A 461373-nucleotide genomic window follows, 5' to 3' on the forward strand; every position below is an offset into this window, starting at 1 on the left:
CTGTGGCGCTGGAACGCACGCGAGCGGATCGGCCTGACCGGCTCCTGACGCGCGACCAAAAAATTCGGCCCCTCGCCATTGACGGTGCGCGGCGTCCCCCACATATGCCGGCTGCTGGCACTCGCATTCGCTGAGTGCCAAGAAATTGTCACATTGCCTTTAGAGAGGGTATAGCAATGAACTTTCGTCCGTTGCACGACCGTGTTCTCGTTCGCCGCGTTGAAGCGGAAGAGAAGACGGCCGGCGGGATCATCATTCCCGACACCGCCAAGGAAAAGCCGCAGGAAGGCGAAGTGGTCGCCGCCGGTGCGGGCGCCAAGGGCGAGGACGGCAAGGTTACGCCGCTCGACGTGAAGGCCGGCGATCGCATCCTGTTCGGAAAGTGGTCCGGCACCGAAGTCAAGGTGAACGGCGAAGACCTGCTCATCATGAAGGAAAGCGATATCCTCGGCATCGTCGAGGCCTGAGCTTTTCGGCCGTAATTTTCTCAACAATCGTCATTTGAAAGGGTAGCCACCATGGCAGCCAAGGACGTAAAATTCAGCCGCGACGCGCGTGAGCGCATCCTGCGCGGCGTGGACATTCTCGCCGATGCGGTGAAGGTCACGCTCGGGCCGAAGGGCCGCAACGTCGTGATCGACAAGTCGTTCGGCGCACCGCGCATCACCAAGGACGGCGTTTCCGTCGCCAAGGAAATCGAGCTTAAGGACAAGTTCGAGAATATGGGCGCGCAGATGGTCCGCGAGGTCGCCTCGAAGACCAACGACGTCGCCGGCGATGGCACCACCACCGCCACCGTACTGGCCCAGGCGATCGTTCGCGAGGGCATGAAGTCGGTCGCGGCCGGCATGAACCCGATGGACCTGAAGCGCGGCGTGGATCTCGCCGTCGGCAAGGTAGTCGAGGATATCAAGGCGCGCTCCAAGGCCGTTTCGGGCTCGAACGAGATCGCGCAGGTCGGCATCATCTCGGCTAACGGCGACAAGGAAGTGGGCCAGAAGATCGCCGAGGCGATGGAGAAGGTCGGCAAGGAAGGCGTCATCACGGTCGAAGAGGCCAAGGGTCTCGAATTCGAGCTGGACGTCGTCGAAGGTATGCAGTTCGACCGCGGCTATCTCTCGCCGTATTTCATCACGAATCCGGAAAAGATGTCGGTCGAACTCGCCGATCCTTACATCCTGATCCACGAGAAGAAGCTGTCGAACCTGCAGTCGATGCTTCCGGTGCTCGAGGCGGTCGTGCAGACGGGTCGCCCGCTGCTCATCATCGCCGAGGACATCGAGGGTGAGGCGCTCGCCACGCTGGTGGTCAACAAGCTGCGTGGCGGCCTGAAGGTGGCCGCCGTCAAGGCACCGGGCTTCGGCGATCGTCGCAAGGCGATGCTCGAGGATATCGCGATCCTCACCAAGGGCGAGGTCATCAGCGAGGATCTGGGCATCAAGCTCGAGACCGTCACGCTGGGCATGCTCGGCACCGCCAAGCGCGTGACGATCGACAAGGACAACACCACCATCGTCGATGGCGCCGGTGAAGAGTCCGCGATCAAGGGCCGCGTTGAGGCGATCCGCCAGCAGATCGACGTCACCACCAGCGACTATGATCGCGAGAAGCTCCAGGAGCGTCTGGCGAAGCTCGCTGGCGGCGTCGCCGTCATCAAGGTCGGCGGTGCGACCGAGGTTGAGGTCAAGGAGCGGAAGGATCGTGTCGACGACGCGCTTCACGCGACCCGCGCGGCGGTTGAAGAGGGCATCGTCCCGGGCGGCGGCACTGCGCTGCTGTACGCGACGAAGGCGCTCGACGGCCTGAAGGGCGAGAACGACGACCAGACCCGCGGCATCGATATCGTCCGCAAGTCGCTGACGTCGCTGGTTCGCCAGATCGCGGCCAACGCCGGCCAGGACGGCGCAGTCGTCTCGGGCAAGCTGCTCGATCAGTCGGACACGTCGTTCGGTTTCAACGCTGCAACCGACACCTATGAGAACCTGGTGCAGGCCGGCGTGATCGACCCGACCAAGGTGGTGCGTACCGCGCTGCAGAATGCGGCATCGGTTGCGGGCCTCCTCATCACCACCGAGGCGGCTGTTTCCGAATTGCCGGAAGACAAGCCCGCGATGCCGGCAATGCCGGGCGGCGGCATGGGCGGCATGGACTTCTGATTTTCAGCCGGGGCAGTGAATGCTGCCCCGGACGGAAAATCGGAACGGGCGGGCCGGGCGGCATAGCCGACCCGGTCTGGCCTGAGGCTGGCGGCCCTGCCGTCTCCAGTTCCGCATCAGGATTGGGCCGGGAGCTTGGCGTTCCCGGCCTTTTCTTTATCCGGCCACCCTCCTATCTGCCGCCGTCATGGCTGCCCCAATTCTCGCATACGAAGACCTTGGCCTTGTTCAGGGCGCCGGCTGGCTGTTTCGCCACCTCGATCTCTATATCCAGCCTCGCGACCGCCTTGCGCTGATCGGTCGCAATGGCGCGGGCAAGACCACGTTGCTGAAGCTGATCGCGGGGCGCATCGACGCGGATGAGGGCCGTCGCACGATTGTGCCCGGCACAAAGGCGATCTTGCTGGAACAGGAGCCTGATCTCACCGGCTTTGCGACGCTGGCGGATTATGTGCTGTCCGCCCCCGACGCCCCCGAGCATTACGAAGCGGAGGCGATCGCGGACCAGCTTGGCATCGACCTTACCCGTCAGTGCGGCACCGCCAGCGGCGGTGAGCGTCGTCGTGCCGCGATCGTCCGCGCGCTCGCACAGTCACCGGACGTGCTGCTGCTCGACGAGCCGACCAATCACCTCGATATCGCGGCGATCGAGTGGCTGGAGGATTGGCTCCAGCGTTTCAACGGCGCGTTCGTCGTCATCAGCCATGATCGCACGTTCCTGACGCGCCTGACGAAGCAGACGTTGTGGCTTGATCGCGGTACGCTGCGCCGCGCCGAAATTGGCTTCGGCGGGTTCGAGGCGTGGACCGATCAGGTCGCGGCGGAGGAGCAGCGCGCCGCCGAAAAGCTCGATGCCAAGCTGAAACTGGAGGAACACTGGCTCCAGCGCGGCGTCACCGGGCGCCGCCGCCGCAATCAGGGCCGCCTCACCAAGCTTAAGGATATGCGCGCCGAGCGTGCCGCTATGATGGGGACGCAGGGCACCGCAGCGCTCGCCATGGCCAATGATGACGCGCGATCGAAGGTGGTGATCGACGCGAAGCAGGTTTCCAAATCGTTCGGTGACCGCGCGATTATCCGAGACTTGACCTTCCGCGTCACGCGCGGCGACCGGATTGGCCTCGTCGGCCGCAACGGCGCGGGAAAATCTACCCTCCTCAAACTGCTTACCGGCGAGTTGGAGCCGGACAGCGGCAGCGTGAAGCTGGCCAAGACGCTGCAGGCGATCATCATCGATCAGCAGCGCAGCATGATGGCGCCGGAAAAGCGGGTGCGCGACGTGCTGGCAGACGGGGGGGACTGGATCGAGGTGCTGGGCGTGAAAAAGCACGTCCACGGCTACCTCAAGGAGTTCCTGTTCGATCCCTCGATCGCGGACGCTCGTATCGCGTCGCTCTCGGGCGGCGAGCGGTCGCGCGTCTTGCTGGCGCGGGAATTCGCACGGCCGTCAAACCTGCTGGTGCTCGACGAGCCCACCAACGATCTGGATCTCGAAACGCTCGATCTGCTTCAGGAAGTGATCGCGGACTATGATGGCACGGTGCTGATCGTCAGCCACGATCGCGACTTCCTGGATCGTACCGTGACCGTAACGCTTGGACTGGATGGCAGCGGCGCGGTGGATATCGTCGCCGGCGGATACGAGGATTGGGAGCGCCAGCGCAAACGTCGGCCAGAGACGAAAAAGCCTGCGCCCAAGGCCGATGTTGCGCCGCCACCGCCACGGCCGACGCGCGCCAAGCTCAGCTATAAGGATCAGCGCGATTTCGATCAGTTGCCCGCGCGGATCGATGCGCTCGATGCGCAGATCGCGCGCGACGAGGCCGCTATGGCGGACCCGGGGCTATATGCGCGCGATCCGGGCGGCTTCGATCGGCTGACCCGCGCGATCGCGGTCGCCCGCGAGGAAAAGGAAGCCGCCGAACTGCGCTGGCTCGAGCTGGCCGAACAGGTCGAAGCGCTGGGCTAGATCGCTTTACCGGCGCGACCCGCCAGATCAGTGACATATTGCCACGCCACCCGGCCAGACCGACTGCCACGCCGGGTGGCCCATTGTATCGCGTCGCTCGCGTCGAACGGAAGCCCGTAGCTTTCGGCGTAGCCGCGCACGATCGCCAGATAATGATCCTGATCCACGACGTGAAAGCCGATGCTCAGCCCGAAGCGATCCGCCAGCGCGAGATGGTCATCGACCGAATCGCGCGGATTGATCGCATTCTCCTGCTCGCGGATGTCGCGCGGCACGAGATGCCGGCGGTTCGAGGTGACGACCAGTCGCGCATTGGCTGGTCGCTCCTCCGCGCCACCCTGTAACAGCGAGCGCAGCGCGCGCGCATCGGCCGCGGCCTCGATTCCGAGATCGTCGAGGAACAGTACGAACGCGCGCGGCACATCCGCGATCGCGGCGAACAGCTCCGGCAAGGTCTCGAGGCGATCGGCCGCAACCTCCACCAGCGCGATTGCGCCGCCCTCGGCCTGAATCGCGGCCACGCTGGATTTGACCAACGCCGACTTGCCGGTGCCGCGCGCGCCCCACATCAGCACGTCCTGCGCGGCATGGCCCGCTGCAAGCCGCGCGAGATTGTCGTGCAGCATCTTCTTCTGCGCATCCACGCCCTGCAACAGTTCGATCGCGAGCGGCGCGAAGGTGCGGGTCGCGGTCAGCGTCCTTTCCCGCCAGACATAGGCAGGATGCGCGAGCGGGTCGGCCGACGTGGGCGGGGGCGGAGCCAGCCGCTCCAGCGCGGCGGCGATGCGGGCGAGCGTGTCTTCCATGACGAGCGGCTAGCGCAGCCGGACGTGCGGCGCAAAGGGTCAGTGCACTGACTGCACCGTTGCAAGATGGCCCTGTATATCGGCGCGTGCAGGCGCGAGCGTCACGGCCTTTCGCAACAGGATACGCGCTGTGGTCACATCGCCGTCCGCATAGGCCGCCCAGCCATAGGCGTCGACCGTCGTCGGGTTGGTCGGCGCGCGTTCATAGGCGCGGCGCCCGTAGCGCCGCGCGATCGCGCCATCGCCCGCGCCGGCATGGGCGTAGGCGAGTTGCGACAGAAGCAGCGTATCGCGCGGGCCTACCGTGCGGGCGAGCGTTTCGAGCGTGGCGATCGCCTCGTTCCATTGGCCCGCGCCAAGCTGGAGGTTTGCGAGGATGCGGCGCGCGGCGATGTCTTCGGGATTCTGGGCGCGATACAGCGCGACAGCGCGTGCGCCCTGCAGGGCGTTGCCGGATTGGGCCGCCGCCTCGGTCAGCCGCAGAAATCCGGGCTGGTCGAAGCGCAGGTCCGCCGCGCGCGCATAGGCCGCCAATGCCGGTGCATGACGACCGGCAATCGCCAGCGTGTCGCCAAGCAGCAACTGAGCGGCCGGCGCGCCTGGCGAGGCAGTTGCCAGCGCTTGCGCGCGGGAAAGGGCGCCGGTCCGGTCGCCTCCCTCAAGCATGGCTCGAACGAGCGGAACGATCGCGGTCGGATCACCCGGTGCGTCGGCAGCCTGGCCAGCGAGTACCTCGACGCTCGCGTCGCTGGCGAAAGGGGCGGGGGTGCCGAGGCTGGGGGTGGCGGCGCGATCCAGGAACCGGGCCGCCCAGTCGCGCTCGCCGCTCGCCTCGAACGCGCGGCCGACAAGCGCGAGCGTGTAGCTGTCCGCATCCTCGCGCAGCGCGGCGGGGCGAAGCACATCCAGCGCTCCGGGCAGGTCGCCCGACCGGATCAGCGCCGCGCCGAGCAGCCGTCGCGCGGCAAGGTTCATCGGCTGCCTTCCGATCAGCTCTCGCCATCGCGCGACGGCCTGTTCATAGTCGCCCGAGGCGTAAGCGATCGCGCCGCTCAGCAGCACCACGCCCGGCACGCCGTCGATCGCACCTTCCGTTTTTGCCAGCAACGCGCGCGCAAGCGCGATCCGACCCGCGCGCGCCGCCAATGCCGCCTGAAGATACAGCGCCTGTGGGCTTCCCGGCCGGGCGATCAGCGCACGGCGGGTGATGGCAAGCGTCTCGCGGTAACGGCCCAATTCACCCAGCGTCGCCGCATATTCGATCAGCGCCGGATGGTAATAAGCGTCACGCGCGAGCGCCGCCTCGAACCACGGCAGTGCAGCATTCAGGCCGTAACGGCTGCGCACGATCTCGCCGCGCAGGGTAAGCGCGATCGGGTCGGTCCGGGAAATTGAAAGCGCGCGTTGCGCGGCGATATCCGCATTTCCGATATCGCCGGCGTCCAGCCGGATACGTGCCAGCGTGATCCAGGCCGACGCATCATCGGGATGGGCGGCGAGCAACGCGGTAAGCGCGGCGGTCGCGCCGGTCACATCGCCGCTGGCGGCCAGCGCGCGGGCATGGATGCGGATCACGGCAGGACCGGCATCCTCGCCCGCGGTGGCGCGCAACGCGCGGTCTGTATCGCCCTGCCGCAGCCACGCCTCGGCGAGGAGCGGCCGGATGATTTCCTTCGCAACTCCAGCACGGTACGCACGGTTGAGCGCGCCCTCCGCCCGATCCGCGTCGCCTAGCGAGAGGTTTGCCCGGGCAAGCAGCATGAGCGCGTCCGGTCGTCGCGGCGAAACAGCAACGATCGCCTCCGCATGATGGCGCGCCGCGCTGTAATTGCCTGCCGCGAACGCGGCTCTGGCCGCCTTCGTTTCGGCGACCGGATCCGGCGCTGCGGCGTGCCGCGCGATCGCGATGATGCTGAGGACGATGACGACGCTGCCGGTGCAGATCGCCGCCAGCCGGATCCACAGTGCCCGCCGCCGTGCTCGCGGCGTCCGCCGTCGGCGTCGGCGCAACAACGGATAGGTCGCCGGCCCCTCAATCATGCAGATCGTAGCTCTTGAGCAGATCGTAAAGCGTCGGGCGGCTGATGCCGAGCAGGCGCGCGGTGCCCGAGATGTTGCCATCAGCGCGCGCCAGCGCACGACGGATCGCCATCCGGTCGGCTGTTTCGCGCGCGCTGCGCAGATTGATCGGGGCGTCATCCGGCCCGGCGAGATCGAGGTCGGCTGCGGTGACGAGCTTGCCATCGGCCATGATGACGGCGCGCTTCACGCGATTTTCCAGCTCGCGGACGTTGCCCGGCCAGCCCCAGCCGTCGATCGCGCCGCGCGCATCCGGGGCCAGCCCCGTCACTGCGGGGTTCATCGTCTTGGCATATTTGGTGACATAATGGCGAGCGAGCAGCGCGGCATCTCCAGGCCGTTCCGCCAAAGAGGGGATGCGGATCACGATTTCCGCCAACCGGTAATACAGGTCGTCCCGGAAGCTGGCGTCAGCCACCATCGCGTCGATGTCGCGATGGGTCGCGCAGACGATCCGCGTGTCGACCGCGATCGGGCGGCGGCCGCCGATCCGCTCGATCGTCCGCTCCTGAAGAAAGCGCAGCAGCTTCACCTGAAGCGGCAGCGGCACATCCCCGATTTCGTCGAGGAACAGCGTGCCGCCGTGCGCCTGCTCGATCTTGCCCTCGGTCGTCTTGACCGCGCCGGTGAACGCGCCTTTCTCGTGCCCGAACAGTTCGCTTTCGAGCAACGTTTCGGGGATCGCGGCGCAGTTGATCGCGACGAAGGCGCCTCCGCGACGCGGTGATGCGTCATGCAGCCCGCGGGCCAGCAACTCCTTCCCGGTGCCGCTTGCGCCAAGTAGCATCACCGAAACGTCGGCAGGGGCGACGCGCTCGATCGTGCGGATCACCTTGAGCATCTCTGGCGCGGCTGTGATCAGGCCGGCCATCGTCGCCCCGCGCGCGCTGGCCGCCAGCTGCCGGTTCTCGGCTTCCAGATCGTGAACGTGGAAAGCACGCGCGACGATCAGGCCCAATGTGTCGATGTCGATCGGCTTCTGGTAGAAATCCCACGCGCCATCGCCGATCGCGCGCAACGCGCTATCGCGCGCGCCGTGCCCGGAGGCGACGATCACCTTCGTGTCCGGTTTCAGCGCAAGTATGTCCGCCAGCGTTGCAAACCCCTCGCTCGTGCCGTCGGGATCGGGCGGCAGGCCCAGATCGAGCGTCACGACCGCCGGTTCGTGCAGGCGCAGCGCGTCGATCGCCTCGGCGCGATCGGTCGCAACGACTATCTCATATCCGTCATAGGCCCAGCGCAATTGTCGCTGGAGACCGATATCGTCCTCTATAATCAACAGTTTCGGACGATCGCTCATGCGGCCTGCTCCAATTCTCCCACCGCGCGCAACGTGACGCGGAAGCATGTGCCTTCACCGGGGCGGCTCTCCACCGAAACATTGCCGCCCATCGCCTCCGCAAGTTGCCGCGCTTCAAACGCGCCCAGCCCGAAGCCGCCTTCCTTGCTCGACACGAACGGCTTGAACAGGCGATCGCGAATGAACGCCGGCGACATGCCGCAGCCCCGATCGATCACCTCCACACTGACCCCGCTACCATCCGTGGCGGCCAGAATGTTGAGCGCCACCGGCGTGGTCGCGGCGCTCGCCTCGATCGCATTCTGGACGAGGTGACCCAGCAACGTTTCCAGCCCGGCCGGATCGGCGATCGCCGTCGCGCTGGCCAAGCCCGTCACCGCGATCGGGTGCTGGGCTCGGCGGGCGGCGGCGATCCGTTCCGCAAGTGCGCGAAGCGCGACCGGTCGCAGCGCTTCGCCGCGTCCGCCGTGATGTTGCGAAAGGCGGGCGAGCAACGTGTTCATCCGCTGTGACGAGTCGCGCAGCGTTTCCACCATGTCGGCGCGGAACGCGGGATTGTCCGCGTGGCGCTCCGCGTTGCGCGCCAGCAGCGTCAACTGGCTGACGAGATTTTTCAGATCGTGCATGATGAAGGCGAAGCGGCGATTGAATTCGTCGAAGCGCTGGGCGTCGGCCAAAGCGTCGTGCGCGCGATCCTCGGCGAGATAGCTCGCGACCTGTCGTCCGGCTACGCCGAGCAGATCGAAATCCTCCCAGTCCAGCGCGCGATCGAGCGGGGGACGCGCGAGCACCAGCGCGCCGGTCAAATGCTCGAAGTGAAGCAGCGGCACGATCGCCCATGCCTCAGGCCGCTCGATCAGCCACGTGGGGGTCGCCGCGCGGTCGCCTGCGATCGCGGTGTCACCGCGCACCGCGTCGAGCTCGATGATACGGCGTGTCTTGGCCAGATAGGCGTGCAGCGCCGCGTTGCTGTCGGTCGGATCATTGTCTTCGGCGGGCCAGTTCCAGTCTGCGCCGCGTTCAAGCGCCCCGTCACGAGCGACCAGCAGCAGTCCGCCCGGCGAATCGGTGACATCGGCCACCGCCTTCACGACGCGCACCGCCAGCGGCGCGGCGCTCTCGCCGGGAGTGCCAAGTGTATCGTTGAAGCGCAGCCACTCCGCGCGATAGTCGTAGCGATGCGAGAAGAGGTGCTTGGCGACCAGCACCTTGGCGGTCGCCCTTAACCAGGGCGTCGAAACGATCGTGAGCACGGCGGCCGCGGTGCCGAAGACGAAAACCGTCTGCACCATCCGCGCGCGGTCTCCACCCAATTCGGCGAGCAGGCCTGCGGTCAGCCCGGTGATTGCCAGATACGCGCCGAGCAGCAGCGCCGAGAGGGTCGCGAAAGCAAGTCTGCGGGAAACCTGCAGCGTCCATTCGCCGTCCCGATGGATCGCCATCCCGAAGAGCGGCGCAATCCCGACCAGACCAACCCCGCGAATCGCGCCGAGATCCCGCGCCCAGCCGGGATTCGTCATGCTGGTGATGTGGGTCAGCAGGTCGAGCGAGAACATGATCGCAAGCGCGAGTGCGACGATGCGCACGCCGCCCCGCGTGGCCGCGGCCTGGATGCGATAGACCAGCAGCAGCGTCGCCAGCGTGCCCAGCATGCGCATCGCCAGGCGGGTAGGGGCGATCACCGCTGCCGCCTGTGACAGTTCGCTCGCGGCCTCCGCCACCCCAAGCCCGGTCGCGAGCACCGTCAGCAGGGCGCATGCGACGTACAGGACAGCGCGCCAGCGTTGATTATCAGCCACGGTATGCCGCCGCGCGAGGATATACATGAAGGCGAGCCACGTCAGATTTCGCGCGCCATCCGCGATCCGCGTAGCCACGTCGCCAGATCCGATACCAGCCACCGAAAGCGCCCACAGCGCCGTTGCGCCCAGCGCCAGCACGAATGTCGCGCGCGGCAACGTGGCGCTGCCACGCCTGATTTGTGTCAGCGCGAGCGCGCCAAACAGCAGTGCCGCCAGCGCATGTGTCCAAAGCGTTACCGAAGGCGGCATGTCAGCGCGCGCCAGCGGGCCAGAGCACCACCCGCAATGTCTGCAGCAGGATCAACAGATCGAGGAAGGGCGAATAGTTCTTCGCGTAATAGAGGTCATATTCCAGCTTCTGGCGCGCATCGTCGACGGAGGCGCCATAAGGGTAGTTGATCTGTGCCCAGCCGGTGATCCCGGGTTTCACCATGTGGCGTTCGGCGTAATACGGCAGCTCGATTTCCAGATCGGCGACGAATTGGGGGCGTTCCGGGCGCGGGCCGACGAAACTCATCTCGCCTTTCAGCACGCTCCAGCATTGCGGCAATTCGTCGATCCGCACCTTGCGGATGATGCGACCGACGCGGGTGACGCGCGGATCGTGTTCCGCGGCCCATATCGCGGTGCCGGCGATTTCGGCGTCCTGCCGCATCGAGCGCAGCTTGGGGATGTAGAAGGGCTCGTTGTACAGCCCCACGCGTTGCTGGCGGTAGAAAGCCGGGCCCTTGCTCTCCAGCTTGATCGCCACCGCCGTGACGAGGATCAGCGGCAGCGCGAGCACGAGCAGGAGCAGGCTTGCAATGATATCGAATGCGCGCTTGAAGATTGTGGTCAGTATCAGGCCCGAGGAAAAGCCGTCGGAAAAGATCAGGGCGGACGGGTTCACGGTCTGCAGGTCGATCCGTCCGGTCTCGCGCTCGATGAACGCGGAGAAATCGTTGACCTGCACGCCGGTCGTCTTGATACGCAGCAGATCCTTGAGCGGCAGCGAATTTCGACGCTCCTCGATCGCGAGCACCACCTCGGCCGCCTTCAGCTTCACCACGTGATCGGCGAGGTTGTGGATCGCGGCGCGCGGGATCGCCTGCGGCACCAGCGTCTCCGGCTCTCCCATCGCGACATAGCCGACGATGACGAATGTCGATCCTGCCATTCTCTCAAGCCGCTCGAGGCGCGCCGCGCGCCCGCCCGATCCAAGCACGACGATACGGCGCTTGAACCGCTCGCTGCCCAGCGCCCCGCCGAACAACAGTCGCACGAGAACCAGACCAGGGGTCGCGAAGAGCATCGCGTAAAAAAGATTCGAGCGCCACAGGCTGACGGACGGCAGGGTGAAGAACAGGACCGACAGGAACAGGACGCCAAGCGACACCGCGACCATCAGCCGCATAGCCGCCTGCCGAATCGAAACAAGAACGTCGGATTGATAGGCGCCGACCGCCACCATCGCGATCATCAACGGCCCGGCAAAGCTTATCAACTGCGGCAGGCGGGGCCAGACCGGGCCGGTGTCGATGCCGATCTGCCACGCCCGCAGTTTCCAGCCGGATTCCGCGGCGGCCAGCAGCAGCAGAATGTCGAGCACCCCAAGCAGCAGCACCGCGTTCGGCACGTAATGCTTGAAAACCCTTATCATTCCGTCGCCATCCGATCGCGCGCGTGTAAGCTTCTCCGACACCTGATCGCAGGAAATGGCAAAGAAAGGCTGAAGGCAGCGAATAATCGCGGCGACGGATCGAACCATTGCCGTGCGCATTTGTCCTTGCGATGAAGAACCACAGACTTTGGAGTGCTGCATGACCCTTGCCTCGCCGATCGTTCCCGTCATCCTGTCCGGTGGATCGGGGACCCGGCTGTGGCCGATGTCGCGACCCGAAATGCCAAAGCAGATGCTCGCGCTGACCGCGGAGGAGACGATGCTTCAGCTCACCGTGTCGCGGATTCGGGCCGAGCGGTTCGCTGCGCCGGTCGTGGTGGCGAGCGCTGCCCATGCGGATCTGGTGGAAGCGCAGCTTGATGCCATGGGGCTGCCCGCCCAGGCGCTGATCCTGGAGCCCGCGGGACGCAATACCGCCCCCGCGATCGCGCTGGCGGCGCTGGCGGTGGAGGACAGGACGGCGCCGTTGCTCGTCATGCCGTCCGATCATGTCATCGCCGATGTGGCGGCATTCCACGAAGCGATCGCGCGCGCGATGCCGTTGGTGGATAAGGGGTGGCTGATAACGTTCGGCATCACGCCGGACGGGCCGGAAACCGGTTACGGCTATATCCAGGAGGGCGAGGCGATCGTGCCGGGTGTCCACCGGGTCGATCGCTTCGTTGAAAAGCCGCCGCTGGAAGCTGCGCAGAAGATGATCGCGAGCGGCGACCACGTATGGAACGGCGGCATCTTCCTGTTTCGCGCCGATGCCTATCTCGATGCGCTGGGCAATTTCGAGCCCGCGATGGTGGAAGCGACCACGCGCGCCATGGGCCTGGCGACGCGAGATGGCACGCGGATAACCCCGGACGCGGCGGCGTTTGCCAGCGCTCGCAGCCAATCGATCGATTATGCGGTGATGGAGCGTGCCGAGCGCGTTGCGGTGGTGCCCGTCGCGATGGGGTGGAGCGACGTGGGAAGCTGGGATGCGCTTCACGCGATCAGCGACCGGGATGGTGAGGGCAATGTCCTTAATGGCGAAGTGATCGCGCTCGATACGACGAACTGCCTGGTGCGCAGTGATCGCGCACGCGTCGCGATGGTCGGCGTGAGCGATCTCATCGTCGTGGCGAGCGGGGATGACATCCTCATTCTGCCGCGTGGCCGCGGGCAGGACGTCAAGCGGTTGCTGGAGGCGATGAAAGAGTGATCGCGTCGGGCCGGGCGGCCGCTGGTCATGTTCACGGGCTGTTCAATCCTTGCCGGCTATCCCGCTTGCCGAGATGAGGATCGGGACAGGTTCCATATTGCTGCTGCTCGTCGCCGGACCCGCGCTCGCGGGGCAGCCGGATCAGGGGCGCGAGGCGAGCGCGGCCTGGCAGGCGACGCGGCAGGGCAGGATTCTGCCGCTCAAGGAGATCGAGCGTCGCATCGTGCCGACGATGAAGGGGGCGCAATATATCGGCTTCGATCTCGAACTGCCGAGCGGCGTTTACACGCTGAAATTCCTGCGCGACGGCACCGTGATCTGGATCGATGTCGATGGCCGGACCGGGCAGGTGATCGGGCGTACCGGCCGCTGATTCAGCAAAGCGACAGGTGAATTCCCTCACGGCCGGTTCGGTGTTAACGCCATAGGCGTAACCCAGGGAGACAATATGCGCGTCCTGATCGTCGAAGACGAGCCGAACCTCGGCCAGCAACTCAAGAATACGCTGGAAGGCGCCGGCTATGCGATCGACCTCGCCACCGACGGGGAGGAGGGGCACTTCCTTGGCTCGACCGAAAATTATGACGCGATCGTTCTCGATCTCGGCCTGCCCGAGATCGACGGGCTGACCGTGCTCGATCGATGGCGCAAGGAGGGCAAGACGATGCCCGTGCTCGTGCTCACCGCGCGGGATAGCTGGTCGGACAAGGTCGCCGGGCTTGATGCGGGCGCCGATGATTATGTGGCCAAACCGTTCCAGACCGAGGAATTGATCGCGCGGCTCCGCGCGCTGATCCGCCGCGCCTCGGGCAATGCGTCGTCCGAGCTCACCGCCGGCGACGTCCGCCTCGACACCCGCTCCGGGAAGGTCACCCGCGCCGGCGAGCCGGTCAAGCTGACGGCGCAGGAATACAAGCTGTTGAGCTACCTGCTGCATCACAAGGGCAAGGTTGTCAGCCGCACCGAGCTGATCGAGCATATTTACGATCAGGATTTCGATCGCGATTCGAATACGATCGAGGTGTTCGTCACCCGCATCCGCAAGAAGCTCGGCCAAGATGTCATCACCACGATCCGTGGGCTGGGTTATAGTCTGGAAGAACCGGCGGCCTGACCGGCGCCGGCCGATGACCGGTCAGATGCCGGATTCCCTACGCCCGATTCGCAGTTCAGGATCGCTGACCCGGCGAATGATCCTGATCGCGGCGGCGTGGATATTGCTGCTGCTCGCCGGTGGCGGCTTTGCGCTCGATCGCGTGCTGGTGAACGCTGTCACGCGCAATTTCGACGATCAGCTCGAATATGTGCTGCAATCCTTGCTCGTTTCGGCCGAAATCGGGCCGGACGGCGAGGTGATGTTCAATCGCGAGCCGGCGGACCAGCGGTTTCTGGAGCCATATTCCGGCCTCTACTGGCAGGTTTCGGCGCGCGGGCGGGAGCCGTTTCCGTCGCGATCGCTGTGGGATCGTCAGCTTAGATATGGCGCGGATCACAACGATCGCAGCGTGCACACCTACGACAGTGCCCAGTTTCGCGATGAGAAGCTGCGCGTCGTCGAACGCGATGTCACGCTGCCGCGCTCGCCGGTACGCTGGCGCTTTCAGGTGGCGCAGAGTCGCGCGGGGCTGGACGCGCAGATCGATGTTCTGCGCCGCACGCTCGTGCGCAGCTTCCTGCTGCTCGGGCTGGGGCTGATCGTGCTGGCGGCGATACAGACCTTCTACGGGCTCCTTCCGTTGCGCAAATTGCGGCTGGAGATCGCGCGGATGCGCGGCGGCCGGATCAATCGCATTTCCGGCAAGCTGCCCGTGGAGATTGCGCCGCTGGTGCATGAACTCAACGCGCTCGTCGCGCATAACGAGGTGCAGGCGGAGGAGGCGCGGCGCCATGCCGGCAATCTTGCCCATGCGCTGAAAACGCCGCTCACCGTCATCATGAACGCGGCCACCGCCGATGCGGATGACCTTGCCGAAACCGTCGTGCGCGAGGCGCGGACGATGCGGCGCCAGGTCGACCATCATCTCGCGCGCGCGCGCGCTGTCGGCCGTCGCGGCTCGGCGCATAGTCGGGCGCAAGTCTGGCCGTCGATCGAATCCGTCGAGCGCGCGGTGCAGCGCCTTTATCCCCACGTCCGCATCGACATGGATGGCGACAAGACGCTCATTGCGCATATCGAGCGGCAGGATCTCGACGAAATCACGGGCAATCTGGTGGAGAATGCCGCAAAATACGGTGGCGGCAGCGTGTTCGTGACCGTCTCCGCGCAATCCGGGTTCGTCGAGATGATGGTCGAAGACGACGGTGCGGGCATTCCCGAGGAGGAGCGTATCCGCACCTTCGATCGCGGCGTGCGGCTGGACACGGGCAAGCCCGGCACCGGGCTGGGCCTCGCGATCGTCCGCGATGTCGTCGAGATATATGAAGGCACCGTCACGCTTGAAGAGAGCGAGGATCTCGGTGGTCTGCTCGTCCGTGTGCGCTTGCCGATGGCGCAGGGCGCGGGATAGCTATTAAGCTTTATGCCCGGCCGTTAAGTATTCGGTAGCCATCATCGGTTACCGATAAGCTTATGGGACGCGAGAGACTATCGGCCGCATTGAGCGCCGCCGTTCTATACTTCGTTCTGGCCAGCGGCACCGTTTGGCTATCCAGCGATCTTCACGAAGTTCCACCGATCTGGCCGGCCAACGCGGTCCTGCTCGCGATGCTGCTTCAGCCGAAACGCGTCGCGTGGAGCGACATGCTGCTCATTTCGGTTGTCGGCAATTTTCTGGCGAACCTTGTCGTGAGCGGCGCGCATGTCGTCCCGATCATCTGGGGCCTGATCGACGCGACCGAGGTAATGATCGCTGCCTATGCATTACGCCGGGCGATCGGGGCGGACGAGGTGCTGGGCGCTCCCGAGAACGTCGGTCGCTTTCTCCTCTGGGCCGGAATCATCGCGCCGATCGTCGGCGGGCTTGGCGGCGCGACGGTCACCTGGCTTTGGTACGATCGGGAATTCGTCTCGGCGTTTCGGCTGTCGTTCTTCAGCGATGCGCTGGGCATGCTCGTTTTCACGCCCTTCTTCACCTCGCTGTTGGGGGGCGAATATTGGCGCGCGCTTCGCAATCGCTCGAAGCGCGAATATTTCGAATGCATCGCGATCGTGCTGCTCGTGTCGGCAACGGCGGTGCTGGTGTTCATCGTCGCGCGCCGGCCGATAGCCTTCATCCTGTTCGCGCCGCTGATGCTCGCCGCCTTCCGGCTCGGGCGGCTCGGCACGCAGTTTGCCCTGCTGATCGTCGCGGTTGCCGGTTCGATCGGGGTTTATCGTCCGCAGACCACCTTCGCGATCTACGGCGAGCAGCCCGAATTGCGGCTGCATCTCGTGCAATTCTTCCTGGCCATGGTTCTGCTGACCTGCCTGCCGGTGGCGGCGAGCCTTTCGGCGCGAGCGCGCCTGTTGCGCCAATTGGCGGACAGCGAACGCAGGCTGCGCGCTCGCGAGGCCGATCTGATCCGGCTCGCCGGAACCGATCCGCTTACCGGCCTGATGCATCGCGGAGCGCTGAACGAGCGCATCGAGGCGGTGCATTACGAGGAGCGGATCGCCGTCGCCGTGCTGGATCTCGATCGCTTCAAGGATATCAACGACCGCTTCGGGCACGATGTGGGCGATCGCGCCCTGGTTCACTTTGCGCGCGTTATCGCGAACGGCGTTCGGCAGGGGGATGTCGTGGCGCGCATCGGTGGCGACGAGTTCATGATCTTCTTCCCCGCAACCGATCAGGGCATAGCTGCGTCGGTATGTGATCGGCTTGCGATGGTCCTGCGCGATCAGCCGTTGCCGATCGACAACGATGCATCGCTATTTCTCGCGATGAGCTGCGGCGTTGCCGAACGGCGCGATGATGAGACGGTGGAGGCGCTTATCAATCGGGCGGATCAGGCGCTCTATGCGGCGAAGGAAGCGGGCCGCTCGCGCGTGTTGCGCGCCGCCTGAACGCGGGTGCCGTCAGGCCGGCTCCAGCGCCTGCATCGCCTCCGCCGCGATCGCCAGCGAACGTTTGCGCGCATCGTGGTCGTAGATCATGCTGGTGAGCATCACCTCATTCACATCGGTGCGCCTGACGAATGCGTCTATCCCGCGCGCGACTTCATCGCGTGTGCCGATCGCGGTGCATTGCAGCACATGATCGAGAATCGCGGCATGTTGCGGCGGCAGGCTGCTGCGGTATCCGGCGACAGGCGGGGGCAATTGGCGCGGGTTGCCAGTGCGCAGCGCTACGAACGCCTGTTGCTGCGAACTGGCGAGAAATTCCGCTTCCTCATGGGTATCCGCGGCGAAAACGTTGAATCCTGCCATCGCATGCGGCTTGGCCAGCTGAGCGGAAGGCCTGAACTGGCTGCGATAGGCATCCAGCGCCTGATCGAGCGCATCCGGCGCGAAATGCGAGGCAAAGGCATAGGGCAAGCCGAGGATCGCGGCCAGCTGCGCGCCGAACAGGCTTGAGCCGAGAATCCACAGCTCCGGTTTAGCGCCCGCGCCGGGCGTCGCCGAGATGCCGGTGCGTCCGTCGTCGGCAAGATAGCTCTGCAATTCGACGACATCATTCGGGAAGGCGTTCGGATCGGTATCCAGCGTCCGCCGCAGCGCGCGCGCGACACGCTGGTCAGATCCCGGCGCCCGGCCGAGGCCCAGATCGATGCGGCCGGGAAACAGCGCGTCCAGCGTCCCGAATTGCTCCGCGATCTGCAGCGGCGCGTGATTGGGCAGCATGATGCCGCCTGCGCCGACGCGTATCGTCGATGTCGCCTGCGCGACATGCGCGATCACCACGGCGGTGGCGGCGGAGGCGATGCCGGCCATCCCGTGATGCTCGGCCACCCAGTAACGGTTGTAGCCATGGCGCTCGGCGTGGCGCGCGAGATCGGCGGCATTGGCAAGCGACTGGGCGACAGTGCCGCCCTGTACCACGGGAACGAGATCGAGCAGGGAATATCCAGTCATGCTGTCAGATGTGGCGTGATGGGTTGCGATCCGCAACCTCCCATGATGATCGCGCGCGGCGTTGTCCTTGCGATCTTACCGGCCTAAGGCCGCCGCGATGCCGCCCACGCTTGCTTCGATCCGAAACTGGATCTTCGATCTGGACAACACGCTCTATCCTGCGAGCGCCGATCTGTTCGCGCTGATCGACGTGAAGATGGCGGCCTATGTGTCCGATCTTCTCGGCGTCGATCTCCCCGAAGCGCGACGGATTCAGAAGGCTTATTTTCTCGGGCACGGCACCACGCTCGCTGGCCTGATGGCGGAGCATGAGATCGATCCTCACCATTATCTCGATTTCGTCCACGATATCGAGATGGACGTGCTGGAGAAGAATCTGCCGCTGGCGGCCGCGATCGCCAAGCTGCCGGGCCGCAAGATCGTGTTCACCAACGGCGACGGCCCCTATGCGCGGCGCGTCCTCGACCGGCTCGGGCTGGGCGCCTCCTTCGAGGCGGTGCACGATATCCACGCGATGGACCTGATGCCCAAGCCGGCGCCATCGGCCTATGCCGGGCTGTGCGCGGCGTTCGGGATAGACCCGCGCGAGTCGCTGTTCGTCGATGACATGGCGCGCAATCTGGCGCCGGCGAAGGCCATCGGCATGACGACCGTGTGGGTGGACAACGGCTCCGAGCAGGCGGCGGACAGCGACCGCAGCTTCATCGATCACGTCACCCACGATCTCACCCATTGGTTGCACGATATATTGGAGCGGGCATGAGCATTACCGAGCTTGAACAGACGATCGACGCCGCATGGGAAAATCGCGCGGAGATCGGCCTGGCCACCGTCGGCGAGGTGCGGGCAGCGGTCGATCGCGCGCTGGTGCTGCTTGATTCCGGTGCGGCGCGCGTCGCCGAGCCGGACGGCGAGGGAGGCTGGCGCGTCAACCAGTGGCTGAAGAAGGCGGTGCTGCTGTCGTTCCGGCTCAACGACAATGCGCTGATCGACAACGGGCCCGGGGCCGGCCACTGGTTTGACAAGGTGCCGTCGAAATTCTCCGGCTGGAGCGAAAGCGAGTTCCGCGAGGCCGGCTTCCGCGCCGTGCCCGGCAGCATCGTCCGGCGCGGCGCGTTCGTCGCCAGGGGCGCGATCCTGATGCCCAGCTTCGTCAACATCGGCGCGCATGTGGGCGAGGGGACGATGATCGATGCCTGGGCGACGGTCGGCAGCTGTGCGCAGATTGGCAGCAACGTCCATCTCTCCGGCGGCGCGGGCATCGGTGGTGTGCTCGAACCGCTGCAGGCGGACCCGGTCATCATCGGCGATGGCGCCTTCATCGGCGCGCGCGCCGAGGTGGCGGAAGGCGTGCGCGTGGGCGAGGGCGCGGTGCTCTCGATGGGCGTCTATCTCGGCGCCTCGACCAAGATCATCGATCGTGCCACCGGTGAGGTCTTCCGCGGGCACGTGCCGCCCTATTCGGTCGTGGTGCCAGGTTCGACCGGCGGCAACCTAGGCCTCTATTGTGCGGTTATCGTCAAGCGGGTCGATGCGCAGACGCGGTCCAAGACGAGCATCAACGAGCTTCTGCGCGATTGAAGAGCGGGGCGGGTGGTTGCGCGGATCGGCGCGCCGCCCCATTATAATCCCCGGAAAAGAATGGAGTAAGCACCGTGTACCACCGGATGAACAACGCCGACCGCTTCGTCTCATCCGCTTGCACGGTGCTTCATGACTTCGTTTCTGACGCTCGATTCAATTGCCGCCGCCACCCCTGATCGCCACCGGCTTTTCGACAATCTGACGCTTTCCCTCGGCGCCGAGCGCGTCGGGCTGGTAGGTCGCAACGGCGCGGGCAAGTCGACGTTGCTTGCGATCATCGCCGGCGCGACCGACCCCGCGGCCGGCACGATCGTGCGCGCGGGCACGATCGGCACGCTCGCGCAGGCATGTTCACCCGACGAAACCGTTGCAGATGCGCTGGGCGTCGCCGCGCCGCTTGCGCTGCTGGCGCGCGTACTGGCCGGTGAGGGGAGGGCGGACGATTTCGCGGCCGCCGACTGGGAACTTCACGCGCGTGTCGCGCAAGCCACTGCTGCGGTCGGGCTGCCGGATATCGCGCTCGATCGCCCGGTTGCGTCTCTGAGCGGCGGTGAGCGCGCCTGCGTCGGGATCGCGCGACTCAGGATTGCGGCCCCCGACGTTCTGCTGCTCGACGAGCCGACCAATAATATGGATATGGCGGGCCGCGCCGCGGTGAACGATCTTGTCACCGGCTGGCGCGGCGGGATGATCGTGGCGAGCCATGATCGCGCGCTGCTGGAAAAGATGGATCGCATCGTCGAGCTTACGCCGATCGGCATCCGCATCGTCGGCGGTGGCTGGAGCGAGTTCGCGGCCGCGCGCGATGCCGACCGCCAGCGCGCGGCGAGCGAGCTCGAACGTGGCGAGGCGCGGCTGCGTGCGGCCCGGCGCGAGGCGCAAGCGCGGCATGAGGCGCAGGAACGGCGCGACAAGGCCGGGCGCGCCTTCGCCGCGCGAAAATCGGAACCACGGATCCTGCTGGGCGCGATGGAGCGGCGGGCGGAAAACAGTGCCGCGCGCGGTCGGCGCATTGGCGAACGGCTGGTATCGGATGCGGGTGCCCGGGCGGATGAGGCACGAGCGCAGGTTGAGGTGTTGACGCCGCTGACGATTGCGCTCCCGCCCACCGGCCTGGCTGCCAACGCCGCGGTGCTCTCGATCGAGCGGGCGAGCGTGGCTTTTGGCGGCCGTGTCTTCGGCCCGTGGTCCCTGTCGATGCGGGGGCCGGAACGCGTTGCGATCATGGGGGCGAACGGCGCTGGCAAGACGACATTTCTGAAGCTTGCGAGCGGGGCGATCGCGCCTGATGGCGGCATTGTGCGGTGCACCGAGCGCGCGGTGATGCTCGATCAGCACGTGAGGTTGCTCGGCGACGGGGATACCGTCCTGGGCAATCTCCAGCGGCTCAATCCGGCGCTCGAAGAACGAGAGGCGCGGGCGGTGTGCGCGCGCTTCGCTTTTCGCAATCGCGGCGCGCTCAAGCCTGCGGGGGCGCTATCGGGGGGAGAGCGGCTGCGTGCGGGGTTGGCCTGCGCATTGGCGGGTGAGCGGCCGCCCTGGCTCCTGTTGCTCGACGAGCCGACCAATCATCTCGATCTGGATTCGATCGAGGTTCTTGAGCGTGCGCTGCTCGATTTCGACGGCGCGCTGCTGGTCGTCAGCCACGATCGGGCGTTTCTCGAGGCGATCGGGATCGAGCGCCGGATCTGGATCGACCAAACATCATCTCGACATTGATCCACGCGCCTCCTATCGGCGCGGGAAAGTCTCAAGGGGAATTCGATGCCCAAAGCCAGTCAGGTTCTCGATCGCGTTCTCGTGCTCGAAATGGTGCGTGTTACAGAAGCCGCCGCGATCGGCGCGTCCACGCTCGTTGGGCGCGGTGACGAGAAGGCGGCCGACGCCGCCGCCGTGGAGGCGATGCGGGAAGCGCTCAACAGCCTCGACATGGACGGCACCGTCGTGATCGGCGAAGGTGAGCGGGACGAGGCGCCGATGCTGTTCATCGGCGAAAAGGTGGGCAGCGGCACCGGGCCGAAGATCGATATCGCGCTCGATCCGCTCGAAGGCACCACGATCTGCGCCAAATCCGGGCCGAACAGCCTGGCGGTTCTGGCGATCGCGGAAGCCGGCGGCCTTCTCAACGCGCCGGATGTCTATATGGACAAGCTGGCTGTCGGACCGGGCTTCCCGGAGAATATCCTCGATCTCGACAAGTCGCCGACCGAAAACATCAAGGCGATCGCCGCCGCCAAGGGCGTGGAGCCGAACGAGATCATGGCCTGCGTGCTCGATCGCCCGCGTCACGAAAAGCTGATAGCGGAGCTGCGCGCGATCGGCTGCGGGATCGTGCTGATCGGCGACGGCGACGTGGCCGGTGTGATCGCCACCACCAATCCCGATACCACCATCGACGTCTACATGGGGTCTGGCGGCGCGCCGGAGGGCGTGCTGGCCTGTGCCGCGCTGCGCTGTGTCGGCGGGCAGTTCAAGGGGCGGCTGCTGTTCCGCAACGAGGATGAGCGCGCGCGCGCCCGCAAATGGGGCATCACCGATCTCGATCGCCAATATGATCTGAAGGATCTTGCCAAGGGCGATTGCATCTTCGCGGCGACCGGCGTGACCGATGGTTCGCTGCTGGAGGGCGTCAAGCGTCGTGGTGACAAGATGACGACCGAGAGCGTCGTGATGCGCGCCTCGTCCGGCACGGTGCGCTGGGTGAAGGGTGAGCATCGCATCGAGCGGTGACGTGATTGCAGCGCTGCTGCTCGTCGCGATGCTCGCGATGAGCTGGTATCTGCGGCGTCGTCTGAGGCTGGATTTCGGGCATGGGCGGTCAGGCGCCTATCTCGCCGTAACCGTCCGCCAGATTGCGGGTTTTGCATTGCCAGCGCTCCTTGCGCTGGCGCTCGCGGGCGAATGGCGCGCTTTGTGGGTGCTGCCGGCTTCCTTTCAGCGGCTTGCCAGGGAGGTCGGGGTCGCGGGCTGGATCGTTGCGAGCGATGGTTGGATGCTGCTGGTCGGCGCTGCGGGCGGCAGCACGATCGGCGGCGCGATCGCCTTCATTCGGTGGCGGCGGAAGGGGCTGCGCGGGCCGATGTTCGGCGAACTCGGCTGGCTTCTGCCGCGCGACCGTGCCGATCTTGGCTGGGGCGTGGTTCTGTCGATCGTGGCCGGGGTGGCGGAGAGCTGTATTTTCGCCTGACGCTGCCATTGCTGGTCGCGCTCGCAAGCGGAAGCGCGCTTGCCGGGTTCGTCGTTTCCTCGCTGATGTTCGCCGCCGCGCATCGTTATCAGGGGATCGCGGGAGTGGTCGCGACCGGGTTGACCGGTCTCGTCTTCGTCGCGTTCTACTTCGCAAGCGGGGCATTGTGGCTCGCGATCGCCGCACATATCATCGTCGATCTAAACAGCCTGGTCATCCGCCCCGCGGTTACGGGTGCATGGCGGCCGCGGCGGATATGATCGATCGACCGAAAGACAGGTCAGTCGCGCATCACGGCGCGCGCGCTGCCTCAGGCCCGCAGCCGCTCGTGGTGGCGGATCACCTCGTCGATGATGAAGCGCAGGAACTTCTCGCTGAATTCCGGGTCCAGCTCGGCATCCTCGGCGAGCTGGCGCAGCCGCGTGATCTGCGCCTCCTCACGGCCGGGATCGGCGGGGGGCATGCCCGAGGTCGCCTTGTGCCGGCCGACCGCCTGCGTGATCTTGAACCGCTCGGCAAGCAGGCAGACGAGCGCGGCATCGATATTGTCGATGCTCTTGCGATAACCCTTAAGCACGTCGTCCGGCATCTCGCCCCCCGAATCCGTCAGTCCCGCGCCTTTTGCGTGGGGAGCGGCGCGCGCGCAAGGCTCGGCCCGCAATAGCGCTTATTGCGTTTTCTTGGCCGTGGCCTAGAGCCTGCCAGCAGATGAGCGCCACCATTCACCGTCTGGCCGATCGGGCCCCCTCTCTCGAACCGATGATCGCGCTGGTCGCCGGTGACATGAACATGGTCAATGCGGCGATCCTCGATCGCATGCAGTCCCAGATCCCGCTGATCCCGGAGCTTGCCGGGCATCTGATCGCGGGCGGCGGCAAGCGGATGCGCCCCATGCTGACGCTCGCGAGCGCGCGGCTGCTGGGTTACATGGGCGCGCGGCATCATCGGCTGGCGGCGGCGGTGGAGTTCATCCACACGGCGACGCTGCTGCATGACGACGTGGTGGACGGCTCGGACCTGCGACGCGGCAAGCGCACGGCGAACCTGATCTGGGGTAATCCCGCGAGCGTGCTGGTGGGGGATTTTTTGTTCAGCCGTAGCTTCGAGCTGATGGTGGAGGACGGCAGCCTGAAGGTGCTGAAGATCCTGTCTAATGCCAGCGCCGTGATCGCGGAGGGCGAGGTTAATCAGCTCACCGCCGCGCGTCGGATCGATCTGGGCGAGGATCGCTATCTCGATATCATCAACGCGAAGACTGCTGCGCTGTTCGCGGCCGCCTGCCGTATTGCCGCTGTGGTGGCCGAGCGGCCCGAGAGCGAGGAAGCGGCGCTCGATGCCTATGGCCGCAATCTCGGCATCGCCTTCCAGCTTGTCGACGACGCGATCGATTATGTTTCCGATGCCGGCACGATGGGCAAGGACGCGGGCGACGATTTCCGCGAGGGCAAGATGACGCTTCCCGTGATCCTCGCTTATGCGCGCGGATCGGATGTGGACCGCCGGTTCTGGAAAGACGCGGTGGAGGGGCGGCGCGACAGCGATGCGGATTTCGCCCAGGCGGTCGAACTGGTGCGCGCCACCCGTGCGGTGGACGATACGCTGGCGCGCGCCCGCCACTATGGCCAGCGCGCGATCGATGCGCTCGGCCCGTTCGCCGCGGGCGAGGCGAAGGATGCGATGGTCGAGGCGGTGAAGTTCGCCGTGGCGCGAGCTTACTGATACGAACGGCTCGCACCGGCCTGTCTTCGATCGATCGTGAAGCCTTAACGCCCTTCCGCTAGATCACTGCGCGATGCTGCGCGTATTGACCCTTTCCTCGCTGTTCCCCGATGCGACGCGGCCGAATTTCGGCGTCTTCGTCGAGCGGCAGACATTGGGGCTCGCGGCGCATCCCTCGGTCGCGCTGACGATCGTCGCGCCGGTCGGGATTCCGCCGTGGCCGCTTTCTCGGCATCCGCGGTATCGCGCATTGGCGGCGTTGCCCGCGCGCGAGATGTGGAAAGGCGTTGAGCTGTTGAGGCCGCGCTTCATCGTCTTGCCGGGGACTGGCGGCCGGTTTCATGCGCCCGCGATGCTCCGCGCCGTGCGGCGCGCGATTGGCGGGCGCGCGTTCGATGTGATCGATGCCTCATTCTTCTTCCCGGACGGGCCGGCGGCGGTCGCACTGGGGCGGGAGCTCGGCATTCCGGTGTCGATCAAGGCGCGGGGGGCGGATATTCATCATTGGGGCCATGCCCGCGCCACCGCGCGACAGGTGGTGAGCGCAGGGCTGGCGGCGGACGGGCTGCTCGCCGTGTCACGGGCGATGGCTGCGGACATGGCGGCGATCGGCATTCCGGCGGAGAAAGTGCGGGTTCACCATACCGGCGTCGATCTGGCGCGGTTCGCGCCGGGCGACCGCGCGGCGGCGAAGGCGCGGCTGGGGGTGGCCGGGCCGCTTGTCGTGTCGGTCGGCGCATTGATACCGCGCAAGGGGCACGATGTGGTGATCGATGCGATTTCGCGGCTCGACGGGGTGACGCTGCTTGTCGCCGGCGCGGGGGAGGCTCACGGCGCGCTGGCGGCGCGGATCGAGCGGTCAGGTCTGGCGAACCGGGTCCGCCTGCTTGGCTCGGTGCCTCATGAGGAGCTTCCCGGCCTGATCGCGGCGGCGGACGTCATGGCGCTGGCGTCATCGTCGGAGGGGCTGGCGAACGCATGGGTCGAGGCGCTGGCGTGCGGAACTCCGATCGTCATCCCGCCCGCGGGTGGGGCGCATGAGGTGGTGACCGTTCCCGCCGCAGGGCGCGTGGTCGCGCGCGACGCGGATTCCTTCGCCGCCGCGATCGCCACGCTGCTCGCCGATCCGCCGTCATCGGAGGCGGTGCGCGCTCAGGCGCTCCCGTTCACATGGGAGGCGAATACCGCGGCGCTGCATGCGCACCTCGCGGGCCTGGTGGCGGCGCGTCAGGCGAGCGGATAGAGCGCGGCGGCGATCTGTCGCCCTTCACCGCGCAGCACGCCCCACGCACGCGCGGCGGCGCGGCTGTCCATCGCCTCGACGCCGATACCGCGATCTTCCAGCGAAGCAACCAGTGCGGATGGCGGTCGCGAAAGATCCCCGCCGGTGCCGATGAGGACGAATTCCGGGTTGCCCGCGAGCAATGGCGCCAGATGATCCGGCGACAGCTCGGCCAGCGGGGGCGGGCGCCATGCGGCGACCGCATCCACCGTCATCAGCAATGCGGCGAACGTGCCGTCATCGGTGCGGAAGCCCGCCGGGCCGATGCCCTTGACGATCGGCCCGGCAGGGTCGCGGGTACGTTCCAGTTCCACGTCAGCCTTCGCGCGGCCCCACGCGCTCCGCCCGCTCGACATCGCCGCGCGCCCCGGTCGGCTCGGCGCGCAGGCCGAGCGTGATGAGCAGCGAGGAGGAAACGTAGATCGACGAATAGGTGCCGACCACGATGCCCAGGATCATCGCCGCCGTGAAGCCGCGCAGCACATGGCCGCCGAGGAACAGCAACGCGAGCAGTGCGAGCAGGATCGTCACGGAGGTCATCACGGTACGCGGCAGCGTTTCGTTGACCGACAGGTTGATGATCTCGCGCATGTCCATCTTGCGATAGCGGCGCATGTTCTCGCGGATGCGGTCGTCGATGACGATCTTGTCGTTGATCGAATAGCCGATGATCGTCAGCACGGCGGCGACGATATTCAGATCGAATTCGAACTGCGTCAGCGCGAAGAAGCCCAGCGTCATCAACAGATCGTGCACGATCGCCACGATGGTCGAGACGCCGAACTGCCATTCGAAGCGAACGATCGCGAACAGGCCGATGCCCAGCACCGCCAGCACCACCGCCAGCACGCCGTTACGGATCAACTCGCCGGATACCTTGCCGGACACGGTGGAATAGCGGCTGAACGTCGCGCCCGGGAAGTTCTGGCCGAGCGCGACTTCCACCTTTTTGACGACGGCGTTGGTCGCGCCTTCGTCCGCGCCCTGCTGCACCGGCAGGCGGACGGTGATCGTCTTGGGGTCGCCGAACTGCTGGAGCGATGCATCGCCCACGCCGAGGGAATCGACCACCTTGCGGACGTGATCGAGATCGGGCGCGCTCGCGAACTTCTCCTCGATCATCAGGCCGCCCTCGAAATCGACGCCGAAGTTCAGCCCGCGTGCGAAGGTGAGGCCCACCGCAAGCAGGCTGAGCACCAGCGTTAGGGCGAACGCCCATTTGCGCAGGCGGACGAAGTCGATGTTCGTATCGTCGGGGACGAGCTTCAAAAGTTTCATGGTTCTCGCTCGCCTCAGATGTTGATCGTCTTGGGCTTGGCGCGGCGCAACCATTGCGCGACCAGCATCCGCGTGAAGGTGACGGCGGTGAACACCGAGGTGACGATGCCGATCAGCAATACCACCGCGAAGCCCTTTACCGGCCCCGAACCCAGCACGAACATGATGACGCCGGAGATGGCGTGCGTCATGTTCGCCTCGAAGATCGTGCGGCTCGCCTCCTTATAGCCCAGTTCCACCGCCTGTACGATCGATCGCCCGCGATGCCGCTCTTCGCGGATGCGCTCGTTGATGAGCACGTTGGCGTCCACCGCGGTGCCGATCGTCAGCACGAATCCGGCGATGCCCGGCAGGGTGAGCGTGCCGCCGATCAGTGCCAGGACGCCCACGATGACGAAGACGTTGATGACCACCGCGAGGTTCGCATAGAGGCCGAAGCGGCCGTAGGTGATGAACATGAACGCGACGACCAGCGCGACCGCGACGGCGGACGCAAGGATGCCGGCGCGGATCGAATCGGCGCCCAGATCGGGGCCGACGGTCGATTCCTCCACCACCTTCAGCGCGACGGGCAGTTTGCCCGAGCGCAGCGCGATGGCGAGCTGGTTGGCGCTTTCCACCGTGAAGCTGCCGGAGATCGATGCCCGGCCGCCCATGATCGGCTCGTTGATGTTCGGCGCGGAAATCACGCTGTTGTCGAGGATGATCGCGAACGGCTTGTTGACATTCTCCTGCGTCACCTTGGCGAAGCGACGCCCGCCCTGGCTGTCGAACGTGATCGCCACCTGTGGCTCGTTCGTCTGCGGCGAGAATTCCTGCCGCGCGTCGGTGAGCATGTCGCCGGTGATGATCACGGAGCGCTTCACGGCGATGAACGGCACGCCGCTGGGGTTGTTCGGATAGGGCAGGATCTGGCTGCCGATCGGCGCCTGCTTGTTGCGGAGCTGATCCGGGGTGGCGGTCGGGTCGACCAGCTTGAACTCAAGCTTGGCGGTCTTGCCGAGCAGATCCTTGAGCGCCTGCGGATTCTGGAGCCCCGGCACCTGAACGACGATGCGGCTGGAGCCCTGCCGGATGATCGTCGGCTCGCGCGTGCCGAGTTCGTCGATCCGCCGCCGAACCACCTCGGTAGCATCGCCCATCGCGCGATCGACGGCCTGAGCGAGGCCGGCGGCCGTCGGCGTGAGAACGAAGCGGCTCGTGTCGATTACGGCGATGTCCCATTCACGCTGGCCGGTCATCCCCGCGCCGCCGCCCGTGATCGACAGCAGGCGCTCGCGCGCCGCATCGACCTGCGTCGGATCACGCAGCAGGAAGGTCAGCTTGCCGTCGCGCGTCGAGATCTCGCCGATCTCGATCCGCGGGTTCTGGCGACGCATCTCCGTCTGCACCTGTTCGCGCATCTGCTCCAGCCGGCTCGACTGGAGGTCGCTCACATCCGCTTCGAGCAGCAGATAGCTGCCGCCGGCCAGATCGAGACCGAGGTTGATGCGCGGATGCGGAAAACGGCCCCATTGATCGGTGACGCGCTGCGGCAGCAGGCTTGGGATGGCGAGCGCCACCAGCACCGCGAGCAGCGCCCAGATCGAAAAGACCTTCCAGCGCGGGAAGTCCAGCATCTCAGTCGTTCGCCGGCTTGCCGCCGAGCGGCGTCACTTCGGCGAGCGTCGCCTTGACCACGCGAACGCGCGTGCTCGGCGCGATCTCCACCTCGACCACGGTTTCCTCGACCTTCGTCACCTTGCCGAGCAGGCCGCCGGCGGTGACGACCGAATCACCCTTCTTCACCGCGGAAACCGCGCTCTGCAGCGTCTTCATCCGCCGTTGTTGCGGGCGGATCATCAGGAAATAAAAGACGATGAAGACCAGGAACAGCGGCGCGAGACCAAGAAAGCCGGCGATCCCGCTCTGCTGCGCGGCGCCCCCGGCAACCTGGGCGTAAGCTGGAGAAATGAGCATTTTACCCGTTCATGATTATACGGCGGGCGAAAGGCCCGCGCGGAAGCCCCGGGCGCTATCATCGTAACGATATCGGTGCAACATGAGGCGGCGTGAAAGCAACGAGTCCGCAGGAGAGAGCGATGACGATATTGGTGATGGGGACTATCAAGCTGGCCGCCGGGGAAGGCGCCAAGGCGGCCGGGCTGCTGGCCGATCATGCCAGGAAGGTGCTGACGGAGGAGGGGTGCGACGAGTATAGTTTCGCGTTCGACGCCGCTGACCCGGATCTGATCCGCGTCGCTGAGCGCTGGGCCAGTGTCGAAGCGCTGGCGGCGCACGGAGCGGCGGATCACCAGAAGGCGTTCGGCCGGGCGCTGCGCGATCATTCGCCCCAGGCGATGGCCGTCGATGCGTGGGACGGGGCGCACTGGCGCAAACTGGTCTGAACCCGGCTTGCGTTGTCCGCGGGGGGCGCGTAGAGGCCGCCCTCCGGTCGGGGCGTAGCGCAGCCTGGTAGCGCATCACACTGGGGGTGTGGGGGTCGCAGGTTCGAATCCTGTCGCCCCGACCAATTTTACCGCAAACCAGCCGTCCCTTGGCGGCGACTTGCGGTTCATCCATTGGAAGATCGCGGAATTCCGGGGCTTCAATCCCGTTTGCCGATCGCCGCCGCCAATGAGGCGGTGGCGCTTCCTCGCCGCGCGGGTGTCGGCTGATCCGGGGATGGCGCCCAGCCGGTCAGATAGATGATCGCGAACCGCTCGGTGGTTCGCCCGTCGGCTTCCGCGCGCTGCGCGAATGCGGCGGCGGCGCGCGCCAGCACGTCCCTGCGCATCGCGCGGCGCCCGGCCAGGATGTTGCTGGCGCCCATGCCGCGCAGATCGTCGAGCAGGCGCCCGAAACTGGCATAGCGGACATCGAGCGTCTCGATATCGGCGACCGGCAACGCAAATCCCGCGCGCATCAGCAGATCGCCCGCGGCACGCACGTCGATTTGCGGGTGGAGGCGCGGCGCGGGGTTCTCCCCCTCCGCCTGGCGCAGCGCTGCACGCAATGTGGCGAGCGAGCCCGCACCGGTGAATGCGGCGAGGAACAGCCCGTCCGGCCTAAGCGCGCGCCGCACCAGCGCGAGCGCGCCGGGCAGATCGTTCACCGTGTCGAGCGAGCCCGCCGATACGACCAGGTCGAACGACGCGTCGCGGAACGGCAGCCGGTCCTCATCGGCCTGCACGCCGCCGGTGGCGGCGGCGAAACGCCGCCCCGGATCGAGCCGCGCGATCCGGGCACCCGGCAGGGCAAAGCTCCCGTCGAACGCGCCGAGATCCAAAACCTCGCGAAACTCGCGCTTCACGCTCGCCAGGCGATCGAGGAGGCCGTCGATCATCGCGTTGCGGAGGAAATCGTGATCGGCATAAGCGCCCGCGATCCGGTCGCGACGCAGTCGGCGGGCGGCACGGTCGAAAATTTCAGGCGGATGCATGGGATCGGTCCTGTGAACGTGCATGCCGGGGGGCGCGGCGATCGCGGCTTGTGCCCCCGGCCGATCGGCGGGACAAGGGGGATCCGGGGGGAGCCAGTATGCGTGAGGCGATGCGCCAGTTGCTGAAGGTTGCGCTGCCGCCTCGCTGCCCCGGGTGCGGGACGGTGACGGTGGCGGATCATCATTTCTGCGCGCCTTGCTGGGGGAGCCTGCGGTTCGTCGGTCCTCCGTGGTGCGCGGGGTGCAATGTGCCGTTCGATTATGCGCGCGGCGAGGAGGCGCGCTGCGCGGCATGTATTGTCGATGCGCCGCGCCATCGCGGGGTGCGCGCCGCCGTCGCTTATGGCGATGTCGCACGAACGCTGGCGCTGAAGCTCAAATACGCCGGCCGCACGGCCTATGCCGATACGGCGGCGCGGCAGATGATCCGGTTGATGCCGGCCGATGCCGATCTGCTGTTGCCGGTGCCGCTGCACCGATGGCGGCTGTGGCGACGTGGCTACAACCAGGCCGGGCTGCTCGCCGCCGCGCTTTCGCGCATGAGCACCGTGCCGGCGGACCACCGGATCCTTGAACGGTTCAGGGCTACACCGATGCTCCGCGGGCTGAGTGCGCGCGAGCGGCGGGCGGCTCTGCGGGGAGTATTTCGCGTGGCGCCGCGCGGGGCCGATCGCATGCGTGGCCGCAATGTGGTGCTCGTTGACGATGTGCATACCAGCGGCGCCACCGCAAATGCCGCGACCCAGGCGTTGCTGGCGGCGGGCGCCGCTTCGGTCACGATATTATGCTGGGCGCGGGTGCTCGATGAGGGCGACGCGGATTGACAAGCGGGCCATCGCCCCACACTTCCTACGGCATGGCAAAAGTTGAAATCTACACCAAAGCCTTCTGCCCCTATTGCGCGCGTGCGATGCGCCTGCTGGCGGAAAAGGGCGTCGAGCCGATCGAATATGATCTCACGATGGGCGGCCCGAAGCGGGCCGAGATGCTGGAGCGCGCCGGCGGCCGCACCAGCGTGCCGCAGGTGTTCATCGATGGTCGTCACATCGGCGGCTCCGATGATCTTGCCGCGCTCGATTCCGAGGGAAAGCTGGATGCGCTGCTTGGATCATGAAGGTAGCGCTCGCCCAGCTTAATACCGGGATCGATCCGTCGCGCAACGCGGCCGCGCTGGTGGAGGCGGTCCGGGCTGCCGGGCAGGGCGGGGCGGCGATGTTGTTCACGCCGGAAATGTCCGGGCTGCTCGATCGTGACCGGGAGCGTGCGGCAGCATCGATCGCGGCCGAGGAGGAGGACGCCGTCCTTGCTGCCGTTCGCGCGGCGGCGAGGGAGGCTGGAATCTGGGTCCAGCTGGGTTCGCTGGCGTTGCGCCGGCCGGACGGCCTGCTCGCCAATCGCAGCTTCGTGATCGATGCGGCCGGGAACGTGCGCGCGCGGTATGACAAGCTGCACCTGTTCGATGTCGATCTGCCGACTGGCGAGCGCTGGCGCGAGTCGGCCAGCTATACCGCCGGCGCCTCTGCGGTTGCTGTCGAAACGCCGATCGGACGCCTTGGTCTCAGCATCTGTTACGATCTGCGTTTCGCGGGGCTTTATGCCGCGCTCAGTGATGCGGGGGCGACCGTGCTGAGCATCCCGGCGGCCTTTACACGACCGACGGGCGCGGCGCACTGGCACGTGCTGATGCGCGCGCGTGCGATCGAGTCCGCCGCGTTTGTGATCGCGGCCGCGCAGACTGGCGAGCACGAGGATGGCCGCGAAACCTATGGGCACTCGCTGGTCGTCGATCCCTGGGGCGAGGTGCTGCTCGACATGGGGGAGGCGCCCGGCATCGGATTTATCGCGCTCGATCCGGCCGCGCTCGACGCCGTGCGCGCACGTATTCCGGTGTTGAAGCACCGTCGCGGGATTCCGCCGGTAGAGGTTTCGCGGTGATCGTATTCGATCTGCGGTGCCCGGATGACCACGTTTTCGAGACATGGTTCGCTTCTTCGGAGGCGTTCGAAGGGCAGCGTGCCGGCGGGCTGATCGCCTGCCCGTTGTGCGGCTCGACCGATATCACCAAGGCTGTGATGGCGCCGCGCGTCGCGCCAAAGGGAGAGCGCGCTGCCGCGGCTGCCGCGCCCGACCAGATGAAGCGCGCGCTTGAAGCGCTCGCGGCGGCGCAGGCGCGGGCGCTGGAGGGATCGCAGTGGGTCGGCAGCCGGTTCGCCGAGGAAGCCCGGTCGATGCATCTTGGCGAGCGCGAGCATGGCTCGATCCACGGACAGGCGACCCCCGCCGAGGCGAAGGCGCTGATCGACGAAGGGGTGCCGGTCGCGCCATTGCCACTGCCGGTTCGGCCGCCCGAATCTCTCAACTGACATGTCTATTTCGCGGCGCTGGAGAAGAACGCGCCGGCCCGTGCAATGGTACGGCCGCTGCGCGAGCAACTCGATTGACCGCTCCCGGTCCAGCCTCTAGGGCGATCGTGGCCGGTCCCCGTAGCTCAGCAGGATAGAGCAACGGTTTCCTAAACCGCAGGTCGGAGGTTCGAATCCTCTCGGGGACGCCAGATCTTGCGCCGCCGTTTACGGCTTCGCCCGAACTATCGCGATTGGAAAGTGCCGCGCCAACTGGCAGCGGTAAGCGATAAAGCGGCGCCGATCTTGCGCGACCGGCGCCGAAGCAGGCTTCAGGCCTTCACGTGCTGCGAGATATATTTGTTCATCTCGAACATCGTCACCTTGTCCCTGCCGAAAACCTTCTTGAGCTTTTCATCGGCAAGAATTTCGCGCTTGTTCTCGGGATTTTGCAGCTTGTGCGACTTTATGTAATCCCACACCTTGCTGATCACCTGGCTGCGCGGCAGCTTGTCGTTGCCGACGATCGCGCCCAGCTCCGGGGAGGGCTGGACGGGCGCGTGGATGCCGCCGCTCTTGGTAGTCGTAGCCATTGTATTCCTTCCTGTTGCGCCGGTTGACCGGCCTCTATCGGAATCACGCCTTCGTGAGCGCGCCACGCTTGTGCGCCGCCTTTTCGTCAATGTCACGCCTTAGCATGGCGATAGCGCCCGGTTTCGTCGCAGGGGCGAGCCTGGATGTCCGGCTGATTTGGGAAGGCCCCGGTTCCCCGAAGGAAACCGGGGCCACCCAGCATCAGAACTTGAACCCGGCAGCTACGCCATAGCGGCGGGGTTCGAGCGTGAAGATATTGGTGAACAGGCCGGATGACTGATCGGTCAGATACTCACCCGTGATGGCGTTGTTGTTGAAGATGTTCTGGATGAAGCCGCGCACGAACCAGCGGTTATCCGGGCCATTGAGCTGAATCTGCGCGTTGGCGACCTCATAGCCGGGGATGCGATTGACACGGCCGTTGAAGATATTGCCGTAGCTCTCGCCAGTGTAGGTGAGATCGGCGCGTGGCACGATGCTCATCCCATTGTCGAAGTTGAAGGTCTTTTCGATTCCGGCGGAAAATTTCACCACTGGCGCCTGCGGCAGTTCATTCCCCTTGATGCTTTGTGCAACGCCGTCCCCAAGCACCTCCACGCCATAAGCGGCACGCAAGGGCGCGAAAGCGGCGCCGGCGAGCGCGGAACAGACGCTGAATGCGCCGGTTGACTTGATCCCGCCGTCGGCAGGAAACGCTGTCGGCCCCTGCAGGGATGGGCTGATCAGGCCGTTGGCCACGGTAACGAAAGTATTAGTGGCAGTAGCGTTGCCTGCCACGGTCGGGATCACGGCGCAGTTGGATGCGTTGGTGATATCCTTGATGATTACGGCATCCGAACGTCCGCCGCCCGGGTCGCGCTGGTTTATATACAGCTTGGTGCTCGTCACCTTGGTGTGGAGGTAGCTCGCGCCCATGTTGATCGACCAGTCGGGCGCCGGACGGAAGAATGCTTCCGCTTCCACGCCATAGATATCAGCATCGATGTTGTCGTTAACCGAAGTACGCGCAACAATTCGGCTCAGCTGCAAACCCTTGTACTTATAATAGAAGCCAGTGAGGTTTAACGTGAAGCGACCGCCATCGAACGTATTCTTCGATCCGATTTCGAACGCGTCCACCTGCTCCGGCGCGAATGTCGACGAAACGACCAGATTTGGCACCTGAACCGGAGGATTGAATCCGCCCGACTTGTACCCGCGCGAATAGGAGGCGTAGAGCATATGATCTTTGCTGAATTTGTAATCGAGAACGGCTCGACCAGTTACGCGATCGAAGCCGGCGTTTTGAATATTGATGGGGGTGACACCCAACGGTGAATCGAAAGCGCTGCCGGTCTGGCTGTACGGAACCAGGAAGCTCGCCAGCGTCGATCGGGAAGCGACCGACTTCTTGTCGTTGTTATAGCGTACCCCTACGGTCAGCTTTAGCTTGTCGCTGAAATCATAGTATGTCTCGCCGAAAATGCCGTACGATTTCAGACCAAAGGAAATCGTGTTGTTATAAAAATACGGTGTTCCGAGATATGAAGGCGGAATAGGGGATGTCGGGGTAGATTTTCCAAGAGAAGAAAAGCTGCCAAGCAACCCTGAAATATAATCCAGCCCGAAGCCATTCACATAATAGTCACCGTTGCGGACCGTGGCATTCACGTAAATGCCGCCGAGCAGAAAATTGAACTTGCCGTCGAAGTTCGAAGAGATGATGCCTTCCACCGACCAGTCGTGCGTTTTCTGGTCGGACCTGTCGAACGCCAGCGGCACGTTGCTGCAATTCGCCTGTCCGCCGAAAACGCCCAGACCGTTCTCTACCGGCTGTGACGTGCACAGGGCTCCGGTTGGGCCGTTCGGGATCAGGGCATTTGCGAGCGGTGTCAGATAGGCGCCGACCGCGGGACCATAGGCGCCGGCGGCGGCAGCGGCGAGATTGTTCAGCGCTGGCTGGATCAGCGAGCGATTTTGCACGCCGAGGTTATAGTCCTGCGAGGAATCAACCATGGTTTCGTGATAGAAACCCGTCAATTGCGCCTTGATCGAGCCAAAGTTGTGCTCGATCCGCGCCTGCAGTTGCAACTCGTCGGTAACGTACGTCGGCGAATAAGCCGTATAGACCTGCCGTGGGTCGGTGAGGATCGGATTGCCCGTATAGCTGTCCGGGCCGTACACCGAGCCGAGCGCGAAGTTCTGCGGCGCAGGGATGCCGTTCACGCCCAGCAACTGCGAGCTGCCCAGCACGCCCGCCAAGGTGGCGTTGCTGTTGACCCGGCCCGAATCGAGCCGGTTGTTCAGACAGCCGAGGACGCCGGTCGGATCGGTCTGGCAGAGCTGCTTCTGGATGCGGAGCCGGTTGTCCTTCTCCTTGAAATAGCTGCCGACGAGATCGACCGTGGTGTCGATTGTCGGCTCCCACCGGATCGAGCCGCGGACGGACCACATATCGCGGCCGTCGAGCTTCTGCCCGTTATACACGTTGGTCGTATAACCATCGCGATTCAGATAGAAGCCGGCGAGGCGCACGGCGAGCGTGTCGGTGAGCGGCACGTTCACCATCGCTTTCACGCGCACCGAATTGTAATTGCCATATTCGGCCTCGCCGGAGGCTGCGAACTTGTCCGTGCGGGGTTTGGCCGTGATGAAATTTAACACGCCCGACGTGGCGTTACGGCCGAAGAGCGTGCCCTGCGGCCCGCGCAGCACTTCGACGCGCTCGAGATCGAAATATTCGGTTTCGAAGATGCGGGTGGCGAGCAGCGGGGTGCCGTTCAGATGGATCGCGGTCGCCGCGTCGCACGAGATGCCGACGCAAAGGTCGCCGATGCCGCGGATCGTGAAGCTCGATCCGGTGAAATTGCCCTTCGAGAAGGTGATGTTCGGCAAGGTCAGCTGGAGGTCGGAGGCGTTATCGATCTGCTGCTTTTCCAGCGATTCCGCCGTAAAGGCGGAAACGGCGATCGGCACGGCCTGCAGGGTTTGCGACTGGCGCTGCGCGGTAACGACGATATCCTGCGGCATCGTGCCGGTTGACGATCCCTGCTGCGCCCATGCGGGGCTGGCAACAGCGATCGTCAAAGCCGATGCGGCCAACAAAGTGGATTTGTTCATCTGCATCCCCCTCCTAAGGTCCGCGCCGTTCTGTTGCCGGTTTCGCGGGTTTGATGGTGCGGTATGGAGATTAGCGTTCGGGAATTTGCGAAGTCAAACCAAATCATATCCACGGTTGCACGGAGGGGTATCGGCTGTGTCCGAAAGGAAACAGTTGCATTGAGGGACTTAATGTCGTGGAGCGTTGGGAGAGGGTTTTCGCAAATGCGGTATGATCGATCAGGGAGAATTATGTGACCGAGCAAAATCCCGGCGAGCGCCGGGCGCCGGATGGCAAGGTGGAAGTGCCCGGCGACGTAGCGGAAGCCGTGCGAACGCTCATCCGCTGGGCTGGCGATGATCCCACGCGCGAAGGTCTGCTCGATACGCCGCAACGCGTCGCGCGTGCCTGGCGCGAATATTGCGCGGGTTACGGCGATGACCCTGCGAAGCATCTGTCGCGCGTGTTCGAGGAGGTCGGGGGATATGATGAGATCGTGCTGCTGAAGGATATTCCCTTCCAGTCGCATTGCGAGCACCATATGGCGCCGATCATCGGGAAGGCGCATATCGCCTATCTGCCCCGCAATCACGTGGTCGGCATTTCAAAGCTGGCGCGCGTTCTGCACGCCTTTGCCCGCCGTCTCCAGGTGCAGGAACGGCTGACTGCGGAAGTGGCGGATTGCATCTGGACCGGCCTGAAGCCGCAGGGGGTCGCCGTGGTGATCGAGGCCAGCCACGCCTGCATGACGGCGCGCGGGGTGCGCACGCCCGGCGTGGCGATGGTCACGAGCCGGATGATGGGCGTGTTCCGCGATGACGAGCGCAGCCGCAAGGAGGTGCTCGCGCTGATGGGCCAGAAGGGGTGACGCGCCGCCGCAACGTGCTGGTGACCGGCGGCGCAAAGCGGCTCGGCGCCGCGATCGCCCGCGCGATCGCCGCGGCGGGGCATCGGCCGGTGATCCATTATGGGACATCGCGTGCGGAGGCGGAGGCGCTGGCGCGCGCGACGGGCGGCGTGACGGTCGCCGGCGATCTGGCCGATTCGCGCGAGCTTCCGGCCATGTTCGCGCGCGCGGCGGCGGCGGCGGAAGGTATCGTCGACGGGCTCGTCAACAGCGCCTCGCTGTTCGAGTTCGATCGGCCGGAACGGATCGATGCCGCGCTCGCGTCGCGGCTGTACGCCGTCAACAGCCTCGCGCCGGCGATTCTCGCCCAGGCGCTGGCGAAGCAACCGGGGCTGGAGGACGGCGCGATCGTCAATCTGCTCGATCAGAAGCTCGCCAATCCGAACCCGGATTTCTTCTCCTACACGCTTTCCAAGCACGCCCTCGCCGGCGCGACGGAGATGATGGCGCTGGCGCTCGCGCCGCGTGTGCGCGTCAACGCGGTTTCACCCGGGCTGACGCTGCCCAGTGGCGATCAGACCGCCGGGGAATTCGATCGCGTTGCGCGCGCGAACCTGCTGGAGCGGCCGGTGGGGGCCGATCAGATCGCGCAGGCGGTCGTCTATCTGCTCGACGCGCGCAGCGTGACCGGCCAGAATTTATTCGTCGATTGCGGTCAGCGCTTCCTGAAACGTGATCGCGATGTGATGTTCGAAGGGCGTGATGGCTGAATATACGACGATTCTGGAGGGGCTCGAGGTTCGGATGCTGCTTGGCATCCATCCGCACGAGCAGGCGCCGCAACGTGTCCGTCTCACGGTGGAGATGACGGTCGACTATCCGTCCCCGCCGCGTTGCGATGCGATCAGCGAGGTGCTCGATTACGATTTCGTGCGCGAACGTATCCGCGCGCTGAGCGAAGCGCGCGGTTTCGCCCTGCAGGAAACGCTGTTGGATACGATCGCGGCGCTGTGCTTCGAGGATCCGCGCGTCCGGCGGGTGCGGGTGCGCTCCGTTAAGCCGGATATTTATCCCGATGCGGCGGTCGGCTGCGAGATCGTCCGCACGCGCTGAGCGGCGCGTAATTGCCAACCGGCCGGTGCGCGCCTACATGGCGCGAAAATCCAGCAGCCAAGATCTGATCGACGGAGCCACCGAACCGCCATGGCCGTGCAATATACCTATGTCATGAAAGGTCTGACCAAGACCTTCCCCGGCGCCAACAAGCCGGTGCTCAACAACATCCATCTCCAGTTCCTGCCGAGCGCGAAGATCGCGATCATCGGCCCGAACGGCTCCGGCAAATCCACCCTGATGAAGATCATGGGCGGCATCGACACCGAATTCCAGGGCGAGGCCTGGGCGGCGGAGGGCGTTCGCGTCGGCTATCTCCCGCAGGAGCCGACGCTCGATCCCACCAAGACGGTGATCGAGAACGTCCGCCTCGGCGCCGGCCCGGTCGTCGGCATGATCGAGCGATTCAACGCGATTTCCGCGGAAATGGGCGATCCGAAGGACGATACCGATTTCGACGCGCTGATGGAGGAAATGGGCGATCTTCAGGCGAAGATCGATGCGGCGGACGGCTGGAGCCTCGACAGCCAGCTCGAACAGGCGATGGAGGCGCTGCGCTGCCCGCCGTCCGACGCGCCCGTCACCAATCTTTCGGGGGGTGAGCGTCGTCGTGTGGCTTTGTGCCGGCTGCTGCTCGAAAAGCCGGATATCCTGCTGCTCGACGAGCCGACCAACCATCTCGACGCCGAAAGCGTCGGCTGGCTGGAGAATTTCCTCGCGGAATATACCGGCAACGTCATCCTCGTCACGCACGATCGCTACTTCCTCGACAACGTCGTCAACTGGGTGCTCGAGCTGGATCGCGGGCGTTATTACACCTACGAATCGAACTATTCCGGCTATCTGGAAAAGAAGGCCAAGCGGCTCGAGCAGGAAGAGCGCGACGAGGCGGGCAAGCAGAAGGCGATCGCCGACGAGCTGGCCTGGATGCGGCAAACCCCCAAGGCGCGTCAAACCAAGTCGAAGGCGCGTATCCGTGCGTTCGACGAGCTCATGGCCGCGCAGGAGAACCGCGCCGTCGGCAAGGCGCAGATCCTTATCCAGATCCCCGAACGGCTCGGCGGCAAGGTGATCGAGGCGAAGGGGCTGACCAAGGCCTATGGCGACAAATTGCTGTTTGAGAACCTCGATTTCACGCTGCCGCCCGGTGGCATCGTCGGGGTGATCGGGCCGAACGGCGCGGGCAAATCGACCCTGTTCAAGCTTATCACCGGCCAGGAACAGCCCGATGGCGGAACGATCGAGGTCGGCTCGACCGTGAAGCTCGGCTATGTCGATCAGAGCCGCGACGATCTCGATCCCAACAAGAACGTGTGGGAGGAGATTTCGGACGGCGTCGACATCTTCCGTTTCGGCAAGCAGGAACTGGGCACCCGCGCCTATGTCGGCGCGTTCAACTTTCGCGGGCCGGATCAGCAGAAGAAGGTCGGCCAGCTCTCCGGCGGCGAGCGCAACCGCGTCCACATGGCGAAGATGCTGAAGGAGGGCGGCAACGTCCTCCTGCTCGACGAGCCGACCAACGATCTCGACGTGGAAACGCTGCGCGCGCTGGAAGAGGCGCTGGAAAGCTTCGCGGGCTGCGCCGTGGTCATCAGCCACGATCGCTTCTTCCTCGATCGCCTCTGCACCCATATCCTCGCATTCGAGGGCGACAGCCATGTCGAATGGTTCGAGGGGAATTTCGAAAGCTATGAGGAAGACAAGCGCCGCCGCATGGGCGATGCCGCCGATCGCCCGACGCGGCTGGCGTACAAGAAGCTGACGCGGTGATGATGCGTACGGGCGCGGACGAAGCTGCCGCGCCCAAATACAGCCATGTCGAGCGGGAGCGGCGTTTTCTTGTTGAGCGGGCGTTGCTGCCCGCGCTGCCGCCCGCGCATGTGCTGATCGAGGATCGCTACATCACCGCCACGCGCGTGCGCCTGCGCCGCATGACCGACAGCGCGTCCGGCGAGATCGCGTACAAGCTCGCGAAAAAATACGAGGCGGATGATCCGCTCGCCCGCGCGATGGTCAACGCCTATCTCACCGCTGCCGAATATGAGGTCTTCGCCGCCTTGCCGGCGGCGCTGATCGTCAAGCGGCGACACGCGCTGCCGATGGGCGGCGCCGAATTCGCCGTGGACGTGTTCTCGCAGCGGCTTGAGGGGCTCGTGCTCGCCGAGATCGAGGCCGGCGACGCGGATGCGCTGGCCGCGATCCCGATCCCGCCCTGGGCAGCGCGCGAGGTGAACCATGATGCGCGCTATCAGGGCGGCGCGCTGGCGGCGCTGGATCGTGCGGCGGCGGCGCTGCTGATCGCGGCACGATAACGTCCGCCGCGCCGCACGGCGGAGGCTGACGCGGCTTATCTGCGCTCGGTCGCGCTCTGGTTGCGCACCGCCAGGAACTCGCTGCCCGCGCTCCAGCGCGGCCACACGCCGGCCTTCGACAATTGCCTGCCCATCGCGAAGAACAGGTCGACGTCCTGCGCCGCGCCCGTGAAGTTCCAGTCGGACGACCAGGCGTCGCAGGTCTTGTGATAGCAGGCCATATAGCCGTCCAGCCACTTCTGCCCCGCCTCGCGGCCGCCTGCCTTCAGGTCCGGCGCGCCGCCCAATGCCATCAGCAGCAGCGATGGCACGCCGCGCCGCACGACCGAGAAATGGTCCGCGCGGTAGAACAGCCCGCGCTCGCTCGCCGATTCGGGCGTGATGACGCGCCCCTGCGCCTTCGCGGCGTCGCCAAGCAGCGTATCGAGTGAGGAATTGCCCGCACCGACCAGCACCACATCCTTCGCCGGGCCGCCGGTCTGGAGGATGTCGAGCGTCAGGTTCGCGGCGGTCCTGGCCAGCGGATACAGCGGATGCGCGGCATAATATTCGGAGCCGAGCAGCCCGCGCTCCTCGCCTGTCCACAAGGCGAAGACGAGGGTGCGGTCGGGCCTGGGGGCGGCCTTGAACTGGCGTGCCAGCTCCAGCACGCCGGCGGTGCCGAGCGCATCGTCGTTCGCGCCGGGGCGCAGCGTCTTGCCGCTCGCGTCCGGCGGACCCTCGCCATAGGCGTCCCAATGCGCGCCGAACATCACCGTCTCGTCCGCCCGCTTCGCGCCGGGGATCCGCGCGATCACGTTCGCGCTCTCGATGCGCTCCGCCTTCACCGGCAGATCGGCGGAGAAGCGCGGCTTCAGCTCGATCGGGCGGAACGCCGCCGAGCGCGCCGCGACGCGCAACCGGGCAAGATCGAGCCCGGCGGAGGCGAACAGCCTGTCCGCCGCCTCGTGCGAGAGCCAGCCCTGAAGCGGCACCCGCGCATCGTCCGCCGCACGCACGATATCGTAATTCTCGCCGTTCGAGGCATTGGCGGTGGACCAGGGATAGCCCGCCGCATCGGTATCGTGGACGATCAGCGCGGCCGCCGCGCCGCGCCGCGCGGCCTCCTCGTATTTGTAGGTCCAGCGGCCGTAATAGGTCATGCGGTTGCCGCCGAACCGGCCCACGGCATCCTCGCCCGGCTGCGCCACGAAATCGGGATCGTTGACAAGGAAGACGACAACCTTCCCGCGCACGTCCACGCCCTTGAAATCGTCCCATTTCGCTTCGGGTGCGGAAACGCCGTAGCCCACGAACACGATCGGCGCGTCCTTGATCGCGATATGCGCATCCCCGCGCACCGTCGTCATCGACACGTCGGTGCCCTGTACCAGCGGCACGCCGCCGGCGCTGATCGTGCCCGCGCCGATCCGGGTGTGGATGAGCGGCACGCGCTGCACCCAGCTTCCGTCCGCCGCGCCCGGCTCCAGCCCGAGCTTTCTGAACGCACCCGACAGCCATTCGATCGTCGTTTTCTCGCCCGCGGTGCCTGGCGAGCGGCCCCCGAATTCGGGCGAGGCGAGGGTGCGAACCGTATCCGACAGGCGCTGCGGATCGGTCTGCGCGGCGGCGGGGGTGGCGAGCGCGGCGACGAGCGCGACGAGGGGAGGGAGGCGCATGAGAACTCCTAGCGAACGCGGCGCACGAAGACGCGGCCGTCGTCGCGACGCTCGGCTGCGAAATTGGGGACAGACTGGATCAGGTCCGACAGCCGCTTGAAACCGTAATTGCGCACGTCGAAGCTGGAGCGGTTTGCGGTGAGCTGCCCCATCTCCGACAGGCTGACGAAGCCGCGCTCGTCCCGCTTCACATTGTCATAGGCGTCGATCAGCAGCTTCACGAGTTCCGGGTCCACGTTAGATTTGCGCGCGGCGGTGGTGGTGGGCGTGGCGCTGCTGGCGGGGGTGGCGGGCGACGGGGCGGGCGTCTCTATCAGCTTGTCGACGTCGATGAAGCGGGTGCAGGCGTTCTGGAATGCCTGCGGCGTGCGGCTCGCGCCGAAGCCATAGACGTCATGACCGTCCTGCCGGATGCGCATCGCCAGCGGCATGAAATCGCTGTCGGATGACATGATGCCGAAGGCGCGCACGCGCCCGCGATAGAGCAGGTCCATCGCGTCGATCGTCATCTTCATGTCGGTGGCGTTCTTGCCTTTGGTCAGGTCGAACTGCTGTTGTGGCTCGATGCCGTATTTCACGGTCATGTCGTGCCATCCCTTCAGCTCCGGCTTGGTCCAGTTGCCATAGACCCGGCGGACGTTGACGCTGCCCAGCTCGGCGAGCACGGTGAGCACGGGGTCGATCGCATGCCACGATGCATTGTCCGCATCGATCAGCAGCGCGACGTTGAGATTGCGATTGTCGTCGGTCATGCCGCCTGATCGCCCCCGGCGCGTCGGCCGTCAACCGTGCGGATAAGTTATCGTCATCACTTCATATTCGCGTTCGCCGGCGGGAAGCGATACGCGGCGCAGATCGCCGACGGTCGCGCCGCGCAGCGCGCGCGCGATCGGGGCGTTCCAGCCGATCCGCCCGTTCCCGGCGTCCGCCTCGTCGTCGCCGACCAGCGTGAGCGTGCGATGATTGTCGTCCTCGTCCGCCACCGTCACGGTCGCCCCGAAGAACACGCGGCTGCGATCGGGGGACTGCGCGGGATCGACCACCTTGGCCGCCTTCATCCGTTTCGACAGCCAGCCGAGCCGCCGGTCGATCTCGCGCAGGCGCTTGCGGCCGTAGATATAGTCGCCGTTTTCGGAACGATCGCCGTTTCCCGCGGCCCACGCGATCGTATCGAGCAGCGCGGGGCGCTCCTTGCCGAACAGCGTTTCATATTCGGCGCGCAACGCCGCACAGCCGGCGGGCGTGATGTAATTGGGGCGGTCCACCGATCAGCCCCGTTTCGAGCGTCCGAGATACCAGCTCAGGTTCGCCGGGCCGCGGCTGCGCGCGCGTTGCGGGTTCATCAGGTCATAGACCACCGCATTCTCCAGCACGCGCTGCACATAGCTGCGCGTTTCGCTGAACGGGATCGCCTCGACCCAATCGACCCAGTCCACCGTGCCGGTGCGCGGATCGCCATTCGCGGCGAGCCATTTGTTCACGTTGCCCGGCCCGGCGTTATAGGCCGCGATCGCCAGCGGATAGCTGCCGAACTGCTTGAAGATCCGCTGGAAATAGGTCGATCCGAGCTGGACGTTATAGCCCGTGTCGCTGGTGAGCGCGCCGACGTTGTAGGCAAGGCCCATTTTGGCGGCCTGTTCGCGCGCGGTTCCCGGCATCAGCTGCATCAGCCCGCGCGCGCCCGCGCCGGAAACGGCCATCCGGTCGAAATTGCTCTCCTGCCGCGAGATCGCATGGATCATTGTCCATTCGTCCTCATAGCCGCCGGGGACCGGGACGGTGGGAAAGCCGGTCGCGACATATTCGGTCAGGCCGTTGATCATCGCCTTGCGCCCGACGAGCACCCCCAGATCGGGGCGGCCGAGCGCGCGCGACAGCTCATCGGCGAGCAGGTGATCGGTATCGCTGGTGGCATCGGCGGCGATCTGTTTCACGAACGCCGTCTGATCCTGCCAGTCGTTGATCGAGCCGAGGAACTGCGCGACGCGAACCACCTCGCGGCCGTAGAATGCGGCGCGCGCGGCCGGGCTGGCCGGGCTTGCGCTCACCGCCGGCGGCGGCACGAGCGTGCGCGCCAGATGCTCGTTGGCGAGCAGGCCGTAATATTGATCGCGGAAGCCCGCGGCGCGCTCGAAAAAGCCGCTCGCCTCGGTGGTGCGGCCGGCGGCCTCGGCGGCGCGCGCTGCCCAGTAGAAGCCTTTCGCGCGCGTTTGCGGCGCGATCGTGCCGCGACCGTAGCGATCGAACAGCGGCATCGCGTCGGCCGGGCGATTGAGCCTGTTGAGCGCGGCCTGCCCGGCCAGCCAGACGAGATTGGTATATTGATCGCGCTCGCCATAGGATTTGGTCGAGACATCGGTCCCGGCGGGATAGGCGTCGTCGACCTGCCGCGCGATGTCATAGGCGGTCTGCCACTGCCCGTCCGCCGCGGCGCCTTTCGCGGTGGCATAGAGCACGAGATAGAATTTCTCGGGATTGCCGGGGCGGTTGATCCCCGGCGCCCGCGTGCGCGCAAGCCAGGCGCGGGCGGCGAGCGGGTTGGTGCGGCCGAGCCAGGTGGCCTTGTCGGCGATATATCCCGCGTCGCGCTCGCCGATCGCGTCATATTGCGCGGCGAGGTCCGCGGCGTTCGCCGCCCCGCTGCGGAACGCCAGCCGCGCCTCGAGCAGCGGGCGTTGCGATGCGGAGACCAGCGTGATCTGGCGCGCCGCGACGCTGGTGGCGCCCTGCCACAGCAGCGTATCCATGCGGGCGTCGTGATCCTCGGTGCGCAGCGCGCCGCCGAATTGCTGGAGCAACGCCGCCTCGTCGCTGGCCGAAAGCGTGCCGCGCCGCCACGCCGCGCGCGCCTCGTCATTGGCCTGCGCGATCGCCCCGGTCGCCGCCAGCGCGCGTGCATAAGCCAGGCCGCCGGCCGCCGATTGCGGCGGGAAGCGGCGGAAATAGGCGATCAGCGCGGATGGCGAGGCGGTGCCCGTCGCGGCCTGCCTCTCCGCCGCCCGGCGATTGGCGCTTTCCCCGGGCCAGCCGGGATGCGCGAGCAGGAACGTGGCGTAGCTGTCGAACGGCAACGCATCGGTCTGCTGCAGCGTCTTCCACTGCGCGAACGATTGCGCCAACCCGTTCACATTCGCGGCGGGCACGACGCGAACCGGAGCGGCCGCCTGCGTCTCCGTCTGTTCGGCACGCGCATTCGCCATGCGCGTCACGTATGAATCGTCCCTGTCCTGCGCGAGCGCCAAAGCCGCGCCGGCCCCTGCGAGCAATCCGATCAACACACCTGCCTTCAATCCAGTCACCATGTGGACAGAGTAGCGGCTCTACCCGTATCTGTCCTGAACGAACCTACCATCTTCGCGCATTCAGGAACGCAAAATCATGTTTTCCGGCTCTATTCCGGCGCTTGTGACGCCATTCGACGCGCATGGCGCCTTTATCGAATCGGCGTATCGCGATCTCGTCGAGTGGCAGATCGCCGAAGGCTCCGCCGCACTGGTGCCATGCGGGACTACCGGGGAGGCGGCCACGCTGACCAAGGAGGAGCAGTTCGCGATCGTGCGCACCTGCGTCGATCAGGCGAAAGGCCGCGTGCCGGTGATCGCGGGCGCGGGATCGAACGATACCCGCGTCGCCGCCGCGAACCTGATCGCTGCGAAGGAGGCGGGGGCGGATGCGGCGCTGATGGTGCCGCCTTATTACAATCGCCCGTCGCAGGACGGCATCTACCAGCATTTCGCGGCGCTGGCGGCGAATGCCGCGCTGCCGATCGTGCTCTATAACGTGCCGGCACGCACCGTTACCGATATCCAGCCGGAAACGCTTATCCGCATCGTTTCCGATTTCCCGTCGGTGTTCGTGGCGGTGAAGGATGCGTCCGGGGTGCTCCAGCGGGTGTCGCAGCATCGCGCCGCGCTGGGCGATGGTTTCTGCCAGCTGTCGGGCAATGACGATCTCGCGCTTGCCTTCAACGCGATGGGCGGTGTGGGGTGCATCTCGGTCACCGCCAATGTCGCGCCGCGCCTGTGCGCGGATATGCAGAAGGCGTGCGCAGCGGGCGATTACGCCGCCGCGCTTGCGCTGCACGACCGGCTTTTCGCGCTGCATCTCGCGCTGTTCACCGATGCGTCGCCCGGCCCGGTGAAATATGCCATGACGAAGGTGCGCCCCGAGTTCCCCGCTGGCCTGCGCCTGCCGATGACCTGGCCGGGGGAGGCCTCGCGGGCGGCGGTGGACGCGGGGCTGGCGCGCGCGGCACTGTAACCTTACATCGCACCCAATATGTCGCGTCCCAAGCCCGCCACCTTCGACAAGAAGAAGATCGTCGCCGAAAACCGGCGCGCCCGGTTCGAATATTCGATCGAGGACAAGTTCGAGGCGGGGATCGTCCTCACCGGCACCGAGGTGAAGTCGCTGCGTTTCGGCGAAGGCTCGATCGCGGAAAGCTATGCCGAGGTGAACGAAGGCGGCGTCTGGCTGATTAATTCGAACGTGCCCGAATTCAGCCACGGCAACCGCTTCAATCATTCGCCGCGCCGCCCGCGCAAGCTGTTGCTGCACGAGCGCGAGATCAACAAGCTTCACGGCGCCGTCGCGCGTCAGGGCATGACGCTCGTGCCGCTGTCGGTCTATTTCAACGGGCAGGGCCGGGCGAAGGTCGAACTGGCGCTCGCCAAGGGGCGAAAGGATCACGACAAGCGCGCCGCCATCAAGGAGCGCGAGTGGAAGCGCGAGGCGGGGCGCGTGCTGCGCGAGCGCGGCTGATGGCATCAGAAAGGCGTGGGTTGTGGCAGCGGTTCGCCGCGTGGTGCGGTCGTAACCTGCCCACGCGCGAATCGATGGAGCAAAGCCGCCTGCTGCGCCCGGTGGCGCATCGCGTGCTGGCGCCGCATCTGTGGCGGTTCACGCGCCGGTCGGTGCCGCGCGGCGTGGCGCTGGGGATGGTGACGGGCATCCTCTTCCCGGTCGCGCAAATCCCGTTTTCCGCGCTGCTGGCGCTGCCGTTGCGCGCGAACATCCCGGCGGCAGCGCTCACCACCTTCATCACCAATCCGCTGACCACCCCGCCGCTGTGGGTCGGCGCTTACTGGATCGGGAAGTGGGCGCTGCACATCGATACGGCGCTGCCCGGTGATCCGGTGCGCGATGCGGTGGAATCGGGCTGGATGCAGTGGCTGATGTCGGATGCAGCCCCCGCCACCGCGATCGGGCTGCTGATCGTGAGCGCGTCGTTCGCGATCGGGGGCTATTTCCTGTCGATGGTCGGCTGGCGGGTGTGGATCGCGCGCAAGTGGCGAAATCGTCGCATTCGCAACTAAGATTGACGAGGCGTGTCATCGGCGTACATCACGGTCATCCCGCTTTGGTGTCATAGGATTACCCGTCGATGCGTTCGTTAATCATTGCCTCCCTGCTCCTTTCGGCTGGCGCTGCCGCGCTGGCGCAGACTGCCCCGCGATCGGCGCCGGTGGATCAGGATCGCCCCGCGATCGGCGATTTCGGGGTCGACATGGCGGGGCGCGACACCGCCGTGCCGCCCGGCCGGGATTTCTATGATTATGCCAATGGCGATTGGCAGAAGGTAACGCAGATCCCGGCGGACCGCGCCTCCTTCGGCATGTTCCACAAGCTGCAGGATCTCTCGCAGCGGCGCATGCACGATCTGCTTGAGGAGGTGTCGAAGCAGCCGGGCAACAAGTCTGGCGATTTCTATGCCAGCTTCATGGACGAGGCGGCGGTGAACGCGAAGGGCGCGGCGCCGGTGAAGCCGTGGCTCGCCGCGATCAGGGCGACGACGGACAAGCGCGCGCTGGCGGTCGAGGCTGGGCGGATGCAGCGGTATGGCGTGGCGGATCTGTTCAACGTCGGCGTTGGTCAGGATGACAAGGCCCCTGACACCTATATCGTCAATCTGTCGCAGGGCGGGCTGGGGCTGCCGGACCGCGATTATTATCTGAAGGACGATCCCAAGCTGGCCGAGACGCGCGCCGCGTATCAGGCGTATCTCGCGCGGATGCTGACGCTGGCTGGCGAACCGGACGCGGAACAGCGGGCGGCGGCGGTGTTCGCGTTCGAGAAGGAGCTGGCGGCCGCGCACTGGACCCGGATCGAGAGCCGCGATGCGGACAAGACCTACAACAAAATCGCCTTCACCGATCTGGCGGCGCGCGCACCTGGGTTCGATTGGGCGGCGTTCGCCAGGGCGGCCGGCATGCCCCTCGGCGGCTATTATCTCATAGCCCAACCAACCGCCCTCACCAAGGAAGCTAAAGTTTGGGCGGCGACGCCGATCGCGGTGCTGAAGGACCATTTGATGCTCCGCACTCTGAGTAGCTATGCCCGTTTCCTGTCGATCGATTTCGATAAGACGCGTTTTGAGTTCTACGGTACCACCTTATCGGGCACGCCGGAGCAGCCCGCACGGTGGAAGCGCGCTAGCGATCTCATCAAGGATGAGTTGGGCGAGGATATCGGTCGCGCCTATGTCGCAAAGTACTTTCCGCCCGAGGCGAAGGCGGCGGCCGACGAACTGGTGAAGAATTTGATCGGCGCAATGGGTGAGCGGCTCCGTAAGCTCGAATGGATGGCGCCGGAAACAAAGCAGAAAGCGCTCGCCAAGCTCGCCACCTTCCGTCCCAAGATCGGTTATCCTGAAAAGTGGCGTGATTATTCAAAACTGGTCGTCAAGCGTGGCGATTTGTTTGGGAACGTGGCGCGGGCGAATGAATTCGATTTCCAGCGAGACCTTAACAAGATCGGCAATCGGGTTGACCGCGACGAATGGTTTATGACGCCGATGGAGATCAACGCCTATTACAATCCGCCGATGAACGAGATTGTCTTCCCGGCGGCAATTCTCCAGCCGCCATTCTTCGATCCGAAGGCAGATCCTGCAGTGAACTACGGCGCGATCGGCGCAGTGATCGGTCATGAGATCAGCCATGGTTTTGACGATCAAGGTCGCAAATACGATGCCAGCGGAAAGCTGACCGACTGGTGGACCGCCCAGGACGCCACGCGCTTCAATAGCTTCACGGACAAGCTTGTCGCGCAATATGACGCCTACGAACCGCTACCGGGTCAGCATATTCAGGGCGGTTTGACGCTAGGCGAGAATATCGCTGACCTTGCCGGGCTGACGATTGCGATAGACGCTTATCACGCAACGCTTGGTGGTAAAGCAGCATCGGTGATCGACGGCACGAGCGGCGATCAGCGATTCTATCTGGGCTGGGCTCAGGTGTGGCGGATCAAACAACGCGAGCCGGCGTTGCGGCAGGCGCTTCTTTCGGATCCGCACTCGCCAGGGCATTATCGGGTGCTCACGGTCCGCAACCTCGATCCTTGGTATGCCGCCTACGGTGCGAAGGCGGGCGACCGACTTTACCTTGCTCCCGAAGCGCGCGTTCGTATCTGGTGATCGTACTCGCTGTCCCCCCGTGCTTGACGTCTGGCGGGTGGCAAAGGATCACCCGCAGTCATGGCTCCTAAACCGCTTACCTTTTCTGCCGGATTTACCCCGGGCGCTTCATTTTTGATAGCGGTGGGGGCGGGCTTGTCCGCCGCATTGCTGGTGCTCTGGCTGGTGGGAAACAAGGTTTTTGCGGCCGGTTTCGGCGGCACAGCGATCGTGTTCGGCGGCGCTGCGATCGCGTGGCGTTCGCTGAGTCGGCCGCGTGAGGATCGCGTGAGCGAACTGGATTTGAGCCTCGTTCGAGCCGTTGTTCAGACGGCACAGGACGCGATCGCAATTACTGATCGCACCGGGCGGCTGGTATGCGCCAACGATCGCTACGAGGCGATGTTCGGCGGTTTTCCGACGCCGCCCGAATTGTCGCTAGGTGATTCCGGAACGTCAACGTTGATCGCTGCAGGCCGCATTGCTTGGCGCGACGGGCAGGCGCAGGTGGGTCAGCTGAGGCTAGACGAGCAACCGGTAAGCGCAGAAATCGCCCGCGCGGGCGATCAGCAGGATATGCTGATCTGGCGCTTCGTCCGCGCCGCGCACTCGGATCGAATAGATCGGCTGACGGGCGCACTCGCCGGCGATCTCGGTAATCGCCTCGGCGCTGCCGGGATAATGGCCGCGATGATCGCCGCAGACGGGCGGATCCTTTCGGCTAACCCCGTATTCCGGCATCGCGCACTGGGCAATGGCGAAGGCGGCGTTGACGGCCTGGATTTCGCGAGCTTCCTGATTACCGACAGCCGCGGGCTGGTGCGGTTTGAGCGCGAGGGCCTGGACGGAAACCCTCTTCGGCTTGTTCAGGTGCCGTTTGCAGAGAATGACGGCGGACCAATCCTGATCGCGATGCTCGATGACGAGGAACTGCCGGTGGCCGATGGCCCAACCGCGTCGAGTTATATTAGCACGCTGGTTTCTTTGATGCCGGTGGGAATAGCGCTGGTCGATCGAGAAGGGCGGTTCCTTCAGATGAACGCCGCCTTTACCCGGGCCGCAGGGATCGATCCGGCTGCGCCGCCGCTCTATCCTGGTGACCTAGTCGTGCGCGAGGACAAAGCGGCAGTGGCCGATGCGGTCCGCCGTTTCGCCAACGGCGCCGCCCAATCGAGTGACATGGCAGTACGGCTGCGGGATCATCCGGACGAGCCGATCGCGTTGACGATCGCCGGCGCGCGTGGCCTTGGCCCGGCGGCGGTGGTGCTCAGCCTAAAGGACAATAGCGAGGAATCACGACTGAAGCGCGAGGTCGCGCAGGCAACGAAGATGCAGGCGGTGGGCCAGCTGGCCGGCGGTGTCGCGCACGATTTCAACAACATCCTGACCGCGATCCTGGGTCATTGCGACCTGATGTTGATGCGCCATTCGCCCGGCGACAGCGATTATGACGATATCCAGCAGGTACGCAGTAATTCAAACCGCGCAGCTGGCTTGACGCGGCAGTTGCTTGCCTTTTCGCGCCAGCAGACGTTGCGCCCACAGATATTGCAGTTGCCGGACGTTGTTTCGGAAGTGTCAAATCTTTTGAAACGACTGCTCGGCGAGACTGTCACGCTAAACGTAAGCCATGGTCGTGATCTGGGGCCGGTGCGCGCCGACCCGGGGCAGCTTGAGCAGGTGGTGGTAAATCTCGCAGTAAACGCTCGCGATGCAATGCTCTCCCGCAATCCGCATGGTGGGGGGACGCTGACGATTCGAACCCGCGCCGCGACAATCGCCGAGGTGCGCGACCGCGGCGACATCATGCCTGCGGCCGATTATACTACGCTTGAGATCTCGGACACCGGCACCGGCATCCCGCCGGAGGTTCTGCCCAAGATATTCGAGCCATTTTTCACTACCAAGGAAATCGGCAAGGGCACCGGGCTGGGGCTCTCTACCGTTTACGGGATCGTCAAACAGTCTGGCGGCTATATCTTCGCGGACTCACGGCCGGGGCAGGGAGCGACGTTCACTATTTACCTGCCGGTCCATAACGCCGCGACGGTTGCACCGACACGCATTCCGACCCGGCCAAAGCAGACCGACCTGTGGGGCACGGGTACCGTGCTGCTTGTTGAGGACGAGGCGATGGTGCGCGCTGTTGCTGAACGGGCCCTTTCGCGTCAGGGCTACACTGTCATGAGCGCCGAGAATGGCGAGGCCGCACTCGAACTGCTCGAAACCTGCCAGGCGCCGGACCTGTTGATTTCAGACGTGGTGATGCCGACGATGGACGGGCCGACGATGGCGCGCAAAGTGCGGGATCGTTTCCCCACCCTTCCGATTCTCTTCATGTCGGGCTATGCTGAGGAACAGTTGCGCAAGTCGATCGACATCGGAAATGTCTCCTTCCTGCCCAAACCTTTTTCGGTGCAGCAACTCGCTGAAGCCGCTCGGGAGGCGTTGACGCAAGGGTGACGGGGTTGCGTCGCTGTCCTGGCTTGATATGGCGGTAGGATGGCCGACCGAGTCCTGATCGTAGAAGATGAACCGCTGATCGCGATGATGCTGGAGGATTTCGTCGATGCGCTTGGCCGGGTCTGTGCCGGAACGGCGGATTGTGGGTCAGACGCGCTATCTCTGCTTGCGGCCGGCGCTGTCGACTGCGCTATCCTCGACGTGAACTTGCGGGGCGGAGAGAAGAGCTGGGCGATCGCCGATGCTTTGGAAGCCGCCGACATTCCATTCGTGTTCGCAACCGGGGGCGGTAATGATTCGATCATCGATCGGCATCGCAATCGCCCGCAATTGATGAAGCCGTTCACGATGGACGGTGTGGAGCGGGCGCTCGACAAGCTTTGTGGCTGACGGGAAGGGTTGCGCAGGTGGTCGGCGCGGCCTAGCGCAACGCACATGACGCAACAGTTCGACAAGTCTCGCTTGCCAAGCCGGCATGTTTCGGTTGGTCCCGAGCGTGCTCCACATCGCAGTTATTATTATGCGATGGGTCTGAGCGAAGAGGAAATCGCGCGCCCGTTCGTCGCGCTCGCATCTGCCGGCAACGATAGCGCGCCGTGCAACACCACGCTCGATGCTCAGGCGGATGCTGCGCGTCGAGGGGTTGAGCAGGGGGGCGGGATGCCGCGCCGCTTCAACACCATCACCGTTACCGATGGGATCGCGATGGGGCACCAGGGCATGAAGTCCAGCCTCGTCAGCCGTGAGGTAATTGCTGATTCAGTCGAGCTCTCAGTGCGCGGCCATTGCTATGACGCGCTGGTCGGCTTCGCGGGATGCGACAAGTCCCTGCCGGGCATGATGATGGCGATGCTACGGCTCAATGTGCCGTCGATCTTCGTTTATGGCGGGTCAATACTGCCCGGCCGCTATCAAGGGCGGGACGTCACGGTAGTAGACGTGTTCGAGGTGGTCGGAAAATACGCCGCGCACGCCTGCCCGATAGAGGAAGTTCACGCGCTCGAGAAAGTTGCCTGCCCCGGTCATGGCGCCTGCGGCGGCCAGTATACTGCCAACACTATGGCCTGCGTGGGCGAAGCGATCGGTCTCTCGTTGCCCAACAGCAATATGGTTCCGGCGCCCTACACCTCGCGAGAGCAGATCGCGGTGGCCGCTGGCGCGCAAGTGATGGAACTGTTGGCGCGAAACATCCGGCCGCGAGACATTTGCACACGTCAGGCTTTCGAAAATGCGGCGCGCATCGTCGCGGCGACAGGTGGCTCGACTAATGGCGCGCTTCACTTGCCTGCGATGGCGCATGAGGCGGGGATCAAGTTCGACCTGTTCGATGTGGCCGAGATATTCAAGACAACACCTTACTGCGCAGATCTGAAGCCCGGTGGTAGGTATGTCGCCAAGGACATGTATGAGGCCGGAGGCGTTTACATGCTTATGAAGACGCTGTTGGCAGAAGGGCTGCTTCATGGCGACTGCCTCACCGTCACGGGGAGCACGCTTGGTGAGAACATTGACAAGGTAACGTGGAACCCAGCGCAGAAAGTGATCTACGAGGCCAGATCGCCAATCACGCCGACCGGCGGCGTAGTGGGGCTGAAGGGCAGCCTTGCCCCCGAGGGCGCGATCGTGAAAGTCGCAGGGATGCACCGACTGCAATTTGAAGGGCCGGCGCGCTGCTTCGATTGCGAGGAGGATGCGTTCCGCGCGGTCGAAAATCGTGCGATCCACGAGGGTGAAGTTGTGGTGATCCGTTACGAGGGGCCGAAGGGCGGCCCGGGAATGCGGGAGATGCTTTCCACCACCGCAGCGCTCTATGGCCTTGGCATGGGGGAGAAGGTGGCCCTCATCACAGACGGCCGCTTCTCTGGCGCGACGCGTGGCTTCTGCATTGGTCATGTCGGGCCGGAAGCGGCTGAATGCGGGCCGATCGCGCTGGTCGAGGACGGCGATACGATCCGCATCGATGCCGAGGCGGGCACGATCGATCTGCTGGTGGACGAGGCAGTGCTTGAGGCGCGTCGCGCTAAATGGACGCCGCCTGTCAACGATTACGGATCCGGCGCCTTGTGGCGCTATGCGCAAAATGTAGGCCCCGCCCGTAACGGTGCGGTGACACATCCTGGTGCGGCCGCCGAGCGGCATGTTTACGCGGATATCTGAACCCGTCTTAGCCGTTGTCGTGTGCGCAATGGTAGCGGCCGGGGCGCTTGCCGGATGTGAGGCGCGTGAGCGCGATCCGGGTGCTGCCGCGAAGGTGGGACAACGTAAGTTTGGCGGGCGCGGGGGCAACGTTGAATGCGCAACCGGCGATGCGGCAACCTTTTCGCGATCCTGCTCGCTTGATCAAACCGAAACGGCTCGCGGGCTGGTGCTAACGGTACACCACGGAGATGGCGGTTTTCGCCGTTTGCTGGTGACGAAGGACGGCCGAGGGGTAGTGCCGGCCGACGGCGCGGCAGGTGCGCATGTATCGATTATCGGCACGAACGAGATCGAAGTGGCGATAGATGGTGATCGATATCGGTTGCCCGCAGTTGTCGGTACTCGCTAATGATTATGCTCGACAACGAACCAATTCTCACTGCGTCCGCGATGAGTGCGGCCGAGCAAAGCGTGATCGCGAGCGGAACGAGTGTGGAGGTCCTGATGGACCGGGCCGGCAAGGCAGTGGCAGAGCAAATCCGCCGGCTTGCGGGCGATCAGGAAGTGCTGGTTCTGTGCGGGCCCGGCAATAACGGCGGGGATGGCTATGTGGCCGCGCGCGCGTTGGCGGAGGTCGGTCATCCGGTGCGCGTCGCGGCAACACATGAACCGCGCGGTAAGGCGGCCATGGCTGCTCGGCGTGGTTGGGCCGGCGCGATCGAGACGGCAGACGAGGCGCATGCCGCTCCGGTGCTCCTGGACGCTCTGTTCGGCACAGGTCTGACGCGGGGCCTGGATCAAAGCGCAACTGCGGCGCTATCGCGGCTTGCCGGGGCGGCACGACTGGTGATCGCCGTCGATTTACCTAGCGGCGCCTCCGCCGACGACGGGCGGTTGCTGTCGCATGTGCCCGATTATGATCTGACGTTGGCACTTGGTGCGCTAAAACCCGCCCATCTGTTGATCCCGGCGAGTGCCACATCGCGCAATGTGACAGTGCTCGATATCGGCGTGCCGGTAGCAAGCGACGTGGCCGTGCTAGCTCGCCCGAAATTATCCGTGCCATCGGCGGAGGCGCACAAATATAGCCGAGGTATGGTCGCAATTGTCGCGGGCACGATGCCCGGTGCGGCGGCACTTGCAGCGACGGCAGCGGCGAGTGGGGGCGCCGGTTATGTGATGCTGCTGGGTGGTGGGACCGATCGTATGCCGCATGCCGTCGTAAGGCGCCGGTTCGATACTCATCTGATCAACGACGGGCGGATCGGTGCGCTGCTGATTGGCCCAGGTCTCGGGCGGGACGACCGCGCGAGGGAAAAACTTGCCAGCGCACTCGCCTCCGATCGGCCGCTCGTTATCGATGGCGATGCATTGCACCTGGTATCGGCCGCAGAGCTTTTCGCGCGTGTTGCACCGACGATCTTGACGCCGCATCAGGGCGAGTTCGACGCGCTGTTCGGTAGAAGCGATGCCGGCAAGATTGAACGCGCTCGTGATGCTGCGAGGGCGACCGGCGCAGTGGTCGTCTTCAAGGGCGCGGACACAGTGATCGCTAGGCCAGATGGTACAGTGCGCGTGGCTGCCGCCGCCCCTTCGTGGCTTTCGACCGCAGGAACAGGTGATGTGCTTGCGGGGCTTGTCACTGCGCGAATAGCAGTTAGTGGCGACGCCTTCCTCGGAGCTGGAGAAGCGGTGTGGCTCCAGGCAGAGGCGGCGCGGCGCGCGGGCGCGGCTTTTGTTGCTGATGATCTGGCGCGGTATTTGTCGGAAGCCGTATCAACATGTCTTTAAACGAAATCGTCCGTATCGCTGCCCGTGGCGACGGTGTGACAGCGGACGGCAGACATGCGGCTTTCGCAGCGCCGGGCGATACGCTCAACCCTGACGGGACGATCACACCAGGAAGCCATCGCGCTACGCCGCCATGCCGCCATTTTCCGGCTTGCGGGGGATGCCAACTCCAGCATCTCGATGATGTCAGCTGGGCAGCGTATATTACGGATAGAGTGGAATCTGCACTTGCCGCGCAAGGACTCGCAACAGAAATCCGTCCGCCAGCGCTTTCCCCGCCACGTACCCGCCGGCGGGCGACGCTGCATTGGGAGCCAGCGGGGCGAATCGGTTTCACCGGCGAGAAGAGTCACGCAATCATCGATCTCGCCGAATGCCACGTCCTTGTGCCCGAACTGTTCACGATCATCGCGCCGCTCAAGCGCCTGCTGGGAAGATTGCGGATAAAACGAAGGCTTGATGTGCATCTGACGCTCGCCGATCAGGGCGTAGACATATTGATTTCCGGGATGCTTCCCGAAGGGCTGGAAGCCGCCGAAGCTATTACGGCTTTCGCTGAGCAGCACTCACTTGCCCGATTTGCATTCGACGAGGGCTTTGGCCCTGAGGTGCGGTGGGAGCCGGTCGGCGTCACCATCACCCTTGGCGGTGCTCCCGTACCACTGCCGTGTGCCGCCTTCCTCCAGGCGACGCGCGAGGGCGAAGCGGCGCTGGTGGCCGCGGTAAACGAAACAGTGAAGGATTCGCCGACCATAGCGGATCTATTCGCGGGGCTTGGAACGTTCGCGCTGGCGCTGCCGGCGAAGGTATATGCGGCCGAAGGCGCGCGTGAGGCAATTCTGTCGCTGAAAGCGGCTGCGGCGCGAGCGGGACGGCCAGTATTCGTCGAGCACCGCGATCTTTATCGCCGTCCGGTTACGACCGCCGAACTAAATCGCTTCTCTGCAGTGGTGATCGATCCGCCGCGTGCCGGCGCCCGCGAACAGGCCGAGGCGCTGGCCGGCAGCGATGTGCCCGTAATCGGCTATGTTTCATGTAATCCCAGCAGTTTCGCCCGCGATGCGAAAGTGCTGATTGGCGGGGGTTACAAGCTCGAATGGGTGCAGCCGGTAGGGCAATTCCGCTGGTCCACGCATGTCGAACTGGCGGCGAACTTCAGTCGCAGGAATAGTCCGCCCCGATGAAGTAAAGGCCGTCGGGCGGCGCATTGTAGCCGAGCGCCGTTCGGTCGCGCGCCTCCAGCGCGGCGGTTACGTCCTCCGGCGTCCATTTTCGCTGGCCGACAAGCGCTAGGCAACCGACCATCGAGCGCACCTGATGGTGGAGGAAAGAGCGGGCCGAGGCGAGCACCGCAATACGCTCGCCCTTCGCGATCACTTCCAGTCGGTCTAGCGTGCGAACAGGGCTGTCTGCTTGGCAATGTGCGGAGCGGAAGGTGGTGAAGTCATGGCGCCCGGTGAGACGTACCGCGGCCGCACGCATCGCTTCCGCGTCGAGTTGGGTAGCCACCCGCCAAGCGAGCCCGCGTTCGAAGGTGAGCGGGGGGCGGCGCTGGATTATCACGTAGCGATAATAGCGGCGGATGCAGGAGAAACGGGCGTGCCAATCGTCCGGCACCTCCTGCGCGGCCAGCACCGCGACCGGCGCGGGACGCACGCGCGAGTTCAGCGCCTCCATCAGCCGGAACGCGGTGAGCGGCTTCGCGATATCGACATGCGCGCGCATCGCGGTGGCATGTACCCCGGCATCGGTGCGCCCGGCGGCATGCACCACCGCTTCCTCGCCGGTGATCGCGAAGACAGCCTCTTCGAGCACCTGCTGCACACTGGGGCCGTGCGCCTGGCGTTGCCAGCCCATGAAGGGGCGACCGTCGAATTCGATCGTCAGCGCAAAGCGGGTCATAGCCGGGTGCCCGGCGCCATCGGGAAGCCGCGCATCAACTCCTCCGCGGCCATCACCCCGCGCCCGGCGCGCTGCACGACGGTCGGCCGGATCGCGCCGGACAGGCAGGCGATGGTCGGGCGCCCGTCCAGCACCACGCCCGGCGCCCCGCTCGCTTCCGCCTCGACGGCGGCGGCCAGCACGCGAACGCGCTCGCCATTCGCCTCGAACCACGCGCCGGGCGGATTGAACGCACGGACCTGTCGCTCGACCGCCGCCGCATCGAGGGCGAAATCGAGCCGTGTTTCCTCCTTGGCGATCTTGGCGGCATAGGTGACGCCGTCTTCCGGCTGCGGGACCGGAGGATGGGCGATCGGATCGGCCAGCACCCGCACCATCAGGCGCGCGCCCAGCGCCGCCAGCTCCTCGGCCAGTTCGCCCGCCGTCTTGCCGGCAATCGACGTGCGGCCTTCCAGCCGCACCGGGCCGGTATCCAGCCCGGCCTCCATCTGCATGATCCCGACGCCGGTTTCAGTGTCTCCGGCAAGGATCGCGCGCTGGATCGGCGCTGCCCCGCGCCAGCGCGGCAGCAGCGAGCCGTGCACGTTCAGGCAGCCGAGTCGCGGCGCCTCCAGCACGGCGCGCGGCAGGATAAGGCCATAAGCCGCGACCACGGCGACGTCCGCATCCAGCGCGGTGAACGCCGACTGTTCCCCGGGCAACTTGAGGCTGACGGGCGTTCGCACGGGAATTCCATATCCCTCCGCACGCCGCTGCACCGGCGATGGCACCAGTTCGCGTCCGCGCCGCCCGCCCGGGCGCGGCGGCTGGCTGTATGCCGCAACGATATCATGCCCGGCGTCCACGAGCGCATCGAGCGTCGGCACCGCGAAGGCGGGCGTTCCCATGAAGATGATCCGCATCCCGCGCTCTCGACACGCTGGCGGCGCGCGACGCAACCCCCTATCTGTTCCGCTTATGGCATCGCAGGAGATCGAGGCGCTGACGAGCGCGCTGGCGCGGCTTCCCGGCCTGGGGCCGCGTTCCGCGCGCCGCGCCGTGCTGCATCTGGTGAAAAAGCGCGAGACGGCGCTGATCCCGCTGCTCGCGGCGTTGACGCAGGTTGAGGAGCGGCTCGCGACCTGCGCGATATGCGGCAATGTCGATACGACCGACCCGTGCGCGATCTGCGCCGATCCGCGCCGCGATGCGCGTTCGCTGTGCGTGGTGGAGGAGGTGGCCGATCTGTGGGCGCTGGAACGATCGCGGCTGTTCCCGGGGCGTTTCCACGTGCTGGGCGGGCGGCTATCCGCGCTGGAAGGGGTGCGCCCGGAGGATCTGTCGATCGAATCGTTGCTCCGCCGGATCGAGGCGGGCGGCGTTGACGAGGTGGTGCTGGCGATGAACGCCACGCTGGAGGGGCAGACGACCGCGCATTATCTTGCCGAGCGGATCGAGCGGATGCCCGTCCGCGTCACGCAGCTTGCGCATGGCCTGCCGGTGGGGGGCGAGCTGGACTATCTGGACGAAGGAACGCTGGCGCAGGCGCTGCGCGCGCGACGCCCGGTCGCTTGACGCTCGCGGTTCGCGCTCCTAGCTCACGCTCATGTCTGTGCTGTCCATCGTCGAAATCCCCGATCCCCGCCTGCGTCTCGTCTGCGAGCCCGTGGAGGCGGTGGACGATGAGGTGCGCGCGCTCGTTTCCGATATGTTCGAGACGATGTATGCCGCGCACGGCATCGGCCTTGCCGCAAGCCAGGTCGGCGTGATCCGCCGTGTCATGGTGGTGGACCTGCAGGAGCGGGAGACCGAGGAGGAGGACGCCAAGCCCGAGGCGAAGCGCGAACCGCGCGCGTTCATCAATCCCGAGATCCTGTGGGTGAGCGAAGAAATCTCCACCTACAGCGAGGGGTGCCTTTCGATCCCGGAGCAATATGCCGAGGTCGAGCGGCCCGCGCGCTGCCGCGTGAAGTGGCTGGACGAGAACGGCGCCGCGCATGAGGACGAGTTCCACGGCCTGATGGCGACGTGCGTCCAGCACGAGATCGATCACCTGAACGGCGTGCTCTTCATCGATCATATCTCGCGCCTGAAGCGCCAGATGCTGCTCAAGAAGCTCGACAAGGCGCGCAAGACCGCCGCGTGATACTTGAGCGGCGCGTCATGCTCGCCTAAGTCGCGGGGATGACATCGACCAACGACATCCGCCGCGCGTTCCTGGACTATTTCGGCAGCAACGGCCACCAGATCGTGCCATCCGCGCCGCTGGTGCCGCAGAACGACCCGACGCTGATGTTCGTTAACGCGGGCATGGTGCCGTTCAAGAACGTGTTCACCGGGCTGGAGACGCGCCCCTATTCCACCGCGACCTCTTCGCAGAAATGCGTGCGCGCAGGGGGCAAGCACAACGATCTCGACAACGTCGGCTATACCGCGCGGCACCACACGTTCTTCGAGATGCTGGGGAATTTCTCCTTCGGCGATTATTTCAAGGAACAGGCGATCACCCACGCCTGGACGTTGCTGACCAGGGATTTCGGCCTGCCGGCCGAGCGCCTGCTGGTGACCGTCTATCATACCGACGATCAGGCTTTCGAGCTGTGGAGGAAGATCGCCGGGCTGCCCGATCACAAGATCATCCGCATCCCCACGAAGGACAATTTCTGGGCGATGGGCTCCGACGGCCCGTGCGGCCCGTGTTCCGAGATCTTCTACGATCATGGCGATCACATTCCCGGCGGCCCGCCCGGTTCGCCGGACGAGGACGGTGACCGCTTCGTCGAGATCTGGAACCTCGTCTTCATGCAGTTCGTGCAGGAGGCGGACCAGATCATCGGGGATCTGCCGAAGCCCTCGATCGACACCGGCATGGGGCTGGAGCGCATCGCGGCCGTGATGCAGGGCGTCCACGACAATTACGACACCGATACGTTCAAGGCGCTGATCGCAGCGTCCGGCGCGCTGACCCATACCGCCACCGACGGAGACGCGACCGCGAGCCATCGGGTGATCGCGGACCACCTCCGCTGTTCGGGCTTCCTGGTGGCGGATGGCGTGCTCCCCGCGAACGAGGGGCGCGGTTACGTGCTGCGCCGGATCATGCGGCGCGCGATGCGGCACGCGCACCTGCTCGGTGCGAAAGACCCGCTGATGCATCGGCTGGTGCCGGCGCTGGTGGCCGAAATGGGCGCGGCCTATCCCGAACTGGTGCGCGCGCAGCCGCTGATCGAGGCGACCTTGCAGCAGGAGGAAACACGTTTCCGCCAGACGCTCGACAAGGGGCTGAAACTGCTCGACGAAGCGACGGCGGGGATGAAACCGGGCGACGTGCTGGCGGGCGAGACGGCGTTCCGCCTCTATGACACCTACGGCTTCCCCTATGACCTGACGGAAGACGCGCTTCGTGCGCAGGATCTGGCGGTGGATCGTGCCGGGTTCGACAGTGCGATGGCCGAGCAGAAACGCGCCGCGCGCGCCGCGTGGAAGGGGTCCGGCGCCAAGGCATCGGATGAGCTGTGGTTCGATCTCGCCGAGGAACTGGGCGCGACGGAGTTCACCGGCTATGCGAACGACACCGGCGAAGGCGTTGTTCTGGCACTGATAAAGGATGGGGCGCGTGTCGATCGTGCGCGCGCGGGCGATGCGGTGGATATCATCGTCAACCAGACGCCTTTCTACGGCGAGAGTGGCGGCCAGGTCGGCGATACAGGAACGATAGCGGGCGAGCGCGGCTTCGGCGCGCGCGTTTCAGATACCTCGAAGCAGCTCGGCAAGCTGTTCGTCCATCATGCGACGGTCGACGCGGGTGAGGTCAAGATCGGCGATCCGGTGAAGCTGGCGATCGACGTGCGCCGCCGCGCGGCCATCCGCGCCAACCACTCCGCGACGCATCTGCTGCACGAGGCGCTGCGCCAGCGGCTCGGTACGCATGTGGCCCAGAAAGGATCGCTCGTCGCGCCCGACCGGCTCCGTTTCGACGTGTCGCACCCGGTGGCGATGACCGCGGCCGAAATCGCCGATGCCGAGGCGCAGGTGAACGCGATGATCCGCCAGAACGGCAGCGTCACCACCCGGCTGATGACGCCGGACGACGCGATCGCGATGGGAGCGATGGCGCTGTTCGGCGAGAAATACGGCGACGAGGTGCGGGTCGTGTCGATGGGCACCGATGAAGGCGACAAGATCTATTCGCTCGAGCTGTGCGGCGGCACGCATGTCAACGCGCTGGGCGATATCGGCTTGCTCAAGGTGATCAGCGAAGGCGCGGTTTCGTCCGGCGTTCGCCGTGTCGAGGCGCTGACCGGCGAGGCCGCGCGCGCCTGGTTCGTGCAGCGCGACGAGAAGCTGCGCGAGACGGCGTCCGCGCTGAAGACCACGCCGGACGAGGTGCCCGCGCGCGTCGCATCGCTGCTGGAGGACCGCAAGCGACTCGAACGCGAACTGGCGGAGGCGAAAAAGGCGCTCGCGATCGGTGGCGGTTCGGGCCCGGCCGCGCAGGCGCAGGAAATCGGCGGTGTCGCCTTCATCGGGCAGGTGCTCGACGGGTTCGAGGCCAAGGGATTACGTGGCGCAGTCGACGAGGCGAAGCAGCGGCTAGGCTCCGGTATCGCGGTGCTGGTCGCGATCAACGACGGGCGGGCATCGGTCGCCGTCGGGGTAAGCGATGATCTTGTGGCGCGGTTCAGCGCGGTCGAACTGGTGAAGCGCGCCGTCGCGGCGCTGGGCGGGCAGGGTGGCGGTGGCCGGCCCGATATGGCGCAGGGCGGTGGCCCCGATGCGGATAAGGCCGACGAGGCCGTCGCGGCGGTTCGCGCCGCGCTCGACGAGGCCCGCGCCGCTGTCTGAACGAATGCTCGCCCCGGGATGATACCGGGGCGAGCGATCGTTGTTACTTCTTCGGTGCAGCGTTGCTGATCGCCGCAGCAAGTTGTTCGGCGGTGAGGCCGATCGTTATCCCGTTGGTGCCGGGCGCGAAGCCCGTGATCGGCAAGCGTGCGTCGCCCTTCGCGGTGGTGACGGTTACGAACTGCGCATCGGCATCCTTGATCGTGCCGACCTGCGTGCCGCCCGCGCCATAGACAATCGCGCCCGGAACAAGCTTTGCCTTGAACTCCGCCGAGCCCGGCCCCGCTTGCGCCGCGGCCGCCTCAAGCTGGGCCTTAGTCAGGCCAAGCGTCGGGCCTTTCGGGCTGGTGCCGAAGGAACTGATGGCAAGTGCCGCCTTTACCGTGCCGGTATCGACCACCGCATTGGTGCCGTTTATCGCGGCGATCGTGCCGACGACCGCGCCCTGCGCGTCATAAACGGTCGCGCCCGCGGTAACGCCCGTTGAGGCGGGAGCGGCAGTGCCGGCGGGTGCCGCCGGTGTGGTCTGGGCAAAAGCCGGGGTGGCAAGCATCGCGCCAGTGGCGGCCAAGATGAACGCTTTACGATACATGTTGCTTTCTACTCCTCGGATAATTTCGAGGTAATAACGATCATTTTGCGAACTGGCTCCGCAACCGTTGCGCGGCGGGCGGAGACGGGCGGCGGATGAATCGGCGGTTGATCGCGGCACGCAGATGGTTACTCACGGGCAATCCCAAGCCGTATCAGGAGTGATCTCGATGAGCGATCTGACCGCGTTTCCGATCACCCGCCGCTGGCCTGCGACGCATCCTGACCGGATACAGCTTTATTCGCTGCCGACGCCGAATGGCGTGAAGGTATCGATCATGCTTGAGGAAACCGGCCTCGCCTATGAGCCGCATCTGGTAAGGTTCGCAGAGAACGATCAGAAAACCGCGGAATTCACGTCCCTTAATCCCAATGGAAAGATCCCCGCGATTATCGATCCGGATGGCCCGGGCGGCCGAGCGATCGGCCTGTTCGAGAGCGGCGCGATCCTGCTTTATCTGGCCGAGAAAACCGGCAAGTTCATGCCTTCAGACCCTGCCGCGCGGTGGCAGGCGATGGGCTGGCTGATGTTCCAGATGGGGGGCGTCGGGCCGATGTTTGGCCAGCTTGGCTTCTTCAACAAGTTCGCCGGCCGGGAGTGGGAGGACAAGCGGCCGCTACAGCGGTACGTCGATGAGGCGAAGCGTTTGCTTGGCGTGATGAACGGTGCGCTCGCGGAAAAGCCGTGGTTTGCCGGCGAGGATTATTCGATCGCCGACATCTCGATGCTCGGCTGGGTGCGCAATCTCATCACTTTCTACGAGGCGCGCGAGCTGGTGGAGTTCGATCGCTATGCCAATGTGGCGGCATGGCTGGAACGCGGCCTTGCGCGACCGGCGGTGCAGCGCGGGCTGACGATACCCGGCGCGGGGTGAATACGGCCGGGCGGACGCGTCACCGGCCGCCTAGCGCAAGAGCTGCTTCACGCCCTCCAGCGCGACCGCGCGATGCCCGACGCAGACCGGCGCGGCTGACAGACGGATCCGGCGCACCGGCTCGCCATTCGCGGGGGCGATATCGACATCGAGCGTGAAGCCGCGACGATGCGCGATCGCATGCGCGCGCAACTGCTCCATCGCGCAACGGGATTCGCCGACGTAACAGTCCACGGCGCTGCGACGTGAGAGCTGTTCGTGGGGCGGGAAGCCGAACAATTCGTATATGGCGCGATCCCAGGCCATCTCCCCGGTGGAAAGGTCGAACGACCAGCGGCCGCCGACAGTGTCCGCAGAAGGCATCCACGATTCGATTCGCTCGCGGCGCTCGGACAGCGCCCAGCTCGAGGCAAGCGGGAGGGGTTCGGGGAAGATCATCGCCGGCGCTTTTCGCATTGCAGTAGTTAACTTTATGCCACCACCGTTCCCCTATCGTTCCGCCGATGCTAGTGATCGCGCATGGCCAGAATCCAGAAGCGCTTTGTCTGCCAGTCGTGCGGCTCGGTCACGTCCAGATGGCAGGGACAATGCCTCGATTGTTCGGAATGGAACACGCTGGTCGAGGAAGCGCCGGCGATCGTCACCCCGTTTCATGCCAAGCATAACCTGCAGGGCGGCGGTCGGGCGATCACGTTGATCGGTCTGGATGCGGATGTCGCGTTGCCGGATCGGCTGGAGAGCGGGATCGCCGAACTCAACCGTGCGCTGGGTGGCGGCTTCGTGGAGGGGTCGGCCACCTTGATCGGCGGCGATCCGGGGATCGGCAAATCGACCTTGCTGTTGCAGGCAGCGGCCAGGATGGCGCTGGCGGGCGTGCGTGTCGCCTATGTCTCCGGCGAGGAAGCGGCCGATCAGGTGCGGCTGCGGGCGCGGCGGCTGGGGCTGGGGGCGGCGCCAGTGCAACTTGCCGCCGCGACCTCCGTTCGCGATATCCTGACGACGCTGAGCCAGGGGCAGCCGCCGGCGTTGCTCGTGATCGATTCGATCCAGACGATGCATTCGGACCTGATCGAGGGAGCGCCCGGCACCGTCAGCCAGGTGCGCGCATCCGCGCAGGAACTGATCCGCTTCGCCAAGGACCGCGGCACCGCGCTGGTGCTGGTCGGCCATGTGACCAAGGACGGAACGATCGCCGGTCCGCGCGTGCTGGAGCATATGGTCGATACCGTGCTCTCGTTCGAGGGCGAGCGCAGCCACCAGTATCGCATCCTGCGCGCGATCAAGAACCGCTTCGGCGGCACCGACGAAATCGGCGTGTTCGCCATGCAGGCGGAGGGACTGGCCGAAGTTTCAAACCCTTCCGCCCTGTTCCTCACCCAGCGTGAGGAGGGCGTGACGGGCACCACCGTCTTCCCGGCGCTCGAGGGGACACGCCCGGTGCTGGTGGAGATACAGGCGCTGGTCGTGCGGCTGGCGAGCGGCGCCACGCCGCGCCGCGCGGTAGTTGGCTGGGATTCGGGGCGGCTGGCGATGATCCTCGCCGTGCTGGAAGCGCGGTGCGGCCTCAGCTTCTCCTCCGCGGAAGTGTATCTCAACATCGCCGGCGGCTATCGCGTACAGGATCCGGCGGCTGACCTTGCCGTGGCGGCGGCGCTCGTGTCGGCGCTCAGCGAGCGGCCCGTGCCGGCCGATGCGGTGGCGTTCGGGGAGATCGCGCTTTCGGGTGAACTACGCCCCGTGGCGCATGGGGCCTTGCGGCTGAAGGAAGCGGGCAAACTGGGGTTCGAGCGCGCGATGGTGCCATCCGCGATCGCACGCGACAAAAGCGACCTGCGGCTTTCCGGCTTCCGCACGCTGGGGCAATTCGTTGACCATATGCTGGGGCGCGGGTAGCGCTTGAGCCGCGATCGCCCTTTCTCGAAACGGACCCGATGAACCTCAACGCCGTCGATATCCTTGTTCTGCTTGCGGTAGGGGGAGGCGCCCTGCTGGGGATCAAGCGCGGTTTCGTGACCGAGGTGCTGGCGCTGTTCGCCTGGGTCGCGATGATCTTCGCGCTGAAATTCTTCCACCTGCCGTTGGCGAAGGTGCTGACAGGCGTGATCGGCACGCAATCGGGCGCGGCAGTGCTGGCGTTCGCGGTGCTGGCGGGCATCACGTATTTTCTCGGCCGGCTTGTCGCGAACGCAATCGGCGCGCGGGTGCGCACCTCGGTGATCGGCCCGATCGACCGGGCGCTCGGTTTCGGTTTCGGCGCGCTGAAGGGACTGATCCTTTCAAGCCTGGCGTTTCTGCTGGTGGTGCTGGTGCTCGATACGATCGGTGGCGGCCCCACGCATCGCCCGGCGTGGCTGGCCGAGGCGCGCACCTATCGCCTGCTCAACGCCACCAGCGCCGGAATCGCCGATTTCGTCGACCGCCGCCGAAGGGGCGAGCCGGTGTTCGGCCCGCACACGACCATCCCGGCCAACTCCAGCGCAGGCACCGGCCAATGAGCGCCTCGCTCTATAACGAACGCATCCTGCGCCTGGCGACCGAGGTGCCCGATCGCAGGATCGAAACGCCGATGGCGTCGAGCGAGAAGCGATCGCCGATCTGCGGCAGCCGCGTGACGGTGGAAGTGAATCTCGATGCCGAAGGGCGGGTGAGCGAGATCGGCATGCTGGTCCGCGCCTGCGCGCTCGGGCAGGCATCGTCGGCGCTGTTCGCAGCCGATGCGCTGGGACGGTCTCCCGAGGAACTCGCGGCGGCTCGCGATGCCCTGACCGCTTGGCTGGCCGGCACCGGCCCGCTGCCCGACTGGCCCGGCATCGACGTGTTCGTGCCCGCGTTGACGCATAGCGCGCGGCATCCGTCGATCCGGCTGGCGTTCGAGGCAGCGGCCGAAGCTGCCGAGCAGGCGCGGGGAGCCGGCTGATGCACGAGGCCGGTGCCACCACCTCGATGTTGCGCGACGGATTTATCCTGCTTGGTGCGGGCCTCGCCTTCGTTCTGCTGTTCCGCCGCCTCGGGTTGGGGGCCACGCTCGGCTATCTGATTGCGGGCGCTGTCGTGGGGCCGCAGATCCTGGGGCTGGTCGGCGATGCCGAATCCAAGCTTGGTGTAGCGGAACTCGGCATCACGCTATTGTTGTTCGTCGTCGGACTGGAGCTGAACCCGTCTCGCCTGTGGCGGATGAAAGAGGATATCTTCGGGCTCGGGCTGATCCAGGTTGTCGCGTGCGGCGTGGCGATCAGCGCGATCATCGCGATATTCGCGCATTTCTCCCTTCCCGCCGCGTTCGCGCTCGGCCTGCCGCTGGCGCTTTCCTCCACCGCGCAGGTGCTGCCGATGCTTCAATCGGCGGGGCGGCTGCGGACTCCGTTCGGCGAGCGCGCCTTCTCGATCCTGCTGTTCCAGGATCTGTCGATCATCCCGCTCATCACCATCATCGCCGCGATGAGCCGCAATCCGGCCGATACCGGAGGGCCGCCCGGATGGCTGCTCGTGATCTACACGGTCGCGGCGATCGTCGGACTGATCCTTGCGGGCCGTTTCGTGCTGCGCCCGCTGTTTCGCGGCATCGGCAATCTGGGCGAGCGCGAGATGTTCGTTTTCGCCGCCCTGTTCACCGTGATCGCGAGCGCCGCGCTGATGGAGGCGCTCGGCCTGTCGACCGCGCTCGGCGCATTCGTCGCGGGCGTGATGCTGGCTGACAGCCCGTATCGGCACGAGCTGGAAACCGATGTGGAGCCGTTCCGCTCGATCCTGCTCGGGTTGTTCTTCCTCACCATCGGCATGATGCTCAACCTCCACGCCATCGCGGAGCGGCCGCTGTTCGTCCTGGCGATGGCGCTGGCGCTGATCGCGACCAAGGCGCTGGTGATCTTCCTGATCGGCGTTGCCTTTCGCATGAGCTGGCGGGGGGCGCTGGCGCTCGGCGTATTGCTGAGCCAGGGGGGCGAGTTCGGCTTCGTGCTGTTCGCACAGGCGCAGAACGCCTATCTGATCGCGCCGGATGCCGCCTCGTTGTTCGGGGCGATCATCACCTTGTCGATGGCCACCACGCCGTTCCTGATGATGGCGACGCGGAAGCTGCGCGAACAGCCGGCGGTGGTGGGCGAAGAGCGCGAAGGCCCCAATGCCGACGGGGCGAACGCGCTGGTCGTCGGCTATGGCCGGTTCGGGCAGACGGTTGGCCAGATCATGCTGGCGAGCGACATCCCGGTCACGCTGATCGATACCGATATCGAGATGATCGACATCGCCGCCGAATTCGGCGCGAAAGTCTATTATGGCGACGGCACGCGGATCGACGTGCTGCGGCAGGCCGGCGCGGCGGAGGCGGAACTGATCCTGTTCTGTATCGACGGCGATCAGATCACGCCGGACATCGTGGAAGGCGTGCACGAGGCATTCCCCGGCGCGGCGATCTATGTTCGCGCTTATGACCGCCGTGCGCTCGTGAAGCTGAAGAACGGGGCGGCGACGCTGGTTGTGCGCGAAGTGATGGAATCGGCAGTGAAGATGGCGCGCGCCGCCCTTGACGGGCTCGGCATCGACAAGGCGGAAATCAATCGCGCCGAGGAAATGTATCGCGCGCGCGACAAGGAGCGGCTGCGCATCCAGATCGAAGCCGGCGATATCCGGGCGGCGCGTGCGCTGACCGCGCAACAGGTGCCGTGGGGAGACGGGAAATGAACGTGCTGATAATTCTCGCAGCGCTTTCCGGCGCGATGGCGGTCGCCGCCGGCGCCTTCGGGGCGCATGGTGCGAGCGGCGCGGCGGCGGAGTGGCTGAAGACCGGCGCGCATTACCAGCTTGTCCATGCCGTCGCCGCGCTCGTCGCGCTCGGGCTGGAGGCGCGCGGACCGGCATGGCTGTTCATCGCGGGTGGCGCGCTGTTTGCTGCCACGCTTTACCTGATGGCGCTGGGCGCGCCGCGCTGGCTCGGTGCGATCACGCCGATCGGCGGCACGCTTCTGATCGCGGGGTGGCTGTGGCTCGCGTGGAGCGCGGCGCGCCGCTGAGACGACGCCAATTACCGCGCGGTGGCGAGAAACGCCTCCACCGCGCCGAGATCCACGTCACGATCAAGATAGGTCGCGCCGATCCCGCGCGCGAGCAGGAAGGGGATGCGGCCGGCGCTTGCCTTCTTGTCATGGCGCATATGCTCGATCAGCCGCGCAGCGGGGGCGTCGATCCCGGCGGCGGCGAGGCCATCCGGCAAGCCGTTCGCGCGCCAGTGGGTCGCGACGCGATCGGCGTCGATCGTGGGGCACAGGCCCTGTTGCGAGGAGAAACCGAATGCCAGCGCACAGCCCGCGGCGACGGCCTCGCCGTGGAGGAGGCGATCCGAGAAGCCCGCTTCCGCCTCGAGCGCGTGGCCGAACGTGTGGCCAAGATTGAGCAACGCGCGGCGGCCCGACGTCTCGAACTCGTCATCGCCGACGATCCGCGCCTTCGCCGCGACCGAATGGGTGATCGCCTGCACCCGGGCATCCGCATCGCCGGCCAGCAACCGCGCGCCATTGGCCTCGCACCAGGCGAAGAAGCCGGCATCGTCGATCAACCCGTATTTCACCACCTCCGCATAACCGGCGCGCAGCTGCCTCGCGGGGAGCGTATCGAGCACATCCGGGTCGATCAGCACCATCTTCGGCTGATGAAATGCGCCGATCAGGTTCTTGCCCGCGCGGGTGTTGATCCCCGTCTTGCCGCCAACCGACGAATCAACCTGCGCAAGCAGCGTCGTCGGCACCTGAACGAAGCCGCAGCCGCGCTTCAGGATCGCGGTGGCGAAGCCGACCAGATCGCCGATCACCCCGCCGCCGAGCGCCAGCACATGATCGCCGCGTTCCACACCTAGATCGAGCAGCCGGTCGCACAGCGCCTCCAGCGTCGGCCAGCTCTTCGATCCCTCGCCCGCGGGCAGCACGATCGACTCGCTCCGCAAACCCGCCGCGTCCAGTGAGGCGCGCAGCGTGGCAAGGTGTGTCGAGACGTTTTCGTCGGATACGATCACGATCGGGCGGCCGCGCGCGATCTCGCCGATATGCGCGCCTGCGCGCGCCAGCAGCCCGGATTCGATGACCACGGGATAGCTCCGTGCGCCCAGTTCGACCTTTACCACGCTCACTTGCCGATCGCCTCCATTATCGCGCGCACCGTCATCTCATGGGGCACGTTGTTGCTCGGCACCCGGACGGGGGCCTGCGCGTAAAGCGGGTTGCGCGCCGCAGCCAGTTCCCGCAGCACGACTTCCGGATCCTTGCCGACAAGCAGCGGCCGGTGGCTGCGCTTGCGCACCCGTTCCACCAGCACCTCGATCGCGGCATCGAGCCAGACGGCAAGCGCGTCGGAAAGGATCAGCGCGCGCGTCTCATCGTTGACGAATGCGCCGCCGCCGGTCGCGATCACCTTCGGCGCGCCGTCCATAAGCCTGGCGATCACCCGGCGCTCGCCATCGCGGAAATATTGCTCGCCATATTGGGCGAATATCTCCGCGATGTTCATGCCGGCGGCACGCTCGATCTCATTGTCGGCATCGACGAACGGCAGGCCCAACCGGATCGCCAGCCGCCGTCCGACCGTGGACTTTCCCGCGCCCATCAGCCCGACCAGCACGATCGGCTGACCGTTCCAGGTGGCCTGAAGGGAGGCGGGGCTTTGCAACATCGTTCGTGCGGCTATACAGCGCAGCGACGCGGTGACCATAGTTCACATGGTCGGGTTCCCGCGTCGGACAGGATAGGTGTATGTCTCGGTTGGTCGTCTCGCTCGTGGTGCTGCTGCTGATCGTGATCGGCGCGCTGTTTTTCTTCGCCGGGCGAGCGGGTGAAAAGCCGACGACGCGGATCGAAAAGGCGGTCGAGCTTGGCAATCTCGCGGGTTAAGATCGCGGCGGCCGCGCTGACGGCCGCTTCGCTTGCCGCCGCCGCGATCGCGCAGAACAGCAAGAACCCCGAATCGCTCCTGCCACCCGGCTTTGGCGAGCCGGTAGCGCAGCCTGGCGGGGCTGCGCCATCTGGCGCGCCGGCCGCCGTACCCACCGGCACTGTCCAGCAGCTGCCGTCGAACGTTGCGGATAACGCGCTTCTGCCCGCGCCGGAGCCGAGCGCGACGCCCACACCCGATGCGGCGACGCTGGCGCAATATGAAATGCCCCCGTTCGCGCGGCGCTCGCTCGATTTCGTCGGGCCGACCGGCGCCAGCGAGGGCGGGCTTGCGCCCGATGCGTGGGGCAGTGCCGACGGTCGCTTCCTCGAAACGCTGATGCGGCGGCTCTCCGCGCCGCTGCCATCACGCTGGCTGTCGATCGCGCTGCGCCGCGCACTTGTATCGCAAGTCAACACGCCGCGCGGGCTGAACGGCGCGGATTTCGCCGCCGAGCGCGCCTGGCTGCTGCTGCGCATGGGCGAATCGGTTTCGGCGCGTGCGCTCGCGCAGTCGGTCGATATCGGCAACGTCACGCCGAAGCTGCGTGATGTGTGGATGCAGACGGCGCTGGCGACGGCCGATCCCGCGGCGCTTTGCCCGCTGACCGATGCGGCGCTGCGCGACGACAGCGAACCGGGCTGGGTGCTGGCACAGGCGATGTGCGCGGCGCTGGTCGGCACGCCGGGAGAGGCGCAGCCGCTGATCGCCGAAGCACGCCGGGCGCGCGTGGCCAGCGGCGTTGATCTGCAACTGGCGCAGAAGGTGATCGGCGCGGGCGCGGACAGCCGCCAGGCGATCACGATCGAGTGGACGCCGGTCGTCCAGCTGAATGCGTGGCGCTTCGGCCTTGCCATCGCGACCGGAATCGCGGTGCCGGATTCGCTGTATCAAACGGTCGGCCCCCAGGTGACGGGCTGGCGCGCGCTGGCCCCGGCGATCCCGCTGGCCGATCGGATCGAGCCGGCGGAGCGGGCAGCGGCGATGGGGGTGATCTCCAATCTCGCGCTGGTCGATTTTTATGGCGCGCTCGACGCGATGGAGGATGCGCCGGCGGTGCTTTCGGCGACCGCCTCCGATCTGCGCAGCGCCTATGCCGGCGCGGATGTCGCGACCCGGATCGGCGCGCTGCGACAATTGTGGCAGGCGGGCACCGCGCCGCAGGCGAAATACGCCCGGCTGATCCTTACCGCGCGTGCCGCGGGCCGGGTGCGCCCCGGAGATGGCAAGGACGAGGCCGATCGCCTCATCGCCGCGATGCTTTCCGCCGGGATGGATCGCACCGCGATGCGCTGGCGCGATACGGCGCCGGCGGGCAGCGATGGCTGGGCGCTGCTGGCGCTGGCCGATCCCGATGCGACGGGCCGGCTCGGCTACAGCCAGGTTTCCGGCTACGCCGCCGCCAGAAAGCGGCAGCTCTTTTTTGCCGGCCTCGCGGGGCTGGGCCGACTTGCGCCGAACGATATCGAGCGCGGTGCGCAGGAACTGGATGTCAGGATCGGCACCGAGAACGCCTGGACCCGCGCGCTGGACCGCGCCACGCGCGAGCGCCAGCCTGCGACCGTGCTGCTGCTGGCCGCCGCGGGGATGCAGACCGGCGATTGGCGCGGGGTGCCGCCCGACATGCTCTATCGCATCATCACGGCCCTGCGTTTCGTCGGGCTGGGCGGCGACGCGCGGATGATCGCGGTAGAGGCGCTCACGCGCACCTGAGCGGGATCGCGATGAGCAATGATCGCGCCCTGATCGACCGCTTTCTGGAGATGATGGCGGCGCAGGTGGGCGCGGCGCGCAACACTATCGCCGCCTATCGCAGCGATCTGGCGCTCGCTTCCGACGCCCTCGGGGGCGCGTTGGCGAACGCCGACGAGGCTGCGCTCGCCAGGCTGGGCGAAAGCTGGCTGGACCTGTCGCGCTCCAGCGTGGCGCGCAAGGCGGCGGCGCTCCGGCGCTTCTACGCGTTCCTGATGGACGAGGGGCTGCGACGCGACGATCCGGGCCATGCGCTCCCCCGGCCGGGCGCGCGGCGCGCGCTGCCCAAAACCCTGTCGCATGCCGATATCGATCGTCTGTTCGCCACGATCACCGCGCGGCTTGCACGCGACCCTGTCGATCCGGGCGACCGGCGGATGGAGGCGCTGCTCGAACTGCTCTACGGCTCCGGCCTGCGCGCGACCGAACTGGTCTCGCTGCCGCGCAATGCGATCCAGCCGGATCGCCCGTTTCTGATTCTGCGCGGCAAGGGCGGGCGCGAGCGGCTGGTGCCGGTATCGGATCGCGCACGCGCGGCTGTCGCGAGGTGGCGCGAGCATGTGGCGGCCGACCGCGCCTTTCTGTTTCCGTCGGGGAAGGGGCATCTTTCGCGCGTCCGCCTCTATCAGCTCGTGCGCGCGCTGGCGGCGGCCGCGGGCATACCGCCAGACCGGATCAGCCCGCACGTGTTGCGCCATGCCTTCGCGACGCATCTGCTGGAAGGCGGCGCGGATCTGCGCGCGCTGCAATCGATGCTCGGCCATGCCGATATCGCGACGACCGAGATATATACGCACGTGGACAGCCGCCGCCTCGTTGAACTGGTCAACGAACGTCATCCACTCGTTGACGCGGGCAAGCGCTCGCCCTAGCGCACCACGATGCCGACTTTCCTCGATTTCGAGAAGCCGATCGCCGAGCTTCAGGCGCGTATCGACGACCTGCGTGAGACGGGCGCCGATGGCGGGGTCGATCTCCGTGCCGAGATCGCCAAACTTCAGGCCAAGTCCGACAAGCTGTTGCGCGACACTTTCGCGAAGCTCACGCCGTGGCAGAAAACGCAGATCGCGCGCCATCCGGAACGCCCCCATTTCAAGGATTATGTCGCGGGACTGTTCGACGAATTCGTGCCGCTCGCGGGCGATCGCGGCTTTGCCGACGATCAGGCGATCCTGGGCGGGTTCGCGACGTTTCGCGGGCAGCGCGTGCTCGTGCTGGGGCACGAGAAGGGCGATGACACCGCCTCGCGGCTGAAGCACAATTTCGGGATGGGCAAGCCGGAGGGCTATCGCAAGGCGGTGCGCCTGCTCGACCTTGCCGACCGGTTTGGATTGCCGGTCGTCACGCTGGTTGACACGTCGGGCGCGTTCCCCGGCCTGCAGGCGGAAGAGCGCGGGCAGGCCGAAGCGATCGCGCGCTCGACCGAGGCGAGTCTCGCGCTGGGCGTGCCGATGGTCGCGGCGGTGGTGGGCGAGGGCGGCTCGGGCGGCGCGATCGCGCTGGCGAGCGGCAACCGCGTGCTGATGTTCGAGCATGCCGTCTATTCCGTGATCTCGCCCGAAGGCTGCGCCTCGATCCTCTGGCGCACCGCCGACAAGGCAGCCGAGGCGGCGGAGGCGATGAAGGTGACGGCGCAGGATCTGAAGGCGCTGGGCGTGATCGATGCGATCGTTCCGGAGCCGGTGGGCGGCGCGCATCGCGAACCGGCCGTGGCGATCAGTGCGCTGGGCGATGCGATCGAGCGGTCGCTGGGTGAGCTTGCGGGCATGTCGCCAGAGGCGCTGCGCAAGGATCGCCGGGCGAAATTCCTCGCCATGGGCCGCGTGTGAACAGCATGCTGACCGGCATCGCTCAGGCGGCGCCGGCGATCGCGATGATCGGCGCCTTCGCCTGTCTGATCGGCGGACTCTATCTGGTGAGCAAGGGCCGGGATCGCCGAAAGGGCGCGCTGTTGCTCGTCATGGCGGCGGTGCTGGTGGCCAACGTGCTGATCTGGACCTTGCCGACGGCGTGAGAAAGGGGCGCCGGCAGCGCCCCTTCCCGTAGATCAGCGGATCGGCGAATCCGGCGCGAGACGCATGTCGAGATAATTGTCGACCGACCTCATCAGGTCGTCCATCTCATGCTCGAAGAAATGATTGGCGCGCGGGATCACGTCGTGGTGGATCGTGATGTGCCGCTGGGTGCGCAGCTTATCGACCAGCTTCTGGGTCGCGCCCGGCGTGGCCACCTCGTCCTGCTCGCCCTGGATGATGATGCCCGAAGAGGGGCACGGCGCCAGGAAGGTGAAATCATAGAGGTTCGCAGGCGGCGCGACCGAGATGAAGCCGCGAATCTCAGGGCGGCGCATCAGCAACTGCATGCCGATCCACGCGCCGAACGAGAAGCCGGCGATCCAGGTGGTGGATGCTTCCGGATGGAAGCTCTGCACCCAGTCAAGCGCGCTCGCCGCATCGGAAAGCTCGCCGATGCCGTTGTCGAACGTGCCCTGGCTTTTTCCGACGCCGCGGAAATTGAAGCGCAACGTGGCGAATCCGCGCCGCTGGAACGTCTTGTACAGCGATTGCACGATATGATTGTTCATCGTGCCGCCCGCATTCGGATGCGGATGCAGGATCATCGCGACGGGCGCGCGCGGCTTGGGAGCGGGGGCGAAACGCCCCTCGAGACGGCCCTCGGGGCCGGGGAAGATAACTTCAGGCATTGTTTCCCGTTCATTGGCGGCGCGGGTGTAGCGCCGGGCGTTGCGCGCTATATAGGAAATGTCACCGGATTTGGAACGAGTTTTGCCCGAACAAGCAGCGCCACCGCGTCTCTACCTCGATCACGCCGCCACCACCCCGATGACGGCGGACGCGATCGCTGCGGTCGCGCGCGGGCAGCGAATGTGGGCGAACCCCTCGTCGCCGCATCGCGAGGGGCGCGCCGCGCGCGCCGCGCTGGAGGAAGCGCGGGCGACGATCGCGGCGGCCTATGGCTGGAGGCATGAAACGCTGTTCACCAGCGGCGCGAGCGAATCATTGGCCCTGGCGCTGGGGCGATCGCTGATCGGGCGGCGCATCATTTCGGCGGTTGAGCATGATGCCGCGATCCGCGCGGCGGGGGTGGCGGAAACGGCTCCGGTGGACCGGGAAGGGGTGATCGATCCCGTCGCGCTGGCGGACCTGCTGGCGGCCGGCCCCGCACTCGTGTGCCTGCAATGGTGCAACAGCGAGACGGGGGTGCGGCAGCCGATCGCCGCCGTCGCGGAAATGGTGCATGCCGCCGGGGGGCTGTTGCTGGTCGATGCGGCGCAGATGCCTGCGGCTCGCGACCTGGCCGGTCACGCCGATTTCGTCGCGCTCTCGGCGCACAAGCGCGGCGGTCCGCCGGGCATCGGCGCGCTGCTGGTACGCGATCTCGCGACGCTGCGACCAAGCGGTGGGCAGGAACGCGGCTATCGGCCGGGGACGGAGAATTTGCCCGCCGTGCTGGGCTATGCCGCCGCGCTGGCGGAGCCGGAGCCGGATCACGGGGTGCTGCGCGACAAGCTCGACGATGCGATCCGACGCTCCGGGGGGCTCGTCGTCGCGGAGGGCGCACCGCGTCACCCCGCGATCGGCAGCTATCGCCTGCCGGGGCTGGCGGCGACCGCGCAACTGATCCGGCTGGACCTGGCCGGCATCGCCGTTTCGGCCGGAAGCGCCTGCGCGAGCGGCAGCATGAAGCCAAGCCACGTCCTGCGCGCGATGGGGTGGAACGAGGATGACACGCGCGAGGTGGTGCGGGTCAGCTTCGGCCGCACGACGAGCGAGGCCGACGTCGATCGCTTCGTCATCGCGTGGCGGGACATGGCGCGACAGGCGCGGCGGCTGGCGGCATGAGCTATCTCGATTATCAGGCGACGACACCGCTGGCGCCAGAGGTGTTCGAGGCGATGGTGCCGTGGCTGCGCGACGATTTTGCGAACCCGCATTCCGCCCACTCCGCCGGCCGAAAGGGCAGGGCGGCGATCGAGGTGGCGCGTGCCCGGATCGCGGCGTTGCTGCCGGATGGCGGGCGGGTCGTCTTCACCTCGGGCGCGACGGAGGCGCTGAACTGGGCGATCAAGGGCGTCGACGGCCCAGTCGTGACGATCGCTACCGAGCATGCCGCGGTGCTTGATACCGCCGGCGCGTCGAGCGGTGCGCGGATCGTTGCGGTAGATCGCGATGGCATGGTCGATCGCGCGGCGCTGGCCCCCGCTCTCTGCGGTGCGGGGCTGGTCGCGGCGATGCTCGTCAACAACGAGATCGGGGTGATCCATCCGGTCGCTGACATCGCGCGGGACGCGCGCGCTGCGGGGGCGCTGTTCCTGTGTGACGCGGTGCAGGGCTACGGCCGCGTCGCCATTCCCGACGGGTGCGACCTGATCGCGCTGTCCGCACACAAGATCCACGGGCCCAAGGGCGTGGGCGCGCTGTGGATACGCGACGGTGTGACGCTCCGGCCGCTGCTTCATGGCGGCGATCAGGAGGGCGGGCGTTCGGGCACGCTGAGCCCGGCGCTTTGCGTCGGATTCGGCGTCGCGGCGCGCCTGATGGCGGAGCGAGTCGAGCAGGATCACGCGCATGTCGAGCGATTGTGGTCGATCGCCGCCGATATGTTTGGCGGCTGGACGGTCAACGGCGCGACCGATCGACGCTATCACGGCAACCTCAACGTCCGGCGCGCAGGCCTGGACGTGAACCGGCTGGTGTCCGACTGCCGCGACATTGCCTTTTCGGCAGGCTCGGCCTGCGCGAGCGGGTCGGGCCGGCCGAGCCACGTGTTGAAGGCGATCGGCCTTACCGACGCGGAAGCGCGCAGTTCCATCCGCCTCGGGTTCGGGCGCTACACCAGCGAGGGCGAACTGGAGGCGGCGCTGGCCCGCATCCTCGCGGCGGCCGATGCGCAGAGGATAGCGGCATGAGCCTGAAAGTGCGTTTCATCGCCGTCGATGGCACGATCGCGGAGGCGCCAGCCAGCGCCGGCGAGAGCCTGCTCGATATCGGGCAGCGCGCCGGGCAGCCGCTCGAGGGAACCTGCGAGGGCCAGATGGCGTGCGCGACCTGCCATGTCATCGTGGATGACGCGGATTTCGATCGCATCCCGCCCGCGAGCGCGGACGAGGAGGATATGCTCGATCTGGCTTTCGGCGCGACGCGAACCAGCCGCCTCTCCTGCCAGATCGTGCTGAGTGAGGCGCTCGATGGCCTGACTGTACGATTACCATCGGGTTCACGGAACATGCAGGGGCGCTGAAGCAATGTCCTTCCCACAAGCAGGAGAAGGCATATGAAGAAGATGATCCTGGGCCTGGCCGGCGTGATGGCGGTCAGCGCGATGGCGCCGAGCGCGGCCGACGCGCAGCGCTGGAACGACGGCAACCGCGACCATCGCGAGTGGCGCGGCGATCGGGGCCACCATCGCGGCTGGGACCGTGGGCGCGGCTGGCATCGCGGGCCGCAGTGGCGGCGGGTCTGCGAATGGCGCGGGCGCTATAACCGCCATCGCGTATGCTATCGCGTCCGCGCCTGGTAAGATAGCTTGAACACGCCGCCCGGCTTCGCCATATGGCGCGCGGGAGTCGGGCGGACGTGGTCGTCGCCAACCTGGTCAGATCCTGACGGAAGCAGCCACAACGATTTCGCCTCGGGTCGTTCCGGCTCCCACCCGTCGGCGCGTGGCGATGCGCACATCTTCGCAAGCCGCACCATCATTTCCCCGCTGACGAATCCTCTGGCAGCGCCTATCTAGGGCGGGTGAATGAACTCTCGACCTCGCTCGGCCTAGACGAACCGCCCCAGCCACAGCGCGGTGCGGACGCCTATCGCGTCCTGGCCCGCAAATACCGGCCGCAGACCTTTTCCGAGTTGATCGGGCAGGAGGCAATGGTGCGAACGCTGGAGAACGCGATCAAGCGTGACCGGATCGCCCACGCCTTTCTGCTGACGGGCGTACGCGGCGTTGGCAAGACTTCCACCGCGCGGCTTATCGCCAAGGCGCTCAACTGCATCGGCGAGGACGGGCAGGGCGGGGCGACGATCGACCCGTGCGGCGTGTGCGAGCCGTGTCGCGCGATTGCCGAGGGGCGGCACATCGACGTGATCGAGATGGACGCCGCCAGCCACACCGGCATCGACGACATCCGCGAGATCATCGAGGCATCGCGATACGCCGCGGTTTCCGCGCGCTACAAGATATATATCATCGACGAGGTTCACATGCTGTCCAAGGCGGCCTTCAACGGGCTGCTCAAGACGCTTGAGGAGCCGCCCGCGCATGTGAAATTCCTGTTTGCCACGACGGAGGTGAACAAGGTGCCCGTCACGGTGCTGTCGCGTTGCCAGCGGTTCGACCTTCGGCGGATACCGGCGGAGATGCTGGCAAATCATTTCACCCGCGTGTGCGAACGCGAGGGCGCGCAAGCCGAGCCCGAGGCGCTGGCGCTGATCGCGCGTGCGGCGGAAGGATCGGCGCGCGATGGGCTGTCGATCCTCGATCAGGCGATCGCGCACGCCGATCTCGAAGGCGGTGGGGTGAGCGCCGCGGCGGTGCGCGAGATGCTGGGCCTGTCGGATCGCGGCGCGGTTCGCGATCTGCTCGGATTGCTGCTGGCGGGCGATGCGCCGGCCGCGCTGGCGGCGCTGCGGCGGCAATATGATCTAGGGGTCGATCCGCAATCGGTTTTCCGCGCGCTGCTGGAGGCGGTGCACGGCGTAACGCTGGCGAAAGTGGGTGCGCCTGACGATCCGGCCCAGCCCGAAGTCGAGCGCGCCGCCTATCGCGAATGGGCGACGAAGCTCTCGTTCGCGATGCTCCACCGGCTCTGGCAGTTGCTGCTCAAGGGGCATGACGAGGTTGCCCGTGCGGCGATGCCGATCGAGACGGCCGAGATGGCGTTGCTGCGTGTCGTCCACGCCTCCACCTTGCCCGATCCCGGCGAACTGGCGCGGCAGATCGCGGGCGGATCGATCCAGGTCAATGGCCCCGCAGCGGCTGCACCCGCGCCGGTGCAGCCCGCGCCGAACGAGTTTGCCGGCTTGATGGCGCTGCTCGAGGATCGCGGGCATCACGCGCTTTATCACCGGCTGCGCAGCGGCGGGCGGCTGGTGCGCATCGCGCATGGCGAGATCGCCTTCAGCGGTTCACGTCCGCTATCCGCCGACACGCTGAGCGAGTTCGCGCAGGTGCTGAAGGCGGAAACCGGGCGCGCGTGGAAGGTCGCCCTGGTGGACGAGCCGGGCGCGCCGACGATGAAGGAGGCGGATGATGCCGCCGAAGAAGCCGCGCGACAGGCGATTCTCGACACGCCGATCGTCGCGGCGGCGCGCATCGCCTTTCCCGACGCCGAACTTATCGAATGGCCCAAACGGAGCATGATGTGAAAGACTTGAACGACATTCTTGCCATGGCGCAGAACGTGCAGAACGAGCTGACCAAGGCACAGGAGAGCCTCGACACGATCGAGGTCGAGGGGGCTGCCGGTGGCGGGCTCGTCAAGGTGAAGGCATCGGCCAAGGGCCGTATCATCGCCGTGACGATCGATGAATCGCTGCTCCAGCCATCCGAAAAGCAGATGGTGGAAGATCTCGTCGCGGCCGCGCTCAACGACGCGCGTGCGAAGGCCGATGCGGCGTCGTCGGCTGAAATGTCGAAGATGACGAGCGGCCTGCCGCTGCCCCCGGGCTTCAAGCTGCCGTTCTGATATGGCTCATGACCGGCGCGGCGTGTGACATCGCCCGCGCCGGTCGATGACGATCAGCTTGCCGCGGGCGTGCAATCGCCGATGCGCGCGCCTTTTATCTTGGTCTTGGTGGTGATCGACTGATCCTGAATGTGCGCGCTGGTCTCGCTCACCAGATCGTAGCTCTTGCTGCCGAAATCGCCCGTGATCTTGCTCTGGATCTTGCTGGCCGGGCCTGCCGGGCCGCCCTGGCAGGTCATCTGCGCGTCGAGCTTGCCGCCCTTGATCGCGAAACTGTCGTAGCGGCAGGATTTCATGCCCTTGCCGCCAAGCAAATCTTCCGGCGGACGTTCGGCCTGCTCCTTCGTGACGCAACTTTCCGCCGTCTGCTTGCCCGTTGCCGACAGTTGCCGCTTCATCGCGTCGGCGACTTGCGCGGGGGCGTTGGCGATCTCGACCGAATCGACCGACACCTCGGTCCGCCATTTGCCGGGCTCCATGCGGATCATGCTGTTTGCCGCGCTCGCGACCTCGGCCACGGATGCATTTTCGGCTTTGAACTCCGGCTTCTTGTCGCACCCGGCGAGGATGAGCGGAATTAGCGCCGCCGCATAGAACAGTTTCATCGTATCCATCTCCCGCGTGTTCCCGACGTGGCTCGTTTGCTCGCCAGTCAGCCCTCAACGCGCGCGATCGGCCGGGTATCCGTTCGGCTGATTTCAATTATCTCAGACAGCTATCTAGGCCATTGCGCCGCACGACTCCGACGTAGCGGGCGAGCGCATTGCCATGGCGCCGGACGAAGCCGCCGGGATCGACCGCCTCCCGCTTCTTCGGCAGCGGCAGTACGGCCGCGATCCGGGCGGCCTCCAGCGGGGTGAGATGGCTGGCGGAATGGTTGAAGTAACGCATCGCCCCGGCCTCCGCACCATAGGTGCCGATGCCCGTTTCAGCGACGTTGAGATACATTTCCATGATCCGCCGCTTGCCCCAGATCGCCTCGATCAGCGCGGTGAACCAGGCCTCGAACGCCTTGCGGACATAGCCGCCGCCTTGAATCAGGAAAACATTCTTCGCGGTCTGCTGGCTGATCGTCGATCCGCCGCGGATGCGACCGCCCTCCGCGTTGCGATAAGCGGCGCCGGCGATCGCCCGGAAATCGAAACCGTGGTGGGAACAGAAACGCGCATCCTCGCCCGCGATCGCGGCGCGCGCCATGTTGGGATCGATCCGGTCAAGCGAACGCCATTGCTTGCTGATCGAGTGGCCGGACAGCAGATCACCCAGCATCGTGAACGTGATCGGCGCCGGTACGAAGCGCAGGATGACCACCCAGAGCACGGATATGCCGACGAACCAGATAGCGATCTTGCCGCCGATGCGAAGGATGCGAGCGATCATATTCCCGTCGTTAGCCGAGCAACATGATCGCCAGCAATGCCCCGTCGCCGACCGGTCTCAGGCGGGGAGCAGACGCTTCTCGCCGGCCAGCCGCATCATCGCTTTCTGCAGCTTTTCGAAGGCGCGTACCTCGATCTGGCGCACGCGCTCGCGGCTGACGCCATAGACCTGCGAGAGTTCTTCCAGCGTCTTGGGATCGTCCGTAAGGCGGCGCTCGGTGAGGATGTACTTTTCGCGGTCGTTGAGGTCATCCATCGCCGAAACCAGCATATCGTGCCGCACATCCGCTTCCTGGGCGTCAGCCACCACCGTGTCCTGAAGCGGCGAATCGTCGGCAAGCCAATCCTGCCACTGGCCCTCGCCATCTTCGCGCATCGGCACGTTGAGGCTGGTGTCGCCGCCCATCGCCATGCGACGGTTCATGCTGACCACGTCCGCTTCGGACACGCCCAGATCAGTCGCGATCTTGGTCAGATCCTCAGGGCGAAGATCGCCATCCTCGAATGCATCGAGGCGGGCCTTCATCCGGCGCAGGTTGAAGAACAGCTTCTTCTGCGCGGCCGTCGTGCCCATCTTCACCAGGCTCCACGAGCGCAAGATGAATTCCTGGATCGAGGCCCTGATCCACCACATCGCATAGGTGGCGAGGCGGAACCCGCGATCGGGCTCGAACTTCTTCACGCCCTGCATCAGGCCGATATTGCCCTCCGAGATCAGCTCGCTGACGGGGAGGCCATAGCCGCGATAGCCCATCGCGATCTTAGCGACGAGGCGCAGATGCGACGTGACGAGCTGGGCAGCAGCCTCGGTATCGCCATGCTCCTGAAAACGCTTGGCGAGCATATATTCCTGCTCGGGGGCCAGAATGGGGAATTTCTTGATCTCGGCCAGATAGCGGTTGAGGCTCTGCTCCCCACCGAGCGCAGGGATCGTCGCTGGGACGTTGCTGCGGTTTGCCATGATCGTTACCCTTTCCCTTTCCCGGAAAGTCGCGGCCCCAAACGGGTGTCGCGTCGTTTCCCGAACTATACGTTGAGCTGAATGAACAGTTCCTGCATGTCAGCAGGCATTGCACTTTCGAACGACAAAGCGTTTCTTGTTATAGGATGAATGAACCCCAGGCGGGCCGCGTGCAAGGCCTGGCGGCGGAAACCGAGCGTTTCCAGGATCGCGCGATGCGCCTGTTTCGTCCGGCCATAGACGGGATCGCCGAGCAGCGCATGGCCCAGCGACGCCATATGCACGCGGACCTGATGCGTTCGCCCGGTTTCGAGGCGGCATTCCACCAGCGCGGCATCGCGGTTGAGGCGCTCGACCGTTCTGTAATGCGTCACCGCACGTTTGCCGCCGCTGACGATCGCGATCTTCTTGCGGTTCTGCGGGCTGCGCGCCAGCGGCGCATCGACGGTTCCGGCGGGCGGCATGGGTTGGCCCGAGACGATCGCGAGATAGCGGCGATCGATCGAATGGTCGGCGAACTGCTTCGCCAGCCCCTCGTGCGTCCGATCCGTCTTCGCGGCGACCATCAGGCCGGAGGTGTCCTTGTCGATCCGGTGGACAATGCCCGGCCGCGCTACCCCGCCGATCCCCGAGAGCGATCCCTTGCAGTGATGCAGCAATGCGTTGACCAACGTGCCGTCGAGATTGCCGGCGGCGGGATGGACGACCAGCCCGGCCGGCTTGTCGATGACGATTAGGTGTTCATCTTCGAACGTGACGACGAGCGGGATATCCTGCGCTTCATTATGCGCCGGCACGGGATCGGGAATGGTGATGGCGAACATCTCGCCAGCCGCGGCCTTTCGCGCCGGCTCGCGGACCAGTTGACCGTCGCGAGAAACCTTGCCGCCCGCGATCAGCACCTTCAGCCGCTCACGCGACAGGGTGGGAACAGCCTCCGCGAGTGCACGATCCAGGCGCCAGCCGGCTGCCGCCGCCGTGATCGTCGCTTGAATAACGGAAGTCCCCCGGTGCATTGTGTCTTAGATGGATAGTACGCTCATGATTTCAAGATCGCTGCTCGCACAACTCGCCGCGGAAGCGGGGGCGAGCGGCGAGGAAATATGCGGGCTTATCCTGCAACCGCGGAATGGCGGAATCAGCCTGCTGCGATGCGCGAACGTGCATCCACAACCGGCCGCCCGGTTCGAACTCGATCCTGTAGCGTTGCTGGCGGCGCATCGCGCGGCGCGGGCGAGCGGCGATGCAGTGATCGGCCACTATCATTCGCACCCGTCGGGTGACGCCATGCCATCGCTTACCGACGCGGCGAGCGCGGCGCCTGACGGGGCGGTCTGGCTGATCGTGGGGCGAGGTGGCGAGGCGCGGGCGTGGCGTGCCGTGCACGATGGAGCGGTGCATGGTCGCTTCGATCCGCTGGTGATCGTTGCGGACTAGACTTGCGCGCGAGTCCGCGCTTCGCCAATACGCGGGCGGCGGCACTTATGCGTGCCTGGAGGGGACCTATATGACGATCAGCCCGGTCGATTTCGCCAGCCTGCTCTGCTCGCGGCTGTGCCACGACCTGCTGTCGCCGGTAGGGGCGCTCAACAACGGCCTGGAATTGCTGGCGGACGAAACAGATCCGGCGATGCGCGAGCGCTGTCTGGAGCTGCTGAACGACAGCGCGCGGGCTTCTGCGAACAAGCTCAAATTCTTCCGGCTGGCGTTCGGCGCCGCCGGCGGTTTCGGGGATATGGTCGACACGCGCGAGGCGAAGGTCGCGATCGAGGGGCTGCTGGGGGACAACAAGCGGCTGGAGCTGCAATGGCTGGTCGAGGAAGCCGAACTACCCAAAACCGCGATCAAGGTGCTGCTGAACCTTGCGATGATCGCCGGCGACGCATTGGTGCGCGGCGGCACGCTGGCGATCGGCGGAGAGAATAACGCCGGGGTAATCGAGATCGTGCTGAAGGCGGAGGGGCCGCGCGTCATCCTTGACGACGAGCTGCGGCTGACATTGCTCGACGGCGCCGACGGGCGCGAGATCACGCCGCGCGGCGCGGCGGCCTATCTTGTCCATTCGCTCGTCACCGAAACCGGCGGGTCGGTGCAGGTGAGTGCGCCGTCGGAGAATGTGCTCCTGTTCGGCGCGGCGCTCAACGGCCGGTAAACGCTGATTTAACTGTCAGCGGTGCACAGCTACCGCGACATGGAAGACCTGCTGCCGGAATTCATCGCCGAAACCCGCGAATCGCTGGAAGCGATCGCGGGCGAGATCGTCGCGTGGGAAGCCGATCCGGCCGATAGCGCCCGGCTCGATTCGATCTTTCGCTTTGTGCACACCGTAAAGGGCAGTTGCGGTTTCCTGGATCTGCCCCGGGTCGGCCGCCTCAGCCATGCGGCGGAGGATGTGCTGGCGGCGGTCCGCTCGGGCGAGCGGTTGCCGGATCGCGGGCTGGTCAACGCCGTGCTCTCCATCGTCGATCGCATCGGCGAGATCGTGGAGGCGATCGATGCAGGCGTCGCGCTTGATGACAGCGGCGAGGACGCGCTGATCGCTGCGCTTGATGGGGGGGACGGGAATGGTGTGGACGATTTCGACGCGGACGGTGTCGCGCTGATCGCCCAACCCACGATGCTCGCCGCTCGCGGGCAGACCCGCAGCATCCGCCTGTCGGTCGATCTGCTCGACCGCATGATGAACGGTGTGTCGGAGATGGTGTTGGCGCGCAACGAACTGGCGCGCCGATTGCGGGACAGCGGGGAGGAACTGGTCGGTTCCACGCTCGATCGCCTGTCACAGACGGTGGCCGATCTGCGCGACACGGTGACGCGCACGCGGATGCAGACCGTCGATGCGCTGTTCTCGGCGCTCCCCCGCGTCGTGCGGGATACGGCCGCCGCACTTGGCAAGCAGGTGTCGCTGTCGATCGATGGCGGCGATGTGGAGCTGGATCGCGAGATGATCGAGCTGCTGCGCGATCCACTGGTTCACATGGTCCGCAACGCCCTGGATCACGGCCTCGAAACCCCCGCCGAGCGCCGCAGGGCAGGAAAGCGCGAGACCGGGCGGCTCACCGTCTCGGCGCGGCAATCGGGTAATCGCATCCTGGTGGAGATTGCGGACGATGGGCGCGGGATCGATACGAACCTGTTGCTGGCGCGCGCGCTGGCGAAGAACCCCTCGCGCGATGCGGAACTTCGCGCGCTGGGCGAGCGCGGGCGGCTTGATCTGATCTTCGAGCCGGGTTTGTCGAGCCGCGATGTCGTGACCGAAACCTCCGGGCGCGGCGTCGGCATGGATGTCGTGCGGACCAACGTGGAGCAGATCGGCGGGCGGATCGCGATTGCCAACAATCCCGGTCGCGGGCTGAGTATCACGCTTGAAGTGCCGCTGACGCTGGCGATCCTGTCGGCGGTGATTGTCGAGGCAGGCGGCCAGGCGTTCGCGCTGCCGCGTCAGGCCGTCGACGAGATCGTGTCCGCGCGCGCGAACGTGGTGCGGATCGATGCGATCGGCGAGGGGCGGGTCGCCACGATCCGCGAGCGTCAGTTGCCGCTGGTCGCGCTCGATCGGCTGCTCGGCCTGCCGCATCGCCCGCCCGCGCTGTTGATCGTGGTGGATGTGCCTGGCGGCGCCTACGCGCTTGCCGTCGATACGGTAATCGATACCGAGGAGCTCGTCATCAAGCCCGCAGCGCCCGCGGTGATGCGCGCAGGCGTCTATGCCGGACAGAGCCTGCCGGACAGTGGACGTCCGATGCTGCTGCTCGACGCTGCCGGCATCGCGACGGTTGCCGGGCTGCAGTTCTCCGCGATCGAGCGCGAAGAAGCGCTCGCCGCCGCTCCTCTCGGCGAGGAAGGTATCCAGGCCTTGCTGTTTCACGATATCGACGGACGGCGCCGCGCGATCGCCCTGGCGGCGGTCAACCGGATCGAGGCGCTGCCGCGCGAGGCGATCCACGAGGCGGCAGGCCAGTGGTGGATGACCGCCGGCGGCCAGGCGATCGGGCTGGTCTGCGCGGTTCCGCCCCGCGCGGCCGAACCGGGATGGTCGGCGCTGCGACTGAACGAGGAACTGGGTGCGCTCGCCTATCCCGTGCGCGAGGCGCTCGATATCGTCACGCTGCCGGCGGAGATTTCGCCGGCGTCGGTTCCCGGCGTGATCGCGGGTGTCGTGATGCTGGATGGCCAGCCGGTCGAACTGATCGACCCGCTGGTACTGACCGAGAGCGCCCTTAACGCGCGACGCGCGCCGATCTGCCTGCTGCGCGGGCCCGAAGCGGGCTGGATGGAAATATTCCTCAAGCCCTCGATCGAGGCGGCCGGTTATCGGGTCGTGCGCCGTCTGGTGGAGGGAGAAACACCCGACGTCATAGTCGCCATGGACGGTGACGAGGCGGCTGGCGGTGACGCTGCCCGCGTGCTTCGACTGGGCCGCACGCCGGCCGACCCGCTTTACCGTTATGATCGTGCCGCTCTGCTCACCGCGCTGGAGAAAGCCGCATGACCGACAGCGACCTCCACCTGATCGGCTATCTCGGCGGCCGTGGAGTATTGTTCAACGCGGCGCAGGTCGAGGCCGTGGTCGATGTGGGTGAGATCGTCCCGGCGCCCGGCGCGGCGCCTGCGGTGCGCGGATTGACTGCACTGCGCAGCCGGGTGGTGACGGTGATCGATACCTGGCAGGTGCTCGGGCTGCCCGCGCCGGTCGAACCGCGCAATCGCGCGGTGACGACCTCGGTAGACGGGCAGCTTTACGCGGTGCTGCTCGATGGCATGGAGGACGTCGCGCCGGTGGAGATCGCGCCGCTCGCGTCCGGCGTCGCGGTCGGCGATCACTGGGCTCAGGTGGCTGCCGGATCGGCCGTGCGTGACGGCGAACCGATGCTGGTGGTGGACTTGCCCCGCCTGGTTTCACGCGTCGTGTGATTAACCTTGCCGTTACCGCTCTCTGTCATGAACAAATATCTTTGCGTTCCAACAGGATTACCTCATGAAATCGTGCCTCGTCGTCGATGATTCCAAGGTTATCCGCAAAGTTGCGCGGCACATCCTGGAGGGAATGGATTTTTCGGTGACGGAAGCGGCGGACGGGCGTGAGGCGCTCGACCATTGCGTCGCGGCAGCGCCTGATGTTGTGCTGCTGGACTGGAACATGCCCGTGATGAGCGGGATGGAGTTTCTGCGCGCGCTGCGCGAGACGGCGCTCACGTCCCGGCCGAAGGTGGTGTTCTGCACCACCGAAAACGGCACCGCGCATATCCGCGCCGCGATCGAGGCGGGGGCCGACGAATATGTCATGAAGCCGTTTGATCGCGAGACGCTCGAAAGCAAGTTCCAGATCGTCGGCCTCGCCTGATCCGGGGCTGACGATGCAGGCAACGGCCAGCCATTCACTGGAACGATCACGGCCTGTTCCGCGGGTATTGATCGTCGACGATTCGGTTGTCGCGCGGGCCGTACTCGCGCGAATGACGGAGGAAGACGGGCAGTTCGTCGTCGCCGGCGCGGTGGCCGATATTTCCGGTGCACTCGCCTTTCTGGCGGGCGAGCCGGTGGATATCATCCTGCTCGATCTGGAGATGCCGGGCGTTGACGGGCTCACCGGGCTTCCAGACCTGCTGGCCATTTGCGGCACCGCCAAAGTGCTCGTCGTATCGTCAAGCTGCGATCAGGGAGCATCGGCAACCGTTCAGGCGCTGGCGCTTGGCGCTGCCGACACGCTGGTAAAACCGGGTGGTACAGGGTTCGCGGGTCGTTTCGCCGACAGCCTGCGCGAGCGCATGACGCGTCTTACCGAGCGCGAGGTGGCACCGGCATGGCGCTCGCACGGCCCCGGCGCGGCCGCGAGGCAATTCGACGTAGTGGCGATCGGCGCGTCGACCGGCGGGATACACGCTTTGTCCGCGCTGTTGCGAGCTATTCCGGCGGCGTTCGATCGGCCGATTCTTATCACCCAGCACCTGCCGGCGGCGTTTTCGCCGTATTTCGCCGCGCAGATGGCGGTGCTTGGCAACCGACCGTGCGATGTCGCCGGCGACCGGATGCGGCTCCAGCCGGGAAGGATCGTCGTGGCGCCGGGGGATGCTCACATGATCGGGGTTTCGATTGCCGAAGGGGTGGGCGCACTTCGGCTTTCCCGAGAGCCGGTCGCCAATGGCAACATGCCTTCGGTGGACCCGATGTTCGCCTCGCTCGCCGATATTTACGGCCCACGGCTCCTCGCGATCGTGCTGAGCGGTATGGGGCGAGACGGCCTTGAGGGAGCGGGCGAGGTTCGGCGTGCCGGCGGCACGGTGGTGGTGCAGGATGAAGCGTCGTCGGTCATCTGGGGAATGCCTGGCGCGGTTGCGGCGGCCGGTTATGCCGACGCGATGATGACGCCCGAGGAAATCGGCGCGATGATTGCCGCCCAGGCCAGTCCCCGGTGAGCGCGTTTGCGGAAACCGCCAGCGCCAGCGGCGTCTCGATCGGCGTACTTGCAGCGCTCCTTGAGGAGCGCACCGGGCAACGGCTTTCCTCGTCGCGAACCTGGCGGATCGATGTCGCCCTGAAGCCGCTCGTCGCGGAATGCGGTTTCGCAACGATCGACCAGCTCGTCCAGCGCTGGCGCGTCGGCAGGGATGCGGCGATGGGCGAACGGATCGTCGATGCGTTGCTGAATCAGGAAACCTCATTCTTCCGTGACCCCGGTGTCCTTGACGCATTTGCGGAGGCGGTGCTGGCGGGGGGCGGGGATCGTCCGCGCTTGTGGTCCGCGGGCTGCGCCTTCGGTCAGGAGCCGCTGTCGCTGGCGATGTCTTTCGCGGAGCGCGGCGCGGTGCCGGAAATCGTCGCGACTGATGTCTCACAGAATGCGCTGCTCCGCGCCCGCGCCGCGCGATACAGCCAGTTCGAGATACAACGCGGGCTCGCGGTCACGCGCATGTTGCGTTGGTTCGGGCAGGTGGGGAATGACTGGGTCGCCGCGCCCGAGCTGCGCTCGCTCATCACGTATCGCCGCAACAACCTTGTCGACGATCCTCCCCCGGCTGGCCGGTTCGACGGAATATTGTGTCGCAACGTGCTGTTTTACCTTGCTCCCGTTCTGCGCACGCGCATCCTGGGGCGACTGGCGGACGCGATGCGCCCCGGTGGTCTGCTGATGCTTGGTGCGGGCGAGACGGTGATCGGGCTTTCCGACCGTTTCATACCCAGCCAGCGCTTCCGCGGCTTTTACGAGCGGGCTCCCGACGCGAAGGTTAGACGACCGTTCCCGCAAGCCCTTGGTTCCGCCGCAACATCGGGCTAGCCATGGACGACAGGCAGCGAAGCACGCGCGCCGGCATGGGACTATGCAATGAAGATCATCGAGGCGCCGTCGCCCAATTTTGACGAGCGATCGCTGCCGGTCACGATGATCGTGCTGCACTATACGGGCATGCAGGACGGCGAATCCGCTATTGCCCGTCTGCGTGACCCGGAGGCCAAGGTCTCGTCGCATTATGTGGTTGCCGAGGATGGCACGGTCTTGCGGCTCGTCGACGAGGAAAGGCGAGCCTGGCATGCCGGAGCGTCGCACTGGCGCGATATCGAGGATGTGAACTCGGCCTCCGTGGGGATCGAGATCGTCAATCCGGGGCATGAATTCGGCTACCGCCCGTTCCCGGACGAGCAGGTCGAGGCGGTGATCCGCCTGGTCCACGATATCAAGGATCGCCACCAGATCACGCGCGGCAACATCGTCGGCCATTCCGATATCGCGCCCGCGCGCAAGCGCGACCCGGGGGAGCTGTTCCCGTGGGGAAAGCTCGCACGGCTCCGGCTGGCGCTGCCGCGCCCGACCAAGAATCTGGTGGATCCGATGTGGAGCCAGCCCGGCTTCCTGCTGGCGCTGGAGCGATTCGGCTATGACGTGAGCGACGCGATGGCGGCGATCATGGCATTCCAGCGGCGGTTTCGGCCGGAACTGGTCGATGGCGAGGTTGATGCAGAATGCCGCATGATCCTGCTCGCGCTGCTGCTTCCCAAACCGCAGGGAGACGACTAGAGCGGTGCCGCCAGAGGGCCGGGCGGCCGCGGCCCCCGCTTTCAGCGGGGGGCGAGGAAAGTCCGGGCTCCACGGAACAACGGTGGCGGGTAACGCCCGCCGGGGGTGACCCCAGGGAAAGTGCCACAGAGAGCAGACCGCCAAACGCCCGGCAACGGGCGCGGCAAGGGTGAAAGGGTGCGGCAAGAGCGCACCGCGCGGCTGGCAACAGCGGCGGCATGGCAAACCCCACCGGGAGCAAAACCGAATAGGGGCGGCATATCGGCGTGTTCCCGCCGGTCGCCCGGGTTGGTTGCTTGAGCCTGTCGGCAACGGCGGGCCTAGAGGAATGGTCGCCCAATCCCGGCTCGCCGGGATGGACAGAACCCGGCTTACAGGCCCTCTGGCTATTTTCATCCGGGCACCGGCTGCCGGGTTCGGGGCGACTGAGTGCGCGCCGACGGTTGCGTCGCCGCGCAATCGCCTTATGTCGCTTCGCGATGGCGCGATCGAGCAGGACCAATGATTGGGGTTTTCCACGCTGGCGGGGCTATGGCGCCGGGCGGGAGGCGCAGCAGGTGCGCATCTGCGATCGCCATGGCTGCGATGAGCCGGGCGATTGCCCGGCGCCCAAATCACCCAACAGCCCGGATCGCTGGTATTTCTGCGAGCGCCATGCCGCCGAATACAATCGTGGCTGGAACTATTTCGAGGGATTGAGCGCCGAGGAAGCCGCGGAGCGCGAGGCGGCGGAGCGGCGGGATGCCTCCGGTTTCGAACAGGCCAGGCATTATGGCTGGGGCGGCCCGGGCGATGGAACCCGATCCCGCGACGAGATGCGCGCGCTGGAGGTGCTGGAGCTCGAGTCCGACGCCGATTTCGACGCGGTGCGCGCGGCCTGGCGGCGGCTTGCGAAGGCCAATCATCCCGATGTGCGGCCCGGCGATACGGATGCCGCGACACGTTTTCAGGCGATTCAGGCTGCGTATGATGTGCTGCGTGTCGCCGAGGAAGCCAGAACCTGGCGCCCGGCATGAAGCACGCGCGGGCGCAGTGGCATGGTGCGGCGCTGGTGTGTGGCAAATGCACCCGCAAGATCGGTGGCGGTTTCGGGAAGAGCGGGCGCGGGGCGCTCGCGAAGGCGCTGCGCAAATTTCCCGGGCTGGGGAAGGGGCGCAAGGCCGAGGTTGGGGTGATCGAGACGAAGTGCCTTGGCCTCTGCCCCAAGAATGCCGTGACCGTCGTGGATACGCGTCGTCCGGGTGAGTGGCTGGTGATCGATCGCCATGACGATGTTGCCCTGCTGGCCGCCCGACTGCTGGCGCGTTTCTGATCCGATCAGGCGAGCCGCGCGGCGGTATCGCGGATCAACGCGATCATGTTCGGGATGCCCTGGGTCCGGTTCGAGCTGAGTTGCGCTTTCAATTCGAACGGCGCCAGCGCGGCGTCGATATCGGTGGCGCGCACCTCCGCCGGTGTGTGATCCTGCACGGTCGCGAGCACCAATGCGATAATTCCCTTGGTGATCGCCGCATTGCTGTCCGCCAGGAAATGCAGCGTCCCGTCCTCGCGCTGCTGGGGATAGACCCAGACCGCGGCCGAACAGCCGCGAACCAGGGTCGCATCCGTCTTGAGCGCGTCCGGCATCGGCTCCAGCCCCCGGCCAAGATCGATCAGCAGCCGGTAGCGATCGTCGGCATCGAGAAATTCATATTCGGCGTGGAGCTCGGCGATATCGGTGCGGTCGGCCATTGTCGCACCGCCTAGAGTTTCCCGGGCACGGTCGCAACCTCGACGCGCGAGGCGACGGTGCCCGGTTTCACGATTACAGATCGACGCCGGCGGCGATCGCCTCCAGCTTGCGGATGCGCTCCTTGAGATCGGCGATCTCGATTCGCGCGGTCGTGCTTGGCGCGCCGGGTGCGCGCAGGTCATTTTCCATGGCGATCTGGTTCTGCTTGAGTTGCAGCCAGCCGCGCCATCCCGAAAGCCCGGCGCCGATCAGCATTGCAAGACCGGCAAGCGCGGCGGACGCCATGGTGAGATAGAAGCTCGGGTCGGACATTGTTCGACTCCCTCGTCAGCGATCGCGCAGCTCGTCGATCTGACGGCTCAGATCGTGGCTGCCATGATTGTCGGTGATGACACGTTCAAGGACGGCGACACGATCCTTGAGCTGGCGGATCTCGTCCCGCGCGGCGATGAGGTCGGCCGGGGGAAGGAGCTGTTGCCCATCCTGCTCGCGGCCGAGCGCCTTGTAGCGTTCGGAGAAAATCTTGCCCAGCGTCGCGATCAGCACGATCGCAACCACCATTGAAAACGGACCCATCGTCCAGGCTCCCTTGCCCTAGTTTGTTTGTCAGCGTCGTTTGAACGACGTCAGTTCAACTGATGATCGTCGCGCAGTCGCTCGATTTCATGTGCAACTGCGATGCCTTTGTCAGTCACGATCCTCTCGAGCACCCGCACGCGTTGTTCGAGCCGATCGGTATGCGCCGCATATTGCGCCGCTTTCTCCGCGGCCTGCGCGTTGAGCGTGGCAGCCATCGTCTCCTTGTGACGCAGCCAGCGCTTGAACGTCTCGCCCCCGATGCCGAGTGTCACCGGCAGGCCGATCACGATCATGAAGAAGGCCAGAATGAACCACTCCTGCATGTTGAGTGCTCCTCAATTCGCCCGATCGCGCAGCGCTTCGATTTCGGCGGCGGTGCGGGTCGCGGGATCCGTTGCGATCCGTTCCAGCACGGCGAGGCGATCTTCGAGGCGACTGATCTGTCCGGTCAGCTTTTCGTTTTCGTTCGACAGCAGCATGATCTGCCGCTGATCGTCGAGGCTCGAAGCTCCGCGACGCCCCCGGCGAATGTCGTCCAGCGGGTATCCGTGCTTCGCCTGAACCCAGGTGCGGAAGGCGCGGCTGCCAAAAACGATCCCGACGATGGCGATCGGCACCAGGAAACCGAAGTCGTGCATGACAATTCTCTCCGTTGCCCGCTTATGCCCTTAGCGCAGGCTGTCGATCTCGTTGGCGAGTTGCGTGTTGCGGCTGGTGTAGTGCAGCTCGATATCGGCCAGCCGGCGATCCAGTTCGCGGAACTTGGAGCGGACCTCGCCGGTGGTGCGTTTCGGATTGGAGCGCACGCCCTGCCAGAATTTCTCTTCGTCGCGGCTGTTGTAGAGGCCGATCGGCTTCTTCGGCGTGACCCAGGCGATCACCATGTACGCGATGATGATCCACCATTGCTGCGCGATGAAGACCATCGCTGCGGTGCCCAGACGCACCCAGAGCGGATCGATCCCGGTATAATCGGCGATCCCGGCGCAGACGCCTTTCCACTTGGCATTCTGCTTGTCGAGATAGAACCTTGTCGGGCTGTCCTCGGCCATCAGTTCCTCCTCTGATGCTGGTCTTCCAGCCGATAGTCGCGATCGCGGCTGTAATCGGTGAGACCCGGTCGGAAATCGGGATTGTCGGCGGCGACCAGCCGCTCGACGGTTGTCACGCGGTCCTCAAGCCGGCGGGCGAGCGAGTGAAGCTCGTCGAGCAACTGCTCGTCCTCGGTCGTCATCGCGCCGGGGGCCTGCTTCCATTTCGTGACATAGTGCATGATCAGCCAGGGCAATCCGATGAACAGGATGCCGCAGACGAACACCGGGACGAGAACGTCCTCCATTTCAATTCCCCTTGCTCAGCCGCGCCTTCAGCGCAGCCAGTTCGGCGTCGATCCGGTCAGCGGATTTCAGCTCTGCTATCTCTTCGTCGAGCGTCTTGGGTTGTGCGCCCAGGCCCATTGCGTCTGCGCGCCCTTCGGCCTCGTCCACGCGGCGCTCCAGCATATCGAACCGGCTGAACGCCTCGTGCGTGCGAGGGCCGTTCCACATCTCGCGAAGCCGGGTGCGGTTGTTGGCGCTTTCCAGGCGGGTCGCGATATTGTTCTGCTTGGCACGCGCCTCGCGCAGCTTGCTCTGCAGCTTCGCGATGTCGTCCTCCGAAGACCGCAGCGAATCGTCCAAGACCTTCACCTCGGCGCGGAGCTGTTCCATCATGTCACTGGCGCGCTGCCGCTCCATCAGGGCGGCCTTCGCCAGATCCTCGCGATCCTTGGAAAGCGCCAGCTCCGCTTTCTCCGTCCAGTTCGCCTCAAGCGCTTCCAGTTTCGCGATGTGGCGGCGCATTTCCTTGCTGTCGGCGATCGTCCGTGCGGCTGACGCCCGGACCTCCACCAGCGTTTCCTCCATCTCGAGGATGATCATGCGGATCATCTTCGCGGGATCTTCCGCCTTTTCGAGCAGCTCTGCCATATTCGCGGCGACGATGTCGCGGGTGCGGGAAAAGATGCCCATTCACGAAACTCCAAATTTGCCCCCGCCGATATAAACGTTCCGCCGGGGTGGGGCGAGGGGGCGACGCATGCCCCGGCGGCGGCGACTTAAGCGATCGAACGATCGATCGCGGTCGCCTGAACTGCATTCCCCTGATTGGCCGGGCCGACCGCGGCGATCAGCATCGTCGCGCTGGCGAGGATGGTGAGGGCGAGGGCGGCAGCGTTGCGGCCGATGATGTCCAGCTTGGTCATGTCTTCCTCCGAGATTTTGATCTGTTGCTCCGTCGTTTGACGGTTGCCAATAGCTTTGCAGGAGGCGTGCCAATTCTGTTTTTGGCTGATTTCCGTCACTTTTGCCCAGCGCTGCCGAAAAGTTGCGATCACCCACTTGCCAAGCGTTGGGAAAATTCGCCAGTTATTGGTGATGGAGCGCAGCACGCAGGTTATCGGGCAGTCCGGCGTATTTCTCGACGTGCTGGAGCGTGCGAGCCGCGCGGCGGCGCTTGATCGCCCGGTGCTGGTGATCGGGGAACGCGGCACGGGCAAGGAATTGGTCGCTGAAAGGCTCCACCGGCTCAGCCCGCGCTGGGATCAGCCGCTGGTCGTCATGAACTGCGCGGCGCTGCCCGAAACGCTGATCGAGGCAGAGTTGTTCGGGCACGAGGCCGGCGCTTTCACCGGCGCGACCAAGGCGCGAGTCGGCCGATTCGAGGAGGCGGATCGCGGCACTTTGTTTCTCGACGAACTCGGCACCTTGTCTATGGGCGCGCAGGAACGGCTGCTGCGCGCGGTAGAATATGGCGAGGTGACGCGGATCGGCTCTTCGCGCCCGGTTCGGGTGGATGTCCGCATCGTCGCGGCCACCAACGAGCATTTGCCGGACAAGGTGGATCGCCACGAATTTCGCGCCGACCTGCTTGACCGGCTTTCGTTCGAGGTCGTGACCCTGCCCCCGCTTCGAGCGCGGCGCGGTGATATCCCCGTGCTGGCGGAATTCTTCGGGCGCCGGATGGCGGCGGAACTTGGCTGGGAAAGCTGGTCCGGCTTTGGCCCTGCGGCACTGGATGCGATGCTGGAATATCGCTGGCCGGGCAATGTGCGCGAGTTGCGCAACGTGGTGGAGCGCGCCGTTTATCGCTGGAATCTGACCGATCCGATCGACGTGATCGAATTCGATCCCTTCGCCTCGCCGTACCGTCCCGGCAGCAGCGGATCGCCATCGCCGGTCAACCCGGCTGCCGCGCAGTCTGCCGGTTCGAGCGATGGCGACGAGGTCGCCGCGTGCGACATGGGGCCATCGGATTTCAAGAGCCGGGTGGCGCGGTTCGAGAAGGAACTGCTGACGCGCGCGCTGGCGGAGAATCGCTTCAACCAGCGCTCCACCGCCGATGCGCTCGGCCTCAGCTATGACCAGCTTCGCCATGCACTCCGTCGGCACGATCTGGTCGGAGCGGTTGCGTAACGACGTTTCGGGAGCCATTTGGGCCGCGTCGCGTTTGCCTGCGCGAGACCTAAGGAGGATCTAATGGCTTTCGAACTCCCCCCGCTTCCCTATGCCTATGACGCGCTGGAGCCGGTCATCTCGAAGGAGACGATGACCTTTCACCATGACAAGCATCATGCTGCCTATACCGCCAAGCTGAACGAGGGCGTCGATGCCGATCCCAAACTGGCCGGCAAATCGATCGAACAGATCCTTGGCATGATCTCGCAACTCCCGCCGCTCGTGCGCAATAACGGCGGCGGTTATTGGAACCACGATTTCTTCTGGAAGATCATGGGGCCGGCTGGTTCGACCCAGCCGTCGGGCAAGCTCAAGGAAGCGATCGATGCCTATGGCGGGCTCGACAAGCTGAAGGAAGATTTCAACGGCAAGGGCGCCGGGCAGTTCGGCTCCGGCTGGGCCTGGGTGATCGCTGATTCGTCGGGCAAGCTGAAGGTCACGTCGACGCCCAATCAGGATAATCCGCTGATGGACGATGCGAAGGAACCGGGCACCCCGATCCTTGGCAACGACGTGTGGGAGCACGCCTATTACCTCACCTACAAGAACGATCGCCCCGGCTATCTGAAGTCCTGGTGGGACGTCGTGAACTGGGACGAGGCCGGCCGCCGTTATGACGCCGCGGTAGGCTGAGCGCGTTTCCGCAAAACCGGAAGGGAAGGGCGGTGCCGCTTTGGCGCCGCCCTTTTCGTATCACCCTTCCGGCGGGATCGTTTCGGGCGCGCTGCCAGCCTGCAGGCCGTGCTTCATCAGCATCGGCACATTGGCGAAAGCGAACACCAGCGTCAGTGGAATCGCGCCCCACAGCTTGAACCCTACCCAGAAATCGGTGGTGCTGTTGCGCCACACGGCCTCGTTGAGCACAGCCATGAATACGAAGAAGATCGCCCAATTGCGGGTAAGCTTGCGCCACCCCTGCTGATCCAGGCCGGGATACGCGGTTTCCAGCAGGCTCTGGAGCAGGGGCCGCCCGGTCGCAAGGCCGAAGCCAAGCACGGCGGCGAAGATCGCATAGACGAACGTCGGCTTCATCTTGATGAAGCGCTCGTCGTGAAAATAGATTGTCAGCCCGCCGAACACCAGCACCAGCGCCGCGGATATCAGCAGCATCGGCGAGACGCGCCCGGTTCTGAACCATGACATCGCCAGCGCCACGACCATCGCGATCATGAACGCGGCGGTCGCCGCGATGATACGGAAGATCGCTGCGCCGGGCGCCAGGAAATTTACCGCGAAAAACACGATCAGCGGCCCATAATCCAGCGCGAGGCGGAAGCCTGCGGATGCGTTGCGCTGCTCGCTCACTTGCGTGCTCCTTCGTCCACCCCGGCGATGATCCGGCTGACTTCGTTGGCATCGAAAGGTCTCAAATCGGTCATCCCCTCGCCCATGCCGATGGCGTGAATCGGCAGGCCGTAGCGCTCCGCGGCAGCGACCAGCACGCCGCCCCGCGCCGTGCCGTCCAATTTGGTCATCACCAGCCCGGTGACGCCCGCCACTTCCTTGAACACCTCGATCTGCGACAGCGCGTTCTGCCCGGTGGTTGCATCCAGAACCAGTACCACGTCATGCGGCGACGCCGGGTTGATGCGGCCCAACACGCGGCGAATTTTCGCCAGCTCGTCCATCAACTCGCGCTTGTTCTGGAGCCGGCCGGCAGTGTCGACGATCAGGACGTCGATGCCGGTCGCGGTCGCCTGCTTCACCGCGTCCCATACTACGCCAGCCGCATCGCCGCCCTCCGGCCCGGTTACGATCGGTACGCCAACGCGCTCGGCCCAGGTCGCAAGTTGCCCGATTGCGGCGGCACGGAACGTATCGCCCGCCGCGAGCATCACGCCATAATCCTGTTCGAGGAACAGGTGCGCGAGTTTGGCGATCGTGGTGGTCTTGCCCGAACCGTTGACGCCGATGACGAGGATCACCTGCGGGCGGGGAAAAGCATCCACCTCGATCGGCCTTGCGACCTGCGCCAGCACCTTCTCCACTTCCTCGGCGACGACCAGGCGGATACCCAGATCTTCCATGTTGCGCTCGAAGCTGCCTTCGGCAAGCCGCGCGCGGATTTTGCCGGCGGTTTCAGGCCCGAGATCGGACGCGATCAGCGCCTCCTCGATCTCGTCCAGCGTCGTATCGTCAAGCGGGGCGGTGCCGAGCCCGGTGAGATTGCCGATCAGCCGATCGGACGTACGGCGAAAGCCGCCGAGCAGCTTTTCGTGCCAGGATGGAGTGGTGCTCATATGGGTGTTCCGATGAGGTAATCGTCAGTCGCGCAGATGAAGCGCACCGACAGGAGTTCGCCGACCGCGGCAGTGGGCGTAGCTGTCAGCCGCGCGTCCGCGAAGCCGCCGGTGTGGCCGCGATCGCCGGGTTTTTCCAGCACAATGGCCTGCTCGGAGCCGATTTGCCCCGCAAGCCAGATGCGTTTCAGCCGCGCCGCCGCGTCACGCAACCGTGTGGCGCGTGCGCGGGCGATATCGGTCGGCACCTGCGGCATCCGCGCGGCGGGCGTGTTTTCGCGCGGCGAATAGGGGAATACATGCGCATGGACGATTGCGCATTCCTCGATCAGCGCCAGCGTATTGGCGAACATCGTCTCACTTTCCGTCGGGAAGCCGGCGATCAGGTCTGCTCCGATCGCGACGTCCCGCTTTGCCTTGATCCGTTCGATCATGCGCACTGCATCGCCGCGAAGATGGCGCCGCTTCATGCGCTTCAGGATGAGGTCGTCACCCGCCTGCAATGACAGATGGAGATGCGGCATGAGCCGCGCTTCGCCAGTGATGAGTTCGAACAGGCGATCGTCGATCTCGATCGTGTCGAGCGACGAGAGCCGGAGCCGGGGCAGAGCTGGAACGCCGACAAGAATGCGCTCCACCAGCCCGCCAAGCGTCACATCCCCGTCGGCATAACTGGGGAGATCGACCCCGGTCAGCACCACTTCGCGCGCGCCGGCCTCCACCAGTGCCGCGATACGCGCCACGATCTCACCGGCCCGGTCGCTTCTGCTCGGCCCGCGGCCCGCGGGGATGGCGCAGAAGGTGCACGCGTGGTCACAGCCGTTCTGCACGCCGACGAAAGCGCGGGCATGGCGACGCGGCGGGGCGCGATTGGGGAATCCGCTCCAGGTGGCGGGAAGCAACTTCGCCGTATTGCTCACCACCCGCGTTACGCCTGGAAGCGCGGCGAAGCTCTCGGGATCCATCTGTGCCGCGCAGCCGGTAGCGACGATCTCCGCCGTCGGACGAGCGCGGTGCGCGCGGCGAATCGCGGCACGGCTCTGTTTGACCGCTTCGTTGGTGACGCCGCAGGTATTGACCACGACGGCGTCGCGCGGGCCGATCAGGCCGCGGATCGTTTCGCTTTCGGAAAGATTCAGGCGACATCCCAGGGTCACGACGTCGGGTCGGGGCAGGGCGGTCATGCGGGGCGATCTAGGGAGGAGCGGCGCGGAAGTCCACGAAAACGCCGCGCGCGGCGGTTGTCTGCGCGCCTCAGCTTGCCAGTCGGTCGGGAACTACGGCCATGGGTATCAGTCGCTGCTCGGCCAGCATCCGGCGGGTCTGCATCAGATTCATCGGCTGGCCGAACACATAGCCCTGGCCGATCGTACAGCCCATGGCGCGCAGACGATCAGCGATTCGTGCGCTTTCCACTCCCTCGGCGACAACAGGCAGATGCAGGCTTTCGCCCAGTCGCAGGATGGCGTCGGCGATCGAGGCGCGGGCGGGATCGTCCACCATCCGGGTCACGATCGAGTGATCGATCTTGATTCGATCGAAAGGCAGTGCCCGCAGATGCGTGAGGCTGGAAACGCCGGTGCCGAAATCGTCGAGCGCGACGCGTACGCCCTGCGCCTTGAGGCTCTCGACGATCGACGGCGCGACCCCGTGCGGGTCCATCAACGCGCCTTCGGTAAGCTCGATCTCCAGCCGCGCGGGAGGATAGCCCAGTTCGGTCAGCAACCGGATCACTTTCTGGGCGAGCCACGGATCGCGCATCTGCGGCACCGCGAAATTGACGGACATTATCAGTCGCTCATCCCAGTCCCGCGCCGCGAACAGGGCCTGCCGCATAACGGAAAGGGTGAGATCCGCGATCGCGCTCGTCTCGCTGGCGATGTCGATGAAATGCGCTGGCGCGATAACGCCATGGACGGGATGCTCCCATCTGGCGAGCACCTCGAACCCGAGAAGATCGCCGCTCTGAAGATCCATCACCGGTTCGAAATACGGGATGATCGCGCCGCTTTCGATCGCATCCGGCAGGCTGTGCGCTACCGTATCGCGCGCGCGCCGCCGGGTGGCCATGCCCTCGTCGAACCACAGGCTGCGGACGCCCTCCGATCTGGCGGCCAGCGCGGCTGTCTCCGCCGCTTCAATCAATCTTTCCATCGAGGTGGCGTCGCGATCCGATCTGGCAAGGCCGATGGTCGCGCCTCGCGCCCCGAACTCACCTCGCTGCGACAGCAATGATCCGAGATGGCTCGCCACCTGATCTGGCCCGTCGGCCGCATAGGGATCGATGGTGATGGCGCACGCGAGCTGGGTCGGGTGGACGACGCCGATCAGTGCGTCGGTGGGAAGGATGGCGGCAATGACGGGCGCGAGATCGCCAATGGCACCGACAGGCGCATCCGGCCCGATCTCGATAAGTATCACAGCGATCGGGCGCGTGCCCGCGCGAGCCAACACCCTACCGCCGGCTTCGAGCAATCCCTGACGATTGCATAGTCCCGTTGCCGGGTCTCGCGGGATTGCGCGATTGATGCGTGAGCGCGGTGCGGACAGGCGCCGGCCGGGCAGGCGCGACAGTATAAGGAAGGCTACAACCAGCGCGGCCACGCTCAACAGAGAAATTATGGCGAGCGTTTCCATTGGCGACCTTGTCCTCCCGAGCCGGTATGGAATCGATCTCGCACAACGGGGTATAGAAGCCGTTAAGCGTGAACGGCTTGCCTCTATCTGTGCTTTGCGTTAGAGGCCGCGCCGCGTTCCGACGTTGAACGATAAGGAAAAGCGCCCATGTGGTGCACGCTGGCCGGCGAGGTTTCGCCCGCCGGCGCTTTTTCGTTTGGGCCGGATGAGAAGGGTTTTGGATGTTCGACAGCCTCAGTGATCGTCTTGGTGGTGTGTTCGATCGGCTGCGCGGCCGTGGCGCGCTGACCGAGGCCGACGTGCGCCAGGCGATGCGGGAGGTGCGCATCGCGCTGCTCGAGGCGGATGTGGCGCTGCCGGTCGCGCGCAAGTTCGTCGAGGATGCGACGGAAAAGGCGGTCGGGCAGAATGTGCTGCGCTCGATCACGCCGGGGCAGCAGGTCGTCAAGATCGTCAACGACGCGCTGGTCGAGATGCTCGGCGGCGCCAATCCGCAGGATGCCGCGCTCGATCTCAATGCGGCGCCGCCGGCTGTCATCATGATGGTGGGTCTGCAGGGCTCCGGCAAGACGACCACCACCGCTAAGATCGCCAGGTTGCTTGCGGGGAAGGAGCGCAAGAAGGTGCTGATGGCGTCGCTGGACGTCAATCGCCCGGCCGCGCAGGAGCAGCTGGCCACGCTCGGCAAGCAGATCGAGGTGCAGACGCTGCCAATCGTCGCCGGGCAGCAGCCGGTCGATATAGCGCGGCGGTCGTTGCAGGCGGCGAAGCTCCAGGGTTTCGACGTGCTGATGCTCGACACCGCCGGGCGCCTTCATGTCGATCAGGCGCTGATGGACGAGATGCAGGCCGTCGCGGAAATCGCGCGGCCGCAGGAAATCCTGCTCGTCGTCGATTCGCTGACCGGGCAGGATGCGGTCAACGTCGCGCAGAACTTCTCCCAGCAGGTGCCGCTGACGGGCGTGGTGCTGACCCGCATGGACGGCGATGCGCGTGGCGGCGCAGCACTGTCGATGCGGGCCGTTACCGGCAAGCCGATCAAGTTTGCAGGCACCGGCGAAAAGCTGGATGCGATCGAGCCTTTTCATCCCGAGCGTGTGGCCGGCCGCATCCTTGGCATGGGCGACGTGGTTTCGCTGGTTGAACGCGCGGCGGAGGCGATCCAGCAGGAAGACGCCGAGCGCATGGCGGCGCGGCTTTCCAAGGGCCAGTTCGACATGGACGATCTGCGTGGTCAGCTCGCCCAGATGCGCCGGATGGGCGGTCTTGGCGCGCTGGCGGGCATGATTCCGGGCATGAAGAAAGCGCAGCAGGCGATGGCCTCTGGCGCGGTCGACGAGAAGATCCTGCTGCGCATGGACGCGATGATAACCTCGATGACGCCAAAAGAGCGCGGCAAGCCCGAGCTTATCAACGCCAAGCGCAAGATCCGCATCGCCAAGGGCAGCGGGACGACCGTGCAGGACGTGAACAAGCTGCTCAAGATGCATCAGGAAATGTCCACCGCGATGAAGCGGATCAAGAAGATGGGCGGCCTCAAGGGCATGATGGCGATGCTCGGCAAGGGTGGCATGGGCGGCCTGGGCAACGCGCTCGGCGGCGCGGAACTGGGGGACATGCTGGGCAAGGCCGGTGCCGGCCTGCCGGGACTTCCCGGCGGTGCCGGAGGCCTTCCGCCAGGTTTCGGAAAATTCAAGAAGTAAGCATAACCAAGATAGTTGGAAGGAAGAAGTACCAATGGCTCTCAGCATTCGCCTGTCGCGTGGCGGCTCCAAGAAGCGTCCGTATTACCGCATCGTTGTTGCCGATGCGCGCAGCCCGCGTGACGGCAAGTTCATCGAGAAGATCGGTAATTATAACCCGCTGCTCGGGAAGGAAGACGAGAAGCGCGTCGTGCTCGACGCCGAGCGCGCGAAGCATTGGCTGGGCGTCGGCGCGCAGCCGACCGACCGGGTGGCGCGGTTCCTCGATGCGGCTGGCGTGCGTGAGCGCGCGGCGCGCAACAACCCGAACAAGGCCGAGCCGGGCGAGAAGGCCAAGGAGCGCGCCGAGGAGCGTGCCGAGAAGCTGAAGGCGGCGGAAGAAGCGGCGGCCGAGGCGGCCGCGGCACCCGCTCAGGAAGAGACGGCGGCTGAGGCCGAGGGCGTGGTCGCGGCAGAGGTCGAGGCTGCCACCGAGGAGCCGACCGCAGAGGCCGCGCAGGTCGCCGACGCGACGTCCGAGCAGTAAGCCCTGCAACGGATCGCGGCGGTCTCGTCGCGATCCGTCCGGCCAGCAAGATGAGCGAGAAACCGAAAACCGTATCGGAGCCTGATGTCGTGCTCGCCGTCATCATCGGCGCGCACGGAATTTCGGGAGAAGTGCGGCTAAAGGTATTCGCCGACGATCTGGATGCGCACCGGGCATTCAACGGCGGCACGCTGACGCTGAAATCCCTGCGGCACGGCTCGAATGGGGCGATCGCCCGCTTCGCCGAGGTGAATGACCGCAACCGCGCGGAGGCGCTCCGCGGCACGGAATTGTCCGTGCCGCGTTCGGCGCTCCCGCCGCTCGGCGAGGGCGAATATTATCACTGCGACCTGATCGGCCTTGCGGCGGTTTCCGCTGGCGGCGAGGCTCTAGGCCATGTGATCGCGATCGAGAATTTCGGTGCCGGCGACGTTATCGAGATCGAGCGCGACAACGGCAAGCGCTTCATGGTGCCGATGCGTGTGGACGCGGTGCCCGAATGGGATCATGAACGCCTGATCATCGCCCCGGCCTTCGTCGAAAGCTAGGCCATTGCCGCCGTCGCGGCGGCGCGCGATCAGATGCGCCGCCCAACGGAGTTCCTGCTGATGATTCGCCGTTCGATAGCTGCGCTCGCTCTTGTGACCAGCGCTGCCGTAGTGACCGCGCAGGAACGGCCCGCAAACCAGGCGGCGAAAGTAGCGACTCCCGGCGCGATCGATGCGATCGGGCCGCAACTGACCGCTTATTTCGACACGTGGATGAAGAACGCGCATGTGCCGGGGCTGGTGTTCGGGGTTGTCAGGGATGGCCGCCTCGTCGTGGTTCGCGGCCTCGGCGTACAGGATGTGGCCAGCGGTGTGCCGGTGACGGCGGACAGCAGCTTCCGTATTGCCTCGATGTCAAAGGCGTTCACCGCGCTCGCGATCCTCAAGCTGCGCGATGCAGGCAAGCTGTCGCTGGACGCGCCGGCGGAGCGTTACGTGCCGCAGATGGCCGGCTGGCGCTATCCGACCAAGGATTCGCCGCGCATCACCGTCGCAGATCTGCTCCACCACACCGCCGGCTTCGTCGAGGATAATCCCTGGGGCGACCGCCAACAGCCGCTTTCCGCTCAGGCGTTCACCTCAATGCTGAAAGCCGGTGTGCCGTTCGCGCGCGCGCCCGGCCTGAAGATGGAATATTCCAATTTCGGCTATGCCACGCTTGGCCGGATCGTCTCGAACGTCTCGGGTATGCCTTACGAGCGCTACATCCAGCGCGAGATTATGGCGCCGCTGGAGATGAAATCCACCGGCTATGACGTCATCAACATGCCGCAGCGGGGACGGGCGCTTGGCTATCGTTGGCAACAGGACGCAGCGGGACAAGGGGGCTGGGTGCGCGAGCCCGACATGGCAGACGGCGCGTTCGGCGCGATGGGCGGGGTGCAGACCAGCGCGCGAGACTATTGGCGCTGGGTTGCGTTTCTGCTGTCCGCGTGGCCGGCGCGGGACGATACGGATACCGGCCCGGTAAAGCGCGGCACGGTGCGGCAGATTGTCGAGGGCGCGAATTTCGTCGAGACGCGTGAGCGCCCGCCTTTTCTCGGCGCGCCGTGCCGGCAATCCTGGGCTTATGGCAAAGGCTGGTTCAATGTCGCCGACTGCGATCTCGGAAAGGTTCTGACTCACACCGGCGGGTATCCGGGATATGGATCCGTGGTTGCGCTTTTGCCGGAAGCGGGGGTGGGCGTGTTCGCCTTCGCCAACCGCACCTACGCTTCGCCCGTCCAACCGGCGTTTCAGGCGCTGATGACGCTACGCGCGGCCGGGCTGGCGAGCGATCGACCGTTGCAGGTTTCCGCCGGTCTCGCCCGTGCCTACGATGCGGCCAAGGCGAGCTGGCGCAGCGGCGATCCGGCCAGTGCACCGCTTGCCGTGAACGTGCCGCTCGATCGCGATCTCGCGCGTCGCCGCGCCGATATCGCGGCGTTGAAAGCCACAGTCGGCGCCTGCGCGATGAACGAGCCGATCGCGCCGCTCTCCGCGATGGAGGGTACATTCGTGTGGGCCTGCGCGAATGGCGCGGTGGCGGGCCGCGTCCAGCGCGCGCCGACCCCGGCGCTGAGCCTTCAGGTGCTGGAGTTCAAGCCCGCGCCATGACCTTCGATGCAACCGTCCTGACGCTCTATCCGGAGATGTTTCCCGGGCCGCTGGGCCAATCGCTGGCCGGGCGCGCGCTGGGCGAGGGGCGCTGGTCGCTGAATGCGGTCAACATCCGTGATTTCGCGACCGACCGGCACAAGTCGGTGGACGACACACCGGCCGGGGGCGGCGCGGGCATGGTGCTCCGCGCGGACGTGGTGGCGCGCGCGCTCGATCATGTCGCGGACGAGCGCCCCGTTCTGGCGATGACGCCGCGCGGCGCGCCGCTAACCCAGGCACGCGTACGCGCGCTCGCCGCCGGGCCGGGCGCGGTGATCCTCTGCGGCCGATTCGAGGGATTTGACGAGCGCTTGTTCGAGGCGCGGCCGATCGAGCAGGTCGCGATCGGCGATTACGTGCTGTCCGGCGGGGAGATGGGGGCGCTCGTTCTTCTCGATGCTTGCGTTCGGCTGCTTCCCGGCGTAATGGGCGCCGCTTCAAGCGGGGACGAGGAAAGCTTCGAAAGCGGCCTACTCGAATATCCGCATTATACCCGACCTTATGAATGGGAAGGGCGCAGGATCCCCGAAGTGCTGCGATCGGGGGATCATGCGAAGATCGCCGCCTGGCGGAAACGACGGGCGGAGGATGACACACGGCTAAGGCGGCCGGACCTTTGGGAACGTCACACTGGCGTTCGGGTCGGCCGCCCTCTGGCGCGCGGCGACGATTGAGGACGTTTCAGATGAATCTGATCCAGCAGCTCGAAGCCGAGCAGATCGAAAAGCTGACCGCGAAGCGCGCGATCCCCGAATTCCGCCCTGGCGATACGCTGAAGGTCGGTGTGAAGGTGATCGAGGGCGATCGCGCCCGTGTCCAGAATTACGAGGGCGTGTGCATCGCGCGCTCGAACAAGGGCATGGGTTCCAGCTTCACCGTGCGCAAGCTTTCGTTCGGTGAGGGCGTGGAGCGCGTTTTCCCGCTGTATTCGCCGAACATCGATTCGATCGAGGTGGTACGCAAGGGCGCGGTCCGTCGTGCCAAGCTGTATTACCTGCGTGGTCGCACCGGTAAGGCGGCGCGTATCGCCGAGCGTCGCGACAACCGTCAGGCCGCTGCGGCGGAGTGATTTCCACTTATCGCTGATGCGTCAGGGGCGCGGACGGGATGCCGTCCGCGCCTCTTTCTCGTTTTCCGGCCTTGTGTTTTCGCCTGCATCGCGCTTTCGCCGTTTCTTCAACGGAGAAAGATATGCGCGCATGGCCGCTTGCGATTGCCCTTGCCTGTTCCGCTGCCGCGCTGGCGTCCTCGGCCGTGGCTGAGACGATTGCCTCAGGCGGGCCGCTCACGCTGGAGCGCGTTTTCGGCAGCCCCGATCTGGCCGGCGCTCAGCCCCAGGCGCTGCGGCTCTCCCCTCAAGGCGACCTGCTCACAATGGTCCGCAACCGCCCGGACGAGCGAACCCGTTATGACCTGTGGGCGATCGACACGCGCACGGGCACGGAACGGATGCTGGTGGATTCCCGCAAGGTGGGCAGCGGCGCGGCGCTCTCCGAGGCGGAGAAGATGCAGCGCGAGCGTGATCGCAGCAAGACCGGCAAGACCGGCATTCTCGATTATGACTGGGCGCCGGACGGGCGCTCGCTGCTCGTGCCGATCGATGGCGAGTTGTTCCTGGCTGGCCTGGATGGCAGCGCTCGCCGGATCGAGGGAACGGCGGGAGCGCTCAATCCGCTGATCTCGCCACGCGGCGCTTTCCTGAGCTTCGTGCGCGATCAGAACCTGTGGGTGCAGCCGCTCGCCGGCGGCGCGGCGCGTGCGCTGACCAGCCGGGGCGGGGGTACCGTCCATTTCGGCGAGGCGGAGTTTGTCGCGCAGGAGGAGATGAACCGGCGCGCCGGCTATTGGTGGTCGCCCGACGAACGCCACATCGCGGTCGAACGCTTTGACGAGCAGCCGGTGAGGATCTTTACCCGCGCCGCGATCGGAGCGGCTGGCACCAGCATCGTCCAGCAACGCTATCCCGCCGCCGGCACGCCGAATGTGCTCGTCGAACTGTGGATAATGCGCGCCGACGGATCGGGGCGGGTGAAAGTTGATCTCGGGCGCGATCCCGACATCTATCTCGCGCGCGTGGACTGGACGCCGGACGGCTCGGCACTGCTCGTACAGCGCCAGAGCCGCGATCAGCGCACGCTCGATATGCTTCGCGTCGATCCGGCGACAGGCAAGGCGACAGTGATGTTCAGCGAAAAGGCTGGCGCAAAGAGCTGGGTCAACTTGTCCAGCGCCTATCGCGCGATGCCGGACGGCGGCCTGATCTGGCTGTCCGAACGCAGCGGCTTTGCGCATCTCTATCTTTGGAAAGCGGGCAAATGGACGCGGCTCACCAGCGGCGACTGGGTGGTGACCGGGCTGGTCGGGGTGGACGACGCTTCCGGGCGGATCTTCTTCACCGGCAATCGCGATGGCGTGCTGGAACAGCACCTCTACGCGCTCGATACCCGGACGCATGCGATCACACGCCTCACGCAGGCCGGCTGGTGGAACAGCGCCAGTGCCGACGGGGCCGCCTCGCGCTTCATCATCACGCGCTCCAACGCGGGCCAGCCGCCGCAAACCTATCTTGCCGACGCGACGGGCAAGCGGTTGTCATGGATCAACGAGAATGCGGTCGGCGGCGCGCACCCCTATGCCCCTTATCTTGCGGCGCAGCGACCGACCGAATTCGGCACGCTGAAGGCCGATGACGGAACGACACTCTACTGGAAGATGATCGCGCCGACGCTCGAACCAGGCAAAAAATATCCTGTGTTTTTCCAGCATTATGGCGGGCCGCACAGCCAGACCGTCTCGCGCGCCTGGAGCCCGCCACTGCTGCAATATCTCGCGCAACAGGGCTGGATCGTCTTCCAGCTCGATAATCGCGGCTCGCCCAATCGCGGCAAGAAGTTCGAGGATGCGATCTGGCACGCGATGGGCAGCGTGGAGGTTGCGGACCAGCTGGCCGGGGCGCGCTATCTCAAAACTTTGCCGTTCGTCGATGCTCAGAAGATCGCCACTTATGGCTGGTCTTATGGCGGCTATATGTCTTTGAAGATGCTGGAGAAGAATCCGGGCGTCTATGCTGCGGCCGTGGCTGGCGCTCCGGTTACAGACTGGGCGCTCTACGATACGCATTACACCGAGCGATACATGGGCGATCCAACGAAGGACGCCGCCGCCTATGCCGCGTCGAGCGCGCTGCCGGATGCGACGAAGATCCGCGATCCATTGCTGATCATGCATGGCATGGCGGACGACAACGTGTTCCTGGATAACACCACCGCACTGGCCGCGAAGCTGCAGGCGGCGGACATGAAGTTCGAGATGATGCTCTATCCGGGAAAGACGCACGGCGCGGTCCGGGACATCCATCCGTGGACGACGCTGCTCGAATTCCTCGACCGCGAGGTGAAGAACAAGCCGGCGCGATAACGGCGGCGCGATGCGATATCGCAGGAATCGGACGCGATCGTCGATCATCTCGCGCGCGTTCATTGCTGCGCACACGCCACCTGGCAGGCCAGCACGCACGATTAGAATAAGGTTGCTGGCGCGCGCGCAATCACTGTAGTGCCGCGCTGCAACAAGGAGTGAGTCATGGGTTATCGGGTGGTGGTTGCGGGTGCGACGGGCAATGTCGGGCGCGAGATGCTGAACATCCTCGCCGAGCGCGAATTCCCGGCGGACGAGATCGCGGTCGTCGCCAGTGCACGCTCCACCGGCGATCAGGTCGATTTCGGCGAGACCGGCCGCAAGCTGAAAGTCCAGAATATCGAGCATTTCGATCCCGCTGGCTGGGATATGGCGCTGTTCGCTATCGGCAGCGACGCCACCAGGATATATGCGCCGAAGTTCGCCGCGGCAGGGTGCACGGTGATCGACAATTCGTCGCTCTACCGCATGGACCCGGACGTGCCGCTGATCGTGCCTGAGGTAAATCCGCAGGCGATCGACGGCTACACCCGCAAGAACATCATCGCCAATCCCAACTGCTCGACTGCGCAGATGGTCGTCGCGCTGAAGCCGCTGCATGATGCCGCGACGATCAAGCGCGTCGTGGTCGCGACTTATCAGTCGGTGTCCGGCGCGGGCAAGGCGGGGATGGACGAGCTGTTCGAGCAGAGCCGCAACATCTTCGTGGGCGATCCGGCCGAGCCGAAGAAATTCACCAAGCAGATCGCGTTCAACGTGATTCCACACATCGACAGCTTCCTCGACGATGGCTCGACCAAGGAAGAGTGGAAGATGGTCGCGGAGACAAAGAAGATTTTGGATCCGAAGATCAAGGTGACGGCGACGTGCGTACGCGTGCCGGTGTTCGTCGGCCATTCGGAGGCGATCAACATCGAGTTCGCGAACGAGATTTCCGCTGTCGAGGCACAGAATATCCTGCGTGAGGCGCCGGGAGTGATGCTGATCGACAAGCGCGAGGATGGCGGGTACGTTACGCCGATCGAGTGCGTTGGTGACTACGCGACTTTCATCAGCCGCGTACGTGAGGATTCCACCGTGGATAACGGACTGTCGCTTTGGTGCGTCAGCGATAACCTGCGCAAGGGCGCGGCGTTGAACGCGGTGCAGATCGCCGAATTGCTCGGCCGTCGGCATCTGAAGAAGGCGGGATGACGATCACTGGCGGCTGTCGCTGCGGCGCCTGCCGCTACGAGCTCGCGCTCGATGCGCTGCCGCCGGTCTATGCCTGCCATTGTCATATCTGTCAGCGTGCGTCAGGCAGCGCTTTCAGCCTGCAGGCGCTCGTTCCCGAATCCGGTTTGCACGTCGCTGGGCCGATCGTTGTTCACGAGATCACGACCGAGGACCGGACCTCGATCCAGCGCTTTTGCGGCACCTGCCATTCGCGGATTTATAATACCAACACGCGCCGGCCCGGTGTCGCGGTGGTTCGCGCCGGCACACTCGATCGCTCCGAGGAGCTGGAGTGTCGCGCGCACATCTTCACGCATTATCGACAGGCCTGGGTGACGTTGCCCGGCGACGTTCCGCAATGGCCGGAGATGGCGCCGCCCGCCGAGTTCATGGCCGCGCTCACCGGCTGAGGCGACACCTTATTCGGAATGGATCACCTCAAGCCGGCCCTTGGGCTTCTTGAGCAGCAGCACGAGCGGAATGGCGGCAATGCTGATCCAGCTCATGAGATAGAAATCGTCGATATAGGCGATCATCGCTGCCTGCTTGTTTATCATCGCATCTGCGAACGCGAACACACTGTCGCCAAGGCTGCCCAACTGGTCGATCTCGCTCAGGTTGATTGCGGGCATCTTGTCCTGCGTCACATGCTGGACGAGATCGGCGTGGCTCACCTGGATATTGCGGGCGAGCATAACCGTCACCATCGAAATGCCGGCGGACTGGCCGATCGAGCGCATCAGGTTCAGCAGACTTGCGCCATCGGTACGGTAACGATTGTCGAGCGTGGCGAATGCCAGCGCGTTCATCGGCATGAACACCAGCCCCATGCCAAGGCCCTGGATAAATCCCGAAATGACGACAGGCCAAAAATCCATCTGCAGGGAATAGCCGGCCATCTGGCGCAGCGAGAGCGCGAATATCCCCAGCCCGAACATGATTACCAGGCGGGTATCGACCCGACCCATCAGCCGCCCCGCGAGCCACATGGTGAAGAGCACGCCCACGCCGCGCGGCGCCATCATCAGCCCCGTGTCGATCACGGGATAGCCGAAAAGCTGCTGGAGCATCGGCGGCAGCAGCGCCATCGGCGCCATTGTCGAAACGCCGATCACCACCATGAAGAACATGCCGGTGACCAGATTGCGATTGCCGAAGAGATGCCGGTCGAACAGCGGCTTCTTCGCAGTGGCGAGATGAACGATACCCATCCACGCGAACGCAGCGGCGATCATGCCTTCGGCCACGATTTCCCAGCTCGAAAACCAGTCCCGGTCCTGGCCGCGATCGAGCATGAGCTGGAACGAGGCGACGGCGATACCGATAAAGAGAAACCCGAGCCAGTCGAACGAGCGATGCGCGCGCGGGCGCGACGGCAGCAGGAACCACAATATTCCGAACGTCACCGCGCCAACCGGCACGTTGACGTAAAATACCCAGCGCCAGTTGTAGCTTTCGGTTAGCCAACCGCCGATCACCGGGCCCATGATCGGCCCTACCATCACGCCCATTCCCCAGACGCTCATCGCCTTCGCCGCATTTTCCGGCGAATTGATATCAAGCATGGACGTTTGCGACAGCGGGTTGATGAAGGCGGCGAAGATCCCCTGCAGGATGCGGAATACCACCATTTCCTCCAGGCTCACGGCGGTGCCGCATGCCATCGAGGCGAGGATGAACCCGCCGACCGCGATCAGGAACAGATTGCGGCTGCCCAATCGGTCGGAAAGCCAGCCGGTCGCTGGCAGCGCGATCGCGGTGGCGACGATGTAGCTCGTCAATACCCAGGTGACCGTATCGGCAGTCGCGCCGAGGCTGGTTTCCATATGCGGCAGCGCGACATTGGCGATGGTAGTGTCGAGGATCTGCATGATCATCGCCCCCATCACGCCGATGGTCAGGATACCGCGATGCCTGACGGGCAACAGCGGCTGACCGGGCGGGGTGGCGATCGGCGGGTTTCCGGCCGGAGCGGCGGCGGACGCCATCAGCGATCCTTCGTGTCGATCTTCACGTCAGTGGAAAGCCCGGCGATCATCGCGCGCGGCGGTTTTCCATCGATCGCGATCCGTACCGGTACGCGCTGTGTCACCTTCACCCAGTTGCCGGTCGCATTCTGCGCCGGCAGCACCGAAAACTCGCTCCCGGTGCCGGCGCCGATCGACTGCACCCGGCCCTTCACCTTGAGGCCGGGATAGGCATCGAACGACAGCTCGGCCGGCTGGCCGACGCGCATATGGTTCAGATCGGTTTCCTTGAAATTCGCCTCGACCCATGCCTGCTGACTGACGACCAGGCTCAGCGCCGGAACACCGGAGGGGGTGATATTGCCGACCTGCAAACGCCCCGTCTGGCTCACGACGCCGCTCTTCGGCGCGCGAACAACGCTCCGCTCGAGATCATATGCCGCCTTCTCGCGTTTCGCGAGCGCGACCTGGATCGCGGCCGGCTGACCCGATCCCCCGCCGGAGCCGAGTTGCTGGCGCGCGCGCGCCGCCGCCGCATCGGCCGTCGCCAGTTTCGCCTTCGCCGCCGCCACGCCCTGTGTAGCGGCGTCGAATGCCGCGCGTGTGGTGAAGCCCTGCTTCATCAACGCCGCCTGCCGTCCGTACGTCGCCTGCGCCAGCGTCAGTTCGGCACGGGCATTCTGGATATCGGCGGCTGCGCTGCCGGTATCGGTCGCCATCGTGGAAACCTGCACCCGCGCGGTAGCCAGATCGGCATCCGCTTGCGCCAGCGCGATACGATAGGGCTCGGGATCGATGCGGAACAGGATATCGCCGGCCTTCACCGGCTGGTTCTCGCGCACGTCGACCTCGACGATACGGCCGGATACGTCCGGGCTGATCGATATCATGTCCTGCCGAACATAGGCATTGTCGGTGGAAATATACCGGCCGGACGTGAGATAGAAATATCCGCCGATCGCGACGATCAGCAGCGGTATGCCGAGCATCAGCACCAGCCGAGGCAACCCGCGACGCTTCGCCGGAACATCCTGGTTTGCAAGAACCGACATTTCGCTGTCGGCCGCGAATGCGCGTTTGGGGTCTGCGTCAGCCATGAGCGACGCCTTTCTGTGGTTGCGGTGCGTCGGCAAGGTTCTCGCGAATCCGGTTCAGCACCTCGGAAAGCTGCGCGATAGTTTCTTCCGGGATGCCGCGCAGCGCCTGCGCGGTAAGCTCCGCACCGCGCCCGCGCAGCTCATCGAGAACAGGATGGGCCTTGTCCGTCAGGAACAATTGCCAGGCACGTCGATCGTTTGGATCTCGGCGGCGTTCGACCAGGCCGGATTCCTCCAACCGGTCGATCAGCCGGCACAATGTTATTGGCTCCACCTCAAGGATATCGGCAAGGCCGCCCTGATTGATGCCCTCCTGCCGACTGATGCCCAGCAACGCCTTCCACTGTGTCCGGGTTGCGCCGAGCGTCCGCGCGCGCTCGTCGAAACGGCGGCGCAACAGGCGAGAGGTGTCGCTGAGCAGGAAACCGAATGTCTCTGTCATGCCTCGCATATAATAAGCATGCTTATATAATGGAAGCGCGGGATCATGACAAAGTGGCAATATTTCTGCCGTTGTTTGCCCGGCTTGCGTTGCAGCCGCCGCGACGAATATCAAGCGACGATGTATCGATGGCCATCAGCAGGTGAAAATGCCCCCGAGTGAGACACGCTTTTTCGACAGTTTCGATGGCGTCCGCCTGGCATGGCGAGAGATGGGCGAGGGGCGGCCGGTTGTTCTGATCCACGGCTATTTTTCCGACGCCCAGACCAACTGGATCCGGTACGGCCAGGCGGCAGCGATCGCCGCGAGCGGTTTTCGCGTCATCATGCCGGATCTGAGGGCGCATGGCGAAAGCGCGAAGCCGCACGAAATCGGCGCCTATCCGCCTGATGCGTTGACGAAAGACGGGCATGCGCTGATCGCGCACCTGGGTCTTACCGATTACGACCTCGGGGGCTATTCGCTCGGCGCGCGCACCACCTCACGGATGCTTGCTACGGGGGCCACACCGCGCCGGATCGTCTTTGCTGGAATGGGGCTGGATGGTCTTACGTCTGCCGAGCGGCGCGCAGACCATTTCCGAAACATTCTCAATAACCTCGGCAAGCATCAGCGCGGAAGCGCCGAGTGGATGGCGGAGGCGTTTCTCAAAACCACCGGCGGCGATCCGATAGCGCTGCTCAATGTCATTGACACTTTTGTCAGCACCCCAGTCGAGGTGGTAAGTGGGTTCGCCTGGCCCGCGCTGTGCGTGAACGGGGTGGACGATCATGATAACGGGTCCGCCGCAGCATTGGCCAATGCCTTGCCCGACGCCAAGTACGTCGAGATTCCCGGCAACCACATGAGCGCCGTCACCAAACCGGAGCTTGGCCGCGCGATCGCCGGGTTTCTCGCCGCCTGATTTTCCGCTCAGCCCTTGTCAGGGATCGAATTCTCATCCGCGATCCCCGCGCGGAACGAGGCTGAGCTGTCGGTCCCGTCCGGGCTATGCGCGCCGCCGCTCGAATTCGCTTTCTTCGAGGTTGAGCCGCGCAGGGAAAGGAGCGCCGCGGTTGCCGCCGCACCGACCATGGCGAGGCTGCCGGCGATCGCGGCGGTGCCCCATTTGCCGCCAGCCTTCTCGCCGCCCTTGGAGTCGCGGCCGGCGCCACTCGATTTGCGGGCTTTCGGCGTCGCCGTCTTGCCGTTCGGCTTTGGCTTGGCGGCGGGTCTGGCGGCTTTGGCTGCGCCAGCGCCCGTTGCCTCGCCGCGCGATCTCGTAATCGATTTGGCCGCCGGTTTTGCAGCAGTTGCCGGCGCTTGCTTCGCTTTCGTCGACGTCGGCGTGGCGGCCGGCTTCGGCGCGCTCGTTTTGCGCGGCGCGCGCCGCGGCGTCGCAGCACGAGGAGCGGCGGCGGGTTTGGTTGTTTCCGGCGTGTCGGCCATGCGCATTCTCCCTGAAATCAATTCGTGGATCGATCAACGCACGGCCGCCCCGCTCGTTGCGTCAGCGGAAGGGCGGCTCGTTGAACGCCCGCAGCTTGCGGCTGTGCAACCGCGCGCCTTCGCGATGCAATTCTTCGCAGGTTTCGATCCCGATCCGCATATGCTCGCTGATCGCGCGCTCGTAGAAGCGGTTGGCCTGCCCCGGCAGCTTCAGCTCGCCGTGCAGGGGCTTGTCGGATACGCACAGCAACGTGCCATAGGGCACGCGGAAGCGATAACCTTGCGCCGCGATCGTGGCGGATTCCATATCGATCCCGACTGCCCGGCTGAGCGAGAAGCGCAGGGCCGAGCGGCTGTAGCGCAATTCCCAGTTGCGGTCGTCGGTGGTGACGATCGTGCCGGTCCGCAGCCGCCGCTTCAGCTCCTCGCCGGATTGCCCCGAAACCGATGCGGCGGCATGGGCGAGCGCAAGCTGGACCTCCGCGATCGCCGGCACCGGGATTTCGGGCGGGAGCACATCGTCCAGCACGTGATCGTCACGCAGATATGCGTGGGCGAGCACGTAATCGCCGATCCGCTGCGACGGGCGCAGGCCTCCGCAATGTCCGATCATCAGCCACGCATCGGGGCGCAATACCGCGAGGTGATCAGTGATCGTCTTGGCGTTCGACGGGCCGACGCCGATGTTGACAAGCGTGATTCCGCTGCGATCCGGCGCGATCAGGTGATAGGCCGGCATCTGGAGCCGCCGCCACGCGCTGTCGTCAAGCATCGCGGGGTCATCCCCGGGACGGAACATCACGCCGCCCGGCCCGGAGAGCGCGGTAAAGCGCGAATCGCCATCGACCTGCGCTACCGACCAGCGGACGAATTCGTCGACATAGCGGTGGTAGTTGGTGAACAGCACATAACGCTGCACATGTTCCGGCGGGGTGCCGGTGTAATGGCGCAGCCGCGCGAGGCTGAAATCGGTGCGCAGCCCGTCGAACAGGGCCAGCGGGCGCGTTTCGTCCGATGCCGTCCACAGGCCGTCCGCGATCTCGTCGCCGATGTGCGCCAGTTCGGTCGCCGGGAAGAAGCGCGCGAGCTCGGCGGCGGAAACCTCGTCCAGCCCCAGCGCGTGGCCGGGATCGAGCACATATGGGAACGGGATTTCCGTCCGCCCCGCGACCGCCTGCACATCGACGTCGTAATCCTCGAGCAACAAGGTAAGCTGCTCGGTGAGATAGTCGGCGAAGATCGCGGGCTTGGTCACGCTGATGCGATATTCGCCCGGCGTCACCAGCCGGCCGAACGAGCGCAGCGGGGTAGGCCGGTCGTCCTGCCCGCGATAGCGCAGGTGGATTTCGGGATAGGCGAACGATCCGTCCCGCCGCGCTTCCGGCGCGGGGGGCGTGCCGTCGGTGAGATACCGGGTCAGGGCCTGCTGCAGCCGGCTGACGGAAGCAGTGTAGAGCCGGTCGAGCTCGGAGACGATTTCTGATGCGATCATCACGAGCGGATAAAGCGTGGACGTTACCGTGGCAAGACGACGCCAGCTGGCGGGTTGCTCAAGCCGCCTGTACGCGCCCGGATCGCTCCAGCTTGCCCCAGCCGACCACCCAGCCGCCAATCGCCGAACTGATCGCGCGGAGCACCACCCAATACATGATCTGGCGATACACGAGGCGCTGCGCCACCAGCAGGAATGCCGGGTAGCGCGCCTTTCGCCCGTCGAGCCGGTAGGCGATCCAGCCGCAGATCACGTCGATCGTGGTGAAGCACAGCCAGTAAAGAGCCATCTTGCCGACATCACCGCTCGTCTGCGCCCAGCCGTGCTGTGCGACGCGCATGATCGTGCCGAGGATCGAGACGATCAGCGCAAGGTCGATCAGCGGCGAGATCGCGGCGAACGCGATCTGGAAAAGCCACGCCTGCGGCAGGCCGACATGGGCCAACCCCTTCGGCCTGCCGCTGGCAATGACACCGCGGTGCTTCCACAGGCATTGCAGCGTGCCGAATGCCCAACGATAACGCTGCTTGGCGAGGGAGCGGAAGGTCTCGGGCGCCTCGGTCCACGCCACCGCGCGCGGATCATAGGAGACGCGCCAGCCCGCGCGCTGGATAGCAATGGTCAGATCCTGATCCTCGGCGAGTGTATTCTCGGGATAGCCGCCGACCGATTCCAGCGCCGCGCGCCGCCACGCGCCGACTGCGCCCGGCACCACCGTCATGGCATCGAAACCGGCGAGCGCGCGGCGCTCCAGGTTCTGCGCGGTGATATATTCGATCGCCTGCCAGCGGGTGACGAGGTTCACGCGATTGCCCACGCGCGCGTCGCCCGCGACCGCGCCGATCGCCGGATCGGCGAACCAGCGGGTGAGCCGGGCGATCGTCTCAGGCTCGAACTGCGTATCGGCGTCGAGCGCGATCACCACTTCGCTGTTCGCCTGCGCGAGCGCGCGGTTGAGCGCCGCCGCCTTGCCGCCGTTCACGAGCGTCATCAGCGTCACGCGCGGATCATCGGCGAACGATTCCGCCACCAGCGCGCTGGTACGATCCTTCGAACCGTCATCGACGACGATCACTTCGATTCCCGGATAATCGCTGGCAAGCACGCGTCTGACGGAGGATACGATCACGCGCTCCTCGTTATACGCCGGGATGATAACGGAGACGCTGGGGTGGAAATCGGGCGGCACGGCGCGGCGGCGGCGCGTCTGGAGCCAGGCCAGCCCCGCCATTATCACCGCGCGCGCGATCCCGAGGAAGATCGCGACGTAGAACAGCCACGCCAGCGCCACTGACGCCAGCGCCAGCGCGATGAAGATGCCGACATCGGTTCGCACGGCGAGCAGATCGCGTCCCTTGACCTCCGGCATCGCGACCGATTGCGGAATGCCGACCAGTTGCGAGGCGGTGACGAAGCTGAATCCTCTGGCGCGCAGCCCGTCGATGATCTGCGGCAGGGCCTCGATCGTCTGCTCGCGGTTGCCGCCGCCGTCGTGGAGCAGCACGACATTGGCCGAGCGATCCGGGCTCGCCGCATCGGCCTGTTCGAGCACCTGCTGGACGATCGCCTGCGTTCCCGGCCGCTGCCAGTCGTTTGGATCGACGTGGAGGCCGACGACCGTATAGCCATGCTCTTGCGCGATCAGCGCCGGCCCGATCTCATCGGCGGTGGTAGGCTCTGCGTCCCCGAAATAGGGCGCGCGGAAGAGCGTCATCGATCGGCCGGTATAGGCTTGTACGAGGCGCTGCGTCGTATTGAGTTCGAGATCGACCGTGCGCTCGCCGCTCAGCGCGAGATTGGGGTGGGTATAGGTATGGTTTCCGATCTCCGATCCGCCCGCCACGATCCGGCGCAATATCTGCGGATGTTGCAGCGCATTCTCGCCAATCACGAAAAAGGTAGCGGGAACATGCTCGCGTTCCAGGATATCGAGTATCTTCGGCGTCCAGTCCGCGTCCGGCCCGTCGTCGAAGGTCAGGGCGATTTTCTTCGGCATCGCGCCCGCACGCTGCACGACATAGGGCGTCGGGAGCGAGATATATTCCTCCCGCCGGATCATGCCGTGTTTGTCATAGCCCATCTTGCGCTGGCCGTCGGTAGGGGAGGCGGTAATGCGCAATATCTCGCCCGATCCCTCGACATCGACGTCGAGGTTTGCCTGAAGCTTGTCGAGCACCGGCACCTTGTTCGGCAGCTTGGTCCGGAACGCGGCCAGCGCGTTCCAGAATCCCGGGTCCTCGCTGCCGATGCGCCACATCGCGACGTTCGCGATGCCGAGCTGGCGAAGCGCTACGAGCTGGTTCCAGCTTGTTGCGGCATCCAGCATCCAGATCTGATGCTGTGTCCCGTCCTGCATATATGCATAGCCGGCGTTGCCACTGGCCGGATCGAAGGTGACATTGGTGCCCGCGTTGCGCGCCGCGAGCCACGCCTCGCCTACGGAAGTCGCGTCGGCATCATTGTCATGCCAGTCGTAACCATAGCTGCCGAGCGCCACGATCAGCTTGTCATGACCAACCTGGTGCAGCGCATCCTCGACCACTTGTACGAACCACGGCTGGGACGCGATCGGCCCGGCCTTGCCGCTCTGCCAATGTTCGTCATAGGCCATCAGGATGACGTTATCGACGACGCGGGCGAAGTTGGCGAGGCGCCATTCCGGCTCGCCTGCCGGCACCGTGACGGCGAGCGTCGTCGCCTCCGGAAGCGCCGCGTTCAACTGCGCCAGGAACGAAACATACGCGGGCAGCACCTCGACCGGCATGTTCTCGTAATCCATCACCAGCCCGGCGGCGTGCTGATCGGAAACATAGGTAACGAGCTGCTGGATCAGCGCCTTGCGCTTCGCCCGGCTCTGCAGCATCGCCGCGACGCCTTTTCCGTCCCATTGCGCGTTGACGATGTTCTGCACCATCGGCAGCAGCTTCGGCGGTCGCTGCGCGGCGGCTATTACCTGAGCAAGCCGAGGCGCCCGCGTTTGTATAAGCTTGCCGGAGCCATCGGTGGTGAGCACTGCCGGCACGACCCAGTCCAGCGCGTTGATGTTGCGCTGGAGTGAGGCGATGCTGCCGTCGTTGCCGGAAACGTAAAAGCCGATTGTGACCGGCTTCCCGCCGGTGCCTTTCGTCGACTTTGGCGTACGTACGAGGCGCGGCAGCCATCGCGTCGATGTTTTCGCCGGTATGGCGTGGGGGTTGAAGCGCTCTGCCTGCCGGTGTGCGAACGGCAGCGGGAGTTCGGGCCCTGAGGGAACAACAACGAGCGTTGACGCAAAAGCGATCGCCACCAGCACAGTCAGCGCGATCAGCGCGGCAACCGATCGCCGTGCGCGCGTTCCGCGTCGGCCGCTGGGATCATAGAAGATCGGAGTATTCACGTCACATTTCCCGGATCACGCCGCTGCGATGCTGGCGGGGTCGCGCCCATATAGCACGGTGCCGCAAGAGTGCAGTGTGCGCGTTATTACGCTTTTGTCACGTCATTTTCGGCGGTTTCCGCGCGACTCGATGCCATGACGAGCCAGCACAAGGCAGGGATCGCCATCACTTGCCAGAGGATAAATCCCGTGCCCGGCGACCAGCCCCACCAATCGCTCGCAACGCTCCGCAACTGCCCGTTTATGAACGGAACAATGACCACCTCGCGCAACTGGAACGCCGCGCTTGGATTGCCGTAGATGTCAGTCGCCGCGAGGCACGCATTGATCCCGATCGAAAGTATGATGATTTCCGCGGGTAGATAACGGCCGACTCCGTGACCTCGCTTCGTCCATGCCATCGCGACACCAAGCGAAAGCACGCCAACGATCGGCACCGAATGGCGCGGGCCGGTGGAATAGCCGCCGTCCCAGTAGAAATAGCCCGCGTTCACGAGCAGGGTGATCGCCGTCACCGCCAGTATCACCAGTCCGAGATCACGTGTCCGCCGTTCGCGCATCATAAGCGCGATGCCCCATAGCCCAAGCAGAAGAACCGGTGCGAACCAGAACAGCCCGCGCTGCTGACCCAGCGTGATGCGCCATAGGACGCCGAGATCGGGAAAGCCGATACCGAACACTCCCTGGCTCATGCCATCGAACCCGACGACACCCTCGTACCCGAGCTGAAAAGGGTTGCCGAACGCAAAAAGATTATAGGCGAATAGCGGCAAGATGCCGATCAGCCCACCAAGAACCGCGAGCCCGAGAATAGTGTTGCGATCCGGGCGGCGCCACGCGCGCCATGCCGCCCATAGCGCAATGACGCTTCCCGCGATCACGGCAGGATATTCGATCACCACCGCCCAGCCAAGCGCGAGACCGAGCAGGAATGCGGCCCAGCGCCGCGTAGGCTCGTCAGTGGTGGCGCGCAACGCCGCCCACAATGCGACGATGTAGAGCGCCGCGAGCGGAGCGTGGCCGAGGATCGATGTCGACCATCCCCAGGCCGGCGTTCCCAGGCCGTAAGCGACGGCTGCAGCCAGCGCGGCGGCGGGACTGCCGGTCATGCCAAGCGCGATATCGAATAGCAGGACCGCAGCCATTGCGGTCAGCACCGCTGGCCCGGTCGCGACCGCCAGCCGAGTGCGCACGCGAATGAAGCGCGCGAAATCGCCACTGCCGGTGACTAGCTGATAATCGCTGCTCCGCGCGGGCGAGAGCACGTGCATCGCCGCGACGGCGGGAAGTGCCATCAGCGACGTGCCCGGCGCCTTGTCCAGATACAGATGCCTGCCGAACCTCGCTTTGTCGCTTGTTGCCGCATCGAACTGATCGATGGTCGCCTCGCCATGCTCGACGATCGCCAGCGTCGCATAAAGCCGGATCGCGTTGTTGGTGTTCATCTCCCAAGAGCCAAACCAACTGCAGCTTGCCCAGATAAGCAGAAACAGAACGATCCTGATCGGACGCAAACGTGCGTCACGCATAGGGGTCACACCGGGACGAAGGCGTTGGCAGCGCGATCCTTGCGCACCCGATCGGCCGGGAAGATCGTGCCGTTCATCGCGATCCACACGCCGGCTGGCGCGATCTGCGCGGTGGCGAACGCCATGCCGAGGTTGAAGGTCGCGTCGCTTTCCGCGAAACGCGCCGGCGCGAGCGCGCCGAAGAGGACGATCGTTTTGTCCTTGATGCCGGCCAGTGCCTTCGCCGTCTCGGTCATCGTGTCGGTGCCGTGGGTGATGATGATATGATTCTCCGGCGCCTCGGCGGTCGCCTTGACGATGCTCGCACGGTCCGCATCGTCAAGCTCGAGACTGTCTTTTCGCATCAAGCCCTGCACGCGAAAAGGCTTCTTCACACGCGCGATGGCGAGCAGGCGATCGACGACGCTGTCGCCGATCTTATATTCGCTCAGCGCGTCGAAATAGAGCTTGTCGATCGTGCCACCGGTGGTGAGCACCAAGATATCCGCCATCATATAACCCTTCGCTTCCGGTCGCCTCTAGCGCCCGCGCATCGGAAGCGCGAGTGCGAAGCGGCCGGACGCAATCCCGGCGCTACTTGCTGAGGTCGGTCAGCAACGATCGATAATAAGTGATTGCAAGCGGGACATTATCGATTGGCGTGCGCTCGTTCAGCCCGTGGCTGAAATCATCGCTTTCCTTGATGAAAACCGGGCTGATTCCGTAGCTGGGAATACCGGCTGCGCGAAAATGCATCGAATCGCTCGCGCCCGCAGACATCGCGGGAAACACCGGCACCCCGGGTCGCGCGAGGCTGAGCGCCTTCTTGACGGCGTTCATAAGATCTGGCCGCAACGGAGATGCATCGGTAGGATTGGATCCTTCGGTCACGTCGCTGAATTTGACGCTTGGATCGGCAGCGACCCTTTCCAGTTCCGCCATCACTGCCGCAGGCTTCACCCCAGGGAAGATGCGGCAGTTTATGTTGGCCGTCGCCCGCTGCGGCAGCGCATTGAGCGCATGACCACCCGACACCATCGTCGAAACGCAGGTGGTGCCGATCTGGCCGACATAAGCGGGGTTTCCGGCGAGTGTCTCGATCGCCCGCTTGTCCTGAGGGTTGGCGGCGAAAGCTTTCATAGCGGCGCCGATCTCGGAAGTTTGCAGCGGCGCGACGCCTTCAAAATAGCCTTTGGTGATCGGCGAAAGCTGTGGGGTGAAGCGATAATCACCGATCCGGACCAGCGCTGCCGAAAGTTCATTGATCGCGTTTACCTTGCGCGGGGCGGAAGAATGGCCGCCGGGATTGGTCACCTCCAGCTTGAAATCGGCATAGGTTTTCTCGGCCGCGCTCACCGACAGATATTCTGCCTTGCCGCTTTCGCTCAGCATCCCGCCACCGCCATCGATGTTCAGCACCATCTCCGTGCTGCCCTTAGCCTTGCTCGCGAGGATCGCGGACGTTTTCATCGCCGTTTCCTCATCGCCCGAGAACGCCAGGACGATATCGCGCCTCGGCTTGTATCCGGCGCGCTTCATATCGATCACGGTGGCGGTGACCAGCGCGAGATCGAGCTTCATATCGGTCGCGCCGCGCCCGAAGAGATAACCGTTCTCCACCACAGGGGTGAACGGATCACGTTGCCAGTCACTGGGCTTGGCCTCCACCACGTCCATGTGGCCGGAGATGGCAAGCGCCTTCGCCTTCGGATCGGTGCCGTGCCAGCGCAGCAGCAGATAAGCGGTGTCACCGACCGGCTCGACCGTCACGTCGGCCGCAGGGAAGCCGGCCTCGACGAACAATCGCTTCAAATAGGCGGCAAGCTGTGGCGTCTGATTGCCAGGGCCCTGAACGCTGCGGAAGGCGATCGCGCGTTTCGCGATCTCCAGCGCGTTGTCGGCCGCGCTTTCGGTTGGCGACGCCGCCTGTGCGGTGCTTGCCAGCAGGAGAGAAAGCGCTGCCGCGAATCCGTACTTGTTCATGCCCCACCCTTTATGAATTGTCTGGCGGGAGGCTAACGTCGCTTTGCGCCGGGGGAAAGCTGCAAGCTTACTAATTTAGCGGATATGAGAAGAGGTTGTCGAATGTCCCTCAAGAGACATCCGACAACCCCTAAACATGGTCAGCGGCCGGAACGTTCCAGCCCGGGAGACCATGCGGGCCTCCTCCACCTATGGATCACGCCGTTGACTGAAGGAGAATACCTTCCGGCGCGATCCGGCGGTGTTAGAAGCGCGTCCCCCGAACGAACTGAACCGACCCCATTGCTGAACCATGAGACATCGGATCACCTCCTTTCGCTGGTTAAAGACGTTTGTGGTTCAAGCCACGAACGCTATCTTGGCCTTGTTCGCGGTATAAACAAGTCTTGTTTTTCAGGCCTCTTTAGACGATCATCCTTCGCCGTTATCCGGTGCCACAAAGGCTCGCTCAGCCCCGGCAATCCTCTATAACGCGATCGATCTCGGCATATGGTGGCACGACGAGCACGGGTGCGTTCTGCTGTTCGATCGCGATGCGGCCGCGGCTGAACGCAATCGCATCGAGTAGCGAATCGTTGGGCGCAAGGGTCGCTGCGACATATGGCAACGCGCCACCTGTTGGCTGCACGGCCAACGCGCGAGTGGCGCTGCTGGTTCGAATCGTCAGCGGCGCGGTTATCGCCCCGGCGCGCGACAGATAAACCCGTCTTTCCGTTCGGTCACAGCGCAGCACGACCATCGCATCGCCATCGTCACCAAACATGGCACGCGTACCTCGACTGTCGGCTGCGTAGCGCCACGTTCCAGGCGTCACCGGCCAGTCGCTCCAGTCGCTCGCCAGTGGAGGCGGGGCCTTGAGCGGCGGCAAGGCCGGGGGCGGGGCATTCACCAGCGGCGGCTGCTTTGGCGGCGCGCTGACGCAAGAGGCGAGCGCAAGAACCGCCAGGGCGGAAACGGCGACAAGTGGCTGTGATCGCATGGCGCCGGGTATGGCCAAGGCGGCCGCGCTACTCAACTGGAACCGACGCAGGGGCGTAACGGTTTAGCGCAGACCAACAGGAGTTTCTCGAATGCAGACGGCACATGGGGAGGCGGCAACGCTCGCACTGGCGCAGGCGGATATTTCAGGGTCGCTGAAACTGGAAAGTCGCGATGGTGACAAGCTCGGCAGCGTTTCGGCCTTCATGGTTCACAAGCGCAGCGGCCGGGTCACTCATGCGGTGTTGAGCCTGGGTGGCTTCCTGGGGATGGGCAAGAGCTTTTATGCACTGCCGTTCGCATTGCTCCAGTTCGATCCCGTGCGCGATCTGTATGTCGTGACGATCGACCGGCGGATGCTGGAAGGCGGGCCAAGTTGGGCGAACAACGCGCCGGCATTCGATCAGGCATATGCGGATCGGGTTGCGGGCTATTATGGGGTCGACCGGGAGGATCTCGGTCTTGGTGGAGTGATGTGACGCGATGACCGATCTCAAAAAGAAAACCGCGCTTGAGGAAGCGATGGACGGGCTGATCGTCGATCCCGACTCTCCAGAAAATCATCCGTCCAAAAAATCGCCGCAGACGATAGAGAACGGAGACACGGACGAGGAAGAGTAATCGCCTTGGCGTCATTCCGGCAATCGCCCCGGGATGACGCCATTGGCTATCAGCGGCCCCGGCCGCCTCCGAATTTTCGCTGAGTCCGGCCGAAGCGCGTCTTCCGCGTGCCTGGCTTTCCTTCGTTTGCCCGGCCCATGACCGGTGCTTTGTGTTCGCCGACTGGCAATCCGAGCTCTTCCTGTTCGAGTGCGCGGATTTCGTCGCGCAAGCGCCCAGCTTCCTCGAATTCCAAATCGGATGCGGCCTTGCGCATCTTATTCTCGAGCTCCTCAATATAAGACCGCAGATTGTGGCCAACCATGTGAGGCCTTTCATCGTCGATATCGACGGTGACCTGATCCTTCGAGGCTACGTGCGCGATTATATCGCCAATGCTCTTGCGCACCGTCGCAGGGGTTATTCCGTGCTCGAGGTTATACGCTTCCTGCTTCTCGCGGCGGCGCGCGGTTTCGTTCATCGCACGCTCCATGCTGCCTGTGATCCGGTCGGCGTAGAGTATCACGCGGCCATCCACGTTGCGGGCGGCGCGGCCGATCGTCTGGATCAGTGAGGTTTCCGAGCGCAAGAAACCTTCCTTGTCGGCGTCCATTATGCAGACAAGGCCGCATTCCGGGATGTCGAGCCCTTCGCGCAACAGATTGATGCCGACCAGCACGTCATACACGCCGAGCCGTAGATCGCGGATCAATTCGATGCGTTCCAATGTCTCCACGTCAGAATGCATATAGCGGACCTTTACGCCCGCCTCGTGCATATATTCCGTCAGGTCTTCGGCCATACGCTTGGTCAGCGTCGTGACCAGCGTTCGATATCCGCTCTCGGCAGCCTTTCGGCATTCGACGATGCAATCCTGCACCTGCTCTTCGACCGGGCGGATTTCCACCGGTGGATCGATCAGTCCCGTTGGTCTGATGACCTGTTCCGAGAAAACGCCACCAGTCTGCTCCATTTCCCAATGGCCGGGAGTTGCAGAGACGCTGACCGTCTGCGGCCGCATCGCATCCCACTCGTTGAAGCGGAGCGGTCGATTATCGATACAGGAGGGAAGGCGAAAGCCATACTCGGCAAGCGTGATCTTCCGCCGATGGTCCCCGCGCGCCATTGCGCCGATCTGCGGCACTGTCTGATGGCTTTCGTCGACGAACAGCAGGGCGTTCTCGGGCAGATATTCGAACAAGGTGGGGGGCGGCTCGCCCGGCAGACGGCCGGTGAGGAAGCGCGAATAATTCTCGATTCCCGCGCAGCTCCCGGTCGCGGCGATCATCTCCAGGTCAAAGTTGGTGCGCTGCTCCAGCCGCTGCGCCTCCAGCAAATGGCCCTCGCCAACAAGCTCCTTAAGCCGTTCGCTCAGTTCATGCTTTATCGCCGCGGTCGCCTGCTTGAGTGTCGGCCCGGGCGTCACATAGTGGGAGTTGGCGTAGATGCGGACGTAATCGAGACTTGCCACCTTCCTTCCCGTCAGCGGGTCGAATTCGACGATTTCCTCAATGTCGTCGCCAAAGAAAGAGATGCGCCAGGCGCTGTCTTCGTAGTGTGAAGGGAAAATTTCGAGATTGTCGCCCTTCACACGGAAGTTTCCGCGCGCGAAGGCGACATCGTTCCGCTTGTATTGCAGCGCGACAAGCTTGCGCACGATCTCGCGCTGATCGACCGTCTGACCCTTCTTCAGATCAAAGATCATCGCAGAATAGGTCTCTACCGATCCGATTCCGTAAAGGCAGGACACAGACGCAACTATTATTACATCATCCCGCTCCAGCAGCGACCGCGTGGCCGAATGGCGCATCCGATCGATCGCCTCGTTCACGCTCGACTCCTTCTCGATATAAGTGTCGGAGCGCGGGACATAAGCTTCTGGTTGATAATAATCGTAATAGCTGACGAAATATTCGACCGCGTTTTCAGGGAAGAAGCTCTTGAACTCACCGTAAAGCTGCGCGGCCAGGATCTTGTTCGGCGCGAGTATCAGTGCGGGGCGCTGCAACGCCTCGATCACCTTCGCCATCGTAAATGTTTTGCCCGATCCGGTAACGCCGAGCAGCACCTGATCGCGCTCTCCTGCCGATGCCGCCGCCACCAGTTCCGCGATTGCAACGGGCTGATCGCCTGCCGGAGAATAATCGCTCACCAGCTTGAACGGCCGGCCGCCCTCCGCCTTTTCAGGTCGCTGCGGGCGATGGGGGATGAATGTCTCGCCGGTTTCGGGTTCGGCCAGGCTGGTGCGTATCTGGATCGCCATGTTCACTATATGGACCGGCAAGGCGCCCGGCGAAAGGGTGCGGCGCTAGAAGCCGTGGACGAACCCTAAAATAAGGCGTCAGAACAAGCCGAGCGCGGCAATTTCCTCAACACTGAGGTCAAGGCCGAACATCAGGCTCAGGCGCATGCGATAGACGCGCGGATCGATAATCTCGGCACTGGTCTCGCCCTCGCTCGAATATCGGCGATAGTTGCGATCCGCCAGCGCGGCGAAACCGCGCGGCAATACAAGCGATACAATTGCGGATTGGGTGAAGCGGCTATCTGGCGCGGTTGAGGCCCAGAGGTTGCCGATCGCGAGGTCATTCTCGTACACCGTACGCAGATCAAAGCTATATTGCCGCTGCCAGCCCTCGCCACCAGCGCGCCCGTCCGCGCCGACTGGTATGCCCTGTCGCAGCAGCATCCACCCGAACTCCCCGTCGCGCTCCAGCCGATGCAGTGCGCCATCCGGAGAGGCCGTCTCGACACCATCGACGAGCGGCATCACCGGCGCGAAACTTCCGCCGAACCCGGCGTCCGCGATCCACTCCTCGCCCTCGACCGACACCAGCGTCAGCGTATGAGTGAGCGGCTGCGGTTCGCTGACACCCAGCCAGACCCGCGCGAGAAGCGGACGGGAGGCGAAGCCCAGAGCGGTTAGTGCGTCGCCGAGCAGACGGTTCTGCTCGAAACAATAGCCGCCGCGCCCCCGCGTGACGAGCTTGTCGAACACCGAACCGGAGTCGATCGCGATGCCGCGCCCAAGCATCACGTCGAGATTCTCGAACGGGATAGCAAGGCGCTGAGCGCGCTGCACGGCGGCGAGACCATCGACATCGGCACCCGGCGTTTCGGGCAGATCAACGCGGGCGAGATAAGCAGCTAGATTGAACATCGCGCGAATAAGGGTAGCGTCCGTCGAAATCACACGATCGGCGTTGCGATCCGCCGATGTGCACGCTCGAATAGCGCTATCGTGTGCGCGTGAAGCTGATCGCCGATCGGCTTCGGCGTTAGCCCGGCACAGGCGCGGGCATGGCTCCCCTCCAGGATCGCACCAAGCTTGAAGCAGGCGAGCACGGCATACCAGCGCGCGTCCGTCGCGCTCCGGCCGGTGGCGGCGAGATAGCGTTCAACGATTTCCTCCAGCGAAGGAAAACCCTCCCACGGCGTCACCGCCACGCGCTGTTCGCCCTCTGCCGGATCGCGCCATGTCGCCGTCAGCCAGCCGAGATCGAGCAGCGGATCGCCGAGTGTCGCAAGCTCCCAATCGACGATCGCAGCAAGTTCAGGTGCATCGGGGCGAAACATCACGTTTGCGAGGTGAAAATCGCCATGGATTAGCCCCGGCTGCACTGTGCTGGGCCGGTTTGCATCGAGCCACGCGCAAATCCGCTCCACATCCGGCAGCACAGCCAGCCCGCTCCATCCCTCGAATTCCGCATAGCCATCGAGTTGCGCGCGCCAGCGCGGCGTCTGCCGCTCCACCCAGCCATCCAGCTTGCCGAGACCGGACAGGCCGACACGCTCGGGATCGATCCGCGACAGCGCAACCGCCGCATCGACCATCGCTTCGCCCATCAGTCTGCGCATCGCTGGATGGCTGGCGTGAAGCGGCGGCAGGCCGACGGTCGGGTTAAAGCCGTCGATCGGCTCCATCAGATAGAATGCGGTGCCTAGCACCCCGGGATCACCCTCTCCGGCGATGAACCGGGGGTGAGGAACCGCTGAGCTGGCAAGAGCGGAGAGAACCCTCATTTCGCGACGCATCACCTCGTCGCTTTCCGGTCGCGGGCGACGCGGCGGGCGACGCAGGACATAGCTTCGTCCATCGCGATCGAAGCGTAGCAGCACGTTCTGCGTGCCGCCACCGAGCGGCTCAGCGCGCTCGATCGCCGCGCCTTCGCCAAGGCCCTTGCGATCCATCCAGCAGGTGAGCGAGTCCAGATCGATCAGCTCACGCCATGCCTCGCGATCGTGCGCCAGCGCCACGGGCCTCTCCTCGTTTAAGTCGATCGAGTTAGTAAAAGGCCTTGCCTGGTCGGTCAATCGTGCGGCGGCGCTTGCCGAAGGGTGCGGTATATCCGATGGTGCGCGTGATGAACGCCAGTCGACCAATCACCGCCGGCCGTGGCGGCGTGACCCGCAATGAACTGAAGCGCGCCGCGCGCCGCTTGTTCGCCGAACGCGGCATTGCGGCCGTCGGGATGCGCGAAATCGTCGAGGCGGCGGGCCAGCGGAATGCGGCGGCAGTGCATTATTACTTCGGCGGCAAAGACGATCTGCTGCGCGAATTGCTCATCGACGGCGCGGATTTGATCGATGCGGAGCGGCAGGCGCTGCTAGAAGAGGCGGAACGCGGCGGCACGCCGAATCTTCGTTCGGTCGTGCGCGCGATGGTTGTGTCGAATGTCGATATTCCGGGTGATACCGGAGAGAACGAAACCTATTTCCGTTTCATGATGAACGTGCAGAACGAGCGACGGCAATTGTTCGTGGATACGGTGCCGGAGCATTCGGAAGCCTATGCACGGTGCCTTTCGCATATTCGGCGTCTGCTTGCGGATGTGCCCGAGCCGCTGGTGCGGCAGCGCATCCATTATGCCGGTTTGTCGCTGCGCGCTATGATCGCCGCTCGCGAGGCGGCGGTGGATGCCAGTGACGGCGGCTTTCACCCCTACTGGAGCGGGCAATCCGCGGTCGACGGGATGGTCGATGCGGTTGAAGCGATCCTTACCGGCCCCGCCACATCAGCTTGATCACTGGCGCCAGCCGCGATGGCAGGCCGGGGCGCAGCAACAGCCAGTCTCGGATCATGGGGCCTGGCGCCGCGCCGATCACGCTTTTGTAGCCGCTGTCACCGGCGCCCCAATCGATGACGTGCGTGCCGTTTTTCATCGCATTCGCCAAATTGCGGTAATATAACGATTTACCGGGCGAATGCTTCGCGAATGCGGGATCATAGCTGTTGGCGATAGCGTAGCGCAGCGCGCCCACTTCGAGATCGAAGGAGAAGGCAGCCGGCTTTCCCCCGATCGACAGTAACGCGCCGCGCATCATCTCCGCGAGCGCTGGGTCCTCGGCCAGTGCGCGCCAGAAAATGCCATGCCCGCTCGCCGTGAACTTCGCGTCCGCGCCGCTGGTCCGCTCGCTTATCCAGCTCGCGCGCTCGATGATCTCCAGCGTCTCGCAGGCATAGGGCCAATCGGATGCCGACAGAAACTTCCAGTCGAGCCTGCCCAGCGCGGCGAGCTGCTTCTCGTGATAACGGTTCTTGCGCAGCGTCGAGGCCCGCGGCCACGTGCGCTCAGCGCTCAGGGCCGCCATGTCCAGCAGGAAAGTCTGCGCGATGGTCCGTTCCAGCGCGACCCAGCCCTGCGCGCGCGCCGCCTCGATAAGGGGGCCAGCTGCCGGGTCATCGTCATAGACCGGTCCGATGCGCAGCGCGTTGACCTGGTTAGCCAGCATCGCCAGTGCGGCCTCCAGAACCTCGGCGCCAGCGGTTTCTGCGAGCGGAAAGCTCCTGAACGGCCAATAGCTGCCGGGCACCATCGCGAGACGCAGCCACGCCGGTCCGGCGGAGACTATAGGTAGCGCCAGCGCAGGCAACTGCTCCGCATTGACCAGTAGCGTCTGCGCCTGTCCGCCATAAGCTTTAAGTGCAGCGGCGAACCACTGATGCCGCAGGAAGCGGTGGGAGGGCGCCGCCACACCGGCGACTACGTCCAGCGCGCTCGCCAGCCCATCGACGATCTCGGCGCGCAGGAGGCGGGGCAGGCGGACAAACTGATCGAGCGGCATCGGCATGGTCATCGCGGAAACGACCTACGGCATCACAGTTACCAGCGCGTTGCCGCTTGCCTCCTATTGTCGCCGCGGGCATCCTTTTTCCGGTGCTGCAATATTCCCCCGCTGTTTCGACGATCGCGCAGACGATCCAGCTTTCCCTCAGTCCGGTGTTCATGCTTGCCGGCATCGGCGCGTTGCTCAACGTGCTGACCGGACGCCTTGCGCGAGTGATCGATCGAGCGCGCGTACTGGAGGAATTGCATCCCGGCTCGCGTGGGCCGGAGCATGATCGCCACGTCTGGGAGTTGCGGCTGCTCGGCCGGCGCATCATGATCATCAACCGGGCGCTGTTTCTTGCCGTCTCGTCGGCGGTGATGACCTGCACGGTAGTTGCGCTGCTGTTCATCGCGGAACTCGCGGGGCTTCATATCGGACAGTTCGTCGCGGTCGCCTTTGTGTTGGCTATGTTGCTGTTAATTGCGGCGCTCGTCTATTTTCTGATCGAGGTGCGGATGTCGCTGCGCGCGGTCGAAGTGCGCGAGGAACTTCTGCGGTAACAGGCGTTCGTGGAAGGCAGCCCTATCTCTGCGTGAGATTTCGGGTGGCCTGATCCGTATTGTGAAAATCGAGCGGACGGGGTGTTGCTATCGCGCAACGGCATTTACGCTAGAATGCCGGGCAGGTGCAGACCTTTGTCGCGCGCGCAATCGATGGCGATATCGTAACCCGCGTCAGCGTGTCGCATCACCCCGGTCGCGGGATCATTCCACAACACGCGTTCGAGCCGTCGCGCCGCTTCCGGCGTGCCGTCCGCGACTATTACCATTCCAGCGTGCTGCGAATAGCCCATGCCGACGCCGCCGCCGTGGTGCAGCGAAACCCAGGTCGCTCCGGACGCGGTGTTGAGCAGCGCGTTTAGCAGTGGCCAGTCCGATACCGCGTCGGATCCGTCGCGCATTGCCTCCGTTTCGCGATTCGGGGAGGCGACCGAACCTGAATCTAGATGATCGCGGCCGATCACCACCGGAGCCTTCAATTCGCCGCTCGCCACCATCTCGTTGAAGGCGAGGCCGAGCCGGTGGCGATCACCCAGCCCGACCCAGCAGATGCGCGCAGGCAGCCCCTGAAACCTGATCCGCTCGCGCGCCATGTCCAGCCAGCGGTGGAGCGGCTTGTTGTTGGGCAGCAGCTCCTTCACCTTTGCGTCGGTCTTGTAGATATCCTCAGCGTCCCCCGACAGGGCCACCCAGCGGAACGGGCCGATGCCGCGACAGAAGAGCGGTCGAATATAGGCCGGGACGAAGCCGGGGAAGGCAAAAGCGTCAGCCACCCCCTCATCCTTTGCCACCTGACGGATGTTATTGCCGTAATCGACCGTGGGCACGCCCGCGCGCTGGAACGCCAGCATCGCCTCGACATGCCGGGCCATTGACGCCCTGGCGGCTGCGGCGACCGTCGCAGGATCCTGCTCGCGCACGGCTATCCAGCGCTCCACGGTCCAGCCGGCGGGGAGATACCCATTGACTGGATCGTGCGCGCTCGTCTGGTCGGTCAGCAGATCGGGGAGGATGCCGCGCGCGTATATCGCCGGCAGCAGTTCGGCGGCGTTTCCCAGCAGACCGACCGAAATGGGTTTCTTTGCGCTGGTCACTATCTCAAGCGCCTCATCGAGCGTGGACGCGGCTTGATCGAGATAGCCGGTGCGCAGCCGCATATCGATGCGGCTTTGCTGGCATTCTATCGCCAGGCATGATGCCCCGGCCATGACTGCCGCGAGCGGCTGCGCGCCACCCATGCCGCCGAGGCCGGCAGTTAACAGCCATTTGCCGGACAGGTCGCCATCATAGTGCTGGCGGCCCATCTCGACGAAGGTCTCATAGGTGCCCTGCACAATGCCTTGCGTGCCGATGTAGATCCACGAGCCGGCTGTCATCTGGCCATACATCGCAAGGCCCTTGCGATCGAGCTCGTCGAAATGCTCCCAATTCGCCCATTTCGGCACAAGATTGCTGTTAGCGATCAGCACGCGCGGGGCGTCAGCATGCGTGCGGAACACGCCAACCGGTTTGCCGGACTGGATCAACAGCGTCTCGTCGCCGTCCAGCCTCCGTAGCGTTTCGACGATCCTGTCGTAACTCTCCCAGTCGCGCGCGGCGCGGCCGATGCCGCCATAGACCACCAGTTCCTCGGGCCGCTCCGCGACATCTGGGTGGAGGTTGTTCATCAGCATCCGCAACGCGGCTTCGGTCAACCAGCTTCTGGCGGAAAGCGTGGTGCCGGTAGCAGGCTTGATGACGCGAGAGGGATCAAGACGGGTCATTGCGCGAAATCCAGACAGGTGTTCAGTACGTTGCGCAGCGTCGCGACGAGCGGCGCGGCATAGGCGGGGTCGTATCGGGGCGGCCAGTTGGTCGCATCTGGCACGGACGGCTCGGCGGCATAACCACGTATCGCCAGTTCCATCTGGATCGCGTGAACGCCTTGCGCCGGTCGCCCGTAATGTCGCGTCGTCCAGCCGCCCTTGAAACGGCCGTTGACGATGTGATCGGCAGTGCATGCGGCGGAGACTGCGGCGGTCAGCTCGGGAGCACACGTCGCGTCATTATTGGTGCCAATGTTAAACTGCGGCAATTCGCCGTCGAACAGGCGTGGGATGCGGCTGCGGATCGAATGCGCGTCATAGAGAACGATGCGGGGATGGGCGGCGCGCAGGCGTTCGACCTCGGCGGCAAGTGCGAAGTGATAGGGATCGAAATAGGCGACGCGTCGTCGGGCGATCTCGGTGGCGTCAGGCGTGCCGGCGCGATAGAGCCGTTCGCCGTCGAACGTGGTCGTGGGGCAAAGCTCGGTCGTCGCCTGCCCCGGATAGAGCGACGCGCCACTGGGATCGCGGTTCACGTCGATTACGCTGCGCGAGATGGTCGTGCGGACGACCGCGGCGCCTAGATCCCGGGCGAAGCTGTAGAGTGTTTCGATGTGCCAGTCAGCGTCGCGCCGGGCCAGCCATGGAGAGGCAAAATGGTTGTCCAGTTCCGCAAGATCGACACCTGTATGAGGCATGGCCACGATCAGCGGAGCCGTGCCGTGATGGACATGAATCATTGCCTCCACCTCCGAAGGAAATGATTCATGCGACTACTCCCGGCAACGCGGAACCGATCGCCGCGACGAGTGCGCCGCTTGAAACCAGCGCCGTCGCAGTTTCCATATCCGGCGCGAAATAGCGATCCTCGGTGAGTGTCGGTACCTTGGCGCGGATCGTGGCGCGGGCGCCTTCCAGCTCTTTCGACGAGGCGAGCGGGGCGTGGAAATCACAACCCTGCGCGGCCGCGAGCGCCTCGATCCCAATGACGTTGGCGGCGTTCGCGGCCATTTCCAGCAGGCGGCGCGCGCCGTGCGCGGCCATCGAGACATGGTCCTCCTGATTGGCGGAGGTGGGAATAGAGTCCACCGATGCGGGATAGGCCCGTTGCTTGTTCTCGCTCACCAGCGCCGCCGCGGTCACCTGCGGGATCATGAAACCTGAGTTGAGGCCGGGGCGGGGGGTCAGGAAGGCGGGAAGGCCCGACAGTGCCGGATCTACCAGCATCGCCACGCGGCGTTCCGCTATGCTGCCGATCTCGCAGATAGCAAGCGCGATCATGTCGGCGGCGAAGGCAACCGGTTCGGCATGGAAATTGCCACCCGAAAGAGCCTCGTTGGTTTCCGGAAATATCAGCGGATTGTCCGATACGCCGTTCGCTTCGATCGTGAGTGTGCTCGCGGCCTGACGCAGCACGTCAAGCGCGGCACCCATCACCTGAGGCTGGCAGCGCAGACAATAAGGGTCCTGTACGCGGGCATCATTTTCCAGGTGGCTCGCCCGGATTTCGCTGCCGCTCATAAGCATGCGAAGCGTATCGGCGACCTCGATCTGGCCCCGGTGCCGACGCAGGGCGTGAATGCGCGCGTCGAAAGGCGTGTCGGATCCTTTTGCCGCCTCGGTGGACATGGCGCCGGTGACGAGCGCGGACCGGAACAACAACTCCGCCTCGAAAAGCCCTGCCAATGCATTGGCGGTGCTGAACTGGGTGCCGTTGAGCAGCGCCAGACCCTCTTTCGGCCCAAGTTCGATCGGCGCCAGCCCAACGCGCTCGAATGCCTCGATAGCTGGCAGAACGGCCTCACCGATCATGACCTGCCCGACGCCGATCATCGCTGCCGCCATATGCGCCAGCGGGGCCAGATCACCGCTTGCGCCCACCGACCCCTGAGACGGCACGAGTGGCGTGAGGCCGTGCTCAAGCATCCCCGCGAGCAATGCAACGGTGCCCGTGCGCACGCCCGAAGCGCCTTGCGCGAGGCTGGCGAGCTTCAGCGCCAGCATCAGCCGGATCACGGCAACCGGGGAGGAGGCACCAATGCCGGCGGCGTGACTGAGGACGATATTGCGCTGAAGCTTCGCGAGATCATTGTCACCGATCCGCACGCTGGCGAGCTTTCCAAAGCCCGTATTGATGCCGTAGATCGGGGCACCCTTCGCCAGGATCCGCTCAACCGCCGTCGCACTATCGGCGATGGCCGGCGCGCAGATCGGATCCAGGCGGACCGCTGCCCCATGGTAGACGGCGCGCCAGTCCGCCAGAGCGACCTGGCCCGGATTGAGGATCACGGTGTTCATCGTCCACTCCAGATGCGGGCATGGAGCGGGTTCAGCCCCATGCGGTAAACCAGTTCGGCGGGACGTCCGACATCCCAGATTGCCAAATCGCAGCGCTTGCCCGCTTCGAGAGTACCGATCACATCGAGGCGGCCCAAAGCGCGGGCGGCATTGACTGTGACACCGCGCAACGCCTCCTCCACCGTCAGGCCAAAGCACGTGGCGGCCATATTGAGCACCAGCAGGATCGAGGTGAGTGGTGAGGTGCCGGGGTTGCAATCCGTCGCGAGCGCAATCGGCACACCAGCATTGCGCAACGCCGCAATCGGTGGAAGCTTCGTCTCACGCGTCAAGTAAAAAGCGCCCGGCAACAATGTTGCGACCGTGCCGGATGCCGCCATCGCCGCTACGCCCGCATTGTCGAGATATTCCAGGTGATCGGCGGATAGCGCGTCATATTTTGCGGCGAGTGCGGCGCCATGCAGGTTGGACAGCTGCTCGGCGTGAAGCTTTACCGGCAGGCGCAATGCGCGGGCCGCTTCTAATACGCGCGCGGCCTGCGACGCGCTGAACCCGATGCCCTCGCAAAACGCATCTACTGCATCGACCAGTCCCTCGGCCGCAAGCGTTGGAAGCATGGTATCCGCGACCAGCGCGACATAGCCGTCAGGATCGCCAGCATATTCCGGCGGCACGGCGTGGGCGCCGAGGAAAGTGGAGATGATCTGCACGGGGCGCTGCGCCGCCAGCATTTGCGCCGCGCGGAGCATTTGCCGCTCACTTTCAAGGTTCAGACCGTAGCCAGACTTAATCTCGATCGTCGTAACCCCTTCGGCGATCAGTGCGTCCAGCCGGGGCAGTGCAGTCCGAACCAATTCGTCCTGGCTCGCTGCGCGAGTGGCACGCATCGTCGCAACGATCCCGCCGCCCGCCCGGGCGATCTCCTCGTAACTCGCTCCCCGCAGGCGGGCTTCGAACTCGCCGGATCGATCGCCGGCATGAATCAGATGAGTATGACAATCGATCAGACCCGGCGTAACCAACCGGCCTTCGCATTGGACAAGCTTGGCAGGCGCGAACGCTCTCGCATCCTCCGAGGGGCCGACGTGAATGATGCGCCCGGCGCGCGCCGCGATCATACCGTCATCAATCGCGCCAAGACCCGCGCCAATCATTGTGGCGAGCCGAGCGCCCATCCACACGGTATCGCACTCTGTGACGCCGGACATCGTTTCAGTCCCTCGTGGTTCCACCTCAGCGTCATTGCATCGTTTTTAGATTATGTATAGACATAAAAGTCGGTTTGCATGCTTTAGCCTACGGGGCACGGTGGCGGTGACGAGTTGGGGCCGGTGAGGGCTCAATAGGTCGTCACGACGTTTGGAGCCGAGCGGACAAGCTGATAGGCGATTGGCACGGAGGCGCGACCGGGGGAAACGGTTCGAGTTTGCGCCCCGCACCCGGAGAAACGATCGCGTGAGAATGTCACTCCACGAACTCATCCGATCGGATTATGAATCGCGCATCCTGAGCGGTTTGCTCGCGCCCGGCGAACGGCTGCCGACCGAACGGGCGTTAATGCAGGCTTATGGCTGTTCGCGGATGACCGTGAACAAGGCGTTATCTGCGCTGCTGTCCGCCGGTCTGATCGATCGTCGCAAGAAAGCCGGCACGTTCGTCGCCCAGCCCAAGGTCCATTCAATGGTGCTGGACGTGCCGGACATTGCGATGCTCTTGAAGGAGCGCGGACAAGCATACGAATATCGTCCAATGCGAAGGCTGGTGCGAGAAGCCGGCGAGGACGAGGATGAGCGTCTGCTGGCCGCGTCCGGCGCGCTTTTGCAAATCGATGGGGTTCATCTGGCAGACGGGTCGCCGCTTTGCGCCGAATTCCGTCTGGTTAGCGCAGTCGCCGTCCCCAAGATCATCCATGCCGATTTCGATGTCGATCCGCCGGGATCATGGCTGCTGCGACATGTTCCGTGGACGGAAGCGGAAACGCGGATATCGGCCGTCGGTGCTGCCGGTGTTGAGGCTGAATGGCTGGGGGTCGTTACCGGTTATCCCTGCCTTTGCGTCGATCGCCGGACCTGGAGGGGAAAGGAGCGAGTCACTTCCGTGCGACAGGTATTCATTGGGAACGGATACGATCTGGTCGCGCGATTTGGGCCGGGCGCGTCGAATGGCGGGTAGTCAGAGCCAGTGCAGATCGACAGGAAACGGGCCATTTATCCGGTCCATGACGGATTTGTCATGGCGCGCCCACGCGGTTTAAACCGTGGTTGTCGCATGGTTGGGCGTGGATATGCATCATGCCGCACCATTTGCTCTTCCCTCCGATCGGCCGTTGTCCGGGCATCCGGCTATGAATGGGCTGCGAATCGCGGGCTGGGCAGCGGTGGGGGCGGCGGCGCTCGGCGCGGGCGCGTTCGGGCTTCTGGCTGATAGCGTGCCTCCAGCGCCGACTCGCGGGGCGGTCGGCGGCGCGACCTATTCCCCGATACGGCAGTCCAGACACCAGGCACTCGTAGTCACGAGTTTAAGAACCGGGGCGGCAGAGGCGGTCGCGGGCCTGAAGGTTGGCGATACGCTGGAGGCGGTCAACGGTTATCCCGACGTGACGCTTGTCAATCTGCGCGCGGCCGAAGCACGTCGCGTTCCCGCGACGCTGAAAGTTCAGCGCAATGGTGACGTGTTCATGCTGACCTTGCTAAGGGAGGCGCCGGGAGGCGCATCTTGAGCAAGATCCTTTTGGTCGAAGACGATGATTCGACCGCAGACTATATCTCCAATGGCCTGAGTGAGGCGGGCTTCGTTGTAGATCGCGTGAACAATGGCCGTGACGGCCTGTTTCAGGCGACCGACGGCGGGTATGACTGCATCATCCTGGATCGGATGCTGCCCGGGTTGGATGGAATGGCCGTGCTGGCAGCCGTCCGCGCGGCCGGCGTATCGACGCCGGTATTGATATTGTCTGCGATGAGCACGCCGGAGGATCGGGTCGCAGGACTTACATCAGGGTCGGACGACTATCTTACCAAGCCTTTCGTATTCGCGGAGTTGCTCGCCCGCGTGCGACTTCTGGTGCGACGTGGCCAATCGGGCGGAAACTTGCCTGAGACGAAGCTGGTCTGCGACGATCTGGAAATGGATCTGCTCGCGCATCGCGTCAAACGCGCCGGCCAGCCGGTGGATCTGCAGCCGCGCGAATTCAGGCTGCTTGAATATCTACTGCGTCACGTTGATCAGGTGGTGACGCGCACAATGCTGCTTGAAGGGGTGTGGGACTATCACTTTGACCCTGGCACCAACGTAACCGACGTGCACATCAGCCGGCTGCGCAAGAAGATCGATGAAGGGTACAACCGGCCGTTGCTCCACACGGTGAGGGGCGCCGGCTACAAACTCGGCGTGGAGCGATAGCGCTGGGTTTCCTTCGCTCGACGACGCTGCGCTTTGCTGCGCTCGTTTTTGGATTGCAGCTGGCAGGCGCGGCAATCACCGTCGGCACTGTGCGGGAGATCACGCGCGGACAGATAACGGCAGTCGCGGAACAGGGGGCGGAGCGGGTACGGCACGGGTTGCTGGCGGTTTACCGACGTGGCGGCTCCGCTGCGGTCGGGGCGGAGGTCGCTCGACTGATCCGTGCACGGGGGCCGCAACTCGTGCTGCTGCTGGTGGATCGAGACGGGCAGTTCCTGGCCGGCAACGTGGCTGACTGGCCGCCGACAGTCGCAGTCGATGGCAGCGCGACGACAATCGAGATATTCCGCATCGACCGCGATCTTTCCGAACGGATGCGCGTGATCGCGACGCGACTGCCCGATGGCAGCAGGTTGCTGGCGGGGCACGTCATCGAAAGCGAGTTGCGCTTCGCTCGCGCAATGGAGGAGGCGATGCTGCTGGCGATGGCGGTGGCGTTGATCTTCGCGGGGCTGGCGGGGGTGATTGCGGCGAGAATGATTGAGCGTCGGCTCGGACGCACAGTGGCGACGGCGAATGCCGTTGCGGCTGGTGATCTCGCCCGGCGTGTGCCGCTCGGGGGCGGCAACGATGCATTCGAAGCACTGGCCGAAGCGATCAACGCGATGCTTGACCGGATCGCCGCGCTTGTCGGCGAACTAAAAGTGGCGACCGATGGACTCGCGCACGATCTGCGCGCGCCGCTCACCCGGTTGCGTGTCACGCTTGAACGCGCGCTCGCCGCGGCACCGGATGAAGCTGGCCGAGTCACGATCCTGCGTGCGATGGAAGAGGGGGATCGGTTGCTCGCCATGCTTGATACCGCGCTGCGCATCACCCGCGCGGAAGCTGGGTTAGGTCGCGAGGCGTTCGCGAAAGTAGAGATTGGGGCGATGCTGGCGGACGTCGCCGAGATGTTCGGCCCGCTGGCGGAAGATCGCGGAATGAGCATTACGGTCGATTCATTCGCGCCGATCACGGTCAATGCCAATCGTGAGATGCTCGCGCAGGCGGTCGTGAACCTTGTCGACAACGCGCTGAAATATGGCGCAGGTACGATCTTGCTAACTGCGGTAAAGGGTGCGCGCGAGGCAACCATCGCGGTCGCCGATGACGGCAGAGGTATTCCGGCGGAAGCGCGCGAGGATGCGCTGAAACGATTCGGTCGCCTGGACGCGGCACGTCAGGTGGGAGGCGCGGGGTTGGGCTTGTCGCTTGTCGCGGCGGTTGCCCATCTCCACGGCGGTAGTCTGACCCTGGGAGACAATCACCCTGGCCTTCTCGCGAGCATGACGATCGCGATCTAGCCAGGGCGTGATATTTTTCGGATCAGAGATTTTCGAGCAGATGCTCGGCGCTGCTCACCTTGAATTCGCCGGGTGCCTCGACGTTTAGCTGCTCGACCACGCCATCGTTGACGACCATCGAATAACGCTGGCTGCGGGTGCCGAGGCCAAATTTGGAACCGTCCATGGTGAGGCCGATCGCCTGCGCGAAATCGCCGTTGCCATCCGCCAGCATGGTTATGTCGGCGGCGTCGCTGGATTTTGCCCAGGCCCCCAGCACAAACGGATCGTTGACCGACGTGCACACGATTTCGTCGATGCCCTTGCTCTTGATCTGCTCTTCGTTGTCGACGAAGCCGGGAAGGTGCTTGGCCGAGCAAGTCGGCGTGAAAGCGCCGGGCACCGCGAAAAGTGCTACGCGCCGACCTTTGAAATATTCCTCGCTATCTACCGCTTCCGGTCCATTCGCGGTTGCCTTGACCAAAGTGGTCTTGGGAAGCTTGTCGCCGATGCTGATCGTCATCTGGGAATCTCCTGTCGCCGCGCGCATGCGGTCGGGCGCTACGTCGCAAGGGCGTGCGTGATTTTCAAGCGTGGTCTGTCCGACACGCGATCGCTATGTTGTTTTGAATGGAGTCCGCGACCTTTCTTTCGGGCCAGCTTTTGCTCGCGATGCCCGGTATCGGCGATCCGCGCTTCCACCAATCGGTGATCGCGATCTGCGCACACGATGGCGATGGGGCGATGGGGATCGATATTGGCACCGCAATAGACGGGCTGAGGCTCCACGAAGTCCTGCGACAGCTTGAAATCGACCCGGGCGAAGCACCCGACGTTGCCGTGCATTGCGGCGGTCCGGTTGAAGTGCGGCGCGGATTCGTTCTTCACAGTCGCGATTGGAGCGGTGCGGATACTATTGACGTTGCGGGTCGCTGGGCGCTGTCGAGCACGCTCGACGCCTTGCGGTCGATCGCTGACGGATGCGGACCGACGCATTGGTTGGTGGCGCTGGGTTACACAGGCTGGGGGCCCGGGCAGCTCGATGGCGAGATGACGCGCCATGGCTGGCTTAACGTTGACGCGCCTGACGAGGCAATCCTGTTTGACATGCCGCTTGATCGGCGATGGTCGGACGGCTTCGAGCGGACGGGGATCGATCCCCGGCTGCTCGCGAATGCCAGTGGGCACGCCTAGTCAAAGTAGCTCAGCGAGCGGACATAAAGATATCTTTATATTTGCATCGGGGCGCCGCGGCGGGTAATGGCGCCGCAATGCCGGCCGGCGTAATGCGCCTTGGCCGACCCAATTTTTCGGAGACTTCCGCCGTGGCCACCGTGCTCGATCGCCCGACCAACGATTATGTCATTAAGGACATTGCTCTCGCAGATTTCGGCCGCAAGGAAATCGAGATCGCCGAAACCGAAATGCCGGGCCTGATGGCGCTGCGCGAGGAGTTCGGCGCGTCGCAACCGCTCAAGGGCGCGCGTATCACCGGCTCGCTGCACATGACGATCCAGACCGCCGTGCTGATCGAGACGCTGACTGCGCTTGGTGCTGACGTACGCTGGGCCACCTGCAATATCTTTTCAACGCAGGATCACGCCGCCGCCGCGATCGCGGCGACCGGCGTGCCGGTATTCGCCGTGAAGGGTGAGAGCCTCGCCGAATATTGGGACTATGTCGGCTCGATCTTCAACTGGGGCGCCGATACCGATGGCACGACCGCCAACATCATCCTCGACGATGGCGGCGATGCGACGATGTTCGCCCTTTGGGGCGCGAAGCTCGAGGCCGGTCATTCGCTGGGCGACCCGGAGAATGACGAGGAAGTGGAGTTCCAGCGCGCGTTGAAGGCTTTCGTGGCGAAATATCCGGGCTACCTTACCGAGACCGTCAAGAACCTGAAGGGCGTTTCCGAGGAAACGACCACCGGCGTCCACCGGCTCTACGAGATCGCCAAGAAGGGCGAACTGCCGTTTCCGGCGATCAACGTGAACGATTCGGTTACCAAGTCGAAGTTCGACAATCTTTACGGCTGCAAGGAATCGCTCGTCGATGCGATCCGTCGCGCCACTGATGTGATGCTCGCGGGCAAGGTCGCCTGCGTCGCCGGTTTTGGCGATGTCGGCAAGGGCTCGGCGCAGTCGCTGCGCAATGGCGGCGCTCGGGTGTTGGTGACAGAGGTCGATCCGATCTGTGCGTTACAGGCGGCCATGGAAGGCTTCGAAGTGGTGACGATGGAGGAAGCGGTGACGCGCGCCGATATCTTCTGCACCGCGACCGGAAACGCCGATGTCATCACTGCAGATCACATGAAGGCGATGAAGCCGATGGCGATCGTTTGCAACATCGGCCACTTCGACAGCGAGATACAGATTGCGGCGCTCAGCAACTATGAGTGGACCGAAGTGAAGCCGGGCACCGATCTGGTGAAGTTCCCGGATGGCAAGCAGATCATCGTGCTGGCCAAGGGGCGTCTGGTGAATCTCGGTTGCGCCACAGGCCACCCGTCTTTCGTAATGTCTTCGTCTTTCACCAACCAGACGCTGGCGCAGATCGAGCTCTGGACCAAGGGTGAAAACTACCAGAATCAGGTCTATGTCCTGCCGAAGCATCTCGACGAGAAGGTAGCGGCACTTCATCTGGAAAAGCTTGGCGTGAAGCTTAGCAAGCTTAGCCAGAAGCAGGCGGACTATATCGGCGTTAAGGTCGAAGGGCCGTTCAAGCCCGATCACTACCGCTATTGATCGATAATGACGCACGAAACGAAGGGGGTCGCGACGCGGCCCCCTTTTTTCATGGAGCAACTCTGCTTATCACCGCTCGCATGACGATCCACCACGGGCGGGTGCGCCTGGCATGATCGAGATCTCGACCGCCGCCGCGCTTGCCGGCGGGGTGATCGTCGCGCTGTTGCTGATGGCAGGGATTTGGCTGCTGTTCACGGGGCTGAGCGCCGCAGCACGCGCGCGCGCCTCGGTTGGAGCTAACGACCGGTATGAGGCGCTGCTGGCCGCCGCGCCGGCCTCGCCGATGCTTGCCTATGCCGACGGCAGGATCGAAATGAACCGGACAGTGGCCGGCTGGCTTGGCGCGGAGGGCTTGCCAACGCGAATTGACGAGCTGGCGGGCGTCATCCCATCGGATACAATCGACGCGCTCAAGAACGATATCCTCGCCGCGCACCGATCCGGCCGCGGTTTCGCGCGTACGGTCACGCCAGCGGGTTCGTCACGCACGCTGATGTGGCGCGGCGAACGCGGACCGCGCCAGCTGGGTGCCGCCGTGGTCATCTGGGTGTTCGACGCTAGCGATAGCCAGCGGGAGATTGCCCGGCTTACCGAGCAGAAGGGCGAATTGCTCAACGCGTTCGAGGCGCTGACAGGTCTAATCGAAACGGCGCCGTTGCCGATGTGGTATCGTGGGCCGGACCTGAAACTGGCGATGGCAAATTCCGCCTATGTGGCGGCGGTCGAGGCACGCGACGCGGCCGATGTGGTGGCGCGCGGGGTCGAACTTGTCGAGGGTTCCGGGCAGGGCGGTCCACTTGGCGGAGCGGTCGCGGCGCGAGAGCAGGGGCGCCCGCAGGAACGGGTGCTTCCTGCGACCATCGCGGGCGAGCGCCGCTCACTCAGGCTTCATGATATTCCGCTCCCGGCGGGCGGAGTGGCCGGGTACGCGATCGATATCGAGGATCTCGAACAGGCGCATGCGCGCGAGCGGCGTTTCGCCGAGGCGCAGCGCGCGCTGCTCGATCGGCTCTCTGCCGGCGTGGCGCAATTCGGCCGCGACCGAGCGCTCACCTTCTGCAACCAGCCGTTCCGTCGCATGTTCGCGATGCGCAGCGAATGGCTGGCGGATCGCCCCGAATTCGATCGGGTGCTCGAACGCATGCGCGAGGCGAACCGCGTACCGGAGATGCGCGATTTTCCCGGCTGGAAGATCGAGCGGCGCGACTGGTTCACCCAGGCGAACAGCGCATTCGAGGAAACCTGGCTGCTGCCCGATGGCGCGCATATCCGCGTTCTGGCACAGCCGCTGCCCGACGGTGGCCTGTTGTTGATCTTCGAGGATCGAACGGAACAGGTGCAGCTGGCCTCCGCCCGCGATACACTGCTTCGCGTTCGCACCGCGACGTTCGACAATCTGTTCGAGGCGCTCGGCGTGTTTGCCTCTGATGGCAAATTGCAGCTTTGGAACAATCGCTTTCGCGCGCTCTGGGGATTGGAGGAGGAATTTCTCAGCGGTCATCCGCGTGTCGATGCGGTGGCGGAAAAGGTTGCACCGAAGCTCGCCAACCCGTCGCGCGCGAAGTTCATCAACGAACTGGTTCGCGCTGCCACGGTCGAGCGGCAGATGCGCAGCGGGCGCGTCGATCTCGCGGATGGCAGGCATTTCGAGTTTGCCGCTGTCCCGCTGCCGGATGGCAATGCGCTGTTCACCATGCTCGACATCACCGACAGCCGCCGCATCGAGCAGGCGCTGCGCGAGCGCACCGAAGCGCTGGAGAATGCGGACCGGATCAAGACGGCGTTCGTCGCCAGCATGAGTTACGAATTGCGCACGCCGCTTACCTCGATCAGCGGCTTCGCGGAGATGCTGCACGGGGGATATGCCGGCAAGCTGACCAAGCAGGCCGACGCCTATGTCGAGGCGATCCTCGAATCGGTCGAGCGGCTGGGCATCATGATCGACGATGTTCTTGATCTGACGCAGGCCGTCGGCGAGGGCGAGGGGCTGGATCGCGACGATGTTGATCTCGCCGCGGTCGCGCGTGCGGCGGCCGATCGGGTGGCGGCGCAGGCCAAGCGCGTCAAGATCGATTATGTAGTCGAAATCAGTCATTCCGTCGGCCGCATCACCGGCGATGCCCGTCGGATCCGCGAGGTCGTGGAGCATCTGCTGCGTCACGCGATAGATGCGGCGGGCGAGGGCGGGCGCGTCCTGCTCCATGCGGATGGCAATGCCAGGACAGCGAGGATCGTCATATCGGATGACGGGGCTGGTATGGACGCGGAGACTGTCGCTCATGCTTTCGATCGATTTGCGCGCCCCGGCATCGCCACAGGTGGCGAGCGCGCACTCGACCTGGGCTTGCCGCTAGCCAAGCAGTTCGTCGAGGCGCATCGCGGGACGATCTCGCTGGTCAGCGAGCCGGGTGAGGGCACGCTTGTAACGGTTGAGCTGCCGAGGCGATGATTCGGCTGGCCGATCCGCAGGAGACGGAGGCCTTGGGCGCTTCGCTCGCGGCGACGCTTTTGCCCGGCGATGTCATCATGCTCGACGGGCCGCTGGGTGCCGGCAAGACGAGTATCGCGCGCGGACTGCTCGCGGCGCTGGGCCTGAAGGGCGAGGCGCCTTCACCGAGCTTTGCGATCGTTCAGCCTTATGCGCCGCCGGAGGTGCGTGTGCCGGTGCTGCATGTCGATCTTTATCGCATCGACGATCCGCGCGAACTGGACGAACTGGGGCTGGACGAGGCGCGCCATGATTCGGCGCTGGTGATCGAATGGCCCGAACGCGCCGGGCCGGCGGTTTGGCCCGATGCTTTACGGTTGCGCCTGGAGATTTTGTCTGACGGTTCGCGCGGGTTGACTTGGCATGCGCCCCCGGCTTGGGAAGGACGATGGCGACCGATATGATTCCACCTCCCGCCGCCGCTGCCTTCCTCGCCGCGAACGGCTGGGCGGGGGCGGAAATCACGCCGCTGGCGGGAGACGCGTCCTTTCGCCGCTATTTCCGGGTGCGCAATGCCGATCGATGCGGGGTGTTGATGGATGCTCCGCCGCCGCACGAAGATCCGCGCCCGTTTATCTCGATCGCGAGATGGCTGGCGGACCGTGGCTTTGCCGCGCCTGCCATCCATGCAGCCGACGAGGCCGCCGGGCTGGTGTTGATCGAGGATTTTGGCGACGATCGGATGCGCGAGGCCATCGAGACAGATCCGGGTTCGGCGGTGCGCCTTTACAGCGCGGCAATCGACGTGCTCGTCGCATTGAGACGGCATGAGGCGATGGCAGGGCTGCGGCCATATGACCTTGCCGAACTGCAACGCGAAGCTGCCCTGCTGGTCGAATGGTATTGTCCCGCCATAGGGCTAGACGTCGATGAGGACGCGTATCGCGCAGCATGGTACGAGGTGCTGCCACTTGCGCTTGCGCAGCGCCCGGTGACGGTATTGCGTGACTACCACGTGGAGAATCTGATGCTGATCTCCGAAGGATTGGGGCTGCTCGACTTTCAGGACGCGCTGGCGGGGCACCCGGCTTACGATCTCGTCTCCCTGCTTCAGGATGCTCGGCGCGACGTGGAGCCGTCAATAGAAGAAGCCATGCTCGCGCGATATCGGACGGCGGCGGGCGAGGGCGATGCTTTCCTGGATGCGTATCACGTGCTCGGTGCACAGCGGAATGCCAAGATCATCGGCATTTTCACTCGGCTATGGAAGCGAGACGGGAAGCCCCGGTATCCCTCGCTATGTCCGCGCGTCTGGGCCTATCTCGAGCGCGACCTTTCCTACCCTGCGCTCGCGCCTGTCGCGGCGTGGTTCGATGCCAACATACCGCCGGAACTGCGCGGTGATCCGATGGTGCTGTCAGCGCGATGACACGACCCAAAGCGATCCGGCCTGACCCGGGCGGCAACGTGCCGAAGACCGCGATGGTAATGGCTGCCGGGCTCGGCAAGCGCATGCGCCCGCTGACAGCGACACGCCCGAAGCCTCTGGTCGAAGTCGCGGGCAAGGCGCTCATCGACCATGTCTTCGATCGTCTGAAGGCGGCTGGCGTGGAGCGCGCAGTCGTCAATGCCCATTATCTCGCCGACGCGCTGGAAGCGCATTTGCGCAACCGCGTGTCGGGAATCGAGATCGTCATTTCCGACGAGCGGGATCAACTCATGGAAACCGGCGGCGGGCTGGTGAAGGCGCGTGCGTTGCTGGGAGACGAGCCCTTCCTTTACGTCAATAGCGATAATCTGTGGGTCGATGGGCCGAGCGATGCGATCCGCCTGCTCGCGGCGCGATGGGACGATGCGGCGATGGATGCGCTGTTGCTGATGATCCCCTATGCCAACGCACACAATCATCGCGGGCAGGGGGATTTCCGCCTTGCCGCCGATGGCCGGATCACCGGACGGCGCGGGCGCGCGCCGGTTGCGCCATTCGTATGGACCGGGGTCCAGATCATGCATCCCCGCCTTATCGCCGATTGGCCGGAAGGGCCGTTCTCGACCAACCTGTTCTGGGATCGCGCGATTGCGGCGGGCCGTGCCTATGGCATGGTGCATCAGGGCATGTGGTTCGATGTCGGTACGCCAACCGCGATCGGGCGGACCGAGGCATTGCTTGCGGATGGCTGAGGGGCGGAGGCCGTCGCTCTATACAATTCCGGCGCACCGGGCCTTTTCGGACGCGCTCGTTGCCGGGCTGATGCGTCGACACGGCCGAGAGCCGCTCGATCTGGCGCGTGGGCTGGTGCTGGTGCCCAACAACCGTGCGAAGGTCGCGGTTACGGAGGCATTCGTGCGGGCCGCGGGCGGCGGACTTGTGCTGCCCCGGCTTGTGGCGATCGGGGCGGACGATCTGGGTGAAGCGATCGGCGCGGCGCTCGATCCGGGCGACGATGCCGCGCCGGTTCCGCCGGCGATCACTCCGCTTGCACGACGCATGATACTGGCGCGGCTGGTGCAGGAGGAGCGACCAGATCTCGGCGCGGCCGAAGCTGTGCGGCTGTCAGGGGATCTGGCGCGCACGCTGGATCAACTCATCATAGAAGAAGTGCCGCCTTCCCGACTTGCGGAACTGGATCTTGGACCGGAGCTTTCGGCGCATTGGCAACGGGCGTTGGCGGCGTTCCGGGTGGTGCTGGATCGGTGGCCGGGCGAGCTGGCAAAGCTGGGGCGCATCGATCTTGCGGAGCGACGGGCGCGGTTGCTGGATCGTCTCGGGGCACGGTGGCGGTCCGTGCCGCCGCCCGGCTTCGTCTGTGCGGCCGGCGTAAACGATTCCGCTCCCTCCGTCGCGCAACTGCTGCGTCATATCGCGGATTTGCCGCGCGGAATGGTGGTGCTTGCGAATGTCGATACCGCCATGCCCGATGAGGAGTGGGACGCGATCGGCCCGCATGGCGATGATGATGGGCGGCGCGCGATCGAGGTTCATCCGCAATACCATCTGAAGCTGTTGCTCGAGCGGATCGGCGTGGGCCGTGCCGAGGTTTCGATCTGGCGTGAAGGCAGCGAATATGATGCCGCCTCCTCACGCTCGCGAGCGATTGCGAATGCGCTGGCGCCGGCAGATTTTACGGGGAAATGGACGCAATTGACGTTGGCCGAGCGGCGGTTGACGGGTGTGCGCGCGGCCGAATTCGCGACGCCATCGGGAGAGGCGCAGGCCATCGCTCTGGCGCTGCGGGGGGCATTGGAAACGCCGGGGCGCACGGCTGCTCTCGTCACCCCCGATCGCGCGCTGGCGCGGCGGGTCGCAGCGCATTGCCGGCGCTGGAAAATCGATATTTTCGACACCGCCGGCCAGCCGCTGTCGGTTCTGCCGCCCGGTACCCTGCTGAGTGCGATTGCCGAGGCGGCGGCGCAGGATTTCGCGCCGCTGGCCTTGCTGACCCTGCTCAAGCATCCGCTGGTACGGGCGGGCGCGGAGCGGATCGAATGGCTTGAGGGAGTGCGGAGGCTGGATCGCGCGCTGCGAGGCCCAAGGCCAGCACCTGGGCTAGCCGGGATCGATGCGCAGATTAGCGACGATCAATGGTGGAGCAACGCTCGGCGGCTGCTGGAGCCGATTGCGGCGGCGCTTGGGCACGATGGGCAATCGCTGGCGCAGCGCGTCGCAGGGCTTCGCGATGCGGCTAATGCGCTGGCGGGAGATGAGGCATGGCGCGGGCCGGCTGGTCGGGCGGCGGCGGATTTGCTCGCAGCACTGGAGACGGAAGCGGATACAGGACCGCGCAGCGTCTCACGGGATGATTTTGTGCCGCTCATCCGCCTGCTCATGGACGAGGTGGCCGTGCGTCCCGCTCAGGGCGGCCACCCGCGTGTCGCGATCTACGGCCTGATCGAGGCCCGGCTCCAGACGGCCGACCTGATGATCCTCGGCGGTTTGAACGAGGGCGTCTGGCCAGGCATTCCCGCGCCCGATCCATGGCTTGCACCGCGCATCCGTGCGATGCTTGGCCTGCCGGGGCTGGAGCGGCGGATCGGCGTTGCCGCGCATGACTTCGGCCAGGGCCTGGGAGCACCCGAGGTGTTGCTGACGCGCGCGCGGCGGGACAGTCGCTCGCCGACGCTCGCCTCGCGCTTCTGGTTCCGGCTTGAGGCGATGGCAGGCAAGGATTTTGCACGCGCGCATGATCTCGAACATTGGGCGGAGGCGCTGGATCGGCCGACCGCCTATCGACCGGTGATCCGTCCCGCGCCTTCGCCGGCAAAGGCCATGCGGCCGCGCCAGATATCGGTCACCCAGGTCGATCGCCTGAAAGCCGATCCCTTCGCGTTCTACGCGCAGCGCATTCTGCGGCTCTCGTCGCTCGATCCGGTCGATGCCGATCCCACCGCCGCGTGGCGCGGCACCGCCGTGCACGACGTTCTCGAGAAATGGGCGCGCGAGGATGATTGTGCGATCGAGAAACTGCGCCCGCGCGCGCTGGCGATGCTCGATAGTCCGGCGGCGCATCCGCTGCTCCGCGCCTTGTGGCAACCCAGGTTGATCGCTGCGATCGACTGGATCGCAAACCGCCTGAATCAGCAGCGGGCGGAGGGCCGCATGGTGCTGCGTGTCGAGGAAAAGGGAGCAACCGAGATCGCGGGCGTGACCCTGTCGGGCAAATTCTACCGGATCGATCGTGCGGCCGACGGCAGCCTGGTGATCGTCGACTACAAAACCGGCAAAGCGCCGTCGCCCGCGGCGGTCAAGGCCGGCTTCTCGATGCAGCTAGGCCTGCTCGGCGCCATTGCGGAAGCGGACGGGTTCGCGGGCATCACAGGGACTGCGGGCGGCTTCGAATATTGGTCGCTCGCCAAATATCGCGATGAATTCGGCCAGGTCACTTCACCGGCCGATCCCGCGGGCAAGAACAATCGGATCGTGACGGGCGAGTTCGTCGCGGAGGCCCGCGCGGCCTTTGCAGAAGCCGCGGCGCGCTGGCTGACCGGGGACGAGCCGTTTATTGCCAAACTGCACCCCGAATACGCGCCCTATGCAGATTACGATCAGTTGATGCGCCGCGACGAATGGTATGGTCGTGACCGCTGAGGTGCTTACGCCGCTGCCCCCGTTGCGGGGCGAGCAGCGCACCGCGAGCCGCCCGGATAGCCACGTGTGGCTCTCAGCCTCCGCCGGCACCGGCAAGACCCAGGTGCTCGCCGCGCGGGTATTTCGTCTGCTGCTGCGGGGCGTATCGCCGGGCGCAATCCTGTGCCTGACCTTCACGAAAGCCGGAGCGGCGGAGATGTCGGGTCGTGTCAGCCAGCGGCTCGCCGCCTGGGTGCGCGCGCCGGATACCGCGCTAGCCAAGGATCTGATCGCGCTCGGCGAGGATCCGACACCGGAGCGCATCGCGCTCGCCCGCACCTTGTTTGCCAAGGTGCTCGATGCGCCGGGTGGTGGCCTGCGGATCCAGACCATCCACGGTTTCTGCCAGGGCCTGCTCGCAGCCTTTCCGGCGGAGGCCGGGTTGATTCCGGGTTTTCGCCCGATCGAGCCGCGCGAGGAAACGTTATTGATGCGGCAGGCGCTCGGCGATTTGCTGGTCGATGCGGAACGTGAGGGGCGAAATAAGCCGACGACTGTGATCGGCGCACTTTCGGTTCGACTGGGCGAGGAGAAAGCCGAGGCGTTCCTGCGCGATTGCGCGCGCGCCGGGCGCGTGCTGGAAGCGCTGCCAAGCGGGATTGGCGCATATGTAAGGCGGGCGCTGGATTTGCCCGAGGGCGATATCGAAGCAACCATTCGCGAGGCCTGTGCAGATCACATCGTCGATCGCCCCGCGCTCACCGAGATTGCGACGCTCAATCGGGAGTGGGGGACGAAGAACGGCATCGCGCGGGCCGATGCGATCGCGAACTGGTTGGCGGCGGACGCCGGGCATCGCGCCATTACTCTTGAAACCCTGCACGCGGTCTGGGCGAAGTCGGACGGCGACCCACGCTCATTCGGGAAAGGCCAGGCTCCACAACAGGCGGCCTATCCCGATCTCGCCATCGGGCTGTACGAGCATGTCGCCGGGTTGCTCTCGCTGCGCGTGCGCGGGGCCTTTTCGGATCTTCTTGCGGACGCACTGGCGGTGGGGCGCGAATATGCACGTGCCTATGCGTCCGCGAAGCGTCGGGCCGGAGCAGTCGATTTTGATGATCTGATCGCAGCAACGGTCGATCTGCTCGATCAGCCAGGGATCGGCGATTGGGTACGGTTCAAGCTGGACCAGATCACCGAGCACGTCCTGATCGACGAGGCGCAGGATACCAACGCCAGCCAATGGCGGATCGTGCGCGCGCTGGTGGACGAATATTTCGTTGGGCGCGGGGTGCATGCGCCCTCGACGCGCACGCTCTTCACGGTGGGGGATCACAAACAGGCGATCTTTGGCTTTCAGGGCACCGATCCGATCAACTTCATGGCCGCGGAACAGTATTTCGCCCAGCGCGCATCGGAGGTGACTGGCGATGCTTTCATGCCGGCTGACGAGCGCGGGTTGCCGTTCGAGAAGCTGTCGCTGGTGGCGTCTTTCCGTTCGACCCGGCCGGTGCTGGAATTCGTGGATGCGGCGATCGGGCTCCTCGGACACGGCGCGCTCGGCATGGCGGGGGAGATACCTTCCCATTCAAGTGAGGTGCCCGGGCCGGGCTTCGTCGAATTGTGGCCGCCGATCTGCTCCGGGCCGGGCGAGAATGACGACGGTGAAGAGCAATGGATCGACGATGCCGTGCGCGAAAATGCCGCGCGCATCGCCCGTCAGGTCAAGGCGTGGCTCGACGACGGCCTGATGCTGGAGAGCAAGGGCCGCCCGATCCGGCCGGAGGATATCATGATCCTCGTGAAAAGGCGGGGAGAACTTGCGCAACTGCTCGTTGCGCGCCTTTACACCGAGGGAGTGCCCGTTGCCGGCGTCGATCGGCTACGGCTGAACGCGCCGCTTGCTGTCCAGGATCTGCTCGCCACCATCCGCTTCGTGCTGCAACCGGAGGACGACCTGAGCCTGGCTAGCCTGCTGGTCTCGCCGCTGATCGGCTGGACCCAGGAGGAGTTGCTCGAACGCGCCATCCCGCGCAAGGGCAGCTTGTGGCGGCACCTTTCCGCGCATCACCGAGATCGGCTGGCGCCGCTCGATGCGATGCTGGCGCGCGCGGATTTCACCACGCCCTATCAATTTCTCGAGGAAATCCTATCCGGCCCGCTCGACGGGCGCCGCCGGCTGCTCGAGCGGCTCGGCGAGGAAGCGCGCGACCCGATCGAGGAACTGCTTTCGGCAGCGCTCGATTTCGAAACCAGTTCAACGCCCTCGCTGCAACGCTTTCTCGACTGGTTCGATCGCGGCGAGGTGGAGATCGTTCGCGATGCCGCTCAACCGCGTGACGCCGTCCGCGTGATGACGGCCCATGGCGCAAAGGGGCTTCAGGCGCCGCTAGTGATCCTCGCGGATGCCACCGCCGACCCGGACGCGGCGCTGCGATCGGCGCTGATGTGGAAGCCGCCCGGGCTGGCGGAGCCGCTTCCAGTATTCCGTCCGCGCAAGGAGGAACGCGCCGGCACGATCGATCACGAAGTCATCGCCGCCGATGAACGCGAACGGCAGGAGCATTGGCGGCTGTTCTATGTCGCGGCGACGCGCGCGGAAGAGCGGTTGGTGATCGCTGGTTCGCTCAGCGCCAAATGGCAGGGCGTGCCGCCGCCCGAGAGCTGGTATGGCGTTGCCGCCGGCACCTTCGACGCGCTGGGTGTGCCCACAGGCGATTATCGCAGCTTCTCCGGCACGACCCCGCCAACAGTGGCCAGGCCCAGGGTCGGCGCGCGGGCGGAAAAGCCAGAGCCTGCGGCATTGCCCGATTGGGCTCGCCAGCCCGCCCCGCAGGAGCAGCGGCCGCCGCGCCCGCTCGCGCCTTCATCGCTTGGCGAGGACGAGGTTGCCGATCCGCCGCCCACACCGGCGATGCGACTGGCAGCGGAACGCGGGCGGCTGATGCATGCGCTGTTCGAGCGGTTGCCAGCGGTGGCGCCCGCCGAACGCACCGCCGCCGCGAGCCGCTGGCTTGAGCAAATAGGCCAGGTGGCCGATGCCAACGAACGCGCATCGATCATCGAGGCGGCCCGGCGCGTGATCGAGAACCCGGTCAATGCAGCGATGTTCGGCCCGGATTCTTTGGCCGAAGCGCCGATCAGCGCAGTGCTCGAGGACGGGATCGTGGTGGCGGGAACGGTCGATCGGCTGCTAATCAACGACCATCTTGTCCGCATCGTCGATTTCAAGGCCGGCCGCCAGATTCCCCGCGATCTGGGCGATGTGCCGACGTATCACCTGCGGCAGATGGGGGCCTATGCCGCCGCCCTGGCCGTGATCTTTCCCGGCCGCGTGATCGAGGTCGCCCTGCTTTACACCAATGGCCCGACGCTGCTGCCGATCCCCGACGATCTGCTCGCGCAGCACAAGCCCCGCTATCGGCGCACGGAGTAAAGCTAGCAGGCTCCCGGTTGAGTGCGGACGCGTCGCGCCTTACTTTAATCGCAAAGGAGATTTGCGAATGGCTACGAAAGCGATCACCGACGCCAGCTTCAACGCCGACGTCATCCAGTCCGACAAGCCGGTGCTGGTGGATTTCTGGGCCGAATGGTGCGGCCCGTGCAAGATGATTGGCCCGAGCCTGGAGGAAATCTCCGAGGAACTGGGTGAACAGGTAACGATCGCGAAGATCAACATCGACGAGAACCCGGATGCGCCGGGCCGCTACGGCGTTCGCGGCATTCCGACGATGATCCTGTTCAAGGGCGGCAGTCCGGCCGCTACCAAGGTCGGCGCCGAGCCCAAGGGGCGGATCAAGGCTTGGCTTGAAGGCGAGTTGGCCTGACAATCAGGTAAGCGGGATCATGACCCGGCTCGCGTAGCCGGGTCGTTCCTGCAATCGACGATGCCAGTCGGCGAGATGGCACAGCTCTGGACGTTCGATCGGAAGCGCGAACCAGGTGTGGGCATACACGCCCATGGGGATATCGCCGATCCCGAAGCGCGACCCGGATAGCCACGGGTCGGCTGCGAGCGCGTCGTTGACGATTGTGAGTAGCCGGGCACATGCCGATACAGATCGCGCGACCGCCGCGGCATCCCGCTTGTCAGGCGCCTTTCGGACCAGATTAAGGAAAGCGTCCCGCTGCGCGTCGGCATAGCCGAATTGCCAGTCCATCCAGCGATCTGCCAGCGCACGCTGACGGGGCGATCCCGGCCACATGCCAGTATCGGGATGCGCGTCTGCGAGATAGCGCAGGATGGCGTTCGATTCCCACAAAATGAAGTCGCCGTCCTCGATCGTGGGGATCAGCCGGTTCGGGTTCTTCGCGACATAGGCGTGGTCCATCCCGAACGCGCCGCCAGTGTCGATACGCTCGTAGGGAAGCGCCAATTCATCCGCGAGCCACACCACCTTTTTTACATTGTGCGAATTGAGCCTGCCCCAGATACGCAGCATGTCAGCTCCGGTAATCGGCGTTGATCGATATATAGCCGTGCGTCAGATCGCAGGTCCACACCGTCGCGCCGCCGTCTCCCAGTCCGAGATCCACGCCGATCTCTACCACCTGGCCCTTCAGATGCGCGGCGACCGGGGCCTCGTCATAGCCTTCGACCGCGAGACCGGCGCTCGCCACCTGCGTCGTGCCGAACCGGATCGCCAGCCGGTCGCGCTCGGCTGGCTCGCCCGCCTTGCCGACCGCCATGACAACGCGGCCCCAATTGGCATCCTCACCGGCGATAGCGGTTTTCACGAGTGGCGAGTTGGCGATCGACATCGCGATACGGTGCGCGCTGCGGTCGCTTTCGGCGCCCTCTACGGTGATCTCGATCAGCTTCTGCGCCCCTTCGCCATCGCGGACCACCAACATCGCCAGTTGGCGGCACAAATCCGCCAGTGCCGCCCGAAACGCATCCGCGCCGGGGCTGTCGTCGCCTGACAGCGGGGCGTTGCCCGCCTCGCCGGTGGCGAAGGTGAGCACGGTGTCGCTGGTCGAGGTATCCCCATCGACCGTGATGCACGAGAACGTCCGCGCGTTCGCCGACGCCAGCGCCGCCTGCAAGAACGCCGGCTCTGCCGCCGCATCGGTGAAGATGAAGCCGAGCATGGTCGCCATGTCCGGCGCGATCATGCCCGATCCTTTGATGACGCCTACCATGGTGATTGTGCGGCCATCGACGACCGCAGTGACTTTCGCGCCCTTGGGATAGGTGTCCGTGGTGCCGATCGCCTCGGTCATCGCGCGCCAATCGCACGGCTGGGCGCTGAAGGCGGCGTCCAGCCCGGCCTCGGCCTTGTCGATCGGCAGCGGCACGCCGATCACGCCGGTGGAAGCCACGAACACGTCCGACGGGAGGCACCCGAGATGCCCGGCCGCCCGCGCGGCGATCGCCTCCACCGCCGCACGCCCGCGATTGCCCGTGAAGGCATTGGAGTTTCCGGCATTGACAACCAGCGCGCGCGCATTGCCGAGCACCAGCGCCTTCCGGCACCATTCCACCTCGGGCGAGGGACATTTCGATTGCGTGAACACGCCCGCAACCGCCGTGCCGGCGCGCAGCGTTACGAAGGTCAGGTCGCAGCGATCCCATGTCTTGTACCCGGCGCGCGCTACACGCGGTGTCGCGCCAGCAACGGCGGGCAGATCGGGAAAGGGCGTGGCGAGTGGCGAAATGGACGTGGACATGCCCCGCGCCATAGCCATCTGTCCCGTACGGCAAAAGGGGGCCGCGCGCATTGGGTGCGCCCGTCGTTTACGGGCTGGCGCGTGATCCACCGATGCTCGATGCAAAACGGTTGGACGTTTGGCTTGTCGCTCCCTATGTCTCGCTGCGCATGAACCTGCTTCTGCTACTTTCGGCCCTGCTATCCGCGCTGACGGGCGTCGGCGCGCGCGTGGTTGCGCCGCAAGCCGTGCCGACGATGACGCAGGAGCGCGTAGCGCGCAACGTTCCGGCCGCAGCGGTCGTAACGCGCGCCGTCCGGCCCGTCATGAAGCTGCCGACGCTCGTCAGCGTCGCTGGCGGAATCACGGTGACGATCTTTTCCGTTCGCTTTGCCCCGGCGTGGCTGGAGCGCCGGCGCGAATAACGCGCCCGACGCGATCCGCGTTCGCGCGCGACGCGTTCCCGTAACACTATACAAGCGTGCGTGCCGCACTTTGCCGGCGCGCTGCGTCAATCCCGATATACACAGGAACTCCGCATGTTTGCTGGCATTGCAAAGTCGCTTTTCGGCTCCTCGAACGATCGCTACGTCCGCTCGCTGAATCCCGTCCTGGCCAAGATCGCGTCGTTCGAGCCGGCGCTGGAGGCGATGGACGACGCGACGCTAGCCAACCAGACCACGCTGTTCCGTGAGCGGCTTGCGAACGGCGAGACGCTCGACCAGCTGCTGCCCGAAGCCTTCGCCACGGTTAGAGAAGCGGCGCGGCGCGTGCTTGGCCAGCGCCATTATGACGTGCAGATGGTAGGCGGCATCGTCCTCCATCGCGGAGAGATCGCCGAGATGCGCACCGGCGAGGGCAAGACGCTGGTTGCGACGCTGGCCACTTATCTCAATGCGCTGCCGGGCACGGGCGTCCACGTCGTTACCGTCAACGATTATCTCGCCAGCCGCGACGCGGACTGGATGGGGCGCGTCTATCGATTCCTGGGGCTGACGGTCGGCGTGATCGTGCCGAATCTAAGCGATGCGGAACGTCGCGAGGCTTACGCCGCCGATATCACTTACGGTACGAACAATGAGTTCGGCTTCGACTACCTGCGCGACAACATGAAGTACGAGCGCGATCAGATGGTACAGCGCGCGTTCGCCTATGCGATTGTCGACGAGGTGGACTCGATTCTGATCGACGAGGCGCGCACCCCGCTCATCATTTCCGGCCCGACCGACGACAAGTCCGATCTGTACATGCAGGTGGATGCGGTGGTGAAGCAGTTCACCGGCGAGGATTACGAAAAGGACGAGAAGCAGAAGTCGATCATCCTCACCGAAAGCGGCACCGAACGCGCGGAGCGCATGCTCGAGGCGGCGGGGCTGCTTCAGGGCAGCAATCTCTATGATTTCGAGAATACGCAGGTCGTCCACCATTTGAACCAGTCGCTTCGCGCGAACATGATGTTCAAGGCGGATACCGATTATATCGTGAAAGACGGCAAGGTCATCATCATCGACGAGTTCACCGGCCGCATGATGGACGGTCGCCGCTGGTCCGACGGTCTGCACCAGGCGGTCGAGGCGAAGGAGGGCGTTACGATCGAGCCCGAGAACCAGACGATGGCCTCGATCACCTTCCAGAACTACTTCCGTATGTATCCCAAGCTTTCCGGCATGACCGGCACGGCCGCGACCGAGGCGGCGGAATTCTACGACATCTACAAGATGAACGTCGTCACCATCCCGACCAACCTCAAGGTGCAGCGTGTCGATGAGGAAGACGAATTCTACAAGGACACGCACGACAAGTTCCGCGCGATCGCCCGCAAGATCCGCGAACATGCCGAAAAGGGTCAGCCGGTGCTGGTCGGTACGGTGTCGATCGAAAAATCGGAGCTGTTGAGCGAATTCCTCAATCAGGAGGGGGTCGATCACTCGGTCCTCAACGCGCGCTATCACGAACAGGAGGCGCATATCGTGGCGCAGGCCGGCCGGCTTGGCGCGGTGACGATCGCGACCAACATGGCCGGCCGCGGGACCGACATCCAGCTTGGCGGCAATCTCGAATTCCGCATGGAAGATGAGTTGGCCGGCGTGCCGGAAGGGCCGGCGCGTGACGCGGCCATCGCGGATATAAAGGCCGAGATCGCAGCGGAAAAACAGAAGGTGCTGGAAGCAGGCGGCCTGTTCGTGCTTGGCACCGAGCGCCATGAAAGCCGCCGTATCGATAACCAGCTTCGTGGCCGGTCGGGCCGTCAGGGTGATCCGGGGCTGAGCCGCTTCTACCTCAGCCTGGATGACGATCTGCTGCGCATCTTCGGCCCCGATACTTTGTTCGCGCGCATGATGCGCAGCAATATCGAGGACGGCGAGGCGATTGGCTCGAAGTGGCTGACCAAGGCGATCGAGACGGCACAGAAGAAGGTCGAAGCGCGCAATTACGACATTCGCAAACAGGTCGTCGAGTATGACGACGTGATGAACGACCAGCGCAAGGTGATTTACGAGCAGCGCGCCGACATCATGGACGCGGATACGGTCGGCGACGTGGTGACGGACATGCGCGCGGAAACTGTCAACGCGATCGTGGGCGAAGCGTGCCCACCGAATTCCTATCCCGAGCAATGGAATGTAACGGGAATGAAGGAGCGTGTCGTAGAATTACTCAACATCATGCCGCCGATCGACGACTGGCTGGCCGAGGAGGCGATCGATGCGGAACTGGTGACCGAGCGGCTGCTGGCGGAGGCTGACGCGGCTGTTGCGCAAAAGGCCGCCGATCTTGAGCCTGAGACGTGGACGCAGGTCGAGAAGTCAATCCTGCTCCAGAATCTTGATCATCACTGGAAGGAACATCTCGCAACGCTCGACGCTTTGCGACAGGTGGTTCACCTGCGCGCCTACGCGCAGAAGACGCCTATCAACGAGTATAAGCAGGAAGCGTTCGCGCTGTTTCAGCGAATGCTGGAAAACATTCGTGAGGATGTGACCCGCACGATTGCCTACGCGCAGTTTCAGATGCAGGCGCCGCCCACGCTGCCTGACCTGCCGGACTTCATCACGACGCATTTCGATCCGTTCTCCGGCGAAGACAATTCCGCGGATATCGACGCGGGATCGCTGGGGCTCATCTCAACCCAACTTCCACCGCTCCAGATTGCGCAGCCTAGTGGATCCGAGATCGGCGCCGATCCCGAAAGCTGGAAGGGTGTGGTGAGCCGCAACGCGCCGTGCCCATGCGGATCAGGACTCAAATACAAGCATTGCCACGGCGCGGTGTGAGATCACTGGCCGGGTCTACGCCTGGCGCTGAACGAGAAAAGGGACGGCGGATCGCTTTGATCGGCCGCCCCTTTTCATTTCTTCCCTAACGGATCAGGGCTTCGGCATCACCACCGTCGGCCCGATCCGGTCAGCGACATCACGTGCGTTGAACGCCCGCACCTCATCGCGCGCCGGTGTGCCCTTGCGCATCACGATTTCTGCCGAAGCCTCGTAACGGTCGACCGTGCGAACATCGATATTGTCGCCCCAGAACGGATCGCCGAACCACGGATCCCATGCACGCCAGCCGAAGCCGCGCCCGTAATAACGCCATGATGGCCCCCAGAAGCCGCCCATGCCGAAACGCGGCCCGGGTGTCGAATAGGTCTGCGCCTGGCGATCTGTCGTGCGATCGACCATCACGAAATAGTCATAGCCGTTTTGAAGTGTCAGCTCCGCCGCACGGAACAGAAGATAGCGCTCCACCGTGTCGCGATCGGTGACGGTGTTGCCGGCGAAAGTGACCAACCAGCGATTGGCCTCGATCTGTCGATCGCTATAGCCGGTGCGGTAGAACCCCTTGCCCGTCGCTGGGCGATAGGTGGTCTCCGTCGCACAGCCGCTGACCAGCAGAGCGCCCGATGCAATAGCAGCGATGAGCTTGCCGCGACCTTTGAGATGCTCGATCATCTTCTATCTCCATACCCGCCCGATCGACGGCCTCCCCATACATGGGGCCTGACGATGAAACGTGCGATGAACGCGTCGGGTTTCATCGTCGGAATCTGCCGGCAAGCGAAAAGTTTTTATGCGGTCGTGGCGAATAATTGCACCGTGACGGTGTCAACGGGTCGCGCGACCGGCGTCCGGCACATAGGCGTCGATCAGCGCGCCGACATAATCCGGGTTGCGCGCGGTCAATTCGGGGGAGGGGCGGCCCGGCGCATAGATGAAGCCGTTGACGGTATAGATCGTACCACCAAGCCCTTGGGAATCGCGATACCAGACCTTCACTTCGCTCCAGTCATTGTCGGGCGAGACATCATAGAGCGTCACGTCCTGCTCTGCATGACCGCGCGCACCATCGACGCGGGACCAATTGGCATGCGTGAGCATCAGCACGCGCCGCTCGACGATTCTGCTGACCACCGCAACGTGTCCCAGCGGCAACCGGCCCTGCCGGGCGAAGGCGATGACTGAGCCGACTTTAGGCTGGTGCCCGCGAGGATAACGGCCCTCCGCCTGATCCCACCACGTCCAGGCGTCGCCGAAGATCTGAATGCCTGATACGGCCCGCGCGAACGGCACGCACTGCCCGATATAATCGAGCAATGCTGCTTGCGCAGGCACCGACTGCGCCACCGCTGCAAAGGCCAGCAGGCCAAGGGAATATCGCTTCAACACCGCATCGCACTCTCAGTTCACACTGATGGCGGAATGGTTACCTTTTTCAGTTAACAAATAGTTAGCGAAGAAGCGGGTCGTCGTGAGATAGACTCGCTTCGGCGTGTTAGGACCGTTTTCAGGGGCGATTGGCCTGCCGCTTCGCCATAAATGCCAGCCGTTCGAACAGCATTACATCCTGCTCGTTCTTCAACAGGGCGCCGTGGAGCGGTGGGATCGCCTTGGTCGGATCCCGGTTCTGCAGCACGTCGAGCGGCATATCCTCGTGCAGCAGCAGCTTCAGCCAATCGAGCAGTTCGCTGGTCGAAGGCTTCTTTTTCAGGCCCGGCACCTCGCGCACCTCGTAGAATATGTCCATCGCCTTCGAAACGAGGATCTTCTGGATGCCAGGGAAGTGAACGTCGACGATCGCCTGCATCGTGTCCCGGTCGGGGAACTTGATGTAGTGGAAGAAGCAGCGGCGCAAAAACGCATCCGGCAACTCCTTTTCGTTGTTCGACGTGATGACGACGATCGGACGCTCGGCCGCGCGTACCGTCTCCTTCGTCTCGTAAACGTGGAATTCCATCCGATCGAGTTCCTGAAGCAGATCGTTCGGAAATTCGATATCGGCCTTGTCGATTTCGTCGATCAGCAGCACAGGCAATTCGGGCGACGTAAATGCCTCCCACAATTTGCCCCTGCGAATGTAATTCCCGATATCGTGGACGCGCTCGTCGCCGAGCTGTCCGTCACGGAGGCGGGCAACGGCATCATATTCGTACAGACCCTGCTGCGCCTTGGTGGTGGACTTCACGTTCCACTCGATCAGCGGCGCGCCGGTTGCCTTGGCGATCTCATAGGCGAGTACGGTCTTGCCGGTGCCGGGCTCGCCTTTCACCAGCAACGGGCGACGGAGCATCACCGCTGCATTGACGGCGACTTTCAGATCATCGGTCGCGACATAGCTTTGCGTGCCCTCGAAACGCTTCATGCCCTCATCCCGTTCAATTCAAAAACTCGGTACGGCGATAGCGGCAATAAACTGTCCCGCGCAAGACGCTATCCGCGCTGTGCGGCCAGTACCTGGTACGCCATCACGGCAGTCGCCACCGCTGCATTCAGGCTGTCCGCCTTGCCGAGCATCGGCAGCTTCACCAGCAGGTCGCACGCCGCCTCATAATCTTCGGGTAGCCCTTGCGCCTCGTTGCCGGTCAGCAGGAAAGTCGGGTCGGGGTAGGCTGGCGTGCGATAATCATGCTCGGTCTGAAGGCTCAGGCCCACGAGCGTGCCAGGTCCACCGCGCAGCCAGGCGAGGAACGCCTCCCACTCGCACCTTACGACAGGCACCGTGAAAAGTGCGCCCATGCTGGCCCGTACGGCCTCGACCGAGAAGTGATCTACACAATCGCCGATCAGAATCAGGCCGCCCGCGCCGACGGCGTCGCCAGTGCGCAGGATCGTCCCGAGATTGCCGGGGTCGCGCAGTCGCTCGGCGACTAGCCAGATGCCGGATGCGGAGCGATCCAGTGTATCGAGGGACGCGGAGAATTCGTCGAACACGCCGACGACTGCCTGCGGATTATCCTTTCCGGAAAGCTTGGAGAGGATATCGGCTGTCGTCTCGATCGCCTCGCCGTGACGCGATTCGACGGCGGCGATCAGACGCTCGACCAGAGGATGCCCGGCGCTGGCGGCGGTGAAGAACAGATAGCGCGGCAGGCGGCCGGTCTCCTGCGCCTCGGTTAGGATGCGCAGGCCTTCAGCAAGGAACCGTCGCGATTCGCGGCGATGGCGCTTGTCGCGCAGATCGCGCACCTGCTTGACGAGCGGGTTGGAAAAAGCGGTAATCTGGCGGGGCATCAATCCTCGCCGAACTTTCCCTCGACGAGCCCGCACATGGCGGCGACGACATGCTCGGCCTCATCGCCGGTCGCCGAGATGGTGATCGTGTCGCCCATCGCCGCTCCCAGCATCATCAGGCCCATGATCGAGGTGCCCGTCACGCTCGAACCGCCCCTCGCGACGTTAACGGGGATCGGCTGTTCCGCGGCGAGCGTCACGAATTTGGCGCTGGCGCGTGCATGAAGACCGCGCCGGTTGCTGATCCGCACCTCACGCGACACCGTCACGCAGCGGCCTCGCCCAGCACCTCGGACGCGACCGAGATATATTTGCGCCCGGCCTCCCGCGCGGCGGCGACCGCCGCCACGACCGTCATCGACTTACGGGCCGATTCGAGACGGATCAGCATGGGGAGATTGATCCCGGCGATCACCTCGACGCGGCCACGCTCCATCAGCGAGATGGCGAGGTTTGAGGGGGTGCCGCCAAACAGGTCTGTCAGCACGATGACCCCGCGTCCAGCGTCCACGGCGGTGATCGCCGCCCGGATGTCGGCGCGACGGGCCTCCATGTCATCGTCCGGGCCGATCGCGACGGTCTGCACCTGCTTCTGAGGCCCGACGACATGCTCCATCGCCGTGACAAATTCGTCGGCGAGACGCCCGTGCGTGACAAGAACCAGGCCGATCAATTGCTTGTTGAGGTCGTTCATTTCCCTGCCGGGTTTCCTTCAAGCGAATCCTGCGGCGCCGCCGCCAGATCGCGATGTGTAACCGTGGGCGAAAATCCCGCAGTAAGCAACCGCTCTGCCACCCGATCGGCGACGTGCACTGAGCGATGTCTCCCTCCGGTACAGCCAAAGGCGACGGTGACGTAAGATTTTCCCTCCGCGATATAACGCGGGATGAGAAGGAGGAGCAAATCCTCGATCTTGCGCACCGCGTCGGCATAGGCCGGATCGGCGGCGATATAAGCCGCGACCTCCGGATCGCGCCCGGTGCCGGGGCGCAGATCCGGCTCCCAGTGCGGATTGCGCAGGAAGCGCATGTCGAAAACCAGATCGGCATCGGTCGGCAGGCCGCGCGCAAAGCCGAACGACATGATCGAAACGATCGTGTCCCCGACACCAGATCGCGAAAAGGCCGCGCGCACCTGTTGCGCGAGAGCATGGGCATTGAAATGCGTCGTGTCGCTCAGCCGGTTGGACCATTGTCGCAGCGGAGCGAGCAATTGCCGCTCCCGCTCGATCCCGTCTCGCGCGGGGCGATCAAGCGCAAGCGGATGCCGCCGGCGCGTCTCATCATAGCGCCGCGCCAGCTCGTCAGATTCGCAGTCCAGGAACAGCGTGCCGATCTCATAGCCGCCCTTGGCGCGGAGACGTTCGACCTGAGCCACGACCTGCGCGGCGTCGAAATCCCGGGTGCGAGCGCCGATTCCGAGCGCGAGCGGGCGATGCATATCCTCCGTGCCCGCTGGCGGGAGCGCGTTCAGCAGCCGATCCAGCAGCGACAGCGGCAGATTGTCGACGACTTCCCAGCCAAGATCCTCGAGCGTCTTGAGCACCGTCGATTTGCCTGCGCCGGACATGCCGGTGACCAGCAATATTTCCGGGGGAGGGGTCACGATGGAATCCGGCGCATCACAAGCTCGATCTTGATCGGGGCAGACGCCTCGAAGGCGCTCAACGCGATAGCCGGAATGGCGCATCCGGCAAAGGTACAAGTGGCGGGTTCGGGCATCCGCTCCACACGGGCATCGAGGCAGACGACAAGCGCCACCGGCACCTCGTCCAGATGCGGCATATCGACGATGCCGATGCCGCGCACCTCCATCTGGCCGGCGATCGGCCGGGGCGCGGCTGCGAAGAGGATGCCGTCGCCGAGCGTCAATTCGGTATAATCGTCCGATACGAGCCGCGCGCCGCGGTCAATCAGCCGAAGCGCCAGATCTGATTTGCCGGACCCGGATGATCCGACGAGCATTACCGCCCGTCCGCCGATCGCGACCGTCGTGGCGTGCACCGCCTCCGTCGCTGACACTTCAACCACCGTCCGCGAGCGGCAACCGCACCACGAATCGGGCGCCTGTCAGCCTGTCCTCACGGCTCTGCACCTCGATCGTGCCCTGGTGCGCCTCCACGATAGTGCGCGCGATCGCGAGCCCGAGCCCCGAATGCTGCCCGAACGCTTCGCTGTGCGGGCGAATCGACTGGAAGCGGCGGAATACCGCCTCGCGGGCATCCTCCGGCACGCCCGGGCCCTCATCCTCCACGCCTATTTCAAGTGCACCGTCGGCCGCGCGGGCGGCGATCGCGATCAGGCCGCCATCAGGGGAGAAGGAGAGAGCGTTGTCGATCAGGTTTTCGAACACTCGCTCCAGTCGCGCGCCCTCACCGGATACCATCATGGGAATATGTTGCGAGCGGTCCAGCCGGATGCGGATCTCCCGCTCGATGCCGCGTTCCCGGCGCTGCGCGATCATCCCCTCAACCATCGCGCCTACATCGACGGGCTCGAATTTCGCCCGGCTCAGCTGCGCGTCCAGGCGCGACGCTTCCGAGATATCGGTGATAAGCCGGTCGAGACGATGGACATCCTCGCGAACGATGGAAAGCAGACGCTGTTGAAGCTCGAGATCCCTGACGTGCCCGAGCCCCTCGACCGCCGATCGAAGCGAAGCAAGCGGGTTCTTCATCTCGTGCGTCACGTCCGCCGCGAACGCCTCGGTCGCGTCGATCCGGGCGCGCAGGGCCAGGCTCATGTCGGATAAAGCGCGGGCCAGCATGCCGATCTCGTCCTTGCGGTCCGGCAGCCTCGGCACCACTACCTCCCGGGCACGCCCAAGCCGAACCCGCACCGCGGCGCGCGCGAGCCGGCGGAGCGGGCGCACGATCGTTCGCGCGAGAAATAGCGACAGCAGGATCGACACGACCGTCACCGTCAGCAACACCAGGCTGAGCCTGTAGCGCTCGACGCGCACCGTCTGGGTGATGTCGCGCGCGTTGACCGCCGTCATGACCGCGGCGCCGTCAAGGAGCGGGGCGGCAGCGGTGATCACCGGCGTTCGATCTGGCGCCCGCCATACCGTCGCGGCGGCATGACCCGACTGAGCGGTGCGCACATCGGGCCAGCTTCGTCCATCGTCATGCTCGCGATAGAGGGGCGGGCGGATCGCGCCCACCACCGTGTCGATACCGGCATCCAGAAAGCGTGCGATCCGCTGCCCGCGATCATCCTTGTCGGGATCGAGAAGCTGGAAGTTCCGCTTGCCGAGCGCGCGACTGTCCACGGTCAGCGCGCCGTTCGGAGCGAACAGCCGAATGCGCGTACCCGTATCCTGCGCAAGCTGGACGATCAGCGGATTGCGCAGCGTCGGGGTGACGGTCTGAAGGGCCTCCGCGATCAGGCGCGCTTCGCGCATCGCCTGCTCGGTACGGTTGTCGAGAATACGCGCGCGATACGAATCGAGATAAAAGAATCCGCCTGCGAGCAGCAAAAGTGCGAAGATGTTTACCGCCAGGATGCGTCTGGTTAGCGATACGCGACCCGACCAGCGGAGCGCGAGGTCGCTGCCTTCACTCTTCGGAGAAACGGTATCCGGCGCCATAGAGTGTCTCGATAGCGTCAAATTCGCCATCTACCTCGCGAAACTTTCGCCGAACCCGCTTGATGTGTGAGTCGATCGTGCGATCATCGACATAGATGTCGTCCTGATAGGCCGCATCCATCAGCTGGTTGCGGGTGCGCACGATGCCCGGCCGCTGGGCAAGCGTTTCCAGGATCAGAAATTCGGTAACGGTGAGGGTGACCGGCGTGCCGCCCCAGGTAACGCGGTGGCGAGCCGGGTCCATCACCAGCCGCCCCCGTTCGAGCGGACCCTGGGTTTCGGTTTCGGCGCCATCCGGGGCCTGGGTCAGTTCCGTCCGTCGCAGGATAGCGCGGACGCGCGCAATCAGCAGGCGCTGGCTGAACGGCTTGGCGATATAATCGTCGGCCCCCATCGCAAGGCCTAGCGCCTCGTCCAGTTCGTCGTCTTTGCTGGTGAGGAAGATCACCGGGATCTGGCTCTTCTCGCGTAGCCGCCGCAACAGCTCAAGCCCGTCCATGCGCGGCATCTTGATGTCAAAGATGGCAAGATCCGGCGCGTTCTCGATCAGCGCCTTCAGCGCAGTCTCTCCATCGGAATAGACGCGGGTGAGGAATCCCTCGGTCTGGAGCGCGATCGAAACCGAAGTCAGGATGTTCCGGTCGTCGTCCACGAGCGCGATCGTTGCGGTCATGGAATCGCGCCTAGTGCAAAGATGGGACGGGCTCAATGCCCGCGTCGTTTGACGGGCGGCGGCGCTGATTATATGCGCTCGGCATTTACCGGCCCGGATACGGTGCCGGCTGTAGTCTGTTTTTAGGGGATATGCCTGTGAGCGATCGTATTCCGGCGGCCGGCCTGGAGGCCCAGGGCATCGAGACCCGCGCTAATCTGCACTGGAATCTCGGCACGGCGCGCCTTGTCGAAAGCGCGGTCGCGCGTGGCGAGGGGAAGCTTGCGGCGGATGGCCCGCTGGTGGTCGAAACCGGGCCGCATACCGGACGGTCGGCGCAGGACAAATTCATCGTGAAGGATGCCGAAACCGCCGATACGGTGTGGTGGGGCAAGACCAACAAGGCGATGACGCCAGAGCATTTTGCCGCGCTCAAGGCTGATTTCTTCGCAGCGCTTCGCGATAAGGATGATCTGTTCGTTCAGGATCTTTACGGCGGATCGCAGCCGTCGCATCGTGTTCGCGTGCGCGTCATCAACGAGCTGGCGTGGCATAACCTGTTCATCCGCACGATGCTGGTTCGCCCGGAAGTATCCGCGCTCAAGGGCTTCGACGCGGATTACACGATCATCGATCTGCCCAGCTTTCGCGCGGACCCGATGCGCCACGGCACCCGCTCGGAAACAGTGATCGCTGTCAATTTTTCCGAGAAGCTGATCCTGATCGGCGGGACCCGCTATGGCGGCGAAATGAAGAAATCGGTGTTCGGCCTGCTCAACTATCTGTTGCCGGTCGATGGCGTCATGCCGATGCACTGTTCGGCGAACATGGGCGCGGACGGTTCGACGGCGGTGTTCTTCGGGCTATCCGGCACGGGCAAGACGACCCTTTCGGCCGATGCGAGCCGCACCCTGATCGGCGACGACGAGCATGGCTGGTCCGACACTGCCGTCTTCAATTTCGAGGGCGGCTGCTACGCCAAGATGATCCGGCTGTCGGCTGAGGCCGAGCCCGAAATCTACGCCACGACCAAGCGGTTCGGCACCGTACTCGAAAATGTCGTGATGGACCCGGAAACCCGCGAGCTCGATCTGGATGATGCGACGCTCGCAGAGAACAGTCGCGGCGCTTATCCGATCGATTTCATCCCCAATGCCTCCGCCGAGAACATGGGAGGCGTGCCGAAGAATATCGTGATGTTGACGGCGGATGCCTATGGCGTTCTGCCACCGATCGCCAAGCTTACTCCAGATCAGGCGATGTACCACTTCCTGTCCGGCTACACCGCGCGTGTCGCGGGCACGGAGATCGGCGTGACCGAGCCGGACGCCACCTTCTCGACCTGCTTCGGCGCGCCGTTCATGCCGCGCCATCCGTCGGTTTACGGCAATCTGCTCAAGGAGCGGATCGCCAGGGGCGGGGTGGATTGCTGGCTGGTCAACACCGGCTGGACCGGCGGCAAATACGGCGTCGGCAGCCGTATGCCTATCAAAGCGACCCGTGCGTTGCTCAATGCCGCGCTCGATGGGAGCCTGAACGACGCCGAGTTCCGCACCGATCCCAATTTCGGGTTCAAGGTGCCGGTGAGTGTGCCGGGGGTGGATGCCAGCATCCTCGATCCCCGAGCGACGTGGCCGAATGCCGCCGAATATGACGCGACCGCAGCCAAGCTCGTTGATCTGTTCAACGAGAATTTCGCGCAGTTCGCCGATCATGTCGACGAGGGTGTTCGCCAGTCCGCACCGAAGGTTGCGCAACCCGCCTGATCGCGCTCGCACCGCCCGGCGACCACTGATACAGTGTGATCGCCGGGGGCTGCTTTTGCGAGGTTAGCGATGGGTATTTTCGATAGTTTGCTCGGCCAGATCGGCTCGAACGTGGACGTGGCTAATCTGGCCGCCAAGGTTGGCTTGTCGCAGGATCAGGTGGAACAGGCCATCTCCGCGCTAACCCAGTCGCATACCGAGCCCGGCGACACGGTCGACGGCGCGGCTCAGACCACCGGCCTCCCGGCGGACACATTGCAGGAGATCGTCGGCCACATCGGGGGCGAGGGGTCGCTCGGGCAGTTCGCCCAGATCATCGGGGCTACGGGCGGTGGGGACGGCGAGGGCGGCGCCGGCGGCCTGCTATCCGGGCTGGCCGGGAAGCTTTTCGGCAAGAGTTGATCCAAGCGGCTCGAGGCGGAGAATGCCGTTTTCCACGGCGAGTACCCGCATGCGCTCGCCGGCGGCGGCGTCTGGGCCCGTCGCCGGCCACGTGCTGTCGCCCAGCCGCGCACGACCGCGACCATCGACGATCGGCTCGGCGATCACCACCGTCGCCCCGATCGCGCGCGCTGCGCGATCGTTGAGCATGGGGTCGCTGGTTTCGAGCGGATAGTCGCGATACCACCGCCGCCCGATCATTACCGACACGACACTCCAGGCCGCGAAGCTGCCCGCCTGTGCCGCAAGCGGCAGATCGGGCAGCGCGAACAGCGCGACGCCGGTGATCGCCGCCGCGATCGCCAGGAAAACCAGGAATACGCCGGGGATCGCCAGTTCCGCTATGCCAAGCAAGACCGCCGCCGCGATCCAGGCCGCCGCCATATGCTGCACGAAATCGTCGAGGATCATTGCGGGGTAGAAGCCCCCTTGACGCGCGGCACGGAAGGCCCGGCTGAGGGCTGCTCGGACCTGGGCATCGCGCTTATGGCGTCGCGTGCCAGTTCGCCGATCCCGCCCAGCGTGCCCATGAGCTGCGTCGCCTCGACCGGAAACAGGATCGTCTTGGCGTTAGGGCTGGTCGCGAATTTGCCGATCGCCTCGACGTATTTCTGTGCGATGAAATAGTTGATCGCCTGCGTATTGCCGCCCTCGATCGCCTCTGAGACGGCCCGTGTAGCGCTCGCTTCGGCCTGGGCGGCGCGCTCGCGCGCCTCGGCGTCGCGGAACGCCGATTCCCTTCGACCCTCGGCTTCCAGGATGCGGGCCTGCTTCTGACCCTCGGCACGGAGGATTTCGGAGGCGCGAGTTCCCTCCGCGTCGAGGATATTGGCGCGCTTCTCGCGCTCCGCCTTCATCTGCCGGCCCATCGCGTTGACGATATCGGCGGGCGGGCGGATGTCCTTGATCTCGACGCGGGTGATCTTGACCCCCCATGGCGTCGTCGCGTGATCGACCACGGACAGCAGGCGCGCGTTGATCTCATCGCGCTTGGAGAGCGTTTCGTCGAGGTCCATCGAGCCCATCACCGTGCGCAGATTGGTCGTGGTGAGCTGGAGCAGCGCGACATACAGGTCCGACACCTCGTACGCGGCCTTGGCCGCATCGAGCACCTGGAAGAACACGACCCCGTCGGTCGAGATCATCGCATTGTCCTTGGTGATGATTTCCTGCCCCGGAATATCGATCACCTGCTCCATCATATTCACGCGCCTGCCGACGCGGTAGAAGAAGGCGGGATAGAAATTGAACCCCGGCGCCGCCGTCGTCGTGTAACGGCCGAAGTGTTCGATCGTATATTGATAGCCTTGGCGAACGATCTTGATGCTCGTCATCAGGTAGAAAAGCACCAGCGCCAGCAGCAGGGTTACGACGATCGCGACCATATCTCTCTCCCGAAGGTGCGTGCATCATAACTAACACACCAGCGGGGGCCTAGCGAAACCGCGTTCGCGCGGTTACATGGCCCGCCACCTCCTTCCCCCACGCAGGATTCGGCAAGCATATGGACATTCGCCTCGGCCTCACTTTCGACGATGTCCTTTTGGTGCCCGCTGAATCGCAGGTGCTGCCCAGCGGCGCAGACACGCGAACGCAGGTCACGCGCGGGATCGCCCTCAACATTCCGATCCTGTCGAGCGCGATGGACACGGTTACGGAAGCCGATATGGCGATCGTCATGGCGCAGCTTGGCGGCATCGGCGTTCTTCACCGGAACCTTACCGTTGAGGAGCAGGTCGCGGCAGTCCGGCAGGTTAAGCGGTTTGAAAGCGGCATGGTGGTGAATCCGATCACGATCGCGCCGAGCGCCACGCTGGCTGATGCGCAGGCCCTGATGACCCAGCACCGCATCAGCGGCATTCCGGTGGTGGAGAAGGACGGAAAGCTGGTCGGCATCCTCACCAACCGCGACGTGCGTTTCGCCGGGAACCCGAAACAGCCCGTCAGCGAATTGATGACCCACGAGAATCTCGCGACGGTGCAGACCGGCGTCGGCCAGGAGGAAGCGCGGCGCCTGCTCCACCAGCGCCGGATCGAGAAGCTGCTGGTGGTGGACGATGCCTACCGCTGCGTCGGCCTCATCACGGTAAAGGATATCGAAAAGGCCGTAACCTATCCCGACGCCACGAAGGACGGGGCAGGTCGGTTGCGCGTCGCGGGGGCGACGACGGTGGGCGACAAAGGCTTCGATCGAACCGAAGCGCTCGTGGACGCAGAGTGCGATCTGATCGTGATCGATACCGCGCATGGCCATAACCGCGATGTGGCGGCGGCGGTGGAGCGGGTGAAGAAGCTCTCGAACGCGGTGCAGGTCGTCGCCGGCAACGTCGCGACCGGGGAGGCGACTCGTGCGCTGATCGACGCGGGTGCCGACGGGATCAAGGTGGGTATCGGTCCGGGATCGATCTGCACGACGCGGATCGTCGCCGGCGTCGGCGTGCCGCAACTCACCGCCGTGATGGATTGCGCGGAGGCTGCGGCGAAAGCCGGCGTACCGGTTATCGCCGACGGTGGTCTCCGCACATCGGGGGATCTTGCGAAGGCGCTGGCGGCCGGCGCATCGACTTGCATGGTTGGCTCGTTGCTGGCGGGTACGGAAGAGGCGCCCGGAGAAACCTTTCTTTATCAGGGGCGTGCCTATAAATCCTATCGTGGGATGGGAAGCGTGGGTGCGATGGGGCGCGGGTCGGCGGACCGTTATTTCCAGGGCGATATCAAGGATCAGCTCAAGCTGGTGCCCGAGGGTATCGAGGGGCAGGTCGCGTTCAAGGGCCCGGCGCGTGATGTGATCCACCAGCTTGTCGGCGGGATCAAGGCCGCGATGGGCTATACTGGCGCTGCGACGATCGCCGATCTTCAGCGCCGCGCAAATTTCGTTCGAATCACTGGCGCGGGGCTGAAGGAAAGCCATGTGCATGACGTGACCATCACGCGAGAGGCGCCCAACTATCCCACGCGCTGATTTCAGGTCTGTCCGATGACGCCAGCCGCGCGCATTCAGGCGGCGATCGAGGTGCTGGATCTCGTGCTTGCGGCCGCCCGCGAGGGCGGTGCGGCGGCCGACACGATCGTCCAGCGCTATTTCTCCACCCGCCGCTACGCCGGCTCGAAGGATCGCCGGGCGGTGCGTGAGCTTGTGTTCGCGGCGATCCGGGCTTGCGGAGAAATGCCTGTGTCGGGCCGCGCGGCGATGCTGCTGTTGACGCGCGGGGACGAGAATCTCGTGCGCGGTTTCGACGGGTCTGTGCATGGGCCTGCACCGATCGATCCCGAGGAACCTGTCGCGACCGGTGGTACGGCTCCGGCCTGGCTTGCGGAGCGGATGCGGCAGTCAGGGCTCGACGAGGAGGAATTGGCCGCGCTGGTTGAGCGCGCGCCCCTCGACGTCCGCGTGAATACTTTGATTGCGGACGCCGAGGTGATGGCGAGCGAAATTCCGGGCGCCGCGCCTATAGCCGGCGTCCCTGGTGGGCTGCGTTTGCCCGCCGGTACCAATGTGGAGAGTTATGGCGGCCGGCTGGAGGTGCAAGACGCGGGCAGCCAGATCGTTGCCGGCGCAGCGCGGGTCGAACCGGGCATGACCGTGCTCGACCTTTGCGCTGGCGCGGGGGGCAAGACTCTCACGCTGGCGGCCGCGATGCATAATGAGGGGCGAATCGTTGCGGCGGACACCGATCGATCCAGGCTCGGCCGCCTTTCTCCGCGCGCCGTGCGGGCAGGCGTCACGATCGCGGAAACGGTGCTCCTCAATCCCGACCATGAACTGGCGGCACTGCAAGGCTTGCGAACTGCCGCGGATGTCGTGCTTATCGATGCGCCTTGCTCCGGAACTGGAACATGGCGGCGGAATCCTGAATCGAGATGGCGGATCACACCCGCAAGACTGGGGAGGTTGGTTGAAACCCAGCAGCGCCTGCTCGGCATAGGCGCCGCCCTGACGCGGCCGGGCGGCGCGCTGATCTATATTGTCTGCTCGCTGGTCGATGAGGAGGGGGCGGGGCAGGTGATGCCGTTTCTCGCGACGCACCCCGGCTGGACAGCTGAACCACCTACATTGGCACTTGGTCGTCGTCACCACGCCGGTGTCAGGCTCAGCCCCGCGCACGATGGGACAGACGGCTTTTTTGTCGCACGGCTGATCGCCCCATGCTAACCCGCCGCTCATAGTGTCGAAGTCGGAGCTGATCATGCGTTTTTCGTCCGTCGCCATCGCCGCTTCGCTGGCGCTGGTTTCGATTTCGACCTCGCTCCACGGCCAGCGCCCGGATGACCAGATCGATCCGCGCTCCATGGCGTTGCTCGCGCAGGGCCGCGCAGCAATGGCGGCGGGCAATCTCGACGGGGCTGGCGATGCACTGGAAAGTGCGGTTGCGGTCGATCCGCGCAACCGTCAGGCGTTCATCGTCATGGCCGAAGTCGCCGAGGCGCGGGGCTTGTCTGGCAAGGCGATCCGCTTCTATCGAGAGGCGCTTACATTGGAACCGAACGACCCGGTGGCTCTTAAAGGGCAGGGCGAGGCGTTGGTTTCCAAGGGCGCTATGGCGCGGGCGAAGGAGAATCTCGCCAAGCTGCGTACCGTTTGCAAGGGCGACTGCCCACAGGCGAACGCCCTTGCCGCGGTGATAGCGAAGGGGCCGCCGCCGATCGCCACCGCGCAAGCGGTGCCGGCCAAAACCGCGCCGGTTAAAGACTGACCGGCTTCAAGCTCGCGGAAAGCCGTCTGGCGAGATTAACAAATTCCGCGACCTTTACCGTTTCGGCGCGCCGCGTGGCATCGATCCCCTCGGCTGACAGCGCATCCAATGCGCTGGGCACGCCGCGCAAGCTCTGGCGCAACATCTTGCGCCGCTGCCCGAACGCGGCGGCGGTCAGGCGTTCCAGCACCGTCAATCGAACATCGGAGGGGGCCGCTGTGGGAACTACATGGACCACGGCCGACATTACTTTGGGCGGTGGAGTAAAGGCCGAACGATGCACCGGCATCGCGATCCGCGCCGACGCCCGCCACTGGGCTAGCACGGAAAGCCGGCCATAGGCGTCGCTTCCGGGGGCCGCGACTATCCGATCCGCGACCTCCCGCTGGAACATCAATGTCAGAGATTTCCACCATGGCTGCCAATCCGCCGATAGCCAGCCAACGAACAGTGCCGTCCCGACGTTATAGGGCAGATTGGAGACGATATGGGGGGCGGCATCGAAAAGGGCCTGTCCGTCAACTTCCAGCGCGTCGCCCTCAATAACACGCAATCTTTCGGGATAGGCCTCAGCCAATTCGGCAAGCGCGGGTAGGCAGCGTCGATCCCGCTCGATTGCGGTTACGCGCGCGCCCGCTGCAAGCAGTGCGCGCGTCAGACCGCCCGGCCCGGGGCCAATCTCCAGAACTTGTTCCTCATGGAGATCGCCGGGGATCGCCGCGATCCGCGCAAGCAACTGTGCATCGAACAGAAAATTCTGGCCCAAAGCCTTGGACGCCGACAGCCCATGCCGCGCGATCACTTCACGCAGCGGCGGAAGTTCGATCACGCGGTCGGCCACGCTGCGCGTCGCGCCGCAGCCTCTCCTGCCATTGCAATCGCCGCGATCATTGCGCCCGGCTCCGCCTGGTCACTACCCGCGATCGCGAATGCAGTGCCGTGATCGGGCGACGTCCGAACGATCGGCAGCCCCAGGGTCATATTAACCCCCTCGTCAAAATGAAGCGTTTTCAGGGGGATCAATGCCTGATCGTGATAACAGCACAAAACTGCGTCGTAATGAGCGCGGGCGCGCCCATGAAACAGCGTATCGGCGGCAAACGGCCCACGCGCGTCTATTCCCTCGTCGCGCAGGATTGCGATCGCCGGCTCGATCAAGTCTATTTCCTGGCGTCCGATCGCGCCGCCTTCGCCGGCATGCGGATTAAAGCCCGCGAATGCGAGACGGGGCTTTTCAATGCCAAAATTCCTGGCCAGTCCGCGCGCGGTCGCGCGCGCTTTGGCAACTATCAGATCGATCGTCAGCAACGAGGCGACGCGTTCGAGCGGAACGTGCGTGGTTATGGGTACGACGCGTAACGACGGCCCCGCCAACATCATGACCGCGTTTTGACCGGCGATGCCGCAACGCTCTGCGACGAACTCGGTTTGGCCGGGATGGGTGAAGCCGATCCCGTAAAGCCGAGCCTTTGAAACCGGGCCTGTGACAAGCGCACCGGCAACCCCCGATCGGGCAAGCCCGACCGCCAATTCTAGCGAATGAAGCGCGCAACGCGCTCCGTCGGCGTCCGGCGCGCCGGGTTCGATCTCGCCCGCGTCTTCAACCGTCAGCACGGGAAGGCCAGCTGCAAATGCTGACGTCACCTGGTCAAGTTCGCTGATCCGCGCGATCGGGCCACGCCATACGCGTTCGACGGCGCGCGCATCGCCAACTGCGACGAACGGCGGCAAGCCATGGGCCGAACGGGCATCCCAGGCTTTGGCGATGATCTCCGGGCCTATCCCTGCCGGATCACCCATCGAAACGGCTAGCGGCAGCATCATCCTTTCCTCAGCGATATTCTATCACCGCGTCACGCCGCAGATCGCGCAGGGCCTGCTGCGCACGAAGGTTTACGCGCTGCTGCTCGAGTTGGTTCTGAATTTGTTCGGCGCCAGGAAGTTTACCGGCCGACGCCTCATCCCGGCCGCAGAGAACGAGTGTGCGAACACCTTCAGTCGGCGAGCCAAATGGCGGACTGGATTGGCCAACCTGTAGCTGAAGCATGATATCCTGCAGCGCCGCCGGCAGATCGCGGATACGAATCGTATCGTTGTCGACGACTTCCGCCCCGATCTGAGCCGCCACCTTTTCGACCGAGCCGCAGCCTTGCAACGCGTGGGTGACATTGGCGAACTCGGCGGTGCGGGCTGTGGCCTGTGCCTGTGTCGTGCCCGGCGGAAACTTGATCGTCATCTGCTTAAGGCTGAGCCGCGCGTCACGTGGGTCGGCGGTAAGCACCTGTCGCTTGTCCACGAGGAACAGGATGGAGAAGCCCCCTGGCACCGCGATGGGTCCGGCTACCTGGCCGATCTTCATCTGCCCGGCCGCTTCCGCAAGAACGTCCGGCAATTGGGAACTGCGCACCCATCCGAGGTCGCCATTCACGCCGCGCGTGGAGGCTTCCGAGAAATTGCGCGCGAAATAGCCGAACGGGGCCTGGCCCTTGTGAATCTCGTCGATCAGCTGCCGCGCGTTGGCATAAACTTGCTCAGTGCGATCTGGCGTCGCGTTAAGATATATTTCGTTGAGGTGAAATTCCTCCGTGCCTTTCGCGGCCTCGAGCCTCGCCAAAATAGCCTTCACCTCGATATCGCCAACATTGACGAAAGGCTCCACGCGACGGCGAAGATACCTGCTCCACGCCAGTTCGGCCTCAATCTGCCGTCGGATCGAGCGATCGGACGAGCCGCTCTGACGCAGGAATGCCGAAAATTCTTTGGGGGTCTTACCGAAATTCTTGGCGACATTCGCAAAGCTTTGATCGATTTCGGCGGCGTCCACCTTCACGTCAGCGGTCTTGGCCTGCTGAATTTCCAGCACCTCATCGATCAACTGGCGGAGCACCTGCAATCGCAGGCGATCATACTCCTCGCCCTGCAACTTGATGTTGTTAGCGGCAATAATAAGCGCCGCACGCTGATCGACGTCGGTGCCGGTGATGACGCTGTCGTTGACGATCGCGGTCGCCTTGCGAATGTTCGGATCAAGCTTGCCAAATATTTGGAGGTTGGCCGGGATATCCAGCCCGGTATTGTCGGGCAGCGACTGATCCTGCACGGTCTGTTGTTGACCGAATGCCACCGTAGCTGCTGCCACCGCCAGCATTGCACCGATCAGGCGGCCATATCGCGTCGCCCCGTTCCGTCGCATGATCACTCTGATTGGATTCCTACTTTGCCGCAGCGTCGCGGGTCTGCTCCAGACTTACTGAACCGAGGCTTAGCGTCCGAGGTTCTTGAACGCCAGCGTCAACAGATAGCTGTTGCCCGCGCGCGCGTCCCCCGTGGTTTGATAATCGCGCCTCCACGTGGCACCCAGCACGAGACAATCGTCCTCATATGTGATGCCGAGCCGATGGCGGACGGGATTGAAATTGCTGCCCGTAGCGACCGGCAGCGGTATACTGGTGGCATTCGCGCTGTTCGTGAGATCGATCACCGTCGAGCCATAGGCCGACCAGAAACGCGAGAATTTGACCCGGCCACCGACGCGCAATTCCTCCTGATCCTGAAGATCTTCTATCGAGGTGATGTTCCGGTTGAGGCGCAGATAGCCGACCATGATATAGTTCGAGCGGGTGCCAACGGTTGCGTCGATCTCGTTCCGGCGAACCGCGAAATCGCTTTTGTCCACGCGATAGCGATGAATGATCGAAACAAAATCGCGGAAACGAAGCTCGGTGCGGCCCACAATGTCGGAGAAGCGGTCGCTCAGGCCGGTGCCGGGGGGAAGAATCGATGGTCTGTCGCTGAGGCGATAACTTTGCCCGATGACACTCGACAACGTGAAGCCCGGCAGGGTCAGCGCCCATTCCGCACCGTAAGTGGCGCGGCTCGAATCCTCCCACCGATCGTACCCGGAAAAGCGATTGAGCGCGAAAAGGTTCGAATCCTCCAGATCCACCGCACGGGCATCTTCGTTCGGTACGTCGAGGTTGTTGATTTTCGGCGACGCGACGATCTGGAACCTAGGGGTAAAACGCTGCGTGCCGCCGAACAATGGCCCGACGAACGGCCAGCGCACATCGACCGCCAGCGCCGCGATGCCGCGAGTGTGAAAACCGTCCAGCCCGCGATAGGAAGGCACCGTCGTCGCGGCGATGTCGCTGGTGTTATAAGCATCGACCCGACCGTAGGCGGTAAGCGTCACTTCCTGGCCAAGTGTGGTGATCCGGCGCAGATCCCAGCGCGCCGCCGCAAAAGCCCGCTGGGTGTCTTGCCCCTGCGCGCGGCTGATCGCGAGTGTGTTCAGCTGCAGCTGCACCGTCCCACCAAACAGCACATCGGTGATACGACGTCGGTAATCTATTTCGGGGAGGGCGACGGGCTGAAGCCCCTGCACGTCACCCACGCGCATCGTCTGAACCGCCCAGCCAGCTAGCGAGAAGTACGTGTCCCGATCTACGCGCTCCAGTGCCAATGTGGTCCGAAGTCGATCGTCGTTCGAGATATCGTACCGGCGCAGGAAGGTGCGATCGGTAACGAGTCGCAGCGAGCCCGACAGGCTCCAGTTTTGATCAAACTGGAAACGACCGACGCCATCGAGATACCCGCGCAATGCCATGCTGGTCGATGCACCGGGCCCAGCCGAGATGTCGTCGCTGCGTCGGCTGGACGTAATATAGCCGCTGAGACTGAACGCGCCGTTGCTTTCCAGCGCTTGATAATTGGCCTGCAGCATCGGCAGCACAGCAGTATAGACGTGCGGCGTAATGGTGAGTGACCGGTTGGGCGCCAGATCGAAATAGTAAGGGGTGGCGATTTCCAGGCCGTTGACCTGATCGACGCGCAGGATCGGGCTGAGCAGGCCGCTGGTGTTGCCGCTTCCCACCGGATGAGAGAAACGCGGCAACGGCACGCTGACGACATTGAAAACATGAATGCGCGCGCCGGTATAATATACGCGCTCACGATCTGGCCGGTATAGCACCTTGATCGCGGTGATCTTCCAGCTCGGCTCCTTTGGGCACCCATCCGAATCGGTTACCGAGCAGGCGGTATAGGCAGCATGGCGAAGAGAGATCGATCCGTCGTCATGCCGGGCGCCCTCGGTCGCAGCGAGGCGGCCGCCTTGGTCGAGCACGACCAGCATGTTGTGAACGACCCCATCACGCAGCGAATCAGTCAGCTCGATCGAATCGCCATACGCCACGTCGCCTTCTGGGTTGGTAATTGCGACATTGCCGTTGGCGGTAACTTGACCCGATTTGCGATTCCACACCACGCGCTCGGCGCGTAGACGTTGCCCCTGACGGAACATGCGCACATCGCCTGTCGCGGTGACAATATCTGCGTTGCTGTCATATTCGAGTGCATTGGCGCTGAATTGCACCTGATCGTCGGCGGCGGGCGGCGCAACGGACGATGGCGGCGGCGGCGGGACGGCGCGATCCTGAAGATCCTGCGCTTCGGCCACTCCCGCCATCAGCGCGAGCGGCAGAGCACAGCAGGCAAGACGATCGAAACGCAACGCGCGCAATTCCCGCAACTCGTCGGCGCGGCCGGAATGGCGGCGGACAAGCGCCCTATCGCATCGCTACGCGCTTGCTGCAACGCCTTGCCAGCCGGACCGGGAAAGCCCAGTGGCGAAGGCAAGTATTGAGGAATGTATGATGAAGATCGTTTTCGCCCCGACAAGATCCGAGAATGACGATGCGCTCGCTTTCATCGTGCGAAAGCGCGATGCGCCTGGGCTCGCATTGCCGGGTTTCGACGCCGCGGCTCGCGCGGTTCTTGCCGCCGCGGCCAGCGGTCAGCGCTTCGAGGGTGAGGCGGGCAGTGTCGCTGAAGCATTTGTGAGCATAGGTGAGAGCGTACGACGGGTTCTGCTGCTCGGCGTTGGCGACGGCGACGACACCGGTTATGAGCGCGCAGGCGGGGCACTCACGGCGAAACTCATCACCTCCGGCGTGACTGGCGTTACGCTCGATCTCGCCGAAAGCGGCGCTACCGCGTTGGCCACTGCCCGCTTTGCCGCGGGTTTTGCGCAGCGCGGGTGGCGGTTCGACGAATATCGCACACGCCTGCCCGAGAAGTCGAAAGTGACGCTCGCGACTTTGACGATCGTGAACGCCCCCGCCGGAAGTGAGGAGGCCTGGCAGAACCGCGACGCGGTGACCCAAGGGCTGGCGCTTACCCGGACGCTCGTGACGTTGCCCGCGAATATCCTCTACCCGGAAAGCTTCGTCGAGCGCGTGGTGGCGGACATCGACGGGCTCGGACTGGAAATCGAAGTGCTCGACGAAACGGCGATGCGCAAGCTTGGTATGGGCTCGCTGCTGGGTGTCGCACAGGGCTCGCGCCGCGCGCCTCGCCTACTGGCGATGCGCTGGAATGGCGCAGAGCCAGGCGATCCTGCTCTTGCCTTGATTGGCAAGGGCGTAACGTTCGACACTGGCGGCATCTCGATCAAGCCTGCGGCCGGGATGGAGGACATGAAGTGGGACATGGGCGGTGCTGGCGCGGTGGCTGGCGCCATGAAGGCGCTCGCGCTGCGCAAGGCGAAAGCGAATGTGATCGGCATTTGCGGGCTAGTCGAGAACATGCCCGATGGCAACGCCCAGCGCCCCGGGGACGTTGTTACCTCCATGTCCGGCCAGACAATTGAGGTCATCAACACGGACGCCGAGGGGCGGCTCGTTCTGTGCGATTGCATCACCTGGGCTCAGAAAACGCACAAGGTAAAGACGATCGTCGATCTCGCCACGTTGACCGGCGCGATGATTATCAGCCTCGGCAACGAGTATGGCGGTGTTTTTGCGAACGATGACGGGCTTGCCGACCAGTTGCTGGCTGCCGGCAGGGCGAGCGGCGACAAATTGTGGCGTTTCCCGCTCGGTGACGCCTACAACAAGCTGATCGACAGCCCCATCGCTGACATGAAAAACGTTGGCCCGCGCGGTGCCGGATCGATCACGGCGGCGCAGTTCATCCAGCGCTTCGTGGATGATGGTGTTAAGTGGGCGCACCTCGACATTGCCGGCATGGTTTGGGCCGATAAGGACGGCCCGACTTGGGGCAAAGGTGCGACCGGATATGGTGTGCGGTTGCTCGATCGCTTTGTCGCCGATAATTTCGAGCGCTGATGAAGGTCGATTTCTATCATCTGAACTTCACCCCGTTGGAGCGCGCGCTCCCGCAGGTTGCCGAGAAGGTGCTGGCTTCCGGCAATCGGCTGTTGATAGTGGCGGGCGGCGATAAGCAGCGCGCCGCGCTCGACCGATTGCTGTGGAGCTACGCACCGGATAGTTTCCTCCCGCACGCGCCGGCGGGTGCGGAAGACGATAGGGGGCAGGCGGTTTTGATTTCTGGTGAGGTAATAGCGGCCAACGGGGCGCGGCATGTGGCGCTGGTGGACGGCATCTGGCGGGAGGCGGCGCTGACGTTCGAGCGCGCGTTCCATTTCTTCGACGACGATTCGATCGAGGCCGCCCGTGCCGCGTGGCGAGAACTCCAGGCGCGCGAGGGCGTGGACCGTCGCTACTGGAAGCAGAACGAGGCGGGTCGCTGGGAACAGGTGGCCTAGCCACGGTTGCTCTTTCGCCGGACCAAGACTAGAGCGCCGCCAGTTTTCCCACATCAAACCTTGCCAAGGAGCCCGTGACCATCATGGCCGCGAACCGTACCTTTTCGATCATCAAGCCCGATGCCACCCGCCGCAATCTGACCGGCGCCGTCACCAAGATGCTGGAAGAGGCCGGCCTGCGTGTGGTCGCCTCCAAGCGCATCCAGATGACCAAGGAACAGGCCGAGGGCTTCTACGCGGTGCACAAGGAGCGCCCGTTCTTCAACGATCTGGTTTCCTTCATGATCTCCGGCCCGGTCGTCGTGCAGGTGCTCGAGGGCGAGAATGCCGTTCAGCGCAACCGCGACATCATGGGCGCCACCAACCCCGAGAACGCCGACGCCGGCACGATCCGCAAGGAACTGGCCGAATCGATCGAGGCAAATTCGGTGCATGGTTCGGATTCGGATGAGAATGCGGCGATCGAAATCGCCTATTTCTTCAAGGCCGAAGAAATCGTCGGCTGAATGGACTGGCGGCTGCGTCGCGCTGAAACCGCCGACGCGGCCGCCTGTGCCCTCGTCGCGGGGGCCACGTTTCTCGAAGCGTTCGCCGGTATCCTGGACGGGCCGGATATCGTCGCCCATGTCGGCGCGAAATCCGATCCGTCGAGCTTCCTCCGCCTGATTGAAGATCCTGCCAGCGTAGTGACGCTCGCAGAGGCGACGACCGGCGCGGCGCCGCTCGGCTACACGGCACTGAGCGAACCCGACCTCCCGCTGCCGACCGCGCCGGGCGATATCGAGCTGAAGCGCATCTACGCGCTTTTCCCCACTCATGGCACCGGCCTGGGCGCTGCTCTGATGGAGCGCGCTTTCCACGATGCCCGGGCGCTCGGCTGCCGCCGAATGCTCCTCGGCGTCTATGGCCGCAATCATCGTGCACAGCGGTTCTACACCAAGCACGGCTTCGCGATCGTCGGCGAGCGGCGGTTTCTCGTCGGCGCGACCTGGCACGACGACCTTATTTTCGGCCGCGCGCTCTAAGCTCCCGGCGCGTTCTCGCGCCAACGATCGACATGCAGCGATTTTGCGCGGTTGATTGTCATCAAAGCGTCATCAAAGCGCGAGAGAGCATGGTGCCATCATGGCAAGCAATGTTGTCGAGGCGGCCGAGCCGTCCACCACCGCCTCGTCACGCAGATTCGATCGCGCGCCGCATCCGATCGCGCGGGTGATCTTCCTGGCGCTGGTGGTGCTGGGGCTTCTTTATGCGGGCGTCAGCGTGCTGCTGGACACGCGCCAGGTGGGCGAGGAGATGGCGCTCGGGGTATTCCTGTTCCTCGGGCTGGCGCTGGTGATCGCGCTGGGCTTCGAATTCGTCAACGGCTTCCACGACACCGCGAACGCGGTCGCGACGGTGATCTACACCAATTCCATGCCGGCCAACCTCGCCGTCGTCTGGTCCGGCTTCTTCAATTTCCTCGGCGTCATGCTGTCATCCGGCGCGGTCGCCTATTCGATCGTCACGCTGTTGCCGGTCGATCTCATCCTCCACGTGGGCTCCGGCGCGGGATTCGCGATGATCTTCGCGCTGCTGCTGGCGGCGGTCGTGTGGAATCTCGCCACCTGGTATGTCGGATTGCCGAACAGTTCGAGCCACACATTGATCGGGTCAGTGCTGGGGGTTGGGCTCGCCAACCAGCTTCTGAGCGCGGGCCGCGCCGGGACGTCTGGGGTGGACTGGAGCCAGGCGACCAAGGTGTTGAGCGGCCTGTGGATGGCGCCGCTGATCGGTTTCGGCGCCTCCGTGCTGTTGCTGCTGGTGCTGCGCGCGACGCTGCGTAAGCCCAAGCTCTTCAAGGAGGCGCCCAAGGGCGATGCGCCGCCGCCGCGCGGCATCCGCGCGTTGCTGATCTTCACCTGCACCGCCGTTTCGTTCAGCCACGGCTCGAACGACGGGCAGAAGGGCATGGGGCTCATCATGCTTATCCTGATCGGCTGCGCCCCGACCGCCTACGCCTTGAATCGCACGCTGCCGGCCAGTGAAACGCGCGCCTTCGTCAGCAGCGCGCAGGCAGCGTCCGCCGCGCTCCAGGCGCATGGTGCGGTGCCGGTCGATGCGAAGGATGCACGACCCATTCTGATGAAGGCGCTGGAACGCCGCGATCCGAATGACCCGCGGGCGTACGGCGCCGTGGTCGAGGTTTCGCGGGAGCTTGGCGAGCAGGTGACCAGCTACGGCGCGCTATCCCGCATTCCCGCGCGGGCCGCGTCGAACATCCGCAACGACATGTATCTGGTTCTCGATGCGACGCGGCTGATAACGAAGAAAGAGAACACCATTTTCACGCCGGCACAGATCGGCACGCTGAAAGATTATCAGACGCGGCTGGAAGCGGGGACGCGGTATATCCCGCTGTGGGTGAAGATCGCGGTGGCGGTGGCGCTGGGGCTGGGCACGATGATCGGCTGGAAGCGCATCGTCGTCACGGTCGGCGAGAAGATCGGCAAGCAGCACATGACCTATGGCATGGGCGCGACGGCCGAACTGGTGGCAGCGGGCACGATCCTGGCCGCCGATCGCTTCGGGCTGCCGGTATCGACCACGCACATCCTTTCGTCCGGCGTGGCGGGCGCGTCGGTCGCCAGCGGCTTCGGCCTGCAGAAGAGGACGATCATCCACCTGGCGGCGGCATGGCTGCTGACCCTGCCGGTGGCGATGGCGCTTTCCGGCGGCCTCTATTGGGCGCTGCTGACCATCGTGCGGTTGAACGGCGGTTGACGGGGTGGTGGCGCGCAATAGCTTGCCAGCGCCCGGCGCTTGACCTACTTGCCTGTTTTTCAGGCAAACTCCGATGCAGACATTAAAGCCCATCCAGATCGGCCCGGTGCGGATCGACAGCCCCGTGGTGCTCGCGCCGATGACCGGCGTGACCGACCAGCCGTTTCGCACGCTCGTGCGACGGTACGGATCGGGGCTGAATGTGACCGAGATGATCGCCAGCCAGGCGGCGCTCCGCGAGACGCGACAATCGCTCCAGAAGGCGGCGTGGCACCTTTCGGAAGAGCCGGTGTCGATGCAGCTCGTCGGCTGCACGCCGTATGAGATGGGCGAGGCCGCGAAGCTCGCGGAGGACAAGGGCGCCGCGATCATCGACATCAACATGGGGTGCCCGGTGCGCAAGGTGACGAACGGCGATGCCGGATCGGCGCTGATGCGGGATCTCAAGCTGGCGGGCGCTATCGTCGCGGCGGTGGTGAAGGCGGTGAAGGCGCCGGTCACGCTCAAGATGCGGATGGGCTGGTGCCACGACAGCCTCAATGCACCGGAACTCGCGCGCATCGCCGAGGATCTGGGCTGCCGGATGATCACGGTTCATGGCCGCACCCGCAACCAAATGTACAAGGGCTCGGCGGACTGGCGGTTCGTGCGGCAGGTGAAGGACGCGGTATCGGTGCCGGTGATCGTCAACGGCGACATCTGTGGGATCGACGATGCGGAGCAGGCGCTGGCGCTGTCGGGCGCGGATGGCGTGATGATTGGCCGCGGCGCCTATGGGCGGCCCTGGCTGCTTGCGCACGTGATGGAGTGGTTCGCGACCGGGCGCCGCGTGGACGATCCGTCGATAGAAGAACAATATCTCGCCATCACAGAGCATTACGAGGCGATGCTCACCCATTACGGGACGATGACCGGCGTCAACATGGCGCGCAAGCATATCGGCTGGTATACCCGGGGGCTGCCTGGCTCGGCGGATTTCCGCAACAAGGTGAATCAGGAGCCGGACGCCAGGCGCGTCCAGGCGATGCTCGCCGAATTCTATGCGCCGTGGCGGAGCCGCGCGGCGGCCTGATGCCCATGCCGGACAGCCCGCATCCCGCGCCCGATCTGGCGGAGGTGCTCGCGGCGCTGCCGATCGCGCTCCTGCTGATCGATCCCGACAACCGGATCGTCCGCGCGAACGCCGAGTGCGAGCTGTTGCTCAACCGATCCGAGCGATCGATGATCGGGCGCCCGCTGCAGGCGGCGCTCGCGCTGCCCGACGAGGCGGAGGGGCAGGCCGGCAGGGGCTTCGCCGCGTTCGACGCGGTGGTCGATACGCGCGGCAACGGCCGCATCCGCGTCGATCTCGCGCAGGTCGAGCTGGCGGATCATCCCGGATGGCGGGTCATCACCCTCCAGAACGCGGCCACGTCGCGCAGGCTGGGCCATTCGGCGGACCGCGCGGCGGCGACGCGCTCCGCCGTAGGCGCCGCCGCGATGCTGGCGCATGAGATAAAGAACCCGCTTTCGAGCATCCGCGGGGCGGCGCAACTGATCGCGGACGGCGCCGCAGCGGACGAACTGACCCGCCTGATGATCGACGAGGTGGATCGCATCGCCATGCTGATCGACCGCATGGAGGATTTCACCGATACGCGCCCGCTCATCCTCGAGCCGCTCAACATCTATCCGCTCCTGGCCCATGCGCGCAGCGTCGCGCTCGCCGGATTCGCGCGCGGCGTGACGATCGAGGAACGCTTCGACCCCTCGCTGCCGCCGGCGCTCGCCAATCGCGACGCGCTGCTTCAGGTGCTGGTAAACCTGCTCAAGAACGCCGCCGAGGTGCTCGGGCCGCGCGGCGAGCGACGCATCGTCCTGGCCACTTCCTATAGACACGGCATGGCCGTGAGCCCCGGCGCGGGCCGACCGCGCCTTCCGCTGCCGATCGAGATCTGCGTCATGGATTCCGGCCCGGGCGCCCCGGACGACATCGCGGAGCATCTGTTCGATCCCTTCGTCTCCAGCCGCCCGGAGGGGAAGGGGCTGGGCCTGGCGCTGGTGGACAAGCTGGTGCGCGACATGGGCGGGATCGTCCAATATTCGCGAGAGGGAATACCGCACATGACCGTGTTTCGGATCCTGCTGCCAAGGGCGACGGCATGACGGCGGGCGAAGTGCTGCTGGTCGATGACGATAACGCGGTCCGTACCGTCGTGTCCCAGGCGCTGCGGCGCGCCGGCTATCGCGTCCGCACGGCGGCCAGCCTTGCCGACCTCGATCGCGAACTGAAGCTCGGCACGCCGGACGTGCTCGTCACCGATGTCGTCCTTCCCGACGGTGACGGGATCGAACACGCCACGCGGCTTGTCGCGGAGCGGCCGGACATGCCGGTGATCGTGCTTTCGGCGCGCAACACGCTGACCACCGCCGTCCGCGCCAACGAGGCCGGCGCCTATGATTACCTGCCCAAGCCGTTCGATCTCGATACGCTCAGCCGCACGGTTGCACGGGCACTGGCGCGACGCGGCCCCGTCGCGCCGCGACCGGAAGCCGACGAGGATCACGCGCTGCCGCTTATCGGGCGCTCGCCCGCGATGCAGGAGGTCTATCGCGTCATCGCCCGGCTCGTGTCGAATGATCTGACGGTGCTGGTTTCGGGGGAATCCGGCACCGGCAAGGAGCTGGTGGCGCGCGCGATCCACGATCTTGGGCCGCGGCAGCACGGGCCGTTCGTAGCGATCAACATGGCCGCGATCCCGCGCGAACTCATCGAGGCGGAATTGTTCGGGCACGAGCGCGGCGCCTTCACCGGGGCCGCCCAGCGCAACGCCGGCCGGTTCGAGCAGGCCGCCGGCGGCACCCTGTTCCTGGACGAGATCGGCGACATGCCGATCGAGGCGCAGACCCGACTGCTGCGCGTGTTGCAGCAGGGCGAGTTCACGACCGTGGGCGGCTCCCGCATGATCCGGGCCGATGTGCGCATCGTCGCGGCGACGAACCGCGATCTCCAGCAGGCGGTGACGCGCGGGGCGTTCCGCGAGGATCTTTACTACCGCCTCAATGTAGTGCCGGTCGTCCTGCCGGCGTTGCGGGAGCGGCGGCAGGATATCGGCGTGCTCGCGCGGCATTTCCTGGAACGGGCGGCGGCCGCCGGATTGCCGCGCAAACTGCTCGACGACGATGCGATCGACGCGCTGGAAGCACATGACTGGCCAGGCAATGTGCGGGAGCTGGAAAACCTGATGCGTCGGCTGGCGGCGCTGTCACGCGATGATCGCATCAATGCGGGCGAAATCCACGAGATGCTCGGGGCGCCGGCGGCAATCGCGCCGACGCTCGACCCCGCGATCGCGGCCTCCGTGCGCGCCTATATCGATCAGCTCGCCCGCACCGAGCCGCATGTGCTGACCGATGGCTCGCTGTACGATCGCGTGATCGCGGAGGTGGAGCGGCCACTGATCGAGACGATGCTCGCGCGGTTCGGCGGCAATCAGCTGCGCGCCGCGCGGGCGATGGGGCTCAATCGCAACACGTTACGCAAACGTCTCGACATGCTCGGGATCGATCCCGCGCCACGCTCGCCTGATCGCTGATGCAAGCGGGCTGGTCGATTATGTGTTCTCCCTGCAACACCTTTGTTGTACCACGGAGACGATGACTGCCAGCTTGGCGCCCAACGAACACGATTTAACGCCGACATGGCGGCTCGTTGTTACGCCAGTCGTCGAGATGGCGGTGCTGGCGGCGTTCGTTGCCGTGCTGGTCGCCAGCTATTTCGTCATCGAGCATGCGGGGCGGCCGCAGGGCCTGATCGCGCCGCCGCTGGTGGCTTTCCTGCTGATCGCAAACCTCGTCCCCGGCATCGCATTGCTGATGCTGCTGGGCCGGCGGATCGCGAACCGCCGGGCGCGGCGATCGCTGATCGGCGGGGAGGGGCGTCTCCATGTTCGGCTGGTCGCGATCTTCTCGATCGTGGCGGCCGTGCCGATGTTGCTGGTGACGATCGCGGCGTCGTTGCTGTTCCAGTACGGCGTCCAGTTCTGGTATTCGGATCGCGCGCGCGGCGTATTTGAGAATGCGACATCACTGACGCGTGCCTCGTACAACCAGTTCCTCCAGCGCTGGGAAGAGGCCACCGTCACGATGGCGCAGGATATCTCCGCCGAACTGAGCCAGCGACCGATCGACGATCCGCGATTCGGCTCGTTCCTTTTCCAGCAGACATTCTATCGCAGCCTGTCCGAAGCGTTGCTGTTTTCCGTTACGCCCAAGGGCGAATTGCAGACGCTCGCCTTCGTCAACCCGTATGACCTGAACCTGGCGCGACAGGTTTCGGCCGAGGCCGTTACCGAGCTGCGGCGCGGGCAGCGCAGCGTGGTTACCGTGACCGGCGATCGCATCCAGACGGTGACGCGCGTTCCGGGATCCAATATCTTCCTTTACGCAGCGCGCGTCACCGATCCGAAACAGATGACGACGCAGACCAGGCGCGCGGAGGATGCGCTCGCCAATTATCACGCGCTGCTGGTGAAGGCGCGGACGCTGCAGATCCGCTTCAACGTGGCGCTGCTGGTGCTGTCGCTGCTCATCGTCGGCGTGGCGGTGTGGATCGCGCTGGCGGTAGCGGATCGCCTGGTGCGCCCGGTGGCGGAACTGGTCAACGCGGCGCGCAGGGTCGAGGGCGGCGATCTTGCCGCGCGGGTGCCGAACACAACGGCGCGCGACGAGGTCGGCACGCTCGCCACCGCGTTCAACCGAATGACGGCCCAGCTCGAAGCGCAGAATACCGCGTTGATGACCGCCAACGCTCAGCTCGACAGTCGCCGGATGCTGATCGAGGCGGTGATGTCCGGCGTGTCCGCCGGGGTGATTTCCATTGGCAGCGATCGCAAGGTACGCCTGATCAACAGCTCGGCGGAGATGTTGCTCGGCGTATCGGAAGCGCCCGTCGGCAAATCGCTGGCAGCGGTCGCGCCGGAGCTTGACGGGCTGCTGGAGAGCAATGCGCGCGAGGCGATCGTGCAGATTGCCGTCAACGGCGAGCCGCGGACACTGGCGGTGCGGATCACGCGCGACGGCACGGGGCCGATCCTGACCTTCGACGATATCACCCAGCAACTGCTCGATCAGCGCCGCGCCGCCTGGGCCGACGTGGCGCGTCGCATCGCGCACGAGATCAAGAACCCGCTGACCCCGATCCAGCTCGCGGCGGAGCGCTTGCAGCGCCGCTACGGCAGCAAGGTGGAGGAGGGCGACACGACCTTCGGGCGGCTGACCGATACGATCGTTCGCCAGGTCGGCGACCTGCGGCGAATGGTTGACGAATTCTCGTCGTTCGCCCGCATGCCGAAGCCCGTGTTTCGCGCGGAATCCCTGGTCGATATCGCGCGCAACACCATGTTTCTGCACGAAGTTGCGCATGCCGGAGTCCGGTTCGAGCTGGTGCATGAGGAACCTGGCCCGTCGCTGATTTGCGACCGGCGACAGATCGGGCAGGCACTGACCAACATCGTCAAGAACGCCGTCGAAGCGATCGAAGCGAAGGGCGCAAGCGGCGGCGAGGTTCGCATGACGTTGAGCGAGACACCGGGACGGGTCACGGTGTCCGTGGCGGATACCGGCGTCGGCCTTCCGGTGGAAAGGGATCGTATCGTCGAACCCTATATGACGACGCGCGCGGGCGGCACCGGGCTCGGCCTCGCAATCGTCAAGAAGATCGTCGAAGAACACTTTGGAACCATATCGTTTTCCGACCATGACGGCGGGGGAACATTGGTGACGATGACGTTCGACACCACCACGCTCGCCAGTCTCGAAGCAGGAGATGACCTGGCGTCCAACGGCGACCTTGGCGGGATCGTCGAGCTTACTCGTAACCGGACAATCTGACATGGCGCTCGACATTCTCGTTGTTGATGACGAACTTGACATCCGTGAACTGGTCGCGGGCGTACTGGAGGACGAGGGCTACGAAACCCGCGTCGCCGCCGATAGCGATGCCACGCTGGAAGCGATCGCGACGCGACGGCCCAGCCTGGTGCTGCTGGACGTCTGGCTGCAAGGGTCGCGGCTTGACGGGCTCCAGCTGCTCGACGAAATCAAGAGACGCGATCCATCGATCCCGGTGCTGATGATTTCCGGCCATGGCAATCTCGACACCGCCGTGGCGGCGATCCGCGCGGGCGCGGTTGATTTCATCGAGAAGCCATTTCAGGCCGAGCGCCTGCTGCTGATGGTCGAGCGCGCGACGGAAACGGAAAGGTTGCGCCGCGAGGTCGCGTCGTTGCGCGCCTCGGCCGGCCACAATACCGATCTCACCGGAAATTCGAGCGCGATCAACGCCGTACGCGCGACACTTAAACGAGTAGCGGGGACGGGCAGCAGGATATTGATCACCGGCCCGGCCGGCGTGGGGAAGGAAATAGCGGCACGCCTGCTGCACGCCTGGAGCCAGCGCGCGAGCGCACCGTTCGTGATCGTCAGTGCGGCGCGCATGACCCCCGAACGGGTCGACGACGAGCTTTTCGGGGTGGAGGAGGGGGGCGATCTGGTTCGTCCCGGCCTGCTGGAGCAGGCCCATGGCGGCACCCTGTTTCTCGACGAGATCGCCGACATGCCCGTGGCGACGCAGGCGCGCATCCTCCGCGTGCTGACCGATCAGAGCTTCACGCGCGTCGGCGGTACCCGGCTGGTTAAGGTGGATGTGCGGGTCGTCTCCGCGACCGCCCGCGATCTGACCGCAGAGATCGCCGAAGGCCGGTTTCGCGAGGATCTCTATTATCGGCTCAATGTCGTGCCGGTGACGTTGCCGCCGCTGGCCGAGCGGCGCGAGGATATCCCGCCGCTGATCGAGCATTTCGTGGCCCATTACGCTTCGGAACGCCGCGTGCCGACGCCCGAGGTCGCGATCGATGCCATGGTGGCGCTGCAAAGTTACGACTGGCCGGGCAACGTCCGCCAATTACGCAATGTCGTGGAGCGGACGATCATCCTTGCGCCAGGCGACCGGATCGGACGCATCGATCTCGACCTGCTGCCCGCCGAGGTTCTGGGCGAGGGCGAGGGGAGCGCCGGGACCGCCGCGATCATGGGGGCGCCGTTGCGCGAGGCGCGGGAAACGTTCGAGCGGGAATATCTCCGTGTTCAGATACGGCGTTTTTCGGGAAATATCTCCCGCACCGCCACGTTCATCGGCATGGAGCGATCGGCGCTTCACCGGAAACTGAAGCTGCTGGGCATAACCGAAACCAAGGAAGACTGACGCCGGCGCCATTGCGATGGTTGCCGCGACGATCCGGCGCGCCTAGATTGGCGCCGTCGCCGGCATGGCGGCAACCCGACGCCGGGCACCGGCGCATCGCGGGGAAAACCCCGCCAAGAATCGAAGGATCGAGCCAATGGCCGAAAAGCAAACATCCCTGCAGGATCTCTTCCTCAACGCCCTTCGGAAATCAAAGACCCCGGTGACGATGTTCCTCGTCAAAGGCGTGAAGCTTCAGGGGATCGTCACCTGGTTCGACAATTTCTCGGTGCTGCTGCGCCGCGACGGGCAATCCCAGCTGATCTACAAACACGCCATTTCCACCATCATGCCCGGTGGCCATCTGGACGTTGCGGCCATCGTCGAGCAGATGGGCGAGAACGGGAAGAAGCAGCCCTTGTTGCAGGAGGTGTTTCTCAATGCAGTCCGCAAGGCGCAAGACCCCGTCACGATGTTTCTGGTGAACGGCGTGATGCTTCAGGGAAATATCGCCGCGTTTGACCTGTTCTGCATGTTGTTGCAGCGCGACGGCGCGTCGCAGCTTGTCTACAAGCACGCCGTATCGACGATCCAGCCTTCGCGCGCGCTGAACCTGGCCGAAGAAACGTCGGACTCGGAAGGCGATTGAGTACCGGATTCGAACGCGATCGCGATGAGTTCACGCGCGGCGCGCGCGCTGTAGTCGTCTATCCCGATCTGGGCGGCTCATCCCGCGATGCTGATGCTCGTCTGGAGGAAACCGCCGGACTGGCGGCGGCGATCGGCATCGACGTGGTCGCGCGTGAGGCTGTTCGCGTCCGCACCCCTCGTGCCGCGACGCTGATCGGCGCCGGGCAGGTGGAAGCCGTCGCGACGGTCGCCCGGATGGAAGACGCGGGGCTCGTGGTGTTCGACGCCAGCCTCACGCCGATCCAGCAGCGCAACCTGGAAACCCAGCTCGAAGCCAAGGTGATTGACCGGACCGGGCTGATTCTGGAGATATTCGGTGAACGTGCGGCCACCGCGGAAGGGCGGTTGCAGGTGGAGCTGGCCCATCTCGATTATCAGGCCGGGCGGCTGGTGCGAAGCTGGACCCATCTTGAGCGCCAGCGCGGCGGTTTCGGTTTTCTCGGCGGCCCGGGCGAAACGCAGATCGAGGCCGATCGCCGGTTGATCCGCGATCGCATGGCGCGGCTGCGACGCGAACTGGAACAGGTGACGCGCACGCGCGGGCTGCACCGCGACCGGCGGCAGCGGGCGCCGTGGCCGGTGATCGCGCTCGTCGGCTATACAAACGCCGGAAAGTCGACGCTTTTCAATCGCATGACCGGAAGTGACGTCATGGCGAAAGATCTGCTGTTCGCGACGCTCGATCCGACATTGCGGCAGATTTCACTGCCGGGCATCGACAAGGCGATATTGTCCGACACCGTCGGCTTTGTTTCGGAACTGCCGACGCAGTTGGTCGCAGCGTTCAAGGCGACGCTGGAGGAAGTTGTTTCGGCTGACCTGCTGATTCATGTTCGCGATCTTGCCCATCCGGATAGCGAGGCCCAGCGTGCGGACGTGGAGGCTGTCCTGACCGAGATCGGCGTGGCGGAGTCGACCACGCGGATCGAGGCATGGAACAAGGTCGACCGGCTTGAAGACGACGCCCGCGACGAATTGCTGGCGGAAGCCGCGCGTCGCGAGGATGTTGTGGCTATCTCGGCGCTGACCGGGCGAGGGGTGGATCATCTGATCGCCGCTGTCGCCAGTCACCTCACCGCCGGCCATCAACGCTACACGATTACGCTGGAGGCAGCGGACGGTGCGGGCGCTGCGTGGCTGCATCAATATGGCGACGTGCTGGATCGGGAAATGGACGGCGATCGAGCGATCTACGAGGTTCGAATGGCGCCCCGCGACTATGAACGGTTCATGACGCGCCGCGGAGCCTGAATGGCCACTCGGCAGCTTTGACGCGCTGCCACAGGCCCTCTTTCTCGTCGAGCGACAGGCCTGGGAATGCGCCGTCCGCGCGGCGCTCCATCGCACGAAAGCGCCGGTCGAACTTGGCATTGGCGGCACGCAGCGCGGTTTCCGGGTCGACCCCCAGATGGCGCGCCCAGTTCACCACCGCGAACAACAGGTCGCCGATTTCCTCCGCGACGGCCGGGCCGGTAGCGGCTTCAACCTCCGCGATTTCCTCATTGATCTTGGCGTGCGCGCCGCTCGGGTCCGGCCAGTCGAAGCCGACGCGTGCGGCGCGTTTCTGCAGCTTTTCCGCGCGAAGCAGCGCCGGCAGGCCGAGCGCAACCCCGGCGAGGGCGCTATCGTCGGCTTTGGCGGCGCGCTCCTCCGCCTTGATCTGCTCCCACAGGTGATGACCGCCAGCCGCGTGATCGCCGAATATGTGCGGGTGGCGTCGTTCCATCTTGTCGGCGATCGCTGTCGCAACCGCGTCGAAGTCGAACAGGCCGTTCTGTTCGGCAATCCGCGCGTGGAACACCACCTGAAGCAGCAGATCGCCGAGCTCATCCTTCAGTTCCGCCATGTCGCCACGCGCGATCGCGTCGGCAACCTCATAGGCTTCCTCGATCGTGTATGGCGCGATGGTTTCGAATGTCTGCGCAACGTCCCATGCGCAACCGCCGTCGGGATCACGCAAACGCACCATGATCTCGCGCAACCGATCGATAGGGGCCGTCGTCGGTTCAGGCATATATGTTCTCGCTAAGTAGAGAAGTCACAATCTGCGCCATATAGAAATGTCACAGGTTGGGGAACAGCAGGGGCTGCGTGGAGCCATCGACACAGCGCAGCGCAGACCCTGCTGATGCGCTGACCTTGGGGTAGTAGACCCATGGACCCGCTGCCCTGCAGTGGGCCCGGTCATATCCTCTGCAGGAAGCTGAGCGTACCGCGTTCGCGCAACGCCTCATCACTGAGCCTGGGACCGCGCTTGAGCTTCGAGCCACCCAGTTTGCGGCGGTCGATCTTTGGCGGCGGTTCCGGTTCGGGGAACAGATGCATGGGCTGGTCACGGCGGGCTGGGGCGTCGTTGTTGCGCTTGCGGTGATGCGGCATGATTGCCTGCATCTGTTTGGCCAGCAACAACGCCGCATCCAGATGCTTGTTCTCGACAATGGCAGGCTGGTTCACCTGCCGCATCTTGTCGAACTGACGATAGGGCAGGACATGACCCTCATGCTCGATCTCCAGTCGGCCGTCGGGATATTCACAAACCGTCACCCGCTTGCGCGCCAGATTCAGGCTGACATCGTTTGGCTCTAGAATGAACATCGCCTTGTTGTAATGCAGCGTCAGCGCCGCCGTCACGGTCCGCTGCTCACGCCAGACCATGATCGCGCGCAGATCGTCATGCGGGGCGAGGGGGCGGTGCAGATCGCGGGCATCGAAGGCTGGGCGGGCAAACCGCGCATTGTGCCTGGTCCTATAGCTATCGAGAAAGGCGTTGGCGTCCTCGATCGACGAGATACCCTCCAATCGCATCGCTTTCACCAGGCGGTCCTGTAAAGTGGCGTTGGCCCTCTCGACGCGGCCCTTGGCCTGCGGCGAGTTGGCGCAGATGATCTCGATGTTCAGCGCATCCAGCGCACGGCCAAAATGCGTCATGCCATCCCCGCGTGCCGCACTGGCTTTGGCATTACGGAAAACACTGTGCTTGTCGGAATAGAACGCCACCGGCTTGCCGTGTCGCTCGATGTACGCGCGGGTCGCCTCCATATAGGCAAAGGTGCTCTCGCTCTCGACCATCTGGAGGTGCATCAGCTCGCTGGTCGCGTCGTCAATATAGACGAGAAGCGTGCATTGCGGCCCGCGATCCTCAAACCACCAGTGCTTCGAGCCGTCGATCTGGATCAGTTCACCGCGACAGTCCCGGCGATAGCGCGGCTGATATGGGCGAGGACGGCGAGCCTGACGATCCTTCCAAATCCCGGCCTCGATCATCATCTGCCGCAGCTTCTCACGCGAGATCCGGAGATCATGCCGCTCGGCCAGATACTCCGCAGCCAGGGTAGGCCCAAAATCATGATAATGGGTCCGAACCAGTGCGACAATCTGATCTCTGATAGCATCATCCAAGCGCCGGTTGCTTGGTCGACCACGGCGGCGCGACAATAGCCCGGATGATCCATCGTCAAGGTAACGCGTCAACAGTCGATGGGCGTGGCGGCGGCTGACGCTCATCAGCCTCGCTGCCTCGGTAACGGTCATGCGACCTGAAACCACATGCATCAGCGTCTCAACCCGCGAAAGCTCCTCGGTACTCATACGCAACACCGCCATGCTCAATACCTCCGAACAGCCGGAGGGCACGGTAGCCCAAGTGAGACATCTCTACTTTGCGCGACTGTGACATTTGAACGTTGCTGCTACAATATAATTGACCGATAATATACATTATGTAAATCACGTGCGTGTTTTCGGATCGAGGATCAACGTTCTCCCCTCTACCCGCCACGACCGGAGCTGGGAGAGGAAATTCATGCCAAGCACGTCAGTTTGGCCGAATTCCGGCGCTACCACCACCGCCAGATCCCGTACGGTGATGGCGCCGACCTCGAGCCTGGCGATCCGGCCACGATCCGCCTGGACAGACCCGTTTGCAGTATCGATCGCCGTCGCAAACGGGCTCTCGGTGGTATCGACATTCGCTGCCTTGGCGGTCGCGACTGACAAGGCGGTGATCGTCGCGCCGCTGTCGATCAGCATGCGCCGTTCGACGCCGTCGATCCGAACGCTTGCCCAAAAATGACCATCCGGGGCCATCGCAATCCGCACGGCGGTTCCGGTGACGCGCTGGTCACGCCCAACCAGGGCGTCGCGCGCGCCATCCCAGATCGGCTCAAGCCGCTCGCGCTGACACGCGATCATGAGCCCGACCGCAAAGATCGCGATCCATGCGAGCGCCATCTTCATCGTGGTGCCGAGCGCCAGACGCCGGCTGAACAAGGCGGACAACGGAAGGAGCAGCATGAGCGCGTAAAGCGCGACCTCCGCGCCATTGGTCATACGGCGATTTCCATGCCGTCGTATCCGGGTTCAATCCCGGGAGGAAGCTCTTCGAGCAACGTGCGATAGTCCATCGACTGATCCATATGGACCAAGGCGGTGCGGCGCGGCTTCAGCTCCGCTACCCAGTCTATCACCTGCGAGAGATGCGGGTGCGAGGGATGCGGCCGCCGCCGCAGCGCGTCCACGATCCACGCGTCCAGTCCCGTGTACAAAGTGCGAAGATCGCTGGTTAAATTACTGAGATCGGTGGCGTATCCTATACGTTTGCCGCCGGCGGTTAACCGCAGGCCCGCCGAGGTGATCGACGCATGCGGCTGATCGACGACATCGATCCGGACTGAACCAATCGTCAGCGAGTCCGGCAGCATGGAAAGCGCAACGGCCGGCGGATATCCGTGATTTCCCGCGAAGATATAGTCGAACCGCCTGGCCAGACCGGCGTGCGTCGCTGCCCTGGCGTATCCCGGAACCGGGCGGCCCAACGCGTGAAAAACCTGTCGCAGGTCGTCGATGCCGAAAACGTGATCGGCATGTTCATGCGTCCAGATCACCGCGTCGACCGCGCCGACATCCGCCGCGAGCAACTGCGCGCGCATGTCGGGGCTGGTATCGACGAGGATCCGTGTCCCCTCATGTTCGATCAATATCGACGCGCGCGTGCGGCGGTTGCGCGGCTCGTCCGGGTCGCACGTGCCCCAGTCATTACCGATCCTCGGAACACCGGATGATGTGCCGGATCCGAGAATCCGCGCTCTCATGCGATGGTTTTGCTGAAAAGCGTGTGAAAGTTACGGGCCGTGGCTTCCTGCAAACTGTCCACCGATTGGCCTCGCAGCGCGGCCAGAAACGCACCCGTATCGGCAACAAAGGCCGGCTCGCCCGCTTTCCCGCGATGCGGCACGGGTGCCAGGAACGGAGCATCGGTTTCGATCAGCAGGCGCTCGATCGGCAGGCGCGCGGCGGTTTCCTGAAGATCTCGTGCGTTCTTGAAGGTGACGATACCCGAAATCGAAATGTAGAGCCCGAGGTCTAGCGCGATATCCGCGAACGCGCCGCTGCTGGTGAAGCAATGAATAACGCCAGTGAAGGCGCCCTTCGCCATTTCGTCGCGCAATATCGCTGCCGTATCATCCTCCGCGCTGCGCGTATGAACGACGATCGGCACCCCCGCCTCCCGCGCTGCGGCGATGTGCGCGCGGAAACTGTCCTGCTGCCGCGCGCGATCGGAATGATCGTAATAATAATCGAGACCGCTCTCCCCTATCCCCACAACACGCGGATGGGCTGCGCGGGCCACAAGCTTAGCGGTATCGACATTTGGATGCCTGTCAGCCTCGTGCGGATGGATGCCGACGGTCGCCCACACATCCGGCTCACGCTCGGCGGTGCCGATAATCTCGTCCCATTCGCTCTCGCGGGTCGCGATGTTGAGCATGGCCGTGACGCCGCGCGCACGCGCGCGCTCCAGCACCGCTTGCTGCTCCTCGACCAAGCCCTTGTAATTCAGATGACAATGGCTGTCGGCCAGCATCAGGCGGGCTCCGTCGGCAATTCCAGACGCGGAAACACCGGCGTGGGCGTGGCGATGCGAAAGCCGCTAGCCGCATGCCCGTCATACCAGCCGTCGTCATCGATCGCCGCGTGATCGCGTGCGTCGGCCCCAAGCTGATCCAGCACCTTGCCCGCCGCGACAGGAACCACCGGCAAGATCGTGATCGCCAGAATGTGGATCGCGCGGATCAACGTGCGCAGCACCGCATGCATCCGCTCGGGATCGGTCTTGCGCAGCGCCCATGGTGCCTGCGCGTCGATGTAGGCGTTGCACGCGAACACCCCGCGCAGCCAAGCCTCGACGCCCTGGCTCAGCATGAGATCACCAAACGCAGTCTTGAACCCGGCGGCGGCGACGATCACTTCCTCGATAAGCCTGCCATCCGCGTCGTCCGCCCGACCCGGCCCGGGGAACTCACCACCAAGATTCTTGGCGATGAACGAAAGCGTGCGCTGGGCCAGATTGCCGAAAGCATTCGCCAGCTCAGCGTTGACGCGCGTAACGATCGCCTCGGCCGAATAGCTGCCATCCTGCCCGAAACTGACTTCACGAAGCAGGAAATAACGCAATGCATCCACGCCGAATGCCGCAGTCAGATCGAGCGGATCGATCACGTTGCCGACGCTCTTCGACATCTTCTCGCCGCGATGCAGCACGAACCCGTGCCCGAACACCGATTTCGGCAGCGCGATACCCGCCGACATGAGAAAGGCGGGCCAGTAAACCGCATGAAAACGCACGATATCCTTGCCGATCAGATGAAGATCGGCCGGCCAGTGTTTCATCTCGTGATCGGGATAACCGGCGCCGGTCAGGTAATTGGTCAGCGCATCGACCCACACGTACATCACATGGCCGGGACTGTCTGGAACCGGCACGCCCCAGTCGAAGCTGGTGCGCGATACTGAAAGATCGGAGAGCCCACCCTCCACGAAGCGCATGATCTCGTTGCGCCTCGCCTCGGGCCGGACGAAATCGGGATTGTCGCGATAAAGATCGAGCAGCGGCTGCTGATATTTCGACAGACGAAAGAACCAGGTCTCCTCGGCCGTCCATTGCACCGGCGTGCCCTGCGGCGAGAGTTTCTCCCCCTCCCCGTCGATCAGTTCCTTCTCGTCATAGAAGGCTTCGTCACGCACGGAATACCAGCCTTCGTAGCGATCGAGATACAGATCGCCAGCATCGCGCATCGCCCGCCAGATCGCCTGGCTGGCACGGTAATGATCGCTGTCGGTGGTGCGGATGAAGCGATCATACGAAATGTTCAGATCGTCACACATCGCCTTGAACAAAAGCGACATTTCTCCCGCGAGATCGCGTACGTCGACGCCGCGCTCGCGAGCGGTCTGCACCATCTTGAGGCCGTGTTCGTCCGTTCCGGTCTGAAAGCGGACATCGCGCCCGGCCTGCCGGTTGAAACGCGCTATCGCATCGGCGGCGATCGCTTCGTAAGCATGGCCGATATGCGGCTTGCCATTGGGATAACTGATCGCGGTGGTGATGTAGAACGGGTCGCCCATGGCCATCCCCTACAGCCGTGACAGGCGCGCGACCACCCCCGCCAATTCGAATACTGTCGCCCCCGCATCCAGCGACAATCGCCGCGCGGCGCCGGCGATTCCCAATGCGTCTTCATAAGCATCGAGCGCGGTGCGCAGCTCTTCTCCACCACGCTGCGGCGCCTGCCCGGCGATGAATTCCGGCGCGCGATCGAGGAATGCTTCGTAACGCGGCTGGGCCGCCTTGGTGGAAAGCGCCTTGGCCAGCCTCGTCCGTTCAGCGTTGCTCCTGTCGCCACTGCGCGCGATCGTCGTGAGCGCCGTATCGATCGCGCCGAGATCAAGCCCGGCATATCGCAGCGCCCGCCCGGGTGATCCCGCTGCGGCACGCACCAGTGTGTCCAGTTCATCACCGCGCAGATCGGGAGCTTGCTCTCGCAGCACCTCGCGCACATCGCCGTCATCGAGCACGCCGAAACGCAGCGTACGGCAACGCGAGCGTATCGTTGGCAACAGGCGACCCGGAGCGTGGCTCACCAGCAGGAAGACCGTGCTCGGCGGCGGCTCCTCCAGGCTCTTGAGCAGCGCATTTGCGCCTTCCCGCTCAAGATCGTCGATCGCGTCGATCACGATCACGCGGCGCGGCCCGAGCGACGGCGTGGTCGCGAACAACGACTGCAGCGATCGCACCTGTGCGATCGTGATACTCCGCGCGAGCCGCTTGTCGCCTCGATCTTCCTTCGCCAGCCTCGTCAACTCGCGGTAATCAGGGTGAGAGCCGGCTTCGAGCAGCGCACGCGTTCGCTCACCGCTGTCGTCGCCCGCCGAATGCGCCAGCAGGCGGAAGGCGGCTTCCCGCACGAACGCCCCCTTCCCCACGCCCTGCGGCCCGGTGACGAGCCATGCGTGGTGCAGAGCACCGCTCTCCATCGCCGCGTCGAATGCGGCGCGGGCCTGGGCATTGCCGCGGATTGACGTCATGGCAGCAAGTCAGCCAACCCGTCGAACAAAGCCGCTGTCACCCGCTCTGGCAACTGGGTCGCATCGACGCGGCAAAAACGCTCCGGCTCGCTTTCGGCAAACCGATCGAAGGCGGCCGCCACCGCGAGGTGGAAATCCTCGCCCCGCATCGCGAACCGATCCGCGCCCGCGCCGTCGCGCCCGACAGCACGGCGCGCGCCCTCGACCGGGGGCAGTTCAAGCAGGAATGTTCTGTCCGGCAGCAACCCGCCCGCCCCGAAATGGTGCAGCGCGAGAACAGCCGCATCGTCTATGTCGCCGGCGACACCCTGATAGGCGCGGCTCGAATCGATATAGCGATCGGAAATCACCCAGATCCCCGCTTCGATCGCCGGCCGGATCGTTTTTTCGACATGATCGGCCCGCGCCGCCGCGAATAGCAGCGCCTCGGTTCGCGGGCTCCAGCGGTTCACGTCACCCTGCATCAGCAGCGCGCGGATCGCCTCGGCGCCGTCGCTGCCGCCCGGCTCACGCGTCACGAGCGTACGGATACCGCGCGCCGCCAGCGCAGCCGCGAGCGCCCGCGCCTGAGTCGACTTGCCGGCTCCCTCCCCGCCTTCGAGCGAGAGGAAGCGCCCCTTCATCCGAACAAGCCCGTCAGCCCGGCCCAGGCGCGACCGAAGAAGCCTGCCTCGCCGACATCCTTGTCCGCAACCAGCGGCAACGTCTGATCGGGAAGGCCGGGCGACGTGACGACCAGATCCGCGATATGGTCGCCAGCCTTGATCGGCGCCTTGATCGGCCCCTGATAGACAATTTTGCCGCTGAGCACCGGCACCGCCCCGGCAGGCAGGGCGACCTTCAGATCACGCGGAGCGATCAGGCCGATCCGGGAAGAACTTCCCATCTGAACGTCGGCGTCGGCAACCTTTCGGCCTTCCTTCACGATCGCCTTCGCCTGCCACGCGCGGAAGCCCCAATCCATGAAGCGCACCGATTCGCTCACGCGCTGATTGAAACTCGTCAGCCCGGCAAGAACCATCACCAGCCGGCGACCGTTCTGCTCCGCCGATCCAGTGAAACCATAGCCCGCCTCGTCGGTATGCCCCGTCTTCAGCCCGTCGGCGCCCTGCACCCGCCCCAGCAGCGGATCACGGTTCGCCTGCGTGATCGCCGCGCCGGAACCCAGCGTCTTGCCCCAGGTGAAATCAGGCCGCGAATAGAATTGCTTGTAGAGCTTGGGATGGTCGGTAATCGTCGCCGCCGCAAGCTTCGCCAGATCGCGCGCGGTAACATAGGTGACGCCACCGTCCGGCCACCCGTTCGACGTGCCGAAATGGCTGTTGTCGAGGCCAAGCCGCTTGGCTGCCTCGTTCATGCGCTGCACGAATGCACCCTCAGTGCCGGAAATGCCCTCCGCCAGCACGACGCAGGCATCGTTGCCTGAAAGCGTGACAATCCCGTAGAGCAGATTTGCGACCGAAACCTTCTCACCAGTGGACAGAAACATCGTGGAACCCGCTGCGGGGCCGTGCCATTTTTTCCAGGTTTCGGGCCGAACCTCGAATTCCTGATCGAGCTTAAGCTCGCCACGCTTCACAAGATCGAACGCGACGTAAACCGTCATCATCTTCGCCATCGAGGCGGGCGGCATGCGACGATCGGCATCCTTTTGATAGAGCACCGCGCCGGACGACAGATCCTCCATGAACGCCACTGGTGCGGGCGTATCGAACTGCGGCGCCGACGCGGCCGACGGATAGGCGATCGACAGGGCGATAGCGGGAGCGGCAAGAACGTATGGAAGCTTGGGCATGAACGATACTCAGGGCTGAACAATGATTGATGCATCGCCATAGCCGCGTCGCGCGGCGTCGTCACGCGCGCGCTGCGCTGCCTCCGCCGTGTCGAACGGACCAAGGCGGACCCGATGCCGCCCGTCATGCAGATCGGCACTGCCACGAAGCCGCTCCGCGAGCGACCTTGCCCGCGATCCGCTAACAAACGAAGCGACTTGCACGACATAATTGCCATGCGGTTGAAGCTTGATTGACGGTTGAGGCGTGGCCTGAAGCGCGATCGCCATCGCGCCATCTCGCGCGGGCAGGCGGCGTCGCAGGCTGGCGAGCATCTCAGGCGAGGCCACTTCCCTCGCCCCCGCCGCGTCACCGCGCGCCAGCGCCAGGCGATCCGGCTCGACAGCCGCGACGCTGCGGACCCGAACCGCCGCCTTCGCCCGCCGGCCGCTCCCGAGCAACGCCGCCGCACCGCGCGACAGATCGATCAGGCGATCGCGCTGGCCAGGGCCGCGATCGTTGATAAGCACCAATATCGTGCGCCCGGTATCGAGCGCGGTCACCTCTACATAGGATCCCAGTGGCAGCGTCCTGTGCGCGGCGGTGATGGCGGACGGGCGAAATGGCGCGCCCGATGCGGTTTTGGCGCCGGCCAGTTCCTCGCCATACCAGGTCGCGTAGCCAACTTCGTCGTAGCGCGCCGGCACCGCGCTCGACGCCGGTGACGGTGGCGCGTCGCGCGCCTGGCATACTGCCGCGATCGGCAGCGCCAGAAGCCAGAGATTAGCGCTCAACCGCATCGGCAAGCAGCCCGACCGAAAGCGCGTAGAAGTTCGAGCAATTGTAATCGAGGATCACGCGGTAATTTCCGGTAAGCAGATAGGCGGTCTTGCCCGGCCCATCCGGCTCGAGGAGCGTGGCGAGCACGCCATCACCCGGCCAGGGGCGATCCTGCGGCACGAGGCCGAGCGCGCGCCATTCCGCCATGGTGCGCCAGCCGCTGTGCCGCTCGAACACGCGGGGGCATCTCGGGGAGATCAGACGATTAACCTGTCCGGCGCGATCATAGGTTGCGGGCACGCTGACGGCGATGCCCCACGGTTGCCCCGGGCGCCAGCCGGCGTTGACGAAATAATTGCCGATCGAGGCAAGTGTGTCGGCAGAACTGTTCCAGATGTCGATCCTGCCGTCGCCATCGCCGTCTCGCGCAAGCCGGAGGTAAATCGACGGCAGAAACTGCGGATTGCCCGTCGCGCCGGCCCAGCTCCCCTTGAGTTGCTCACGTGGCACGCCGCGATCGAGCATCTTCAACGCAGCGATGAACTCGCCCGCGAAGAGGTTACGACGGCGCCCCTCATAGGCAAGGGTCGCAAGGCTGCGCAGCAGATCGAAATTTCCCGTGTAGCTGCCGTAATTCGTTTCATGACCCCATATCGCGACCATGATCGATTCGGGCACACCGGTCTGCGCCTCAACCGACGCGAGCCTGCTTCGGTTGGCGAGATACGTGGCGCGCCCACGCGTTATACGTGCAGTATCGACGTGCTGCGCACGATAGGGCGCGAACATCGAGACCGGCGCGTTGGGAGACCCGCCAGGTTGCTGGCGATCAAGATCGACCACACGCTGATTGAACGTGAGCGTAGGCATCACGGCATCCAGCGTTGACACTTTCACGCCGGCGGCGAGCGCCTGAGTGCGCAATGTCGGCAGATAGGCTTGGAATCCCGCTTCATCCTGCGCGATCGCTGGCGTTGCGGCCGCAGCGAGAACGACCGCGGCGAGCACGGAAACGGCGCGAATGATTATCCCCCTCATACGCGCCATCTTGCACGTCGGAAGACGATTATGAAACAGCCAGTCATCGTCGGGCTTGCACATACCGTCGCAGCACGCCACAGCGCGCGAACTGCTCGCGGAGAGGTGGCCGAGTGGTTTGAGGCAGCGGTCTTGAAAACTACTGGAGATTGCGACCAGTGCGCGGAAATAGGAGTTTTGTTACAAGGGGTTAGCGTCAGTCCGATTCGCCAGGTGTAATTACCCATAAGCCTGTCGTAAGCTGCGAGCCCCCGAAATGGCATGGAAGAGTGTCCGAGTGGTTTAAGGAACTGGTCTTGAAAACCAGCGACGGGGCAACCCGTCCGTGGGTTCGAATCCCACCTCTTCCGCCAATTTCAAAACTGAGCCTTCTGCTTCCGAAGATCCCAAGCGGATATTCCAACGACGGCAAGAACGGCGATCCCGATCACCACGTCAACCGCGCCGGCACCGATAGCAACGGCCACGACCAATCTAACTGCCATGATTCCAGCAATTACCATCGCGATCGTGGGCGCTCGCGCATTGCCAGAGGCAATCGCTCCAATCAGCAAGAGACCCAAGAAGATGTTCCAGCCCGCAACTGCGCCGTTCCCGTGATCAAATATGAACGGGATTGCGAGCAATATTAGGAGGCCAGCTGAGGCAAACGAGAGCCACTTGCCTATTCCAGTCCATTCGATGCTGCTTTCTGTCGTCATAGACCGAACGTGCATGAAATGAATCGTCAAAGCAACGCCTCGCACCATACGCAGGCTCGAGGCGTTGCACAACGTAAGGACAGAAGGAGTGTCGCCTATCCCCACTGCTGCGGATGTTCGATAACTTACGACAACCTACATAAAACGTCCAAGCGGCAAAATGCGCTTTCTGCCTGTGTATCGCTTGCTTATGAAAACCTGCGTAAACATACACAAACGTCGTTTACACTAAACTTGAAACCGCCGTAGGTTCACGCTTACCGTGGGTTCGAATCCCATCCTCTCCGCTATCATCTTTTACGCGACAGTTCGCGCATCGCATCGTCCAGCCCGCCGAGCGTCAGCGGAAACATGCGGTCGTTCATCAATTCCCGAATGATCTTCGTGGACTGCGAATAGCCCCACTGACCTTGGGCGACCGGGTTCAGCCATACAGCGGCCGGATAGGTCGTGGCCAGGCGATGCATCCACACCGCGCCAGATTCCTCGTTGAAATGCTCCACAGACCCGCCCGGATGCGTGATCTCATACGGGCTCATTGCCGCGTCGCCCACGAAGATGAGCTTATAATCGTGCGGAAATTTATGAAGCACGTCCCAGGTCGGCGTGCGTTCCGAAAAGCGGCGACGGTTGTCTTTCCACACGCCCTCATAAGGGCAGTTGTGAAAGTAGAAGAACTCAAGGTTCTTGAACTCGGTCGTGGCGGCGGAGAACAGTTCCTCGCACAGCTTGATGAACGGATCCATCGAGCCGCCGACATCCAGAAACAGCAACAATTTCACGGCATTGCGCCGTTCGGCACGCATATGGACGTCAAGCCAGCCTTGTCGCGCAGTGCCGTCGATCGTCGCATCGATGTCCAGTTCGTCCGCGGCACCTTCGCGTGCGAACTTGCGCAGGCGGCGCAGCGCGATCTTGATGTTGCGCGTACCGAGCTCACGGGTGCTGTCGAGGTTCTTGAACTCGCGCTGATCCCATACTTTCAGCGCACGCTTCTGCTTGCTCTCTCCACCGATCCGCACGCCTTCGGGATTATAGCCCGAGTTGCCGTAAGGCGATGTGCCGCCGGTGCCCACCCACTTGCTACCACCCTCGTGCCGCTTCTGCTGCTCTTCCAGACGCTTCTTGAGTGTCTCCATGATCTCGTCCCAGGAGCCGAGCGACTTTATCGCCTCCATCTCCTCCGCGGTGAGATATTTCTCGGCGACGGCCTTCAGCCAGTCCTCGGGAATTTCAGCGCCGGGCTGGGCGAAGCTGGTTTCAATGCCCTTGAATACCTTGGCGAAGACCTGGTCGAAGCGATCGAGCAGCCCCTCGTCCTTCACATAGACCGCCCTGCTCAAATAGTAGAAATCCTCCGGCGTCCGTTCGATCACATCCTTTTCGAGCGCTTCGAGCAGCAGCAAATGCTCTTTCATGCTTGCCGGAATCCCGGCGCTGCGCAGTTCATCAAGAAAGTTCAGGAACATGCGAGGCCTCCGATAATGTCCGGCACGCGGAAAGTTGCATTAGCGCCTGTCATAGGCCTTGGGCAAAGGCCCTTCGTTCGGCGTAAGATATCGATCGCGCAAGTCCGTCTGGCGCGAACGCATCGGTTGCGGCCGCCCATCGATCCACACCGCGACCGGCTGTGATTCGATCTCCAGCGGATCACCGTCCCAAAGCACGACGTCGGCACGGCGGCCGGATTTCAGCGAACCAAGCTCGCCCTCCATGGCAAGCGCGGCGGCGGGGCCGGAGGTTATTGCGGCGAGCGCCTGCCCCCATTCCAGGCCGGTCGCGCCGGGGACGCGGGTGATGGCAACCAGATTGCCCGCATATTGCCGAATATTGTGCTCCCCGCCCGAGGCGCCCGCAGCCGACAGCGCGACCTGCACTCCGGCAGCGCGCATCCGCCCGACATTGGATTCGGTCGCCGCCAACGCTTCGAAGCTCTCGGGCAGATCGGCCAGCGCAGCCGCTACAACCGGCACCTTCGCAGAGGCGATCTCGCGGGCGACCATCCAGCCCTCGCTGACGCCAGTCAGCACCAGCCGCAGCCTTGGATAATCACGCACCAGCCCGAGCACGGTCCGGATGTCGCTGGCGCGTTCGACGTGGACAACAAGCGGCACCTGACCGTCGATCACCTTGAGCAACGCGTCCGCATCGCCGCGCTTGATGAGAGACGCGCGCTCGCGGCCACCAAAGGCGGCTGGATTCCGACGGTAATCCTGCGCTTGCGACAAGGCGTCGCGGAACAGCGCATAAGCGGCCGGCCGGCTGCCGCCGGCATCGCGGGCGCCGCCCTCTCCGAGCTCGACATACTGGAACGCGCGCGGCCGGGTGACTGCATCGGGATCATCGCCCAGATCGATCACCGCCCCCTGCCCCGCGAATATCGATCCCGCCGTGCCGGGGGCGATCAGCGCGCGCGTTACGCCAGCAAGACGTTCATTGGCGATCTTCGCCCCGGCGGGATTGATCGCGGGCGAAACGTCGATGGCGGCGGCGAAGGGGCTGCTGCTTGCTGACGTGTCGTTACTTTCCTCTATTCCGCCAGCATCCTGCAGCCCGAGATCGGTGAAGCCCGCAATCAGCCCCGGCGACACCCATTTGCCGTTCGCGGCGATCACTTCCGCGCCCGCCGGAACCGCGACATTTTCGCCGGCAGCGACGATCCGGCCGTCGCGAAACACGACGGTGCCGTTCCTGATCGGCGCGCTGCCATCGCCGAGCGCGACCGTGGCGCCCGTGATGGCGACCGTCTGGGCGACTGCAGGAGCCGCGGTCAGCGCGGCTGCGGACAGGAGCAGGGCGCGGATCACTTCACATCTCCAGTACCGGGCTGGCCTAGCTCGAAATCGCTCACCGGGCGTCGTTTCGGGTCGTTGGCATCATACAGCATCGCGCCGTCGACCCACACTTTCTCGGGTCGGGTGTAAATGCTGAACGGATTGCCGTTCCACAACACCACGTCCGCCATCTTGCCGGGCTTGAGGCTGCCCGTCTTGTCATCGATCCCCAGCGCCTTGGCCGGATTGAGCGACAGCCACTTCCACGCCACCGCGTCAGGGATATCGATCCCCGCACGACGGCCGGAAGACAGCGCCTTCGCAACCTCCTGATTGAGCCGCTGGATCCCGTTCTGATCGTCGGAGTGGATCATCGCGCAGGCGCCGGCTTTCTCGAGCAGCGCAAGGTTGGCGCCGATCCCGTCATAGCTCTCCATCTTGAAGCCGTACCAGTCCGCCCACACAGCGGCGCAGGTGCCGCTCGCCTTCAGCAGATCGGCAATCTTGTAAGCTTCGACGGCGTGGTGAAAGGCCGTCACCTTGTAGCCGAACTCCTTGGCCATATCGAGGACGATGGCCATCTCGTCGGCCCGATAGCAGTGGTTCTGCACGCGGATTTCCCCCGCGAGCACCCCGCGCAACGTGTCCATCGCTATGTCGCGCTCCGGCGGATCGCCGCCATCCTTTTCGTATTTGTCCCATTTGCGCTTATATGCCTGCGCCTTCGCCCAGGTGGCGCGGTCAACCGCGATATTGCCCATCCGGGTGGAAGGCTCGCGGCCCTTGGAGCCATAGACGCGCTTCGGATTTTCCCCGCATGCCATCTTCAGCCCGTAAGGCGCACCCGGGAACTTCATCCCCTGAACAGTGCGCGAATAGACGTTCTTCAGCACGACGGAGCGGCCGCCGAACAGATTGGCGGACCCGGGCAGGATTTGCAGCGCGGTGACGCCGCCATTGGCAAGTGCACGGCTGAAGCCGGGATCCTGCGGCCATACGCTATGCTCCGCCCACACATCGGCAGTGACGGGCGAAGTCGCCTCATTGCCGTCCGACAGCGCTCGAATACCGGGGCTGGGATAATCGCCGAGATGGCTGTGAATATCGATGACGCCGGGCGTGATCCATTTGCCCTGCCCATCGATCACCCGTGCATTGGCGGGCGCATCGAGCGTCTGGCCGATGGCCACGATCTTCCCATCGGCGAACAGAACCGCGCCATTCTCGATCCGCCCGCCCTCGCCGTCGAACACCGTGACATTGCGCACCAGAGTCGGGACGCCGGGATAGGCATGATAAGTGGATGGAAAGGGATCACGCGAATATGGCTTGGCCGCCGCGCTCGATTTTGCCGGGCTGCTGGAGGGCGTTTTCGGGTGCTCCGCATCTGCGCCACATGCCGCCAGCGAAAGCGCGGCGGCGCCCATCAACAGGCGCAGGCCCTTCTTTTGAGCCGTGATTCCCATGAACCCCTCTTCTTGCACTTGAGCGCGAACTGATGGGCCGCGCGCACCGCAAAGACAATAGCGCGATCCACCGATCGCTCCATAACAAATGTCATGTTCCACTTGTCCGGTGCGGCCCGGCGCGATAGTCGGAGGCCAGATAACATAGGAGAGAGATGTCGTGAGCACCCCGCCCCTTGCCGGCATCCGCGTAGTCGAGTTCGCCGGGATCGGCCCCGGCCCGTTCGCCGGCATGATGCTGGCGGACCATGGCGCGGAGGTTATCCGCATCGATCGGCCGGTGCGCGGCGGCGGCCTGACCATCGACAACAAGGACGCGTTGTTGCGGAGCCGCAAGTCGATCGGCCTCGACCTGAAAGATCCCAAATCGATCGAGGCGGTGCGACGGATCGTCAAGTCCGCCGACGCGATCATAGAGGGGTTTCGCCCCGGGGTGATGGAGCGGCTGGGCCTGGGGCCGGACGTGCTGCTCGCCGACAATCCGAAGCTTGTCTACGGACGCATGACCGGCTGGGGCCAGACCGGGCCGATGGCACCCGAACCCGGCCACGACATTAATTATATCGCGATCTCCGGTGTCCTTCATGCGCTTGGGCGTAAGGGCGAGAAGCCCACCCCGCCGATCAACCTGGCGGGCGATTTCGGCGGTGGCGGCATGTTCCTGGTCTTCGGGATGCTCGCGGCCCTGCTGCATGCGCAGCGCACCGGCGAGGGCCAGGTGGTGGATGCGGCAATGACGGATGGCTCGGCCGTGCTGATGTCGATGATGTGGTCGTTCCGCGCGATGGGGCGCTGGAGCGACGAGCGCGGGACCAACCTGCTCGATACGGCCGCGCACTTCTACGATACCTACGAGACGCAGGACGGCAAGTTCATCTCGCTCGGCGCGATCGAGCCGCAATTCTATGCCGAATTCCGCGCGGTGATGGGCCTTTCCGACGACAAGTGGACAGCACAGATGGATGGGCGGCAGTGGCCGGCGCTCAAGGCCGAGCTGGCCGAGCGCTTCAAGGCGCGCACCCGCGACGATTGGGTCGAGGCCTTCAGGGGGCATGAAGTATGTTTTGCGCCGGTGCTGGGCTTCGACGAAGCCTGGAATGATCCGCACAATCGCGCCCGCGGCACGTTCGTCGAAGCGGCCGGCGTGCGCCAGCCGGCGCCAGCGCCGCGTTACTCGAAAAGCACCACGGTCACGCCGGTAATGGCGGGTGAACGTCACGATGCCGACGTTCTACGAGAACTTGGTTTCGACGAAGCGGAGGTCGCCGCGCTGGGTCTGTGACCTGACAGTCGTGCCTAGGCCGCCTCCAATTCCGGCGCGGGGTGGCGCGCGTAGATGCCATAGGCGAGGATCGCGGCGTAGCACAGCGCGGGCAGCAGCAGGGCAAAATGCAGGCTGCCGCTGATATCCGCCAGATGCCCCGTCAGCGGAGGTATCACCGCACCGCCGACGATCGCGGTTGCGATCACGCCCGACCCGTCTGCCGCGCGCTTGCCAAGCCCCTCGCTGGCGAGGCTGAAGATCGTCGGAAACATGATCGCGTTCATCAAACCGATCGTCAGCAGCGCCCAGCCCGAAACCATGCCGCTGGTGTTTGCGGATACCGCGATCAGCAATATCGCCCCTGCCGCAACTGCGGCCAGCACCTTGCCCGGCGACAGGCGTGTCAGCGCATAGGCACCGATGAAGCGCCCGATCAGCGCCCCGCCCCAGTAAAATGGCACGTGCTTGCCCGCAGCCTGATCGCTCAGCCCAAGCACGTCGGGTTGCATCAGGTAGCTCACGATTAGGGAGCCGATCGCCACCTCCGCACCGACATACAGGAAAATGCACAGGCAGCCGATTCCAAAGCGTGGGCGCGACAGCAGATGGAAAGCCTGGAAAATATTTCCGTGGACCTGTTCTTCCTTCAATCGATTGCGTCGCGACCAGACGACTGACGCCACCAGGGCCAGGACGGCCGCGAGGCACAGATAAGTCACCACGACGATGTGCGTTTCCTGGGCGCGATAGGTGTTCAACGCCGCGCCCGTCAGCGTCGTTACGTCCAGCCTGGCGAGGCTGCCCAGGATCACGATCGATCCGACATAGGGAAAAATCGTGGTGCCCAGGGAATTGAAAGCCTGCGCGAAGGTGAGCCGACTGTGCGCGCTCTTTGGCGGGCCCAGCAAGGAAATAAGCGGATTGGCCACCACCTGCACGATCGTGATGCCGCTGGCGAGCACGAAGAGCGCGAACAGAAACAGGCTGAATTTCGCGGATGCAGATGCCGGCACGAACAACAGGCATCCGGCCATCATGGCAACAAGGCCAATCGCGGCAGTGCGCATGTAGCCGACCCGCCGGACGATTGCTGCGGCCGGGATCGACATGATCGCATACGCCCCGAAAAACGATGACTGCACCAGCAGCGCCTGCGCGTAATTGAGCGTGAAGAGCTCTTTCAGCTTGGGAATGATGACATCGTTCAGGCTGGTGATGCCACCGAAGATGAAGAATAGCGCCAAGACGAAAACACGCAGGTCAGGTGCATCATAACCATGCTCGGCATCACCACTTGCCGGGCCGGAGGCGCCGTGGGCTTGCATGTCATTCTCCTAGTTTCGCTCACCGGCAAACATTCAAGCGGCGGACGGAAGGGTAAAGCAAGCCGATTGGTTGGCCCCTTCCGGTAAATTCCACAATCTTCGCCAAGTCGCTTGGCGAAGGCTGCGCGGTTAGCCTAGCATTCGGCCGTGCCCAAGATGACGGTAAACAACGAAGCGATCGAATATCGCATGGATCCGCAGACACCGCTCCTGTGGGCGTTGCGTGATGCGTCGAACCTGACCGGCACAAAATATGGGTGTGGCACCGGAAGCTGCGGCGCCTGCATCGTCGATGTCGACGGCAAGGCCATCAAATCCTGCCAAATTACGCTGGAGCAGGCGGAGGGAACCTTTGTCACCACGATCGAGGGGTTGTCGCGAGAGCGCTCCCACCCCGTGCAACTCGCGCTGATCGACGCGAACGTGCCGCAATGCGGCTATTGCATCCCCGGTATAACCATGGCGGCCGCCGTGCTCATCAAACGCAGCCGCAGCCCCAGCGATGCGGAGATCGCAGCCGGGATAGCCAATCTGTGCCGTTGCGGGATTTACCCTCGCCTGATCGACGCAATCCAGCGCGCCGCGCGGGCGATGCGCGGCGACGAGACGCTGCCGGCCGGCGCGCGGACCGGGATCGATCCGCGCGATGCAGCGCGCACCGTCCCGGCGTTCAATCCCGATCAGGCGCCGCGGCGTTGAGCATGCAATTGGCCCCTGCTGGTGAGAAATCGAGATGATCGAATTATGGCATTGCGCGGACGCGCGATCATTCCGAGCACTGTGGACGCTGGAAGAGATGGACCTGCCCTATCGCATGCATCTCATGCCGTTCCCCCCGCGTATCCGGCAGCCCGAGTATCTCGAACAGAACCCGTTGGGCACCATACCGCTGCTTGTGGACGGACAGACACGGATGAGCGAATCTGCAGCGATCATCGAGTATCTCGCGGTCCGGCATGGCCCAACCGCCATCGCGGTCACGGCTGATGACGCGCATTATGGCGCGTGGCTAAACTGGCTTCATTTCGGCGAGGCGACCCTCACCTTTCCGCAGACCCTGGTGCTGCGCTATCGCAGGCTGGAGGCACCCGAGCGACGATTGCCACAGGCTGCGGACGACTATGCGCAATGGTATCGCTCAAGGTTGCGCGCGGTCGATCGCGCGCTTGCCGACGGTCGGGAATGGCTGGTCGCAGACAGGTTCACCGGCGCGGATATTTCGGTTGGCTATGCCTTGCTGCTGGCCCGCACTCTCAAGCTGGATGACGACCTGCAACCCGCCATCGCTGCGTATTGGGAACGGCTGTCGGAACGGCCGGCGTACCTGCGGGCGCGTCAGGTCCAGAGTGAGGCAGTAAGCGTATTGCCCGAACCATACACTTCGCGCTAAGACGGAACTGAATAACGTGGGTAAAGATGACGATGAGCCTGGTACGCGGTGCATGGAAACTGCTGGTCGGTATCAAGGACGCGCTGGTGCTCGTCGCGATGCTGTTGTTCTTCGGGCTGCTGTTCGCCGCGCTTAACAGTCGGCCGACGGCCCGCGCGGTGCGCGATGGCGCGCTCGTCCTGAACATCAACGGATCGATCGTCGAACAACCATCGGAAACGCCGCCATTCGCGATGGTCACGGGCGAAAGCAACGCCCCGCGCCAGTATCGCCTGCGCGATGTCGTGCGGGCGATCGATGCAGCCAGGGACGACACACGCGTGAGGGCGATCGTGCTCGATCTCGATCATTTCGGCGGCGCCTATCCCGCTGTGCTCGGCGAAGTGGCAGATGCGCTGACCCGCGCCCGCACCGCCGGCAAACCGGTGCTCGCCTTCGCCACCGGCTACACGGACGGCGGCTATCGCCTCGCCTCGGCCGCGAGCGAAGTGTGGATGGATCCCATGGGAGGGACGATCTTCGCGGGGCCGGGCGGCAGCCAACTCTATTACAAGGGGCTGATCGACAAGCTGGGCGTCAATGCGCACGTCTATCGTGTCGGGAAGTACAAGTCTTTCGTCGAACCCTATACCCGCAGCGACCAGAGCCCCGAAGCCAAGGAGGCGGCAACCGTCCTGCAAAACGGATTGTTCGACCAGTGGAAAGAGGCGATCGCACGCGCACGCCCGAAGGCCAAAATCGCTGCGTGGCTCGTCACGCCAGAAAAGGTGGTGCAGGGCGCGCAGGGGGATATCGCCCAGGCAAACCTGGCCGACGGCATTGTTGACAAACTGGGCGATCGGGTGGCCTTCGGTCGTCGTGTCGCCGAACTGGCGGGCGGGGATTCCAAGAAGCCTGCGGGGTGGTTCAAGACGATCGATTATGATTCGTGGGTCGATGCGCATCCGCTGCCCAAGAACGGCGAGATCGGGGTGGTTACTGTCGCCGGCGACATAGTGGATGGCAAGGCCGGCCCAGGCACCGCGGGCGGCGATACTATTGCCAGGTTCATCTATGACGGGCTGGCCACGAAGAAGCTGAAGGCGCTGGTGTTGAGGGTCGATTCGCCGGGCGGATCGGTCACCGCATCCGAGCGCATCCGGTTGGCGCTGATGGAAGCCAAGAAGCAGGGTCTGCCGGTCGTTGTTTCTATGGGTGGTGTCGCGGCCTCGGGCGGGTATTGGGTTTCTACGCCCGGCGACGTGATTTTCGCAGAGCCCGCGACCATTACCGGTTCCATCGGCATTTTCGGGATCATTCCAACGTTCGAGAATACGCTGGCGAAGATCGGCGTCACCACCGATGGCGTCCGCACCACCCCGCTTTCCGGTCAACCGGATATCATGGGCGGCACAAATCCGGTGACCGACGCGGTGTTCCAGTCCGCGATCGAGCATGGCTATTCGCTGTTCCTGGCGCGCGTTTCCCAATCGCGCAGGATGCCCGCGGACAAGGTGAATGAGATCGCGCAGGGACGCGTGTGGATCGGGGGCACCGCTCGGCAGATTGGGCTCGTCGATCGCTTTGGCACGCTCAAAGATGCGGTGGCCGAGGCGGCGAAGCGGGCAAGGCTGGACCCTGCGACGGCCGAGGTGATCTATCTCGAAAAGAAGCCGGGATGGGCAACGGAAATTGCCCGTCAGTTCAATCGCGATGACGACGATGAGAGCGCCACGCCAGGCGATGTATTTGCTCGCGTAGCATTTGAAAGGCGCGCCCTGTTGGCGCGCGCGCTGGGCGATGTGAAGCGGCTGGTGACCGGAGGAGGCGTTCAGGCCGCCTGCCTGGAGTGCGGTGGCTTCGGGCCGAACGCCGGCGCGCCCTCTGACGCCCGTCTGCTCGACGTTCTGCTCGCGCGTTTCGGGCTTTAATCGTCGTCCCTGTCGGCTGTTGCGAGTCGGTAGCGCTTTTCGCAACAAGCTTTGCGCATTACATGGGGTATATGCCTCGCAAGATCGATCTCGAAGCCCTCTGCCACGAAAAGGGCCTGCGCATCACCGAACAGCGCCGCGTTATCGCGCGCGTCCTTTCGGAAGCGGAGGATCATCCCGATGTCGAACGGGTTTACGCCCGCGCCTCGTCGATCGATCCCGGAATCTCGATAGCGACGGTATATCGCACCGTGCGCCTGTTTGAAGAGGCCGGCATCCTCGATCGCCATGATTTCGGCGACGGACGCGCGCGCTACGAGCCGTCGCCTGAGGCGCATCACGACCATCTCATCGATGTCGAGACGGGCCGTGTGATCGAGTTTGTCGATCCCGAACTCGAACAATTGCAGAAGCAGATTGCGGAGAAGCTGGGGTTCCGGCTCGTTGATCATCGCATGGAGCTTTATGGCGTCAGTCTCAGCCGGAAGGATTGACGCGGTTCGCTTCTACTCGAGACTCGCGGCGATTATCGCCGTGCTGCTGCTGGCGGTGCCACTCCATCTATTCTGGCGTCTGCTGCGGCTCCCCTCACCTTGGCCAAGGTGGTTTCTCGGGTCGCTCGGTCGGATAATCGGCGCGCGCAGGCGGGTGACTGGCACCCCGCTCCGCCGCGATGTCATATTCCTGGCGAATCATCTCAGCTGGATGGACATCCCGATCATCGCCGGCGTGACCGGGAGCGCTTTCGTGGCAAAGGCGGATCTACGCGACGTTCCGCTGGTAGGCTGGCTCTGCACGTTGAACCGCACGTTGTTCGTCCGTCGCGACGACCGGCTCGGTATCGCCGGCCAGATCGACCAGCTCCGGGCGGCGCTCGCGGAAACATGGGCGATCACCATCTTCCCGGAAGGTACGACCGGCGACGGTTCGGGTCTTCTGCCGTTCAAGGCCGCGCTGCTTGCGGTGCTGGATCCGCCGCTGCCCGGCGTTCTCGTCCAGCCGGTGCGGATAGATTATGGTGTCGCGACGCGGGAACTGGCATGGATCGGCGACGAGCCGGGCCAGCATCACGCCCGTCGTGTGCTTGGCCGGGCAGGTACTTTCACCGCTACGCTGCACTTCTGCCATCCTTTCGATCCCCGGGACTTCCCTGGTCGCAAGGCGATCGCCGCCGAAGCACGCGCGCGTATCGCAGCAGCGGGTAGCGATCGTCCGCCGCCCCTAGTATAGGCGCGGCAATGACCAAAACCGCGCCCACAACCTTCCACGTCAAGTCGTTCGGTTGCCAGATGAACGTTTATGACGGCGAGAGGATGGCCGAACTCATGGCCGCCGATGGCCTCACGCCAACAGACGACGCCGCTGCCGCCGATCTGGTGGTGCTGAACACCTGCCACATTCGCGAAAAAGCGACGGAAAAGGTCTATTCGGATATCGGGCGTCTGCGGAAGCACGATCCTGACAAGATGATCGCAGTCGCGGGGTGTGTCGCCCAGGCCGAAGGCGAAGAGATAGTGCGCCGCGCGAAGGTGGATGTGGTTGTCGGGCCGCAGGCGTATCACAATCTGCCAAGGCTCGTCGCCGATGCGGTTGCCGGCGCCGCGGCTCTAAACACCGACATGCCGGTGCTGTCGAAATTCGGCGCATTGCCGGCCCGGCGCAAGGTCGGCCCGGCCGCGTTCCTGACGGTACAGGAGGGGTGCGACAAATTCTGCACGTATTGCGTCGTGCCCTATACGCGCGGCGCAGAGGTGAGCCGCCCGTTCCGAGATATCATCGATGAAGCGAAGGCCCTGGTGGACGCCGGCGCGCGAGAAATCACGCTGCTTGGGCAGAACGTCAACGCCTGGGCCGACGAAGGCGGCGAAGGGCTCCACGATCTGATCCGCTCGCTCGATCGGATCGAGGGCCTGGCGCGCATCCGCTATACCACCAGCCACCCCAATGACATGACCCAAGGCCTGATCGACGCGCACCGCGATGTGGAGAAACTGATGCCGTTCCTCCACCTTCCAGTCCAGTCTGGGAGTGATCGGGTGCTCAAGGCGATGAATCGTAGCCACAGTCGTGACAGCTACCTGCGCGTGCTTGACCGGGTGCGTGCAGCGCGGCCCGATATCGCGCTGTCGGGCGACTTCATCGTTGGTTTCCCCGGTGAGACCGAAGCCGACTTTGCCGATACGCTGAGCCTGGTGGCGGAAGTGCGCCACGCCATGGCGTTCAGCTTCAAATACAGCCCTCGCCCCGGCACGCCGGCGGCGACGATGGACGAGCAGATCGCTCCCGAAGTGATGGACGACCGCCTGCAACGATTGCAGGCTGCGCTCAACCGCGACCAACTCGCCTTCAATCAGCAATCGGTCGGCCGCCGATGCTCGGTGCTGATCGAGCGGAAGGGCAAACGGCCGGGCCAGATGCTGGGAAAATCTCCGTGGCTGCAATCGGTGTTGCTCGACACGGCCGCCCCTGTCGGCACGATGGTTCAGGTGGAGCTGCTTCAGGCGGGGCCAAATTCGATCACAGCTCGCGAGATTTCTTCCTCGCCCGCCGCTGCCGCAGCGGCTTGATGCCGCAGAGACACAGTAACGAAATCCTTTGCCTTTAGTGCTTGCGACAAGGCGGCCCCCGCCGCACCTTGAGCGCACGCCGTATTGGCGAGAATCGAAGGAGGCGCATGAGCCGTAAGCCCGTCCCCGCCCATTCTGGCGAACGCAGCCGAGTGGACGTGCTGTTCGACAAGCCACAGTTGCTTGCCCGGTTGTTCGGTCAATATGACCAGAATCTCGTGGCGCTTGAAAACAGGCTTGGGGTTTACATCACCGCGCGTGGCAACCGCATCGGGCTGGAGGGCACGGCCGAACAGGTCGCGATAGCGCGTGACGTGCTCAATGACCTGTATGCCCGCATCCAGCGTGGAGAGGACATAGACTCAGGGCTGGTCGATGCGTCGATCGCGATGGCGGCTGAGCCGACGCTGGACGGGATCATCTCGGCCGAGCGCGCGCAGGTGCCGTCGGTCATGATCCGCACGCGCAAGAAAACCATCGTGCCGCGCACGGCCGCGCAAGCGCACTATATGCGCGAACTGACGACCCACGACATGATCTTCGCCCTTGGGCCGGCGGGCACGGGAAAGACCTATATCGCGGTCGCGCAAGCAGTGGCGCAACTTATCACGGGGTCGGTCCAGCGACTGATCCTGTCGCGGCCCGCAGTAGAAGCGGGCGAACGGCTCGGCTTCCTGCCGGGTGACATGAAGGAGAAGGTCGATCCCTATCTCCGCCCGCTTTATGACGCGCTATACGATTGCCTGCCCGCCGAGCAGGTCGAGCGGCGCATCGCATCCGGTGAAATCGAGATCGCCCCGATCGCCTTCATGCGCGGACGAACTTTGGCCGACGCGTTCGTGATCCTGGACGAGGCGCAGAATACCACGCCGGCACAGATGAAGATGTTCCTCACCCGCTTCGGCCAGAATAGCCGAATGGTGGTCTGCGGCGACCCGAACCAGACCGATTTGCCAGGCGGCGTGGGCGCGTCCGGGCTCGCGGACGCCACGTTCAGGCTGGAAGGGATAGAGGGTATCTCGCTCTGCCGCTTCACCGCGGCTGACGTGGTTCGCCATCCGATCGTCGGGCGGATTGTCGCCGCCTATGAAGGCGACGACGGCGCAAAATGATCGAGATCGAGCTAAGCCGGGATGATCCATGGCCGGAGCGGGACTGGTCCGCGCTGGCGACGACCGCCGTACGGGCGGCGGTCCTCCGAACACCGCATGGCGCATTGCTTACCGCTCCGATGCTCGTCGAGGTAAGCGTTCGGCTTGCTTCCGACGACGATGTGCACGCGCTCAACCGCCAGTATCGCGGGAAGGATAAGGCAACCAATGTCCTGTCCTTTCCCATGGTGCAGGCTGATCTGATCGACACGGTCAGCCAGAATACGGACGATGGCGAATTGCTGCTTGGCGACATCGTGCTGGCCCACGGCGTGTGCGAACGCGAGGCGGCGGAGCGCGGCATAACGCCCGATGCGCACCTCACGCATTTGATCGTGCATGGTACGCTGCATCTGCTAGGCTACGATCATCTGACCGATGTCGAGGGCGATGCGATGGAGGCCATAGAGCGCGACGCACTTGCCGATCTCGGCATCGCGGACCCATATCATATTCAAGAGGACTGACTTGCCCGAAGACCGAAGTAGCGCCGACAACGGCGACTCCAATGAAAGCGGCATCTGGCGCGGCTTGCGCCACCTTATTTTCGGCGATCAGCACGAAGATACGTTGCGTGACCAACTCGAAGAGGCGATCGATCGCCACGAGCACGATCCGGCCCCCGATGCCAAGGGCGATCTGACGCTGCTTGAACGACAGATGGTGCGAAACCTGCTCCATTTTGGCGAGCGTGACGCCGGCGATGTTGGCGTTCCGAGAGCCGATATCATCGCGGTCGAAGAAAAGACCGGGTTCGACGATGTGGTCAGGGTGCTGGCCGAAGCAGGCGTCAGCCGCCTTCCCGTATATCGGGAAAAGCTCGATACGATCATCGGGATGGTACATATCAAGGACGTGTTCGCGACCCTGGCGGCCGGCGGAGCGCGACCAGACGGCATTGCGGGCCTGATCCGCCAGCCCCTGTTCGTGCCGATGTCGCGCGGCGCACTCGATCTGCTCGCCGATATGCGCCAGACCCGCGTGCATCTCGCGGTCGTGCTCGACGAATATTCCGGCACCGAGGGGCTGGTCACGATCGAGGATCTGATCGAGGAGATCGTCGGCGAGATCGAGGACGAGCATGACGATGCGCCCGAAACGCTGCTGGTTCCGCTGGATGGCGGCGCCTGGGAAGCAGATGCGCGTGCCGAGCTCGAGGATATCGGCGAAATTGTCGACTCCAGACTAGGGGCAGCCGAGAGCGATGTTGATACGATCGGCGGATTGACCGCGGTGCTCGCAGGACACGTCCCGGAAACCGGAACCTGCATCGATCACCCGAGTGGCTGGCGGATCGAGGTCGTGGACGCGGACGAACGACGCGTGAATCGCGTTCGGCTTCATCCCCCGCGCCCGTTGCCGGAACATGTCGAGGGCTGAGTCGACGATCAGCCCCTTCCGTCTCGCCGCGCGCCCGCCTATCGTCAGAAGATGCGCAAACATATTCTTATCGTCTCCGGCCTGATCGTGCTCGCCGTGATCGGCATAATCGCCTGGATCGCGTGGCCCGACACCGCACGCGTCGATATCGCCAACGTCGAGGGTCAGCGCCCGGAAATCACCGATCCGCGCGCTCAGTGGATTCCCACGATGAAGGTCGCGAAGGCGGTGGGGTGGCCGGATGGCGGCAAGCCGACGGCGGCGACTGGCTTGTCGGTCGCACCATATGTGACCGGGCTTGATCATCCGCGCTGGCTTTATCGCCTGCCCAACGGGGACATCCTTGTCGCCGAAACCAATTCACCGCCACGCGCGACGAGCGGGATCACTAACAAGGTGATGGGTTGGCTGATGGGTCGCGCCGGCGCGGGCGTGCCCTCCGCCAACCGGATTACCCTGCTCCGCGATGCCGATGGAAACGGCGTGCCGGAAGTGAAGTCGATATTCATGACCGGGCTGAATTCGCCGTTCGGCATGGTGCTGTTCGACGGCCAGCTTTATATCGCGAACACGGACACGCTGGTCCGGGTGCCTTACACCGACGGCATGACCAAGATCGACGCGAAGCCGGAACTGGTCATCAAGCTCAATGGTGGCGGCAATCACTGGGCGCGCAACGTCATCGCAGCGGAGGATGGCAAGACGCTGTACCTTTCCGTCGGGTCATCGTCGAACATCGCCGAGAACGGCATGAGCGCGGAGCGCTTTCGAGCGAATATCCTGCAGGTGTGGCCGAAGGAGAAGACCTATCGTGTCTATGCCGCCGGACTGCGCAATCCGAATGGCATGGCGCTCGAGCCTCACAGCCGTCAGCTTTGGACGGTGGTGAATGAGCGGGACATGATCGGCTCCGATCTCGCGCCGGATTATCTTACGGCAGTGGAACTCGGCGATCACTTCGGCTGGCCGTGGTACTATTGGGGTGGTTATCCCGATCGTCGGGTGGAGCCGGGGAATCCACAGCTGCAGCAATATTCAAAGCGGCCGGACTTTGCGCTTGGACCGCACGTAGCGGCGCTTGGATTGACCTTCGCGGCAGATGCGAAGCTGGGCGCGAACTTCACCAACGGCGCGTTCATCGGCGAGCACGGATCGTGGAACCGCAAGCCCCTGTCGGGCTATAAGGTGGTCTTCGTGCCGTTTGCCGATTCCGGCTGGCCGATGAAGGGGGCGAAACCTGTCGATGTGCTGACCGGCTTTCTCAACAAGGACGGCGAGGCGCAGGGCCGTCCAGTGGCGGTCATCACCGACAAGACTGGTGCGCTGCTGGTGGCGGACGACGTAGGCAATCGTATCTGGCGGGTAAGCGCAAGCTCCACGTCGACGAAGTAAACACTCTTTTGGGCGGCGGATGGGCTCCGCCGCCCGCTATTCGAGCAGCTTGGGCGCCTCACGCTCCAGCTTGGCGCGGATGCGATCGGCGAACATTGCAAGGAACGCGGGAAGCGTAAAAGTGCAATGGACGGTGGTATCGGTGACATCGAGTTGCGCGGTCACGCGCTGGCCAAGCCCCTCCACCGTAAAGTGCAGTGTATCCCCTGTCCAACGATGCTCGGTGATCGCACCGCCGGGCACGAAATCGGCGAACTTGCCGAAGCCGTTGCCGATACGCTCGCGGGCAGCGGCGGCGCCCAGCTTGTGGGGAACATCGACTTCGATCGGAGCGGTCATACGGCATTCTCCTTCTCGCCGGTCGCGAACAGCATCGCGTCGTCGGCAAACGCCTTGAACTCCAGCGCGTTGCCGGATGGATCGCGAAAAAACATCGTCGCCTGCTCCCCCGGCTGCCCGGCGAACCGGATATGCGGCGCGATGCCAAAGCGAACGCCTGCCGCCTCCACCCGCGCCGCCAGCGTACGCCAATCGTTCATCGTCAGCACGATTCCGAAATGCGGCACCGGCACCTCATGACCATCGACGGCGTTGCATGTTTCGGCCGGTCGCATCGATTCATCCAGATGCGCTACGATCTGATGCCCTCCCAGATCAAAATCGATCCAGCGATCGCTGGATCGTCCCTCACCACATCCAAGCACCCCGCCGTAGAAGGCACGGGCGGCGGTGAGATCGTGAACCGGAAAAGCGAGGTGAAATGGTCGAAGTGTCATGTTTCGATCATACACCTGCAGAGAATATTCTCCAGCCCCGGGCTTGAAGCGGCGCTGCGCCTCCCGCATGAACCGCGCGCGCGGGATATTGCGGCGCGTTTCGCCGGGGCGGGCCCTGGCACGACGAAGGATCGATGATGATGTCCCTCGCCCGTCGCCCTGCTCTGGGTGCCCTGCTGCTGGGCGCGCTGGCCGCGTGCGGCTTTGCGCCGCTGAACCTATGGCCGCTCACGCTTGCCTGCCTCGCCGCCTGGATCGGGCTGATCCATCGCGCGCCTACGCTGAAGTGCGCGCTGTGGCTGGGATGGGTCTTTGGCGTCGGCCATTTCACGATCAACAACAACTGGTTCCAGCACGCCTTTGACTTTCAGGACAAGATGCCACCCCTGCTGGGCTATGCAGCGCCAATCGCGCTGGCACTTTATCTTGCGGTCTATCCGGCGATCGCGGCAGGCGCCGGCTGGCTGATCCGCGGGCGAGGCAAGCCCGATCCTGCCTATGTCTTCGCCATCGCGGCGGCCTGGATCGCGACCGAGTGGCTGCGCAGCGTTGTGTTCACCGGCTACGCCTGGGATCCGCTCGGTGTGATCTGGGTGCCGGTGCAGCCGGTCGCGACCTTGGCGGCCACGGTTGGAACATATGCCCTTTCCGGCCTGACGGTGTTGCTGGCTGGCGCGTTACTGCTGATCCCGCGTCGCCCGCTTCCGGTCATCGCCGGCGTGGCGGCGCTTTCAGCGATGATCGCCGCACAAGCGCTCAGCTACGGCAGGCTCGTGACTCCTGCAGCGCCGCCAGAAAACGCGCCGCGGCTCGTCGTCGTGCAGCCCAACGTCTCGCAGGATCAGCGCGGTGAGAGTGACGGCGAACTGCTCTTACGCAAGCTGTCCGCCCTGTCGGGGACGGCGGGTGTGACGCCGCGCCTGATCGTCTGGCCAGAGGGAGTCGTCCGCGATTTCATTGAGGATGGCTATCCCGCGTACATATATGGCTTTCAACCCAGCCCCTATTATCTGCGACGGCGGTTGGCCGCGCTGCTCGGGCCGGCGGATATGCTGCTCGCCGGTGGAACTGCGCTTCAGTTCGACCGCAACGGAAATGTCATCAGCGCGCGCAATTCGGTGTTCGCGATCGATCCATCGGCACGAATCGTGTCGCGGTACGACAAGGCGCATCTTGTCCCTTATGGTGAGTATCTGCCGATGCCGTGGCTGCTCAAGCCGCTTGGCCTGGCGCGGCTGGTGCCCGGCGACGTGGATTTCGCCGACGGACCCGGGCCGCGCAGTCTGACGCTCCCCGGCTTTGGCGCGGTGGGGGTGCAGATCTGCTACGAGATCATTTTTTCGGGGCAGGTGATCGACCAGGCCCATCGCCCGCGCCTTCTGTTCAATCCGTCCAATGACGCATGGTTCGGTAAATGGGGGCCGCCGCAGCACCTGGCGCAGGCACGGATGCGCGCGATAGAAGAAGGCCTGCCGATCGTTCGCGCGACCCCCACGGGCATTTCTGCCGTGATCGCCGCCGATGGCCGCCTGATCGCGACCGTGCCGCATGAGAAGGCCGGCGCGATCGATGTCGCAATGCCGCAGCCTGCTCCGCCGACCCTATTCTCACGGATCGGAAACTGGGCCGCGCTGCTTGTCACGCTGTTTCTGACGGGTGTCGCGGTTGCCTTCCGGTGGCGGCGGCGCTAGGGCGATATAAAGCTATCTTTATATCGTTAAGTAATCGGAGCGATCATGCGTCAGTCGTTCATTTTCACCAGTGAGTCGGTCAGCGAAGGCCATCCGGACAAGGTTGCCGATCAGATTTCGGATTCGATCGTCGATCTGTTTCTGTCGAAGGATCCCGAGGCGCGTGTTGCGTGCGAGACGCTCACCACCACCAATATGGTCGTGCTGGCGGGCGAGATCCGCGGCAAGGGGATCATGGATACGGACGGCAACTGGGCGGTTGGGGTCGAGGACGAGATCGAGCGCACGGTGCGCGAAACGGTGAAGCGCATCGGCTATGAGCAGTCGGGCTTTCACTGGAAGACTTTTACCTTCTCTAACAACCTTCACCCGCAATCCGCGCATATCGCGATGGGCGTCGATGAGAGCGGCAACAAGGACGAAGGCGCCGGCGACCAGGGCATCATGTTCGGCTATGCGACTGACGAGACGCCGGGGCTGATGCCCGCTACCCTGTATTACAGTCACAAGATCCTGGAGCGGATGGCCGAGGATCGGCATTCGGGCAAGGCGCCGTTTCTGGAGCCGGACGCCAAGAGCCAGGTGACCCTGCAATATGAAAACGAGCGCCCGGTTCGCGCGACCGCGCTGGTCGTCTCGACGCAGCATTCCGCCGACCTTTCGAACGAGGCGGGCCAGGCAAAGCTGCGCGATTATGTCAAGGGCGTTTTCGCCGAGATTCTGCCGGAAGGCTGGCTGCCGGCCGAAGACAAGATTTATGTCAATCCGACCGGTCTTTTCGAGATCGGCGGGCCCGACGGCGATGCCGGCGTAACGGGTCGCAAGATCATCGTCGACACCTATGGCGGCGCGGCTCCGCACGGCGGCGGGGCGTTCAGCGGGAAGGATCCCACCAAGGTGGATCGCTCAGCCGCTTATGTCGCGCGCTATCTCGCCAAGAATGTGGTTGCCGCAGGTCTAGCGCGCCGCGTGACGATCCAACTCTCCTATGCGATCGGGATCGCTGAGCCGCTCTCGCTCTATGTCGATACCCACGGCACCGGCACAGTGCCGGAAGCAAAGCTTGAGGAAGTGCTGCCGAAGCTGGTGCGCCTGACCCCCAAGGGCATTCGTGAGCATCTGAAGCTTAACGCGCCGATCTATTCGCGTACCGCAGCCTACGGCCACTTCGGCCGCGATACAGACGGCAGGCACTTCACCTGGGAGGCGACCGATCTGGTCGATCAGCTCAAGGCCGCCGTCTCTGCCTGAGCGCCTGTCGCCGGGCGCCGTTTGTGCGCGCCCGGCGTGATCGTCTAGCGCAGCGCGGCCGTATAGGCACCGAACGCCTCGCGGACGATCGTGCGCGAGCCCTGTGTCACTTCCACTCCGCCCCCGGGGTGGGTCGGCTCCACCGAAACCATCACGCGATAGACGAAGCCCCGATTGGCAAATTCATAAGTGCGCCGGCCGCCGACCTGATCGACCAGTCTGCCGCCATCGATCGTGAGCGATGCCTGAGTATCCTGCCCTCCCCCGGGTTGCACGATCTCGGGCAGTTCGCTGTCAAAATTATAGCTGGTGTAGCGATAGCCATTGCGCTCGGTCCGCACGACCTGGATCGAGCGCCGGCCGGTTATCGCGAGTACCCGCGTTTGCGCGACGAAGCGGCAATTGGTCGTCTGCTTGCCCAGCGTGATCGAGACGACGGCAGGCGTGGTCGCGCCAGCCTCCACCATCCCCGGATTGATCGCGTGGACATTGCCGATCTGTCCGCCGGCAAGGTTAAGCAATGGATAGTAAATCTGCCCCGCACCGGGATCGCCCAACCCCAGGCGCACCACCATGCGCTGCGCCGTCAACGCGGGTTTGGCGAAGGCGATGAGGTCCATTTGCCCCCCCTGCCCCGGCGCACCCAGCACGATCGCGCGATCGCGGTTCGTCGAGTCACACAGCAAGGGTATACTCGTCCAGCGGCCGTCACGCTTTACGAAGGAAAGTGACTTCGCCGAATCAAGCTGCGCATCGCCCGCTGCCGGCAAAGCCGCAAGCGGCACTGCGAACGCCCACGCCCAACGCATCATCTTCTCCTGTTTCCCTCGGTCGAGCGCGGTTTACGATCGCGTGGATGAACGCGGCATTGCCCTTGATCGCGCAGCGCTTTAGGCGCGCGCCATCATGAACGACCCCACGAAGATCCGCCGCCTTTATGGCCGGCGCCAGGGCCATGCACTGCGCGCGGGCCAGGCTGCCCTGGTCGAGGACTTGCTGCCGCGCGTTTCAGTCCCCGAGAGCGGTCCGCTTGGCCCCCGTTCGCTATTCGGGGACGATCGCCCCCTTCAGATCGAGATCGGTTTCGGCGCGGGCGAGCACCTTGCCGGGCAGGCCGAGGCGGCGCCGGGCACAGGCTTCATCGGTTGCGAGCCGTTTCTCAATGGTGTGGTCGGCGCGCTCGGCCATATTCGCGACCGTGCGCTGGATAACATCCGCCTTCATATGGGCGATGCGCTGGATGTGATCGAGCGACTGCCGGATGCCAGCCTGAGCCGCGTCTACCTGCTGCATCCCGATCCCTGGCCAAAGGCGCGACACGCCAAACGCCGGATGGTAAACCACGGGCCGCTGGACCTGATCGCGGCAAAGCTGAAGCCGGGCTGCGAATTCCGGCTTGGCACTGACGATCCAACCTATTGCCGCTGGGCGATGATGATTCTCGATCAACGTCGTGATTTCGAATGGACGGCGCGCGAGCCGCGCGATTTCCTCACGCGCCCCGCCGACTGGCCCGAAACGCGCTACGAGCGCAAGGCGCGACGACAGGGGCACGAGGTGTGGTATATGACCTTTCGCCGCCGTTAACCCGCCAGAGCTCGCAGTTGCCGCCGTTCTTACTCTAAGCCACTACGATACTTAAAGATTTCAGCGAAACGCGTGATTGCCCGGTGATTACTTTTCTTCGGCTGGGTCATGAGGTCTTTTGCTTCCGTTCACGCGAGTGAATATTTTTGGCCGCCCGCGTTACTGGACAGCGAAATTGGACACATTGCCCGATCAAACGGCATCGAGCGAATGGCCGCACTTGCGAGCAGCCGACCAAACGTCGCACATGGTGCATCTCGCAGCCTCATGGCTTCCAATGACGCCTCCAGATACTATTCCCTCAGCCAGTAGCCATAGACAAATCGTCTCAAGGCTCATTGCGGAATGACAAGCTCGGTAGTTGATATTATGAGCGCAGGCTGTGCACCGGCTGCGTCGCCTCGTCTTTGCCAATCGGCCCTTCGCCTGCGCGATCATCGCGCTGGCGTTGCTGCTGAAGATCGCCATTCCAGCCGGCTTCATGCCGACTGTGTCCAATGGCCAGATCGTAGTGAGCATCTGCTCCGGCATGGGGCCCGCGACCATGGTGATGACCGTTCCGGGACTCGAGCACAAATCCGATAACGACGGTCATCCCGGCAAGGCCGAGCAGCCCTGCGCGTTCGCTGGTCTTTCTGCACTGTCGCTGCCGGCGGCTGATCCAATCCTGCTTGCTGCCGCGATCCTGTTTGTTCTGGCGTTGGGCACGCGTCCTCTGACGCTGTCTGCAAGCAGCATAGTCTCCTATCTTCGTCCTCCTCTGCGAGGACCTCCGGCACTCTGATCGCAATCGCCGCTTGAGCGAGGGGGTCCGTGGGCGCGCTATGGCGTGCCTACGGATTGCGCGCTTACGCACCCGCGTCAGATTTGGCCCGCCCTGCGCTTCTAGGCGCTGGTCCCGGCCAGCCGAGGTTCTTTGCAATGTCATCACTTGTCCTGCCGGCGACGCGTGGCCGGTACACCATCCATGTCCACGCCGCGCCGTCCCGAATGCCGCCCTTCATCGCTTGGCTTCGCCAGGTTCGACGGTCCGCGTGGATTCTGATCGGACTGTGCTTGCTCTTCCGGATGGGCGACGCGCTGATCAGCCCGGATCTGAGTGCTGGTGGTGGTTTCGCCGCCGTTGCCGGGGTTGTCCAGTGACGGCGGCCCGCGGAGATCGCGGCAGACCGGGGCCCTGGGAGCAGCCCGTCAGCGAGGGTCTGGAAATCCGCATGAGCGCGCCGCGATCGGCGCTGCCCATTCAAGGCAAATATTTGCTCATCACCGCCGGGTTGGCGGCAACAATCGTCTCGCTGCGCTTCGTCCTGCTCGGCGCCTGGCCGGTGCTCATCTTCTCCGCGCTCGACATCGGCGCGTTGGCGGTCGCCCTCCACATCTTCAACCGCGGGCCGGTTCCGGAAGAGCGTCTTAGGGTAGTCGATGGTCAAGTCGAGCTGGAGCGCCTCGACAATCGCGGTCGCCGGTCAAGCGTCAGGCTACCGGTCTTCTGGACGCGGCTGGAAGCTTCGGGACGCACGGAACTCGACTGCGACCTCTGGCTCGTCTTCCGGCGCGAGCGCCATCCCATCGGGCTTTGCGTCTCGGCGGCCGAACGACGGGCGCTTCAGCCCCGCATCGCTGCCGCGCTCGGCGCCGCCCGAAATTGAAACAGCAAGAAATCAGCTTCCAAGGGGGAATATCATGAAGACTTCCATCATCGCGCTCGGTACGGCACTCGCCTGTGCTACCAGCTCATCCGCTCTCGCGCAGGATCATGAGCGGCCAAGCGACGCTGATATCGTCGTCACCGGCCAATATGCGCCGGACGAGCCCACCAGCGCGAGCAAGACCGGACAGCCGATCCTGCTGACTCCGCAATAGGTGCAGGTCGTCACCCGCCAGGTGCTGCGCGACCAGAATGCGATCACGCTGACCGATGCGGTGCGCAATGTCGCCGGCGTGTCTTCGGACTTCGGCTTTGGCGGCGCGACCGCGCCGCTGCTCGTCCTGCGCGGCTTCTCCACCGTCTCGATGACGACGCAGAGCTCGTTGTTCGGCAGCGGGACTTATTATCTCGATGGCGCCAAGGTGCGAGGCCTGCCCATCGATCTGACGAATGTTGAGGCGGTCGAGGTCGTCAAGGGTCCGGATTCGGTGCTGTTCGGCCGCGCCGAGCCCGGTGGTCTCGTCAACATCCGCTCCCGCCCGCTGGTGGCGGCGCGATCGGTAGAGTTCGACCAGACGGTCGGCGAATATGGCCTGTCGCGCAGTTCGGCGCGGATCGGCGGAGCGCTGGATAGCGAACAGCATTGGCTGGCGTCCGTATCGGGCAGCTATCTCACCACCGATTCCAACCGTGACTATGTGGTCGAGCGGCTCGGCACGGTGAACGCATCGCTTGCCTGGGTGCCGAGCAGCGACACGCGCGTCGCGCTGACGGTCGGCTATTTCAACCACCGTTATCGCAATGACTATGGCATCCCGTCGGACGGCGATCGGCCCGCGAACATCCCGTTGCACACCGCGTACAACGACGCGCCAATCCTGTCGAAGGACGAGACCCAGCTCTATCGGCTGGACGTCGCCCAGGCAATTGGCAGCGGCTGGCAACTGAAGCTGCGCGGCATCCACATGCGCTCCGACACGCGCGAGGTTGACGTGGCCCCATATCGGCTCGACCTGACCACCGGCGAGGACGTGTTCGCCTCCTCGCGCCAGCTTGCCCGCTACTATTTCAACGTTCGTCCCGACGGGCATTTCCGGATGGACCAAGTCAGCGCCGATCTGTTGGGCGACGTCCGCACCGGCTCGCTCGTCCACAAGCTGGCGGTGAGCGTGGAATGGTTTCGCGAAGGCAAGACCGGCCTGTCCTATTTCCAGCAGGTGTCATCGGTGAGCGTCGACAAGCCGGCGCTCGGCAACACGCCCCCGCTCGACGTCAGCACCGCCGCGCCGGTCGACATCGTCGACCGCGACCGCTGGTACTCGGTCTCGGCTGAGGACAATATCGACTTCGGCGGCGGCGTCCACGCCGTGCTGGCGGTGCGGCAGGATTGGACCAGCACGATCTATTCGTCGCCGGGCCTCGCGCCAAACAAGGTCAGCTTCACCTCGCCGCGTGTCGGCGCGGTCTGGGAGTTCGCGCGCGGGCACGTGCTCTACGGCCAGTTCCAGCGCGGGCTTTCCGCCAATAACGGCGTCAATCCCGATGGCACCAAGCTCGATCCTGAAGTGGGGCGGCAGTATGAGATCGGCTACAAGTTCCAGTCGGCGGACAGGCGCTTCACGGCAACCGTCGCGGCCTTCGATCTGGTCAAGACCAATCGCGGCGACTTCACCTTCTTCCCGGTGATCCAGACGATCGGGCGTGCACGGTCGCGCGGTATCGAACTCGATTTCAGCGGCGCGATCACGCCGGAACTCTCGGTGATCAGCTCCTACGCCTACACCGATACCAAGGTGGACGGTGGCCCTCTGAAGTTGGCGAATACGCCCGAGCATGCGGCTAGCCTGTGGGCGCGCTACCGCATCATTCCCGGCGGCGTGATCGGCGGCGGTGCCTTCTACCAGGCCGACCGCTTCGGGGACGTCGGCAACACGGTGACTCTGCCATCCTATGTCCGCTTCGACGCCCAGGCGGCCTACAGCTTCCGCCTGAGCGGCGCCAACATGACCGCGCAGATCAACCTCAAGAACGTCTTCGACAAGCGCTACTATGTCTCCCAGCACCAGTTCTCGCCCGACTGGATTCAGCCCGGCGCGCCGCGCACGCTGACGGCTTCTTTGAGGGTCGAGCTGTGACGGGACTGGCTTCTCTCCTGAGGTTCGAGGCTGGCCTGCTTGCCGTCGCGCTATTCACGACAATGGCAGCTGCACAAACGCCGGCAGGCGATGGGCAGGTCATTCCACTCTATGCGCCACACACCGTCACTCCGCTCGGCGTCCCGGAAACCCGGATAAAGCAGACGTCGGGCGACACGCTGATCTTCAATGTCAGCGAGCCGACGCTCGAACTGTTCCGGCCCGCACCCGGCCGAGCGAACGGCACGGCCATGATCGTTGCGCCGGGCGGAGGCTTCGTCGGGCTCGGCTATGAGGCCGGAGGAACCGACGTCGCCCGCAAGCTTGCAGAGCAGGGCATCACGGCATTCGTGCTCAAATATCGCACGATACGAAGCGCGCCCGATCCGATGCAGCTTCCACAAGTCCATCTCAGAGAGATGGAAATCCTCATGGCGCGCGCGAAGACAGGGGTTCCCACCGAGGCGCCACGCTTTGCCGGGGAGCCGCACGCGGTGGAGGACGGCGCGCGCGCCATGGCGGCCGTGCGCCAGCGCGCCGCCGAATGGGGCATCGACCCCAAGCGGGTGGGGTTCATCGGCTTTTCGGCAGGAGCCTTTCTCGCCGCCGATCTGGCGATCGGAGATAGAGCGTTGCGCCCGGACTTCGTCGCGCTGATCTATGGCGGCGTTCGAACCCCGGTCCCGGCGGACGCATCGCCAGCTTTCATCGCAGCGGCCGCGGATGATGAGTATCAGCCAAGGGACGCGGTGCTGCTTTACGACGCATGGCGGCACGCCGGCGCGGCGGCGGAACTCCATATCTATGAACGCGGCGGGCACGGCTTCGACCTGAAGCCGAAGGGCGCGACCAGCGACCATTGGTTCGAGCAACTGCTCTGGTGGCTGCGATCTCGCGGCCTGCTTCATCCGTCATGACCTCTGACCGAGCCATATCGACTGAACCGACGCCTATCGAGGCGTCGCGAGAAGCACGAGCGTCACGCGGTCGTGACACGGATCGCGGTCGCCGAGCGGCGGGCGTTGATCCCACGCATCAACGCCGCACTCGCCAGCGCACCCAGCCGCACCGCATGAGATCGCGCACGCGCATTCTGCTACGACAGGTTCATCTCTGGCTTGGGCTGTCGCTTGGCGGACTATTCGCGTTGCTGGGTGCGACCGGCTCGGCCCTGGTGTTCTACATCGAGATCGACGGTGCGCTGAATCCAGCCATCGAGGAGAGGGTGAGCACGGCGGCACCGGGCTGGACCTCGCCGGTCTGGGATCGTGCGCTCGCCACCGGGCGAGCACGCTGGCACGATCCGCATGGCAGCTGGTCCCTTGAAGCCACCGGACAAGGCGGTGCGATTCCGGCGCGCTACTACCCGTCGGATCATCACAGCCATCACGCCGAGCGCGAAATGGTGTGGTTCTCGTCGGATGGGATTCGGGTGCTGCGCGCCGAGCCATGGGGCGGCTATCTGATGAGCTGGCTCTACGAGCTCCACATGCACCTGCTCGCCGGCGAGATCGGCAGCCAGATCGTCGGCTGGTCGGGCTTCGCGATGCTGGTGCTTCTGGTCAGCGGCGTCATTGTCTGGTGGCCGCGCGGGCCGTGGCGCAAGGCGCTGGCTTTCAAGCGCAAGGCTCCGCCGATCCGCCGCCTGCGCGATCTTCACAAGCTGGCTGGCGTGTGGAGCATGGCCTTGCTCTTCATCCTGGTCGGCACCGGAGCACTATTGGCGTTGCCGACGGTCAAGACCCAGTTGCTGACCGCCGTCATCGCACCGCCTGACAAGGTGCCGGACCCGCAATCGGCGGCGTCGAGCGGCGTCCAGATCCCAGTATCGCAAGCACTGGCGGCTGCGCACCGTGTGGTCCCCGAAGCAAGGCTCGCCTTCATCGACGTACCCGGGATGGGGTCCGAGCCATTTCGCATGCGGGTGCAAATGCCCGGCGATCCGCACAGCCGATTTCCAAGCAGCTTCGTCTTCGTCGATCAATATTCGGGCGAGGTACTGGCCGTGCATGACGTCCAGCGAGGCAATACCAGCACCACGACCGCCAAATGGATCCGCGTCCTCCACGACGGATCGGTTGGCGGCCTTTCGACCCGCATCCTCGCCATCATCCTTGGTTTCGTTCCGCTCGGTCTGTTCGTGACCGGGTTCCTTCACTGGCGTCGGCGCCTCGCCGCCCGCGCCCAATAAAATGCAACAGGGAGTCTCTCGTGAAATCATCGCTAATCGCCGTCGCCGCGTGCTTCGTCGCCTCGCCGGCACTCGCCCAGAGTGACGACGACGCCGATCGCCCGGAGCGCGATACGATCATCGTGACCGGCCAGCAGCTTGAGAAGGAGACCGAAGTCTCCGGCCGCCTGGGCCTCACCATTCGCGAGACTCCGGCAGTCGTGGACGTAGTCACGCAACAGGACTTCCAGCTCCAAGGCGTTCGCACCGCGATCGAAGCGATGAACGCCGCACCCGGCGTCGCATCTGGCAACCTGCCCGGATCGATCGGCTCGGTCTCGATGCGCGGCTTCCACCGCGCCGTGAACTATCTCTATGACGGCGTGCGGATGGCCAATTCCGACGTCGGCCTACGCAACTGGGACGCCTGGTCATTCGAGCGGATCGAGGTCATCAAGGGTCCTGCCTCGGTCACCTCGGGCGAAGGCGCACTTGCGGGCGCGATCAACTTCGTGCCCCGCCGCCCCAATCTGGAAGGGGCGAGCGGCGAGATGCTGGCCAGCTACGGCAGCTTCGACACCGGACGGCTCGCCGCCGACGCAAACCTGCCGTTGAGCAAGACCGTGGCCGTGCGCGGCGACGTCTCTTTCTCGCGCTCCTCGGGCTGGATCGACGATACCGACAGCCGGACGTTCGCCGCGACAGGGTCGCTTTTGTTCAAGCCCAGCGACCGCTTCTCGCTGGTGGTCTCGGTCGATCACTTTGAGGATCGGTTCAACACGGCCTATTACGGCACGCCGGTCGTCTCCCGCGCGGTCGCCCGTGACCCGTCCTCGGCCGTTTCCGGCAGTTCGGGCCTCGTGCTCGACAAGGCGATGCGCCGGACCAACTATGACTATACCGACGGCCATGACGGGTCGAACACGACCTGGCTGCGCGCGCGCACCGAATATGCGCTGACCGACACGCTCAAGATCGTCAGCGACACCAGCTATTATGACAGCTTCCGCGACTACAAGGACGCCGACGAATATAGCTTCAACGCGGCGACCGGGCTGATCGGGCGCGGCGCGACCTATATCAGCCACGATCATCAATATTGGAACCAGCGGCTGCACCTTGCCTTCGACGGGCGCATCGGCGGCCTGCGCAACCGGTTCACGATCGGCGCGGAATATGGCGAGACCGACTTCTTCACGGTTCGCCGCTTCGGCACGGGCACGTCGCTCGACCCGTTCAATCCGGTGCGCGGCACATTCCCGGCCGACACACCTGCCAATTTCGACACCCGTCAGGACGTCACCGCCAAGGTCGATGCGCTCGCGATCTTCGCGGAAAACGCACTTAACCTGACCGATCAGTGGCTGGTCGTCGGCGGCATTCGCTATGACGATGTCAAGCTCGATCGCCGCGTCCTCAACGCTACTAGCGGCGCGGTCCAGACCTACGGCCAGAGCTATCACCCGATCTCATGGCGGGCAGGCACGGTCTACAGCATTACGCCGCGGACCCAATTGTTCGCGCAATATACATATACCGTCACGCCGGTCAGCGGCCTGCTGTTTCTGAGCGCGACCAACGCCCGCTACAAGCTGACCACCGGCCGTTCTTACGAGGCCGGAATTAAGACGTCGCTCACCGGTAGCGGCGTTGAATTGACCGCCTCGGTTTACAACATCGAGCAGGACGACATCCTCACCCGCGACCCGATCAATCCGGCCGTGGTGTTTCAAGGTGGTTCTCAGCGATCACGCGGGGCGGAACTATCGCTCAACCTGCCGGTCACGCCGGAACTGAACGTGACCGCAAGCGGCACGCTGCTCAATGCGAAGTATTTGCAGCTGATCGAAGCCGGGGGGCTCAACCGTGCCGGCAACCGACCACAGAACGTACCCGAGCAACTTGCCGATCTCGTCGTTACCTATGCGCCCAAGGCGCTGCCGATAACGCTGGTGGGCAGCGTGCGCCACAATGGCGATTTCTATACCGAGACTGCGAACGTCACGAAGGTCAACGCATTCACGACGTTCGATGCGGCGGTATCTTGGAACGCACCGTTCGGTACGCTGACGCTGCGAGGGCGCAACCTGACCGACGAATTCTATGCCGACTGGTCGGGCTATGCGTCCGGCCTCGTCTTCATCGGCGCGCCGCGCAGTGTCGAACTGTCATTCACTCGCAAATTCTGATCCTCGCCAAAGGAGCCAAACTCATGCGTACCATTACTGCCATTCTCGCCACTGCCGCTGCTCTGCTGAATCCGGCCATCGCACAGGCGCAACAGTCGGAACCCTCAGCTTCGCCGCAACCGGCAGCGTTCAGCCTCCCGCCGCTTCCCTATGCCGCAAACGCGCTCGAACCTGCGATTGATGCGCAGACCATGACCATTCATCACGGCAAGCATCACCAAGCCTATGTCGACAATCTGAACAAGGCGGTGGCGGCCGATCCGGCATTGACGGGCCAGACGCTGGAGCAACTGGTTGCGCGTGCCGGCGCGCTGCCCGCTGCGGTGCGCAACAATGCCGGTGGGCATTGGAACCACAATTTCTTCTGGGCGACGATGGCGCCGCCCGCCACTGCGGGCCAGCCGTCTGCCGAACTGACAAAGGCGATCACCGCGCAGTTCGGATCGCTCGACGCGTTCAAGGCGCAATTCAAGGCGGCGGGCACAGCGCGCTTCGGTTCCGGCTGGGTCTGGCTGATCGTCGGCGCCGACGGCAAGCTCGCCATCACCTCCACCCCCAATCAGGACAATCCGATGATGGATGCCGCGGAGGTCAAGGGCACGCCGATCCTGGGCAACGACGTCTGGGAACACGCCTACTATCTCAAATACCAGAACCGTCGCGCCGATTACCTCGATGGCTGGTGGCAGGTGGTGAACTGGAAGACGGTTTCGGATCGCTTCGCTGCGGCGACATCGCGTCGCTGACCATTCCAGACACCATTCCAAAAGGGGGAAGGTATGACACAACGATTCTTATGGATTCTCTTGTCGAGCACCATGGCCGTGCCCGCAGTAGCGCAGGACCGCACGGATGATGCCGACATCGTCGTAACCGCCCAGCAGCGCGAAGAGCGGCTGATCGACGTGCCGATCACGATCGACACGATCGACGGCGCGGAGCTGAAGGAACGTCGGATCACCACGCTTCAGGAACTGTCTTTCGCGGTTCCCGAGTTGATCAATGTCGTCACCGGCATGGCACAGAACCGCGCGATGCTGCGCGGCGTGGGGGACGGCGGCGGCAACTTTCCGCAGGTCGGCATCTATCTGGACGAGATCGCTGCCGATGGTCCGCTGGGCCGCCCGCTCGACTTCCGCGCGCTCGATGTGGAACGGGTGGAGGTGCTGAAGGGGCCGCAAGGCACGCTTTACGGGCAGGGGTCACTTGGCGGCACCGTCCGCTTCCTGACCCGGGCGCCGGTGATCGGGGAGACAAGCCTGAGCGCTGACGCGGAGCTGTGGGGAACGAAGGGCGGCGCAGCGTCGCAGCGGATTACCGGCGTAGCCAATCTGGCGGTCAGCGACGGCATCGCTCTTCGCGTCTCCGGCATCTACGAGAATCTGGGCGGTTGGATCGACGCGCCGACAGCGGGCCGCCGTAACATCAACAACGGCGAGCTTTTCGAGATTCGTGTGAAGGGGCTGATCCACCTCACGGACAGCCTATCGCTGACGCCAATGGTGCAGATCCATCGCAACGATGTCGGCTCGCTCAGCAACGGCGAGAATGCCGATGCCAATCTGATCCTGCCGGCATTCGCTCCCGATGCGGTGCAGCCCGCCTCCAACGATCACGAACTTTACAGCCTGACCGCCAACTGGGACCTGGAAGGCGTGAACCTGCTCGCGGTCGGTTCCGCCTTCCGCAACGTGTCGCGCGGCGCCTTCTACAGCCCCTTCGCCGGCAATGGCCGGTTCCTCCGCTTCGACAATAACGACAAGGCGCAGAGCGTCGAACTGCGGGTGAGTTCGGAAAGCGATCGTCGTTGGCGCTGGGCTGTAGGCGGTCTGTACCGGCACGGCGATTACTTCTCGGACAACACGCTCTACCTGCTGGGGCCGGCGAACGGCACTGTCGGCACACCCGTCAATTTCCCCAACATCGCCGCCATCAAGAGTGACAGCATATCGGTGTACGCGAACACCAGCTTCGACCTGACGGACCGATTGGAGATCGGCGGCGGCCTGCGGTACTTCTCCGACAAGGAGAAGGCTCCCTCGGCAAACCAGGCGGACCAGACGTTCGATTCCGTCGACCCGCGGATTTACGTCTCCTATCGGCTCGGCGAGCGCTGGAACGTCTTTGCCAGCGTTGCGAAGGGCTTCCGCAGCGGCGGGTTCAACGTCGTCAATGCGGCTGTTCCGCCGTCGTTCGGACCGGAAAAGCTGTGGAGCTATGAACTCGGCACGAAGTTCAGCACGATGGACGGCCTGCTAACGGGCGAAGTGGCGGGCTTTATCAGCCGCTACAGCGACATGCAGGTGTCGACGATCGCCAACTCGATCGGACTTGGATACACCGGAAATGTCGGCCGCGCGCATATCAAGGGGATCGATTGGTCGCTCGAGCTTCGCCCGTTGCCATGGCTGGCGCTGGGCAGCGCCGGCGCGCTGCTCGACACGGAGGTCGTGTCGGTTGCTCCTCGAAGCGCCTATGCGCAGGGTGATCGGCTCAACTACATCCCGAAGTCCAACCTCACCTTCTTCGTCGATGCACAGGCAAACCTTTCCGCCAGCGTCCAGGGACGCGTGCGCGTGGACTATAATCGGCGCGGCGCGGGCAACTTCGCACAGCGCACGGCGAGCCTGACGGCGCAAGGCGACAGGCTGGACCTGCTGAACGCCAGCGCCACGTTCGACTTCGGACGCTACACATTGGGCGTGTTCAGCGACAATTTGCTCAACGAGCGGGACGAAATCTTCCCGAACCCTGTGGCCTTCGCAACTCGCGTGCCGCCGAGGACGATCGGCATTCGAGGGTCGGTATCTTTCTGAAGATGCACTCACCCAGCACCCGGAACTCATACAACAGACAGATAATGGAGAATGTTATGCGATCGATCATCACTGGCGGAATAGCTTTGATTAGCGCTTCCATTGCCGTGCCCGCGCTGGCGCAGGCACAGCCGGTCCAAATACGCTTCGATGCCCGTGTCGGGAGCGAACCGGCGCGTTGCGACAAGGCCTATGCCAATGTCGGCACAGCGAAGGCAGGCCTGCGTTTCCAAGACCTGCGCCTATACGTCTCGGCGGTGAAGCTGATCGACGCCAGGGGTCGTGAAGTGCCGGTGACGCTCACCCCTGACGATCAGTGGCAGAGCGATCAGGTGGCGCTGCTCGATTTCGAGAACGGTACCGGCAATTGCAACGGCAACGCGGCGACGAACATGGTGGTGCGCGGCACGGTGCCGGCGGGCAACTATCGCGGGCTCGTCTTCGACATCGGCGTCCCGCAGGCGGTCAATCATCAGGACCCGACGCTCGCCGCCGCGCCGCTCAACGTGACCGCAATGACCTGGCCGTGGCGGATCGGCTACAAGTTCACCGGGATCGATCTGGAGACCAGCGGCGGCGCGGGCGGTCCCAATGCCGCTACCGGCTTCTCGATCCATCTTGGCAGCACCAATTGCGGTGAGGGCTCGCCAATGACCGCGCCGACGACACCCTGCGCCAATCCCAACCGACCGCACTATCGGCTCGAAGGCTTCGATCCCGCGAAATCCACCGTGGTCCTCGACCTCGGCGCGCTGCTCGCGGGCACGGACATCACGGTTAATGCGCCGAAGTCAGCATCGGGTTGCATGTCCTTCCCCGGCGATGGCGACTGCACCGCGATCTTCGATCGCCTCGGCCTTGCGTTCGACGGACAGCCGTCGGCCGGGCAGAAATGGGTGCGGGCGGAATAGCCGTGCAGCGCGCGTCGAATATCGCTCTGGCTGTGTCCGCGATGTTGATGCTGTTCAGCATCGCGCACGCCCAGCAAAGACAATCGGCGCTGCAGCCGATCGAGGCGATGGTGCCCAGCCGGTACGATTTCGGTCTGCCGGGATGGGCGCCCAAGCCGATGGAGCCCGCCGCCAATCCCACGACGGCGGCCAAGGTCGAACTGGGACGCCACCTTTTCTACGACAAGCGCCTGTCCGCTGACGGCTCGATGTCGTGCGAGAGCTGCCACCAGCAATCCCGCGCCTTCACCGATGGGCGCGCGGTCGCAAGGGGCGTAACGGGCCAGTCGACCCCCCGCAACTCGATGTCGCTGGTCAACGTCGCCTATTTCCCGGTGCTGACCTGGGCCAATCCTCTGCTCAGGCATCTGGAGCAGCAGGCGCTGGTGCCGCTGATCGGCCAGGAACCGATCGAACTGGGTCTGGCGGGGAAAGAACAGGAGATGGTGAAGCGGCTCGCGGCCGAGCCGATCTATCGGCGACTTTTCGCCGAGGCCTTTCCCGAGGCCAATGGTGAAATCTCGCTCGCGACCGTCGTCCGGGCTTTGTCCGCCTTCGAGCGCTCGATCGTGTCGATGCGGTCGCCTTATGACCGCTACCGCTACGAAGGCGATGTCGATGCGGTGTCCGATGCCGCGATCCGCGGCGAGGCGTTGTTCTTCTCCGAACGCCTCGAATGCCACCATTGCCACAATGGCCTGAACCTTGCCGACACAGTGCTCCACGAGCGCAACAAGGCCGGGGAGATCGCCTTCCACAATACCGGCCTCTATAATCTTGACGGCAAGGGGGCTTATCCGGCCGACAACACCGGCATCATGGAGATCACCGGCAAGCCGGAGGATATGGGCCGGTTCCGCGCGCCGAGCCTGCGCAATGTCGCGGTGACCGGTCCCTACATGCATGACGGCTCGATCGCGACGCTCGATGGTGTTCTCGATCATTATGCGGCTGGCGGCCGGACGATCGCGTCGGGACCCCATGCCGGTATCGGGCGCACCAATCCCTTCAAAAGCTCGTTCGTGCCGGGCTTTACGCTGACGCGCGAGGAGCGGGCTGACGTTATCGCCTTCCTTAATTCCCTGACAGACGAGGCGCTGCTCCACGATCCGCGCTTCGCCAATCCCTGGCTCCGAAAGGACAAGAGCAAATGACGAAAGGATTTCGGGCGGCTCTCGCTCTGATACTGGCGGCGATACCTGCCGCCGTTCAGGCCCATACGGCACTGCGTAGCTCCAATCCGCCGAGTGGCAGCGTGCTCACCCAATCCCCGCCGGTGCTGACGCTGACCTTCCTCGAACCCGCCTCGCTGACCTCGCTGACGCTCGTCACGGCTGCCGGCGAACGGCAATTGTCCTTCACGCCGACCGGAAGCGCTACGACCTTCAATGCCGCGAGGCCAGGGTTCGCGCGTGGCCGCAACGAGGTCCGCTGGCGGGCGCTGTCGCGCGACGGGCATGTCGTCGAAGGCAGCATCATCGTCGTGCTGCGCGCGCCCAAGCCCTGACATGCTTGAGGCGATCGCTGCCATCGTCAAGGCGCTGGGCTACGCCGCAGCGCTGACCGGGGCCGGGCTGGCGATCGCGCGTGTGTCGCTCGCGTGGGGCCTCAAGACGCCGCTGCACCTCCCGACCAGTCTGGTGCGATCTGCCGGCAGTCTGCTCGTCCTCACCTCCTGCGCAACGGCGCTGATCTTCTTCCTGCGGCTCGGCGGCGATGCGGATGCCCCCACTCTCGCTGCGATCTTCCTGTCACCGCTTGGCGTCGCCCTCGGCCTGCAGCTGATCGGTGGCCTATGGCTGGCGCTCAAAACCGAACGCCGCACCGCACCCATTGGCGCGGTCTTGATTCTTGTCGCGTTCGGCGTCGTAGGCCATTCCGCCTCACGCGGGATGCTCACCTCAATCACCATAATCCTGCATGTCACCGCCGCCGCCTGGTGGTGCGGTGGGCTCTGGATTCTGCTGGCGACCGGTCGCACCGCCTCGACGAATTTCCCCGAGCTGGTCGGTCGCTTCAGCCGCCAAGCGGTCTGGGTCGTTATGGCTCTACTTATCGCCGCGCTGACGACTGCCACGCTCCTGCTCGAGTTTCGCATCGACCTCGCGCTTGCCTACCAGCAAGCCCTGTTAACGAAGCTGGGGCTGACAGCGCTGCTGCTCGCACTCGCCGGGGTCAACCGGGTCGTGCTCACACCGCAACTTGCCGGCCAGGACAGGGCGCGTATCCGGCTGCGACGGATGATCGTTGGTGAACTGCTGTTGTTCGCCGCCATCATCTCCGCGACTGCCTATATCACCACTTATCTGTCACCTCATGATACAACCGATGCCGCGCACGCTCATGGCGGCGAGGTGCAGGTCAGCGGCCCTATCGCTATCGTCGACCCATGGGCGCCGGCTATGCCCGGCGGGGCGCCCACGGGCGCTGGCTATCTGACGATCGTCAACAACCAGCCGGTCGAGGACAGGCTTATCGCGGCAAGCAGCCCCTGGGCCGAGCGGGTGACGCTGCACGCGTCGAGCACCGACCGCGGCATCGCCCGCATGTGTCAGTGGGCGTGTAATTCTCCGCGGATGTGGGCTTTGAAAATTCCCTGATTGTTGGGCCTGGTTGCCCAATGAGCCGGGGTTAACCCCGGCTCATTGGGCAACGCCAAAATCGGCGCGATGACCTCCTGCGGGAGGCGGCGCTGATGATCCGACTTGGAGAAGCCATGATGATACTGGAGTTGCACCGGCAGGGGCTGTCGGTGACGGCGATCGCCCGCCGGACGGGCCGTGATCCCAAGACCGTTCGCAAATACATCGAGCGCGGCGTCGAGGTGCCGGTTTACGGCCCCCGCAAGGCCGGGCGGCCGAGCAAGATCGCGCCCTACATGGAGTTCCTGCGCGAGCGCGTGACGGCGTTCCCCGAGCTGACGGCCTCGCGCCTCACGCGCGAGATCAGGGAGATGGGCTATGCCGGCGCGTACACCGCGGTGAAGCGCTACCTGGCAGCAATCCGGCCCGACCATGATCCCAAGCCTTACGAGGTTCGCTTCGAGACCAAGGCCGGCGTGCAGGCCCAGGTCGACTTCGCCCGGTTCGTCGTCGAGTTCACCGACGAGCCGGGCGTGGTGCGCATCGTCTGGCTGTTCAGCCTGGTGCTGGGCTACTCGCGCCTCGTGTTCGCCCGCTATGTGCTGCATCAGGACCTGCAGACGCTGCTGCGCTGTCACATGCAGGCGTTCGAGGCGATCGATGGCGTGCCGATCGAGATCCTCTATGACCGGATGAAGACCGCGGTCACCGGCGAGGACGACCAGGGCCACATCGTCTACAACACCTCGCTGCTGGCGCTGGCGAAGCACTACCGGTTCCAGCCCCGGGCGTGCCGGCCCTATCGCGCCAAGACGAAGGGGAAAGTTGAGCGGCCGTTCCGCTACATCCGCGAGGACTTCTTCCTGGGCCGATCCTTCCGCAACATGGAGGACCTCAACGCCCAGCTCGTCGAGTGGCTCGACACGGTGGCCAATGTCCGGGTGCACGGCACGACGCAGCGCGTGGTGGCCGAGGCCTTCGCCGAGGAGCAGGGAGAACTGCAGCGGCTGCCCGAACACCGCTTCAACGCCGTGCTGAAGCTCGAGCGGCGGGTTACCCATGACGGCTTTGTGGCGGTCGGCGGCAACTTCTACAGCGTGCCTGACCGCACGCGCCGCATCGTCGAGGTCGAGCAGCTACCGGACGTAGTCCGGGTAATCGATCGCGGCGTTGTGGTTGCTGAGCACCCTGTGCTCGAAGGACGCCTCCAGTATCGCATCGACCGGCGTCATCGCACCGGAAGGCCTCAATCACGGCCACAGGAACGGCGCACGACGATGATCGGCCGGCTCGGTGACCATGTGCCGCTGCGCTCGCTGGCGGTTTATGAAGCCATTGGCGCGAGCCTGGCGATGGAAGGACGGCCATGAACGGCGCGGCACCATCCTCGCGCGTCGACTCGATCCGCCGCAGCCTGGTCAGCCTCAAGATGCCGCGGGCGCTTGAGATCCTCGACGCGACCTTGCGACGCATCGAGCAGGGCCAGATCGACGGCATCGAGGCGCTCGACGATCTGCTCGGCGAGGAGCTGTCTCTGCGCGAGAACCGCCGAATCAAGGCGGCCCTGCGCATGGCGCGGCTGCCCGTCGTCAAGACGCTCGCCGGCTACGACTTCTCGTTCCAGCCCTCGCTCGACCGCAACCGCATCCTGGCGCTCGCCGGCCTCGACTTCATCGAGCGCGCCGAGGTCGTCCATCTGCTGGGCCCGCCCGGCACCGGGAAAAGCCACATCGCGACCGCGCTGGCGGTCGAGGCCGTGCGCGCCGGCAAGGCGGTCTACTTCATCCCGCTGGCTGATCTGATCGCCCAGCTCGCCAAGGCCGAGCGCGAGGGCACGCTTCGCGAGAAGATCCGCTTCCTCACCAGAGCGTCGCTGCTCGTCGTCGACGAGATCGGTTACCTGCCGGTCACACCCGGCGGCGCGAACCTGTTCTTCCAGCTGGTCAACGCCCGCTACGAAAAGGGCGCCATGATCCTCACCTCTAACCGCGGCTTCGCCGAATGGGGCGAGGTCTTCGGCGATGCCGTCGTGGCGACGGCGCTGCTCGACAGGCTGCTGCACCACGCCGTCGTCATCCAGATCGAGGGCTCCAGCTACAGGATGCGCGAGCACGCCGCGCTGGTGCCCGAAAACGTCCGCGCCGGCGTCACGTTCAATCCACCGCCAAAGCGTCGCGGCCGCCCGCCAACGAAAGGAAAACCCGATCCCGAATACGGCTGATCACCGCATAGCTCAAACCGCCAGCATAGGGAATTTTAAGCGCCCACATCTGCGGAAAGTTCGGGGCCCTTTGACAGCATGCGCGACCTCAACGCTTTGCCGATCACAGCGCACGGACAGGTGACGCTGCAGCCCGGCGTCTACCATCTCATGTTCGAGGGCCTCTACGCGCCGTTCGTCGCCGGAGACACGGTGCCGCTGACGCTGACATTCCAGCGCGTAGGAAAAGTGGATGTTCAACTCACGGTTCTGCCGCTTGGTGCGCGCCCTGCTGAAAGCCATCGGCATTAAGACCGCTCACGCAACTGAAAGATATGTCCCTCTCGCACGGAGGAATGCCGAGTTTCGGCACGAGCAGTCCTTCTGGGCGAGCCGGAGGATGCCTTGGGTGCAGTGGTTCCGGCCGAGACGACTGCTAGGAATGCACGGGTCACGCACCGCCGCCACTGCGCTAATCTACGAAAACGCGCCAATTTTGGTGATTACCCGGTGATTACTTTTACCGCTTTACACTGTAGCTTATTGGATAATTTCATAAGAATGTCATATTCTTACGGGGAATTTGATCCTATGGTCTGGTACTTTCGATATTTACGGATCTGAATCGACGAACTGAATGATTATTGATCGATGTTCACGATCGCGCAAAATGCGGCCGTGCTGGCGAAACGCAGCAGGTGATAGCGGATCGCGAACAGTCTCGATCTCTAAACTTGCGGAAACGCGCTCAATTACCGCGATTCCTGGCTTCGTCAGAATCTGGTGACCCCTACGGGAATCGAACCCGTGTTTCAGCCGTGAAAGGGCCGCGTCCTAACCGCTAGACGAAGGGGCCATTGGGCGAAGCGGCGGTTAGGCGACGGAAGCGGCGCGGTCAAGGCAACAATCGCCGCAAACTCAATCTGCCCAGGCTGCATCGTCTAGATGAAGCTCTGCCGCCGGCCGCTGCCCCCATGTATCGATCTTTGGCCGGCCGGCCAGCCACAGCCGACGGTGCGGCTCTGCGCCCAACAGGGCCTGGCCCAGCGCCGTGTCCGCCGCGCGGAAGGCCATTGCCTTGAAGCTGCGGCCGTCGTCGCCGGCCATGATTGCGCGCACATGCCCATTGCCGACCACATCGACGCGAACGGGGCGCACGCGTCCGATCGCGACGCGTGGCGAAGGCCAGCCGGTGCCATAGGGGCCGCCAGCCTCAAGCGCCTCGACCAGTTCCGGAGTAACGCCGCCCGGTGCGTGGACCGAATCGACCAGCAGAGCGCGGTCCGCCGCCGCTGCTGTGATCTTTTCGGCCAGCCGTTCCTCCAGAAAGTCCGTGAAGGCCGGAATATTGTTCGCCTCGATCGTCAATCCAGCGGCCATTGCATGTCCACCGCCTGCGACGAGCAACCCTGCCTCTTTCGCCGCGAGCACCGCCTGCCCGAGATCGACGCCGACGATCGAGCGCCCGGAACCCTTCCCGATCCCCGCTTCATCGATCGCGATGACGATCGCGGGTCGCCCACGCTTTTCCTTCAAGCGCCCTGCGACGATGCCGATAACGCCAGGATGCCATCCTGTGCCCGCGACAACAGCGACCGCGCGGTCGTGCGCCACTAAGCCCTCAGCGGACTCCTGGACGGACATTTCGATCGCGCGCCGCTCCTCGTTCAGACGGTCGAGTTCACCTGCTATATCCCGTGCCTCGATCGGATCGCGCGTGGTAAGAAGGCGCACGCCGAGATCGGCGCGCCCCACTCGCCCGCCGGCATTGATCCGCGGGCCAAGTGCGAAGCCCAGATCGGCCGCGGTTGGCGCGCGAGTCAGTCGCGCCGCGTCCATCAATGCCGCAAGCCCGATATTTTGGCGGCCGGCCATCACCTTCAGACCCTGCGCGACGAACGCCCGGTTGAGCCCGCGTAGCTGCGCCACATCCGCCACGGTGCCCAGCGCGACGATATCGAGAAGGTCGATCAGGCGCGGCTCCGGGCGCGTGGCAAACCAGCCGCGCTTCCGCAATTCGCGCAACAGCGCCGCGCCGAGCAGGAAGGCAACCCCCACGGCCGCGAGATGGCCATGCGCGCGCCCTTCCGCCTCATCCAGGCGATTCGGGTTTACCAGCGCCAGTGCCGGCGGCAGCGTGGTGGCGCATTGGTGGTGATCGACCACGATCACGTCCACCGGCACCGCTTGCGCCGCATGCAGCGCCTCAAACGCTTGTGCGCCGCAATCGACCGTAACGATCAGCGTCGCCCCCTCGCCCGCCAGACGCACGAGCGCGGCCCCGGACGGGCCATAACCCTCCATCAACCGATCCGGAATATAAGGCCGCGCCTCCAGCCCCAGCGCTCGCAGCAGCAGGATCATCAGGGCCGCAGAGGTGGCCCCGTCAACATCGTAATCGCCGAAGATTGCGACCCGCTCGCCATTCTCGACCGCGTCGGAAAGTCTGGCCGCTGCGCGGTCCATATCCCGGAAAATCGAAGGATCGGGCATGAACCCGCGTATGGTGGGATTACGGTGGAGCTCCAGCGCATCCCGCGGCGCGCCACGCGCCAGCAGCAATTGCGTGACCAGATCGTCGGGTATCAAATCTTCGCGCTGGTCCGAAGCCAATGCGCGCCAGCGCCACGGCTGGCCAAGGATGGATCTTTCAATGCCGAGGACAGATATGTTCATCGCCGCCTATTGGCACATTTCATCGCTCTCGCGCAGCCCGTCGGTATCAGCAGCCCGCTATCCAGGGGCCCTCCCGAAACCATTTCGTGACAATATATTTCACCCCCTCGGTGACGGGCGACCCCTCATGGAGCGTCGCCAGGTTCGGGCTGCCGTCCGGGTTCATGTTGTTCCAGGTGAGCAGCATCCCGCGCCGGGGCGCAACGCGAAGCCCGGCCTGTGGAAACCAGGTTGCGCCGCCCTCTTCCACGTCGTTGAGGTAGACCATCGCCGTCCAGGTCCGCTGCCCGCCGCTGATCTTCATCGCCGGCCAGTAGCTTTCGCGATCATGGAAATAGTCGTGGTGCGGGCGGAAAAGCTGGCCGACTTCGTAACGCTGGCCTTGCATCGTTTCCGCATTTTCGGGTGCGATGCCGAGCAGCGCGGCGATGCCCTCGTCAATCTCGCGCACTTCGGGGGCCGCACGTTGCATATCGCAGCTTTCGCTCGTCCGAACTTCCGAACTGTCGCGGTCGGTAAGCAAGGTTGAGGGCCGGCGGTTCGCGTCGATCATCGCGATCAACTGCGCGCACCGGCTCGCATCAAGATAGTCGCGGCAGCGATAGGCGACCGCAAGGTCGCTCGGCAGACGCTCCATACGCGGATCGGCATCCAGCCGCGCCTTCACCCGCTCGCCGATCAATCGCCGCAGTTGCGATGGTTGCACTGGAGATCCGAGATTCGCCGTCATGATCGCGCCATTTCGCGTGTGGTGCGCCCGATGACAAGGCGGGTGCCGCCGGTGGCGACACCCGACATATCGTCGAACGGAGCGCTTACCAGAATATATCGTAGATCACGTCCACGACCTGCCCGGAATAAACATCGACCAGAACGGCATCGTTATAGTAGCGCACCCAGCGATAAGGCCCGTAAACCTCCGGCAGGCGATAGCTCCACGGATCATCGATCCAGTAATCCTGCGCGAACAGCATGTTCGAGAGCGTCATCCCGACCGAGAACCGGCGATAGCCATAATCCCAGCCATAGGGCGCGTAGTAACGCGGCAGATGAAACGCCTGACGATTCTGATAACGGTAGCGGTTCCAGTCATAACGGGTGTCGCGGCGCCAGTCGCGGCTCCATCGCCCACGATTTCCATTGGCGTAACGATCGCCCCCGCTGCCACGCCGATCATCCCACCCGCGCCGAGGATCGTCCTGATAACGATCGCGATCCTGCCAGCCGCCACCGCGATAGTTGTCAGGACGCGAGTGCTGCCAGCCGCCGGTCTGCTGAGAATCGCGCCAATCGGCGCGATGCTGCTCGCGCCCGGATCCGCGACCCTGCTCGTTCGGGTCCGGACGCTGGACGGTGCCCGGGCGACCAGCAGGCGTATCGCGCCCCGGCTGTGCCCATTGCGGGCGCTGGTTCCACGGCGAAGGCTGCGCGTTCGCGCCATCTGGCCGACCGCCCTGCCACTGCGGCCGCTGGGCCTGATCGCGATTGCCACCATTCCATTGCGGGCGCTGAACATTGGCGCGATCGTCCGGCATCGGCGGACGCTGGCCGCCATCCGGCCGAGCGCGTTGCCATTGCGGACGCTGTTGAAGTTGCGGCTGCGGGGCCTGACCCTGCTGCGGCGCTGCGGGGCGTTGCCAGCCGCCGCCGGGTAACTGATGCGGTTGGTGATCGCCGCGCGGCGCACCGCCGCGATCGCCGCGATCGCCGCGTTGCTGAGCATTATCTTGCGCGGAGGCTGACAGCGGCAGCAGCGAGGCGGCGGCCATCAGGGTCATTGAAATAAGCTTTCTCATTCCCGGTCACTCCATCGCCGACGCATGGCCGGCCCTGTTGATGATGCCGTTATGAGCGAGCGATGGCGAATGCGCGCTGAACCGAGCTGTCAGCCGACTGAAAGGATCAAGCCTCGTTTGCCGTACCAGTGAAGTCGGCTGCTGGTGGCTGATCCGACTTATATCCAAGCGAAGCGCGACCGCGCACCGGCCCGGCTACGTCGGCGACCAGATAGAGAGGACGGCGCTTCGATTCGATATAGAGCCGGCCGAGATACTCGCCGATCATGCCAAGAACGAACATCTGCACTGCGCTGAGCACCGTCACCACCAGCATCGTGGAAGTCCACCCTTGCACCGGGCTGCCCTCGAAATAACCCCAGGCGATGTAGAAAAGCAGAAGCATCGACGCGCCGGCCAGCGCGACCGAAGCATGGCTGGCAAAGCGCAATGGCGCGGTCGAGAAGCCAGTCACCGCATCAAAGGCGAGGCGCAGCATTTTCGACAGCGGATAATTGGTTTCGCCAGCGTGGCGCTCGGCCCGATCATAGGGGAACGGCACCTGCCGAAACCCTACCCACGCGACCATTCCGCGAATGAAGCGCGCCTGTTCCGGCAACGACAGGAACGCATCAAGCGCGCGCCGTGTCATCAATCGAAAATCGCCGGTATCAAGCGGGATCGGCGTATCGGTCACCCGATCGAGCACGCGATAAAACGCGGCGGCGGTCGCCTTCTTGAACAGCGTCTCCCCATCGCGTTTCCGACGCACGGCGTAAACGACATCGGCCTCCTCGCGCGCCAGCGTCGCTCGCATCTCCGCGAGCAGTTCGGGCGGATCCTGGAGATCAGCGTCGAGGATCAGTATCTGCTGCCCGACGCAAAGATCCAGCCCGGCGGTAAGCGCGAGTTGATGGCCGTGATTGCGCGAAAGGTTGATCGCAACGAGGCGCGGGTCCGACGCCGCGAGGCGCTGCATGATAGGCCAGCTATCGTCGCGCGAGCCATCGTTGATGAGCACGATCTCATGATCATCGCCCACTACAGCGCGCACCGCCGCCGACACGCGCTGATGCAGCAGCGGCAGCGTTGCCGCCTCATTATAGCAAGGAATGACGACGGAAAGCTGTGGGCGGCATTGCATGGCGGCGCCCCTTATCGGCTAGCCGGGTGAAAATCACCAGATTGTTGCGAGCAACGGACGGGGGGCGCGCGGCTTGTCCGGCGCCCCCCTCCGCAGGTTCACGCGCCCGCGCGGGCGCGCTCTTCCACCATCCGCTCCAATATGGTGAGCGGCATTGCGCCCGCGTGCAGGATATCGTGGAAGTTCTTCTCGTCGAACTTCTTGCCCTGGATCGCCATCGCCTTCTCACGCGCGCGCACCCAGGCGGCATGGCCAACCTTGTAGCTGCAAGCTTGCCCAGGCTGCGTGCAGTAACGCTCAACTTCGCGCTGCGACCGAGGCTGCGCGAAGCCCACCGTCTGCACCATATAGGCAGTCGCCTTCTCGCGGCTCCACTTCTGGGTATGGATGCCAGTGTCGAACACCAGCCGCGCGGCGCGGAAGAGGTAGCTCTGCAGGAAGCCCGCGCGCTCCAGCGGCGTGGCATAGCCTCCCACCTCGTCCGCGAGATTCTCGGCGTAAAGCGCCCATCCTTCGGAATAGGCGTTGAAGAACGAAAGCTTGCGCAGCAGCGGTGTCTTGGCCTGCTGCGCGATGGTTAGTTGCAGATGATGGCCCGGCACGCCCTCGTGGTAAGTCAGCGCCGGTAGCGAATATTTCGGCCAGTCACCAACGCTCTTGAGGTTGATCCAGTAAATTGCGGGTCGGGAGCCATCTAGTGCGGCGAGGTAATAGTAGCCGTTTGATGCGCCATCCTGGATTTCGACCGGCACGCGGCGGATTTCGAGCGGTGCGTTGGGCGGGTTGTTGACCAGCCGGCCCAGCTTCGCGGTCATCGCGGCGACGCCTGCGTTGAGATCACGGATCAGCTGCTCGCGGCCAGCATCGGTATCCGGATAGAGCTGGTCCGGCCGGACGTTCAGGGCGTTGAGCCGTTCCGAGACCGAGCCCTTCGTCAGCCCGTTCGCCTTGAGGATCGTTTCAAGCTCCGCCGTGATCGAGGCGACCTGGTCCAGCCCCATGCGATGCACCTCGGCGGGCGTATAGCTGGTGGTCGTCGCCTCGGCGAGCGCCGCGGCATATATCTCGTCGCCCTTGGGCACGGCCCACAGGCCGTCGTCGGTCCGCCCCTTCAGACGCAGTTCCCTGATCAGCGCGATCTGGCGATCGAGCGCGGGATAGACCTGCTTCTCGACGATCGCGCTGGCTTTCGCCGCCCAGTCGCCGGGAATGTTCGCCTTAGCCGCGCGGGAGGCGAGCGACTCGGTAAGGCCGTTTTGAGCCGGCGCGGGGCTGCGCAACTTGCCCATCTGCCCCAGCGTCAGATCAAGCGACCAGCCGGGTGCCACATAGCCACGCGCCGCCTCGCTCCTCTGCAGCGCCGTTTCGTTGTCGAGCGTGGTGGCCATTGCCGCCAGACGATCGAGATAGGCGGAGCAATCCTCCGCATTGGTGATCGTGTGCGAGGAATTGAGGAAATCCGGCGTCTCGAAATAGACGCCGCCCTGCTGGAAGATCAGATACGGGCGCTGTACCGAATCCAGCCCGAAGCGATCCATGGGGATCGCCTGGGCGTTGAGCGAATAGAGAACCACTTCACGATCGAGCTTCGACGCCGGAGAGAGCGTTGTCGGAGCGATGGCGGTGATCTCGCCGATCGCCTGCTTGAGCATCCGCTGCCCGCGCGCGCGGCCCGCCGCGGAATTATCCCCGAGCTTGTGCTTGAGCGCGGCGTTCGGCCCCTTGTCCATGCCGAGCACGGTGGCGAGCGGGGGCGCTTCCTTGAGCAGATCGGCCATGATCCGATCGAATGTGGCGTTAAGCTTCGCGTCACCGGACGCAGCCTGCGCGCGCAGCGCGGCGGGCATCAGCGCGATCGCCGATGCTGCGGTGGTGGAAGTCAGGAATGTACGGCGGTCCATCTGGTGCCCCTCTTTATGTGGGTGATGGCATATCGTAGCGCGACGCGCGGGTGTCGCAACTCAATAATACACCCGCGCGCCGTCGATCAGTTTGCCGCCGCCGGGCCGGCGAGTGCGCTATCGTACCAGTTGACCAGATCGCGCCGCATCGCGTGCAGCGCCTCTGGGTTGAGATACGCCATGTGCCCGGCGGGATAATAAGTGAACGACAGGTTCTTCGCCTGCGCCGGCTCCAGCATCATATGGCCGAGATCATATTCGGTGCCGAAGAACGGGGTTGCCATATCGTACCAGCCGTTCATCGAAAGCACCTTGAGATAAGGGTTCTCCCGCATCGCGGTTGCCAGATCGATCGCGGTGTTCGGGTTGTTTTGCTGCGCAGCATAGCCGCCGCCCGGCGCCTTGTGCTTCCAGTTCCAGTCGAACCCCGCCGCGTCGCGCGCGGACAGGCGATATTGCATGTCGGTCTTGTAGCCGAGCGTGTTGGTTACGTAATTCTGGAAAGTGCCGATAAACGCGCCAGAGATCGCATCCGACGACGCATCCGATTCAGGCCGTTCGCCCGCCGCATCCGCATCCGTGCCCGTGTAACGCGAATCGAAGCGGCCGATCCGCTTGCGGCTGTCGCGCAGCAATTCCTTCTGGAAGCGCGGCAGATCGATACGCAGATTGGCGCGCTTGATGAACTCCGGCGAAAGACCGATCAGCTGGCTTAGCTGGTTGGCGACCTGATCGCGCTCCGCATCGGAGATCGACTGCCCCTTTGCCAGCGCAGAGGCATATGGCCCCACCGCGAAGGCCCGCGCCTGCTCCACGATGGTCGCCACGTCGGCGGGGCGATTCTGGATGCGGTTGTGATACCACGCAGTCGCAGCGTAGCTGGGCAGATAGTTGAGATAGACCTGATCCAGCCCCGGCTGGCGGGAGCCATAGTTCATGATCGACGAGAGCAGCACCACGCCGTTCAGCGCCATGCCGCGATCCTGAAGCTGATAGGCGAGCGCTCCGGAGCGCGTCGTGCCATAGCTTTCGCCGAAGATGAACTTCGGACTGTTCCAGCGCCCGTTCTTCGTCACATAGCGGATGATGGCGCGCGCGAAGGCATCGACATCCTCGTCGACGCCATAAAAATGCCCCGGCTTCGTTTCGCCCAACGCGCGCGAATAGCCCGCGCCCATCGCGTCCAGGAACACCATGTCCGTCCTGTCGAGCAGCGTATCCGGGTTAGGCCCGAAATCGAACGGTGCAGGGCGCATGAACTCCGGGTTGCCGGTGCGCAGCCGGACCGGCGCGAACGATCCCATGTGGAGCCAGAAGGTCGGGCTGCCCGGCCCGCCATTGTAGAAGAAGGTGATCGGCCGCTTCGTGCCCGGCTTCGTGCCGTCGAGCGTGTAGGCGGTGTAAAACATCGATCCGGTCGGCTTGCCCTCCGTATCCCGGATCGTGAGCGTGCCGGCGGTCGCGGTGTAGGCAAGCGTGCGGCCCGCTACCGCGACGCTGCCCCTGGAACGCTCCTCACGCTCCTGCACCGGCGCGTTGGCATAGGCGGCTTCAACCTCCTGCTTCGCGACTTCGGCGTTGGTGAGCGCGGGCTTGGCCCCCTTCTCGGCTGGCCGGGCATCCTGTGCGGCGGCGGCGACCGATGCGGTGGCAAGAAGAATGGCGGCGGCGCGCGCGATCATGGCTAAACCCTCGATTTACATGAATTTCGATGGCCGTCTCTTCGCGCGCTTAACGTCGAATCGCAACCCGCCGTGCGATCAGGCGCGTTCGGCGCCTGCCACCGCCTCCACCGCGCGCAGCCCTGCGAGCAGCCGCATCAACTGATGCGCGTCATGCACTTCCACGTCGATCGTATTCGTATGGATGCCGGTGTCGCGATTATCGAGCCGCAGGTTGATGATGTTCGCCTTGTGCTGGCCGATGATCGTCGCGATCACGCCGAGCGCGCCGGGTGCGTTGCGCACCTCCACGGTGATGCGCGCGACCGCGCCCTCGGTGGCGTCGCCCCATTGCACGTCGATCCAGTCGGTCTCCTCGTCGGTCCGCTCCGCCAGCTCGGCCAGCGTGCGGCAATCGATCGAATGCACCTCGATCGACGCATCCGGCCGCCGCAGCCCGACGATGCGGTCGCCCGGCACCGGATGACAACAGGTAGCGAGCTCATAGGCGACGCCGGGCGCAAGCCCCTCGATCGAGATCGCGGAGGATTGCGGCGGCGCTTCCGCCACTTCCGCGCCGGCCGATCCGGGCATCAACGCCTCAATCACCTCCGCATCGGTCAGCTTGCGGCGCGCGATCGCCGTCAGGAACTGCACGTCATCGGCAAGCTTCAGGCGCTTAAGCGCCTCCTCCAGCGCCCCGGCCGCGAGCGGCGCGGGCAAGCGCGCCAGAATATCGTCGTAGAGCTTGCGCCCGAGCGTCATGATCTGCTCGCGCTCGACCTGGCGGAGATGCCGGCGGATCGCGGCCAGCGCCTTGCCGGTGATCGCGAAGCCCAGCCAGTTCGGCTGTGGCGTCTGCGCCTTGGAGCGTAGCACCTGCACCTGATCGCCATTCTGTATCTCGGTGCGCAGCGGCACCACCCGCCCGTTGATCTTCGCGCCGACCGCCTGATCGCCCAGATCGGTATGCACCGCATAGGCGAAGTCGATCGGCGTCGCGCCCTTGGGAAGCTGAATCAGCTCGCCCTTCGGCGTGAAGGCGAAGATGCGATCCTGATACATCGCCATCCGGGTATGCTCGAGCAGTTCCTCGGGCGTCGCGGCATTTTCGAGAATTTCGACGAGATCGGCGATCCAGTTCTGCTGCTGCGTTTCCGGGCGGACCTTCAGATCCTGCTTGTATGCCCAGTGCGCGGCGAGGCCGTATTCGGCCTGCGCGTGCATATCCTCGGTCCGGATCTGGATTTCGACGCGCTGGTTCTCGGCGTGCATCACGGTCGTATGCAGCGATCGATAGCCGTTGCGCTTGGGCGTGGAGATATAGTCCTTGAACCGCCCCGGCACCGCGGGCCAGCGCCGGTGGATCTGCCCGAGCGCGGCATAGCAATCCTCGACCGTCGGAACGATCGCACGGAACGCCATGATGTCGGAGAGCTGCTCGAAGCTGATGTGGCGCTCCTGCATCTTGCGCCAGATCGAATAGGGATGTTTCTCCCGCCCGGAGATTTCGGCCTGGACACCGTGGCGGGCAAGCAGGGTCTTGAGGCCGGCGCCGATCTTCGTGATGCGATCGCCGCCGCCGGATTTCAGTTGGTCCAGCCGGCGGGTGATCGATTCATATGCCTCCGGCTCGAGCTGCTGGAAGGCGAGCGTCTGCATCTCCTTCATGAACTCGTACATGCCGATCCGCTCCGCGAGCGGGGCATATATGTCCATCGTCTCCTTGGCGATGCGCCGGCGCTTCTCGGGCTTCGAGATATGATGGAGCGTGCGCATGTTGTGCAGCCGGTCGGCCAGCTTGACCAGCAGCACGCGGATATCGCCGGACATGGCGAGCAGGAACTTGCGCAGGTTTTCCGCGGCGCGCTCATTCTCCGTCTGCGCCTCGATCTTCGACAGTTTTGTCACGCCATCGACCAGCCGCGCGACATTATCGCCGAACAGGTGCTGGATCTGATCCGGCGTGGCCACCGTATCCTCCACGGTATCGTGCAGGATCGCGGTGGCGATCGTCTCGTCGTCGAGGTGCAGCTCGGTAAGGATGCCTGCCACCTCGATCGGGTGGCTGAAATAGGGATCGCCCGAGGCGCGCTTTTGCGTGCCGTGCGCGTTGACTGAAAACACATAGGCGCGGTTCAGCAGCGCCTCGTCGGCTTCCGGATCGTAGGCCAGGACCCGATCGATCAGCTCATATTGTCTCAGCACGCTCGCACGATGCCGCGTTCGGCTATTGCTTTGCAACAGAAATGGTCCTCCCGCCGCGGCGGGCGGCGGAAGGACCACATTTCTCTAATAGAGAATTCGGATCAGTTGGCGGGCGACGGGTTCGGCCCGGCCTTGGCAACGGCGACCTTGCCGCCCTTCGCCTTGCCGTTGCACTCGCCGAGCGCGGTTTCGTCAAATGCCTTGCCCTCGACGGTGAAGGACGAGAGCGCACCCACCGTGTGCGCCATCATCTGGCACGCGACCATTTCGCGCATCGGCGCTTTGCCGGTGACATAGACGCCGTCCTGAAGGTTCCACGGCGTATCGCGCGTCATGACGACGTCTTTCGTCGACGCGTTAACCGGCGTGGCGGTGAAATAACCGTTCGGAGCCTGGGCAGATACGCCCGCCGAAGCGAGGAGCGCAGCGGACGTGAGGACCCCGGCGATAATCGAGCGAATCATATGTTGCCTCGCAAAATAGGTTGCTGGAGGCTACTTACTTGTTGCACTTGCGAGTTGCAAGTGGCAACTGATAATTTAGTACGTCGCCAAGCCGCCCTCGGCTACAATGCATTGTAAATCAAGGAGTGCCCCTTTGGAGAAACTGCGCGAGCGCCTGACGGAATGCAGCCTTCCCGCCGCGCTGGAGACAATGGGAGAGCGCTGGGCGTTCCTGATATTGCGGGCCGCGTTCAACGGCTTGCAACACTTTGAGGAATTTCAGTCCGAACTGGGCATCGCGCGCAATATTCTTGCGAGCCGCCTGGCACGCTTCGTCGAACATGGCATCATGGATCGGCAATCGCTGCCCGAAGACCGTCGCAAGATCCAATATTTTCTCACGGACAAGGGCCACGCGCTGCTCCCCGCGATGGTTGCACTGCGGCAATGGGGGGAGCGCTGGGAGACGGGGGTGCCCGCCTTTCCGATCCTTGTCGATACGCGTGACAACCGCCCGGTCCAGCCGATCGCCGTCATCAGCCACGACGGCCGCATCCTCACCAAGGGCGATCTGCACTGGGCGCTTCCCGAAGACGTGGTGAACGACGCCGACATCGCCCACGCTGCCGAATAACGCCTGACGCGCCGCCGACGGAGCGGCGCGACACCGCCTATTTCTTGATAAGACCGATCTCGACGAGCCGCTCGTGGAGATAATCGTGCGCGGTGATGGGCGTGGGATAACGGTCAGGGTTCGTCGCGCTCACGCAGCCCGGGAGCGTCTCGATGAGGAAATCGGGCGCGGGATGCAGGAAGAACGGCATCGAATAGCGCGAATGGCCGCGCCGCTCGACCGGCGGATTGACGACGCGGTGCGTGGTCGATGGCAGGACATGATTGGTCAGGCGTTGCAGCATGTCGCCGACATTGACCACCATCGCCCCCTCCGGCGGCTTGATCGCCAGCCAGCGGCCCGAATCGCGATCTAGCAATTCCAGCCCCGCTTCCTCTGCGCCAAGCAACAGCGTGATGAGATTGATGTCCTCATGCGCGCCTGCGCGCACGCCCTCCGCATCGGCGGGGATTGGCGGATAGTGAAGCAGCCGCAGCACGCTGTTGCCGTCCGCGACGGCCGGCTCGAACCAGTCGGGCGCCAGCTTCAGGTGCCGGGCGATCGCGGATAGCAACCGGTCTCCTGCGCGATCGAAAGCGGTGAACAGTTCGAGGAAGGTATCGCGGAATCCTTCCGGGCGCGTCGGCCAGATATTCGGCGACATCTCGCCCGCGAAGCGATGGCCCTGCGGCAATTCCCGGCCGACATGCCAGAATTCCTTCAGGTCAACGTGCTTGGCGTCCTTGGCGATCTCGGTCTTGAATGGCGTGTAGCCGCGTGCCCCGCCGCCGCCCTCTACAAAATAGCCGCGCTTTTCCGCGTCGGGCAGTGCGAACAACGCCTCCGTTTCACGCCACGCGCGGTCGATCAGATCGGTCGGGATGCCGTGATCCGCGACGATCGCGAACCCGAAACGCTCGAAAGAGCCGCCGATCGCCGCCGCGAACGCGATCGGGTCGGTCGCCTGGTCCTTCAGGCTGAGGGTCGGCACCTGGGCCAGCGGGGTATCGAGCATGTATCGCGTCCGTAAATTGCAAACCGCGCTCATAGCCCCTGCCCCGCTACGCCGCTAGCCGATCGTCACCGTGCCGGCTGCCTTGTCGCCCTTTGGCGCAAGATCGAAGCGGAACGGCTTGTCGTCGGTCTCGCCATGAAGGCTGTTGCCGTCGACCGTAACCTTGGCGCCCTTTCGATCGAACTGATCCTTGAGCCAGCTCCGCACCGTATCGACCGAAGCGGGACTTTCGAATCGGACCGTCACGATTCCCTCGTCGTCGCTCCGTTCAGGCTTGATATCGACCGCCGCGATCCGCGATCCGGGGTAGAGGTGAACCCCGTTGATATCGAAATTCTCTGCCGTCAGATTGATCTTCGGCAGATTGAACTCGCCCTTGAAGACCGGCGTATCGATCTTCACCGCCCCGGAATTGCCGTCGAACCAGCTGCCCGCGCCATTGTCCGACGCGATCGATATCGACGTGCCGTCGCCGGATTTGTCGCAGGCGGAAAGCGTGGCCGCCGCGATCGCGATGAGTGCAAAAGAGCCGCTTGTACGGATCATAAAGTCTCCCCTACCTGTATTACACAGGTACGACACCCTGGCGCATGTAGCAAGGGCACGCGCTTTTCGGCCATGTCATCCAATGGGGTGACTTCCAGTGCGGCGAACGGTAACCGCGATCGCATGGCAGCATCGTTGACCCAGGACACGCCACGCGGCGCGCCGATCCCGTTCGGCGAATTCGTAGCGCTCGTCGCCGCGCTGATGGCGATGGCGGCGCTCGGCATCGATACGATGCTGCCGGCGCTGCCCGACATCGGCAGCTCGCTCCACGTTGCAAATCCCAATCACCGGCAGTTCGTCATCACCATCTTCGGGGCAGGCTTCGGCATCGGGCAATTGTTCCACGGCCCGCTGGTCGATCGCTTCGGGCGACGCCGGATGCTGATCGGCGCGCTCGCCGCCTATGCCACGATGAATGTGCTCGCGGCGATCTCGGCAAGCTTTCCGCTGCTGCTCGCCGCCCGCTTCATCGGGGGCACGGCGGTGGCGGGATCGCGGGTGGCGACGGTAGCGATGGTGCGCGATTGTTTTGCCGGCCGCGCAATGGCGCGGATCATGTCGCTTGCGTTCATGGTGTTCATGGCGGTGCCGATCGTGGCGCCAGCATTCGGCACGATCATCCTGCTGTTCGGCACATGGCGGACGATATTCTGGATCGTCACCGGCCTTGCGATACTGGTGATGCTCTGGGTGATCGCCCGCGTGCCGGAAACGATGCCGCCTGAAGATCGCCGCGATATCCGCATCCCCGCGATCGTCGCCGGCTGGCGTACGACGCTCTCCGATCGCTATTCGCTCGGTTACACGATTGCCGCCGCCGCGCTTACCGCCGCGCTTTATGGCTATCTCGGCTCGATCGAGCAGATCATGGCGGACACGTTCGGGCAGCCCAGGCTGCTGATGGTCATCTTCGGGGCCAGCGCCGGCATGATGATGGTGGCGAATCTGATGAACGTGCGTCTGGTCATGCGGCTCGGGACGCGGCGCATCAGCCACGGGGCGGTGCTCGTGATGGTCGCGACGACCGCGCTGCATCTCGCTATCGCGGCGACCGGGCATGAAACGGTGCTGATTTTCGGCATCCTCCAGTCGATCACGCTGGCGTGCTTTGCACTCACCACGTCCAATTTCTCTGCCATGGCGATGGAGAAGATGGGCCATATCGCCGGCACCGCATCAAGCGTGCAGGGCTTCATTTCGCTGACATTCGGCTCGGCGGTCGGCTCGCTGATCGGGCAGGCGTTCAACGGCACGACCATGCCACTGACCACGGGCTTCCTGATCGCCGCGCTCGCCGCGCTGGCGCTGGCCGCAATCACCGAGCGTGGCCGCCTGTTCCATCCGGCTACCTGACGATCCCGGGGAACCGCGCGCTTCGGCGCGGGTTCGGTGGATATGAAGGAGATTGGCATGGGCGGACATAAAGTGGCGGGCCATGGGTCGGGCGATGATGGCTACGACGAGGAAGGCTATGACGAGAGCCAGCGCGCCGAAATCATCGAGGTCACTCACGAAGGGCCGAGCGATGGCACCGTCATAACCGATCTCGCCCCGGATCTGGATCTCGACCTGGACCCGGACGAGGAAGAGCTTCGCGTCACCGGCGAAGACGACGAGGCGGTTTAACCCTGCTGGTCAGCGGTAATTTGCAACCCTGATCAGTCGAGGATCGGCATCCACATCGGTTCGCCGACAAGGCTCTGCGAACCGCGCAAGCGCTCCAGCGCCGCGGAAATTGCGGACTCGGGCGCTTCATGGGTAACAATCGCGACAAGTGCGCTGCCATCCGCGTTCGCACCACGCTGGATGAGGCTTTCGATCGAAACGCCAGCGTCGCGCATCGCGGCGGCGATCTCTGCGAGCACGCCGACCCGGTCAGCAACCATGAAACGCAAATACGCACGGCCGCGCCGTGCTCCGGTATTTGCCGCCGGCGCGTCGGTCAGTGCGCTTACCGGCATCGCGAATGGCGGGCCGGACTCGCCGCGCGCGATATCAATAAGGTCGGCGATCACCGCGCTGGCTGTCGGTCCGTCGCCCGCCCCCGCGCCCTGGAACAGGAGCCGGCCAACGTAATTCCCCTCGGCCACCACCGCGTTGGTCGAGCCGGTGACATGGGCGAGCGGATGGTCTTGCGGCACGAGCTGCGGCTGGACGCGCTGAAACAGCCCCCCTGCTCCAAGCTCCGCCTGCGCGATCAGGCGGACGCGATAACCCAGCGCAGCCGCCTCCGCGATGTCACCCGCGATCAACTGGCGGATGCCCCGTATCGCCACATCGTCGAACGCAGGCCGCGTGCCGAATGCGAGACTGGCCAGAATCGAAAGCTTGTGCGCGGCGTCCACACCATCGATGTCGAAGCTTGGATCGGCCTCCGCATATCCGAGCACCTGCGCCTCGGCGAGCACCTCGCCGAAATCACGGCCCTCCGCCTCCATCTTGCTGAGGATGAAGTTGCAGGTGCCGTTGAGGATGCCCTGAACCCGCGCGATCTCGTTCGCGGCGGCGCCTTCGCGCAACCCCTTGATGACCGGGATGCCGCCCGCAACCGCCGCCTCGAACTTGAGCGGCACGCCCGCCCTTTCCGCCGCCTCCGCCAGTTCGACGCCATGGTGTGCGAGCATCGCCTTGTTCGCGGTAACAAACGCCTTGCCGTTCTCCAATGTGGCGCGGGCGAGCGCCAGCGCCGGGCCATCTGCCCCGCCGACCAGCTCCACCACCACGTCGGCCGCCGCGTCGGCCAGCGCAACGGTGTCATCGACCCAGGTGAAACCCGCGATATCGACGCCGCGATCCTTGCCGCGATCGCGCGCGGAAACGGCAACCACCTCGATCGCGCGGCCGGCACGGCGCTCGATCAATGCGCGATTGGCCTCGAGCACGCGGATCACACCCGATCCGACCGTACCCAGCCCAGCCAAAGCCACGCGCAACGCTTCCGCCATGTCGATTCCCCGCAAAGTTCGTGCGGCCGCTCTTGGGCTACGGCGGGTGACGCGACAAGGGGGACAGGGCGCGCCGCGTAAATCGACCTGATCGCGATCAGCATGTGGATCGTTTCGTGTTCCCCCGCATTGTCATTTAGTAGTTGTGAGGAGAAACATCGTGGGTGAGTTCAAGGACAAGGTGAAGGGCACCGCGAACGAGATCGCCGGCAAGGTCAAGGAAGAGATCGGCAAGGCAACCGGCGACCGCGAGCTTGAGGCCAAGGGCGCTGCCCAGAACGTTAAGGGCCATGCGCAGAAGGCGGTTGGCGACGTCAAGGGCAAGCTCGGCGACAACATCTGACGATTTGACGCACCAGGCGGTCCGCGACACGCCTGATGCCATAACAATCGCCCCGGCGAACATGCCGGAATTGCCGCCATCGGGCAGCATTCCGCAATGTTCGTCGGGGTGGTGCGTTTTGGCCGGGGTGGCTAATGATCGCGGATGAGCATTTCGACCGACACCCCGCGCACTGGCGTTGCCGAGCTTACCATACGCGGCATCCTGCTCGGCGGGATCATCACCCTGCTGTTCACGGCGGCCAATGTATATCTGGGGCTGAAGGTAGGGCTGACCTTCGCCACCTCGATCCCCGCCGCGGTGATATCGATGGCGGTACTTCGCCTCTTCCCCGACAGCACGATCCTTGAGAACTACATCGTCCAGACGATCGCCAGCGCTGCGGGCACGCTTGCGGCGATCATCTTCGTGCTGCCTGGGCTGGTGATAATCGGATGGTGGCATGGCTTTCCATTCGTAACGACGGCGGCGATCACCGCGACTGGCGGCATTCTCGGCGTGATGTTCTCCGTCCCGCTACGTCGCGCGCTCGTGGTGGATACCGACCTGCCCTACCCGGAGGGTCGCGCGGCCGCCGAGGTGCTGGAAGTCGGTTCGGCCGCCCGCGACGGTGGAGCGGAAAGCGCGAAGGGCCTTTCGGTGCTGATCCGAGGGAGCCTCGCCTCGGCCGGGTTCGCGCTGCTCACCCAGATGAAGCTCGCCGCCGCGGAGGCAGCGCGCTGGTTTCGCGTGGGCGCGGGCGCGACCGGCATTTCGGGCGGCCTCTCCTTCGCGCTGCTCGGCGTCGGCCATCTGGTGGGCCTGTCGGTCGGCATGGCGCAACTCGTCGGCATGGCGACAGGCTGGTGGATATTGCTGCCGATCCTCACCGCGCACAGCAGCGTCGGCGGCAGTGCGGAGGAACTGGCGAACACGGTTTTCCGCGCCGACGTGCGCTTCTTCGGTGCGGGGGTGATCGGGGTCGCCGCGGTCTGGACGCTGGTAAGGATCGCGCGCCCGGTGGTGGGCGGCGTCGCCTCCGCCATTGCCGCCAGCCGTGCGCGACAGACCGGCGCGACGATGGCGCTGACCGAGCGTGATCTGCCGATCGGCATCGTTGCCATTGTATCGCTCGCCACGCTGGTGCCGATCGGAATCCTGTTGTGGAGCGTGATCGCGGGTGGCCCGCTAGCCGCCCAGGGCGTGCTGCTGATCGCCGGCGCGCTTGTCTTCGTGGCGGTGATCGGGCTGATGATCGCGGCGGTATGCGGCTATATGGCGGGCTTGATCGGCGCGTCCAATTCGCCCGTATCAGCGATCGGCATCCTCTCGATACTCGCCGCCTCGCTGATGCTGGTGGCATTGTTCGGTCGCGATAATCCGCCGGAAACGTCACAGGCGCTGATCGCCTACGCGCTGATCGTTACGGGCGTCGTGTTCGGCGTGGCGACGATCTCGAACGACAACCTTCAGGATCTGAAGACCGGCCAGCTGGTGGGCGCGACGCCGTGGAAGCAGCAGGTGGCGCTCGTCGTCGGCGTATGCTTCGGGTCGCTGGTGGTGCCGATCGTGCTCGATCTGCTCAACACCGCTTTCGGCTTTGCGGGTGCGCCGGGCGCCGGGCCACAGGCACTCGCCGCGCCGCAGGCGGGGCTCATTTCCGCGCTGGCAAAGGGCGTGCTGGGCGGCGATCTCAACTGGCCGATGCTGCGATGGGGCGCACTGGCGGGGGTTGGCTTCATCGCGCTGGACGAGGTGCTGGGACGCCTGAAACTGCTGCGCCTGCCCCCGCTCGCGATCGGGATCGGCATCTACCTGCCGATGGCGGTGATCCTTCCGGTCACGACCGGATCGGTGCTCGGCTGGTGCTATGATCGCTGGTCGGACCGGCGCGCCGATGCTGAGGGCGCGAAGCGTCTCGGGGTGCTGCTCGCGACGGGAATGATCGTTGGGGAGAGCCTGTTCGGCGTCGCCTTCGCTGGCGTCGTCGCGGCGACGAACACCGATTCGCCACTGGCGGTGGTGGGCGAAGGCTTCGGCCCCGCCGCGCTCATTGCGGGGCCGCTGCTGTTCACGGCATTGACATGGTGGCTTTATCGCCGCGCGCGCGGCCTCGTCACATCAGCGCCAGCAGCGCCTTGATATCGACGAAAGCGAAACCCACCGAGCTATCCGCGATGCCGTATGGCATGAACAGCATGTCGCCATGCCGCATCGCGCCGCAGGTATAGACCACGTTCGGCACATAGCCCTCGCGGTCCTGATCGGCGGCGGCAAGGATCGGGCCGTTGGTGCGCCCGATAACCTTCGACGGATCGTTCTTGTCCAGCAGCGCCGCACCGATCGAATATTTGCGCATCGCCCCCACGCCGTGCGTGAGCAACAGCCAGCCCTCATCCAGCTCGATCGGCGCGCCGCAATTGCCGATCTGCACGAATTCCCACGGCTGATCCGGCTTCAGAATGAGTTCGCCGTCATCCCAGTGCGTGAGATCGTCGGTCTTGAGCAGATACAGGTTTTCGCCATCCTGCCGCCCGATCGCCATATAGGTGCCGTCCACCTTGCGCGGGAACAGCGCAATGCCCTTGTTGCGCGCGGCGGTGCCCGTCATCGGGACGAGATCGAACGAGCGGAAATCGCGCGTCCGCAACAATTCGGACTGGATCGTGGAGCCGTTATAGGCGGTGTAGGTGCCAAGCCATTCCGCATCGCCATTATCGTGCTGGAATTTCACCAGGCGCAGATCCTCAAGCCCCTTGGACTGCGCGTCGGTAATCGGAAAGATCACCGTGCCGGAGAGCGTCGAATCGCGGTGCCGCTGGACCGTCACGGGGCCGGTCGGCGCCTGTTCCTCGTTTATCCCCTCGGCATCGGCGGCTGTGGCGAAAGGCGGTTCGGGCGCCAGCTTCAGCTCGCGCCTTCCGGTGATGATACCCTCGCGAAATACGACCGAGGAGATATGCCCCTCGCCAACCGCGCGCAGCGACATCAGGATCCGTTGCGATCCCTTCGGCATGCCGGTCTGATCGTGATGTGGCACGACGCTGGGGTTCATCAGCGCGGCGGCGGCGTAGCTGTATTCGTGGCAGAAATACGCACCGATCAGTTGGCGTTTCACGTCGCCGATCGTGCTGCCATCCAGCCCGTGCTGGGCCGCGATCCGATCGTAACGGGTCATGAACACCCGGCGCGTCTGCCAATGCCGCGCCTCGAAATCCTTGAGCACGGTCTCAAGCTGCACGCTCGCCTCGCGCTCGGTCATGCCGAGCACTTCGCTGATAAGGCGTTGCGACCGGCTCACGCCCGATCCGTTCGATTGCCAGCCAAGATGGAATGGCCGGACCACCACGCGCGAAGGATCGGCGTGCAGCCGCAATCGATGATTGAAAATTTCCAAAACCCGCCCTCGTGCCGTCTTTCAAGTCGCGCGCCGCCGATCAGGCCACGGCGCGCCCCCGACCTGCCACGGCTATGCCCGACTTTGAAAGCCTTGAAATGGCGCAGGAGGCAAGTTGCAACGCCAGAATCAATTCCGCCCCCTGATTGCGGTTCAGCCCGGTCGGCATAAGCCCGTCAAAGCAGCCGCCATCCGGCAACGTGGCCAGCGGCATATCGAGGTCATTGCCTCCGAAGAACCAGCGATAGGCACGTTGCGCCTCCGCCATCCACTTCGAGTCGCGAGTCGCCTCATAGGCTGCGCCGCACGCCTCGATCGTTGCCTGCGCCTCCAGCGGCTGCTGATCGAACGGCAGCGGATCGGCGTAGGGGCGGCCAAAGCTTTCGGTGCCGATCGCGCGGAAATGACCGCCCGGCGCGGTCTGCATCCCGACGATCCATTCGAGCGTTTCGATCCCGCAGTCGATCAGATCCTGGCGATCGAGCGCCATGCCGGCGCGGATCATCGCCTCCGGCAATCGCGCGTTGTCATACGCAAGAACGATCTCGAACCAGCGCCAGTCGGGCCGGCTCGTCCGATCGAGCAGGGCGAGATGCTCGTCCGGAAAACGCTCCAGTATCGCGCGCGCCAGTTGATTGCCGGGCGCCGCTTCCAGCATCGCAGCAGCGCCAAGCATGGCAAATGCCTGCGCACGCGGGCTGCCGAGCGACAGAGCCAGGCTGGCCGTGTCATCGAACAATGCGGTCGCCCAATCGCGATGCTTGCGTTCGCGCGCGTCCCGCGCGGTGACGGCGAGCGCCCACAGCGCGCGACCGTTCGAATCCTCGGAGCCTTCGTCCTCGCACCAGGTGCGATCGAAATTCATGAAATTGCGAAAGCGGCGCTTGTCCGGGTTCCACGCATATTGAACGAATGACGCGTAAACGGTCGTCCATCGATCACGTACGTCGGCGTCGATGGTGTCGATCGCGCTCATCAGCATCAGCGCGCGTGCATTATCGTCAATGCAATAGCCATGGCGACGATCAGGCACGGAGTAGATCGCGTGCTGAAGCATGCCCGTTCTGTCGCTCATTCGCTCGACCGCGCCGATATCGGGCGGCAGAAATTTTGGCGTGTTGCTGCTTTTGCTCAACCGCTCGGGCCGGGCCGCGACGATCGCGTTGACCTCGTCCATCGCGCGCTCGGCAAGTCGCGGCCAGATCATCGTGCGCCCACGGGCATAGGCGCGCTGCGAAAGGCTGGCGCGATCACGATCATTGCTGAGCAGATGGTTCACCTCACGCGCGATCGCGGCCGAGTCGCGGAAGTTGACCAACACGCCATGGCCGTCCGCCAGTATCTCGGTGGCATGGACATACGGCGTCGATATCACCGCCTTGCCGACGCCCACCGCATAGCTCAGCGTGCCGCTCGTGATCTGAGCGGGATTGAGATAGGGCGTAACATAAAGATCAGCCGCCTGCAGATAATCGATCAACTCATCATAATCGACAAAGGCGTCGATGAAGAGCACGCTCTGTTCAACGCCGCGTTCCCGAGCGAGCGCCTTCAGCGAATCGCGATATTTCTCGCCCTCGTTCGCGACGAGGTTCGGATGAGTCGCGCCCAGCACGACGTACAGCGCATCGGGATGGTTGCGAACGATTTCGGGCAAAGCCTCGATGAACGTCTCGATCCCTTTTCCGGGGGCGAGCAGGCCGAACGTGAGGATAACCTTGTGCCCCTCCCAGCCGAAGCGCGGCTTGAGCACGGCCGGGTTCATCAAGGCGCGATCGGGCACGCCGTGCGGAATAGTCACGATCGCCCGCGGATCGGCGCCGTAAACCCGCGCCAGTATTTCGCCCCCGCGATCGGCCATCACGATCACGCGCGCGGCGCGGCGCAGCAAACCTTCCATCACCGTGCGCTGATGCGCGTCCGGCTTCTCGAGAACGGTGTGCAGCGTGACGATGAGAGGAAGAGTGGTGCGATCGAGCAAGGCGAGAATGTGCTCGCCTGCTGCACCGCCAAAAATGCCATATTCGTGCTGAAGCCAGATCGCCTGCGCGCCTGACTGCTCGATCTGTCGCGCGGTTTCGATGTAAGAAATGCGATCCTGTTCAACGATCGTCCCGGTCACGGCGGGCGGATATTCATAGCGACCCGGATGATCGTCCATCGCGTAAACATCGACGCGCAGGTCGGGAAACCTCTCCCGCAGCGCACTATACGTATCGGTCGTGTACGTAGCGATGCCGCACTTGCGGGGCAGGAAATTGCCGATCAGTGCGATGTGATCAACCGTCTGCCGAATGCGTCCTTCCACCGCCGCCTCACTTTCTGGTATCGCTGGGTTCCGGCGGATGATCCGCCTTTGTTCGTCAATTCAAACCGGCGACTGCGTGGATAGTTGCATATTTTGTGCATCGCAGCACGATAAAACCATGCTGATCGAGATCAGCCGCGCCCGCGATACGGCGGAACGCCCTGATCGGGTATCCACAATCCCGCCGGTGGCGCCCCAGTCTGCCAGAACACGTCGATCGGAATGCCCCCCCGGGGATACCAATAGCCGCCGATACGCAGCCATTGCGGCTTCATCTCGTGAGCCAGCCGTTCACCGATTCCGACCGTGCAATCCTCATGGAACGCCGCATGGTTGCGAAACGATCCGAGGAACAGCTTGAGCGATTTGGATTCGACGATCGTGGCGCCGGGCAGATAGTCGATCACCAGATGCGCGAAATCGGGCTGGCCCGTTACCGGGCACAGCGAGGTGAACTCGGGCGCGACGAAGCGCACGGCATAGCTGCGCCCGGGGCGCGGGTTCGGTACGTAATCGAGTATCGCCTCTTCGGGCGAGGGTGGCAGCGTGCTGGCATGGCCGAGATGGAGCGTCATGCGGCGCCAGATAGGCGCGCGATCGACCGGATGCTACCGTCAGCTCGCCAATATGGTGCGGGTGACGATCACGGTAAATTAATTAAAAATGAAATGATTTGCGGCAAACGCATCCGATCTGGACGATCGGAGCGGGACAAAGCTTGTGATTTTCAAATTCCTGCGGGACAAAAAGGCGGCGACGGCAATCGAATATGGCCTGATCGCGGCATTGATCGCAGTGGCTGCGATTTCGGCGATGGGTGGCTTGGGCAACAAGCTGAAGACCACGTTCAACAATGTATCGAGCAATATGAAGGCAACGTAAGCGCGGCATCTTTCCGGGCATTTCGCTGGGATCGCTCGCGCCACTTTCGCGTCACCCGCCAGGCACGCTAAGGGCCGGGCATGGAATCGCTTGTCTCCACGAAATGGCTGGCCGATACGCTCGGCGCCCCCGATCTGCGCATCGCGGATTGCTCCTGGTTTCTCCCCGGCGACGGGCGTGATGGCGCCTCGGAATATCGCGACGCGCACATTCCAGGCGCGGTGTTCCTCGATCTCGCCGAGATCGTGGATACGGCAAATCCTGCGCCGATGATGCTGCCGCCGGTGGAGAAGTTCGCCAGCCGGATGGCCGCACTGGGCCTCGGGGATGGGACGCGCATCGTGCTTTATGACGAGTCGCCGCATCATACGGCCGCGCGCGCGTGGATGATGATGCGCAGCTTTGGCGTGCCCGATGTCGCGATCCTGGATGGGGGGCTCGCGAAATGGCGCGCCGAGGGCCGGCCGCTGACCGACGATCCGACGCCGCCACGCCCGCGCCATATCTCGCCGCGCACGCATGGTGCGGGGGTGCGGGATATGGCGGCGATGCGCGCAAACCTCGGCACACAGGCGGAGCAGGTGGTGGACGCACGCTCGGCGGCGCGCTTCGCGGGAGAAGAGCCGGAGCCACGCCCCGGCGTGGTGCCTGGCCATATCCCCGGCGCGGTCAACATCCCTTATGGCCGCTTCTTCAATGGCGACGGAACATGGCTGTCGCGCGAGGCACTGGCCGGCGTGTTCGCCGAAAACGGCGTCGATCTTGACCGGCCACTGGTGGCCACGTGCGGCTCCGGCGTCACCGCCTCGATCATCGCCTTTGCCGCGCATCTGCTCGGTCGTGATGTGGCGGTCTATGACGGTAGCTGGGCCGAATGGGGCGCAAGCCCGGACCTGCCGAAGGAGACCGGCCGGTGAGCGGCGATAATGGCAAGATCGCCGACGCCACCCGCGTCGTTTCGGCCGGGCGCCGAAAGGAATGGACCGGCGGCGTCGTCAACGCCCCTGTCTGGCGCGCCTCGACGATCCTGTATGACGACGTTGCCCATCTGCGCGAGTATGCGCGTACCGACACGCACCATCGGCTGTTCTACGGCAGACGCGGCACCCCGACTCAATGGAGCTTCGCCGATGCGCTGACCGAGCTGGAGCCTGGCGCGGAGGCGACCTTCCTCTATCCCTCCGGCGTGGCCGCGATTGCCGCCGCGCTGCTCAGCGTCCTGTCGCCCGGCGACGAACTGCTGATGCCGGACTCCGCTTATGATCCCACGCGCTCGCTGGCGAACGGGCTGCTCAGGCGGATGGGGATCGCGACGCGCTTCTACGATCCACTGATCGGCGCCGGCATCGCCGATCTGATCGGCGAACGAACGCGCGCCATCTTCATGGAGAGCCCCGGCAGCCTCACCTTCGAGGTGCAGGACGTGCCCGCGATCGTTGCGGCGGCCAGGGCGCGCGGGATCGTCACCCTGCTCGACAATACCTGGGCGACGCCGCTCAATTTCCGCGCGATCGAGCGCGGGGTGGATTATTCGATCCTTGCCTGCACGAAATATGTCGTCGGTCATTCGGATGTGATGCTCGGATCGGTGACGGCGGCGAAAGGGCGCTTCGCGAGGTTGCGCGATACCAGCTTTCAGCTCGGACAGGTCGCCAGCCCGGACGATTCCTGGCTCGGCAGCCGGGGCCTGCGGACGATGCACCTCCGGCTGGAGCGGCATCACCACAGCGCGCTTGCCATCGCCCGCTGGCTGGAAACCCGGCCTGAGGTGGCACGTGTGCTGCATCCTGCGCTGCCCTCCTGCCCCGGCCACGCCTTGTTCGCGCGCGATTTCAGCGGCGCGAGCGGATTGTTCTCGTTCGCGCTCGATGGCGGCGGCGAGCGGGAGCGCGCGGCGCTGATCGATGGGCTCGATCACTTCGGGATCGGTTATTCCTGGGGCGGCTTCGAGAGCCTCGCGCTCCCGGTCGACCCGGAGAAATACCGTAGCGTGACGACGCCTGATTTCGGCGGGCCGCTCGTGCGGCTCCAGATCGGCCTGGAGGACGCGGACGATCTGATCGCGGATCTGGAACGCGGGCTGGACAGGTTTCGCGCCGCGCTGGGCTGAGCCCGTCCGGCGCCGGTCGGCCCCCGTTTACTTGGGGGTCGCCGCCCGTGCGTCCTGACCGTCACCCTCCGGCGCGGCGACGATATCGCGGGTGGTCTGCCCCTTGTCGACCACGTTGGTCTTGGGATCGCCCACGGAGGAACGGATGCCGGCGTCCGCCGTGCCGCCGGTCTGGCCGATCGTCGCCGCCTCGGCCGGATCGCGCCGCGCGGCGCCGAACAGCGCTTCCAGCGTCTGGGTCTGCGCGGCGTTGTTCGCCTGAACGCGCGCTGCGCCCGGGGTGGGCGGAACGAGCGCGAAATCGGGCGGGATCACCAGCGAGGGCTGGCGCGCGACGGCGAACTCGTCGGGGCGCGCCCGATCGTAGCCGCGCTTGCCGCAACCGGCGAGCAGGGCGAGCGCGGCGATGCCGGCTCCGGCGACGACGATCTTACGCATTATCGATTCTCCACAGGCTTGCCGGGCTTGTCGCGCATCAGGAGCGCGCGCACCAGCAGGATAAGCACACCAATCGTAATCGCCGCATCGGCGACATTGAAGACCAAAAACGGACGCCACTCGCCGAAATGCAGGTCGGCGAAATCGACGACATAGCCGAACCGCACCCGATCGACGATGTTGCCGATCGCCCCGCCCAGCACCAGCCCGAGCGCGATCTGATCAACGCGGTTCCTCTCGCGCCACATCCAGAACAATACGCCCGCCGCGATCGCGCCGGTCAACGCCACCAGCAGCCAGCGCCCCGTCTCGCTCTCCGCGCGCAACATGCCCAGGCTGACGCCCACGTTCTGCACGAAGCGCAGATCGAAGATCGGCGCGATCTCGCGCACCGCGCCGAGATAATCGAGCCCGAGCGGCCCGGTGACGATCCATTTGACGAGCTGATCGAGCACGAACAGCGCCGCCGCCGCGATCAGCCCGATGCGGGGGATAGTGCGCGTCATGCCGTCACCCCGGCGACGACCTTGGCGCAGCGGTTACACAGCCCGTCATCCTCCGCGACCTCCGGCAGCAACCGCCAGCAGCGCCCGCATTTGTGATAGTCGGTGCGCGCCACAGTCACGTCGTCGCCCGGCGAAACCTGCGCCACGATGAACGCTTCCGCAAGCGCATCCGCCGCGAGCGGCATTTCCGGCACCGTCACCTCGGCCTCCAGGCTGGAGCGGACGATCTTCTCGCGGCGCAGCGGCTCGATCGCTTCGGTCACGCGCACGCGAAGGGCGCGGACGGCGAGCCAGCGCTGGCTTACGTCCTCGCCGCTTTCGACGGGCAATTCCGGCCATTCGAGGAGATGCACCGATCCATCCTCGCTCGGGAAGCGCGACTGCCACACTTCCTCCGCGGTGAAGGTCAGCACCGGCGCGGCCCAGCGCGTCAGCGCGTGAAACAGCACGTCCAGCATCGTGCGATAGGCGCGCCGCTTCGTATCGGTCGGCGCATCGCAATAGAGCGAATCCTTGCGGATATCGAAGAAGAACGCCGACAGATCCTCGTTCGCGAAATCGCTCAGCAGGCGGACGTAGGTATTGAAGTCAAAGTCCGCGATCGCCTGCCGAAGCTGGCCGTCGAGCGCGTGGACGAGATGGAGCATGTAGCGCTCCAGCTCCGGCCATTCGGCAACCGGCAGCCGCTCGCCCTCGTCGAACCCGTCGAGCGCGCCGAGCAGATAGCGGAAGGTGTTGCGCAGCTTGCGATACTGATCGGCCACGCCGGCGAGGATTTCCTTCCCGATGCGATGGTCCTCGGTGAAATCCACCGACAGCGCCCACAGCCGCAGGATATCCGCGCCATATTCCTTCATCAGATCGAGCGGATTGACGGTGTTGCCCAGCGACTTGGACATTTTCATGCCCTTGGCATCCATCGTGAAGCCGTGCGTCAGCACCGCGTCATAAGGCGCCCGCCCGCGCGTGCCGCAGCTTTCCAGCAACGATGACTGGAACCAGCCGCGATGCTGGTCGGACCCCTCGAGATAAAGGTCCGCCGGCCAGCGCAGTTCGGGCCAGCGGCCGCTATCCAGCACGAACGCGTGGGTGCAGCCTGAATCGAACCACACGTCGAGAATGTCGGTGACGCGCTCGTAATCGGCGAAATCGTAATCCGGGCCGAGCAGCGCGGGCGCGGCCTCGTCGCTCCACGCATCGACGCCCTCGGCGCGGAAGGCCGCGACGATCCGCGCGTTGACCGCCGGATCGCACAGCTCTTTCCCCGTCTTGCGGTTCACGAACAAGGCGATCGGCACCCCCCACGCGCGCTGGCGGGAGATCACCCAATCGGGCCGCCCCTCCACCATCGCGCCGATGCGGTTACGCCCCTTCTCAGGCACGAACCGTGTCGCGGCGATCGCGGCGACCGCCTTCTGGCGCAGCGTGTCGCCGCCTTCGATCGGCTTGTCCACCGGGATGAACCATTGCGGCGTGCAGCGGAAGATCACCTTCGCCTTGGAACGCCACGAATGCGGATAGCTGTGCTTGAAATCGTCCGACGCCGCGAGCAGCGCCCCCGCCGCGCGCAGGTCGGTGCAGATCGGCCCATCGCTGGCGACGAACTTCTTGTTGATGACGCTGCCCTGCCCGCCGAGCCACGCCCAATCCTCGCGGTAGAAGCCGCTCGCATCGACCGCGAACACAGGGTCGATGCCGTTCGCCTTGCACAGCTCGAAATCGTCCTCGCCGTGGTCCGGGGCCATGTGGACAAGGCCTGTGCCGGCGTCCGTGGTGACGAAATCGCCGGCGAGGAACGGACGGGGCTTCGCGAAGAAGCCGCCGAGGTGGTGCATAGGGTGATGGGCGACCGCTCCGGCGAGCTTAGCTCCGAGAAAAGGCTCGGATAAGCCGACGTCCGCCTCGACTTTTTGGCCTGATAGGTCGCCAGCCAACTCATTCGTTTCGGCTCGCTCAAGTCGACTCACAAAGGAATCGACCAAAGTCTTGGCAACAATATATGGGCCTTCTCGCTTACATCCTTCAAGCACCGTCTTGCCCGGGTCATCCGAGAAGAAATAGCGAAGATTTATAACAACATACTCAACCTCCGGCCCATAAGCCAACGCCTGATTGACCGGGATCGTCCACGGCGTCGTCGTCCAGATCACCGCATGCGCGCCGACCAGTTCCGGCGCGTTCGGCGCCTCGACGATCTCGAACGCAACGTCGATCTGGGTGGAGGTGATGTCCTCATATTCCACCTCGGCCTCGGCCAGAGCGGTCTTTTCGACGGGCGACCACATCACCGGCTTCGCCCCGCGATAGAGCTGGCCGCTCTCGGCGAACTTCATCAGCTCGCCGACGATCGTCGCCTCAGCGGCATAGTCCATCGTGAGATAGGGCTTGTCCCAGTCGCCGTTGATGCCGAGCCGCTTCAATTGCTCGCGCTGGGTGTTGACCCAATGCTGGGCATAGGCGCGGCATTCGGCGCGGAATTCGCGCGGCGGCACCTCGTCCTTGTTCAGCTTCTTCTTGCGATATTCCTCCTCGACCTTCCATTCGATCGGCAGGCCGTGGCAATCCCAGCCGGGCACATAGGGCGCGTCCTTCCCCAGCAGCGTCTGGGTGCGGACAACCATGTCCTTCAGGATGTGGTTCAGCGCATGGCCGATGTGCATGTCGCCGTTGGCATAGGGCGGGCCATCGTGAAGGATGAACTTCTCCCGGCCGTTCCGCGCCTCGCGCAGCCGCTGGTACAGGCCCAGCTTCTGCCAGCGTTCCAGGATCGCAGGCTCCTTCTGCGGCAGCCCGGCCTTCATCGGGAAATCTGTCTTCGGCAGGAAGACGGTGTCGCGCCAGTCGCGCTTGGTGGTGTCGGATGCGTCAGCCATGAGTGCGCGCGGCATTAGCGCGGGAATATGGCCGCGTCATGCCGAATGTGCGTTGCCCGTTACGCGGCAAGGATCGCCCGCGCGCGATCGCAATCCGCGCCCATCTGCGCCACCAGTGCTTCGAGTGTGTCGAACTTCGCCTCGGGGCGCAGATAGTCGATCAGTTCCACCTCGATCCGCTGGCCGTAAAGGTCTTCGCCGAAGTCGAAGAAATATGGCTCCAGCAGTTCCTTGGGCGGATCGAAGCTCGGCCGGATGCCGAGATTCGCTGCGCCGTCGAGCACGCGGCCATCCGCGAGCCGCCCGCGCACGGCGTAGATGCCGTAGGCGGGGCGCAGATATTTGCCCATGTCGATATTGGCGGTGGGATAGCCGATCTCGCGCCCCAGCTTGTCGCCGTGCTGCACCTGCCCCTCGATCGCCCATGGCCGGGTGAGCAGCCGCGCAGCCTCGCGCGGATTGCCGGAACGCAGCGCATCGCGGATGCGGCTGGAGGATACGGGCGCGCCATCGAGCATCACCGCGTCGACTGTCGCAGCGGTGAAGCCGTAACGCGCGCCGAAAGCGGCGAGCGCGGCTGTATTGCCGCTCTTGTTGTGGCCGAAGGTGAAATCCTCGCCGGTCACGACGCCGCCCACCCGCAGCAGCCCGGCGAGCCGATTGCGGACGAAAGCCTCGGCGGAAAGCGCGGCCAGCTCGCCGTCGAACTGGAGGACGATCATCCCGTCCACGCCGGCATCCGCGAACAGCCGCTCGCGCTGATCGAGCGTGGAGAGGCGGAACGGCGGCGTGGCGGGGAGGAAGTGGCGCACCGGATGCGGATCGAACGTGGCGACCAGCGCGGGCCGCCCCTCCGCGCGCGCCTGCTCGACCGCGCGACCAACCACCGCCTGGTGTCCCAGGTGGAAACCGTCAAAATTTCCGAGCGCGACGATGCCCCCCGCGAGGTGCGGCGGGATCGCCGAGCCGCCGTCCAGCCGCTCCATGCGGTGCGCCTTAGGGGGCGGCAGTGCCGATCGCAATGGTGGCGTCAGCGTGTCGCGCCGGCATCGGTCGCGGCGCTGATCGAAGTCGGCAGGCGGGACGAAAGCGTTCGCACCAGCGTTTCGAAGCGATTGCCCTGAACGCGGATCTCGTTGAAGCTGGGCGGCGTCTGGCGCAACCGCTTCGACAGCGTCCCCGCCCCGATCAGGCGCACGCGCCAGCCATCACGGTCGTAAGGGATGTCGAACGGATCGTGCACATGCCCGGAAAGCACCGCATGTGCGCCCGCCTCCGCAAATGCGGCGAGCGCCCGCGCGCCGCCGCGCGTGCGGCCCGATCCGGTCGTCGGCCCCTCGATCAGCGGATGATGCCCGGCGACGAAGATCAGATTGCCTTTCGGCGCATCGGCGATCAGCGCCAGCGCGTTCGAGAGCGAATTCCGGCTCACCCGCCCCTTCGACCAGTTCCAGCGAAGCTGCGCGCGCGCGGTGGTCTTGAGCGGGATGATCGATATGCCGTCGATCTCGAGCGGACGCTCGATAAGCTTCTCGGCCGCGCCATAGCGGCGATAAGGCGTGAACAATCGCCGGAGCGGATCCCAGTAATAAGGCAGATCGTGGTTGCCGACCTCCAGCGTCACCGGCACGCCGAGCGCGCGCAACCACCGCCCGCCCGCGTCGAACTCCCATCGGCGCGCGCGCATCGTGAGGTCGCCGGTCATGATGACGGCATCGGGTTTCTCTTCGGCGACGCGCTCGGCAAACCAGTCGAGCGCCGCCGGATCCTCCGCGCCGAAGTGGATGTCGCTGACGTGGAACAGCCTGGTCGTCACGCTTTACTCGCCTGTTGCGCCCTAATCGAAACGGCTTAGAGCGGTTTGCAACGATAGCAAAGATTGCGATGGAGAGCGCGTGAGCGAGATTGCCACGATCCTGACCGAGTCGATCGAGCGGCTGCTCGACGCGCGGCTTGACGAACGGACGATGCATGCCGCCCGGTCCGGCGAATGGCCCGATGAGCTGTGGCGCGCGCTGGAGGATCAGGGCGTGCCCCTGGCGCTGGTTCCGGAAAGCGCCGGCGGGTTCGGGCTCGATCCGCGCGATGCGCTGGAACTGATCCGGCTGTTCGGTCGCCATGCCGTGCCGCTGCCGCTCGGCGAAACCATGCTCGCCAACGCGACACTGGCGGAGGCGGGCCTGCCGTTGGCGGACGGCCCCGCCGCGCTGGTGCCGCAGGGCGGCGACGCGCGGGTCGCATGGGGGCGATATTGCCGGACGTTCGTGGTGGAGACATCGGCGGGGATCGGCCGGATCGATACGGGTGTCGTGACCGAGCGCGAGAGTGCGAACATCGCCGGCCTGCCGCGCGACTCGCTGCGCCTACCGTACCCTCGCCATTCCGCCACGATCGCGGGCGGGCTGATCGAGCGCGGCGCACTGGTTCGCGCCCTGCAATGCGCCGGGGCGCTCGAACGGGTGCTCGAGATGACGGTCGCCCATGTATCCGATCGTGTGCAGTTCGGTCGTCCGCTGGCGAAATTCCAGGCGATCCAGCAGGAACTGGCGAAGCTGGCGGGCGAAGTCGCGGCGGCGTCGGCGGCTGCGGATCTCGCCGCTGACGCGCTGCTCGACGATCCGCAGGCGGCTGGCTTCGCGATCGCGGTCGCACGTGTCCGGATCGGCGAGGCGGTTGGCCGGGCGAACGGCATCGCGCATCAGCTTCACGGCGCGATCGGCTTCACCGCGGAGCATCGTCTGCACCTTTTCACCACCAGCCTGTGGGGGTGGCGCGACGAATTCGGCGGCGCGGCCTACTGGGCGAAGATCGTCGGCTACCGTGCGTTATCCGCCGGCCCCGAAGGCTATTGGCCGATGGTGGCCGCAGCATGACCGGGTTCCGCTTCCCCTCCCCGCCGCCATCACCCGCGGCAGAGGAATTGCGTGGTGAGGTCCGCGCGTTCCTGGCGGCGCAGCTCGCGACGCGCCCGCCAGTGTCCCGCGCCGAAAGCTGGAACGGCTTCGATCGCGATTTCAGCCGCGCGATGGGAGCGCGGGGATGGCTCGGCATGACCTGGCCGAAACGGTATGGCGGGCATGAGCGCAGCGCGTTCGAGCGCTATGTCGTGGTGGAGGAGACGCTCGCCGCCGGCGCACCGGTAGCGGCGCACTGGATCGCGGACCGGCAGAGCGGGCCAAGCCTGCTCAAGTTCGGCACCGAGGAGCAGAAGGCGACGATACTGCCCGGCATCGCGGCGGGCGAAACCGTGTTCTGCATCGGGATGAGCGAGCCGGATTCCGGTTCCGATCTTGCGGCGACGCGCACCCGCGCTACGCCGGTGGACGGCGGCTGGCGCGTGACCGGTACGAAATTGTGGACCACCGGCGCGCATCATGCCGACTATATGATCCTGTTCTGCCGCACGAGCGGCGCCTCCACCGACCGGCAGGCCGGCACCAGCCAGTTGCTGGTCGATATGCATGCCACGGACGGCATGACGATCCGCCCGATCATCGATCTCGCCGGGCAGCACCATTTCAACGAGGTGCACTTCGAAGACGCGTTCATCCCCGCGTCCGCGCTCATCGGCAGGGAAGGCGACGGCTGGAACCAGGTGATGAGCGAGCTGGCGTTCGAGCGCAGCGGGCCGGAGCGTTTCCTGTCGTCGATGCAATTGCTGCTCGAACTGATCGCGGTGCTGCGCGACGCGCCCGGCGATGCCGCGCGGCTGGCGCTGGGGCGGCTCACCGCGCATCTGGTGGTGCTGCGGCGGCTGTCGCGCGGGGTGGCGGCGTTGCTGGAGGCGGGCGAGAACCCCGCCGTGCACGCCGCGATCGTGAAGGATCTCGGCGCGACGTTCGAGCAGGACATGCCGGAAATCGCACGCAGCCTGGTCGATGCCGAGCCGGATCGCGCCTCGACCTGCGATTTCGTCGCGGTGCTGGCGCATACGATGCTCAACGCGCCCAGCTTCTCGCTGCGCGGCGGCACGCGCGAGATATTGCGCGGCATCATCGCGCGCGGGCTGGGGGTGCGCTGACACCCCCGGCCCCACGCCGCGCCGGCGCTCAGCTGACGTGCACGGACTTCGTGATCATGTGCGCCTCGATGCCCTCCGGCCCGTCCTCGGAGCCGAACCCCGAGTCTTTCACGCCGCCGAACGGCGCGTCCGGCCATGAGGCGCGCACGTTGTTGATGCACACCATGCCCGATTCCACCGCGTCGCCCAGGATCGCCTGACGGCGCCCGTTCTCGGTGAAGCAATAGGAAGCCAGCCCGAAGGGCAGCCGGTTCGCCTGCTCGATCGCCTCGTCCAGCGTCCCGAAGCGGCGCAGCAGCGCGAGCGGGCCGAACGGCTCGTCGTTCATCGCCTTCGCTTCCAGCGGAACGTCCGCGATGACGGTGGGGCGATAGAAAAAGCCGTCGCCCTCCCCGCGCCCGCCGCCCACCAGCACGCGCGCGCCGATCTCGCGCGCGTTCTCGACCAGCGCCTCGATCGCTTCGGGGCGCCGTGGATTGGCCAGCGGCCCCATCTTCGTTCCCGCGGCGCTGCCGTCGCCGACGGCCAGGGCGCGCGTGCGATCGGCAAACCCGGCGGCGAACCGGTCATAGATGCCGTCCTGCACATAGAAACGCGTCGGTGCCACGCAGACCTGCCCCGCATTGCGGAACTTGTGCGCGACAACCATGTCCAGCGTCTTCTCCAGATCGCAATCGTCGAACACCAGCACCGGCGCGTGGCCGCCCAGCTCCATCGTCATCTTCATCACGCTGTCCGCCGCCAGCCGCATCAGATGCTTGCCGACCGGCACCGAGCCGGTGAAGCTGAGCTTGCGCGTGACCGGCGAGGCGAGCAATGTGCGCGACACCGTATCCGGCACGCCGAATACGATCTGCGCCACATCGCCGGGCAATCCGGCATCCTGGAAACACCGCAGGATCGCCGCTGCGCTCGCGGGGGTTTCCTCGCTCGGCTTCAGGATCACCGAACAGCCTGATGCGATCGCCGGCGAAAGCTTGCGCACGACATTGAGCAGCGGAAAATTCCACGCGCAGAACGCCGCGACCGGGCCGACCGGCTGCTTCAGAACAAGGCTGCGTGATCCCGCCGGGCGTGGCAGCACGCGGCCGTAGATGCGCGTCGCCTCGCCAGCATGGAATTCGAGGATGCCCGCCGCGCCCAGCGCCTCGCCGCGCGCTTCGACGATCGGCTTGCCCTGTTCCTCGGTGGCAATGGCGGCGAGCTCGTCGGCGCGTTCGCGGATCAGCGCCGCCGTGCGCGAAAGGACAGCCGCGCGCTGCTCGCCCGGCGTCTTGCGCCATGCGTGAAAGCCGCGCTCGGCCACCTCCAGCGCCTCTTGCAGGTCTGCCGCCGATGCATGCGGAACGGTGCCGATCACCGCGCCGGTCGCCGGATTGAGCACCTCCTGTTCCTCGCGACCGCCGCCCGTGCGCCATTCGCCGGCAATATAAAGCCCGCGTGCGGGGCGATCGTTCTGGCTCATCTTGCTCACCTTGCTTGAAGCTGGATTTCGCTCGGGAGATGCGATCGCCTCCGCCCGCTGTCCACCCCTCCGGCCAAAAAGAGCCGGCGGTTGGCCTGACTGGCCCGCGCTGCTACGCGGCGGCGAAACCGCCGACTCCGGCACCCGCCACGAACTTCGAGGAAGAAACATGATCCCGCGCTATTCCCGCCCGGAGATGACCGCGCTCTGGTCCGCCGAAACGCGCTTTCGCATCTGGTTCGAGATCGAGGCGCACGCCACCGACGCGCTTGCCGATCTCGGCGTGGTGCCGAAGGAGGCCGCCGCCGCCCTGTGGCGCTGGTGGGATACCAATCCGGCGATCGACGTTCCCGCGATCGATGCGATCGAGGCGGTGACCAAGCATGATGTGATCGCCTTCCTCACCTGGGTGGCCGAGCATGTCGGCGACGAGGCGCGGTTCATGCATCAGGGCATGACCAGCTCGGACGTGCTCGATACCTGCCTGTCGGTGCAGCTCACCCGCGCGGCCGATATCCTGCTCGCCGATCTCGACGCGCTGCTCGACGTGCTCAAGCGCCGCGCCCATGAGCACAAGCTGACGCCCACGATCGGCCGCAGCCACGGCATCCACGCGGAGCCGGTGACGTTCGGGCTGAAGCTGGCCGAAGCCTATGCCGAGTTCAGCCGCAACCGCGATCGCCTCGCCTTCGCCCGCGCCGATATCGCGACGTGTGCGATATCGGGCGCGGTGGGCACGTTCGCCAATATCGATCCGGCGGTGGAGGCGCATGTCGCAGCCAAGCTGGGCCTGTCGGTCGAGCCGGTCTCCACGCAGGTGATACCGCGCGATCGCCACGCGATGTTCTTCGCGACGCTGGGGGTGATCGCCTCGTCGATCGAGCGGCTTGCGGTGGAGGTGCGGCATCTCCAGCGCACCGAGGTGCTGGAGGCGGAGGAATATTTCTCGCCCGGCCAGAAGGGCTCGTCGGCGATGCCGCACAAGCGCAACCCGGTGCTGACCGAAAACCTCACCGGCCTCGCCCGGATGGTGCGCGGCTATGTCACGCCCGCGCTGGAGAATGTCGCGCTGTGGCATGAGCGCGACATCAGCCACTCGTCCGTCGAGCGCTATATCGGCCCGGATGCCACGATCACGCTCGATTTCGCGCTGTCGCGGCTGACCGGGGTGATCGACAAGCTGCTCGTCTATCCGGAGCGGATGCAGAAGAACCTCGATCGCATGGGCGGCCTCGTGCATTCGCAGCGCGTTCTGCTGGCGCTGACGCAGGCGGGGGTGAGCCGGGAGGATTCGTACCGGCTCGTGCAGCGCAACGCGATGAAGGTGTGGGAATCCGACGGCGCCCTGTCACTCGCCGAGCTGCTCAAGAACGATCCCGAGGTGACGGCCGCGATTTCGCCGCAGGAAATCGACGCGCGTTTCGATCTCGGCTATCACCTGAAGCATGTCGATACGATCTTCGGTCGCGTGTTCGGCTAGCATCGGAACGGGCCGAGCAGCGTCTCGTAACGCTCGAGCGCCGGCGCGCCCGGCACGGTGATGCCGGCGCGCAGGAGGAAGGCATGGCGGATGATTTCCGCCTGCTGCTCGATCCCGTAACGCTTCAGCGGCCAGCCGGGCACGAAGCTGTAGTGGTAGCGGCAGAACGGGTGCCGCGCGATCGGCAGGCACACGCCGCGCTGATGCTGCCATACGTGGCACATCTCGTGGACGAACAGCCCTTGCAGATCGGTCGGCGCACAGGCGAAATCGTCGCGATAGCTTGCCCCGCGCGGATGGAAGTGGATCGTGCCGCGCGGCGCCATCACCACGTCGCGCGGCTGGAAGAACGCCCAGCGCCGCCGCGCGATTCGCACCGCGCCATAATCGATCGCATCGCCGAACATCGACCGGGCGAGCGCGATCTCCCCGGCGGTGAGGGCCCGGTCGCTCACTATCGTGCGCTCATCCCTTGGGCGGTGGATCGCCGGCGCCGACGACATCGGCCTGCTGCTGGATCCGCAGACCGTCGGCGAAGGTGAACGTGAAGGCGATCTGCCCGCCCGGCTTCACGCTCGGGTTCACGTCGAACAGCATCGCATGCTGCCCTCCCGGCGCGAACCGCACGGTCTGGCGCGCGGGTACGCGCACCTGTTGAATCGCGTCCATCGTCATCGCGCCGTTGGCGCCCGCTTTCATCTCGTGCATCTCGGTGCGGACCGCGACATCGGTGGAGATGTTGATGAGCGTGGCGTCCGCCGCGCCGCCGTGGATCGTGAAATAGGCCGCCGCCGGCCGGCCGGTCACCGCCGGAAGCCGCACCCAGGCGTTGCTGACGGAAAGCTGCTTCTGCTGCGAACACCCGCCGAGCGCGGCCGCGGCGAGCAGGAAAGTGGCGAAGGTGCGCACGAGCGGTAACTCCTTATACGGAACAGCTTGTCAGAGCTAGCGATCTCCCTTTCTTGCGGCAAGGCGCACGCCACCTATATCGCGGCGGTCAACACCGTTTGCGCGTCGCCGCTTCACGGGACGCGGACGTAGGTAAATGTAGGGGCTAGAAGAGCACTCATGGCAAAAGTTATCGGTATCGACCTCGGCACCACCAATTCGTGCGTTTCGGTCATGGAGGGCGGCAAGCCCAAGGTGATCGAGAATGCGGAAGGTGCGCGCACCACGCCATCGATCGTCGCCTTCGCCAAGGATGGCGAGCGTCTGGTCGGGCAGCCGGCGAAGCGCCAGGCAGTCACCAACGGCGACAACACCATCTTCGCGGTGAAGCGCCTGATCGGCCGCCGCTTTGACGATCCGGTCACCAAGAAGGATACCGAGCTGGTTCCCTATCACATCGTGAAGGGTTCTAACGGCGACGCGTGGGTGCAGGCCGGCGGCAAGGATTACAGCCCTTCGCAGATCAGCGCCTTCACGCTGCAGAAGATGAAGGAGACCGCCGAGAGCTATCTGGGCGAGACGGTGACGCAGGCGGTCATTACCGTGCCGGCTTATTTCAACGACGCGCAGCGCCAGGCGACCAAGGACGCCGGCCAGATCGCCGGCCTCGAGGTGCTCCGCATCATCAACGAGCCGACCGCGGCGGCGCTCGCCTACGGGCTGGAGAAGCAGGACGGCAAGACGATCGCGGTCTACGATCTTGGCGGCGGCACGTTTGACGTCTCGATCCTCGAGATCGGCGATGGCGTGTTCGAGGTGAAGGCGACCAATGGCGATACCTTCCTGGGTGGTGAGGATTTCGACAGCAAGATCGTCGAATACCTGGCCGAGGGCTTCAAGAAGGACGAGGGCATCGACCTCACGAAGGACAAGCTCGCGCTCCAGCGTCTGAAGGAAGCGGCCGAAAAGGCGAAGATCGAGCTGTCGTCGGCGCAGTCGACCGAGGTGAACCTGCCGTTCATCACCGCCGACCAGAACGGCCCGAAGCATCTCGTCCGCACGATCACCCGCGCCGATCTGGAGCGGCTGGTCGAGGATCTCATCAAGCGCACGCTTGAGCCGTGCCGCAAAGCGCTGGCCGATGCCGGCATGAAGGCGGACGAGATCGCGGACGTCGTGCTCGTCGGCGGGATGACCCGCATGCCCCGCGTCCGCGAGGTCGTGAAGCAGTTCTTCGGCAAGGAGCCCCACACCGGCGTGAACCCGGATGAGGTCGTCGCGATGGGCGCCGCCATTCAGGCCGGCGTGCTGCAGGGCGACGTGAAGGACGTGCTGCTGCTCGATGTCACCCCGCTGTCGCTGGGTATCGAAACGCTGGGCGGCGTGTTCACCCGGATGATCGATCGCAACACGACGATCCCGACGAAGAAGTCGCAGACCTATTCCACGGCCGACGACAATCAGGGCGCCGTCACGATCCGCGTGTTCCAGGGTGAGCGCGAGATGGCGGCGGACAACAAGCTGCTCGGCCAGTTCGATCTGGTGGGCATCCCCCCCGCCCCGCGCGGCGTGCCGCAGATCGAGGTGACGTTCGATATCGACGCGAACGGCATCGTCAACGTCTCCGCGAAGGACAAGGGCACCGGCAAGGAGCAGCAGATCCGCATCCAGGCTTCGGGCGGCCTCAGCGACGCCGACATCGATCAGATGGTGCGCGACGCCGAGCAGTTCGCCGAGGAGGACAAGAAGCGCAAGGCGGCGGCCGAGGCGAAGAACAACGCCGAAAGCCTGATCCACACCACCGAACGTCAGCTTGCCGACAATGGCGACAAGGTCGACGAGGCGCTGAAGTCCGAGATCCAGGCCGGTATCGATGCGGCCAAGTCTGCGGTCGAAAGTGGTGACGTGGACGCGATGAACGAGAAGAGCCAGGCGCTTGCGCAGGTGGCGATGAAGCTCGGCCAGGCGATCTACGAAAAGCAGCAGCAGGCGGAAGCCTCACCGGCTGGCGCGGGTGCCGAGACTGCCGGCGCGCATGCCGGTGGCGAGGAAGTGGTCGACGCCGAATTCTCGGAAGTGGACGACAACAAGGCGTAAGTAGACGTGATCCGCGATCGTCATGCCGGCTCGCGCCGGTATCCCGGGCAGCTTTACCAGCCCGAGGCCCCGGTACCGCCCGGGGCGACGATCGGCGGATTACGCGGCGGGGGCCGTAAATGACCGAAGTTGATTTCTACGAATTGCTTGAGATCGATCGCAGCGCCGATGCTGCGACGATCAAGTCGGCCTATCGGAAGCTGGCGATGAAATATCACCCTGACAAGAATGACGGGTGCAAGGATCACGAGGCGAAGTTCAAGGCGGTCAGCGAAGCCTATGATTGTCTGAAGGATCCGCAGAAGCGCGCGGCTTATGATCGGTTCGGCCATGCCGCTTTCCAGAACGGCGGCGGCGGCGGGGCGCAGGATTTCGGCGGCTTCTCCGATATCTTCGAGAGCGTGTTCGGCGAGTTCATGGGCGGCGCGCGCGGCGGCCGCAACCAGCCGCGCCGTGGCGCGGATCTGCGCTACGACATGGAGATCACGCTCGAGGAAGCCTATCACGGCAAGACGGCCGAGATCACGATCGACGTCACCGCCTCATGCGAAAGCTGTCATGGCACGGGCGCGAAACCCGGCACCCACGCGCATACCTGCTCCACCTGCGCCGGACACGGCAAGGTGCGGGCGCAGCAGGGCTTCTTCGTGGTCGAGCGCGCCTGTCCGGTTTGCAGCGGATCGGGGCAGGTGATCGACGATCCGTGCCGCGATTGCCGTGGTGACGGGCGGGTCGAGCGTACCAAGACGCTGAGCGTCACCATCCCGGCCGGCGTGGACGAAGGCACCCGCGTGCGCATGACCGGCGAGGGCGAAGCCGGTCCGCGCGGCGCGGCGGCCGGCGATCTCTACATCTTCCTTCATCTCAAGCGTCACGCGATCTTCGAGCGCGAGGGCACGACGCTGTTCGCGCGCGCGCCGATCAGCTTTACCACCGCGGCGCTGGGCGGCACGCTTTCCATCCCCGGCCTCGACGGGCAGACTCACGAGTTGAAGATTCCGGTTGGCATCCAGTCCGGCAAGCAGCTTCGGCAGCGCGGTGCCGGCATGCCGGTGTTGCAGGGGCGCGGGCATGGTGATCTCGTGATCCAGATCGACGTGGAAACCCCGACCCGCCTTTCCACCCGCCAGCGCGAGCTGCTGGAAATGTTCCGCGAAACCGAAACCGGCGACGAATGCCCGGAAACGCAGGGCTTTTTCGCGCGGCTCAAGAATGCCTTTGCGGGGGATTGATCCGAAGGAGAACGATCATGCGTATTCTGTTGCCGGCCGCCATCGCCTTCGCCGCGCTCGCCTCGCCCGGGGCGGCGCGCGATCGCAATGCGGTGCCCGACGCGGTGGCGGACGGCAAGCCGCAGAGCTGCGTGCCGATCACCCAGCTTCGGGAGAGCCTGGTCCGCAACGATCGCGTGATCGATTTCCGCCTTTCCGGCGATCGCTATTACCGCGTCACCCTGCCGCAATCCTGCCCCGGGCTCGGCTCGGAACGGCGCTTCGCCTATCAGACGTCGCTGAGCCAGCTGTGCTCCACCGACATCATCACCGTGCTGTACACCTCGCCGGTAATGCGTGGCGCAAGTTGCGGCCTGGGTGAATTTCAGCCGGTGAGGATACCGAAGAAACGATAACCCTCTGGCATTCCTTCGCGGGCGCTGCTAGGCGCGCCACACCACGCACCCATAGCTCAGCTGGATAGAGCGCTGCCCTCCGAAGGCTGATGTCAAGCGGAACGAATGTGAGAAGGAGGTCGAAAAACACTTGAAATACAGCGCTTTGAGAGCACCGAGGTTGGCGCTTTCAACTCTCAGATTTTTCGCGTAAGCACCGCGTAAGCATAATGCACCCGTAGCTCAGCTGGATAGAGCGCCACCCTCCGAAGGTGGAGGCCACACGTTCGAATCGTGTCGGGTGCACCAAATTCCGCCGCCGGGCGCCGTTTATGCGCGTAAGCCGCACAGGCTACGATCGGCGCAAACTCAGTGTTTGCATGATCGTAGGCACGGCGGTCATCGACGGGAAAAAAGTTCGAGTCCTGTGGGGTGCAACGAACTTTCATTACATGAAGAATCGGAATTGGTAGGGTGTGCTGCCAAGATTCGTCATGCGCTTGAGGACACGCGCAAGCACCTTCGCATAACTCATCGTTACGGGTAGCGGATCATACAGCCCATCATTGTTCCAGTTCATCTTCGACAAGGCGAGCGCCGCGCGGGCGCTGTCGTCCCACGTGCCGTGCCCGGCATGGCGGACAAGTCGGATCGGACGCGGCGTGCCGCGCTGACCCTGAAAATAGGTTTTCGATCCCAAAGTCTCCACGGCGCCGTGCATCCACAGTAGTGCCTCGCGCTCGCCAAGCCCGATCAGTGAGCCACGCTTGACTGGAAACGCCGCCGCCTTACCTCCGGGACTGGCCTGGTCGCGTTCCCAACGCGCGCCGCGCCAGCCCACATCCTCGACCACTTGGATCAAATCGACCGCTTCGCACAGCGGTAGCGCCTCGAAACAGCCGAGCACTTCGGCATCTTTGAACTCGGTTGATTTGTGGACCATCACCCGGCGCGGCGAGCGTCCGCCATGTCGGTGGCGATACAGCGTCATCGACCGCGTGATGACACGGAACATCTCGGCCTGTGACAAAAAGGGATTATCGCGTTGCACCTGCACATCTGCCGTGTCGTAGGCGATAAATTCCAGGCCAGCGCCCTCCGCGTCGAACACCTGGCTACAACAAGTCACAAATCGCGGTTTGTCGGCACCGTTCGACCGCACCGCATAGGAAATGCCGATATAGGCTGTTTCTGGATCCACGTCGGCTAGCTTCCAGGGAACGCCGCCGGCCTTGGCATACAGCGCCAGCCCGACTCGCCACATCACGCTCGCACGGCAGCGATAAGCGAGCGCCTTGTCTTCGCGAACGATCTGGATCGGCATCCCGCGCGCGGCCGTATAGGCTTTGAGATGATCGTGGAGATCGAAATCGTCCCCCGTGCCATAGAAGCCACGCTCCCATCGCTGCGGTAGGTAGATGAACAAGACGTCGAACTCGCTGCGGAACGCCTCAAGCGGCTGGATCGCACGAACGAGCTGTTCGGCGAGCAACACGTGCGGCATCGCCGATTGCGCCATCTCGCTCTCAAACGATCCGTCCAGCTCGACACGGCATTTCTTGGTTGCCGCCGTCACGCGCATGTCGAACACGGTATTGAAGCCCGGCCAATCCGGCAGATAGTCGGTTCGCTCGACCGGGCGCACGCTCTGGCTCAGCTCACGCATGAATGCGAACAGTCGCTCGGACTCGCCCTTCGGGGCCAGCGTCGCTACGCGGATCGGCGATTGCACCAAACCGCGCGAATGGGGGCCGAACCGCTTGAGCCCGCGCAGCGGATGAATGTCCCGCTCGCTCGTTCGCTCGGGATGAAACACCAGCTCGGGTTCCGGATACCATATGGTCGGGGCGATCTCGCTCGTCATGGCTGTACCAGCTTAGAGAAGGCCGTGTTTTTCCCGACTGCGAAGCGAGCATCGATCCCGTCGCCAATCGACAGCGCCGGAAGCGCTTCGCCGGCAAGGTGCTTTGCCCAAAAATCGATAAGCCGATCGAGGTCACGATTATAGCGTTTCACCGTCCGTTCGCGCGCGAAATCGGCGGTGATCGCTTTGGTCGCGTCCGTGACACCCTCAAACACGATCTTTGGATCAAGCAGCAGCCAAAGACCGTCGTCCGCCCAGTCAAGCCGGACCCCGACCCCCTCGTGCCATTTCAGGTCCGGGTGTTTGGGCATGGTGCCAGTCGTCTGACGAGTTATCGCGCGAAGCCCATCCCATGCGCTGTCGGCGGCATCTACTGGCACGAGCAAATCAGCGCTGCGGCGGCGGATCGCACGAACATTCTTGGCGGCACACAGCGCCTCTACCAAGGCGTCGCGTAGCAGGCCACGTTCGCCGGACTCATAGCGCAGGCGCCGCTTCTCGAAGGTGGCCAGATCGAACGCAGTGATTCCGAACGGGTCGAACACTCGACGGAACTCGGCATCGCTGCCGAAACCGAGCACGCCCGCTTGCGTGCGCGTCACGATCAGGCGTGCGTTCGCCTCGGCGACAGCGGAGCGCGCCGCTGCGACACCCTCGATCGTGCATACCAGCTTGCGGCAATTGGCCGGGATGGTGACGGCAAGCCCGTTGAGCCGAATGAGGGGCCAGCCCCGCTGGCCGGAGGGCTCGGGAGCGCCCGACACGCGCGACCGTCCTGTTGCCAGTGCGTTGAGAGCGGATGTGTCGAGCGCGGGCAGCAGCCGCACGAGATCACGCAATATCTCATCGAAGCTCTCAATCCGCACCAGCCCGCACTCAACGCCCGCGTCGCTGGCGCGCTGGAGAAGTCGGATGACCCGTCCGAGCGGTGGATCGCTGCCGCGATGCAGCCAGAACAGTCCGCCAGGATAACCGCCCGGCTGATCGAGCGCCGTTTCAAGCGCGTCCATCACTGAATCGTCGCGTCCGCTGTAGCCGGCGGCTACGAGGCCGGATCGTCGGCAGGTATCCACGAGCTGCTGACGAAGCGCGGCGTCCTGCTGACGCAGCTCATCGGTCGTGTTCTTAAGCCGACGCGAGCGGAAATCGCCGTGCAGCTTCACTGCGATCGGCCATTTTTGCGCGCCGATCAATTGCCCCGCCAGTTCCGGAGCGTCGAGTGCAACGACGCTCAACGTGCCAGTTGTGCCATACGTTCTCGCGCAGGCATCTTCGATCAAGTGGTCGAAATTGGTCGTCCAGACGAGCTGAGTGTGGCCCGCTTTTAGAAGCGAGGCGAGGGCAAGATGGCCATAGGCCAGCTTCGCGCCGCTAATCATGCCTTGAATAAAAGTCGTGCGATCGCGCTCTACCGGGTAGGTTGCTTCGAAGAGCGCCGCGTATTCATCCGGCGAGCCCGGCGACGGTAGTCGCTCGGAACTCGCAATGTGCGAGTCTAGCAGCGCGCGGATCGCAGGATTTCCGAGATCGGCGACACTCTGCGGCGACGCCTTGCGTTGGGCAACGAACAACGTTTGCTTGAATTGCCAGATCATATCCCAAGCGCTGGGGATGCCGGCTGAAACCGACGCACCCGCGCCAAGGAGCCACATTAATTGGCCGGGGCGCAGCGCGAAGCGCCGCGCAAAATCATCGCTCGATAGCTCGCTCGGGCTCGTTATGCTCTCCATTCGACCTGCCTAACCGATCCACAAGCCTTCGCTAGCAGATTTTGTTCTCTAATGGTTCTTAGCCGGTCAAGCGCGAAGCTGCCGATTGCCGCCATGCCCCGGGCAGGCTGCGGCACTCTCGGCAACGATCCGGTCCTAGGAGTTCACAGACGCCAGCAAGATGGCGCTCGGGGACACGCATACGTGCGACCGTCAGCGCCAGGAACAAACATTTGCTGAGACCATCGGCCTGAAAGGACGACACGATCGGATCGGCAAGAAGCAGATCCGTCGTGCTCATGACGATAAGCGCGGGATAGCGGTCGGCGCACAAGTCGGTGGCTTTACGCTCATCGATCAGCGCGCCCGCTCCCGAACCGAGCGCATATGCGATTGTTGCCGCCTCGCCATCATCAAGTGTGAGGCTCGTCGGACCAGCGACGAGGTCCAGAAACACAGCTTCGTCGGTAGAACTGAGCGAAACCTCGCGGATCAAACCTACCTCGATCAGCCTTGCAACCTCGGCGGCAGTTTGCCGACCTTTCGCGCGCCCATTCTCAAGCTCGCCGAGCGCAGTCGTCGTGATGACGAGTTCCGCCGGCGACGATCGGAGAATGTCCTCGGCGCAGCCTGTCGCGACGAGGTTGATCCAGACGCTGGCATCGCCGACGAGCGATGCCGCCCGCTCAAGCCAGGAGGATTGGCGACTCATCGTCGACCGCTCCTTCAGCTTCAAATTCATCGATCATCTCGCGTGCTTCGACGCGGTCGATATGAAGAAGGCGCGCCAACTGCCCCTCGCTCAGAAGACCACGCCGCCACGCCTCACTCGCAAGGAGGCTCATGCGCATCGACACTTGCCGAGCGGCATCGGTCTTAGCTGGATCGGGCGGTATCGCGTCGCCGAGCACTTCGTGTGCTTGCTCGTCCGTGATGCCGCCGTGCTCCTTAAACCAGTCCCAAGTGCCGGATTTAGTAAGGCCGAGTTCCTCGAGTCTCCGCACCATTGCTTCGCGCGACACACCGAAGGCGTGTGCAAGAATAATGATATGGCGGCGAGTGAGCCGCGCGGCACCGGCGGTGACATCCTGAAAGCGGGCGGCAACCGCTCGGGCGGGCGTCAGAAAGCAGCGCGCGAAGGCGTTAGCGTAGCGCTCTTCCCGCGAAGCTTCAGGCGAATCCGCATAAAGCGCATCCGGTGCGCGGCGGGTGGAAATGAAGTGGCCGGTCTCATGGGCCCCGGTCTGCGTGCGCCGGTCGCGAGGATGCAACGCGTTCAACAGAATGCAGGCACCGGCAACTTCGTCGAACGCATAGAGTCCCGAAATCCGGGCCGGCAACTGCCGGACGAAGACGCGCGCGCCCAGTTGGACTTCCAGCAGGCTGACCATATCGTGGACCGGTGCCATGCCAAGCCCTAGCCACTGGCGCAGTTCGCTCGCGTCCTGCTCGGCTTGGAGCAAGACGTTGCCGGGCAGCAGGGGGCGCTCCGGCGGGTCGTTGCGCGCGCGCTTGATACCGAGCAGGTTTTCCAGTTCCAGCTCCGCCTGGACGAGGCTGTTAAGCAAAGCGACGGCCTCTTCGACTTCTGCATCGCCTTCACCGGCCCGCCGGAAGCGGGGGCGCAAATCGACCTTCGCACTGCCCTGGCGCAGCAGCACGTTGAGTGACACGCGATACAGGGCAGCGAGCTTCTGAAGTTCTTCGAGGCGCGCGCGGCGCTGCCCTTGCTCGATGGCGACTAGCGTGGTGCGCGCGACATTCAGCGCCTGGGCCGCCGCGGCCTGGGTCAGCTTCGCATTCTCCCTGGCGTCGCGTAGCAGCTCTCCAAGCGCTTCCGAGGTCAGGCTGCCTGTCACCGCTGCCACGGCGAGACCTGCGCGAGCTTGGCGACGAAGGAATTCGGCCCGAGACTCTCTTGGAACGCGAGCCATTCGGCGCGATGACGCGCAAGCAACGCCAAGAGGTTCGCCTCCGCCTCGGACGACGACATCCTGAGAGCATCGGCGGTTTCACGGGCGACGCGGGCAACCGCGCGACTATGGATAGCAGAACCGGAGAGCGAGGCCAGATGGTCGAGGTGGAGTACGCCGGCGATGGCATGTTCGCGGAGCGACGGGGTCATCAGCGTGAAGCCCGCGACCGCGCCTTTCTCGATCTCGGGGGCGGACAGGTCCTCCCAGATGTAGTTGGCGGCAGGCTCCTCAACGCCGGCCGCATGCATGCTGAGGCGGCGCAACATGCAGGCAGCGCAGATACCGCATTGCCGGCGCTTGTGCTCAAAGCTTACCTGCCGAGCACCCTGCCAGCACGAGCGGGTGTTCGCCCAGTTGGGCGGCTGCGCGAGGTTCTGCGCCGCTGTGACGGTCTCGCCCTTGGTCGACCAGATGCGGGGATACTCGTAGTGCGGCGCCTTGCCGGTCAAGGCTGCGAACAGCGCTTCGATCCGACGGGTAAAGGCGGGATGGACCCGATAGTCAGGGTGGCTTTGCCCCAAGGTGACGAGGATCGGACCAAGGGCGCCCTGACCGCTCTCGGTCACTACGATCCGCTCTACATTGGCGAGCGCCGCAGCGATGCCTGTAATCACTGCGAACTTGAAACCCCGCGACCGCGCCGACGATTCGACCCTTTGGCCGACATCGAACCGCACCTGATAGGGCACCGACATGAAGCGGCGTTCGCGGGGATCCTTTGAGTGAGTGTCGCCGCCCTTGGTGCCAAGGCGGACGCGCACGAGCCCGCCCTTTTCGGCCTCATCGACGAGCGCCGAAACAGCGCGGGAGTCCACACCGTCGCTATACGGCATGATCACGCGGTCGCGAACGTCGAAGCCGAGGGAGCCCTGTCCCACGCGCTCAATGTCGCGCATGCGTTGCACGAAGCTGACGATCCACTGATCGCCCGTTAGGAACGAAAGAGCATCCTCGAGTGCATTGTGGACTGCGGAATCCTCCCAACGATCGAGCGAATGGACGCCAACACGTAGGTCGAAGGACCGCGCCCAGCCCCACGCCGGGCGTTTGACGCTAAGATCGCAATATTCGACAGCGGCCGCGATGACGAGGAGGTCGACAAGTTCTGGACGCCAGCCGGTATAGAAATAGCTCTCCAGCCCAGCGATTGAGAGATTGATCGCGGACCCGAGGTTGGCGGCGATCGCGCCGTCGCGAACGGCCGCGTCAAGCTCAACCGCATCGACCACGAACGCGGTCTCGCGTGAGGCATGATAGGTGCGGGCGGTCATAGCGGAACTCCAGCGTCGAGATCGGTGAATTGGGCGCGGGTGCGGCGCGTCAGCGGCTCGCCCGTCCGCAGTGCGGCACGCGCAAGACCAGACAGATCGATTTGGCCGTGCGCCGCCTCGAAGCGGTTCCGCACAAACTCCGCGTTGCGGATGCTGTCGTCACGGCGGACATGCTCTTCGACCTGACGGTAATTGCAGAGCAGGCGGTCGGAGAGTGCTTCCTCGGCGGCGAACTGGACGGCATCGGCGCCAGTGCGTCCGGTTACTACGGCATCGATCGCGTTGCGAACGAACGACGCCTCCAGCGGCGAGGCGCAGCCGCGCCGGAGCGCACCGAGATCTGCCAGAACCTGGTCCGCGAAGAGGGCCTGCTGCCCCAAAGGAGCAACAACGGAGGTGACTGACCCAACAAGTGCCTGCCGGACTTCGGCGCGCCAGTCGGCGTGTGACGCGCGCGTCACGCTTTCGACGATCTCGTCTTGAGAGAACGCCTCCTTGTAAGCGCACTTTGCTGCATGCCGCCAACGAGGCTTCATCGGAAGAGATTTGTACGGGCCATCGCTCATCGAATCGTGCTCCCCGCACCTTAAATGAAACGACCTTCTGACATTGTCAATATAGATTGATCGATAACCTGACATCTCGCTGTTCTGGTAGGTGACGCGTGACCGCGGCGGATGAGGCGTGGACGCCTTAAACTTCAGTATGTTGCGCGTGAGCGAGCAACAAGTTGCCACCCCCACGCTGGAAAGCGATGGCGCCATGTGTATCCATCGGGTACACGTGGCGCCATGAAGGACACGGGGCTTCGCATCCGCATCGAACGCGATCTAAGGGAGAAATTCCTTGCAGTCTGCCGCGATCAGGACCGACCCGCCGCGCAAGTCATTCGCGAATTCATGAAGGGCTATATCAGCGCCCACGGTAGTGATGCGGGTGCGGCAAGTGGCGGGCTTGAAAGGAAATGAACGCGGTCGAGATCGAGGAAGCTGTCAGCGCACTGGCCGAACGTCCGTTCGACCCAGCCGAGTTTCCGTTCGCGTTCCTGCAAGCCTTCGGCAACAAGGAAACTACCATCAAGCGCCTGCGAAGCGGCGTTTCGAATAAATCCGACCTCGGCGGCGTCCTTCAAACCAACAACATCCATATCGTCACCTGCGCTGCGGGTGAGGTCACACATACCCTTTCCACGCTCAAGGCGAGTTCCACCACCTTGCGGGCCAAGGCGCGGTTTGTGCTCGCGACCGATGGAGACACGTTCGAGGCGGAAGACCTCGAGAGTGGCGAGACTGTTGCATCCGCCTATGGCGAGTTTCCTGACCATTTCGGCTTCTTCCTGCCGTTGGCGGGAATTTCGACCGTCAAGCAAATCCGCGACAACTCGTTCGACATCAGGGCGACTAGCCGCCTCAATCGCCTCTATGTAGAGCTTCTGAGGGACAATCCCGATTGGGGTACGGCCGAGCGCCGCCCCGACATGAATCATTTCATGGCGCGCCTGATCTTCTGCTTCTTTGCCGAAGACACGGACATCTTCAGCAAGACAGGGCTATTCACCGACACCATCGATCAGATGAGCGCGAAGGACTCCTCGAACACCCATGAGGTGATCGGCACGCTCTTCCGCGCTATGAACATCAAGAGCGAAGACAGGAGTTCGGCGTCGCTGCCCCGTTGGGCCGAGCCCTTTCCCTATGTGAACGGCGGACTGTTCTCGGGGAACATGGACGTGCCGCGTTTCAGCCGTATCGCACGATCCTATTTGATCCATATCGGCAAGCTCGACTGGAAACAGATCAATCCCGACATTTTCGGCTCGATGATCCAGGCCGTCGCCGACGACGAGGAGCGCGGCGCGCTCGGGATGCACTACACCAGCGTTCCTAATATCCTGAAGGTGCTTAACCCGCTGTTCCTCGACGACCTGCGCGAGCGCCTTGAAGAAGCGGGTGAAAACCCGCGGACGCTTCTCAACCTGCGCAAGCGCATGTCGAAGATCAGGGTATTCGATCCTGCCTGTGGCAGCGGAAATTTCCTCGTGATCGCCTACAAGGAAATGCGCGCCATTGAAGCGAAGATCAACAAGCTGCGGGACGAAGCCGATCGACCGTCCGAAATTCCCGTGACGAACTTTCGGGGGATCGAGCTGCGCGACTTCCCAGCGGAAATCGCGAGGCTTGCGCTCATAATCGCGGAATACCAATGTGACGTGCTCTATCGCGGCCAGAAACTGGCACTTGCGGACCTACTGCCGCTTGACGCCCAGAACTGGATTTTCCGAGGCAATGCCCTGCGACTGGATTGGCTGAGCATCTGCCCGCCGACCGGCACGGGCGTGAACCTGGTAGGCGATGACCTCTTCAGCACGCCGCTGGATCAAGCCCAGATAGACTTCGAGAATGAGGGCGGCGAAACCTACATCTGCGGAAACCCGCCTTACCTCGGAAGCAAGTGGCAGAACGACGATCAAAAGGACGATCTGAAAGCGATTTTTGATAGCCGCACGCCGGCATGGAAGTCCCTCGACTATGTCGCCGGCTGGTTCATGAAGGCGGCAGATTACGGTCTGAGATCGAATGCCTCTGCTGCATTCGTCTCCACCAATTCCGTGTGCCAAGGACAACAGGTTCCGATCCTGTGGCCCTTGATTTTTGAGACGGGCCACCAGATTTCCTTCGCCCATACCTCGTTCAAATGGGCCAATCTGGCAAGCCACAACGCCGGTGTGATTGTGGCCATCGTCGCCATCTCACGGGATGCGCCAGCCTCCAAGCGGCTGTTCTCCATTGCCGATGATGGTGCGGTGATCGAACGGCAGGTAAGCAACATCAACGCCTACCTTGCGGCAGGCTCCAACACTTCGGTCGAGGCGGCACGGAGCCCGATCGGAGGGCTATCTCCGATGCTCTTTGGGAACATGCCACGAGACGGCGGCCACTTCATTTTGTCCGCAGATGAGCGGAGGCAGGTCCTCGACCAATATCCCGAGCTGGCTCGGTTCGTTCGGCCGTATCTGGGCTCCGAGCAGATGATCCAGGGGAAGCCCCGCTGGTGCGTGTGGATCGAGGCTAAAGATTCAGAGTTCGCGGCCGAGCACCCTTTTTTGCAAGCGTTATTAGGCCGAGTGCGCGATTTCCGTACCAGCAGTGCAGCCGCATCGACGCGGGATTTCGCTTCCAAGCCCTATCGTTTTGTCCAGATCGCGGGCACAGCCGAGCGCTACACACTGGCCGTGGCGAAAGTGTCGTCCGAACGACGGTCCTACCTACCGGTCCACCTATTCGATCGGGAGACGATCGTAAGCGATCTGTTGTTCGCCCTCTACGATGCACCATTGTGGAATATGTCTATCGTGGCGTCGCGGCTTCACCTGGTCTGGGTCGCTACCGTCTGCGGAAAGCTGAAAACAGACTTCCGATACTCCAATACGATCGGCTGGAATACCTTTCCGGTTCCGATCCTCACCAACAAAAACAAGGCCGACCTGACACGATGCGCGGAAAATATTCTCCTCGCCCGTGAGGCTCATTTTCCTGCAACGATCGCCGATCTCTACGACCCTGAGCACATGCCGACTGACCTGCGGGAGGCGCATGAGCACAACGACGAGGTTCTGGAGCGCATTTATATCGGGCGGAGATTTCGCAACGATACGGAGCGGCTGGAGAAGCTGTTCGATCTTTACACCAAGATGACCACCGCGCAGGGCGAAACCAGAAAACGCAGGGCGGGGGCAAGCGCATGACCGACGAGAAGAAATCCGTACCCTCCGTTTCGGTTTCCTATGCCCGCAACGGTGCTTCGACAAAAGCCAATGCACTCGGCATGCGGCCCATGCAGGAGCGCGCCTACGAAAAGCGCGGCGAGCAATACCTTCTTATCAAATCGCCGCCCGCATCGGGAAAAAGCCGCGCGCTCATGTTCATCGCGCTCGACAAGCTGGCGCATCAGGACGTGAGGCAAGCCATCATCGTCGTGCCGGAAAAATCGATCGGCTCAAGCTTCAACGACGAGCCCCTCACCAGATACGGCTTCGAGGCCGACTGGCACGTCGAGCCGAGGTGGAACCTCTGCAACGCGCCAGGCGGGGACAACGGCGGGAAGGTCAAATCCGTCGCCGCCTTCCTCGAAAGCGACGACAAGGTGCTGGTTTGTACCCACGCCACGTTCCGCTTCGCTGTGGACGAGTACGGCGTCGAGAAATTCGACGACCGGCTGATCGCAGTGGACGAGTTCCACCACGTGTCCGCCAATCCCGACAACAAACTCGGTCAACACCTTGGTCAGTTCATGGCCCGTGACCGCGTGCATATCGTCGCCATGACGGGCTCATATGTTGATTTCCGCTGAGAGTTGACCCGGGATTTTCATCGAGAAGTGACCCGGGTTGAAGATATGTCCCGCGATGCGGGTGATGGGTCAAGCTGGCGATTTTTCCTTTCGTGGTTTGGGCGCCGCGGCGGCGGTGCTGGCTCTGAAGCGGAAGCTGTCGTTTCCGGTCTCCAGGATGTGGCAGTGGTGCGTGAGCCGATCGAGCAGCGCGGTCGTCATCTTGGCATCGCCGAACACGCCGGCCCACTCGCTGAAGCTGAGGTTGGTGGTGATGACGACGCTGGTGCGCTCGTAGAGTTTGCTGAGCAGGTGGAACAGCAATGCCCCGCCTGACGAGCTGAACGGCAGGTAGCCGAGCTCATCGAGGATCACGAGGTCGAGACGCAGCAGCCGATCGGCCAGCTGGCCGGCCCTGTTCATGGCCTTTTCCTGCTCGAGCGCGTTGACCAGGTCAACGGTGGCGAAGAAGCGGACCTTCTTGCGATGATGCTCGACCGCCTGGATGCCGAGCGCGGTGGCGATGTGGGTCTTGCCGGTGCCCGGCCCGCCGATCAGCACGACGTTGTGGGCGCCGTCGATGAACTCGCCGCGGTGCAGCTGGCGAACCATGGCTTCATTGATCTCGCTGGAAGCGAAGTCGAAGCCGGCGAGGTCCTTGTAGGCCGGGAAGCGGGCGGCCTTGATCTGGTAGGCGATCGAGCGGACCTCGCGCTCGGCGACCTCGGCCTTGAGCAGCTGTGACAGGATCGGCACCGCGGTATCGAAGGCCGGCGCCCCCTGTTCGACGAGTTCGCTGACGGCTTGGGCCATGCCGTACATCTTCAGACCGCGAAGCATGACCACGACGGCGGCGCTGGCAGGATCATGACGCACGGGCGGTCTCCTTGTTGCGGAGCGCGTCGTAGCGCTCGACGTTAGCCCTGGGCTCGCGGACCAGGCTCAGCGCCTGTGGGGCGTCGATTCTCGGCGGGGTGCCAGCTTTGCCGTCGGTCAGCCGGTGCAGGATGTTGAGGATGTGGGTCTTGGCCGGAACGCCGGCTTCGAGCGCCAGCTCGACGGCGCAAAGCACCGCCTGCTCGTCGTGCTGCAGGACGAGGGCGAGGATCTCGACCATCTCCCGGTCGCCGCCGGGGCGCTTGAGAAGATGGCCCTGCAGCCGCCGGAACGCATCAGGCAGCTCGGCGAAGGGCGCGCCATTGCGCAGGGCGCCAGGCTTGCGCTGGATCACCGCCAGATAGTGCCGCCAGTCATAGACCGTCCGCCCCGGCAGGTGGTGCGAGCGTTCAATGATCCGGTCATGCTCGCACAGGATCTGGCCTTCGGCGGCGATGACGATTCGGTCAGGGTAGACGCGTAGGCTGACCGGCCGGTTGGCGAAGGATGCCGGCACGCTGTAGCGGTTGCGCTCGAAGTGCACGAGGCAGGTCGGCGAGACCCGCTTGGCGTGCTCGACGAAGCCGTCGAAGGTCCGCCCCAACGGCATCAGGCTGACTACCTCGTCGGCCCAGGCATCGCCGATCGTGCCGGGCAGGACGCCATGCTGGATCTGGCCCCATTGCTCGATGCAGCGCTGTTCGAGCCAGGCGTTGAGTGCCGCCAGATCGGGGAAGCTGGGCAGCGGCTGCCACAGTCGGCGCCGGGCATCCTGGACATTCTTCTCAACCTGTCCCTTCTCCCAACCGGCGGCCGGGTTGCAGAAATCCGGCTCGAACAGGTAGTGGCTGGCCATCGCCGCGAACCGGGCATTAACCTGCCGGACCTTGCCGGCACCGATCCGGTCGACCGCGGTCTTCATGTTGTCGAAGATCCCGCGCCGGGGGACGCCGCCGAGAACCCGGAACGCCTGGGTCAGCGCATCGAACAGCATCTCGTGGGTCTGGAGCAGATAGGCTCTGACGATGAACGCCCGGCTGTGCGACAGCTTGCTGTGCGCCACCTGCAGCTTGGTCCGCTCGCCGGCAATGATCGCCCAGTCCTCGCTCCAGTCGAACTGGAACGCCTCGCCCGGCGCGAACGCCAGCGGGACGAAAGTACCGCGGCCGCTGGTCTGGGCATCACGCTGCCGCTCGGCCTTCCAGGTGCGAACGAAGGCCGCGACGCGGTTGTAGGATCCGTCATAGCCCAGCACGACCAGATCGGCGTGCATCTGCCTGGCGGTGCGCCGCTGCTTACGCGACCGGCCCGCCTCGATCCGTAGCCATGCCGACAGCTTCTCGGCGAACGGGTCCAGCTTGCTTGGCCGCTCGGGAACCTTGAACTTCGGCTCTACCGTGCCGGCGCGCAGGTACTTGCGGATCGTGTTGCGCGACAATCCGGTGCGTCGCTCAATCTCCCGGATCGGCATCCCTTCGCGGAAATGCCAGCGCCGGATTACGCTCAATAACGCCATGTCGATCACTCCTTGATCCCCCGACGCAAATGCCAGGGGGAAGCTCAGAACATGGGTCACTTCTCAGTGGAAACTTTGGACCTTCCCGGGTCAGCTCTCAGCGGAAATCAACAGGCTGATCGTGCCTTGGGGCGAAACGTCCAACGCCGCCGTCATGATCGCCCGCACCTGGTCCGGTTCGATGATGATCGGAGTCGGGCGTGGCCGCTTGCCGCGTCCGAAAACGCCGACAGGCGGGACTTCGTGGTCTGGATCCTCGGCGTTAGCGAAAAGGCTGAAGTTACGAGCAGCGTCGTACCTATGGCGAGCCACGTTCTGCGAGCTTGCCGTGTGGCACCAGTCGTAGATGCGCTGCACTCGGGTGTGCCGGTCACCGAAGCGTCCGGCGAAAGCCGCGTATTGGCGCAGCAGTCGTTCCTGCTCCGAGAACTTCCGCCCCAAACTGCGATACAGCGAGACGTATCTGGCAATGTGCATGTTCAGCATGACGGTTCTCCCGGCCATGGCTGCGCGATCTTCATGAGCATCGGCAGGTCGACCTTGGCGTAGATGGCGGTGGTCTCGGGCGAGCTGTGGCGCAGGATCGTTCCAACGGACTCCAGTCCTGCGCCCGCGCGCAGCAAGTTGGTGGCAAGCGAATGCCGGAAAATGTGCGATCCGGTCGGCACGCCTTCGATCCCGCCGCGCTCATGCGTGCGTGCAACGATGCCAGCGATCTCCGCCGATGAGCGGAAAGAACGGAATGGGGCTTGCGCGCGCACGAACAGATGCGGATCGGCGGTCTTGGGGCGTGCCTTGGCAATGTAGTCCAGGATCGCGTCACCGACGTCTTGAGGCAATGGCAGGCGATCGGGCCGACGCGTCTTGCCCTTGACCGTCAGGTGGCCCGAGCGCCAGTCGATATCGTCGAGGTGCATATCCCGAATATCACCGGCACGCAGGCCAAGCCGGGCGAGCAGGAGAATGATGGCCTTGTCCCGAACTTCCACCGGGCGATCAGTCGGACATGCGCCGATGATCTGCTCGATCGTTGCCGGGTTGACGTGCCGGGGCAGCGTCGAAAGACGGTAGCGTTGCACTGATGGGATCGCGTGCAACAAAGCTGGACGGCAAACACCCTGCACGACCAGGAACCGAATATAGCTCCTCATTATCGTGACGAGCAGTGATGCCGAACCTGGCGTCTCCTTGCTTCGTTGTTGAAACGCCCGCCTGAGGACGGCTGCATCCCATTGTGAAGGCTCGCCGAGGATAGGCATGAGTCGCCTGATATCGGTCCGGTAGCGCCGGATCGTCTCGTCGGTCGCGCCGCGGTGTTGCTTGAGCCATGCCAGATATGCCGCCATGTGCGGGTCGTCATCCGACACCGGTTCGACTGAAGGGATGACACCCCGGCCGCGCAAGAACTCGACGAAGTGCCGAGCACCACGCCGCCGCCGCTTCGCGCCCGAGGCGACGAGTTTGCCCCGCTTGCGCCAGACCGGACATCGACAATCATGCGCGCCGTACTGGTCGATGATCGTGTCGTCGATATCGGCCCACGACTGCCGCTTGATGCGAAGCCAAGCCACAATATGCTCGGCTTCCGACCGGTAGCCCTGTGCCACTCCAGGGGCGAGTTGCAGGCTGTCGATTGCATCGGAGTAGTCGGTGAGGTGACGGGGGAGATCGTCGATCCCATCGTCGACTTCGATGTACCCTTGATCTTCGAGGAACCGGACAAAGCGCCGGACCCGCGCAGCCTGATCAGTCTTATAGGCGGCTTGCTGAGCCGAGTATCCGTGGCACCGACAACGGTGCTTCTCGAACCGTCGGACGACTTGATCGTCGAGCGTACTGACCGGGATGGCATGCATATCCAGCCAATGCAGGAAATGACGGATCGCTGCACTGTACAGGATCGAACAGGCCGCTTCCTCCTTGACCCACAGAGAGGAGAGGAAGGCGTTGAATAGGGCATCCGAGCTGGGCGGATCTTCGATCCGGAGCTGTGCCGGACAAAACAGCTCTGATGATCTTGTTCTCATGGTGGTTCCTTCGACTTGTTCAGGTCGAGGGAACCGTAATTATCTGGAGTGAAATCATGGAAAACCGAAGGAAACCTGCGCCTCCTGCTGCCACGCTCGACATAAACTGCGACTGCAAAGAATATGTGTAATGTTGAGCTCAACATTAGACATATTCGCGCGGCGTGATGTCGACCCGCACGTCGTTCCATTCGTCGGTCGGGATCTCGGCGAGGCGCCGCTCCATCAGCGCTTCGCCGGTCGAGACGATCTGGATGACGGCGGAGTGGCCGTCGGCCAAATCCTGCTCGATCGAGCGCACCAGCGTCGGCGTCTTCATGCTGGTCAGAAGATGGCCGAAGAAGCGCTGCTTGGCGCTCTCGAAGGCCGAGCGCGCGGCCGACTTCGCCTGCCGATTCAGCGTGCCGCCGTCGCCGGTGATATTGGCGGCTTGCATCGCCGCGTCCAGATGGTTGTGGATGATGGCGAACGCCCCGGCATAGGCGTCGTAGATGCGCGTCTGCTCGGGCGTGAGCTGATGTTCGACCAGCTCGTATTCGACGCCGTCATAGGAGAGCGAGCGGGCCGTGTAGAGGCCAAGCGCCCGCAGATCGCGCGCGAGCACTTCCATCGCCGCGACGCCGCCATTGTCCACTGCCTCGATGAATTCGGCGCGATTGGCGAAGGGGAAATCCTCGCCGCCCCACAGGCCGAGCCGCTGGGCATAGGCGAGATTGTGGACGGTGGTCGCACCCGTCGCCGAGACGTAGACGATCCGGGCGTTCGGAAGCGCGTGCTGGAGCCGCAGCCCCGCACGTCCTTGCTGCGATGGGGCGACGTCGCCCCGTTCACCCTTGCCGCCGCCGGCGTTCTGCATCGCGTGGCTCTCGTCGAAAATGATCACTCCGTCGAAGTCGGAGCCCAACCATTCGACGATCTGCTTGACGCGCGAAAGCCTTTCGCCGCGGTCGTCGGACCGTAGCGTGGCATAGGTGGCAAATAGGACGCCTTCGCCAAGCCGGATGGAGGTCCCCTGCGGGAAACGCGAGAGCGGCGTGACCAGCAGGCGCTCCATGCCGAGGGCTGACCAGTCGCGCTGAGCGTCTTCGAGCAACTTGTCGGACTTCGAAATCCAGACCGCCTTGCGGCGTCCCTGAAGCCAGTTGTCGAGGATGATGCCGGCCGACTGGCGGCCCTTGCCGGCGCCGGTCCCGTCGCCGAGCATGAAGCCCCGGCGGAAGCGGATGGCATTCGGCGCGTCATCCGGCGCGGCGCTAACAAGATCGCCGGTCTCATCCACGGTCCAGGCACCGGCGAGGAATTCGCCATGGGCTTCGCCGGCATAGATGACCGTCTCGAGCTGGGCGTCGGACAACACGCCGTCGGTGACGATCGCGGTCGGAAGCGTCGGGCGATAGCTTGGCTTCGGTGGCGCGACAGACGCCATTGCGGCCGATTGCACCAAATTGGTTGGATGGGGCTGAGCGTCCGGGATGCGGATCGACTGCAGCGCATAGGATTCGTAGATCGAGTCCGACAGGCGGCCACCCTCGGGTGGCGTCCACTCCACGGTCTCATAGTCGAGCGGCGCACCCTCGATCTGCGGAGTGCGTCGGGCGGGCGCGCCCGACGCGGCCCGGGCGAGATAGCCGCGCACGGTGCGCGGCGCGGACTCGGGCGCTTCTTTCGGCAGTGTGACTGCGAGCCGTGGCGGGACATGCCGCTCGATCCAGGCGAGCAGGGTCGCCACATCAGGCGCGATACCGGCGGTTTCGGGAAAGCGGGCCGCAATTTCGGCGGGTGCCTTATCGATGACGGTCAGGCGCGTCTCGATGGTCGTGCCGTGCTTGGCATAGACCGAGCCCGCTATCGCTGCGGTGAACACAACGCGACCGCGTTCCTGAAGGCGGACGAAGCTGTCCCGCCAGACTGGAAGCTCGGGCGAGAAATTGGCGCCGGTGATCGCGACCAGCCGGCCGCCCGGCGCGAGCCGCGCCAGCGCCGACGTCATATGGCGGTAGGCGGCGTCGGCTACGCGCCCCGAGACGTTCGCCATGACCGAAAACGGCGGGTTCATGATGACAACACTGGGGATGCCGCTGCGATCGAGATGATCGTCGATCTGGGCTGCGTCGAAACGCGTGACGGTCGTTGCCGGAAAGAGAGATGCGAGCAAATCGGCGCGGGTCTCGGCCAGCTCGTTGAGGATGAGATTAGCACCGGCAATCTCAGCGAGGACCGCGAGCAGGCCCGTGCCGGCCGAGGGCTCCAGCACCCGGTCGGCGGGTGTGAGCGATGCGGCGGTCAACGCCGCCAAACCGAGGGGCGTCGGCGTCGAGAATTGCTGAAAGGCCTGGGTTTCCTCGGACCGGCGCGTGTGGGTCGGCAACAGGCCGGCGATCTTGGCCAGCGCGGCGAGCCGTGCAGTCGGAGACGCAGCTTTGCGGAAAAGCGGCTTCCCGTATTTGCGCAGGAACAGAACGGTCGCCGCCTCGCAAGCCTCGTAGGCCGTCTTCCAATCCCAGGCGCCGCTGGTGTCGGACGCACCAAAGGCCTGTTCCATGACGGAGCGCAGGGTGGCGGCGTCGATCGGCCGGCCCTGTTCGAGATGCGGAAGGAGATATTCGGCGGCGGCGAGAATGGCGGCGGCCGGCGGCGCGTGGGACGCGAGCGGGAGCGAGGCCGCCGAAGCGGGTTCCTGGATCGGAGCGTGAAGCATGGAAGATACCTCGAAAGAGCGAAAGACGGGCGAGCCGGCCCGGCGCTCTCTCTCGACCGGACGGGCTCGAACCCGTCCCGGCCGACCTTTCACTCTGGCGCGGTCGGCGCCCGCCCCATCGCTCCCGCTTTCGGCGGGAGCGATGGGGCGCTAATCTCGGTTGGGAAAATTAGCCGCGGCGTCGCCTTCGAGGGATCGCCGCACCGGGCGAGGAAGGCAGACGGCATGAAGGGAAGCGCGATCGGCATCATTGCGGCCGGATGCCTGGCGGTCGGGTTCGGCGCAGGCTTCGTTCTCAGACCGGTGATTTCGCCAGTCTCGGCATCTCCGGCCATCGCTGCCGGCGTGGCGCAGCCGACCGAGGAAGAAGCGACGGCCGCGGTAAGGCGCCATCGCCTGTTCACCGGCACATCGCTGGAGCGGGCGACGCTGAAGCTCGGCGACTGCTCGCCGGGCGGTGTCGGGCCCGGTGTGACCTGTATGACGCAGCTAGTCATGGACCCGGCTAAGTCAGGTGCGGCTCCGCAGAACCGTCCGATCGGCTTCGCCAGGGTCAACGGCCAGTGGGAGGTCGCGGTCTGGTAGGGGCGGCGAATCCGCGCTCAGGTCAGGCTTCCGGCGGGCGATAAAGCTCGAAGGGATTGCCCTCAGCCAAGTGACCGAAGGGCGTAAGCACATAATTGTCGCCCTCGCGCCCGACGGCGCAGATGACGTAGCGCGTTTCGCCGGTTGCGATCTCGGTGCATTCCATGAGCGCGAGGTCACCGCTGGTCGCGGCGCTTAGCAACGTTTCGAAGTTGGTGCGGGCATGATCGGGGATGCTCATCGGGCATCCCCGTCGGCAAGGCGGTTCGCGAGCCAACGTCCGGTGCTCAGCCACTCGACCGTCGCGCCGGTCGAAAGTTCAAGGACATGGGCGCCCCCGTAGAACCCGTCGACGACAGGGTTGGAGGCGATGGTGGCCCACTGAAACCCCCAGCGCCCGGTCAGCCCGAATGCCTTGGCGCAGCGCGTCACGAAGGTGATCGCGAGTTGCTGGTCGGCGCTGCCTGGGTCGCGCAGCCAGAGCCGAGCGGGCCCATATTCGGGTGTCAGCGAGAGCAGAAACGGCTCAGCCGGCGGGTCCTCGCGGGCATTCTCGGCCATCAACGCGGTGTAGATGTCGAAGGCGCGCACAGCGTTCGCGGGGGTGCCGACGTCGAGGAGGCAGGAAAAGCGGGTGAGAAAGTCGGTCATGGCGGGCTCCAGAAACGAAAAAGCCCGGCGCTGGGCCGGGCTCGGGAGGGTTCGGATTGTGGTCGGGCTAGTAGCCGAACTGCCAGGATGGCCAGGATTGGCCGTCGTCGGCGGCTCGCACGGCATCGTCGAGATAGGCGGGGTCGCCCTCTACGACGATGGGATCGCGGACGGGCGTCTCGTCGATGACGACGACGCGGGCAACGAGCCCGTCCTCGACCTCGACATGCACGGGCACGAGATACTGGAAGACGACGCGTCGGAGCGCCGGGCTGGATTGCGACATGGCGCAGCTCCCTGGTTGGAAGGATAGGCGGAGCGACCGGAGCCGCTCCGCCTAGCGATCACTCGGCCGCGACGAGCTGGCGTTCGTCGTCTTCGCCGGCGGGCTCGTCGTCATCGCCTGCGAGGAAGTCGGGCAGCGCAGTACCCTCATCCTCGGCGCCGGTCTGGATTTCCGGCGCGGACGCATCGGCCTCGGCGAGCAGGCGGAGGGGCTCCGGGAGCCATCCGGTGTCGACCAGCAGGCGCTCGGCCTCCTTGGCCATGTCGCCCTTCTTCAGATGGTCGATGAGCTGCGCGGCCTGCTCGCCGGCGCCCTCACGAACCGCCTGGAGGATGCGGGGCTTGGTGACCCGGTTGAGATAGTTGCCGAAGGTCGGACGCCAGCCGGCCTCGACGAGATCGAGCCCGGTCGCCTTGGTCAGGCGGTCGGCTTGGGTGAGCCGCATATCGAGAGTGTGCTGGGACACGCCACCGGCGCTGTGCGGGTTCGGCCGCTCATAGAGCGCGTTGATGCCGAAGCTGACGCAATGCGCCAGGAGCGCCATCCGGCTGGCATCGTCCAGGCCCGCGAGCCAGTCCCACAGCGCGTCGTCGTCCTTCGGGATGTCGCCCGCCCATGCGGTATGGCGGTCCTGCACGGCGCGCGCGGACGGGCTGTCCTTCAGCCCATCGTCCTGGGCGGGGAAGAAGATGTGCTTTACCCCGGCTTCCATGGCGCCCGTATACATGCGGGTCATGAAGCTGTCCGAGACGAGCTTGTGCAGCAGCGCGGTCATGGCGACGTGGGGGTTCTCCGCGACGGCGTTCCGCAGCGCGAGTGTGCGATAGGCCGTCAGCTCGATCACGAGACGCTCCGGTAGCGGCTTGATGACGTCGTCCTCCTCGTCCTCCTCGGGTTCGGCTGGCTGGCCGCCGATGGTGATGATCGCGCGCTGAACCGCGGGTTCGCCCGGATCGCCGCCAGCTTCCACGCCGGCCTCGCCCTCGGGCTTGATCGGCGCTTCGTCCTCGGCCCGCACGTAACCGCGATCGATGTCGAGGCTGCCGTCATGGGCGATGCTGATGAACACGCCCGCGCGCGCGATGTCGTCCGGCTCGAAACGCACCGGCCGGGTCTCGAACGCGGCGAGAGCCGTCTCGATCTCGCCGAGGCGCTGGTCGACCTCGTCCGGCAGCTCGTCGGCGCCCTCATATTCGCCCTCAAGCTTCTGATATTCGGCGTTGAGCGCGTCGATGGTGGCCTGTTCCTCGGCCGAGATGTCGAGCGGTTCGCCTTGCAACTCGCGCAGGCCCCGCGCGGCGTCATAGGGGAAGCTGACCGCCACTTCGATCCACTTCCAGCCTTCGGCGGCGATCGTCCCTGCCGTCGCCTTCAGCTTCTCGGCGACCAGCCGGTCGAGCAGCGCGGGGTCCTGTAGCCAGCCGCCATCGTCGGACTGGAAGAGATCGCGCATGATGACGCCGCCAGCCGCCTCGTAGGCGTCGAGCCCGACAAACACGGCCCGCTTGTCCGAAGCGCGCACCGTTGTCTCGGTGAGCATGCGCCGGATCTGGTACGGCTCTTTCGACCAGGAGTCCTTGATCGCCTCCCAGACCTGCTCCTGGCGGACATGGTCGTTCGAGACGGTGAAGGCCATGAGCTGCTCCAGCGTCATGCCATCGTCGGCATAGATGTCCAGCAGCGTCGGAGAGACCGCTGCAAGGCGCAGCCGCTGCTTCACCACCTGAACGCTGACGCGGTGGGCGGCAGCGATATCTTCTTCGGGCGTGCCCTTGAGGCGCATATCCTGAAAGGCGCGGAACTCGTCGAGAGGATGCAGCGCGGCGCGCTCGGCATTTTCTGCGTAGGACACCTCTTCGGCGAGGATCGGATCGTCGACCGGACGGACCACGCAAGGCACGAGGGCGGTCTTGGCGAGGCGCTTCTGCTTTACCAGCAGGTCGAGCGCCCTGAAGCGGCGGCCGCCGGCGGGCACCTCGAACATCCCGGTCTCGTTGCCGTCGCCATCGACCACGGGCCGGACGTTAAGGCCCTGGATAAGCCCGCGCCGGATGATCGAGGCCGCCAGGTCCTCGATTGAGACGCCGGCCTTCACGCGCCGAACGTTCGACTGGCTCAGGACCAGTTTGTTGAAAGGGATGTCGCGCGAAGACGACAGGACGATCTTTTGAGCTGCACTAGCCATCGGGATTTACTCCGCGACGGGCGGCCGAGAGCCTCTCTCTCGACCTCCAACCCGTCACGAAATCCCCGCCCTCCTCTAACTCTCTCATCTTCCACTGTCGGCCAGCGACCGATCGGACGACTTCACGCTCGTCTTGACACCATCGCTTTCGGAGAATGTCGAGCCTGACTATAATAGTCGTCATAGATACTGTTCGACGTCACTTTCCTTCGTCGGGCGGGATGCCGACGCTGGAGTTGATCGGAGAACGATAATGAGCACGACGGCTGTTGAGGACGCCAAGCGGATTGCGCCGTTGGTTTGCGAATTTAGTGCAACGAGGCGCGAACCTGAGGTTATCGCGGGTGGAGCGCGCCATGATCGGCGCAAATGGCAAGGCGCTGACGATGTTGGTCACGGCGCTGCAGGCTCGCGGACATCTCAAGGTCGAAGAGTTCGCCGACACGCTGGCTGTGTTCAGCGTAGTGGTTGGGGAGGATGATGACCTTGAAGGGATGCTGCTCGCCGCGTGGGCGGGGATGATGAAGGAGAGTCTTTAGCGTAGAGAATGGGCAACCGGCCACGCGAAGAGACGCCGCGCGTTTGCGCGGCGTCTCTCGATAGGACGTGGAATGTGGCCGGCGGCAGAGGCCGCATTAGCCATCCCTGCGACTGGCGCGATGGGCTGCGTAGAGCACGCGCTCGGCGGCCCGGATGCTTCCGGTCCTTCGCGCCGCCTCGGCCCAGGCGGAGATCGGGAAAAGGCCCTCGAACAGGATGTCGCGCTCGATGCCAAGGCCGAGCGGTAGGCTCACCTCGGCCATTTCCGACAGGCTGAACGATCCCAACTCAGGTTCGCCGAGATCGGCTAGACCGAACAGTGTGTCGCCGTCGGCATCGAGTTCGGTCGCCAGCCATACCCCCTCGCCCAAGGGGTTGAAGAACTTCACCACGGGGATGGGATCAACGTCGCGATCGCGGCCGTTGGCGAGGAGCTGCTCGCGCAGCTCGGTGGTGAGAAGGATCATGCCGCCCTCCTGTCGATCGAAGGGCCGGCTTGGTCGTCGGCCGGCAGGAAGCCGAGCAGCCAGTCCGCTGCCTTGCTCGCCTGCGATGCGGCGCGGACGATGGCGCGATTGTCCTCGCGCAACACCTCCAGCCACGAGCCGATATAATCGGCATGTCTGACGGTGGGTACGATGCCGATGGAGGCGCAACAGAAGGCGGCGTTCATCTCTGCTATCAATTCTTCGAACGCGTACTTCTTGGTGCCAAAGCCGCCTGACAGGTCGCGGCCCAGCCGCGAGGCGTGGCCGCTGGCGTGACCCATCTCGTGCAGCGCCGTGCGGTGCCAGTTGATCGGGTCGTAGTAAGCTTGCGGCGGCGGAACCTGCACATAGTCGAGCGCTGGGGCGTAGAAGGCGCGGTTGCCGCCGATGCGGAAATCGATGCCGGTGGCCTGGATCAGCGCCTCGACCCGGGGTTCGATCAGGCCCGGCGGCGGGGGAGGAGTGACGATTGCGACATCCTCAGGCAGGTTCTCGCATTGCGCGCTGTTGAAGACCGTGAAGCGCTTCAGGAACGGGATCGCCTGGGCGTCTTCGCCCGTGTCTCGCGCGCGTCGTTTCTCGTCGTCAGGTATGAAGCGGTCGGCGTAGACCACGGTCGTGCCGCGCTCGCCCTTGCGGACGTTGCCGCCGAGCGCGAGTGCTTGGCGGAAGGTGAGCCAGCTCTGCCCGGGAAAGCCGTGTTCGATGACGGCGCCCCACAGGATCAGCACGTTGATGCCGGAATAGTGCCGGCCTGTAGAGCCGTTCCGCGGCATGGCGAGCGGCGCCTTCGCCGCCGCCGTCCCCCATGGCTGGACCCACGGGACGCGGCCGACCTCCAGCTCGGAGATGATCTTGCCGGTGATTTCGTCATAAAGGCTCGTCCGATCCTGGCCGGCGCGAGCGGATGTGGTTTTTCTGGACATCGCGGATCTCCGCGACGGGCGCCGGGAGCCTTTCTCCCAGTCCTCAACCCGTCACGGCAAAGCCGGTCCGCACTCTCACTCTAGGGGTGTTGCGGGGTGTCCCCGCAGAAGGGGTCGGTCGAGACGAAAGGCTCGGCCGCAGGGGAAGGCTTTCCCCTCCAGCGATGATTACCTCCATGTTTATCTTGTTAGGTAAGCCGAACTTCACATCTTACGACTATTATAGTCGCATCCCTAAGTGTCAGTTGAGTTGGGCGACGACCGTGTTGTTGCATATCCAGAACAAGATATTGCGGATGATCGCCAACAGCGAACCTGTGGCTGACACGGCGCGCGAACTCTGTGCCGACATTGAGACACTGATGTCTGGCGTGATCTGCTCGATCCTGACCGTCGATCAGGCCGGACTTCTGCATCCGCTCGCAGCGCCGAGTCTGCCTGCGGACTATTCTTCTGCATTGGATGGGATGATGGTCGGCCCGGAGGTCGGGTCCTGCGGCGCTGCGGCTTATCTGCGCGAACCCGTTATCATCGAGGATATCCGACGTGATCTGCGCTGCGCCCGCTCCATGGGACTCATAGAAGGCCTTGGCGTGAGCGGATGCTGGTCCTTCCCTGTCGTCAACGCGGGCGGTGACGCCATTGCCGTCATCGGCTTCTACAGCGAGCAAGCGCGCTCGCCGAGCGCTTCTGAGCGCGCGCTGGCGGAAGCCTGTGTCGATCTCTGCGGTCTCGCGCTTCAGCGGCATGAGCGAGCCGTCGACCGCGAGCGCCGCGCGAACATAGACGCGCTGACCGGACTTCCCAACCGCTCGGCCTACAACGTCGCGATGGCGCAGATTCCGTGTGACGTCCCGGGGGCCTGGGCCCTCTTCATCATCGACCTCGATAATCTGAAGATCGTGAACGACACGTTCGGCCATCTGGCCGGTGATGCTCTCATCAAGGCGGCGGGGACCCGGATCGCGCGGGCGATGGCGCCCGACGTCAGCTTCCGGCTGGGCGGCGATGAATTCGCCGTCATCATTCAGAACCCCGTCTCGCTCGCCGATCTGAATGCGGCGGCGGAACGCGTGCTGACAGAATTGGAGCGCAGCGCCGATTGCGAGGGGCATGCCGTGGCGCCTCGTGCGACGATCGGCGGCGCCGTTCTGGGTGTCTCCGAACGGAGTGCCATGGCGGTCAACGAGGCCGCGGATTTCGCGCTCTATCACGCCAAGGAGACCGGGCGCGGCGGCTTCGTGCGCTACTGGCCGGGAATCGGCACGCGGATCACGCGGCGCCGGGACGCGATACGCGATGTGGCCGATGCGCTCGCCGATGATCGCATGGAAACGCATTACCAACCGATCGTCGGTCTCGATACGGGCGAGATTGTCGGGCTCGAGGCGCTCTGCCGCATGCGCACCGTGACGGGTGAACTCGTCAGTGCCCTAGCTTTTCGGGAAGCGACCAGCGACGCCCACATCGCTGCGGAGCTTACGCAACGTGTTGCGGTGACGGTTGCGCGGGACATCGCCTTCTGGCGGGATCGGGGTCTGCTCGTCCAGCAGGTCGGCCTCAATGTTTCGACCGCCGATTTCTATACGGGCAGCCTGGCTCAAAAACTCGAAGATGCCTTCGGTCGCGCTGGCGTCCCGCTCGGTGGTTTGATCGTCGAAGTGAGCGAGGACGCATGTATCGGCCGAAGTGATCGCGTCGTAGCACGGGAGATAGAGGCATTGCGCGCCGCCGGCGTCCGCGTCGCGCTCGATGACTTTGGGACCGGACATGCGTCGCTGACGCATCTGCTGAACGTCCCGGTCGACATCATCAAGATCGATCAGGCTTTCATTGGCCGTTTATGGCCGGACGATCCAAGCATGGTGATCGTCGAGGGGCTCATCGATATCGCGCGGCAGCTCGGCATTGAGATTGTGGCTGAGGGGATCGAAACAGAAGTTCAGGCGAGCCAGCTTTGGTCGATGGGCTGCAAAGTCGGGCAAGGCTTTGCGTTCGCCCGTGCGGCAGACCGCGACACGACGTCGGCCTTGCTACGTCGCCATGCGAGCGGCCGTGAAGGTGCGACGCCGATCTTCGCCCAAAGTCCGATGGAGGGTTCGACCAGTCGTGTCCGAAGAGTGCGCAGCGCTTGAGCGCGGTGGCACCCTAGTGGAAATCGCGCGTTTTGACTTCGATAGTGTCGATGTGAAGGTCGGGGATATAAATATCGCGGGTTCGAAGCCCGTTTGGCGGTAGGCCGCGCGGGTCTGGGCTTGCCGAGCCGTGATGGAATTCGTCGCCGCGCCCATGTGGTAGTGGAAAGGCCGTGTCGCGCTCGCCGACGCTTGCCAGCTCAGCGGAAAGATCTGTCAGACGCTGCGCAACGAGATGAACCACTTCGCCTTCGCGTTGAACGCGCCCGCGCACGGCGATCATGCCGACCGACAGGATGGTGCGGCGGTTCTGCTCGAAGACCTTGGGCCAGACCACGAGGTTGGCAATTCCGCTCTCGTCTTCGAGCGTGATGAACATGACGCCCTTGGCGCTGCCAGGCCGCTGTCTCACTAACACGATGCCGGCTGCCTCTAGCCATCGGCCGTCTTTGGCGTCCATCGCCTCTTGGAAAGTGACCATGCGGCGACGGCGCAGCTCCCGGCGCAGGAACGAGACCGGATGGTCCCGCAGCGACAGGCTGACATGTCGGTAGTCCTCTACGACTTCACCGCCCGCCGTCATGGGGCGCAGGATGACGGCCGGCTCGGCGACCTCTGGCACGATCTCCGTCTCTCGGGCCGACGCGGCGGCGAAGAGCGGGAGCGGTTCATCGCGCAGAGCCTTGATCGCCCATAGCGCCTCGCGGCGTGCCAGGCCGAAGGGCGGTCGAAATCCGTCCGCTTCGGCGATTTGCGTGAGCGCCGCGACGGGGATGCCGGCACGGCGCCATAGATCGTCTACGGAGCCGAAGGGCTGATCCGCCCTGGCCGTGACGATCGCCGCGGCGTGGGCATTGGCGAGGCCTTTGACCATGCGCAGACCCAGGCGAATGGCGAATCGCTCTTCGCTACCGGCGGGCTCGAGCGTGCAGTCCCATCGGGATGCGTTGGCGCAGACCGGACGGATTTCGACGCCATGATCACGCGCGTCACGCACGATCTGCGCCGGCGCGTAGAAGCCCATGGGCTGACTGTTCAGCAGCGCGGCGCAGAACACTTCGGGATGCCAGCATTTGAGCCAGGCCGAGGCGTAGGCGATTAGCGCAAAAGAGGCTGCGTGGCTTTCCGGAAACCCGTAGCTGCCGAAGCCCTCCAATTGTTTGAAGGTCTGCTCGGCGAACGCCTGCTCGTAGCCGTTGGCCACCATGCCGGCGATCAGCTTATCGCGGAAATGCGAGACGCCGCCGGTGAACTTGAAAGTGGCCATCGACTTGCGGAGCATGTCGGCTTCGCCGGGAGTAAAGCCGGCGCATTCGATCGCAACCCGCATCGCCTGCTCCTGGAAGAGCGGCACGCCGAGCGTCTTGCCGAGCACTTTCTCCAGCTCGGGCTTTGGGTAGTGGACGGGTTCAAGGCCCTCCCGGCGATGAAGATAGGGATGTACCATGTCACCCTGGATCGGACCGGGCCTGACGATCGCGACCTGTACGACGAGGTCGTAATAGGTGCGAGGCTTCAGACGCGGCAACATCGACATCTGCGCCCGGCTCTCGATCTGGAACGTGCCGAGCGTGTCCGCCTTGCGGATCATCGCGTAGGTGCGCGGGTCTTCAGCCGGGATGGAGGCAAGGTCGAGGTTGACGCCCTTATGCTCGGCCAGAAGGTCCAGTCCCTTCTTCATGCAGGTCAGCATCCCGAGCGCCAGGACGTCGACCTTCATGAATTTCAGGGCGTCGATATCGTCCTTGTCCCACTCGATGACCTGCCGGTCCTTCATAGCGGCGGGCTCGATCGGCACGAGGTCGTCGAGCCTGTCATGGGTCAGGACGAAACCGCCGGGATGCTGGCTCAGATGGCGCGGCGCGCCCATGAGCTGCCGGGCGAGATCGAGCGTCAGGCGAAGCCTGCGATCGGCGAGATTGAGATTCAGTTCCTCGACGTGCTTCTGTTCGACGCCTTCCTCCGACCAGGCCCAGACCTGTGACGACAAAGTCCCGATCAGGTCTTCAGGGAGGCCGAGCGCCTTGCCGACATCGCGCAGCGCGCCCTTGGTGCGGTAGCGAATGACGGTCGAGCAGAGAGCGGCATGGTCGCGGCCGTAGGCGTCGAACACCCACTGCATGACGATTTCTCGCCGCTCATGCTCGAAATCGACATCGATATCGGGCGGCTCTCGGCGTTCCTCGGACACGAACCGCTCGAAGAGAAGATCGTTGCGACCGGGATCGATCGACGTGATGCCAAGGACATAGCAGACGGCGGAGTTGGCAGCCGATCCGCGCCCTTGGCAAAGGATGTCCTTCGAGCGGGCGAAGCGAACGATCGAATTCACGGTCAGGAAATATGGCGCATAGTCGAGCTTCTCGATGAGCCGCAGCTCATGTTGAAGCGCGGTGGTCACGCTATCGGGCACGCCTTCCGGGTAACGCTCGGCTGCGCCTTCCCAGGTGAGCTTCGCCAGCGTCTCCTGCGGCGTAAGGGCCGGATCGTCGCGTTCTTCCGGATATTGGTAGGCCAGCTCGTCGAGATTGAAGCGGCAGCGGTCGGCGATTTGCAGGCCTCGGGCAAGCGCCTCGGGGTAGCGGCTGAAGAGGCGGTGCATCTCCTCGGGCGGCTTTATGTATCGATCGGCGTGACGCTCCCGGCGGTCGCCGATCGTATCGATCGTGACGTTGTGCCGGATGCATGAGACGACGTCCTGAAGGATGCGGCGGGCGGGTTCGTGGAAGAGGACGTCGTTCGTCACCACGGTCGCGACCCGCATCTTGGTGGCGAGGTTCGACAGCTCGTGAAGGCGAAGCTGGTCGTTGGGCCGGCGACGCAGTGTCAGAGCCAGATACGCCCGATCGCCGAACGCATCGCGCGGTCGGCGCAGACGAAGGCCGCATTGGTCATCCGCGAGATCCGGCACGAAGACGGCGATAAATCCTTCGCCGTAAGCGACGAGGTCCTGCCATTCGAGCACGCACCTTGCCTTTCCGCCGCGCCGCTTGCCGAGCGACAGTAGGCGGCAGAGACGGGAATAGGCAGGTCGGTCGGTCGGATAGACCAGCACAGACATACCGTCGGCGAGGTCGAGGCGGCAGCCGACAATCAGGCGGACGCCTGTGGTCTTCGCCGCCTCGTGGGCCCGGACGATGCCGGCGAGCGAATTCCGGTCCACCACGGCCAGCGCTTCGATCCCGGCGAACGCCGCCTGGGCGAACAGCTCCTCACAGGACGACGCCCCCCGCAGAAAGCTGAAATGCGAGGTGACCTGAAGCTCGGCGTAGCGGGGCTCGCTCATCCGAAGACTCCGTGGATGAACCAGCGGTGCGAGCCTGTGGCGGTGTCCTCGCCGTCGCCGGCGCGGAACAGCCAGTAGCGTTCGCCGGCGTCGTCCTCAACCCGGAAGTAGTCGCGGACGGCGGCCAGCTCGGCGTCACGCTTCCACCATTCGCCGAACACGCGCTCCGGGCCGTCGCCGCGTCGAAGGCGGCGGCGGATTCCGCGCCAGGTGAACGAGACCGGCGGATGATCAGGGAGCAACGCGACGGTCTCGACCGGCTCGGGCGTCGGCAGTAGGCGCGAGGGCCTCGGCCAATGGCCGGGCCAGCCCACTCCCGTATCGGCCGCCATCGCCGGGATACGACAGACAGACCGCTCCGGAACGTCGCTGGCGACAGGGGCAAGCCGATAGAGGGCACGTTCGCCAACGCGGTTCATCAGGGTGTCAATGAGATCGGAGACGTCGGGGGCGCTCTCCTCAACCAAAGAACTGACGATCTGTCTGCGCTCAAGCGGTTCGGCGACGCTGGCGGCGAGGGTCATCACCTCGATGCCGAAGCCGGGCGAGATGGTCTCGATCTTGTCGCACAGGAGGCGCGTCAGCCGCTTCGCGTCGCGGACCGGTGTGGCCATGCCGACCCGCACGGCCTGGGCCCGGCTGTCGACGCGGTGGCAGATGAGATCGAGCCTGCGTGCGCCGAGGCCGCCTTCCTCCAGTCGCTCGCAAAGCTGGTTGACGAGCTTGCCGATGTAGCGGGCGATGGTCTCGGCCGCGCCGATCGGTTCAGCGAAGGCGCGGCGCACCTCGATGAGATCGGCAGGCCGGACCGGCTCGATGAGTTCGGCCGCAGTGCCCAAGGCCTGGTCTAAGCGTCGGCCGAGTTCCGGGCCGAAGCGCAAGGTGAGCGGTGCGCGCGGCTGCGCCAGAAGATCGCCGACCGTTCTGAAGCCGAGTGCGCGCAACGCCGCAGTGGTCGCGGCTGGAATGCGCAACGCCTCAAGCGGTAACCGCTCCAAGACGGATGGGCCGTGACCCTCCGGCGCGATGACGGCAGGCTGCGCCACGAACCGGGCCAGCGCATGGGCTGCTCCCCATGTGTCGGCGATCGCGCCTCTAGCGGTGATCCCGGACATGGCGAGGCGCCCGATCAAGCCCTCCAGCATGACGGCTTCGCCGCCGTGGAGGTGATCAGCGCCTGTCGAGTCGATGATGAGGCCGTCAGGCGGGTCTGGAGCCACGATAGGCGCATAGCGGAGGAGCCACACCGCGAGGCGCTCAAGGGCCTCGTCGTCGGCTACTGGCTGGGCATCCTGCACGATAAGAGCCGGCACCAGGACCTGTGCCTTAGTGACGGGCATGCCGGCGCGCAGTCCGGCGGCCTGGGCCGCAGCATCCGCCGCCAGCACCACCCGCCTGTTCCCGTCGCGGCCAATCAGGACGAGCGGCGCCTCAGCCGGAGGCGCCGCGTCGCCAGCCTTCCGCCGAAGCCGGTCTGTGGACCAGTTCGGCAGGAAGAGCGAGACGACCCGTGTCATCGCACGCCTCCAACTCGAAATCTGCACTTTCGCCCGCTCGGGCGCGGATGAGTTCAACCAACCAGCGTGCGCGGCCCACGCCGGGAACGGGTAGCGGCGTTGAGGGCATTACGGAGACGCGCCAGCGCGTCATCGCAGATGTCGGTTGGCCGAAATCCGTCGCCTCTGTCTGTCGCCGCCAGCGCCGCAAGGCGATCCCGAGCGAGCCGGCGCCTTCGGCCGCCAGTTGCAGGCGTCTTGATGCTGTCATCGAAAGGCGGGCGACCTCGCCGATGACGGCCCCGAGGCCGCCGTGGCGCAATCCTTCTTCCATGCAGGCGAGGACGGTCTTGTCGTCGCCGGCTTCGAGGTAGATCACGCGGTCGCTCGCGAGGCCTGCCTGGGCAATGGCGGGCGCGAATAGGTCGGCGCGCGTGATGCACCAGAGGATTTTGCCTTTGGTGCGGGCGGCGAGGCCCGCGCTGAAGGAAGCCGCTGCGGCTCCGTCGACCGCTCCGTTGCCGCCGCCGGCTATTTCATGCAGCGCGCCGAGGGCAAGGCCGCCGCCGGGGAGTCGCGAATCCACCTCGGTGATTCCGAAAGGAAGGACCGATTTGGCGCGCCGGCTTCGGCCTTCGATCTTCTCGATCTGCGCGCGCAGGGACTCTATGGCGGGCTCGGGCCGCAAGTGCGTTCTTGACCTCCGAAGGCGGCGTAGTCATGTTCGCGATTTGTTCTGATTTTCGGGTCATAGAGTCAAGAATGATTCTGCGGCCTTGCCGCTGCGGCGATAACTCGAAGCGGAATTTCCGAGCCCTGCGGGGGGATCAGGCCAGGTGCGCTTTGCGGCGCCGCAGGACGGGAGCGAACTCGGCCAGCCCCTGCGCTTCGAGAATGTCTATGAATTCCGCAACGGATGGCGTCGTGCGTCTGAGGTTTTCGCGCGCCCGCGCGATACTGCTTAGAAGGGCTTTCGGATAGGCTCGGTGCAAGGCCGAAAGGAAGGCGTCGGGCGACATAGCGGCGATTCCGTGAGGGGTGATCTGCGAAGCGGGAAAATCCTTCAGGTTCCAAGTGACGATCGTCTCGGCACCGCCAGCGATCGCGGCCGCCAGCACATGCCGGTCATCCGGATCGGGCAAGGAAAGGCTCGGAATCAGGCTCCGATGGTTGGCGACATTGGCGTCAGGCAGGACGGCTTTCATCATGTCGCGGGTGGTCTCGAAGCGCGCGACCGGTGTGCTGGGAGAATTGGCGGCGAGATTGCGTATCCATTCCGCGTGAATGTCGTTGGTCCAGCGCGCGGCGACTAAGCCATCGAAGGCGCACTGGATCAGCACATTGCGCAGATGGAAGGGATAGAGGACGCAGGCGTCGTAGACCGCGATGGGCGGTCTAGAGGCCATGGTTGACGACAAGATCCTCTGTGTCCTCGGCCAGGACGTCCATCGCCTTCTGGCGAGCGTCCAGCGTCTCCTTCAAGGCCAGCACGTCCTTCAGCGATGCCCGGCGGTGCTTTCCGACGTAGCGGAACGGCAGATCGCCGATGTCCATGCGATGGACGACGAGCGGACGCGAGATGCCCAGGATCACCGATGCGTCGGTCGGGCTCAGCTCCTGATCTTCCGTGAGCACGGCGACCCTCTCGCCGTTCAGCAGGCGAGACAGCAGCGTCTCGACGGCGCTGATGGCGGCCGGCGGAAGGGACAGGGTCTGCTCCCGTCCATCGCGACGCCGCACATGCAGCTCCACGTGATCGCCCTCTGCCAAGGTTGGCAGAGGCGTCACAGTCTTGCGGTCGCGGTCGGACAGACCGGCGAACTGCACCACTTGGCTGGCCATGATCGTGTCTCCTGACCAGCCAATATAAGGGTTGCGGGGCTTAACTGCAATAACTGAAACCCCCATCGCGCGATCAAGCTGCAAGCAACTGCTCCGAGTCCTCGGCCGTGTCCTGTTCGGTAGCGGCGGCCTTCTGCAGGAACCGCGCGAGGGCGGCTTTCCGGGAGTCCCGGTCCAGGGCGTAGGCCGTCTGTTTGAACTCGATCCCATCCAGAAGCCCCTGAATGTAGCCCGAGATAGTGTCGGCGGCCATGATGAGCGCGGTATCGAGCGTATGGATGTAGTTGCTCGTGACCGATCCCTTCGCATGCCCGACCAGCGCGGCGATCGTGACTTCGGTGAAGCCGAGATCGTTGGCGATACTGGCGAAGCTGTGCCGCAGGACGTGTGGCGTGATGTCGGCGAGCGCGGTGTCCGCGAATATCTGCTCCCAATGGTTGGGGAAGCTCCCGAACGCATTGTCATCACCCTGGCCGGGAAAGACGTAGGTGCCGGTCTGCTCCTTCCGGCGGTTTTCGAGATACTCCACGACAGGCAAGCCGATCGGACGGATCGAGCTTCCTTCCTTACTGTCGATCAGCCGGAGACAGCTTGAATCGGTGTCAGCCTCGCTCCAAGCCAAGGTGATCATCTCGGTCCGACGGCATCCGGTGAGCGCGAGCTGCCGGATGATGTCGACCGACAACTCATACTTCCCGTTCTCTGCAGCCTTGGTCAGGATGTCGCCGAGCAGGCGATATTCGGCCTCGGTCAGGCGCCGTCCGCGCACATTGTCCTTCGGCCGCCGGACGCCGTGGACGGGATTGAGGTCGATGATGCCTGCTTCAACCGCGTAGGTGAGGATGCCGCCGAACAGTCCGATCGTCCGGGTAGCCGTTCCGGCACCGCCGCGTACGATGGCGCGGCCGCGCAGCTTCTTCGTCTTGACGCTGCAGCGGGTCTTGCCGGCCATGATGTCTTTCAGGGCCTTCGTGATGTCGGCCTTCACAAGGTCCTTGACCCTCCGAGTGCCGAGCAAGGGCACGATGTGGCGCTCGATGCGTCCTGTATCCGAGAGGATCGTGCTCGCCTTCTTTGGCCGGCCACCCTTACCCAAGATGAGGCCAGCCTTGAGATCAGCGACGTAGAGGTCGCACAGCTCCTTGACGGTGATCGCCTTGTTGTCGAGCTGCTTCTCCTCGGCGGGATCTTCACCCTGAGCGATGCGGCCTAGTTGGACCTTCGCTTCCTGGCGCGCGCGCTCGGGCGTCCAGATGCCATGCAAACCGATGGTGAACCGACGCGAACGCTTGCCGAGGCGATACTGGATGACGTAGCTGCGCTTTCCCGACGTGAAGACACGGAGGCCGAAGCCGGGAAGTTCGTCGTCCCAGATGACGTAATCTTTGGAGCGGCTTTCAGCGGCGTCAACGACCCTTTTGGTGAGCTTAGACATGGGCTTTCTCCGAGCCGACAGCGCTCTCTCGCGTAAGCATCACGTAAGCAAGCGGGCGAAAACTGTGGCGAGACAGAGCGTACTTCCGGCGGAAGCCGAAATCAAATTCTTTAGCGATTACAGGGAGATAGGCGGTCATCGGCGGCTCCTGGCGTTTATTGGCGGAGCCAGCGATAATCCCTCCGAAGGCAGAGGCCAGAGGTTCGAATCCTCTTGGGTGCGCCACAATCTCCGCCGTTTTCGACCATCGATACTCGCGATCGAATCGATGACGCTCCTGCAAATCCCGTGCATGGGGGCGTGCGGCTCAGCGGCCGAACATCGCCACTGGTTGCGGGTGCTCGCCCGTGAGATACTCCACGCACGAACGCCGCTGACATTACCGCCCTGTCCACCGCGAGCTTCTGGCCGCGCCGGCCGCCATCGCCAGCGCGCGGATCACGGGTAAGTCGGCGGGATCGAGGGCAGGATCACGCCGACCTGCTTGCCATAGCCGTCCCACGCCGCCGTCAAGGCGGCAAGACGCTTCGGCTCGGCCTTGGCGAGATCCCGTGTCTCACCCGGATCGTCGGCGAGGTTGAACAGCCGCCACCCGTTGCCGAGATCGACCGCCTTCCAGTCGCCCTGCCGGATAGCGCGGCGGCCGAACAATTCGCTGCCGACCTGTTCGTCGGCTGCATGCACCCGCTCGGTCGCACCGGTCAGATACGGTGTCCAGCTCAGCCCGCGCACCGGCTGGACCGTGCGCCCGGCATAACTCGACCCGCGCCACTGCCCGCCCGCCGCCTCCACCAGCGTCGGCACCACATCCATCACCGTGCCATAGACGCCGGAAACGCCATTTCGGCCGCCGGGCCAGTTTATGAACGCCGCGACGCGCGTACCGCCCTCGGTCGTGTAACCCTTGTAGAGCCACGACGGCGCGGTCGCCGCCTGTGCCCAGCCAGGCCCATAGCCGATATAGGACGTCGGCCTGCCGTAATTCTCCACCCGGTTGTCCGCCGCCTTGACGCGCTGCGACAGGCCGGGGATTTCGGCGCGGGCCACGTCCAGCCCCTCCGCGCCATTGTCGGCGGTGAAAAGGATGATCGTATTGTCATATTGCCCGGTCGCCTTGAGATGCGCGATCACGTGGCCGACGTTCTGGTCCATCCGATCGACCATCGCGGCATAGACCTCCATCGCGCGGCTTTGCGCGCGGCGTTCCTCGGGCGAGAGATCGGCCCAGCGCTTCGCTCCCTTGGCGAACACCACGTCATGCGCGACGACGCTTTGGGGAATCAGCCCGAGCGCCTTCTGTCTCGCGAGCCGCTGGTCGCGCAACACCTCGAAGCCGGCGTCGTATTTGCCCTTGTAGCGCGCGATATCCTCATCCGGTGCCTGCAACGGCCAGTGCGGCGCGGTGAAGGTCAGATAGGCGAAGAACGGCTTGGCCTTGTCCGCCTTGTCGAGGAACTCGATAAGCTTGGACGCATAAGTGTCGGACGAATAGAAGTTGGCGGGGAGCGCGGCCAGTTGCTTCCCATTCTCCCAATGGGTCGTGCCAAGATCGCCGGGCTTTTTGGATATGTCGACCCCGTAATGGTTGCCGCCGCCCTGCGCGAGGTCGAAGCTCTGGTCGAAGCCGTGCCGCGCGGGGCTGTCCTCCGCCCGGACGCCGAGATGCCATTTACCCGCCATCAGCGTGGCATAATCCAGATCGTGCAGCCGATCGGCCAGCGTTACGATGTCGGCGGGCAGATACCCCTCATAGCCGCGCTGACCGCGCTGGTTGGGGGCGGTCAGTTCGGCCATGTTGCCTAGGCCAGCGAGGTGATTGTCGGTGCCGGACAGCAGCATCGAGCGGGTCGGAGAACAGGTCGGCGCTGCATGAAAGCCGGTCAGCTTCAACCCGCGCGCGGCAAGCGCATCGAGGTTGGGCGTGGCGATTTCCCCACCGAACGCACCGATATCGGAATAGCCGAGATCGTCCGCGACGATGATGAGGATATTTGGCTTGCGCGCCGCCGCGGGTGTCTCGGCCTTGGCGGGCGCGGTCGCTGGGGTCGCGAGCAGCGGGGCGAGCGGCGTGAGCAAGGCCGCGCCGAGGAGGAGGAAATGGTACTTGTTCACTGCATTGCTCCGACTGTCGTGCATATTCCGTCACCCGGTCTCGCCAATGGTCCATCGCGCCGCCTGCTTGGCGCCCGATATCGCGCGTCGGGCCAAGCCGCCCGCTGGACCCCGGCACGCGGCCGGGGTGACGGTGCTTGAGGCTATTCGGCGGCGGTCAGGTCCGGCTGCGGCTCGGGTTTGAGCGCGCGGCTGTTCGATCCGTCCACGCCGACCGGCACTTGCCCCGCGATGGTCGCGCGACGAAGCTGGCGGCGCTGTTTGCCGAAATCGGCGATGGCGCGGTGCTGCGTCGCGCGATTGTCCCAGATCGCCACATCGCCCGGTGCCCAGCGCCAGCGCACGGTGTTCTCCGCCTTGGTGATATGATCCTGCAGCAAGGTGAAGATGCGCGCGGAGTCGTCGCGGTTCAGCCCGACGAACGACTTTACGAAATTGCCCAGCAGCAGCACCCTCTCACCCGTTTCGGGATGGACGTGGACCACCGGATGCTCAGTCTCGTACACGGTGGACGCGAACACTTCGCGGTGCCGCCGGATCTGCTCGCTCGACGCCTCGGGGCGGGCGGCGGCATAGTCATAGGCGTTGGTATGTATCGCGCGCAGCCGCTCGGCCAGCGCCTTGAGCGGGACGGGGAGATCGGCATAGGCGGCCGCACCATTGGCCCATAGCGTGTCGCCGCCGGTTGGCGGAATCACCAGCGCGCGCAGGATCGAAGCTTCGGGGAAGGCCGGCAGGAAGGTGATGTCGGTGTGCCAGGCCGACGCCGCCTCGCCTTCCTTCGAATCCAGTTCGAGCAGGAAGCGCGATCCTTCCGCGACCGGCACGGTCGGGTGCGCCAGCGGGTGGCCGAGCAGGCCGGCGAATTCCTCGTGGCTTTCATCGGTAAGCTGCGTCTGGTTGCGAAAGAAGATCACCTTGTGCCGAACCAAAGCGGCGCGGATCGCGGCGATCGTTTCCGGCTCCAGGTCGCCGCCGAGCTTCACGCCGCGGATTTCGGCACCGATGCGACCGGCGACGGGGACGATTTCGAGCGGGCTGTCGGCATCCTGGACGTTGTCAAAATGATGGATCAGGGCAGTCATGATACTTCTCCTTCTGCTTCGCGTGTCGGGGGGGAGGAATTCAGGGGGAACTGGCGGCACGCGTGTCGAGCGCGCGGCGGATGTCGGCATGGGCGGCCTCGTCGAGCGGGAAGCGCCAGATGATCGACGCGGCGATGACGTGCGCGAGCGCCGGGCCGAGCGCGAACACGTATTTCAGCGCCTCCAGCGCTTGCGGCGCGCTGTGCCCCTTGGGCTGGAACCCGAGCCACGCGACCAGCGGCAGCGCGAGGCCGATGCCGATCGCCGGCCCGACCTTCTGGGTCAGGCTGAACACCGAGAAGAACAGGCCGGTGCGGTTGTGCCCGGTATCCAGTTCATGCGCATCGGCGACATCGGCGACCATCGCGCGCAGCATCAGATTGCCCGAACCCTGTGTCAGCCCCTGAGCGGCGGCGAGCGCGATCAGCAGCCACAACATGCCCGGGAACACCGCGATAAGGCCAACATTGATCGCTGCTTGTGCCAGTTCGCCCACAATCGCGGTCTGGCGTTTCCCGTACCGCCGGCCAATCGCCAACCAGATCGGCCCCGCCGCCACGCCGAACACAAATTGCAGCAAATACAGTCCGCTGGCCCATGCGGGCAGGCCCATATAATTGACCGCGAAGAACACGATCAGGCCGGCACGGATCGACTGGCCGGCCGTCACCACCGTGTCCGACGCGAGCACGCGCAGCAGCAGCCGGTCGCGGAAGATGAGCGTGGCGGTCGCCCAGAAGCGCGCGCGCGGCAGGCGCTGCGCCGGGCGTGGCGGCTCTGGGAACGCGAACAGCGTCAGCAATAGCGTCGGCACCAGCGTCACCAGAATAAAGCCGCCCGCGACATGCAGCTTCAACGCGACATCGGCGGGGCGGAATTGCTCGAGCAGCGTCGGCAGGATCAACGTCAGCACCAGCCCGATCGCGCGCATCGTCGACTGGTAGGTCACGACGCGGGTGCGTTCGTGATACTCGCCGGACAGCTCCCCTGCCCAGGCGGAAAAGGGGATCTCGATCATCGTCCAGCCCGAGTAAAACAGGAACAGCACCAGTCCGAGATAGAGCGGTGACACCGTTCCCGGCGGGAAGAACAGCAGCGCCGATCCCAGCCCGAACAGCAGGCCACCCACCGCGATCCACGGGCGCCTGCGGCCGAAGCGGCTGCGCGTGCGATCGCTCAACGCGCCGACGATCGGGTCGCTCGCAACGTCCCAGAAGCGTCCGACGAAGAACACCAGCCCGATGATGCCGAGCGACAGGCCGTAATGCGTCGCGTAGAGTTGCGGCACGAACAGCACGAGCGGCAGGCCCGCCCCCGCGACCGGGACGGCGAGCGAGCCGAAGGCGAGCAGCCGCCAGCCGTCGCGCTGGCCGGTTCGCTCCTGCCTCGGTGTCGCTGGAGCCGCCGGCGCAACGGGCGCGGAATAGGGAATGCTGGCCATTGCCGCTCGCTCCTCAGAACTTGACCCGGAAGGTGCCGCCAAAGGTGCGCGGGTCGCCCAGCGTGGCGGTGACGAGGCCGTAATTGAGCACGCTCAGGGTCTGGTAGTAATCACGATCGAACAGGTTCCGCGCCCATATCGACACGTCGTATCTGCCGTGATCGAAGCGCACGCCGAGGCGCGCATTGACCACGCCGTAAGACGGCACCAGCCCGTATCGGCTGTTGCTAGCGACGGTGTAGTAAGACGAGCGGTACGACCAGTCTGCATGGGCATAGCCCTCGACCCCGTCGCGCAACGGCACGGATCCGTCGCCGCCCAGCGCCGCCGACCATTTCGGTACGCCAGCGAGCGGCTGGCCCGTCATGTTCTGCACCGCGCCGCGATTGAGATTCTCGACCGGCGCGGGGCCGTTGGGATAATCGGTATAGATCGCATCGGTATAAGCGAGCGATCCGGTGAGGCCGAGGTGCGGCGCCACCTGCCACGCGACATCGCCTTCGAACCCGCGCGAGCGCACTTTGGGAATGTTGGCGATATAGTTGATATAGGTATTGGTGCCGATCAGCTGTTGCACGATCGTCGTCTGATAGTTCGCGACGGTGGTGGAATAGGCCGCGAGGTTGAGCGTCACCGCGCGATCGAAGAATTGCGACTTCACGCCCAGCTCGAAATTGTCGACCCGCTCCGGCGCGACGATCGGCGACACGCCTGCGGGGATGGTCGTGAGGTTGAGCCCCTGCGATTTGCTGCCACGCGAATAGGTCGCGTAGAGCAACACGTCCTTGCCCGGCTTCCAGCCCAGCGTGGCGAGCCCCGACAGGCTGTCATTCCTGGTCGAGACGTTGAACGACGTGGCCGGAGCCAGGCTCGCGCGGATCGCGGCGACGCGCGCGGTCTGCGTCGCATTGAGCCCGGTGGTTGGCAGCGCGAACAGGATCTGGTTGCTGTACCCGCCCCATTTGTCCTCATGCGTGAAGCGCAGTCCGGTCGTCAGGGTCAGCGCCGGCGTGATGTGCCACACCGTCTGCCCGAAGGCGGCGAAGCTGCGCGTGTGCGGGTCGGATCGTCCTTGCGACAGCAACCCGTTGGTGGCGATGTTCGCGACCCCGCCCGCAAGGTCAGCCGGGAACAGATAGCTTGCCGCATCCGGCCCGAACTGCGCGGTCGAGACACCACGCACCTTCTGGAAGAAGTAATAGAGCCCGGCGACGTAATCGACCGTGTTGGTGCCGTTCGAGGCGATGCGCAGTTCCTGGCTGAACTGGCGCTGGAAATTGTTGATATGGCCTTGCAGATTGACCGCCAGCGCCGTGTAATCGCCGTCGTTTAGCGGAAACCAGTTCCAGTTGCGCAATGCCGTGATCGAGGTGATCGTCGCCCTGCCGAGATCGTAATTGACCTCACCCGACACCCCCCAGGTATTCATGTTCGCCTGAAACGGCGAATTGGCGTCGGTCCGCCGCGAAAAGGGTGCGAACGGCAGCGGTGTGTAGCCGGCCCGCGCGATGCGGCTGGCGAAGTTGTTGGCGATGGCCGCGCCATTGTCGTAATTGTTGAAACTGCCGACCAGCACGTTGATGCAGCAATTCTGGTCCTGCTTGCCCCAGTCGCCGATCAGCCGGATGCTGAGCCCGCTCGCCGGCGTCAGCAGCAACCGCCCGCGCAGCGTGATATTGCGATAATCGTGGACGTCGCGCTTGGTCGTCGTGTCGTACAGGAAACCGCTGCGATCGGTATAGGCGCCGCTCAGCCGGAACGCGGCAAGGCCGTCCTTGATCGGCCCGGTCAGCGACCCGCGAAGCTGCTTGAAATCGTAATTGCCGAGATCGGCCTGCCCCTCGAAGCCCCAGTCGAACCTGGGTAGCTTCGAGCTGATGTTGATCGCGCCCGCCGTGGTGTTCTTGCCAAACAGCGTGCCCTGCGGCCCGCGCAGCACTTCCACCCGGTCGAGATCGACCAGGTCGAACTGGCTCTGCCCGACGCGCCCGTAATAGACGTTGTCGATATAGATGCCTACGCCGTTCTCGAGTCCGTCGTTGGTGAGCGCGACATTCGAGCCGAGACCGCGAATGTTGATGTTGGTGTTGCGCGGGTTGAAGCTGAACACTTGCAGCGAGGGCACCAGCTGCTGGACCTGGTCGAGCCGGAAATCCCCGCGCGCGGCGAGTTGCTCATTACCGACGACGCTAAGCGCAATCGGCACGTCCTGCGCGCGCTCCTCGCGCCGGCGCGCGGTGACGACGACGTCGAGCGATGCGTCGTCGGCGGCATCGACGGGCGCGGCCTCGGGCGAAGCGGCCGGCGTGGCGCTGGCCAGCGCGACCGGCGCGGCGACTTGCGCGGCGGCTGGCGGTGCCAGCAATGCCAGCGGCGCGGCCCCGGCAAGAAACGTCAAACGTACACAGGCATGCGTCATCGCTGCCCTTCCCCTTATGTTATGGAAGAAACGGAGTGAGGTCGTGGATCGCCAGGCGCCGGGCGCACCCCTCCCTTGCCGCCGACCGCCTCGAAACGGGGCGACAGGGCAAGCCAGTCCGTTGTGTCAAACGACGCGCGGACCGGTTACGATCGGTATCGGGCGGTCAGGGCCCTAGCGGCGACAGGTCGCCCGGGTCGGTTCATGGAGACAACAGCAACACATCATCGCGGGGCTCCTCAGATCGCAGAATCGCGCCGGATCACAGCTTCGCCGGCAACCATGATATTCCTATCGAGTTGATATGGATTCGCCAGTATAGTTCGACTTGCAGAGGTCAAAGCGCGGCTAGGCGCGAAAGGTCAGCCTGCCCTTTGTACGGTCCCGCCGATCGTGGCTGGCGCACAAAAGACAGCAACCCGGCTTGTCGGTCAGATCGGCAGCCAACGGGGATAGCGGTTTTCGCCCGATGATATCGTGCTTAACGGCATTTCCACGTGCGTCTCAATCCTTTAGCATTTATCGATCACGTGGGGTTGGCAGGCGGGCGGGGGAAATGCGGCTTTTTGCGATCGGTTTGACAGCTTCGTTCGCTTGCGCGGCCGTGACGCCGTGCGTGGCCAGCGACACGCCTCTTTATCAGCCTGCCCCGGCCTGGGTCGTCGCTGCGACCATGCCCGATACCGCAAAGATCGATTCCGATGCGGCGCCGGTCGTGATCTACGATACGCAGCAACGCATCGAAAACGGCCAGCTCTGGTCTTACCTCGATGTCGCGACGCGGATCGCGTCTCCAGAAATGCTGGCGCAGGCAACATCGCTGACGTTGCCATGGTCCCCGGACAAGGGCGACCTCATCGTTCATGAGCTTTCCATCTGGCGCACGGGCCAGCGGATCGACGTGTTGGCGAAGGGACAGAAATTTGTCGTGCTGCGCCGCGAGCAATTGCTGGAGCAGCAGGAACTCACCGGCATTCTCACGGCAACGCTCGCGGTCGAAGGGTTGCAGGTCGGCGATATCTTGCGCCTCCGCGCCTCGACTACGCTGAAGGACGCCGCGCTGGGCGGGCACGTCCAGAATGTCGTGTCGCTGCCCGCCCTGCCCGCTCGTGTCGGCTTCGCCCGCGAGCGGGTTTCGTGGCCCACGGCGGCCCCACCAAAGTGGAAGCTGCTCGCCGAAGGCGTGAAGGTCGCGCCGGTGCGTAATGGCGGCGACACGCTGTTGCAGTTGACCCTGCCCGTGCCCAAGCAGGTCGAGATGCCGGAGAATGCCCCCGGTCGCTATCGCCATCCACCGCTGCTGGAACTGTCGACATTCTCGGATTGGGCGGATGTCTCGAGGACGTTCGCGCCACTTTATGGCGCCGACAGCACGGCAATCGCCCCCGGTTCCGCGCTGGCGGGCGAGGTGGAAGCGATCATGAAGGCCGATCCCTCCAGGGTCGGGCGGGCCCAGCGCGCGCTGGAACTCGTGCAGGACAAGATCCGCTATCTGGCGGTCGGCATGGACGGCGGGAATTATGTCCCGCAGAAGCCCGCGCGCACATGGGAAGTCCGTTACGGGGACTGCAAGGCCAAGACGGCGCTGCTGCTGGCGTTGCTGCGCGCAATGGGAATCGAGGCCGAGCCGGTTCTTGCCTCGGCTGGAGGAACCGGCGATTTCGTGCCGGAGCGATTGCCCAGCGCAGCGGCGTTCAACCACGTTTTCGTCAAGGCGACCATCGATGGTCAAACCCTGTGGCTGGACGGCACGGGTTCGGGCTCGCGGCTCGCCGACATTCACGACACGCCGGCCCTTGGATATGTGTTGCCGGTGCGCACCGAGGGCGCGGCACCCATCAGGATCGAAAATCACGCCAACGCGCGCCCGGTCATCGACTTGACCATAGACGCTGACGAGACCGCCAGCGTCGATATTCCAAGTGCGTTCGAAGCGACAGCGATCGTTCGGGGGCAGCCAGCGCTCCTGCTGACGTTGGCAAAGAGCCAGTTGGGCGCGAAGGATCAACGCGGTGCCGTTGACCGGGTCCTGCAAAACCTGGTCGGCGAAGGGCAGTTCTCTGATACGTCGATCACCCCGGATCCCGTCACCGGCACGGTAACGGTGAAGGGGCGCGGTGTGACGACCACGTCCTGGATCACCGACGACCGGCGACGCAAGCGCGCGGTCGCCCGGTTGCTGGCGCAGTTCAGCTTCGATCCGGATCGTAGCAAGGCGAACTGGGCGTCCGTTCCGGTAGCGGGCGGCCCGCCTGCGGGGATGCGCTACCGGCTCCGGCTTCGCCTGCCGGAAAAGGGCCGCGGGTTCACGCTGGAGGGAGAGCCCGGTTTCAAAGGCCATATCGCGGGACACGATATCACGCGCGAGACGCACCTGGCAGACGGCGTTTTGACGCTCGACGAACGGATCGATGCGGTCGGTGAAGAAATTGCGGCGGGGCAGATTCCCGCTGAGCGCGACGCCCTTGCAACCGCGAAGGCGCGGGCGCCCCGGATCGTCGCGCCCGCCGACACGCGGCGTCGCTGGGACCTTTCGTCGGGCGATCCTGCCGGCGCGACGCAGATCGCGGCAGTCGAGGCGATCTTCGCCAAAGCGATCGCGCAAGCCGATTCCGATGAGGCCTCCGGTTACATTAGCCGAGCGTCGCTCCGTATCGCCATCGCGGATCGGCGCGGTGCGGTAGCCGATCTCACTCGCGCGATCACGATCGCGCCATCGGTCGAGCTGTATCTCCAACGTTCGAACACATTCTATGATCTCGGCGATATGGCCGCCGCGCTCGCGGATGCGGAATCGGCGCGCGCGCTCGATCCCTCGTCGATGGATGCGACGGGGCGGGTCAGCGAGATCAAGGCCGAACGCGGCGATCTCGTCGGCGCGCTGGCCTTGATCGATCAACGCATCGCGCTGGGCGGCAATCTGCGCAACAGCTATCGCGAGCTGCGGGCGCAATTGCTGGGTGAATATGGCAGCGCGGCCGAATCGCTCGCCCTTTACGACAGCCTGATCGCGGACAAGCCGGGGTCGCCGTCGCTGATGAACGCGCGGTGCTGGGTAAAGGGCACGCGGCAAGTGATGCTCGACACCGCGTTGAAGGATTGCACCGCCGCCATCGAACTCGCCAACGACACGACGGGCGCGCTCGACAGCCGCGCGCTGGTCTGGTTTCGCCTGGGGAAATATCAGGAAGCGCTGACCGATCTCGACGCCGCACTGGCCGCCTCGCCCGATCAGCCGGAGAGTCGCTTCATGCGCGCCATCGTGTTGGCGAAGCTCCATCGGGAGCCGGAGGCCGCAAGGGAACTCGCGATCGCGCGACGCCTCCTGCCGCGTATCGACAAGCAATATGCGCGCTATGGAATCACGCCATCCTGACGGGCGATCGCGAGCGGCGCTTGCCGGGCGCCCGTCAGTCCATTCCCGGATAGGTGGCGAACTCGGGCAGGTCGGCCATGTCCCTCACCCAGCCAAGCCGATGGCTGACCATGATATGCGCGCCGGGCGGCGACTGTTCGGGATGGTCCATCGTGCCGGACTGGATATCGATTATTCCCGGCAGCATCACGGGGTTGCGATAGAAAAGCCCGGTGCCGCATTTCCCGCAGAATTCCCGCGTCACGCTTTCCGACGAGTGATATGCCGCGGTTTCCCCGCTGATCGTCACCTTGCTCTCATCGAACGCGATCCATCCGGCCAGCGGCGCGCCGGACCAGCGGCGACAGTCCTCGCAATGGCACAGGGCATGATGCTCCGCCTCCCCGTCCGCTCGCCACGTTACCGCGCCGCAATGGCACTTTCCCGAGATCGCCATCGAATCGCTCCTGCCGATGTTTTTATTTTGTTCTCACGAACCGCCAGCGGGCGCAAGTGGCGCGCAGATCGGCTCGGCCGCCGCCGGATGCCACGCCGCGCTTGCCCGCGGGCGCGCCGTTCCCTACCTGTTCGGTGGTGAGTGTTCCTGTATCCACCCCCGCCGACGCGCCCTATCTCGCTGGCCTCAACGCGCCGCAGCGTGAAGCGGTGCTGACCACCGACGGCCCGGTGCTCGTCCTCGCCGGCGCCGGCACGGGCAAGACCGCCGCGCTCACCGCGCGGCTCGCGCATCTATTGTGGACGCGCCGGGCCTATCCGTCCGAAATCCTCGCCGTCACCTTCACCAACAAGGCGGCGCGGGAAATGAAGGAGCGCGTCGGGCGGCTCGTCGGCGATGCGGTGGAGGGGATGCCGTGGCTGGGCACGTTCCACGCGATCGGCGCGAAGATGCTGCGCCGCCATGCCGAGCTGGTCGGGCTGCAGTCGAACTTCACGATCCTCGATACCGATGACCAGCTCCGGCTGCTCAAGCAACTGATCGTCGCCGCCGATATCGACGAAAAGCGCTTCCCCGCGCGCAGCCTCGCCGGGCTGATCGACGAGTGGAAGAACAAGGGCCTCACCCCGGCCGACATCGATGCCGGCGAGAGCGAGCGATACGGCAACGGGCGCGGCGGTGAGCTGTATCAGCAGTATCAGGCGCGATTGAAGGCCGTGAACGCCTGCGATTTCGGCGATCTGCTGCTGCATGTGCTCACGATCCTCAAGACCGATCGCGAGGTGCTGGCGCACTATCAGCAGCGTTTCCGCTACATCATGGTGGACGAATATCAGGATACCAACAGCGTCCAGTATCTCTGGTTGCGGCTGCTCGCGCAGGAGCGGCGGAATCTGTGCTGCGTCGGTGATGACGATCAGTCGATCTATTCGTGGCGCGGCGCGCAGGTGGAAAACATCCTGCGATTCGAGCGCGACTTTCCCGGCGCGAAGATCATCCGGCTGGAGCAGAATTATCGCTCCACACCGCATATCCTGGGCGCGGCCGGCGGCGTGATCGCCAACAACAGCGGGCGGCTCGGCAAGACCTTGTGGACCGAGATCGACGCGGGCGACAAGGTCCGCGTCATCGGCGTGTGGGATGGGCCGGAGGAGGCGCGCCGCGTCGGCGACGAGATCGAGGCGGCGCAGCGCGGCGGCGGCAGCCTTGACGATATCGCCATCCTGGTGCGCGCGCAGCACCAGACCCGCGAATTCGAGGATCGCTTCATCGCGATCGGCATGCCCTATCGCATCGTCGGCGGTTTCCGTTTCTACGAGCGCGCCGAAATCCGCGATGCGCTGGCCTATCTGCGCATCGTCAACCAGCCGGCGGACGATCTCGCGTTCGAGCGGATCGTCAACACGCCCAAGCGCGGCCTGGGCGACAAGGCGGTGGCGCGCTTGCATCAGCTTGCCCGTGCGGAGGGGCTGCCGCTGAGCATCGCCGCCGCGCGGATCCTCGATACCGACGAGCTGACCCCGCAGGCGCGCCGCGCGCTGGGCAATTTCGTCGGCGATATCGCGCGCTGGCGGCAGCTCGCGAGCGAATTGTCACACCCCGATCTCGCCCGGCAGATACTGGACGAGAGCGGCTATACCGCGATGTGGCAGGCGGAGAAATCGACCGAGGCGGCCGGGCGGCTGGAGAACCTCACCGAACTCGTCCGCGCGATGGAGGAATATGAGAGCCTCGGCGCATTCCTTGAGCATGTCAGCCTTGTCATGGACAATGAGGCCACGCGCGAGGATGCCAAGGTCACGATCATGACCATCCATGCCGCCAAGGGGCTGGAATTCGACACGGTGTTCCTGGTCGGCTGGGAGGAAGGCGTGTTTCCCTCGCAGCGATCGCTGGACGAGGGCGGCCTGCGCAGTCTGGAGGAGGAGCGCCGCCTCGCTTATGTCGCGATCACGCGCGCACGGCGTCGTGCCACGATCCTTCATGCCGCGAACCGTCGCATCTACGGCCAGTGGACCTCATCGATCCCGTCGCGATTCGTGGGCGAGCTGCCCGGCGATCATGTCGAGGAGGAAACCACCATGTCCGGCGGCGCCAGCCTGTGGCGTGCCAATTGGTCGGAACGTGCCGATCCTTTCGCCGAAGTGGCGCGCGGCACCGGGCGCGGGCCCGGCTGGCAGCGTGCGGCGGGCAGTCTCGGCAGCAAGCCGGGCGGTGAGTGGCAGAGCCGCACCTTCACCCGCGAACCGACGCGGGTGGTCGAGAGCCGCAGCCCCTCGGTCAGCCTCGGCAACAAGGGGCGCAGCGATCTCGTGGTCGGGATGCGCGTCTTTCACCAGAAATTCGGTGGCGGAGCGATCGTCGAGATCGAGGGCAACAAGCTCGAGATCGATTTCGATCATGCCGGGCGCAAGCGCGTGATGGACAGCTTCGTCACCACCAGCAGCGGTTGAGTTCGGGCCGCGTCTGCATCGTTCATCCACGGTACGGGATGGGGGCGATAGCTATTCGTCGCCCATCATGGGCAAGGGAGGGTTTTGGAATGCTTGGTCGTTTTCTTGGCGCCGCGCTGATCGCCGCGAGTATCTCCGGCGCGATGCCCGCGCTGGCGCAATCCTCCGCCGATGAGGCGCGGTTCCGCGCGGCGCAGGATCGCTTCAGTCGCGAGCTGGATGTGTTCCGCCAGGAATATGATCGCTACCTTCAGCTGTCGCGCCGCAATCCCGGCGGCTATCCGCCCCCGCCCCCGCCCCCGCCGCGCGGCTATGGTGACGATGGCTGGCGCGACGAGCGCGGCTATGATCCGGCACGCGACTATCGCGGCGGCGCACAGTATCAGGAACGCGCGATGAGCGCGGACGAGCGCGTCTATTCCGGCAACGACGGCCGCTATTACTGCAAGCGCAGCGACGGCACCACCGGCCTGGTGGTCGGGGGCGCGCTGGGCGGCATTCTGGGCAATGTGATCGACGGCGGCCGCAGCCGGATTGTCGGCACATTACTGGGCGGCGCGGCGGGGGCACTCGCCGGCAAATCGATAGATCAGAAAAACTCGTCGCTGCATTGCCGCTGATGCAGACTATGCCCGGACGCGGCGATGGCGACCGGATCCGGGCAAGATCTGCCGCGTCAACGCTCGATAGCGAGCAACGTAACCCCGGCGTATCGCACTTCCGAAGGATCGAACAGTTCGGACGGCTCGAAACGCCGCGGGGTGATGCGTAATCCACCGAGGCCGGCGATTTTAAACGCGCCAACCTTTTCCTCGCGTGGCGGCTTTCCGTCACGATCGAGAGTGGTGGCGTCGACGTAAAGTTCGCCGTGTTTCGTATAGACGATATGCGGCGCCAGAGTGACCTCGCCACGATTATATGTCGCCGCAAGAGCCTGGCGCTTAACGATCGCCTCAAACACGACCGGCATGCTTGCCGGGGGAGCGGAGGCCACGCGATCCTCCTCGGTATTCAGCTTCATTGAGCCATGTTAATTGTTCTGCTGCATTGCAGCAACAACTTTATAATCTACTGTGCCGTGCCGATCAAACGCCGGCTAAAATAGACCATCTGAAGCGCCTGAAGGCGCGCACCCTGCGCAATATCCGCGTCTCCGGAATGGCCGCCAGCCGTATCCTCATAAAAAAGATAGGGGAGGCCGTATTCCTTCATCCGCGCAGCAAATTTTCGCGCGTGCTGCGGGCCGACCCGATCGTCCTTCGTTGTCGTCCAAATATATGGCTCGGGATAGACGACCTCGCGCTTCAAATTTCGATAGGGAGAAATCTTTTCCAGGAACGCGCACTCCTCAGGCACGCTTACAGAGCCATATTCGTCCACCCACGATGCTCCGGCCGCTATCCTCTCATATCGCACCATATCGAGCAGCGGCACCTGGATCGTGACCGCATTCCACAGTTCTGGATGCTGGGTGAGTTCCACGCCCATCAGAAGACCGCCGTTCGAACCACCATAGATGCCGAGTTTCTTCGCAGAGGTAACCCGGCGGGAAAACAGATCGCGCGCGACCGCAGCAAAATCGTCATAGATCACCTGACGCTTCGTCTTCCGCCCAGCATCGTGCCACTTTGGGCCGAACTCCCCCCCGCCGCGGATATTGGCGAGCACGAAAGCACCGCCACGCTCGGTCCAGATCTTGCCCGTCGCCCCCAGATAGGTTGGCAAACGAGCCAGCTCGAACCCGCCGTACGCGGTCATCAACGTCGGCAGCGTGCCATCCAGCTTAGCGCCCCGTGGCAGCACAACGAAATAAGGCACCTTCGTCCCGTCGGTAGAGGTCGCTTCGAACTGTTCGACTTTCACACCCGTCGCATCGAACCGCGCTGGCAACGACTTGACCGTCAACGGCGCTGTCGTTGTGGTCGCATCCACTGCGGCTAGCGCGGTCGGCGTAGCGAAACCGTTGATCGCTACGTACGCCTCATTGCTCCGTTCGGTAGAACTGGCGATCGCCACGCTCATATTCTCAGGAACCGGCAACGTGCGTTCGCGCCAACCGTCGCCGGTAGCGGAAAAGCTCGCAAGCCGACCACGTACATTATCGGTATAGCTGACGAGAACATGATCCTTCGTCGTCGCAACGCCCTGCACGGCTTGTCGCGCGGTCGGCGCGAACAATATGCGGGGAGTGATCTTGCCACCGCTCATCTCGGCAAGCGGCGCCCACGCAACCGCGTCGGCCGGAATGTCGGCCCACGTGTCGCTCGTCTCGAAGATCACTCGACCCCCGACCAGCCCAGTCGCGAACGTACGTGCCGGCACACAAAGCTTGTGCGAACCTGCGGGAGTCCAGAAAAATTTCTCGCCTCCGAAAAAGGTGTTGCGCCTTTCAATAACTATAAGACGATTACCCGACGCGTCGGCAAGCGTGCGGGCATACGTTCCAAGCTGATCGCCCGGCTCGCCACGAAACACCTCCCTAGCCTGGTCCAGCGCCTGACCCCGCTTCACCAGCTTCACGACGAATGGGTAGCTGGATGCTGTCAGCGTCCCTTCCCCCCAATCACGCGAGACGAGCAGAGAATCCCTGTCCACCCAGCTCGCACCCTGCTTGGACTTCGGCAGGCGGAAGCCACCCTCAACGAATTTGCCTGTCGCGAGATCGAACTCACGCAGTTCCACGGCATCCTCGCCACCTTCCGAAAGCTGGACGAGGCACAGCCGCTCGTCGGGCTGCAGACATGTCGCCCCCTTCCACACCCATTTTTTGCCCTCGGCCTTCGACAATGCATCGAGATCCAGCAACGTCGTCCATTTCGGGCTGGCGCCTAAGTAATTCGAATGAGTCGTCCAGCGCCAAACGCCCTGCGGGTGATCGACGTCACGCCAGAAATTCAGGATACGGCCATTCGTCTGCTCCGGCATCGGAATGCGATCCGTGGCCGCCGCGATCGCAAATGCCTCGTCATAATAAGTGCGGTAGCGCGGATCGCTTTCCAGCCGGGCCAGCGTACGCGCATTTTCCTGCTTTACCCAGGCGAGCTGCTTTGCGCCGTCCTTTTCTTCAAGCCAGATATAGGGGTCTTTGTCGGCCATCGAAGCCGTCTGGGCTAGCGCGGTTCCCGCGACAAGAGCCGGCAGCCAGAAAACCAGCGCGAGATGCCGCATCATCGGAACTATCCTCCAAGAAATACTTTCATGCCGCCCGATTGCGATGATCGCAATCCTCGCTATCGGATAGGCAGATGCAGGACGGCCTTCCCATCCCACGGCGTTATGCCGCGATCGCAGCAATGTCTTTCGGGTCGGCGCTGGTCATCATCGATGGCGGTGTCGCCAATGTAGCGTTGCCCACAATCGCGCGCGATCTGGGCGTGGAGCATAGTTCGGTCGTTTCGATCGTCACCGTCTATCAAGTAATGCTGGTAATGCTGATGCTACCCTTTTCGGGGCTGGGCGAACGCGTCGGCCTGAAGCGTACCTATCAGGCGGGGCAGCTTATTTTCACGGTTGCGACGCTGCTGTGCTTCTTTGCAAAGAGCCTGCCTTTTCTGCTGATTGTGCGTGCGGTGCAGGCTACCGGAGCGGCCGCGGTTCTGAGCGTCGCGTCCGCGTTGATCCGGCAGATATATCCGGCCAACCAGCTCGGGCGCGGGCTGGCCATCAATTCGGTCGTGGTCACCAGCTCAGCCGCTGCTGCGCCAACGCTCGGCGGACTGGTGCTGGCGGTTGCGCCATGGCCGTGGGTGTTTGCAAGCGCAATACCCTTTGCGGTTGTGAGTCTATTGCTGGGTGGCGCGATCCCGGCACCGAAGCCGCGCAATACCACCTTCGATGTGCCCGGCGCGATAATGTGCGCGGCGATGTTCGGGCTTATCATCGGCGGCCTTGAGAGCGGCGTTCACGGCGACAGCCCCGTAATTTCCGCCGCCATCGTGTTGGCTGGCATCACCGTAGGCGTCTATTTCGTTCGGCGCGAGCGTGGCGAGACGCATCCGATCCTGCCGATCGATCTGCTTGCGCGGCCGGTTATCGGGCTCAGCGCGCTGGGCGGCTTCGTGGCGTTCACAGCCTCGATGACCTTGCTGATTTCAACGCCATTTCGGATGCAGGCGCTGGGATTTTCTGCCGCTGCAATTGGGGCGGCAATCGCACCTTGGCCGATGACCAACATGATCGTCGCCCCGCTCGCTGGCTATCTTTCGGATCGCATACCGGCAGGGATATTGGGTGGCATCGGTATGGCCATATCTATCATTGCATTGACTTTGATCGCGTTGATGCCAGCTAACCCCACGTATTTTGATATAGCTTGGCGCATGGCGCTGTGCGGTTCCGGCTTCGGGCTTTATCTGCCACCGAACGCGCGGCTTATCATCGGGTCCGCCCCACGGGAGCGCGCGGCAGCTGCCGGGGGGCTGGTATCAACCGTACGCCTCACCGGGCAAACAACCGGAGCAACGTTGGTTGCTGCACTGCTCGCTTATAATATCGGTGCCGGTGGCGTGCCGCCGATGATCTCGGCCGGCCTCGCGCTGATTGCCGGGCTATGCAGCATCGCGCGGCTACGCCCGTCGATCCGCAACCCTTCAATCGCTGAAACGCAAGACGAGATTCCAACGCTGCGGCATACGCGTTACTAGTACGCGGCTCAGGGCAGCGGGACGATCACCTCGTCGGGATGCGCGACATTCAGCTCCCGACGCACTAGCTCGTCCACCATATCTGGATTGGCATGCCGCGGATCCAACAGCGCAACGCGGTTGCGCAGCATCGTCCTGCGCTGATCGAGCATCGCGTAATCACGCTCGCGCTTCAACAGTTGCCGCTTGTAATCGCCCAGCGCCAAAACGCCGTTAGGCCCTGCCACAGCATAAATACCGAAGAACGCCATGACCGTTAGCGCGGCGGCCGGAAGGGCCGCGCGTTTCAGGGTTATGAGAAAGGTTGACGGTCGGCGGCGCATTAACGAGCGTTGTCGCGCGAAGCCGACCGTCAATCAAGCGGTATTCCGGCGATTTCAGCGATTTCTCAGAACATCGCGACCCGCATAGCGCGCAACGTGGCCCAATTCCTCCTCGATGCGGATCAGCTGGTTGTATTTCGCCAGCCGGTCGGATCTCGCCAAGCTACCCGTCTTGATCTGACCGCAGTTCGTGGCGACGGCGAGATCGGCGATCGTCGCGTCTTCGGTCTCTCCAGAGCGATGGCTCATCACGGCGGTATAGCCGGCGCGCTCGGCCACGCGGATTGCCTCCAAGGTCTCCGTCAGCGTGCCGATCTGATTAACCTTTACCAGCAGAGAATTGGCAAGCCCGCGCGCGATGCCGTCGTGCAAGCGCTTCGGGTTAGTGACAAACAGATCGTCACCGACAAGCTGCACGCTGCCGCCAACCGCGTCCGTCAGCGCTTTCCAGCCCTCGAAATCGTCCTCCGCCATGCCGTCTTCAATCGAGAGAATTGGATAGCGCGCAACGAGATCCGCCAGATATTCTGCCATCGCGCCAGGTTCCAGGATCTTGTTTTCGCCTGAAATTACGTATTTTCCGTCCTTGAAGAACTCGGTCGCCGCACAATCTAGCGCCAGCATCACGTCGTCGCCCGGCTTGTAACCAGCGCGCTCGATCGAGGTCATGATGAAATCCAGCGCGTCAGTTGTGCTCGCCAGATTTGGCGCAAAACCGCCCTCGTCGCCCACAGACGTTGCGAGACCCTTTTCATGGAGGCCCTTTTTCAGCGTGTGGAAAATCTCGGCCCCGCAGCGCGCCGCCTCGGCAAAGCTATCCACGCCGACCGGCATGATCATGAATTCCTGGAAGTCTATCGGGTTGTCAGCATGTTCGCCACCGTTGATGATATTCATCATCGGCACCGGCAAGAGATGCGCCGCCGCGCCGCCGACATAGCGATAGAGCGGCAGGCCACTCGCATCGGCGGCGGCTTTGGCCGCGGCCAGACTGACCCCGAGGATCGCGTTGGCGCCAAGCCGCCCTTTGTTCTCCGTGCCGTCCAGCTCGATCATCGCCTGGTCCAGTTCCATCTGGTCCTCGGCGTCCAGTCCGACTAACACTTCGGCAATCTCGCCGTTGACGTTATCGACAGCTTGGTCGACGCCCTTGCCCAGCCAGCGAGTGTTGTCGCCATCGCGCTTCTCCACCGCTTCATGCGCCCCGGTCGAAGCGCCCGACGGGACGGCGGCGCGGCCAAAGCTGCCGTCCTCCAGCAAGATATCCACCTCCACCGTGGGATTGCCCCGACTATCGAGTATCTGGCGGCCATGGACGTCGATGATTGCTGTCACGAAACGATCCTTCTAAGATGGTGGTAGGTGGCGGGTCGCGCAGCCTCTAACCGTGAGGCCGCCTGGCCGCAATTGGCGATGGAACCTCCGCATATGGGACGGGGTTTTATTCGCGATCAACGAAGGATTTCGACGATGTCCGATACCCCGTTCCAGCCCATGACCGATAGCGACGTGAAGGCCGATGCGGCGGCGCAGACCGCTGAGCCGCTCAAGAACGGGGACGGCAGCCGCTTTTCTGACGTTAAGCAAGCGCTTTCAGACAATACTGGCAAGCTGCGCGAACAGGCTGGCGACAGAGCGCGTGAATTGGCCCAAGATGGAAAGGCCCGTGCTTCCACGGTACTCAGCCAACTTTCGCAATTGCTCAGTGACGCCGCGGGACAGGTCGACGAAAAGCTGGGCGAACATTATGGCCAGTATGCTCGCAACGCGTCGGAAAAAGTACAGGGGTTCTCGTCACAGCTCGATGACAAGAGCGTTGATGATCTTATCACCGATGCGCGTGATCTCGTGCGCAAAAGCCCGGCCGTCGCTATTGGCGCTGCAGCGGCCGTTGGTTTCGTCGTAGCGCGGCTACTTACCGCGGGGCTGGATCACCGCGAGCGGTCCTGAACCGTGACGGAGGGGGATCGCTTTTCCATCGATGATGGCATTGCAACGCTTGTCAACCAACTTGCGGGCGACGCGCGCGAAGTGGCGAGCGCGGAAATAGGGCTTGTAAAAGCGCGCGTCGCGACAAGTGTGACCCGATTTCGCGACGCGGCGATTATGTTCGGCGGCGCGCTTGTTTTCGCGCTGGCCGCGTTGATCGCAATATTGGTCGGGGTAATCTTGACGCTTACTCCTTATACCGGCCCGGGCATCGCGACGCTCGTTGTTTGCGGCGTCACCTTGCTGATCGCTGCAACACTTGCGCTCATCGGCCGGGGCCGCCTCAAGCGAGGAATCAGAAATGACTGATATTAGCGAACTTTATCGCGCTGAGGCGCGCGCCGCAGAAGCTCGCGCCCGGATGAATGCTACGCTTGGGGCTTTACAGGTTCGCCTCGCGCCAAAAAACGTCGCGAGGGAGGCCATCGGGCAAATCAGCGAGACCGGCGCTCGGGCCGTTGAAGCAAGCGTTAGCGCCGCTAGGCGGCATCCCGGCAAGATCGCCGGCGGTGTCGCGCTTCTTGCAGCAGCCCTTGGTCACCGACACATTGGAGGCGCGCTAAACTTCTTTCGTGCCAGTCTCCGAAAGAAACCGAAGCGTGCGGTCAGCGTTAGATTATGCAAATGGGTGCCCCGCGCGGAAAGGCTAGTAAAATGACAGACGCTTCCACCGAAACTTCCAATGGCAAATTACGTGAAGGTGTCGATGCAGCGCGCGAAAAGGCCTCATCGACTCTCGAAACCGCCCGGGCCCGGGCGAGCGAGGCTCTAGAGGTCTCACGCGACCGCGCGCGCGGAGCGGCGTTACGTACCGCTGACGCAATCGAAACCAACCCGATCGGGGTTATCGTCGGCGGCCTGGCGCTAGGCGCAATCGCTGCCGCCGTGATACCGCGTGGCAAGCGCGAAAAGGAACTGCTCGCTCCGATAGGTAAGCGGGTGGGCAGCACCGCAGCGGCAGCCGTCGCCGCCGCGAAAGAGGCGGGCACGGCGGAGTTGAATTCGCTAGGGATCAACCGAGACGCCGCGCGCGGTCAGGCCAAATCGCTTCTAGATGGTCTGTTGAAGGCGGCTACGTCGGCCGGAACCGCTGCTACAAAAGCGGGTAAAGGAGGGTCCGGGGCGCATTGACCCCTTCCCTTTTACGCCTTCTCGGGGCTAGGGCGCGCGCATGAGCAAGCTACATCTCGTTTTCGGCGGGCGTGTCGCGGACCCGCGCACCCTGGACTTCAAGGATCTATCATCGATCGACATAGTCGGGGTTTTTCCCGACTATGCCAGCGCAGAGAAGGCGTGGCGTGCTGCCGCGCAGCGAACGGTCGACGATGCTGAGATGAAGTACGTGATTGTCCACCTTCACCGCCTACTCGAGCCTGATTCACTGAAGCCGGCGGTGTGATCGCTCAGAACAATTCGTCGAGACAGCGGTGAAATTTCAACCGCTGCTCGTCAACATCGGTTACGCCAATCGCGGCAAGGAATTGGGCCTGCGCCCGCGAGCCATAGTCGGCCAAATTCTGCCAGAAGATCGCGATATCCTGATAACGATCTGCAACTCCAAGCCGACCTAGATCAATCGCGCCGATTACCTCGCCATGTTCATCAAGCAACAGATTACCGAGCGAGAAATCGCCGTGCGTCACCGCAAGGCTGGCGTCAAATACGGCCAGCGCCTCGGTCTTTTCAAGCATTTCCGTTGCGCTCAACCCGGCGTGATCGTCGCCGAAATCACCGATATCGACCAGGCCGGCCGCCACGGCACGCCGCGCCGCCGCCAGTCGCACGGCGCTACCCGCATCGAACGGGCAATCCTCAACAGGTAAGCCATGTAGCTGGCGCAGAAATCGCGCGAATGCGTTGATGACGCACGGCAACATAGCGGGGTTTTGTTCAAGCCACGCATCGCCGGTTTTGCCGGACAGCGCCGTCGTGAGAAGCCAAGCTTCGTTACCCTGCGTCACTAGCGCGATCGTATCGGGGCACGGCAGACGTTTGGATAGCCAGCGCAGGCGCACGGCCTCATCGACTATGGCATCGGCGACGTCATCCGTCCCGTATTTCAGATAGAGATCGTCGCCCTCAGATCCGCCCAGGCAAAAAACGTCCGCGCCTGACTCACCGCCTACGTGACGTTTCCATTCGCGCTGGCCGATCAGATCGGCCAGCGTGGCCGGAAGAAGGGCGCGGTGTGGGTTCAGATGAACTCGACCTTGGAGACGACGTAATAGCGGTCGCCGGCCGGCACCGAGACCTCGACCTCGTCGTCGACGTTGCGACCGATCAGCGCGCGGCCGAGCGGCGAATTGTAACTGATCCTTCCGGTCTTGGCATCTGCCTCGGTCTGGCCGACGATCTGATAGCGGATCGGCTTGTCATCCTCACCGATCAGCGTGACGGTCGCCCCGAACACCACCTTGTCACCTGAAAGTTCTTTCGGGTCGATGATTTGCGCCCGGCTCAACTTATCCTCGATGTCGGCGATTGACGCCTCGATCTGGCCCTGACGCTCCTTCGCGGCATGATATTCCGCGTTTTCCGAAAGATCGCCGTGCGCCCGAGCCTCCTCGATCGCGTCAACAATCTGCGGACGCTCAGCTTTCAGGCGCTTCAGATCAGCATTGAGCTTCTCGTAGCCCTCCTGAAGCATCGGCATCTTCTCGACCGTCGCCATCACGCAACCCCTTCCGTAAAACCCCTTGGGCAGCGGCTGTCGTACCCGCTGCCTCGCACTATCCTGCAATGTCTGGGATCAATTGTGCGACTGCGAATAATAAGACTGCAATGGCCTGACTTCAAGGTCGCGCAGCGCGGAAGTCGCAATTGCCTTCGCGGTTTCTACCGATGCCGGGGCGGTGGTGAAATACGGAATTTTCTGCCCTAGCGCTGCGGCGCGGATCGGCTGAGAGTCTTTCAGGCTCTGCCATCCCTCGGTGGTGTTGAAGATCAGATCGATGCCGCCATCCTTGATACGGTCAACGATATGCGGGCGCCCCTGCGCCACCTTGTTGACGCGTTCCACTGGCAAACCGGCAGCTTCGAGATGGTCCGCCGTTCCGCCAGTCGCAACGATCGAGAAACCCGCACCGACCAGATCGCGCACAGCCGGCACGATATGCGCCTTGTCACCATCCTTTACACTGACGAATACCGCACCGGATGTCGGCAGCACCATCCCCGCACCAAGCTGCGACTTGGCGAAAGCCGTGGTAAAATCGCGTGCGATCCCCATTACTTCACCTGTGGACTTCATCTCGGGCGACAGAACCGGATCGATGCCTGGAAAACGGTTGAACGGGAAGACCGCCTCCTTCACCGCGAAATAGTCAATCCTGCGGTCAATCTTTGGCAGATCACGTAGTTTCTCTCCGGCCATCACGCGGCTGGCGATCTTCGCGATCGGCGCGCCGATAGCCTTGGCGACGAACGGCACCGTGCGGCTGGCGCGTGGGTTGACCTCGATCAGATAGACGTTGCCATCCTTTACCGCGAACTGGATGTTCATCAGCCCACGCACCTCGAGCCCGCGCGCCAGCGCCTCGGTCTGCCGCTCGATTTCGGCGACGATCTCGCTCGACAGCGAATAAGGCGGGATCGAGCATGCGCTGTCGCCGGAATGAACCCCGGCCTCCTCGATATGCTGAAGCACGCCAGCAACCACGACATCGTCGCCATCGCAGATCGCATCGACGTCAACCTCGATCGCGTCGCGGAGATACTGATCGATCAGAACCGGGGCATCGCCAGACACTTGCACGGCGGTCTGAATGTAATCTTCGAGCTGCATCGGGCCATCGACAATCTCCATCGCACGCCCGCCGAGCACATAGCTCGGGCGCATCAGCACGGGATAACCGATCCGCTCGGCGACGATCAGCGCTTCCTCGCGGCTGCGCGCAATGCCGTTTGAAGGCTGGAGCAGCTTCAAGCGGCTCACCAGCGCCGCGAAGCGCTCGCGGTCCTCCGCCAGATCGATTGCGTCGGGCGAAGTGCCGAGGATCGGGATACCCGCCTTTTCCAGCGCTCGCGCCAGATTGAGCGGGGTCTGCCCGCCGAACTGCACGATCACGCCAACCAACTCACCCACCGTCTGCTCGACATGCAATATCTCAAGCACGTCCTCTGCGGTCAGCGGCTCGAAATAGAGGCGATCGGACGTGTCATAATCGGTCGACACCGTTTCCGGGTTGCAATTGACCATGATCGTCTCGAACCCGGCATCTGCCAGCGCGAAGCACGCGTGGCAGCAGCAATAATCGAATTCGATCCCCTGCCCGATGCGATTGGGGCCGCCCCCCAGGATGACGATCTTGCGTCGCTCTGAGGGCAGCGCCTCATTCTCCGGCTCGCAGAAGCTCGGGGCCTCGTAGGTCGAATACATATATGGCGTCTTGGCGTCGAACTCGGCGGCACAGGTGTCGATTCGCTTGAACACCGGGCGCACGCCCAGCCGGTGGCGCAGCGCGCGAACCTCTTCCTCGGTCACGCCCCCGGTCATCGCGACCACCGCCTCGTGAATCAGCCCGGAGCCGCGCGCGATGCCGCGCTCCATTCCGCGCAGGTTCGCTGATTGCAGCGCCAGCCACGCCAGCCTCTTGTCCGAGAAACCCATCGCCTTCAGCCGCCGCATCCCGCCAGCCTCGATCGGCAGACCTTCGCGGCAAACCTGATCCTCTGCCGCGACGATCTCCGCGATCCGCTCCAGGAACCACGGATCGTATTTGGCGATGGCGTTCACCTCGGCGACGGTGAAGCCCTCGCGCAGCGCCTGCGCCGCGACCAGGAGCCGATCCGGCGTAGGGCTGGCCAGCGCCGCCTCGATCTCCGCGCGTGGCGCGCCAACGAGACGATCGACCTGATTGAAGCCGGACAACCCCGTCTCGAGCCCGCGCAGTGCCTTCTGCATCGATTCGTGAATGTTGCGGCCGATCGCCATCACCTCGCCGACCGATTTCATCGCCGTGCCCAGCACGGCCTCCGCGCCCTTGAACTTCTCGAACGCGAAGCGCGGGATCTTGGTGACGACATAATCGATCGTCGGCTCGAACGACGCCGGCGTCGCGCCGGTAATGTCGTTCTCGATCTCGTCGAGCGTATAGCCCACCGCAAGCTTGGCCGCGACCTTCGCGATCGGGAAGCCGGTGGCCTTGGATGCGAGCGCCGAGGAGCGGCTGACGCGCGGGTTCATCTCGATCACGATCAGCCGGCCATCCTTCGGATTGACTGCGAACTGTACGTTGGAACCCCCTGTTTCCACGCCGATTTCACGCAGCACCGCGATGCTCGCGTTGCGCATGATCTGATATTCCTTGTCGGTCAGCGTCAGCGCCGGCGCGACGGTGATCGAATCGCCCGTATGGACGCCCATCGGATCGACATTCTCGATCGAGCAGATGATGATGCAATTGTCCGCCCGATCGCGGACCACCTCCATCTCATATTCCTTCCAGCCGAGCAGCGATTCCTCGATCAGCACCTCGGTGGTGGGCGATGCATCGAGGCCCTTGCGGACGATCTCGATGAATTCCTCGCGGTTATAGGCCACGCCGCCGCCGGTGCCGCCCAGCGTGAACGACGGGCGAATGATCGCCGGCAGGCCCACCTTGTCCAGCCCCGCCAGCGCTTCCGCCTCGTTGTGCGCGATGTGGCTGCGCGCGGATTCCAGCCCGATCTTGTCCATCGCGTCGCGGAACTTGAGCCGATCCTCGGCCTTGTCGATCGCCTCGGCATCGGCGCCGATCATCGTGACGCCGAACTTCTCCAGCGTGCCGTCGCGGAACAGCGCGAGCGCGGTGTTGAGCGCGGTCTGCCCGCCCATCGTGGGGAGCACCGCATCGGGCCGCTCCTTCTCGATGATCTTCGCGACCACCTCCGGCGTGATCGGCTCGACATAGGTCGCGTCGGCCAGCTCGGGATCGGTCATGATCGTCGCCGGGTTCGAATTGACCAGGACGATGCGATAGCCCTCCTCCTTGAGCGCCTTGATCGCCTGCGTGCCCGAATAATCGAACTCGCACGCCTGACCGATGACGATCGGCCCCGCGCCAATGACGAGGATGGAGGAGATGTCGGTGCGTTTTGGCATCACTTGCCTTTGATCAATGCAATTACGGAAACAACGAATGCTGCGAGGGCAATCCAATCACTTCGAGAGAAGCCGCGCAAATAATCTAAAATATTTCTTGGCCTTCGCTCTTCTCGAATTTCGGCAACTCGAGCGAGGCCTTTACCATTTATCAAAAATACTCTCGAATTTTGGATGTCCCGGTCCTTTCCGTAGCCACGGCCCTCCAAGTCTCCGATAATAGCTTGAACCCATTCCGTTGGCCGATCTGAGAACAACTCATGGTGCAACTCGTCCACGTTGACCGGCAACAAGTTCGGACCGATTTGCTTGTCGGCTACCGCGAGCAGCACATCGTCAACGTATCGGCTGTAGTTGTGAGTGGTCACCCCATCATCCCCACAAACCGCTCGAACAGATAGAAACTATCCTGCGGCCCAGGGCTGGCCTCCGGGTGGTACTGCACGCTGAACGCGGGCCGGTCGGTCAGTTCCAGCCCCGCATTGCTGCCGTCGAACAGCGACACATGCGTCTCGCGCGCGTTCGCGGGCAGCGTCTCGCGCTCGACCGCGAAGCCGTGGTTCATGCTGGTGATCTCGACCGCGCCGTCGCTGAGCCGCTTCACCGGATGGTTCGCGCCGCGATGGCCCTGGAACATCTTGGTGGTCTTCGCGCCCACCGCCAGCCCGAGAAGCTGGTGGCCCAGGCAGATGCCGAACAGCGGCTTGCCTGTCTCCAGCAGCTTCTGGATTACCGGCACGGCATAGTCGCCCGTCGCTGCCGGATCGCCGGGGCCGTTCGACAAGAAGATTCCGTCCGGGCCGAGCGACATGATCTCGTCGAAACTCGCGGTGGCGGGCACGACCGAAACCTTCGCTCCCGCGGCCACCAGATTGCGGAAGATATTGTGCTTGCTGCCGTAATCCACCGCGACGACATGCGGACGCGCGTTGCCGTCGATCCCGGCATAGCCGAAGCCGAGGCGCCACACGCCTCCATCGCGATTGTCGCCCCAGCCATAATGCGCTTGCGTCGTCACTGCCTTGGCGAGGTCCATGCCCTCCAGCCCCGGCCAGCCGCGTGCCATTTCCAGCAACAGCGGTACGTCGAACTTGCCGCTGGCGGAGTGCGCGATCACGCCGTTGGGTGCCCCGCCAGTGCGGATGCGACGGGTCAGCGCGCGCGTGTCGATGCCGGAAAGGCCGACGCGCGCGTGCCGCTTCATCCAGCCGTCCAGCCGCTCGACGCTGCGGAAGCTGGATGGGGCGGTCACGTCCTGGCGCACGATCATGCCCAGCGCATGCGGCTCGTCCGCCTCCACATCATCAGGATTCGCGCCGACATTGCCGATGTGCGGGAAGGTGAAGTTGATGATCTGGCCGGCGAACGACGGATCGGTCATGATCTCCTGATAGCCGGTCATGGCGGTGTGAAAGCACACTTCCCCCACCACTTCGCCTTCCGCGCCAAAGCCTCGGCCCCAAGCGACGTCACCGGAAGCCAGAACGAGGACGCCAGTGGCGCCTTCGGGCACGTCAAAGGGCTTGGCGTCGGCCATGATCGGCGGGCACTCCGTTCGTTAAAATCTACGATGTCGCTAAGCCCCGCCCGCTAAGCCCTTGCCCCCCTCGCGTCAACCGCCCTCGCCTCACGCAGCGCGGGGCGCTATTCACCGTTCATGATTCGAGACGATATCAAGCAAGCCCAGATCGCCGCCATGAAGGCCGGCGACAAGGAATCCCGCGCCGCGATCAGCCTGATCCAGGCGGCAATCAAAAACCGCGATATCGAGGCGCGCACCGGCGGCGCGCCGGCGGATGACGACGCACTCGTCGTGGAAGTGCTTCAGAAAATGGTGAAGCAACGCCGCGAATCGATCGAGATGTATCGCAAGGGCGACCGGGAAGAACTGGCGGCCGCAGAGGAGCGCGAGGTCGCGGTGATCGAGCGCTTCCTTCCGCAGCAGATGAGCGCGGCCGAGACATCGGCCGCGATCGAGGCGATCAAGGCAGATCTTGGCGCGGCCGGCATGAAGGACATGGGACGTGTGATGGCCGAACTGAAAGCGCGTCACGCCAGCGTGCTGGACATGTCCAAGGCAAGCGGACTGGTGAAGGCCGCACTTAGCTGAAAAATTTAATGTTTGCGGTGGGTGGGGCTTCCTGCGCATAGGTTATAATGCGCGTGTGAGTCTCTCCCCCGCCTTTCTTGACGAGCTACGCGCGCGAACATCGCTGTCCGCGTTAATCGGCAAGACGGTCAAGCTCACCAAGGCGGGCCGCGAGCACAAAGGCTGTTGCCCGTTCCACAACGAGAAGACACCCAGCTTCTACGTTAACGACGACAAAGGCTTCTATCACTGCTTCGGCTGCTCGGCGCACGGCGATGCTATTCGCTGGATGACCGACCAGCGCGGGCTGCCATTCATGGACGCGGTGAGGGAACTCGCCGCCAGCGCCGGGCTGGATCTTCCGGCCCCCGATTCCCGTGCCGCCAAGCAAGCCGAACGGCAGAACGGCCTGCATGACGCGATGGCCGAGGCTCAGACATGGTTCGTCAGCCAGTTCGCAGGCATCGGCGGCGGCGAGGCGCGCGCGCTGGCCGAGCGGCGCGGGCTTGCAGCGGAAACGTTGCGGGATTTCGGCATCGGTTTCGCGCCGGACGCGCGCGGCAAGCTGCGCACGGCGCTCAAGGAATATGGCGATACCGCGCTGATCGATGCGGGGCTGCTCATCAGCGTCGAGGGCAAAGAGCCGTATGATCGCTTTCGCGGCCGGCTGATGATCCCGATCCGCGATCAGCGCAGCCGGGTCATTGCGTTCGGCGGCCGTGTGATCGGCGATGGCGAGCCGAAATATCTGAATTCCCCCGATACGCCGCTCTTCGACAAGGGGCGCACGCTCTATAATCTCGATCGCGCCGCGCCCGCGGCGCGCAAAGCCGGCCGAGTGTTCGTGGTCGAGGGGTATATGGACGTGATCGCGCTGGCGCAGGCGGGTATCGCGGAAGTCGTTGCTCCCCTCGGCACCGCGTTGACCGAGCATCAGCTTGATCGACTGTGGCGGATGGTCGATGTGCCGGTCCTGTGCTTCGATGGCGACAACGCCGGGCAGAAGGCGGCGATCCGCGCCGCGCATCGCGCGCTTCCAATGCTGGCGCCGGGTCGCAGCCTCGCCTTCCTCAACCTGCCGGATGGTCAGGACCCGGACGATCTCGTCAAGGCGAAGGGGCCTGCGGCGTTCGAGACTCTCGTGCGTGAGGCTGAGCCGTTGGCCGATCGCCTGTGGAAGCACGAATTCGCCGCCGAGCCGCTCGCCACTCCGGAACAGCGCGCCGGCCTGCGCCGCCGCCTCAACGAGCTCGCGCAATCGATCGCCGATCCATCGGTGCGCAGCGAATATCAAAGCGAATTCCGCAATCGCTTCGACGATGCCTTCTCGCGCGCGCGGCCAAATTTCACATCGCGTAGCGGCTTCATGCAACGCGCGGATCGTCGGCCCGGACAGCGCTGGACCCCACCGTCGCCGCCGATCACCGAGGATGCGAAGGCGGTGCGCGCCGCTGGCGGTATCGACCGGTTGCTCGCCAAGGCAGTTCTCGCGGGGCTGATCCGCCATCCCGCCGAGATCGCGCGCCATATGGAAGTGCTTGGCGGCATGCGCATGGTCGATGGCGCACTCGGCCGGCTGTTCGAGGCGGTTGTCGATCTCGCTCTTGAGGATCGCGCGCTTGATACCCGGCGCCTTGTGACCATATTAGCAAAGTCCGGTTTCGATACGGTCGCTTCTGACCTGCTTCGGGCCGATACGATGCCATACAGCTTTACGCAGCGAACAGGGGATGAAAGCCAGGCGCGCGCCGACCTCGACGAGGCAATCGCGATTCTGGTTGCCGGTCCCGAGGTGAATGCGGCGCTTGCGGATGCAACTTCCGCGATGCAGGCGCGCTTTACCGACGATGCGTTTCAGCGGCAGGTGGCGTTAGTGAAGGAAAAGCAGGCGTTGGAGCTTCGGCTTGCAAATCTCGTTCAGTCGAACGAAGACGCCCGCGCTCTTGGTGCCGAGGATAATTGATGGCGAAGGTGAACGGTAGCGGTGGTGACGACACGACGGACGTGGCCGATGCCCCGCTGATCGATTTGAACGATGCGAACGTCAAGAAGCTGATCGCCCGCGCAAAAAAGCGCGGATACATCACCTATGACCAGCTCAATGAGGCGCTGCCGCAGGACCAGATGTCCTCGGATCAGCTTGAGGACATCATGTCCGCGCTCAACGAAATGGGCGTGAACATCGTCGAGAATGAAGAGCAGGGCGAGGACGGCGAGGAGCAGGAAGCCGAGGAGGAGGTCGATGCCGTCGACTCCGACCAGGAAAATGCGCCGGTCATCGAAAAGAAGAAGGAGACGGTCGATCGCACCGACGATCCCGTCCGCATGTACCTGCGCGAGATGGGCGCGGTCGAGCTTCTCAGCCGCGAGGGCGAAATCGCGATCGCCAAGCGGATCGAGGCCGGCCGCGACACCATGATCCTCGGTCTGTGCGAATCGCCGATCACGTTTAACGCGATCATCGACTGGTCCACCGCGCTCAACGAAGGCACGATGCAGCTACGCGAGATCCTCGATCTCGATGCGATGCTATCGAAGGGGCCTTCGGCGGAACAGGTCGAGGGCGCCGAGGAGGACGACAGCGGGGAGATCAGTGAGAAGACCGCGGGCGCCAGCTTCAAGGAAGAAGAAGAGCCCGAGGAAGAAGTCGCCGCTGACGATGACGATGACATGACCGAGCGCCGCGCGCGTCGCCCGGCCGATGACGAGGACGAGGACAACACCCTGTCGCTCGCGCAGATGGAGGAAACGCTTAAGCCGCAGGCGCTTGAGAAATTTGCCAATATCACCGCGATCTACAAGAAATTTTCGCGCATGCAGGAGCAGCGGCTGGACGCGATGGGCGCCGGCGGCGAACTTTCGGCCGCTGAGGAGCGGAAATACCAGAAGCTGCGCGAGGATCTGACCGCCGAGGTGGAGAGCGTTCAGTTTCACAATGCGAAGATCGAATATCTTGTCGATCAGCTCTACAGCTTCAACCGGCGCCTGACGGCGCTGGGCGGGCAGATGCTGCGCCTTGCCGAGCGCCACAAGGTCAACCGCAAGGATTTCCTTGATCGCTACATGGGCCATGAACTCGACGACACGTTTCTCCAGACGGTGAACGGTCTCGATAAGAAATGGACCGCCTTCGCCACCAACGAGGCGGGAACGGTCGAGCGCATCCGGGCCGAGATCGCGGAAATCTCGCAGCAGACCGGCATGGCGCTCGGCGAGTTTCGCCGCATCGTCAATATGGTGCAGAAGGGCGAGCGCGAGGCGCGGATCGCCAAGAAGGAGATGGTCGAGGCCAACCTGCGCCTGGTCATCTCGATCGCGAAGAAATACACCAATCGCGGGCTGCAATTCCTTGATCTTATTCAGGAGGGCAACATCGGCCTGATGAAGGCCGTGGACAAGTTCGAGTATCGTCGCGGCTACAAGTTCAGCACCTATGCCACCTGGTGGATCAGGCAGGCGATCACCCGATCGATCGCCGATCAGGCGCGCACGATCCGCATCCCGGTTCACATGATCGAGACGATCAACAAGCTGGTGCGCACCAGCCGCCAGTTCCTCCATGAGCAGGGCCGCGAGCCGACGCCGGAGGAAATGGCGGAGCGCCTTTCCATGCCGCTGGAAAAAGTGCGCAAGGTGATGAAGATCGCCAAGGAGCCGATCTCCCTTGAAACGCCGATCGGTGACGAGGAGGATTCGCATCTCGGAGATTTCATCGAGGACAAGAACGCCGTCATCCCGGTAGATGCCGCTATCCAGGCGAACCTGAAGGAAACCGTCACCCGGGTGCTTGCCAGCCTGACCCCGCGTGAGGAGCGTGTGTTGCGCATGCGTTTCGGCATCGGGATGAACACGGATCACACGCTGGAAGAGGTCGGCCAGCAGTTTAGCGTGACGCGCGAACGCATCCGGCAGATCGAGGCGAAGGCGCTGCGCAAGCTCAAGCACCCCAGCCGCAGCCGCAAGATGCGCTCGTTCCTGGATCAGTAATCGCGCGAGGGGCGGCCAGCGAGCCGCCCTTCCTTTTTCGGCTTAGAAGTGAATGCCGACCGAGGCGTTGTAACTGAGATCGCCGCGCCGTGTGTCAACGGCAGCGCCCGCGCGGATCACCGGCGCGTTTTCGCCGACGAAGGCTTTCGACAGGCCCATCGCGAATGCGGTTTGCCCGCGGCTGCCACCGATGGCTGCGCCGACCATCCCCCGTCCTGGAATGAACGCCTGCGGCAATGCCGACAAGGCATTCGAACCGGCAGCGAGCGCACTCATGTCCCGCCGCAACTCGGCATTGTTCGCCGCGATCATCTGACGGCTGGCCACGGTGGCGCGGTCAAGCGTCTCGGCTACCGCACGATCGGTATAATCGTTCGCTGTCGCCAGCGTCGTCGCGCTTGAAGCGTTGAGTTGCCCCACGGTTGCAGCATCGTTCGCAGCAACACCATCTGCGACGCCCGTCAGCCGGCGATCGCCCGACAAACCCGCGAAAGATACCGATGTACCGCCACTCTGCGAAGCGATCGTGACGGGTGCGTCGCGATCGGCCTGACGGACCAGTCCTGCCCGGCCCGCATCCACATCGCCGCGCAGCGTCACCACCGCGTCCTGCGCTGCCAGCGCGACCTGATTGACGATCTCGATCCGCGCGCCCTGCTGGGTCACGAGATCGACGGCAGCATTCAATCGCGTGTCGAGCGCGCCCACAGCAGATCCCTGGGCCTGGAGGTTCAGGCTGAGCGCGTCGGCGACACCGGCCGATGCCTGCAACTGACCGGTCAGGCCGGCCAATAGCTGTTGCTGCGCCTGCAAACTGCTCGCGACCGTGCCCGCCGCAGCATCGATTGCCGCGAGCCGATCGAGCAAATTCGCGCGATCCACCTCCAGTTGCGTGATCGCCTGCGTATTGGTCGTCACCCGGCCATCGATCACGGTGATCGATCCAGCCTGCAGGGTAACGCGAGTATCGAGCGACGCGAGCGAGCCGATCACGTCGAGCAGGGTCTGCGCGGTCGCCGGCACGGGCACCATGGCGGAAGAGAATCCCAGCAGCAGAATCAACGAACGAGGCATCTCAATCTCCCGGAAAAGCCCCGGCGGCGGTGGACGAAGCCGCCGCCGGGATGACACGCACGCCCCTGGACAGGGCGATGTGACGAAGTGGAAGGCGTCGGACGAGGGACCGTGCCCGGAAGCGCCTTCTTGCCGGAGATGAAGGTGGACATCTCGATCGCCGGCATCATTCTTCTAGGCGGCCGCGATTACATTACGGTCGATCGCGCCAACCGACGTTGCTGCGTGAAACACGAACAACGTTCGGCGTTGCGCGCACCACAGCACAGGAAGGTTTTCACCAATTGCCTCCGTTTCGGCTGAAAGCGACGCAATCTGCCGATCCCGACCAATCCGAAACGGAGATGCTCGCTTGCCGGCGGGTCGCATCGGCGATCAACTCGCCCCTATGAGCGATATCGAACCGATCCGCCGGGGTGAGCAGCAGTGCGTCACCGCATCGCAGCTTGTTCGCCACTTCGGCCTTTGGCAGGAGCGCGCGGCGCGCGAGCCCGTCTATGTCCTGCATCGCGGCCGCCCACGTTTTGTGCTAACCTCGATCGACGTGATCGAGGCGCTGTGCGCCCCGCTGGCAGCGACAACTTCCGACGACAACACTGCTCTGGCCGCGCTCCTCGACGGCGACGAAGCGATCAATATAATTTTTGATCGAAATGGGCGCGTTTCTATCGCCAGTCGTGCGGCAAGGGCGCGGTTCGGCGAGGCCACACGGCCCGGCACGCGCGCAACCGGGCTGGCGGTAGCCGCGGGTCAGATGATAGAGGATGCGATATTGCGTGTCGCTCACGGCGGTATCGCCGAGACGATCGAGATCATCCCCGACGCCTTTCGCACGCGACGCTTCCGATGCGAGCTGTCTCCCTTCCCGAACGGTTGCCTTTTGCGCGCGATAGATCAGACGACCGAGCAGGAACTGCTGGTCGCACGCGCGATGCTGCTCGCGTCGACCCTGTCGAACGCAGCGGCGGGGGCTGTCTGCGTTCGCCTCAGCCCTCGCGGCTATATTGTCGCGCCCACGCCGGCGCTGTCGCAACTGACCGGCATTTCGCCCGAAGCGCTTGCAAACGCGCGTTTCGTATCGCTGCTCACGGTCGCCAGCCGCGTTGAGGCCGGTGAGGCAATCGAGGCTGTGGCCAGCGGCGAGGGTCCAAGAAGGGTGGATGCGGAATTGCTGGTCCACGGTGCCTCGCCCCTCCCCGTCACGATCGGTCTCGCTGGAACAGCGATCTCTGCCCGTATCGAGGAGCTGGCCGTGACGATCGTGCGCACCTGCGCATAAACCCCGTCTTTACATCGTTCCGCTAAGAACGGCCGCTGATGATCGTTGATCGCTTTACCCAGCGATGAGACGTGCCGTGTAAGGGACGACCGTGCAAACAGTGTTGATTTCCGCAGCCCCCCGGTTGGGCGATGCCGTCACCGCATTGATCGATGCGGACGGGACAGCCAGCGCGAGCTGGCCGATCGCGCTCGCGCATCCGGCAACGCCGCTGCGTGATCTTGCGGATGCCGTGCATGCGGTTTGCGCGCTGCACGGGATGGCTCCCAGCATTATCGAGCAAGCGAGCGTCGCACCTGGCTCTTCGGGCCAGATGCGTGAATGGCTGATGTCCAGCGCGTCCATGTTCGATGCGGAACGCGCTATGCTGGCGGCGTTGACCGCGGCGGTCGGGCCGCAGCCCTCCACGCCAGGTCAGGCACAAACCGAAGCGGCGATCGTCGCGCAGCGCCATGCGCTGACGATGCTCGCCGAATCGAATCGCGTCGGTTGCGCGATCGGCGCCGCGACGGCCTTCCTGCTCGACTGGATCTCGATACGCAGTATTCTCGTCATTGCGGGCGAGCGCGTCGGCATCTTGCCCGAGCGCAGTCCGTTGCCCACCGACCGCGAAACACGGGCGTTGCTCGACGATCTGGGCGGCGGCATGGCGATGCGACGCGCGGTTACGTTCGGCGCGCAGCAATTACTCGCTCAGCACCGCGGGCTGTGGCAGCTGCTGGATGCTCGCGCCTCGGCACGTCGCGCGCACTAAGGCAAACGCCACCCGCGCTTATTCAACCGCGAGTCGATCCGCGTCTTCCTCGACATGGCCGGCAAGCAGTTCGACCGGAACGATCGCCTCGATCTCGCGCGCACCCGGTTCGATATTGAGATCGCGCAACTTACGCGCGCTAACCAGCGCGCGGGATTCAAAGCTGTTGACGAACGTGTTGTAGTTCTTGACCGCAGTGTTGAGCCCACTACCCACCACCCGAAGATCGCCAACTGCCTTGGCCAGCCGGTCGTACAATTCCTTGCCGAGTGCTCCGATCTGCCGCGCCTCGCCCGCCAGCTTTTCCTGCCGCCACACGGCGGATACCGTGCGCGCGATCGCGATCAGATTGGTTGGCGTCGCCAGCAACACGCGCTTCTCGAACGCCGCATCCCACAAGGTGGGGTCGTGTTCCAGAGCGGCGGAGAGGAAATGTTCGCCGGGGACGAACATGATGACGTAATCCGGCGCATCGGGAAACTGGTTCCAATAAGCCTTCGCACCCAGCGTATTGACGTGCGCTCGCATCGCATTGGCGTGCGCGGTGAGGCCAATCTGCCGGTCTTTCTCATCGACCGCCGCGAAGGCATCCTGATAGGCGTTGAGCGACACCTTGGCGTCGATCACGAGCGATTTGCCGCCGGGCACACGCACCACGGCATCGGGACGCAGTCGCTCGCCATCGTCGCCGGTGACGCTGACTTCCATGGCGAAATCGGCGTGTTCGGAAAGTCCGCACGTTTCCAGAACGTTACGCAACTGCTGCTCGCCCCAGCGCCCGCGCGCCTTGGGCGCGGCTCGTAGCGCATTGACCAGCTTCTGCGCCTCTGATCGTACCGATTCCTGACCGATACGCATCGCCTCGATCTGGCCATAAAGCGATCCGAACGCATCGCGCCGCTCCGCTTCGACTTTGGCGACGCCCTCCTCATAACGCTGGAGCCGCTCCGTGACGGGCTGAAGCAACGCCTTCAGCCCCTGCCCCGCCGTCTCCTCGGACTGACGGAAACGTTCGTCGGCGCGTTCGAGAAATGCCTTCTGCGCCTCGCCAAGCAGATTGCCCGCAACCTCGCGGAAGCGCCCCGCCATATCGTCCTTGGCCGCCTTGAATTCGGTGATCCGCGCCTCGAACGCCGCCGCCTCGGTTTCGCGGCGGGCCAGCTCGGTGCGGGCATGGTCGCGCTCGGTTCGGATCGCATCGAGTTCGGTGCGCAGTGCATCCGCCGCCTTTGCGCGCTCGGACGCGCCCGCCAGATCGACGATCGCCTGCTTGAACTCCTCGGCGCGCTGATCCCGCTCGGCTCGAAGGCCCGCGACATCGCGCCGGCCGATCATCCAGCCCAGTGCGAGCCCTAAAACAATGCCCGCCAGAGCAACAGCAGCAGCTTCAACCATCACCGGAACATAATCGGAACGACAGTGCCGTGTCTATACCGGTGCGTCGATCGAGCGCGGCGGCGTGCTGAACCAGCGCGGGCCATCCGGTGTCATGTGGAAGCAATCCTCCAGCCGCACGCCATATTGCCCGGGAATGTATATGCCCGGCTCGTTCGAGAAACACATGCCGGCGGCGAGCGGCGTCATTTCGCCGTGGACCAGGTTCACCGGTTCGTGGCCATCCAGGCCGATGCCGTGGCCGGTTCGATGAGAGAGGCCGGGCAGCTTGTAGCCGGGCCCATATCCCCACTTCGTGTAGGCCGCGCGCACCGCGTCATCGACCGACCCCGCCGCCGCGCCGATCTTCGCCGCGGCGAGCGCGATGTGTTGCCCCTCGGCAACCTGCCCCCACAATCTGCGCTGCGCGGCACTCGCGCCGCCGTGAACCCAGGTACGCGACACGTCGGACTGATAGCCTTGCACCGTACACCCGCAATCCATCAGGATCATCTGCCCAGCGGAAACACGATGAACTTCGCGGCTGCCATGCGGATAGGCCGACGCCTCGCCGATCAGCGCCATCGAGAATTCCGTATTGCCGCCAAGGCGCCGTGTCGCCGCGGTCATCAGCGCGCCGACCTGCTCGCCCGTCATGCCGTTCTCGATGCGCGGATGAACCCAGCGATAGGCTGCAATGGTGACGTCGGTAGCGGCCTGCATCAAGGCCAGTTCCGCTGGTGTCTTTATCATGCGGCATCCGCGCACGATCGGATTTGCGGAAACCAGCTTTGCTTCGGGCAGCACTCTCGCCAACCCATCGGAGGCGAAGAAGCGCGTAGTCTCCTCGATGCCGATCGCTCGCCCGGCGAGCTTGCGATCGCGCAGGAAGCCGGCGGCCACCGCCAGCGGGTTCTGATCCTCCTGCCACACGCGCACCTCCGCCGGGACCGCGAGCGTTTCGCGTACGGAAGGCTCCTCGAAGAAGGGCGTCACGATGCACGGCTCGCCCTCAACCGGGATGATCGCGGCAGTCAGACGCTCGCTGCGCCACCAGACGACGCCGGTGAAGTATATCATGCTCGATCCCGGCTCGATCACGATCGCACCGATGCCATGCTCCCGCATCAGCGCCTGGGCGCGACGGAGCCGGGCGGCCCGCTCGGTGATGTCGATCGGCTTCAAAGCGAGGGTGATGTTCTTCAACTCTGCCAGATCCGGCTCCGCGGCGCGGACCACGCCGGCGAGATTAGCGAGCGGCAACAGCGCGGCGGCACCGAGCAGGTTCCGGCGCGTCGGCAGATAGCGATCGATCAGCATGGTGCGAACCGATACGGTGCTTGACCGCGCGACCGCAATCCCCTTTGCGTTCGCACCGGTTTCTCCGGGAGTTTTCATGAGCAAGCGGCTCACCACCTATATCATGATCGCGCTGGTCCTTGGACTCGTCTGCGGACTGGCGCTGAACATGTCGCTGGCGGACGGAAGCAGCGCATCGCAGGCGCGGCTGGAATCGCTGGCCGGTTATTTCTCGATCGTCACCACGGTGTTTCTGCGCCTGATCAAGATGATAATCGCGCCGCTCGTTTTTGCCACGCTTGTTTCCGGCATCGCGCAGATGGGGGACACCAAGGCACTCGGCCGGATCGGCGCGCGGAGCCTGGCCTGGTTCATATCGGCCAGCCTATTGTCGCTGGGGCTGGGGCTGGCGCTCGTCAACCTGTTCCAGCCCGGTGTTGGCGTTCATCTTGCGCTCCCCGCAGCGAGCGCCGCCAGCGGGGTGGAGACCGCCGCTTTCAACCTCAAGGACTTCATCGCCCACATCTTCCCCAGCTCGATGGTGGATGCGATGGCGAAGAACGAAATCCTGCAGATCGTGATCTTCTCCATCTTCGTCGGCGTGGCGATCACCGCCGTTGGAGAGAAAGCCGCTCCGCTGGTGCGAGCGATTGACGCGCTCGTCCATGTGATGTTGCAGATCACCGATTATGTGATGCGCTTCGCCCCGTTCGCGGTATTCGCGGCGGTCGCCGGCACGCTCACGGAGCGCGGGCCAAAGGTGATCGGCCAACTCGCCTATTTCATGGGCACCTTCTATCTGTCGATGTTCATCCTGTGGCTGGTGCTCCTGGCGATCGGCGCGCTGTTTATCGGGCGCCGCATTATCGAGCTGGTCCGCTATGTGCGCGAGCCTTTGCTGGTGGCCTTCTCCACCGCCTCGTCGGAAGCTGCTTATCCGCGCATGCTGGAGGCACTGGATCGCTTCGGCGTGCCGCCGCGCGTCGCCAGTTTCGTGCTCCCGCTGGGCTATTCGTTCAACCTCGACGGCTCGATGATCTACATGGGGTTCGCGACTTTGTTCGTGGCACAGGCCTATGGCATTCATCTGCCACTGGCGACCCAGATCACGATGCTGCTGGTGCTGATGGTGACATCGAAGGGCATCGCCGGTGTCCCGCGCGCCAGCCTCGTGGTGATCGCGGCGACGATGCCGATGTTCAATATCCCCGAGGCGGGCCTGCTGTTGATCCTTGCGGTGGATCACTTTCTGGACATGGGTCGCAGCGCCACGAACGTGGTGGGCAACGCCGTCGCCAGCGCGGTAATCGCGAAATGGGAGGGTGGATTCGACCGCGCCGAGCCTGTCTCGATCGAACCGCCCCACGCGCCCAGCGGGCATGGCCCGGCGCGCGAGGTGGAAAGCTTCCGCGAGATCTGATCGGTCAGCCGGACCGTAACAGTGCCACGCCTGCCTCCCGCTCAAACAGATAGAGCGCGGTTCGGGCCGCCTGCCCGCGCTCACCCGAAAGGCCACCGTCGCGATCGATCAGCAGCCTGGCATCGTCGGTCGCGGGCGGCAGCAACTCACCGAGCTGCTCGGCGGTCGCGATGCGGAACACGGCCTCGCCGGATTGGCGTGTGCCGAGCAGTTCGCCCCCCCCGCGCAGCCGCAGATCCTCCTCCGCGATACGGAAGCCGTCATTGGTGTCGCGCATAAGCGCCAGCCGTGCACGCGAGGTTTCGGACAGTGCACGACCTCGCAGCAGCAGGCATACCGAATGCCCCCCACCACGCCCGACACGTCCGCGAAGCTGGTGAAGCTGCGCCAGCCCGAAGCGGTCGGCATGCTCGATCACGATCAGCGTGGCGTTGGGCACGTCCACGCCCACCTCGATCACCGTCGTCGCCACCAGTACGCCGTGCCGACCGGCGGCGAAGGCTGCCATTACCGCGTCTTTCTCCGGCCCCTTCATCCGTCCGTGGATCAATCCCACGCGGTCGCCGAAGCGCCCCGCCAGTGCAGCCGCGCGAGCTTCTGCCGCAGCAAGATCGCTCTTCTCGCTTTCCTCTACCAGCGGGCAGACCCAATAAGCCTGCTTACCCTCAGCGAGATGCCGGCCGAGCGCCTCGACCACCTCGCCGAGCCGCTCCTCGCTGATGACGCGCGTCTCGATCGGCTCGCGGCCGGGCGGCATTTCGTCGAGATGACTCTGATCCATCTCGCCATATTGCGCGAGCGTCAGCGTGCGCGGGATCGGGGTAGCGGTCATCGCCAGCACGTGCGGCGTCGTCCGCCCCTTCGCCGTTAGCGCCATCCGTTCCGCCACGCCGAAGCGATGCTGCTCGTCCACAACCACCAGACCGAGATCGCGATAACCGACCGCCTCCTGAAAGATCGCATGGGTGCCGACGAGAATATCGATCGAGCCGTCCGCCAGCCCCATCAGCGTTGCTTCCCGCACACGGCCTTTGTCACGGCCGGTGAGCACCGCCACCTCCACCGGCATACCATAAAGCGTGCGCCGCAGCGTTTCGTAATGCTGGCGCGCCAGTATCTCCGTCGGCGCGAGCATCGCTCCCTGCGCGCCTGCCTCAACCGCGATCAGCAGCGCCATCGTCGCCACCAGCGTTTTACCAGAGCCGACGTCGCCTTGCAGCAGCCGCAACATCGGCGCCTCCTGCGCCAGATCGCCCTCAATCTCCCGCCCGGTCCTGGATTGTGCGCCGGTCAACGCATAGGGCAGCTTCAGCATGTCGCGCAGCCGCCCGTCGCCACGCAGCGCCCGTCCGCGCCGCCGTCGCGTGTCCGCACGCACCAACGTGAGCGCGAGCTGATTGGCGAACACCTCGTCATAGGCCAGTCGCGCGCGGGCCACCGCATCCGAGGGATCGGCATGAATTCGTGTTATCGCCTCGCGCCAGCCCACCCAGTTGCGCTTTGCCTTGAGGCTCGGCTCGATCCATTCCGGGAGATCGGGCGCGCGCTCGAGCGCCTGCTGGATCAGCCCGCCGAGCCGGCGCGAGGTTATCCCCTCGGACAGCGGATAGATCGGTTCACGCTCGCGAAACCCGTCGTCCCCCTCGATGTCAGGATGAACGATCTGTAGTTCCTGACCATAGCTTTCGAGCTTACCAGAGATGCGCACCGCGTCGCCAATCGGATAGAGCTTGCGCACCCAACCCGACGATCCGCCGAAATAGACGAGGCTGACGTGGTTCCCCGCAACATCCACCGCACTCACCCGCGTCGGCGCACGCGCGCCGCCACTGCTTCGTATATCCTTCGGGGTAAGCGTGATCGCGATTATCCGCCCCGCATCGCTCGCCGCCAGCGTCTCGCGCGGCCAGCGATCGATCCAGCCGCTCGGCAGGTGGAACAGCAGATCGATCACGCGCGCGATTCCCAGCCGGTCGAGCGGTTTCGCCAGCGCCGGCCCGACGCCCTTCAGCGCGGTGATCTCGGCGAACAGCGGATTGAGGATATCGGGTCTCATGACTACATGGCGCATTACCCGCACCCGACGCGCGCCGCCAGCGCCCGCCGGGCAATTGACGTTGAGGACCGATGGACCACGCAATACGCCTGAAACGCCTGAAGTTCCGCGCCTGGCATCGCGGCGTGCGCGAGGCCGACCTGATGATCGGCGGCTTCTTCGACGCGCACCACCTCGATTGGAGCGCTGAGGAGCTTGACTGGTTCGAGGCGCTGCTCGAGGAGCAGGACGTCGATATAATGGGTTGGGCGATCGGCTCCATCCCATGCCCGCCCGAATGGGACGGCGCGATGATGCAGGCGATGCGCGGCCTGAATTATGTGCAGGTGCCGAAATAGGCAGGCGACATGCCAGCACGCTCGCATGTCATACGCGCAAGGCCCCGGTTTCCGCCGTGGTGACGACCTGAAAAAGAAGAACATGCCCGAACTCAACCAGATACTTGCCGCCACAAAGCCAATCACCCTGGCGGGCGTGCCGGCGGGCTTCCTGCCCTCGTTGCTGGCGGACCTGGCGCGCGCGGCCACCCGGCGCGCGGTGTTCATCGCGCCTGACGAGGCGGCGATGCGGGCGATCGCGGCGACCGCCCATTTCTTCGCGCCGGAACTGGAGATCATCGACTTTCCGGCGTGGGACTGCCTGCCTTATGATCGCGCCTCCCCCACGCTGCGCGTGATGGCGGAACGGATCGGGGCGGTGCATCGCCTGCAGCAGAAGCGACGCGGCCCGCAGCTCGTGCTTACTACGGCGAACGCCGCCACGCAGCGCACGCTTACCCCGTTCCGCATCCGCCAGCTTGTCGCAAACCTGAAGCCGGGCGAGCGGATCGGCCTGGATCGGCTCGCCGCACTGCTTCAAGCCAATGGATATGTCCGCACCGACACGGTGCATGACGCCGGCGAATATGCGATTCGCGGCGGCATCGTCGATCTCTTCCCAAGCGGCGAATCGCAGGCGCTGCGGCTCGATTTTTTCGGGGACGAGATCGAGAGCGTCCGCACCTTCGATCCCGACGACCAGCGCACCACCGGGCGGGTCGACGGCTTCACGCTGCTTCCAGCCTCGGAGGCGCTGCTCGACGAGGATAGCGTAAGGCGCTTCCGCAGCCGCTATCGCGAAACCTTCGGCGCCACCGCCACCGGTGATCCGCTGTACCAGGCCGTGAGCGAGGGACGGCGGCTGGCAGGGATGGAACATTGGCTGCCGCTGTTCGAGGAAAAGCTCGCAACTTTCTTCGATCACATCGGCGACGATGCGCTCGTGGTGCGCGACAACGGCGTAATCGCCGCCGCCGAGGGACGGCTGGAGGCGATCGCCGACTATTACGAGAATCGCAAGCGCGCCGAGGCGGCCCAGCCCGGCAGCTATCGCGCGCTGCCAGCTCGGACGCTGTACCTGGACGACGCCGAATGGCGCGCGGCGCTCCAGGCTGCCACCGTCCATACCGCCACCCCTTTCCACGAGCCAGAATCAGCTGGGGTGGTCGACTTCGGCGTCGATGGTGCGCGCGATTTCGGTGCGGAGCGCGCGTCCGGCGTCAACGTCTATGAGGCGGTAGTCGCGCACCTCGCCAAGTTGCGCAGGGAAGGCCGCACGCCGGTGCTGGCAAGCTACTCCGGTGGCGCACGCGAGCGGCTGGCCAGCCTGCTGAAGGATCACGGCCTGAGCGGCGCAAAGCCGGTCGATACATGGCAGCAGGCGCTGGGCATCGGCGAGACGCAGGTCGCGCTGATCGTCCTGCCGCTCGATCACGGCTTCACCGCGCCGGGCGTCGCGGTACTGACCGAGCAGGACATGCTGGGAGACCGGCTGATCCGACGGCACAGGCGCCGCAAGTCCGCCGATGCATTTCTTGCCGAACTGGCGACGCTCACGCCCGGCGATCTGGTGGTGCACGTCGATCACGGCATCGGGCGGTATGAGGGGCTGACATCGATCCCGGTCGGCAAGGCCCCGCATGATTGCGTCGCGCTCACTTACGCGCGCGGCGACAAGCTCTACGTGCCGGTCGAGAATCTAGAGGTGCTATCGCGCTATGGCTCCAGTGAAGAGGGCGCGGCGCTCGACAGGCTAGGCGGCGAAGCGTGGCAGCGCCGCAAATCCAAGATGAAGGAGCGCATCCGCGAGATCGCGGGAGAGCTGATCGCGGTTGCCGCCGAGCGTGCGTTGCGCTCGGGCGAGGTCGCTGAGCCGGACTCCAATGGCTATCCCACCTTCGTCGATCGCTTCCCGTATGAGGAAACCGACGATCAGGATCGCGCGATCGAGGATGTGCTCGGCGATCTTTCCGCCGGCAAGCCGATGGACCGGCTGGTCGTCGGCGATGTCGGCTTCGGCAAGACGGAGGTGGCGTTGCGCGCTGCGTTCGTCGCGGCGATGGCCGGGATGCAGGTGGCGGTGGTCTGCCCCACCACCCTGCTCGCGCGGCAGCATTTCCAGAATTTCGTCGCTCGCTTTGAAGGTTTTCCGCTGAACATCGGTCGCCTCTCCCGCCTCGTCACGGCCGGCGAGGCGAAGGCCACGCGCGAGCGCATCGCCTCGGGCGATATCGATATCGTGGTGGGCACACACGCAATCCTGGCGAAGAGCGTGGAATTCAAGCGGCTCGGCCTTGTCATCGTTGACGAAGAGCAGCGCTTCGGCGTCACCCACAAGGAACGGCTGAAGGCGCTGAAGGCGGACGTCCACGTCCTCACCCTCACCGCCACGCCGATCCCGCGCACCTTACAGATGGCAATGTCGGGCCTGCGCGAACTTTCGGTGATCCAGACCCCGCCCGTCGATCGGCTCGCGGTGCGCACCTATGTGATGCCATGGGATCCGGTTGTGCTGCGAGAGGCGCTCCTGCGCGAGCATTATCGCGGTGGGCAAAGCTTCCTTGTCACCCCGCGCATTGCCGATCTGCCGGATATCGAGGAATATCTGCGCAGCGAGGTGCCGGAAATCCGTTACGTCATCGCACACGGCCAGATGGCCCCCAGCGAGGTGGAAGAGCGGATGAGCGCCTTCTACGACAAGAAGTTCGAGGTGCTTGTCTCCACCTCGATCATCGAGAGCGGGATCGATATCCCGTCCGCCAACACGATGATCGTCAACCGCGCCGATCGGTTCGGCCTCGCGCAGCTATATCAGCTTCGCGGGCGTGTCGGCCGCTCGAAGACGCGTGCCTATGCCTATCTCGTCACGCCGCCGGAGCGGCAGATGACCGATACCGCCGAAAAGCGGCTGAAGGTGCTTTCCGATCTCGATTCCCTGGGGGCCGGCTTCCAGCTCGCCAGCCACGATCTCGACATCCGCGGCGCGGGCAACCTGCTTGGCGACGAACAGTCCGGCCACATCAGGGAAGTCGGCTACGAACTGTACCAGTCGATGCTGGAGGAGGCGATCCTGGAGGCCAAGGCGGGCGGCCTTGCCCAGCGGCGGCGCGATTTCTCTCCTCAGATCACAGTCGACGCGCCGATCCTTATCCCCGAGGAATATGTGCCGGACCTCGATCTGCGCATGGGGCTTTACCGTCGGCTCAACGAGCTGGATGACAAGCAGGCGCTGGAATCCTTCGCCGCTGAGATGATCGACCGGTTCGGCAAGCTTCCTGAAGCTACCGAGAACCTGATCCGCGTGATCGAGATCAAGATGAACGCCAAGAAGGCGTGCGTGGCGAAAATGGATATCGGGCCGAAGGGCGCGCTCGTGACTTTCCACGATGATCGGCCGCCGAACGTCGAAGGGTTGCTCGCCTATGTTCAGCGGCTCGGCGCCATCGCGAAGCTCAGGCCGGATTCGAAATTCGCACTTACACGGTCATGGCCGGATGCGGATGCGCGGCTTAACGGTGCGCTGCAATTGTCGAAGGGGTTGGCGAAGGCCGCGGGTTGAGCGACCAGCCTGCCACCAGCGCCGCCAGCCCGTCGGAATCGAGCGGCCCGGCGCACAGATAGCCCTGATAGAGATCACAGCCCTCGCCGGCGAGCATGTCGCGCTCGGTGGCCGTTTCCACGCCCTCGGCGATCGTTGCGAGCCCCAGCGCATGCGCCATCGCGATCACCCCGCGCACGATGATCCGGTCACGTGCCGATCCGGCGATATCGCGCGTGAGGCTGCGGTCGATCTTCAGGTAATCGAGCGGGAGCGCCTTGAGATAGGCGAGGCTCGAATAACCCGTGCCGAAATCGTCGATCGCGACGCGCAATCCCTGTTCGCGCAGCGCCCCGAGCGCCACGGCGGCCACCTCCAGATCGCCGATCAGGCCCGTTTCCGTGATCTCGGCGGTCATTCGCGCGCGCGCGATCCCGCTCTCCTCGACATGACCGATGAAGCGCTGAACGAAATCCGGCCGCGCCACGTCCGCCGCCGTCACGTTCACCGCGAGCCGCAACCGCTTGAGCACGTCCGGCCAGCGCGAGGCGGCATAAAGCGAGCGCACCAATATGTGTTCGGACAACGCTGCGCCCAGATCGGCGCGATCGGCGGCGGCGAACAGCGTTTCCGCGCCGAGGGTGCCAAGCGTGGGGTGATCCCACCGAGCCAGCGCCTCGACGCCGGTGATATCGCCGGACGCGAGCATCACCTGCGGCTGGAACAGGATCGCAATCTCGTCCCGGTCGATGGCGCGATGCAGATCGGCCGCCAGGCGCACGAGCGGCGCCGCATAACTTCGCGTCGATTGGTGCACGGTCGCACTGTCACTGGCGCGGGCGGCGTCCAGCGCATCACGCGCGCGCGCCTGCAACTCCGCCGCGGCAACACCGCGCGCCACGCCGATCCGGGCGCCCAGGTTGACCATCGCATCGCCCGTATCGAAAGGCCGCGCGAGCGACGTCTCGATCGCGCTGACCACCTTCGTGACGGTTTCCTCCTCGGTCGCAAGCGCTATCTCAAACGCGGCACCGTCGCCGCGCGCGATCTGGCGGTTGCCAGCCGCGACGAACTGCACGGCGTCCACGATCCGCGCAAATGCCGCCGCGAGTAATGAATCTCCGATGGAACGGCCGAACGCGGCATTGACGATGTCGAACCGCGTCAGGCTTATCGCCAGCATCGCGAGGGGGTCGCCACCTTCGCCATGCGTGGCAAGGAAGCGCGCGATTTCGCCTGGTGTGGTCTCACCGCCCCGACGCATGAAAGCCTGCCGACGTACCCGTCTCGCATGCCGTGCAGCAAAGCGCAGCATCGCGAGCAAGGCAGTTGGCTGATCACCGACGACGGCGTGGGTCGCTCCAGCATCATACGCCGCCGCGATCGATCGTTCGCTATCGACGATCGCGAGCAGCGCGGCCTGCTGCTCAAACGCCACAGGCGCCAGCGCCGCCAGCGCCGCCAGCCCGTTCCGCGCATCGACAAGCCGCACGAGCGGCGCCACGTCAGAGGTAATCCACCCGGCAGGCGCGATCATTGGCTCCAGTGCATCGCGGGCGGCATCGGGGGCGATGGCAACCGTGGTTGTCGGCTTCGAAAATGGTTGCGACCCGATCATTAAAGTTTTGTTAGCCGCCCGGGGCGTCCGCGCCAATCAATTCGCGATCGAACCAACACAATAATTGCCGCAGGCTTGCCGCGATGGACCTTAGCCCCTAGCTCTTGCGTACGATGACGTCTTCAGAATCTGGCGCGTCCCGCACGCTCATGGACGGTTTTGGCCGCTCGATCAGCTATCTGCGGATTTCGGTCACCGATCGTTGCGATCTTCGTTGCCGCTATTGCATGTCGGAGCGGATGACCTTCCTGCCGCGCGACCAGGTGATGACACTGGAAGAAATCGCGGTGATTACCGAGCGGTTTATCGCTCGCGGCGTGCGCAAAGTCCGCCTGTCGGGTGGCGAACCGCTGGTGAGGCGTGATGTCGTCGATTTGGTGCGTCGGCTGGGCCGGCATGTCGGGACAAGCCTCGACGAACTGGTGATGACGAGCAATGGCACCCGCCTGGCCGAGCATGCCGACGCGTTGTTCGACGCCGGCATGCGCCGCATCAATATCAGCCTCGACAGCCGGGATCCGGAGCGGTTCCGCTTCATCACGCGGCATGGCGACGTGGCGCAGGTGATGCGCGGCATCGATGCGGCGCGCACGGCGGGGCTTCGGGTGAAGATCAACATGGTCGCACTCAAGGGGCTCAACGAGGATGAGATCGGCCCGATGCTCGATTGGTGCGTTGCACAGGGTCTGGATCTGACCCTGATCGAAACGATGCCGCTTGGCGCGATCGACGAGGATCGTACTGACCGTTTCCTCCCCCTCACCGCCGTGTTCGAGCGGCTTTCCGCCAGCCACGAGCTGGTGCGCGATCATGCGGGATCAGGCGGGCCCGCAAGATACTGGCGCGTCGGCAGCAGCCGTTCCAGGCTGGGCCTGATTTCTCCGCTTACGGCTAATTTTTGCGACGGCTGCAATCGTGTGCGCCTGACGACCGACGGGAAGCTATATTCCTGCTTGGGCCACGAAGATCGCGTCGATCTAAAGCGCGCCTTTCGTGACGGCGGGGTTGCCGCGCTCGATACCGCAATCGACGACGCGCTGATCTCCAAGCCGTCCCGCCACGACTTCCAGATCGCACATGGCACGGCGCCGGCGGTATCCCGCCACATGAGCGTCACTGGCGGATGACCGATTATCCCCGGCGCGCGCTTGTCGCGTCGCCCACCGCCCAGGCGCAGGCTGCGCGCGCAGAACTTTTCGACGCATGGGATTGGTGCCCGGTCGACGAGGCTGATCTGGTGCTCGCGCTAGGGGGCGACGGTTTCCTGCTCCAGACACTACATGGTCTGCTGGAGGCGCGACGCCCCCCTCCCCCGGTTTTTGGAATGAATCTCGGCACGGTCGGTTTCATGATGAACGAGTGGCGACAACATGGCCTTGACGAGCGGCTGATCCGCGCGCGCGCCTTCAAGGTTACGCCGCTGCTGATGACCGCAACAACGATCGACGGCCGCATCCATACGCTGCCCGCGATCAACGAGGTGTCGTTACTGCGCGAAACGCGCCAGACGGCGAAGATCGAAGTGACGGTTAACGATCGCATCGTGCTGGAGGAACTGGCCTGCGACGGTATTCTCGTCGCAACGCCGGCCGGCTCCACCGCCTACAACCTCTCCGCGCACGGGCCGATACTGCCGCTGGGTTCGAACATGCTGGCGTTGACCCCGATCAGCGCCTTTCGCCCCCGCCGCTGGCGCGGGGCGATCCTGCCCGATCGCGCGCGCGTGTCGCTGCGTATCCTGGATCCCGGCAAGCGCCCCGTCTCGGCCGTGGCCGACCAGCGCGAAATTCGCGATGTCGCGCAAGTCGACATAGCGATGGATCGGGCGCGTGAGCTCACCCTGCTTTTCGATCCCGAACACGCGCTGGACGACCGGATTACAATGGAGCAGTTCATTGCATAAGGTTGATCGCGAAACGGGGTTGCATCAAAAATTTGGGCGGCTATAGACGCGCCTCCCGCACGGCATTCCCTGATAGCTCAGCGGTAGAGCTCTCGACTGTTAATCGAGCGGCCGTAGGTTCGAATCCTACTCAGGGAGCCACCGTGCGGAATCCGCCACATTGCTGATATCGATCCGCCCTGCTGATATGGGCGCTTGCCAGCGCGCGCGGGGCGCAGCATCCCTTTCCCATCAAAAGCATGGGGGAGAATCACGATGCGCTTAATGGCTGTCCTGCTGCTGGCCACCGCAGCCCTGCCTGCATCAGCGGAAACACTGCCAAACGCGAGCCCAGGTGACGCCACCACGCGCAGCTTTACCGGTAGTGATCTGTTCCAGCTGTCGATCGCCGCCGATCCCCAGATCAGCCCGGATGGCCGCGCGATCGTCTATGTACGTCGCTCGGCCGACATCATGACCGATCGCATGCAGTCATCCCTGTGGCTGATCGACGTGGCCAGCGGCCGGCAGACGCCGTTCGCCGCGAGCGGCTCCAGCCCACGCTGGTCGCCTGACGGCACGCGTATCGCCTATGTCGCAGCGGATGGCGCGAACCCGCAATTGTTCGTGCGATGGGTAGGCAATGGCGCCGCGACGCGGGTGACCACGCTGCCGGACGATCCGAACGCGCTCGCCTGGTCGCCCGACGGTCGCCGCCTCGCCTATATCGCGACTGTCGCGGGCGAGCCGACCACCTTGGGAAAGTCACCCGCGAAGCCGGAGGGTGCGAAATGGGCCGAGCCGCTGGAAGTGATCGATCGCATCACATATCGCGCGGACGGCGGCGGCTATATCAAACCCGGCCACGATCATGTCTTCGTCGTTTCAGCCGATGGCGGTGGTGCCCGACAACTCACATTTGGCAAGTTTGATGATAACGGCCCGCTCTCCTGGAGCCCTGATGGCCGCACTATCCTGTTCTCCGCGATCCGTTCCCCGGATGCGGAGCGGCAGGTGATGAACAGCGAGGTGATCGCGGTCGATACTGCAAGCGGCGAACTTCGCACCCTGACCAGCCGGGACGGGCCGGACAACGCACCGATCTTCTCTCACGATGGCTCGCGCATCGCATGGCTCGGCTTTGACGATCATCGTCGCAGCTATGAAAATACGCAACTCTATGTCGGCGATCGCCTGGCAGGCGCCCCGCGCTCGATCACCGGGACGCTCGATCGCGCGATCGAGGACGCCGTATGGGCAGCGGACGACAAGACGATCTATGTCAGCTACGATGACCACGGCCACCGCAAGATCGCCCGCGTCGCGCTCGACGGGCGCCTCTCGCCCATCGCCGACAATATCGCCGGCGGCGGGATCGACCGGCCTTATACCGGCGGCGACTTTTCGGTTTCGCGCGGCGGCCTCGTCGCCTTTACCGGCGGCGAGGCGAACGCGCCGGCGGATGTGTGGGTATGGTCCGGCGGAAAAGCACGGCGACTGACCAATCTCAATGCCAACCTGCTGGAAGCAAAGGCGATGGCGCCGGTGCGCAAGATCGCCGTGACCGCGCCCGACGGCCGCGCCATAGACGCCTGGATTGCGACCCCACCAGGTCTGCAGGCTGGGCAACGAGCGCCGCTGATCCTGGAGATCCACGGCGGCCCGAACAGCGCTTATGGGCCAAGCTTCTCGAGTGACGTGCAGCTTTATGCCGCTGCCGGCTACGCCGTGCTGTGGACCAACCCGCGCGGCTCCACTTCCTATGGCGCGGAATTCGCGAACCTCATCGACAAGAATTATCCGAGCCAGGATTACGACGATCTGATGGCTTCCGTCGATGCAGCGATCGCGGCTGGCACTGCTGACCCTGACAATCTGTTCGTCACGGGCGGATCGGGCGGAGGCGTGCTGACCGCGTGGATCGTCGGCAAGACTGATCGGTTCAAGGTGGCCGCCACGCAGAAGCCCGTCATCAACTGGACGAGCGAGGCGCTGACGATGGACGCCACGCTGTTCACATCGCGTTACTGGTTCAGCAAGCTGCCGTGGGAGGATCCCATGGCATATTGGAAACGCTCGCCGCTCAGCCTTGTCGGCAACGTAAAGACACCCACCCTCGTCGTGGTCGGCGCTGAGGATTATCGAACGCCCGTGAGCGAGAGCGAGCAATATTATGCCGCGCTGCAGATACAGGGCGTGCCAACGGCGCTGGTGAAGGTGCCGGGCGCCAGCCACGGCGGGCTCGCCGGGCGGCCGTCGCAAAGCGCGGCGAAGGCCTCGGCGATTGTTGCATGGTTCGATCGCTATCGGAACAAGGCGAGCGCCGCGAAGGGCAAGTAGATCGCATTGCCGGGCGCAGCCAATGACGGTCGCGCCCGGCAATGCGATTGCGGTCGGGATCAACCCGCGCTAATGGGCGCGTCCGCAACGATGCTGGGGCGTCGCCAAGCGGTAAGGCAGCGGCTTTTGATGCCGCCATTCGCAGGTTCGAATCCTGCCGCCCCAGCCAGCGCGCGTCACACCTGGCGCTTGCGCACCGACCAGACGAAGCCGTCGTACCAGAAGTGAAGCAGCGAGCAGGCGATGAAGGGCGCGACGTACCACTTCAAATGTCCCGAGGCCGCCGCAGCGTAGCCAAGTCCGAATATACCGCTGCCAGCGAAGAATAGCAGCGCCGCCCGCTTGCGGCTGCCGCGCCCGAGCTTGTCGGTCATTCGGCCGCCCTCCTTCGCCCACACGAGCGCGAAATACTGGATGGCATGATAGAGATTCACCGTCGCCAGCGCCACCAGCGGCGGAGAGAAGCCCCATGCAAGTATCGAAACCGCGCCGGTGACTATCATCGTCGCCAGTTTATGCGCGGGTGGACGGTATCCACGTTGCGAGGCGCGGTAATAGTCGACGGCAGTCCAGCCGAGCACGATCGTGTAAAGCGATATGGCGGCGAGCCGGATGCCGTGGTTTTCGGCTGCCAGCACGCCGGGCAAGGCGGTCAGCGCGTGAAGCATCGTCCCGTCAAGGCGCTGGAAGTGGCTCAGATGGGTAGCCAGCGCCGCCCCGGCCGCGATTGGGCCGACGTAGAGTGCCCAGTTGAGCCTGAGATCGGTCGCGCGGAGCTGCTGCGGCGAGTTTCCGGCTTTCAGGTCATAGATTCGCGCGAAACCGAAGTTTTGCATCGCCGAATGATGGACGTCCCAGAAAACAGCGATAACCGCCGCAATGACGAGCGCGGTGGGCGACAGCAGAAGCGATGTGATCAATACGAGCGGAACCAGCGTCAGCCGTGTGCGATAGGCATCGAATACCTCGCGGTTCAGATAGGCGCGCGGCACCACCGCGATCAGATGCGCCCAGGTAAGCACTGAAATGACGCCGAACAGGCCGATCACCATGGGGCCGGTCGCAGCCTGAGGCGCCAATCGGTCCGAACCGCGCAACCACGCCTGGATCAGGAGGAACGCCACCAATGGCGCACCCCAGAAGAAGAACGCATCGCGGCGAGGCCCCAGTATCGCATGCGCAGGATCGGACAGCGCAGCTGATGGAACCGCCTCGAAAGACGACGAATATTGTGTTGCCAAGGCTCGTGCTCCGATAAACGCCGCATCGGAGTCTAAACCGTCCTGGTTAACGCTATCTCTAGCGCCCGCTTGTGGTGGCCGGCACCAGCGTGATCAGCCGACCGCGCTCTGCCCCGACTGCCGCTCGGCAATCGCCGCGAGCGCCTGCTTTTCGATCGTCTCCAATTCTAGCAGTGTCATTGTCAGCGCATCCCGCTGCGCCAGGAGCGCGTCGATTCGCGCACGGCAGCGTTCCGCGAGCGTCGCCATCTGTTCGATATGCTGCGGGTCGGCATCGTACAGATCGAGGAATTCCTTGATATCGCGCAATGTGAAACCCAGCCGTTTGCCGCGCAGAATCAGCTTCATTCGCGCCGTCTCACGTCGGGTGTAGATGCGCGCATTGCCCACGCGACACGGCTCGATCAGTCCGCGATCCTCATAAAGGCGCATAGCGCGCGGCGTGATGCCCAGGCTCGTCGCTACATCCTGTATGCCGCGAAGATCGTCATGCGGATCCGACATTTGCTCGCTCTCCCCCGGCATGCTTGTTCGCTTCCCTGCTTTCCGCGACCAGCTCCTTCTTCGAGAGCTTGCCGATCAACGTTTTGGGCAGATTGTCCCGGATCTCGATATCATGCGGAAGCTCTATTTTGCTTACCTTGTCGGCAAGGAACGCGCGCAAATCCTCGGCCGTAGCGCTTGTTCCGGGTTTGAGCGTGACGAAGCCTTTGGGCGATTGGCCGCGATAGCGATCGGGCACGCCGATCACCACCGCTTCGGCTACGGCAGGATGCTCATACAGCGCGTCCTCGATCACGCGAGGATAGACATTGTACCCGCTGCTGATGATGACATCCTTGATGCGATCCACGATGAAGAGATAGCCGTCGGCATCAAGATACCCGACATCGCCGGTGCGCAGCGCGCCATCGACGAAAACGGCGCGAGTCTCTTCATCGCGGCCCCAATACCCCTTCATCACCTGTGGCCCACGTGCGCAAATCTCGCCGCGTTCGCCCTCAGGGCAGATTGCCGCCGGATCGTCCAGATCGTGAATTTCGATCGTCGTGCCGGGGAATGGAATACCCGCGGAGCCCGGCTTCGTCGCGGCATCGATCGGGTTGCAGGTTATGATCGGCGACGCTTCCGACAGACCATATCCTTCTACCAGACGCGCCCCGGTGGTGCTGGTGAAGGCGTCATGAACCTCCGCGGGCAAGGGCGCGCCTCCCGATATACACGCACGAATACCGGAAAGGTCGATCGTCCGCGTCGCGGCCACGCCGGCGATCGCGCCGAATATCGTCGGCACGGCAGGGAAGAAGGTCGGCCGTGTCCGGGCGATCGTCTTCAGCGCATCCTGCAGCCGGAAGCGCGGCATCAGGATCATCTGCGCGCCGACGCGGATCGAAAAACTGAGCACGGTTGTCAACGCGAAGACGTGAAACAGCGGCAACACGCCCAGCACGCGATCCTGGGTCGGGCTTTCACCACCGACGTGAACTACCATCGCGTCAGCATTGGCGACAAGATTGGCGTGGGTCAGCATCGCCGCTTTGGGCAATCCCGTGGTGCCCCCCGTATATTGAAGAACCGCTACGGACTGGGGCGATACGGCTACCGGCGCCGGCTCTCGCCGCTTCGCGATCATCTCACGATAGGTGATATGCCGCGCATCATGCCGCGCCGGCGCGATGTCTCCTTGCTTGAACAGGCGATAGGCGATGCGCTTCAGCACCGGAAGTCCATCGGCGATCGGGCATGTAATCACGTGACGCACGCCGAGTTCGGCAGCGACCGTCGAAACGCGGGCGTGAACCTCGGTCAGATCGCAGGTGGCGATGACGTCCGCCCCGGAATCCTCCAGCAGATGCCGCAGTTCGCGCTCCACATACAGCGGATTCACGTTGACGACGACACCACCGAGCCGGAGCGTGGCGAGAAACAGGATCGGATAATGCGGCATGTTGGGCATGCACAAGGCGACCCGCGTCCCCTGGCCGACACCTAGTTCCTGCAATCCGCCCGCCGCAAGGCGCACCTGCGCGGCAAGCTCCGCATAGGTGGTGACGCTGCCCATGAAGTCGATCGCAGGCCAATCGGGATGCGCGGCGACGGTGGCATCGAACAGATCGGTGATCGGGCGCGGCACGGTGTTCAGCCTGGCTCCCCTGGCAATCGCCTGCGTTCCCACCATTCGCTCTCTCTCCTTGACGCCTTCTATCACGGCCTGGCGAAATCCTGTTGTCGCTCGACACGCTGTTGCTTATGCGGCCTTCCCTATAGGTGAGACAAGAGACCGAAAGGTCAGTCGACACTCACACTGTCGTGGGAGAGGAACGAATTTTGATAGGTATAACCCTGCTGGCCCTGGCGGCGATGGCTAAAGATGGCGCATCCGCTGACACCGCAATCGGGCGGTGGCGCACCGAAACCAGAAACGGCATCGTCGAAATCCAGCGATGCGGCGCATCCATCTGCGGCCGCCTCATAAGTTCTGACAAATTGCGTACCGACCCCGCGCTGAAAGATGCCAATAACAGCGACGCCAAATTGCGTGATCGCCCGCTCAAGGGACTGATGATCCTGAACGGTTTTACCCAGTCTGGCGGTGCGTGGAGCGGCGGCAAGATCTACAACGCCGATGACGGCCGTACGTATGGCGCGAAGATCACGCCGCTTGGCCGTGACTCACTTTCGGTCCGCGGCTGCGTTTTCGTGCCGCTGTGCAAGACGCAAACCTGGACGCGTGTGAACTGATTATCCCGATTTCGTATGTAGTTAGAGTAAGAGTAAAGGAGTAACCATGTCCCCCAGTATGAAGGCTTCGGTCGTCGCCGGCGCATTTGTTTCCGCATTCGCATTCGTTGGGCAGGCCCATGCGCAGGCTTTCTATCTTCAGGAGCAATCGGCGCGCGGCGCGGGCCGCGCCTTCTCCGGCGAGGTAGCCGATACGGGCGCCGCATCCTTGTGGTGGAATCCGGCCGCGATCGCCGATTCGGACAGTGTGGAAGTGACGCTCAATGCGTCGGCGATCCTGCCGCGTGGCGAAGTCGTGGATCGTGGCACCGTGATCGTGCGGCCGGCGCAGACGCCCGCGCCGGTGGGCGGCAGCGCGGTTTCGCGTAATCCGATCAACAATGGCGTGCTGCCGTCCGGAGCGTTTGTCGCCCCCCTGGGACGCGGCATCGCCTTTGGCCTCGCGGTAACGTCGCCATACAGCTTCACGACCGATTATAGCGATGCCAGCTGGGCACGCTATTCGGCGGATCGTACGCGGCTGCGCACCGTCGATATCCAGCCCTCGCTGGCGATTGCGCTGACGGACTGGCTGCGTGTCGGCGGCGGCGTGAATGTCGAATATACCGACGCGTCCCTCAGCAACAAACTGCCCAATCTGTCCGCCGCGCTTCCAGATGGTGAGCAGACCCTTTCCGGCAACGGATGGGATCTCGGATGGACCGCGGGCATGCAGATGCACAACGATTTCGCTACAGTCGGCGTCGCGTACAAATCTGCGATCAAGCACGATCTGAAAGGTGATCTGGTCATATCCGGGCTGCTTGGCCCGCTCGCGACGTCGAATGCTTCCCTGTCCGGGGTTCACGCGACCTTCTACACGCCGGCGCAGATCATCGTCGGCGGTCGGTTCCGCGCAACGAGCAAGCTGACGCTGAACGCCCAGGCGGTACGCTATACCTGGAGCAAATTCGATACGATCCAGCTTGGCGCGCCGATCAATGCGGCAATCCCGGAAAACTATCGTGATAGCTGGAGCCTTGCGGGCGGTGTCGATTACGCCGTCTCGCCACGCCTTACGGTTCGCGCCGGTGTACAACGAGCGATCACGCCGACGCAGGATGGCGAGCGCGACGCGCGCGTGCCGGATTCCAATCGGTGGAATTATGGCGCTGGTGCAAGCTTCAACGTGAGCAGGCGCTTCTCGGTGGACGCCGCGGCGAACTATGTCGATTTCGCCAACGCCTCGATCGACCGGATAACCGCCGCTTATGCCGGTACGCCGGCGCAGACGCCGGTGCTCGTCAACGGCGAATTGCAGAAGGCGCACGCGATAGTGTTGTCGCTGGGCGGCCGCCTGACCCTGTAATCGTCTCGGCCCGGATGGCGACATCCGGGCCGTTTTACCCATCACGCCCGATGCTGCTCCATCCGGTTTGTGGCAGGCCCGAGCAGCGCCGGTTCGAAGATCAGCGCGCAAACCAGCGTCCAGATCAACGAGATCATCAGTATCTCACCCATGCTGGCGGTGCCCGGATGATGCGATAGCCACAGGCTGCCAAACGCTGTTCCCGTCGCCAGGGCGCTGAACAGCACGGCGCGCGCCAGGCTCGATTGCAGCAGATTGATCGCGCCAGCGCGCCACGCCATCACGAAATAGATGTGAAAAGCGACGCCGACCCCGAACAACAACGGGAAGGCGATGATATTGGCGAAGTTGATCGGCTGACCGATGAGGACGCACGTGCCGAGCGTCAGAAAGATCGACAAGACAACCGGCGCCAATGTGAACGCCACTTCCCGCACGTTGCGCAGCACGATCAGCAGCAGCGCGCTGACCAGCAGGAATGCAATCACGCCAGCCTGAACGAACGCCGTCGCGACCGTGCTTGCCGCCGCCTGCGTCGCGACAGGCAGACCGGAAATGGCCGGAGTAATCCCCGCTACGGCGGTGCGAAAGCGACGGATGACCTGATTGTCATTGCTGTCGCCGGACGGAAACACCTGAAGCCGCAGCCTGCCATCGGGGGAAACCCAGTCCCGGACGATCGCGCCCGGCAGGTCACTGCGCGTTACGGCCGTCGCCTGTAGCGAGAGGCGTATTTGATCGAGCATCACGACAAGTGGCTGGGTCAGCAATGCATTGACCGCCCCGCGCCTGGCGGGCGTGCTGTGGGCGAGCCGATCGAACGCTGCGGCCAGCCGCAACATCTCCGGCCCGACTTTCCCATTCGCGGCTGTACGCAACTTCGCCGCCGCTTCGGACAGCGCGGTGATGGAATCGGCATCGCCCGGCGGGCTGGCGATATCGAGCGGATTGACCGTTACGTCGAGCAGCAGCGCGGCGTCCTGGATCAGCGCCAGCTTGGCCGGTTGATCGCTCGGCACGAAGCTATCCACCGAAACGACGTGGGAAACCTGCGGTAGCCGGGCAAGCCTGGCTGACAATGCCGCCGCGTCGGCTGTATCGGCCGCCAGCACGTCGATCACATTGGGTGTCCGATCGGGGTCTCGCGTCAGGTCGGCCAGCGCTCGCATCGCCGGTGCTTGTGTGTCGCGCAGATGAAGTGGGTTGAAATCGAACGTCACCCACGGGAGCAGTGCGATGCTGGCGGCGAGCGCAACCACGAACGCCCACAGCACTGTCCGCCGCCTGCGCTCCAGCAACCGATCGACCGGTGCCAGCGCGGCGAAGCCCATATCGCCGCGCGGCTTGCCGGGCCGGAAGGCAATCACCAGCGCCGGCAGCAGCGTAACGCTCAGTATCAGCGCCACCACCATGCCCAGGCCGGCGATGATGCCAAGCTCGGCGATCCCGATATAGTCCGTCGGCAGGAACGCGCCGAAACCCAGAAAGATCGAGCCCGCCGCGAGCGTCAGCGGCGCGCCCAAGGCGATCGCGGACTGGCGCAGCGCTGTCTCAGGCACGGCGCCCGCATCCCGCTCGGCATTGTAGCGCACGCAAATCTGGATGCCGAAATCCACCCCCAGGCCCACGAACAGCGGGATGAAAGCCACGGAGATCAGGTTGAACCGCCCCACCGCAAGCAGCCCTATCGCCATGGTGACGACGAGGCCAAGAACGATCGTCGTCATGATCGCCGCGACCAGCCGTGCCGATCGGGTCGCCAGCCATAGCGTCATCAGCATCGCGGCGAGCATCACGAACCCGACGAACCCGATATTCTCCTGGAGCGTGGCGAACTCCTCGTCAGCAAGCGGAACCTCGCCGGTAAGCTGCACGCGCACGCCGTGCGCGGCATCCAGCCCAAGTGTGGCGGCCGCCTGCCTCACGGCATCGCTCGCCGCCGCGCCGGGCATCAGCGCGGCGTGATCGAGCAATGGCTGCGCGAGGATCAGTCTGCGCGTCGGCGGCGCAAGCCCAGCCTTTTCGGCAGCGAACAGCTTCTGCCACGAAAAAGGCTGTGGCCTGCCATTCAGGGCACCATCAACCGCATCGGCCAGCGCACGGACCGGCCTGTCGATCCGCTCTGCTGCAACCTGCCCGGTGGCGATCCCGTCGGCCATCGCAGATACCGCGCCAGCCACTCCCCGCAAGCTCGGATCGGCGGCGAGCGGGCCCAGCATCGGCTGCGCCTCGATCAGTGCCGTCGTCGCCTCGCGCACCTCCTGCTCGGAACCGAACAGCAGGCCTTCGCGCGCAAAAAAATCGCCGCCGTCGGGGCGCGACACCCGCCGGAAATGCTTGTTGTCGCCCGCCAGTCGCGTCGCGAGCCGTTTCGTGGCGTCTTCGGCAAGTTCAGGCGTCGCGCCGTCGATCATCACGAGCATCGCGTCGCGGAGTTGCGGAAACGCGGCTTCCATCGCGCGTTCCTGCTGCCGCCAGGGCACGTCAGGGGATATAAGCGCCGCCGTATCGGTCGTCATCGCGAACCGGTCCACCACGATCATCAGCGCCAGCGCGGACAGGAGCAGTCCGGCAATGATCGTCAGCCACGGCCGGCGAATGCTCGCCGAAACAACGCGCACAACGGGATTTGCCATGCTCAGCGCGACGGCGGGCCGGAAGGCCCGGTGAAATACCGCAGGTTGAGCCGGATCACCTTGCTGGTGCCGTCAAAGGTGAACGCCGCCTCGGCGAATTTCGGCGGCCCGAACCTTATCCTGGCATCGTTCGAAAATCCGATCCCCTCCTTCGGAATGCCGAACAGCCCGCGATCTACCTTGCGATTGCCATTCTCGTCGAGAAACACTTGCACGGCGTATCGACCGGCCGGCAGATTGCGTACACTTACCCGTGTTTCGCCGAGGCGCGCGGCCGCATCGCCGGACCAGGGGCAATCCTCCTTCAGAAACGTCGCCTCCGGGCAGACATCGACATGGACGATGCCCCTGGCGACGCGGACGTTGCCGATATCGACGGTCAACGTGCCATGGCCTTCCGGGGCCGACGCCGCGGCCGGGGCCAGTGCGATGGTCATCAGTGCGGTGGCGAGGATGACCTTTGACCAGCCGGTCACGCTGTGGCGCCGACGGTGTCGGCCTCGTTCCATCGGAGTGCGGTGAGGACGGTCTTGACGATATGGTCGGCGTCGAGGCCGGCCTGGGCATATTGCGCTTCGGGTTTGTCGTGATCCTGGAAGATGTCGGGCAGGCGCATGGTGCGCAGCCTGAGCCCGGCGTCGATCAGCCCGGCGTCGGAGGCGAACGTCAGCACATGTGCGCCCAGCCCGCCGATCGCGCCTTCCTCGATCGTCACCGCCACCTCGTGCGTGGTCAGCAGCCGCCGGATCAGTTCCTCGTCCAGCGGCTTGGCGAACCGCAGGTCCGCCACCGTCGTCGACAGGCCCTTCGCCTCCAGCGCATCGGCCGCCTTCAGCGCCTCCGCCAGCCGCGTGCCCAGCGACAGGATCGCCACCGTCTTGCCCTCGCGCACCACCCGGCCCTTGCCGATCGCCAGCCGCTCCGGCACCGCCGGCAACGCCGCGCCCGTGCCGTTGCCGCGCGGATAGCGCACCGCGATCGGCCCTGCATCATGCTCCACACAGGTGTGGACCATATGCACCAGTTCCGCCTCGTCCGCCGCCGCCATCACCACGAAGTTCGGCAGCGAGGCCAGATAGGTCACGTCGAAGCTGCCCGCGTGCGTCGCCCCGTCCGCGCCGACCAGCCCCGCCCGGTCGATCGCGAAGCGCACCGGCAGGTTCTGGATCGCCACGTCATGCACCACCTGGTCATAGGCGCGCTGCAGGAACGTCGAATAAATCGCGCAGAACGGCCGCATCCCCTGCGCCGCAAGCCCCGCCGCGAACGTCACGCCATGCTGCTCGGCGATCCCCACGTCGAACGCGCGCGCCGGGTGCCGCTTCGCGAACCGGTCCACCCCGGTGCCCGACGGCATCGCCGCCGTGATCACGCACACCCGCGGATCGCGATCCGCCGCGTCCGCCAGCGCATCGCCGAACACGTTCTGATAGGCCGGCGGGCCCGGCGGCGCCTTCGCCTGCGCGCCCGTTATCACGTCGAACTTCTGCACCCCGTGATATTTGTCCGCCGCCGCCTCCGCCGGGGCATAGCCCTTGCCCTTCTTCGTCACCACATGGACGAGGATCGGCCCCTCCTCGGCATCGCGGACATTCTCCAGCACCGGGATCAGATGATCCAGATTGTGCCCGTCGATCGGCCCGACATAGTAAAAGCCCAGCTCCTCGAACAACGTGCCGCCCATCGTCATCCCGCGCGCGAACTCGTCGGTCTTGCGCGCGGCATTGTGGAACGGGCGCGGCAGCCGCCGCGCGATCCGCTTCATCACCTCGCGCAGCGACAGGAACTCGCGGCTCGACACGATCCGCGACAGATACGCCGACAGCCCCCCCACCGGCGGCGCGATCGACATGTCGTTGTCGTTCAGGATCACCACCAGCCGGTTGCCCGCGCTCTCCGCGTTGTTCATCGCCTCATAGGCCATGCCCGCCGACATCGCCCCGTCGCCGATCACCGCGATCGCCTTGCCCGGCGCTCCCGACAGCCTGTTCGCGATCGCAAACCCCAGCGCCGCCGAAATCGACGTCGACGAATGCGCCGCGCCGAACGGATCATACTCGCTCTCGCTGCGCTTCGTGAAACCCGAAAGACCCCCGCCCTGCCTCAGCGTGCGGATCCGCGCGCGCCGACCCGTCAGGATCTTGTGCGGATAACATTGATGCCCGACATCCCAGATCAGGCGATCCCGCGGCGTATCGAACACGTAATGAAGCGCCGTCGTCAGCTCCACAACCCCAAGGCCAGACCCCAGATGACCACCCGTCTGGCCCACCGCCGAAATCACCTCCAGCCGCAGCTCATCCGCCACCTGACGAAGATCAGACGCCGAAAGCAAACGCAAATCCGACGGCTCACCTATCCTGTCCAGCAACGGCGTCTCAAATATTCCAGTCATCCGGCTCCTGTCCCCTCCGATCAAAGCTAGGGTCCAAATTCGATCTGGACAACGGCGGGCGGCATCGATGTTATTTCGGCGATGTGGCAGGAATGTGGGCCGCCGGTTCGCCCGACGGATCATGCAAACCCGCGCCGCCGGGATCCTCCATCGGATCGTCCAGTTCGGTCGGGGCGCTTTTCCGGTGCCGTATCTCGGCAATTTCTGCGGCACGATTCTGGAGCCAGACGGATCGTAGCGTCGCATACGGATCCACCGCGCCGCTGAACAGCGCGCGCAGATCGGCATCGGATTCGGCGCGCAGGTCAAGCCCGGTGATCGCGCCGCTGGCCACCTGATAGCGCCAGTCGGTGAACGGTTTGCCGATCGCGACCGGCAACACCGCGCCATCGACCGGCCCTCCCAGCACATCGCGCAAGGTGGTCGGCCCGACGAATGGGAGGAACAGATACGGGCCGGGCCCGACGCCGTATCGCGCCAGCGTGTTACCGAAGCTGTTGTCGCGATGCGGAATGTTGATGCCCTCCGTTCTGGCGAGATCCAGGATACCGCCTACGCCAAGGGTGGAATTGACGGTGAACCGCACGAGCGTGCGCCCGGCCTTGCCGAATTTGAGCTGCAACAGGTAATTGAGGAAAACGACAGGCTCGGTCAGATTGCTGAAAAAATTGCGTAATCCCGCACGCGCCGGCTTTGGCACGGCATGCTTGTACCCCATCGCAAGCGGCCGGTAGACCGCCTTGTCGAACGACTGGTTCGACCGGAACATTTTGCGATTGAAGCCTTCGAGCGGATCGCCCTTGATGCGGCCGGGCGGCGCCGTCGGCCTCCCGCCCGGGGTCGCTGGGTCGGACAGCGGATCCGCCAGTTCGGGAGACGCTGGTACGGCGGATACCTGCGCTTCGACGGGCGCAATCGTCTCGATCTGCGGGTCAGGCCCCGGAACGGCGAGAAGCGCCATCGCCGGGAAAAGCGCCGGAAGGATCAAAAACTGCCCTTTGCCGCGAGTGCGTCCAGATGCGTGACCAATGCCCTGGCGCCGCCCTTGGCGAGAACGCTCGCGAAATCCGCGCGGCGCGTTGCGATCTGGCTGATCGCGTTACGGTAAAACACGTCGATGATCTTCCAGTCACCTCCGCTCGCACGAAGGCGATAGCTGATCGCAATCCCGGCCTTGCCCGGTGACGTAAGTGTCGTGCGCACCAGCTTGTCGCCCCCCCGAGCCTCGATCTGCGGGGCGATGGTGAAGGCCTCGCCGGACCAGTCGTCGAAATTGGCGGCATATTGCGCGATCGTCAGGCGTCGGAACGCGGCGACGAGCGCCTGTTGATCCGCTGGCGCAATCGTCGTCCAGCTCGGGCCGACGGCGAGCCGGGTCATCAACGGCAGGTCAAAGGCGCGATCGATCACCGGCGCGATCGTCGCCGCGCGACTCTTCGCATTGCCCTTCGCTTTCATGATCGCGATGAGCCCGTCATCGAGCGACTGTACGGTTGTACGCGCCGGATCGGCCTGCGCCATCGCCGGTGCCGGGATAGCCAGCGCGAGCAGCAGCGCCGGCGAAAGGGACATACGCATGTAAACACTCCCGATCGGTAAGACGCGATTACCCCGATCGGCAGCGACCCGTCCACCCCGCGTTTCCGCCTGCCACAATTGCGCCTTTTGTATTTGTGATCCCATGTCTATCTCAAGACACCTGCCCGGCGGGAGGGAATGGCATGCACATCGAGATGACCCCGACAGCCCGTCAACCGCTGAACATTCTGCTCGCGAATCCGCGTGGGTTTTGCGCCGGTGTCGTCCGCGCGATCGAGATCGTTGAGCGGGCGCTGCAGCTTTATGGGGCGCCGGTCTATGTTCGGCACGAGATCGTCCACAACCGGCACGTGGTGGATCGGCTGCGCGGCATGGGTGCCATCTTCGTCGAGGAACTCGATGAGATTCCGGCTGGCGCGCCGACCATCTTCAGCGCACACGGTGTTCCGCGCTCGGTACAGGAGGCGGCGGTTGAGCAGGGACTGCCGGTGCTTGATGCCACGTGCCCGCTCGTCGCCAAGGTGCATGTGCAGGGCCGGCGGTATGCGAAGGCGGGGCGCACGCTGGTGCTGATCGGTCATGCCGGCCATGCGGAGGTGATCGGCACGATGGGGCAGATCGATGCGCCGGTTCACCTCGTCTCGACCGTGGCGGACGTGGAATCGCTGCCGATCGCACCGGACGCGCCGATCGCCTATATCACCCAGACCACGCTCAGCGTCGACGATACGCGCGGGGTTATTGTCGCGCTGAACGCGCGCTTCACCAATGTGCAGGGCCCGGACATCGCCGACATCTGCTATGCCACGCAAAACCGCCAGACCGCGGTTCGCGATCTCGCGCTCAACAGCGATCTGGTCATCGTGGTCGGCGCGCGGAACAGCTCGAATTCCAGCCGCCTGCGGGAGATCGGTGACGAGATGGGCGTGCCCAGCTATCTCATCGATGACGGTAGCGCCGTCGATCCGGCGTGGCTGGATGGCGTGGAGACGATCGGCGTCACAGCCGGAGCGTCGGCGCCTGACGAGTTGATCGAAAGCGTTATTGCCGCCATTGCTGCGATCCGCCCGGTATCGGTGCGGCAATTGGACGGCGCGGCCGAGAACGTCTCATTCGCGCTCCCGCCCCAATTGCGCCGCCGTGCCCGCGTGGCCGCTGAATAGGATTACCCCATGAGCCTGCCGCTTTCCCAGATCGCCCGCATCGGCGCCTACACGCTAAAGCAGCATATCAGGGGCGGCAAATATCCGCTCGTGCTGATGCTGGAGCCGTTGCTGCGTTGCAACCTGGCCTGTCCGGGATGCGGCAAGATCGATTATCCCGATCCGATCCTCAATCAGCGCATGAGCTATGAGCAGTGCATGGACGCGATCGATGAATGCGGGGCGCCCGCCGTCTCGATCGCCGGCGGCGAGCCGCTGCTGCACAAGGATATGGCGCGGATCGTGAAGGGCTATATCGCCCGGAAGAAGTTCGTGATCCTCTGCACGAACGCGCTGCTGCTGAAAAAGAGGATCGACGAATACGAACCGTCGCCCTTCTTCACCTGGTCGATCCATCTCGATGGCGACCGGCAGATGCACGACCACGCCGTCGACCAGACCGGAACCTACGACATCGCGATCGACGCGATCAAGCTCGCCAAGGCGAAGGGCTTCCGGGTCCAGGTCAATTGCACCGTATTCGACGGGGCCGATCCCGCGCGGCTGGCCGCCTATTTCGACGAGATGGAGGCGTTGGGCGTCGAGATCACCATCTCGCCGGGCTATGCCTATGAGCGCGCCGCCGATCAGGAGCATTTCCTCAATCGCGAGCGGACGAAGCAATTCTTCCGCGATGTGTTCACGCGCGGCAATGGCGGCAAGGACTGGACCTTCACCAATTCGCCGCTGTTTCTCGATTTCCTGGCCGGCAACCAGACCTACGAGTGCACGCCGTGGTCGATGCCGCTGCGCACGATCTTCGGCTGGCAGAAGCCATGCTACCTGCTTGGCGAAGGTTATGTCGCCACCTTCAGGGAATTGATGGAGGGCACCGACTGGGAGCAATATGGCGTCGGCAAGTACGAGAAATGCTCCAACTGCATGACGCATTGCGGGTTCGAGGGCACCGCCGCGACCGATGCGATCCGCCATCCGCTCAAGATGTTCGGCATCGGGCGAAAGGGGGTGCGGACGGAAGGGCCGATGGCGCCCGACGTGGACCTGTCACACGCCCGTCCTTCCGTTGATGTTCACTCCTCGCACGTCGGACGCGAACTCGCGCGGATCAAGGAGATGGACCCGGAGGGCTTCAGGCGGGTTCAAAAGGTCGCCTGACGCTCCCACGCCGGTTCATGCGAGGGAGCGGCTTCATATCAGCGCCCGCGCCGCTTCCGAAAACGCCCGCCTGAGGCTGGCGAACGCTTCGGCCGCCTGCCTTCCCGTGCGGACCAGCGCTGGCAACTGTCGCGGATCGCGCGCCAGAGACGAGAGCACCGCGCCGAGCGCCATGCCGCCATCTGGCCGCATCCCCACCAGCGCCGCTGGCGGAAGATCGTCCATCGCACGGTCCGAGATCACGCGAAGCACGGCGAAGGGTTGGCCGCGCCGTCGCGCAACCCGCCCGGCAATGTGACTCTCCATATCCACCGCGATCGCCTGGCTGCGTCGATACAGGTCAGCCTTGTGTATCGCCGTTGCGGCAACCGCCTCCTGCCCCACCACCGCACCATGGTGAGCGGATGGCAGGACACGACGTAAACGCCCGACGATCGCCGGATCGCCATCGACCACCACATCGCCCGGCATCAGCACGGGCGACAGCGCGCCCGCGATGCCACATGACAGGACGATGCCCGGAAACCTCTCCGTGGCCGCCTCCAGCTCCGCCTCCAATCGCGTGGCATCGCCGCCGCCGATTACTGCGACGACGCCCGCACGCTCGAAGATCCGCGCCTCGCGCTTCAGCCCGCAGGCGACGATCAGCGTCACATCCCGACCGAAACGCGTTTCGTGTTCGAGCGCTTGAGGTTGCGATAGCGCGCCAACGCCCACAGCGGGAAATATTTCGGATAACCGTGATAGCGCAGGTAAAAGACCCGCGGGAAGCCGCCGCCGGTATAGTGTTCCTGCCCCCACAAGCCGTCCGCTTCCTGATGCGCTGCCAGCCAGCCCACGCCGCGCTTCACCGCGTCGCTATCCACCTTGCCCGCCGCCATCAGCCCCAGCAGTGCCCAGGCCGTCTGCGACGCGGTCGATGGCGCCGGGGTGTGGCCGGTTCGGTCGAGCGCGTAGCTGTCGCAATCCTCGCCCCAGCCACCGTCCGGGTTCTGGATTGCCTCCAGCCAGGTGATCGCGCGCGCGACCATCGGCTCTTCCGGCCCCAGCCCGGCGGCGTTCAGCGCACACAGCACAGACCAGGTGCCGTAGATATAGTTCACGCCCCACCGGCCGAACCAGCTGCCATCCGGCTCCTGTTCGCGGCGCAGATAATCGATAGCCGCCGCCAGACGCGGGCTGTTCTCAGGGCCCTCGCCCAGTTGTGCCAGCATCGATACGCACCGCGCAGATACGTCTGCAGTGGGTGGATCGAGAAGCGCGCCATGATCGGCGAAGGGCAGATTGTTGAGATATTCATGGCTGTTATCGGCGTCGAACGCCCCCCAGCCACCGTTTCGTGATTGCAGCCCGACTGTCCATTCGACCCCGCGATCGACCGGGGTGCGGTCCGCAATCGCCGCCCGGTCCATTGCCATCACCACGACGGCCGTGTCGTCCAGATCGGGGTAATGATCGTTGTTATACTGAAACGCCCAGCCGCCCGGGCGGACCCCGGGTCGCTCCTCCGCCCAGTCTCCCTTCACATCGAGAACCTGGCGTGGTTTCAGCCAGTCCAGCGCGGCTTCCGCACGCGCCACATTGGCCTCCCCGCCCGCTTCCAGCATCGCATGCGCGGCAAGCGCCGTATCCCACACCGGCGAGACGCAGGGCTGGCAATAGGCCTCGTCATCGCTGACCACCAGCAGCCGCTCGACAAATTCCCGGGCGATCGCGCGGGCCGGATGATCCGGCGCATAGCCCATCAGATCGAACATCATCACGCTGTTCGCCATCGCCGGATAGATCGCGCCCAGCCCGTCTTCGCCGTTCAGCCGCTCGGTCACCCAGCCCACGCAGGCGTCCAGCGCGCGCTGGCGGAGCTTCCTGGGCCACAGCCCGTCTCCCGCCTTCAGCACGCGATCGAGCATATTGAACCCGATGGTCCACAACCATTTGGGATCGGCCGCCTTTGTGCCCGCGCGGACAGGCTTGCCGGTGTAAAGCTCATCCACTTTCACCCCGGTCACATTGCGTGCCACGGGTTTGAGCGCGCAGAGCACGAGCAGCGGCACCACCACGGTGCGCGCCCAATAGCTCATCTTCGACAGATGTATCGGAAACCAGCGCGGCAACAGGATCAGCTCCGGCGGCATGGTCGGCACGACAGACCACGGCCCGGCGTCGTAAAGCGCGAGCTGGATGCGCGTGAAAACATTGCTCGCCGCCGCGCCGCCTGCCGCCAGTATCGCTTCACGCGCGCGCGCCATGTGCGGTTCGTCCACAGCGTCGCCGATCATCCTGAGCGCGTAATAAGCCTTTACGCTCGCGCTGATGTCGAACGATCCGGCATGGAACAGCCCCCAGCCGTGATGCTCGGCCGACTGGATGCGCCGGAGGTAGCGGCCGATCTTCGCCTCCAGCCCGGCATCGACCGGCTCGCCAAGATAGTGACGCAGCAGCACATATTCGGCCGGGATCGTTGCATCGGCCTCAAGTTCGAAAACCCAATGCCCGTCAGGCCGTTGCGCAGCCTGCAGCGCGGCGCTGGCGCGGTCGACCGATGCATCGATGGCGGCAAGCGGATCTTCGGTCACATCCGGCATCGCTATTACCTCTCCCCACCACTCACCAACGACGCGACCGTTTCACCCGATCGCAGCGCGCCCTCGATCGTTGCGGGCAGCCCGGTCTGCGTCCAGTCCCCCGCCAGGAAAAGATTGCGCCAGCGCGTTGTCGCGGGCGGGCGCTTCGCGTCCTGCGCGGGCGTGGCGGAGAAGGTAGCGCGCTTCTCCTTCACGATCTGCCACGCGGGCAACGGCGCCCTGAACCCATAGCCCTGTTGAATATCGTTCCAGAACAGCCACGCCAGCTCCTCGCGATCGCGTTCAACAATCGTGTCGGCGTGACTGACCGTCACGGAAATGCGGTCGGGAAAGGCGAACAGCCATTCTGCTGTTCCACCCAGCATTCCAAGCATCGCTGGCGCGCCCGACGGAGGCCGAATCGCGAAATGCCCGTTGACGATGGCGTGAAAGACATCGGGCACCTCGATCTCCGGGAGTAGCGCGGCCGCTACCCATGGCGGCACTGCGAGGATCACCACTTCATCTTCAGCCACCGCCTCCGGCCCCGCTCCCCAGTCCAGCGCGATCACGCGGTTGCCGTCCGTCAACGCCCCGCGCAAGCGTCTGCTCAGGGTTACCGGCGTATCGCGCGCAGCCAGCCATTCCAGGGCGGGATCGATAAAGGCGGCCCCCAATGTCGGCTTGGCGATACGCGGCAGCGTAGCCCTGCCCCCCGAAGCATCGATTCGCGCAGAACCCGGGCGGTGAGCCGCGCGGAGCCTTCTGCTGGCGGGGTGTTGAGCACGGCAAGTAGCACGGGCGCAATCAGCTTGGCCCAGACAGGGCCGGCGGCCTCGATCCGCTCGTCTACGGTATCCGAAGCCCCACCGGTCAGGAGGCGAGCGAGCCGAAAATACTCACTCACCCGCGATCCCGGCACGCGCCGGTTCTTCGCGAACACCCACCACGGGATCCGCCCGTCGTTCATTCTAATGGTCCAGCGCTGGCCATCGCTCAGATTGACGAAGGCAAAATCGGCACGATCCGGCCCGGCAAAGGGGGTAGTCGCGCCCACCGTCTCGCGAAAGCGCGCAACCGCATCGTTGCCGGCGAGGACGAGATGATTGCCGTTGTCGATCACCGTCCCCAGCTGCGGATCGTGATAAGATCGACAGCGGCCGCCAGCGTGGGGCGCCGCGTCGTGGACCCGCACGGCAAACCCTGCCTCGACGAGCCGGACCGCCGCCGACAGCCCGGCCAGCCCGGCACCGACAACCGTCGCTCGCGCGAACTTCAACGCATCACCAGAAGTCGGGCCAGCGACCACAGCAACGCGGGCTTGCTCACCCGCACCGGCACGCGCGGCGGCGCCCAGCCCCGCGCCTCCATCTGTGCAAGCAGTTTGGAATAGGCGGCTTCCATCAACCTTGGCGCAATCAGCAGACCAGCGGGACGGGCAGCCAAGATCGCATCGGCGGCGCGATAATGATCGTGAGCGCGCGCCGCGAGCGGCCGCGCCGCTTCGTCCAACCGCGGATCGCTCGTCACCTCGGCGGGCGTGGTAAGGGGAATGCCCGCGCCGGTCAGCGCTTCGGCCGGGAGATACACACGCCCGATCGCCGCATCCTCATCCACGTCGCGCAGAATATTGGTGAACTGAAGCGCGCGCCCGAGATGATGTGCCAGCTCAAGCCCCTCGTTTTCCGGCATGCCGAACACGCGGACGGATAGCCGTCCAACCGCAGAGGCCACTCGATCGCAATAAAGCTCCAGCTCGGCCATGCCAGGCCATCGGATATCGCGGGCGACATCCATTGCCATACCGTCGATCACTGCTTCGAAATCGGCGCGATCCAGGCCGAAACGTTGCACTGCTTCCGCCACGATCGCAGCCCGCCCGGGGTCGCCATCCGCATAAAGCGCGTCGAGATCGAGGCGCCAGGCATCCAGCGCAGCCGCACGCTCTGCTCGCTCGCCGTGCTGGTCGTCAGCGATATCGTCAACCGCGCGGCAGAATGCGTAAATGGCATACATCGCCTCACGCTCTGCCTTCGGCAGCACACGCATTCCCGCGTAAAAAGAGCTGCGCGATGCGCTGGTGAGTTGCACCTCGTTCACGAAGCGCGCCTCAACAAACTCGGGATTGCGGCACCCAGCGCCAGCCACGCCGCCTCGAACTTGCCGTGGTGGACGCGCTCGCTCAACGGATCGCGGCTTTCGAGCCGATCGCAAAGGCTCTCCGCCAGCCGGTGGATCACGGATACCTCTGCCGCCAGCCGCCTGTCCCGGATCGCGGCCGAAAAGCCCTTCGAGCGCGCCAGCAATTCCCGGGTTCGCGCAACGAGCGCGGTGATGATCGCGCGCAACGCCGTGGTCGCCCTGTCACACAAAAGATCGTCCGGCTCCACCCCCGTATCAAGCGGGATGTAGACCCGGCCCAAACCGCGATAGTCCTTGGCACAATCCTGCAGGTGGTTGATTATCTGCAACGCCGCGCACAGCGCATCACTCGCGGGCCACAGATCGCGACTTTCGCCATGCACGTCGAGCACGTATCTCCCAACCGGCATCGCCGAAAGCCGGCAATAGCCGATGAGATCATCCCAGTCGCGGCAGCGCGTCTTGGTGACGTCGCTGAAGAAAGCATCGAGCAGTTCATGCGCGTGTATGGGATCGATCCGGCGCGCAGCCATCACCTCGCGCAGCGCCATCGCCTCGACCGCGCCCTCACCGGAGAGCCCATCGCGCAGGGCTGCGAGCAGCGCCAGCTTTGCCTGCGGGCCGAGCGCCGGATTATCGGCGATATCGTCGGCGGCGCGCGCGAACCGGTAAAAGGCCATTACCGGAACGCGAGCCTCGGGCCGGAGCAGAAAACTCGCTACCGGAAAGTTCTCGTCGTCATGCCCCTTGCCAGAGGCGAGATCGGCCACCTTGGTCATCCGTCCGCGGCCGCCTGCGCCCTGCCCTTCCACATGCCTCCACGCCCCCGAATATGTTGCCACGCGGATAGCAAGGTGCAGCCCGCGTAGAAAGCGGCGATCAGCGGCAGTAACAGGCCCCAGAGTGGCGAACGGCGATAGAAAGCGAGCATTGGCTGTAGCGCGATCGCCATCATTAGCCAGGCCGCCAGCCCAGCGGCCCTCGCCGGCCCGTCAGCAAGCGTTCCCAGCAGCGGCGGCGTGAAATAGACCAGCGCCAGTCCCAAGATCGTTCCTGTCAGCACTGCCGGCGAGTAACGAAGCTGCGCGTAAGCCGATCGTGCAATCATAGCTGCGACCGATCCGAACGTGTCGTACCTTCGGATACTCCGCGAGCGATCCGTGAGGCCGATCCAAATGCGTCCTTGTCGCTTGAGCAACGCGCCCAATGCGCAATCGTCGATCAGCGCGCCGCGGATCGCTGCTATCCCACCCGCTGCCTCCAGTGATACGCGGCGTACCAGCATGCAGCCGCCGGCCGCGGCGCCTGGCCCTCCGCTCCGGTTCACAAGCCCGAACGGATAGAGCATCTGAAAGAAGAAGACGAACGCGGGGATCAGCATCCGCTCTGCAATCGTCTCGCAGCGAAGCTTCGCCATCAGGCTGACCAGCGCGAGCTCGGCGGATTCCGCGCGGGCGACCAGCGTGCGCAACGTATCGGGTGCATGCGCGATATCGGCGTCGGTCAGCCACAGATAGGCCGTCGTCGCGTTCGCGTATTCCACACCCTGGCGGACCGCCCATAACTTGCCTGTCCAGCCGGCGGGCAGTGGCAAGCCAGCGACCACGTCGAGCCGCTCGGCATCGAGCCTGCGGGCGATCCGGCCCGTGCCGTCACTCGAGGAATCGTCCACCAGAACGATGCGAAAGTCGCCCGGATAATCCTGCGCGATCAGGCTGCCGATCAATTCGGCGATCACCTCTGCTTCGTCGCGCGCCGGCACCACGGCGACCACCTTGGGCCATTGCTCCGGCACCGGTGGCAGATCGCGGGTGTCGCGCTCACGCGCTAGCCAGAACCAGTGACGCGCAAACACCAGCACCAGCCAGATCGTCAGCGACAGCAAGCCGATCACCATCCCGGTCAACGGATCATCCCCGCGCGCCGAAACCAACTGATCGCATCGGTCAGTGCCTGCGCATAGGGCCTCGCATGATAGCCGAGCTCCGCCTGCGCCCTGGCCGACGAGAAGAACATCCGATGCTTCGCCATTCGCAAGGAATCGATCGTCAGGAACGGATCACCGCCGGTGATCCGTGCAATTTGCTCGTTCATCCAGGCGAAGGGCAAGAGCGGTGTACGTGGAATGCGCACCGCCGCACCGCCGCGGCCGGCGATAGCAGCGATTTGCCGCAGCATTTCGCCGAGCATCACATCCTGACCGCCCAGAATATAGCGCGCGCCAATTCGTCCCTTGTCCATCGCAAGCAGATGCCCCGCTGCGACATCGTCGACGTGAACAAGGTTCAACCCGGAATTGACATAGGCTGGCATGCGCCCGTTCGCTGCCTCCACCAATATCCGCCCGGTAGGAGTCGGGCGCACGTCACGCGGGCCGATCGGGGTTGATGGTTGGACGATCACCGCAGGCAAACCGCGCTCGGAGACCATCGCCTCGACCAGGCGCTCGGCGATGACCTTGCTGCGTTTATAGGCGCCGACCGCCTGATCCACGGTCGCGGCATCGGTTTCGTCCGCAGCCGCGCCCTCCCGTGGCACCAGGGTGGCGACGCTGGAGGTATAGACCAGGCGCTCGACCCCGGCGGCGAGCGCTGCCTCCATGACGATACGGGTCATGGCTTCATTGTTGCGGATGATCTCGTCCGGGGATGGCGCCCATAATCTATAGTCGGCCGCGACGTGGAACAGATGCTGAACGCCGTGCATCGCCCGAGCTACCGCAGCGGGATCGCGCAAGTCGCCCTCGACCAGCTCGCCGGGAAAATCGGCCAGATTCGCCCGTGCACTAGACGTGCGGACCATCCCGCGCACGCGGCTTCCCCGCGCCGCGAGCGCGCGTGCCACCGCAGACCCGACGAACCCGGATACGCCGGTCACCAACGTCTGCGGGGGTTCAGGCGCGTTCATGCTGGCGGCTCTACACATGCGCGGGCGCGTCGGATAGGACGCAGCGATGGAAGCCGCACTGATCGCGTTCGTCAACTATGCGGCCTTCACTTTGCTCGGGTTGAGCGCAGCGGGCGCACTTTATATGGTGGTCGCTGCGCTCACTTTGCGGCGTTTCTTCAGCCGCCCCATCGCCCACCGGCCGCGCAGAGACGGCGTGACCCTGCTCAAGCCACTCCACGGCGTCGAGCCGCGCCTGATCGATAACCTCGCAACTTTCCTGGTTCTGGATCACGGCGGGCCGGTGCAATTGCTGTGCGGCGTTCAGCGACGAGACGACCCTTCGATAGCCGCGATCGAAGAACTCAGGGCGCGTTTTCCGCAGGCGCGGATAGATTTGGTGATCGATCCGACCCCGCATGGCGCCAATCGCAAGGTTTCCAATCTCATCAACCTGGAGCGGCATATCGCGCATGACGCGATCGTGCTGAGCGACAGCGACATCGCCGTACCGCAGGATTATCTGAGCACTATCCTCACCACACTCGACCAGCCAAACGTGGGCGCCGTCACCCTCGCTTACGCCGGGCGCGGTGACGCCGGCTGCTGGTCCCGCCTCACCGCTGCCGGTCTTAGCTGGCAATTTCTGCCCGGCACGATCGTGGGGTTCGCCTTTGGTTTGGCCCGTCCATGCATGGGTTCGACCATCGCTTTGCGGCGCGAGACGCTAACGGCGATCGGGGGTTTCGGCGCGTTCGCGGATATCCTTGCCGACGATTACGCGATCGGCAATGCGATCGCGGCACGTGGGATGACCGTCGCGATGTCGCGAATATTGGTGACGCACGCTTCGGCCGAACGAAATTTTCGAGAATGGTGGCGGCATGAGGTCCGCTGGTCGGCCACCGTGCGCGATCTCGTTCCGCTTGCGCATGCGGCGAGCGTGGTCTCCATGCCACTGCCACTGGCCCTGCTTGCCGTTCCGCTCCACCCCGGACTGGGCACGATGGTGGCGATCTGCGCGCTGATCGCCCGTCTCTGGGTAGTCGCGGTTGCTGATCGTCTGTCGGGCGATCGCCCGGCACCGCTGTGGCTGTTGCCATTGCGCGATTGCCTGACACTGGCGGTATTTATCGCCGGCATGTGGGTACGGTCGGTTGATTGGCGCGGCTCAAGGCTTAGAATGGAGGAGCACGGCCAGATTTCGGCCGAACCGGAGACTCTCCGCTGATGAAGCGTTCGCTGTTGCTACAAGGCCCCTCGTTCGACGGTTATGACGGCGGCGCGGGTGCGCGCTACCAGATGAAGCGCGAGGTGCGCAGCTTCTGGTATCCGACATGGCTGGCACAACCCGCCGCGATGATCGAGGGCTCGCGCCTGATCGACGCGCCGGCGCACGATCAGGGCTGGGAGGATATCGCGCATGAGGTCGACGGGAAGGAATTGATCGTTCTCCACACCTCGACCCCCAGCTTCAATCAGGATGTGCGCACCGCCGAGTTGATCCGCGCGCGCAATTCACACGCCCTGATCGGGCTGGTCGGCGCGAAGGTTGCGGTGGAGCCAGACAAGAGCCTCGCCGCTTCCGCAGCGATCGATTTCGTCGCGCGGGAAGAATATGAATTCACGCTGCTGGAGATCGCGCAGGGCAAGCCGCTGGCGGAGGTGGACGGCATCACGTGGCGCGGGCCGGATGGCGCATTCATCCGCAACACGGATCGCGCGATGATCGAGGATATGGACGTCCTCCCGATGGTTTCTCCCGTGTACAAGCGCGATCTCACGATAGAAAAGTATTTCGGCGGCTATCTGCGCCATCCGTATGTCAGCTTCTACACCGGGCGCGGATGCAAGAGCCGCTGCACATTCTGCCTTTGGCCGCAGACCATTTCCGGGCATCGCTATCGCTTCCGCTCGATCCCCAAAGTGATCGAGGAGGTCGAATATATCCTGAAGGAGATTCCCGAGACCAAGGAGATCTTCTTCGACGACGACACGCTCACCGACAATCACGACCGCGTCGAGGAACTGGCGAGGGCGCTGGGCGGGCTTGGCTTCGGCAAGCCGGGCTTCCCCGTCTCCTGGAGTTGCAATGCCAAGGCCAACGTTCCGCGCAAGACTCTTGAGGTGCTGAAGGCCAACGGTCTGCGCCTGCTGCTTGTCGGCTACGAGAGCGGCAATCAGCAGATTCTGCACAATATCAAGAAGGGTCTGCGCGTCGATGTCGCACGGCAGTTTACCAAGGATTGCCACGAACTCGGCATCGTCATTCACGGCACCTTCATCCTTGGTCTGCCCGGCGAGACGCTGGAGACGATAGAGGAGACGATCCGCTATTCTATCGAGATCAATCCGCACACGATCCAGGTTTCGCTCGCAGCCCCCTATCCCGGCACCTTCCTTTACAATCAGGCGGTGGAGAACGGATGGTTCGACGGCGGCGACCATCTGCTCACCGATGGCGGCAACCAGATCGCGCAGCTCAGTTACCCGCATCTCAATTCATCGGTGATCTTCGACAAGGTCGAGGAATTCTACAAACGCTTTTATTTCCGACCCCGCAAGATCGGCTCGATCGTGGGCGAGATGGTGCGCGATTGGGATATGATGAAGCGCCGGCTGCGCGAGGGTGTGGAGTTCTTCGATTTCCTGCGTCGCCGGAAGGAGGCTGCCTGATCATGTCGGAGGGCGGACGTGGCCTTGCCGGAATGTCCGTTAACGAGCGGCTGGTTGCGCGCGGTCTGCTCGCCGCATGGGAGGAAGCCGTCAGGGCGCGCGACGCTGACGCCATGACCCTGCTGCTCCGTCGTGCCGCCGTGCCGGATGCGCCCCGCGTCGCTGCCGTCGTCCTCGCCGATCCGGCCGCTTACGGCTTTTAGGCGCGGTGAAGCGGCTGATCGTCACTGCCGACGATTTCGGCGCCTCCGCTGCTGTAAACGAAGCTGTCGAACAGGCGCATCGTTATGGCGTGTTGACGGCGGCGAGCCTGATGGTCGGTGGTGATGCGGCCAGCGATGCCGTAGCCCGTGCGCGCCGCCTGCCCGGCCTCGGTGTCGGCCTCCACATCGTGCTGGTCGAAGGGCGACCGATACTGGCGCCGGAAGCCGTGCCTGCGTTGACGGATGGCTCGGGCATGTTCCGCATCGACATGGCGCGAACCGCTATTTCGATCTTTGCGTCGCCGGCCGCGCGTCGGCAGCTTCGCGCCGAAGTCGAAGCGCAATTCGCCGCCTTCGCAGCAACCGGCCTGCCGCTCGATCATGTGAACGCGCACAAGCATTTCCACCTTCACCCAACGATCGCTGCCACGATCCTCGACGTGGGTCAGCGCTACGGGATGAACTCGATCCGTGCGCCAATCGAGCCCGCCGCCCCGTTGCGGGCGATCGACGGGACGCGGGGCGGCCCCCGCGTCGAAACCGTCTGGGCGAAGCTCCTCCGTCGCCGGATGCGGCGGGCCGGGCTGGCCGTGCCCGATCACGTTTTCGGCCTGGCATGGTCCGGCGCGATGAATGCCTGTCGTATGCGCGGCCTGCTGGATCAGCTCCCTCATGGCCTGACGGAAATCTACACCCATCCAGCGACGGCGCCCTATCCCGGTTCGGCACCCGACTATGATTACGCTGGCGAGCTCGCCGCCCTGACGGACGACCTTGCGAAAAGCGCGATTGAGCGCAACAGCATCCGGCTGGGTCGGTTCGCCGATTTTGTTTGAGGACGCACGCATGAATCTCGTGCCCGATTGGGATCAGTTCGACGCCTCCGCCCCCCTCCCTGCCGGAAATGTGCGTCTGGGGAGCGCCGAGCATCTTACCTTGTTCAGCCGAATGCTGCTCGATACGCACGATCCCTATCGCCCCGCATTGATCGACTGGCCGGAGCTTGAGCCGGAAACGCGCAACAAGATCGTCTCGCTGCCGATCTGGGACATGGCCGTGCAGACCGAAGGACGCACCGGCCTGTTCGTGAAGACGTTTGGCGAGACGGTGCAACACCCGCTGCTCCGCTCCGCTGTCCAGATGGACGCGTTCGAGGAACGTCGCCACAAGGTGGTCCTCGCCGATATGGTGCAATCCTACGGCATCGAGCTTCAGCCCGAGCCGGAATATGCGAAGCCGAAGGATGCCGAATGGGCGTTCATGCGTTCAGGATATTCTGAGTGTATCGACAGCTTCTTCGGCTTCGGCCTGTTCAAGCTGGCAAAGGATACCGGATTCTTCCCGCCCGAACTGATCGACACGTTCGAGCCGGTGATGCGCGAGGAGGGGCGGCACATCCTGTTCTTCGTCAACTGGGTCGCATGGTGGCGTCGCAACATGCCGTGGTGGCGACGCCCCTATTTCGAGGCCAAGGTGATCGTGGTGTGGCTGTTTCTGATCTGGGAGCGGATCGATATGGCCAAGGGCATGGGCGACAACACCAAGGCGCAGGAGAGCAATTTCACACTCAACGGATCGAAGGAACTCGGCGTCGAGGTAACCTTCCCCGAGCTCGCCGCGATCTGCCTGTCGGAAAACGATCGCCGCCTGGCGCCTTATGACCAGCGGTTGATCCGTCCGCGCTTCGTGCCAGGCGCGATCCGCCTCGTGCTCAAGCTCATGCGCAAGCCGCAGCCGGCGTGAGGGTTTCGGCCCGCGTCGCCCTGCTGCTGGCGACGATTGCGGGGCTAGGCATTGCGATCTGGACGTTCGGCGCGACGGGGTTGACCGATATTTTCCGGATCGCCAGCCGGATCGGCTGGGGTGGAGGCCTGCTGTTCTGCGGATGGTCGCTATTCACTTTCGTGCTGCTTGGAGCGGCGTGGCTGGCGGCCGCGCCTGGGGAAGCGACGCGGCGCCTCCTGCAGTTCACGTGGGCGCGGATGGTGCGGGAGGCGGTGTCGGATCTGCTGCCCTTGTCGCAACTCGGGGGGATCGTGATCGGCGCGCGCACGCTCGGCGCATCCGGCATGGCTGGCCCGCGGGTCTATGGATCAATGGTGGTCGATATGACGACGGAGATGGCCGCCCAGCTTGTATACACGCTGTTCGGCCTGGCGATGATCGCATCGCTGCTGATCGACGGGGGCTCCGCGGCTGCGCTTCGACCGATGATCCTTGGCGGCACCGGGGTCATGGCTGCAGTGATCCTGCTCTTCTTTGTTGCGCAGCATTCCGCGCTTGACCTTACTGCGCGCATCGCCGGCCGGATGATCCCGCAGTCGCAAACGGCGCTTGTTGATATCCGCCGCGAGCTGGCGCGCATCTATGCGCAGCGTTGTCGACTTGCGCTATCCTTCGTGTTCAATCTCGGCGCCTGGCTGGCAAGTGGCGCAGGGGCGTGGCTCGCGTTGAAGCTGATGGGCGCGCGTATCTCGATCTGGGATGCGCTGGCGCTGGAAAGCCTGATCTTTACGCTGCGCAGCATCGCCTTTTTCATACCGGGCGCGCTGGGGGTGCAGGAGGCAGCATATGCGGTTGCCGGGCCGTTGTTCGGATTACCGCCGGAAAGCGCGCTCGCGCTGTCACTCGCGAAACGCGCGCGCGATATCGCGATCGGATTGCCGACGCTGATCGCGTGGCAGGCAAGCGAGGTACGCGGCATAATGATGCGAGGCGGCGGCGAATAATCCCGGTCCGGCTTTGAGGTATATCGCAGCCGGCACGTCCGCCATCGTTCTTGTCGGCATCTACCTGACCGCCGTGACCGTTCATTCCGCGCTCGCCGCGCCGATGGCGCAGGTGACAGCAGCCCTCTCCGATCATCAATGACAGGCCGGTTCGTGGTGCGAAGGATGCGCGTCAACGCTCAGCAAGACTGCTGATCTATCGCATAAGGAATCGATTGCACGGAACGAGCACAGGCGTCGCGGATTTGATGAGTCTGCGCAAGGAGACGCCAATTGGCTGCACGTCCATACTGGAAGGGCCAGATCCGCCTGGCGCTCGTGTCCATCCCGGTTGAAATTTACTCGGCGACCAGGAGCGGCGCGACGATCGCCTTCAACCAGATACACGAGCCATCTGGCCAGCGAATCAAATATGAGAAGGTCGTCCCGGGCATCGGCCCGGTCGATGTGGACGAGATCGTCAAGGGCTTCGAATATGCCAAGGGCGAATATGTCCTGCTCGACGAAAATGAGATCGAGGGCGTCAAACTGGAGAGCAAGAAGACGCTCGAACTGACCCAGTTTGTGGACGCGCACGATGTCGACATGATCTATTTCGAGAAGCCCTATTATGTCGTGCCGGCCGACGATCTCGCCGAAGAGGCATTCGTCGTGCTGCGTGAAGCGCTGCGCCGCACGCGCAAGATCGGGCTCGGGCAGCTTGCGATGCGCGGTCGCGAATATGTCGTCAGCATCAAGGCCTGCGGACGCGGCATGGTAATGGAAACGCTGCGCTACGCGGACGAGGTGAACAAGGCGTCGAGCTATTTCCGCGAGATCGATGATATCGAGCCCGACGAGGAACTGCTCGATCTCGCCACCTCGCTGATAGAAAAGAAGACGGGCAAATTCGACGCCGCGGATTTCCACGATCGCTATGCGGACGCGCTCAAGGAGCTCATAGAGCGCAAGAAAAAAGGCAAGACGCTCAATATCGAGAGCGATGACAAGGGCACGGACCCACGCGGCTCCAATGTGGTCGACCTGATGGCGGCGCTGAAGAAATCGCTTGGCGGAACGGAAAAGGCGGTGACGAGCAAATCCTCGAGAAAGCCCGCCACGAAGCCGGTTTCGACCAAGACCAAGGCCAAGGCCAAGCCGTCAACGACTGCGCCGGCGCGCAAGCGGGCATGAGGCGAGGAACCGCAAAAGCCACGGTCAGCCCGGCGAAAGATCCGCTCGCCCGCTATCGCGAGAAGCGCGACTTCACGCGCACGTCCGAACCTTCGGGCGCTACCGCGCCGACGAGCGGCAACGGTTTCGTCGTACAAAAGCATGCCGCATCCCGCCTCCACTACGACTTTCGCCTCGAACTCGATGGTGCGCTGGTCAGCTGGGCCGTAACGCGCGGCCCTAGCAGCAATCCCGACGACAAGCGCCTGGCGGTGCGAACCGAGGATCATCCGCTCGATTATGCCCGGTTTGAAGGGACGATCCCCAAGGGAGAATATGGCGGCGGCACCGTGATGCTTTGGGACAACGGCACCTGGGAACCGATCGCCGGCAAGGACCCGCGCAAGACCCTGTCCGACGGCCACCTGCATTTCATCCTTCACGGCCGCCGCATGCGTGGCGAATGGATTCTCTTTCGCCTGAAACCGCGGGGAAGGGAGAAGCGCGAAAACTGGATCCTGCGCAAGGTGCAGGATGAATTTGCCGGCGGCTCCGACGATCTGGTTGGAACGCATGTTACCAGCGTCGACAGCGGGCGGACCATGGACGAGATCGCAGCCGGCAAGGCCACGCCAAAACGCAGGAAAGACGAGCCCGGGCCAGCTACGGTTACCACAAGCCGCAAGGCGGCGCCGGCCGGTCGCAGGAGGATCGCGGGCACACCGCCAGCTTTCCAGCCCGTGCAGCTCGCCACCCTTGTCGATCACGTGCCTTCCGGCGATCGCTGGCTGCACGAGTTGAAATACGACGGCTACCGGACCCTTCTCGCGATCGGCGGCGGCGAGGGTCGCGCTTACACGCGATCCGGGCTCGACTGGTCAGATCGCTTCGCAGGGCTGATCGACAGCGCGGTGAAGCTGAACGCCGACAGCGCGCTGATCGATGGCGAGGCCGTGGTGACGCTGCCTGACGGCCGCACCAGTTTTCAGGCGCTGCAGGCCGCGCTCAAGAGCGATCCTGCTCGCATCGACTATTTTGCCTTCGATTTGCTCGAACTCGACGGCAAGGATCTCACCCTCCTGCCCTTGCTGGAGCGCAAGCGACGGCTGGCCGCGCTGATCGGCGATGAGCCGGGCCGCATCCGCTATTCGGACCATATCGTTGGCAAGGGCGAGAAGCTGCTTGAACGATTTTGCGGTGCCGGCCTCGAAGGTGTCATATCGAAGCGCATTGACGCGGCATATAGCGGTTCCCGGAGCGGCACCTGGGTGAAAACCAAATGCACCCGGCGGCAGGAGTTCGTCATCGTCGGCTGGACGCCATCGGACAAGCAGCGCAGGTTTCGCTCCTTGCTGCTTGGCGTCAACGACAATGGCGAGCTTCGCTATGCCGGCAAGGTAGGGACCGGCTTCACCGGCGACGAGATCGAGCGCCTGATGGGGATAATGGCGCCGCTCGCGCGGAAGACACCGACCGTCAATGCACCGGCCGCAGCGGTTCGCGGCGCGCACTGGATCAAGCCGACGCTGGTCGCCGAAGTTGCCTTCATCGAATTTACCGACGAGGGCGTGCTGCGCCATTCAAGCTATCTCGGGCTCCGTGAGGACAAAAAGCCCGAAGCGGTCGTGATCGAAACGGAAACCCCTGTCGCGATCGCCGCCCCGACCGAGCGCAGCGGGATCACGATCAGCCATCGTGAACGCGTGATCTTTGCCGAGGGAAAACTCACCAAAGGCCAGCTCGCCGATTATTACGAGATCGTCGCGCCGATCATGCTGCCGTGGGCCGGCAGCCGCCCGATCAGCCTCGTGCGCTGCCCGCAGGGACGATCGAAGAAGTGCTTCTTTCAGAAACATGATGCCGGCAGCTTCGGCGATGAGGTGAAGAAAGTCGGTATTCGCGGGAAGGACGGCAGCGAAGAGCCCTATTTGTTTGTCGATAACGCGGCGGGGCTGCTGGCCTGCGTACAAATGGGTACTATCGAGTTTCATGGCTGGGGCGCGCGGATCGAGGACGTCGAGAAGGCTGACCGGCTGGTGTTCGATCTCGATCCCGACGAGGCACTCGACTTCAGCGAGGTCGTCTCGGCCGCATTCCACGTTCGCGATGCGCTGGCCCAGATGGGGCTGATTACTTTCCCGATGCTGACCGGCGGCAAGGGCATCCACGTCATCGCGCCGCTCACTCCCGCAGCCGAATGGCCACAGGTCAAGGATTTCGCGCACCGCTTCGCCGTGGCGCTCGCTCAGGCTGAGCCCACGCGTTTCACCGCAGCGCTGGTGAAAGCCAAGCGGTCAGGCCGCATCTTCGTCGATTATCTCCGCAACCAGCGCGGTGCCACCGCAGTCCTGCCCTATAGCGCGCGCGCGCGCGAGTTCGCACCGATCGCAGTGCCGCTGACATGGGAGGAACTGCGCGATATCGATGGCGCTTCGCACTGGCACATCGGTGACGGTGCCGAGATGATAAAGCGGGCGAACTCGAAGAACCTCGTTCATTGGGGCCGCGCGGACCAGATCCTGCCGGATTTGTGATCGCCGCTAGGAGCGGCCACCACGCCAATCGACGGGCCTATCGCACGTCCACGCGGCGATTTCCGCCACGACTGTAGAATTCCTCCCGGCGCTTCGATCGCTGAGAATAACGGATCGCTGGACGGGCCTCGCTGCGGATGGTGCCATCGCCCCAAGCCCGGCTGCTCCGATCGGAGCGATCTCCAGACCGATGGCGCAGGCACCCGGCTGAACCACCGCGCACCTGGTGCGGACGCTCCGCGCGCAACGGCGCGGATTTGAGGCACGCATCAAAAATGTCTTGCGTCACCCACGTCGATATGGTCGAATTTCTTACCAGCGGTGACGTGACGATGTTTCGTGCGCCGGATAATCGTCATAATTTCGAGGGGATGCATCATCCAAGTTTCCGATCACGGCGCGATCGCTGACGGCAAGTACGATGCCCCAAGCCATTCCATCGCGCTGCTCGCGGCTGCGATGGTGTTCGGCGCTTCGGCATTCGTCGTATTGTCGCTCGGTCCGGTCGTATTCAGCGCAATGGTTTCGGCGGGGCGCCTTACCAACGAGGCGATCGGTCGCGCGGCGACCTGCGAACTCGCGGCGCTGGCGCTGGGCGCCGCCATCGGACCGCGTTTTTTGCGCCACAGCCATTTGCGTGCGAAGGCGCTGGGCAGCGCCGTGCTGCTGATCGCGGCGAACATGCTATGCTATCGGGCCAACTCGCCTCCCCCCATCTATCTCCTGCGATCGCTGTGCGGCCTGGCCGAGGGCGGGCTGTTGAGCGCCTCGATGCTGGTGCTTACCTACGTTCCCAATCCGGAGCGCATGAACGCATATTTTCTGGGAATAAGCGCCGTGCCGCAGGCGATACTGGCGTATATCGTCCCCATTGCGATTGACAGATACGGCGCCAACTTCGGATTCGGCGCGATGGCGGCCCTGGCGGTCATATCCGGGCTCCTGACATTATATTTGCCGGCCTCTTTCGGACCGTTACCCGATTTCGTTCCGAAAACTTTGCGCACGAAATGGACACCTGCCATTATCATCGCGATTTCCTGCACCTTTCTGCAATTTTCCGCGGTCGGCGCCGCGTGGAGCTATGCGGCGCAGGTCGCCGAGCAATATGGCATGTCGAGCACGACAATCGGCACCGCGCTTGCGAGCAACCAGATATTCTGCGTCGCCGCCGGATTGATCGTGGGGGCAATCGGCTGGCGCGTTCACTACACGCCGGCGCTGATCGTCACCTGTGCCGCGATGGCGGCGCTTTCGGTGCTGTTCGCGCTGAATCGTACGCCGGTGTTCTTCGTGCTGGCCTGCTCGCTGTACGGGCTCGCATGGATCGGCGGCCAGCCATTCAACCTGAAGATGTTCGTGGCGCTCGATCCCGCCCGCAACGTGGCGCTCTATGCCCAGCCGGTGATGCTCGCCGCGCTCGGGGCGGGACCATATGTCGCCTCCTACCTCGTCACGTCGCATGATGTGACGCCAGCTTTCTGGTGGTCGATGATCGCGTTTATCGTGAGCGGGGTGATATATGCCGGCGCGCATTTTCTGAGACCTGCACCATGGGCCGGGGCTACCGACGGCTAGTGCAATGCCGCGCCACATTTGCGTGAAACGCAGGCCCGTTCAGAGCCCTCAACCGTTCGCATCGATATCGATCCCGGCCTTTTCAAGCGCGGCCGCCAACGGCGCGAGCTGGCGGCGATATGCGTGCCAGCGCTTAACCGCCGAACGATAGATCGGGCGGCGCACCTGGGCGGCGCTGGCCGTCGCGGTGGCGCTGGCGTTTTCCTCAACGCGGACCATCCTTTCCTGCCAGCCGATCCCGGCATGGCGCGCGATGCCCTCCCCGACTTCGGCCGGGCGCTCCACCAGATCCTCGTATCCGACCTCCAGCAATTGATCGCCCAAGACCGTGCGCCAATGCGACATCAGCTCCGAATAGGCCACATAATAGGTCGCCAGATCGGGAAGCGCGTAACTGAACGGATAGCCGCCGCCGAACAACGTGGAGAACATCGCGAAGAGATTGTCGCCCGCGCAACGCTTGAGCAGAATCAGCCGCGCATCGGGCATGGTCAGCCGGATCGCGCCAGCATAAAGATAGTTCAGCGGCAGCTTTTCGATGACGAGCGCCGCTTCCGCGCCGGCCCGCCGCGCGTAATCGGCGCGCACGACAGGACCGTCGGCCCGGGCGACGCGATCGAAGATGTCGCCACCCTGCTGCGGGGTTCCCGCCATCAGGCTGGCAAGCAGCATATCCGTTTCACCGTTGGAGCGGACGCCTTTCGCCCCGGTCAGGATCCGCTCCACCAGCGTCGTCCCCGATCGCGGCAGGCCGATCACGAATGCATGTCGCACCCCTGGCTCGAGCGGCGGCGCATCACCCAGACGCCCACGATCGAACGCCTGCGCGATCCGGGCGAGTTTACCAACATCCTCGGCGATGTCATAGCGCAGGCTCGCCCGGCGCGCCGCCGCGCCGAGCCGGAACTCTTCCCAGGCAGCGTCGTGATCGGCCAGATCGTCCAGCTCCTTGCCGAGCGCATAGTGCAGGAAAATCCGGGCCGCAGGCGCGGCCTGCGACGAAAGGCGGCGGCGGAGATCGTCGACATTGTTGCGGGCGGCGGACTGCGTGCGGACATGCGCGCGCAGCAGCGCGGCCTGGGCATTCGCGGGATCCTGCGCAAGTGCACGTTCGCACGAATGCGCCGCCTGATCGAACTGGCCAAGATTGCGCTGGCTCGTCGCCAGATTGTACCAGCCCATGGAATCGCCGGGCGCAAGCAGCGTGAAGGCGGCGTAAAAGGCGTTCGACCGCTCATGTTCGCCCAGCCCGAACGCCGCGAAGCCCAGCGCCTCGAAATCCTCAGCCCGGCCGGGCGCGAGCTGCGCGGCCCGATCCAATATGCTCACTGCCTCCGCACGGTGCCCCAGCGCGCCCAGGATCGTTGCCAAGCGTGCATGCAGGTGGGACGCGGCGCGCAGCGGCGCTGCGGCGGCGCGAGCGGGCGCGAGAAGATCGGCCAATCGCTGTGTCGTCGTCAGATCACTCACCCGTCGCAATTACCAAATCGGCCAAAGCCCCATTGGTGCGCGGGCTGGCCGGAAATGCAAAGAGAAACGCTCCCCGATGCCCGACCGGCACCAGGGAGCGTTGCCCGACATCAGAATTTGCGCGTGACCTGCAAACTGAATTCACGCGGCCTTACAATCGCATAGGTGTTCGCCCAATCGCCGAGGATCTGATAGGACGAAAGCGTGCGTACGTTTGGCGAAATGACCGCCCGCTTGTCCGCCAGATTGGTGCCGACGAGCTGCACCTGCCACTGTTGCCAGTCGAACCCGATGCTCGCGCGCAGCAGCGCATAGCCCGGCGCACTCCGCGTCGGCGAGACCGGGCTGAGGTTTGCCAGCTGGTTCACCGTCGAACTGCGATAATCGACGCCGCCCGAATAGGTCACACGCAGATCCGTGCCGTACCGGGCCTCGTAATTCAGCGTCGCCGATCCGCTATAATCAGGCGCGCCGGGCAGACGGTCGCCCTTTCGGCCATTGAGTGCATTCGGAACAATCCCGCCAGCACCATCACCCGAGGGCAGGACGAAATCCTGCGACAGCCTGGCCTTCGCCCAGGCGGCGCCGAGACTGAAGGAAAGGCCATCCAGCGGCAGTTGCCCGCTCGCTTCGAATTCCAGCCCCTTCGACGTTGCCTTGCTTCCGTTGATGACCACGGCAGTCAGCACATAGGGCGTCAACAGGTCGATCTGCGGCTTGTCCCATTTGATGTAGAAGGCATCGAACGAATAACGGATGCCAGCCACGCTACCCTTGATACCGACCTCGAAGTTGTTCGTTTTGTCGGGTGCATAGGTCAGCAGTTGCGCCGGCTCCTGCACGGGCCCCGCCGTCGGGAACGCATTGGCACCGCCACGGCGGAACCCTTGCGACCATGTGCCGTAGATCTGCGCGTTCGGCGCCACCTTGTAGGACGTGTTGACCTTGAAGATCTGACTTGTCTTCTTGAAATCGTTGGTCTGGCTGATGGGATAGAAGCTGTAGAACGAGCTTTGTGCAAGGAGCCTGCTGTCGAACGTCTGATGGAACACGCGCGCGCCGCCGGTGATCTGCCAGGCGTCGGTCGCGTGGAAGGTCAACTCGCCGTAAACGGAATAATCGCGGAATTTCTGCGTGGTATCCTGATTGTACGCCAGCTGCGTGCCCGGCAACAGCGGGACATACGTCCCACCCTGACCGATCGGCACGGTCGAGCCGCCATTGGCCGCGGCGCTCTGCACATCGGCGCCCGGATCGTAGACCTGCAATATGATGCGCCGGGTCTGCTGCTGGAAGAACGCACCGATGATATAGTCGAAGCGACCGCCGGGGTTGGATACCAGCCGTACCTCCTCGGTATACGAGCGCTCGCGATCGATGTTTGCAGTCGGCAGGACGGTGCGCGGATTTGCCGGTACGCCCGTGTAGTAGAAGGCATATGGCGATCCGAGCAGCGTGTTCGTCGAATCGTTGATGCCGGTGCCCTCTGTCTTGCCATAAGCCAGCGTGGACGAGAGTGTCGCGAACCCGACATCGTAAGACAGGTCAAGCGCGGCGAGTTGGCTGGTCCGCTCGAAAGGCTCCAGCATCGGGCTAGATCGCTGGTACGGCCCGGTCGGGGTCAATTGCACCCGCGGGTCCATGGGTGACGGGCCGCCGGCGTAGCCCGCATTGTCGAGCGGGCCACCCACGCCCTTGATCCGCGAATAGGTATAGGATGCGGTCGCGCTGAATTCCGGCGTCGGCTTCCACAGCAACGCCGCACGTGCCGAGGTGGTCCGCGAATAGTTCACATCGCGCTTGTTGAAGTAGACGGCTTTGCTGCCTGCAACGTCGGTAGGATCGGCGAGCACGGGGATGCCGGCCGCATAATCGTTGTTTGTGCGCTTCAGGATATCGAACTGGTCGATGAATCCGGGCGTGTAATCATATTTGCCGCTCACGCGCAGCGCCAGCGTCGATCCGAGCGGCAGGTTGAGCGCGCCGCCGATCGAATAGCCCACGTCCTTCGAATGGTTGACCGCCGTGCCCGATGCGGTGACGAAACCGCTGACGCTGTCGAGCCGCGGCGCTGCCGGCACGAAGCGCACCGCGCCGCTGAGCGAGCCGGCACCGTATAGCGTGCCCTGCGGGCCGCGCAGCACTTCAACCCGCTCAAGATCGAACAGCGGCAGCGAGCCGGTGACGGGAGCGTTGCCGTAATAGAAGCCGACCGGGCTCTGGAAATACCGCGCGCTGTTCACTGCCGGCTGCGAGGCATTGAGGCCTCGGATAACCGGGATCGCCGAGGCGATCGAGCGGCTGCCGCGATCCTCAATCACGAAATTCGGCACCTGCTGAGTCAGCGCGGCGACGCTGTTGATATTCGCCTTTTCCAACTGCTGCGCGCCATAGGCGGAGATGTTGAAGGGAAGCTTGCTCACCGTCTCCTCGCGACGGCTTGCCGTGACGACGATGTCGCCTGACGCCGCACCTTCCTGCGGGCTTGCGGCCGCAGGTGCCGGGGCCGCGGGCGAGGTCTGAGGATCGGCAAAAGCCTGCCCTGCGGATACCAACGCCAGAACACTTGCCCCGCCGCGAAGGAGCATGCCACCTTTCTTAAAGGCTCCCAAAATGCTTCCCTTTTCCATCATAAACCTCCCTTTGTATTTGCTTTAATCTTGTCGGTAATCTTACGACACTTCCCGGATCTAACTTCTCTATGAGTTTTGCCGGGAAGATGGTCTTGTTTAGAAATAATTACTTATCATTCTTTTTCGCGTTTCGCGCTTCGAAGCGGATATACTGCCAAAGGTTTTCCAGCTCATCATCGTCGATCTTGTCGAAACGCGGCATGGCGCGCGACGTCAGCGCCCCACCTTTCACGATGGCCCGGAAGCTCTCGCGCTGTAGCGCGGCGCTGGAACCGCGGAGATCGGGCGCGGTGCCGCCGGCGACGGCCGTGGCGCCATGACAGAAGGTGCACTGGAGATGATAAAGGATGCCACCCTTCTCGACCCGGGCCGGATCCAGCTTGATCGACGGATCATCCAGCGCCTCGGCCTTCATCATACGCGGCGGCGTCGCGGGAAGCTGCGCTTTCGCGTCGAGCGCGAATGTCAGCAAACGGCGCGGTTGCAGCCCGTAGACCCAGCCGTTCGGCCGGCCGTTCTCGCCGTACATCCCGGCCGGGCTGACAAGCAATGACACATATTGCTTGCCCTTGAACGCATAGGTGATCGGCGGCGCGGTGATGCCGAGCTTGGCATCGAACCGCCACAGTTCCTTGCCGCTCGTCGCATCCCAGGCGTGGAAGATACCATCCATATCGCCCTGAAATACAAGGCCGCCCGCTGTGGTCGCCGTGCCGCCGGCGCCTTGGAGCGGGTTCGTCCAGCGCACCTTGCCCGCCACCGGATCGTAGGCGATCAGCGCGCCCTTGCCGTCCAGCGGGTCCTTCGGATCAAATACCGAGTCGATATCGATACCGTAGATGTAGCGATTCTTCTTCACATCGACATCGGGACGCGCGCGTGTTTGCGCGGTCTCGGTGAATTTCATGCCGACCTGAAGATACGGAATATAATAGAGTCCGGTCTTCGGGTTATACGAACCGGGAATCCAGTTATGCCCGCCCGCGATCCCCGGATATATTGTTGCACTACCGCTTTCGTACCGGATGCCAGGCTTCTCCACCGGGCGCCCTGTGGCGAGATCGATACGATCCGCCCAGTTGGCCTTGCCGACCTTTTCCGCGGTAAGCAGTTTTCCGTTGCTGCGATCGATCATATAGGCGAACGCATTTGTCGGCGCCTGGATCAGCACCTTGCGATCCTGCCCCTTGAACTTAACGTCGGCCAGGATGATTTCGGTCGTCGCTTTCCAATCCCACGCTTCGCGCGGGTTATACTGATAGTGCCATTTGTATTTTCCGGTATCCGCATCGACAGCGACGACCGAAGCAAGGAAGAGGTTATCCTTCCCCGGTGGCGCGCGGAAACGCCAGTTATACGGCGCGCCATTGCCGGTGCCGATAAGGATCTGATTGAATTCGGCGTCATAGGTGATGCCGTTCCACGGCGTGCCGCCCCCGCCGTATTTCCACCATTCGCCCGCCCAGGTGCCGGCCGCCATTTTGGTGGTGTCATCCTTGTCCACCGCCGGGTTCCCCGGAACGGTGAAGAAGCGCCACAGGATCTTGCCCGTCCGCGCATCCATCGTGGTGACATAACCGCGTGCGCCGCTGTCCGCGCCGCTGTTGCCGATGATGACCTTGCCTTTGAATACGCGCGGCGCCCCGGTGCTGGTGGCTCCGTCACCGGCGATCAGGAACGGCTCGACCCACACTTCCTTGCCGGTCTTCGCATCGAGCGCGATCATCCGCCCGTCCCGGGAGGCATAATAGATCTTGCCATCCCAATAAGCCACGCCGCGATTGATATTATAGATGCGCAACGTTCGTTCAGAACTGTGCTCTACAGGAGCGGCGTCATATTCCCATTTCTGCTTCCCCGAAACGACGTCGACAGCGTAGACCTTTCCCGTACCGCCACTGAAGTACAGTGTCCCGGCGACTTCGATCGGCGTCGCCTCGAGCGAATTTTCGTCGGGAAGATCCAGCGACCAAGCCAGGCCCAGCCGTCCGACCGTCGACGCGTTGATCTGGGTCAGCGGGCTGAACCGCTTTTCCGATGGATCACCGCCATGGTCCGACCATGCTGTATCGGCTGGGACGGCGCCACCCTGCGAACAGGAGGCAAGCACAAGCGCACTGGAAAGGGCCAGGGCGCCGATACCGAGATGACGAGAAGCTTTCATCAGATCGTTTTCCATTAGATGGCAATGGGCAGGGACAAGATAGGCACCGCCGATGAATGATAGCGAGGCGGTGAGGTCGTCAGTTTTCCTGTCGGGCTTCATTCTTGAGGGCATTTTTGTCGATCTTGCCGATGGGGAGTAGCGGCATGTCGGGGCGCAGGACGATGCGTTTGGGCACCTTGTAGTTGGCGAGGCGCTCGCGACAGAAGGCGATGAGTTCTTCGGGCGAAACCTCTGCCTGCGGGAGGATGTAGGCGACGCCGACTTCCTGCCACAGCGGATCGGGGATGGAGACGACGGCGGCGGCGGCGACGGCTGGGTGCGCCTCGAGCGCGACCTCGATTTCGCGCGGATAGACGTTGTACCCGCCGGATTTGTACATTTCCTTGAGGCGGCCGACGATGCGGTAGCGGCCGTCGGGGCGCTGCAGGGCCTGGTCGCCGGTGCGGAACCATCCGTCGGCGGTGAAGGCATCGGCGGTGGCATCGGGCCTGCGCCAATAGCCGAGGAAGGTGTGGGATGAGCGGGTCTGCACCTCGCCCGGCTCGCCCTGCGGCACGATCGCGCCATCGGGGCCGACCAGCCGCACCTCGACGCCGGGCAGCGGCAGCCCGACCGAGTTCGACAGGATCTCCACATCGTCCGTCGGCGAAACATTCGTGATGACGGTGGTCGATTCCGTGAGGCCGTAATTGGTCGTCATGCGCGGGCGGATGCTGCGCAACCGCTCGATCGCCTCGCGCGGCATCGCCGCGCCGCCCCAGGCGATCAGCTCGACCGACGAGAGATCGAACCGCGCGAAATCGGGCAGCGCCAGTTGCAGGTGGAACGTGCTCGGCACCGAGGTCCAGACAGTAACCCCCTCCTCCCCGATCAGCTCGAGCGCGCGTACCGCATCGAAATGCTCCAGGAACACCAGCTTGCCGCCCGATACGAACACCGGAATGCTGACGTCCACGACGCAACCGATGTGGTTGATCGGGTAATAGTTCAGTTGCACCCGCCGGGAGACCGGCCGCTCGGCATTGTGCCGGTGCGCGGCCTGGATGACGCCGTGATGGTGCAGCAGAGCGCCTTTCGGCGCGCCGGTCGATCCCGACGTATAGACCAGCAAGCACGGATCCCGATCGCCGCAGCCAGCGCGTGCGGCGGCCAACGCCTCGCCCGATATCGCGGCGCCGGCGGCCAGGAATGATGCCATGCTCACCACGCCATGGCCAAGGCTCTCTGCGCCATCGCCAAGACCTTGCTCGAATGCGACGACATGGCGCACCGCTGGGCAGGCCTCGCGCAGAGCCGCGATATCTTCACCGTAATAACGATCGCCGACCGTGGCGCGGACCAGCATGACGCTCGGCTCGGAGTCCGTAACGACGTGCAGCAGTTCCGGCAGCCGGCATTTCGGGTTCAGCCCGACCCAGATAGCACCAATCGACGCAGTTGCCAGAAAAGCGATGAAATAATCCGGGCACGGCGTTTGCAGCGTCGCCACGCGATCACCCTTGCCGACGCCTGCCGCGAGCAACGCCCGCGCCAGCGCTTCGACCCGATCATGCACCTCGCCGAAGGTTACCCGCTGATCTTCCAGGACCAGCGCCACCTCGTCCGCGGAACGCGCGGCATGCCAGGCAGTGTAGTCGCTAATGCGGTGCAGAACGGGCGGCTGGACCATAAAATCTCTCCTGAGCCCCGAAAAACGTCGGGTATCGATGGCGCGCCCGCGATCGTCGCCGCGTTTTGCATGACATCCCGTGCGCTTGATCGTCCCGCACGACCGAACAACCGCTCAGCTATTTTCTGAGTTACCAATCAAAGACTGAGCCTGTCAACGCTTAAAATCCGGTCGATTTTCCAGCGAAAAACGCCCTGCAGACGATCGGCGGCCCTTTGAGATATGCAGTATAATGCTGTTATATATAGGTTTTCCGAAATGACACGATTTCACGCCGCGTCCAAGTCGCCAGATTGACAAGGCCCTCGTTTTCGATGCATCATTCGAAAAAATAGGAGCAGTGGTGATGGATCTTGTAAATAATGCACCAGAAACGGTGCCTGGCCTTGCGGTTGGATCGGAACTTACCTCGGATTGGGTAAAGATCGATCAGGAGTTGATCGATCTTTTCAGCCGCGCGACCCTCGACAACGATCCGATGCACGTCGATCCTGAATTCGCCGCGAAGGGTCCGTACAAGGGCACGGTGGCCTTCGGCTTCATGACGATGTCGCTGATGACCCATTTCATGCACACCGCCACGGACAACGAAGGCACCGAGGATTTCGACAAGGGATATTTCCTCAATTACGGCTTCGATCGCATGCGCCTTGTTAGCCCGGTGCGCGTCAATTCTCGCGTCCGCGGCAAGTTCACCCTCACCAGCCGCGAGCCGGACGAAAAGGGTCGCTTCACGCAAAAGTACGATTGCCTCGTCGAGATCGAGGGCGAGGATCGCCCTGCGCTCGCGGGTACCTGGCTCTCGGTTTACGTTCCCCCGTCAACCTACTCGACGCTTTAGGTTCGATCATATCCGCCGGAGACGGTGGTGCGCGGTAACGACAAAACAGACAGTGAGCAGAGGTGTTTGATGGCTGACGATCTTTGGGATATCGCTCATTTTCAGGAATCCCCGACAGCTCGTGACGCACGGGGCAACGGCAAGTCGATGTTCCGCGTGCTGATGCGCGATGAAGAGCGCCGGGTAGCATTTGCCATCAGCCGCCAGCAGCCCGGCGATTATTTCTGGGCCGAAGTGCCCTATGAGGAAATCTTCTTCGTGCACGCCGGCAAAGGTCGCGCCAGTATCGGCGGGGGCGCCTCGGTCATACTTAATCCCGGCGACTATATTGAGATCGCCAAGGGTCAAAGTTTGCGGCTCGAGGTAGATGAAGAGATCTTGAGCACGCAGACTGTACGCAGTTAGGCCGCGTGGCGGGCTGTCCATGGCAAGATCGCATGCGGGGCGTCATCGCCTTAGAAATTGAGATCGAACTGCACGCCTGACAGCTTCCTTCGCGCTTGTCCGATCGGATCAACATCGTTCCGATCGGTTTCCCTGATAGAGCAAATACAAGGTCTTTTCCGATGCCGATCCCGCCTGCGCTGCCGCGTATCAGTGATTATGCAGCACTCCATGCCAAGGAGCGGCCACAAGAGACCGCGCTGGTTTCCGGCGATCGCCGGATCAGCTTCGAGGAACTGCATGATGCGGTGGAAAGCCTTGCCAAGGCCCTGATCGCGGCGGGTGTGCAGACAGGTGACCGTGTCGCAACCCTGCAAGCCCCACGACCAGACTATTTCATCGCCTTCCTGGCAACGGTTTCGGTCGGTGCTATCTGGGTAGGCCTCAATCCGAAATATCGGTTGCAGGAACTGCTCCATGTCGTGACGGATTCGGAGCCGTGCATAATGCTCACCCGCACGGAGATCGAAGGGCGGTCGTTCGCGGCGGAGATCGACGAACTGCGCAAATCATGTCCTGCCATCCGACATGTCGTGGCATTTGCCGGCGAACCGCCGGTGGATGGCATAGAGCCGATGGCCGCGTTTCTCGAAAAGGGCGCTGCCGTATCGCAAGAAGCGCGCATCGCAGCGCGCGACTCTGCGAAGGATCGCGACCCCTGCCTGATCGTTTACACGAGCGGATCGACCGGCGCGCCGAAGGGTGCCCTGCTCCATCACCACGGCCTCGTGCGAGCGGCAGTGGTGCACAATCAAGTGTGGCCGGTCACGCCACATAATTCGCTGAATTTCTTTCCGATCAATCACGTCGGCTGCGTCGTGGACGTCAGCATTCCCGTATTTGCCTCGGGCGGCAAGCTGGTGTTCCTGGAGCATTTTGATCCGGCCACCGCACTTGAACTGATCGAGCGGGAAAACATCACCGTCTGGGGTTCGGTGCCGAGCACGTTCCACCTGCAACTGGCGCTGCCCGATTTCGCGCGGTTCGACCTGTCTGGTGTACAGATGATCGCCTGGGGCGGCGCCGCGATGCCGCGCGAGGCGATCGAACGGTTGCGAACGATTCAGCCGAACATGTCGACCAATTACGGCCTCACGGAATCGACCACCGTCATCACCTATGTATCGCCGACGGACGATGTGGAGATCCTGTCGGACTCGGTCGGGCTGCCGCTGCCCGGCGTCGAGGTGCGGCTGGTCGATCCCGATGGCGCGATCGTGCCGCAGGGCGAGCCGGGCGAGGTGCAGACCCGCTCATCCCACACCTTCCTCGGCTATTGGCGCAGGCCCGATGCCACCGCCGATGCCTTCACCGCCGACGGATGGTTCCGCACCGGCGACCAGGCCCTGCAGCGCCCCGACGGCCGCTACCGCATCGTCGGCCGCCTCAAGGAAATGTACAAATCCGGCGGGTACAACGTCTATCCGCGCGAAATCGAGGTCGCGCTCGAGGCGCACCCAGCCGTCGCCGCCGCCGCCGTCGTCTCCATCCCCGATCCACTGTGGCAGGAAGTCGGCGTCGCCTACATCCTCCCGCAGGCAGAGGTTTCGCCCGAAGAACTCATCGCCTTCTGTCGCGAGCGCCTCGCCAACTACAAGGTGCCCAAACGCATCGTCCTGCGCCCCGATATGCCGCTCCTCCCCATCGGCAAGATCGACAAAAATACCCTCAAGAATGAAGCCCGACAGGAAAACTGACGAACGAGGCGACAATCGCGGGCCTGAAATGTACCCGCGCAGGAGGGGGTGATGCCGATGCGGACGAGGTTAATGTGGCTGACGTTGACACCGGTCGCGGTTGCGCTTGCCGCCTGCGCGGACCCGGTGGGCCAGGTGCCGGCGCCCGCGGCAGGATCTTCCCTTGATACGCCGTCTGACTGGCTGGGCCACGGGCGTGACTATCAGGAAACCAGCTTCAGCCCGTTGCAGCAGATCGACAACCGGAATGTCGCCGGCCTGAAGCTTGCCTTCTCGGTCGATCTTCCGGACGAATCGCTGCTGGAGGCCACGCCGCTGGCAGTGAACGGGACGCTGTATTTTTCCGGCGGCCAAGGCAATGTATATGCCGTCGACGGCGCTACCGGCGAGATGCGGTGGACCTTCGACGCGCAGGCTGCCGATCATATGGGCCCGGACAGCCCGCGCTTCTACGGCGCCAATCGCGGCGTCGCCTATCTCGATGGAAAGGTGTTCGTCGCGACCAAGGACGCGCGGATGATCGCCATCGACGCCAAGACCGGGCAGCAATTGTGGTCCACCAGCTTCCGCGCACCCGGCACGGTGGCGACGAGCTCCGGCGCGCCGCGCGCGTTCAACAATCTCGTCATCATTGGCAACAGCGGCGCCGAATTCGGCGCGCGCGGCTATGTCACCGCGATGGATACGACGACCGGCAAGATCGTCTGGCGCTTTTTCACCGTTCCCGGCAACCCGGCAGTCGACAAGGACGAAACGACCCAGATCGCGTCGAAGACATGGTCGGGCGAATGGTGGAAATATGGCGGCGGCGGTACGCCATGGAATGGCCTGACCTACGATCGGGAGCTCGATACCGTCTACATCGGCGCGGGCAATGTCGGCCCGTATGATTACCCTCACCGGCAGGATGGCCGGAAGGATAACCTGTTCGTCAATTCGATCGTGGCGGTCGATGCCAAGACCGGGAAATACAAATGGCATTTCCAGTATAACCCATTGGAAGCATGGGACTGGAAGGCGACGTCGGAGATGATCCTGACCGATCTCACCATCGATGGCGTGCGGCGCAAGGTTGTGATGCAGACGCCCTCGAACGGCTTCCTCTACGTGATCGATCGAACCAACGGGCAATTGATCTCGGCCGGAGCGATCGGAAAGCAGAATTGGGCCGACGGGTTCGATCGCAGGACAAAGCGACCGATCGAGCGCGAAGACATCCGTTACGAAAAGGCGCCGCGGATCATGTATCCGGGGGTGTTGGGCGCGCACGACTGGCAGACCATATCGTATAACCCGCAAACCGGCCTTCTCTATATCCCCACCCATCAGATCGGCGCGAAATTCTCGCGCCCGCCCGAGGCGCTCGCGCTGGTCAAGGAGACCAAGGGCTCGTTCGCGTCGACCGGGCAAGGCGTATTGTGGGAGTTCAGCATCGATCCGAAGGATCCGCGCGACGGCAAAGGGGCGCTGGTGGCGTGGGATCCGGTTCAGCAGAAACCGCGCTGGACGGTCAATTACCCGTTCGCCTGGGCCGGTGGCACCGCCACAACCGCGGGCAATCTGGTATTCCAGGGCACGCAGGATGGATATCTGATCGCATATGATGCCTCCACCGGCCAGCAGCTCTGGCGGTATAACGTCGGTCTTGGCGTTGTAGCGGCGCCGATCGCCTATGCGGTCGGCAAGCGACAGTTCGTCGCGCTGCTCGTCGGCTGGGGCGGCGCTGCCGGCGAGGGCGGAGACTTCTTCCAGGCGGGATGGAAGTTCGGCGCCCAGCCGCGAAGGCTCGTCGTTTTCGCGCTCGATGGCAAGGCGACGTTGCCGCCGACCGCGCCACCTGACTTCAGCATGAAGCCGGTGGACGTCGCAGGACTGAAGCTCGATCCCGCGACGGTGCAACAGGGAGCACTGAATTTCGCGCTCAACTGCGGCTATTGCCACGGTGCCAACGCCAAATCGCTGGGCGGCGCCCCCGAATTGCGCGAATCCGCCGCCGCCGCTGACATGGCGACGCTCAAGATGATCGTGCAGGGTGGTGCCCTGGCATCCCGTGGTATGCCCAAATTCCACAACATGAGCGACGAGAAGCTGCAAACCATCTATCAGTATATCCGCTTCCGGGCTCGGGAAACGGTCCCGAAAGATTAGTTGGCCAAGGGCTGCCGCGGGCCTCGACCATCTGCCCACGCTTTCCAGTGTCTTAAGGAGAATTGCATGAAGATCGTGGGTGTCGGCGGCACGTTGCGTGACGGATCGTCAACCGAGCGGATCGTGGCGGCGGTGCTGGCGGCGTGCGCCGCCGCCGGGGCGGACACCGAGATGTTCGGCGGCGCACAACTGCGCGAACTGCCTCATTTCAACCCCGAGGCGCCCGAGCGCAATGCGGCAGAGCAACGCCTCACCGAGGCAGTACGCAGCGCCGATGCCATCGTGATCGGATCGCCGGGCTATCACGGCGGCGTGTCTGGCCTGGTCAAGAACGCGATCGATCTGCTGGAAGATCTGCGGACCGATTCCCGTCCCTATTTTGAAGGTCGCCCGGTGGGTCTGGTGGTGAGTGCGGCGGGATGGCAGGCCACCGGAGTGACGCTGACGGCGCTGCGCGGCATCGTCCACGCCATGCGGGGTTGGCCGACACCGCTGGGCATCGCGATAAACTCGATCGTGCAAAAGCCGTTCGCCAGCGACGGCTCGATCGCCGACCGCGAACTCGCTGCCGCGATCACGGCGCAGGCAAACCAGCTGATCGGCTTCATCACCCGCTCGTGACACATCCGGCACCATAAGCGGGGTCGTGATGTGTGCCCAAAATCCCTCTTGTGGGGCCATAATGAGACACCACGCCGTCATGGTGCGCCGATTGACCATCAGCGAGGGTCCCGTCGCTTGACAGCGCCCCGATTTAGCCGAAAGTGCTTTTTGATGCTGCACTCGAAACCGCCAGTTGGGATCGAAGCCCTGTCTCGATCACCGCCTCGCGATGAAGTACCGACAGCGTCGGCGACAGGGCGAAGCGCACACACGCGACGAATGGCAGTACCCGCTGATATCTACCGCACAGGAGAGAATTATGTCTGACAATCTCAAATTCGGTTCGTTCATTGCCCCGTATCATTCGCTAAACGAGGACGCAGGTCAGGCGATCGAACGCGACCTCGAACTTGTGGTCTATCTCGAAAAGCTCGGTTTTGACGAGGCGTGGATCGGTGAACATCATTCCGGCGGGATGGAGCTGGTTGGCAGCCCCGAACTGTTCATCGCGATCGCGGCGGAGCGCACCAAGAGCATCACGCTCGCTACCGGCGTGATCTCGCTGCCTTACCACAATCCGCTGATGACGGCGGAACGGATCAACTTCCTCGATCACGTCACCAAGGGCCGTGTCGTACTGGGCATGGGCCCAGGCTCGCTGCCTACCGACGCGCAGATGCTCAGCATTCCGGTTACCGAAAGCCGCAAGCGGATGGATGAGGCGGTCGAAGTGGTCGCGGCGTTGCTCCGCGGAGAATGGGTGACGAAGAAGACCGACTGGTTCGAGCTCAATAATGCCCATCTGCAGCTACGCCCGTATTCGCGCCCGTCGATCGAAATGGTCGTGTCAAGCGTCGCATCCCCCGGCGGATCGGTTGCGGCAGGCAAGATCGGTGGCTCGATCCTGTCGGTCGCCGCTACACAGGTCGGCGGCTTCAACACCCTTGCGTCCAACTGGGCGATCGCGGAACAGTCGGCTGCCGAGCACGGTCATACCATGGATCGCTCCAAATGGCGGCTCGCCGGCCCGATGCATATCGCCGAAACGCGCGAGCAGGCGCGCAAAGACGTTGAATTCGGCATCCAGGAGTGGGCGCGCTATTTCAGCGACGTAGCCGCACTCTCGCTCATTCCGCCGGGGGCTGATCCGGTTGAGGCGCTGATCGAATCCGGGTTCGCGGTGATCGGCACCCCGGACGATGCCATCGCGCAGATCGAGCGTCTCGAAAATCAGTCGGGCGGCTTCGGCACGTTTCTGAACTTCGATACCAACTGGGCGGATTGGGAGCAGAAGAAGCGCAGCTACGAGCTGATCGCACGTCACGTCCGCCCCCATTTCAAGAAGTCGCAGACCAATCGGTCTGCGTCATGGAACTGGGCTGCTGATCGACGCGAAGAGCTTGTGCAGCAGGTTCAGGCGTCGGTCGGTGTGCGCATCGCGCAACACGTCGCGGAAAAGGGAACGAACAATATCAATCCGGAATATCTCGCGGCGATGGGCGTCAAGACCGATAGCTGATCTCTCCTGAAGGCCGGAATGCGGGCGCCGCGAAACTGGGCGCCCGCAGTTTTCCAGTGTCGGCGGCCGCATCTGGTCAGTTAAAGTACGGCCTCAGCCGGTGATGGCAGAGGGAGTGGTCCAGTTCAGGATCGCGCCGATAACTTCATCGGTGCCTTGCGGTAACAGCGCCTCGGGATAAAGAACCTTCATCCAGATTGTCGCGACGACGTCTGCGATTACCTCTTCCGCCGGGCCGACGCGATCGACGATCGACCGAAGCTCGGCGTCAGGATGTATGTAATATCGCCGAATGAGGTCATCCAGCATCGCACTGACGGAAAAGGTGTAAAGTACCGCGATATCCTTGTCCTCGCGCGCACGATAACGCAGCACGCGCTCGCTCACCCGCACGACAAGCCGCATGTTGAAGCGCTGTACGTCGGGCCGGAAATTGAGGTCATCATCGCCCATCTGTACGACGCAGCGCATCATGCCCGGATTTGCGCGGACAAGTTCGGTCCAGATCAATATTGATTGGCGCAGCCGCTCGAACGGAGTTTCGCCGCGCGCACGGGGAAACTGCCGGACGCGCAGATCGATATGCGTCTGCATGAAATCCTCGAGAAATTCGAGCATGATTTCCCGAATGGCTTGGGTACGATCCTTGAAATAGAAGTAGATCGTGGATTCAGCTACGCCGGCTGCCTCGGTTGCATCAGAAAGACGCAGGGCATGATATCCGAACTCCTCTAAGCTCTTCGCCAGTCCCACCTTAAGCCGCAGCCGCGTACGATCGCTCTTCTTTTTGCCACGTGCAGCACGAACTTCCCCCTCGAGATATTTTATATAGTTAACTTCCATCTGCGCTGCCCAGAAAGGTTGGTATTAGATGGCTTTCGATGCGCAACCATTCCGTTCAAGTCAAGTTAACGCGCTGGATCGAAGGGGGCGCACCGTCTTACGGGAAGGCCGCACTACCGGGCAGTCGGCGCGGCCCCATGTCTGCGCGCCGAACGACCGCATCGAAAGGGTCGCAAAACGCAGCAGGGGAGATTATTTTCGGTGTTGGCCGCATATTCATGATGGGCTGCTCGCGGGCACGGCCGCTTGAAGCGCACTGACCGATAGACCGTCTGGAACAAGCAGGATGACGTGGAACGCATATTGATCGTTGACGATCACCCCATGGTCAGGGACGGGCTGTGCTTCATGGTCAGCTCGGGCCTGAGAGGCTATGTTCCGGTCGAGGCGTCATCGCTCAACGAGGCGATGAATGCGATCCAGCAAGATATCGAGATCGAACTCGTTCTGCTCGATCTCGATATCCCCGGATCGCGCGGCCTGTCCGGCCTGATCGAGCTTCGCCGGCGCTTTCCGTGGGTTCCGGTGGTGATCGTGTCCGCATCCCAGGAAACCGGGCTGGCGCGAAAGGCGCTATCGGCAGGCGCGGCGGGCTTCGTTTCGAAGTCGTCCCCGCGCGAGGAGATCGTAAGGGCGCTAACCGACGTGCTCGCCGGCGGCATTTACGCACCTGAAGGCGCCGATGACGGGTCGCATCCCGATGAAGAGACGGGGCAGATCGCTCGCAGGATTGCGACGCTCACCCCGCAGCAACATGTCGTGCTCCAGCTGATCGTGGCAGGCAAACTGAACAAGCAGATAGCCTATGACCTCGGCGTGTCGATCACGACCGTGAAGGCGCACGTATCCGCGATTCTGAGCAAGCTGCATGTGGTAAGCCGGACGCAGGCGGCCATGCTGGCCAGCAAATTCCACCATGGCGGCGAACCCTAGCGCATCACGGCATGGATGAGCCGCAAATCAGCGATCCCGCTCAGCTGGTCAGCGCGGTAAGCAGCGCCCGCAACTGGGCCAGTTTCAGTGGTTTGCGCAGGACGTGCAAGCCGATACCGTTCAGCTGGACATGCAGTTCGGGTGTTCGATCCGCCGTCACGATGATAGCAGGGATCGTGACGGGATAGAGCCGCCGAACCGCTTCCACCGCGGCGTCGCCGGTAGCGCCGTTGTCCAGGTGATAATCCGCGATGATCACATCAGGCCGACATAGCGCCGCCGCCGCGATCGCCGGCTCGGTGCCGATGGCGCCGGCAACCGAGCACCCCCAGCCGCGCAGCAACGCGCCCATCCCCTCCAGAATGGCAGTGTCATTGTCGATGACGAGCACGCTCATGCCCTCGAGCTGACCGCGCCGGCGTGGGTCGACAATCGGCCCGCTCTCGGTCCGCCGGGCACCGATCGCCACATGAACGGCGAAGCGCGCACCCTTCCCTCGCGCCGATTCGAGGGTCATGCGATGGCCCAGCATTCGAGTAGCGCGCTGCACGATGGCGAGCCCGAGCCCCATGCCGCGTGCGCCCCCTTCATCCCCGACGCGATGAAATTCCTCAAATATCTTGGCGTGATGTTCCGCCGCGATCCCGCGTCCGGTGTCGACCACCGCGATTTCCAGCATGTCACCCATCGCCGCCGTCGACACCTCGACCGAGCCGTCATCGGTGTAGCGCAAAGCGTTCGATATCAGATTTTGCAGGATACGCCGCAACAGGCGCGGATCGGATCGCACCCACATTCCACTATGTTCGATCCGCAGCGTCAATCCGCGCTGCCGTGCCATCGGCGCGAACTCTGCCTTCATGCTGCGCAGCAGACCATCCAGCGCGAAATCGACCGGCTCCGCGTTGATGGCGCCCGCATCGAGCCGGGATATCTCGAGCAGAGCCTCCAGCAGTTCCTCGACGGAATCGAGCGCGGAACCGGCCTGTCGCACCAGCGCACGGGTTGGCGCCGCGAGGCGACGATCGGCGAGGGCAGCCACGAACAACCGCGCAGCGTTCAGCGGCTGAAGCAGATCATGGCTTGCCGCGGCCAGGAAGCGCGTCTTGGATAGGTTGGCCTGCTCAGCGGCCGTCTTCGCATCTCGCAGCGCGGCCTCGGCCGCGAGCCGCTCGGCATTTTCCTGGCTGAGCGCACGGTTCGCTTCGTGAATGTCAGCCGTGCGTTCGCGGACACGGCGCTCGAGCGTTTCGTTGGCTTCTTCCAGCACGCGCGCGGCACGGATCTGCGCCGTGATGTCGTCGAAGCTCATCACCATGCCGCCGCCGGCCATCGGCGATCGCCGTACCTCCACCACCTTGCCATCGGCATAGTGGCGCCGCCGCACCATTTCCGGCGCGCCAGGTTCCAGCCATCCGAGCGGTTCATCCCGCTCCATCGGCCCGTTCAGCGCGGTGCAGGCCGCGACCAGCCCTGCGTGTGTCATGATAAGCCGGATGCCATCCTGCGGCAGGCCGACCACCGCCAGCAGAGGATCGTTCCAGGCGATCAGGCGGCGAGCGGCATCATATACGCAGACGCCCTGCACAATCGTGTCCAGCGTGGCCTGGAGGATCGCGCTCTTTTCCGCCAGTTCGCGGGCACGCTCCCGCGCATCCTCGGCCTTTACCTCGGTGATATCGGTATAGATGCCGACGATTCCGCCATCGCTCGTCCGCCGCTCGTTGATCTGGACCCAGCGGCCGTCGGCAAGGGCGTGGACATGCCCTCCTCCCGTTGCCATCCGCTGTGCCATGCGTTCCGAAACCCAGCGTTCGGGCGCGACGATGGCCCCCAGCGTGCCGCCGTCCTTGCCGACCAGCGCGGCGATTTCCGCAAAGGTGATGCCCGGCACGATGTGCGGCGCGATCTTCGGCCAGATCCCGAGATAGGCCTGATTGCAGAGCACCAGACGATCGCTGGCGTCGAAGATCGCGAATCCTTCCCGGACACTTTCGATCGCATCGCGCAGCCGCAGCTGCGCGCCATCGGCCGCATCCTTCGCGGTCGCCAGCGCGGCGTTGGTCCGCGCCAGTTCATCCAGCGCCCGTTCGAGCTCGCTGGTCCGCTCCCGCACCTTTGTTTCGAGGCTGATTGCGGTCTCGAAAAGTGAGAAGGCGTTGCCCTGCAGATCGGTCGAGCGCTCCACCCGATCCATCAGCACCGCGTTGATGCGCCTCAGCTTTACGATTTCCGCCTCGAGCTGCGCGACATCCGCCGCGCCCTCATTGATCGCGCGCGCCGCCATCACCGGCCGATCGCCAGCCCGCTGAACGTCTGGTTGACGTGAAGCGCTCGGAATTGCTCGCCATAGGTATTGAAGCCGACGACGCGGCGCTCGACGTATCTGGCGGAAACCGTGCGCGTAAGCTGATGCTGCTCCATTTCCAGCCTGTTCAACACGCAATCGAACGCGACGATGCGATCCACGCCGCCGACCGCCTCGTCGAGCTCGTTGAAAACGCGATCGAGCCCGCCGACGATGTCACGCCCTTCGCCGAGCGTCAGCACCACCCCCTCGTCGATCGCGCAATAGAAGGTGAGGCTCCCGTCGTTATTCGCGGACTGGATCGAGCGGACATAATATTCGCCGCCCGCGCGTACCATCGGCGGCCGCGCGGCGAACACGCCGGGGCCAAGCTGATCGACCGTGACGCCGGTCAACCGCGCATACTCGCTCGCGGCGGGCTCAGCATTGATCTCGTGCACGATGCGCGCCACGGGATCCGCGCTGGTGATCACCATCTTGATCGCGCCGGGCTGATAATGCTGCGATCGGAACAGCCGCATCGGCCGGGTGCTGGAAAGAATGGCGACAAGCGCGGCATCGCGCCGAAACTGCCCCTCGTGGAAGACGAATGTCTCCCGGAAAGCCAGACCATCCCCTGAGGAGCCGCCGATCAGCGGAATATCGCCGAGCGCATCCTGAACCGTGACCGTCAGCATTTCCTCGCGATGGGAAAGGCCATCGACGAGGAAGATCGCCGCGCGGTGCTGGTGATCGCCAAGCCCGCGCGAGCTCTCCGCCGCATTTGCGACAAGCGCGCGGACCGCGCGCCGGGCCTCCGCCGTGTCGAAATCGTCGAGTTGCTCAAATCTTGTCGCGTTCAGCGCGAAGTGGCTGGCGGGAAATCCGATCGCGGTGATCGTCCCCTCCTCCATGCCGTGCGGCGTGATCTCGCCCGAGGAAGTGCAGCCGATCACGATGACGTCTCCGGCAATCGTCGCGATCGCTTCAGCCAGCGTATCGAGCGGGTAGCGGCTGGAGCAGAAGAGCAACGCGCCGGCCAGCGTGCCCGGATCGAGCGAGGCGAAGAGATCCTCTGCGGCGCGGCGCGGATCATCGATGCGGGTGGATGCGATGCGGATCGCTGCATCGCGCACATGATCGTGGGTCATGACCTCATAATGTCACGCCGCTGTTGCGAGGTCACGCACCACGCGCCGGCTCGCCTGCCGCAAGCAAAGCGTCCACCTCGGCATCGCTGAACACGCGGCTCCGCACGATGAAACGAACGCCCTCCGGCCCTTCCAGCGAGAAGCCTGCGCCCCGGCCCGGAACCACGTCGATCGTCACCTGCGTATGGCGCCAGTACTCGAATTGCGCCGCTCCGATCCAGACGGGTACGCTGTCGGCGATGTGCCCGAGCAGCACATCCTGCCCCCCTACCCTGAACTCACCAGCCGGGTAGCACATCGGGGCGGACCCATCGCAACAGCCGCCAGACTGATGAAACATCAGCGGGCCATGCGTCGCGGCCAGCCGTGCGATCAGCGCATCCGCTGCTGGCGTCGAAAGGATTCGTGCTGGCGTCATGGCTCGATCTCCGATGGAAAAGGCGGCGGGCCCAAAGAGGGGCCCGCCGCAGGCAGACAGTTCGGAGAGGATTGAGGAACTGCCCGATCCCGCAGGTTCGAAAGATCAGAAGAAGCCGAGCGCCTTCGGGCTGTAGCTGACCAGCAAATTCTTGGTCTGCTGATAATGATCGAGCATCATCCGGTGGTTTTCGCGCCCGATGCCGGACTGCTTGTAGCCGCCGAATGCAGCATGCGCGGGATAATGATGATAGCAGTTGGTCCACACGCGGCCGGCCTGGATACCCCGCCCGGTGCGATAGGCGCGCGTTCCGTCGCGCGTCCATACGCCGGCGCCGAGACCGTAGAGCGTGTCGTTCGCGATCTCCAGCGCATGCGCCTCGTCACGGAAGGTCGTGACGGCGAGAACGGGTCCGAAAATCTCCTCCTGGAACACCCGCATCTTGTTGTGGCCTTCGAGAACGGTGGGCTCGACGTAATAGCCCTCGGCGAATTCGCCCTCGTGCCGTTTCCGCTGGCCGCCGGTCAGCACCTTTGCGCCCTCCGCGCGGCCGATATCGATGTACGAAAGGATCTTCTCGAGCTGATCGTTCGACGCCTGCGCGCCCACCATCGTGGCCGGATCGAGCGGCGATCCCAGCTTGATCGCCTCGACCCGCTTGATCGCGCGTTCCATGAACCGGTCGTAGATCGATTCCTGGATCAGCGCGCGGCTGGGGCAGGTGCAAACCTCGCCCTGATTAAGCGCGAACATCGCAAAACCTTCGAGCGCCTTGTCGAAGAAATCGTCATCCGCGTCCATGATATCGGCAAAGAAGATATTCGGGGACTTGCCCCCAAGTTCGAGCGTCACGGGGATGAGATTTTCGGTCGCATATTGCATGATGAGGCGGCCGGTGGTCGTTTCGCCGGTGAAGGCGATCTTGGCGATGCGCTTGTTCTGCGCGAGCGGCTTGCCCGCCTCCACACCGAAGCCGTTGACGACGTTGAGCACGCCAGGCGGCAGCAGATCGCCGATGATGTCGACAAGCACCATGATCGACATTGGCGTCTGCTCGGCGGGCTTCAGCACGACGCAATTGCCCGCCGCCAGCGCCGGCGCCAGCTTCCACACTGCCATCAGGATCGGAAAGTTCCAGGGGATGATCTGCCCGACGACACCCAGCGGCTCATGAAAATGATAAGCCACAGTATCGTGGTCGAGCTCGGAAAGGCTGCCTTCCTGCGCCCGGATGCAACCGGCAAAATAGCGGAAATGATCGATCGCGAGCGGCAGATCGGCGTTGGTGGTTTCCCGGATCGGCTTACCGTTGTCGATCGTCTCGACCATCGCGAGCAGGCTCAGCCGCTCTTCCATGCGATCCGCTATCCGGTTCAGGACAAGGGCACGCTCGGCGGCAGATGTGCGGCCCCAGGCGTCCTTCGCGGCGTGCGCGGCATCAAGCGCCAGTTCGATATCTTCGGCGGTGCCGCGCGCTACCTCGCAGATGTTCTGTCCAGTAACGGGCGAGGGATTATCGAAATACTGCCCGCGAACCGGGGCTACCCATGCTCCGCCGATGTAATTGTCATATCGCGGCCTGATCACGACATCGCTCTTCAACGCTTCCAGTGCGCGGCGCAGCATCTCTCTCTCCTCATGGCGACACGGTTCAGGGATCACCCTACCGGCGTCGATACAGGACGCACCCTGCGGCGGACTGCCGAGGGGCGCCATTGTACCAAAGGCCAATTGCAAACCGCCGCGTCGGGGAGATGGTCGCAGCAGGTGAACGGAATATCCGTCACCCTGGAGATTGTAATGCAGCGTACCGTGCTCACCGCCACCGGCCTGGCGCTCGCCGCGATTGTCGCGACGCCCGCAGCCGCAAAAGACGTTATCGTCCACATGAAGAATACCGGCGCCGCCGGCGCCATGGTGTTCGAGCCAGCCTTCGTCATTGCCGCGCCGGGCGACACGGTACGATTCCTGCCCTCCGACCCGAGCCACAACGCGGAAACCATTCCCACGATGCTCCCCGCCGGGGTCGCCCCCACGAAAGGCGAGATCAACAAGGAGTTCGTGCTGAAGGTAACGACGCCGGGGATCTATGGAATCAAATGCCAGCCGCACTTCCCCATGGGCATGGTGGCGCTGGTGCAGGTGGGCAACGGGCCATCGGCCAATCTTGCCGCGGCCAAGGCTGTAAAGCTGCCGCCTTTTGCAGCGAAACGCATGACGCCGCTGCTGGAGAAGGCCAAATAACAGAACGCTTCAGCCGGTTGGCGCGCGGGATCATGCCGGCCGCCCCTGCCCTCACCGGCGCATGGGTTTCGCCAAAAGCGTGGCGATCGAGGGCAGGCCCGCCTCCGTCGACGACATTGACTCAGTCGAAATCGAACGATACTTCAGATATTGAAGTCAGTTGAGTTGATTGCCACTGTTTATCGTGGCTTCGGCGATGATTGACCAAGTCAAACGACGATCCCGGGTTATCGGGCAGCATGATGATCTTAGGAGCGGGAAATGCCTGAGCTGAAGAAATCGGCGTGCATCCTGTGCTACATAAACTGCGGCATCGAAGCCGAGGTGGCCGATGGAAAGATCGTCAAAGTGCGTGGCGATGCGGACAATCCGAAATCCAAGGGCTATATTTGCCAGAAGGCGGCGCGCCTGCCCTTCTACAACAACACCCGAGGCCTGAGGCTTACCAAGCCGCTGCGCAAGAACAAGGCCGGCGGCTTCGACGAGATAGAATGGGACGTGGCGATCGAGGAGATCGCAGCGCGCCTGAACGCCCATCGCGCGGCGCATCCCGGGCATGGCTTCGGCTATGTCGGCGGCGGCGGTCAGGGCAACGTGCTGGGTGGACCGTTCGGGCAGGCGCTGTGTGCCGTCATGGGCAAAGGGCCATATTTCAACGCGCTGTCGCAGGAAAAGACCGGTGACTTCTGGGTGAACGGCCGGCTCTTCGGTTCGCAGGCTTGCCACACCGCCGAAGACGTCCACCATGCCGAGCTTACCGTGGTGCTGGGCTGCAATCCGTGGATGGCGCACGGCTTCCCCCGCGCGAGGGATGCCATGTCCGCCATCAAGCGCGACGATTCCCGCAAGTTGATCGTGATCGATCCACGCCGGACCGAGGTGGCCGATATCGCGGATCTGCATCTCGCGCTGCGCCCCGGCACCGACGCATTTCTGCTCGCCGCGCTATTGGCGATGATCGTGCGCCGGGGCGGCGCCGATGAGCATTTCCTGCAGGAGCATGCAACCGGCTGGGACGAAGTCCGGGCGATGCTGCTCGACGTGCCGGTCGATGCGTGGCTGGAAGCGGCCCAGATCGATCGCGCCCAGGCCGAAGCGGCGGCCGACATGATTGTTGCGGCGGAATCGATGTCGGTTCGTGTCGACGTTGGCATGCAGCAGGCGCGCAATTCCACCCTCAATTCCTATTTCGAGAAGCTGCTGTTTCTCGTGACGGGGAATTTCGCGCGGCGCGGGTGCAACGGGCTGCACTCCTGGCTGGCACCGATGTGGCGCAATTCGCCGCCCGCCGAAATCGACGAAGCCACCGGTCAGGTGCGGATCGGCGGCATATCCCCGCTGAACGATCTGCCGACACTGATCGAGGCCGATCACGATCATCGCATCCGCACGATGGTGGTGGATTCGAGCAATCCCGCGAACACCGCGTCGAACACCGCGTTTGTCGAGAAAGCCCTGTCCAGCCTGGACATGCTTGTGGTGATCGAAGTCGCGATGACCGAAACGGCACGACTGGCGGATTACGTGCTGCCTGCCGCCAACCAGTTCGAGAAATGCGAAACGACGCTCTTCTCGTTCGATTACCCGGAAAACACCTTTCACCTGCGGAGACCGCTCTTCGCGCCCCTGCCGGGAACGCTGCCGGAGCCGGAAATCTACGTCCGCCTGCTGCGCGCGATGGGGGTCATGCCGCCACAGGACAAGATCGACGCCCTGCGCGCGGTGGCGACGAACGACCGTCCGGCATTCGGCGCTGCGCTTGCCGGGCTGATGCGGGAGAACCCCGCCTATCGAAAGATCGGCGCGGCAATCTTGTATGAAACGCTGGGCCAGACGCTTCCGGCCGGTCTTGAGGCTGGCGCTGTGTTCTGGTCAGCGGCGCACCAGTGCGCTGCGGAGCACGCGGTCGCCGTGAAGCGGGCCGGAATCGACGGCGAAGGTGCGGCGCTGGGCGAGGCAATTTTCACCAAGATCATGGAAAGCCCTTCGGGCTTCGTCTTTTCCGAGCACGAATATGATGAAGTGCTTGGCTTGATCCGCCATGCCGATGGCAAGATCCACCTCGCCATCCCCGAAATGCTGGAATGGGTGGACCGGCTGGATCCCGCCCAGGTGGCGCCCGATCCCGCCTTTCCATTCATGCTGATCGGCGGCCAGCGTCGCCACTACAACGCCAATCAGGTGATCCGCGATCCGCGCTGGCGGAAGAACGATCCGAACGGCGCGCTTCAGATGCATCCCCACGACCTTGCACGTGTCGGTGGAAATCCCGGCGACTGGATGGCGGTATCGACGATTACGGGACGGGTAGTCGTGCGCGTGGAAACCGACGAGCGCCTGCGGATCGGCCAGGTCGCGCTACCGCACGGCTACGGCCAGATCTACGATACCGTCCGCGGCGCGGTGACGATCGGACCGCGGCTCAACATGCTGACCACCACCGACGATTGTGATCCGATTGCCCGAACGCCGTATCACAAGAACGTGGCCGTCCAAGTAGAGCTGCCGACCGCCCAGGAACTGCGCGATCAGGAAGAGCAGGACGTTCGACGCTCCCTGCTTGCTGAAGCGCTGGTTGCGAGCGGCTGACCGACGGCGCCTGGATCAGGACAGGCTGCGCGCGGACGGCTTCGTCCAGTCACGTCTGCGCTTTGCCGGCCTCGGGGAACTGAACGGCCAGCTCCAGGCCGGGTGTCGGCGGTGGGCCAGGAGGGTTCCTTTTGCACGCCGGCAGAGCCGCCCTTATTGGACGCCGAGCGACACCTCAATGCGTCGACCGGTCGTGCAGCGCCTTGTAATCACGCGGGCGACAATAAAATGAACTTGCGTCCGCTCTTCACCGACTATACTTCAATCATTGAAGTAACAAATGAGCACGCTGATGAGGTCCAAATCCTTTGCCGGGATGCGCTGCTCGATCGCGGGCGCGCTCGAACTGATCGGGGATCGCTGGGGGCTGCTGGTGATCCGCGACCTGTCGCTTGGCCTGAGCCGCTACGAAGATCTTCGGGCCAGCACAGGCATTCCCGCCGCGACGCTGGCGGCGCGGCTTAGGCATCTCGAAGCCGGAGGGATCGTCGAACGCGCCCGCTATCAAGATCGGCCACCGCGCGACGACTATCACCTGACACCCAAGGGCCGCGACCTGTGGAAGGTCAGCGTCGCCTTGCGTGAATGGGGCGATCGCTGGGATGCCACCGGGTACGGCCAGCCGACTGTCGAAACCGTCGATCGCGACACCGGGCGACCGCTCAGGCTGGCGCTGGTCGATGCCGATACCGGCGTCGCGGTGCCCCCGGGACGCGCCCGGCTTCGTCCTGGCCCTGGTGCCGACGACACCGTCCGTCGCCTTCTAGACCCCGCGAATGGAGCCACGTCATGACGAAGCACGTCGACTTCTTCTACGATTTTCGCAGCCCTTACAGCTACCTCGCCTTCACCCAATTGTCGGCAATGGGCGTGGGGATCGACTTCTACCCGATGAAGATCCTGGCGGTCATGGAGCGGGTCGGCAACGTGCCGACCACGATCACCTGCGCCGCCAAGGGCCGCTACGCGAGAATGGATCTGGCGCGCTGGGCGCAGCGCTACGGCCTGACGTTCGACCCGTCGGACATGCGCGCGAACGATGGCGATGCCTGTTCGCGCGCCGTCCTCGCCGCTGCGCCGCAGGATCGCGCCGCGGTGACGCTGGCGCTGTATCGCGCAATCTGGAGCGAAGGCAAAACGCTGGCCAGTTCCGACGACGTCGTCGCCGCGATTGCCGCCGCCGGGATCGACACCGCCACGATCGCGGCAAGCATCGACGCGCCGGACGTGGTGGCGCGGCTCGACGCGAATACCGACGAGGCGGTGGCGCGCGGGGTGTTCGGATCGCCCAGCATCTTCGTCGGCGACACGATGTTCTTCGGCAACGATCTGCTCGATTTCGTGCGCGAGGCGCTCGCTCGGCAAAAGGAAGCAGCATGACCGACACCGCAAAGCCGCTCGCGCTCGTCACCGGGGTCGGCCCCGGCACCGGCGCCTCGATCGCGCGTCGCTTCAGCGCGGGCGGCTATCGGGTCGCGATGCTCGCCCGCGACACCGACCGGCTCGCCGCGCTGGAGGCGGAGATCGCGGATTCGATCGGCATCGCCTGCGACGTCGGCGATCCCGCCGCGCTGGCACGTGTCATCGATCAGGTCGGCAATCCGAAGATCGTGGTCCACAACGCGGTCGGCGGCGCCTTCGGCACGTTCGAGAAGGTGGCGGCCGAGACGCTTCAGCGCAATTTCGAGATCAACACGATGGCGCTGTTCCACCTCGCCCGGCTGACCGCCCCGGCCATGGTCGCGGCGGGCGAAGGCGCGATCATCGTCACCGGCAACACCTCGGCGCAGCGTGGCAAGGCGGCGTTCGCGGGCTTCGCGCCGACCAAGGCGGCGCAGCGCATCCTGGCCGAATCGCTGGCGCGCGACCTGGGGCCGAAGGGCGTTCACGTCGCCTACCTCATCATCGACGCCGCGATCGACGTGCCGTGGCAGCGCGAGATGCAGCCAGACCGGCCTGACGACTTCTTTATCTCGCCCGCATCGATCGCGGACGAGGTCCACCATCTGGCGCACCAGCCGCGCGACGCCTGGTCGTTCCTCGCCGAGGTGCGCCCCTTCCACGAGCCATGGTGAGTGCGATGACTGATCATGACGAAGGGCCGGACGGGCTCGCGCAATTGCAGGCGATGCTGGCCGGCGGACTCAAGGCGCCGATCGGCGATACGCTCGGCTTCGAGCTTGCCGAGGTCGAGCGCGGGCGCGTGGTGTTCGAGGGCAAGCCCGATCGCAGCGTCTACAACCCGCTGGGATCGGTCCACGGCGGCTATGCCGCGACCCTGCTCGACAGCGCCTGCGGGATCGCGACACACAGCGCGCTCGGCGCGAACCGCGGACATACGACGCTGGAACTGAAAGTGTCGTATCTGCGCGCGCTCAGCGAGGACAGCGGCACGGTCCGCGCGACGCGACGGGGCGCACCATCTCGGTCGGCCGCCGCGTCGCCTTCGCCGAGGCCGAACTGCACGACGGCGAGGGCCGGCTGTGTGCGACCGCGACGTCGACGCTGCTCGTCTTCGATGTCGCGCCGTCTGCGCGTGGCGCGCTGCAATCCTGATACGGGAGATACCGGCAGGCGCCGGCGTCCGGGTCTTCCAATCGACCGCGACAGGAATGGATCGCGCGCCGGCGGCTCTCCCCGCGATCGTTGGGCGCAGTGACGCCGCCCGTGCGGCTATGCTCAAGGTTGACGAGGTACGGCAGCGGCTCACCTGACGCCGAGTTCCACGGGCGCATGACGCCTGTGAACGCCGAGCCGAAGCTCTGCTACGAGCGCCTCCTCGCCTCCGGGCGGAGGAAGGACGGAAAGACGGCGTTGCGGGACAGAATGCCCCGGTGACATAACGGGCCGATGCGGATAAGCGCTCCTCGTGCACGCCGTTCGGCATCTCCTCGCGCAACGCCATCTCGCTGTCCTGATCTGCGCGGCGGCGCTGTTGCTGAAGCTGCTGGTGCCCACCGGCTACATGATCGACAATGCGTCCGGGCATGTCGCCATCACCATCTGTTCGGGCTTCGGTCCCGCGACGACGATGATGATGGACATGCCGGGAATGCACGGCGACATGCCCGATCACGGCAAGTCGAACGATCACGGCAAAGCCGAGCTCCCCTGCGCCTTCGCGGGCCTGTCTGCCGCCATGACGGACGCGATCGATCCGATCCAGCTTGCCGCCCTGATCGTCTTCATCCTGGCGCTGGGCCTGGTCTCGCGCATCCTGCCCGCGCCGTCGCAATCGCCCTATCTGCGCCCCCCGTTACGAGGACCACCGGCCTACCTCTAATCCGTCATCCAGCGCTGCTTCATTCAGCGTGACCATCATTTGCGGCCCATGCCTTCGGCGTCGGGCCGGTCAGGGGTAATACCGATGATCCGAATACACCTTCTGGCGGGTGCCGCTGCGCCCTGCCTGTTGCTGGCGATGCCGGCTGCCGCACAGATGCAGAACTCTTCTTCCACAACTTCAGATGTCGCGACGGCGCAGAGCTGGACCGGCGACGTCATCGTCACGGGCGCACGTGACGGCTATTCCGCTCCGGAGACGAGCGCCGCGACGCGCACCGACACGCCGCTGATCCAGGTGCCGCAGTCGGTACAGGTGCTGACCCGCACGTTGATCCAGGAACAGGATCGCCGCACGCTGGGCGACGCCTTGGTCAACGTCTCGGGCGTCACGCCGACGCGATCCGACGAGGTGCTGTTCATCCCGCCGATCGTCCGCGGCTTCCCGGCCGAGGTGTACCTCGACGGGCTGTCGGTCTTTGGCGGCAACCAGCAGGCCTATGATCCCAACAGCCTCGTCGGCATCGAGCGGGTCGACGTTCTGAAAGGTCCGACCGCGACGCTCTATGGAGGCGGCATCGGCACACCGCTGGGCGGGGTCATCAACCTCGAAAGCGTCCGGCCGAACGACAGGCCGGGTGGCTATCTGGCGCTGCGCGCCGGCAGCTTCTCGACCTGGAACCCCTATGGCGACATCAATGTGCCGCTGGCCGAGGGGATCGCGGCACGGGTCACGGGCGAATATCAGCGCAATGATAGCTGGATCGACAAGGTGCATGGCAACCGCTGGTCGGTGCAGCCCAGCCTGTCGTTTCAGATCGACCCGGCGACCGATCTGCTGCTCCAGGGGCAGTTCAGCCGGCGCAGCAATCTCGAATATTCCGGTCTGCCCGCCGATGCGGCGCTGGCCGGCACGATCCGGCGCGACGCCTTCCCCGGCTCGCCGATCGATCAGCCGCTGACGACGAACGACATCCGCATGGGGCAGGCGACGCTGCGCCACGCCTTCTCGGATCGCCTGAAGCTGACGGTGAGCGGCCGCTACTATTCGAGCAAGATCAATGAACAGGGGAGCTTCGTCTATCCGGGCCTGTTACCGACCGGAACGGTCGCGCCGCTCTACGACGTTTTCCCGATCACGATGCGAAACCGCACGAAAGAGGCGACCGTCGATGCCAACCTGACTTACGACGCTGATCTACTTGGCGGCACGCACAAGCTGCTCCTCGGGGCCAATTATGACTGGACCAGCTTCTACAGCGCGATGGGTCTGTTCGTCAGCGACAGCCCGTCGGGCACGATCGACCTGTCGAATCCCAGCTATGATCTGAGCTACACCCCGCAGCTTCCGGTCAACTCCTACACGGACGATCGCTTCACGACTTTCGCCGGTTACATCCAGGACCAGGCCACCTACGGCCCGCTCCACCTGACCGGGGGCTTGCGCCTGACGTCGCTCAAATTTGTCGAGAACAGCAACATTGGCGTCGCCAACGACAAGACCTACACACACCTCTCGCCCCGGATCGGCGCCACGCTAGACGTGGTGAAGGGTGTCGCGCTGTTCGCGGGTTATGCGACGGCGTTCCGCGCGCCGTTCGGCTTCATCGGTACGAAGGCGCCCGTGCCGGAGACGTCGAGCAACATCGAGGGCGGCGTGAAACTGGCACTGGCCGGCACCGGCCTGTCCGGCACGGTCGCCGTGTTCCGGCAGACCCACGACAACGTCGTCACCGGCGATCCGGCCAATGTCGGCTTCTACGTTCAGAGCGGGCGGCAACGCGCGCGCGGCGTCGAGGTGGACATGGTGTGGGAGCCGACGCCCGCCTTCTCGCTCCTTGCCAACTACGCCTACACCGAAACCCGCGACGATGGTGTTGCTCCAGGCGATAGGCTCTACCGTGTGCCCAAGAGCAGCGGGCGTATCGCGGCGCGCTACCGAGTACTGCGCGGCCCGGCCAAGGGCTTCGCGGTCGGCGCAGGCATCAGCGCCTTCACCTCGCGCGAGCTGACGCTGCCCAATACGATCGCAGTGCCCGGCTATGCCGCGATCGACGCTCAGGCGTCCTACGACATCGGCCGGTTCACGCTGGGCGCGTCCGTGGTCAACCTCGGCAACCGGCGAGCTTTCGATCCCTATTCCTACCTCGGCTATCCGGTCGTCGCGCCCAACCAGCCCCGTTCGGCCTATGTGACGCTCAAGGTGCGGATATGAGCGTGGCGCGCCTCGTATGGTGCTCGATCGCCCTCGCAAGCCTGACCATGACGGCCGTATCTTCGGCGACGACCGCCAGCGCACAGTCGCTGGTGGCCCGCGGGGCGGTCATCCCGCTGTACCCGAAAGGCAACGTGTCCTCGCTCGGCGTACCCGAGAAGCGGGATCGGCTGCCGAACGGCGAGACGATGATCTACGACGTAAGCGAGCCGACGCTGGAGCTGTATCAACCCGCACCCGGTCGCGCGAACGGCACCGCCGTGATCGTCGCGCCGGGAGGCGGCTTCGTGGCGCTGGGCTACACGTTCGGCGGGACTGAGGTCGCGCGGGCGCTGGCGGCACGCGGCATCACCGCATTCGTGCTGAAATACCGCACGATCCGCAGCGGCGACGGGCCGATGCGGATGCCCGACGTCCACATGAAGGAGATGGGCGTCGTCATGTCGCGGGCGAGGACCGGCGAGCCGGTCGAAATGCCGCGCTTTGCCGGTGAGCCGCACGCGGTCGAGGACGGCGTGCGGGCGATGACGATCGTCCGGCAACGGGCTTCCGAATGGGGCATCGACCCCCATCGCATCGGCATCATCGGCTTCTCGGCCGGGGCCTATCTCGCGGCTGATCTGGCGATCGGCGATGCAGCCTCGCGCCCGGACTTCGTCGGCCTGATCTATGGTGGCCTGCGCACGCCGGTGCCTGCTGAAGCGCCCCCTGCATTCATCGCCGGAGCGGCCGACGACGAGTATCAGCCTAACGATCCGGTGCTGCTCTACCAGGCATGGCGGAAGGCGGGGGCAGCGGCGGAGCTGCACCTGTATGAGCGCGGCGGGCATGGGTTCGACCTGCGCCGCCAGGGCATCACAAGCGACCACTGGTTCGACCAGCTCATCTCGTGGATGCAGTCTCGCCGGCTTGCGTCATCACCGCGCCCGCAGGCGAAATAGGCCTGCCGTCTCATCGAAACGGCCCGGCCTCCGGCGATCGATCTTGGCACGCGCCTCCCGCAGCTTCGACCTGCACCGTGCTATGCTCAATATCGAATCGCGTCGCGAGGAGATCGCCGACCGACCGCCGAACGGCGTCGGAGTCCGCCCCTGCCGCAAGAGTAACGTGGAGCGTGGCGTTCACGTCGTCGTTGCTCATCGACCAAACGTGCAGGTCGTGGAGCCCGGCGACGCCTGGCAGGCCGGCGACCGCCGCGCGCACCTCGCCGAGCTTCAGTCCGCCCGGCACGCCCTCGAGCAGGATGTTAGTCGTGTCGCGCAGCAAGATCCACGTGCGCGGGAGCACCCATAGTCCGATCGCGACCGCCACAATCGGATCGAGATAGGTCCAGCCCGTGAACCTGATCGTCAGCGCGCCGATGATCACGCCCACCGAGCCGATCATGTCGGCCCATACCTCCAGATAGGCGCCCTTGACATTAAGGCTGCCCTCCTTCGCCGCCGTCAGCAGCCGCATCGAGATGAGGTTCACGACGAGGCCGATCGCGGCGACGATCAGCATCCCCCACGACTGGACCTCCTGCGGCTCGCTGAACCGCTTGACCGCTTCCACGAACACGTAGATGGCGATGAAGAACAGCAGCACGGCATTGAGGGCAGCCGCCAGTATCTCATAGCGGCGGTAGCCGAAGGTCCGCTTGTCGTCAGCGGCCTTCTGACCGAGCTTTATCGCGAGAAGCCCGATCACCAGCGCCGCGACGTCGGTCAGCATATGTGCCGCGTCCGAGAGCAGCGCCAGACTGTTGAAGACGATCCCGCCCACGACTTCCGCGACCAGATAGATCGACGTCAGGGCGAGCGCCCACCCGAGCATCTTCGCATTGGCGCCTGCCGTATGATCGTGATTATCCCCCGCCGCCCCGCGGTCATGCGCCATGCTGCACCTCCAGTTCTTCGTCTTGATGATCGGCCACCTCGATCCGCCTCTCCCCGAACCGGGCATAGAGCGTCGGCAATACGAACAAGGTCAACAGCGTCGCCGAGATGAGGCCGCCGATGACGACGGTTGCCAACGGCTTCTGGACTTCCGCACCCGCGCCGCTGGCGAACGCCATCGGCACGAAGCCCAGGCTCGCGACCAGCGCCGTCATCACGACGGGGCGCAGTCGCTGCATCGCGCCGACATGCGCGGCTTCCTCGCGCGACATGCCCGATCGGATCAGGTCCTGGATCGAGCTGACCATGACGAGGCCGTTGAGGACCGCGATCCCCGACAGCGCTATGAAGCCCACCGCCGCCGAGATCGAGAAGTCCATGCCTCGCACGAACAGCAGCAGCACGCCGCCGACCAGCGCGAACGGCACGCCGGTGAACACAATCGCAGCATCGCGCACCGATCCGAGCGCGCCGTAGAGCAGCAACAGGATCAGGATGAAGCAGGCCGGGATGACCAGCCGCAGCCGCTCGCTTGCCGATCGCAGGTTCTCGAACTGGCCGCCCCATTCGAGGTAGGTGCCGGCAGGCAAGCGCACCTGGCTGCTGATCGCGCCTTGCGCAGCGGCCACCACCGACCCGACGTCCCGACCGCGAACATTGGCCTGAACGACGACGCGCCGCTTGCCGTTCTCGCGGCTGATCTGGTTCGGACCGTCCGTCACGCCGACGTCGGCGACGCTGGCGAGCGGCACATAGCCACCTCCCGCCACCGGCACCTGGACCTGTTGCAGCTGGCCCAGATCGGCGCGCTCCGCTTCCGACAGGCGGATTACGACGGGGAACCGCCGATCGCCCTCGAAGATCATGCCCGACGTTCTGCCGCCGAGCGTGGCGGTAATGGTATCCTGCACGTCCTGCGCGGTGACGCCCAATCGCGCCATCGCGTCGCGATTGACCCGGATGTCGAGCATCGGAAGGCCCGTCGTCTGTTCGACCTTCACGTCCGCTGCGCCCTCGGTCTTGCGGAGGATCGCGACGATTTGCTCCGCCGTCCGGTTCATCGCCGTGAAGTCGTCGCCGAATACCTTGACCGCGATGTCGCCGCGCACGCCGGCGATCAGCTCGTTGAAGCGCATCTGTATCGGCTGCGTGATTTCGTAGGCGTTGCCCGGGATCTTCGCGAGGTCCGTTTCGATCCGGCTTACCAGCTCCTCCTTTGCCAGTTTCGGGTCTGGCCATGCGTGGCGCGGCTTCAGAATGACGAACATGTCGGTGGCATTCGGCGGCATCGGGTCCGAGGCCAGCTCGGCCGTGCCGGTCTTGGAGAAAACGAACTGCACCTCCGGCTGTTTCGACATCATCCGCTCGATCGGCACCTGCATCGCTTGGCTCTGCTGGACCGAGGTGGCGGGGATGCGCAGCGCCTGGATGAGCAAGTCGCCCTCATCGAGCTGCGGCAGGAACACCGAACCGAGCGTCGTGAAGGCAAGCGCCGCCACTCCGAGGCTCGCAACACCCGCACCGATCGTGATCGTCGGGCGTGCCATCGCCTTGTCGAGGCTGGGTTCGTAGCGGTTCTTCAGCCAGGTGATGATGCGGCCGTCCTTCTCCTCAACCTTCTTCGAGAGCCAGATGGCGATCATCGCCGGCACGAAGGTGAGCGACAGCACGAACGCAAAGGCGAGCGCGATGATGACGGTGAGCGCCATCGGCACGAACGTCTTGCCTTCCACGCCCGTTAGCGTGAGCAGCGGCACATAGACGAGGATGATGATCGCCTGCCCATAGACCGAAGGACGAATCATCTCGCGTGCGGCCGATGCAACCGTTTGCAGCCGTTCCTTTACCGTCAGCAGCCGACCTTCTTTATGCTGGAACTCGGCAATGCGCCGGAGCGCATTTTCGACGATGATGACTGCACCGTCCACGATCAGGCCGAAGTCGAGCGCGCCGAGGCTCATCAGGTTCGCCGACACCCCGGCCCGCAGCATCCCGAACCCGGTCAGCATCATGGTAATGGGGATGACCAGCGCGGCGATCAGTGCTGCGCGAAAGTTGCCGAGCAGCAGGAACAGCACGACGATGACGAGCAGCGCGCCCTCACTGAGGTTCTTCGCCACCGTCTTGATCGTCGAGTTGACCAGCTCGGTGCGGTTCAGCACCGGTTGGATGGTCACGTCGGGCGGCAGCGAGGCGTTGATCTCATTCAGCCGTTCCGCGACCGCGGTCGCGACGGTGCGGCTGTTCTCCCCGATGCGCATGATCGCGGTGCCGACCACGACTTCGGTGCCGTTCTCCGAGGCCGAGCCCATCCGGATCGCCTGACCCGTCTGGACCCTCGCGACCTGATCGAGCGTGATCGGCACGCCCTCACGGGTTGCGACCACAGTGCGCCCAAGCTCGGCCGCATTGCGGATCAGCGCGTCCGAACGAACCGCCAGGCCCTCGCCATTGCGGTTGACGAACCCACCGCCGACACTGGTGTTGTTACGTTCCAGCGCCGTACCGAGATCCGTCAGCGTGATGCCGAGCGAGGCGAGCTTCTGGACATCGGGAACGACCAGGAACTGTTTCACATAGCCGCCGATCGAGTCGATGCCGGCAAGCCCAGGCGTGTTCTTGAGCAGCGGTGCGACGATCCAATCCTGCGCAGTGCGCAGATAAGTCGCCTTGTCCTCCTCGCTTGTCAGCCGTTCGCCCTCCGGCGTGATGTAGCTGCCATCGGGCTGCTGGCCCGGCTCGCCGGGCTTGTGCTTGTCGTCGGCGCGATGCGTGAGATGGACGGTGTACATATACACTTCGCCCAGCCCGGTTGCGATCGGCCCCATTTCGGGGTTCACGCCATCGGGCAGGTTCTCCTGCACGCCCTGGAGCCGCTCGCCGACCTGCTGGCGGGCGAAGAAGATGTCCGTCGAGTCCGAGAAGACCGCCGTCACCTGCGCGAAGCCGTTGCGGCTGAGCGACCGGGTATATTCGAGCCCCGGAACGCCGGCGAGCGCGGTCTCGATCGGGAAGCTGACCTGCTTCTCGACCAGCTCCGGCGAGAGCGCAGGAGCGCGGACGTTGATCTGGACCTGATTGTTGGTGATGTCCGGCACCGCGTCGATCGGGAGCCGGTAGAGCGAATAGGCGCCGAGGACGGCGGCGATGGCGGTGAGGAGCAGGACGAGCCAGCGCTTCTCGACCGCCCATGTTACGATGCGGGCGATCATGGCTTAGTCCTCGTGCGTCGCTTCGCCCTTGCCGAGTTCGGCCTTGAGCGTGAAGCTGCCAGTGGTTGCGATCTGTTCGTTGCCGGTGAGGCCCGAACGCACGATCACGGTATCGCCGGAGGCGTCGCCGGGGACGATCGGGGTCGCCTGGAAACCCTTGGGCGTCCGCACGAACACGACCGACTTGCCCTCGTTGGTCTGGATCGCCGTGGAGGGGACGCGGATCGAGGAGGATCCGCCGCTGCCGGTCAACTGCACCGCAGCCGTGACGGGCTCGCCGACACGCCACGTTCCCCCGCGATTGTCGAGCGTCGCGATGACCGGCACGAGCCGCGTCTGAGAGTTGAGCGCGGGAGACACGAAGGTGATGCGCGCCGACGCCTGCCGACCCGCCGCCGTAACCATCACGACATTGCCGGGTCGGACCCGGCTTGCATCGGCAGGCTGGAGATTCAGCGACAACGAGACCTGATCGAGATTTGCGATGCGGTAGAGTTCGGCATCGGCTGTCACGGTCTGCCCCAGCGTCACCGGTCGCGCGATCACCTGTCCGCGGATCGGCGCGACGATGCCAAGGCGGTTTAGGCCGCCCCCGCTCACACCCGCCGCCGACACCTGGCTCCGTGCCTGCGTCAGCGCGATGCGCGCTTCCGTCGCGGCCGTCCGCGCGGCGATCAGATCCTGCTCGGGCGAGACGCGCTGCGAAAACAGCCGCTGCTCGCGTGCGAAATTGGAATTGGCGAGCTGGAGGCGCACACGCGCGGCCTCGACATCGCCCTTGTTGCGCTGCTTCGCGGCTCTCGATGATCGCGATCGTCTGCCCCCGCCCGACCGATTGGCCGAGGTTGTGGGTGAGCGCGACCACGCGGCCCCCGATGGCGGCGGAGACGACCTGCGTCGCCTGAGGATCGCCCTCGATCGTCGCCGGCAGCGCGATCGTGCCCGCGCCGCCAACGATCGGACGGCCGAGCTGGATGCCAGCCGCGGCAATCTGTTCGGCGGTGAGCGTCACCGCACCGTCATCGGCATGTGTCTCGCCTTGAGCACCGGCAGCTTCGTTCGTAGGCGCGGCTTCGTTACCGGCATCGGCGCCGCCACCACAAGCGGCCAGCAGGAGCGCGAGCGACGCCGCGCGCGCGACATGGATCTTCTTCATCAGCGATTTCCCCCCGTCGTGGGTGTCGGCACCGGGGCAGTCAGCCGTCCGAGCCGTGCTTGTGCATTCTGGTAGTTGGCGAGCGCGTCGATCGCCGCGAGCCGGGTCTCTGCGAGCGTGCGCTCGGCGTCGAGCAAATCTAGCTGCCCGAACTTGCCTTCGCGGTAGCCGATCCGCGCGATGCGTGCGGCTTCCTGTGCCGCCGCCAGCGCAGGACCGGCAGCGGTCCGCGCGGTGATCGCCGCGTTCGCGGCTTCCGTCTCGGCCTCGCTGATCGCCTGCTCGACATCGAGCGCGGTCACGCGACGCAGCGCCTCGGCCTGCGTCCGCTGCGCGCGCGCCTGTGCGACCGCCGCACGCCCGTTGTTGAAGATCGGGATGGGGATCGACACGGCGAACACCGCCGCGACGTCGTTGGTCGCTTCCAATCGGCGCAGCGCCGGCCCGACGTTGAGGTCCGGCACGCGATTGGCGCGCGCAAGCCGGACGCCTGCATCGGCAATCGCCAGATCCGCATCGGCCGCCGCCAGCGCCAGCGTGCCGATCGCGCGCACCGGCGCTACGGGGCCGATCGCCACCTGACGCATGCGATCCAGCAGCCCCAAATCGAGACGGCCGTCGATCGGACGCCCGATCCGGCGCGACAGGTTCGCGCGTGCCGTTGTCGCGAGCCGCGACGATCGCTCGGCATTGGCATCCGCGTTGACTTTGGCGACATTGGCGCGCTGCTCTTCGAGCGGCGACGCCCGACCAGCCTGGACCCGCACCGATGCGGCTCGCAGGGCTTCGCTCGCGATCCGCACCTGATCGCGTGCGGTGATGAGGCGTCGTTCGGCCGCGATCGCCTCGACATAGAGTTGCGTCACCTGCAACCGCACATCGGCCGCGACGATCGCCGCCTGAAGTTCGGCGCGGCTAAGCTGTGCGTTGGCTACCGCGACGCGCGCGCTGCGCTTGCCGCCCAGCTCGATCGGGATCGCGACCCCGATCGTCGTCTCCGCGCTTCTGAGGCCGCTATACGGCCCCGTGCCGGCGATATTCTCGATCTGCCCCTGCACCTGTGGGTTGGGGCGAAGCCCCGCAATCGTGCGGCCCTGGCGTGCCGCGTCGATCGCCGCCGTCGCGGCCTCGGACGCCGGTGCCGAGCCGCCCGACGCAACCACGGCATCTTCGAGCGTGTAGATTGGACCTACCGACGCACCCGGCACCGGCATCACCGTTTGCGCGTGCGCGACCGTGGCGCACGACGCCGCGGCCAGCAGGGCCGCAAGCAACATTTTCATGATGAATCATCCTGACAAACAGCATCAGGCCGGAATCCGGCCAGCGGTGTTCGTCAGGCGTTCGGCGGCCTCAGTCCTGGCGAAACCGTGCTGGAGGCAAGTACCGTATCAGCACCCGCCAGCGGACCCATACGGGCACCGTCAAGTGAGGGCCGCACCTCGTCGTTCGAGGGTATCTGCATCGCCGAGCTGTGGCAGGTGCCGTGATGATGAGGCATCGCCTTATCACTGTCGCCCTGCGACTGATCAGCGTCGCCATCTGTGTGCACCGCACCGCTGCATTCGATCGTGGCCACACCCGGCAGCTCGCGCGCGTGCACGGTCGCCGACATCAACAGCGATGAAGCGATCAGCATGAGAAACAGGCGCAGAATGCGAGACACGGTGCGTGCGCATAGACCAGTACAGCTGTCCTGTCATCAAGGGGCTGGCGTCGTGTTGCTGAGGAGCAATGCGATATCGCGCAATGACGCTTGATGATCGAGAAATGCCCCAGCACAAACTGGCAGAGTTTCAGGGGAGCACGACAACCTGACTGCCCGACGCGTGATCGCGCCGGTGTTCGAGCGGGCGGCGCAGGCAAGCTGGCGCACGGAAAAAGTCATCCCTTGCCAGTCAACCTGGAGATTTTCCCGAAGCACCGACGCCTAGTCGCGCTCGGAAGCGCGGCGCTGCGCCCGACGCGCCGAGGGCGATAACCCGAAGTGGGCCCTGAAGCTGCGCGAGAACTGGCTTGCGCTCGAGAAGCCGCACGCGATCGCGACCTCTAATATCGTCATCCCGGTCGTGCGCAGGAGTTGATCGGCCTGCTCGAGCCTAATGCGCCGATACGCCTGCTCGATGGTCTCGTGTAGATGGTTCGAGAAGATCCGCTCAAGTTGCCGCACTGACACGCCCGCCGCCTCCGCCAGCTCGCGCCGGGAAATCGGATCCTCGACCGACGCTTCCATGCGCGCCAGCGTCCGGAGGAGACGGTCGTTGCTCAGCTGATACCGCTCGCGGAGGCTGACGCGCTGAGATCCGGTCGGCGCCCGCGCCTCGGTGCGGATGAACCAATCGCTTACGCGTACCGATAGATCGTGGCCATGATCCCGTTCGATCAGCTCTATGGCAAGATCGAGCCCCGCCGTTCCGCCTGCGCACGTGACCCTGCGTCGATCGACAACGTAGAGGCCGGGCTCGACAGAGACCATCGGGAATGCTTCCTGGAGAGCGGAGCGGTGCTCCCAGTGTATTGTCGCCCGGTATCCGTCCAGGAGACCAGCTCGCGCGAGCAGGAACGGCCCACCGGAGACGCCGACCAGGACCGCCTTCGTGCGCGCGATCTGACGTAGCCAAGCCATCGTTCGCTTGTCGTCGAACAGCGTGGGATCGCCACCGGCGAATACGAATAGGACGTCGCACTCGAGAAGTTCACCAACGGTCGTCTCCGCGAGAATGCTGGCGCCATTAGACGCGGTAGCGGTCGGCCCGCCCGTCGAGACGTGTGTCCAGCGATACAGCTCGCGTCCAGCCAGCACGTTCGCTGCCCGGTAGGGTTCGATCACCGACGCATACGACATCAGCGCGAAACCATCGACCATCAGCAGTCCCAAAGACCGCGTCGTTTGCGAGTGAGAGTCGTCCTGCGACATGGAAGCGTCGCTCCTGCTCAAGTGCGGTCCCCGATTATCGGCTAGAGGACGAGAGGTAAATGCCAATCGAGGTTCGCAGGATGTCGCGCTTTTCGATCTTCGGCCTGGCCGCGAAGTCACTTAACGGACATCGCGGATGGAAGCCCACTTGGCGGAATGCCTCGCCTCGGTCGGGCTATGACGTCGTCATCGTAGGCGGCGGCGGGCACGGGCTGGCCACCGCCTACTACCTCGCCAAAACGCACGGCATCACCCGCATTGCAGTGATCGAGAAGGGATGGATTGGCGGCGGGAACGCCGGGCGCAATACCACAATCATCCGCTCAAACTACGGCCTGCCGGGCAACGAGCCCTTCTACGAATGGTCGATGAAGCTCTGGGAGGGCCTGGAGCAGGAGCTGAATTACAACGCGATGGTCAGCCAGCGCGGTGTTCTGAATCTCTACCACTCGGATGGCCAGCGCGACGCGTTCGCCCGGCGCGGCAACGCGATGCGTCTGCACGGAGTCGACGCGGAGCTGCTTGGACAGGACGGAGTAAGGCGTCTCGCGCCATTCCTCGCCTTCGACAGCGCCCGCTTCCCTATTCAGGGCGGCCTGTATCAGGCCCGCGGCGGAACCGCGCGGCACGATGCGGTCGTATGGGGCTATGCGCGCGCCGCCTCTGAACTCGGCGTCGACATCATCCAGAACTGCGAGGTAACGGGGTTCATCCGTGACGCCTCCGGCGCCGTTACCGGGGTCGAGACAACACGCGGCGCGATCGGCGCCGGAAAGGTGGGCGTAGCCGTCGCCGGCAGCACCTCGCGCGTCGCCGCGATGGCGGGCCTTCGACTCCCCATCGAAAGCCATGTTCTTCAAGCGTTTGTCAGCGAGGCGCTCAAGCCGGTGATACCCGGCGTTATCACCTTCGGCGCGGGCCATTTCTACATCAGCCAGTCGGACAAGGGCGGCCTGGTCTTCGGCGGCGATCTCGACGGCTACAACAGCTACGCGCAGCGCGGAAACATGCCGGTGGTCGAGGACGTGTGCGAGGGCGGCATGGCGATCATGCCGATGATCGGCCGCGCGCGCCTGCTGCGCAGCTGGGGCGGCATCATGGACATGTCGATGGACGGCTCCCCGATCATCGACGCGACGCCCGTCCCCGGCTTCTATCTCAACGCCGGCTGGTGCTATGGCGGGTTCAAGGCGACGCCGGCCTCGGGCTGGTGCTTCGCCCACCTGCTTGCCACCGACAGTCCGCACGAGACGGCGACCGCCTTCAGGCTCGACCGCTTCCGCACCGGACATCTCATCGACGAAAAGGGCGTCGGCGCCCAACCCAACCTTCACTGAGGTCGCGACTATGCGCATCCCCTGCCCCTATTGCGGCGACCGGGACTCTCAGGAGTTCGTCTACCGCGGTGACGCAAGCCCGCAGCGCCCGGATGGCGAAGAGAGCTTCTTCGACTATGTCTACACGCGCGACAATCCAGCCGGTCCGATACGCGAGCACTGGTACCATGCCCAAGGGTGCCGCACCTGGATCGAGGTGTCCCGCGACACCCGCAACCACACCATCTACGGCGCGGTGCTGGCGGCGGAGGTGGGCCGATGAGCCGTCTTCCTTCCGGCGGCTTGGTTGATCGATCGAAGCCGCTATCCTTCACTTTCGATGGCAGGCCCTATGCCGGCTTCGAGGGCGACACCTTAGCTTCGGCGCTGGTGGCCAACGACGTGAAGTTGGTCGGACGTTCGTTCAAATATCATCGGCCGCGCGGCATCCTGACGGCCGGTAGCGAGGAGCCGAACGCGCTCGTCACGCTCCGTACCGGCGCTTATGCCGAGCCGAACACGCGCGCCACGATGGTCTCGCTGTTCGACGGCCTGGACGCGAACAGCCAAAACCGGTGGCCGAGCCTGCGCTTCGACATGATGGCGGTGAACCAGCTGTTCGCGCCGATCTTCGTCGCTGGCTTTTACTATAAAACGTTTATGTGGCCGGCGGGCTTGTGGGAGAAGCTGTACGAGCCGCTGATCCGCCGCGCTGCCGGCCTCGGCGAGCTTTCGACGCTGCCCGATCCGGACAGTTACGATCGGGAGCATGGCTTCTGCGACCTGCTGGTGATCGGCGGCGGCCCCGCCGGCCTCGCCTCAGCGCTGACCGCCGGGCGCGCAGGCCTTCGGGTGATACTCGCTGACGAGGACATCCGGCTTGGCGGACGCCTGCTCGCTCAGCGCCACGAGATCGACGGCGTACCAGGCGCAATATGGGCCGAGAATGCCGCGGCCGAGCTGGCGACGCTGCCCAACGTCCGCGTGCTGACCCGCACTGCCGTCTTCGGCGTCTATGACGGCCGCGAATATGCCGCCGTCGAGCGCGTGTCGGACCATCTTCGCGTGACGCCCGCAGGCCAGCCGCGCCAGCGCTTGTGGAAGATTGTTGCGAGACGGGCGATCCTCGCCACTGGCGCGATCGAGCGGCCGCTGGTGTTCGGCGGCAACGATCGCCCCGGCGTGATGACTGCATCGGCAACGTCCACTTACGTTAACCGCTTCGCCGCGTTGCCGGGCAAGCGCGCGGTGGTGTTCGCCGCCAGCGACAGCGGCTGGCAGACAGCGCTCGACCTGATCGCCGCGGGTATGGAGGTCGCTGCGGTGGTCGATCCGCGCGAAACCGCCCCAATCGACCCCGAGGCACTACGCAAGGCGGGCACCGAGATACTGCTTGGTGCGCAGGTGAGCGACGCGATCGGCGCGCCAGTGCGCAAGGTGGACGTCCGCCTTGCTAATGGCAGCAGCCGGACGATCGCCTGTGACCTCCTGGCCATGGCAGGCGGATGGAATCCCGCCATTGGCCTTGGCAGCAACATGGGAGCGCGCCCGGTCTGGTCCGAGGCGGCGCAGAGTTTCCTGCTGGATCAGACCCCGCCCGGCCTCGCGCCGGCCGGAGCGGCGGCAGGCCACTTCATTCTCTCCGAAGCGCTGACTGATGCCACAACGCAGGCGGTTACCGCGGCCGACGCGCTCGGCAAATCCATAACCGCCCCTCGCTTCAACGCCACCGACGAGCTGGCCGGCGTCCGTCCGCTCTGGCATGTGCCGGGTCGCGGAAAGGCATTCGTGGATTTCCAGCACGACGTCACCGATAAGGACGTTCAGCTTTCTGCGCGCGAGGGCTTCGTCTCGATCGAGCATCTCAAGCGCTACACGACGCTCGGCATGGCGACCGACCAGGGCAAGACCAGCCAGATGAACGGCCACGCTTTGCTCGCTGCCGCGACGGGCAAGTCGATCGCCGAGGCGGGCACGATCCTGTCGCGCGCGCCCTATCAGCCGGTCGCGATCGGCGTGCTCGCCGGCCATCATCGCGAGGAGCATTTCCGCCCCGAACGTCGCACTGCCAGTCATGACTGGGCCGCGGCGCAGGGTGCTACCTTCGTGGATGCCGGCCAGTGGAAGCGTGCCCAATGGTTCGCCCGCGCCGGCGAGAATGACTGGCTGGAGACGGTCAATCGCGAAGTCACGATGACGCGGAACGGCGTCGGGATTTGCGACGTCTCGACGCTCGGCAAGATCGACGTTCACGGGCCGGATGCCGCGGCGCTACTCGACCGGCTCTACATCAACATGTTCTCGACGCTGCCCATCGGCAAGGCGCGCTACGGCGTGATGCTGCGCGAGGACGGGATGGTGATGGACGACGGCACCACTACCCGCTTCGCCGAGGACAGCTTCTTCGTCACTACGACGACGGTGAATGCCGCGCGGGTGATGCAGCATATCGACTACGCACGCCACGTTCTCTGGCCGGAGCTCGATGTGCAGGCCACCTCCGTCACCGAGCAGTGGGCGACTTATGCGGTGGCCGGTCCCCGCTCCCGCTCGCTGCTCCAGCAGGCATTTCCGGACATCGACCTCTCCAACGAAGCCTTCCCCTTCATGGCGGCGGCAAAATTTCGCTGGAACGGCGTATCCGCGCGCATCTACCGCCTCTCCTTCTCTGGCGAGCTGGCCTATGAAGTGAGCGTGTCCGCCAACCATGGCGATGCCCTGATCCGCCATCTGATCGAGGCGGGACGCGGCTTCGATGTCGTGGCCTATGGCACCGAGGCGCTGGGCGTGATGCGGATCGAGAAGGGCCACGCCGCCGGCAATGAGTTGAACGGCATGACTACCGCCGCCGATCTCGGCATGGGCCGCATGATGTCGAAGAAAAAAGACTTTATAGGACGCATTATGGCAGCGCGACCGGGCATCGCCGATCCGATGCGGCCGGCGCTGGTCGGCCTGCGGCCGGTCGACCCTGCGCACAAGATACGGGCTGGTGCGCACCTGCTCGGCGTCGATGCCCCGCGCACCGCGGCGCACGACGAGGGCCATGTCACATCGGCCTGCTGGTCCCCGACGCTGGGCCATTCTATCGCTCTGGCGCTTCTGGTCGACGGTGCGAACCGTCACGGTGAGCATATCGCGGTGCATGACCCGGTGCGCGGAGCGGATGTCGAGGCGGAGATATGCGATCCCGTCTTCCTAGATCCGGAAGGGGTGCGCGTCCGTGGCTGAGCGGCTGACAATCCAATCGAGAGAGGGGCTCGGCATCGCGAGCGTTATGGCGCGAAAGGGCGCGGACCCGGCCGCCATCAGCGCGCTGGTCGGCGCTCCGATGCCCGCCAGCCCGCGCGCCGCGTTCGACGGCGCGCGAGCGGTCATCGGCACAGGCCCCGGTACGTGGCTGGTAATCGAAGAGGGTGCGGCCCCCGATTACGCAGACGCTCTGGCGGAAAGACTTGCCGGCCTTGCCTCCGTCTCAGACCAGTCAAGCGGCTATTCCGTGTTGCGTTTGTCCGGCCCGGATGCGCGCACCCTGATGCGCCGCGGCGTCGCGATCGACGTTGATCCCGTGGCGTTCGAACCCGGGTCGGCCGCGACCACGATCATCGCGCATATCGGCGTGATCCTGTGGCAGGTCGACGACCAGCCTACCTACGACGTCGCGACGTTCCGCAGCTATGCGGGGAGCTTCCGCCATTGGCTCGATCTCAGCGTCGCGGCGCTCTGATCCATCACTCCACATACCCGACGAGGATCCCGATGACCGTCGCCTATCTGCTCACGCTATCCTGCCCGAACCAGCCCGGCATCGTCTCGCGCGTCACCGCCGCGCTGTTCCACCACGGCGCCGACATCAAGGAGGCCCACCAGTTTGACGACGTCGAGACCGGCCGCTTCTTCATGCGGATCGTCGCGACCTTGCCATCTTCAGGCGCGGCGGACGCCTTCCGCGAGGGTTTCGGCGCCCTCGCCTCCGGCCTGGCGCTTGACTGGTCCTTTCGTGAGCGCGGCGAGCAGCGCAAGGTGCTGATCCTCGCTTCGAAGTTTGACCACTGCCTGGTCGATCTGCTCTACCGCAACCGGATCGGAGAGCTGAGCATGGAGGTAGTCGGCATCGTCTCCAACCATCCGCGCGACACCTATGCGGGCACCGATTTCGGCGCGATCCCGTTCCACCACCTGCCGATCACCAAGGACACGAAACCGCAGCAGGAAGCCCAGATCAAGGCGCTGGTCGACGCGACAGGCGCCGAGCTGGTGGTGCTTGCCCGCTACATGCAGATTTTGTCGGACGATCTGGCCGCCTTCCTTTCGGACCGGTGCATCAACATCCACCACAGCTTCCTGCCCGGCTTCAAGGGGGCCAAGCCTTATCATCAGGCCCATGCGCGCGGCGTGAAGCTGATCGGCGCGACCGCCCACTATGTAACCGGCGATCTCGACGAAGGCCCGATCATCGAGCAGGACGTCGAACGGATCAGTCACCACGACTCGCCTGAGGATCTCGTCCGCAAGGGCCGCGACATCGAGCGGCGCGTGCTCGCCCGCGCGGTCGCCTTCCACCTCGACGGCCGCGTGATCGCCAATGGCCACAAGACCGTCGTTTTCAGGGACTAAAGCGGTGGCGGCGCTGATCGATGGGACCAGGATCGCGGCTGGGGTGCGCCAATGCGTCGCCGAGGAAGCGGTCCGGCTGGCCGGTCGCGGCATCGTTCCAGGGCTCGCCGTGGTCCTGGTCGGCGAGGATCCGGCCAGTCACATCTACGTCCGCTCCAAGATCCGCCAGACCAAGGCTGCCGGCCTCGCCTCGTTCGAATATCGCCTGCCCGCCACAGCCACGCAGGGCGAGTTGCTCGAACTGATCCGCGCGCTGAACGGCGACGATCGGGTGGACGGCATCCTCGTCCAGTTGCCACTGCCGGGCCACATCGATTCGGACCGCGTGCTGGACGCCATTGATCCGATGAAGGATGTCGACGGCTTCCACCCGGTGAACGTCGGTCGCCTCTCCACCGGCACCGGCGGCCTGGTGCCGTGCACACCGTTGGGCTGCATGAGGCTTCTCGACACGGTGATCGACGACTATCGCGGGCAGAAGGCAGTCGTCATTGGCAAGTCAAACATCGTCGGCAAGCCCGTCGCAATGCTGTTGCTTGAGCGCGAATGCACCGTCACCGTTACCCACATTCACACCCGCAGCCTGCCTGAGATCACGCGCACCGCCGATATCCTCGTGGTCGCGGCCGGTGTGCCGGGCTTGGTGCGGGGCGACTGGATCCGGCCCGGCGCAGTCGTGATCGATGTCGGAATCAACCGGATTCCCGACGGGGCCGGAACTCGCATCGTCGGCGACGCGGCGTTCGACGAGATGGGCCACGCCGGCGCGGTCTCGCCTGTTCCCGGCGGCGTCGGACCAATGACGATAGCCTGCCTTCTCGAGAATACCGTGCGCGCGGCCCACCGCCGACGCGCCATCGCGTGACATTCGTCTTGTCGCCGCCTAGATTTGGTATCGATACCGACAGCAGAGGGCCGAACGATTCTCCCCCCCTAACGTATCCGAAGAAACCGAAGACGAGCTGGCAACGGGATCGGCCGCGCCTGGTGTGCCGGAGCGCAGCCTCGAAAAGGCACTCGGCAACCAGATTCGCACGATCCGCCGGCAACACGACCTCTCCGTTACCGATCTCGCCAGCGCGGCTGGCATTTCCAACGGGATGATGTCGAAAATCGAGAACGGCGCCATCTCACCTTCGCTCTCGACTCTGCAGGCGATTTCGGCGGTGCTTCAAATACCGCTGTCTTCGCTCTTCGCCTCATTCGAGGAACGACAGGATTGCTCCTACGTCCCGGCCGGGCAAGGTCTGAGCATCGAGCGACGCGGTACGAAAGTCGGTCACGTTTATCAGCTTCTCGGCCACGTGCTTCGTGGCGACGTGGCAGTCGAGCCCTATCTCATCACACTGCGCGAAAATGCGGCGGCGCACACCAGCTTCCGCCATTCGGGCGTCGAGTTTATCTACATGCTTGAGGGCGACGTGCACTACCGGCACGGCTCGGAGGTCTACCATCTCGAGCCCGGCGACGCGCTGTTGTTCGACAGCGCCGCCCCGCACGGGCCCGAGCGGCTGAGCGAAAAGCAGATGAAGTACATTTCGGTAATCATCTATCCCCGGCCCGAAGGCTGATTTTTCCTCTCAAGAATATTTTGTTCTCTTGGATTGACGAGCAACGAAGACGCACTTAAGAAAGTGGAAACCGATCACGGAAGGTTTCTCCCCGAAATGTGCGGTATCGTTGGACTGTTCCTGAAAGACAAAGCCCTTGAGCCGCAGCTTGGATCGCTGCTCGCGGGCATGCTCGAAGTCATGACCGATCGCGGCCCGGACAGCGCCGGCTTCGCGATCTACGGCAATGGCGACAAGGATCGCGTGAAACTTACGGTGCGCGGTACCGGCCTCGATCGCATCGCAGGCCAATTCGGCGAGACGGTGACGGTTACTGTCCGTGAAACCCATGCGGTGCTTGAGGTCCCCTGCGATCTGGAGGATCAGGTGCGAGGCTGGCTCACCACTGAGCGCCCGGATCTGGTCGTGACCGGAACCGGGCAGCGGATCGAACTCTACAAGGAGGTCGGACTTCCGAGCGACGTGGCCGCGCGTTTCGGGTTGGCGGGCATGAGCGGCACGCACGGCATCGGTCATACCCGTATGGCGACCGAGAGCGCCGTCACCACCGACGGCGCGCATCCCTTCTCCACAGGCTCGGACCAGTGCCTCGTACACAACGGCTCTCTCTCCAACCACCGTTCGCTACGCCGCATGCTGGAGCCCAAGGGCATCAGCTTCGCCACGGACAACGACAGCGAGGTCGCCGCCGGCTATCTCTCCTGGAAGCTGCGCGAGGGCGCCACTCTGGCCGAGGCGCTCGAAGCTAGCCTCGACGATCTCGATGGCTTCTTCACCTTCGTGGTCGGCACGGAGAGCGGCTTCGCCGTGGTGCGCGATCCGATCTCCTGCAAGCCCGCCGTCATGGCCGAGACCGACCAGTATGTCGCCTTCGGATCCGAATATCGCGCGCTGGTCGGCCTGCCGGGCATCGAGAATGCCCGCGTCTTCGAGCCGGAGCCCGCTCGCGTTTACGCCTGGGAGCGCAACTGATGCACGTCGTCGATCTCGCCAATACCGCCAGGCGCGAGCTGAACGCACAGCTCCACGCGCTTCCCGCCAACACCAATGAGACGCTGTGGCGCGTTGAGAATCCGCAGGGGCAGCACGCGCTCGCCGTCGGGCTGGATACTGCCGTCACCGTCGAGATCGCTGGCCATGCCGGATACTATTGCGCGGGCATGAACAAGCAGGCCACCATTGTGGTCGAAGGGAATGCCGGCGTTGGCGTCGCCGAAAACATGATGTCGGGCAAGGTGCATGTGAAGGGCGATGCCAGCCAGTCGGCCGGCGCGACGGCGCATGGCGGCCTGCTGGTGATCGACGGCGATGCCTCGGCCCGCTGCGGCATCTCGATGAAGGGCATCGACATCGTGGTGAAGGGCTCGATCGGACCGATGAGCGCATTCATGGGTCAATCCGGCAATCTCGTCGTGCTCGGCGACGCTGGCGACGCGCTCGGCGACTCCATCTACGAGGCCCGACTGTTCGTGCGCGGTGAGGTGAAGAGCCTCGGCGCCGATTGCGTCGAAAAGGAGTTGCGCGACGAGCACCGGAGGGATCTCCGTCGCCTGCTCGACGAAGCCGGCCTGCCCGACGTGCAGCCCGACGAATTCAAGCGCTACGGCTCGGCGCGCGCTCTGTACAACTTCCACGTCGACAACGCCGCGGCCTACTGAGGATCGATCGATGGATTTGGCGAACATCCCGCAGACCCTGCCGCGCCAGTCGGCGACCTTCGATCCGCACACCTTGTCCGAGATCCGGCGCGCGGCGGCGACCGGCATTTACGACATTCGCGGCGCGGGCACGAAGCGCGCGCTGCCGCACTTCGACGATCTGCTGTTCCTCGGCGCCTCGATCTCGCGCTACCCGCTGGAGGGTTATCGCGAGAAGTGCGCGACCGACGTATGGCTTGGCACGCGCTTCGCGAAGAAGCCCATCCACCTCAAGATCCCAGTCACCATTGCGGGCATGAGCTTCGGCTCGCTCTCGGCGCAGGCGAAGGAGGCGCTCGGTCGCGGGGCAGGTGCGGCGGGCACATCCACAACCACCGGCGACGGCGGCATGACGCCCGAGGAGCGCGGCCAGTCCAAAACGCTGGTCTACCAATACCTCCCCTCTCGCTACGGCATGAACCCGGACGACCTTCGCAAGGCGGACGCGATCGAGGTTGTCATTGGGCAGGGCGCAAAGCCGGGCGGCGGCGGCATGCTGCTCGGCCAGAAAATCTCCGATCGCGTCGCGGCGATGCGCAATTTGCCCAAGGGGATCGATCAACGTTCTGCCTGCCGCCACCCCGACTGGACCGGGCCGGACGACCTCGAGATCAAGATCGAGGAGCTTCGCGAGATCACCGACTGGGAGAAGCCGATTTACGTGAAGGTCGGTGCCACGCGGCCGTACTATGACGTCGCGCTTGCGGTGAAATCGGGCGCCGATGTGGTCGTGCTGGACGGCATGCAGGGCGGCACGGCGGCGACGCAGGACGTGTTCATCGAGCATGTCGGCATCCCTATCCTCGCTGCGATCCGCCCCGCGGTGCAGGCGCTGCAGGATCTTGGAATGCATCGTAAGGTGCAGTTGATCGTCTCAGGCGGCATCCGTAACGGTGCCGATGTCGCCAAGGCGCTGGCGCTCGGCGCCGACGCGGTGGCCATCGGCACGGCGGCACTGGTCGCGCTGGGTGATAACGATCCTGCGTGGGAGGCCGAATACCAGAAGCTCGGTACTACCGCCGGCGCCTATGACGACTGGCAGGAAGGCCGCGACCCCGCCGGTATCACTACGCAGGATCCGGAACTGGCCGCCCGGCTCGATCCGATCGCAGCTGGCCGTCGCCTCGCCAATTATCTTGCCGTGCTCACGCTTGAGGCGCAAACCATCGCGCGCGCCTGCGGCAAGAGCCACCTGCATAATCTCGAGCCAGAGGATCTGGTCGCACTGACCATCGAGGCGGCGGCCATGGCGCGAGTGCCGTTGGCGGGCACCGGTTGGATCCCCGGACAGGGCAATCTCTAGACGAACATCAACTTAGGAACTCCCTTCGCAGGCGGGACGGGTTCACAGGAGGTGGCAGGTCAGAAGTCCGCCGCCTTCGCATCGGGGACGGACATCTGACCATGACCAAGGATCTTGCCGAAGTCGCCAAGAAAAAGGGCATAAAGTACTTTCTCATCTCCTATACGGATCTGTTCGGAAGCCAGCGGGCAAAGCTTGTTCCGGCCTCGGCCATCGCCGGGATGCAGCGGAATGGCGCCGGCTTCGCGGGCTTCGCCACCTGGCTCGACATGTCCCCGGCCGACCCGGACCTCTTCGCCAGGCCGGATCCGGAGAGCCTGATCCAGCTGCCCTGGAAGCCAGAAGTGGGCTGGCTCGCCGCCGATCTCTGGATGAACGACGCGCCTGTCGAGGCGTCGCCCCGCAACGCGCTGAAGGCGCAGATCGCGTGGGCCGCCGATATCGGCCTCCAGATGAAGACTGGCGTGGAATGCGAATTCTTCCTGATCGCGCCCGATGGCGATCGCATCGCCGATACCGCCGACACACAGGTCAAGCCGTGTTACGACCAGCAGGCCCTGATGCGCCGCTATGATGTCATTACCGAGATCTGCGACAGCATGTTGGATCTTGGGTGGAAGCCGTACCAAAACGACCATGAAGACGCAAATGGCCAGTTCGAGATGAACTGGGAGTTCGACGATGCGCTACTCACCGCCGACCGGCACGCGTTCTTCAAGTTCATGGCCAAGAGCATTGCCGAGAAGCATGGCCTGCGGGCTACTTTCATGCCCAAGCCGTTCGTCCACTTGACCGGAAATGGCTGCCACATGCACGTGTCGATGTGGAAAGGTGATGAAAACGCCTTCGTCGGAAATAGTGGCGAGCTCTCCCATCTGGGGCTCAACTTCATCGGTGGCGTGATTCACTCGGCAGACGCAATTGCCGCCATCACCAACCCTACGGTGAACAGCTACAAACGGATCAACGCGCCGCGCACGCTCTCTGGCGCGACTTGGGCTCCCAATTCCGTGACGTGGACCGGGAACAACCGCACACATATGATCCGTGTGCCAGAAAGCGACCGCTTCGAGTTCCGGCTCGCTGACGGTGCCGTCAATCCCTACCTGCTCCCTGCCGTGACCCTGGCCGCCGGACTGGACGGTATCGAGAGCAGCCGTAGCCCGGGCCAGCGGCTCGACATCAACATGTACACCGACGGCCATTCGATCAAGGACGCAAAGAAGCTACCCCTGAACATGCTGGACGCGCTTCGAGCTCTCGAAGAGTCGACGGTCCTGAAGGGGGCGCTCGGCGCACTCGTTCCTGCTTATCTTAAGCTCAAGCATGGCGAATGGAACGACTATGCGCGCCACCTCACCCAGTGGGAACGGGACACGACCCTCGACTGCTGATGGGCTTTCGAGACATCATCGGGATCTTCGCATCCGATGACGGAAGAGGCGTAGATGGCGATCTGAACCGCGACGGGTTTGCCGGAGGCTCCAACTTTCGAGAGTAAGGGCCTACGAACAGCAAGACGACGGACGAGTTCGCACCGTAGGTGCGCGCCCGCGCGGTTCGGATGGTGCAGGATCACAAGCGCGAGCATCCGTCTCGCTCCGATCGCATCACCCGCTTGTCATCACCAGGATACCGCACGCCGCGACCCGTCGCGGCTCCCCGTTCGTGGTCAACGAGCAGCCCTGGCACAGGTCGGTAGCGTTGACCTCCACCAAGGCGCTCAAGGCAAATGTTTGCGTTTGGCATCAGGCTTTCGATCGTCACAGGGACGCCACGTTCAACTCAGCCCAAGCCAGTGTCGCGTTGTCGGAATGCGGCGGAGCACGGCCCGTTCACCCACGACCGCCAGTATCAACGTCGCACCGAACAGCGGCATATAAGCGCCAAGCGCGACGATCGCCGCCACGAGTCCAGTTCGGAAGCGTGGCCGGGCCAGTGGCAGGGGTGCGCCCAGTAAGCCGATCGGCCGCCTTCGCCACCACATGATGGCACCAGAGACGGCGAGCACGATCAGCAACAGCGCGGTGAGCGTGCCAATGAGCTGGTTGGCGATGCCAAACAGAGCACCTTCGTGGACCGCGATGCCATAGCCGACGATGCGGTCAATCACGTGGCGGTCCGCGAAGGCGACGCGGCCGACGAGCCGGCCCGTGGATCCGTCGACTTCCGCCTCCGATCGCAGCGGGCGATCCGCCGCGTCGGACGCCACCGCCCACGGCCCGCCCTGATGCTTCGGCGGAGACAGCAGCACCGGTGGCGCGATCTGCAATGGCCGGACTGTCGCGATCACCCGCGCAAGCTCGCCCGCTTTTACCGGGGGTGCAGGCACGGCCATGCCCTCGTGATGGGCATGAAGGCCCGGCATGGCGTCGCGCCCGGGGGCCGGCGCCTTGCCGCCGATCGTCCAGTCGACGGGGCCTGCCACCGTGCCGGTCAGCGCACGTACCTCGCCCATATAGCTCCCCCAGGCGCTAGCCCATGGCAGGCCAGTAAGGATCAGCCCCAGCGCGAACACCGAAACCCAGATGCCTGCGGTGGCATGGACATCGCGCCAGAACCGGCGCCGGCCACCACGGAGCCGCGGGTACAGCACGCCCGCGAGCCCGCGCCGATTGCGCGGCCACCACAGGTAGAGCCCGGTCAGGAGCATCACGACTGCCCAGCATGCGGCGATCTCTACGAGGTAGCTTCCCCACTTTCCCGCCAGCAACTGCCCATGAAGGCGTGACACCACGTTGAACAGCCTGTCATCCTCCCGAACAACGTTCAGGACCGTCAGCGACCGAGGATTGATGTAAACGCGTTCATCGACGCGCCCTGCCGTGACGATGACGCGAACAGCATGTCCGCTCTGTTGCGGCAGCACATATTTGCGAAGCGACGATCCCGGCACCGCCCGCAGCGCCGCTCCGACCTGGGCGTCAGGCGCGAACGTCGCCCCGCCGACCGGCAGGCGGTCGTAGGGTCGATCCAGCCAGGCCTCGAGCTGCGGGCGCCACAGATAGATTGTTCCCGTCAGCGCCAACCAGATGACAAACGGTATGCAGAACAGCCCGGCGTAGAAGTGCCAGCGCCATACCGCATTGTACCATCTTGCGCCGACGTTCCGTTCATCGACCGCCGAACCGCTTCCGCCGCTCGCGGCATCCATCGTCCCCATCATAGCGCCTTGGTCAGACGTAGTCCGACAGTCCGTGGCGCCCCGACAAGATAGGAGAAGTAGCTGGTGGCGGTGGTGTTGCCCGGCGAGGTGGTGAACTCCTGGCCGAACACCGGAACCACATCAAACAGGTTGGTGATGTCAAAGGGCCCCGAACTTTCCGCAGATGTGGGCGCTTAAAATTCCCTATGCTGGCGGTTTGAGCTATGCGGTGATCAGCCGTATTCGGGATCGGGTTTTCCTTTCGTTGGCGGGCGGCCGCGACGCTTTGGCGGTGGATTGAACGTGACGCCGGCGCGGACGTTTTCGGGCACCAGCGCGGCGTGCTCGCGCATCCTGTAGCTGGAGCCCTCGATCTGGATGACGACGGCGTGGTGCAGCAGCCTGTCGAGCAGCGCCGTCGCCACGACGGCATCGCCGAAGACCTCGCCCCATTCGGCGAAGCCGCGGTTAGAGGTGAGGATCATGGCGCCCTTTTCGTAGCGGGCGTTGACCAGCTGGAAGAACAGGTTCGCGCCGCCGGGTGTGACCGGCAGGTAACCGATCTCGTCGACGACGAGCAGCGACGCTCTGGTGAGGAAGCGGATCTTCTCGCGAAGCGTGCCCTCGCGCTCGGCCTTGGCGAGCTGGGCGATCAGATCAGCCAGCGGGATGAAGTAGACCGCCTTGCCGGCGCGCACGGCCTCGACCGCCAGCGCGGTCGCGATGTGGCTTTTCCCGGTGCCGGGCGGGCCCAGCAGATGGACGACCTCGGCGCGCTCGATGAAGTCGAGGCCGGCGAGCGCCAGGATGCGGTTGCGGTCGAGCGAGGGCTGGAACGAGAAGTCGTAGCCGGCGAGCGTCTTGACGACGGGCAGCCGCGCCATGCGCAGGGCCGCCTTGATTCGGCGGTTCTCGCGCAGAGACAGCTCCTCGCCGAGCAGATCGTCGAGCGCCTCGATGCCGTCGATCTGGCCCTGCTCGATGCGTCGCAAGGTCGCGTCGAGGATCTCAAGCGCCCGCGGCATCTTGAGGCTGACCAGGCTGCGGCGGATCGAGTCGACGCGCGAGGATGGTGCCGCGCCGTTCATGCCGTCCTTCCATCGCCAGGCTCGCGCCAATGGCTTCATAAACCGCCAGCGAGCGCAGCGGCACATGGTCACCGAGCCGGCCGATCATCGTCGTGCGCCGTTCCTGTGGCCGTGATTGAGGCCTTCCGGTGCGATGACGCCGGTCGATGCGATACTGGAGGCGTCCTTCGAGCACAGGGTGCTCAGCAACCACAACGCCGCGATCGATTACCCGGACTACGTCCGGTAGCTGCTCGACCTCGACGATGCGGCGCGTGCGGTCAGGCACGCTGTAGAAGTTGCCGCCGACCGCCACAAAGCCGTCATGGGTAACCCGCCGCTCGAGCTTCAGCACGGCGTTGAAGCGGTGTTCGGGCAGCCGCTGCAGTTCTCCCTGCTCCTCGGCGAAGGCCTCGGCCACCACGCGCTGCGTCGTGCCGTGCACCCGGACATTGGCCACCGTGTCGAGCCACTCGACGAGCTGGGCGTTGAGGTCCTCCATGTTGCGGAAGGATCGGCCCAGGAAGAAGTCCTCGCGGATGTAGCGGAACGGCCGCTCAACTTTCCCCTTCGTCTTGGCGCGATAGGGCCGGCACGCCCGGGGCTGGAACCGGTAGTGCTTCGCCAGCGCCAGCAGCGAGGTGTTGTAGACGATGTGGCCCTGGTCGTCCTCGCCGGTGACCGCGGTCTTCATCCGGTCATAGAGGATCTCGATCGGCACGCCATCGATCGCCTCGAACGCCTGCATGTGACAGCGCAGCAGCGTCTGCAGGTCCTGATGCAGCACATAGCGGGCGAACACGAGGCGCGAGTAGCCCAGCACCAGGCTGAACAGCCAGACGATGCGCACCACGCCCGGCTCGTCGGTGAACTCGACGACGAACCGGGCGAAGTCGACCTGGGCCTGCACGCCGGCCTTGGTCTCGAAGCGAACCTCGTAAGGCTTGGGATCATGGTCGGGCCGGATTGCTGCCAGGTAGCGCTTCACCGCGGTGTACGCGCCGGCATAGCCCATCTCCCTGATCTCGCGCGTGAGGCGCGAGGCCGTCAGCTCGGGGAACGCCGTCACGCGCTCGCGCAGGAACTCCATGTAGGGCGCGATCTTGCTCGGCCGCCCGGCCTTGCGGGGGCCGTAAACCGGCACCTCGACGCCGCGCTCGATGTATTTGCGAACGGTCTTGGGATCACGGCCCGTCCGGCGGGCGATCGCCGTCACCGACAGCCCCTGCCGGTGCAACTCCAGTATCATCATGGCTTCTCCAAGTCGGATCATCAGCGCCGCCTCCCGCAGGAGGTCATCGCGCCGATTTTGGCGTTGCCCAATGAGCCGGGGTTAACCCCGGCTCATTGGGCAACCAGGCCCAACAATCAGGGAATTTTCAAAGCCCACATCCGCGGAGAATTACACGCCCACTGACAGGTGACGAACAGCTCCACGCTCACGCCGCCGCGCATCCGCACCCCGGCCGTCGCATCAACCAGTGTGTAGGCAGGCCGGGGCAACACCTCACCTTCCCCGAACCCGCTGTTCGACGCACCAACGTGGCGTGCCGCGGCGAACAGGTTGCCGGTGATGCTGTCGGTGATCGGCGCCTCGTAAGATCCGCGCACGTTCCACAGCCACCGCGGCACGTCGAGCACGCGAGACCCGGCTGGCAGGAGCAGGTTGGGGACATCGTTCCGGTAGGTGGCGTCAGTGAAAGACCCTCCGGCATGGAGGCTCAGTCCTGCCATCGGCGATAAGGAAACCTCGAGTTCGCCGCCGCGGCTGCGGACACGCCCGGCGTTGACGGTGAAGGAGATTGTGGTGGCGTTGTTGATACCGCACGCGGTTTGAAACGCCTGCTGATAGTCCTTCCATTCGATCGCATAGGCCGCGCCGTTGATCCGCAAGCGTCCGCCCCAAAGGCTCGTCTTGGCACCCAACTCGTAATTGTCGGTCCGGTCGCTGCCATAGGGCGGCGGGGTGTCCGGAATGCCCGCTGCGCGACGCTCCGCGGCCGAGCAGATGTCGTCTGTCACGGGAGCGTTGACGCCGCCAGTGCGAAACCCCTGCGAGTAGCTGGCGTAGATCGTCGCGTCGGACGTTGGCTGATAACTGAGCGTAAATCGCGGCGTAACGCCGCTCTCCCGGTTGCGCTCGTCGTAGTCGTAGGCAAGGTCACCTCCCTGCACGCCACCGATCCCGTACCGCCGGCTCGCCTCGCGCTGCCGATAGGAAAAGGCTCTCGCTCCAGCCGCCACCTTCACCTTTGGCGTCAGGGCATAGGTCAGCTCGCCGAACGCCGCGATCTCGCTCTCGGAGAAGCGCACCGCGGTGTCCTGGATGACCGGCGGGCTGGACGCGCCAAGGGGAAGCGGCGCGATCACGCCGAACAGGTCGGCGACGGTAATAGTGCGCCCGGAGTCTTGGTGCAGATCGCGGTAGAAGGCGCCGACCACATATTGCAGTGGTCCATTGCCCTCCGACACGGCGCGCACTTCCTGCGTGAACTGCCTGGTCCGGCCATAATCCTTGAGCGGGGTTGGGAACAGCTTTCCGCCGGGTCCAGGTCCAACGAGATTCTCGACGATGGGGGAGTCGAACGCGGTTACGTCAAACAGCAGCCGGTTGCGCCGGTCGAGATAGGACGAGTTGGACGACAGCCTGAAACC

The 461373-nt window shown here is 64.5% G+C and carries 417 protein-coding genes, 7 tRNA genes, 2 other RNA genes and 7 pseudogenes (2 of these 433 only partly in view); 233 read left to right on the forward strand and 200 right to left on the reverse strand.

The annotated features are described in order from the left end of the window. From ACM61V_RS10145 to ACM61V_RS10160, 4 genes are all read left to right on the forward strand, one after another. On the forward strand, positions 1-48 hold the final stretch of the coding sequence (locus tag ACM61V_RS10145) for an MATE family efflux transporter (protein ID WP_419714261.1). 1356 nt of this gene lie to the left of the window's left edge; only the last 48 of its 1404 coding nucleotides appear in the window; its start codon lies beyond the left edge, outside the window; it ends in the stop codon at positions 46-48. Positions 49-176: 128 nt separating this feature from the next. Next, positions 177-467 (forward strand): co-chaperone GroES, encoded by a 291-nt coding sequence (groES, locus tag ACM61V_RS10150; RefSeq protein ID WP_137785619.1) that lies wholly within the window; start codon positions 177-179, stop codon positions 465-467. Positions 468-518: 51 nt separating this feature from the next. After that, positions 519-2156: a chaperonin GroEL gene (gene groL / locus ACM61V_RS10155; RefSeq protein ID WP_137785618.1), complete on the forward strand. Its 1638-nt coding sequence runs from the start codon at positions 519-521 to the stop codon at positions 2154-2156. A gap of 187 nt (positions 2157-2343) precedes the next feature. Then, positions 2344-4125: an ABC-F family ATP-binding cassette domain-containing protein gene (locus tag ACM61V_RS10160; protein ID WP_137785617.1), complete on the forward strand. Its 1782-nt coding sequence runs from the start codon at positions 2344-2346 to the stop codon at positions 4123-4125. Here ACM61V_RS10160 and ACM61V_RS10165 read toward each other — a convergent pair. From ACM61V_RS10165 to ACM61V_RS10185, 5 genes are read right to left on the reverse strand one after another with little or no spacing between them, the layout of a single operon-like run. Beyond that, positions 4122-4931, reverse strand: a complete 810-nt coding sequence (locus tag ACM61V_RS10165) for an ATP-binding protein (protein WP_137785616.1) — start codon at positions 4929-4931, stop codon at positions 4122-4124. The genes ACM61V_RS10160 and ACM61V_RS10165 overlap by 4 nt on opposite strands. A gap of 39 nt (positions 4932-4970) precedes the next feature. Then, on the reverse strand, positions 4971-6971 hold the full coding sequence (locus tag ACM61V_RS10170) for a tetratricopeptide repeat protein (RefSeq protein ID WP_137785615.1): 2001 nt from the start codon (positions 6969-6971) through the stop codon (positions 4971-4973). After that, positions 6964-8310, reverse strand: a complete 1347-nt coding sequence (prsR, locus tag ACM61V_RS10175) for a PEP-CTERM-box response regulator transcription factor (RefSeq protein ID WP_137785614.1) — start codon at positions 8308-8310, stop codon at positions 6964-6966. Before prsR ends, ACM61V_RS10170 begins: the two co-directional genes overlap by 8 nt. Then, positions 8307-10361 (reverse strand): XrtA/PEP-CTERM system histidine kinase PrsK, encoded by a 2055-nt coding sequence (gene prsK, locus ACM61V_RS10180; protein ID WP_137785613.1) that lies wholly within the window; start codon positions 10359-10361, stop codon positions 8307-8309. The genes prsR and prsK overlap by 4 nt, the downstream gene beginning before the upstream one ends. Before the next feature lies 1 nt (position 10362). After that, positions 10363-11751, reverse strand: a complete 1389-nt coding sequence (locus ACM61V_RS10185; protein WP_137785612.1) for a TIGR03013 family XrtA/PEP-CTERM system glycosyltransferase — start codon at positions 11749-11751, stop codon at positions 10363-10365. 160 nt (positions 11752-11911) lie between these two features. On the opposite strand from ACM61V_RS10185, the gene ACM61V_RS10190 reads away from it, so the two are divergent. From ACM61V_RS10190 to ACM61V_RS10210, 5 genes are all read left to right on the forward strand, one after another. Beyond that, positions 11912-12964, forward strand: a complete 1053-nt coding sequence (locus tag ACM61V_RS10190; protein ID WP_419713969.1) for a mannose-1-phosphate guanylyltransferase/mannose-6-phosphate isomerase — start codon at positions 11912-11914, stop codon at positions 12962-12964. A gap of 73 nt (positions 12965-13037) precedes the next feature. Beyond that, positions 13038-13337 carry a hypothetical protein gene (locus tag ACM61V_RS10195; protein ID WP_137785610.1) on the forward strand — a complete coding sequence of 100 codons (300 nt, stop codon included), beginning with the start codon at positions 13038-13040 and terminating at the stop codon, positions 13335-13337. Positions 13338-13412: 75 nt separating this feature from the next. Then, entirely contained in the window at positions 13413-14078 is a 666-nt protein-coding gene (locus ACM61V_RS10200; protein WP_137785609.1) for a response regulator transcription factor, read from the forward strand. A gap of 13 nt (positions 14079-14091) precedes the next feature. Further along, positions 14092-15471 carry an ATP-binding protein gene (locus ACM61V_RS10205; protein WP_137785608.1) on the forward strand — a complete coding sequence of 460 codons (1380 nt, stop codon included), beginning with the start codon at positions 14092-14094 and terminating at the stop codon, positions 15469-15471. Between the two features lie 89 nt (positions 15472-15560). Beyond that, positions 15561-16949 (forward strand): diguanylate cyclase, encoded by a 1389-nt coding sequence (locus tag ACM61V_RS10210; protein ID WP_419713970.1) that lies wholly within the window; start codon positions 15561-15563, stop codon positions 16947-16949. Between the two features lie 12 nt (positions 16950-16961). Here ACM61V_RS10210 and ACM61V_RS10215 read toward each other — a convergent pair whose 3' ends face one another. Next, a complete protein-coding gene (locus ACM61V_RS10215) occupies positions 16962-17957 on the reverse strand; it encodes an LLM class flavin-dependent oxidoreductase (protein ID WP_137785606.1) in 996 nt (331 codons plus the stop codon). A 97-nt stretch (positions 17958-18054) separates the two neighbouring features. On the opposite strand from ACM61V_RS10215, the gene ACM61V_RS10220 reads away from it, so the two are divergent. From ACM61V_RS10220 to ACM61V_RS10245, 6 genes are all read left to right on the forward strand, one after another. Further along, a complete protein-coding gene (locus tag ACM61V_RS10220) occupies positions 18055-18720 on the forward strand; it encodes a pyrimidine 5'-nucleotidase (RefSeq protein WP_137785605.1) in 666 nt (221 codons plus the stop codon). Next, positions 18717-19538: a 2,3,4,5-tetrahydropyridine-2,6-dicarboxylate N-succinyltransferase gene (gene dapD / locus ACM61V_RS10225; RefSeq protein WP_137785604.1), complete on the forward strand. Its 822-nt coding sequence runs from the start codon at positions 18717-18719 to the stop codon at positions 19536-19538. The genes ACM61V_RS10220 and dapD overlap by 4 nt, the downstream gene beginning before the upstream one ends. Positions 19539-19670: 132 nt before the next feature. After that, positions 19671-21260, forward strand: coding sequence for an ABC-F family ATP-binding cassette domain-containing protein (locus tag ACM61V_RS10230; protein WP_137785603.1), 1590 nt, complete (start codon positions 19671-19673; stop codon positions 21258-21260). Positions 21261-21305: 45 nt separating this feature from the next. Next, entirely contained in the window at positions 21306-22271 is a 966-nt protein-coding gene (glpX, locus tag ACM61V_RS10235) for a class II fructose-bisphosphatase (protein WP_137785602.1), read from the forward strand. Beyond that, on the forward strand, positions 22249-22728 hold the full coding sequence (locus tag ACM61V_RS10240; protein ID WP_419713971.1) for a hypothetical protein: 480 nt from the start codon (positions 22249-22251) through the stop codon (positions 22726-22728). Before glpX ends, ACM61V_RS10240 begins: the two co-directional genes overlap by 23 nt. An 8-nt stretch (positions 22729-22736) precedes the next feature. After that, positions 22737-22988, forward strand: coding sequence for a CPBP family intramembrane glutamic endopeptidase (locus tag ACM61V_RS10245; protein ID WP_419713972.1), 252 nt, complete (start codon positions 22737-22739; stop codon positions 22986-22988). Between the two features lie 50 nt (positions 22989-23038). On the opposite strand, the gene ACM61V_RS10250 is transcribed toward ACM61V_RS10245, so the two are convergent. Then, positions 23039-23317: a chorismate mutase gene (locus ACM61V_RS10250; RefSeq protein ID WP_137785600.1), complete on the reverse strand. Its 279-nt coding sequence runs from the start codon at positions 23315-23317 to the stop codon at positions 23039-23041. Positions 23318-23436: 119 nt separating this feature from the next. Here ACM61V_RS10250 and ACM61V_RS10255 point away from each other — a divergent pair, with 119 nt between their 5' ends. Continuing rightward, complete coding sequence (locus ACM61V_RS10255) at positions 23437-24447, forward strand: polyprenyl synthetase family protein (protein WP_137785599.1); 1011 nt, start codon at positions 23437-23439, stop codon at positions 24445-24447. A gap of 73 nt (positions 24448-24520) precedes the next feature. Beyond that, complete coding sequence (locus tag ACM61V_RS10260; protein WP_137785598.1) at positions 24521-25690, forward strand: glycosyltransferase; 1170 nt, start codon at positions 24521-24523, stop codon at positions 25688-25690. Here the strand turns inward: ACM61V_RS10260 and ACM61V_RS10265 are convergent. The 4 genes from ACM61V_RS10265 to yajC are packed head-to-tail and all read right to left on the reverse strand — an operon-like array spanning position 25675 to position 28966. Beyond that, positions 25675-26043, reverse strand: a complete 369-nt coding sequence (locus ACM61V_RS10265) for an Mth938-like domain-containing protein (RefSeq protein WP_249341415.1) — start codon at positions 26041-26043, stop codon at positions 25675-25677. The two genes, ACM61V_RS10260 and ACM61V_RS10265, sit on opposite strands and share 16 nt — an antisense overlap. A gap of 1 nt (position 26044) precedes the next feature. Further along, on the reverse strand, positions 26045-27007 hold the full coding sequence (gene secF, locus ACM61V_RS10270; protein ID WP_137785596.1) for a protein translocase subunit SecF: 963 nt from the start codon (positions 27005-27007) through the stop codon (positions 26045-26047). Between the two features lie 14 nt (positions 27008-27021). Then, positions 27022-28626 carry a protein translocase subunit SecD gene (secD, locus tag ACM61V_RS10275; RefSeq protein WP_137785595.1) on the reverse strand — a complete coding sequence of 535 codons (1605 nt, stop codon included), beginning with the start codon at positions 28624-28626 and terminating at the stop codon, positions 27022-27024. Position 28627: 1 nt separating this feature from the next. Next, positions 28628-28966 (reverse strand): preprotein translocase subunit YajC, encoded by a 339-nt coding sequence (gene yajC / locus ACM61V_RS10280; RefSeq protein WP_137785594.1) that lies wholly within the window; start codon positions 28964-28966, stop codon positions 28628-28630. 122 nt (positions 28967-29088) lie between these two features. Here yajC and ACM61V_RS10285 point away from each other — a divergent pair, with 122 nt between their 5' ends. Together ACM61V_RS10285 and ACM61V_RS10290 are read left to right on the forward strand one after the other, a co-directional pair. Further along, entirely contained in the window at positions 29089-29394 is a 306-nt protein-coding gene (locus tag ACM61V_RS10285; protein WP_137785593.1) for a putative quinol monooxygenase, read from the forward strand. A gap of 48 nt (positions 29395-29442) precedes the next feature. Next, positions 29443-29519, forward strand: a tRNA-Pro gene (locus ACM61V_RS10290). A 75-nt stretch (positions 29520-29594) separates the two neighbouring features. On the opposite strand, the gene ACM61V_RS10295 is transcribed toward ACM61V_RS10290, so the two are convergent. Beyond that, positions 29595-30428 carry a class I SAM-dependent methyltransferase gene (locus ACM61V_RS10295; RefSeq protein ID WP_137785592.1) on the reverse strand — a complete coding sequence of 278 codons (834 nt, stop codon included), beginning with the start codon at positions 30426-30428 and terminating at the stop codon, positions 29595-29597. Between the two features lie 98 nt (positions 30429-30526). Between ACM61V_RS10295 and ACM61V_RS10300 the strand changes: the two genes are divergently transcribed. From ACM61V_RS10300 to ACM61V_RS10320, 5 genes are all read left to right on the forward strand, one after another. Then, positions 30527-31252, forward strand: a complete 726-nt coding sequence (locus tag ACM61V_RS10300) for a ComF family protein (protein ID WP_137785591.1) — start codon at positions 30527-30529, stop codon at positions 31250-31252. Positions 31253-31284: 32 nt separating this feature from the next. Continuing rightward, a complete protein-coding gene (grxC, locus tag ACM61V_RS10305) occupies positions 31285-31542 on the forward strand; it encodes a glutaredoxin 3 (RefSeq protein WP_137785590.1) in 258 nt (85 codons plus the stop codon). Next, entirely contained in the window at positions 31539-32363 is an 825-nt protein-coding gene (locus ACM61V_RS10310) for a carbon-nitrogen hydrolase family protein (RefSeq protein WP_137785589.1), read from the forward strand. The genes grxC and ACM61V_RS10310 overlap by 4 nt, the downstream gene beginning before the upstream one ends. Further along, positions 32360-32791 (forward strand): DUF1178 family protein, encoded by a 432-nt coding sequence (locus tag ACM61V_RS10315; protein ID WP_137785588.1) that lies wholly within the window; start codon positions 32360-32362, stop codon positions 32789-32791. The genes ACM61V_RS10310 and ACM61V_RS10315 overlap by 4 nt, the downstream gene beginning before the upstream one ends. Before the next feature lie 114 nt (positions 32792-32905). Beyond that, a tRNA-Arg gene (locus ACM61V_RS10320) sits at positions 32906-32982 on the forward strand. Between the two features lie 120 nt (positions 32983-33102). On the opposite strand, the gene ACM61V_RS10325 is transcribed toward ACM61V_RS10320, so the two are convergent. Both ACM61V_RS10325 and ACM61V_RS10330 read right to left on the reverse strand, forming a co-directional pair. Beyond that, the gene (locus tag ACM61V_RS10325; protein WP_137785587.1) at positions 33103-33363 is read right to left on the reverse strand and encodes an SWIB/MDM2 domain-containing protein; all 261 of its coding nucleotides are present in this window, start codon (positions 33361-33363) and stop codon (positions 33103-33105) included. Positions 33364-33565: 202 nt separating this feature from the next. Further along, positions 33566-36463 (reverse strand): TonB-dependent receptor, encoded by a 2898-nt coding sequence (locus ACM61V_RS10330; protein WP_137785586.1) that lies wholly within the window; start codon positions 36461-36463, stop codon positions 33566-33568. Positions 36464-36696: 233 nt separating this feature from the next. On the opposite strand from ACM61V_RS10330, the gene folE reads away from it, so the two are divergent. The 5 genes from folE to ACM61V_RS10355 all read left to right on the forward strand — a co-directional run bounded on the left by folE (position 36697) and on the right by ACM61V_RS10355 (position 40715). Further along, a complete protein-coding gene (gene folE, locus ACM61V_RS10335) occupies positions 36697-37311 on the forward strand; it encodes a GTP cyclohydrolase I FolE (RefSeq protein ID WP_137785585.1) in 615 nt (204 codons plus the stop codon). After that, on the forward strand, positions 37308-38060 hold the full coding sequence (locus ACM61V_RS10340; RefSeq protein WP_137785584.1) for an SDR family oxidoreductase: 753 nt from the start codon (positions 37308-37310) through the stop codon (positions 38058-38060). Before folE ends, ACM61V_RS10340 begins: the two co-directional genes overlap by 4 nt. Further along, a complete protein-coding gene (locus ACM61V_RS10345) occupies positions 38053-38403 on the forward strand; it encodes a dihydroneopterin aldolase (RefSeq protein ID WP_137785583.1) in 351 nt (116 codons plus the stop codon). Before ACM61V_RS10340 ends, ACM61V_RS10345 begins: the two co-directional genes overlap by 8 nt. Positions 38404-38493: 90 nt before the next feature. Next, a complete protein-coding gene (ettA, locus tag ACM61V_RS10350; protein ID WP_137785582.1) occupies positions 38494-40173 on the forward strand; it encodes an energy-dependent translational throttle protein EttA in 1680 nt (559 codons plus the stop codon). Beyond that, complete coding sequence (locus ACM61V_RS10355) at positions 40173-40715, forward strand: hypothetical protein (RefSeq protein ID WP_137785581.1); 543 nt, start codon at positions 40173-40175, stop codon at positions 40713-40715. The genes ettA and ACM61V_RS10355 overlap by 1 nt, the downstream gene beginning before the upstream one ends. Before the next feature lie 35 nt (positions 40716-40750). Here ACM61V_RS10355 and ACM61V_RS10360 read toward each other — a convergent pair whose 3' ends face one another. Genes ACM61V_RS10360 through ACM61V_RS10375 form a run of 4 tightly spaced genes read right to left on the reverse strand, consistent with a single transcriptional unit; the run spans position 40751 to position 45675 of the window. Next, positions 40751-42373: a M20/M25/M40 family metallo-hydrolase gene (locus ACM61V_RS10360; protein WP_137785580.1), complete on the reverse strand. Its 1623-nt coding sequence runs from the start codon at positions 42371-42373 to the stop codon at positions 40751-40753. An 8-nt stretch (positions 42374-42381) separates the two neighbouring features. Beyond that, positions 42382-43125 carry an NYN domain-containing protein gene (locus ACM61V_RS10365; protein WP_419713973.1) on the reverse strand — a complete coding sequence of 248 codons (744 nt, stop codon included), beginning with the start codon at positions 43123-43125 and terminating at the stop codon, positions 42382-42384. Between the two features lie 30 nt (positions 43126-43155). Beyond that, positions 43156-43638 (reverse strand): transcription elongation factor GreB, encoded by a 483-nt coding sequence (greB, locus tag ACM61V_RS10370; RefSeq protein ID WP_419713974.1) that lies wholly within the window; start codon positions 43636-43638, stop codon positions 43156-43158. Between the two features lie 3 nt (positions 43639-43641). Continuing rightward, complete coding sequence (locus ACM61V_RS10375) at positions 43642-45675, reverse strand: lytic transglycosylase domain-containing protein (protein ID WP_137785975.1); 2034 nt, start codon at positions 45673-45675, stop codon at positions 43642-43644. A 76-nt stretch (positions 45676-45751) separates the two neighbouring features. Here ACM61V_RS10375 and dapA point away from each other — a divergent pair, with 76 nt between their 5' ends. The 9 genes from dapA to ACM61V_RS10420 all read left to right on the forward strand — a co-directional run bounded on the left by dapA (position 45752) and on the right by ACM61V_RS10420 (position 57346). Next, on the forward strand, positions 45752-46633 hold the full coding sequence (dapA, locus tag ACM61V_RS10380) for a 4-hydroxy-tetrahydrodipicolinate synthase (protein ID WP_137785976.1): 882 nt from the start codon (positions 45752-45754) through the stop codon (positions 46631-46633). 18 nt (positions 46634-46651) lie between these two features. Continuing rightward, positions 46652-47134, forward strand: coding sequence for an SsrA-binding protein SmpB (gene smpB / locus ACM61V_RS10385; RefSeq protein WP_137785977.1), 483 nt, complete (start codon positions 46652-46654; stop codon positions 47132-47134). A 74-nt stretch (positions 47135-47208) separates the two neighbouring features. Then, complete coding sequence (locus ACM61V_RS10390; protein ID WP_419713975.1) at positions 47209-47688, forward strand: DUF2062 domain-containing protein; 480 nt, start codon at positions 47209-47211, stop codon at positions 47686-47688. A gap of 68 nt (positions 47689-47756) precedes the next feature. After that, positions 47757-49790, forward strand: a complete 2034-nt coding sequence (locus ACM61V_RS10395; protein ID WP_137785979.1) for a M13 family metallopeptidase — start codon at positions 47757-47759, stop codon at positions 49788-49790. A gap of 60 nt (positions 49791-49850) precedes the next feature. Then, positions 49851-52232, forward strand: a complete 2382-nt coding sequence (locus ACM61V_RS10400; protein WP_137785980.1) for a response regulator — start codon at positions 49851-49853, stop codon at positions 52230-52232. Between the two features lie 39 nt (positions 52233-52271). Next, complete coding sequence (locus tag ACM61V_RS10405; RefSeq protein ID WP_137785981.1) at positions 52272-52622, forward strand: response regulator; 351 nt, start codon at positions 52272-52274, stop codon at positions 52620-52622. A gap of 45 nt (positions 52623-52667) precedes the next feature. Continuing rightward, positions 52668-54389 carry a dihydroxy-acid dehydratase gene (gene ilvD, locus ACM61V_RS10410; protein ID WP_137785982.1) on the forward strand — a complete coding sequence of 574 codons (1722 nt, stop codon included), beginning with the start codon at positions 52668-52670 and terminating at the stop codon, positions 54387-54389. A gap of 396 nt (positions 54390-54785) precedes the next feature. Next, positions 54786-56162 carry an NAD(P)H-hydrate dehydratase gene (locus ACM61V_RS10415; protein ID WP_349290317.1) on the forward strand — a complete coding sequence of 459 codons (1377 nt, stop codon included), beginning with the start codon at positions 54786-54788 and terminating at the stop codon, positions 56160-56162. Beyond that, positions 56153-57346, forward strand: coding sequence for a class I SAM-dependent RNA methyltransferase (locus tag ACM61V_RS10420; protein ID WP_137785984.1), 1194 nt, complete (start codon positions 56153-56155; stop codon positions 57344-57346). The genes ACM61V_RS10415 and ACM61V_RS10420 overlap by 10 nt, the downstream gene beginning before the upstream one ends. Here ACM61V_RS10420 and truA read toward each other — a convergent pair. Further along, complete coding sequence (truA, locus tag ACM61V_RS10425) at positions 57318-58064, reverse strand: tRNA pseudouridine(38-40) synthase TruA (protein WP_137785985.1); 747 nt, start codon at positions 58062-58064, stop codon at positions 57318-57320. The genes ACM61V_RS10420 and truA overlap by 29 nt on opposite strands. Next, entirely contained in the window at positions 58061-58966 is a 906-nt protein-coding gene (fmt, locus tag ACM61V_RS10430) for a methionyl-tRNA formyltransferase (protein ID WP_137785986.1), read from the reverse strand. The genes truA and fmt overlap by 4 nt, the downstream gene beginning before the upstream one ends. Before the next feature lie 55 nt (positions 58967-59021). Between fmt and recR the strand changes: the two genes are divergently transcribed. The 3 genes from recR to alaS are packed head-to-tail and all read left to right on the forward strand — an operon-like array spanning position 59022 to position 62888. Beyond that, positions 59022-59618, forward strand: coding sequence for a recombination mediator RecR (recR, locus tag ACM61V_RS10435; RefSeq protein WP_137786227.1), 597 nt, complete (start codon positions 59022-59024; stop codon positions 59616-59618). A gap of 31 nt (positions 59619-59649) precedes the next feature. Further along, complete coding sequence (def, locus tag ACM61V_RS10440; protein WP_137785987.1) at positions 59650-60189, forward strand: peptide deformylase; 540 nt, start codon at positions 59650-59652, stop codon at positions 60187-60189. Positions 60190-60227: 38 nt separating this feature from the next. After that, on the forward strand, positions 60228-62888 hold the full coding sequence (gene alaS, locus ACM61V_RS10445; RefSeq protein ID WP_137785988.1) for an alanine--tRNA ligase: 2661 nt from the start codon (positions 60228-60230) through the stop codon (positions 62886-62888). A gap of 43 nt (positions 62889-62931) precedes the next feature. Here the strand turns inward: alaS and ACM61V_RS10450 are convergent, their stop codons facing one another. Further along, positions 62932-63480 (reverse strand): hypothetical protein, encoded by a 549-nt coding sequence (locus tag ACM61V_RS10450; protein WP_137785989.1) that lies wholly within the window; start codon positions 63478-63480, stop codon positions 62932-62934. 169 nt (positions 63481-63649) lie between these two features. Between ACM61V_RS10450 and ACM61V_RS10455 the strand changes: the two genes are divergently transcribed. After that, the gene (locus ACM61V_RS10455; RefSeq protein ID WP_137785990.1) at positions 63650-64354 is read left to right on the forward strand and encodes a glutathione S-transferase N-terminal domain-containing protein; all 705 of its coding nucleotides are present in this window, start codon (positions 63650-63652) and stop codon (positions 64352-64354) included. A gap of 30 nt (positions 64355-64384) precedes the next feature. On the opposite strand, the gene ACM61V_RS10460 is transcribed toward ACM61V_RS10455, so the two are convergent. Next, positions 64385-64792: a hypothetical protein gene (locus ACM61V_RS10460; RefSeq protein WP_419713976.1), complete on the reverse strand. Its 408-nt coding sequence runs from the start codon at positions 64790-64792 to the stop codon at positions 64385-64387. An 81-nt stretch (positions 64793-64873) separates the two neighbouring features. On the opposite strand from ACM61V_RS10460, the gene radA reads away from it, so the two are divergent. The 5 genes from radA to ACM61V_RS10485 are packed head-to-tail and all read left to right on the forward strand — an operon-like array spanning position 64874 to position 69363. Further along, positions 64874-66247 carry a DNA repair protein RadA gene (gene radA, locus ACM61V_RS10465; protein WP_137785992.1) on the forward strand — a complete coding sequence of 458 codons (1374 nt, stop codon included), beginning with the start codon at positions 64874-64876 and terminating at the stop codon, positions 66245-66247. A 38-nt stretch (positions 66248-66285) separates the two neighbouring features. Beyond that, the gene (locus ACM61V_RS10470; RefSeq protein ID WP_137785993.1) at positions 66286-66849 is read left to right on the forward strand and encodes a CvpA family protein; all 564 of its coding nucleotides are present in this window, start codon (positions 66286-66288) and stop codon (positions 66847-66849) included. Next, positions 66846-67271, forward strand: a complete 426-nt coding sequence (locus ACM61V_RS10475; RefSeq protein WP_137785994.1) for an iron-sulfur cluster assembly scaffold protein — start codon at positions 66846-66848, stop codon at positions 67269-67271. Before ACM61V_RS10470 ends, ACM61V_RS10475 begins: the two co-directional genes overlap by 4 nt. Next, positions 67271-69034 (forward strand): cation:proton antiporter, encoded by a 1764-nt coding sequence (locus ACM61V_RS10480; protein WP_137785995.1) that lies wholly within the window; start codon positions 67271-67273, stop codon positions 69032-69034. The genes ACM61V_RS10475 and ACM61V_RS10480 overlap by 1 nt, the downstream gene beginning before the upstream one ends. After that, the gene (locus ACM61V_RS10485) at positions 69031-69363 is read left to right on the forward strand and encodes a DUF423 domain-containing protein (protein ID WP_137785996.1); all 333 of its coding nucleotides are present in this window, start codon (positions 69031-69033) and stop codon (positions 69361-69363) included. The genes ACM61V_RS10480 and ACM61V_RS10485 overlap by 4 nt, the downstream gene beginning before the upstream one ends. An 11-nt stretch (positions 69364-69374) precedes the next feature. Here the strand turns inward: ACM61V_RS10485 and aroB are convergent, their stop codons facing one another. Continuing rightward, complete coding sequence (aroB, locus tag ACM61V_RS10490) at positions 69375-70472, reverse strand: 3-dehydroquinate synthase (RefSeq protein WP_137785997.1); 1098 nt, start codon at positions 70470-70472, stop codon at positions 69375-69377. Further along, positions 70469-71011 (reverse strand): shikimate kinase, encoded by a 543-nt coding sequence (locus ACM61V_RS10495; RefSeq protein WP_137785998.1) that lies wholly within the window; start codon positions 71009-71011, stop codon positions 70469-70471. Before ACM61V_RS10495 ends, aroB begins: the two co-directional genes overlap by 4 nt. Before the next feature lie 80 nt (positions 71012-71091). Here ACM61V_RS10495 and ACM61V_RS10500 point away from each other — a divergent pair, with 80 nt between their 5' ends. The 5 genes from ACM61V_RS10500 to ACM61V_RS10520 are packed head-to-tail and all read left to right on the forward strand — an operon-like array spanning position 71092 to position 75035. Then, positions 71092-71229, forward strand: coding sequence for a hypothetical protein (locus tag ACM61V_RS10500; protein ID WP_171007508.1), 138 nt, complete (start codon positions 71092-71094; stop codon positions 71227-71229). Then, on the forward strand, positions 71210-72982 hold the full coding sequence (locus ACM61V_RS10505) for a hypothetical protein (protein ID WP_419713977.1): 1773 nt from the start codon (positions 71210-71212) through the stop codon (positions 72980-72982). Before ACM61V_RS10500 ends, ACM61V_RS10505 begins: the two co-directional genes overlap by 20 nt. An 11-nt stretch (positions 72983-72993) precedes the next feature. Further along, positions 72994-73893: a tyrosine recombinase gene (locus ACM61V_RS10510; RefSeq protein ID WP_137786000.1), complete on the forward strand. Its 900-nt coding sequence runs from the start codon at positions 72994-72996 to the stop codon at positions 73891-73893. Between the two features lie 9 nt (positions 73894-73902). Further along, a complete protein-coding gene (locus ACM61V_RS10515) occupies positions 73903-74850 on the forward strand; it encodes an acetyl-CoA carboxylase carboxyltransferase subunit alpha (RefSeq protein WP_137786001.1) in 948 nt (315 codons plus the stop codon). Between the two features lie 5 nt (positions 74851-74855). Then, positions 74856-75035 (forward strand): hypothetical protein, encoded by a 180-nt coding sequence (locus ACM61V_RS10520; RefSeq protein ID WP_137786002.1) that lies wholly within the window; start codon positions 74856-74858, stop codon positions 75033-75035. 33 nt (positions 75036-75068) lie between these two features. On the opposite strand, the gene ACM61V_RS10525 is transcribed toward ACM61V_RS10520, so the two are convergent. Further along, positions 75069-75725 carry an alpha/beta hydrolase gene (locus tag ACM61V_RS10525; RefSeq protein ID WP_137786003.1) on the reverse strand — a complete coding sequence of 219 codons (657 nt, stop codon included), beginning with the start codon at positions 75723-75725 and terminating at the stop codon, positions 75069-75071. 58 nt (positions 75726-75783) lie between these two features. Between ACM61V_RS10525 and ACM61V_RS10530 the strand changes: the two genes are divergently transcribed. The 7 genes from ACM61V_RS10530 (at position 75784) to ACM61V_RS10560 (ending at position 80729) form a co-directional block, all read left to right on the forward strand. Further along, positions 75784-76884 carry a cysteine desulfurase family protein gene (locus ACM61V_RS10530; RefSeq protein ID WP_137786004.1) on the forward strand — a complete coding sequence of 367 codons (1101 nt, stop codon included), beginning with the start codon at positions 75784-75786 and terminating at the stop codon, positions 76882-76884. Then, entirely contained in the window at positions 76881-77951 is a 1071-nt protein-coding gene (locus tag ACM61V_RS10535; RefSeq protein WP_137786228.1) for a cysteine desulfurase family protein, read from the forward strand. Before ACM61V_RS10530 ends, ACM61V_RS10535 begins: the two co-directional genes overlap by 4 nt. Continuing rightward, positions 77948-78283, forward strand: a complete 336-nt coding sequence (locus ACM61V_RS10540; RefSeq protein WP_137786005.1) for a 2Fe-2S iron-sulfur cluster-binding protein — start codon at positions 77948-77950, stop codon at positions 78281-78283. The genes ACM61V_RS10535 and ACM61V_RS10540 overlap by 4 nt, the downstream gene beginning before the upstream one ends. 33 nt (positions 78284-78316) lie before the next feature. Next, complete coding sequence (locus ACM61V_RS10545; RefSeq protein ID WP_419713978.1) at positions 78317-78562, forward strand: hypothetical protein; 246 nt, start codon at positions 78317-78319, stop codon at positions 78560-78562. A 38-nt stretch (positions 78563-78600) separates the two neighbouring features. Further along, an RNA gene (gene ffs / locus ACM61V_RS10550) (signal recognition particle sRNA small type) lies at positions 78601-78698 on the forward strand. An 85-nt stretch (positions 78699-78783) separates the two neighbouring features. Further along, the gene (locus ACM61V_RS10555) at positions 78784-80409 is read left to right on the forward strand and encodes a DNA polymerase III subunit gamma/tau (protein WP_137786007.1); all 1626 of its coding nucleotides are present in this window, start codon (positions 78784-78786) and stop codon (positions 80407-80409) included. After that, positions 80406-80729, forward strand: coding sequence for a YbaB/EbfC family nucleoid-associated protein (locus ACM61V_RS10560; protein ID WP_137786008.1), 324 nt, complete (start codon positions 80406-80408; stop codon positions 80727-80729). The genes ACM61V_RS10555 and ACM61V_RS10560 overlap by 4 nt, the downstream gene beginning before the upstream one ends. Before the next feature lie 53 nt (positions 80730-80782). Here the strand turns inward: ACM61V_RS10560 and ACM61V_RS10565 are convergent, their stop codons facing one another. The 4 genes from ACM61V_RS10565 to ACM61V_RS10580 all read right to left on the reverse strand — a co-directional run bounded on the left by ACM61V_RS10565 (position 80783) and on the right by ACM61V_RS10580 (position 84085). Then, positions 80783-81334 carry a DUF3617 domain-containing protein gene (locus tag ACM61V_RS10565; protein WP_171007509.1) on the reverse strand — a complete coding sequence of 184 codons (552 nt, stop codon included), beginning with the start codon at positions 81332-81334 and terminating at the stop codon, positions 80783-80785. 97 nt (positions 81335-81431) lie between these two features. After that, entirely contained in the window at positions 81432-82109 is a 678-nt protein-coding gene (mtgA, locus tag ACM61V_RS10570; RefSeq protein ID WP_137786010.1) for a monofunctional biosynthetic peptidoglycan transglycosylase, read from the reverse strand. 57 nt (positions 82110-82166) lie between these two features. Further along, the gene (rpoH, locus tag ACM61V_RS10575; RefSeq protein ID WP_137786011.1) at positions 82167-83069 is read right to left on the reverse strand and encodes an RNA polymerase sigma factor RpoH; all 903 of its coding nucleotides are present in this window, start codon (positions 83067-83069) and stop codon (positions 82167-82169) included. A gap of 65 nt (positions 83070-83134) precedes the next feature. Then, the gene (locus ACM61V_RS10580; protein ID WP_137786012.1) at positions 83135-84085 is read right to left on the reverse strand and encodes an RluA family pseudouridine synthase; all 951 of its coding nucleotides are present in this window, start codon (positions 84083-84085) and stop codon (positions 83135-83137) included. 10 nt (positions 84086-84095) lie between these two features. Here ACM61V_RS10580 and ACM61V_RS10585 point away from each other — a divergent pair, with 10 nt between their 5' ends. The 11 genes from ACM61V_RS10585 to ACM61V_RS10635 all read left to right on the forward strand — a co-directional run bounded on the left by ACM61V_RS10585 (position 84096) and on the right by ACM61V_RS10635 (position 92395). Further along, positions 84096-84506: a Mov34/MPN/PAD-1 family protein gene (locus ACM61V_RS10585; protein ID WP_137786013.1), complete on the forward strand. Its 411-nt coding sequence runs from the start codon at positions 84096-84098 to the stop codon at positions 84504-84506. A 70-nt stretch (positions 84507-84576) separates the two neighbouring features. Beyond that, a complete protein-coding gene (locus tag ACM61V_RS10590) occupies positions 84577-85221 on the forward strand; it encodes a histidine phosphotransferase family protein (protein ID WP_137786014.1) in 645 nt (214 codons plus the stop codon). A 39-nt stretch (positions 85222-85260) separates the two neighbouring features. Further along, positions 85261-87561: a chemotaxis protein CheW gene (locus ACM61V_RS10595; RefSeq protein ID WP_137786015.1), complete on the forward strand. Its 2301-nt coding sequence runs from the start codon at positions 85261-85263 to the stop codon at positions 87559-87561. Then, positions 87558-87983, forward strand: a complete 426-nt coding sequence (locus ACM61V_RS10600) for a chemotaxis protein CheW (RefSeq protein WP_137786016.1) — start codon at positions 87558-87560, stop codon at positions 87981-87983. The genes ACM61V_RS10595 and ACM61V_RS10600 overlap by 4 nt, the downstream gene beginning before the upstream one ends. A gap of 64 nt (positions 87984-88047) precedes the next feature. After that, a complete protein-coding gene (locus ACM61V_RS10605; protein WP_137786017.1) occupies positions 88048-88413 on the forward strand; it encodes a response regulator in 366 nt (121 codons plus the stop codon). Between the two features lie 13 nt (positions 88414-88426). After that, positions 88427-89485 (forward strand): chemotaxis protein CheB, encoded by a 1059-nt coding sequence (locus ACM61V_RS10610; protein WP_137786018.1) that lies wholly within the window; start codon positions 88427-88429, stop codon positions 89483-89485. Further along, the gene (locus ACM61V_RS10615) at positions 89482-90345 is read left to right on the forward strand and encodes a CheR family methyltransferase (protein ID WP_249341459.1); all 864 of its coding nucleotides are present in this window, start codon (positions 89482-89484) and stop codon (positions 90343-90345) included. Before ACM61V_RS10610 ends, ACM61V_RS10615 begins: the two co-directional genes overlap by 4 nt. Positions 90346-90393: 48 nt before the next feature. Then, positions 90394-91083, forward strand: coding sequence for an N-acetylmuramoyl-L-alanine amidase (locus ACM61V_RS10620; protein WP_137786019.1), 690 nt, complete (start codon positions 90394-90396; stop codon positions 91081-91083). A 10-nt stretch (positions 91084-91093) separates the two neighbouring features. Next, positions 91094-91473, forward strand: an RNA gene (gene rnpB, locus ACM61V_RS10625) — RNase P RNA component class A. An 89-nt stretch (positions 91474-91562) separates the two neighbouring features. After that, positions 91563-92099, forward strand: a complete 537-nt coding sequence (locus ACM61V_RS10630; RefSeq protein ID WP_137786020.1) for a J domain-containing protein — start codon at positions 91563-91565, stop codon at positions 92097-92099. Continuing rightward, positions 92096-92395 carry a (2Fe-2S) ferredoxin domain-containing protein gene (locus ACM61V_RS10635; protein ID WP_171007510.1) on the forward strand — a complete coding sequence of 100 codons (300 nt, stop codon included), beginning with the start codon at positions 92096-92098 and terminating at the stop codon, positions 92393-92395. Before ACM61V_RS10630 ends, ACM61V_RS10635 begins: the two co-directional genes overlap by 4 nt. Before the next feature lie 5 nt (positions 92396-92400). Here the strand turns inward: ACM61V_RS10635 and ACM61V_RS10640 are convergent, their stop codons facing one another. The 9 genes from ACM61V_RS10640 to ACM61V_RS10680 form a co-directional block, all read right to left on the reverse strand. Beyond that, positions 92401-92814, reverse strand: coding sequence for a SufE family protein (locus ACM61V_RS10640; protein WP_137786022.1), 414 nt, complete (start codon positions 92812-92814; stop codon positions 92401-92403). Positions 92815-92887: 73 nt separating this feature from the next. Beyond that, positions 92888-93127: a hypothetical protein gene (locus tag ACM61V_RS10645; RefSeq protein WP_137786023.1), complete on the reverse strand. Its 240-nt coding sequence runs from the start codon at positions 93125-93127 to the stop codon at positions 92888-92890. A gap of 15 nt (positions 93128-93142) precedes the next feature. Continuing rightward, positions 93143-93391: a hypothetical protein gene (locus tag ACM61V_RS10650; protein ID WP_137786024.1), complete on the reverse strand. Its 249-nt coding sequence runs from the start codon at positions 93389-93391 to the stop codon at positions 93143-93145. A 50-nt stretch (positions 93392-93441) separates the two neighbouring features. Further along, positions 93442-93717 carry a hypothetical protein gene (locus tag ACM61V_RS10655; protein WP_137786025.1) on the reverse strand — a complete coding sequence of 92 codons (276 nt, stop codon included), beginning with the start codon at positions 93715-93717 and terminating at the stop codon, positions 93442-93444. 12 nt (positions 93718-93729) lie between these two features. Then, complete coding sequence (locus ACM61V_RS10660; protein ID WP_137786026.1) at positions 93730-94032, reverse strand: hypothetical protein; 303 nt, start codon at positions 94030-94032, stop codon at positions 93730-93732. 30 nt (positions 94033-94062) lie between these two features. Continuing rightward, complete coding sequence (gene pspC, locus ACM61V_RS10665) at positions 94063-94446, reverse strand: envelope stress response membrane protein PspC (RefSeq protein WP_137786027.1); 384 nt, start codon at positions 94444-94446, stop codon at positions 94063-94065. Further along, positions 94446-94733 carry an envelope stress response membrane protein PspB gene (pspB, locus tag ACM61V_RS10670; protein ID WP_137786028.1) on the reverse strand — a complete coding sequence of 96 codons (288 nt, stop codon included), beginning with the start codon at positions 94731-94733 and terminating at the stop codon, positions 94446-94448. The genes pspC and pspB overlap by 1 nt, the downstream gene beginning before the upstream one ends. 1 nt (position 94734) lies before the next feature. Continuing rightward, the gene (pspA, locus tag ACM61V_RS10675) at positions 94735-95403 is read right to left on the reverse strand and encodes a phage shock protein PspA (RefSeq protein ID WP_137786029.1); all 669 of its coding nucleotides are present in this window, start codon (positions 95401-95403) and stop codon (positions 94735-94737) included. A gap of 86 nt (positions 95404-95489) precedes the next feature. Beyond that, the gene (locus ACM61V_RS10680) at positions 95490-95822 is read right to left on the reverse strand and encodes a hypothetical protein (RefSeq protein WP_137786030.1); all 333 of its coding nucleotides are present in this window, start codon (positions 95820-95822) and stop codon (positions 95490-95492) included. Between ACM61V_RS10680 and pspF the strand changes: the two genes are divergently transcribed. After that, positions 95809-96846: a phage shock protein operon transcriptional activator gene (pspF, locus tag ACM61V_RS10685; protein WP_137786031.1), complete on the forward strand. Its 1038-nt coding sequence runs from the start codon at positions 95809-95811 to the stop codon at positions 96844-96846. The two genes, ACM61V_RS10680 and pspF, sit on opposite strands and share 14 nt — an antisense overlap. 63 nt (positions 96847-96909) lie before the next feature. Continuing rightward, entirely contained in the window at positions 96910-97521 is a 612-nt protein-coding gene (locus ACM61V_RS10690) for a superoxide dismutase (protein ID WP_137786032.1), read from the forward strand. A 60-nt stretch (positions 97522-97581) separates the two neighbouring features. Here the strand turns inward: ACM61V_RS10690 and ACM61V_RS10695 are convergent, their stop codons facing one another. The 4 genes from ACM61V_RS10695 to ACM61V_RS10710 all read right to left on the reverse strand — a co-directional run bounded on the left by ACM61V_RS10695 (position 97582) and on the right by ACM61V_RS10710 (position 101582). Continuing rightward, entirely contained in the window at positions 97582-98193 is a 612-nt protein-coding gene (locus tag ACM61V_RS10695) for a septation protein A (RefSeq protein WP_137786033.1), read from the reverse strand. Then, entirely contained in the window at positions 98190-99128 is a 939-nt protein-coding gene (gene ftsY / locus ACM61V_RS10700) for a signal recognition particle-docking protein FtsY (RefSeq protein WP_137786034.1), read from the reverse strand. The genes ACM61V_RS10695 and ftsY overlap by 4 nt, the downstream gene beginning before the upstream one ends. Beyond that, positions 99125-100312, reverse strand: a complete 1188-nt coding sequence (locus ACM61V_RS10705; RefSeq protein ID WP_419713979.1) for a MiaB/RimO family radical SAM methylthiotransferase — start codon at positions 100310-100312, stop codon at positions 99125-99127. Before ACM61V_RS10705 ends, ftsY begins: the two co-directional genes overlap by 4 nt. A gap of 70 nt (positions 100313-100382) precedes the next feature. Continuing rightward, complete coding sequence (locus ACM61V_RS10710; protein ID WP_419713980.1) at positions 100383-101582, reverse strand: EAL domain-containing protein; 1200 nt, start codon at positions 101580-101582, stop codon at positions 100383-100385. 404 nt (positions 101583-101986) lie between these two features. Here ACM61V_RS10710 and ffh point away from each other — a divergent pair, with 404 nt between their 5' ends. The 9 genes and pseudogenes from ffh to ACM61V_RS10755 all read left to right on the forward strand — a co-directional run bounded on the left by ffh (position 101987) and on the right by ACM61V_RS10755 (position 111222). Further along, entirely contained in the window at positions 101987-103468 is a 1482-nt protein-coding gene (ffh, locus tag ACM61V_RS10715; RefSeq protein ID WP_137786037.1) for a signal recognition particle protein, read from the forward strand. 34 nt (positions 103469-103502) lie between these two features. After that, the gene (gene rpsP / locus ACM61V_RS10720; protein WP_137786038.1) at positions 103503-103994 is read left to right on the forward strand and encodes a 30S ribosomal protein S16; all 492 of its coding nucleotides are present in this window, start codon (positions 103503-103505) and stop codon (positions 103992-103994) included. A gap of 50 nt (positions 103995-104044) precedes the next feature. Further along, positions 104045-104542, forward strand: coding sequence for a ribosome maturation factor RimM (gene rimM / locus ACM61V_RS10725; RefSeq protein ID WP_137786039.1), 498 nt, complete (start codon positions 104045-104047; stop codon positions 104540-104542). A 60-nt stretch (positions 104543-104602) separates the two neighbouring features. Continuing rightward, a complete protein-coding gene (locus ACM61V_RS10730; protein ID WP_171007512.1) occupies positions 104603-106138 on the forward strand; it encodes a serine hydrolase domain-containing protein in 1536 nt (511 codons plus the stop codon). Beyond that, positions 106135-106856: pseudogene (trmD, locus tag ACM61V_RS10735) on the forward strand (tRNA (guanosine(37)-N1)-methyltransferase TrmD); the annotation flags it as partial. The gene ACM61V_RS10730 and the pseudogene trmD, both read left to right, overlap by 4 nt. A 9-nt stretch (positions 106857-106865) precedes the next feature. Continuing rightward, positions 106866-107249, forward strand: a complete 384-nt coding sequence (rplS, locus tag ACM61V_RS10740; protein WP_137786042.1) for a 50S ribosomal protein L19 — start codon at positions 106866-106868, stop codon at positions 107247-107249. Between the two features lie 122 nt (positions 107250-107371). Then, positions 107372-109597: a S9 family peptidase gene (locus tag ACM61V_RS10745; RefSeq protein WP_137786043.1), complete on the forward strand. Its 2226-nt coding sequence runs from the start codon at positions 107372-107374 to the stop codon at positions 109595-109597. 165 nt (positions 109598-109762) lie between these two features. Further along, positions 109763-110791 carry an aspartate-semialdehyde dehydrogenase gene (locus ACM61V_RS10750; protein ID WP_137786044.1) on the forward strand — a complete coding sequence of 343 codons (1029 nt, stop codon included), beginning with the start codon at positions 109763-109765 and terminating at the stop codon, positions 110789-110791. Beyond that, positions 110788-111222 (forward strand): GFA family protein, encoded by a 435-nt coding sequence (locus ACM61V_RS10755; RefSeq protein ID WP_137786045.1) that lies wholly within the window; start codon positions 110788-110790, stop codon positions 111220-111222. The genes ACM61V_RS10750 and ACM61V_RS10755 overlap by 4 nt, the downstream gene beginning before the upstream one ends. A 9-nt stretch (positions 111223-111231) precedes the next feature. Here the strand turns inward: ACM61V_RS10755 and ACM61V_RS10760 are convergent, their stop codons facing one another. Genes ACM61V_RS10760 through ACM61V_RS10770 form a run of 3 tightly spaced genes read right to left on the reverse strand, consistent with a single transcriptional unit; the run spans position 111232 to position 114318 of the window. After that, positions 111232-112800: a DHA2 family efflux MFS transporter permease subunit gene (locus ACM61V_RS10760; protein ID WP_137786046.1), complete on the reverse strand. Its 1569-nt coding sequence runs from the start codon at positions 112798-112800 to the stop codon at positions 111232-111234. Beyond that, positions 112800-113876, reverse strand: coding sequence for an HlyD family secretion protein (locus ACM61V_RS10765; RefSeq protein WP_137786047.1), 1077 nt, complete (start codon positions 113874-113876; stop codon positions 112800-112802). Before ACM61V_RS10765 ends, ACM61V_RS10760 begins: the two co-directional genes overlap by 1 nt. Beyond that, on the reverse strand, positions 113869-114318 hold the full coding sequence (locus ACM61V_RS10770) for a MarR family winged helix-turn-helix transcriptional regulator (protein WP_171007513.1): 450 nt from the start codon (positions 114316-114318) through the stop codon (positions 113869-113871). Before ACM61V_RS10770 ends, ACM61V_RS10765 begins: the two co-directional genes overlap by 8 nt. 148 nt (positions 114319-114466) lie before the next feature. Here ACM61V_RS10770 and ACM61V_RS10775 point away from each other — a divergent pair, with 148 nt between their 5' ends. Continuing rightward, positions 114467-115222, forward strand: a complete 756-nt coding sequence (locus tag ACM61V_RS10775; protein ID WP_419714262.1) for an alpha/beta fold hydrolase — start codon at positions 114467-114469, stop codon at positions 115220-115222. Positions 115223-115230: 8 nt separating this feature from the next. Here ACM61V_RS10775 and ACM61V_RS10780 read toward each other — a convergent pair whose 3' ends face one another. The 7 genes from ACM61V_RS10780 to ACM61V_RS10810 all read right to left on the reverse strand — a co-directional run bounded on the left by ACM61V_RS10780 (position 115231) and on the right by ACM61V_RS10810 (position 125084). After that, on the reverse strand, positions 115231-115746 hold the full coding sequence (locus ACM61V_RS10780; RefSeq protein ID WP_137786050.1) for a hypothetical protein: 516 nt from the start codon (positions 115744-115746) through the stop codon (positions 115231-115233). Positions 115747-115807: 61 nt separating this feature from the next. Continuing rightward, entirely contained in the window at positions 115808-117238 is a 1431-nt protein-coding gene (locus ACM61V_RS10785) for an AMP nucleosidase (protein ID WP_171007515.1), read from the reverse strand. A gap of 58 nt (positions 117239-117296) precedes the next feature. Further along, positions 117297-120614 carry a glycosyltransferase gene (locus tag ACM61V_RS10790; protein WP_419713981.1) on the reverse strand — a complete coding sequence of 1106 codons (3318 nt, stop codon included), beginning with the start codon at positions 120612-120614 and terminating at the stop codon, positions 117297-117299. An 86-nt stretch (positions 120615-120700) separates the two neighbouring features. Then, entirely contained in the window at positions 120701-122059 is a 1359-nt protein-coding gene (locus ACM61V_RS10795) for a glycosyltransferase family 39 protein (protein ID WP_249341460.1), read from the reverse strand. Positions 122060-122148: 89 nt separating this feature from the next. Continuing rightward, on the reverse strand, positions 122149-122634 hold the full coding sequence (locus ACM61V_RS10800) for an asparaginase domain-containing protein (protein WP_419713982.1): 486 nt from the start codon (positions 122632-122634) through the stop codon (positions 122149-122151). Between the two features lie 82 nt (positions 122635-122716). Further along, positions 122717-124105, reverse strand: a complete 1389-nt coding sequence (locus ACM61V_RS10805) for a M20/M25/M40 family metallo-hydrolase (RefSeq protein ID WP_137786054.1) — start codon at positions 124103-124105, stop codon at positions 122717-122719. Between the two features lie 448 nt (positions 124106-124553). Further along, a complete protein-coding gene (locus tag ACM61V_RS10810; RefSeq protein WP_137786055.1) occupies positions 124554-125084 on the reverse strand; it encodes a hypothetical protein in 531 nt (176 codons plus the stop codon). A 91-nt stretch (positions 125085-125175) separates the two neighbouring features. On the opposite strand from ACM61V_RS10810, the gene ACM61V_RS10815 reads away from it, so the two are divergent. Further along, a complete protein-coding gene (locus tag ACM61V_RS10815) occupies positions 125176-125562 on the forward strand; it encodes a PRC-barrel domain-containing protein (protein ID WP_137786056.1) in 387 nt (128 codons plus the stop codon). Between the two features lie 4 nt (positions 125563-125566). Beyond that, positions 125567-125704: a hypothetical protein gene (locus ACM61V_RS10820; protein WP_171007516.1), complete on the forward strand. Its 138-nt coding sequence runs from the start codon at positions 125567-125569 to the stop codon at positions 125702-125704. A gap of 49 nt (positions 125705-125753) precedes the next feature. On the opposite strand, the gene uvrB is transcribed toward ACM61V_RS10820, so the two are convergent. The 3 genes from uvrB to ACM61V_RS10835 form a co-directional block, all read right to left on the reverse strand. Further along, positions 125754-127946 carry an excinuclease ABC subunit UvrB gene (gene uvrB, locus ACM61V_RS10825; protein ID WP_137786057.1) on the reverse strand — a complete coding sequence of 731 codons (2193 nt, stop codon included), beginning with the start codon at positions 127944-127946 and terminating at the stop codon, positions 125754-125756. 78 nt (positions 127947-128024) lie between these two features. Beyond that, entirely contained in the window at positions 128025-128843 is an 819-nt protein-coding gene (locus tag ACM61V_RS10830; protein ID WP_137786231.1) for an arylamine N-acetyltransferase family protein, read from the reverse strand. A gap of 29 nt (positions 128844-128872) precedes the next feature. Then, entirely contained in the window at positions 128873-129940 is a 1068-nt protein-coding gene (locus ACM61V_RS10835) for a phosphotransferase family protein (protein WP_249341461.1), read from the reverse strand. A 107-nt stretch (positions 129941-130047) separates the two neighbouring features. Between ACM61V_RS10835 and ACM61V_RS10840 the strand changes: the two genes are divergently transcribed. Beyond that, a complete protein-coding gene (locus tag ACM61V_RS10840) occupies positions 130048-130707 on the forward strand; it encodes a TetR/AcrR family transcriptional regulator (protein WP_212742172.1) in 660 nt (219 codons plus the stop codon). Here the strand turns inward: ACM61V_RS10840 and ACM61V_RS10845 are convergent. Further along, entirely contained in the window at positions 130682-131761 is a 1080-nt protein-coding gene (locus ACM61V_RS10845) for a GNAT family N-acetyltransferase (RefSeq protein WP_137786059.1), read from the reverse strand. The genes ACM61V_RS10840 and ACM61V_RS10845 overlap by 26 nt on opposite strands. 44 nt (positions 131762-131805) lie before the next feature. Between ACM61V_RS10845 and ACM61V_RS10850 the strand changes: the two genes are divergently transcribed. Further along, a complete protein-coding gene (locus tag ACM61V_RS10850) occupies positions 131806-132294 on the forward strand; it encodes a DUF2721 domain-containing protein (RefSeq protein ID WP_419713983.1) in 489 nt (162 codons plus the stop codon). Between the two features lie 104 nt (positions 132295-132398). Here the strand turns inward: ACM61V_RS10850 and hutU are convergent, their stop codons facing one another. From hutU to hutI, 4 genes are read right to left on the reverse strand one after another with little or no spacing between them, the layout of a single operon-like run. Further along, positions 132399-134057, reverse strand: coding sequence for a urocanate hydratase (hutU, locus tag ACM61V_RS10855; RefSeq protein ID WP_137786060.1), 1659 nt, complete (start codon positions 134055-134057; stop codon positions 132399-132401). Beyond that, on the reverse strand, positions 134054-134848 hold the full coding sequence (hutG, locus tag ACM61V_RS10860; protein WP_419713984.1) for an N-formylglutamate deformylase: 795 nt from the start codon (positions 134846-134848) through the stop codon (positions 134054-134056). The genes hutU and hutG overlap by 4 nt, the downstream gene beginning before the upstream one ends. Positions 134849-134864: 16 nt before the next feature. After that, positions 134865-136397 carry a histidine ammonia-lyase gene (gene hutH, locus ACM61V_RS10865; RefSeq protein ID WP_137786062.1) on the reverse strand — a complete coding sequence of 511 codons (1533 nt, stop codon included), beginning with the start codon at positions 136395-136397 and terminating at the stop codon, positions 134865-134867. After that, on the reverse strand, positions 136394-137605 hold the full coding sequence (gene hutI, locus ACM61V_RS10870; protein WP_419713985.1) for an imidazolonepropionase: 1212 nt from the start codon (positions 137603-137605) through the stop codon (positions 136394-136396). Before hutI ends, hutH begins: the two co-directional genes overlap by 4 nt. Before the next feature lie 253 nt (positions 137606-137858). Here hutI and ACM61V_RS10875 point away from each other — a divergent pair, with 253 nt between their 5' ends. From ACM61V_RS10875 to ACM61V_RS10890, 4 genes are all read left to right on the forward strand, one after another. Then, positions 137859-138569, forward strand: coding sequence for a UTRA domain-containing protein (locus ACM61V_RS10875; protein ID WP_137786064.1), 711 nt, complete (start codon positions 137859-137861; stop codon positions 138567-138569). Positions 138570-138741: 172 nt separating this feature from the next. After that, a complete protein-coding gene (locus ACM61V_RS10880; RefSeq protein ID WP_137786065.1) occupies positions 138742-139116 on the forward strand; it encodes a hypothetical protein in 375 nt (124 codons plus the stop codon). Then, positions 139110-139799, forward strand: coding sequence for a response regulator transcription factor (locus ACM61V_RS10885; protein ID WP_137786066.1), 690 nt, complete (start codon positions 139110-139112; stop codon positions 139797-139799). The genes ACM61V_RS10880 and ACM61V_RS10885 overlap by 7 nt, the downstream gene beginning before the upstream one ends. Before the next feature lie 53 nt (positions 139800-139852). Continuing rightward, positions 139853-141145 (forward strand): sensor histidine kinase, encoded by a 1293-nt coding sequence (locus ACM61V_RS10890; protein ID WP_249341463.1) that lies wholly within the window; start codon positions 139853-139855, stop codon positions 141143-141145. A gap of 22 nt (positions 141146-141167) precedes the next feature. Here the strand turns inward: ACM61V_RS10890 and ACM61V_RS10895 are convergent, their stop codons facing one another. Next, entirely contained in the window at positions 141168-141647 is a 480-nt protein-coding gene (locus tag ACM61V_RS10895) for a peroxiredoxin (protein ID WP_137786068.1), read from the reverse strand. A gap of 107 nt (positions 141648-141754) precedes the next feature. Between ACM61V_RS10895 and ACM61V_RS10900 the strand changes: the two genes are divergently transcribed. From ACM61V_RS10900 to trxA, 9 genes are all read left to right on the forward strand, one after another. Continuing rightward, a complete protein-coding gene (locus tag ACM61V_RS10900) occupies positions 141755-142318 on the forward strand; it encodes a YqgE/AlgH family protein (protein WP_137786069.1) in 564 nt (187 codons plus the stop codon). A 77-nt stretch (positions 142319-142395) separates the two neighbouring features. Next, positions 142396-143871 (forward strand): adenosylhomocysteinase, encoded by a 1476-nt coding sequence (gene ahcY / locus ACM61V_RS10905; RefSeq protein WP_419713986.1) that lies wholly within the window; start codon positions 142396-142398, stop codon positions 143869-143871. Positions 143872-143983: 112 nt separating this feature from the next. Beyond that, positions 143984-146323 (forward strand): sensor histidine kinase, encoded by a 2340-nt coding sequence (locus ACM61V_RS10910; RefSeq protein WP_137786071.1) that lies wholly within the window; start codon positions 143984-143986, stop codon positions 146321-146323. Continuing rightward, the gene (gene tsaE / locus ACM61V_RS10915; protein ID WP_171007517.1) at positions 146320-146766 is read left to right on the forward strand and encodes a tRNA (adenosine(37)-N6)-threonylcarbamoyltransferase complex ATPase subunit type 1 TsaE; all 447 of its coding nucleotides are present in this window, start codon (positions 146320-146322) and stop codon (positions 146764-146766) included. The genes ACM61V_RS10910 and tsaE overlap by 4 nt, the downstream gene beginning before the upstream one ends. Then, positions 146763-147731: an aminoglycoside phosphotransferase family protein gene (locus tag ACM61V_RS10920; protein ID WP_171007531.1), complete on the forward strand. Its 969-nt coding sequence runs from the start codon at positions 146763-146765 to the stop codon at positions 147729-147731. Before tsaE ends, ACM61V_RS10920 begins: the two co-directional genes overlap by 4 nt. Further along, positions 147728-148483 carry a nucleotidyltransferase family protein gene (locus ACM61V_RS10925; RefSeq protein WP_137786073.1) on the forward strand — a complete coding sequence of 252 codons (756 nt, stop codon included), beginning with the start codon at positions 147728-147730 and terminating at the stop codon, positions 148481-148483. The genes ACM61V_RS10920 and ACM61V_RS10925 overlap by 4 nt, the downstream gene beginning before the upstream one ends. After that, positions 148476-151388: a double-strand break repair protein AddB gene (addB, locus tag ACM61V_RS10930; protein ID WP_419713987.1), complete on the forward strand. Its 2913-nt coding sequence runs from the start codon at positions 148476-148478 to the stop codon at positions 151386-151388. The genes ACM61V_RS10925 and addB overlap by 8 nt, the downstream gene beginning before the upstream one ends. After that, complete coding sequence (gene addA, locus ACM61V_RS10935) at positions 151378-154803, forward strand: double-strand break repair helicase AddA (RefSeq protein WP_419713988.1); 3426 nt, start codon at positions 151378-151380, stop codon at positions 154801-154803. Before addB ends, addA begins: the two co-directional genes overlap by 11 nt. Positions 154804-154870: 67 nt before the next feature. Beyond that, entirely contained in the window at positions 154871-155194 is a 324-nt protein-coding gene (trxA, locus tag ACM61V_RS10940) for a thioredoxin (protein ID WP_137786076.1), read from the forward strand. A 3-nt stretch (positions 155195-155197) separates the two neighbouring features. On the opposite strand, the gene ACM61V_RS10945 is transcribed toward trxA, so the two are convergent. Both ACM61V_RS10945 and argJ read right to left on the reverse strand, forming a co-directional pair. Beyond that, positions 155198-155809 (reverse strand): glutathione S-transferase family protein, encoded by a 612-nt coding sequence (locus tag ACM61V_RS10945; RefSeq protein WP_137786077.1) that lies wholly within the window; start codon positions 155807-155809, stop codon positions 155198-155200. A 1-nt stretch (position 155810) separates the two neighbouring features. Next, positions 155811-157037, reverse strand: a complete 1227-nt coding sequence (gene argJ, locus ACM61V_RS10950; protein WP_137786078.1) for a bifunctional glutamate N-acetyltransferase/amino-acid acetyltransferase ArgJ — start codon at positions 157035-157037, stop codon at positions 155811-155813. A 50-nt stretch (positions 157038-157087) separates the two neighbouring features. Between argJ and ACM61V_RS10955 the strand changes: the two genes are divergently transcribed. After that, positions 157088-157441, forward strand: coding sequence for a hypothetical protein (locus ACM61V_RS10955; RefSeq protein WP_137786079.1), 354 nt, complete (start codon positions 157088-157090; stop codon positions 157439-157441). Between the two features lie 114 nt (positions 157442-157555). Then, positions 157556-160291, forward strand: coding sequence for a preprotein translocase subunit SecA (secA, locus tag ACM61V_RS10960; protein WP_419713989.1), 2736 nt, complete (start codon positions 157556-157558; stop codon positions 160289-160291). A 93-nt stretch (positions 160292-160384) separates the two neighbouring features. On the opposite strand, the gene ACM61V_RS10965 is transcribed toward secA, so the two are convergent. The 10 genes from ACM61V_RS10965 to ACM61V_RS11010 form a co-directional block, all read right to left on the reverse strand. After that, entirely contained in the window at positions 160385-160963 is a 579-nt protein-coding gene (locus tag ACM61V_RS10965) for a CC0125/CC1285 family lipoprotein (protein WP_171007518.1), read from the reverse strand. A 153-nt stretch (positions 160964-161116) separates the two neighbouring features. After that, complete coding sequence (locus tag ACM61V_RS10970; RefSeq protein WP_137786081.1) at positions 161117-161674, reverse strand: CHAP domain-containing protein; 558 nt, start codon at positions 161672-161674, stop codon at positions 161117-161119. A gap of 121 nt (positions 161675-161795) precedes the next feature. Then, positions 161796-162650, reverse strand: a complete 855-nt coding sequence (locus ACM61V_RS10975; RefSeq protein ID WP_137786082.1) for an AAA family ATPase — start codon at positions 162648-162650, stop codon at positions 161796-161798. 68 nt (positions 162651-162718) lie between these two features. Continuing rightward, complete coding sequence (locus ACM61V_RS10980) at positions 162719-163519, reverse strand: TrmH family RNA methyltransferase (RefSeq protein ID WP_137786083.1); 801 nt, start codon at positions 163517-163519, stop codon at positions 162719-162721. Further along, the gene (locus tag ACM61V_RS10985) at positions 163519-163788 is read right to left on the reverse strand and encodes an HPr family phosphocarrier protein (RefSeq protein ID WP_137786084.1); all 270 of its coding nucleotides are present in this window, start codon (positions 163786-163788) and stop codon (positions 163519-163521) included. The genes ACM61V_RS10980 and ACM61V_RS10985 overlap by 1 nt, the downstream gene beginning before the upstream one ends. Continuing rightward, entirely contained in the window at positions 163785-164192 is a 408-nt protein-coding gene (locus ACM61V_RS10990; RefSeq protein ID WP_137786236.1) for a PTS sugar transporter subunit IIA, read from the reverse strand. Before ACM61V_RS10990 ends, ACM61V_RS10985 begins: the two co-directional genes overlap by 4 nt. A 17-nt stretch (positions 164193-164209) precedes the next feature. Next, the gene (rapZ, locus tag ACM61V_RS10995) at positions 164210-165124 is read right to left on the reverse strand and encodes an RNase adapter RapZ (protein WP_419713990.1); all 915 of its coding nucleotides are present in this window, start codon (positions 165122-165124) and stop codon (positions 164210-164212) included. Then, a complete protein-coding gene (locus ACM61V_RS11000) occupies positions 165121-165549 on the reverse strand; it encodes an HPr kinase/phosphorylase (RefSeq protein ID WP_137786085.1) in 429 nt (142 codons plus the stop codon). The genes rapZ and ACM61V_RS11000 overlap by 4 nt, the downstream gene beginning before the upstream one ends. Beyond that, positions 165542-167107, reverse strand: a complete 1566-nt coding sequence (locus ACM61V_RS11005) for a sensor histidine kinase (RefSeq protein WP_137786086.1) — start codon at positions 167105-167107, stop codon at positions 165542-165544. Before ACM61V_RS11005 ends, ACM61V_RS11000 begins: the two co-directional genes overlap by 8 nt. After that, positions 167076-167780 carry a response regulator transcription factor gene (locus ACM61V_RS11010; RefSeq protein ID WP_137786087.1) on the reverse strand — a complete coding sequence of 235 codons (705 nt, stop codon included), beginning with the start codon at positions 167778-167780 and terminating at the stop codon, positions 167076-167078. Before ACM61V_RS11010 ends, ACM61V_RS11005 begins: the two co-directional genes overlap by 32 nt. Positions 167781-167911: 131 nt before the next feature. Between ACM61V_RS11010 and ACM61V_RS11015 the strand changes: the two genes are divergently transcribed. Continuing rightward, positions 167912-169525, forward strand: a complete 1614-nt coding sequence (locus tag ACM61V_RS11015; protein ID WP_171007520.1) for a phosphoenolpyruvate carboxykinase — start codon at positions 167912-167914, stop codon at positions 169523-169525. Positions 169526-169594: 69 nt separating this feature from the next. After that, positions 169595-169927 (forward strand): hypothetical protein, encoded by a 333-nt coding sequence (locus tag ACM61V_RS11020; protein ID WP_137786089.1) that lies wholly within the window; start codon positions 169595-169597, stop codon positions 169925-169927. Here the strand turns inward: ACM61V_RS11020 and ACM61V_RS11025 are convergent. After that, positions 169889-170377 carry an NfeD family protein gene (locus tag ACM61V_RS11025; RefSeq protein ID WP_171007521.1) on the reverse strand — a complete coding sequence of 163 codons (489 nt, stop codon included), beginning with the start codon at positions 170375-170377 and terminating at the stop codon, positions 169889-169891. The two genes, ACM61V_RS11020 and ACM61V_RS11025, sit on opposite strands and share 39 nt — an antisense overlap. Beyond that, the gene (locus tag ACM61V_RS11030) at positions 170374-171351 is read right to left on the reverse strand and encodes an SPFH domain-containing protein (RefSeq protein ID WP_137786090.1); all 978 of its coding nucleotides are present in this window, start codon (positions 171349-171351) and stop codon (positions 170374-170376) included. The genes ACM61V_RS11025 and ACM61V_RS11030 overlap by 4 nt, the downstream gene beginning before the upstream one ends. A gap of 119 nt (positions 171352-171470) precedes the next feature. Between ACM61V_RS11030 and guaB the strand changes: the two genes are divergently transcribed. The 3 genes from guaB to ACM61V_RS11045 are packed head-to-tail and all read left to right on the forward strand — an operon-like array spanning position 171471 to position 174660. After that, positions 171471-172928, forward strand: a complete 1458-nt coding sequence (guaB, locus tag ACM61V_RS11035) for an IMP dehydrogenase (RefSeq protein WP_137786091.1) — start codon at positions 171471-171473, stop codon at positions 172926-172928. A gap of 15 nt (positions 172929-172943) precedes the next feature. Next, entirely contained in the window at positions 172944-174119 is a 1176-nt protein-coding gene (locus tag ACM61V_RS11040) for an RsmB/NOP family class I SAM-dependent RNA methyltransferase (protein WP_137786092.1), read from the forward strand. 34 nt (positions 174120-174153) lie between these two features. Then, positions 174154-174660 (forward strand): tetratricopeptide repeat protein, encoded by a 507-nt coding sequence (locus ACM61V_RS11045; RefSeq protein ID WP_137786093.1) that lies wholly within the window; start codon positions 174154-174156, stop codon positions 174658-174660. Here the strand turns inward: ACM61V_RS11045 and rsmA are convergent. The 4 genes from rsmA to ACM61V_RS11065 form a co-directional block, all read right to left on the reverse strand. After that, positions 174650-175501: a 16S rRNA (adenine(1518)-N(6)/adenine(1519)-N(6))-dimethyltransferase RsmA gene (rsmA, locus tag ACM61V_RS11050; protein ID WP_419713991.1), complete on the reverse strand. Its 852-nt coding sequence runs from the start codon at positions 175499-175501 to the stop codon at positions 174650-174652. The genes ACM61V_RS11045 and rsmA overlap by 11 nt on opposite strands. Further along, complete coding sequence (pdxA, locus tag ACM61V_RS11055; RefSeq protein ID WP_137786094.1) at positions 175486-176484, reverse strand: 4-hydroxythreonine-4-phosphate dehydrogenase PdxA; 999 nt, start codon at positions 176482-176484, stop codon at positions 175486-175488. The genes rsmA and pdxA overlap by 16 nt, the downstream gene beginning before the upstream one ends. A 7-nt stretch (positions 176485-176491) precedes the next feature. Then, positions 176492-177853: a peptidylprolyl isomerase gene (locus tag ACM61V_RS11060; RefSeq protein ID WP_137786095.1), complete on the reverse strand. Its 1362-nt coding sequence runs from the start codon at positions 177851-177853 to the stop codon at positions 176492-176494. Positions 177854-177922: 69 nt separating this feature from the next. Then, positions 177923-180127, reverse strand: a complete 2205-nt coding sequence (locus ACM61V_RS11065) for an LPS-assembly protein LptD (RefSeq protein WP_137786240.1) — start codon at positions 180125-180127, stop codon at positions 177923-177925. Between the two features lie 187 nt (positions 180128-180314). On the opposite strand from ACM61V_RS11065, the gene ACM61V_RS11070 reads away from it, so the two are divergent. The 12 genes from ACM61V_RS11070 (at position 180315) to hflX (ending at position 194153) form a co-directional block, all read left to right on the forward strand. Continuing rightward, positions 180315-181787 (forward strand): leucyl aminopeptidase, encoded by a 1473-nt coding sequence (locus tag ACM61V_RS11070; protein WP_137786096.1) that lies wholly within the window; start codon positions 180315-180317, stop codon positions 181785-181787. Further along, positions 181787-182227: a DNA polymerase III subunit chi gene (locus tag ACM61V_RS11075; protein ID WP_137786097.1), complete on the forward strand. Its 441-nt coding sequence runs from the start codon at positions 181787-181789 to the stop codon at positions 182225-182227. The genes ACM61V_RS11070 and ACM61V_RS11075 overlap by 1 nt, the downstream gene beginning before the upstream one ends. 83 nt (positions 182228-182310) lie before the next feature. Next, positions 182311-182733 carry a nucleoside-diphosphate kinase gene (ndk, locus tag ACM61V_RS11080; protein ID WP_137786241.1) on the forward strand — a complete coding sequence of 141 codons (423 nt, stop codon included), beginning with the start codon at positions 182311-182313 and terminating at the stop codon, positions 182731-182733. Next, entirely contained in the window at positions 182734-183252 is a 519-nt protein-coding gene (locus tag ACM61V_RS11085; protein ID WP_137786098.1) for a GNAT family N-acetyltransferase, read from the forward strand. It abuts the gene before it with no gap. A 100-nt stretch (positions 183253-183352) separates the two neighbouring features. Further along, positions 183353-184990, forward strand: a complete 1638-nt coding sequence (locus ACM61V_RS11090; RefSeq protein ID WP_137786099.1) for an inorganic phosphate transporter — start codon at positions 183353-183355, stop codon at positions 184988-184990. Positions 184991-185063: 73 nt separating this feature from the next. Beyond that, the gene (gene dusB / locus ACM61V_RS11095; RefSeq protein WP_137786100.1) at positions 185064-186062 is read left to right on the forward strand and encodes a tRNA dihydrouridine synthase DusB; all 999 of its coding nucleotides are present in this window, start codon (positions 185064-185066) and stop codon (positions 186060-186062) included. Beyond that, positions 186062-187135: a two-component system sensor histidine kinase NtrB gene (locus ACM61V_RS11100; protein WP_137786101.1), complete on the forward strand. Its 1074-nt coding sequence runs from the start codon at positions 186062-186064 to the stop codon at positions 187133-187135. The genes dusB and ACM61V_RS11100 overlap by 1 nt, the downstream gene beginning before the upstream one ends. Continuing rightward, on the forward strand, positions 187132-188565 hold the full coding sequence (gene ntrC, locus ACM61V_RS11105; RefSeq protein ID WP_137786102.1) for a nitrogen regulation protein NR(I): 1434 nt from the start codon (positions 187132-187134) through the stop codon (positions 188563-188565). Before ACM61V_RS11100 ends, ntrC begins: the two co-directional genes overlap by 4 nt. A 61-nt stretch (positions 188566-188626) precedes the next feature. Further along, positions 188627-190861 (forward strand): ATP-binding protein, encoded by a 2235-nt coding sequence (locus ACM61V_RS11110; protein ID WP_137786103.1) that lies wholly within the window; start codon positions 188627-188629, stop codon positions 190859-190861. Position 190862: 1 nt separating this feature from the next. Beyond that, positions 190863-192233 (forward strand): sigma-54-dependent transcriptional regulator, encoded by a 1371-nt coding sequence (locus ACM61V_RS11115; protein WP_137786104.1) that lies wholly within the window; start codon positions 190863-190865, stop codon positions 192231-192233. Positions 192234-192369: 136 nt separating this feature from the next. Then, on the forward strand, positions 192370-192861 hold the full coding sequence (gene hfq / locus ACM61V_RS11120) for an RNA chaperone Hfq (protein ID WP_249341465.1): 492 nt from the start codon (positions 192370-192372) through the stop codon (positions 192859-192861). After that, positions 192858-194153, forward strand: coding sequence for a GTPase HflX (gene hflX, locus ACM61V_RS11125; protein WP_137786106.1), 1296 nt, complete (start codon positions 192858-192860; stop codon positions 194151-194153). The genes hfq and hflX overlap by 4 nt, the downstream gene beginning before the upstream one ends. Here the strand turns inward: hflX and mazG are convergent. The 11 genes from mazG to ACM61V_RS11180 form a co-directional block, all read right to left on the reverse strand. Further along, positions 194131-194916, reverse strand: a complete 786-nt coding sequence (mazG, locus tag ACM61V_RS11130; RefSeq protein ID WP_419713992.1) for a nucleoside triphosphate pyrophosphohydrolase — start codon at positions 194914-194916, stop codon at positions 194131-194133. The two genes, hflX and mazG, sit on opposite strands and share 23 nt — an antisense overlap. A 170-nt stretch (positions 194917-195086) precedes the next feature. Then, the gene (locus ACM61V_RS11135) at positions 195087-196505 is read right to left on the reverse strand and encodes an ISNCY family transposase (RefSeq protein ID WP_226019824.1); all 1419 of its coding nucleotides are present in this window, start codon (positions 196503-196505) and stop codon (positions 195087-195089) included. A gap of 123 nt (positions 196506-196628) precedes the next feature. Continuing rightward, positions 196629-197231, reverse strand: coding sequence for a retropepsin-like aspartic protease family protein (locus ACM61V_RS11140; RefSeq protein ID WP_137786108.1), 603 nt, complete (start codon positions 197229-197231; stop codon positions 196629-196631). Beyond that, entirely contained in the window at positions 197228-197992 is a 765-nt protein-coding gene (locus ACM61V_RS11145) for an MBL fold metallo-hydrolase (protein WP_419713993.1), read from the reverse strand. Before ACM61V_RS11145 ends, ACM61V_RS11140 begins: the two co-directional genes overlap by 4 nt. Beyond that, complete coding sequence (locus ACM61V_RS11150; protein ID WP_137786110.1) at positions 197989-198765, reverse strand: TatD family hydrolase; 777 nt, start codon at positions 198763-198765, stop codon at positions 197989-197991. Before ACM61V_RS11150 ends, ACM61V_RS11145 begins: the two co-directional genes overlap by 4 nt. Beyond that, entirely contained in the window at positions 198765-200306 is a 1542-nt protein-coding gene (gene metG, locus ACM61V_RS11155) for a methionine--tRNA ligase (protein WP_419713994.1), read from the reverse strand. Before metG ends, ACM61V_RS11150 begins: the two co-directional genes overlap by 1 nt. Positions 200307-200315: 9 nt before the next feature. Continuing rightward, complete coding sequence (locus tag ACM61V_RS11160) at positions 200316-201266, reverse strand: AAA family ATPase (RefSeq protein WP_137786112.1); 951 nt, start codon at positions 201264-201266, stop codon at positions 200316-200318. Then, positions 201263-201889 carry a dTMP kinase gene (gene tmk, locus ACM61V_RS11165; RefSeq protein WP_137786113.1) on the reverse strand — a complete coding sequence of 209 codons (627 nt, stop codon included), beginning with the start codon at positions 201887-201889 and terminating at the stop codon, positions 201263-201265. The genes ACM61V_RS11160 and tmk overlap by 4 nt, the downstream gene beginning before the upstream one ends. Further along, positions 201886-203061, reverse strand: coding sequence for a D-alanyl-D-alanine carboxypeptidase family protein (locus ACM61V_RS11170; protein WP_137786114.1), 1176 nt, complete (start codon positions 203059-203061; stop codon positions 201886-201888). The genes tmk and ACM61V_RS11170 overlap by 4 nt, the downstream gene beginning before the upstream one ends. 9 nt (positions 203062-203070) lie before the next feature. Continuing rightward, positions 203071-203841, reverse strand: a complete 771-nt coding sequence (locus ACM61V_RS11175) for a septal ring lytic transglycosylase RlpA family protein (RefSeq protein WP_137786115.1) — start codon at positions 203839-203841, stop codon at positions 203071-203073. Further along, entirely contained in the window at positions 203825-204859 is a 1035-nt protein-coding gene (locus ACM61V_RS11180; RefSeq protein WP_137786116.1) for a lytic murein transglycosylase, read from the reverse strand. Before ACM61V_RS11180 ends, ACM61V_RS11175 begins: the two co-directional genes overlap by 17 nt. Positions 204860-205122: 263 nt before the next feature. Here ACM61V_RS11180 and ACM61V_RS11185 point away from each other — a divergent pair. Next, positions 205123-205212 (forward strand) — tRNA-Ser (locus ACM61V_RS11185). A gap of 3 nt (positions 205213-205215) precedes the next feature. Here ACM61V_RS11185 and ACM61V_RS11190 read toward each other — a convergent pair. The 4 genes from ACM61V_RS11190 to ACM61V_RS11205 form a co-directional block, all read right to left on the reverse strand. Continuing rightward, on the reverse strand, positions 205216-205560 hold the full coding sequence (locus ACM61V_RS11190; RefSeq protein WP_419713995.1) for a hypothetical protein: 345 nt from the start codon (positions 205558-205560) through the stop codon (positions 205216-205218). A 290-nt stretch (positions 205561-205850) separates the two neighbouring features. Then, a complete protein-coding gene (locus tag ACM61V_RS11195) occupies positions 205851-207029 on the reverse strand; it encodes a vWA domain-containing protein (protein WP_419713996.1) in 1179 nt (392 codons plus the stop codon). A gap of 39 nt (positions 207030-207068) precedes the next feature. Further along, entirely contained in the window at positions 207069-208364 is a 1296-nt protein-coding gene (locus ACM61V_RS11200) for an amidohydrolase family protein (protein WP_137786242.1), read from the reverse strand. Further along, entirely contained in the window at positions 208364-209800 is a 1437-nt protein-coding gene (locus ACM61V_RS11205; RefSeq protein WP_137786119.1) for an amidohydrolase, read from the reverse strand. The genes ACM61V_RS11200 and ACM61V_RS11205 overlap by 1 nt, the downstream gene beginning before the upstream one ends. A gap of 160 nt (positions 209801-209960) precedes the next feature. On the opposite strand from ACM61V_RS11205, the gene ACM61V_RS11210 reads away from it, so the two are divergent. Next, the gene (locus ACM61V_RS11210) at positions 209961-211082 is read left to right on the forward strand and encodes a CaiB/BaiF CoA transferase family protein (protein ID WP_137786120.1); all 1122 of its coding nucleotides are present in this window, start codon (positions 209961-209963) and stop codon (positions 211080-211082) included. Positions 211083-211096: 14 nt separating this feature from the next. Here the strand turns inward: ACM61V_RS11210 and ACM61V_RS11215 are convergent, their stop codons facing one another. Then, positions 211097-212389 carry a sugar MFS transporter gene (locus ACM61V_RS11215; protein ID WP_137786121.1) on the reverse strand — a complete coding sequence of 431 codons (1293 nt, stop codon included), beginning with the start codon at positions 212387-212389 and terminating at the stop codon, positions 211097-211099. A 147-nt stretch (positions 212390-212536) separates the two neighbouring features. Between ACM61V_RS11215 and ACM61V_RS11220 the strand changes: the two genes are divergently transcribed. The 10 genes from ACM61V_RS11220 to ACM61V_RS11265 all read left to right on the forward strand — a co-directional run bounded on the left by ACM61V_RS11220 (position 212537) and on the right by ACM61V_RS11265 (position 222179). Continuing rightward, a complete protein-coding gene (locus tag ACM61V_RS11220; RefSeq protein WP_137786122.1) occupies positions 212537-213088 on the forward strand; it encodes a (2Fe-2S)-binding protein in 552 nt (183 codons plus the stop codon). Positions 213089-213122: 34 nt separating this feature from the next. Then, a complete protein-coding gene (locus tag ACM61V_RS11225; RefSeq protein ID WP_137786123.1) occupies positions 213123-213779 on the forward strand; it encodes a glutathione S-transferase family protein in 657 nt (218 codons plus the stop codon). Between the two features lie 32 nt (positions 213780-213811). Next, the gene (gene sppA / locus ACM61V_RS11230; protein WP_137786124.1) at positions 213812-215689 is read left to right on the forward strand and encodes a signal peptide peptidase SppA; all 1878 of its coding nucleotides are present in this window, start codon (positions 213812-213814) and stop codon (positions 215687-215689) included. Between the two features lie 71 nt (positions 215690-215760). Next, on the forward strand, positions 215761-216183 hold the full coding sequence (locus tag ACM61V_RS11235; protein ID WP_137786125.1) for a Fur family transcriptional regulator: 423 nt from the start codon (positions 215761-215763) through the stop codon (positions 216181-216183). Beyond that, positions 216155-216919, forward strand: coding sequence for a lysophospholipid acyltransferase family protein (locus ACM61V_RS11240; RefSeq protein ID WP_137786126.1), 765 nt, complete (start codon positions 216155-216157; stop codon positions 216917-216919). Before ACM61V_RS11235 ends, ACM61V_RS11240 begins: the two co-directional genes overlap by 29 nt. Then, positions 216916-218256 carry a tRNA (N6-isopentenyl adenosine(37)-C2)-methylthiotransferase MiaB gene (gene miaB / locus ACM61V_RS11245; RefSeq protein WP_171007533.1) on the forward strand — a complete coding sequence of 447 codons (1341 nt, stop codon included), beginning with the start codon at positions 216916-216918 and terminating at the stop codon, positions 218254-218256. The genes ACM61V_RS11240 and miaB overlap by 4 nt, the downstream gene beginning before the upstream one ends. A gap of 107 nt (positions 218257-218363) precedes the next feature. Next, positions 218364-219368 (forward strand): PhoH family protein, encoded by a 1005-nt coding sequence (locus ACM61V_RS11250; protein ID WP_137786128.1) that lies wholly within the window; start codon positions 218364-218366, stop codon positions 219366-219368. Then, positions 219365-219874 (forward strand): rRNA maturation RNase YbeY, encoded by a 510-nt coding sequence (gene ybeY, locus ACM61V_RS11255; RefSeq protein ID WP_137786129.1) that lies wholly within the window; start codon positions 219365-219367, stop codon positions 219872-219874. Before ACM61V_RS11250 ends, ybeY begins: the two co-directional genes overlap by 4 nt. A gap of 1 nt (position 219875) precedes the next feature. After that, on the forward strand, positions 219876-220787 hold the full coding sequence (locus ACM61V_RS11260; protein ID WP_419713997.1) for a hemolysin family protein: 912 nt from the start codon (positions 219876-219878) through the stop codon (positions 220785-220787). Between the two features lie 51 nt (positions 220788-220838). Then, complete coding sequence (locus ACM61V_RS11265; protein WP_137786131.1) at positions 220839-222179, forward strand: PQQ-dependent sugar dehydrogenase; 1341 nt, start codon at positions 220839-220841, stop codon at positions 222177-222179. 36 nt (positions 222180-222215) lie between these two features. Here the strand turns inward: ACM61V_RS11265 and ACM61V_RS11270 are convergent, their stop codons facing one another. Together ACM61V_RS11270 and ACM61V_RS11275 are read right to left on the reverse strand one after the other, a co-directional pair. Beyond that, entirely contained in the window at positions 222216-222518 is a 303-nt protein-coding gene (locus tag ACM61V_RS11270) for a polyhydroxyalkanoic acid system family protein (RefSeq protein ID WP_137786132.1), read from the reverse strand. Continuing rightward, a complete protein-coding gene (locus tag ACM61V_RS11275; RefSeq protein ID WP_137786133.1) occupies positions 222515-222955 on the reverse strand; it encodes a VOC family protein in 441 nt (146 codons plus the stop codon). Before ACM61V_RS11275 ends, ACM61V_RS11270 begins: the two co-directional genes overlap by 4 nt. Positions 222956-223089: 134 nt before the next feature. Here ACM61V_RS11275 and lnt point away from each other — a divergent pair, with 134 nt between their 5' ends. Then, positions 223090-224646: an apolipoprotein N-acyltransferase gene (gene lnt, locus ACM61V_RS11280; protein WP_137786134.1), complete on the forward strand. Its 1557-nt coding sequence runs from the start codon at positions 223090-223092 to the stop codon at positions 224644-224646. A gap of 45 nt (positions 224647-224691) precedes the next feature. Further along, positions 224692-225897, forward strand: coding sequence for a methionine adenosyltransferase (gene metK, locus ACM61V_RS11285; protein ID WP_419713998.1), 1206 nt, complete (start codon positions 224692-224694; stop codon positions 225895-225897). 44 nt (positions 225898-225941) lie between these two features. On the opposite strand, the gene ACM61V_RS11290 is transcribed toward metK, so the two are convergent. After that, positions 225942-226706, reverse strand: coding sequence for a hypothetical protein (locus tag ACM61V_RS11290; protein ID WP_137786136.1), 765 nt, complete (start codon positions 226704-226706; stop codon positions 225942-225944). Positions 226707-226803: 97 nt separating this feature from the next. Between ACM61V_RS11290 and trmB the strand changes: the two genes are divergently transcribed. The 17 genes and pseudogenes from trmB to ACM61V_RS11375 all read left to right on the forward strand — a co-directional run. Continuing rightward, on the forward strand, positions 226804-227484 hold the full coding sequence (gene trmB / locus ACM61V_RS11295; protein ID WP_137786137.1) for a tRNA (guanine(46)-N(7))-methyltransferase TrmB: 681 nt from the start codon (positions 226804-226806) through the stop codon (positions 227482-227484). A 382-nt stretch (positions 227485-227866) separates the two neighbouring features. Further along, complete coding sequence (locus tag ACM61V_RS11300) at positions 227867-228268, forward strand: DUF2946 family protein (RefSeq protein ID WP_249341468.1); 402 nt, start codon at positions 227867-227869, stop codon at positions 228266-228268. Between the two features lie 430 nt (positions 228269-228698). After that, the gene (locus ACM61V_RS11305; RefSeq protein ID WP_283214525.1) at positions 228699-229133 is read left to right on the forward strand and encodes a DUF2244 domain-containing protein; all 435 of its coding nucleotides are present in this window, start codon (positions 228699-228701) and stop codon (positions 229131-229133) included. A gap of 34 nt (positions 229134-229167) precedes the next feature. Continuing rightward, on the forward strand, positions 229168-229347 hold the full coding sequence (locus ACM61V_RS11310) for a hypothetical protein (protein ID WP_137786139.1): 180 nt from the start codon (positions 229168-229170) through the stop codon (positions 229345-229347). Continuing rightward, positions 229348-231267 (forward strand): TonB-dependent siderophore receptor, encoded by a 1920-nt coding sequence (locus ACM61V_RS11315; RefSeq protein ID WP_137786140.1) that lies wholly within the window; start codon positions 229348-229350, stop codon positions 231265-231267. Continuing rightward, positions 231264-232184, forward strand: coding sequence for an alpha/beta hydrolase (locus ACM61V_RS11320; protein ID WP_212742173.1), 921 nt, complete (start codon positions 231264-231266; stop codon positions 232182-232184). The genes ACM61V_RS11315 and ACM61V_RS11320 overlap by 4 nt, the downstream gene beginning before the upstream one ends. A 155-nt stretch (positions 232185-232339) precedes the next feature. Then, on the forward strand, positions 232340-233458 hold the full coding sequence (locus tag ACM61V_RS11325) for a PepSY-associated TM helix domain-containing protein (RefSeq protein WP_137786141.1): 1119 nt from the start codon (positions 232340-232342) through the stop codon (positions 233456-233458). Between the two features lie 20 nt (positions 233459-233478). Continuing rightward, positions 233479-235626: a TonB-dependent receptor gene (locus ACM61V_RS11330; RefSeq protein ID WP_171007507.1), complete on the forward strand. Its 2148-nt coding sequence runs from the start codon at positions 233479-233481 to the stop codon at positions 235624-235626. 23 nt (positions 235627-235649) lie between these two features. After that, positions 235650-236372 carry a superoxide dismutase gene (locus tag ACM61V_RS11335; protein WP_137786143.1) on the forward strand — a complete coding sequence of 241 codons (723 nt, stop codon included), beginning with the start codon at positions 235650-235652 and terminating at the stop codon, positions 236370-236372. 33 nt (positions 236373-236405) lie between these two features. Beyond that, on the forward strand, positions 236406-238442 hold the full coding sequence (locus ACM61V_RS11340; protein WP_419713999.1) for a TonB-dependent receptor: 2037 nt from the start codon (positions 236406-236408) through the stop codon (positions 238440-238442). 56 nt (positions 238443-238498) lie between these two features. Continuing rightward, positions 238499-239353 carry an MbnP family copper-binding protein gene (locus ACM61V_RS11345; RefSeq protein ID WP_171007523.1) on the forward strand — a complete coding sequence of 285 codons (855 nt, stop codon included), beginning with the start codon at positions 238499-238501 and terminating at the stop codon, positions 239351-239353. A gap of 2 nt (positions 239354-239355) precedes the next feature. Beyond that, positions 239356-240546 carry an MbnH family di-heme enzyme gene (locus tag ACM61V_RS11350; RefSeq protein WP_419714000.1) on the forward strand — a complete coding sequence of 397 codons (1191 nt, stop codon included), beginning with the start codon at positions 239356-239358 and terminating at the stop codon, positions 240544-240546. Next, complete coding sequence (locus ACM61V_RS11355; protein ID WP_137786146.1) at positions 240543-240899, forward strand: copper resistance CopC family protein; 357 nt, start codon at positions 240543-240545, stop codon at positions 240897-240899. The genes ACM61V_RS11350 and ACM61V_RS11355 overlap by 4 nt, the downstream gene beginning before the upstream one ends. A 1-nt stretch (position 240900) precedes the next feature. Then, positions 240901-241992 carry a CopD family protein gene (locus ACM61V_RS11360; protein WP_419714001.1) on the forward strand — a complete coding sequence of 364 codons (1092 nt, stop codon included), beginning with the start codon at positions 240901-240903 and terminating at the stop codon, positions 241990-241992. A 95-nt stretch (positions 241993-242087) separates the two neighbouring features. Further along, positions 242088-243344 (forward strand): IS21 family transposase, encoded by a 1257-nt coding sequence (istA, locus tag ACM61V_RS11365; RefSeq protein WP_419713831.1) that lies wholly within the window; start codon positions 242088-242090, stop codon positions 243342-243344. Then, positions 243341-244195 (forward strand): IS21-like element helper ATPase IstB, encoded by an 855-nt coding sequence (gene istB, locus ACM61V_RS11370; protein WP_419713830.1) that lies wholly within the window; start codon positions 243341-243343, stop codon positions 244193-244195. Before istA (ACM61V_RS11365) ends, istB (ACM61V_RS11370) begins: the two co-directional genes overlap by 4 nt. A 72-nt stretch (positions 244196-244267) precedes the next feature. Beyond that, positions 244268-244486: pseudogene (locus ACM61V_RS11375) on the forward strand (copper chaperone PCu(A)C); the annotation flags it as partial. 469 nt (positions 244487-244955) lie between these two features. Here ACM61V_RS11375 and ACM61V_RS11380 read toward each other — a convergent pair. The 9 genes from ACM61V_RS11380 to ACM61V_RS11420 form a co-directional block, all read right to left on the reverse strand. Next, positions 244956-245030 (reverse strand) — tRNA-Glu (locus tag ACM61V_RS11380). A 62-nt stretch (positions 245031-245092) separates the two neighbouring features. Then, positions 245093-246850, reverse strand: a complete 1758-nt coding sequence (gene recJ / locus ACM61V_RS11385) for a single-stranded-DNA-specific exonuclease RecJ (RefSeq protein ID WP_137786148.1) — start codon at positions 246848-246850, stop codon at positions 245093-245095. 46 nt (positions 246851-246896) lie between these two features. Next, a complete protein-coding gene (locus ACM61V_RS11390) occupies positions 246897-247580 on the reverse strand; it encodes a 2OG-Fe(II) oxygenase (protein WP_137786149.1) in 684 nt (227 codons plus the stop codon). A gap of 85 nt (positions 247581-247665) precedes the next feature. Next, positions 247666-248646: an RcnB family protein gene (locus ACM61V_RS11395; protein WP_419714002.1), complete on the reverse strand. Its 981-nt coding sequence runs from the start codon at positions 248644-248646 to the stop codon at positions 247666-247668. Positions 248647-248752: 106 nt separating this feature from the next. Then, entirely contained in the window at positions 248753-249769 is a 1017-nt protein-coding gene (locus tag ACM61V_RS11400) for a glycosyltransferase family 2 protein (protein ID WP_137786150.1), read from the reverse strand. Positions 249770-249867: 98 nt separating this feature from the next. Beyond that, positions 249868-251670, reverse strand: a complete 1803-nt coding sequence (locus ACM61V_RS11405) for a DUF885 domain-containing protein (protein ID WP_419714003.1) — start codon at positions 251668-251670, stop codon at positions 249868-249870. An 86-nt stretch (positions 251671-251756) separates the two neighbouring features. Beyond that, positions 251757-253352: a S10 family peptidase gene (locus ACM61V_RS11410; RefSeq protein WP_137786152.1), complete on the reverse strand. Its 1596-nt coding sequence runs from the start codon at positions 253350-253352 to the stop codon at positions 251757-251759. 78 nt (positions 253353-253430) lie between these two features. Next, positions 253431-255539 carry a RelA/SpoT family protein gene (locus tag ACM61V_RS11415; RefSeq protein WP_419714004.1) on the reverse strand — a complete coding sequence of 703 codons (2109 nt, stop codon included), beginning with the start codon at positions 255537-255539 and terminating at the stop codon, positions 253431-253433. A gap of 101 nt (positions 255540-255640) precedes the next feature. Continuing rightward, positions 255641-256003 (reverse strand): CC_3452 family protein, encoded by a 363-nt coding sequence (locus ACM61V_RS11420; RefSeq protein ID WP_137786154.1) that lies wholly within the window; start codon positions 256001-256003, stop codon positions 255641-255643. A gap of 106 nt (positions 256004-256109) precedes the next feature. Here ACM61V_RS11420 and ACM61V_RS11425 point away from each other — a divergent pair, with 106 nt between their 5' ends. Then, positions 256110-256616 carry a winged helix-turn-helix transcriptional regulator gene (locus tag ACM61V_RS11425; RefSeq protein ID WP_137786155.1) on the forward strand — a complete coding sequence of 169 codons (507 nt, stop codon included), beginning with the start codon at positions 256110-256112 and terminating at the stop codon, positions 256614-256616. A 37-nt stretch (positions 256617-256653) separates the two neighbouring features. Here ACM61V_RS11425 and ACM61V_RS11430 read toward each other — a convergent pair whose 3' ends face one another. Then, on the reverse strand, positions 256654-257610 hold the full coding sequence (locus ACM61V_RS11430) for an isopenicillin N synthase family dioxygenase (protein WP_137786156.1): 957 nt from the start codon (positions 257608-257610) through the stop codon (positions 256654-256656). A 54-nt stretch (positions 257611-257664) separates the two neighbouring features. Further along, positions 257665-258156 carry a hypothetical protein gene (locus tag ACM61V_RS11435; RefSeq protein ID WP_137786157.1) on the reverse strand — a complete coding sequence of 164 codons (492 nt, stop codon included), beginning with the start codon at positions 258154-258156 and terminating at the stop codon, positions 257665-257667. 123 nt (positions 258157-258279) lie between these two features. On the opposite strand from ACM61V_RS11435, the gene ACM61V_RS11440 reads away from it, so the two are divergent. Together ACM61V_RS11440 and ACM61V_RS11445 are read left to right on the forward strand one after the other, a co-directional pair. Beyond that, complete coding sequence (locus ACM61V_RS11440; protein ID WP_137786158.1) at positions 258280-259512, forward strand: multidrug effflux MFS transporter; 1233 nt, start codon at positions 258280-258282, stop codon at positions 259510-259512. A 57-nt stretch (positions 259513-259569) separates the two neighbouring features. Beyond that, positions 259570-259785, forward strand: a complete 216-nt coding sequence (locus tag ACM61V_RS11445; protein ID WP_171007526.1) for a hypothetical protein — start codon at positions 259570-259572, stop codon at positions 259783-259785. Positions 259786-259817: 32 nt separating this feature from the next. Here ACM61V_RS11445 and ACM61V_RS11450 read toward each other — a convergent pair whose 3' ends face one another. Beyond that, the gene (locus ACM61V_RS11450; RefSeq protein WP_137786159.1) at positions 259818-261104 is read right to left on the reverse strand and encodes a homoserine dehydrogenase; all 1287 of its coding nucleotides are present in this window, start codon (positions 261102-261104) and stop codon (positions 259818-259820) included. A gap of 160 nt (positions 261105-261264) precedes the next feature. On the opposite strand from ACM61V_RS11450, the gene ACM61V_RS11455 reads away from it, so the two are divergent. Both ACM61V_RS11455 and ACM61V_RS11460 read left to right on the forward strand, forming a co-directional pair. Next, entirely contained in the window at positions 261265-261447 is a 183-nt protein-coding gene (locus ACM61V_RS11455; RefSeq protein ID WP_137786160.1) for a CsbD family protein, read from the forward strand. A 144-nt stretch (positions 261448-261591) separates the two neighbouring features. Then, on the forward strand, positions 261592-263568 hold the full coding sequence (locus ACM61V_RS11460) for an OPT family oligopeptide transporter (RefSeq protein WP_419714005.1): 1977 nt from the start codon (positions 261592-261594) through the stop codon (positions 263566-263568). Here ACM61V_RS11460 and ACM61V_RS11465 read toward each other — a convergent pair. The 3 genes from ACM61V_RS11465 to queF form a co-directional block, all read right to left on the reverse strand. After that, the gene (locus ACM61V_RS11465; protein WP_137786162.1) at positions 263543-264823 is read right to left on the reverse strand and encodes a glycoside hydrolase family 130 protein; all 1281 of its coding nucleotides are present in this window, start codon (positions 264821-264823) and stop codon (positions 263543-263545) included. The genes ACM61V_RS11460 and ACM61V_RS11465 overlap by 26 nt on opposite strands. Positions 264824-264863: 40 nt before the next feature. After that, the gene (locus ACM61V_RS11470) at positions 264864-267131 is read right to left on the reverse strand and encodes a glycosyltransferase (protein WP_419714006.1); all 2268 of its coding nucleotides are present in this window, start codon (positions 267129-267131) and stop codon (positions 264864-264866) included. Between the two features lie 131 nt (positions 267132-267262). Further along, positions 267263-267706, reverse strand: a complete 444-nt coding sequence (gene queF, locus ACM61V_RS11475; protein ID WP_137786163.1) for a preQ(1) synthase — start codon at positions 267704-267706, stop codon at positions 267263-267265. Between the two features lie 148 nt (positions 267707-267854). Here queF and ACM61V_RS11480 point away from each other — a divergent pair, with 148 nt between their 5' ends. The 3 genes from ACM61V_RS11480 (at position 267855) to metC (ending at position 270123) form a co-directional block, all read left to right on the forward strand. After that, positions 267855-268013 (forward strand): Flp family type IVb pilin, encoded by a 159-nt coding sequence (locus ACM61V_RS11480; RefSeq protein ID WP_171007535.1) that lies wholly within the window; start codon positions 267855-267857, stop codon positions 268011-268013. Between the two features lie 80 nt (positions 268014-268093). After that, positions 268094-268930, forward strand: coding sequence for a sulfurtransferase (locus tag ACM61V_RS11485; protein ID WP_137786164.1), 837 nt, complete (start codon positions 268094-268096; stop codon positions 268928-268930). After that, positions 268888-270123 (forward strand): cystathionine beta-lyase, encoded by a 1236-nt coding sequence (gene metC, locus ACM61V_RS11490; protein WP_137786165.1) that lies wholly within the window; start codon positions 268888-268890, stop codon positions 270121-270123. Before ACM61V_RS11485 ends, metC begins: the two co-directional genes overlap by 43 nt. A gap of 27 nt (positions 270124-270150) precedes the next feature. On the opposite strand, the gene ACM61V_RS11495 is transcribed toward metC, so the two are convergent. From ACM61V_RS11495 to ACM61V_RS11515, 5 genes are read right to left on the reverse strand one after another with little or no spacing between them, the layout of a single operon-like run. After that, a complete protein-coding gene (locus ACM61V_RS11495; RefSeq protein ID WP_137786166.1) occupies positions 270151-270561 on the reverse strand; it encodes a DUF3035 domain-containing protein in 411 nt (136 codons plus the stop codon). After that, positions 270561-271067 carry a signal peptidase II gene (gene lspA, locus ACM61V_RS11500; RefSeq protein ID WP_137786167.1) on the reverse strand — a complete coding sequence of 169 codons (507 nt, stop codon included), beginning with the start codon at positions 271065-271067 and terminating at the stop codon, positions 270561-270563. The genes ACM61V_RS11495 and lspA overlap by 1 nt, the downstream gene beginning before the upstream one ends. Beyond that, positions 271064-273940 carry an isoleucine--tRNA ligase gene (gene ileS / locus ACM61V_RS11505; protein WP_137786168.1) on the reverse strand — a complete coding sequence of 959 codons (2877 nt, stop codon included), beginning with the start codon at positions 273938-273940 and terminating at the stop codon, positions 271064-271066. The genes lspA and ileS overlap by 4 nt, the downstream gene beginning before the upstream one ends. A 59-nt stretch (positions 273941-273999) precedes the next feature. After that, positions 274000-274926, reverse strand: coding sequence for a bifunctional riboflavin kinase/FAD synthetase (locus tag ACM61V_RS11510; protein WP_137786169.1), 927 nt, complete (start codon positions 274924-274926; stop codon positions 274000-274002). A gap of 44 nt (positions 274927-274970) precedes the next feature. Next, positions 274971-275756, reverse strand: coding sequence for a metallophosphoesterase family protein (locus ACM61V_RS11515; protein WP_249341473.1), 786 nt, complete (start codon positions 275754-275756; stop codon positions 274971-274973). A gap of 79 nt (positions 275757-275835) precedes the next feature. Here ACM61V_RS11515 and ACM61V_RS11520 point away from each other — a divergent pair, with 79 nt between their 5' ends. Next, positions 275836-276813 (forward strand): acyl-CoA dehydrogenase family protein, encoded by a 978-nt coding sequence (locus ACM61V_RS11520; protein ID WP_419714007.1) that lies wholly within the window; start codon positions 275836-275838, stop codon positions 276811-276813. Beyond that, complete coding sequence (locus tag ACM61V_RS11525; protein WP_137786171.1) at positions 276810-277961, forward strand: acyl-CoA dehydrogenase family protein; 1152 nt, start codon at positions 276810-276812, stop codon at positions 277959-277961. The genes ACM61V_RS11520 and ACM61V_RS11525 overlap by 4 nt, the downstream gene beginning before the upstream one ends. A 28-nt stretch (positions 277962-277989) precedes the next feature. Here the strand turns inward: ACM61V_RS11525 and ACM61V_RS11530 are convergent, their stop codons facing one another. After that, entirely contained in the window at positions 277990-279426 is a 1437-nt protein-coding gene (locus ACM61V_RS11530) for an NAD-dependent succinate-semialdehyde dehydrogenase (protein WP_137786172.1), read from the reverse strand. A gap of 169 nt (positions 279427-279595) precedes the next feature. Here ACM61V_RS11530 and purB point away from each other — a divergent pair, with 169 nt between their 5' ends. Next, a complete protein-coding gene (gene purB, locus ACM61V_RS11535; RefSeq protein ID WP_137786173.1) occupies positions 279596-280906 on the forward strand; it encodes an adenylosuccinate lyase in 1311 nt (436 codons plus the stop codon). Here purB and ACM61V_RS11540 read toward each other — a convergent pair. After that, positions 280903-281409 carry a vgr related protein gene (locus ACM61V_RS11540; protein WP_137786174.1) on the reverse strand — a complete coding sequence of 169 codons (507 nt, stop codon included), beginning with the start codon at positions 281407-281409 and terminating at the stop codon, positions 280903-280905. The two genes, purB and ACM61V_RS11540, sit on opposite strands and share 4 nt — an antisense overlap. Further along, entirely contained in the window at positions 281372-281815 is a 444-nt protein-coding gene (locus tag ACM61V_RS11545; protein ID WP_137786175.1) for a copper chaperone PCu(A)C, read from the reverse strand. The genes ACM61V_RS11540 and ACM61V_RS11545 overlap by 38 nt, the downstream gene beginning before the upstream one ends. A 159-nt stretch (positions 281816-281974) precedes the next feature. On the opposite strand from ACM61V_RS11545, the gene dnaK reads away from it, so the two are divergent. The 4 genes from dnaK to ACM61V_RS11565 all read left to right on the forward strand — a co-directional run bounded on the left by dnaK (position 281975) and on the right by ACM61V_RS11565 (position 285806). Further along, positions 281975-283891: a molecular chaperone DnaK gene (gene dnaK / locus ACM61V_RS11550; protein ID WP_137786176.1), complete on the forward strand. Its 1917-nt coding sequence runs from the start codon at positions 281975-281977 to the stop codon at positions 283889-283891. A 119-nt stretch (positions 283892-284010) separates the two neighbouring features. Next, positions 284011-285123, forward strand: coding sequence for a molecular chaperone DnaJ (gene dnaJ / locus ACM61V_RS11555; RefSeq protein ID WP_137786177.1), 1113 nt, complete (start codon positions 284011-284013; stop codon positions 285121-285123). A gap of 17 nt (positions 285124-285140) precedes the next feature. Next, positions 285141-285518, forward strand: coding sequence for a hypothetical protein (locus tag ACM61V_RS11560; RefSeq protein WP_137786178.1), 378 nt, complete (start codon positions 285141-285143; stop codon positions 285516-285518). Positions 285519-285729: 211 nt separating this feature from the next. Further along, positions 285730-285806, forward strand: a tRNA-Arg gene (locus tag ACM61V_RS11565). 139 nt (positions 285807-285945) lie between these two features. Here ACM61V_RS11565 and ACM61V_RS11570 read toward each other — a convergent pair. The 6 genes from ACM61V_RS11570 to ACM61V_RS11595 are packed head-to-tail and all read right to left on the reverse strand — an operon-like array spanning position 285946 to position 293081. Continuing rightward, positions 285946-287361 (reverse strand): argonaute/piwi family protein, encoded by a 1416-nt coding sequence (locus ACM61V_RS11570; RefSeq protein WP_066514271.1) that lies wholly within the window; start codon positions 287359-287361, stop codon positions 285946-285948. Further along, entirely contained in the window at positions 287358-289091 is a 1734-nt protein-coding gene (locus tag ACM61V_RS11575) for an SIR2 family protein (RefSeq protein ID WP_203310738.1), read from the reverse strand. The genes ACM61V_RS11570 and ACM61V_RS11575 overlap by 4 nt, the downstream gene beginning before the upstream one ends. Before the next feature lie 58 nt (positions 289092-289149). Next, positions 289150-289782: a hypothetical protein gene (locus ACM61V_RS11580; protein WP_203310737.1), complete on the reverse strand. Its 633-nt coding sequence runs from the start codon at positions 289780-289782 to the stop codon at positions 289150-289152. Next, entirely contained in the window at positions 289757-290938 is a 1182-nt protein-coding gene (locus tag ACM61V_RS11585) for an ImmA/IrrE family metallo-endopeptidase (protein WP_203310736.1), read from the reverse strand. Before ACM61V_RS11585 ends, ACM61V_RS11580 begins: the two co-directional genes overlap by 26 nt. Beyond that, positions 290926-292317, reverse strand: a complete 1392-nt coding sequence (locus tag ACM61V_RS11590) for a 7-cyano-7-deazaguanine synthase (protein WP_203310735.1) — start codon at positions 292315-292317, stop codon at positions 290926-290928. Before ACM61V_RS11590 ends, ACM61V_RS11585 begins: the two co-directional genes overlap by 13 nt. After that, complete coding sequence (locus tag ACM61V_RS11595) at positions 292314-293081, reverse strand: hypothetical protein (protein WP_419714008.1); 768 nt, start codon at positions 293079-293081, stop codon at positions 292314-292316. The genes ACM61V_RS11590 and ACM61V_RS11595 overlap by 4 nt, the downstream gene beginning before the upstream one ends. 27 nt (positions 293082-293108) lie before the next feature. On the opposite strand from ACM61V_RS11595, the gene ACM61V_RS11600 reads away from it, so the two are divergent. From ACM61V_RS11600 to ACM61V_RS11610, 3 genes and pseudogenes are all read left to right on the forward strand, one after another. Continuing rightward, positions 293109-293285 (forward strand): hypothetical protein, encoded by a 177-nt coding sequence (locus ACM61V_RS11600; RefSeq protein ID WP_203310733.1) that lies wholly within the window; start codon positions 293109-293111, stop codon positions 293283-293285. Further along, entirely contained in the window at positions 293282-296062 is a 2781-nt protein-coding gene (locus ACM61V_RS11605; RefSeq protein ID WP_203310732.1) for a class I SAM-dependent DNA methyltransferase, read from the forward strand. The genes ACM61V_RS11600 and ACM61V_RS11605 overlap by 4 nt, the downstream gene beginning before the upstream one ends. Further along, positions 296059-296652: pseudogene (locus ACM61V_RS11610) on the forward strand (DEAD/DEAH box helicase); the annotation flags it as partial. The gene ACM61V_RS11605 and the pseudogene ACM61V_RS11610, both read left to right, overlap by 4 nt. Positions 296653-296736: 84 nt before the next feature. On the opposite strand, the gene istB (ACM61V_RS11615) reads toward ACM61V_RS11610, so the two are convergent. The 5 genes and pseudogenes from istB (ACM61V_RS11615) to ACM61V_RS11635 all read right to left on the reverse strand — a co-directional run. Further along, positions 296737-297522, reverse strand: a complete 786-nt coding sequence (istB, locus tag ACM61V_RS11615) for an IS21-like element helper ATPase IstB (protein WP_419713736.1) — start codon at positions 297520-297522, stop codon at positions 296737-296739. Further along, positions 297512-299038: an IS21 family transposase gene (gene istA / locus ACM61V_RS11620; protein WP_419713735.1), complete on the reverse strand. Its 1527-nt coding sequence runs from the start codon at positions 299036-299038 to the stop codon at positions 297512-297514. Before istA (ACM61V_RS11620) ends, istB (ACM61V_RS11615) begins: the two co-directional genes overlap by 11 nt. 114 nt (positions 299039-299152) lie before the next feature. Further along, positions 299153-299524: pseudogene (locus tag ACM61V_RS11625) on the reverse strand (integrase); the annotation flags it as partial. Then, positions 299518-301065 carry a tyrosine-type recombinase/integrase gene (locus ACM61V_RS11630; RefSeq protein WP_020819179.1) on the reverse strand — a complete coding sequence of 516 codons (1548 nt, stop codon included), beginning with the start codon at positions 301063-301065 and terminating at the stop codon, positions 299518-299520. The pseudogene ACM61V_RS11625 and the gene ACM61V_RS11630, both read right to left, overlap by 7 nt. A 148-nt stretch (positions 301066-301213) precedes the next feature. Beyond that, positions 301214-303763: pseudogene (locus ACM61V_RS11635) on the reverse strand (strawberry notch-like NTP hydrolase domain-containing protein); the annotation flags it as partial. A 225-nt stretch (positions 303764-303988) separates the two neighbouring features. Between ACM61V_RS11635 and ACM61V_RS11640 the strand changes: the two are divergent. Beyond that, on the forward strand, positions 303989-304348 hold the full coding sequence (locus tag ACM61V_RS11640) for a hypothetical protein (protein ID WP_203310695.1): 360 nt from the start codon (positions 303989-303991) through the stop codon (positions 304346-304348). Positions 304349-304370: 22 nt separating this feature from the next. On the opposite strand, the gene ACM61V_RS11645 is transcribed toward ACM61V_RS11640, so the two are convergent. The 4 genes from ACM61V_RS11645 to ACM61V_RS11660 all read right to left on the reverse strand — a co-directional run bounded on the left by ACM61V_RS11645 (position 304371) and on the right by ACM61V_RS11660 (position 307470). Further along, positions 304371-304589 carry a DUF6117 family protein gene (locus tag ACM61V_RS11645; RefSeq protein ID WP_203310694.1) on the reverse strand — a complete coding sequence of 73 codons (219 nt, stop codon included), beginning with the start codon at positions 304587-304589 and terminating at the stop codon, positions 304371-304373. Then, positions 304586-304999, reverse strand: a complete 414-nt coding sequence (locus tag ACM61V_RS11650) for a hypothetical protein (protein ID WP_203310693.1) — start codon at positions 304997-304999, stop codon at positions 304586-304588. The genes ACM61V_RS11645 and ACM61V_RS11650 overlap by 4 nt, the downstream gene beginning before the upstream one ends. Before the next feature lie 67 nt (positions 305000-305066). Then, positions 305067-305285: a hypothetical protein gene (locus ACM61V_RS11655; RefSeq protein ID WP_203310692.1), complete on the reverse strand. Its 219-nt coding sequence runs from the start codon at positions 305283-305285 to the stop codon at positions 305067-305069. Between the two features lie 58 nt (positions 305286-305343). Continuing rightward, positions 305344-307470 (reverse strand): ParB/RepB/Spo0J family partition protein, encoded by a 2127-nt coding sequence (locus ACM61V_RS11660; RefSeq protein ID WP_203310691.1) that lies wholly within the window; start codon positions 307468-307470, stop codon positions 305344-305346. Between the two features lie 356 nt (positions 307471-307826). Here ACM61V_RS11660 and ACM61V_RS11665 point away from each other — a divergent pair, with 356 nt between their 5' ends. Next, the gene (locus ACM61V_RS11665; protein WP_203310690.1) at positions 307827-308009 is read left to right on the forward strand and encodes a hypothetical protein; all 183 of its coding nucleotides are present in this window, start codon (positions 307827-307829) and stop codon (positions 308007-308009) included. Positions 308010-308105: 96 nt separating this feature from the next. Here ACM61V_RS11665 and ACM61V_RS11670 read toward each other — a convergent pair whose 3' ends face one another. Then, the gene (locus ACM61V_RS11670; RefSeq protein ID WP_168073959.1) at positions 308106-308477 is read right to left on the reverse strand and encodes a DUF2958 domain-containing protein; all 372 of its coding nucleotides are present in this window, start codon (positions 308475-308477) and stop codon (positions 308106-308108) included. Beyond that, positions 308474-309424 carry an ArdC family protein gene (locus tag ACM61V_RS11675; RefSeq protein WP_203310689.1) on the reverse strand — a complete coding sequence of 317 codons (951 nt, stop codon included), beginning with the start codon at positions 309422-309424 and terminating at the stop codon, positions 308474-308476. The genes ACM61V_RS11670 and ACM61V_RS11675 overlap by 4 nt, the downstream gene beginning before the upstream one ends. A gap of 263 nt (positions 309425-309687) precedes the next feature. On the opposite strand from ACM61V_RS11675, the gene ACM61V_RS11680 reads away from it, so the two are divergent. Continuing rightward, on the forward strand, positions 309688-311559 hold the full coding sequence (locus ACM61V_RS11680) for an EAL domain-containing protein (protein ID WP_338057632.1): 1872 nt from the start codon (positions 309688-309690) through the stop codon (positions 311557-311559). A 13-nt stretch (positions 311560-311572) separates the two neighbouring features. Here ACM61V_RS11680 and ACM61V_RS11685 read toward each other — a convergent pair whose 3' ends face one another. The 11 genes from ACM61V_RS11685 to ACM61V_RS11735 all read right to left on the reverse strand — a co-directional run bounded on the left by ACM61V_RS11685 (position 311573) and on the right by ACM61V_RS11735 (position 326675). Further along, the gene (locus ACM61V_RS11685; protein ID WP_419714009.1) at positions 311573-314845 is read right to left on the reverse strand and encodes an error-prone DNA polymerase; all 3273 of its coding nucleotides are present in this window, start codon (positions 314843-314845) and stop codon (positions 311573-311575) included. After that, positions 314842-316362 carry a Y-family DNA polymerase gene (locus ACM61V_RS11690; protein ID WP_203310686.1) on the reverse strand — a complete coding sequence of 507 codons (1521 nt, stop codon included), beginning with the start codon at positions 316360-316362 and terminating at the stop codon, positions 314842-314844. The genes ACM61V_RS11685 and ACM61V_RS11690 overlap by 4 nt, the downstream gene beginning before the upstream one ends. Next, positions 316277-317029: an ImuA family protein gene (locus ACM61V_RS11695; protein WP_168073947.1), complete on the reverse strand. Its 753-nt coding sequence runs from the start codon at positions 317027-317029 to the stop codon at positions 316277-316279. The genes ACM61V_RS11690 and ACM61V_RS11695 overlap by 86 nt, the downstream gene beginning before the upstream one ends. Before the next feature lie 139 nt (positions 317030-317168). Beyond that, positions 317169-317747 (reverse strand): PIN domain-containing protein, encoded by a 579-nt coding sequence (locus tag ACM61V_RS11700; RefSeq protein ID WP_203310685.1) that lies wholly within the window; start codon positions 317745-317747, stop codon positions 317169-317171. Beyond that, the gene (locus ACM61V_RS11705; protein ID WP_203310684.1) at positions 317737-318183 is read right to left on the reverse strand and encodes a DNA-binding protein; all 447 of its coding nucleotides are present in this window, start codon (positions 318181-318183) and stop codon (positions 317737-317739) included. The genes ACM61V_RS11700 and ACM61V_RS11705 overlap by 11 nt, the downstream gene beginning before the upstream one ends. A 73-nt stretch (positions 318184-318256) precedes the next feature. Continuing rightward, on the reverse strand, positions 318257-319618 hold the full coding sequence (locus ACM61V_RS11710; protein WP_203310683.1) for a tyrosine-type recombinase/integrase: 1362 nt from the start codon (positions 319616-319618) through the stop codon (positions 318257-318259). Then, a complete protein-coding gene (locus ACM61V_RS11715) occupies positions 319611-319757 on the reverse strand; it encodes a hypothetical protein (protein WP_157080368.1) in 147 nt (48 codons plus the stop codon). Before ACM61V_RS11715 ends, ACM61V_RS11710 begins: the two co-directional genes overlap by 8 nt. A gap of 299 nt (positions 319758-320056) precedes the next feature. Continuing rightward, positions 320057-321754, reverse strand: a complete 1698-nt coding sequence (locus ACM61V_RS11720; protein ID WP_419714010.1) for an arylsulfatase — start codon at positions 321752-321754, stop codon at positions 320057-320059. A gap of 119 nt (positions 321755-321873) precedes the next feature. After that, on the reverse strand, positions 321874-322815 hold the full coding sequence (locus ACM61V_RS11725; protein WP_137786188.1) for a TauD/TfdA dioxygenase family protein: 942 nt from the start codon (positions 322813-322815) through the stop codon (positions 321874-321876). A 40-nt stretch (positions 322816-322855) separates the two neighbouring features. Further along, positions 322856-324256: an MFS transporter gene (locus ACM61V_RS11730; RefSeq protein ID WP_137786189.1), complete on the reverse strand. Its 1401-nt coding sequence runs from the start codon at positions 324254-324256 to the stop codon at positions 322856-322858. Positions 324257-324269: 13 nt separating this feature from the next. After that, positions 324270-326675: a TonB-dependent receptor gene (locus ACM61V_RS11735; protein ID WP_137786190.1), complete on the reverse strand. Its 2406-nt coding sequence runs from the start codon at positions 326673-326675 to the stop codon at positions 324270-324272. A 673-nt stretch (positions 326676-327348) separates the two neighbouring features. Here ACM61V_RS11735 and ACM61V_RS11740 point away from each other — a divergent pair. Next, positions 327349-330051 (forward strand): DUF3857 domain-containing protein, encoded by a 2703-nt coding sequence (locus ACM61V_RS11740; RefSeq protein WP_249341475.1) that lies wholly within the window; start codon positions 327349-327351, stop codon positions 330049-330051. A 34-nt stretch (positions 330052-330085) separates the two neighbouring features. On the opposite strand, the gene ACM61V_RS11745 is transcribed toward ACM61V_RS11740, so the two are convergent. Continuing rightward, positions 330086-330487 carry a GFA family protein gene (locus tag ACM61V_RS11745; RefSeq protein WP_137786192.1) on the reverse strand — a complete coding sequence of 134 codons (402 nt, stop codon included), beginning with the start codon at positions 330485-330487 and terminating at the stop codon, positions 330086-330088. Positions 330488-330624: 137 nt separating this feature from the next. On the opposite strand from ACM61V_RS11745, the gene ACM61V_RS11750 reads away from it, so the two are divergent. Both ACM61V_RS11750 and ACM61V_RS11755 read left to right on the forward strand, forming a co-directional pair. After that, complete coding sequence (locus ACM61V_RS11750) at positions 330625-332940, forward strand: ATP-dependent helicase (protein ID WP_137786251.1); 2316 nt, start codon at positions 330625-330627, stop codon at positions 332938-332940. Between the two features lie 89 nt (positions 332941-333029). Then, complete coding sequence (locus ACM61V_RS11755; RefSeq protein WP_137786193.1) at positions 333030-333560, forward strand: glycine zipper 2TM domain-containing protein; 531 nt, start codon at positions 333030-333032, stop codon at positions 333558-333560. A gap of 56 nt (positions 333561-333616) precedes the next feature. On the opposite strand, the gene ACM61V_RS11760 is transcribed toward ACM61V_RS11755, so the two are convergent. Continuing rightward, positions 333617-333961 carry a WYL domain-containing protein gene (locus tag ACM61V_RS11760; protein ID WP_249341476.1) on the reverse strand — a complete coding sequence of 115 codons (345 nt, stop codon included), beginning with the start codon at positions 333959-333961 and terminating at the stop codon, positions 333617-333619. 47 nt (positions 333962-334008) lie between these two features. Beyond that, positions 334009-336111, reverse strand: coding sequence for a prolyl oligopeptidase family serine peptidase (locus ACM61V_RS11765; RefSeq protein ID WP_419714011.1), 2103 nt, complete (start codon positions 336109-336111; stop codon positions 334009-334011). A gap of 74 nt (positions 336112-336185) precedes the next feature. Here ACM61V_RS11765 and ACM61V_RS11770 point away from each other — a divergent pair, with 74 nt between their 5' ends. Further along, positions 336186-337583, forward strand: coding sequence for an MFS transporter (locus ACM61V_RS11770; RefSeq protein WP_137786195.1), 1398 nt, complete (start codon positions 336186-336188; stop codon positions 337581-337583). Positions 337584-337591: 8 nt separating this feature from the next. On the opposite strand, the gene ACM61V_RS11775 is transcribed toward ACM61V_RS11770, so the two are convergent. Next, positions 337592-337906, reverse strand: a complete 315-nt coding sequence (locus ACM61V_RS11775; protein ID WP_137786253.1) for an FtsB family cell division protein — start codon at positions 337904-337906, stop codon at positions 337592-337594. Positions 337907-337960: 54 nt separating this feature from the next. Continuing rightward, positions 337961-339241, reverse strand: a complete 1281-nt coding sequence (eno, locus tag ACM61V_RS11780; protein WP_137786196.1) for a phosphopyruvate hydratase — start codon at positions 339239-339241, stop codon at positions 337961-337963. A 135-nt stretch (positions 339242-339376) separates the two neighbouring features. Here eno and ACM61V_RS11785 point away from each other — a divergent pair, with 135 nt between their 5' ends. Genes ACM61V_RS11785 through ACM61V_RS11805 form a run of 5 tightly spaced genes read left to right on the forward strand, consistent with a single transcriptional unit; the run spans position 339377 to position 341294 of the window. Next, positions 339377-339856, forward strand: a complete 480-nt coding sequence (locus ACM61V_RS11785; RefSeq protein WP_137786197.1) for a hypothetical protein — start codon at positions 339377-339379, stop codon at positions 339854-339856. 3 nt (positions 339857-339859) lie between these two features. Next, positions 339860-340204 carry a phage holin family protein gene (locus ACM61V_RS11790; RefSeq protein WP_137786198.1) on the forward strand — a complete coding sequence of 115 codons (345 nt, stop codon included), beginning with the start codon at positions 339860-339862 and terminating at the stop codon, positions 340202-340204. Further along, on the forward strand, positions 340197-340553 hold the full coding sequence (locus ACM61V_RS11795; protein ID WP_137786199.1) for a DUF3618 domain-containing protein: 357 nt from the start codon (positions 340197-340199) through the stop codon (positions 340551-340553). Before ACM61V_RS11790 ends, ACM61V_RS11795 begins: the two co-directional genes overlap by 8 nt. Further along, complete coding sequence (locus ACM61V_RS11800) at positions 340550-341026, forward strand: hypothetical protein (RefSeq protein WP_137786200.1); 477 nt, start codon at positions 340550-340552, stop codon at positions 341024-341026. The genes ACM61V_RS11795 and ACM61V_RS11800 overlap by 4 nt, the downstream gene beginning before the upstream one ends. Before the next feature lie 40 nt (positions 341027-341066). After that, positions 341067-341294: a DUF4170 domain-containing protein gene (locus ACM61V_RS11805; protein ID WP_137786201.1), complete on the forward strand. Its 228-nt coding sequence runs from the start codon at positions 341067-341069 to the stop codon at positions 341292-341294. Positions 341295-341298: 4 nt separating this feature from the next. On the opposite strand, the gene ACM61V_RS11810 is transcribed toward ACM61V_RS11805, so the two are convergent. From ACM61V_RS11810 to carA, 5 genes are all read right to left on the reverse strand, one after another. After that, a complete protein-coding gene (locus ACM61V_RS11810) occupies positions 341299-342093 on the reverse strand; it encodes an APH(3') family aminoglycoside O-phosphotransferase (protein WP_137786202.1) in 795 nt (264 codons plus the stop codon). Next, entirely contained in the window at positions 342090-342566 is a 477-nt protein-coding gene (gene greA / locus ACM61V_RS11815; RefSeq protein ID WP_137786203.1) for a transcription elongation factor GreA, read from the reverse strand. Before greA ends, ACM61V_RS11810 begins: the two co-directional genes overlap by 4 nt. Before the next feature lie 78 nt (positions 342567-342644). Then, positions 342645-345977, reverse strand: a complete 3333-nt coding sequence (gene carB / locus ACM61V_RS11820; RefSeq protein WP_419714012.1) for a carbamoyl-phosphate synthase large subunit — start codon at positions 345975-345977, stop codon at positions 342645-342647. Then, a complete protein-coding gene (locus tag ACM61V_RS11825; protein WP_137786205.1) occupies positions 345977-346345 on the reverse strand; it encodes a hypothetical protein in 369 nt (122 codons plus the stop codon). Before ACM61V_RS11825 ends, carB begins: the two co-directional genes overlap by 1 nt. After that, entirely contained in the window at positions 346342-347514 is a 1173-nt protein-coding gene (gene carA, locus ACM61V_RS11830) for a glutamine-hydrolyzing carbamoyl-phosphate synthase small subunit (RefSeq protein WP_137786206.1), read from the reverse strand. The genes ACM61V_RS11825 and carA overlap by 4 nt, the downstream gene beginning before the upstream one ends. A gap of 120 nt (positions 347515-347634) precedes the next feature. Between carA and ACM61V_RS11835 the strand changes: the two genes are divergently transcribed. Genes ACM61V_RS11835 through rpoD form a run of 3 tightly spaced genes read left to right on the forward strand, consistent with a single transcriptional unit; the run spans position 347635 to position 352053 of the window. Beyond that, positions 347635-348087 (forward strand): GatB/YqeY domain-containing protein, encoded by a 453-nt coding sequence (locus ACM61V_RS11835; protein ID WP_137786207.1) that lies wholly within the window; start codon positions 347635-347637, stop codon positions 348085-348087. Between the two features lie 55 nt (positions 348088-348142). Next, a complete protein-coding gene (gene dnaG, locus ACM61V_RS11840) occupies positions 348143-350029 on the forward strand; it encodes a DNA primase (protein WP_137786208.1) in 1887 nt (628 codons plus the stop codon). Next, a complete protein-coding gene (gene rpoD, locus ACM61V_RS11845) occupies positions 350029-352053 on the forward strand; it encodes an RNA polymerase sigma factor RpoD (protein ID WP_137786209.1) in 2025 nt (674 codons plus the stop codon). Before dnaG ends, rpoD begins: the two co-directional genes overlap by 1 nt. Before the next feature lie 42 nt (positions 352054-352095). Here the strand turns inward: rpoD and ACM61V_RS11850 are convergent, their stop codons facing one another. After that, entirely contained in the window at positions 352096-353127 is a 1032-nt protein-coding gene (locus ACM61V_RS11850; RefSeq protein WP_137786210.1) for a YadA C-terminal domain-containing protein, read from the reverse strand. A gap of 144 nt (positions 353128-353271) precedes the next feature. Between ACM61V_RS11850 and ACM61V_RS11855 the strand changes: the two genes are divergently transcribed. The 3 genes from ACM61V_RS11855 to ACM61V_RS11865 all read left to right on the forward strand — a co-directional run bounded on the left by ACM61V_RS11855 (position 353272) and on the right by ACM61V_RS11865 (position 355160). Beyond that, a complete protein-coding gene (locus tag ACM61V_RS11855) occupies positions 353272-353430 on the forward strand; it encodes a hypothetical protein (RefSeq protein WP_171007527.1) in 159 nt (52 codons plus the stop codon). Positions 353431-353515: 85 nt separating this feature from the next. Next, the gene (locus tag ACM61V_RS11860; protein ID WP_137786211.1) at positions 353516-354406 is read left to right on the forward strand and encodes a hypothetical protein; all 891 of its coding nucleotides are present in this window, start codon (positions 353516-353518) and stop codon (positions 354404-354406) included. Positions 354407-354497: 91 nt separating this feature from the next. Further along, on the forward strand, positions 354498-355160 hold the full coding sequence (locus ACM61V_RS11865; RefSeq protein ID WP_137786212.1) for a DUF6975 family protein: 663 nt from the start codon (positions 354498-354500) through the stop codon (positions 355158-355160). Positions 355161-355178: 18 nt separating this feature from the next. Here ACM61V_RS11865 and ACM61V_RS11870 read toward each other — a convergent pair whose 3' ends face one another. Further along, positions 355179-356555 (reverse strand): DNA recombination protein RmuC, encoded by a 1377-nt coding sequence (locus ACM61V_RS11870; protein ID WP_137786213.1) that lies wholly within the window; start codon positions 356553-356555, stop codon positions 355179-355181. 33 nt (positions 356556-356588) lie between these two features. Further along, positions 356589-357854: a M24 family metallopeptidase gene (locus tag ACM61V_RS11875; protein WP_137786254.1), complete on the reverse strand. Its 1266-nt coding sequence runs from the start codon at positions 357852-357854 to the stop codon at positions 356589-356591. 76 nt (positions 357855-357930) lie between these two features. On the opposite strand from ACM61V_RS11875, the gene ACM61V_RS11880 reads away from it, so the two are divergent. Further along, entirely contained in the window at positions 357931-359253 is a 1323-nt protein-coding gene (locus tag ACM61V_RS11880; RefSeq protein ID WP_137786214.1) for a dicarboxylate/amino acid:cation symporter, read from the forward strand. A gap of 4 nt (positions 359254-359257) precedes the next feature. Here ACM61V_RS11880 and recG read toward each other — a convergent pair whose 3' ends face one another. After that, positions 359258-361309, reverse strand: coding sequence for an ATP-dependent DNA helicase RecG (gene recG / locus ACM61V_RS11885; RefSeq protein WP_137786215.1), 2052 nt, complete (start codon positions 361307-361309; stop codon positions 359258-359260). A gap of 71 nt (positions 361310-361380) precedes the next feature. On the opposite strand from recG, the gene ACM61V_RS11890 reads away from it, so the two are divergent. Together ACM61V_RS11890 and mfd are read left to right on the forward strand one after the other, a co-directional pair. After that, a complete protein-coding gene (locus tag ACM61V_RS11890) occupies positions 361381-361647 on the forward strand; it encodes a succinate dehydrogenase assembly factor 2 (protein ID WP_137786216.1) in 267 nt (88 codons plus the stop codon). 82 nt (positions 361648-361729) lie between these two features. Beyond that, complete coding sequence (gene mfd / locus ACM61V_RS11895) at positions 361730-365185, forward strand: transcription-repair coupling factor (protein ID WP_419714263.1); 3456 nt, start codon at positions 361730-361732, stop codon at positions 365183-365185. Here mfd and ACM61V_RS11900 read toward each other — a convergent pair. Next, entirely contained in the window at positions 365136-366701 is a 1566-nt protein-coding gene (locus ACM61V_RS11900) for an EAL domain-containing protein (RefSeq protein ID WP_171007528.1), read from the reverse strand. The genes mfd and ACM61V_RS11900 overlap by 50 nt on opposite strands. A gap of 194 nt (positions 366702-366895) precedes the next feature. Between ACM61V_RS11900 and moaA the strand changes: the two genes are divergently transcribed. From moaA to ACM61V_RS11925, 5 genes are all read left to right on the forward strand, one after another. Next, entirely contained in the window at positions 366896-367909 is a 1014-nt protein-coding gene (gene moaA / locus ACM61V_RS11905; protein ID WP_419714013.1) for a GTP 3',8-cyclase MoaA, read from the forward strand. Continuing rightward, entirely contained in the window at positions 367906-368685 is a 780-nt protein-coding gene (locus ACM61V_RS11910) for an NAD kinase (RefSeq protein ID WP_137786219.1), read from the forward strand. Before moaA ends, ACM61V_RS11910 begins: the two co-directional genes overlap by 4 nt. A gap of 66 nt (positions 368686-368751) precedes the next feature. After that, positions 368752-368826 (forward strand) — tRNA-Asn (locus tag ACM61V_RS11915). Positions 368827-368940: 114 nt separating this feature from the next. After that, positions 368941-371004 (forward strand): prolyl oligopeptidase family serine peptidase, encoded by a 2064-nt coding sequence (locus ACM61V_RS11920; RefSeq protein WP_419714014.1) that lies wholly within the window; start codon positions 368941-368943, stop codon positions 371002-371004. Between the two features lie 94 nt (positions 371005-371098). Continuing rightward, positions 371099-371173: transfer RNA gene (locus tag ACM61V_RS11925), tRNA-Gln, on the forward strand. A gap of 7 nt (positions 371174-371180) precedes the next feature. On the opposite strand, the gene ACM61V_RS11930 is transcribed toward ACM61V_RS11925, so the two are convergent. The 3 genes from ACM61V_RS11930 to ACM61V_RS11940 form a co-directional block, all read right to left on the reverse strand. Further along, positions 371181-372245, reverse strand: a complete 1065-nt coding sequence (locus ACM61V_RS11930) for a hypothetical protein (RefSeq protein WP_419714015.1) — start codon at positions 372243-372245, stop codon at positions 371181-371183. A gap of 93 nt (positions 372246-372338) precedes the next feature. Continuing rightward, entirely contained in the window at positions 372339-372749 is a 411-nt protein-coding gene (locus tag ACM61V_RS11935; RefSeq protein WP_137786222.1) for a MerR family transcriptional regulator, read from the reverse strand. Next, positions 372733-374424, reverse strand: coding sequence for a long-chain-fatty-acid--CoA ligase (locus ACM61V_RS11940; protein ID WP_137786223.1), 1692 nt, complete (start codon positions 374422-374424; stop codon positions 372733-372735). Before ACM61V_RS11940 ends, ACM61V_RS11935 begins: the two co-directional genes overlap by 17 nt. 182 nt (positions 374425-374606) lie before the next feature. Here ACM61V_RS11940 and ACM61V_RS11945 point away from each other — a divergent pair, with 182 nt between their 5' ends. Then, the gene (locus tag ACM61V_RS11945; RefSeq protein ID WP_137786256.1) at positions 374607-374987 is read left to right on the forward strand and encodes a DUF2147 domain-containing protein; all 381 of its coding nucleotides are present in this window, start codon (positions 374607-374609) and stop codon (positions 374985-374987) included. Between the two features lie 46 nt (positions 374988-375033). Then, entirely contained in the window at positions 375034-376335 is a 1302-nt protein-coding gene (locus tag ACM61V_RS11950) for an OmpP1/FadL family transporter (RefSeq protein ID WP_137786224.1), read from the forward strand. Between the two features lie 41 nt (positions 376336-376376). Here ACM61V_RS11950 and ACM61V_RS11955 read toward each other — a convergent pair whose 3' ends face one another. The 5 genes from ACM61V_RS11955 to ACM61V_RS11975 all read right to left on the reverse strand — a co-directional run bounded on the left by ACM61V_RS11955 (position 376377) and on the right by ACM61V_RS11975 (position 382944). Further along, positions 376377-378971 carry an MMPL family transporter gene (locus ACM61V_RS11955; protein ID WP_137786225.1) on the reverse strand — a complete coding sequence of 865 codons (2595 nt, stop codon included), beginning with the start codon at positions 378969-378971 and terminating at the stop codon, positions 376377-376379. Positions 378972-378973: 2 nt separating this feature from the next. Next, the gene (locus ACM61V_RS11960; RefSeq protein ID WP_419714016.1) at positions 378974-379447 is read right to left on the reverse strand and encodes a DUF2141 domain-containing protein; all 474 of its coding nucleotides are present in this window, start codon (positions 379445-379447) and stop codon (positions 378974-378976) included. After that, on the reverse strand, positions 379444-381366 hold the full coding sequence (dxs, locus tag ACM61V_RS11965; RefSeq protein WP_419714017.1) for a 1-deoxy-D-xylulose-5-phosphate synthase: 1923 nt from the start codon (positions 381364-381366) through the stop codon (positions 379444-379446). The genes ACM61V_RS11960 and dxs overlap by 4 nt, the downstream gene beginning before the upstream one ends. Positions 381367-381436: 70 nt before the next feature. Then, positions 381437-382354 (reverse strand): VacJ family lipoprotein, encoded by a 918-nt coding sequence (locus ACM61V_RS11970; protein WP_249341516.1) that lies wholly within the window; start codon positions 382352-382354, stop codon positions 381437-381439. Further along, positions 382351-382944 carry an ABC transporter substrate-binding protein gene (locus ACM61V_RS11975; RefSeq protein ID WP_137786504.1) on the reverse strand — a complete coding sequence of 198 codons (594 nt, stop codon included), beginning with the start codon at positions 382942-382944 and terminating at the stop codon, positions 382351-382353. The genes ACM61V_RS11970 and ACM61V_RS11975 overlap by 4 nt, the downstream gene beginning before the upstream one ends. A gap of 143 nt (positions 382945-383087) precedes the next feature. Here ACM61V_RS11975 and ispH point away from each other — a divergent pair, with 143 nt between their 5' ends. Both ispH and hpnH read left to right on the forward strand, forming a co-directional pair. Then, complete coding sequence (gene ispH, locus ACM61V_RS11980; RefSeq protein WP_249341517.1) at positions 383088-384068, forward strand: 4-hydroxy-3-methylbut-2-enyl diphosphate reductase; 981 nt, start codon at positions 383088-383090, stop codon at positions 384066-384068. 9 nt (positions 384069-384077) lie between these two features. Then, complete coding sequence (hpnH, locus tag ACM61V_RS11985; protein ID WP_419714018.1) at positions 384078-385223, forward strand: adenosyl-hopene transferase HpnH; 1146 nt, start codon at positions 384078-384080, stop codon at positions 385221-385223. A gap of 33 nt (positions 385224-385256) precedes the next feature. Here the strand turns inward: hpnH and ACM61V_RS11990 are convergent, their stop codons facing one another. Genes ACM61V_RS11990 through hpnA form a run of 8 tightly spaced genes read right to left on the reverse strand, consistent with a single transcriptional unit; the run spans position 385257 to position 392836 of the window. Continuing rightward, on the reverse strand, positions 385257-385877 hold the full coding sequence (locus ACM61V_RS11990) for a phosphorylase (RefSeq protein ID WP_137786506.1): 621 nt from the start codon (positions 385875-385877) through the stop codon (positions 385257-385259). Beyond that, positions 385874-387799 carry a squalene--hopene cyclase gene (gene shc / locus ACM61V_RS11995; protein ID WP_419714019.1) on the reverse strand — a complete coding sequence of 642 codons (1926 nt, stop codon included), beginning with the start codon at positions 387797-387799 and terminating at the stop codon, positions 385874-385876. Before shc ends, ACM61V_RS11990 begins: the two co-directional genes overlap by 4 nt. 14 nt (positions 387800-387813) lie before the next feature. Further along, positions 387814-388377: an FAD-dependent oxidoreductase gene (locus ACM61V_RS12000; RefSeq protein WP_419714020.1), complete on the reverse strand. Its 564-nt coding sequence runs from the start codon at positions 388375-388377 to the stop codon at positions 387814-387816. 26 nt (positions 388378-388403) lie between these two features. Beyond that, on the reverse strand, positions 388404-389066 hold the full coding sequence (locus ACM61V_RS12005; protein ID WP_419714021.1) for an FAD-dependent oxidoreductase: 663 nt from the start codon (positions 389064-389066) through the stop codon (positions 388404-388406). Continuing rightward, on the reverse strand, positions 389063-389887 hold the full coding sequence (gene hpnD / locus ACM61V_RS12010; RefSeq protein ID WP_283214543.1) for a presqualene diphosphate synthase HpnD: 825 nt from the start codon (positions 389885-389887) through the stop codon (positions 389063-389065). The genes ACM61V_RS12005 and hpnD overlap by 4 nt, the downstream gene beginning before the upstream one ends. Further along, positions 389884-390708 carry a squalene synthase HpnC gene (gene hpnC, locus ACM61V_RS12015; RefSeq protein WP_137786509.1) on the reverse strand — a complete coding sequence of 275 codons (825 nt, stop codon included), beginning with the start codon at positions 390706-390708 and terminating at the stop codon, positions 389884-389886. Before hpnC ends, hpnD begins: the two co-directional genes overlap by 4 nt. Next, positions 390705-391826: a glycosyltransferase gene (locus ACM61V_RS12020; protein ID WP_419714264.1), complete on the reverse strand. Its 1122-nt coding sequence runs from the start codon at positions 391824-391826 to the stop codon at positions 390705-390707. Before ACM61V_RS12020 ends, hpnC begins: the two co-directional genes overlap by 4 nt. 5 nt (positions 391827-391831) lie before the next feature. Next, a complete protein-coding gene (gene hpnA / locus ACM61V_RS12025; RefSeq protein ID WP_137786510.1) occupies positions 391832-392836 on the reverse strand; it encodes a hopanoid-associated sugar epimerase in 1005 nt (334 codons plus the stop codon). A gap of 46 nt (positions 392837-392882) precedes the next feature. Between hpnA and hpnI the strand changes: the two genes are divergently transcribed. The 9 genes from hpnI to ACM61V_RS12070 all read left to right on the forward strand — a co-directional run bounded on the left by hpnI (position 392883) and on the right by ACM61V_RS12070 (position 403687). Beyond that, positions 392883-394046: a bacteriohopanetetrol glucosamine biosynthesis glycosyltransferase HpnI gene (gene hpnI, locus ACM61V_RS12030; protein WP_137786511.1), complete on the forward strand. Its 1164-nt coding sequence runs from the start codon at positions 392883-392885 to the stop codon at positions 394044-394046. Then, positions 394046-395491, forward strand: coding sequence for a hopanoid biosynthesis associated radical SAM protein HpnJ (hpnJ, locus tag ACM61V_RS12035; protein ID WP_137786512.1), 1446 nt, complete (start codon positions 394046-394048; stop codon positions 395489-395491). The genes hpnI and hpnJ overlap by 1 nt, the downstream gene beginning before the upstream one ends. 2 nt (positions 395492-395493) lie before the next feature. Beyond that, positions 395494-395694 (forward strand): hypothetical protein, encoded by a 201-nt coding sequence (locus tag ACM61V_RS12040; protein ID WP_137786513.1) that lies wholly within the window; start codon positions 395494-395496, stop codon positions 395692-395694. A gap of 5 nt (positions 395695-395699) precedes the next feature. Continuing rightward, positions 395700-396530: a hopanoid biosynthesis-associated protein HpnK gene (gene hpnK, locus ACM61V_RS12045; RefSeq protein WP_137786514.1), complete on the forward strand. Its 831-nt coding sequence runs from the start codon at positions 395700-395702 to the stop codon at positions 396528-396530. Positions 396531-396642: 112 nt separating this feature from the next. Beyond that, on the forward strand, positions 396643-397437 hold the full coding sequence (locus ACM61V_RS12050; protein ID WP_419714265.1) for a ferritin-like domain-containing protein: 795 nt from the start codon (positions 396643-396645) through the stop codon (positions 397435-397437). Next, the gene (locus ACM61V_RS12055) at positions 397434-398423 is read left to right on the forward strand and encodes a lysylphosphatidylglycerol synthase domain-containing protein (RefSeq protein ID WP_171007551.1); all 990 of its coding nucleotides are present in this window, start codon (positions 397434-397436) and stop codon (positions 398421-398423) included. The genes ACM61V_RS12050 and ACM61V_RS12055 overlap by 4 nt, the downstream gene beginning before the upstream one ends. Positions 398424-398696: 273 nt before the next feature. Beyond that, entirely contained in the window at positions 398697-399596 is a 900-nt protein-coding gene (locus ACM61V_RS12060; protein ID WP_137786516.1) for a Ku protein, read from the forward strand. Beyond that, on the forward strand, positions 399593-402109 hold the full coding sequence (ligD, locus tag ACM61V_RS12065; RefSeq protein ID WP_137786517.1) for a DNA ligase D: 2517 nt from the start codon (positions 399593-399595) through the stop codon (positions 402107-402109). The genes ACM61V_RS12060 and ligD overlap by 4 nt, the downstream gene beginning before the upstream one ends. 339 nt (positions 402110-402448) lie before the next feature. Further along, positions 402449-403687, forward strand: coding sequence for an MFS transporter (locus tag ACM61V_RS12070; protein WP_137786518.1), 1239 nt, complete (start codon positions 402449-402451; stop codon positions 403685-403687). A gap of 48 nt (positions 403688-403735) precedes the next feature. Here the strand turns inward: ACM61V_RS12070 and ACM61V_RS12075 are convergent, their stop codons facing one another. From ACM61V_RS12075 to ACM61V_RS12090, 4 genes are all read right to left on the reverse strand, one after another. Further along, a complete protein-coding gene (locus ACM61V_RS12075) occupies positions 403736-405157 on the reverse strand; it encodes a tetratricopeptide repeat-containing sulfotransferase family protein (RefSeq protein ID WP_137786519.1) in 1422 nt (473 codons plus the stop codon). A gap of 110 nt (positions 405158-405267) precedes the next feature. Beyond that, complete coding sequence (locus ACM61V_RS12080; RefSeq protein ID WP_419714022.1) at positions 405268-407745, reverse strand: TonB-dependent receptor; 2478 nt, start codon at positions 407743-407745, stop codon at positions 405268-405270. A 151-nt stretch (positions 407746-407896) separates the two neighbouring features. Then, entirely contained in the window at positions 407897-409954 is a 2058-nt protein-coding gene (locus ACM61V_RS12085; protein WP_419714023.1) for a PQQ-dependent dehydrogenase, methanol/ethanol family, read from the reverse strand. Positions 409955-410033: 79 nt separating this feature from the next. Continuing rightward, entirely contained in the window at positions 410034-411626 is a 1593-nt protein-coding gene (locus tag ACM61V_RS12090) for a class I adenylate-forming enzyme family protein (RefSeq protein WP_137786522.1), read from the reverse strand. A gap of 346 nt (positions 411627-411972) precedes the next feature. Between ACM61V_RS12090 and ACM61V_RS12095 the strand changes: the two genes are divergently transcribed. The 6 genes from ACM61V_RS12095 to ACM61V_RS12120 all read left to right on the forward strand — a co-directional run bounded on the left by ACM61V_RS12095 (position 411973) and on the right by ACM61V_RS12120 (position 418878). Then, the gene (locus ACM61V_RS12095; protein ID WP_137786523.1) at positions 411973-412467 is read left to right on the forward strand and encodes a MaoC family dehydratase; all 495 of its coding nucleotides are present in this window, start codon (positions 411973-411975) and stop codon (positions 412465-412467) included. Between the two features lie 69 nt (positions 412468-412536). Next, positions 412537-412872, forward strand: a complete 336-nt coding sequence (locus ACM61V_RS12100; protein ID WP_137786524.1) for a cupin domain-containing protein — start codon at positions 412537-412539, stop codon at positions 412870-412872. Between the two features lie 161 nt (positions 412873-413033). Beyond that, positions 413034-414608 carry a class I adenylate-forming enzyme family protein gene (locus tag ACM61V_RS12105; RefSeq protein WP_137786525.1) on the forward strand — a complete coding sequence of 525 codons (1575 nt, stop codon included), beginning with the start codon at positions 413034-413036 and terminating at the stop codon, positions 414606-414608. A gap of 51 nt (positions 414609-414659) precedes the next feature. Continuing rightward, the gene (locus tag ACM61V_RS12110) at positions 414660-416756 is read left to right on the forward strand and encodes a PQQ-dependent dehydrogenase, methanol/ethanol family (protein WP_137786526.1); all 2097 of its coding nucleotides are present in this window, start codon (positions 414660-414662) and stop codon (positions 416754-416756) included. A 66-nt stretch (positions 416757-416822) separates the two neighbouring features. After that, positions 416823-417377, forward strand: coding sequence for an NADPH-dependent FMN reductase (locus ACM61V_RS12115; RefSeq protein ID WP_137786527.1), 555 nt, complete (start codon positions 416823-416825; stop codon positions 417375-417377). A 301-nt stretch (positions 417378-417678) separates the two neighbouring features. Next, on the forward strand, positions 417679-418878 hold the full coding sequence (locus tag ACM61V_RS12120; RefSeq protein WP_137786528.1) for an LLM class flavin-dependent oxidoreductase: 1200 nt from the start codon (positions 417679-417681) through the stop codon (positions 418876-418878). 93 nt (positions 418879-418971) lie between these two features. Here ACM61V_RS12120 and ACM61V_RS12125 read toward each other — a convergent pair whose 3' ends face one another. Together ACM61V_RS12125 and ACM61V_RS12130 are read right to left on the reverse strand one after the other, a co-directional pair. Beyond that, on the reverse strand, positions 418972-419496 hold the full coding sequence (locus ACM61V_RS12125; RefSeq protein WP_249341518.1) for a hypothetical protein: 525 nt from the start codon (positions 419494-419496) through the stop codon (positions 418972-418974). A gap of 27 nt (positions 419497-419523) precedes the next feature. Next, positions 419524-419721: pseudogene (locus ACM61V_RS12130) on the reverse strand (TetR family transcriptional regulator); the annotation flags it as partial. A gap of 291 nt (positions 419722-420012) precedes the next feature. Here ACM61V_RS12130 and ACM61V_RS12135 point away from each other — a divergent pair. Beyond that, complete coding sequence (locus ACM61V_RS12135; protein WP_137786530.1) at positions 420013-420654, forward strand: response regulator transcription factor; 642 nt, start codon at positions 420013-420015, stop codon at positions 420652-420654. A 40-nt stretch (positions 420655-420694) separates the two neighbouring features. On the opposite strand, the gene ACM61V_RS12140 is transcribed toward ACM61V_RS12135, so the two are convergent. From ACM61V_RS12140 to adh, 4 genes are all read right to left on the reverse strand, one after another. Continuing rightward, the gene (locus tag ACM61V_RS12140; RefSeq protein WP_137786647.1) at positions 420695-422941 is read right to left on the reverse strand and encodes a NahK/ErcS family hybrid sensor histidine kinase/response regulator; all 2247 of its coding nucleotides are present in this window, start codon (positions 422939-422941) and stop codon (positions 420695-420697) included. Next, complete coding sequence (locus tag ACM61V_RS12145; RefSeq protein WP_137786531.1) at positions 422941-424092, reverse strand: FIST N-terminal domain-containing protein; 1152 nt, start codon at positions 424090-424092, stop codon at positions 422941-422943. The genes ACM61V_RS12140 and ACM61V_RS12145 overlap by 1 nt, the downstream gene beginning before the upstream one ends. A 31-nt stretch (positions 424093-424123) precedes the next feature. Further along, positions 424124-424510 carry a DUF779 domain-containing protein gene (locus ACM61V_RS12150; RefSeq protein WP_137786532.1) on the reverse strand — a complete coding sequence of 129 codons (387 nt, stop codon included), beginning with the start codon at positions 424508-424510 and terminating at the stop codon, positions 424124-424126. 105 nt (positions 424511-424615) lie between these two features. Beyond that, a complete protein-coding gene (gene adh, locus ACM61V_RS12155) occupies positions 424616-426136 on the reverse strand; it encodes an aldehyde dehydrogenase (protein ID WP_137786533.1) in 1521 nt (506 codons plus the stop codon). A gap of 174 nt (positions 426137-426310) precedes the next feature. On the opposite strand from adh, the gene ACM61V_RS12160 reads away from it, so the two are divergent. The 9 genes from ACM61V_RS12160 to ACM61V_RS12200 all read left to right on the forward strand — a co-directional run bounded on the left by ACM61V_RS12160 (position 426311) and on the right by ACM61V_RS12200 (position 435781). Continuing rightward, complete coding sequence (locus ACM61V_RS12160) at positions 426311-426754, forward strand: pseudoazurin (protein WP_137786648.1); 444 nt, start codon at positions 426311-426313, stop codon at positions 426752-426754. Positions 426755-427015: 261 nt separating this feature from the next. Next, positions 427016-429343: a molybdopterin-dependent oxidoreductase gene (locus ACM61V_RS12165; RefSeq protein ID WP_137786534.1), complete on the forward strand. Its 2328-nt coding sequence runs from the start codon at positions 427016-427018 to the stop codon at positions 429341-429343. 292 nt (positions 429344-429635) lie between these two features. Continuing rightward, the gene (locus ACM61V_RS12170) at positions 429636-430136 is read left to right on the forward strand and encodes a winged helix-turn-helix transcriptional regulator (RefSeq protein WP_137786535.1); all 501 of its coding nucleotides are present in this window, start codon (positions 429636-429638) and stop codon (positions 430134-430136) included. Next, complete coding sequence (locus ACM61V_RS12175) at positions 430133-430723, forward strand: 2-hydroxychromene-2-carboxylate isomerase (RefSeq protein ID WP_419714024.1); 591 nt, start codon at positions 430133-430135, stop codon at positions 430721-430723. Before ACM61V_RS12170 ends, ACM61V_RS12175 begins: the two co-directional genes overlap by 4 nt. Continuing rightward, entirely contained in the window at positions 430720-431418 is a 699-nt protein-coding gene (locus tag ACM61V_RS12180; RefSeq protein ID WP_137786537.1) for an SDR family NAD(P)-dependent oxidoreductase, read from the forward strand. Before ACM61V_RS12175 ends, ACM61V_RS12180 begins: the two co-directional genes overlap by 4 nt. 5 nt (positions 431419-431423) lie before the next feature. Beyond that, positions 431424-432002 (forward strand): PaaI family thioesterase, encoded by a 579-nt coding sequence (locus tag ACM61V_RS12185; protein WP_419714025.1) that lies wholly within the window; start codon positions 431424-431426, stop codon positions 432000-432002. A gap of 210 nt (positions 432003-432212) precedes the next feature. Next, positions 432213-432626, forward strand: a complete 414-nt coding sequence (locus ACM61V_RS12190; protein WP_137786539.1) for a DUF2946 family protein — start codon at positions 432213-432215, stop codon at positions 432624-432626. Positions 432627-432710: 84 nt separating this feature from the next. After that, positions 432711-434840 carry a TonB-dependent siderophore receptor gene (locus ACM61V_RS12195; protein WP_137786540.1) on the forward strand — a complete coding sequence of 710 codons (2130 nt, stop codon included), beginning with the start codon at positions 432711-432713 and terminating at the stop codon, positions 434838-434840. Beyond that, positions 434837-435781, forward strand: a complete 945-nt coding sequence (locus tag ACM61V_RS12200; RefSeq protein WP_212742182.1) for an alpha/beta hydrolase — start codon at positions 434837-434839, stop codon at positions 435779-435781. The genes ACM61V_RS12195 and ACM61V_RS12200 overlap by 4 nt, the downstream gene beginning before the upstream one ends. 10 nt (positions 435782-435791) lie before the next feature. On the opposite strand, the gene ACM61V_RS12205 is transcribed toward ACM61V_RS12200, so the two are convergent. The 6 genes and pseudogenes from ACM61V_RS12205 to ACM61V_RS12230 all read right to left on the reverse strand — a co-directional run bounded on the left by ACM61V_RS12205 (position 435792) and on the right by ACM61V_RS12230 (position 444002). Beyond that, complete coding sequence (locus ACM61V_RS12205) at positions 435792-436718, reverse strand: cation diffusion facilitator family transporter (RefSeq protein ID WP_419714026.1); 927 nt, start codon at positions 436716-436718, stop codon at positions 435792-435794. Then, complete coding sequence (locus tag ACM61V_RS12210; protein WP_137786542.1) at positions 436708-439929, reverse strand: efflux RND transporter permease subunit; 3222 nt, start codon at positions 439927-439929, stop codon at positions 436708-436710. The genes ACM61V_RS12205 and ACM61V_RS12210 overlap by 11 nt, the downstream gene beginning before the upstream one ends. A gap of 3 nt (positions 439930-439932) precedes the next feature. Continuing rightward, positions 439933-441085 (reverse strand): annotated as a pseudogene (locus ACM61V_RS12215) (efflux RND transporter periplasmic adaptor subunit). Continuing rightward, complete coding sequence (locus ACM61V_RS12220; RefSeq protein WP_137786544.1) at positions 441085-442368, reverse strand: TolC family protein; 1284 nt, start codon at positions 442366-442368, stop codon at positions 441085-441087. The pseudogene ACM61V_RS12215 and the gene ACM61V_RS12220 overlap by 1 nt, the downstream one beginning before the upstream one ends. 53 nt (positions 442369-442421) lie before the next feature. Continuing rightward, entirely contained in the window at positions 442422-442751 is a 330-nt protein-coding gene (locus ACM61V_RS12225) for a hypothetical protein (protein WP_249341519.1), read from the reverse strand. 264 nt (positions 442752-443015) lie between these two features. Beyond that, the gene (locus ACM61V_RS12230; protein ID WP_137786545.1) at positions 443016-444002 is read right to left on the reverse strand and encodes a GlxA family transcriptional regulator; all 987 of its coding nucleotides are present in this window, start codon (positions 444000-444002) and stop codon (positions 443016-443018) included. Positions 444003-444082: 80 nt separating this feature from the next. Here ACM61V_RS12230 and ACM61V_RS12235 point away from each other — a divergent pair, with 80 nt between their 5' ends. The 11 genes from ACM61V_RS12235 to glnT all read left to right on the forward strand — a co-directional run bounded on the left by ACM61V_RS12235 (position 444083) and on the right by glnT (position 455900). Then, positions 444083-445339 carry a sarcosine oxidase subunit beta family protein gene (locus ACM61V_RS12235; protein ID WP_137786546.1) on the forward strand — a complete coding sequence of 419 codons (1257 nt, stop codon included), beginning with the start codon at positions 444083-444085 and terminating at the stop codon, positions 445337-445339. A 10-nt stretch (positions 445340-445349) separates the two neighbouring features. Beyond that, positions 445350-445601, forward strand: a complete 252-nt coding sequence (locus ACM61V_RS12240) for a sarcosine oxidase subunit delta (RefSeq protein ID WP_137786547.1) — start codon at positions 445350-445352, stop codon at positions 445599-445601. Further along, positions 445598-448549, forward strand: coding sequence for a sarcosine oxidase subunit alpha family protein (locus ACM61V_RS12245; RefSeq protein WP_137786548.1), 2952 nt, complete (start codon positions 445598-445600; stop codon positions 448547-448549). Before ACM61V_RS12240 ends, ACM61V_RS12245 begins: the two co-directional genes overlap by 4 nt. Continuing rightward, positions 448542-449045: a sarcosine oxidase subunit gamma gene (locus ACM61V_RS12250; RefSeq protein ID WP_137786549.1), complete on the forward strand. Its 504-nt coding sequence runs from the start codon at positions 448542-448544 to the stop codon at positions 449043-449045. Before ACM61V_RS12245 ends, ACM61V_RS12250 begins: the two co-directional genes overlap by 8 nt. 32 nt (positions 449046-449077) lie before the next feature. After that, the gene (gene purU, locus ACM61V_RS12255; RefSeq protein WP_137786550.1) at positions 449078-449935 is read left to right on the forward strand and encodes a formyltetrahydrofolate deformylase; all 858 of its coding nucleotides are present in this window, start codon (positions 449078-449080) and stop codon (positions 449933-449935) included. After that, a complete protein-coding gene (locus ACM61V_RS12260) occupies positions 449904-450800 on the forward strand; it encodes a bifunctional 5,10-methylenetetrahydrofolate dehydrogenase/5,10-methenyltetrahydrofolate cyclohydrolase (RefSeq protein WP_137786551.1) in 897 nt (298 codons plus the stop codon). The genes purU and ACM61V_RS12260 overlap by 32 nt, the downstream gene beginning before the upstream one ends. 124 nt (positions 450801-450924) lie before the next feature. Beyond that, the gene (locus tag ACM61V_RS12265; protein ID WP_249341520.1) at positions 450925-451506 is read left to right on the forward strand and encodes a helix-turn-helix domain-containing protein; all 582 of its coding nucleotides are present in this window, start codon (positions 450925-450927) and stop codon (positions 451504-451506) included. A gap of 96 nt (positions 451507-451602) precedes the next feature. Further along, a complete protein-coding gene (locus ACM61V_RS12270) occupies positions 451603-452478 on the forward strand; it encodes a class II glutamine amidotransferase (protein ID WP_137786552.1) in 876 nt (291 codons plus the stop codon). Next, positions 452478-453164, forward strand: a complete 687-nt coding sequence (locus ACM61V_RS12275; RefSeq protein ID WP_137786553.1) for a protein glxC — start codon at positions 452478-452480, stop codon at positions 453162-453164. Before ACM61V_RS12270 ends, ACM61V_RS12275 begins: the two co-directional genes overlap by 1 nt. A 10-nt stretch (positions 453165-453174) precedes the next feature. Then, positions 453175-454506 (forward strand): FMN-binding glutamate synthase family protein, encoded by a 1332-nt coding sequence (locus tag ACM61V_RS12280; RefSeq protein ID WP_137786554.1) that lies wholly within the window; start codon positions 453175-453177, stop codon positions 454504-454506. 101 nt (positions 454507-454607) lie between these two features. After that, on the forward strand, positions 454608-455900 hold the full coding sequence (glnT, locus tag ACM61V_RS12285; protein WP_419714027.1) for a type III glutamate--ammonia ligase: 1293 nt from the start codon (positions 454608-454610) through the stop codon (positions 455898-455900). A gap of 386 nt (positions 455901-456286) precedes the next feature. On the opposite strand, the gene ACM61V_RS12290 is transcribed toward glnT, so the two are convergent. The 4 genes from ACM61V_RS12290 to ACM61V_RS12305 form a co-directional block, all read right to left on the reverse strand. Then, complete coding sequence (locus ACM61V_RS12290; protein ID WP_137786652.1) at positions 456287-457660, reverse strand: PepSY-associated TM helix domain-containing protein; 1374 nt, start codon at positions 457658-457660, stop codon at positions 456287-456289. Positions 457661-457884: 224 nt separating this feature from the next. Beyond that, the gene (gene istB, locus ACM61V_RS12295) at positions 457885-458739 is read right to left on the reverse strand and encodes an IS21-like element helper ATPase IstB (protein WP_419713830.1); all 855 of its coding nucleotides are present in this window, start codon (positions 458737-458739) and stop codon (positions 457885-457887) included. Next, positions 458660-459991 (reverse strand): IS21 family transposase, encoded by a 1332-nt coding sequence (istA, locus tag ACM61V_RS12300; RefSeq protein WP_419714028.1) that lies wholly within the window; start codon positions 459989-459991, stop codon positions 458660-458662. Before istA (ACM61V_RS12300) ends, istB (ACM61V_RS12295) begins: the two co-directional genes overlap by 80 nt. A gap of 95 nt (positions 459992-460086) precedes the next feature. Next, positions 460087-461373, reverse strand: partial view of a TonB-dependent receptor gene (locus tag ACM61V_RS12305; RefSeq protein WP_419714029.1) — the 3' portion only. Its footprint extends 999 nt past the window's final position; the window shows 1287 of its 2286 coding nt (coding positions 1000-2286); its start codon lies beyond the right edge, outside the window; it ends in the stop codon at positions 460087-460089.

It is taken from the genome of Sphingomonas sp. TX0543 (assembly GCF_048565505.1).
GTDB lineage: Bacteria > Pseudomonadota > Alphaproteobacteria > Sphingomonadales > Sphingomonadaceae > Sphingomonas.

Coding starts and splice junctions, on each gene's coding strand:
- groES (WP_137785619.1), top strand. CDS start 177: ATGAACTTTCGTCCGTTGCACGACCGTGTTCTCGTTCGCCGCGTTGAA.
- groL (WP_137785618.1), top strand. CDS start 519: ATGGCAGCCAAGGACGTAAAATTCAGCCGCGACGCGCGTGAGCGCATC.
- ACM61V_RS10160 (WP_137785617.1), top strand. CDS start 2,344: ATGGCTGCCCCAATTCTCGCATACGAAGACCTTGGCCTTGTTCAGGGC.
- ACM61V_RS10165 (WP_137785616.1), bottom strand. CDS start 4,931: ATGGAAGACACGCTCGCCCGCATCGCCGCCGCGCTGGAGCGGCTGGCT.
- ACM61V_RS10170 (WP_137785615.1), bottom strand. CDS start 6,971: ATGATTGAGGGGCCGGCGACCTATCCGTTGTTGCGCCGACGCCGACGG.
- prsR (WP_137785614.1), bottom strand. CDS start 8,310: ATGAGCGATCGTCCGAAACTGTTGATTATAGAGGACGATATCGGTCTC.
- prsK (WP_137785613.1), bottom strand. CDS start 10,361: ATGCCGCCTTCGGTAACGCTTTGGACACATGCGCTGGCGGCACTGCTG.
- ACM61V_RS10185 (WP_137785612.1), bottom strand. CDS start 11,751: ATGATAAGGGTTTTCAAGCATTACGTGCCGAACGCGGTGCTGCTGCTT.
- ACM61V_RS10190 (WP_419713969.1), top strand. CDS start 11,912: ATGACCCTTGCCTCGCCGATCGTTCCCGTCATCCTGTCCGGTGGATCG.
- ACM61V_RS10195 (WP_137785610.1), top strand. CDS start 13,038: ATGAGGATCGGGACAGGTTCCATATTGCTGCTGCTCGTCGCCGGACCC.
- ACM61V_RS10200 (WP_137785609.1), top strand. CDS start 13,413: ATGCGCGTCCTGATCGTCGAAGACGAGCCGAACCTCGGCCAGCAACTC.
- ACM61V_RS10205 (WP_137785608.1), top strand. CDS start 14,092: ATGACCGGTCAGATGCCGGATTCCCTACGCCCGATTCGCAGTTCAGGA.
- ACM61V_RS10215 (WP_137785606.1), bottom strand. CDS start 17,957: ATGACTGGATATTCCCTGCTCGATCTCGTTCCCGTGGTACAGGGCGGC.
- ACM61V_RS10220 (WP_137785605.1), top strand. CDS start 18,055: ATGCCGCCCACGCTTGCTTCGATCCGAAACTGGATCTTCGATCTGGAC.
- dapD (WP_137785604.1), top strand. CDS start 18,717: ATGAGCATTACCGAGCTTGAACAGACGATCGACGCCGCATGGGAAAAT.
- ACM61V_RS10230 (WP_137785603.1), top strand. CDS start 19,671: ATGACTTCGTTTCTGACGCTCGATTCAATTGCCGCCGCCACCCCTGAT.
- glpX (WP_137785602.1), top strand. CDS start 21,306: ATGCCCAAAGCCAGTCAGGTTCTCGATCGCGTTCTCGTGCTCGAAATG.
- ACM61V_RS10250 (WP_137785600.1), bottom strand. CDS start 23,317: ATGCCGGACGACGTGCTTAAGGGTTATCGCAAGAGCATCGACAATATC.
- ACM61V_RS10255 (WP_137785599.1), top strand. CDS start 23,437: ATGAGCGCCACCATTCACCGTCTGGCCGATCGGGCCCCCTCTCTCGAA.
- ACM61V_RS10260 (WP_137785598.1), top strand. CDS start 24,521: ATGCTGCGCGTATTGACCCTTTCCTCGCTGTTCCCCGATGCGACGCGG.
- secF (WP_137785596.1), bottom strand. CDS start 27,007: ATGAAACTTTTGAAGCTCGTCCCCGACGATACGAACATCGACTTCGTC.
- secD (WP_137785595.1), bottom strand. CDS start 28,626: ATGCTGGACTTCCCGCGCTGGAAGGTCTTTTCGATCTGGGCGCTGCTC.
- yajC (WP_137785594.1), bottom strand. CDS start 28,966: ATGCTCATTTCTCCAGCTTACGCCCAGGTTGCCGGGGGCGCCGCGCAG.
- ACM61V_RS10285 (WP_137785593.1), top strand. CDS start 29,089: ATGACGATATTGGTGATGGGGACTATCAAGCTGGCCGCCGGGGAAGGC.
- ACM61V_RS10295 (WP_137785592.1), bottom strand. CDS start 30,428: ATGCATCCGCCTGAAATTTTCGACCGTGCCGCCCGCCGACTGCGTCGC.
- ACM61V_RS10300 (WP_137785591.1), top strand. CDS start 30,527: ATGCGTGAGGCGATGCGCCAGTTGCTGAAGGTTGCGCTGCCGCCTCGC.
- grxC (WP_137785590.1), top strand. CDS start 31,285: ATGGCAAAAGTTGAAATCTACACCAAAGCCTTCTGCCCCTATTGCGCG.
- ACM61V_RS10310 (WP_137785589.1), top strand. CDS start 31,539: ATGAAGGTAGCGCTCGCCCAGCTTAATACCGGGATCGATCCGTCGCGC.
- ACM61V_RS10325 (WP_137785587.1), bottom strand. CDS start 33,363: ATGGCTACGACTACCAAGAGCGGCGGCATCCACGCGCCCGTCCAGCCC.
- ACM61V_RS10330 (WP_137785586.1), bottom strand. CDS start 36,463: ATGAACAAATCCACTTTGTTGGCCGCATCGGCTTTGACGATCGCTGTT.
- ACM61V_RS10345 (WP_137785583.1), top strand. CDS start 38,053: ATGGCTGAATATACGACGATTCTGGAGGGGCTCGAGGTTCGGATGCTG.
- ettA (WP_137785582.1), top strand. CDS start 38,494: ATGGCCGTGCAATATACCTATGTCATGAAAGGTCTGACCAAGACCTTC.
- ACM61V_RS10355 (WP_137785581.1), top strand. CDS start 40,173: ATGATGCGTACGGGCGCGGACGAAGCTGCCGCGCCCAAATACAGCCAT.
- ACM61V_RS10360 (WP_137785580.1), bottom strand. CDS start 42,373: ATGCGCCTCCCTCCCCTCGTCGCGCTCGTCGCCGCGCTCGCCACCCCC.
- ACM61V_RS10365 (WP_419713973.1), bottom strand. CDS start 43,125: ATGACCGACGACAATCGCAATCTCAACGTCGCGCTGCTGATCGATGCG.
- ACM61V_RS10375 (WP_137785975.1), bottom strand. CDS start 45,675: ATGGTGACTGGATTGAAGGCAGGTGTGTTGATCGGATTGCTCGCAGGG.
- dapA (WP_137785976.1), top strand. CDS start 45,752: ATGTTTTCCGGCTCTATTCCGGCGCTTGTGACGCCATTCGACGCGCAT.
- smpB (WP_137785977.1), top strand. CDS start 46,652: ATGTCGCGTCCCAAGCCCGCCACCTTCGACAAGAAGAAGATCGTCGCC.
- ACM61V_RS10390 (WP_419713975.1), top strand. CDS start 47,209: ATGGAGCAAAGCCGCCTGCTGCGCCCGGTGGCGCATCGCGTGCTGGCG.
- ACM61V_RS10395 (WP_137785979.1), top strand. CDS start 47,757: ATGCGTTCGTTAATCATTGCCTCCCTGCTCCTTTCGGCTGGCGCTGCC.
- ACM61V_RS10400 (WP_137785980.1), top strand. CDS start 49,851: ATGGCTCCTAAACCGCTTACCTTTTCTGCCGGATTTACCCCGGGCGCT.
- ACM61V_RS10405 (WP_137785981.1), top strand. CDS start 52,272: ATGGCCGACCGAGTCCTGATCGTAGAAGATGAACCGCTGATCGCGATG.
- ilvD (WP_137785982.1), top strand. CDS start 52,668: ATGACGCAACAGTTCGACAAGTCTCGCTTGCCAAGCCGGCATGTTTCG.
- ACM61V_RS10415 (WP_349290317.1), top strand. CDS start 54,786: ATGCTCGACAACGAACCAATTCTCACTGCGTCCGCGATGAGTGCGGCC.
- ACM61V_RS10420 (WP_137785984.1), top strand. CDS start 56,153: ATGTCTTTAAACGAAATCGTCCGTATCGCTGCCCGTGGCGACGGTGTG.
- truA (WP_137785985.1), bottom strand. CDS start 58,064: ATGACCCGCTTTGCGCTGACGATCGAATTCGACGGTCGCCCCTTCATG.
- fmt (WP_137785986.1), bottom strand. CDS start 58,966: ATGCGGATCATCTTCATGGGAACGCCCGCCTTCGCGGTGCCGACGCTC.
- recR (WP_137786227.1), top strand. CDS start 59,022: ATGGCATCGCAGGAGATCGAGGCGCTGACGAGCGCGCTGGCGCGGCTT.
- def (WP_137785987.1), top strand. CDS start 59,650: ATGTCTGTGCTGTCCATCGTCGAAATCCCCGATCCCCGCCTGCGTCTC.
- alaS (WP_137785988.1), top strand. CDS start 60,228: ATGACATCGACCAACGACATCCGCCGCGCGTTCCTGGACTATTTCGGC.
- ACM61V_RS10450 (WP_137785989.1), bottom strand. CDS start 63,480: ATGTATCGTAAAGCGTTCATCTTGGCCGCCACTGGCGCGATGCTTGCC.
- ACM61V_RS10455 (WP_137785990.1), top strand. CDS start 63,650: ATGAGCGATCTGACCGCGTTTCCGATCACCCGCCGCTGGCCTGCGACG.
- ACM61V_RS10460 (WP_419713976.1), bottom strand. CDS start 64,792: ATGATCTTCCCCGAACCCCTCCCGCTTGCCTCGAGCTGGGCGCTGTCC.
- radA (WP_137785992.1), top strand. CDS start 64,874: ATGGCCAGAATCCAGAAGCGCTTTGTCTGCCAGTCGTGCGGCTCGGTC.
- ACM61V_RS10470 (WP_137785993.1), top strand. CDS start 66,286: ATGAACCTCAACGCCGTCGATATCCTTGTTCTGCTTGCGGTAGGGGGA.
- ACM61V_RS10475 (WP_137785994.1), top strand. CDS start 66,846: ATGAGCGCCTCGCTCTATAACGAACGCATCCTGCGCCTGGCGACCGAG.
- ACM61V_RS10480 (WP_137785995.1), top strand. CDS start 67,271: ATGCACGAGGCCGGTGCCACCACCTCGATGTTGCGCGACGGATTTATC.
- ACM61V_RS10485 (WP_137785996.1), top strand. CDS start 69,031: ATGAACGTGCTGATAATTCTCGCAGCGCTTTCCGGCGCGATGGCGGTC.
- ACM61V_RS10495 (WP_137785998.1), bottom strand. CDS start 71,011: ATGTTGCAAAGCCCCGCCTCCCTTCAGGCCACCTGGAACGGTCAGCCG.
- ACM61V_RS10500 (WP_171007508.1), top strand. CDS start 71,092: ATGTCTCGGTTGGTCGTCTCGCTCGTGGTGCTGCTGCTGATCGTGATC.
- ACM61V_RS10510 (WP_137786000.1), top strand. CDS start 72,994: ATGAGCAATGATCGCGCCCTGATCGACCGCTTTCTGGAGATGATGGCG.
- ACM61V_RS10515 (WP_137786001.1), top strand. CDS start 73,903: ATGCCGACTTTCCTCGATTTCGAGAAGCCGATCGCCGAGCTTCAGGCG.
- ACM61V_RS10520 (WP_137786002.1), top strand. CDS start 74,856: ATGCTGACCGGCATCGCTCAGGCGGCGCCGGCGATCGCGATGATCGGC.
- ACM61V_RS10525 (WP_137786003.1), bottom strand. CDS start 75,725: ATGCCTGAAGTTATCTTCCCCGGCCCCGAGGGCCGTCTCGAGGGGCGT.
- ACM61V_RS10530 (WP_137786004.1), top strand. CDS start 75,784: ATGTCACCGGATTTGGAACGAGTTTTGCCCGAACAAGCAGCGCCACCG.
- ACM61V_RS10535 (WP_137786228.1), top strand. CDS start 76,881: ATGAGCTATCTCGATTATCAGGCGACGACACCGCTGGCGCCAGAGGTG.
- ACM61V_RS10540 (WP_137786005.1), top strand. CDS start 77,948: ATGAGCCTGAAAGTGCGTTTCATCGCCGTCGATGGCACGATCGCGGAG.
- ACM61V_RS10545 (WP_419713978.1), top strand. CDS start 78,317: ATGAAGAAGATGATCCTGGGCCTGGCCGGCGTGATGGCGGTCAGCGCG.
- ACM61V_RS10565 (WP_171007509.1), bottom strand. CDS start 81,334: ATGAAACTGTTCTATGCGGCGGCGCTAATTCCGCTCATCCTCGCCGGG.
- mtgA (WP_137786010.1), bottom strand. CDS start 82,109: ATGATCGCTCGCATCCTTCGCATCGGCGGCAAGATCGCTATCTGGTTC.
- rpoH (WP_137786011.1), bottom strand. CDS start 83,069: ATGGCAAACCGCAGCAACGTCCCAGCGACGATCCCTGCGCTCGGTGGG.
- ACM61V_RS10580 (WP_137786012.1), bottom strand. CDS start 84,085: ATGCACCGGGGGACTTCCGTTATTCAAGCGACGATCACGGCGGCGGCA.
- ACM61V_RS10585 (WP_137786013.1), top strand. CDS start 84,096: ATGGATAGTACGCTCATGATTTCAAGATCGCTGCTCGCACAACTCGCC.
- ACM61V_RS10590 (WP_137786014.1), top strand. CDS start 84,577: ATGACGATCAGCCCGGTCGATTTCGCCAGCCTGCTCTGCTCGCGGCTG.
- ACM61V_RS10595 (WP_137786015.1), top strand. CDS start 85,261: ATGGAAGACCTGCTGCCGGAATTCATCGCCGAAACCCGCGAATCGCTG.
- ACM61V_RS10600 (WP_137786016.1), top strand. CDS start 87,558: ATGACCGACAGCGACCTCCACCTGATCGGCTATCTCGGCGGCCGTGGA.
- ACM61V_RS10605 (WP_137786017.1), top strand. CDS start 88,048: ATGAAATCGTGCCTCGTCGTCGATGATTCCAAGGTTATCCGCAAAGTT.
- ACM61V_RS10610 (WP_137786018.1), top strand. CDS start 88,427: ATGCAGGCAACGGCCAGCCATTCACTGGAACGATCACGGCCTGTTCCG.
- ACM61V_RS10620 (WP_137786019.1), top strand. CDS start 90,394: ATGAAGATCATCGAGGCGCCGTCGCCCAATTTTGACGAGCGATCGCTG.
- ACM61V_RS10630 (WP_137786020.1), top strand. CDS start 91,563: ATGGCGCGATCGAGCAGGACCAATGATTGGGGTTTTCCACGCTGGCGG.
- ACM61V_RS10635 (WP_171007510.1), top strand. CDS start 92,096: ATGAAGCACGCGCGGGCGCAGTGGCATGGTGCGGCGCTGGTGTGTGGC.
- ACM61V_RS10640 (WP_137786022.1), bottom strand. CDS start 92,814: ATGGCCGACCGCACCGATATCGCCGAGCTCCACGCCGAATATGAATTT.
- ACM61V_RS10645 (WP_137786023.1), bottom strand. CDS start 93,127: ATGTCCGACCCGAGCTTCTATCTCACCATGGCGTCCGCCGCGCTTGCC.
- ACM61V_RS10650 (WP_137786024.1), bottom strand. CDS start 93,391: ATGGGTCCGTTTTCAATGGTGGTTGCGATCGTGCTGATCGCGACGCTG.
- ACM61V_RS10655 (WP_137786025.1), bottom strand. CDS start 93,717: ATGCAGGAGTGGTTCATTCTGGCCTTCTTCATGATCGTGATCGGCCTG.
- ACM61V_RS10660 (WP_137786026.1), bottom strand. CDS start 94,032: ATGCACGACTTCGGTTTCCTGGTGCCGATCGCCATCGTCGGGATCGTT.
- pspC (WP_137786027.1), bottom strand. CDS start 94,446: ATGGCCGAGGACAGCCCGACAAGGTTCTATCTCGACAAGCAGAATGCC.
- pspB (WP_137786028.1), bottom strand. CDS start 94,733: ATGGAGGACGTTCTCGTCCCGGTGTTCGTCTGCGGCATCCTGTTCATC.
- pspA (WP_137786029.1), bottom strand. CDS start 95,403: ATGGGCATCTTTTCCCGCACCCGCGACATCGTCGCCGCGAATATGGCA.
- pspF (WP_137786031.1), top strand. CDS start 95,809: ATGGAGCGCAGCACGCAGGTTATCGGGCAGTCCGGCGTATTTCTCGAC.
- ACM61V_RS10690 (WP_137786032.1), top strand. CDS start 96,910: ATGGCTTTCGAACTCCCCCCGCTTCCCTATGCCTATGACGCGCTGGAG.
- ftsY (WP_137786034.1), bottom strand. CDS start 99,128: ATGAGCACCACTCCATCCTGGCACGAAAAGCTGCTCGGCGGCTTTCGC.
- ACM61V_RS10705 (WP_419713979.1), bottom strand. CDS start 100,312: ATGACCGCCCTGCCCCGACCCGACGTCGTGACCCTGGGATGTCGCCTG.
- ffh (WP_137786037.1), top strand. CDS start 101,987: ATGTTCGACAGCCTCAGTGATCGTCTTGGTGGTGTGTTCGATCGGCTG.
- rpsP (WP_137786038.1), top strand. CDS start 103,503: ATGGCTCTCAGCATTCGCCTGTCGCGTGGCGGCTCCAAGAAGCGTCCG.
- rimM (WP_137786039.1), top strand. CDS start 104,045: ATGAGCGAGAAACCGAAAACCGTATCGGAGCCTGATGTCGTGCTCGCC.
- ACM61V_RS10730 (WP_171007512.1), top strand. CDS start 104,603: ATGATTCGCCGTTCGATAGCTGCGCTCGCTCTTGTGACCAGCGCTGCC.
- rplS (WP_137786042.1), top strand. CDS start 106,866: ATGAATCTGATCCAGCAGCTCGAAGCCGAGCAGATCGAAAAGCTGACC.
- ACM61V_RS10745 (WP_137786043.1), top strand. CDS start 107,372: ATGCGCGCATGGCCGCTTGCGATTGCCCTTGCCTGTTCCGCTGCCGCG.
- ACM61V_RS10750 (WP_137786044.1), top strand. CDS start 109,763: ATGGGTTATCGGGTGGTGGTTGCGGGTGCGACGGGCAATGTCGGGCGC.
- ACM61V_RS10755 (WP_137786045.1), top strand. CDS start 110,788: ATGACGATCACTGGCGGCTGTCGCTGCGGCGCCTGCCGCTACGAGCTC.
- ACM61V_RS10760 (WP_137786046.1), bottom strand. CDS start 112,800: ATGGCGTCCGCCGCCGCTCCGGCCGGAAACCCGCCGATCGCCACCCCG.
- ACM61V_RS10765 (WP_137786047.1), bottom strand. CDS start 113,876: ATGGCTGACGCAGACCCCAAACGCGCATTCGCGGCCGACAGCGAAATG.
- ACM61V_RS10770 (WP_171007513.1), bottom strand. CDS start 114,318: ATGACAGAGACATTCGGTTTCCTGCTCAGCGACACCTCTCGCCTGTTG.
- ACM61V_RS10775 (WP_419714262.1), top strand. CDS start 114,467: ATGCCCCCGAGTGAGACACGCTTTTTCGACAGTTTCGATGGCGTCCGC.
- ACM61V_RS10780 (WP_137786050.1), bottom strand. CDS start 115,746: ATGGCCGACACGCCGGAAACAACCAAACCCGCCGCCGCTCCTCGTGCT.
- ACM61V_RS10785 (WP_171007515.1), bottom strand. CDS start 117,238: ATGATCGCATCAGAAATCGTCTCCGAGCTCGACCGGCTCTACACTGCT.
- ACM61V_RS10795 (WP_249341460.1), bottom strand. CDS start 122,059: ATGAACACCAACAACGCGATCCGGCTTTATGCGACGCTGGCGATCGTC.
- ACM61V_RS10800 (WP_419713982.1), bottom strand. CDS start 122,634: ATGGCGGATATCTTGGTGCTCACCACCGGTGGCACGATCGACAAGCTC.
- ACM61V_RS10805 (WP_137786054.1), bottom strand. CDS start 124,105: ATGAACAAGTACGGATTCGCGGCAGCGCTTTCTCTCCTGCTGGCAAGC.
- ACM61V_RS10810 (WP_137786055.1), bottom strand. CDS start 125,084: ATGCGATCACAGCCACTTGTCGCCGTTTCCGCCCTGGCGGTTCTTGCG.
- ACM61V_RS10815 (WP_137786056.1), top strand. CDS start 125,176: ATGCAGACGGCACATGGGGAGGCGGCAACGCTCGCACTGGCGCAGGCG.
- ACM61V_RS10820 (WP_171007516.1), top strand. CDS start 125,567: ATGACCGATCTCAAAAAGAAAACCGCGCTTGAGGAAGCGATGGACGGG.
- uvrB (WP_137786057.1), bottom strand. CDS start 127,946: ATGGCGATCCAGATACGCACCAGCCTGGCCGAACCCGAAACCGGCGAG.
- ACM61V_RS10830 (WP_137786231.1), bottom strand. CDS start 128,843: ATGTTCAATCTAGCTGCTTATCTCGCCCGCGTTGATCTGCCCGAAACG.
- ACM61V_RS10840 (WP_212742172.1), top strand. CDS start 130,048: ATGAACGCCAGTCGACCAATCACCGCCGGCCGTGGCGGCGTGACCCGC.
- ACM61V_RS10845 (WP_137786059.1), bottom strand. CDS start 131,761: ATGACCATGCCGATGCCGCTCGATCAGTTTGTCCGCCTGCCCCGCCTC.
- hutU (WP_137786060.1), bottom strand. CDS start 134,057: ATGACCCGTCTTGATCCCTCTCGCGTCATCAAGCCTGCTACCGGCACC.
- hutH (WP_137786062.1), bottom strand. CDS start 136,397: ATGAACACCGTGATCCTCAATCCGGGCCAGGTCGCTCTGGCGGACTGG.
- hutI (WP_419713985.1), bottom strand. CDS start 137,605: ATGTCCGGCGTCACAGAGTGCGATACCGTGTGGATGGGCGCTCGGCTC.
- ACM61V_RS10875 (WP_137786064.1), top strand. CDS start 137,859: ATGTCACTCCACGAACTCATCCGATCGGATTATGAATCGCGCATCCTG.
- ACM61V_RS10880 (WP_137786065.1), top strand. CDS start 138,742: ATGAATGGGCTGCGAATCGCGGGCTGGGCAGCGGTGGGGGCGGCGGCG.
- ACM61V_RS10895 (WP_137786068.1), bottom strand. CDS start 141,647: ATGACGATCAGCATCGGCGACAAGCTTCCCAAGACCACTTTGGTCAAG.
- ACM61V_RS10900 (WP_137786069.1), top strand. CDS start 141,755: ATGGAGTCCGCGACCTTTCTTTCGGGCCAGCTTTTGCTCGCGATGCCC.
- ahcY (WP_419713986.1), top strand. CDS start 142,396: ATGCCGGCCGGCGTAATGCGCCTTGGCCGACCCAATTTTTCGGAGACT.
- ACM61V_RS10910 (WP_137786071.1), top strand. CDS start 143,984: ATGATCGAGATCTCGACCGCCGCCGCGCTTGCCGGCGGGGTGATCGTC.
- tsaE (WP_171007517.1), top strand. CDS start 146,320: ATGATTCGGCTGGCCGATCCGCAGGAGACGGAGGCCTTGGGCGCTTCG.
- ACM61V_RS10920 (WP_171007531.1), top strand. CDS start 146,763: ATGATTCCACCTCCCGCCGCCGCTGCCTTCCTCGCCGCGAACGGCTGG.
- ACM61V_RS10925 (WP_137786073.1), top strand. CDS start 147,728: ATGACACGACCCAAAGCGATCCGGCCTGACCCGGGCGGCAACGTGCCG.
- addB (WP_419713987.1), top strand. CDS start 148,476: ATGGCTGAGGGGCGGAGGCCGTCGCTCTATACAATTCCGGCGCACCGG.
- trxA (WP_137786076.1), top strand. CDS start 154,871: ATGGCTACGAAAGCGATCACCGACGCCAGCTTCAACGCCGACGTCATC.
- ACM61V_RS10945 (WP_137786077.1), bottom strand. CDS start 155,809: ATGCTGCGTATCTGGGGCAGGCTCAATTCGCACAATGTAAAAAAGGTG.
- argJ (WP_137786078.1), bottom strand. CDS start 157,037: ATGTCCACGTCCATTTCGCCACTCGCCACGCCCTTTCCCGATCTGCCC.
- secA (WP_419713989.1), top strand. CDS start 157,556: ATGTTTGCTGGCATTGCAAAGTCGCTTTTCGGCTCCTCGAACGATCGC.
- ACM61V_RS10965 (WP_171007518.1), bottom strand. CDS start 160,963: ATGATCGAGCATCTCAAAGGTCGCGGCAAGCTCATCGCTGCTATTGCA.
- ACM61V_RS10975 (WP_137786082.1), bottom strand. CDS start 162,650: ATGAAGCGTTTCGAGGGCACGCAAAGCTATGTCGCGACCGATGATCTG.
- ACM61V_RS10980 (WP_137786083.1), bottom strand. CDS start 163,519: ATGCCCCGCCAGATTACCGCTTTTTCCAACCCGCTCGTCAAGCAGGTG.
- ACM61V_RS11005 (WP_137786086.1), bottom strand. CDS start 167,107: ATGGCGCCGGATACCGTTTCTCCGAAGAGTGAAGGCAGCGACCTCGCG.
- ACM61V_RS11010 (WP_137786087.1), bottom strand. CDS start 167,780: ATGACCGCAACGATCGCGCTCGTGGACGACGACCGGAACATCCTGACT.
- ACM61V_RS11015 (WP_171007520.1), top strand. CDS start 167,912: ATGCCTGTGAGCGATCGTATTCCGGCGGCCGGCCTGGAGGCCCAGGGC.
- ACM61V_RS11020 (WP_137786089.1), top strand. CDS start 169,595: ATGGGTATTTTCGATAGTTTGCTCGGCCAGATCGGCTCGAACGTGGAC.
- ACM61V_RS11025 (WP_171007521.1), bottom strand. CDS start 170,377: ATGATCCTCGACGATTTCGTGCAGCATATGGCGGCGGCCTGGATCGCG.
- ACM61V_RS11030 (WP_137786090.1), bottom strand. CDS start 171,351: ATGGTCGCGATCGTCGTAACCCTGCTGCTGGCGCTGGTGCTTTTCTAC.
- guaB (WP_137786091.1), top strand. CDS start 171,471: ATGGACATTCGCCTCGGCCTCACTTTCGACGATGTCCTTTTGGTGCCC.
- ACM61V_RS11040 (WP_137786092.1), top strand. CDS start 172,944: ATGACGCCAGCCGCGCGCATTCAGGCGGCGATCGAGGTGCTGGATCTC.
- ACM61V_RS11045 (WP_137786093.1), top strand. CDS start 174,154: ATGCGTTTTTCGTCCGTCGCCATCGCCGCTTCGCTGGCGCTGGTTTCG.
- pdxA (WP_137786094.1), bottom strand. CDS start 176,484: ATGATGCTGCCGCTAGCCGTTTCGATGGGTGATCCGGCAGGGATAGGC.
- ACM61V_RS11060 (WP_137786095.1), bottom strand. CDS start 177,853: ATGCGACGGAACGGGGCGACGCGATATGGCCGCCTGATCGGTGCAATG.
- ACM61V_RS11065 (WP_137786240.1), bottom strand. CDS start 180,127: ATGGCGGGAGTGGCCGAAGCGCAGGATCTTCAGGATCGCGCCGTCCCG.
- ACM61V_RS11070 (WP_137786096.1), top strand. CDS start 180,315: ATGAAGATCGTTTTCGCCCCGACAAGATCCGAGAATGACGATGCGCTC.
- ACM61V_RS11075 (WP_137786097.1), top strand. CDS start 181,787: ATGAAGGTCGATTTCTATCATCTGAACTTCACCCCGTTGGAGCGCGCG.
- ndk (WP_137786241.1), top strand. CDS start 182,311: ATGGCCGCGAACCGTACCTTTTCGATCATCAAGCCCGATGCCACCCGC.
- ACM61V_RS11085 (WP_137786098.1), top strand. CDS start 182,734: ATGGACTGGCGGCTGCGTCGCGCTGAAACCGCCGACGCGGCCGCCTGT.
- ACM61V_RS11090 (WP_137786099.1), top strand. CDS start 183,353: ATGGCAAGCAATGTTGTCGAGGCGGCCGAGCCGTCCACCACCGCCTCG.
- dusB (WP_137786100.1), top strand. CDS start 185,064: ATGCAGACATTAAAGCCCATCCAGATCGGCCCGGTGCGGATCGACAGC.
- ACM61V_RS11100 (WP_137786101.1), top strand. CDS start 186,062: ATGCCCATGCCGGACAGCCCGCATCCCGCGCCCGATCTGGCGGAGGTG.
- ntrC (WP_137786102.1), top strand. CDS start 187,132: ATGACGGCGGGCGAAGTGCTGCTGGTCGATGACGATAACGCGGTCCGT.
- ACM61V_RS11110 (WP_137786103.1), top strand. CDS start 188,627: ATGACTGCCAGCTTGGCGCCCAACGAACACGATTTAACGCCGACATGG.
- ACM61V_RS11115 (WP_137786104.1), top strand. CDS start 190,863: ATGGCGCTCGACATTCTCGTTGTTGATGACGAACTTGACATCCGTGAA.
- hfq (WP_249341465.1), top strand. CDS start 192,370: ATGGCCGAAAAGCAAACATCCCTGCAGGATCTCTTCCTCAACGCCCTT.
- mazG (WP_419713992.1), bottom strand. CDS start 194,916: ATGCCTGAACCGACGACGGCCCCTATCGATCGGTTGCGCGAGATCATG.
- ACM61V_RS11135 (WP_226019824.1), bottom strand. CDS start 196,505: ATGGCGGTGTTGCGTATGAGTACCGAGGAGCTTTCGCGGGTTGAGACG.
- ACM61V_RS11140 (WP_137786108.1), bottom strand. CDS start 197,231: ATGACCAATGGCGCGGAGGTCGCGCTTTACGCGCTCATGCTGCTCCTT.
- ACM61V_RS11145 (WP_419713993.1), bottom strand. CDS start 197,992: ATGAGAGCGCGGATTCTCGGATCCGGCACATCATCCGGTGTTCCGAGG.
- ACM61V_RS11150 (WP_137786110.1), bottom strand. CDS start 198,765: ATGCTGGCCGACAGCCATTGTCATCTGAATTACAAGGGCTTGGTCGAG.
- metG (WP_419713994.1), bottom strand. CDS start 200,306: ATGGGCGACCCGTTCTACATCACCACCGCGATCAGTTATCCCAATGGC.
- ACM61V_RS11160 (WP_137786112.1), bottom strand. CDS start 201,266: ATGACGTCAATCCGCGGCAATGCCCAGGCCCGCGCCGCATTCGACGCG.
- tmk (WP_137786113.1), bottom strand. CDS start 201,889: ATGAAGGGGCGCTTCCTCTCGCTCGAAGGCGGGGAGGGAGCCGGCAAG.
- ACM61V_RS11170 (WP_137786114.1), bottom strand. CDS start 203,061: ATGCCCAAGCTTCCATACGTTCTTGCCGCTCCCGCTATCGCCCTGTCG.
- ACM61V_RS11175 (WP_137786115.1), bottom strand. CDS start 203,841: ATGCGGTTGAGCGCTAATCTCTGGCTTCTGGCGCTGCCGATCGCGGCA.
- ACM61V_RS11180 (WP_137786116.1), bottom strand. CDS start 204,859: ATGAGGGGGATAATCATTCGCGCCGTTTCCGTGCTCGCCGCGGTCGTT.
- ACM61V_RS11190 (WP_419713995.1), bottom strand. CDS start 205,560: ATGACGACAGAAAGCAGCATCGAATGGACTGGAATAGGCAAGTGGCTC.
- ACM61V_RS11195 (WP_419713996.1), bottom strand. CDS start 207,029: ATGTTCCTGAACTTTCTTGATGAACTGCGCAGCGCCGGGATTCCGGCA.
- ACM61V_RS11205 (WP_137786119.1), bottom strand. CDS start 209,800: ATGGGAATCACGGCTCAAAAGAAGGGCCTGCGCCTGTTGATGGGCGCC.
- ACM61V_RS11215 (WP_137786121.1), bottom strand. CDS start 212,389: ATGCAAGCCCACGGCGCCTCCGGCCCGGCAAGTGGTGATGCCGAGCAT.
- ACM61V_RS11225 (WP_137786123.1), top strand. CDS start 213,123: ATGATCGAATTATGGCATTGCGCGGACGCGCGATCATTCCGAGCACTG.
- sppA (WP_137786124.1), top strand. CDS start 213,812: ATGAGCCTGGTACGCGGTGCATGGAAACTGCTGGTCGGTATCAAGGAC.
- ACM61V_RS11235 (WP_137786125.1), top strand. CDS start 215,761: ATGCCTCGCAAGATCGATCTCGAAGCCCTCTGCCACGAAAAGGGCCTG.
- ACM61V_RS11240 (WP_137786126.1), top strand. CDS start 216,155: ATGGCGTCAGTCTCAGCCGGAAGGATTGACGCGGTTCGCTTCTACTCG.
- ACM61V_RS11250 (WP_137786128.1), top strand. CDS start 218,364: ATGAGCCGTAAGCCCGTCCCCGCCCATTCTGGCGAACGCAGCCGAGTG.
- ybeY (WP_137786129.1), top strand. CDS start 219,365: ATGATCGAGATCGAGCTAAGCCGGGATGATCCATGGCCGGAGCGGGAC.
- ACM61V_RS11265 (WP_137786131.1), top strand. CDS start 220,839: ATGCGCAAACATATTCTTATCGTCTCCGGCCTGATCGTGCTCGCCGTG.
- ACM61V_RS11270 (WP_137786132.1), bottom strand. CDS start 222,518: ATGACCGCTCCGATCGAAGTCGATGTTCCCCACAAGCTGGGCGCCGCC.
- ACM61V_RS11275 (WP_137786133.1), bottom strand. CDS start 222,955: ATGACACTTCGACCATTTCACCTCGCTTTTCCGGTTCACGATCTCACC.
- lnt (WP_137786134.1), top strand. CDS start 223,090: ATGATGATGTCCCTCGCCCGTCGCCCTGCTCTGGGTGCCCTGCTGCTG.
- metK (WP_419713998.1), top strand. CDS start 224,692: ATGCGTCAGTCGTTCATTTTCACCAGTGAGTCGGTCAGCGAAGGCCAT.
- ACM61V_RS11290 (WP_137786136.1), bottom strand. CDS start 226,706: ATGCGTTGGGCGTGGGCGTTCGCAGTGCCGCTTGCGGCTTTGCCGGCA.
- trmB (WP_137786137.1), top strand. CDS start 226,804: ATGAACGACCCCACGAAGATCCGCCGCCTTTATGGCCGGCGCCAGGGC.
- ACM61V_RS11305 (WP_283214525.1), top strand. CDS start 228,699: ATGAGCGCGCCGCGATCGGCGCTGCCCATTCAAGGCAAATATTTGCTC.
- ACM61V_RS11310 (WP_137786139.1), top strand. CDS start 229,168: ATGAAGACTTCCATCATCGCGCTCGGTACGGCACTCGCCTGTGCTACC.
- ACM61V_RS11325 (WP_137786141.1), top strand. CDS start 232,340: ATGAGATCGCGCACGCGCATTCTGCTACGACAGGTTCATCTCTGGCTT.
- ACM61V_RS11335 (WP_137786143.1), top strand. CDS start 235,650: ATGCGTACCATTACTGCCATTCTCGCCACTGCCGCTGCTCTGCTGAAT.
- ACM61V_RS11340 (WP_419713999.1), top strand. CDS start 236,406: ATGACACAACGATTCTTATGGATTCTCTTGTCGAGCACCATGGCCGTG.
- ACM61V_RS11345 (WP_171007523.1), top strand. CDS start 238,499: ATGCGATCGATCATCACTGGCGGAATAGCTTTGATTAGCGCTTCCATT.
- ACM61V_RS11355 (WP_137786146.1), top strand. CDS start 240,543: ATGACGAAAGGATTTCGGGCGGCTCTCGCTCTGATACTGGCGGCGATA.
- ACM61V_RS11360 (WP_419714001.1), top strand. CDS start 240,901: ATGCTTGAGGCGATCGCTGCCATCGTCAAGGCGCTGGGCTACGCCGCA.
- istA (WP_419713831.1), top strand. CDS start 242,088: ATGATCCGACTTGGAGAAGCCATGATGATACTGGAGTTGCACCGGCAG.
- istB (WP_419713830.1), top strand. CDS start 243,341: ATGAACGGCGCGGCACCATCCTCGCGCGTCGACTCGATCCGCCGCAGC.
- recJ (WP_137786148.1), bottom strand. CDS start 246,850: ATGAACATATCTGTCCTCGGCATTGAAAGATCCATCCTTGGCCAGCCG.
- ACM61V_RS11390 (WP_137786149.1), bottom strand. CDS start 247,580: ATGACGGCGAATCTCGGATCTCCAGTGCAACCATCGCAACTGCGGCGA.
- ACM61V_RS11395 (WP_419714002.1), bottom strand. CDS start 248,646: ATGAGAAAGCTTATTTCAATGACCCTGATGGCCGCCGCCTCGCTGCTG.
- ACM61V_RS11400 (WP_137786150.1), bottom strand. CDS start 249,769: ATGCAATGCCGCCCACAGCTTTCCGTCGTCATTCCTTGCTATAATGAG.
- ACM61V_RS11405 (WP_419714003.1), bottom strand. CDS start 251,670: ATGGACCGCCGTACATTCCTGACTTCCACCACCGCAGCATCGGCGATC.
- ACM61V_RS11410 (WP_137786152.1), bottom strand. CDS start 253,352: ATGATCGCGCGCGCCGCCGCCATTCTTCTTGCCACCGCATCGGTCGCC.
- ACM61V_RS11420 (WP_137786154.1), bottom strand. CDS start 256,003: ATGATTCGCTCGATTATCGCCGGGGTCCTCACGTCCGCTGCGCTCCTC.
- ACM61V_RS11425 (WP_137786155.1), top strand. CDS start 256,110: ATGCATTGTAAATCAAGGAGTGCCCCTTTGGAGAAACTGCGCGAGCGC.
- ACM61V_RS11430 (WP_137786156.1), bottom strand. CDS start 257,610: ATGCTCGATACCCCGCTGGCCCAGGTGCCGACCCTCAGCCTGAAGGAC.
- ACM61V_RS11435 (WP_137786157.1), bottom strand. CDS start 258,156: ATGATCCGTACAAGCGGCTCTTTTGCACTCATCGCGATCGCGGCGGCC.
- ACM61V_RS11440 (WP_137786158.1), top strand. CDS start 258,280: ATGGCAGCATCGTTGACCCAGGACACGCCACGCGGCGCGCCGATCCCG.
- ACM61V_RS11445 (WP_171007526.1), top strand. CDS start 259,570: ATGGGCGGACATAAAGTGGCGGGCCATGGGTCGGGCGATGATGGCTAC.
- ACM61V_RS11450 (WP_137786159.1), bottom strand. CDS start 261,104: ATGGCGGAAGCGTTGCGCGTGGCTTTGGCTGGGCTGGGTACGGTCGGA.
- ACM61V_RS11460 (WP_419714005.1), top strand. CDS start 261,592: ATGAGCATTTCGACCGACACCCCGCGCACTGGCGTTGCCGAGCTTACC.
- queF (WP_137786163.1), bottom strand. CDS start 267,706: ATGACGCTCCATCTCGGCCATGCCAGCACGCTGCCACCCTCGCCCGAA.
- ACM61V_RS11485 (WP_137786164.1), top strand. CDS start 268,094: ATGGAATCGCTTGTCTCCACGAAATGGCTGGCCGATACGCTCGGCGCC.
- metC (WP_137786165.1), top strand. CDS start 268,888: ATGGGGCGCAAGCCCGGACCTGCCGAAGGAGACCGGCCGGTGAGCGGC.
- ACM61V_RS11495 (WP_137786166.1), bottom strand. CDS start 270,561: ATGCGTAAGATCGTCGTCGCCGGAGCCGGCATCGCCGCGCTCGCCCTG.
- lspA (WP_137786167.1), bottom strand. CDS start 271,067: ATGACGCGCACTATCCCCCGCATCGGGCTGATCGCGGCGGCGGCGCTG.
- ileS (WP_137786168.1), bottom strand. CDS start 273,940: ATGGCTGACGCATCCGACACCACCAAGCGCGACTGGCGCGACACCGTC.
- ACM61V_RS11510 (WP_137786169.1), bottom strand. CDS start 274,926: ATGGAGCGGCTGGACGGCGGCTCGGCGATCCCGCCGCACCTCGCGGGG.
- ACM61V_RS11525 (WP_137786171.1), top strand. CDS start 276,810: ATGACCGGGTTCCGCTTCCCCTCCCCGCCGCCATCACCCGCGGCAGAG.
- ACM61V_RS11530 (WP_137786172.1), bottom strand. CDS start 279,426: ATGAGCCAGAACGATCGCCCCGCACGCGGGCTTTATATTGCCGGCGAA.
- purB (WP_137786173.1), top strand. CDS start 279,596: ATGATCCCGCGCTATTCCCGCCCGGAGATGACCGCGCTCTGGTCCGCC.
- ACM61V_RS11540 (WP_137786174.1), bottom strand. CDS start 281,409: ATGTCGTCGGCGCCGGCGATCCACCGCCCAAGGGATGAGCGCACGATA.
- dnaK (WP_137786176.1), top strand. CDS start 281,975: ATGGCAAAAGTTATCGGTATCGACCTCGGCACCACCAATTCGTGCGTT.
- dnaJ (WP_137786177.1), top strand. CDS start 284,011: ATGACCGAAGTTGATTTCTACGAATTGCTTGAGATCGATCGCAGCGCC.
- ACM61V_RS11560 (WP_137786178.1), top strand. CDS start 285,141: ATGCGTATTCTGTTGCCGGCCGCCATCGCCTTCGCCGCGCTCGCCTCG.
- ACM61V_RS11570 (WP_066514271.1), bottom strand. CDS start 287,361: ATGACGAGCGAGATCGCCCCGACCATATGGTATCCGGAACCCGAGCTG.
- ACM61V_RS11575 (WP_203310738.1), bottom strand. CDS start 289,091: ATGGAGAGCATAACGAGCCCGAGCGAGCTATCGAGCGATGATTTTGCG.
- ACM61V_RS11580 (WP_203310737.1), bottom strand. CDS start 289,782: ATGAGTCGCCAATCCTCCTGGCTTGAGCGGGCGGCATCGCTCGTCGGC.
- ACM61V_RS11590 (WP_203310735.1), bottom strand. CDS start 292,317: ATGACCGCCCGCACCTATCATGCCTCACGCGAGACCGCGTTCGTGGTC.
- ACM61V_RS11595 (WP_419714008.1), bottom strand. CDS start 293,081: ATGGCGCCATCGCTTTCCAGCGTGGGGGTGGCAACTTGTTGCTCGCTC.
- ACM61V_RS11600 (WP_203310733.1), top strand. CDS start 293,109: ATGAAGGACACGGGGCTTCGCATCCGCATCGAACGCGATCTAAGGGAG.
- ACM61V_RS11605 (WP_203310732.1), top strand. CDS start 293,282: ATGAACGCGGTCGAGATCGAGGAAGCTGTCAGCGCACTGGCCGAACGT.
- istA (WP_419713735.1), bottom strand. CDS start 299,038: ATGGCGTTATTGAGCGTAATCCGGCGCTGGCATTTCCGCGAAGGGATG.
- ACM61V_RS11630 (WP_020819179.1), bottom strand. CDS start 301,065: ATGAGAACAAGATCATCAGAGCTGTTTTGTCCGGCACAGCTCCGGATC.
- ACM61V_RS11640 (WP_203310695.1), top strand. CDS start 303,989: ATGAAGGGAAGCGCGATCGGCATCATTGCGGCCGGATGCCTGGCGGTC.
- ACM61V_RS11645 (WP_203310694.1), bottom strand. CDS start 304,589: ATGAGCATCCCCGATCATGCCCGCACCAACTTCGAAACGTTGCTAAGC.
- ACM61V_RS11650 (WP_203310693.1), bottom strand. CDS start 304,999: ATGACCGACTTTCTCACCCGCTTTTCCTGCCTCCTCGACGTCGGCACC.
- ACM61V_RS11655 (WP_203310692.1), bottom strand. CDS start 305,285: ATGTCGCAATCCAGCCCGGCGCTCCGACGCGTCGTCTTCCAGTATCTC.
- ACM61V_RS11660 (WP_203310691.1), bottom strand. CDS start 307,470: ATGGCTAGTGCAGCTCAAAAGATCGTCCTGTCGTCTTCGCGCGACATC.
- ACM61V_RS11665 (WP_203310690.1), top strand. CDS start 307,827: ATGATCGGCGCAAATGGCAAGGCGCTGACGATGTTGGTCACGGCGCTG.
- ACM61V_RS11670 (WP_168073959.1), bottom strand. CDS start 308,477: ATGATCCTTCTCACCACCGAGCTGCGCGAGCAGCTCCTCGCCAACGGC.
- ACM61V_RS11675 (WP_203310689.1), bottom strand. CDS start 309,424: ATGTCCAGAAAAACCACATCCGCTCGCGCCGGCCAGGATCGGACGAGC.
- ACM61V_RS11685 (WP_419714009.1), bottom strand. CDS start 314,845: ATGAGCGAGCCCCGCTACGCCGAGCTTCAGGTCACCTCGCATTTCAGC.
- ACM61V_RS11690 (WP_203310686.1), bottom strand. CDS start 316,362: ATGACACGGGTCGTCTCGCTCTTCCTGCCGAACTGGTCCACAGACCGG.
- ACM61V_RS11700 (WP_203310685.1), bottom strand. CDS start 317,747: ATGGCCTCTAGACCGCCCATCGCGGTCTACGACGCCTGCGTCCTCTAT.
- ACM61V_RS11705 (WP_203310684.1), bottom strand. CDS start 318,183: ATGGCCAGCCAAGTGGTGCAGTTCGCCGGTCTGTCCGACCGCGACCGC.
- ACM61V_RS11710 (WP_203310683.1), bottom strand. CDS start 319,618: ATGTCTAAGCTCACCAAAAGGGTCGTTGACGCCGCTGAAAGCCGCTCC.
- ACM61V_RS11715 (WP_157080368.1), bottom strand. CDS start 319,757: ATGACCGCCTATCTCCCTGTAATCGCTAAAGAATTTGATTTCGGCTTC.
- ACM61V_RS11720 (WP_419714010.1), bottom strand. CDS start 321,754: ATGCACGACAGTCGGAGCAATGCAGTGAACAAGTACCATTTCCTCCTC.
- ACM61V_RS11725 (WP_137786188.1), bottom strand. CDS start 322,815: ATGACTGCCCTGATCCATCATTTTGACAACGTCCAGGATGCCGACAGC.
- ACM61V_RS11730 (WP_137786189.1), bottom strand. CDS start 324,256: ATGGCCAGCATTCCCTATTCCGCGCCCGTTGCGCCGGCGGCTCCAGCG.
- ACM61V_RS11735 (WP_137786190.1), bottom strand. CDS start 326,675: ATGACGCATGCCTGTGTACGTTTGACGTTTCTTGCCGGGGCCGCGCCG.
- ACM61V_RS11740 (WP_249341475.1), top strand. CDS start 327,349: ATGCCCGATACCGCAAAGATCGATTCCGATGCGGCGCCGGTCGTGATC.
- ACM61V_RS11745 (WP_137786192.1), bottom strand. CDS start 330,487: ATGGCGATCTCGGGAAAGTGCCATTGCGGCGCGGTAACGTGGCGAGCG.
- ACM61V_RS11755 (WP_137786193.1), top strand. CDS start 333,030: ATGCTTGGTCGTTTTCTTGGCGCCGCGCTGATCGCCGCGAGTATCTCC.
- ACM61V_RS11760 (WP_249341476.1), bottom strand. CDS start 333,961: ATGAAGCTGAATACCGAGGAGGATCGCGTGGCCTCCGCTCCCCCGGCA.
- ACM61V_RS11765 (WP_419714011.1), bottom strand. CDS start 336,111: ATGATGCGGCATCTCGCGCTGGTTTTCTGGCTGCCGGCTCTTGTCGCG.
- ACM61V_RS11770 (WP_137786195.1), top strand. CDS start 336,186: ATGCAGGACGGCCTTCCCATCCCACGGCGTTATGCCGCGATCGCAGCA.
- ACM61V_RS11775 (WP_137786253.1), bottom strand. CDS start 337,906: ATGCGCCGCCGACCGTCAACCTTTCTCATAACCCTGAAACGCGCGGCC.
- ACM61V_RS11785 (WP_137786197.1), top strand. CDS start 339,377: ATGTCCGATACCCCGTTCCAGCCCATGACCGATAGCGACGTGAAGGCC.
- ACM61V_RS11795 (WP_137786199.1), top strand. CDS start 340,197: ATGACTGATATTAGCGAACTTTATCGCGCTGAGGCGCGCGCCGCAGAA.
- ACM61V_RS11800 (WP_137786200.1), top strand. CDS start 340,550: ATGACAGACGCTTCCACCGAAACTTCCAATGGCAAATTACGTGAAGGT.
- ACM61V_RS11805 (WP_137786201.1), top strand. CDS start 341,067: ATGAGCAAGCTACATCTCGTTTTCGGCGGGCGTGTCGCGGACCCGCGC.
- greA (WP_137786203.1), bottom strand. CDS start 342,566: ATGGCGACGGTCGAGAAGATGCCGATGCTTCAGGAGGGCTACGAGAAG.
- carB (WP_419714012.1), bottom strand. CDS start 345,977: ATGCCAAAACGCACCGACATCTCCTCCATCCTCGTCATTGGCGCGGGG.
- carA (WP_137786206.1), bottom strand. CDS start 347,514: ATGGCCGACGCCAAGCCCTTTGACGTGCCCGAAGGCGCCACTGGCGTC.
- ACM61V_RS11835 (WP_137786207.1), top strand. CDS start 347,635: ATGATTCGAGACGATATCAAGCAAGCCCAGATCGCCGCCATGAAGGCC.
- rpoD (WP_137786209.1), top strand. CDS start 350,029: ATGGCGAAGGTGAACGGTAGCGGTGGTGACGACACGACGGACGTGGCC.
- ACM61V_RS11850 (WP_137786210.1), bottom strand. CDS start 353,127: ATGCCTCGTTCGTTGATTCTGCTGCTGGGATTCTCTTCCGCCATGGTG.
- ACM61V_RS11860 (WP_137786211.1), top strand. CDS start 353,516: ATGAGCGATATCGAACCGATCCGCCGGGGTGAGCAGCAGTGCGTCACC.
- ACM61V_RS11870 (WP_137786213.1), bottom strand. CDS start 356,555: ATGGTTGAAGCTGCTGCTGTTGCTCTGGCGGGCATTGTTTTAGGGCTC.
- ACM61V_RS11875 (WP_137786254.1), bottom strand. CDS start 357,854: ATGCTGATCGATCGCTATCTGCCGACGCGCCGGAACCTGCTCGGTGCC.
- ACM61V_RS11880 (WP_137786214.1), top strand. CDS start 357,931: ATGAGCAAGCGGCTCACCACCTATATCATGATCGCGCTGGTCCTTGGA.
- recG (WP_137786215.1), bottom strand. CDS start 361,309: ATGAGACCCGATATCCTCAATCCGCTGTTCGCCGAGATCACCGCGCTG.
- ACM61V_RS11890 (WP_137786216.1), top strand. CDS start 361,381: ATGGACCACGCAATACGCCTGAAACGCCTGAAGTTCCGCGCCTGGCAT.
- mfd (WP_419714263.1), top strand. CDS start 361,730: ATGCCCGAACTCAACCAGATACTTGCCGCCACAAAGCCAATCACCCTG.
- ACM61V_RS11900 (WP_171007528.1), bottom strand. CDS start 366,701: ATGATCGCGCCTGCCGGGTGGATTACCTCTGACGTGGCGCCGCTCGTG.
- moaA (WP_419714013.1), top strand. CDS start 366,896: ATGACGTCTTCAGAATCTGGCGCGTCCCGCACGCTCATGGACGGTTTT.
- ACM61V_RS11910 (WP_137786219.1), top strand. CDS start 367,906: ATGACCGATTATCCCCGGCGCGCGCTTGTCGCGTCGCCCACCGCCCAG.
- ACM61V_RS11920 (WP_419714014.1), top strand. CDS start 368,941: ATGCGCTTAATGGCTGTCCTGCTGCTGGCCACCGCAGCCCTGCCTGCA.
- ACM61V_RS11935 (WP_137786222.1), bottom strand. CDS start 372,749: ATGTCGGATCCGCATGACGATCTTCGCGGCATACAGGATGTAGCGACG.
- ACM61V_RS11940 (WP_137786223.1), bottom strand. CDS start 374,424: ATGGTGGGAACGCAGGCGATTGCCAGGGGAGCCAGGCTGAACACCGTG.
- ACM61V_RS11945 (WP_137786256.1), top strand. CDS start 374,607: ATGGCTAAAGATGGCGCATCCGCTGACACCGCAATCGGGCGGTGGCGC.
- ACM61V_RS11950 (WP_137786224.1), top strand. CDS start 375,034: ATGTCCCCCAGTATGAAGGCTTCGGTCGTCGCCGGCGCATTTGTTTCC.
- ACM61V_RS11955 (WP_137786225.1), bottom strand. CDS start 378,971: ATGGCAAATCCCGTTGTGCGCGTTGTTTCGGCGAGCATTCGCCGGCCG.
- dxs (WP_419714017.1), bottom strand. CDS start 381,366: ATGACTGGAATATTTGAGACGCCGTTGCTGGACAGGATAGGTGAGCCG.
- ACM61V_RS11975 (WP_137786504.1), bottom strand. CDS start 382,944: ATGCGTATGTCCCTTTCGCCGGCGCTGCTGCTCGCGCTGGCTATCCCG.
- ispH (WP_249341517.1), top strand. CDS start 383,088: ATGCACATCGAGATGACCCCGACAGCCCGTCAACCGCTGAACATTCTG.
- hpnH (WP_419714018.1), top strand. CDS start 384,078: ATGAGCCTGCCGCTTTCCCAGATCGCCCGCATCGGCGCCTACACGCTA.
- hpnC (WP_137786509.1), bottom strand. CDS start 390,708: ATGACCAAGGTGGCCGATCTCGCCTCTGGCAAGGGGCATGACGACGAG.
- ACM61V_RS12020 (WP_419714264.1), bottom strand. CDS start 391,826: ATGGTGATCGGCTTGCTGTCGCTGACGATCTGGCTGGTGCTGGTGTTT.
- hpnA (WP_137786510.1), bottom strand. CDS start 392,836: ATGAACGCGCCTGAACCCCCGCAGACGTTGGTGACCGGCGTATCCGGG.
- hpnI (WP_137786511.1), top strand. CDS start 392,883: ATGGAAGCCGCACTGATCGCGTTCGTCAACTATGCGGCCTTCACTTTG.
- hpnJ (WP_137786512.1), top strand. CDS start 394,046: ATGAAGCGTTCGCTGTTGCTACAAGGCCCCTCGTTCGACGGTTATGAC.
- ACM61V_RS12040 (WP_137786513.1), top strand. CDS start 395,494: ATGTCGGAGGGCGGACGTGGCCTTGCCGGAATGTCCGTTAACGAGCGG.
- ACM61V_RS12050 (WP_419714265.1), top strand. CDS start 396,643: ATGCTGCTCGATACGCACGATCCCTATCGCCCCGCATTGATCGACTGG.
- ligD (WP_137786517.1), top strand. CDS start 399,593: ATGAGGCGAGGAACCGCAAAAGCCACGGTCAGCCCGGCGAAAGATCCG.
- ACM61V_RS12080 (WP_419714022.1), bottom strand. CDS start 407,745: ATGCTCCTTCGCGGCGGGGCAAGTGTTCTGGCGTTGGTATCCGCAGGG.
- ACM61V_RS12085 (WP_419714023.1), bottom strand. CDS start 409,954: ATGAAAGCTTCTCGTCATCTCGGTATCGGCGCCCTGGCCCTTTCCAGT.
- ACM61V_RS12090 (WP_137786522.1), bottom strand. CDS start 411,626: ATGGTCCAGCCGCCCGTTCTGCACCGCATTAGCGACTACACTGCCTGG.
- ACM61V_RS12095 (WP_137786523.1), top strand. CDS start 411,973: ATGGATCTTGTAAATAATGCACCAGAAACGGTGCCTGGCCTTGCGGTT.
- ACM61V_RS12100 (WP_137786524.1), top strand. CDS start 412,537: ATGGCTGACGATCTTTGGGATATCGCTCATTTTCAGGAATCCCCGACA.
- ACM61V_RS12105 (WP_137786525.1), top strand. CDS start 413,034: ATGCCGATCCCGCCTGCGCTGCCGCGTATCAGTGATTATGCAGCACTC.
- ACM61V_RS12110 (WP_137786526.1), top strand. CDS start 414,660: ATGCCGATGCGGACGAGGTTAATGTGGCTGACGTTGACACCGGTCGCG.
- ACM61V_RS12115 (WP_137786527.1), top strand. CDS start 416,823: ATGAAGATCGTGGGTGTCGGCGGCACGTTGCGTGACGGATCGTCAACC.
- ACM61V_RS12120 (WP_137786528.1), top strand. CDS start 417,679: ATGTCTGACAATCTCAAATTCGGTTCGTTCATTGCCCCGTATCATTCG.
- ACM61V_RS12125 (WP_249341518.1), bottom strand. CDS start 419,496: ATGCTCGAATTTCTCGAGGATTTCATGCAGACGCATATCGATCTGCGC.
- ACM61V_RS12140 (WP_137786647.1), bottom strand. CDS start 422,941: ATGGCGGCGCGCGCGATCAATGAGGGCGCGGCGGATGTCGCGCAGCTC.
- ACM61V_RS12145 (WP_137786531.1), bottom strand. CDS start 424,092: ATGACCCACGATCATGTGCGCGATGCAGCGATCCGCATCGCATCCACC.
- ACM61V_RS12150 (WP_137786532.1), bottom strand. CDS start 424,510: ATGACGCCAGCACGAATCCTTTCGACGCCAGCAGCGGATGCGCTGATC.
- adh (WP_137786533.1), bottom strand. CDS start 426,136: ATGCTGCGCCGCGCACTGGAAGCGTTGAAGAGCGATGTCGTGATCAGG.
- ACM61V_RS12160 (WP_137786648.1), top strand. CDS start 426,311: ATGCAGCGTACCGTGCTCACCGCCACCGGCCTGGCGCTCGCCGCGATT.
- ACM61V_RS12165 (WP_137786534.1), top strand. CDS start 427,016: ATGCCTGAGCTGAAGAAATCGGCGTGCATCCTGTGCTACATAAACTGC.
- ACM61V_RS12170 (WP_137786535.1), top strand. CDS start 429,636: ATGAGGTCCAAATCCTTTGCCGGGATGCGCTGCTCGATCGCGGGCGCG.
- ACM61V_RS12175 (WP_419714024.1), top strand. CDS start 430,133: ATGACGAAGCACGTCGACTTCTTCTACGATTTTCGCAGCCCTTACAGC.
- ACM61V_RS12180 (WP_137786537.1), top strand. CDS start 430,720: ATGACCGACACCGCAAAGCCGCTCGCGCTCGTCACCGGGGTCGGCCCC.
- ACM61V_RS12185 (WP_419714025.1), top strand. CDS start 431,424: ATGACTGATCATGACGAAGGGCCGGACGGGCTCGCGCAATTGCAGGCG.
- ACM61V_RS12195 (WP_137786540.1), top strand. CDS start 432,711: ATGATCCGAATACACCTTCTGGCGGGTGCCGCTGCGCCCTGCCTGTTG.
- ACM61V_RS12200 (WP_212742182.1), top strand. CDS start 434,837: ATGAGCGTGGCGCGCCTCGTATGGTGCTCGATCGCCCTCGCAAGCCTG.
- ACM61V_RS12205 (WP_419714026.1), bottom strand. CDS start 436,718: ATGGCGCATGACCGCGGGGCGGCGGGGGATAATCACGATCATACGGCA.
- ACM61V_RS12210 (WP_137786542.1), bottom strand. CDS start 439,929: ATGATCGCCCGCATCGTAACATGGGCGGTCGAGAAGCGCTGGCTCGTC.
- ACM61V_RS12220 (WP_137786544.1), bottom strand. CDS start 442,368: ATGAAAATGTTGCTTGCGGCCCTGCTGGCCGCGGCGTCGTGCGCCACG.
- ACM61V_RS12230 (WP_137786545.1), bottom strand. CDS start 444,002: ATGTCGCAGGACGACTCTCACTCGCAAACGACGCGGTCTTTGGGACTG.
- ACM61V_RS12235 (WP_137786546.1), top strand. CDS start 444,083: ATGTCGCGCTTTTCGATCTTCGGCCTGGCCGCGAAGTCACTTAACGGA.
- ACM61V_RS12240 (WP_137786547.1), top strand. CDS start 445,350: ATGCGCATCCCCTGCCCCTATTGCGGCGACCGGGACTCTCAGGAGTTC.
- ACM61V_RS12245 (WP_137786548.1), top strand. CDS start 445,598: ATGAGCCGTCTTCCTTCCGGCGGCTTGGTTGATCGATCGAAGCCGCTA.
- purU (WP_137786550.1), top strand. CDS start 449,078: ATGACCGTCGCCTATCTGCTCACGCTATCCTGCCCGAACCAGCCCGGC.
- ACM61V_RS12260 (WP_137786551.1), top strand. CDS start 449,904: ATGGCCACAAGACCGTCGTTTTCAGGGACTAAAGCGGTGGCGGCGCTG.
- ACM61V_RS12270 (WP_137786552.1), top strand. CDS start 451,603: ATGTGCGGTATCGTTGGACTGTTCCTGAAAGACAAAGCCCTTGAGCCG.
- ACM61V_RS12275 (WP_137786553.1), top strand. CDS start 452,478: ATGCACGTCGTCGATCTCGCCAATACCGCCAGGCGCGAGCTGAACGCA.
- ACM61V_RS12280 (WP_137786554.1), top strand. CDS start 453,175: ATGGATTTGGCGAACATCCCGCAGACCCTGCCGCGCCAGTCGGCGACC.
- glnT (WP_419714027.1), top strand. CDS start 454,608: ATGACCAAGGATCTTGCCGAAGTCGCCAAGAAAAAGGGCATAAAGTAC.
- ACM61V_RS12290 (WP_137786652.1), bottom strand. CDS start 457,660: ATGGATGCCGCGAGCGGCGGAAGCGGTTCGGCGGTCGATGAACGGAAC.
- istB (WP_419713830.1), bottom strand. CDS start 458,739: ATGAACGGCGCGGCACCATCCTCGCGCGTCGACTCGATCCGCCGCAGC.
- istA (WP_419714028.1), bottom strand. CDS start 459,991: ATGATCCGACTTGGAGAAGCCATGATGATACTGGAGTTGCACCGGCAG.